Source organism: Sporosarcina thermotolerans (genome assembly GCF_030067815.1).
GTDB classification, from domain to species: Bacteria; Bacillota; Bacilli; order Bacillales_A; family Planococcaceae; genus Sporosarcina; species Sporosarcina thermotolerans.
In genome coordinates this window covers 592844-992500 of sequence record NZ_CP125968.1, presented here as the reverse complement: position 1 = coordinate 992500, position 399657 = coordinate 592844, and the positions used below count along the sequence as shown (strand labels likewise).

The window sequence follows — 399657 nt, the reverse complement described above, 5'->3', positions numbered from 1 at the left end:
GGCCCCTAGTCCAAACAGTGCTCTACCTCCGAGATTCTTTGTTTGAGGCTAGCCCTAAAGCTATTTCGGAGAGAACCAGCTATCTCCAGGTTCGATTGGAATTTCACCGCTACCCACACCTCATCCCCGCACTTTTCAACGTACGTGGGTTCGGGCCTCCAGTAAGTGTTACCTTACCTTCACCCTGGACATGGGTAGATCACCTGGTTTCGGGTCTACGACCCCATACTCATTCGCCCTATTCAGACTCGCTTTCGCTGCGGCTCCGCATTCTCTGCTTAACCTTGCATGGAATCGTAACTCGCCGGTTCATTCTACAAAAGGCACGCCATCACCCATTAACGGGCTCTGACAACTTGTAGGCACACGGTTTCAGGATCTATTTCACTCCCCTTCCGGGGTGCTTTTCACCTTTCCCTCACGGTACTGGTTCACTATCGGTCACTAGAGAGTATTTAGCCTTGGGAGATGGTCCTCCCGGATTCCGACGGAATTTCACGTGTTCCGCCGTACTCAGGATCCACTCTGGAGAGGATGGACTTTCGACTACGGGGCTTTTACCCGCTATGGCAGACCTTTCCAGGTCGCTTCGTCTAATCCATCCCTTTGTAACTCCGTATAGAGTGTCCTACAACCCCAGGAAGCAAGCTTCCTGGTTTGGGCTCTTCCCGTTTCGCTCGCCGCTACTAAGGGAATCGATTTTTCTTTCTCTTCCTCCGGGTACTTAGATGTTTCAGTTCTCCGGGTGTGCCTCGTTCACGATGTATTCACGTGAACGTACTGCCCCATTACGGGCAGTGGGTTTCCCCATTCGGAAATCTTCGGATCACAGCTTACTTACAGCTCCCCGAAGCATATCGGTGTTAGTGCCGTCCTTCATAGGCTTCTAGTGCCAAGGCATCCGCCGTGCGCCCTTTCTAACTTAACCTTTATACGGTTTTCGACACATTAAATGCGTCTGATACCGTTGGTTGATTACCATTGTATAGCGATATACGTTGATAATCGTTAAAAAAGTATAAATCAATCACAAAAGTGATCGACTCGGTTGATTACTTGATGTTTTGTTGCTTCAATGTCGTTTTATCCAGTTTTCAAAGAACAAGTTTTGAAAGTCATCATAGAAGATGAACCTTCAAAACCGAACGCAAAACGTCAACGTATGAACCCAAGGTTCATATTCCGTAATTATCCTTAGAAAGGAGGTGATCCAGCCGCACCTTCCGATACGGCTACCTTGTTACGACTTCACCCCAATCATCTGTCCCACCTTCGGCGGCTGGCTCCGTAAGGGTTACCCCACCGACTTCGGGTGTTACAAACTCTCGTGGTGTGACGGGCGGTGTGTACAAGACCCGGGAACGTATTCACCGTGGCATGCTGATCCACGATTACTAGCGATTCCGGCTTCATGCAGGCGAGTTGCAGCCTGCAATCCGAACTGGGAACGATTTTATGGGATTGGCTCCCCTCGCGGGTTCGCAGCCCTTTGTATCGTCCATTGTAGCACGTGTGTAGCCCAGGTCATAAGGGGCATGATGATTTGACGTCATCCCCACCTTCCTCCGGTTTGTCACCGGCAGTCACCTTAGAGTGCCCAACTGAATGCTGGCAACTAAGATCAAGGGTTGCGCTCGTTGCGGGACTTAACCCAACATCTCACGACACGAGCTGACGACAACCATGCACCACCTGTCACCGCTGTCCCGAAGGGAAGGACATGTCTCCATGCCGGTCAGCGGGATGTCAAGACCTGGTAAGGTTCTTCGCGTTGCTTCGAATTAAACCACATGCTCCACCGCTTGTGCGGGTCCCCGTCAATTCCTTTGAGTTTCAGCCTTGCGGCCGTACTCCCCAGGCGGAGTGCTTAATGCGTTAGCTGCAGCACTAAGGGGCGGAAACCCCCTAACACTTAGCACTCATCGTTTACGGCGTGGACTACCAGGGTATCTAATCCTGTTGCTCCCCACGCTTTCGCGCCTCAACGTCAGTTACAGACCAGAAAGTCGCCTTCGCCACTGGTGTTCCTCCACATCTCTACGCATTTCACCGCTACACGTGGAATTCCACTTTCCTCTTCTGTACTCAAGTCCTCCAGTTTCCAATGACCCTCCACGGTTGAGCCGTGGGCTTTCACATCAGACTTAAAGGACCGTCTGCGCGCGCTTTACGCCCAATAATTCCGGACAACGCTTGCCACCTACGTATTACCGCGGCTGCTGGCACGTAGTTAGCCGTGGCTTTGTAACGAGGTACCGTCAAGGTACGGGCAGTTACTCCCGTACTTGTTCTTCCCTCGCAACAGAGCTTTACGATCCGAAAACCTTCTTCGCTCACGCGGCGTTGCTCCATCAGACTTTCGTCCATTGTGGAAGATTCCCTACTGCTGCCTCCCGTAGGAGTCTGGGCCGTGTCTCAGTCCCAGTGTGGCCGATCACCCTCTCAGGTCGGCTACGCATCGTCGCCTTGGTAGGCCATTACCCCACCAACAAGCTAATGCGCCGCGGGCCCATCCTGCAGTGACAGCCGAAACCGTCTTTCAGAGTTCTTCCATGCGGAAGAACCGATTATTCGGTATTAGCCCCGGTTTCCCGGAGTTATCCCCATCTGCAGGGCAGGTTGCCCACGTGTTACTCACCCGTCCGCCGCTAATATCAGGGAGCAAGCTCCATCAATTCGCTCGACTTGCATGTATTAGGCACGCCGCCAGCGTTCGTCCTGAGCCAGGATCAAACTCTCCATAATAGAAGAAATTGATATGCTCAATTCTTGCTGGCATCATTTAAGATGTCAATTTCGAATCCGAAGATTCGTTTTGTTCTTTTCACCGACGAGGTCGGCTCCAGAACTTTATTTGTTGACGTTTTGCTGTTCAGTTTTCAAGGTTCATTTAGTAGTTGTCCTGTTAAACAGGAACTTTACTAATATAACATCTATCGTCTTTTGAGTCAAGTGTTATTTTTAAAAATTAATTGGAGCGGGTGAAGGGAATCGAACCCTCATCATCAGCTTGGAAGGCTGAGGTTTTACCACTAAACTACACCCGCGTATTATATTATAGTATGGCGCGCCCGGCAGGAGTCGAACCCACAACCTTCTGATCCGTAGTCAGACGCTCTATCCAATTGAGCTACGGGCGCTCATTGTTTAAATAGAAGTTGGTGCGGTAAAGAGGACTTGAACCTCCACGGGGAAACCCCCACTAGGCCCTCAACCTAGCGCGTCTGCCATTCCGCCACTACCGCGTTTTCTGCGACATAGTTTATTATACAACTTATATTTAATATGTCAATAACTTTTTTTAAAAAGAAAAGTTAAAATGGTGAGCCATGCAGGATTCGAACCTGCGACCCTCTGATTAAAAGTCAGATGCTCTACCAACTGAGCTAATGGCTCGTGCTGTGATAAACGGAATTCTTTTGGTATTAAACCTTTTTGCTTCTCTTGTGTTACCAGGAATGCATTTGGCATTAAAACCTTTTTGCTCTCTTTTCGAAACCAGGAATGCTTTGGGCATTAAAATCTTTTGCTCCTAACACCTACGGTGTTACTCGCAAATCTTTTTAAACGCTTCTCGTTTAAAAAGATTGGCTGGGGTAGCTGGATTCGAACCAACGAATGACGGAGTCAAAGTCCGTTGCCTTACCGCTTGGCTATACCCCAATAATTTAATTAACTATCATGTCGTTCAACCAAGGTACTTATTTCGTTTACCCTTTTTACTATGAACATAAACATGGAAGTTATACATGAAATAATTGGTGACCCCTACGGGATTCGAACCCGTGTTACCGCCGTGAAAGGGCGGTGTCTTAACCGCTTGACCAAGGGGCCGTTTTTTAAAATTTGATAAGGACTTCGAAACTGTTTTGTCCGCGGCGCCTTATCGACTTTTCCTATTATAGACACCTATATCCAATTCGTCAACAGTTTTATCCAAGTTTTTTTAAAAAGAATATTAAACAACCTCGCCAAGCCATGATACTACAGGCTTGGCGAGGTTGTTAATAAGGGATACTTATAATGTTGCCATTGCATCTTCCACATCTATATTTCTTTACATCCATTCTTCTCAAGCGCTTATATTCCAGGCCGCATGATTTACATCTATATAGATGGATCTTTCTTGGTTTACGATTTTCTGTTGCCAACGGTTTGCAATATCTTGGTGAATCTGTTTTCCTTAACAACTCTTTGAAATCGGTGTCGCCGTGGCGATAGCCTTTCCCTTCTTGATGTAGATGGTAATGGCAAAGTTCATGTTTTATGATCCCTATCAATTCATCTGCGTCATATAATTCAAGGACAGTAGGGTTTATCTCAATAGAACCGTCCTGTAATTTATATCTTCCGCCGGTTGTTCGAAGCCTTGGGTTAAAGGAAGAGATGTGCCTAAATGGCTTGCCGAAAAACTCAATTGATAGTTGCTGGACAAGTTGCTGCAGTTCCTGTTGTTTCATTTATCCGTTCACCCGGCAATTCATTTCCCTGCTGGCGGGATCATCGTCAAGGAGATTCTTCCTTTGTTTTTATCTACACTATCCACCCATACAGTCACAATATCACCTGAAGCGACTACGTCCAATGGATGTTTGACAAATCCTTTTTTTAGTTTTGAAATATGGACAAGTCCATCCTCATGTACACCGATATCAACAAACGCACCGAAGTCGACGACGTTACGGACAGTTCCTTGCATTTCAAGTCCTTCATATAAATCTTTCATGTCGAGGACATCCGCTTTCAATAACGGTTGCGGATATTCGTCACGAGGATCTCGATTCGGACGCTGTAATGTGTCAATGATATCACGCAATGTTACTTCACCAACACCTAATTTTCCGGCCAACTCCTTAACATCCAAACTCGCAAGGGCATCTACGGCCTCTTGTTTTCCAAACATGTTTTTATCTATACCCGCTTCGGCCATCACTTGTTCAGCTACTGAATAACTTTCCGGATGAAGTCCCGTCGAGTCGAAGCGATCCTTCGCTTCGGGTATGCGAAGGAAACCGATTGCCTGTTCATATGTCTTCGCACCAAGACGTGGTACCTTTTTAAGTTGAGTCCGTTTTTCAAAGTGGCCCACTTCTTCACGAGCTTTCACGATGTTTTCCGCAACAGTTTTGGAGAGTCCCGCCACGTATTGCAATAAGGAGGAAGAAGCGGTATTCACGTTCACGCCGACTCGGTTCACTGCTGTTTCGACGACAAATGATAAGGATTCCGAAAGCTTTTTCCTCGCTACATCATGTTGGTACTGTCCTACTCCAATCGACTCCGGGTCGATTTTAACAAGCTCAGACAACGGATCTTGCAACCTTCTGGCGATTGAAACAGCACTTCTTTGTTCCACCTGTAGATCAGGGAATTCCTCACGGGCTTGGGCTGATGCAGAATACACACTCGCCCCCGCTTCATTGACAATGACATATGAAACTAACCCTGCGTATTCCCTAATGCAGTCGGCTATGAACTTTTCGGTTTCCCTTGAGGCGGTGCCATTCCCAATTGCAATTATCGGGATATTATATTTCTTAAGTAACGCTAAAATTGTTTTCTTGGAGCCTTCTTTATCTGGCTTTGGCTGGTGAGGATAAATGACTGATACCTCAAGCATTTTTCCTGTTTCATCGATGACTGCAAGTTTACATCCTGTACGGAAGGCAGGGTCGACACCTAAAACCATTCTTCCTTTTAACGGAGGTTGTAATAGTAGGCTTTTAAGATTTTCCGAGAATACATGGATTGCTTGGGCTTCCGCTTTTTCCGTTAAAGCTGTTCTAATTTCCCGCTCAACCGAAGGAGCGATTAGACGTTTGAAGGCATCCTCAGTTGCTTCAATAACTTGTACGGCTGATGGTGAATGTTGTTTTTTGATCAACGCTCGTTCAAGGTTAGTTATGATCCGTTCTGTCGGGAAAGAGACACTGACCCGAAGCACTTCCTCCTTCTCTCCCGGTTTAAGGCAAGTACACGGTGCGGAACAACTTTTTTCAGTGGCTCTTCGTATTCATAATACATTTCATAGACACTACGGTCGTCCTCGGCCCCTTTTTCAATGCCGAAACGATTTGTCCGTCAGACCAGGTAAGTTTCCGCACACTTTCGCGAAGGGCTGCGTCGTCCGCAATTCTTTCCGCAATAATATCACGCGCCCCCGCCAATGCTTCTTCGACAGATGCGACATTCTTCTCTTCATCCACAAATGGTACAGCAAGATCCTCAGGTTTTTCCTGACTGAATTTCATTAGGCTGTCCGCAAGTGGTTCAAGCCCACTTTCAATCGCGATCATCGCTCTTGTCCGCCGCTTTTGTTTATACGGCCTGTACAAATCTTCCACACGTTGAAGGACAGTAGCCTTTTCTATTTCTTTTCTAAGATCATCATTCAATTTCCCTTGTTCTTCTATTAAACGGATGACTTCCTCTTTACGTTGCTCAAGACCTTTTTCATAATGATAAGCATCTTCTATTGCTTTGATTTGCACTTCATCGAGGGAGCCGGTCGCTTCTTTCCGATAACGCGCAATGAAAGGGACCGTATTGCCTTCGTCAAGTAGTGAGATGACATTGGATGTTTGCTTTGCGTTTAAGCCCGCTCTTTTGCAGTTGCTTCTATAATAGTGTTCGTCATTCATTTCCACCCTTTCTTCATTGTTTACAGTTTACCATTTTTCAGCCTTATCTACTCCAACCGAGCTGGAAAAATGAACAAAAGAAAAAACCTGCGCCATTATTGAAGCAGGCTACAGGCTATAAAGGTCGCGTCGTCACCGGAAGTGCCAGCGGCCGAGTCTTTGACAAGGTTATACAATTCCAAAGCATTCGAACTACTTTTCATAGTTGCTTTCGGACTCTTCAACAATACCCCATCTGAATGAAGGAAGAAGAGGTCCCCAATGCTATATTTGTATTTTTGACTATTCATCTTTTGAGGTTTTCCCGAAAGAAATCCACTGACTGGCAATGGATAAATCATCTGTTCCCTACCGTGCAATATATAAAGGCGAACGTTGCCTATGCAACTGTACTCAATGGTACCTTCAGCAAAATTCACCCTGACTATTGCAACCGCCGCACCACGTTTCTGTATCATTAGTTCATTGCAACGATTCATAAGATCGTCAAGCGATTCATGGTGATAGTGCTCAAGGGTTTTAGGTATGACCTCGGCAGATTGCCTCGCAACTACTCCATTTCCCAACCCATCTGCGATTGCGCAGATGAAGTAGTCCTTTTCCGAATGGATGAAATACATATCCCCGGATTCGATATTTCCATGTTTCGCAGCATTATAGATATAGGCCTCGACATATTCATTTTTGAAAACCTTCACTACGAAGCACCGCCAGCAGCCAATATGGCCTCTTGCAATTTTTTTATTGCTTTTCTTTGCAGTCTTGAAACATGCATCTGAGAAATACCAAGGCGTTCTCCAGCCTCTTTTGGCTTAGCTGTTCAATGTATGTGTACTGAATGATCTGCCTTTCACGTTCAGACAATACACTTAGTGCATTTGCCACGACAAGTCTATGATCCGTTCTCTCAAAACCGTCATCAGATTCGCCAATAATGTCAAATAATGTTACTGTGCCGCCTTCAGAATCGGCTTCAAGCGTATGATCCATCGAAAGCGCTTGATAGCTTCTTCCCATTTCCATCGCTTCGAGTACTATTTCTTCATCCGTTTCGAGGTATTCCGCTATTTCACTCACAAGTGGAGAACGTTGCATCTCAGTTGTTAACGTTTCTACCGCAGCCTTAATCTTCGGGCCAAGTTCTTTTATACGCCTTGGCACGTGGACAGCCCATGTCTTGTCACGCAAGAACCGTTTGATTTCCCCTACGATTGTTGGTACGGCAAAAGCTTCAAAACTACGGCCCAATTCCGGATCATATCGCCTAATCGCACCTAAGAGTCCAAGCATGCCAACTTGCACGATATCTTCGTGATATGGTTTTCCGTTTGAATACTTTCGTGCGATGGAATGAACGAGTCGTTCGTAATGAAGGACAAGGTTCGTCTGTGCTTCATCATCATTCGTTTCTTGGTATTGCCTAATCCACTCCAGAACTTTCTCTTTCGTATCTGGCTTATGAGTTGGCTGATCGTTTGACATCTTCTTCGCCCCGCTCTCTGCCGAGATATTTAGTCATAAAGACCGTCACGCCCTCCTCATGATGAATTTTAACTTCATCCATAAGCGTCTCCATTAAATAAAGTCCTAGTCCCCTCACGCTGGAACCGTTCTTCTGAAGCGGCGCTATATGGCCCGATATGTTTTTTGGTTTCTTCAAAATCGAAACTTGACCCGTGATCTGCAATCATGATTTCCAACCGTTCTTCATACATAGCGCATCCGACAACAATTTCCCCGTCTCCACTGCCACCGTAAGCATGTTGGACTGCATTCGTAATCGCTTCACTGGAAGCAATCTTCAAATCTTCGATGTCATCGTATGTAAATCCAAGACGGCTTGCGATTCCAGAGATCATTAGCCGTGCGACGCCAACATATTGGGCTTTGGCGGGAATTTTGATTTCTATATAATCATATTGTGCCATCATTGTCCTCACTTTCCATCATCTCAGTATCGATAATTTCACTCAATCCGGTAATCTCGAAAAGTCGGTTCAACCGCCTGTTCAAACCGGTAATTTTCACGTGGCCTCCTTTGGCCGTGACCGCCTTATAAAATCCGACAAACACGCCAAGTCCCGTACTATCCATATATTCTACTTCCGATAAATCAAGTTCTGCCTTAAGTCCTGGCATGCCTTGCACAGTTGAAAGTCTTTCCTTCAGGACAGGTGCTGTAAATGCGTCTATTTCACCGACCACCTTGAAATATTGAACACTGTTGTCTTTAGAGAATATTAACTTGTAAATTCATTTCTACACCCCGACTCTCTTATTTCATAGTAAATAAATTACTAACTTATTTAATACCCCATATTCAAGAACTAAACCTATTTTAGTTCTTTTTGAAGATAACAATTGTGAAGTCGTCGCTCAGTTTATAGTTTTGAATTTCCGCAAGGCTTTTGTAAACATATTCAGCAATTTCCCTTGCAGATTTATCTTTCACTTCAACAAGGAGATTTTGAATTGTTTTCATCTCGACGAAGCCTTCTTCTGTTCTCGATTCAGTTACACCATCCGTCATCATCACGATGAAATCACCTTGTTGCATAGAAACCGACCGCTCTTCATAAGCCGAATCCACCTTGACGCCTAAGAGTAACCCTTTCGCATCCAATTCCGAAAAAGTCTCTGTATCACTATTGAAATGCCACGCTGGCTCATGACCCGCGGATGCATAAGAAAAGATTCGTTCTTTTGAATCGTATTTTCCATAGAACATAGATATGAACATTGAATCATCTACGCTTTTCTCTACAATGCGATTGATAATGGACAACGCATTTCCGGGACTTGAATTTTCACCCGGCAAGCCGTCCATTCCGAATTTGATCATCGACATGCAAAGTGCTGCGGGAATACCCTTCCCCATAACATCAGCCACCGCTACGCTCGATTCATGCTCACGATTCAGGAAATGGACGTAATCCCCGTTCATCTGTCTGGCTGGCTCCGAAATCCAACCGACATCTAATCCCTCGACAATAGGGCTTTCGGTTTTCAAAAGGGTATTTTGTACTTTTGTAGCAACATTCATTTCCATTTGAATGACTTCTTGTTTTCGGATTAAACTTTGACGTTCACGCAATGTAAATCCATAATGGATCATCATTTCGATAAGAAAGTCCAGGGAATCCCATACTTCATCTTGCAATTCAGGATGAAGTTCAAGAAGCGCTGATTTATGGATGCTAATGACATCTTCAGGCGCTATTTCCTTTTCGATAAAACGCCTACTGAATTGTTGTCCTACATAAAGGTCCTCTTCACTATGGCTTTCCAAATACTTTTTCAAAATCTCTTTGTACTGCCTTCCAACTACCTGTGGCATTCCCTATCACCTCCTTAGTGGAGCCATTTAGTTGCCGTTACTGTAGTACCACTTCCAAGTTCGGAAATGACTTTGAATTCATCCATTAGTCTTTTGACTCCTGGCATCCCCGCACCTAACCCTCCCGATGTCGAGTATCCATCTTCCATCACTTTTCGTAAATCAGGGATTCCCGGACCATCATCGGATGCTAAGACTTTAATGCCACATACCTCACCATCCGTCACCCTTTCAATCTCGATTTTCCCTTTTCCAGCGTATAGATAAATGTTCCTTGCCAATTCGCTAATTGCGGTTGTAATTCGGGCTTGGTCAACTGTGCCAAACCCCACTTTCTTTGCTTCGTTTCTCCCCAACTGCCTTGCAGCAACAATATCCCATTCCGTGATTATTTCTACAGAAGACCTATTCATTTTCAGGCCTCCAATTCTTTATTAAGTTTATCCAACCCGTTTTCTAAATCCAATGCTGTCATTACATTATTTAAACGAATCCCTAATTCTATCAATGTAATGGCAACTGCAGGTTGAATCCCTGTAATTACGACCTTTGCGCCCATTAAACCAGTCATATTGATAACATCCCCAATACTTTCGCAATAAAGGAATCAATGAAATCTATTGGCGTCAAATCTATTACTACACCGAGGGCCGCGGTTTCATGCATTTTATTCAATAAATCCTCTTGGAATTGAATTGCCGTCTGATCGTCCAATTCCCATTGGATTGACACGATAAGAACTTCATTTAACTTCAAAATTGGAATACGTGTTTTCATTAGTTTTCCACCTCCACGATTCTCCGATTCGTGAGACCTAAGGCTGCTTGCATTCCCTTCTGCAAAGTACTCTTCGTTGTGAATTCATTTAGGTTGATGCCAAGTGCTACGATTGTCTGCGCTATTTCAGGACGAATACCAACAAGCATACATTTCGCTCCAACTAAACGAACTGCATCCGCCGCCTGAATGATATGATGCGCTACCATCGTATCCACGACGGGCACTCCAGTAATATCAAGCAGCACAACTTCTGCCCGTTGGTCGACGACACCTTCTAGAAGATTTTCCATTATTAATTTAGCCCGTTCAGTATCAATCGTTCCGACAAGTGGCATAACTGATATCTTATCAAATACCGGTATTAAAGAAGCCGATAGTTCCTGCAACGCTATTTTCTGTAAGCTAACCGTTCTCTCCCATTCAGTAGAATACGCATCTATAATGCTTTCTCTTAGTGGGTTAATCCAGTTTTTGAATAGTTGATTGAAAGACTTGAAGTTTGCATCATTAATAACTTCCTTTTCTTCAAGTAATTCAAATACGATATCCGAAAAATTATCGATTGCCTTGTTCACGAACTTAATCGCCCATCCGAATCGTACGACTTTCTCAGTGAAATCATTAATTTTTTCAGCATTGGCTGCATGTGATTCATCTATATTCGAAGTCATCAATTCCGCAAATTCTCTGCTTGTCTTTTCGATAAGATGGTCGGGCATGAAGTGGAAAAATCGTTCTCCCTTTTCTTCCTTCATCACTTTTATCCAGCGTTCAATGATTTCGTCCATGTTTTGACGGATGCCTTCTACGGTAATTTTGTTCATATCCTTGCAAGCCTCCCAGACTAATTAAAAATGCCTTTTCCCTATTGTACAGAAAAATGTGGCGATAGGCATTTATTTGCTTTGCAATATATGCATCTAAGAACCCCAATTACCGATGTAGAGGAAAATAAAAAACACTCCGGATTACAAGAATCCAGAGTGTTTTCTTATATGTATTCTAAAACTTGACCAATCCAAAACTTATTTCAAGTGCTTCATCAACCTGCTCCATCACGATTTCGTCCAAATGGGTGATCTTATCCGTGAGCCTTGACTTGTCGATTGTGCGGACTTGTTCGAGCAGGATGACAGAATCCCGCTCGAATCCATAACGTTCCGCTTTAATCTCTACATGTGTCGGCAATTTTGCTTTCTGGATTTGCGCAGTAATCGCTGCAACAATCACTGTGGGGCTGAACCGGTTGCCAATGTCATTCTGGATGACAAGCACCGGTCTCGTCCCTCCCTGTTCGGAACCTACGACGGGTGACAGGTCTGCAAAAAAGACGTCTCCACGTTTTATTGCCAACTTTTCATCCTCCGCTTACGAGACGTTCCATCGTACGCTGGGCTTCGAGTTCCGCATGCAAGCATTCTTTGGCGATTCTTAAGTTGATTTGCGACATTTCAACGTAGCCGACCATCATCGCTTCCCGGATTGTATCCGCCTCACGATCAGTCACATACCGCTTTGTTGAAACATAAACGAATTCTCCACGCTCCGGCTGCTGATGAACGGCCGTATGTTCATTTTCATTTATATTCCTTCTCGGAACTTTTATGATTTTGACGTTTTTTTCTCGCACTACTAGCACCTCCGACAGACCCCGTTCCCTCGATCGATTCTATTCAAGTCTATCTTACCATTGAAGTTCGACAATGAGAAGACAAAGTAGGCTTTTTACTGACAAGAATCTTCAAATAATGTGGTCATTTGTCGAAAGCCGGAACAGTATTATCTTATCCATGCGAGGAATGATATATTCTCGGAACACGTCTTGCAATTGTAACTGCGATTTCGTAGGGAATCGTCCAAGACGATCCGCCCATTCTTCCATTTGTATTTCTTCATTGCCCTCGCGACCGATCAATGTCACTTTTTCTCCAACTGGTAGTTCGCGTGGTAGTTTCACCATGCACTGATCCATGCAAATTGAGCCAACAATCGGCATCCTTTCACCGGCAATGAGAATTTCCTGATTTCGGAGTCCGCGTTTTAGTCCATCCGCATATCCGATTGGCAGAGTTCCAATCCATTCGCTCTGTTCCGTTTCATACGTCCCGCCATATCCGACTCCACTGCCCTTTTCAAGCAACTTCACATAAGCAAGCTCCGTTTGCAAAGTGAAAGCCCTTTTCAACTGGAAAGGTAATTTCGTTTCTACATACCGAGATGGTGGAATGCCGTACATGCTAATGCCAAATCGCACAGCATCGAGCGCATATTCCGGATACAACAAGGCAGCTGCGCTATTTGACGCATGAACAAGCCTTGGTCTTTCCGGAAATGCAGCCACCAAATCCATAAACCGCTTGAATTGTATTTCCGACTTTTTGGGATCCTCTTCATCCGCACAAGCAAAATGAGTAAAGGCCCCCTCAAGACTAAAAGCAGATGTGCCCTGAATCACGTCTACAATATCGTTTAGGGATTTTTCATCCCTAAGCCCAATTCTACCCATTCCAGTGTCAATTTTAACATGCACTTTTAAGGAAAAACCTGAACCTATTTTCGGAACAGCCTGACGCAGCCATTCAGCATCTGAAACCGTAATATGAATTCCAAGTGCAGCTGCTTTTTCAGCTACAACTACGGGTGAGGGCCCCATTACAAGTATATCCGCGGTTATTCCGCAATCCCTCAGATGAACAGCTTCTTCCAGCGTAGCAACCGCTAACATTATAGAACCGGCCTCAATTGCTGTACGAGCCACTTCTAACACACCGTGGCCATAGCCGTCCGCTTTCACGACGGCTATGACCGATGTGCTGTTTGGTAAATACTGTCTAAGATTCTTAATATTATCCCTGATTGCCTGTAAATCGACGATTGCCTTTGTTGGACGGTAATTTTCCATAGTGTCCCCTCGATTATAGGTTAATGTTTCTATCTATTATCAATCTAGGGGGGTACCTCCGTCAATTAAACTTATTTGCTATTTTCCGGATGCATAGATGAAGCAACTGTTATGAGTTCATCCGGTGTTAATGTGGAGGATGCTACGAAAAACGCGACTCCATCTTGCTCCCAACGGATCGAGTTTTCCGTTAATGCAGCAATTGCAAACCCAAGGTCCACAGGGTCCCCTTCGACCGACACCGCCACGAGATCGTTTGGAGGAGAAGCCGGCTCTTGGACAACAACAAATTCCTTATCCCCACCGCCATATGTCATGAAAGTTCTCGTACCATTTTCAACCTCTACTGATTCCTCTTCAAGAACAGTTCCATTCCAGTCAAGATTTGGATAATACTTCATGCCTGTTTGACCATTTTCGGTCGACTGAGGCTTTTTATCAGATTTGATTTCTTCCATGTCTACATGATAGTCTGACGCTTTGTGCTCAACACCAAGCGTTATCTTTTTAAATGTTACACGGATTTTTTCATCCTTGTTTTCGTCCATTACAGATACGAATTTCGGAAGCAAGGTTTTCTTATCAATGTGAATCTGTTGAACCGGAAGTACTTTCTTATGATTATTTCTTGAAGCTGTTTCGAATATATACGTCTTATCCTTTTCTTCCATCGTGGCGTTCTTATCCGCATTTATGTCATCGGATAATGTGCCGATTAAATACGGCATGCTGTTTTGTGTTGGCCAATCGCTTTGGAATTTATATGTTTTCCCAAGGGATGGCGTAATAACGAATACCCCTTCTTCATTCCTGACGATCATTTGTGATTCTGTGCTACCCGCTTGCGTAACATTGACTTTGTAAAAATCAGGCTTGGAATGCCAAACTACAACATCATAAACCCGTGGCTCCGACCCTGTCTTGATTTCCATTGTTGCTTCCAACTCGTATCCTTTTGCCTCGTTCCATTTACTGCCTAACTTTTTCATGACATCCTCTTTCGATGGCGATCCACATGCTGCAAGAAGTACCATGACTGCAACTAACATTAAAACAAAAATTCGGCTGCGCATTCAGTTCATCCTTTCTCATTTCAATCGGGTAGGTCATCTTATGAGAGTGGACAGTCATTTATGCGAGCTTGTTCAATTTGTATTTATACTTTCAATAAAATTACTTGTGCAGCTGCTACTGATCGCGTATGTGTTATTGATACAAATCCCGTTACTTCAATATCTTTGAAGTATAAACAGGTTTTCCGGAAGGGGCCGGTAAAATTTCAATCTGTTCAAATCGGCAATCTTTACCGATTCCCGTGCCTCGTGCTTTGGCAAATGCTTCCTTTGCCGCAAATCGCCCTGCCAAAAACTCGGTTCGCCGCCCCGACGACGGAAGTGCTTCATATACTTCTTGTTCCCGATTGGACAGGATTCGTATGCGGAATTTATCCGACGACTCATTTAAGCGGGTTATTCGATCCAATTCCACGATATCCAAACCGATTCCTTCTATCAACTTTATATCCCCTTTCGATGTGCATTGTTGGTACTTAAGACTTCTTATCCGATTGCAAACTATGTATAATGAATTCAAAGGTAAGGTGAAAAATGTTTATCAGAACAGAAAGCTTTTCCCAATATATTCGTCTATATCCATTTGTAACTGCATTGCTTGCGATAAACATCCTTGTTTATATCGTAACAGGTTTGCCGATTCAAGCGAGTAGAGAGTTGTATTATTCGGGGGTAGGGATCAATTACCTGATTTCGGATGGTGAATGGTGGCGACTTATTACGCCGATGTTTTTACATGCAGGATTAATGCATCTTCTATTCAATATGTTCTCATTGTTCATCTTCGGTCCGGAGCTTGAACGGGTTGCAGGCAAGGCGAGATTCTTGACGATTTATCTTTTAGCTGGGCTTTTTGCAAATGTGGCCTCTTTCTTTCTTGGTGGATGGGATTTCTCCCATGTAGGGGCGAGCGGCGCGATTTTCGGTATTTTCGGTGCGTTTGGGGCTCTTGTGTATTATACGAAAAAGGCATTCCCACAGCTGCGCCAAATCATTTTACCGATTATCGTTATTAGCGTCATCATGACGTTCCTTCAACCTGGTGTCAATGTTATCGGACATATTGCGGGTCTGATTGTTGGGTTTATTATCGGGTTAAGTTACTTTCATCCAAAGAGGATTATTAGTTGGCGATAACAAAAGCGGAGGGCGGCCGCTTAGAGGCGACAGGCATAAGGCAAAGATGCGGAGTGGCGGTTTTTGCCACAGAGCTGCTTTGACTTATGACCCGAGCCAATCGAACAGCGAAGGGTTCGATTTGCCGTATTTCTGCGGTTTTGCAGAAATTAAGGCACATTCCTGCCGCCCGGAGCTGGATGATAACAAAAGCCTGCGAGGTCATCGCAGGCCTTTTTCTACTTCATCTTCGTCGAATGAAAACGGATCTGGCCTCTTACCCTTCTCGTACCAATCCAAAATCATCTCTGCATCCTCAACATCCATGTGCTGAACAGTGGCTTGGTAGCTGCCCATGCCGGATTTCACATTAACTAAAATAGTCGCGACCCCTTTACGTCGATGGAAGTAGCTTTGTTCATCTCCATTGACTGTATCCTTTTTTTCATCGTGTAGGCTGTCTGCAAGCTAAACGCTCTGAAACGCATAATCAGTTGATGATCAACAATTTCATATGCCGCGGAACGATGTTGCCATATACCGTACGCTACGATGACAGGTATGATAGTTAGTGAAAATAGTCCATAAGGGAAAAAGAAATAAATTAGTGCCCCGATTACAGGTAACATCCACAGGAAATCGATACGGTAATAATAAGGACGTCCTTTTGATGTTGGCTTTTTTGAGGGTTCTTCTAAATATAATTCAGGGAAGATTTCGCTTAAATATGTTTCCACTTCACTTCTTTTGACGAGTGGGAATAAATTAATCCTAGAGCTTTCTCCAACTCCCCCACCCGCACTATGAATTTTCACGGAAGCATAACCGAATACTTTCCGGAATGGGTTTTCGATGAGAACTACGCTTTGGATCCGTTTCAACGGGACGGTCACCCTTTTCTTCTCGAGTAAGCCTCTTGTAATGATTATATCTTCCTTGTCCAAGGAAACTGTGAAATTATAATGGGAAAGGAAGGTCATCCCTACGGATAAAATCCAAACACCAAACAATCCAAGAAACACTGCTATCGCGACGATTAATACACCAAATTTGATAAATGCGGAAATCTCCTCATACATCCATTCAAACGGTATTAGATCCGCGAATTGGGACATAAAGATGGCGACCCCCGATAGAATGACCCCTATACCGCCTGATGTCGTTGCGAGTATCAATAAATCTTTTGTCGACATCGAGAAGATCTTTCGCAGTGAAACCGTCTCTTCAACTGGAACTTCCCAACTGTCATCAGCAAGAAGAGTCTCTTCCCCTTCAACAACCGGTTTTTCCTTTTTCCGTTTTTTTGCCTCTGCAAGCTCGATTTTAATCCGTTCAGCGGCTACCTTCGTAATGGCAGTCAATTCACCTTCCGCCTTCTTCATCGAGGAACCACCCGCTGTTTCCACCTTCACCTTGACAAGCCCAAACGGTCTGTGGAAAATCCCTTCAGTATAATCAAGGCTTTGAATTCTATCAAAAGGGATATAACGTTTCTTTTTGACGAATAAACCCGATTCAATCCGAAGCTCGTCATCTTCGAACCAATACTCGAATCGTTTCCACTTAATAATTCCACTTACGAATAAACTTATGATCAATACTCCAAAGATGATAAAAGACAAATACTCAAAATACCACGGTCCCGTTCCTCCGCCTTTCCAGCCATTCGCGAATACAAGGACGACCAGGGGAAGAATTGCCTCTTTCATCGTTTTTAACATTTCAATAATAGCAGTTATCCAATGTAATTTATAACGTTGTTGTTCAGACATCATCTTCCGCCACCCTTGCAAGTACCGAAATCCTTCCACGTAGTTCATCCGCTTCCGCCATTATCAATGCAGGAATTGTATGAACTGTGGCAGCTGTAGAAATCGAGATTTCCGCCAGCCCATATTTCCTTAGAATCGGTCCTTGTGATGTATCGACATGCTGGACCCGCACCATCGGGATCAACGTTCGTTTTACGATGAATATCCCATGTTGCAACTCAATTTCAGAGTCCCTCACCTCATAACGCCACCGCATCCATCGGACTTTCGGGAATAAAATAATAAGTAAATAACCGATTATCAAGAGAAGCACGGTTTCAACAGCATAAATCCACCACGGCCCCTCCAAAAAATAGGTAAGCACTCCGCCGCCAATTGCTAACACCGCAAGGATAATCGTTTGAATCATGCCATACAATCTCCATACTCTTAAACCTTTTTTTGAAATCCGATTAGCCGGTTGAGATCTCATTCCCCAAACACCTCTTTCTATCTTCCTATTTTATACGTTCATCTTACGAAAATGTTTCATTTAAAGAAAAAAACCTCCGAAGATGATGGTTCATCAACGGAGGTTTTGTTTTATTATCTATCAGATTTGCCTTTTGAACGATCTCTGCGGCCATCGCGATCACGGTTACTACTACTACTACTACGGCGTGATCCACCGCCGCCACCATATCCACGTCCGCCCCCAAATGAACGTCCGCCGCCACGGCTGCCTTTGTAGCCGCCACGGTCACGGGATTGCGTTTTGCGTGAAGGCAATGGGCGCTCTTCCGTGATTTTCACAGGTGTGTCATCCGGTTCTTTTGTTAATGATCTAATTGCGGCTGCAACGATTGTTTTCGCATCATGCTTCTCAAGAAGTTCAGATGCAAGAGGCAAGTAATCGTTCAACTCGTTTTTCGCAATGATTTCTTCCAACTGTTCCATTGCAAGGCGTTGTTGACCAACTAATGCTTCATCCTCAGTCGGCGGCTCTAATGGAGTCATCCGCTTTTTAGTCGTTTCTTCAACAACACGGAGATAACTCATTTCACGTGGAGTTACGAATGTAACTGCGACACCACTTTTTCCTGCGCGTCCTGTACGTCCGATACGGTGTACATAGCTTTCAGGGTCTTGTGGAATATCGAAGTTGTATACATGCGAAACACCTGAAATATCCAATCCACGTGCTGCAACGTCTGTTGCGACAAGGATATCGATTTTATTTTCCTTAAATTGGCGAAGAACTGACATACGCTTCGCTTGCGTCAAGTCGCCGTGGATTCCTTCAGCAAGGTATCCGCGGATGCTTAATGCGTGAGAAAGTTCATCAACACGGCGCTTTGTACGTCCGAAGATGATTGCAAGTTCAGGTTGGTGAACGTTCAATAAGCGTGAAAGGACATCGAATTTTTCTCTTTCTTGCGCTTTTACGAAGAATTGGTCGATGTTTTCAACTGTCATTTCTTTTGATTTGATCTTCACCATTTCCGGCTCTTTCATGAATGTTTCCGCAATCTTACGGATTGCAGGAGGCATTGTTGCAGAAAACAGAAGTGTTTGGCGTTCTGCTGGTACGGCTGCCAAAATTGTGTTGATGTCTTCGATGAAGCCCATGTTCAACATTTCATCTGCTTCGTCAAGAACAAGCGTCTGTACATTGTTTAATTTCAATGTTCTACGGTTGATATGGTCAAGGATTCGTCCCGGAGTTCCGACAACAATTTGTGGATTGTTGCGTAAAGCTCGAATTTGTCGTCCGATTTCTTGGCCGCCGTACACAGTCAATACACGTGCGCGCCTTCCGTAACCGATTTTATAGATTTCCTCGGATACTTGGATTGCCAATTCACGTGTCGGTGCGATAACAAGGGCTTGCACTGATGGGTTGTTCACATCGATTTTTTCGATCATAGGAATCCCGAATGCAGCTGTTTTACCTGTACCTGTCTGCGCTTGACCGATTACATCACGGCCTTCCATGCCGTATGTGATCGTGCCTTCTTGAATCGGTGTTGCTTCTTCAAATCCCATGCGCAGCAATGCATTTTGTGTGGATTCGCTGATGTTAAGTTCTGAAAATTTCGTCAAACTTCTCAATCTCCTTTGATTTCTTCATTTAGCAATTGGTTACATTTGCAAATGAAAGCACGGCAAATTCGAGCCTTAAACTTCTATGGGAACGTTTCCGATATTTTATGATTCTCTGTAGTGGGCAAAAGTTCAAAGGGGCTTGAACTTCTAAATTTCAGAGGCAATAGTGAAAAGGAAAGCTGGTCTTTGCCGACGGTTTATTTTTAAAAACGGGCAAGTGACTATAAACCGTTTTATTCAAAAAAAAGTACTCTTCGCCACCGGAAGAGTCTCGTGTAAATGTATCCAATACTCATAGTAGTTTATCACGGTCGAGAACTATCCGCAATCAATCCGCATTATAAAGTAATAATCAGATTTCGCTTTGATCTTTTCTCATGAATTCATAAACCTGCGGAAACCATTCACGGCAATCATCGCTATAGCAAATATGATGCTTCCCTTTTTCCGAAACAATCAATTGCTTTTGCACGGAGCCAAGGGAGCGCAGCAAATGTTCTCCAGTGGAAAATGGAACGATACCATCTCTTTTCCCTTGAACCACACAGACAGGTGTTGAAATGTTACCGTAATACGGCTCCACCATTTTGACGACACGTAAAAACTCTTTCATCGCGTGTAGAGGGGTGTTTCGTAATTTATAATCATACAAATGATAGAACGTGTTCGGAGGATAGTTTTTCGTCACCGAGTCCGACATCATAATTGCCATGTCCTCAAGAAGGATCCGCGGACTGATGTACTTAGCCGCGGCACTCAGCAATACAAGCTTATCAATCGGGTAGCGCAAGGCTAAATATAATGCAATAATCCCGCCCATCGAAAAGCCGACAACTATGACCCGGTCAACCTCTTTCCTCAATCGATTCAGGCTTAGCTCAGCCTCCATCATCCAAGCTTCCGCTGATGATTTGCCCAAATCCATCGGGAAGTCGTGCCCTGGCAAGACCGGTGTAGTAATGATCCAGTCCGTCTTCTTCTTCAAATAGTCGATGAGAGGACGGACTTCAAATGGACCACCTGTAAATCCGTGAAGAAACAATACGCCCGTTTTCACGCTTCCATTACGCCGTTCATGATTTTTTCAAGGGCCATGCCTCTTGACCCTTTCAATAAAATGATGGAATCTTTGTCGCTATAAGCCAGAAGCTCTTGAATAAGTGGTTCGTAATTGTCTTCCGACCAAATAATTTCAGATCCGTTCCCAGTTTTCTTCAGCTCATCGTAAAGCCATTTCATTCGCGGTCCAAATAATAGGATCCCCTTCAATTGTATTTTGTTGAGCTGATGAGCAATCGATTCATGGTAAGTCCGTTCATTATCACCAAGTTCCAACATATCTCCCAATACAGCCCATTTTTCTTTTCGAAGTCCAGTCTCACGCAAGAATGAAAGTGCAGCATTCATCGATGTCGGAGCGGCGTTGAAGGCATCATTGATAAATAAGGCACCGCTTTTTGAAATGACGGGCTGCATCCTCATATCTGTAAGACTCGCGTCTAATAGTGCAGAACGAATTTCTTCTTGACTCAGCCCCAATTCATCAGCGATCAAAATTGCAGTTAGTGAGTTTTTCACTTGATGGGCACCGAAGACGGGAATCGTAAAGTCACCTTCCACTATTCCGGTAACTTTATAATTACTTCCTTCATCACCTGATTCCATCTTCACAAGCTTTAGATCTGCCGTTTCCGAATAACCAAATGATACTGTCTGTAGGCCGGGATGCAATCCGACAAGATTCCTCAGTAGCGGCTCATCTCCGTCATAGAAAAGCTTTCCGTCATCCTTCAATCCATCGATGATTTCAAATTTAGCCTTTGCAATCCCTTCACGCGAGCCAAGATTCTGCATATGTGCTTCTCCGATATTCGAAATGACTGCGAAATGCGGTTTTGCCACTTCCGATAAGAAGGAAATTTCACCGAAATCGCTCATCCCCATCTCAAGGACAGCGATATCCGTATCGTCTTCAAGTGTCAAAATCGTTAAAGGCAATCCTAACTGATTATTGAAGTTCCCTTCTGTTTTACGGACTTTAAAATGTGGTGCCAATACACTCGTGATTAAATCTTTAGTCGATGTCTTCCCGTTTGATCCTGTGACACCGATAAATTTGCATGTTAGTTCATTACGATAGGCGCGCGCCAGCTGCTGAAGTGCCAGCTCAGAATCATCAACAAAAATGAGTGGCAAATCTGCGGGTGCTCCCGGTTCATCTTTCAGCCAAAGAGAAGCAGCCGCCCCTTTATCGAAGGCCTGTTGGACATATTGGTGTCCATTCACCTGTTCTCCACGGAACGGGATGAATAAGTCGCCTTTCGACAATGTCCGCGTATCAATCGAAGCCCCTGTAACAATTGTATTTTCCATATTCTGACCGTCAGCTTTCAGCCATCCTGCAAGTTCAGTCAATTGTCTTTTCACAATCTATCACACTCAATCCATTGTATATTGTATCTGTTTCTTTTCTTCATGACGTTCCAATGCAAGCTCAATCAGTTGATCAATCAATTCCGGATACGATATGCCCGCGTGTTGCCATAATAATGGGAACATGCTTGTGGAGTGAAGCCTGGCATTGTATTTACTTCATTAATAAGTACTTCATCCCGATCCGTTACAAAGAAGTCGGCGCGAACGAGTCCTGAGCAATCAAGGACTTTGAATGCACGGATTGCCATATCCTTCAATGTTGTTTCGACAACATTCGTAACAGGTGCAGGGATAAGCAATTCCGTATTGCCATCCTGGTACTTCGCTTCATAATCATAGAACGCAGCAACAGGTTTAATCTCCCCAAGGACCGAACATTTCGGATCATCGTTACCAAGAACGGCGACTTCAATTTCACGCGCTGTGACTCCTTGCTCAACAATAATTTTACGGTCGAATTTTAAGGCGAACTCAACCGCTGCAAGTAGGCTTTCATGATCGACAGCCTTACTAATCCCGACACTTGAACCTAAATTGGCAGGCTTTACGAACATCGGAAATGTCAATTCGCTCTCCATTTTTTTAATCCAGTGCACTTGGTCTTTCTTCCATTCCGAACGGATAAAATGGACGTAAGGAACTTGCTTTAATCCGACATGGGCGAAAAAGTTGTTTCATGACGACCTTATCCATACCGGCTGAAGATGCAAGTACACCATTCCCCGCGTATGGAATGTTCATCACCTCAAAAAGTCCTTGAACCGTTCCGTCTTCCCCATTCGTACCATGCAATAGTGGGAGGATGATATCCGGCGTTTCATTTCCATTTAAAAAACTATCGATGCAATCCGGCTTTTCTACATCCTTTTTAAAACGCAGTTGGTCAATAGATTCCACGGGTGCAAGAAGCGGCTCCCCTTTCCTCCATTCGCCTTTATATGTTATATAGACAGGTATTACTTCGTATTTTTCAAAGTCAATTGCATTTGTCACTGCTCTGGCAGTAGATAGGGATACTTCATGCTCCGCGGATTTCCCACCGTACACAATACCCAATTTCTTTTTCATAAATCTCCCTCACTAACCGTTAGATTTCGTTATTATAGTTTACCACGAAAACAGTAAACCGATTAAAAAAACACATAATCCAGAAGGACCTTTTTCTATCTGGAACTTACTACACTGCCGTACGTCCTTTGAAGAACATGATTTAGTCTGCTCGATACGTTATACTTTATATATAACTTTGGTAGTTAAACAGAAAAAGTAATTTCTTTCGGTTTACAAAATAGGCCTCTGACCGTTTCGCCACTTTACGAAGGCTGCACCACTTGAGTTGATAGATCCTATTAGTATATATGTATGCACGGGCGTTTGCCGAGTCAACATTTTACAATTAAATAATGCGTGCAAATGAGCAATTTTCCGTTATACTTAATTCTGGTTTTCAAGCAAATAAATTAAAATATAAGGTGAACTTAGTGAAAATAGATAAAAAACCCGTAGATCGTTTCGATTGGCCACTGGCATTCATTCTTCTTCTGTTTGGTACTATAAGCATTATCGCCATCTCTTCTGCTCAAACAACGGGACAATACAATATAAACTTCATCCCATCCCAAATTCAATGGTATGTCATAGGTTCAATTATTATTGCAATGACGATGTATTTGGAGCCGGAGCAATACAAGAAAGCGGCATGGATCATCTATGGCGGTGGTATACTCCTATTGGCAATACTCTACATTTTGCCTGAAAGCATGGAGCTTGTACACCGTCGAAACGGGGCAAAGAGCTGGTTTCACCTCCCAGGCATCGGGAGCATCCAGCCAGCCGAATTCATGAAGACATTTTTCATCATCGGCATGGCACGCACAATCACAAAACACCATGAGCGGTATTTGGAAAAGACATTGCAATCGGATTTTCTATTACTTGGCAAAATCGGCGCAGTTTTTATAATTCCATTTATCTTCATCATGTTGCAACCTGACTTGGGAACAGGACTCGTTTTCATCGCCATTACTGTTGCTTTGATCATTGTTGCCGGCATTACATGGAAGATCATTCTTCCGATTTTTGTCGGGGCCGCAACTCTTGGTCTAACCCTACTCTGGATGGCACTATACGCCCAGGAATTTTTGGCGAAGTTTGGATTCAAACCTTATCACTTCGAGCGGATTTACTCGTGGATTGACCCCTACTCGTATGCATCCAATGAAGGCCGTCATCTTATTACATCTTTGAATGCGATCGGGTCAGGAGAAGTTTTTGGTAAAGGATTCAAAGGGCGAGAAGTATACGTTGCAGAAAGTCATACCGATTTCATTTTCAGCGTAATTGGCGAGGATTGGGGATTTATCGGAGCAAGTCTCGTCATTTGTCTCTACTTCTTCCTGATTTATCATATGACCAAAATTACACTTGAACTGAAAGATCCATTCAGCACATATATTTGCGCAGGCATCATCGCGATGATTACATTCCATGTATTCGAAAATATCGGCATGACGACACAACTTCTGCCAATCACAGGTATCCCATTGCCGTTCATCAGTTACGGGGGTAGTTCGTTGATGGGTAACATGCTCGCAATCGGACTTGTGTTCAGTATGAAGTTCCATCATAGGACGTATATGTTTAGTTCCGATGATGACGAATAACGAAAAGCGGAAACGACCGGTTAGGCCCGACAGGCATAAGATGGATTGACGAAGCGGCGCTCTTTGCCGCACAGTCAATACGGCTTATGACCCGAGGGCCTGGTCGTTGCAGCTGGACATCGAAAAGCGGAAGGCGCCTGCTTAGATGCGACAGGCATAAGGCGAAGATGCAGAGTGGCGGTCTTTGCCACGCAGCGGCTTTGACTTATGACCCGAGCATCTGGCGCCTGCAGCTGGACAATAACGCCACAAAAAAATCTCCCGCATAGCAAGTATGCGGGAGATTTTTGTTATGACTGTATTTGCGGGTCATTTGCAGGTGGCGCGAGGGCTTTCAGCATTTCCAAACGGGATTTCGTAGCTGTTGCCGAAACACCCAACTTCGCCAAGTTGGAGATGATTTTTTTCAAATCAACTTTTTCTTTCGCCATCTTTTCCACCTCGACCTTTCTATATAATGTTGACGTGTCGTTGCTTTGGTAAGTTTCATCAACATGAAATTCATGCCAATTATCATCTATACACATCATACCACTCCTGTCCACTTTTAAATCTTTCAATTATGTTACAGATTGTTCGCTTTTTGTAAATACTTTATACATGTATTGAAAATAAAGCTTGCTTCACACTAATTTCACAAAAAATAGTCATCTATTTGACATACCCTACGCGGGTACCGTAATATGAATATAGAAGGAGGCGGTACATTGACTAAGGACTTGATAAATGATGTGGCTGACGAGCAATCTGAACCTTCTTGCGGAAAAAGGAAAAGCCATCATCCTGAAAGTGTTAAGACGAATATGGTCCACCGGTTAAATCGGATTGAGGGCCAAATTCGCGGCATTAAGGGAATGATTGAAGCGGATACTTACTGTGATGATATCATTACACAATTATCGGCCACCCAATCGGCTTTAAATAGCGTCGCAAGAATACTGTTGGACGGTCATTTGAAAGGCTGTGTCAAAGATCGGCTCGCTGAAGGTGATGATGAAGTGCTTGAAGAACTGAGCGTTACCATCTCAAAATTAATGCGAAAATAAGGAGGAACAAATCATGGCAGATAAAGCAGTTTTAAATGTTAAAGGCATGTCTTGCGGACATTGCGTAAAGGCAGTAGAAGAAAGTGTCGGCAAAATGGCTGGAGTAAATGCAGTTAGCGTCGATTTAAAAGCAGCTACTGTTGCTGTTGATTTTGAAAGCTCCCAAACAAGTGTGCAACATATTACTGAAACAATTGAAGATCAAGGATATGACGTTGTCTAACTGCGGATTTCCGCAGTTTCTTTTGGAATTTTATATACCCCCCGAGGGTAATAAATAATAAAGAAGGTGCATTGAAATGAGTGAAGTGAAAAGGGATATTTCCATTACCGGTATGACATGCGCCGCTTGTGCTAATCGTGTAGAGAAAGGTCTACAACGAATGGACGGCATTGGCTCTGCGACTGTGAACTTCGCCACCGAAAAGGCAGCCGTTTCATTTGATAATGAAAAGGTTGATATCCAAGCAATCCAGGAAAAAATAAAATCATTAGGATATGACACTGTCAAAGAAGAGGCAGACTTACAAATTTCCGGAATGACATGCGCCGCGTGTTCCGCACGAATCGAAAAAGGATTATCGCGCATGGAAGGTGTCCAGTTAGCGACTGTCAACTTAGCGCTTGAAACAGGGAAAGTTGAATATGACCCTTCTGTCATCAACCCTTCCGACCTGATTGCCAAGATTAAAAACATGGGGTATGACGCTGAATTAAAAAGCGAAATTCCTGAAGGTACCGAAGATCATCGTCAGAAAGAGATCCGACATAAAACAAGGCTGTTTATATTTCTGCGGCTCTCTCCTTCCCGCTTCTTTGGACGATGTTCTCTCATTTTTCATTCACATCATGGATGCCTGTTCCTGCTTGGCTGATGAACCCGTATGTGCAATGGTTACTTGCGACACCGGTTCAATTCGTCATTGGTTGGATGTTTTACAAAGGGGCTTTCTATGCCCTTCGCAATAAAAGCGCAAATATGGATGTCCTCGTTGCACTCGGAACGTCCGCCGCTTATTTCTATTCGGTCTATCTAGTATTGATCGGTTCCGATCACGGACTTTATTTCGAAACAAGTGCTGTATTAATTACGCTTATTTTACTTGGTAAAGTATTTGAAGCACGTGCAAAAGGACGTTCTTCGGATGCCATTAAGAAATTGATGGGCTTGCAGCCTACAATGGCGATTGTTGAAAAAGACGGCGAGATTACTGAAATCCCAATTGGTGACGTCCAAATCGGAGATGTCCTTGTCATTCGCCCTGGCTCATCCATTCCTGTTGATGCCGAAGTGATTGCTGGGGAATCTGCAGTTGATGAGTCTATGTTGACCGGTGAAAGTTTACCAGTCGATAAAAAGGTCGGTGACGATGTATTTGCGGCCACCGTGAATTCAAATGGTTCTTTACGAGTCCGTGCGAAGAAAATCGGCAAGGACACTGTACTTTCGAACATCATCCGCGTCGTGGAAGAGGCACAAGGTTCGAAAGCCCCTATCCAGCGGCTCGCTGATCAGATTTCCGGTATTTTCGTACCCATCGTTGTAGGCATAGCCGTTGTTACATTTTTGATATGGTATTTCATCGCTTCACCAGGCAATTTTGCGGAAGCATTAACTGCTATGATTGCTGTTCTCGTTATCGCCTGTCCTTGTGCCCTTGGACTTGCAACTCCAACTTCGATTATGGCAGGATCAGGACGTGCAGCGGAGCAAGGGGTTTTATTCAAAACTGCTGAAGCGATGGAGCAGACAAAAGCGGTCGACACGGTCGTGTTGGATAAGACCGGAACGATTACAAAAGGCATTCCTGAAGTGACAGATTTTCTTGTCTCTGAAGACGCAGATCGACAACAACTAATAGCCTATGCAGCTGCAGCGGAAAGTGATTCTGAGCATCCAGTTGCAAAGGCAATTACATCATTTGGTTTGAATGAAGTTGAAAAACTGCCTGCTGATGAGCAATTTGAGGCGATTCCAGGACACGGCATTCGAAGTGTTATCGAAGGTTCGACCGTTTTAATGGGTACGCGGAAATTGCTTGCTGATCAAGGTATTGATCTAAATGTGGATATAGCCGAAGTTGAAAAACTCGAAAACGAAGGAAAGACAGTCATGTATATGGCAGTGGATGGCAAGCATGTAGCGACGATCGCAGTAGCTGATACTTTGAAAGAGACATCCAAACAAGCGATTCTTGAACTTCGCGATATGGGTCTTGACGTCATCATGCTTACTGGCGACCAGGAACGAACTGCGAAAGCGATTGCGGCGGAGGCCGGAATTGACCATGTTATTGCTGGTGTCCTGCCGGAACGCAAAGCTGAAGTCGTCGCTTCGCTTCAGGCGGAAGGAAAGCGTGTAGCTATGGTCGGTGACGGCATTAACGATGCACCTGCTTTGGCTGTTGCCGACATTGGAATGGCAATGGGAACAGGAACTGCGGTTGCAATGGAGGCTGCGGATGTTACATTGATGCACGGTGATTTGTTACGTGTAGCTGATACGATCCGCATGAGCCGGTTGACTGTACGCAATATTAAGCAAAACCTGTTTTGGGCGCTCGCCTATAACACGGTCGGCATCCCGATTGCCGCAGTGGGCTTCCTCGCACCATGGGTTGCAGGAGCAGCAATGGCTTTCAGTTCGGTGTCAGTTGTGTTGAATGCATTGCGTTTGCAAAGAGTGAAGTTGAGATAAGTGTGTGTATCGTACGCCCCCTTTGCCACGATGGCGGAGGGGGTTTTTGGTTGTTATCACCGACTCTCAGGGGGTTATCACCGACTCGTGGGTTTATAACCGACTCTCGGGAGGTTATCACCGACTCTCGGGAGGTTATCACCGACTCTCGGGAGGTTATCACCGACTCTCGGCAATTTATCACCGACTCTCAAGAGTTTATCACCGACTCTCATCACTTTATCACCGACTCTCTATTTCCCGCACAAAAAAGGATGGGTTTTCCAACATGCTACGTAAGAATATGGACAAGTTTGGACAACCTTTGTTCAATGGATGTCGTTTCCCAACACATATCTCTTTGAACCTGGCAAGATAAATGAGTAAAATAGCAGTATTGATAGTTACAGAAAGCGGGTTGTCATATGAAAAAATCGATTCTTCTATTGATGTCCGTCCAATTTTTCGTTTATCTTGGATTTGGCATTATTATACCAATCTTGCCGGAAGTGATTGTGCAACAAAATCTTTCCGAAATTCATGTGGGTGGATTGCTCACTGTTTATTCGCTCGCTTCATTCTTTACAGCACCGTTTTGGGGTTCATTTTCCGATCGGACAGGCCGTAAGAAACTAATTATCGTAGGTCTTATCGGTTTCAGTCTTAGTTTTTTCCTATTCGCCTTCTTCATTGAAAACCTTACAATGCTGTACCTTTCACGGGTAGTTGGGGGTATCTTCTCCGGTGCGCTATATACGGCTGTTACAGGATTTGTCGGGGATATGACGACAGAGGAAAATCGGAATAAGTACATGGGCCTGCTTGGCATGTCTATCGGACTTGGATTCATTTTCGGACCAGCAATCGGTGGTGTGTTAGGTCACTCTAACATGCAATTGCCTTTTCTTGCTTCAGGCATATTGACGCTTCTATTGGTTATTTACACGGTTGCCATCCTGAAAGAGCCTGAACGTCTTGGCGAGGCCAACAAACGAACATGGCTACCGAAAGGCGGAGCAACACTTTGGCAATATCGGATACGAAACTTGTTTTTAGTCTCCTTTATGGTGACATTGATCTTAGCGGGGATTGAGTCCACATTCCAATTGTTCCAGATTTCAGCTATCGAAATTACACCAAAGCAAGTCGGGTATCTATTCATGGCGAGTGGATTTGTCGACGCGGCCATTCAAGGTGGCGTTGTGCGCCGCGTTAAGAACGGTTCGGAAACCAAATGGATACTAAGTGGCCAGATTGTCACTGCGGCAGGACTGATATTAATACCTTTCACAGGTAGCCTATTTTGGGCAGGTGTCGCATTAGCCGTTTTCACTGCAGGAAACGCTCTATCACGGACAATACTTGTTTCACTGACATCTAAGGAATCGGGTGGGAAATACGGTACAGCCGCTGGTATGACGTATTCCATGGACAATATGGGACGCATCATCGGGCCACTTTTATTCACATGGCTATTCACAAGAATGACAGGCGAAATCTATTACATTTCTGCAGCTCTCGCCATTATTTCCATCGTCTTCATTTTCATGTATAGAAAGTCTTCGAAAACATTGCGGTCAGTGTAAATAGAAAAGGCATAACATTGAACAAACAATGTTATGCCTTTTCTTAAACTATAATTACAAATACCCCAAAAACGCATCCTTCTTAATAGCGCGCTTCGGAATATTATTGTTCCGGAGATAGTCAGAAATATCACCAACCATTGACTTCGGTCCGCAATAAAGTATTTGCCATTGTCCTTATATAAATTGATAAAGGTTTAATTTCCAATAATAAATAATTTCATTTCATCAGAAATGATTGAAGTGTCCCATGGATGCCAGAAATAGGTGTCTCCATCGAACTGCATATAATATTGATAGGCAATAGGTGCTTCTGTGTAAAAAATCATTTTATAAAATGTGGGATCCCCTGTTTTTAGGTTCCGTTGGAAATTTGGATTTTCTTCACTATTTACTAATAATTGAAGGAAGCTATTAATTTCGTCGTCCATCGTCAATTCAGAAATAAGTTTATCCCCTTCCGGTAGATGCGAATGGTATATCTCAATTCTGTCGACTTTTTCAATAGGCATATCTTTAAAATGCCATTTGTAGTCAGTATCTTCACGTGAATAATATACTTTATAGCCATTTATAGTGTGAGTGTCCTTCACAGCTATTAGATCTGAGTGATTCTTAATCTTTAAAATCACGGTCCCTTTATCATGGAAAGCCGCATCCCCGTTTTTGATTTTATAGTTTGGGTTCGTTACATTACCCACTACTTTAAATTTAACCGTGCCAATCTGTTCTCCTACATAATCTTCGTCAGCCAAAACCCCAGAATAGATTCCATTGTATTCTTTTCCATTCAACTTAATAAAATCAACCCATTCAATTCTACTTTGCCCCCCGAATGGTAATGACCGACAGCCTGTTAGTAACAGTAAACTAAAAACCAGAATGATCATACTCATTTTCTTCAATGAAATCTTCCCCTTTAACAATAAGACGAAAATTCATGGCATTTCGTTACATTTCAACCCAACAGTGCAAAATGATTTAAAAGAAACGGGGTTACCGGTGACAATAAGCAAGCCACCGATTCCCCCGCTACGTTTTTTGGTAAGGATATCTACAGTATCAATTAATCAACCGTAACCGCCAAGCTCTTAATCTTCAATGATGGTGAACCGATATATCCGCTGGAGCCCATTGGTGAGAAGATCAGGACTACCGATTTCCTCAATGTCTTGGAGGACTTCAAAGAAGTTCCCGGCTACCGTCATCTGCTTCGTCGGGCCGACAATCTTGCCATCCTTTACGTAATAGCCGTCAGCCGCCAATGAAAAGTCGCCGAAATCGGATGCGCTCCAGAATGCAGACCAGCTAAACCGGTAATGATGATGCCTTCGTCAAACTCCCCGTAAAGTTGCTCATAGGTTTGAGGTGCAGGTTCAATATAGAAATTGGATGGGCTTACTTCGACGGATCCCTTATAAGAACTGCGATGCGCATGGCCTGTAGTCTCCACGCCATCCTTTTTAGCAGTTTTCAAGTTATGGAAGTAGGTTTGTAAGTTTCCTTCCTCAACAATGCTAAGCTTTCGCGTCGGTACCCCTTCCGAATCGAATGTCGAACTTTGGATTCCCTCAGGAAGAAACGGGTTGTCAATCAGATTCACATGATCTGCCGCAATCTTCTCGCCTAACTTTCCTTTTAGTCGGGATCTGTTATCCTGTACGGCTTGGGCCGAGAAAGAGGATGTGAACGTAGCCAACAGGGAAGCTGCTGCTTTATTTTTCAATACAACCGGGTATTTTTTATTCGGATAATTTCTTTCTCCCAACATGCTTAAGCCTTGTTCAACTACCTCTTTAACAATCGCATCTGCATCAAGCTCATTAAAATCTTTTGTGATCCTAAAAACTGATCCGGATTTTAATTCACCATTTTCCTCGACGAAAATCGAGACGTAAAAGAATAAAGAGTTATTCGCTTCTCTTAACTCAAGCCCTTTATCATGGTAGAGACCTTTTTCCGATCTCTGGTATCGCATTTGGGATGAAGTGACCTTTGTTACACGGTGGTCATACGATAGGATTTTCTTCTCCACTTCTTGTAAGAATCCAATCATATCTTCCGGCTTTACTGCATCTAATTCCGGACTGTAGAACTGAGTTTCCGCATACTCCGCTTCTTCTGTGAATAACTCTTCCGGTTCATTTTCGATCAGTTCTGCATTCTCCGCTGCATTTTTCAGTAGGAATGAGACAGATTCCTCATCAAACTTTTCCGTATAGGCGTAACCCGTTTTCCCATTATACAATCCCCTTACAGATGCACCTTGAACATCGGAAAAGTCGTATTTATCCACTTCCCCTTCATACAACCCGATCGAAAGACTCTCTCTTTTCTCATAGTAGAGTTCAAGATCGGTAAAACCTATATTTTGGCCCTCCGCAAACAGTCGTTCTTTCAATTGTTCAATGCTCATTTTATTATGCCTCCTTTCCGCCGACCGTGATTTCACTGACACGTACCATCGGTTGCCCGACATTCACTGGTAAACTACCACTTGATGAACCGCACATTCCTGCACCATGGCCTAAATTATTTCCGACACGGTCGATATTCAGGATCGTTTTTGCTCCGTTCCCGATCAAAGTCGCCCCTCGAATGGGCTTCTCAATTTTTCCGTTTTTGACCAAGTACGCCTCATTGACTGCAAAGTTGAAATCTCCTGTTCCAGGATTGACCGAACCGCCGCCCATGTATTTCGCGTAAATGCCGTATTCTGTGTCCGCTATGATTTCTTCAGGCGTGGATTTTCCTGGAGCAATATACGTATTAGTCATCCGTGATGTTGGTGCAAATCTGTACGATTGTCTCCGGCTTGAGCCTGTGGACTCCATTCCCATCCGTCTTCCGTTTAATTTATCAATCATGTAACCTTTTAGAATACCGTCTTCAATGAGTACATTTTTTCGGGACTTTTCACCTTCATCGTCAATATTGAGTGAGCCCCATTCGTTTTCAAGTGTCCCGTCGTCAATATATGTAACAAGATCTGACGCTACTTTTTGTCCTAATTTATTCGCAAAAACAGAAGCGTTTTTTGCTACTGAAGTCGCTTCAAGGCTGTGGCCGCATGCTTCATGGAAAATCACGCCGCCAAATTCATTGTCGATAATGACAGGGAATTTCCCGCTTGGTGCCGGATCCGCATGTAGCATCGTTTTAGCAATCCGAGCAGATTCCTTCGCATAATGATTGAGGTCTAGGTTTTCGATAAACTCGAAGCCTTGGTATGCGCCAGGGCCATAAAAACCGGTCTGCATATCCGTCCCATCTGAAGCGACGGATACCATAGACATCCGGCTTCTTACCCGCTGATCCTCAACAAATTTCCCTTCTGAGTTGGCAATAAGCACATTTTGCTCCTCGTCAATCAAGTTAATGATTGCTTGCACAATTTCCGAATCGTAGTTTCTAATGATTTCATTCGCATTCCGCATCACGGAAAGCTTACGGATTTTATCTGCTTCATTTGGCATGATTTTTATCGGGTGAAGCGTTGTAACCGATTCTTTCAAAAGCGGGATAATGCTTGTTTTCCCATCCTTCTTCCCTTGAATGGCTTTCGCAGCCGTACGAGCAGCTTTCAAAAGTCCCTCTCTTGAGAAGTCATTCGTGTAAGCATAGACGCTTTGTAACCCAAGGAACACCCTGATTCCCACACCAAAATCCCGCCCGGACAAATTTTTCTCCAGACGAGAATTTTGAAGGACCATATGATTCGTATACCGATCCTCAACAAAAACTTCCGAAAAATCGCCGCCCGTTTCAAGTGCAGCTTGCAACACATCTTCAATAAGCGCTTTGTTCAGCATAATTTTCCCCCAGTTCCTATTTTTCTAATAACGATGCATATAGATATACGAATAGTTATGAAAATAGTTTCATTTTTAAATATTCAGGGCCTAATCATTACGAATAGGCCACTATAATATCCCTTAATTCGCCATGATACGGTTTCTCGTTAAAAGCTCAAAAGCCTTTTTTACATCAATATCCTCAACAATATGCTCCGGTGTCCACGGAATATAGACATGCGGCGCTATGCCAACACCCGTCATGCCCTGCCTTTTATCAATTCGGGAAAGGCGCGACGACGGATACATCAGCTCAAACCCTTCGTTCCATCTCGCGGTCACCAAGTTCGCGTAATCATTCAGCCCCATTGTCGCTCTGCCGATGACGGTCACTTTACTCGACTTCTTTACGCCTTCTACAAATGAATCACCTGAACTGCCACAGAAGACATCTGCCAACACGATGACTGAAGAAGGATGTTTGGACCCTTTTACGAACGTATCGCCTACAATATCACCAAAGTCGAATTCGACGAAACCCTTCCCACGATTCCTCTCCCATTCCCGCTTGAAGACATTCAAGAACCACTGACCTTGCTCACCTTTCGTACTCGCAAGCACCTCATCCAGTTCAGATAGGATTCGACTTGCACTCGCTTCCGTGCAATTGAACAGCATTGTGTTCTCCGGATCCGCGAGCTCGATGCCCTCTTCAGGGACTAAGTATGGAATAAACGGATGGAAGCTTGAATCGCTACCACCATAATTTACACGAACGTCAATAATCCACTTATCCGTCATATCAAGGAGCTGCTTATTCTCCTCGACCAGTTTCACGATGGCATCCGGATTTGCAAAGTCGGTCATCGTAATAAAAGCGACCCCATCTCTTTCTTCCACCGAATAGGTCGGCACATAAGGCTTCTTCTCATACTGGTTGAATTGTAAAGTCCAACTTTCATTTTCATCTGCAATTTCGCCCTCGCTATAAAGCATGAGGATCGGAGCCCAATTTTCTCGTTCAGCATGATTTTCGTTCAACAACCGGTGATGACGATCCTTCAATTCCGGAATGCTATATCCCCAATCGAAACGAAACTCATTTTAGGTTGAAGCCGGTCCTCCGAATCGACTTCCGTAACGTACAATCGATCTCCGTAGCGGCGTACTTTGAAACCACGACTTTTTGGTTTTTCATCTTCCGCATTTTCCATAATGAAATGGATATGTTGATCGTTGAAGTCTAACAGGTACTCTTCAACAATTTCCTTGAATTCCTTCTTCGACAGCTGTGCATCCCCCTTAATCATCTTAAGGAAATGCTCAGGTCTGTCACATCCTCGCTTATCATTGCAACCAGCGTAGTCGTTGTGCATGATTTGAATAATTTCTTTAAAGATCGTTTCCATTCCCTAAGCCCCATTCTACTGTTCTTGCACGATTTCAGATTTTACGTTTTTTGTTTTATCCAGCTCCGGATGCGCCATCCGCATGGCAGAAGGTCTGATCATGATAAAGACAGTGCCGATTAACAAAAGACTTGATACAAGCAGGATCCATTGCGCAGGTAAAATGTCGTAGAGGAACCCGTAAATTACCATACCAAGAGGCATTAATGCCATCGCCATCGTTTCAAGAATCGAAAATACCCGTCCTTTGAAATCATCATCGATCATCTTTTGCATCATAACCATCATTGGCGTATTTACGATAATTTGCGTGACCCCAAAGGTGAACATCAGCGTTGCGTAATAGGCGAACATCACAGTGTAGGGCAATTCAAAAAATAGAGGTAAGCCAATTCCAGCCATGATCAACCCCATCACCAGAACTCCCCTCTTTGCTACTAACATTGGGTATTTCACTTCTTTTTTCACCGATAAATAAATGGACATCAACAACATTCCGACTGCGAATGCCCCCTCGGTGAATCCGAAATGCTGTGGGGCCATTTTCATTTTTTCAATCAAGATGAATGAATAGCCGACCAAGAAAGCTCCAAAAAGAAAATTGATGACAAGTGAGACCCAGATGATCGCCATTACAATTGGCTGCAACTTCAAATAGGAAAGGCCCGCCTTCATACTTTGAAGCATTGATTCCTTCTTCTCACCTTCCACCACTTTTTTCCGTTTTGCAAACAGCTTAAAATTCATCGTCGACTCAAGGATGACTGCAATTGCGGAAGCCGTCATGTACATGATGAGGAAGACGGGCAACGTAACGTAGCCGTAGAGCAGTCCACCTACCGCTGGGCTGGCAATTGCCGCGAATGAAATCGACATTTGATTGAGCGACATCGCTCTTTGGATCCTTGCTTCATCGACAAGACCTGTTATGGAAGAGCTGAAAGTTACTCCCGAAAATGTGGACGTAAGAGACAATATGACAGTCGTTGTATAAATTGCCAGTAAAGAGATGCCTGATGTCAAGCTCACAGCAAGAAGACCTCCGATTGCCAACGTGGTGGCTATCTGCGCTGTAATGACAATCGTTTTCCTCGAGTACCTATCCGCAACATAACCGGCAAAAGGTGCCATAAGTGTTCGGGGCAAAATGCTGCAAATCAAGTTTGTTGCAAAGCTTGTCGCAGACCCGTCAATTGTAAAATGTAAAAACTAACAGCAAATGCATATACTTGCGCGCCAAATGATGAAATGAGTTTGCTAATTGTAAACGTCCAAAGATGATACGTCGCCCTTTTCAATTTTAAAACTTCGCTCAAAAGTGTCACTCCATTCAGTCAATTTAATAAGATTAAACAAATAATACCACGCCCCCTCTTCCATTACAACAGAAAGTTTAATATAATTAAACAAAGGCAATGATTTATTGTATGAACGCTGTGCGTGAAATGAAACGGGGACAATTGAATCATTGCAATGATTCAGAAGTTCTCGTTGATTACTGGAAAGTTCTCATTAAAAGGCATAGAGTTCTCGTTTATCACCAGCAAGTTCTCATTAACTTGCAAGAATTCTCCTTTATCAAAGGGAAGTTCTCATTTACTCACAAAGAGTTCTCGTTTAGATAACATAATCGGAGGTGTTCCCCTGCAAACATTAGGCGAACGGATCAGGGTGCTGCGTAAACAGCGAAAACTTACATTGGAAGCATTGGCGGGAGAGCAGCTTACAAAAGGGATGCTCAGTTTAATCGAAAACAATAAAGCGAATCCATCGATGGAGAGCCTTTCTTATATCGCGGAGCGTCTTGGTATTGAAGTGTCCAAACTATTGGAGGAAGTGAACCCTCAGGAATTGCGGGATTTGTTGAAAACTGTGGAGAAGCTATTCACTGTTGAAGTTGACGAACTGAAGGATGAATATAAGCAGATTCTTGAATTAGTGGAGCCTTATGTGGAGAAATTGTCGCAGGGATATGAGGCGGCCAGGCTTTTGGAGATTTATAGCCGCGCCCTTTATTATGAGAAGAAGGATGGCTGGCAGGAACTTTTAAATAAGGCTGGGGCTATATATGACCAAATGAATATTATTCGTCGTCTTGCAGCGGTTGGTATGTTCCGATCGATGGTAAAATTCACGGAGCATGATTACGAAAGCGCGCTTGATATCTTATTGAAGGAGAGATCCGAAATAGAAGAGCGAAGCGTGTTCATCGACTCCCTCACCCGACTTGACTTCGACTATTTGGAGGCGGTGCTCCACTATGCAGTAGGTGATGCTGATGAGGCGATCCGCGTTATGAATGCAGGGATTGAATTTTCGAAGGAGAATCAGGTTTTCTATCGCATCGATCATTTGTACAGATTAGCGACATTCCATGCAATGATGAACGAGGATCTCGAGTCAATGGAATATTATGAACGTAAACTTTTGCTATATGGTGAGTTTGCTGATGATAAAGAAGTGATGTTTTTTACGATTTTCGCAAAGGTTCATTACTTAACATCATATAAAAAAGAGTATAAGGCGGCAATGGAGCTAATCGATGCCCATTATGAAGAACATAATCTTTCAAATTGGCATACCCCATATTCATACATGGAAAAAGGCAAGGTGCTTTATGGCCTTGGCAAATTCGAAGAGGCCCTATCCTGCTTCGGGAAAATTGTAATAGCGGATTACATCCACCATCCATTCGATCTATCCATCTTCTACGAAAAAGATGCCTATGCTGCCCTATGTTATTTGGAGTTAGGGGATAAAGCGGAGGCTCACCGGTCGATTGAGATTGCGGTGGACAATATATCCAGCATGCCGCGCACGCCTTATAAGGATTTCATTATGAAAACGTATGAGTCGATCCGGAAATAAATAAAACGCCGCAAAAGCGTAAAAGCTTTTGCGGCGTTTATTATTATGCTTCAATCGATTGATGTTCAATTGAACCGTTATAAATATCTTTATCCAATTCTCCATTCGCCCTCGCAGTTGCTACACCTGCGGTCATTGAACCACTAACGTTCAGTGCAGTTCGGCCCATATCGATGAGCGGTTCAACGGAAATCAATAGACCTGCCAGAGCAATTGGAAGATTCAATGCGGATAGGACGAGAATCGCAGCGAATGTTGCCCCACCGCCGACTCCTGCTACCCCGAACGAGCTGATCGCAACAACGACAATCAACGTGATAAGGAAAGTTGGTTCCAGCGGATTTTGCCCAACCGTCGGTGCAATCATAATTGCAAGCATCGCAGGGTAAACACCCGCACAACCATTCTGTCCGATTGATAGACCAAATGAGCCCGCGAAGTTTGCAACACCATCTGGAACACCGAGACGATCGGTTTGCGTTTTGATGTTAAGTGGTAATGCACCTGCACTGGATCTTGACGAGAAAGCAAATAGCAATGCTTCCGAAGTCTTCTTCACATACGTAATCGGATTGAGTCCAGAAATAGCGACGATCACTAAATGGATGATGAACATAATAATCAGCGCAACATAGGAAGCAAGAACAAATTTCCCTAGACTAAATATGGCTGCGAAATCTGAGGTTGCGACAGTCCTTGCGATGATTGCCAAAATCCCATAGGGCGTCAAACGTAAAACGATTCTAACGACACCCATAATTAAGGAATATAGAGCGTCAATTCCTTTTTTCACCAAGTTCGCATTTTCTTCATCACGTCTAACAAGTGCCAAATATGCAAATCCTAAGAACGCCGCGAAGATAACGACACCGATAGTAGAAGTCGGACGAGCACCAGTGAAGTCAAGGAATGGATTTGCTGGTAGAAGATCAAGAATTTGATTCGGCAATGCCTTATCTCCCATTCCAGCGGAACGCTCTTCTATAGAGAGACCTCTAGCAGTTTCTGCTTCTCCTTGGACAATTTCAGATGCATCCAAACCGAATAATAATGAAGCAGAGATTCCGACTACGGCTGCAATTGCAGTCGTTCCTACAAGAATCCCCAAAATCATTCCTGCCATCTTTCCGAAGTTCTTACCAATCGTTACCTTTGTAAAGGCACCAAGAATAGATATGAAAACGAGTGGCACGACAATCATTTGAAGAAGTTTCACATAGCCAGTACCAACGATATTAAACCAACTTACTGATTCAGAAAGAATCTCCGAATCGGCTCCATACGCAATATTCAATATGAACCCTAATAGTATTCCGAGCCCGAGACCCGTAAATACTCTTTTTGAAAACGAAACCTTTTTTCGGTGCATAGTATATAGAAGCCCAATCAGTAGCAAAAAGCTAACGATATTGATTAACAATAGAAATGTATCCAACTCAAATTATCCCCCTCGGAATAGTATAACTTACTACAAAGACTATAAATCCCTAATCCATATCAGTCAAGTAGGTTTTATCTAAAAAGAAGTATTCTATTCATTTTGGGGTTGTTTTCTGTATACTGATAGGAAGAATGACTAAGGAGGGCGTATATGGCGGGTTTAATTTCAATTACGGTAACAGCCATATTTACATTGAACATATTTCTAGCGATTGCGCTCATTTTCCTCGAAAGAAGAGATCCCACTGCAACATGGGCATGGTTACTTGTCCTATTTTTCGTTCCTTTTTTCGGCTTCTTCATTTATCTATTATTTGGAAGGAAGTTAGGGAAAAGGCATTTATTCAGATGGGAAGGTAAAAATCGCATTGGTATCGAAACATTGATCGATTACCAGATTGAAGCAATCGAAAAGGGAACATTCGATTTCAGATTGGACGATACCGCCCATTACCAAGATATGATTAACCTACATCTTCGCAATAACCATGCAGTACTTACACAAGACAATGACGTGCAAGTGTTTAATGATGGTGTGGCAAAGTTTGACGCGTTGCTGCATGATCTTGAAAATGCAAAAGACCATATCCATTTCCAATATTATATTTTGCGGCTGGACGCCTTAGGGAATCGTATTTTGGATGTGCTGATCAAAAAGGCTAAACAAGGGGTCAAAGTTCGTGTCCTTTTCGACGATATCGGCTCACGGGGCTTGCGAATTAGACATTTAAAAGAGCTGATCGATTGCGGTGGTGAAGTAGCAGCGTTTTTCCCTGCCGTACTACCACTCATCAACCCGCGACTTAACTACCGGAATCACCGGAAAATAGTCATCGTCGATGGAAGAATCGGCTATATCGGCGGCTTCAACGTAGGTGATGAATACCTTGGGCATGATAAGAAGTTCGGTTATTGGCGCGATACCCATCTTCGAATTGAAGGAAGTGCACTTCATCCACTACAAACACGTTTCATCCTTGACTGGAACCAAGCTTCGGATCGAGATGATATCGTATATGCAGAACGGTACTTCCCCGCAATTCCTCGAAAAGGTTCTGTCGGTTTGCAAATTGTATCGAGTGGTCCTGACGCCGAATGGGAACAAATTAAAGATGGCTATTTGAAGATGATCTTCTTAGCGAAGGAATATATTTATATCCAAACACCGTACTTCATTCCAGATATTAGTTTTCTCGATGCGATACGAATTGCCTGTCTATCAGGCGTGGATGTTCGAATCATGATTCCGAATAAACCGGACCATATGTTTGTGTATTGGGCAACGTATTCAAATGTCGGGAAGCTATTGAAGGCCGGCGCAAAGGTATATATTTATGAAAATGGATTTATGCATGCAAAGCAAATCGTTGTGGATGATGAACTTTCAACTGTCGGAACGGCAAATATCGATGTACGGAGCTTCAAACTCAATTTTGAGATCAATGCTTTCATCTATGATCGAGAAAAATCACATGAACTCGCCGAGCTATTCGAACAAGATATGCAGCTTTCTACTGAACTAACTTATGAAATGTACGCAAACCGGACCCGTTGGATTAAAATCAAAGAATCGGTTTCAAGATTGCTGTCACCTATACTATAAGAACTAACAGAAAAGCATCCACCTGCCGAAGTGTTTCGAATAAGGTGGATGCTTCTTCAATTTAGTCCGAGGTATTCTTCAAGAGTTACATTACGTTTAAAGATTTCTTCAGCTACCTCTTTACCAACGTAACGGAAGTGCCAGGGTTCCTGCATATAGCCTGTAATTTCTTCCTTGCCTTTCGGATAGCGCAGGATGAAGCCATAGCGGTAAGCGTTCGCCGCCACCCATTTCCCCGCCTCAGTTTCCCCAAAAGAGGTAGAGGCCCAATGTTTTTCATAGTTCACTTCACCGATATCAAAGGCAAGGCCAGTTTGATGTTCGGAATAACCAGGTCTTGCACTATACCGATCAGCCTTCTCCACGCCGTCTTTCTGCACGTAACGGTCGTAAAGCGAAACTTGGTATTCATACGAACGATATGTACTGAAAGCTGTTAGATTGATGCCAGACAGCTTTGCTTCCGCTACCATTTCTTCGAATGCCTCTCTCGCCTCTACGCTTTCCTTCGGGGCAAACGTTTTTGGTAATGGGTATTTTTTATTAGCTATCAAAATACCATTCACATACGTCGGTTCATCAGGAAGTTTTTGACCTTCAATATATCCGCTTTTGTTTAGGCTTACAGGAGGGGTTGTCCCTTCTGATTTGTCCTTATCTTTTGGTGTAGTCGTTTTCGGAACGTCTTTTTCAATTTCTTTCGGCTCTTCCTTCACTTCAGTCTCAGGTTCTTCATCAACCGGCTCTTCTGTGACTGGCGGCAGTTCTACTATGTCAGTATCGTCATCTGTCTCCGGCTCCTCCGGTTCTTGGACGATCAATGGTTGTTCTTTAGGCCCTTCAATGCCTATCTGGTTTAAACTTTTATTTACATCCCAATCATTAAAGCCGATCCACACTACGATTGCGGTAAGTAATGCGCCGACTAAAAGTAGTGTAATCGTCAATGCTTTGTTGGATTTTTTCGAGTACGTGCTTCTACGCTTCCGGTTCATCTTAGTTGGCCTTCCTTCTACTATAGGTATCTCTTAACGTTTTATTATAAAATGAATCGTATTACAAAGACTATCAGTATGTTATTTCTAGTCTGTGTATGCTATCATTTATTTTCAAATGTGTAAATGAATGATTGTGAGGATCCGACATGAATAATCAAAGATGGCTCTCTATTAGTTTTTTGACGTTTTTCTTTACTTGGGGCATTTTTCTTCCCTATTGGACCGGTTGGTTGACGATTGAAAAAGGTCTCTCTGTCCCTGCAGCAAGTATTATAATGGGCGTCGGAATGATTGCACGTTCATTCTCGAACTTTCTTGTGTTCCCGTATTTGACGGCAAGAAGCTCGTATATCCAGGTCATTAAATGGACATCTATTTTATCGCTCTTATTAGCTATCCTTTATATTCCTGATTCGCCTTACATTGTATTATTCATCATAACTGTGCTTTTCAGTGCAGTATATCCTATCATTCTACCTGCTGTTGAAAGCGGTGCATCAGTTCTTATGCAAAAGGAACGTGTCCATTATGGTAAAAGTCGTTCATTCGGATCAATCGGATATACGGCTGCACTTCTTATAGTTGGAGCTGCGACAGCCATTTGGAATGAACAAGCCATCCTCTATCTCATGATCATTGGTCTCGGGATTGCTGTTGTCTTCTTCTCACGTCCGGCGCCAGGTATTTTACAAAGCATCCCCAATCGGGAAAAATCGTCTGTTCAAAAAACAGGGGTGAAAACGTTATTCGCAACAAGGGGCTTCCTTGTCGTTATGGTGTTAGCAATACTTTTGCAAGGGGCCCATGCCTCTTATTATAATTACGGGTTTATTTACCTTGATGATTTGAATATCAATGGTTTTTATATTGGAATCATTTTGAATATCGCCGTATTGTTCGAAATCTTGTTTTTCACCCAGGCAGATCGTTTATTGTCAAAAGTCAGGATCTCGACGATGTTCCTAATCGCAGCTATCGGGTCAACTGTACGTTGGGTGCTTGTATTCCTTGTCCCAACTGCGAGTATGTTCATCGGGACGCAAATGTTGCATGCCGCTTCATTTGGAATTGCCCATTACGCGTTCATTCAATACATTTCTGTAAAGCTGCCACATTCTCAGATTGCTTCAGCGCAAGGGTTTTACGCAGCATTTGCAATGAGTTTGAGTACGGCTATTCTGACGTTCCCTGCCGGCTTCCTGTATGAAATTTCGCCGGGAACCGCGTTTTTGGGAATGACCGTCTGTTCTGTGCCAGCAATCATTATTGTGTTGATGACACGAAAAAAGTTTGCTTATTAAATAGTGACGTTCTCCGGATTGATTCTGTTCCCGGGGAGCGTTTTTTAAATTGAAGATAAATCAACGGATTCACCTAAATAATAAAGTGGCATCAAACAGATTTATTTATCAAAAGAAAATGAGGAAGAAGACGATGACGAACCCAATGGCAAAAAAGATGGATAGATAGCGCATCAATTTGGATTCCCGCTCGTGGCCTTGCTCCTTGAAAGCCTTGGACCTTGAGGCGTTTGTCAACGTGAAAAGGGCCATCATCATAAGGACTGCATACTCTAACTGGCCTTTAATGACGAAGATCAGGGTCGCTAATGCGAATAAAATGATGCCTATTACGAATACTTTTGTATGCTTCATATAATTTCCCTCCAAAAAAGGCCAGAGATTGCTCCCCGGCCCATCGTATCTCTTTGTTCAATCTTACTTTTCGTCTTTTTTATCCACTTTCATATCTACATTCTTTTCCACTTTCTTTTCATCTATCTTTTCCGCTTCGGCTTCTTTTACAGCTGGAGCCGCTGGTTGTACTTCTTTATAGTAAAATTTGCGTCCAAGATACGTTTGGAAAATAAGCAGTAGTCCGCCGACCGCCCAGTAGAGTGGCAATGCTGCCATAACCGAGAAGGAGATGAACATAATCATGATTGGTGACATGTAGATGAATAACTTCATCTGTTGTTTTTGCTGTTCAGGCATTGTCCATAGGGAAACACGTGCTTGGACAAAGTAAACGGCACCTGCGACAAGCATCATGATTTTGTCCGGTTCACCTAATTTGAACCAAAGGAATTGATGCTCTTTTACTTCCGGTGGAGCATAAAGAATTGCAAAGTAAAGCCCCATGATAATAGGCATCTGGATGATTAACGGAAGACAACCCATGTTCAAAGGATTGACACCATGCTTCGAATACAAGCCCATCATTTCCTGTTGGAGTTTCATCTGTTCTTCTTTGTCTTCCTTTTCTTTCGCTGCTTTAATCCGTTTTTGGATATCTTCCATTTCTGGGCGCAGGGCATCCATTTTTACTTTCATTTCTTGTTGCGCCTTATAGTTTTTCAACATAAGTGGCATCAAGACCAAACGGATTGCAACGGTGATCAAAATGATTGCCAAACCGTAACTTCCGTTAAATGTCTCTCCAAGATAATGGAGTAGCCATTCCATTGGTTTTACGAAAATATTATAGAATGTACCTTCTTTGTTCTGAACTCCCGAACAACCGCTCAGAAAAACTGCGGCGGTCATTAATATCGTGAATAAGCCAAGTTTTTTCTTCAATAGATTCACCTTCACTATTTCAAACTACTGAAAAGTATACATCAATTCACTATGCAATTACAATTAATGTTCGTCGATTATGTGGATTTATCTATAAAATCGGGATTCCGGTCCATAATAAAACGCTTCCGTTAGGGAAGCGTTTGAATCATTCACTTTTCTGATTATCGTTTTGCGGGGCTTGGCTTGGCACTTCTTTCTTATGGTAAAGGCCGTCTTCGCCTTTGGTCTTGTCTTCGACTTCTTGATTATAATAATGGACGCTTGTTTGTGCGCCTTCACTCACCATTTTATTATCCTGTAAATCATACGGATCTGAGTGGCCTGCCTTTGTATCATCTGAGCGGTTCAGTTTTTGCGAAGTCATGAAGGAATCAACTTTTGTTTTCATATTGTTGACAGCGACCATTGCCTTATCGCGATTTTCCTTTTTACTAAAATATGCGTATGCCCCTGCAGCTAATGTAGCAAGAAGTAATCCATTTCCACGTTTACGTGCCATACCTATCATTCCTCCATTAATTTATGAATTAATTATACTGTAGTATACCCTTTGCGCGATGATTGGAAACTTCCAGTTAACCGGATCATGTCGATATGAGGTATCCCATCTTCATCATATGGTTCACTTTCCGTTTTAAATCCATGTGTTGCATAAAATGATTCCAAGTGGGCTTGTGCTTGCAGTTTTATTCGTTCTGGTTTCCAGTTTTCGTCTATTAGACTAACACATTTTTCTATTAAATTGTGACCGACTCCCTTTCCTCTATGATCCGATCTGATAATTACCCTTCCGATTGACGGACAGTCGTATTTTTCTCCTGCTGGGAGAAGTCGCGCGTAGGCAATAATCCCATTTTCGTCTTTACCGAATACATGTAGCGCCGTTTCGTCATGCCCATCGACTTCCTGGTAAGGGCAGTTCTGTTCGACGACAAACACTGCTACCCTTAACGCCAACATCTCATATACTTCGATACCACTGAGCTGATGAAATTCCGATGTTGTCCATTCTAGTTGTTGATTCATTAAATCCTCACTCACTTTTTAGATAATTTCGTTTTTTTATATTTCATTATGATGACAATCATAGTTTAATGTCAAAGATTTTGCTATTATAATAACAATAGCGGAGGTGATTCATCATGATCAGACCTATGACTGTCGAAGATATTGGATATATACAACAAATTGCCCATGTTACATGGAATGACACATATGCAGGAATCATTCCTGAGGACGTTCAAATAGCTTTTATCAAAAGCTCCTATTCCGATGCCATGATGATGAAACGCATGGAAAAGACGCATTTGCTTGTTGCTGAGTGTGAAAAAGGTACACCGATCGGCTTTCTGAATTTCACTAAAAAAGACGAGGATGGCGATTCGGAATTGACGGCTATGTACATACTGCCAACTTACCAACATTCTGGATTCGGAAAAAAGCTTTTTGATCAATCAATTTGTATGTTAGAAGACGCCAAACAGCTCTTTGTTTATGTGGATAGCAGAAATACGGTCGGACGGTCCTTTTATGAAAAACAAGGTTTTGAGTTGATAGATGTCTTTGAAGAAACCTTTGAAGGGTATCCCGTTGAAACCGCACAATATGTCTATTATATTCCTAAACCTGTGCTTGCCTATTAATAAAAGACGCTATTCCCTAACAAAAGGGAAAGCGTCTTTTATTCATTATAACGATCTCATTCCATCACTATTATATGATTGGTCTTCGAATTGCAGATCATCTTGCAATGGCTGTTTTTTTGTGAAGCATAAAATAGCAGCGATATAAAGAAGAATAGAAGGTATTGAAAGGATTCCTGCCAATAAGCCTGCGATGATGAACATGATTCCTGCAAGTTTAGCATTTTTATCTTTCCAAATATTTACGATTCCAATGATATTCAAGATAATACTGATGATTGTTAGGATGATTACTATCCAAAGAAATCCACCTGCAGAATTCAACAGGGATAAAACCATATCTACATCCGCTGGAGACAACGCAGGGTCTGCTAATAAATCCATTTCAATTTGCTGTTTAAAGGTCGGGTCATTTCTAAGGAGATTAAATACTGCCATAACAAGGAATCCCATAATTGTCCCTATCGCCGTCAAAATGACCGCAATTACAGACAAAACTTTTTCTGCTGTACGTTTCAAGAAAAGCACCTCTCTCTTTCTATTTTTTCTATCATAACAAGTATACGAAGATGAAAACCAATAGTTTCGTTTAATTTTTTTAAACCATTTTTTCGAAGTTTCAAATTATTGTAGTTAGGGTAATCTATTTTTAATAACATTAATTAGTAGGAAGCGAAAGGAGAGCATGAAATATGGAAAAAAGATAATGTTCACTTCGTCAGACATGCTTTATACCGTCGCAGGTGCATCTGTATTAACAGGATTCGTCTATGTCGTAACTTTAGCATGGGGGCTTTAGATTGAATATCACAGTATTTACAAAGGCAATCCCACTAAATAACGGGATTGCCTTTGTATTTTTTATCAAGCTTTTAAATCATCATATTCTTTATACCGCTCAAATGCTGTGACAACATATGAGCAGACAGCTTCCATTTTATATCCTTTTTCACGTGCGTATTCTGCTGCACGATCGAGTAATTTCTTTGCTACGCCTTGTCCGCGTAGGTTTTCGGATACATACGTATGATCCATTACCATGACATCTGCAAGAAGCGTCCATGTTATTTCAGCCAACATCTTTCCATCTTGTTTATGTTGGAACGCGAATGCGTCACCGCCAAGCTCTACAAATTCAAAGTCCATGAAATCCTCTCCTTTGACAGTATATTACCACATTTCAGGTCATTCTTACTTAAACCATGCCTTAATGGAGTCAATTAAGTTCTCGAAGAATTGCTTCACTTTCTCCCAAAAACTAGGATCAATTTCTCCGAATTTCTCTTTAATCGTCGTTGCCATTTCGGATAATTGATCAGACAACTTCCCAAAATCGATATTCAATCCTCGAATACGATCCATCAATTCAATCAACATTTGACGATCGGCTTCGCTAAGATTGATATTCATTTTTGTTAGTTGCTCGTTTACAATCTTCTCGACTTCCTCTTTTGTATTAGGTTTATTGTCCGCAATCGCCTTCTTGATTTCGGTCAATAATTCGGCCACTTTATCCTCGTCGATACCGGAGTCTTTCGCGAACTTTGTTGCCAAGTTCAATTCGTCATTCGCTACATCCGTCCGTTCTGTATCAAGCGTTTCGCCAGAAACTTCATATGCTTTGTAGATGCCCACCAAGGCTGAATGACCGGTGACGGGTTTTGGCGACGCCACTTCAACAACCGCATCTTCAATTCCTGCTGTCAGCATAGCCGTTGCATACATACTATTTGTGACTTGTGTAATATTGTCAGGAGTAACAATCTTGATAACAAGACCTTTCCCTTTGTCCAATCTTGTAATTTTAGCGGATGAATACATTCTTGCCTGGCTATTGCCATCTTTTATATACTTCGTAAGGTCGTTTCCGTCGACTGTTATCTCTTCGACCTCAGTGTCCTTTTCGACTTTCAGGCTTTCTTTCACACTTTCCTTTTCTGCATCAGTCAGATTAGCGCCCAATACAACAATTGGCAGTCCTAACTTTTCGTCGATAGCTGTATCGGCTTTTCTAGCGTCGGCTGCAATCCTCCAACAGCAAGCAATAAAACACAAATCGCCATCACCATTTTCTTCATAATTTACCCCTCCTTATCTTATGAAGTAGTACGTCATGGAATCCGGAAAAGTTCCCCTTATACATGCCTTATGATTGCTTTATTTCACAGAAGTCCAGCCGTCGCTTTGAGTTACCTTGCCCTCTTTCATCAATTTACCAAGGGCTCGTTTGAACGCCGCTTTACTCATGCCAAACATTTCACTAATTTCGTCAGGAGTAGATTTATCCGAAAAAGGCATTTTCCCTCCCACATCTGTTAGATACTGATAAACTGTCTCCGAATCATCACCAAGGCGCTCTTCTTTTCGTGGCAACAATGAACCGTTCAATGTACCGTCATCGTGTACGTCGATAACTCGAACTTCCACTTCCTCACCAAGGCGCGGTTCCTGTTCCCGTTCGGTATTATGGACAAAAATTCTGTAGTTTTCAGGAATGCTCAAAAAGAACGACCCTACCGGCAATAACCTGTATGCCCTAGCATTCAACTTTTTATTGAATAAATCCTTAGGTGCCTCCTCTATCAATTCCAGCACCCGTTCCTCAGTTGCGAGTCGAGCAAAAATATTGCCACCTAAATCCGTACGCAATGTCATGAACAGCTCATCATCCATCTTCGGCCATAACGCTTTTACTCTAGGTAGATCTGCTTTGTTCACAAGCACTTCGAATGATGAGCCGATGTCAACGTAGGCACCTTCTTTTTCATCAATCCGAATGACACGCCCCCAGCCGAATGTGCCAATTGTCATCTTCGGCTTATGCGCTGTAGCAGCCAATTCACTACGTCTATTCATATAAAGGAAAACTTCGATTTTCTTCCCGATTTCCGGCGTTTCATCGAATTCGGATGCATTGACAAAAATGTCATGCTCTCCTCCATCCAATATCCATCTGGAGCCTTCCTGTCCTTTTACGGTCAACTGGGCAATATAGCCCGGTTTTAGTTCTGTCATTTGTTCATCTACCTCTTCCGTCAAAAGTCTTGCCGCTCTTTTAATTTTCGTACAAATTCCGTGTCATCTTTCATCGCTGCTACAAGATCCGTTATGCGATCCATCGCATTCCAGCTCAAATGATGCTCAATGCCTTCTACATCACCATAAATATTATGCTCTTCAACACCGATTATTCTCAGAAACTGTTCAAGGAGGTCATGTCTTCGTACAAGCTTCTCTCCGAACTTGAGCCCCTTTTCAGTTAGTTCAAGGCCTCTATACCGTTCGTAGATTACATAGTCCTCGCGATGGAGTCGCTGAGCCATTTTAGTAACGGATGAAGGGAGTACGGACAATGCTTCCGCAACATCGGAAACCCGTGCTTCTCCTTTGGCTTCAAGTTGCAAATAAATCTGTTCAATATAATCCTCCATACTTGGTGTTGCCAAACGTTCCACCTCCAGTATGTACTTTCCCCTTTTTCGGGGTGTTGAACCGTCTTAGTCCCAAGTGTAGCATCGGATTGTTTACTTTTTCCAACGAATGGGTAAATTCACTATACCACTTCAAAGGAGTGAAATGTATGGGTAAAATACTTTGGTTTATCATAGTGGCATTGGTTGCTTTTTGGTTACTTGGGTTTGTGATGAAAATCGGTGGAGGACTAATTCATCTTCTATTGGTCATTGCCGGTATCATCTTTGTTGTCCAATTGTTGACCGGTCGACGGTCGGTTTAAAGAAAGGGTGCCATTTTCGGCACCCTTTTTGTCTTATGTTATCTAATAGAATCCTCATTGCACCCTAGCATATATACATGTATTTCGTAATTGTTTACCGTCAGCAGATAATGAATCGGATCTCAAAACTCCTTCAAGTTCATAACCAGTTCGGACAGCCACTGATCGGCTTTTGACATTTTCTTCATCGCAACGAATCTCAACACGGCGGGCGCCTAACTCTTCGAATGCAAACCGAGTCAATCGTTCCACCGTTTCAGTCATGAGCCCGGCCCCTTCGAATTTCGTATCTAACCAATACCCAATTTCAAATTTTGGAATGGACCAATCGATTCGATGAAGGCCCGTAGATCCAACGAGCTCTCCCGTCTCTTTTAAAAAGATATGCAGACGCAAATCTTTTCTCGTTATGAAATCAGCAATTGCCTGACGAAGATTTTCTTCTGTCGAATGAAGTTCCGCTTCCTCTTGCGCCCATGGCATCCATTCCTTCAATGAGGCGTGCGAATTGCGTTTCGCATTCCACAAGTCCAAAGCATCCTCCACTTCAGGCATGCGAATCAGTAAGCGTTCGGATTCAATTTCACTTGGTATGTTAGGAATACGCTTCGCTTTTTTCGGTTGCTTTTCATCTTCCCACATGACTGGTGTTGTTGTTCCTGCCAGAAAGTCTTCCCGAGTCATACCGTATGTCACTGCATCATAATAGGACATTTCTTTTGGAGAGAACCAGGCATTCCGTAAATGGGCCTCTTTAACAAAGCCAGCCCTTTCGAATGTTTTCCGCATTGCCAAATTGTCTTGCCTTGTATGACCCTCTAAACGGATTTTCTCCTCCGGCAAGCCGAATACGAATTCGGTAATGAGTCTAAGCGCTTTTGGGCCATATCCGAAACCTCTATATCGATCTGCAATCCGCAAATCAAAAAGTGGTATCTCATCCTGCAAATCGTAGATTTTAACGATTCCCACAATGTCTTCTTCTTCGTTTTCCACCCAAAACGTCTTCACTTCATCCGATTCATAGCCGCCTTCTTCTATCGTCTTCTCGATCAGTTCGCGTTCAGGATGCGCGTTCCCATGAAAGGGCCATGTGTTATTTGTTAAGAAATGGATAAGTTGTTCCTGTTCTTCCATTGTCCACTCACGTAATTTCATTTTAAATCCCCCGTTCGGGCTGCGTTATTATTTATGAATCCGCATCAATCGCAAGGAGTTCAGTACGACTAATAATGTCGCACCCATATCCGCGAAAATCGCAATCCATAGAGTCAACCATCCTGGGATGATCAAAAGCAGCGCTACAATTTTTAAGCCTAATGCAAACATAATATTTTCTTTAATAATCTGCAACGTTTTTCGGCTTAATTTCATCGTATATGGCAATTGTCTTAAATCATCTGCCATTAACGCGATATCCGCAGTTTCTAAAGCAGCATCCGTTCCAGCTCCTCCCATCGCGATTCCAATCGATGAAGCCGCAAGTGCCGGTGCATCGTTTATCCCATCCCCTACCATAGCGACACGACCGTATTCACCGATTAAACCTTTTATAGCCGTTAATTTGTCTTCAGGCATCAAGTTAGCACGTACATCCGTTACACCCGCAGTCGATGCAATTGCTTCAGCGGTACGTTGATCGTCTCCAGTCAGCATAACCGTGTGACGGATACCGATGTCTTTCAATTTACGAAGCACATCTTTACTTTCGTCTCTTAAAGGGTCAGTAACTGCTATTAAGGCTTGGAAAGTCTTATCCAAGAGGACAGCCATGACGGATTTCCCTTCTTTTTGCAATGCTTCAGCACGCTGTTTCAATTCTGAAGGGATTTCTGATAGTTCCATTGCCCAATTCAGGCTACCGACATGGATAAGAGAACCTCCTACTTCACCGTACGCTCCTTTTCCAGTGACCGATTGGAAGTTTACCATGTCCACTTTTTGAACACCTTGGCTTTCAGAGTAGGTGACAATCGCCCTTGCCAGCGGATGTTGGGACATCGATTCGACGGCAGCAACCGCATCAAGTATATTATTACGGGCAGTTTTATCCATAATGAAATCCGTGACTTCCGGATATCCTTTCGTCAATGTCCCTGTTTTATCGAAGGCAACCGCGTTGATGCGACCCATTTCTTCAAGATGGACTCCGCCTTTGATCAAGACGCCTTGACGAGCGGCATTGCCAATCGCCGTTACTATTGCGACCGGGGTGGAGACAACGAGGGCGCAAGGACAGCCAACTACAAGGACTGCAAGCCCTTGGTAAATCCATGTATGCCATTCCCCACCGAAAAGTGGTGGAATGATGGCAACTAAAATTGCAATCACGATGATGATTGGCGTGTAATACTTTGCAAACTTATCGACGAATTTCTGAGATGGTGCTTTTTCCGCTTGGGCATCTTCGACAAGATGAATGATCTTAGCGATTGTCGTGTCTCCGACAAGTTTCGTCACTGTCACTTCAAGTGCACCTTCTTCATTCAACGTCCCTGCAAAAACCTCATCATCTTTTTCTTTAAAACCGGAACCGATTCCCCTGTGATAGGTGCTTGATTGACAGTCGATTGACCGCTTAACACAATTCCGTCCATTGCTATTTTTTGACCCGGCTTCACGAGAAGGATATCACCGATTTGTATATCTTCAGTCGGAAGTTCTTCTACGGTTCCATTGCGGCGCACAGTTGCAGACGGTGGAGCAATGTCCATCAACTGCCGAATCGATTGTCGTGCTTTATTCATAGAATACGCTTCAAGGGCTTCACTTACTGCGAATAAAAAGACAACGACAGCCGCCTCTTGCCATTCCCGATGATAACTGCCCCAATGATCGCAATTGTCATCAACGTTTTCATGTCGAAGTCAAATCTTACGAGGTTTTTTACGCCCGTAATGAACATCCCAGCCCCCGACCAAAATGGCAGCTGCGAAAAGACCTGTAGCAACTGTCGTGTTCGGCAAATCGCGATGTGTGAAATAAAGACCCGCAATGACAAAAATAAGGGCTAACAGTGTAACGATATTCTCTTTTCTTTTGAAAAAAGGTATTTTTGGATTTGGATTCCTTTTTGTTAGAGGCACAACCTTAATGCCATCAAACGCTCCAGCGGCTTGTAGCTCTTCCACTGTCGCATCTCCCGTGAAAGATAATTTTGATGCTCCGAAGTTTACGGTCGCTTCCGATACGGAAGGGATGCTTTTTACATTGCTTTCAAATTTCATCGCGCAATTGGCGCATGTTAGATTCTCAAGTCTGTACTCTGTTTTTTCAGCCATGTTCATTTCCCTTCCCTTCATTCGCATGCTCATGGGTGATCCTGACAAGATCGGACACATGTGAATCCGATAGTGAGTAGTAAACCATTTTCCCCTTGCGTTCCGATTTTGCGAGGGCGTGTTCACGTAAATAGCGAAGATGATGCGATGCGGTGGCATTTGACGCACCGATTACAGCCGCCACGTCGCAGACGCACATTTCTTCTTCAAGCGTTAACGCATATGCAATTTTCAATCTAGTTTCATCAGCGAGCGCCTTGAATATTTGTACCATTCCGCTGACATCCGGCAAGTTCTTTTGTACTGTTTCTACGACTTCTTCATGGACAACTGTTATTTCACATGTATCCTTCACCTTCACAGAACTCACCTCATTCAAATACTCGTTTGATTGTAAGTACAGTATATGCATCTTATTCCCCTAATGCAAGGTTATTCAAACAGATCTTTGAATGAATTTTTCGCCTTGAAAATAAAGGGTTTTCGGGATTTTTATTGAAGATTATATCAATACTTCTATTTCAGTCGAATTGCATGAATATAGCCGTGGAGAAAGGGTGGTTCCTTTGTACAAAAGAATACTTATTGCAGTCGATGGATCAGAAAACTCGCAGCGTGCAGCCCTTCATGCAGCTAAGTTAGCGATCACTAACTCAAACGCATCCATTACGGCGCTATATGTGCTGAATTATGATCGGACACGGACCGATGTCCTCCTTGACGCAGATATCGCCGATCTTCATCTAAGGCGTAAGGAACGGATTGAACCTATATTGGACATTTTCATAAAACATCAAGTGAAGCATGAACTGGTGATTCGTCATGGCGAACCTGGTCCGACAATTATCGCTTACGCAAATGAAAATAAATACGACCTTGTCGTCATTGGTAGCAGAGGATTAAACTCATTTCAAGAGATGTTGTTAGGAAGCGTCAGTCATAAAGTAGCAAAACGCGTCATTGCACCCGTTTTGATCGTCAAATGAAGTAGAAAGGGGAAAATTGAATTGCAACGAGGAAAATATAATGCCATAACGGATGTTCCCGGAGTGAAAGTGGGCCATGTAACTTTATACGAAGAAAGCGGTCCAGAAAGGGCTTGTACAGGCGTAACAGCTCTATTGCCACATGGAGGGAATTTATTCGAAGAGAAGGTGCCTGCAGCAAGTTTTGTTTTGAACGGTTTTGGCAAATCAGTTGGACTTATTCAAGTGGAGGAATTAGGTGTCATCGAATCCCCATCATGTTGACAAACACCTTTAGCGTAGGGGCTGTGCTTGAGGGGACTTTGCAGCATATGCTTATGGAGAATACCGCAATCGGAGACTCCACAAGTTCATTGAACGTCGTTGTCGGTGAATGCAATGACAGCTATTTGAATTCGATGCGTGAGTTAAAGGTACGAGCCAATCATGCTGTTGAAGCAATACGGAACGCAGAAGGCGGCCCACTCGAACAAGGTGCTGTTGGTGCAGGGAAAGGAATGATCTGTTTTGGCAGGAAAGGTGGAATCGGTTCCTCTTCAAGAACGATTTCCGATGAAGGGAAAAGTTCACTTACTGTTGGTGTGTTGACATTGACCAATTTCGGAATATCCGAAGAATGTCGCATTAATGAATGGCTTGCGAAGAATTCAAAGCAATCGTTAACAGTTGAAAACGACTTGACGACATCCGAGGAAATGGAGCATGAAAAACCCGATGGCTCGATTATGATCATCGTCGCGACAGATGCACCTTTAAATGACAGGCAATTGAAGAGACTTGCAAAACGAGCTTCCATTGGTCTTGCACGAACAGGATCTACCGTACATAACGGGAGCGGCGACATCATCATTGCGTTCTCAAACGCCTATACCATTTCGCATAGGAGTGAAGAGGTAACGAATAGCTATACGATATTGCGTGACGACACACCAATCATGAATAAGCTTTTCCAGGCTGTCATTGAAGCAACAGAGGAAGCTGTTTACCAGTCGATGATCCACGCACAAACAACAATTGGTAGGAAGGAACGCGTTGTGGAACGTTGGCCTTTTATTGAGTGATCAGTTGCAGTATTAAGCAAGGTGTGTTTAAAAAGTTTTAGAATAGCCATATTAATAAGTGATGAGCCATTTTGGGATTCCCCCCAAATGAAAAAACGCCACGCTTGAATTTTCATTCATGCGTGGCACTTTTTTTATTTACGTCCAGACTCCGGGCGCCAGAGGCTCGGGTCATAAGTCAAATCTGCTCTGTGGCAAAAAATGCCACGCCGCATCTTCGCCTTATGCCCAGCACCTCTATGCGGGCGCCCTTCGCATTTGGTTTCGTCCAGACTCCGGGTGGCAGCCAAAGCCGTTACGAAGAACGGCTTTTGCGAGTAAAAGCGAAGCGTTACGAGCACGTCTTTGCCATTACTGTCGAGGCTTACCGCCACCCTTCGCTTTTGGTTATTGTGCTGGGTTAAATTGAAGGTCGATTGAGATCTTGATGTCGTCGCCTACAAGAACGCCGCCTGCTTCAAGTGCTTGGTTCCATGTAAGTTCGAATTCTTTACGGGAAACTTTACCTTCTACTTCAAAAGCAGCTACCTGTACACCCCATGGGTTTACTCCAGTTCCTTCGTACTCTGCTTCAAACGTAACTTTCTTAGTCACGCCTCTCATTGTCATATCACCTGTGATATCGTATTCGCCTTCGCCTGTTTTCACGACGTCAGTTGAGACAAAAGTGATGGAAGGGAAGTTTTCTACGTCAAAGAAATCAGCTGAACGTAAATGGTTGTCACGATCTACAGCGTTTGTATTGATTGTTGATGCATCAATTGTGAAATTGATTGAAGCACCAGTTAGGTCTTCTGGATTCCCCTCGAGTGTACCTTCTACTCCTGAAAAGCTACCTTTTACTTTTGAAACCATCATATGCTTTACTGAAAAACCTACACTCGTATGTGATGCGTCTAATTTCCATGTTGCCATTGTCAAATCCAACCCTTCTATTTTTAATTTATTTATTCCTCGTATCCTTATACCCTATTTCAATCAAGATAATCTTCTTTTATCTCGATTTCAAAGTGTATATTGATACTAACGCTTTTTTATCTCGAAGTCAAGATAGTTTAATTAAAATTTATTTATCTTTACGATTTATTTACAATTCCCTGATTAGACTCCCTATTACAAGGCTTCCTACTACTATTTTGCTTTTAATTTCAATGTATAGCCTTTTTCCACCTTACCGTCTAAAACGGTTTCATGGTAGATACCATTTGCCCAATCTTCAGCCTGGTCGTGGAACCATTTCGATTTCATATGTCCGCTTTGACCAGGTCCAACAATATGGTACGTGGTGGACAAATCGGATAAATCCGCCACGAAGCGCCATGAAGCCCCGTGATACACCGTTCCATTATCATTGAATGCGGCTGCCTGCACAGTCACGTTCGAGCCGCCTATTGCCTGTTTTTCAGGGTTTAGGAAATAGGCAAAAATCGGTGATGCCGCCGATAGGGAATGCGGGAAAGCTAATTGGTGGAAATCTCCCCACTTCCATTTTGCCGAATCGTTCCCGAACCGCTCTTCAATTTCCGCAATGGACGTCTCGAATGCATCATAGACCCATTTGTCGACGCCTCCATAGTTGGACACCCACACGCCTAACTTGCCGCTGTATGCATCCCTCAGCATTTGGTCGACAATCTGCCCTTTGCCCGGCATAAGCCTATATACGTCTCCCGGCATTTCACTACTTAACATCGTTTTCGGCAATTGCCTCATTAATTTATGGAAAACGAGCGGCGCTCCCGCTTCAGGTGAATCAATCTGATTCCATTCCCTTAACATGCTAATTACATCTGTATATCTACCTTCTTTATCCGTTGCCTCTACAGATCCAATCAAGTCTTGCAAAAACTCCCGCGCATACAAATTCGCTTGATCCATCTGCAGTTCCATCATGTCTTCCGCCGTGAAGTTATCTCCCTTACCCAAGACTTCAGCAATCCTCATATATCGATAAGGCTGTGCCCAGTATTTCGTTATATGATACGGGTATGAATCATCTACGACTTCATTGTTTGCCGTGGCGATGAATCCCACCTTCGGGTTGACGACTCTTGGTAGTTCATCATAAGGGACATAACCCGCCCACCCATATTCAGATGAGTCTCCTGGAACGGGTAGTTGAGCATCTCCTTTTTTACGTATCGGGATTCTGCCGTTTGCTTTATAAGCAATCGTCCCGTCCTTCGCTGCAAACACAAAGTTTTGTGCTGGTGCATGGAAGTCCTCTAAGGCCGCCTCGAACGTTTCCCAATTCGACGCTTATTCATCCTAATAATTGCTTCAAGCTCTTTCGTCGGTTCAAGCGCAGTCCATTGCATGGAGAATAGCGCACCCGGATCCTCCGATTTATATAATATGTTCGACATGATCGGTCCATGCCTAGTGACAATTACTTTAAATGGGACATCATTATCGCCTTTGACTTTAATCGTCTCATCTCTAACTTCGGCCTGCTCCATTTGCCGTCATAGCGAAATTGTGTCGGGTTTTCCGGATTCGGAATTTCGATATACAAATCTTGCACATCTGGGCCAACATTCGTAACACCCACGCGATATCCTCGTTATGGCCGAGGATGATGCCCGGAACACCTGCGAAAATGACCCCACCGACATTTTGCTCAGGCGATTGTAAATGCATTTGGTACCAAATGGATGGCGTATTTAATCCAAGATGAGGGTCATTAGAAAGGAGCGGCCTACCAGACGCAGTTTTATCACCAGATACGACCCAGTTATTGCTCCCGTTGAATTCATGCGGTACCAAATCCGAATTGAAGCGGCCCGCCACTTCAACTGGCGTCTTCAAATTCGCTTCGATGATTGAAGGGGCATTATCCGGATAGCTGACGAATAATTCACGTGCCTGCTCCTCAGGGAAATTGTTCAGCGCCCAATGCCTGACAGCAAGGCTGTGCCAGTTGCCTCCTAAGTCGTAGGCCATATACTTTCCTATCGTTAGTGAATCAATCGGTGTCCATAGTTCAGGTTCATAGCCAAAAATTTTGAACTCATATGGCAGCTTCCCCTCTTCCCTAGCCTGCTCGATAAAAGCGTTGACACCTTCCGCGAACCAGGCTAAAACCTTTTTCGCCTCATCCCCATATCCGTCGTATGATGCTTCAGCGGCATTACGTAAACTGAAAGTCCGAAAATTCTTGTCGGTGTCAACAGCTGCAGCCCCCACTACCTCTGATAGTCGACCACTTGCCTGCCTACGTGCCAAATCCATTTGGAATAAACGGTCCTGCGCCTGCACATAGCCCTGGGCTCGATACAAATCAGCATCCGATCCTGCCTCTATATGAGGCACACCATTCACATCCCTGACGATTTCAACGTCATTATCAAGGAAACTTACATTTCTCTCTCCGTCGATAAACGGTTTCGATTTTCCTATGTACAAATTGATGGCAATCAGCCCGATAACAAGGATTGCTGTTATCCCGCCAAAGACGGATAACAATAATTTTGTCCACTTCCCCATTCTCTTCCTTTTCACGTTTCATCCCTCCCAATATACTATTCGATGAACAGTCATTCATTTCCTTTTAAAAAATCCACGATTATTATTTCTTGTCAAAACAACCAATACCCAGCATACTTATATAATGGTGAAGCCTATATTTTCATCGAAATTGGAAGTAAGTTTCAACGCATTAGAATTGAAGGGACTGGATGTTGATGTCGAAGCATCAGTGGTTTAAGGATTTACGCGGAATTATTTCAGAGGGCATTCTACTGATAGATGAACCATTAAATAAATATACGATGACAAAACTTGGCGGCGCAGCGGATGTACTTGCCATTCCTGGAACAATCGAGGAAACGGAAGCGATTGTGCGGTATGCATATGAGAATGAAATTCCTCTCTTATTATTAGGAAACGGGTCGAATATGGTCGTTCGGGATGGAGGAGTCCGCGGAATCGTTCTCCATTTGTCCAAATTGGATGCAATTCGAGTGGACGGTAATCGGATACATGCGGAAGCAGGGGCCCTCATCATCGATGTGTCGAAGCGGGCAACGGAAGAATCCTTGACAGGCTTGGAATTCGCTTGTGGAATCCCAGGCTCGATTGGCGGTGCAATGGCCATGAATGCTGGTGCCTATGGCGGGGAAATCAAAGATATTATCTACCAATGTACCGTCTTGACGAAATCTGGAGAGCGGCTTGTTTTATCCAAGGATGAACTAGAACTTGGCTATCGGAAAAGCATCATTGTTAGCGAAGGGTACTATGTATTATCAGCCGATTTTGAGTTGGTGGAAGGTGACCAAGAAGCAATACTTGCGAAAGTAGCCGACCTGACTTTCCAACGCGAGTCCAAGCAGCCTTTGGAATTCCCTTCTGCAGGAAGTGTATTCAAAAGGCCACCAGGCTACTTTGCTGGGAAGTTGATCCAAGATTGCGGATTGCAAGGAAAGGGTTGCGGCGGTGCAGAAGTATCGATGAAACATGCAGGTTTTATCATTAATAAAAACGGTGCAACGGCATCCGATTACATTGCTACGATCAATATGGTGAAATCCGAAGTGAAGAAGCAATTCGACGTTGACTTGGAACTGGAAGTAAAGATTGTAGGAGAAGAATAAACAAAAGCGCAGGGCGCCTGCCTAGAGGCGACGGGCATAAGGCGAAGATGCGACGTGGCGCTTTTTGCCACATAGCAGATTTGACTTATGACCCGAGCCTCTGGCGCCCGAAGTCTAGTCGTAAACATACTAACTTAAGAGTTTATCCACAAAGAAGAAATAGTAATAACAAAAAGCGGATGACCAGGAATCGGCCATCCGCTTATATTTAAGTCCGGTGTTTTTTACATCATTGTTCCGTTTTGCAGACAAATTGTGTTGCTTCGGTGACACTGTCATCCGTTATCTGCACTTGACACATTTTATTGTTATTCATGAATTTGAAGATCCCGTTATTGAAGTCCGTTCCGATTTCTTTGAAGAAGATCCCTTCAAACTTTGCATCTTTCGAATGGGTAAAACTAACACGGAAGCCTTCGCCCTCTTCGACTAAGTAAGCCCGTACGCCTTTTTCAAACATGCCCTCTATTTCATCTTTTATGGCACGATCGACGGATACGACATGGAAATCTACAAATGTTATTTCTCTTAACAGCACATTCATGAACGAACCTTTTGTGATTTCTTCCCATCTACTTTGAGCAGTTTGACCGATAATTATCTGCGTAATATTATGTTTGTGAGCGACTTCTTTGATCACCTTTGCAACTGATCGCTTCTCATTATCCATAACGATAAAATCTTCAACATCAAGCTCCGTTGCAAGCTCTTGCCATCTTTCGATATAATCTGATTTTTCAGCGTCGAATTCATCGAATGGCAATGGGTCAATCGTTAAAATATATAGTGGACAATCCATGATGGATGCCATTTTATGTCCACGTCTAATGAGACGCTCACCATTTGGACCGTAGTAGACACAAACAAGAATGCTTTCGTCCATACGACCTTTTACTTTGCCCATGACCGTAGTCACCTCTTACAATTATTTTCGTTTCGTAAAACGAATCTAAATTTGAAAACCACAATATTATACATGAGTGTCGGTAGACTGACAAGATATAATCGCATCATCGGCGATTTTAAAATATTTAGTGTATAATTCAAATATGAACTTGTAGCTACTAATTATGTCCCCAGTTCTGCAAGGAGTCAAGTCTATCCTCAATTATTAAGAAAAATTTACATAAGAAGTTGAAAACCCGGTTTCACGTAAATCAGCGGTTGTCCCCTAGGAGGTTTTCTGTTGTTGACGATTACATTATCCATATTCATCCCCTTTTTGGCAGCGATTTTCATCCCATTAATTTATAAACGGATTCATAGCCGACATATCGGCTGGTTTGTAATTATCGTTCCAATCGCTCTTTTCATTTTTTTAGCAAGCTACATCCCTTCCATCGCAAATGGAAGTACCTATATGCATACGATTCGGTGGATAGAGACGGCTGGAATCCATTTTACTACGTATCTCGACGGCCTCAGTTTAATATTCGGCCTTCTCATTACGGGTGTCGGCAGTTTGGTCATCCTATACTCTATATACTATTTGTCTGAACGGGAATCATTAGGGCGCTTTTACGTCTACCTCCTACTATTCATGGGCGCCATGCTTGGTGTCGTTTTGTCAGATAACCTAATGGTACTCTATGTCTTTTGGGAACTGACGAGTATTTCATCCTTCCTGTTGATCGCCTTTTGGTACCACCGGAAAAAATCAAGGTATGGTGCTCAGAAATCCATGCTGATCACAGTATCAGGTGGCATAGCGATGCTTGCCGGATTCATCATGCTACAATCTATGACAGGTTCTTTCAGTGTACGTGACATAGTTGCGACAATTGGCCAATATACGGACGAGCCACTATTTTTAGTGGCGTTACTTCTTGTATTATTGGGCACATTTACTAAGTCCGCACAATTTCCGTTCCATATTTGGCTTCCAGACGCAATGGAGGCACCTACACCGGTCAGCGCTTACTTACACTCAGCGACGATGGTAAAAGCGGGTATTTACTTAGTTGCACGTTTTACTCCCATCTTCGGCGGTGAGGCAATGTGGCTTTACATAGTAAGTGGCGTTGGGGTTTTCACTTTGTTAATAGGTTCACTGAACGCCGTGAAGCAGACGGATTTAAAAGCGTTGCTCGCTTATTCGACAATTAGTCAGTTAGGCTTGGTGATGAGTTTATTTGGCCTCGGGTCCGTGGCACTCCATCATGGATACAGCCCCGACTCGGTGATTTATACGCAAGCGACGTTCGCGGCATTATTCCATCTCATTAACCATTCCACCTTCAAGGGTGCACTCTTTATGGTCGTCGGAATCGTTGACCATGAGCTTGGAACCAGGGATATCCGTAGGTTAGGTGGACTTATGGCATTCATGCCTGTGACCTTCACAATCGCTTTAATCGGAAGTTTCTCGATGGCAGGTCTCCCGCCTTTCAACGGTTTCCTAAGCAAAGAGATGTTCTTTGAAGCATTAGTGAATGCGCGAAACCTTGAAGTTTTCTCAACCGGTACAATGGGTACGTTGGTCCTCGTAGTTGCATGGATTGCAAGTGTATTTACATTTGTCTATAGCATGATTATCGTTTTCCAAACGTTTTTCGGGGAATTCCATCCCGAGCGTGTCGAAAAGCCTATCAACGAAGCATCTAAGGGGATGTTAGTTGCACCTTCCGTTTTGGCAATATTAGTTGTCGGCATCTTTTTCTTCCCAAATGTCATTGGTAACTATTTGTTGCGTCCCGCGATGGCAGCAATTTATCCAACATTTGCGGGTGCAGAAGGCCTGACGCCTCATATAAAGGCATGGCACGGTTTTAATACTGCTTTATGGATGACGATTGGTGTTGTTGTCCTTGGGACTATTCTGTATCGTTTCATGAGATATTGGAAAGGCGTCTATTCGTTCGCTCCGTTTAAATGGAATTTGGATACTGCTTTCAACGCCAGTTTGTCATGGCTTGAAAATGGATCCCGATACTTGACACGGCTTTATATGAAGGGCTATTTGAAAGATTACCTCGTCTATATTTTTGTGTTTTTCGTCCTAACGGTAGGAGGATCTATACTATACACAGGGTCTTACTCTTTCGACTTCTCGGATGACAGTCCCATAGCAATAAATGAATTTCTTATCGTGCTTTCTATGGCCGGGGCGGCGCTTTCAATGCTCTTTGTTAAATCCAGAATGACGGCAATCATTTTAAATGGTGTGCTTGGTTATTCGATTGCCCTTCTCTTCGTCATATTCCGAGCACCGGATCTCGCTTTAACTCAGACAGTTGTTGAAACGGTGACAACAGCCCTGTTCCTGCTTTGCTTCTACTTCCTGCCTGAATGGAAGAAAGAGCGTTCTGCACGTAAGACAAAAATTTCAAATGGCATTATTGCCATTTTAGCGGGGACAATTGTGACGGTGTTAGGCCTTGCAGTGCAAGGTAATAAATTATTCGAGTCAATTTCGGTGTATTTTGAAGATGCCTATCGCCTTGCCGGTGGTAAAAATATCGTCAATACGATATTGGGAGATTTCCGTGCATTTGACACGATGCTTGAAGTCGTCGTTCTTTTCATCGCCGGTATTGGTGTATTCACACTCATTAAATTGAAATCTAAAAAGGAGGAACAGGATATTGAAGATCAATGATGTCATTCTGAAAACAGTGACGAGAATCGTCGCTTTCATCATATTGACGTTCGGCGTTGAACTATTTCTGTCGGGTCATAACAATCCCGGCGGCGGCTTCATCGGCGGTCTCGTCCTGTCCTCCGCATTTGTTTTGCTTTACTTGGTAAACGATATAGAAACCGTGCGCAAAGGCATCCCGTTTGATTTCAAGAAAATTGCAGCAATCGGGGTGCTCCTCGCGGTCGGTTCAGGCGTCGGTTCCGTTCTGTTCGGTAAACATTTTCTGACCCAGGCTTTTAGCCATTTCGATTTGCCGATTTTCGGGGTTACTGAATTGTCGACAGTCATCCTATTCGAAGCTGGGGTTGCTTTAACGGTTGTCGGCGTTGTAGTGACAATCATTTTATCAATAAGTGAGGATGTGTAGCAGATGGAAACTTTAATAACGGTGCTTGTCGGCCTTCTCGTGACCATAGCTGTCTATTTGTTACTATCTCGCAATCTGATTCGCGTCATTTTGGGGACTGCTCTCTTATCACATGCCGCGCATCTTCTTTTGATGACGATGGGCAACGGATTGAAGAAAAAGGAAGCGCCCCGCTGTTAGGTGAGAATGCGGCAAGTTATGTGGACGCATTGCCTCAAGCTCTAATTCTGACTGCGATTGTGATTAGCTTTGCCGTGACGGCATTTTTATTGGTGTTGGCGTATCGTACATATAAAAAGACGGGGACTGACGACCTCTATGCATTGAGAGGGCTTGATGATGAATAATATTTTAGTTATGCCGATGATCATTCCTTTATTGACGGGGATTATCTTGATTTTCTTACGAACTCGCACGAATTCTCAACGTGTTTTCAGTGTTTTATCTATAATTGCAACGATCACTGTAAGCATAGTCATTTTAAATAAAATTCAGCATGAAGGTATTTTACGATTAGATTTCGGTGGTTGGTTACCGCCATATGGCATTTTATTTGTAGCGGATTCGTTTTCCATGTTGCTTGTCATAACGACATCGATCGTGACAGGAATTCTTCTTATTTATGCTTTTTCGTCCATTGGAAAACAACATGAGAGTATGTTTTTTTATCCGTTTATCTTTTTCCTTGTAGCAGGAGTTAACGGTTCATTCCTGACAGGTGATCTATTTAATTTATTCGTTTGTTTCGAAGTCATGTTACTTTCCTCTTATGTGCTCATTACAATGGGCGGCAGGAAGATTCAGCTTGTCGAATCGATCAAATACGTGACGATCAATGTACTTTCCTCATGGTTCTTCTTAATCGGGATTGCTTATTTATACGGAACGGTCGGAACTTTGAATATGGCTCATTTATCTGTCAGGATTGCGGAAGTAGGACAAGGGCCGCTACTAACAGTGATCAGTTTGATGTTCCTAATCGTATTCAGTCTAAAGGCTGGACTGTTGCTTTATTTCTGGCTTCCTAACTCATATAGTGCACCCCCTACCATAGTTGCGGCATTATTCGGTGCTTTGCTCACTAAAGTCGGTATCTATGCTATGTTCCGTATTTTCACACTCATCTTTTATCATGAAACGGTCATTACGCATACTGTAATTGGGATCATGGCCATATTGACGATGATAGGCGGAAGTATCGGTGCACTTGCGTATAACGATATTCGAAAAATTGTTTCGTATAATGTTGTGATTGCCGTCGGTTTCATCTTGGCGGGTCTTGCCATGTCTTCCGAAATTGCGTTCCAGGGTGCTATCTATTATTTAATACATGACATGATTGTGAAAGCTTTGTTATTCCTTATTGCGGGGACGATGATCTATTTGACAGGAAAATCCAAGATTGAAGAGATGAGCGGTCTTATCCGCAACTATCCTATGCTTGGTTGGCTGTTTTTCATCACGATGCTATCATTGACGGGTATTCCTCCGTTAAGTGGATTCATCGGCAAAGTGTACTTAGGACAAGGGGCGATTGAAACAGGGTCCTATCTGTTGTTGGCAGTGGCCTTTATGTCTGGTATTTTCGTTCTATACTCATTACTGCGCATCTTCCTGAATTGCTTCTGGGGTGAGACGATTATTAATGAGGATGACGATGTACCATTAAAAAAAGGGATGCTCATTCCATGTGTCCTCCTCGCAATCATGACAGTTGCAATCGGGATTGGGGTCGAAGGTCTTGCCCCCTATGTCAGTGATGCTGCACGTACACTTATGAATCCTGATATCTATATAGAAGCTGTATTACAAGGAAATCGTTAAGCGGAAAGTTGAGGTGGAGTTTGATGCCAGCCCAGTTATTACTGAACCTGTTCATCGCTTTTTTATGGATGACGTTAATGGATGAAGATGAATTGAAGTTCACGACTTTCTTTGCCGGTTTCCTTGTCGGAATTGGAATTATCTTTTTCATGCACCGCTTTTTCGGCACACAATTTTATTTGCGGCGGTTAGTTAAAACAATTAAATTACTTTTCATTTTCATATCTGAATTGACGCAGTCGAGCATCGTTGTCTTGGACAGATTTTAAGTCCCAAATTGAAAATCAAGCCGGGAATCTTTAAATACGAGACAGTCCTGAAAAGTGATGTAGAAGTGACGATGCTATCCCTTCTTCTCACGTTGACTCCGGGTTCGGTCGTGATGGAAGTGTCTCCTGAAGGCGATACGCTGTATATCCATGCGATGGATGTTGAGGAGTCCAGGGCAGGTTTGATCAAACAGCTAAAGAACTTTGAAAAAGCGATCATGGAGGTGACACGATGATTGAAATGATGCTGACGGTGTCACTAATTCTATTTTCTATCACTATTTCCATTGCAATCATTCGGATCGTTCTTGGCCCTTCGATGCCTGACCGTGTCCTTGCACTTGATATGATTGGTGTGAATTTGATCGCAACGATTGCGGTTGTCTCGATCATATTGAAGACAAAGGCCTTTTTGGAGGTCATTTTGATATTAGGTATTCTTTCATTCATTGGAACGATCGCCTTTTCGAGAGCAATTGAAAGGGGGGTCATCGTTGAGCGTAAACGTGATCGGTGAATTTATAGGGGCGCTATTGATATTAATGGGCGGGATTGCGAGTGTGATTAGTGTGTTCGGGCTTATTCGATTGCCGGATGTGTATACGCGCTCGCATGCTGCGACAAAGAGCTCGACTCTCGCTGTATTGCTAACACTTTCTGGAACGTTTTTGTATTTTTTGTTCCGTGAGCAATTTGTTAGCGTACGTGTCCTTCTTGGAATTGTTTTCGTTTTTCTTACGGCTCCGGTGGCAGGCCATTTACTTGTGAGGGCTGCTTATCGTTCGAAGGTGGAGTTGGCGGATATTTCGACTGAGGATGCTTTGAAGGAAGTTTTGTATAAGGATGAACTAAAAAACGACGGTGTTAGCGATAAAAGCTAACACCGTCGTTTTTTCATTAGATAAGCAGTACTGTTGATTTACGCTTCAGGCGGACGCTTTCCGCGGGCATGGCTTCAGCCAATCGAACCACGAAGAGTTCGATTTGCCGTATTTCTGCGTTTTTTTGCAGAAATTAAGGCATCCGTTTTGGCATTCCTGCTCCCTTAGGGTCGCAATAAACATTGCTCGCAACGCTGCACTTTTGCTCGCAAACGCCGTCCTTCGTTACGGCGTTCGCTGGAGTCGCCGCCCTACGCTTCAATCAACGGAGACGTCTTTTACCTACTACGTTTTTCAAAAGTTACGTGAAAATGATTAGATCCTTCAAATTTCACAGTTGTCGTCTGTGCAGAGGCCTTGGCCTTCTTTGCCTAGTACTTTCAACTGGGGTTGGATTCCTTCTTCTGCCGCTACTTTTCGTAATGCTTCTTCGAAAGCTTGCGCTGGTTGCGCACCTGAGATTGCGTATTTACGGTTGATGACAAAGAATGGCACGCCTTGAACACCGATTTGTCCAGCTTCGCCAATGTCTTTCTTCACTTCATTGGAGAACTCATCAGATTGAAGCATTTGTTGAACCCGGTCTTTTGAAATACCTACTTCTTCCGCAATGGCTACCAATGTAGACTCGTCACCAAGGGCCTCTCCTTTGACGAAATGACCTTCCAGCAGGCGTTCAGATACAGCGTCGGCTTTGCCTTCCTGCTCCGCTAACTTTGCAAGGCGATGAGCATTATATGTGTTTGCCACTTTCATGCCTTCGACGTCATAATTCAGTCCCACCGTCTTGGCCTGCTCCGCGACATTTGCCATCATCCGCTCTGCTTCTGTTTGGCTGATTCCAAATTTCTTTGTCAAGCCTTCGACTGCTGAACCGTTTGCTGAAACAGGCGTATTCGGGTCCAACTGGAATGCCTTAAAGACCACTTCAGTTTGACCCGTTAAGTTTGTAGACTCTATTGCTTCTTCCAATCTTCTTTTTCCAATATAGCAAAACGGGCAAACATAATCTGACCAGACTTCAATTTTCATGATTAACAACCACCTTTCCTTTCTTATTTTAGAATTCATTTAAACTGGCAACAATGAATATGCCTGCTTATGCTGTTATTGAAGAATCTATTGGAGGACTGAGCATGAATAATTCACTTTGGCTTAAAACTGCCTATCCGCGGAATTCCTACCCCGCTTTAAATAAGGATATATCGTGCGATGTCTGCATAATCGGTGGAGGATTAAGTGGAATCGCAAATGCCTACTTCTTGGCGAAAGAAGGAGTAGACGTCGTTTTATTGGAAAAGGATGAGATTCTTGCTGGAGCGACAGGCAATTCAACTGGCAAACTGACATTACAGCATGACCTTGTTTATGCTGATCTAATTAAAAAATTCGGACGGGATAATGCCAAGATTTATTTTGAAGCTAACCGTGAAGCTGTATTATTCGGAAAGAGCTTTGCCATAGGTGATGAACTTTGGGATGCAAATTCAGTACTTTTTTCCCAATCGAAGTATGGAACAGAGCTGCTTCGGAAAGAGAAATTGGCCTATGATGAGATTGGCATAGCAGCCGAATTGGGAAGGGATAGTGAACTACCGCTGAAAACTGAGGCTACGCTTACGATTAAAGATGAGGCTCAAATTCATCCTGTTCGATTTGGACAGCATTTGGCCCAACTAGCAGTTAAAGCAGGTGCCCGGATATTCGAGAAAACGAATATCCGCTTAATGGATTTGAGAAAAAGGCTTCTATATACAAACTCTAATAATGAAATACAATTTAACAAACTTATATTGTGTACACATTATCCAATAGAGGCTTTACGCGGATTGCAAATCCTTAAGTTGTCCGTAGGGAGATCATACTTAGTATCCACTTATGCCAATATGCCATTGCAGGGACAATATATTTCGGTTGATGCACCGAAACGTTCAGCACGGACTGCCTTCATCGATGGACAAGCCCATTTCCTTTTATCTGGGGAGGGACATCGTGCAGGTGTTGAAAAGGAGACGCAAATACATTACCGTACTTTGGACTCGGAATTAAAATACATTTATCAACTTGACCCAATGCAGGAAAAATGGTCTGCGCAGGACCCTTCGACCCCTGACCTTATTCCATATGCTGGTCCCATTTCGAAAAGTATGCCTTATGTCTACATGAATACTGGTTTTAGAAAATGGGGGCTGTCGAATTCACTTGTTTGCGCAAGAATCATCAGCGATCAGATTATCGGCAGGGAAAACAAAGCAAGCTCCCTCTATGCTCCAGACCGAACTGGATTCGGCTCCTTTCTCATACAAGCTTTAAAGAATTCCGGTCTTGTTCTAAGGGAATTTTCGGGCGGGCATATCAAGAGAAAGGATTCGCCGATTTGCACGCATATGGGGTGTAGAACGAGGTGGAATGAGGCTGACGAGACGTGGGATTGTCCATGCCACGGATCCCGTTTCAGAAAGGATGGGTCCGTCCTTGAAGGACCAGCAACGAAACCGCTCGATTTGGGATAGGAACCTCCACTGTTATTCGGTATACTGTCCAAAAGGGGTGAAGTACATGTCATTGCGGAAAATCATACGGAAACAGGAAACGGTTGATGAGCGCTACCCGTTCAGTTTGGATCTTATACGTAATTTCAATACACTCGTCCTTGAATCGCCCGTCACAATTATTGCAGGCGATAATGGCAGTGGAAAGACGACATTTCTTGAAGGGATTGCCGCTGCTGCTGGAAGCATCCTAATTAGCGGTGAGCATATGGAAAAGGATCATTCGCTCTCTCCTGCTTTCGATCTGGCAGATGATTTGAAACTCGTTTGGGATGTAAAAACGAAGAATGGTTTCTTTTTCAGAGCTTCCGATTATATTACGTATACGCGAAGCCTTGCGATCATGCGGGAAGAGGCATGGTCAAAAATGGAGGAAATCAAACAGCGTGACCCTAACAGCTTGGAAATCCTACCCTATGCAAGAACATATTATGAACTGAAAAATTTATACGGGGATGGCCTCGAAAAAAGATCCCATGGTGAAAGTTTTTTCGACTTATTCCAAGCCAGATTCCGCCCAGGCGGTTTTTACATACTTGATGAGCCCGAGGCGCCCTCCCCGCAAAACCAATTGTCGCTTCTTGCGATGATTCACGATATGACGAAGGAAGGCGCCAAATTCCTTATTTCGACGCATTCCCCAATTTTCATGGCGTATCCAGACGCAGATTTATATGAAATTCGGGATGGTGTCCTTATGCAATCTAATTTCGAAGAGATGACTCATGTCCAGTTGACACGGGATTTCCTGAACGCCCCGGATCGATATTTACGTCATTTATTTGATTGAAAAAGAAGCAGAGGGGAATTGCACCTTCCCTCTGCTTCTTTTTATTTGAAGATTATTACTTCAGCGCTTCAGTCAATACTGGAACGATTTGTTTCTTTCTTGAAACAACGCCTTTAAGGACAGCCGTATTATTCGTCAATGCTACATTGAACGCAGCACAAGCACGTTCAGCTGCCTTACCGAGTACAATAACAGTCGAATCATTGTTTAGAATATCCGTTACTGCGAATAGGAATAGGTCCAACCCTTTTTCTTCAATAATACTGTTCAATAGAACTTCAAGCTCCGCCTGACGGCTCATGACGTCATTGACATCAATGGCATTCACTTGTGCGATTTCAACTTTCGCCGCGCCCATCGTGAACTCTTTCGCATCTAACGAAACAAGCTCTTCCAACGACTTCCCGCTCAAGTCAGCACCCGCCTTCAACATTTCAAGGCCGTACACTTCGGCGTCAATATCTGCAATAGCAGCCAACTCTTCAGCTGCCGCACGATCCTGTTCTGTGAACGTTGGGGATTTGAATAAAAGTGAATCGGAAATGATTGCTGAAAGCATAAGCCCTGCGATGTTCTTTGGAATTTCGACACCATGTTCTTTGTACAATTTATTCAAAATCGTAGCTGTACAGCCAACCGGTTCTGCACGGTAATACAGCGGATCCGCCGTTTGGAAATTGGCGATTCGGTGATGATCGACAACTTCAATAACTTGTACATCATCTAAATCATCGACGCTTTGCTGTTTTTCGTTATGGTCAACAAGAATGACCTGCTGTGCATCAGGCGCAGCTTTTTCAATCAAGCGCGGTGCCTCAAAACCGAACTGACTTAACGCATACGCTGTTTCGCCTGAAATAGAGCCCAGACGAACTGCCTCCGCATCCATTCCAAGTTGTTGTTTCAAATAAGCCAAGCTGATCGCCGCCGTAATGGAATCGGTGTCAGGGTTTTTATGTCCAAATACTAATACTTTTCCCATTTAAATCCTCCTACTTATATAGATTCGTTCTTATTCTATCATAAAGGTTTGCCGAACAATAACGCGGCAAGCTCATCTTTATTCACAATAAAATCTGCAATTGAATACTTGTCTAAAACTGCGAAATAGGCGACAAGTGCTTCTTGCAGTGCACCTTTAAGCCGGCAAACAGGCGAAAGTATGCATTGATTCCCATCTGAACTAAAACATTCCACCAGATAAAAGTCATCCTCCGTCTTTCGAACGAGTTCACCTACATTAATCTCTTCAGGTTTCAACTTCATGCGGATACCGCCTCCGCGTCCGCGTACTGTTTCAATTAGTCCCATCTTCCCCAATTCATGGACGACTTTCGTTAGATGGTTTTTTGAAATCTGATACTGGTCAGAGATCTCTTGAATGGTTGATAACTCGTTCTGTTCCTTTGCTCCAAGGTATATTAGTACGCGTAATGAAAAATCTGTATATAAAGTTAACCGCATAATTCCACCGCCATTCTCCATCCTATTATAACGATTATGTCCGTATCGTGAAAGAAATGTGTCTAAAATCTAACATAAATACTTAAGATGTATTACTGATATAGCTTTAAGACGATTAATCGTTTATTGTGGAAATAATAATACATGAAGGGTTGTGCATTCAATGTTATCACAAGAAACAATTGACATCGTAAAATCCACAGTACCAGTACTTGAACAACATGGAAAAACAATTACAACCGTTTTTTATAAAAATATGTTCGCTGCTCATCCTGAGCTTTTAAACGTTTTCAACCATGCGAACCAATCAAAAGGTCGCCAACAAACTGCCCTTGCCAACACGGTTTACGCAGCTGCAGCTCATATCGACAACTTAGGTGCAATCATTCCTGCAGTTGTTCAAATCGCGCATAAGCACCGCTCTTTAGGCATCCAAAAAGAACATTATCCAATCGTTGGGTACCATCTTCTTGGAGCGATCAAAGAAGTTCTTGGTGACGCGGCAACTCCTGAAATAATTGCGGCTTGGGGCGAAGCGTACCAAGTTATCGCAGATGCATTTATCGGCATTGAAAAAGAAATGTACGATGAAGCAGAGGAAGCTGAAGGCGGCTGGAGAACATTTAAGGAATTTGAACTTGTTGAAAAGGTTCCGGAAAGCGAAGTCATTACTTCCTTCTATTTCAAACCTGTTGATGGCAAAAAATTACCAACTTACAAACCAGGTCAATACATTACTGTGCGCTTCCAAATCCCTGGGGACGAACATACAATTAACCGTCAATATAGCTTGTCAAAAGCACCAGGCAACGATACATTACGTATTTCTATAAAACGCGAGGACGAGTGCAATCCGAACGGTAAGGCTTCCGTCTACCTGCATAGGAGCCTGAATGTCGGTGACAAAATCGAAATCAGTGCACCTGCGGGAGATTTCTATCTGGATACAGAAAGCACAACACCAATCGCATTGATCAGCGGTGGTGTTGGTATCACGCCTATGATGGCTATGTACCAAACAATCGCGAAAACAACACCTGAACGCCCGGTTGCATTCCTGCATTCGGCTCGTACACGCGGTCACCAAGCGTTCCACAAAGAGTTGCACGCGATGACTGAATCACTTCCAAATGCAAAATACGAAGTGCTTTATTCTGAAGAAGGTGACGGATTCATCAACCGTGAATTCCTTGCGAAGCATGTATCTGAAGGCAGCGACATTTATGTCTGTGGTCCAACTCCGTTCATGCAAGCGGTTATCTCAGCATTGGTTGCGAACGGTGTAACTGAAGATAAGATCCACTTCGAATTCTTCGGACCAGCTGAAGAATTGCAATGGGAACTGGCGACTAATTAAATGCTGAAGCGACCGGTTAGACGCGTCAGGCATAAGGCAGACATGCGAAGCAGCGTCATTTGTCGCACAGCAGGCCTGACTTATGACCCGCGTCTGGTCGCACAGGCAAAAGGGGCTCCTCCACGGGGCCCCTTTTTTTATCGTCTAACTTTTTTCGGCATTCTAAATGAAGTAAAGATCAATATGACTGATAGGAGTAATCCCAAATAGCCGATCCATGGGTAGAAGTATGCGACAAGTAGTTTAAAGCGTAGGAAGCTTAGACCGAAACCGATGAGTAAAGTGATGAATACGAACATCTTGAAATTCCTTGTTCCAACCTTTGTAAAACGTGCTCCAAATGCATAGAACATGCTAACAGCAGTATTGAAAATCATCCCATATAGAATGAATGCCATGAATACGGCAAGGATCGGTGAGATTTCATTGATGATTGCCAACATCGGCAAATCTACATCAGCGATCGTCTCCACTTTCGAGAAAATTGCCAAATGGCTAAGGAGAATCAAGATTCCTAAACCGAAGCCTCCGACAAGCCCACCTAAAGCGGCGGTCCTCTCATTCTTCTCCTCCCCACCCATCACCAATGACATGGAAGCACCTACTGCTATGTTAAACGACACGTAATTGATGGCAGAGATGAACCAGTTCGGCAATGTAGTTGGAACTTCATTAGCCAAAATATTAAGTGAAGCAAAAGGCTGATCCATCGTCATTAGACAATAGACCGAAACAACGATGATAGATAGGATAAGAAACGGGGTAATACTACCGATAATAGCAACCACTTCATCAACGTTCATGAGAATTGAAATGAAAATCAATGCAACCATTAACAGGCTTCCTATAACAGGAGGCACACCGAATTGTTGCGCTAAATTGGAACCCGCCCCGGCAATCATAACGACACCGACACCAAACAAAGTGAAAATGATTATATAATCAATGAGGATGCCCAAAAAACGTCCGCTAATTTTATAAATGACTTCCTTATGCGAAGTTGCGCGCATCCTGCTACCTAACCTCATAAGCACCATTCCTAAATATGCAAACAAAGCTGTGGATAATATGGCAGCTGCTATCCCCATCATTCCGAAGCTTGTAAAGTATTGAAGAATCTCCTGCCCCGATGCAAAACCCGCACCTACGATAATTCCTATAAATGCGCTACCTATTTTAAGTACCTTTTTCAAAAATGAACTATCCCCCTTATGTTCAACAACTTGTTATTAAGTTATGTATGTATGGACAAGGTCATTCTTCATGGCAGTAATAAAAGAACAGAGAGGGGGGGAATCTTCATTGATCCCCCCTCTCCCATGACTTTGTTCATCCTAATAGTTTAACTGACTCGCGTATGAATGCAGGGATATCATCTGGTGTCCTGCTTGTTACCAACTGATTTTGACAAACAACCACTTCTTTATCCGCGTATTTCGCCCCTGCATATTCCATATCCACCTTGATGGATTTATAACCTGTTGCATCCCTGCCCTTCAATGTTTTCGCGGTGATTAATAGCTGTGGGCCGTGACAGATTGCGAAAACGGGCTTTTTATCATCCATGAACTTTTTCGCGAATTCAACGAATCGATCATCCGCTCTAAGCTGGTCTGGCGAGAAACCTCCTGGGATGAAAAGAGCATCATAGTCTTCCGGGGAAGCATCGGCAATCCCAACGTCAATTTTCACTGTAGAATCTCCTTGTTTTCCTTTCACTTCTTTCCCGGCTTCCATCTCGATTGTGACGACTTCATGTCCCGCCTCTTGAAAAGCTTTAGCCGGCTCCGTATACTCAGAATCCTCGAATAGATTTGTGATAACCGTAGCTATTTTAGCCATTTTTCACCCATCCTTTCAAGTATGCTTTCCCTACTACTATTCCACTCTCGTTCAGCACTAAACTTATGGGCGGTATTTTGAGACGTAAGGATTATCCTTTTCAAAGAATCTCCATGGATAATGGACGGCCTCGCCCGTATTGCCTATCCCAACACGCGGACCCGTTTCGATTTCACTTGCCCCTGGCCCGACAGCTATGAACAGCGGCTTGTCCGACCAATGATGCCCGTAATACTTCATCGTCACGCCAAGCGCTTTTGAAAGTTTTCCTGGTCCATTCGTCCAATCTTTCATCTTCAAATTCGGACCACGATTGTCCCGCATCATCTCAAGTCCGTCTACAGGCTCCGCCGCCCTGATCAGCACCGCATGGGCGTTCCAATCGGCCCACTGACGACATTCATCAACGTATGTGTGTGCATTTGATACGTGTATACGAGACCGGGCGCACCAAACATGACATCTGTTCGCTTCGTCCGGCGGTTCCCAAAGCTATGCGCTGCACGATCCTCAGGCCCATGATAGGCTTCCGTCTCTACAATTCGCGCGACTATAATGCCATCCGGCTGCTCATGCACAATATATTGACCGACCAGATTCCGCGCAAGTTCAAGAACTGGTCTTTCGAAAAAGCCTTTATCAATCGGTTCGTACAACTGAATCCCTCCATAGCACCAATTCCTTCATCACTATAGGATTGCCCTTTTATGTTGAAATGAATCCTTTTCGGGGTGAATGAGAACTCTTTTGGCGGAAACGAGAACTCTTCTTGCCCGAATGAGAACTCTTTTGGCGGAAACAAGAACTCTTCTTGCCTGAATGAGAACTTTTTTGGCGGAAACGAGAACTCTTCTTGCCCGAATGAGAACTCTTTTGGCGGAAACGAGAACTCTTCTTGCCTATATGAGAACTTGCTTGATGGAATTATAAAACGTATCCGAAAAAATCGGATACGCCTCTTTTCTTCATATCAGCTTAATAAAAGAAACTACAAAAATTAAAGTTAGCACGACAATTCCGATGATCGACAAGATTTTCGTAAATTTAATCGCTTCATCCGAAACCTCGGGCTGTTCCTTATACATCCATCTCTTCCCCATAACATTGCTTCCTCCGGGTTAAAAACCTGCCATATAAGAATTAAATATAGCGGTATACAAATGATGAAAAGAAAAATAAATTCCGCCATGTCGCCCCCCTATTTCAACCCCTGGCCCTCCGCAAACTCACGGTACAACGGGTGGGAGTTGAATAATTCCTCATGCGTGCCAATCCCCGTAATCCGCCCTTCTTCAAGGAAAATGAGCTGGTCGGCGTCAATAACTGTGGATAACCGATGGGCAATGATAAGCGTTGTCCGTCCTTGCATTAACCGTTGCAGCGCCTCCTGAACATGCGTTTCAGATCCGCTGTCCAAATTGGAAGTCGCTTCGTCAAGCAACAGAATTTCTGGATCATGCAAGAGAGCACGCGCAATTGCAATCCGTTGGCGTTGTCCCCCTGAAAGCTTCATGCCCCTTTCACCAACAAGCGTTTCGAAACCATCCTCCATCGCTTCGATAAACTCCAGTGCATTCGCCGCCTCCGCAGCCTTCTTCACCTCATCTATAGAAGGCCGGATTTCCAGACCATACGCGATATTATCCAAAATCGTTCCGCTTAATAATGGACTTTCCTGCGACACATAACCGATCCGCTTCCGCCATTCAGACAAAGCGATCTCTGAAATCGGCGTTCCACCGACCGAAATAACGCCCGCCGTCGGCAAATAGAACCGTTCTATGAGTGAGAATATTGTTGTTTTCCCACCGCCACTTGGACCGACAAACGCAGTGACATTCCCTGGATTCGCCCAGAAAGTAACCCCTTGAAGAACATCCTTTCCGCTTTCATACGAAAAATCGATTGACTCGAATTGAATGCTGCCAGCAGGGACAACAGATTCTCCATTCGCGGGCTCACTCTTCATCCTTAAAATCTGCTGAATCCTCTCTGTTGCACCGACAGCCTTTTGGAAAATCGTAAACACTTGTGCCATCTGCGCAAACGGGATGATGATCTGGAACATAAGAAAAATGATTGCGACAAGCGTTCCTGGGGATAAATCCCCTTTAGAAACTTGCGCACCGCCGTAGCCAAGAATCACAACTAAAATGCTCATCATCACAAGCGTCATGACAGGTGAAATGATTGCTTGAATCCTTGCCTCTTTCAAACCGAATGAAAATAGCGAGCGAATCGCATTTCCACCCTTCTCCCCTTCATTCGGCTCCGCCCGATAAGCCTTCACCAACCGAATATCGCCGAGCACCCGTCCAAGATGACCTGAGAATTTGGCCATTTCCCCCTGAGTTGACTTCGCAATTTTATGCATGATCCTTCCAAGCGGCAAAATGATTGCCATACTAACCGGGATACTTATTAACATAATAAGCGTCATTTTCCAGTCAAGATACAATAAAATTGCAACCGCTCCGATAACCGAGATAATTCCCGTAATGAACGACACAAGATGATCCGACACTAACTGCTTCAGCATAGTCGTATCCTGCGTAATCCGGCTCATCGTCTCACCGGTTTCATTTTCATCGTAATACGTAACCGGAAGTCGCAGCACTTTATCCCATAATTTATTCCTCAAATCCGCCACAATCGTCTCACCAATATACGCAAGCAAATAGTACGAAACTCCGCCCAATAAAGCCTGTAACACGAATACCACAAATAAGAACACAGCAGTCTTCCAGTTAAAAGACGCCGCAGACAACGAGTCTACAAGCTGGCGTGTCACCAACGGAATTGCCAAACTTGCTGCAGTCGAAAATAAAGCAAGAATGAGCGCAGTCACCGTTATCCCTTTCGGCCATCTTAGTTGCCGCAATAAACCAAAGAATTCCTTCATCGACCCTTTTGTCTTCAACTCTTTTTCCATCTTCCATCCTCTTTTCTTCCCAAATACGCATAAAACAGTCTATACACGCATAAAAACTTCTAATAACTCATAAACTTTGATAGATACGCATAAACAAAAATAAGCACGCATAAAGGCAGATAAAAGCTCATAAATGAATGCACATGCGTATGGCCCGCTACTCATTCACCATCATACCGATAGTAAGCCTCATAAAAGTGCCTATACATATCGAAACTTATCTTAATATCTTCCTGAAGGTTCTTCAAATGCGTGATCAACAGAAATCTTGAATAGAACGGATGGTCTTTCAACCATAATATATCTTCCTCCGCATTGAGACTCCACCTCACACTTGCCTCAAGATACTTTCTTGTCTCCGATGAATGCTTTTCCTGAAAAGCTATACTTAGAAGCGTATTACGTAACGTTCGAACTTCAACCAGCATCCAATCCAAATCTCCCTTACCCACTTTCACTCTGGCAGACGTCATTAAATCCATCTCATACAAATCCAAAATAAAATCAGTATCAGAGTTCAACCGATCCCAGTCTTCAACTGTATTCCCGTCATGCACCTGCCCGAATTCATGCAGTTTTTTCTTATAATCTTGCAAATAAGGAAGATCCGCATCAAATCCAACGGACTGATAGACACTTAAAGGCGAATACGGAAAGAGAACTGTCATCAAAAATATGAACAGAACAGCACTCGACACTCCCCAGACTTTCCTCTTCAATTAAGCTCCCCCTATTCCAACGTCCCCATCCAACGCTTCACTTCACGCGGTGACTTCAACACGATCACTTCGGCCTCGCTCCGCTCAAGCATTTCAAAGACTCCGGGCCGCTTCTTTTTCGGATACGTCCATATGAATTTCACAAATTCCCAATCTACCTTTTCCTCGCAGCCTTCTGCCATATCAGGCCTCGTCTTCCCTCTATACATCCAACGCCGTTTGAAAATCCGTGACAAGCAAAGGTAGTTTGGAAAGTCGAGGAAGATGATCAAATCAGCATATTGAGCCCGCATCTCAATCGTCGAGTTGAAATTACCATCGATAATCCATGCGGGCTTCTCCAGTTCAGTTTGCAGTTTCTCCCTAAATTCAGGTTTCGGTGTAGGCACCCATCCTTCTTTCCAAAATAGTGCATCCAAATGAAGGACGGGCAATCTTAGGCGCTCCGCAAGTTCGACCGATAACGTCGATTTCCCAGCCCCACTGCATCCGATGACCAAAATCCGATTATACTTCACTTTCCCCATCCCCAATTCTCTTCAACATCTCGCCAATCGCTAACCAATCCGCATCCAAGTCCGGCCTATGCGAAGGCCGATAAAAGACCGCTGCTGGATGGAATGTCGGCACAATTCGATACAGACGATCTGTCCACTCAAACGTCGTGCTATCCAGATCTGGAAGGAACTGAATCGGCCTTTCCAACAACTGCCCGTGTAACTCCGTCACTTTCGCTTCCCTGCCAAGCAGTCTCTGTAAGCCAAAATTACCAAGTGCAACAATCAGCTTCGGCTCGATATTCGCCAGTTCATAATCGAGCACCGGGGCATGTGCCAAGATTTCTTTCCTTGTCGGTGGCCGATTATATTTCCTCTGCGTCTTCGTACCGTCCCGCTCCCGTCTCTCGCCCCATTTGTATGGACGACTGCGGACAGTACTCGTTATATAGACATCCTCACGCGTCAATCCAATCGAATCGAGTGACTTCATCAATTCCTTGCCTGCCCTGCCGATGAAAGGGATTCCATCCACGGCCTCGAATTCCCCTGGTGCTTCACCAATCAGCATTAGCTCGGGCTTCTGTGGGCCCTCCCCGTAGACGAATCCCTCCACGGGGAATCCTTTTATCCTCTCCCTGCCAAGGTTAGCAATCGATTCAGGTATTCGAAACATCGACACACTCCCTTTCAGCCTTGCAACAATACTATCTTCTAATCATTATCCCCCAATGATATATGGTTCCAACGCACGTTCCACACTTGTTGCAAAACTATTGCCCGCACCCCAATCGAATCGGAAGAAAACACCTTCCGAACTGCCTGCTGCAACAACATGGACACGCGTCGCTCCGTCAAAATTATCTATCGTCGCCGTGACTGATGCCCGGTTGTTCGAACGCATATAATACTTCTCCATAATTAGGACATGCACTTCCGATGAACCAGTCATTCTCACGTAATGATCGACCAATGTCCCGCTGATGCTCCCTCGTAGAATTTCAGATTCAATCGTGTTTGCTGCTTCCATTGGAGAGATTTAACAGTGAACTCCTTAACCGACATTTCATCACCCTTTCTCTTTGTAGTAAATACGTATTGTCATGAACAGAAGTTTCAGTTTGTTGATATTTCCGAGCGGAACAAATGAATTTGGGGATCTATGTAGTTTCTTGGGAGCAGGACGCACTTCTTTGGACGCGCAACCGCATTCTTTGGACGCGGCAACATTTATCCAAGGCGAAATGCAAAAGAAAACCGACGTCCATGTAAGACGTCGGTCCAAATTTATTCCAATTCCATTTGTTTTGTTTCCGTGCCTAAGAAAATTACGGCGAGTACGCCAATAATAATCGATCCGCAGAAGATGCCGAAGATTAGTCCGAATCCATGACCCGCGGTTAGAAGCCAGCCGACTAACAATGGTCCAAAGATGCCACCGATTCGGCCGACGGCAGCTGCCGTGCCCGAGCCTGTCGCCCGTACTGCGGTCGGATATTGTTCCGGAGAATAGGCGTAGAGTGCTCCCCAAGCGCCTAAGTTGAAGAATGAAAGGAATGCACCGAATACAAGAAGCATTGTAAGCCCCTCTGCATTACCAAATAGAAGAGCGCTTACGGCTGTTCCGATTAAATACGTCGATAAAACAAATTTACGTCCTGCCCTCTCGATAAGCCATGCAGCAGTGAAGTAGCCGGGCAACTGCGCCAATGTCATAATAAGCACGTATTTAAAACTATGGATCATATCGAACCCTTTCATGACCATGACACTTGGGAGCCAGAGGAACATGCCGTAATAGGAGAATACAACTGTGAACCAGACAATCCAAAGCATTGTGGTCCTGCGTGCATATTCTTTAGTCCAGATAAGCTTCATCTTCGAGCCGATTGACTCTTTCGGCTTCCCTTCCTGCTTAAATTTAGGAGAGTCCGGCAAGCTCCTCCGTAAGTAGATTGCGTAGAAAGCAGGAAGTGCTGTTAGAACCAAAGCAATACGCCATCCGTACTCGGGAATGATAAAATATGCTATCAATGCCGCCACGAGCCAGCCAGCCGCCCAGAAGCTTTCCAATAACACAACAACCCGACCACGCTCTTTTGCGGATACACTTTCCGAGACAAGTGTGGAAGCGACGGGTAGCTCCCCTCCGAGCCCTGCTCCAACGAAGAAACGTAAGATGAGGAATACGGTTAATGTTGTTGTCAATGCAGATAAACCGCTTGCCAATGAAAAGAGTATGAGTGTCATCATGAAGACGGTTTTCCTACCGATCCGATCTGCCAACAGCCCGAATCCAAATGCCCCAATCGCCATACCGATTGAATTCATACTTCCGATCCAACCCATTTCAGTCGGGGACAGTTGCCATTCGACTGCAATGGCCGCGATGACGAATGATAGAATCCCAACATCCATCGCGTCGAACATCCAACCCGTGCCAGAGATAACTCGTAAATTTATTGCGCGAAATTCCGTTTTTTGTCTTTTTCACAATTTGTCTGCCTTTCGTTGTAGAGTAATAGAGTGTCTTGACACTTGTCATTTTACTTACAGACAATCGTAATTACAAGGATTTATTTTAAACCTTGCGCACAATAAAAAAGGCTTGCTCACTTATTGTGAGCAAACCCTTGAATTTTATTAGAATGATGCTTCGACTTCTTTAATCATTTCTTTCATAGAAAGTAATCCGCCACCAGAAAGGTACCAGTATTCTCCGTTCAAGTAAATGATTTTGCCATTTTTATAAGCATCCGTTTTCTTAACAAGTTCATTTTCCACGGAATCCTTCGCACTTGCACCATTGCCAATTGCGGCATCTCGGTCAATGACGAATAGGACGTCCGGATTTTTCTCAAAAATGTATTCGAAAGAAATATTCTGTCCGTGAGTGGATACTTCGATCTTTTCATCTACCGCTTTATAGCCCAGTACATCGTGAATGAGTCCGAAACGGGAGTTTGGACCATATGCACTCACTTTTCCTTCACTTGCAAGAACGATAAGCGCATTTGTATCAATGGCTGATGTTTTCTCTTTTAATTGCTGCAATTTTATCATCTATGTCAGCAAGTTCTTTTTGGACCTCCTCTTCTTTATTGAAGATCTTACCAATTAATTCTGCATTATGCTTAAATGAATCCATATAATGCGCGTAGTCAATTCCAACATAAATTGTTGGAGCGATTTCTGCAAATTGATCATAAAGTTCCGCTTGGCGGTCTGAAATAATGATCAGGTCAGGTTTCATCGCATGAATTTCCTCGAAAGCCGGTTCTTTCAGGCTACCGACATTCACATACTTATCATCATCATATTTTGACAGGTAGCCTGGAACGTTTGCTCTCGGCAATCCAGCTACTTCAATTCCTAAATCATCCAATGTATCAAGTGTACCAAAGTCGAAAACGACGACTTTTTGGGATTTTTCGGCACTTCAACTGGTTTACTGCTTAGTTTATGCTCTACTGAAATGGTTTCCGTGACACTATTTGCATCTGTTCCTGATGTTTTGCCTTCATCTTTATTCTTCGTGCCACATGCTGCAAGTACGATCATGAGGGAAGCAAGCAAAAGCGTCATTGTTAACTTTTTCATTTTGAACCATCCTTTGTTTTTTAAGAATTAAAATAGACGCATATATTACAGTTATTCATCTTTTTAATAGGTATATCCATATCGTAAATTTCCTTCAATGCATCCGAATTGATGATTTCTTCTGTTGGGCCATCGCGGACGACCCTACCATTTTTCAAGGCAACAATCCGGTCAGAGTAAACGGATGCAAAGTTAATGTCATGGAGTACGATAACGACAGTCTTCCCAAGATCATCAACTAATCTACGTAGGATTTTCATGATTTGAACGGAGTGTTTCATATCCAAGTTATTTAACGGTTCATCAAGCAGAATATAATCTGTATCCTGAGCAATTGTCATCGCGATAAAAGCACGCTGACGTTGACCGCCTGATAATTCATCCATATAATCATGCTGCATATCCATCAGGCCCATATAATCCATAGCCTGTTCAATGATCCGGATATCCTCCGCATTGAGCTTCCCTCTTGAATAAGGAAATCGGCCAAATGAAACCAATTCACGGATTGTCAATCGGACATTCATGAAATTCGATTGTTTTAGAATAGAAACACGTTTCGAGAACTCATTGGATTTCATTTTTTGAACATGGTCGTTATCCACAAGCACCTCACCGGTATCCGCGTCAATTAGACGGCTCACCATTGAAAGAAGTGTCGACTTCCCAGCACCATTCGGGCCGATGAAAGATGTGATTTTTCCACGATGAATATTGACATTCACCTTTTCAACGACTGCCTTTTTCCCATAGAACTTAGACAACTCTCGAACTTGGATCATGAGGATCGACTCTCCTTTAGTAGTAGATAGATGAAATACACACCGCCAACGAAATTGATGATGACACTTAACGTTGTCGAGAACGTAAATACCCGTTCAACGACCCATTGACCACCTACAAGTGCGATGATACTCATTACTGAAGCACCTGTGATAGTACTTTATGTTTATATGAGTTGAAAAATTGATAAGACAAGTTTGCGACTATCAAACCGAAAAATGTAATCGGACCAACAAGTGCTGTAGATACAGATATCAATACAGCCGAGATGACAAGCATTAACTTGACAACACGATCGTAGGAAACACCTAAATTTATAGCCGTGTCCCTTCCAAGAGACAGTACGTCAAGGTCGTTGAATGATTTCCATCCGACCAAAAATGTGATGACGACAATTCCAAGTGCCCACCAAACAAGTTCCCCACTCACATTATTGAAGCTTGCAAACATTTTGTCCTGTACTCTCAAGAATTCATTCGGATCAATCAGTACTTGCAAGAACGTCGAGATACTTTCAAAAAACGTCCCGACGATAATCCCTACGAGCAACAGGAAGTAAATCGGCTGACCGCCCCTTTTAAAGAGGAATTTGTACAAAATCAGTGCAAATATAATCATTGTCGAAACCGATAAAATGAAATTCACATGCCTGTTGACGATTGTAAAATGGCCCGAGCCAAGGAAAAAGATGACGGCCGTCTGGAGTAATAAATATAAGGAATCCAACCCCATTATACTTGGGGTTAAGATGCGATTATGCGTAATCGTCTGGAAGATGACGGTCGAATAAGCAATTGCGACTCCTGTCAACACCATCGCCATCACTTTGATAGCCCGGCGTGGCAACGCATAATCAAAACTTCCATTTAAATCGTGAAACAGATACAACGAACAAAAAACGATTGCCAAAGCTGTGAGAATGATAATTTTAGTAGAATTACGCATATGCCTTCCTCCTAAATAACAAGTAGAGGAATATACCGCTTCCGATGACACCGACCATCAGACTGATAGATATTTCATAAGGGTAAATGAGGACCCTGCCTAAAATATCACAGATCAGAAGGAAGATCGCCCCCAACAATGCAGTATGCGGCAACGTCTTCTTCAAATGATCTCCCTGGAAAATGGATACGATGTTAGGGATGATCAATCCTAAAAACGGAATCATTCCGACAGTCAAGATGACGGTCGTCGTAACGAGTGCAACAAGTATTAGCCCAATATTGACAATCCTCTTATAAGCAAGCCCCAAGTTTTTCGAGAAATCCTCACCCATTCCAGCAACCGTAAATCGGTTAGCGTAAAAATAGGTGATGATCAGTACCGGGATGCTTATGTATAAAAGCTCGTACCGTCCGACCATGATCATCGAAAAATCACCTTGTAGCCAAGATGCCATGTTTTGGATAACATTTGATTTATATGCGAAAAATGTTGTGATGGAAGAAGAATATTTCCGAACATTAGTCCAACGAGTGGGATAAAGATTGCGTCTTTGAACTTTATCCGGTCTAATATCTGCATGAATAGCAGCGTACCAGCAAGTGCAAATACAAATGCGACAATCATTTTCTCAATCGTCGATGCGTTCGTAAATAGTAACATCGATACCAATATGCCGAGTCGAGTTGCATCCAATGTACCCGCAGTCGTCGGTGACACAAATTTATTCCTGCTAAGCTGTTGCATTATGAGACCCGCTATACTCATCCCCGCACCCGCGAGAAGAATTGCAACCAATCTTGGCAAACGGCTAATCAGGAAAATCTCTGTCTTCTCCGACTGAAAATCGAGAAGATCCAACGGTGATATCGAACTCACCCCAACGAATAACGAAAGGAATGAAAGTAATATAAGTGCGATAAACAAATAACGTTTCTTCATGAAGAAAGATCTCCGATATCGAATATTTGCTCCAACTGAGAATCACCTTTAGTGAAAATGATTATCAATTAGCTGCAAATCCAATTATAGCAGGTATGAATACAGTGTCAACTGATAATTGAAAATGATTATCAATTAAAAGAAGACTGGTAGATTTCAATCTATTGGACATGCCGCCACCACGCGGTTCAACGCAATTGTGGCGTTATTTTAACAGCTTATTAAGGTGAGGGGGCTTGAAGTGTGGCCACTTTGGACGCGAAATGCGATTCTTTGGACGCACAGCTTGCTTCGATATATAAAAAAACGGTTATGGACAACATTTTGTTGTCCATAACCGTTTTTGATTACTTATTCTTGGCCCATTAACTCTTCCAAATCCACTGCGCTATCAATCACTTCTTGCGGAACTACGATTTCATCGATTTCATTGATTTTAGTAATGACCGATTTCATCTCTTGTACAATATGCATCTCTTCTTCTTCGATTTTCATCGTCATATCCATATTCATATCAAATGCATTTGTATAGAATGTTTCTTTGTCGATGTAAATAGTGACATCAAGGCTTTTCAAATCCATATTATTCAACAGATCAGCCTCTTCTTCAGTCATCGCCATATCTGCCGGGAAAGCCGACCCCATCAATTCTTTCATAAGGCTGCTAAACTTATCACCGGAAGCATTCAACGTCAAAATATACTCGTCATCCGTCTTCAAATTTGAATTCATCCTTGAATTCTTTGAACATCTTCATATCCAATGTAGGATCCGTTTCGCCGCCCATTTGCGCCATCATTTCATCATACATATCCATCGGCATCTTGATCCATTGATCAGATTCAGGATCGTGCATGTAAAAACCAGACTCGGTCATGTACATCTCCATGTCCATCGCGCCAATTTCTGGTCCCATGTCCATACTCATCACTTGGTACATTGCAAGTGGATCGATAATCATATCCATATCCATTTTGATTTTCGAATCCATATCAAGTCCCTGGCCCGGCATGGACATTTTTTGATTGATATCCATAACGGCATGCATGCTCTTTTGTTCCTCTGAAACTTCCATTGCTTTGTTATATACTTCTTGTGCTGTCATCTTACTTTTGTTTGATACTTCAACTTTCTTGCCCGTGTCAGGATCTGTTTTCGGTTCAGCGGCGGATCCGCATGCTGCGAGGCCAAGTGCGAGTAACCCGACACCCAAACCTTTTATCCATTTATTCATATGATTCGCTTCCCTTCTTTGTTTCTATTTTTACTACACCTAATGATACGGTATCAAAAGAAAAGGGTTCCACCTTTTTTTGTAATTGAATCTTTCCTACCATTTATATAAGTTAGGTCCTTTGCTTACCCTTCAAATTATTTCGATTATAGAAATTTTCTCGTGTTCGTTCGGGATAAAATCCGTTATAATAAGCGGAACTGAGAGAAAGGACATCAAACATAATGATAAAAAAATTCTCATCCTATTACAAACCACATAAACGGCTATTCATCATCGACTTTTCAAGTGCCATTTTCGTTGCATTGTTGGAGCTCGCTTTCCCGATGGCTGTTCAATGGTTTATAGACACCCTTTTACCTTCCGGGGAATGGGGCAAAATCGTGACGATAAGCATCCTATTACTGCTTGTCTACTTGCTTAGCACATTCCTTCAATACATCGTCAGCTATTTGGGGCATAAGTTAGGCATCAATATTGAAACAGATATGAGGCAGCAGTTGTTCAACCATGTCCATCGCCAATCATTCCGTTTTTTCGACAACACGAAGACGGGTCATGTTATGAGCCGAATTACGAATGATTTATTCGACATTGGTGAACTCGCCCACCACGGACCGAAGACGCGTTCATCGCGGTTATGACGATTATCGGGGCATTTGTTCTCATGTACTCCATCAATCCGGAGCTTGCAATCATCGCAATTTGCATGGTGCCGCTTCTTATCGTCCTTGTAACATTCTGCAATATAAAAATGAATGCAGCATGGCAGAATATGTACGGGAAAATTGCAGATGTCAATGCAAGAGTAGAAGATTCCGTATCTGGTGCTCGAGTTGTCAAATCATTTACGAATGAGGAATTCGAGATTGCACGATTCAAAAAAGACAATGGCAGCTTCAGATTGGCGAAGCTTGTAGCATATAATGTCATGGCCTGGACGCATTCCAGCATGTATATGATGACAAGGCTTGTAACGTTGGTCGTCCTTGTTGTCGGGGCCTGGTTTACGTACAACGGCAACTTAACGCCAGGTGAGCTTGTCGGATTCATTCTTTTCGTCAATATTCTTATTAAGCCTGTTGATAAAATCAGTGCGTTACTGGAACTTTATCCGAAAGGGATGGCCGGATTCCGTAGATTCCTTGATCTTCTTGAACAGGAGCCAGAAATCAAAGACCGTTCCGGTGCAAAGTCAGTAAACCATTTGCACGGTGATATCCTCTTTGACGACGTTCATTTCCAATATGATGATAATAAATATGTCTTGAAAGGCATTGATTTATCGATTAAAGCCGGGGAAACTATCGCATTTGTCGGCCCGTCCGGAGCTGGAAAAACAACAATATGTTCACTTATACCACGTTTTTACGATGTTGACGCTGGTGCGATTTCCATCGACGGCATCGATATTCGGAATATGACACAACAGTCCCTACGATCCCAAATCGGAATCGTTCAGCAAGACGTCTTTTTATTCACGGGGACAATCAAAGAAAATATTGCATATGGAAATTTGAATGCGACGGACGAAGAAGTAAGAGCAGCTGCCCAAAAGGCACATTTGGAAGATTTCATCGCATCCCTACCTAACGGCTATGAAACGCAAATCGGTGAGCGTGGATTGAAATTATCAGGTGGCCAGAAGCAACGGCTCGCAATTGCGCGCATGTTCCTTAAAAATCCGCCAATCCTTATATTGGACGAAGCGACTTCTGCTTTGGATACCGAGACGGAGCGCATCATCCAACAATCACTGAACGAGCTTGCCGAAAATCGTACAACACTCGTTATTGCCCATCGTCTAGGAACTATCCGAGATGCGGACAGAGTCATTGTTGTAACGGAAGATGGCATTGCTGAAGATGGAAAATACGATGACTTAGTAAGAAAAGGCGGTATATTTGCCCGGCTGCATAATATTCAATTTCAAGAGGTTTAACATTTGGAGAAACGGGGATACTATAACCATCCCACCCCCCTTTCTCTTTATAGATAAAAAACTGCACTGCAGACTTTATAGTCCGCGTGCAGTTTTTTGTTTTTGTCCAGCTACAGGCGCCAGGGGCTCGAGGTCATAAGGCGATGATACTCTGTGGCAAAGAACGCCACGCCGTATCTTCGCCTTATGCTTGTCGCCCCTAAGCAGGCGCCTTTCGCTTTTCGTTGTCCAGCTAATGTCGCTAAATACTCGGGGCATAAGTCAATGATGCTCTGCGGCAAAAAACACCACGCGGCATCACCGCCTTATGCCTGAGGCCAGCAGGATGCTGGTCATGCAGTCGTTGCCGCAGGACGCGGCGAACTTAGACTGCGAACCTCTACAAGCGAGCACCTTCCGCTTTTCGGCTTTAATGGGATATGATGAACTCTTCGAACTTAATCCGTTCCGAACCATCCATCTCAACGGTCATCATCGTGCCATCTTCTTCGTATTCCGTCTTTTTCACATTCGCTTTATTGTTCAAATAGGATACTACATCCCCACGATCAAACGGAATGAGCAGTTTACAAGTGATGTATTGCTCAAAAATCCTTTTCTTGATCAAATCGACCAACTCATCCAAACCTGCAGCCTCTTTCGCTGATATCCATATACTTTCATCCATCTTCCGCGGATACGGCACTCCCGCCAAGTCAGATTTATTATAAACATTGACGGTTTTTATATTTTCCACGCCGACATCATGCAATGTATCATTCGTCACTTCCATCATATAGCGGTATTCAGGATTCGAAACATCAACAACATGCAGAAGTAGATCTGCACCACGCGCTTCTTCAAGTGTTGAACGGAATGCTTTAACTAAATGGTGCGGTAATTTTGAAACGAATCCAACCGTATCTGTCAAAAGGAACTCTTTATTATCCGCAAATTTCAGGTGGCGGACGGAAGTATCAAGCGTCGCGAATAGCATATTCTCTTCATACACTTGCTTCGCGCTTTCCTCATCGATTTTACGCAATAAGCCATTCATCAATGTCGACTTGCCCGCATTCGTATACCCAACAATCGACACAACAGGAATGCCGCTTTTCTTCCGTTGTTTCCGTTGCGTATCCCTACGATCGCGTACTTGTTCAAGATCCTTTCGCAGCTTCGCAATCTGATCCTCAATTTTCCGGCGATCGAGCTCAAGCTTCGTCTCTCCGGCCCCTTTGTTCTGGAGTCCTCCGCCAGTTCCTCCCCCTTGCCTACTCAATGACGCGCGCAATCCGACAAGTCGTGGAAGTGTGTATTGCAGCTGTGCCAATTCAACTTGCATTCGTGCCTCATGTGTCCGCGCTCTTCTTGCAAAGATATCAAGAATCAGCATCGTCCTATCAATAACTTTCACTTCGAGCTCCTGCTCCAAATTACGGATTTGTGACGGGGACAACTCATCATTGAAAATGACAAGGTTCGCGTCCAACTCTTCGTAAAGCTGCTTCACTTCCATGATCTTTCCCTTACCTACATAATGGGTCGGATTCCTTCGCTCCAAGTTTTGCGTCACTTGTCCAACGACATTCACTTCAATTGCCTCAGCCAAATTCTTCAATTCTTCCATTTCATACTCAAAATGCTCTGCATTCTGCTCCTGTACACCGACAAGAATCGCATATTCAACCAAAATCTCCATAAAAGAACCCCTTTCGCACATTCCAACATCGCAGTTTTACAAATCATATTCAAATACGCATAAAATCACTCAAACGCGTATAAACGCACCATTAAACGCATAAAACTCAACATTCACACATAAATCCCTTAAAAGGTCCGTAAACGTCCACATTCACGCATAACCACATTCTGATGTTTATCCTTCCCTCTACCCAATGACTACATCCTTTAACCTATCCTTTCCTCCTTCATGCTGAATAAATCTCAAACGGACATTTTCCAAAGAAATATCATTCGAATCCCCGACCTTTTGAGAAAGAAGTACTGCCCACTCTCCAGTATCGCGCAACGGATCCTCCACTTCAAAAATGCATTCCCTAATTTCAAGCCCCTCATTTTCCTCAATTAACGTTCCATCCTCCCGTAATTGGGCAAAACGGATAACTTCAGGCTCTTCCCACTCAATAAAGAATGGATATGGCAGTTCATCATTAACCGGTTGATCGACAAATAGCATCTTCCACTTTCTTAGTACGCCACTTTCCGTCCGTCTCTCGGCGTCCAATACACCTGATGTAGCAAAACCTTTATTTTTAATATCCTCATTAAATTGTTCGATATCACTTACAGATAAACAAATAGTGCCCCATCCATCACTTTCATTAACATCATGCAATAGTAAGCGTGTCAACGGATGGTCGATGTTCCTCGCAATTTCGAGTTTCTCCACGGATAGCCATTCCACATATGCATTTTTCACATACATAAGTGCATTATGTGTTCCCCATTTTTCATGCCTGCCTCCAATGACAGCATGCTTGCCTTCACTCTTCTGTTCATTGATGATTTCGTCAGGATCTTTCGACGAAAAATATACAACATGATCCAGCTTCATCTCTACGTCCCCCTTTTTAAACCCTATTTTGATTAGGTACCATATTATAAGAAAAAAAACGGCCATCGATTGTCTTAATCGAAGACCGTTTTTTTATCGTTCTTTTTTCAATAATACCTGTGCATCGTAGAATTCCTTATCTATTTCCGCATTCGGACGATACGTCATCAAGCTAACGAAGTAAGTTACAACTAAACAAATGAAGAATCCTGGGACAATCTCATAAAGACTGTCTGTCAGTGTCTCAATATTCCCCATACTCCTACAGTAATTGCTCCCGCGACCATACCCCAAAGTGCGCCAGCTGCTGTAAGTTTACGCCAGAAAAGGGAGAGAAGGATAATCGGACCGAATGCACCACCGAAGCCTGCCCATGCAAAAGATACGAGTTTTAATATCGATTCTTTATTCGGCCAAGCAAGTGCCATTGCAATTAACGAAACGACGAGAACTGCCATCCGTCCTAAAAAGACGTAACGCTCATCTGAAGCATCAGATTTCATGACTGCTTTATATAAGTCCTCTATCAAAGCTGAAGAAGTAACGATTAATTGGGAAGAAATCGTACTCATAACAGCCGCGAGTACAGCTGCAAGCATAATCCCCGCAATGAACGGGTGGAAAATAATTTGACCCAGAGCGATGAAAACTGTTTCTTTATCGACTAATTCAGCATTAGGATTTTGATGATAATAAGCAATCCCTACTAAGGCAGTAGCTATTGCACCAAACAAGCTTAAAATCATCCAGCCAATACCAATCCGTCTAGCGCTTTTCGTCTCCTTCACCGACTTGATCGCCATGAAGCGAACGATAATATGCGGCTGACCGAAATAGCCGAGCCCCCAGGCAATGGAGGAAATGACTCCTGTTAGGGTCGCTCCTTTTACAAGGCTGAGCATGTCCGGATTGACTTCTTTGATGCTTGCTGCGGTTTCCGCGAAGCCACCGGTAATTGTCAAGCCAAATATCGGGACTAAAAGTAAAGCTAAAAACATGATAAGTCCTTGAACAAAATCGGTGTAGCTTACTGCAAGGAACCCTCCAAACAGTGTGTAGGCAATAACAACTCCGGAAACTACCAACAACCCGGTGTGATAGTTAAGGCCAAAGGAACTCAAGAAGAATTTACCGCCAGCAACCATACCTGAAGAAACATAAAATGTGAAGAATACAAGAATGATAATACCTGAAGCAATTCGTAGAAACCTTGATTTGTCCTTTAAACGGTTTTCCAGGTAACTTGGAATGGTAATGGAATCATTCGATACTTGGGTATAAACACGAAGCCTTGGTGCAACAAGAAGCCAGTTCAAATACGCACCAATCGTCAGTCCAATGGCAATCCAAGCCTTGGTCAAACCTACTGCATAAATAGCGCCTGGAAGTCCCAATAGCAACCAACCTGACATATCCGCGGCCCCAGCACTCAATGCAGTGACTGCTGGCCCTAAGGAGCGACCGCCCAACATGTAGTCAGTCAAGTTGGACGTCTTCCTAAATGCATACCAACCAATGAAAAGCATGGCCGCCATATACAAGATGATGGCTATCAATTGATACAAACTACTAGTCATAATTCCCCTCCTCTGTTCATTACACACTACTTTTATACCCACTTATAGACGACTTACGCAGTTTTTGAAGTATCTATTCGTTTTTTCTGTATAATTAGGGAAAACGGTCATCAATCATCCCCAAAATTCCCGACATTTCCCGGGTAATGAACAAACTTCGACAGGAGGAATTCATCTTGGAACACGAAAAATGGCTACAACAAGCAATCGACATGGCTATTACAAATGTAAAAGACGGCGGCGGACCTTTTGCCGCGATAATCGTCAAAGACGGAAAAGTAATTGGATCCGGAACAAATAGAGTGCATATAAATCATGATCCATCTGCACATGCAGAGTTGTTGGCAATTCGTGAGGCTTGTGCCACTTTGGAAACGATCAATCTTTCCGATTGCATCCTTTATGCCAGCGGAGAACCATGCCCGATGTGCTTAGGCGCTGCGTATTGGTCATCTGTTGGTCATATCTATTATGCTTGCAGCAAGACAGATGCCAAACTACATGCCGGATTTCCGAATCCACTAAATAGCTTCTTTTCTGACCAACAAAAGAAACCAACTGAGCGTTATATCCCGTTCACACACTACAACACAGAAAATGCGCTTCACCCATTTGAAGAATGGAACGAGCGCAAGAAGGTTTAAGAAAGTATAAAAGGGGAATGTTTTATTTAGTAGACTTCTCACTATCAAATCATACAAAAAAAGACTGCGTGCCTATTAAAATGGCAGCAGTCTTCAGATTTATATCTTTTGACTTAGCGTCTCCTCAATGGAAAGTTCACGTAGCTTATATTTCTGGATTTTCCCGGATGCGGTCATTGGAAACGCATTAGTGAATTTAATGTACTTCGGAATTTTATGATAAGAGATATTACCGCGGCAAAATGAACGTACGGCTTCTTCATCAAGGGCTATATCTTTTTTCAGAATGATCCAAGCCATCAGTTCCTCCCCATATTTCGGATCAGGCACACCAACGATCTGTACATCAGAAATCGCCGGATGTTTATATAGGAACTCCTCTACTTCACGTGGATAAATATTTTCGCCACCGCGAATAATGACGTCTTTAATACGTCCGGTAATATCAATGTATCCATCCATATCCATAATGGCGATATCACCGGTATGAAGCCATCCATCCTCATCGATTGCCTCATGGGTTGCCTCTAAGTCATTATAATACCCTTTCATGACAAGATAGCCCCTTGTACAGAGTTCGCCTGGTATTCCAATAGGAACTTCCTCTCCCGTCAATGGATCAATGATTTTAACCTCTACGTAGGGATGAGGTTTACCAACAGTGGAAACGCGCTTTTCAATCGGATCATCGGTCTGTGTTTGGGTAATGACAGGAGACGATTCTGTTTGACCGTAGCAAATCGTAATCTCTTCAGCCCCCATATCGTGAATCACTTGTTTCATCACTTCAATTGGACATGTAGAGCCTGCCATAATACCTGTTCGCAATGAGGAAGTATTGTACTTTTTGAATTCGGAATGATTCAATTCAGCAATGAACATTGTTGGAACACCATGAAGCGCCGTGCATTTTTCCTCTTGAACAGCCTCCAATACTAGTAAAGGGTCGAACTGTTCAACGATAACCATTGTAGATCCGTGGGTCACAGCCGCCATGTTGCCAAGTACACATCCAAAGCAATGGAAAAACGGTACGGGAATGCAGACACGATCATCTTCAGTAAGTTTCATGAAGTCCCCAATTATTTTTCCATTGTTCACTACATTTCGATGCGTTAACATGACCCCTTTAGGAAATCCAGTCGTACCTGACGTATATTGAATATTAATAACATCATCAGGTGTCATTGTTCGTTGCCTTTCAGCCAAGTCTGCGTCGGCAATCCCTTCCGCATGGTGTAGAAATTCTGACCATTTATATATCCCTGTTTCTTCACGGTCTGTCATGAGTATAATTCTTTTCAGTTTCGGTAGTTTATCGCAATTCACGACACCGTTCTCACTATCCTTTAGTTCTGGACAAATCGAACGGATAATGTCGATATAGCTCGTCCCTTTAAAACCTTCGTCAAGTATCAATGTGCTAGTATCCGACTGTTCAAGGAGGTATTCGAGTTCATTCGCCTGATAATTCGTATTTACCGTAACAAGAACAGCACCCATTTTCCCTGTGGCAAATTGACTTAACAACCATTGAGGTTTATTGTCCGACCAGATAGCGACATGTTCCCCGCGCGCTATTCCCATCCCAATGAATGCCTTAGCCAACTCATCTGTCTCACGATCAAACTCTTGATATGTTTTCCTGATTCCATGCTCAGGATAAACATAAGCCTCATGCTCCGGTATCAAATTCGCCCAATCACTTAAGATCTCGCCAACTGTTTTCTCTAACAAAGACATTCACCAAACCCCTTTCTACAATAATTTGGTTCCTTATATATTATCACAAAATTCTGATGGGGTCTTAGGCATTCCTAATCAAAATGCCATTTTACCATGCAGGCAAAATGGTATAAAATGTTTATTCGACAGGAAAAACCCTTCCACGTTCATCTTTATAGACAACATGATGTCGCTCGAATTTTGTCGGTGAATCAAGACCAGCAGCTGCAGCAATTCGATACAACCCTTCACGCATCGTCAAAATATAGTTGGTTACACGGAATTTCTTCTCCTCTACTACAAGACCCCTCTGCAAATTCTTATCCGTTGTGGCAACTCCTGCGGGGCATTCATTCGTATGGCATCGTTCAGCCATAATGCATCCGACCGAGATCATGAATCCGCGGGCAATCTGCACAAGATCGGCTCCCATTGCTAATGCGATTGCCGCTTTGTCAGGTGTTGTAATTTTGCCAGATGCAATAATTTTCACCTGATCACGTACATCATATTTTCGAAGAGCATCTTCCAATATTATGAGTGCTGATTTTAAAGGTAATCCGACACTGTCAGCTAAATCCTGATAAGTCGCCCCCGATCCTCCCTCTGCACCATCGAGGGAGATGAAGTCTGGCCCTTTCCCAGTTTCTTGCATGTATAATGCAAGCTCCTCAGCATCTTCCCTGCCTCCAATGACGATTTTTATCCCAACGGGTTTTCCGCCGTGATCCCTGATCTTTTCAATGAAGTCAAATAGTGTAGGATAATCCGAGAACTGCTTAAAACGATTTGGACTATTAATGGTCGTAAATGGTACAACGTTACGGATTTTCGCAATCTCCTCTGTCACTTTTTCCCCTTCGACATGTCCGCCACGCATTTTCGCCCCTTGCGCCAATTTAATTTCAAACGCTTTAACTTGAGAAATCTCTGCTTTTTCCCTTAGACGTTCCCAACTGAATTCTCCGTTTTCGGTTCGAAAGCCGAATAATCCTGAACCAATTTGAGCGATAATATGAGCATCTCCAGTTAAATGATAAGGGGAAAGCCCGCCTTCCCTGTATTCATCCATGCCTCTTTCGCCATACCAATCCCCTTAGATAACGCGGTAATGGCGTTTTCCCCGAGAGCCCCATAACTCATACCTGATTGGCCTAATAAACTTCGGACATGAAAGGGATGCTCACAATTATGTCCAATAACAACCGCATCCTCTTCAGGTAACAGCCAAGGCAATGCTGGAATTTCTTCCCGATGCTCTTTCCGGGAGAAAAGATTATCCTCATCGACCCGATAACGCATTGTATTAATCAGCTCGTCATTGTCAACTCGCATTTCTTCGTTTTGTTTCGTGAATAATGAATTCCGAATGTAATAACCAGATTCTTCAAAATTACGTTTTGAGCCAAAGCCGATGATGCTGTTCAAGTACTTGCCGGGCAACACTATATGCAAATATTCCTCGCGATTAAAAGGCTTCCCTTCGTGATCTGCGTTGAACAAATACTGGCGCAACTCCGGTCCAGTCTTTTCAAGCATGTACCGCATACGTCCTAATATCGGATAGTTTCGAAGTATGGCATGCTGCTTTTGCCTTCTGTCATAAAAGTAAAGATAAATGGCGCTTGATATAGGAATAATAACTAAAATAATAATTATCAAAGTTGTCGTCAACGATAGGCTATCTAACCAACTCATCCTTGCACCCCTTTTCCATTCGTTAATTGTAGTGTAACATGATTATATTCAATCAATATAGAAATACAGAATATTCCGGAGGTATACATATGGTCATTGAATTACTGACTTCACACTCTTCTGTACGGAAATACAAGGATATTCCTCTTTCGAGGGAAGAGGTCCAGAACCTTGTCCGTGCGGGGCAGCATGCTGCAAGTTCCCATTTCGTGCAAGCTTATTCCGTCATTTATGTAACGGATCAAGGGAAGCGAGAACAACTTGCTGAATTGGCAAGTAACAAAAGACAGTTTTTGACAGCAGGCGCTGTCCTTATCTTCTGTGCAGATTACTGCAGATTGGCTAGTGCTGCCGAGTTGCATGGAGAAGAAATTGATTACTCATACGCTGAAAATATGCTCGTAGGTGCTATCGATGTCGCGCTCTTCGCGCAAAACGTCGCAATCGCAGCCGAGTCAAAGGGTTACGGCATCTGTTATATCGGCGGCATTCGAAATGCACCGACTAAAATAAGCGAACTGTTGGGACTCCCTGATGGCGTTGCACCTATGTTCGCAATGTCGATTGGTGTGCCGGATGAGGCGAATGAAGTGAAACCAAGGTTGCCAGTTGAAGCAATCCTTCATGAAAACAGCTATGACACGGAAAAGTATAAGCAGCTACTCCCAGACTACGATAAAACGATGCATGATTATTACCTTAATCGCGGGTCAAATCAAAAAGATACAGCATGGTCGGAGCAGATGACCGACTTTTTGGCCGAACCAAGACGCACACATATGAAGGAATTCCTTGCGAAACAAGGATTTAAGTTTAATTGATCCTAAAAGCTCATAAACCCAGCCAGATAGTCATAAAACACTTGAAAAACGCATAATTTGGCCGAGAAACCCATAAGTCAGGTTAAGCACACATAAATGCAAATATACACGCATAAACTTAGGGATTGGCCAAAAGCTAATCCCTTTTGTATCCTTATATATACAAACTTGCCCGAAATGAGGTCCAATAATATGCAATTTGAAGAACTTGTAGAGAAACTTGTCCATAGGATGCAAGAAGGTGCATTCATCCAAGGAACAATCAGCCAGCCCCGTTACAAATCGACTGGGCTTCAAAAAGTGAAACTGAAGCCTGTGGAAATTAAAAAAGAAGTCCATATTCAATTTGAATATCACTACGAACGTATTTTGAAACATGAAAATATAAGAGTCGCTGATATTCAGCCTGCACTCAAACATTTATTGGAACAGTTCAAACAGATGCAGGTGGAGTTCACCGATGAGAAAGCCCATATTCAGCTTACGAAAAAATTCAAAGTATCCTGGAAGGGTGAAAAGACGGCTGCAACGAAAACTGTCGATTTGTCGCATAACCGGAAAAAGAATTATCTATTAGACGATTCGACCCCTTACCCGTTCCTCATCCGTTTAGGTGTGCAATCGGGCGACGGGAAAGTGAAAAAGCAGAAATACGACAAATTCCGTCAGATCAACCGCTTTGTTGAATTCATCGACGACGCACTCGTACATCTCCCGAAAGATCGTCCCGTCCGCATATTGGATTTCGGGTCTGGCAAGTCATATTTGACGTTTGCCCTTTATCATTATTTGCATATCGAAAAGGGGTTGGATATCCGGGTAACTGGTCTGGATTTGAAGAAAGAGGTCATTGAAGAGTGCAATACAATCGCAAAGGATCTTGGTTATGAACAGCTTGAGTTCCTCGTTGGTGATATTAATGATTACAACGAAGAAACCGCTGTCGATATGGTCGTCACGTTGCATGCATGCGACGTTGCGACGGACATGGCCCTATCACGCGCCGTCAAGTGGGGAGCGGAAGTGATTTTGAGCGTTCCATGTTGCCAACATGAGCTATTTTCGCAAATTCAATCACCAGCCCTCGACATTATGCTTCAGCATGGGCTTATCAAAGAGCGCTTTTCTGCGCTTGCGACCGATTCCATTCGTGCGGAATTGCTGACACTTGTCGGCTATGATGCACAGCTGTTAGAGTTCATAGATATGGAGCATACACCGAAAAACATTTTGATCCGTGGCTTTAGGACTGGCAAGAAACCTTCCGCTGAAGCAGTTGGAAAGTATGAAGCCTTCCGGGATTTACTGAGTGCGAAGCCATTTTTGGAACGTGAGTTGAAGGAAGCTGGGTACCTACAATAATACCAACTTGTTGCAACGGTTCCCTTAAGGAGTTCAGATTAAGCCCACTTATACTAAACTCGTTTGCGACCTGATTCCCCAAATCATTAAAAGCCCTGGGAAATCATGTACGAACTAAAAAGCGCGGCGGCTTTGAAAAGCGGATTTTCCTGATGGATGTTAAGGATGATTGAAATTTCGACACCATGTCCATCGCGAATAAATCCCTTCAAAACAAAGTATCTTTAACTTTATTCTTTTTTCTTTAATTCTTAAGTTCTTTAATAGTTATTACCTGTTCATTTCAATACTGAAACCCCATGTTCCACAATGGTTAGGAGAAAATAACGATTTGCAAGCTCGTCTGTTAAAAATAGTTGATCTATGAACACCTCTTCGTTCTGCTTGATACTTATCAAATTGATAAATACTCTTTACTTTTTATATAGCCTTCATCGAATGAAAAGGATACAACTAAAACAAGAAACTGCCTCTGATTCCTTAGGCAGGCGGTTTCTTTTATGTTATAAAAACAACAATTACTCTTGTTCACTCTATTATAGGTACTTATTCTAGTATAAATAGAATCATTTTCAAGTGCGTCGATGCTTCAGACACTCAATTAGGCTATACTATAAGAAATAAGACAATATCGTTAGCTTAGTAAATGACTGGAGGTAATGATTTGGCCAAAGGAAAATCGATTAATGCCTTAATGAAACATTTGAGAACTAAACATGGTATCGAGATCCAAGGTAGTCGGAATAAGCGTGATTTGATGAATATGGGATATTTCCATGGATTTAAAGGTTATCGTTTTATTGGACAACCAAATAACATCATACCCTTTCAGGATTTTGATGAGCTAGTTGCAATTAATAAATTCGATACACAAATTAAATCTTTATTATATCCTCATATAATGTTTATTGAAACCGCCCTAAAAAACTATACCTTGAACTCTTTGATTGCCAACAGCCCCTCCGACTTCGAATATATCTTCACACATTTGTTAGTTGATTATAAGGCTGAAAATGTAGGAAATAACAAATATCGTGATAAAATGAAAAAACGTCTTGATTTAAAGAATAAAATTTTATCAAGTATCGCCTATAATTATGCAGATGGGAAAGATGTAATCAAACACTATTTACACAATAATAAACAGGTTCCTCTATGGGCAATTTTCGAGGTTATAAGTATGGGAGAGTTTGGTTTCTTATTGCAGTGCTTAGACCGGACAACCAGGATTCGCATTGCTGAGGATTTAGGCCTTCATACGACTTCTCATAACCAAAATGGACGAATCCCTGAAGATATTATTTTTCTAATTAAGGAACTTAGAAATGCCGTCGCCCATAATGGTGTCGTTTTTGACTGTCGTTTTAAGAAAACTAATCCACCTAGTAGAGTCATTGAGTATTTACAAAGTGAAACAGCAATAACAAATATTCATTTCAACCATATTATTGATTATCTTATAGTTATGATCATTTTACTGAAAAAATTAAGTGTCACTAAAAATGAGATAAAGAAAGTGCTGAAGGATCTTGAAAACTATTCTGAGCATCTAAGGGATTCAATACCTACATCAATACATACATCAATAATGGGTTCAGACTTCAGAAGTAAACTAGAAAAATTAAGAACCTATATTTGATTAATTTAATTACTTGAGGGTATAAGTAATTATGTGCTACAATATACTTAACTAATTGCGGTGCATTGCTTCGGCTTGCACTTAAGGGAACTGGATGCGTCCAGTTCTCTTTTAATTTCACAAGAAACCGCCCCTGATTCCTCATTCCTCAGGCAGGCGGTTTCTTTATGTTATGGAGACAATAATTCCTCTTGCGTGCGAATAAATCCATTATAGATTTTCAAATCGGTATCATAAGCTGCCCGATACGTCGAAAGGCTATGCGCCTTCACTTTTCCGAAGCTATTCCCATCGACGATTTCGAAAAAGCTGTTCAAAATTTCAGCATTCACCCATGCAGTTTCTTCGAATGCAATGTCTGCTTCATGCTCCTCCATCACCATCGTCATGAACGGCAAATCCGTAGGCCGTTTTTCAGCTGCGGCTTGTTTTTTTGTAAGGATGATTTCTTTCGTGCGGTCAAGTGAGGCGAGCAATGCCTCGCGATCCATCGCATGCCCTAATTCATGGATAGTCAACACACGGATATACGTTTCAAGCGGCATTGGTTCGAGCAGCTCATTACAGGCTTTTTGCACACGTTTGCTATCGACGATCACCTCATTTTTAATGAAGTCATACATCATGTTAACTCCAGTGCGCTCCTGTTTCAGCTCAACGTCCATATTTACGTCATGGATGGTTAATTCGATTAAAGAGACAATCTGTGATTCGGTCAAAGTAGCGTTCATTCTCTTTCCCTAACATCCTTTACTATTTGTATAGTCGCAATCGCCGATTATTGGCATTTATGCGTATTTGTACGCATTTATGAGCCATTAGAGCATTTTATGAGCAATTGATTACCTTTATGCGCGTGTAAAGCTATCTATGAGTAACTTCAATAGATTATGCGTCTTTTATAGTGTCAACTCAATATTTCACACAACTTTTTTATTACAGAAAAATAATTAAAGAAATACAATGAATTTATCCTAGTATCCACAGGATTGTCAAAAGTCTGCCAACTCTCTAACTTGGACTCATTCTGGCATTTCAATGACCTCAACGATGAGCACATAAAGTAATCCGACCTGTTTTAATTTATCCACGTCGATTGCGCCTTCTTCGAACATCTTTTTCTGCTCCTCCGTCAACGAGTTGGCATACCAATAGGCAATTGGCTGCGGTTCCCCTTGTTCAAGCTTCAATAAATCGATGAGGACACCGCTGAAGAAAGGGTCGCGAATAGGTTCATCTTTTACACGATGAATGATATCACTAGTTCCGAAGCTTACAGCTATCTTGCCGGACGCGGTATCAGTGGCGACTCGAAACGAAATAATCTGCTTCTTACTTGTCAGATCCGTAAAACTTTCCTCGATTGTCGACAAGGTCCCATCCACATACTTTTCAACCGTAAAATGCACTCCATAGCCTTCGGGCACTAAGCCCTCTTGAACGAATACAGCGCTAAACATGTCTTTTGTTTTCATCGTATCTTTCACTTCAAGCGTTAATGGCTTTGTACAACCTGCGAGTAAAGCGAGACAAAGCAGACCAGCAAGCCATTTTTTCATAGATACGGCGTCCTGAATGCTTTCTCCGAAGATTTTACTTCCAATCCGACGGACAAAAACACATACCCCTCGCGTTCATGTCGATCATTAAATACGATTGGAACACGATTCTTAAAAATAGGTCCATCAATGACAACGGTATGGAATTCCCCCGATTCCCCACATGAATCAATGCCGAGCGACTCCAGTTCATCCATCAATTCATTTGTAAATTTACGGCCGATGAATTCCGAAGGCATCATTTTCGTATTTACGACAACAATATATGCCTCAAAGCCCGCGTTCACAAATTCCTCCAACAACTTCCGACGTGGTTCCATCCATAGCGGGTGGACCGCTCTCATACCGACGCTATCACATTTCGTTTGGACCCATGTCAAATGATCCTCTAAGTCGATATCACCGAATACACCATTCGGAATACCAGCTTCAATGCATTCCTTCATTGCATCTAAAAATTCCGCTTCATAGCCATTCCAGTCAGCGCCACGGATCATCAACGGAACGCCAAGGCTGTCAGCTTGCGCTTGAATGATTTCCACGGGCAATGCATGGGATTTCGAGCGCTCCTTATCCTTTTCAAACATCGTCCATATCCGCTTTGGGATTCCTCCCAACTGAAGGGCACGGTAATAGGCTAACGCTGAGTCTTTACCACCACTCCAGGAAGCGACGAATGGTTGGTTATTCATTTTTTCACACATCCTTTCCTCATATTTTTAATTAAGCATATCACAAACATCTGTAATTCTTTCCAACGCCTCAAAACTTTTCAACGAGGCAGTTCGTCCATACTTATGAGACGTGTTCGCGAGACGTTATTTACAGAGAAGGTGACCCGATTGTCATGACAAGAGACGATAAATTTAAGTTGGTGGAAAAGTTCATTATAGAGAATCAGCATGCCTATTATCGGCTTGCATTTAGTTATGTGAAAAACAAAGAAAATGCACTGGATATCGTTCAGGAATCCATCCTGAAAGCACTTCGTTCCATTGATAGGGTCGATGAAGTGAAATATATGAAAACATGGTTTTACAGGATTATTGTCAATACGGCCATTGATTTCATCCGTAAACATCAGCGGATGTCCATCATGGACGATGAAATATTGGAAAGCCATTTACCTTCCTTGGAGGATGACGTAACCGATTTTGACCTACAAGAAGCGGTCGACCACCTGTCGCCAAATTATAAAACAATTATCATTCTCCGCTTCTTCGAGGATTTGAAGATCGAGGAAATTGCTGAAGTCACCGGAGATAACATCAATACGGTGAAAACACGATTATATGCGGCGTTGCGGAAATTACGTATTGAAATGGGAGAGGAGCAAGTGTATGAGCAAAATGGATAAATTGAAGAAGGACTATGAGAATATCGATATTCCTGAAGAATTGGATGGGATTGTGAGAGCATCCATAAGTGAAGAGAAAATGAAACGTAAAAAGAAACGACCTGTTTTTAGAAATAGTTTGATTGGCGTTGCTGCAGCTGCCATCCTTTTCGTCGGCAGCATCAATGTCAGCCCAGCCTTCGCCAAGTCAATGGTGAATGTACCTATTTTAGGTTCAATTGTGGAAGTATTCACTGTCAAGCAACTGACTGTGGATGAAGGAACATATCAGGCTGATCTATCCATTCCCGTCATTACTGGATTAGACAATGAAGAATTACAAGCAGCTTTGAATGAAAAGTATATGGAAGAGAACAGGGAGCTTTTCGAGCAATTCGAAAAGGAAATTGCAGAGCTGAAAAAAGTTGGGGGCGGCCATCGGCGGCGTTGACGCTGGCTATGAGGTGATAACCGATAACGACCAAATCCTTTCGATTATGCGCTATCAGGTCAATACAGTCGGATCTTCTTCGACAACGATGAGATACGATACAATTGATAAAGTCGACAATGTGTTGATTACATTACCAAGCCTTTTCAAAGATGATTCATATATTGACGCCATCAATGCCTATATCGAAGGCGAGATGGAACGGCAAATGGCGGCAGATGAAATGATCTCTTATTTTACAGAGAATGAATACGGCGAAGGCTTTGCGACAATCAGATCGGATCAAAACTTCTATATTACAAATGATCAGCAGCTTGTTATTTCTTTTGATAAATATGAAGTCGCTCCGGGGTATATGGGGGTTGTGACGTTCGAAATTCCAACAGAGGTTGTGAAAAAATTATTGGTAAGCGATGTTTATATTCGATAAATAAAATCCCCATGCGCAAGGCGTGGGGATTTTACTTTGCATCCGTATTCAACTCCGAGGCAAGACCATGTATTCTTAACTCATTGATTGTCTTCTTCAACATCTTCAAATGGCATTTTTCATACATACCAACAACCGGGAACCATTGTTCCAATGGCATCAAGCCAAGATTTGGATGCTCAAGCGATTTTTCGCGCAAGTTATCCATATCTTTACAGCTTCCATCATAAACATCAAGCAAATAGATGCGTGAGTTATGAAGTTCCTCTTTCATTTCTGAAACTTTCTTGAAACTATCCGTCGGCTTTGTTGCTTCCGGCAGATCATCTTTCATCATCAAATTTCCGGAAAGGACAATTAATTTCTTTGACGCACGCCGACTTTCTTTATTCTTCAACTCTGCCGCTATTTTTGCAGCTATATATGTTTCCATCAAGGCAAGATGCTCCAAAATCTGCTTCGGGGACCAATCATGCTCTGATGGTTTTCGATTGAACTCTTCATCCGTCATTCCATCTATCACTTGATAAATCTTTCTTCGGACTTTATGATTGCCTTCAAAAGTCATTCTATTTCTTCTCCTTTATTTCATTGAACGAAATATGGATATCCTATCAATTTCACAGCATACGCTCTTTCAATGAAAATTTAAAGCCCTATATACATATTCAGAAAAGTAAAATGTTGTTTGGGGCGCGGAGGCTTGCTTTGGAACAATCAAAAGAAGACAGCAGTCTAATAGTTTGACTGCTGTCTTGCATTACTTATTAAGCTGGATTCGGTGTATCTGTTGGTTCTGCATAACCTTCTTTGTACATTTCATCGATAGATTCACGAATTTCTTTCAACGATTTGCCTTCTTGCTTCATTTGCACGGATTGAACCGCAATTTCCAGGCAGACGAGGCAACGTGTGCCGTGGTCGTCCCAGACGACGGAACCGTCTTCACGGATTTCATCGACGAAGCAGTTCAAGTTATTCCCGTGGCCCGCACTTTCTCCGCAGCCACAGTAACATGGCATGTACTCTAAAACATCAGAAGATGACGCAGCCACTTGGTATACGAGGCGCAGGTCATCCGGTTTGCCATCCAAAAACTTCGGCAATACAGCTGCCGACTCAGTTGCTTCCTGTACATCTCCGTTTTGAAGATGCCTTTCGTTACCAACCTCTAAATGTTTACCATTTTCCCCATTGAGTTGTGCCTTATCACCGCAAGCGGAAAGGACAAGCGTCAATATAAGCATGATAGGCATGAGTTTCTTTATCATTCATGTCTACTCCTTTATTTGTCATTGTCCTTTCATCATAGCGGATAACGAAATGGAGTAGGGTTACAACTTTGTGGACATTGCGCCCCTTGAATTTTCCTTTTGCTTGATCCAATAACGGATTCCTTTTCCAGCAAACGCTTCATCTGCAAATCGCGGAATGACGTGGAGATGGGCGTGCGGAATGGATTGCCCGCCCACTTCCCCTGTATTCCAGCCGACGGAATACCCTTCATGCTCGTACTTTTCTTCCAAATAGGCTTTTGCCTTCAACAACAGCTCCTGCGTATCCTGCCACTCTTCAGGTGTTAATGAAAACACATCAACCGCATGTCGTTTCGGCACGATCAAACCGCTGCCTTCAAGTACTTGTTGTTCGGAAGCCTTTTGGATATACGCGCATGTCTCCGTTTCGAAGATGATCTGCTGTTCCGGTCAGTTGTCAAATTACAATAGGGACAGTTCTTATCGTGCATCGCTTATCGTCCAATCATTTTGGAAGGATCAACATATTCATCAAACTGCTCTTCCGTCAATAAACCTGTTTTAAGTGCAGCTTCTTTTAGCGTCGTTCCTTCTTTATGCGCCATTTTAGCGATTTTGGCAGCATTTTCATAGCCGATATGCGGGTTCAATGCTGTCACAAGCATAAGTGAGTTCTTTACTTTATTGTCGATTTCCTCTCGATTCGGTTCAATTCCGACCGCACAATTCTCATTGAAGCTACGCATGCCATCCGCAAGTAGTTTCGCGGATTGCAGGAAGTTGTAAATGATGACCGGTTTAAAAACGTTCAGTTCAAAATTCCCTTGACTCGCAGCAAATCCAATTGTTGCGTCATTCCCCATCACTTGTGCTACAACCATCGTGAGGGCTTCGCTTTGTGTCGGATTTACTTTTCCTGGCATGATGGAGCTTCCCGGTTCGTTTTCAGGAATTGTGATTTCGCCAATTCCTGAACGCGGACCGCTTGCCAACCATCTGACATCATTCGCAATTTTCATAAGATCCGCAGCAAGTGCTTTCATCGCGCCATGTGTATAAACGACTTCATCATAGCTTGTGAGTGCGTGGAATTTATTTTCAGCAGACGTGAAATTAATGCCAACTGATTTCGAGATTTCTTCAGCAACTTTCTCTCCAAATCCTTTTGGCGCATTGAGTCCAGTTCCAACCGCAGTTCCACCGATGGCCAGTTCTTTCATCGACTGGACACTTTCGCTTACCATTTTTTCCGTCTTTTCAAGCATCCTGTGCCAACCGCTTATTTCCTGCCCTAATGTTAGCGGCGTTGCGTCTTGCAGATGCGTGCGTCCGATTTTGATGATATCCATGAACTCTTCAGATTTATCTAGAAACGTTTTTTTCAATTCCTGAAGCGACGGCAGCAATTCGCGCTCCACTTCAATAACGCCAGCGACATGCAATGCTGTCGGGAATGTGTCATTGGAACTTTGTGATTTATTCACATCATCGTTCGGGTGCAGGCGTTCAGTCTCGCCCCACTCTTCAAGCAGCTGATTGCCGCGATTTGCTAATACTTCGTTCATATTCATATTCGATTGCGTGCCGCTACCTGTTTGCCAGACGACAAGCGGGAAATGATCGTCCCATTTGCCTTCAATCACTTCTTCAGCAGCTGCGACGATCGCTTTCATTTTTGTATCTGATAGATTGCCAAAAGAGTTGCTCGCTATTGCAGCGGACTTCTTTAAATGGGCAAATGCTTGAATGACGCCTAACGGAATTCGTTCTCCGCCAATTTTAAAGTTCTGTTTACTACGCTGTGTTTGTGCGCCCCACAACTTGTCTGCAGGCACTTGTATTTCTCCAAATGTGTCATGCTCAATACGATAGTTCATATTCCCTCCGCCTTTCACAAATGAATAATAAAACCTCATCTTCTATCATGCACCTTTTCTAAGATGAAATAAAATGAAAAGACCCGGTTTCCCGAGTCTTGTTCAAAAGCTTGTTTTTAGCCCGTAGATTAGACATGCGTTACTTTCGCTCCAAGCACTTCTATAAAATGATCAACAACTTCGGGGTGAAATTGAGTCCCTTTACCTTTTTCCAACTCCAGAATTGCTACTTCTTTCGAAACTGCTTGCTTATAAACGCGCTCAGTTGTCATGGCGTCATATGCATCAACGACCGAAACGATTGCCGCCTCGATGGAGATTTCATCCTCTTTCAGTCCATACGGGTACCCTCTGCCGTCATACCATTCATGATGCTGTTCAACGATGAATGCGGCATCCTTTAGCCATTCGACAGGATGGGCACGCATAATGTTTGCGCCGATTCTGGAATGTGATTTCATAGTCTCCCATTCTTCTTCTGTCAGTTTCCCGGGTTTATGCAGGATTTCCAATGGTATAGCAAGTTTACCAATGTCATGAAAGAAAGCGCCCCAGCGCATCAGTCTCAAAGTATGTTTTGGACGATTCATCCGTTTCCAAACTTCGATTGCATATTGCCTGATTCGCTCGCAATGGTGATATGTATAGCCGTCAACCTGCGCAACCGTATCCATTTCTACTTGCAGCATCTTTGTTTCGAAAAACAGTTGTTCATAGAAATCCGCTTCCATTTTCATGACGATTTCAGCATTGGTTATGGCATAGAACGTCACAACCTTTTCAAATGCAGACGCATCAATCGTTTCCCCGATTTCCATCTTTCTTCTTTCACCTACATGTTCGATTTCAACTTCGCCATCCAACAGAGTATACGTTTCAACAATCGAATTATTTATGTTGTACTGGGCGCAGAAAGAACCATTTTCATTCAATGAAAATAGTGCCTCCGCCAAGCCATTCCATCTCCCAAAAAGTGTTATCAGCCCAGAGGCCATGTGTAATACTGGGTATTGATCATCCGAACTCTGCCGATACGTACGGTTTGGATTTTTCTCCATAGGTGTCCTCCGTGTAGGTTCCGACTTTTTTCTTTTAATATCTACAATTATAGCGAATATTTACAGAGAAATCTATATATTTATACAACATAAAAACATCCAGCCCTTTACAAGCGGTTGGATGTTTTCGATTCAATCATTATTCCTCATCAGCCGATTTGACAGCCACCGGTTTCGATGAACGGATTTCCTCTGTCAAATTATCTATGCTTGGTCGGAGATTATTTTTTCCGACGTAGCTTTCTATCATTTCTTTAACGTCGATGCCCGATGAAGCTTTCAACGATTCTTGCAAAGTGGACATTAAATTAGTAGCGTACGATGTCACTTTATTGGCACCGCCGCCTTCCCCGCCACCCGTATCGACAACAGTAATTTTGTCGATGTTCGAAAGTGGACTTGCCACTTGTTTCGCATATTCAGGAATCATTCGGACGATCATATCAAGCACAGCCGCCTGGCCATATTGTTCGAACGCTTCGGCAATTTTACGTTTTGCTTCCGCTTCCGCAAGTCCTTTCAGGCGGATGACATCTGCTTCCGATTCACCTTGAGCCCTTTGAGCATCTGCTTTTGCCAAACCATCAAGACGGATTTTTTCAGCTTCAGCGGCAGCGCGCGCTTCAATACGGTATTTTTCTGCTTCCGCTTCTGCCATTTGACGGGATTTTTCAGCCGCAGCGTTCTGCTCGATTGCATAACGATCCGCGTCTGCTTTCTTTTTAACTTCAGAATCGTATTGCTTCTCACGACGCAGAATCTCTTTCTCTTCCAATTCGATTTGCTTTTGACGCTCGATGATCTTAACTTGCATCTCTTGCTCTGTAACTTCCTGCTTCGCACGTGCGGATTCCAATTCGTACGCTTGGTCGGCGCGCGCTTTCGCCACATCTTGCTCACGGCGGTAGTCAGCGACTTTCAATTGATTTTCCTTCTCCGCTTCCGCGATTTCAGTCGCACGCTCGATTTCGGCTTTTTGGGCTTCCTTCGATGCTTCAGCATTCTTGATACGTGTTTCTTTTTCAGCTTCCATTGTGGCAATATCGGCATCGCGTTTCACCTGTGCGATACGTGGTTTACCAAGTGAATCCAAGTATCCGTTTTTATCGCGTACATCTTTAATTGTGAATGAAACGATGATAAGCCCCATTTTAGCCAAGTCTTGTGATGCAACACGCTGCACTTCCTGGGAGAACTTATCACGGTTTTTATAAATCTCTTCCACCGTCATAGATCCTAAAATGGAACGCAAATGCCCTTCCAGTACTTCTTTCGCTTCATTTTCTCGGTCGGCTTTTGATTTACCTAAAAACTGCTCCGCTGCCGTTGCGATTTCAGAAATCGAACCCCCAATCTTAATAATCGCAGTTCCGTCTGCCATGACTGGAACACCTTGTTCCGTGTACACTTCCGGCGTCGTCACTTCTAGTTTGCTTGAGAGCAAGCTGAGCGGCTCTGATTGTTGGAACACAGGGAAGACGAACGTTCCCCACCACGAATGATTTTGATCCGGTTGCCCAGTCATCCGTATGTACATTTTTCGATCCTAAATAACTACCCGTAACGATTAGCGCCTCATCCGGTCCAACTGTCTTATACTTCGAAATGTAGACGAGAATGACAGCAAGTAGGATGAACACGACAATCCCAATGACAATTAACATACCTGAAATTTCTAACATTTTGATTCCCCCTCATTATTTATTGTTTCACTTGAAGCGAAAAGGCTCATATTCTTTAACGATAAATGTTCCTTCCTTCACTTCAATGATTAAAACCTCTTTCCCATAGTCGATTGGCTGGTTTTCATATCCAGCTGCCCTTTTTGAAATGATCCCGTTCACTGATTCGATAACAATTTCTCCAAAACCGTCGACTGGAACCGGAACAATCACTTTGCCTACCCGACCCGTGAGCGATTCATCTGTATAGGCGAGCGAAACTTCCGCTGATTTCAATGGAAGGAGTACGAAAAAGTATAGAAGGAAGTCCAATAAAGTCGCCGTTGCAAGTGCTAAGAGTAAAATAAGCAAGTGGTTCCAATCTGTCATCAACTCCAATATATAGCCGACTGCAGATGTGAATGATATGAACGCAAGGATAACAGCTGGATCCAAAAACGGGCTTGCCTCACCAATCCCTTCCGAAATATCACTAAAGAACAGATATAAAACAGTTGCAAGGCCCGCGATGATCAATACGGTCAAATAGACATTAATAACCGGCATTCCGAACAATTCCATTCTCTCACCTCCCCATCTCCTTGTTGAATTCTACTATATATACGGACGACGGACGATGAAGTTTCAATATTCCTTTAAATACTTTTTATAGAGCCAGATAAGAATCTTAAATATTCAAACACAAAAACGAAATAAAATTGCCATTTTTTCACAGTAAAAATGATTTTTTTTGTACTAAATCAAATGATTTTTGTTATGCTATAGGAATACTAAAAAATGATTCCGGTAACGGATGGAGGCTTAAAGATGTTTAGTCCACGTAAAACAGATCCTTTTTTCGCAGCTCTTTTAAAGATTGCTGAGCATGTACAAAAAGCGATGCATTATGCAAATGACTTTAAAGTGACGTCCATTGGGACTTAAAAGAAGTAAGCATCAACTTAAAGGAATTAGAAACAGAAGGCGATGACATGATTCATGACCTTATCGCAAAACTTAACACCTCGTTCATGACACCGATTGAGCGTGAGGATATTTTGCAACTGGCTATTAAAATGGATGATATTTTGGATGGTATTGAACATTTCTCTGCAAATCTTGAAATGTTCTCTCTAACGGAAATTGATGAATATGTCCAGAAGTTCATGGACAATATTGTGAAAAGCTCTGATGAAATTGTGAAAGCGATGGAGCTGTTATCAAGAAAGAAACTTGTCCAAATGCGAGACCACGCTGTTTTAATCAAAGAATACGAACGGATTTGCGATGAGGTTCTTCGTACATCAATTAAGCAACTGTTCCTACGTGAAAAAGATCCAATTCGTATTATTCAATTTAAGGATATTTATGAGTTATTAGAAGATATCGCAGATCATTGTCAAGACGTTGCTAATACAATCGAAACAATTATCATGCGTAACGCATAAGGGGTACAAATATGGAAATTGTATTAGTTCTTACTATAGCAGTCGTTGTATTTGCCTTGGCATTTGACTTCATAAACGGATTTCATGACACAGCCAATGCGATTGCAACTTCAGTATCAACGCGTGCATTAAAGCCGCGTACTGCCGTTTATATGGCGGCAGTCATGAATTTCATCGGCGCATTGACGTTCACAGGGGTTGCGAAGACAATTTCCAAAGACATCGTCGATCCTTTCATGCTTGAAAAAGGATCAGTCGTCATCTTAGCAGCCCTTCTTTCCGCAATCGCTTGGAACCTGATCACTTGGTATTACGGTATTCCGTCGAGTTCATCCCATGCGTTGATCGGCTCAATTGCTGGTGCAGCCATTTCTGCTGCGGGATTCGGCATCTTGAATTACGGCGGGTTCCTTAAAATTATGCAGGCCCTCATCCTTTCCCCGTTCATCGCCATCGCGGGAGGATTCCTTTTCATGTGGCTATTTAAAATTTTATTGAAAAACCGGAATCTTTTCAAGGCGAATAGACGGATTCGTTACATGCAAATCGGAACCGCTGCATTGCAGTCGTTTACACACGGAACGAATGATGCCCAAAAAGCTATGGGGATCATTACGATGGCACTAATTGCAGCTGATTTGCAAACAAGCGACGACATCCAGCTGTGGGTACGAATTGCCGCAGCCACTGCAATGGGTCTTGGTACATCAATAGGTGGTTATAAAATTATTAAGACAGTCGGTGGAAAGATCATGAAGATCCGTCCTGTCAATGGGATTGCAGCCGACTTGAACTCCGCAATCATTATTTTCGGCGCAACACTCATTCATTTACCGGTCAGCACGACGCATGTCATTTCATCTTCCATCATGGGTGTCGGATCTGCACAGCGAGTAAAAGGCGTGAAATGGGGAGTTGCGAAAAAAATTGTCATGACATGGATTATCACCTTGCCAATTTCCGCTGCATTAGCCGCAATAATTTACCAAATTTTAAATTTGTTTCTTTAAACAAAAAATTACTTCTTGCATTGCCAAAGAACCTCTGTTATGATAAAGGAGAATTATTTTTGTTCGGCATGATGGTCACAGAAATGCTTGACTCTTCAAGACTTGAGCAAGGATAGTAACACAATGTGTGCTTTGCACACGAGGAGGAAACAAACATGGAACATGGTAAAGTAAAATGGTTTAACGCAGAAAAAGGTTATGGCTTCATCGAACGTGAAGATGGCGACGATGTATTCGTACACTTCTCAGCTATCCAAGGCGACGGATTCAAGACTCTTGAAGAAGGCCAAGACGTGACTTTCGAAATCGAACAAGGTCAACGTGGACTTCAAGCAACTAATGTTGAAAAAAACTAATTTAAACTAAACTTTCAAAACCACTCTCTTCGGGGAGTGGTTTTTTTCGTTTTTCATATCTATTTGGACTTTGACGGGGTTGCTTTGGACGCGCAACGCACTTCTTTGGACGCGCATCCACCCTCTTTAGACGCGATACCCCATAACTACTTCATCAAATAAGACATCCCTTCCCACTTCCGTTATGATAGAAATATAGAGAGATAATTCAGCGGGAGGACGATGTTATGCGCACACTTGCACGCTTTGTTACAACAAGTTATAAAGCGATTATCATAGGGTGGATTGTACTTTTTATTATTATGGCTATTTTTGCCATTCGCTTGCCGGGATTGCTTGCAGGGGACGGCTTCAGAATGGATGCTGAGCATGAACAGGTGATGAAAATCGCATCCAAGAAATTCGATTTACCTGCCGAAACGATGTTTGTCGTATTCGATAAGGTGAATGATGAAACGCTTTTCTCCACTTTGACAAAGATTGAAGAACTTGAACTCACGTCGGAAATTGTTTCCCCGCTTGATCATGAAAAGCAGTATACGAATGATGTATCGTACGCTATGCTTCATTTCGAAAAGAACGGAAGGGATATGTCGGTGTCGTCACCGAAATACGAGACGTTATCGGGGATGAAAAAGGGATTGTGTTAACAGGCCAATCTGCCATTACAAAGGATATCAATAGCGCAAGCCAGCGGGATTTGATGAAAGCAGAGGCAATTGGATTACCTATCGCAATCATCATTCTATTACTCGCCTTCGGGTCAATAGTAGCTTCCGTGGTGCCATTGCTTGTAGGCATTGCTACAGTCATTTCCGCATTTGGCGTAATGGCATTGATTGGTGGTCAAACCGATTTATCGATTTTCGTGCTGAATATTGTGCCTATGTTAGGGCTTGCTTTAAGTATTGATTTTTCATTGCTATTCATCAGCCGATACCGCGAAGAACGGTTGAAGAGCGATGTATTGGAAGCTACAGCGATGACAATTCGCACAGCAGGCCGATCTGTTATTTTCTCGGCATTTTGCGTATTTATCGGTCTTGGTGCGATGTTCGTCATCAGGGTTGAAATTTTTCAGAACATCGCACTCGGAGGCATGATTGTCGTCGGCATGGCGGTACTCAGCTCGGTGACATGTTGCCTTCGATTTTAATTGTACTTGGCGATCGTTTGAACAAAGGGCGCGTGCTGAAAGTGAAGGAGAACGGTTCTGACCGTTGGCGACAGTTCGCGAATGGGGTTATTAAACGTCCAATCCTTATTACGATTGCTGCGTTCGTACTGTTAGGTATTGCTGTAGTTCCCGTGAAGAATATGGATCTGGCAATTCCTCAAATCGATTCACTTCCGGCGTCATATGATACACGGGCGTCCTATGAATTAATGGACGACACTTTCGGACTCGGCGATCAGTCGAATGTGTATATCATTGCGGAACGTTCGGGCGGTTGGTCCGATGTGGACGGTTTGAAAGCGATGAAGGAATTGGAAGAAGACTTGTCCAGTGACCCATTAGTTGGCGGTTTGACAACCATTTTCACCACAAGTGGTTTCGGATCACCTGAAGAGTGGGTGCAGGCAACGCAAATTCCAGAAATGAAGGTACAGCTTGAACCACTGCTGGACTCATTCGTGAAAGACGACCAATTATTGATCCCAGTGATACTTCAAGCTAGAGGAACATCCGATGAAGCACAACAATGGGCACGAGATTGGTCAGATCAAACAGAATGGAATCTACTTGTCGGAGGGCAACCGAAGTTCAATCAGGAAATCTTCGATGAGATTTCCAATAATATCGGCATTGCGTTAATGATCATCCTTGTATCGACATTTTTCATCCTAATGATTGCGTTTCGTTCAATCCTAATCCCGTTGAAAGCAATTTTGATGAATATCGTCGGGCTTTCCGCCACTTTCGGTATTCTCGTTTACATTTTCCAATACGGTCATTTCGGATTGCATCCAGGCACGATAGCACTTATTATTCCAGTTATCGTCTTCAGTCTTGTCTTTGGTTTAAGCATGGACTACGAAGTGTTCCTCATTTCACGGATGCAGGAGGAGTATTCGAAGACATTCGATAATGATCATTCCACGGTCGAGGGGCTTGCGACGACGAGCAAGATTATTACTTCCGCTGCCCTGATCATGATTGTTCTGACTGGTGCATTTGCGTTTACGGACGTCATGCCAGTGAAACAAATCGGAGTCGGCATCGCGATTGCAGTTGCTATCGACGCTACAATTATCCGCCTGTTGCTTGTTCCGAGTTTGATGAAACTGTTTGGAAAGTGGAACTGGTGGATGCCTTTTAGAAAAGGTGAATACAAGGCTGGAAATTGGCATTAATTTAATGAAAAAAGCTGCCGGACAATGAATTTTTCATTTTCCGAGGCAGCTTTTAATTTTAATCAATAATCTCCACTTTGTGATCTTCCTGCTGATCCTTATCAAACTGCGCTGTCATTGCAAAGTAGATGACAGCGACAATGATTAAAACGAACATGACAAGCCCGATGACGAGCGTCCTCCCATTCACTTTGAGTCACCCCCACCGCGCTTGAAACTCTCCTCTTTTAGATAATCAACCGCTTCCTTGTAATCGCCGAAACCATCCTCCAAATTAGAACCGTGGTAAACATTGAAAAATCCGTCCTCCTCAAGCAACTTCAGCTTCTGACCCTCATTGTTCACCCACACTTCTTCGATTGGCTCTTCTTTCTCTTCCTTTTCGTTCTCTTCTGTCGATAACGCACGGATTGCATCACGAATCGTTGTGATCAACTCATCTTCTGTCGCTTCACGAATGTTGACGAGTCCACGGTCATCCGGTTCATAATTGGAAAGCCCTTCAACATATACGAACCCATTGCCGTTCGGGTGAAGATGCTGCACAACAACCGTCTTTTCATACAAACTGTCCTCATAATGATAATTAAGCCGCTTCATCGACACTTCTTTTCGTATCAATTCAGGGAATTTTGTCTCAATAATTTGTTGTTTTTCTTCAAATGTAAGCATGATTTTGCCACTCTTTCTATTTCAAATGTCTTTTCAGTATAACATTATTACTCTTTCACCGTTAAACCAAGTACATGTGCAAAGCCAATCGCCTGTTCCTTCGACACGATGCAACCCGCAATCTTCGGTAATGTTACTTCAATTCGATCATATGTATTGTTGGATAAATCGACACCATCCAAATCGGTTTCTGAAAAATTCATATTATCCATCTTACATTTTTCAAAGCGAACTTGCTTGAAGTCACATTCATAAAAATCACTATCTACCAAATTGCAGTCTGCAAACTCAACTTCCTTCATTTCTGCGAAATTAAAGTTTGCATAGCGGGCATCACTTTCCTTTATAAGCATATGCCCCAACTTGGCATTTGCCATATCAGTCCCTGTAAGCTTTGAATTAATGATCTCACATCGATGCATCATGACATTTTCCAGTTGAGCATTCGAAAAATCACATGCTACGAAGACAGCATCAACAAATTCCGCGCCTTTCCAATCACTGTTCGCAAATGACATATCTTTGAATACACAATCGTCGAACACGATGCGTTCCCGTCCGCCCAGACAACGAACCCCCTTCAAATTTCGCTTTTGCAATGAACCCATCGTTGCTCCAAATATCAGTAGGCCGCATTAATTCGTGCTCTACCGACAATTTCGGCTTCACACGCTTATCCTTTTTCTTTACCAACGAACTCCCTCCTACCTTGTCTTCCACTCAATGACAATGACGAGCAACAAAACAACTACTATCGCTAAAATATAGAACCAACTTGGAATCACGCTAATTCCGCCAAACATACACTGTCCCCACCTTTCTTTATCAACATTTTATCCATAAGTTATCAACAAACAGAGGTTGTTTGTCAACAATATCTAAATAGTTGTTAACATTAATAACAAGTTTATCAACATACTTTATGCCCTTATCAACAATTGCACGCTCATATCTCTCCAAAAGTGGATAATCAGAACCACTAATTTATCTTTACCTGCGCTTACCAACAATCACACGCAAATCAATCGTAATCTCCTTCATTCCCTCCGAAAGCACATCACTAATCCGTTCATCCCCCGCATTCCAGGTCAATGGCGTCATACGGATCAATGGTGAAAGCAATCCTTCTGGCAACGCAAATGTATAAGTTATCCGTTCTGTCTCAACATCATCAAAATGTTCACGGAAACGCTCCACTGGATCGGTTTCCTCTTTTGCGTCTTACCGCCGTAGAAAGCCTCTCGCAATTCCTGAAGGTATCCACTTTCCGGTACTACTTTCACGACAATCCCACCTCGCTTCAGTATCCGGTTGAATTCCGCATAGTTTGCTGGAGATAAAACATTCAAAATCACGTCAATTTGAAAATCTTGAAAAGGCATTGCAGCCAAATCCGCTACACTCCAAATGATTCCCGGATAGGCCTTCGATGCAGCGGAAATCCCTTCCTTCGCTAGATCAATACCAATCCCAACACTTTCAATTTGCAACTGTGAATGAATAGCACATAGATGTGATCCTTCCCCACACCCTGCATCCAACAGCACCGGGCGATCGATTTCTAAGACATGGTCCTTCAAAATGGAAAAAGCTTGTCCAGCACAGGTCCGAAAAACCCGCTGCTCATCACTTCCGCCCGCGCTTCAAAAAGCGACTTATCATACTTTGTCGTATGCGATTGAGGCGCCAAATTCACATAGCCTGTTTTGGCTAAGTCAAAGGAGTGCATATTCTCACAGACAAGTCGTGAGTACTCTACCATTTCCATATCGGCAGAACATATCGGACATTTGAAAAGTCCTTCATTCATCCCAATTAGCTGCGCACTTTGCATTTTCTTCGATAATTTCATATCATCTGCCCCGTTCCATTGTTGTTCTATCAGTATACCGTCTTTCTATGTTGACTCAAACTATGAATGGCTCCCGCTGTATCTATCTCCCCTTCCGCGGGTACAATAGATAGAAAGGAGGCGATTTCCGTGAGGAGGATTTTATTATTCATTATTTTCATAGTTGCATTCTATCTGGCAAAACCTTTATGGGAAGAGCCTGTTTCAAAATATATAGACCTTTCCTTTCTCAGTCCGGTAGATGAAAAGATTGAAACTGTTATGGAGAACGAATCAATCACGTCAGCCATGAGCTCCATCCTCGACACTGCGAATAAATTCTTTTTTTTTATCTCGTCAAAATCATCCGAAATGGAAAGGTTAATTCCGGATAAGGTCGCGAAGCCGAAACTTGCAACACCTGACCATTCGGCAATGTCCATTCACAATATAGAACTTGGATTTACAGAAGAACAGGTGAAGGCTGAACTTGGCGAACCGCAAAACCATTCGCTGAATGAATATGGCACTGAATGGTTCACATATCATGAGGATTACCAAAACTTCGTTATGATTTCATTTGATGAAAAATGGAAAGTGAATGCAATCTATACAAATGATGATCTCATTTCTTCGAAAGCCGGTATCCAGTACGGTACCGGGAAAGCAGAAGTCCGAAATGCCTATGGCGAACCATTGAAGGAGATTCGAAAAGGCTTGAATATTTACGTCCTCCAGGATAATGAGGGGATGGATCTATTTAAAGTCGGAGATGTATATATGTATGTGTTTTACGATATTCATCAAAATACAACAGTGACTGCAGTGCAGCTTATAACAACATCACTCGAACATCGTAAGTCTGGCATGTATGCGGGAGGAGATGTGTCCTTGCGTAATGGGTTTGAACAGCAACTTTTCGACTTAACGAATGCCGCACGTGTACGTCACGGCCGCTCCATTCTGCGATGGGATAATGCAATTTCAGATACAGCCCGCAAGCATAGCCTGGATATGGCGATCAATGATTATTTTAGTCACGATAATTTAAAAGGGCAATCGCCTTTCGACCGGATGAAAGAGGATCAAATCAAATTCCGCAGAGCCGGTGAAAATTTGGCGTACGGCCAATCAAGCAGCATTTTTGCACATGAAGGGTTGATGAATTCGAAAGGGCACAGAGAGAATATTTTGATAGATGATTACAGTCACCTTGGCATAGGTGTTGCATTTAATGAAAAATCACAGCCGTATTATACGGAGAATTTCTTTTTGAAATAAAAACCGGCCCGCATCGGCCGGTTTCCTTTATTTCTTCGATGTAATTGCTGCACAAGCGACGCGATCTCCGGAATTTCCAGATGGGTCAGTCTTATAATCATCCGCATCCGCATGAATGACAATAGCACTTCCGTCCTCATCTAAGATGGAATTTTCCAGTCCCGGCTTCAAGGTAATGTCCCCAGTCGTTAGTTCCATTGACACTTTCCCATCCTCCGGAACTTCGATATTCGGCAAGTCACCTAAATGGTACCCTTTCGGATTATTAAAGCCGTGTTCTTTTCCAGTTGGATTGAAGTGAGCCCCTGCAGATTTAAAATCAGGAGCCTTGCATACTCCGGTTTCATGGATATGAATGCCATGCAATCCCGGTTTCAAACCTTCCGCTTCAACCTTGATCATTACACCTTCCGTCTCCTGAACCAATGTCACTTCACCAATTTTATTTCCTTGCGTATTCAACAGAGGAGCTACGATTGCCTCCATCTTATCCCCGCTAACTGGCAGTGCTTTCTTTGTCTTCGCACATCCCCCTACTACAAGGATGGCACACATAAGTAGTAAGATTACCGCTTTTTGCTTCACATAAATTCCTCCTTCACATTTACTCCTGCCAAGGATGCCCAACTGAAAGGATATTATGTATGGAAACTTTTCCCGTAGCAGTACGTCGATTATGCAGGGAGGTGAAAAGTTGGAAATTCATAGGATGTTTATTACCATTGCTGCATTAATTGTTACTGGCCAACTAGTAACGCTTCTGTTTATCCTGAAGAATCAGTTTGTTTTTGCAAACCGATTTTTAGTTTATATTTCTTCTGTCATTCCGATCTTTGTCGCATTCCAGCTCGGCCTGCTGAATGGTACGATTATTGATGAGCTTGGGATGGGCGGAAGCCTTTAATGTTTTACTTATTGGTTGCGATGATCATACTTGGACTTGCCACGCTTTGGATTTCATTTACAATTGCAACTAAGATTGATAAAACCGCCATTCACTCCAATAAGTTGGAATGAACGGCGGTTTCTTTTAATTAAGCCAACATTAATTTCTCAAGATCAAGAGGTGCAACGTAAACTCCATCTTTGTATACACGCATATTACCACCAGAAATTTCGTCAATCAGCATGATATTCCCTTCAGGATCACGACCGAATTCAAGCTTGATATCGTAAAGCTCGAGTCCCTTCTTTGCAAGTTCCTCTTTCACGACGATTGAAATTTCCTTCGTCAACTTCTCTAAAACGACATACTCATCCTCAGTCAATATACCAAGTTGCGCCAATGCATCTTTCGTAATTGGCGGGTCATTACGGTCGTCATCTTTAATCGTCACTTCGACAAACGCATCCAAAGGTTGTCCTTCTTCGCAATATGCCCCGTAACGACGCAAGAAACTTCCAACTGCGCGGAAACGACAAATGACTTCGAGCCCTTTCCCGAATATCATCGCTGGCTTCACTGTCATCGTTGCGTTCTCAATATCCGCGTCAATATAATGAGTCGGAATTTTTTTATCTGCCAATTTTTCAAAAAAGAATTTCGTCATGCGTAAACCTGATTGTCCTGCACCTTCGATCGTTAAACCAACTGTATTTGCCCCTGGATCGAACACGCCGTCTTCCCCAGTTACATCATCTTTGAATGTCAATAATACATTTCCATCTTCCAATTTATAAACGTCTTTTGTCTTTCCTTTATATACAAGTTCCATGCCCACGTTTCCTCTCTATTCGAAAATGTAGTGCCACATTTAGTATAAGGTACTTTCCCCCTTATAAAAAGCCAAAACTTGATGGAGGTCAAGGTTTCATATTTGAAAACACCTTATGATGTAGTCAAGAAGAACAAAACAACTACATGGAGGTAGAGGAAAATGAAAAAAATCGTATTGAATTTGGAACCGTCGACTTGCCCATCTTGCATTAAAAAGATTGTCTGCCAATGACACGAAAAGACTTGGCGTCGTATATCGGCACAACTCCCGAAACGATTAGCAGGAAGTTAGGTGAATTTGAAGAAGCTGGATGGATACGACAAGTGAGCCGCGGGAGATAGAAATTGTGGATATGGATGCATTGTTGCTTGTTTAGAGTGAGCGATTGAGAACTTTTTGCGCGGAAACGAGAACTCTTTAGGCCGGAATGAGAACTCTTTGCAGGAGAACGAGAACTCTTTAGGCTGGAATGAGAACTCTTTGCGCACAAACGAGAACTCTTTAGGCTGGAATGAGAACTCTTTGAGGGAGAACGAGAACTTCTTCCGAAGGGATAGAGAAGTTTCCAAGTTCTATCCCTATTCCATTTTTAGGATTTTTACTTGTCAGCATTCATACAATGGGTGTATAATTGCATGATGAAATCAATGCTCAGACTGAAAGCGAGTGAATGAGAATGGGCCGTAAATGGAATAACATTAAAGAAAAAAAGGCTTCGAAGGATGCGAATACGAGTCGTATTTACGCAAAGTTCGGTCGTGAATTATATGTAGCTGCAAAACAGGGTGACCCTGATCCTGAGACAAACCAAACACTAAAAATGGTAGTTGAACGTGCGAAAACATACAACGTTCCGAAAGCGATCATTGACCGTGCAATCGAGAAAGCAAAAGGCGGCGCAGAGGAAAACTATGACGAGCTTCGTTACGAAGGCTTCGGCCCGAATGGATCGATGGTCATTGTCGACGCACTAACAAACAACGTCAACCGAACTGCTTCCGAAGTGCGCGCGGCATTCGGTAAAAACGGCGGAAACATGGGCGTCAGCGGTTCCGTTGCGTATATGTTCGACGCGACTGCTGTATTCGGTTTGGAAGGCAAAACTGCGGATGAAGTGCTGGAACTTCTTATGGAAGCAGACGTTGAAGTCCGTGATATTTTGGAAGAAGAAGACACAGTCATCGTTTATGCAGAACCGGATCAATTCCACGCAGTACAAGAAGCATTGAAAAATGCTGGTATTACTGAATTCTCCGTGGCAGAATTGACAATGCTTGCGCATAATGACGTGACATTGGATGCAGATTCAGAAGCGCAATTCGAGAAAATGATTGATGCATTGGATGACTTGGAAGACGTTCAACAAGTTTATCATAACGTTGATTTAGGTGAATAAATTAGTAAAGGACAAAACATAGGAATTCCATGTTTTGTCCTTTTTTCAACTTGTTTGCTTAATCGAATCATAATAGCCTCTCCTAAATACAATGACAGCCTCTACATGTACATCAGGCTCCTGTTCCTCGTCATAGTTTGGCGCGTATAATCCAATGCCGAATTTATAAGAAGTTGCCCCTAAAAACCTTTCAACTTTCAATTCATCATCAAATTTCTTTAACCAATTTAAAGCTTCAATATAAGGAACACCGTTTATCCGTCTATTTTCAAATATTGCTATCGTAGGTTCAGTAAACTCAACAGCTTCACACACTCCATACTCCCCCGTATAGTATGCGAAAAGTCCAGATGCAATAAAATAGTCTGTGTAAGGACCTCTAAAATCATGTGAGTCCCACGGCTTTTCAGGCATCAAACTCCTAATCTCTTCTTTGGTCATACCCAATTTGATAGGTCCAACACTATCGTATGATTTAATACAAAATTCCATTCGGTTTCCCCTTTCCGATTTTGATCCTACTTAATTTCTCCAATCTTCCTAACCATAATTCCTTCCCTTTCCAAAGCTCCCGGTATCACCCTTGCAAATTCCACAGCGGTCTTCCCATCTCCATGAATACAAATCGTATCGGCCATAATCGAAATATCCGTTCCATCGGTCGCGCGCACTTTCCCTTCCTTCACCATCCGGACGATTTGCCTGATTGCAATGTCCTGATCGGTAATCAGTGCATTCGGCTCCCGACGAGAAGTTAATGTCCCATTCGCCTGATAAGTCCGATCCGCAAACACTTCATGCGCCACCTTCAACCCAATTCGCTTCCCTGCCTTAACGAGCTCACTGCCCGCGAGTCCAAACAGGATCAATTCCGGATCGACTTTGTAAACTGCTTCCGCAATCGCCTTGGAATGTGTCCGGTTTACGGCAGCCATATTATAGAGTGCCCCATGTGGCTTCACATGCTGCAAATGCCCACCTTCCGCCTTTACGATGCCAGACAAAGCCCCTAATTGATAAACGACTAAATCGAACGCTTCATCAGCTGAAATGGCCATTTCCCGCCGTCCGAAACCAACTAAATCCTGCAACCCCGGATGGGCGCCGATTCCGACATTTTTCTCTAACGCCAACCGTACGGTCTTCCGCATCGTCGTGGGATCCCCTGCATGGAAACCGCATGCAATGTTAGCGGACGTAATCGTCTCCAAAATCGCTTCATCATTACCCATGACGTAGTCTCCAAGACTTTCCCCATATCACAATTCAAATCGACAACAAATCCCATTCCACCCACTCCTATTTAAATCTATTCCGAATCGCTGCACGTAGCATCTTTAAATCCATTTCCCGCTTCGCTAAATACTGCTGTGATTCCTCGATTGTCACTTCCTTGAATAAAAGCCTGTCCCCGCCTTCGCCTGTGCAAGCTTTGAAAAATCAATCGAAGACAGCTGTCCGATTTTCGGATAACCGCCAGTCGTCTGCCGGTCCGCCGCCAAAATGATTGGACTCCCATCCGGCGGAACTTGGATGGAGCCATATGTAACTGCTTCTGAAACCATCTCTTTGGGCTCTTTTAATCGTAATGTCGGTCCAGTAGTCCGATAGCCCATCCGATCTGATTGAGAACTGACAGTGAATGTTTCATTCCAGAAACGGTATTGACTCTCTTCATCGAACAACTCATATTGCCTTCCGCGCATGACTTGAATTTCATAAGTTCCAGAAAGATCGGGCAGAAGTTTCGGCGTGACCCTCCAATCTGCCGCGTGGATTGGCGTACCGGACTCAAGCTTTCCTTTTATCAGTTCTGCCAACTTAGATACTGCTCCAAAGCAAAGGACATCGCCTTTCCGCAACGCCCTTCCATCCATCCCGCCGAGCCCAGCTTTCACATATGTCGACCGGCTACCAAGTACAACCGGTGCATCAAACCCACCTGAAACAGCTAAATACGCACGGCTTCCCGTCTTCGCCGCTCCGAACTGCAGTTCACTACCATTTCGAATGAACACCGGTTTCCACTTCGGCACAGGATCGTCCGCAATCATGGGTATTAAATCTCCGCCACATATGGCAATCACCGTATCTTCCTCAAATAAAAGAACTGGTCCGACAAGAGTCATTTCTAAAGTAGCTGCATCCTCTTCATTTCCAACAAGCAAATTCGCAACCCGATGGGAGAACGGATCCATGACACCGCCCGCCACAACTCCAAACCTTTGATAGCCGTATCTTCCCAAATCTTGAACTGTGTCAAAAAGACCTGATTTGATGACCGAAATCACTCTGAACCACCTCGCAAGTCCTCGTACTCCTTACTCGTAATCTTATAAAATCTTATTTTATCTCCAGGTCCAAGTAAGGTTGGCGGATGTTCATTCGGAAGAAACAACTCGAGTGGCGTTCGGCCGATCAATTGCCAGCCCCCCGGCGTTTCAATTGGATAAACTCCAGTCTGCATACCCGCTATACCAACCGTTCTTGCAGGAATCTTTAATCGCGGAGTCGACCTTCTTGGTGCACTAATCTTCTCCGACATCCGCCAATGAATGGAAAACCTGGCGCGAAGCCTATCATATGTACTGTATAATCACCCGTTGTATGAATCGCAATCACTTCATCAGGCGTCAAACAGTTATACTCCGCGACGAAATGCAAGTCCGGGCCATAGGAACCTCCATATAAGACCGGAATCCTAACAATCCGTTGTTCAGAATCGCCCATTTCTCGCACGTCTTGGAGTAACTCCTGAATCCGCTGACAAACCTGTTCAAACGGGGAACCCTTACCATTGAATTCTTGTAAGTCATAAATAATCGTTACCGTTGTATAAGCGGTAATCGCTTCGACCATCCAAGAAGGCGATGCCTCATTCAGTCGAGCAACAATCGACTTCACATTTCGCTGTGACGAAGGACTAATTACTGCGTCGACTTCAATCATCACCGCTTGATCACCCATTGGAGATAATGTGTACTTCAACATTCCTACACATCCTTGCCGATTCTTTTGAATATACATTATTTTACCGCAAATTAACTGATTAGTAACCTACCGGCTTCTGCTTGTTTTATATATTGTTTAACAATTGAATGAAGCGCATAGGTTATTATGTAGCACTTCCATGTTGGGTTACCTAATACATTCAAAATTGCCTGTATTCAACTATGTCCATTCTCAAAAATATGAAGTACAATCAAGCAAATGGGTGAAAGGATGTTAGCTAAATGATAAAGAACTCTGTACTTAAAAAATCATTTCTTGCACTATCAATTATGTTAATTGCAATATTCCCAGTCACACATAGGACACCGATTCAACCTATCGCTGCATCCAAGGAAATTATTTACGTTGCATCCATTGAAAAGTCCGCATTAAACAAAGATAAGTCAACATTAAACGAAGATCTTGGTCAGAAGATAAATACCATCTTAGAGAATCCGAAGCTCCAGGGGGCGATTGCTGGGGTAAGTATCCGTAAAGCGGACGGGGAAGTTCTATATTCACATTTCGGAGACATCCGCCTGCGTCCGGCGTCTAACATGAAATTACTGACAGGCGCGACAGCTATGGATATTTTGGGGCCGGGCTATCAATTCATGACAGATGTGCTAACTGATGGACAAGTAAAAGGGGCAGTTCTGCACGGCAATCTTTACTTAAGAGGAAAAGGTGACCCCACTTTACTGAAAAGGGATTTGGATCAGTTTGCGAGAGAATTGAAGGCAAAAGGTATAAACAATATCAATGGCAGCCTAATTGCCGATGATAGCTGGTATGATGATGTCCGCTATTCTCAGGACTTGAACTGGTCGGATGAACATAGCTATGTTGGTGCACAAGTTTCTGCTTTGACACTTTCACCTAACGAAGACTATGATGCGGGGACAGTGATCGTCGATGCCCACCCAAACAATAAAGTCGGCAGTCCCCCAAAGTGACACTAAACCCAAATAATAGCTACCTTGAAATCGTCAATAAAGCCAACACTGTTGCAAGAGGCCAATCGAAAAGCATTACAATCGAACGTGAGCATGGAACAAATCGGATTTTCATTGAAGGGAACATGCCGCTTGGTGGCACAGTGTCCCGATCTTGGGTAGCTGTTTGGGAACCTACAATGTACGTATTGAATGTATTTCAACAATCGCTTGAAGCGGAAGGCATCCGGTTTGTAGGTGGTATGAAATCCGGGTTCACACCTGAAAATGCAACCATTCTTACATCTAAAAAATCAATGCCGCTTAAAGACCTTTTCATTCCATTCATGAAGCTAAGCAACAACGGACATGGAGAATTATTGGTGAAGGAGATGGGGAAAGTTCAGCGCGGCGAAGGCAGCTGGGACGCAGGTCTTTCAGTAATGAAGGAGAAACTGAAGGATTTCGGTGTCAATACCGACACTGTCGTGCTACGCGATGGTTCGGGCATGTCGCATAAGAACCTTATTTCGGCTGATGAACTCACAACATTGTTAGGGAACATACAAACGAAAAGCTGGTTCCCGGCATTTGAGGCTTCACTTCCAATCGCAGGCATCCCTGAACGGATGATCGGTGGCACGCTACGCAATCGGATGGGAGATGGATTAACTGCTGGAAACGTCAAAGCGAAAACCGGCACCATCACTGGCGTATCCACCCTTTCGGGATACGTCACAGCAAAAGACGGCACTGTATTAATTTTTTCAATATTAATCAATAATTACATCACCGGCCCAGTTTCTCCGATTGAAGATGCGATCATAACAGTGCTTGCGGAATATGAGTTTTGAATAAAAAAAGGGACTACATGAGCCACTCCATGCAGTCCCTTCTATTTGGCCTTTCAAAATCACAAACACGCATAAAAGCCTCGAAATACGCATAAACGCTGCGATTCACTCATAAATCCGTCCGAAAACGCATATAGCATAATTTATGCGTTTTTGGACGGGTTTATGCTTCTTTCAACAAATTTATGCGTGAATATTCATTCGCACCTCACAATATTGAACAAGTAATCGGTTTCCTTATACTTTTTATTTTCATAGTCCACTGAAAAATGATACAAAATGCTCTCATTCTCCTTAAATATATGGTTAACTGTGAAAATTCCTTTCCTTCCTTCACTCTCCCCAATTAAAACCTTCTGTGAGGCAGTATTTGTCCCCGTTGGTGTCAGATAGAAATACATTTTCTTCGTGTTTTTTGCCTGTACTCCAACAGTAAGTTCGTGTTCGCCTTCCGGAATACATACCCATCCGTCTTTAATCTCAAAAGGAATGGTTCTATAATCTATGATCTCAGGTTCCAACGAATTTGAATTAACGATTTGTTGTATGCCTATTAAAGCTCCAAAAATGAAAAAGATAAGGATATCCCTAAGCAGCTTCAATTATAATACCTCCAAAGTTTTATTTTTCTTTGAAGGATTCCCTATTTCCGATAGCGAATACGTTTAATAACATACTTTCGAAAGTAGGGATTCAATTGGAACAATTATTAGACCACTATCAACACGCCTTAACATTTCTTAAAACAAAGCACGTCCACTGGAAAAAGCCCTTTACGAATTTGAATTTGAAAATGGCAGCCGCGAGAGGGTATTAGAAGAGCTTAAGGTTTATCAAAATGAAGATGGCGGATTCGGTAATGGATTGGAGCCTGATTTTAGGTGCGAGGCATCATCGGCGTTAGCAACAACAATTGGGTTGCAGCTTTTGTCTCGTATCGGGGCCGATGAATCGGAGCCAATGGTGCAAAAAGCTATTCAATATGTGTTGAATACGTTTGACGAAGAAAAGATGGATGGGAAATTGTCCCGGAGGAAGTGGAGAACGCACCACGAGCCATCTGGTGGAATTATGGCGGTGATTGGCCTTGGGGAAATCCAAGTGCTGAAATGACTGGTTTACTGCACCGTTATAACGGGCTCGTTCCTGCTGATTTATTGGAAAAACTAACTGCCTATGCGGTTTCCTACATCGACCAATTGGAGACTGGCGATTTCCACGAGTTGCAATGCTTGGTGAAATTGGTGAGAGAATTGCCAGTTGAAGAAGCAGAGAAGATTTCTTCTAAAGTATACGAGATTGCACAAGAAAGCGTAACGATCGACCCGGAAAAATGGCATGGCTACTGCCTGCTCCCTCTTCAAGTTATACCTTCTCCTGAGTCGTTCTTGTATGATGAGTTCAAAGAAATTATCCCAGCAAACATCCAACATCTTCTTAATACACAAACAGAAGATGGCAGCTGGAAACCCGCTTGGGAATGGGGCCGTTTTGAAGATATTTGGGAAATTGCAAAGATGGAATGGAGCGGCGTACTGACACTTGATAATTTGAGGGTGTTGAAAGCATTTGAGTGAGGTAGGTAAATGAATAATTATGTAAGAAGTACGTTGAATCAAATCCATATTGCGGTAAAGTCGACAATCGAAATAATGGACAAGTTGGATTCAAATGATTTAGATATGAAGCCTACAGAAAATAAGTTTTCCATCAGACAGCTGTTAGCTCATATTTCATTGATTTGTAAAGCAGACCAACTTATTTCAGATGAAGCAACAGTGGAAGAGATGAGGACCTTTTATTCATCCAATTCCCTTCAATCCATAACTGATATGACAGAGGCTCTGTTGTCAAACTTCGCTTTATTGGAAAACCGTTATCTTGAATACACAGAAGAAGAGCTGATGCAAACGATGACTTCTTACTGGGGCGTTTCCTATACGCGGTTTGAGTGGTTGTTAGAAATCTCTTCCCACATCTATCATCACCGAGGACAACTGCATGCCATGCTTGTGCATTGTCTTGGGAAGGATCCAGGTGTCGCGTTGTTTGAATAATATTGAAAAGGTGATTGCATGATCTATGAAATGACAATACAGGTTCGTCTATCAGATTTTGAAGAAGGTCTACATTGGTACTCGACCTTACTAAAGAGAAAACCTGATTTCAGTCCTCATGAAGGATTTGCAGAGTGGGAGCTTCTTCCGGGTTGTTGGTTGCAAGTTGCTGAAGGCAACCCTTCCCTGAATTCTGGTCCGATTCGCTTAGGTGTAATTGATATTGAAGAGGAACGCAATCGGGTTCAAGAACAGTTAAATGTAGAAAACTTTAACCTTCATTCAAGGGAAGAGGTACCTGTCAAATGGGCAACATTTTCTGACCCTTGGGGGAATCAGATAGGTTTCTTCGAGTATAAAAACGAAGTCGAGAAGACTGAAAAAATCCAAGCCATTTTAGGCAAATCACAGTAAATAAACGCCTCCCATGCTAATTCACTGGGAGGCGTCTTTTCATAACTTCTCAATAGCTAATTTCACTTCAGCATTCGCTTTCAACACACCTCTTACCTGCACTGAAGCCAATGTCTGTTTTACAAGTTCAGCATCAACATCATCCGCAAACAACAACAACCCCGCAACTTTCACATCAATCTTTGTACTTGAGTCACGAAGTTTCTCTAACTCTTTTCTTCCATATCGGATTACCCCTACGACATACGACTTCCTGATCACGATGTCTTTCACTTCATCCGAATGCGTTTCCAACTGACTACGAATTGCAGTTCTGATGAAATCTGTTCTGTTTGAATAAAACCCCTGGTCAACCAACAAATCAACTTTCCCCAAATCAACAACGTTCATATTGATCGTAATTTTTTCCGATTCCGCCACCCTTACCATCCCCTTTCTATTGTGTATATCATAACATATTCACCATCCAAATGGAAGGTGAATGGATGGTAAAAGAAAAAAATAAGGAATGAAGACGCAATTCGTCATCATCCCTGCTTTTTCATCACAACTCCACATCATCACTCATCTCAAACACATCAAACACATTTTTCTGTATGATCAACGACATGATTTTTCCCTTTTTCTCAAAATAATGAACATGGCCAACCCGTTTATCTTCAAGCTCGGTCCAGCCCCAACTTTGAATTTCCTCCAAATAGTCTGAAGGCGGGGTACCCTCTTCGTCCCCAATGCCCTTCAACTTGTACTTCGCCGACTTCGCAATTTCCGTCGTGCAATCCTCCGGCTTCACCTCATAGGCATTTTTCGGAACAGGAAATCCTTCATTGATGACCGCCATCCGATAGCCGTCCTCTTCCGTATATTCATACGCACAACCCGTCATTATCACAGCGGCAACTATCAGTATCGGTATCAATATTTGCCTCACCACGGCAACCTCCTCACGGAAACTTCACATCTATTACCTTTAGGTTAATAGGAAAGTTACTGAATGTCGACCGACGAAATTGTGACAACAAATACATTTAACTAAGCAGTTCATTTTCGATTATTTTTCCCACAGTTCAATCCATCTTCCTTCCGGATCAGCAATCCAAACAAATGTCCCGAACTCGCTTTTCTCAGGTTGTTTTAAAAGCGGTATTCCAATTTTCTCAAAATGTTCCAGCCAAGCTTCGATATTTTCCACTTGAAAATTTAACATTACAGATTGTTCCTTTGGAAAATAATCATTATCCTCCTTAAACAAAGAAAAGATTGTTTCATTATCAACTTCCGGCTTGAAAATCATACCATTCCACTCTTCCATCGATAAACCAAGGGTTTCTTTATACCATTTCCCCAGTGCAACAACGTCTTTTGTTCTCCAAAAAACCCCACCGAAACCTTTAACTTTCATAGTCCTGTCCTCCCAGTAAATTATTCATTGTCATACAATCCAGGCGTTGTTTTATTTATTCAACAAGTTTTTTTATATTCTCATTTTCCCAAGAGCAGCGCCCATAATTTCATCAAAGCCCTTCTGCCATCCCTTATGGTAATTGGCCGCTTCTTCTGGCCTGATCAGCATACGCTCCGACGATTCAAAGCCTGCATCAAACGGCAAAAACGCCGTAATATCCATCCGATAAAACACCTGGTAGCCCACTTTCGGATAGGGACTGGATGGGTTCCATAACGGATTCTCCTCATGATTCACTTCAATTGCGCCCAAAAGCGTGCAGTCCCCCGTCACATAAGCTTCCTCCATCACCTCACGAATGACACATGCTTCCACAGTTTCTCTAACTTCGATATGACCTCCCGGAAAATCCCAACCACGATCATTCAAATTAACCATGAGCAGCTGTCCCTCATGAAAACAAAACGCATGAACACTTGTGATCAATTCTCGTTCTGGCATCAAATCCCTCATCCACGTGAGCTTCAGTTTATGGCCGCCCCAGTCGACATATATCCCTGTCACCATTTACCCCTCATTTCCCCAAAGAGTAACCTTCAAATAACCTTCCTCCGTATGGTGCAAGCACTTCGTCAGTGATATTGATAATTCCTTCCCGATCACCGGTTTTATAAAATGCATGAAACGCATCCACAAATCGATCGGCAAAATCCTCGTCATATTGTTTCAATGCACGGACAATCCACTTGGAAGCGCCAATCCATTTACCATTCGTCCGGAGTACAAATTCGTGGATTGCCTCGGCAAGTGTATTGGCGATGAAAAGTGCTTCCGCCTCATTTTGCGTGCCTAGTAAATCGTCGAGCGCGTCCGTTAGCATATATCTCTTTGTTAACAAGGTCTGTTCCGACCAGGGGGCCGGGCCTTTATTTAACAGTACCGCGGCTTCGTTTTTGATGTTCGAAAGGATTCCGGTATCCACTAAAACAACTCCTTCCGCCACCATTCGCGGCAAGCTGGGACGTGCTCTTTCGGCGTCTGTGAGAAAATAGTTTTTATAGGTGGTCAAAGAATGTACAAATACTTCAATTGGCCAGTTGTATTCAATGCGGGATTCGCGATAAGCATTCTCTATTTGATTATCAAAAATTACGATATCCAGATCAGATGTAGGAGTTTCTTCGCCTCTGACGACACTTCCTGCAAGAACCGCGGCCTGGCAATGAGGGAAGAAGTTCATCGACAAAACGTTTTGCTACAAATATTGCTTTCATCCTTTTCATTTGGCTCCTCCAAACATTTCCGGGTCTTTATTTAATCAGTCTCTTTACAATCTCCACGGGGCGAACATCTAACATTTCAAGCCCATCAATAGGGATCCACACTGGCGTATAAGTTCCTCTATTACGGTCTATCCCATATTCCTCACCTTTTCCCGTCCCAAATGTCCCACCGACAATCGTTGCAAGAAAAAAATGCTGTGTTCCATTAAAATTTACAGTTCCAATAAGCTTTTGTATTTCAATTTGTACACCTAACTCTTCCATTGCCTCCCGGACAGTTGCCTCCTCAGGGCTTTCCCCGTCCTCAACTCCACCACCCGGAAAGACATAATATTCCTCCCCATCACGATTCCTCCGAATGATCCCTACTTTATCATCCTCAATAATTACGGCAGATCCCCGAATTCTCGTATGTACCACTTCACTTCCCGACATATTCAATCAACCAGCAATCCCGGTATTCCCCTTCATGCCATTCATGCTTAGGTAAAAGCTTTACTTTACTGAACCCGCACTTCTCATAGCAGCGAATCGCCCGCTCGTTCCACGTTTGTGGATCCATAACAATACGGTCCACTTTCTTTTCATCCAATAAATATGTAACAATCATTTCGACAAGTTGCGTCCCAATTCCTTTATTCCAAAAGGTTGGTTCTCCGATGAACTGATCCATACCGTAGAGGATTTCTGATGGATTGGAATATCCATAGATCCTTCTTTCCTCATCCCCTACTGGATAAAACTGTACATAGCCAATAGGTTCCTCATCGTATAATATGAGGCATCTTGTTTCACCATCCGCCTCTCCGTAAAAGTCCTCTTCAACCTGTGCCAAATCTAACGGACGGTCCCGTCCCTCATAAAACTGCAATACTACAGGGTCAGACAACCATTTGACCAAATGCAATTTATCTTCATCAATCAATTCTCGAATAGCCACACGCCCATGTTGAATTAACATACACACACCTCTTTAATTATTTTCAATTAATAGACTTTGCAATTTCTATTTGTTATAATTTCAATAGATACAGGATATAGTAAAAAGGACCGCAAAGATGTTGTAGCATCATTGCGGAACTTTAATAGACATGGTTTCCATTAGGGGATCAGCGTCACGTTAGGAATTAATCCACCCAGTCGGCTAAAACTCAAGGGTGGATTATTTCTTTTGTGACAGTACTAATGCAATTGGAACGTTGTTACAACTACGGGATGCTGACCGCCCTTGAAAACTATGCTATTATTCTCACATTATACCATACACACGTTCCTTACTGCCGGACAATTCACAATTGAGCAGTAATCCTTAATGCAATAAAAAAACAGCACCGATTTTACAGTGCTGCTTCCCCTTTTACTTCACCAACAAACTTTGAATCCATCTACTCAACGTCCCTTTATCTACAAACGGCGCTAATTCCGCAATAGTTTCCGGGGCAAACTTACTCATATCCATCCGATCCACAATCCTGCTTAAAACTTCTCTGTCAATGAAAGGCGCAAGGGATTTTAGGCGACTTGAATCCAACTCTCCCTCTTTCACTTGTTCCGCCAATCGATTCAACATTGTACGGCTACAAAACGGAGCCAATCTAATGACAAATGTCCATTCCAAATCCTCACTTACAGCCCGCTCAATCAATTTATCTACACGTTCTCTTCCAATAAACGGCGCAAGCTTGATAACTGCATCATAATCCAAGTTATCAGTAATGGCCTTGTCTATTAAATTCCCTAATGCTTCTCTGCTAACAAAAGGCGCCAGTTTTCCAATCTGCTCCAACTCAACGCCATCCTCCATTGCCTGTAGCGCAAGTCTATCCAATGACTCTTTTCTCACAAACGGAGCCAGCCGAACTATGGCATTAAAATCCACACCATCCGTAACGGCCTTGTCCAACAATTTCCCCAACGCGTCACTACTGATAAACGGAGCCAGTTTCCCGATCAGTTCAATTTCAACACTTTCCTCAGCCGCCTGTAGTACCAGGGCATCTAACATTTCTGTTTCAACAAAAGGCGCGAGCCTCAATATCATATCCTGATTGAACAAGCTTTTATCGACTCGCTCTGTCACTGCAGCCAATTCACTCGCTTTCAATAAAGGCGCTACTTCAATTAATTCATCCATTTCCGCTTCGCCCGTATTGATCATTTCCGCAACTTCTTCCCGACGCTCCTCAGAAAACCCCTTCATGATCCGACCAAGATTATGGACGTATACCGAATCTTCCTGCCCGGTACCCCCATTCATCAACTCATCCACCGACACTCCAAAAGCCTGGCCGATGTTCATCAATGTCCCTAAATCCGGCATCGATTCTCCCCGTTCCCACTTAGAAACGGCCTGATGACTCACATTCAACCGATCCGCCATCTCCATTTGTGTCCAATCCTGCTCTTTTCGAAGCTTTGAAATATAACTCCCGATCTTTCTTGTATCCAACATCCAAACAACCTCCCCAATAAGTATCAGCGCGCACTGTTAACTTCAGCGTAGCATATTGGCATCTTACAGCCTATCAACTATTGGTTGAATACGAGAATTCTACCGGTGGTGGAATGATATCAATCAAAAACCATTTCCTTATGAGGATTCCGTAAAAATTCAAACATAGTTGTAATCTGGGACTCGGTATTTCGATTTTTAGAAAGCGGAGGTAAATTGTTCTTAGAAAAGAACTCAACTTGGTTCGTTTCCGGTCCCACAGCAGGACCACCTCCAATAATTTCACACAAAATGAAAATCTTATAGTAATGGTATGGTTCCGGGGGATGAGGGTGCTTGTTTTTATCTAATAAGGCAATAACTTTTACTGGAATTACATCATATCCAGATTCCTCTTTAATCTCCTTTACTACATTCTCAGTAGGAGATAATTCAATGTCGCAAAATCCACCCGGCAAAGCCCATTTATCATCTATATTTTCTTTCACCATTAAGATTTGATCATTTATAAATACGACACCTCGAACATCTACTTTTGGAGTTTGATAACCTGTTTCATTCGTAAACAAGCCTTCAATTTTGTTCATTTCAAGATTGGTGTATTCCGCCATTATCTCTACGCTGATTTTGCGTAACTCCTCATAACGTTCTATATCATAAATATCCTTTGAAAAAGCTAACCCAGACTGAGACAATGCCTGAATTCTTTTTGCCCAATTCAACCATTGTGTACTCATCTGACTCCTGCCTTTACGTAATTCTCAATTCCGTAACGCTACTTATTAGCAAATTTGGTTGTTCACTAAATGTTGCAGTTTGATATTCAGGTAGCCACTGTACACCAATTGTAAATACATTAGCTTGCACTCCGGCAATTATATCCGCATCGCTATCTCCAACGAAGATTGCTTCAGAACTTTCCACTTTTAGTAAAGATAAGGCTTTCACAAGCCCTTCCGGATCAGGTTTAGGCTTACTTACATCATCACCTGTTATTAAAATCGAACAACCCTTCCATATCTAATTTTTCCAAGGAGATGTCTAAGCTTCTTTTTGCCTTTCCTGTGAAAATACCCAACTTTATATCCATCTCTTTTAGTAAGGTCACTATTTTGTGTATATCTTTATTAGCTATCACTAAGTCTTTATGAAACCGCGCATATTGTTGGTAGAAATACTCGATCGCCTCGTCTTTACGGGCGCTTAAAAGATTCTTTCTAAGAATGCCAACTTCTGAAGGACCAAACATTTCTATAATCTCGCTTGGCGTAATTTCTCTATTATCGTATTCCTTAAAGACACTTTGAAATGCGTAATAACAAATTGGTAATGTATTCGCCAATGTCCCATCAAAATCAAATATAATTGCTTTCATCTTTAAATCCCCCAATAATCCATTAGTCAGCTATCTTAAATCGATTCACATCTCCAAGAAGACGATCTGCAAGGGCGGCCAACGTCTGTGCGCTCATGGAAATTTCCGAATTCGCGGATAGCTGCTCCTCCGTTGCTGCACTTGCCGATTGGGCTTCCGTTAGTGTTTGCAACGCGAGGTTTTGTACGCCTAACGATTCAGCAGATATGATGTCCGTCATTGACCGGACTTCCTTAATAGTTGTTGAGACAGCACTCATTGCACCGTTCATCATTCCTGTTGCACTTTCAATCTGCTGAAACACATAACCTGTTCTTTCCGACAGTTCCCTTCCTTTGGCAACAAAAAAATAACCCTCTTCTGCTGTTATAATCGTTCTTTCGACGTTTTGCACCATCTCATCAATCATTCGGCCAATATGTGCCGCCGACTGTTTCGATTGGTCTGCAAGATGGCGAACCTCTTTTGCTACTACTGCAAATCCTTTGCCATGTTCACCCGCTCGTGCAGCTTCAATTGCCGCATTCAGTGCTAATAAGTTCGTCTGCTCTGCCATTTTCGTAATAACCGACGTCACTTCGCGGATTTTTTCCGAGTGGGTCGCCAGTTGACCGATTGTGTTGGATGACTTCTGAATGGACGTGCTAATTTTACTCATTTGATCTGTCGCTTCTTTTAACTGTGATGCTCCATCTGTGATGAGGCCCGCAACCTCTGTTGAAGCATTCTGCATTCTTTCATTATCATCGCTGATTTGTGCAATTCCTATTAGCATTTCATTCAATGTAAGATTAGATTCATTCACTTTCGTTACTTGGACATCACTTGCCATCAAATTACGTTCAGTTATAGCGGCAACGGTTTCTGAGGCAGCAAGGCTCTCCTCCGAGCTTGCGGATAATTCCTCCGCGTGGTTAGCAAGCTGAATAGCAGATACTTTGACGGTCTTCAGAATTCTCCTTAAGTCTTCCGTCATTCCATTCAGCGCATCAGCCATTTCCCCGATTTCATCTTTGTTTCGGACAGTAATTGGCCCAGCTGTAAAATCTCCGTTTGCGAGATGTTCAAGGGAAGCAGTCATCTTCCTGACTGGCCGTGCTATACTGCGGCTAATGATTCGGGCAATCACGATGCTTATCAAGACCGCAGCTCCGATTAAGCTACCGATAAGTACATATATCCATTTCAACACGGTTTGTAGCTGTTCTTCAGAATTTCTCTGTTCCGTTTCTTGATGATGAATAAGCTGCTGAAGATTTGTCGAAACCTCCTGCTGATAAAACGAAACTTCATTCGCCAAGTCCATCGCGCTTTCCATATTTCCTGCCTGTACATCCCGTATAATCAGTTCACTTATTTGTTCTGCACTTTTGGATGTTTCTTTCACTTCTTTCATAATCTTAAGGTCGGCTGCTGTATGTATCGATTTATCTAACGTTTTTATCTTGTCCTTAATAACATCCATAATTTCTTCTCGTTGTTCTACATAGGATTGTTCTTTGTAAATAATGTAGCCTCGGATGTATTTCGCATCAGCATGTTGGGCTGATAATAATTGTTCCAGCAACATGACATTTTTAATTTTATCGTCAATTAAATAACGGTACTCTCCATCTAATTTGTATAGAGCCCATAATCCGGATGCTCCGACTAACAGAACTATTGATAAAATCGCTAAAAAACCAACCCACAACTTTTTTCCTACTGTCATTTTCAACTGTAAGCATCCCCTTAATGATCTATCATCCATTCCGATTATAGGTCATAGGGAAAAAGTATGATGTAAAATGTTTGTTAAGATTGCGGAAGATCAGAACAGTGAATACCTTTCATGCTTCAGTTCTTCGTCGTAGCTCAGTGTTTCAAATTCATCTTTCTCCTTACCCAATTTCTTTGCAAATGAATTTCGCAATCTCTTCAATACTTGCATCATCGGTCGATATAAATTGGCCTAAGCATGGATTCTTAAATCCCTCAAGGCATTTATCCGTTTGCGCAAAGCACCAATTGCCTTCCTCTTCACCGCGTTCAATAAGTCGATCATGAATCGTTTCCTTTTTTGCGGTCAAGCAGAAATGATAGGTTTCCGGATCAATTTGCAGAAATCCACTGTGAATTGTATCGAAATACTCTTTTGTATAAATCGTCATCGGCACGATCAAATCCTTGCCATATGTTTCTCGAAGTTGTTTTGCCACCTCGACCGTCAACGGTTTCCACATATCCAAGTCCTGAAAATCTCCAGTTCGCTCGTGTTCCAATTTCTCATCTTCCGGTATGATATGCCTAAGCATGTATCCGACCTCTTCCGGATCAAACAGCATCGCTCCGTCAAGCTTTTGTAGCAATTTATTTGCTACTGACGTCTTTCCAACCCCGAAAGCCCCATTGATCATCACAATCATTCCGTATCCCCCTCATATGTGAGAAATGGTTCATACATCGTTATCGCATGATTTTCCGTTACAAATTCATCATCAACCTGGTTGCCATCAACGTCGTACACTTTTCGATGAATCGAGTTATGACGCACATAGCCACCCCATAATTCCCGTGTAAAATGATGCTCTTTCTCGTATATTTCATATGTTCGAGTCGGAGGCACTGTCGAATGCCATTCCCCGGTAAGATGCGAGTCCGTCAAATAAACGACCAGTTGAAATGGGGTTTGTGTCTCGTTCTTTATTTGCAAATCTAAATAATTATAAGCACAGGTTGCCCCGCTACCGAATGGCTGACTTCTGTTCGAATCAGGGAAGACATCGTAACTGTGTCGATATCGCTCCGTTACTGTCAACGGTGTATGCAATGTAATCCAATAGATAAGGTTCGACATCTGACAAAGCCCCCCGCCAGTCCCAACGGTCACCTTTCCATAATGGAGAATCATTCCGTCGACATACCCTTTCCGTTTCGTTGTATTGCCGATCAAACGCCAATATGAAAAGGTTTCTCCCGGTTCGATGACAATTTTATGCAACCGTTTTGAGGCAATCTTGAGATTCGTTATTTTATTCTTTTGCAGCTGCATATCTACGTCTTTCAGTTGCCTTAGCAATGGGGTTCGATGTTTCTTTACTACATAAGGAAGTTTTTCATCAAGACGTTTACGGGCATACCGTTTTCCGTCAAACAGCCATTCGCCATAGCGTTTCAGTCGATATACTTTCTTCCCCGCAAATATCCGCAATTTGCTTCTTTTAATCGGTTTTAATGAAACCACACACCCACCTCCTATTCCATCCTAATTCAACAAACTTTCTTCTTTCTCCTTCATTATTAGGCCCTTGTGCGAAAGAATGGACCCTAAAAGGGGAAGAACGGTCCCTTGCGCAAAAGAATGGACCTTGAACTGGAAAGAATGGGCCCTTACGCAAAAGAATGGACCTTGAACCGGAAAGAATGGGCCCTTGCGCAAAAGAATGGACCTTGAACCGGGAAGAACGAGTCAAGTCCTTAATCTTGTGTAAATTCCCTTTTCAATGTTTTCGTTCATCTCTTTTTAAGACATAAATATATTTGGCAATACTGGATACGCCTACGAGTTAACTGCTCGCAACTTTACTTGGAGAGGCGGGCATGATAGCCTTGGCGGGAAAAGCCAGCCCCATCGGCCGGGTTTCCTGGCTTGGGACTCATGCCCGCAGAGGCTCCAAGTCAAGTTGCTTGATGATCAATTAAGTCTTACGACTTTTTATCTGCAAACAATCTTTTATTCCAGTATTTGTTTCCATCTACATAACTGATGAGTACGGCGCCGATCAATCTGAAGGCGGACTGGGTGTTCGGAAAGATACGAATTACACGTTCTCTCCTACGAATCTCCCCATTTAGCCTTTCCACGCCATTTGTACTTCTTATAGACTTTCGATGGGCGATCGGAAAATTCATATATTGAATAGAATCCTCAAAGCCCTCATCGAGTATTCCCAATGCCTTTTGGTACTTTGAATTGCCTTCGTACTTTTCAAAGAAAAGCTCTTTCAGATTCCTTAAAGTATCCATATCTTCTGCGGCAAATATGCTTTTTAGAAGGCTAATCGCCTCCTGGTTGTCCTTCTTTGGAAAGGCGTCGACAATATTGCGTTTGAAATGAACATTGCATCGCTGCCAAGAAGTACCGACGAAATCTTGTTGAATCGCCTTTTTAAGACCTTCGTGGGCATCGGAGACGACCAGTTTAGGTGATTGAAGACCTCTTGAAATAAGGTGTTGGAAAAAAGCAGACCAACTCTTGAAACTTTCATTATGATCCACTTTCAAACCAAGAATTTCTCGGCGACCCTCTTTGTCAACTCCAAGGGCGAGGTAGACAGCTTTGGAAACTACACGGTTGTGCTCCCTGACTTTGATGTACATGGCATCCACAAACAAATAAGGAAAGTAGGTTGTATTTAAAGGTCGGTTTGCCCATTCGTTGACGACAGGATCTAATTTCGCCGTTAAGGAAGAGACGAAGGATTTTGAAACGCTCTTACCACACAGCTGTTCCACTATCTTTGTGACCTTTCATGTCGATACGCCATTCACAACCATTTCAAGCATTGAAAGGACAAGAGCCTGATCACACCGTGCGCGTATCTTTCAAAGACCGAGGGCGCGAAATCACCTTGGCGTGTTCGAGGAACCTTCAATGTAATCTTTCCGATACTCATGGTTAAATCGCGCTCGTAGTAACCGTTGCGATAATCAATCCGATCGACAGAACGCTCATAGGAAGCGGCCTTTAAGTACTCATCCCGCTCCATTTCCATGTATTCGTTTAGCACTAAAACGATTGTGGATTTGACCACAGCATCAATGTTTGAATTCATTACAGAGTCTTTTAAAATATCCATATTTAGGTTAAAATTAAGTTGGGCCATTTTCCATTCCTCCAAATGTTTATCGTGGTTGAAAACATTTTATCACAAGGGATGGAAAAGGCCTTTTCCTATTTACACAATTATATGGACTTAATCGAAGAACGGTCCCTTGCGCAAAAGAATGGACCTTGAACTGGAAAGAATGGGCCCTTGCGCAAAAGAATGGACCTTGAACCGGAAGAACGGTCCCTTGCGCAAAAGAATGGACCTTGAACTGGAAAGAATGGGCCCTTACGCAAAAGAATGGACCCTGAAACGGTTGCCTGTGATGAGCCAAAGATTCCAAAATAAGCATAAGTCTTTCAAAATCGCGCATAACTCACCCGAAGTCGATCATAATCCTCCCAAACTCGCGCATAACTCCAAAGACGCTACGCTCGCTGCAAGTGACAGGTGTTTTTTTGCAACTGACCGTGGAAAAACGACCGGTCATCGAAAAGCGGCAGACTGATTTGGAATGGCTGGATATAGTAAGAGTACAAAGAACAACGACGGAGGGATTACGAATGGAAATTGTACGCGTAAGCAATCTGCAAAAGACGTATGGGGACAACAAAGTGTTACGGGGAATTGATTTTACAGCGAATGCAGGAGAAGTCATCGGAGTCATCGGTAAAAACGGTGCAGGTAAATCAACATTTTTAGAAATACTAATGACGTTGAAACCATATGACAATGGGAATGTCGCAGTATTGGAAATGGAATTGCAATCCTTATCTACAAGCCAGCTGGAACATATCCGAAAAGACATTTCAGCGGTTCTGCAGCCGACACAGTTTTACAAAACACTGAAAGTGATCGAGTTGCTGAAACTATTCAAAGCGTATTACAACTCAAACGTCGATATCGAACAGATCGTCTCGGATTTCAAATTGGGGCCACACCGGAAAAAGTACTTCGATAAGCTTTCAGGCGGATGGAAGCAAATTGTCAGTTTGGCAATCGCCTTCTTATCCGAACCGAAATTGCTTATCTTGGATGAACCAACGACAGGTCTTGATCCGCATATGCGCAATACGCTTTGGACGTATATTGCTGACTACAACAAACGTACAGGCGGCACGGTCATCTTGACGACACATAATATGGATGAAGTCGAAATGTACTGCGACAAAGTGATGCTCTTGAACGATGGCGTCAACGAAGTGTTTGATTCGACGGAAGGGATTCTTTCCACAGGATATAAATCAATCAACGAATTTTACTTATCAAAAGTGTCTATATAAGGGGAATTTAAATGTTAGCGACTCAATTGAAGTACGATATGCTCATGTTTACACGGGAAATTTTCTATATGGTGTTCACAATCATCGTTCCGCCGGTCACATATTTGTTCATGGGGCAACTTTTCGGAGATGTTATGTATGCGGGTAATCTTAATTATGCCGAAACGTACACCCCTTCCTTCATTTTACTCATCACATTCGGTGTCATCTTTTTCGCATTCGGGTTCGACCAAGTGATGAACCGGACGACAGGAGTAGAGAAACGGATCAACTTATCGCCTGTTCCAAAAAGGACTTTGCTGCTCTCCAATATTTTAAGATCAATCATCATTACGAGCATCGGCTATTTCCTAGTGTTTTTCATCGGAATGATTGCCTACGATCTTTCATTCCAACCGTTGAATTTCGTATTATCATTCGGGGTCTTTATTGTTTTGAATGCAGCATTGCTCGTCATTTCATCAGCAATCTACTCTCTATTCACAAGCATGAATGGCGCATTGGTCTTTTCGATTGTCATCTTTCAAGTAGTCATGTTCACTGGCGGATTCACAATGCCGATCAACATGATGCCGAAGTTCGTGCAAATAATTGCCGACTTTAACCCCATCTATCATATGAATCAATTATTCATAGCAGTATGGAACGGACAATTTGTATGGAATAACAGTTCCCTGCTTTCCATCGGTTTTATTATAGGCTGTGTCATCATTTCGCTGGTCGTCCTTCGTTTTTCGAATAAAGCGAGAAAATAATCTCTAACAAATGGTACGATATTGAAAGTACCGATTTGGGGGGATAGATGAAATGAAAGTTTCATTGGACATCGATAGTGATTATGAAGAGACAAAAGTTACAATCCATTGCAATGAAGTGGATGATTCGATAAAAGAGATCCTTGATTTTTTAAAAGGGAAGAAGACGGAGTTTCTCGTTGGAAGAGATGGCGAGATGCAACATATTTTGAAGCCTGATGAAATTCATTATTTCCATACGGAGAAGGACGGCGTCATGGCGGTGACGGCGGAAGGCTCCTTTTCTTTGAAGGAGAAGCTGTATGAGCTTGAGGAAATACTACCTTCTACAAAATTCATCAGGCTATCAAAATCAGTTATCGCCAACTTGCATGAACTGAGCCGATTCGAAGCGTCATTCAACGGTACGCTCGTCGTTCACTTTAAATCGGGGGCGAAGGAATATGTGTCGCGGACATATGTAAGCGGCATTAAGGAAGCATTGAAAATGAACAGGAGGAAAAACGGATGAAGACGTTTATGACAAGAAGCTTATTAGGCATCTTTTTCGGCTCATTCTTAGGAGTAGTTACAATCTTAGCGGTTGTATATATTGGCGGGAAAGACACGTTGGATGCGGCAATCCTCGCGAAAAACCTGTTTGGCACGGTATTCTGTGGTTGGTTTTTCACGGTGACGCCAATGCTGTTTGAGAATGAAAAACTGACATTGCCGGTGCAAACAACTTTGCATTTCCTCAGCGTCACTGCGTTATACTTCATCGTTGCCTTCGTAATAGGATGGATTCCATTCACGTTGAAAGGTTTCATCAGCATGCTCAGTATCTTCATTGTATTCTATTCGATAATTTGGTTCGCCTTTTACATGTATTTCAGGAAACAAGCGGAGAGATTGAATGCGGAGCTGAGGGAGTTGTAGGTGTTTGATTTTACACTCTTTTAACAAGATAGCCATATGTGCTTTACATTCTGCCGGTATGATGAAGTAGAATCCAATTTGAGAGGAGCATTCCATTGAAAATTGCATTGTTCAGTGATTTGCATTATCCGGCAGTCGATGAAAGAGTACCAGGTTTGTTAGAGGCACGGGCATCGTTTTACAAAGAATTCATTGATCAGTTTTTGGAGATTGACGCACGTTTGCACGTTTCTCTCGGAGATTTGACCAATTACGGCATGGCGCACGAATTGAACAACATCTATTCACTGATTGGCGATTCCCGTGAATTCATCCATGTATTAGGGAATCATGATAATTACTCTTTGACGAAACAGGAACTCCTTGCTTTGACGGGACAGAAACAGTACCATTCATTCGAGACGGAGCAGGCAGTGTTCGCATTTTTGGATACAGCTCGAGAATTGGATTATGACTGCTGGGGCGGCTGGATGGATGACGATCAATTGGAATGGTTTGAGAACGTCATTCAAAATTCAGGGGAAAAGCCGTTGCTCGTGTTTGCACATCATCCTGTGTACAACACGACAAAAGGATCCGAACTGAACAATGGGTCCATCCATCCGAGCATAGATATGCGTAGATTATTAGAGCAGAAGAAAGGCATCGGCATGTTTTTCAATGGCCATATGCATTGCGATTCGATTGTGAAAGAAGGTAACTGGACTTTCGTTCAAACTGCAGCTTGTTTAGATGAGCAATCTTTCCGCGTTATTGAAATACAGGATGAGCAAATCGTCGTGGAATCCATTCATTTGGATGATGAGACACTAATACAGAATGCTGCATTAATTTATGAAAACATGAATCATTTCACTCACCGTCCGAACGCGAAAGGCATCGATGAGGACCGGAATTGCACGATTTCATTGCTGCCATCATTTGTACAATAAATAATACATTTCCTTTTTGTAGTATAACTATGAGAAGAGCAACTTAAATTGTTGCTCTTTTTTATTTGTGTCAATTTATCGAAAAGTCAATTATACATATATACATTTGGATAAATAAATCATAAAGTAGAATTAGAACAGTCGTTCAATTTAACGGAAGGAGATCTTTATGGATTGAGTAGGCGTTATGACAGCGAAGAGGCAAAACGAATTATTAGGGAAAAAGCATTTGAATTGTTTTCACTGAAAGGCTACAATCAAACCTCGGTTGGAGATATTGCTAAAGCTTCTGGATGCAGCAAAGGCCACATTTACTATCACTTTGAAAACAAGGAGAAGCTATTTGTCCTATTGGCTCAGAATTCCATGCATCAATGGTATACCAAATGGATGGAAAACGAATCAAACTATTCATCAGCCACTGAAAAGTGGTACGGGATGGCCAACCATGTTTTGTACAATTATCAAACACCATTGCTAAAGGCAGGACAGGAATTGGGCGCCAATCCTACATCATCACCGGAATCAGTCCAAAAGTTATACGAGCTTGCAGTGGTGCCAATGAGCACTTATCGCTCAATCTTTCTAGAAGGAATTGAACGCGGGGAGTTTGAAAACGGAAACGTTGATGAATGGACTGCACTATTAGGGACTTGGCTTGGGGGACTATGTCAATTGACGAATACACAGCCATTACAGTCACTTGAGCCTTTATTTGAACAAGCAATCACCATTTTTTTAAGTTCAATAAAGGAAAGGGGAAAATGACATGAAGATCGCATTAATCGGTGACAGTTTAACCGAGGGGCGTCCAGGTGTTTCATTTGCAAATATGTTAAAAGTGAGATTTCCAAAGGATTTGTTTGTGAATCTCGGAAAACCTGGGGAAACGGTAAAAAGTCTATATAGTCGTTTAACAAAAACTGGATTAGATAGTGATTTTGATTTGGCATTTGTTTGGATTGGTACAAATGACGTGTATTCAAAGCTTTTGAGTGTTAAGGCACAACCAGTAGTCAAGGATTTTGAGGAATTTAGAGAGGTTTACCAACAGTTAGTAGAAATCGTCATTTCTTCTTCCAAAATGGTAGTGTTGGTTTCACCTGCTTTAGTAGGTGAACATTTTGATAACCCTTCCAACAAGGAAGTTAGAGAATTATGCACGCTGGTCAAATCATTAAGTGAAAAGGTACACGTACATTATTTGGATTTTCATGCCGTTTTTGAAAAAGCATTAGCTAACGAGGACAGTTCGGATTATATATCCACCAATCCTTTTCGAGTCATGTTTGATGTGTTCTTTTATAAAAATGAAGACAGAATTGATCAATTATCAAATCGGCGTGGTCTGAAACTAACATTGGATGGACTACATCTGAACAGTGCCGGAGCAAAAATCGTTTCGGATGAATATGCCCATGTGATCAGTAACGCAATTTCCCCAACAATTTTGAAAGGTTCCTGAGGGATTTACCAATGGATACGATTAGAAAAGTAGCGATTGTAACAGGCGGAGCTTCAGGTATTGGTAAAGCACTTTGCAGAGAACTCATTACACAACAGGTGTTTGTCATCATAGCGGATGTAAATAGGAGCGAAGGAAAGCTTGTGGAGGACGAACTTAATCGACAAGCGAACTGTTCGCGATATGAATATGCAAATGTAATCGATCAAGCAAGTGTAGAAGAGTTAGTAAGAAACACTTTCCAAGAATTCGGCAGACTGGATTATCTATTTAACAATGCCGGGATTACGATGTACGGCGAGTTATTTGATGTTTCAATAGATGACTGGAAACATATTATAGACGTCAATCTATGGGGAATCATTCATGGAACGCAGATTGGTTATAGCATCATGAAAGAGCAAGGCTTTGGCCATATTGTCAATACGGCATCGGCAGCAGGACTGGGCCCGTCTCCTCTGACTGCGGCATATTCAGCAACGAAACACGCTATCATCGGACTTACAACTTCTCTACATTATGAGGCAAAAGAATTTGGTGTGAAAGTAAGTGCACTTTGTCCCGCATTTGTAGATACACCCATTTTTTCAAATGCTATTGCAATTAACATTGATAAGCAAAAAATGGTTCAGCAACTACAAAAACAAAAGTTGATGGCCCCTGAAAAGCTGGCTAAGATTGCAGTAAAAGGCGTTCATCATAATACTCCAATAATTTGTCCGATGCCTATGCGACGAACAATGGACATCTTTTTTACGCTGTTCCCACGAGTCCATAGCAAGCTGATGGATTATGTTTGCAAGATAGGGAGAAGAGCTCGAATTTCATAGGGGTTGCGAGCACGATGTAGAATTTCTGCACAGAATGAAGAAATTCTACAAATCGCACCCAAAATTATTAAAAGGTTGCCTTTGCAGCCTTTTTTTTTTTCTCCTATTCCAATAAACCGAAAACAAAATCGACAGTATACTAATTCCAACGGATGGCCAGAAATAAGGCGGGTAGTACGTCAATTCGATTTCATTCTTCCCGTTCCCGAGTTCAATGCCCGTAAAGGCATAATTCGCCTGTAGAATCGGTGTTTTCTCGCCATTCCGTTTTGCCGTCCATCCCTTCTCAAATGGAATCGGGAGGAGGATATGAGAATCCCCTTTTTGATTGTCCAACATGATTTTCGCCTTGCTACCGTTCCAGCTCACTTCGATAGGCGCTTCCTGGTCACTTCGCGCTTTCACTGCTTTCAGCAACGAATAGTCTTCCGTGTACATTGAAAAGTCGTTCAGGTCATACTTACCTTCGGCACCCGGATAGATATCCGTTCCCCGGACGGCACTCTGATCGTCAAGTCATTGACATTCGTCCGATAGATGGAGTCATTTTCCTTCCGTTCAGTCGTAAACCCGTTCACTTTCAAATTGAAAGCCTTATCGTTCGATTTCCGTTGAATGAAGAACGACAGGAAGCTGTCTTCCTTCAAATCGTTTCCCCCATGACGACATCGAGCCCCCCTCGCCTTCCGTCACATGCAACACCCCATCCTCATACGTTGCATTTACAGGTTCAAACGCGACTTCGTTAACGACATTTACAACCTTAGGAATTTCCTCACCATTAATGACTGGTAAGATGATTCCTTGTAACATTGCGTGCTCTTTTACAAGTGCGGGCGCATCTTCGAGATCCTTTTCGGAATACAAAATCGAAGTCGTCCGGGCGAACGGAAGGAGGTAGTCATTTTTGTATGCTCGGTACTCGCCTTCCCTTGCGATTTCCGTAAATCCGAACGGAACCGGATCGCCGCCTTCCTTCCGAATTGCATAGCTGCCATTTAAGATGCTATACAGATTCGCCCGATCGCCGAGAGAGGCATATCTACTGACACTCTCCCGCCTCATGTCGATATGAAGATCCTGTAAATAAAAGAACAGCAGATGCTTGTTTAAAATGCTCGAGTAGACACTCATTCCATTGAAATTTTGGACAATCGGCGTATTGTTCCTCGTTTCAATCATCCAGTCGATCCTCGCGAGCGGATTCGTTTCAGCGGCTTGTATGTTCCGGATAAGTGCCCGCTGATCCACCCCGTAATAATGCTCACTCTCCATATATTCCCTCGTGATGCCGTAGACGGGCCCTTTATTTTTGCCATTGTCCCGATACGTCAACTTTTCTTCCTGGAACATATTCGCCGTGAGTACTGTTGTGAATAACAGAAATGCAATCATAAGCCAGGTTGTCCACCGCTTTTTATTCCAAATAAAAACAAAGAACAATGCAATCGTGATTCCTGCACAAATAAGCAAATAAGACTCATACATTGGCATTTTAAGCTTCGGATCGAACGTGTAAAACACAATATATAGCCCGGTTGCAATGATTGCGGAAATGACGATATTTTTCAGATGCAACGTGCGTAACTGTTGAAGTGCTGCAGCCGCTGTACCTCCCACAGCAAGTGAGAGATAATGCTCCCATCGGTATTGCGGCGCCGAAAAGCCGTTGAACATGCTGCCGATGAACGGGCTATAATGCAGGATGCACAGCACAATTGTACTAAAAGCAAAAAAACGGAATGCACGATTTTTATAAAGAGGAATCATCAATAGGCAAAGCAACACGAAGGCAGGGAGTATGACAATCCTTCCATGGAGCAGCAAGTTATCAACCGCTCCGAATAGAGGAATGGCATCCTTATATTCCGGCCTGAAATTGTTCAAATATCCGTAGACGGACGGAATGAAAAACGGAGCACTTATTCCCGCTCCAGCAATTCCGCCGACGAGAAACAACTTCACTTGCTTCCCCTTCTCCGTCTCTTCGATGAAAAGCGGGAACAGCCAACGGAAAAGGATGTACAAAAAGGCGAGCAAGAAATTCACATACGCAAAATAGAAATTGTCAATCATATTGAGTGCGACCGCGGAGATGAACATGCCACATTTCCCGTTTTGCATAATCCTTTCCACGCCGATCAGCAACAACGGAAAGAACAGCATCGCGTCGGCAAAAAACTCCCAATATGTCACATGCCTAAAATAAATGACACTTGTGCCATAAAGGACGGCGCCTATAAAAGCTGGAATAGAGTGGAATCGGATCGTCCTGAAAAAGTATGTAGTAAGTGCAATAATGCACGTCATCCTCAAAATGCTAATGACAATGAGCGTATTTGCCCAGTAAAACAAGTCTGGTGTCGAGATGGCTCCGACTTTCTCAAGTAAGAAAGTGACGAGCACGGTCACGATAAAGACGATCGACGTCGAAAAATAGTAACCAAGCTGCGAGAACACGCCGCCACCAAGCCCAAAGCTTTCCGAGTAGAAAAATTCCCCGTTCGTATACAAATTATAAAGAAAATACTTGAACGGAATCATTTGGGATAGGCCATCGTTCAACCCCGTCATATAACGCCCTTTCAGAAATTCCGTCAAAAAGAAAAGATGGCTAAGGACCGCGATAAAAATGCTTGCGGCCCATATAGAGACCCATTGATATGACCTTTGTCTATTCATGCGGCTTTTAGCACCCTCCCGGTTACAACGAACGTTATCGGTACGGTCACGACCAAGGCGGCGAGTGGTGCGATGCTGCTATTCATGCGCAGCCACTCGACCAAAACGAAGATGACGAGGAACGTCACGACGATATTCACAAATTGCGTGATTGGAAACAGGAAGAACTTTTTCCACGTCGGCTTAACGCCGAATGTGATATAGCTGTTCAATAAAAATGAGACAGCCATGCTTATGGCAACCGCGGTAAAATGGGCGATCACATATTGCATATGCAATACATGCAATCCGCCCAAATAGAGGGCGTAGTAAACGCTCGTATTGACAACTCCGACGATAAAAAACGCATTGAACTCACGAACCATGGATTGTCGCCCGTCCTTCCCGTTTCGATTCAATGCTCGTTTGCTGAACTAAATAATGCGGGCGCTTTTTTGTTTCATTGTAGATTCTTCCGATGTATTCTCCGATAATTCCTAGGGACAGCAATTGCACTCCGCCTAAGAAAAGGACCGCGGAAATCGTCGTAAAATACCCGGGCACTGCAACTCCGTGCAGAAAAATGCCGACAAGCGTAACAAAAATGTAAATTAGTGCGGATGTCAATGTCGCTAACCCAATGTACAAGCAAAGTCGCAACGGTTTCGTGTTAAACGAAACAATTCCGTCGATTGCATAATTCAACAGCTTCGAGAATGACCATTTCGTCTCCCCGAGCTGACGAGTGACATTTTCATAAGTAATCGTCTTCTGTTCCAATCCAATCCAAGCATACAGACCTTTTGAGAAACGATTGCCTTCGCTAAGCAATAAAAGCGAGTCCACCGCCCGCCTGCTCAGCAATCGGAAATCCCCTTCCCCATCATTCAATTGGACGTCAATCGCTTTATTGACAAAGCGGTAATAGGTGCTTGATAACAGCGAACGCAGATGGGAATCCCCTTTCCGGTTGCGTTTTGCAATCACTTGGTCATATCCCTCTTCAAATCCTTTTAATAACTCGGAAATTAAAGATGGAGGATGTTGCAAATCAGCATCCATCAAAATGACCGCCTGACCTTTTGCATGTTGCAGTCCAGCTATAATTGCAGCTTCTTTCCCGAAGTTCCGTGTGAATGAAACATATTCAGCTTCTGGGTACGTATATTGAATATCCCTAATTTCAATCATTGTCCCGTCTGTACTGCCGTCATCGACGAACAGCACTTCATATTTCATCTGCTGATGCATCATTTCATCTGCAATAGCCTTCATAACGTTAGCAATATTCCCCGCCTCATTATAGGAAGGAATGACAAACGAAATCGTCAACTGTTCCATCTGCTCACCCACTTTCATGGAATTCACTCTGTCTAAGCTACTTATTTCACACCTGTGTAGACGAACGCGCGAATAATCTGCCGCTGAGCGAAGAAGAAAATGAACAGGATTGGAATGACCAATATTAGGTTCCCTGCCATTAAAATATTCCAGGCGACGCCGCCATCCACTTCACGAAGCTTTGTAATTCCAAGCGGCAGCGTCCGGGAAGCATCGGTCGTCGTCATAACAAGCGGCCAGAAATAATCATTCCAATGCGCGATGAAGCTGAACATCCCAAACGTAATAAGGACAGGCTTCGCCATCGGCACCATGATTTTCATAATGATTTTCCATTCACTCGCCTGATCCAACCGGGCGGCTTCCAATAACTCTTCCGGAACTTGCTTGAACGATTGGCGTAAGAGGAAAATCCCGAATGCACTTGATGCAAACGGCAATATTAATGCCCAAAGCGTATCCAACAGCCCCCATGAACTCATCTGCAAAAAGACCGGAAGAAATATGAGTTGTGACGGAATCATCAATGTGACCATCGTCACCCCGAAGAAGAAATTGCTCCCTTTAAATCGATAGCGCGCAAATGCATATGCCGCAGGAATGATCGTCGCAAATTGCAAAATGAGAATTCCGACAGAGACGATCGTGCTATTCATCAAATACTTCAGGAACGGCCCTGAATTCCAAGCTTTAGAAAAGTTCTCCCACAATAATTGGTTCGGAATCCATTTCGGTGGGAACGTCATCGTTTCACCTAATGTTTTAAAAGAGGTGGAGATCATCCAGACGAACGGCATTGCAAAAATGCAAATGAGTAGTAGCATGCCGATTCCATTGACAAACTTCCAAATCGGATTTTTCTTCATGTCTTCCTACCTTTCATGATTGGTAATGGACTTTACGTGAGAGAAGCTTGAAATAAAGGATTGTGAATACACCGACGATGAACAGCAATATGACACCCGCTGTCGAGGCATAGCCGATTTTGAAGAACCGAAAGCCGTTCTCATAAATGTAATAAACGATTGTATTCGTAGAATTGATTGGGCCACCCTTTGTCATGATTGATATCGTTTCGAACACTTGGAACGAGCCGATCAGGCCGATAATTGTCAAGAAGAACAACGTGGGCGACAGCATCGGCAACGTCAATTTGAAAAAGGTGCGTACCTTGCTCGTATCATCAAGCGCCGCAGCTTCGTAAATGTCTTTCGGAATGCTTTGCAGACCAGCTATGAAAATAAGCGTGTAATAGCCGATGCCCTTCCATACTGCCACAATGATAAGTGACAGCAAAGAGGTTTTCGGGTTTGTCAGCCAAGGGATATTAGAGATGCCGAACAGATTCAAAAACCAATTCAGTAGTCCATAATCGGTATCCATGATCCATATCCAAAGCATGGAAATCGATACAAGAGAAATGATATGCGGACTGAATATCGCCCCTTGTACAAATCCGTACATCGCTCCTTTTTTATTCAGCCAAAGGGCTAATAATAAAGAGATGCTGATCGTCAATGACACCGTCGCGAATGAATAAACGAATGTGTTGCGCAATACTTGCTGGAATTTCGCGTCTTGCAGTAAGGCCGTGAAGTTCGAAAAGCCAACGTAGTCCTTGTCCGGACTGACGAAGTTCATCAAAGAAACTTAAATAAATCATATAGCCGATCGGATAGAGGAAAAAAAGCGTAAACACGATGATGGCCGGAAAAACCATCATGTAAGGCCTAACCGCCACCCAGTTCAAGGCAGAAAGCGCTGATGGTTCGCGTTTGCGATTTATCATTTCGTTACTATTTGCCAATGTCATATTAGACGCCTCCAACAATGACTGGCTTCGGTTGTTGAGAAACAGCACTGTCTTTTTCGCTGAAACGGATCCGCTCTTTCTGTTCGTCGAAGAAATAGAGCTTTTCGTACGGAATGGCGATTTGCACAACATTTGATTCCATGATCCGGTTGTCGAAGCTTTTGACATTCATCATGCCAGCAACGTTTGACACGGTATAGATTGTTTCCGCCCCTAATGTTTCCGTCGTTAGAATCTCACTTTGCAGCACGACATGATCCGTCCTTCGCTCCTCCGTTTCCCGATGATTTCAGCATGCTCCGGCTTGAATCCGACGTATTTTACATTTTCGAATAACGTCGGCAATACAGTATTCAAATGTACGCGATCGAGAATATTCATTGGCGGCGTGCCGATGAACTCAGCGGTGAACACATTATTCGGGTCATGGTACATATTCATAGGAGAATCCATTTGTTGTGTGACGCCTTTATCGAGAAGGATGATCTGATCTCCCATCGACATCGCCTCGACCTGATCATGGGTTACGTAGACGAATGTCGTGCCGAGACGCTTATGGAGCTGAATTAGTTCGCGTCTCATCTGCCCTCTCAGCTTGGCATCCAAATTCGAAAGAGGCTCATCCAAGATGAACACTTTTGGCTTTTTCACCATCGCTCTTGCCAATGCGACCCGCTGCCTTTGCCCTCCCGATAATTGATGCGGCTTCTTATCCAAGTGGTCCGTCAAACCGACAATGTCGCTAATTTCCTGAATTAAAGACTCCCGTTCTGCTTTCGGCACTTTTTTATTAACAAGGCCGAATTCGATATTTTTCCGGACTGTCATTGTCGGATAGAGCGCATAGTTCTGGAAAACCATCGCAATATTCCGCTTGCCAGGCTCCAGATTTGTTACACAATCATCGCCAATCCAAATTTCACCGCTCGTAGGTGTTTCCAATCCAGCAATCATCCGGAGGGTTGTCGATTTACCGCAGCCTGACGGACCGACAATTACGGTGAATGAACCGTCCTCGATTGTGAGATTCAGATTGTTCACCACTGTATCCTCATCGAACTTTTTTACGATGTTCACTAATCTGATTTCAGCCATTCCGTTCATCTCCTATTCACTTTATAGCTTTATAACGGATGATTGGTGCAAGAAATCCGCCAACTCTTCCACAGTTTTGACAGTATAATCCCACTCATGTTTTCCAAAATGCGTGTACGGTGAAATGAGGCAAGTCCGTCCCCCGAGTTTTCGTACCGGTGCTAAGTCATTGTATGGATTATCCCCGATGGAGAGGATTTCGTTCGGAGCGAACCCTTCTTTCAATAGCCCTTTCACGATTGTTTCCATTCCAAGCGGCTTTTTCGCGTCAAACACATAATCATCAAACATCGATCCGATATTCAAATACGTGACGAAAGCAGGTCCGGTATCCCCCGGTGTATTCGTCATGAAGATTTTCTTCTTTGTTCCAAGTGCGGCAATGCTTTCGAATAGTGGCGTATGGCGTCTGATTTTAAATGGATCGTCAATCATTTCATAACGAACTTTTTCAAAAGCTTCCGCTCTTCTTTCGCGTGTAATGCCGTATTTTTCGGCGTATAGATTGGCGATACCCACGGATCCCCTATAAACAAAAGTGAGGCATTTTCCACTATTGGATTTTCATGCTTCTTGCCTTCCCATGAGTAACACGTCGTCGGTATGAATTGATCATGCTCATAAAAGAAATGTTGTTCCCGATCAAAGAAATGGCCAAGCTGCAAAATATGACTGCCATCGAGAATATCGTATGCTTCGGACACGACAGCCCCCATTTTCTCTTCATCTACGATTCCGTCCAATAAATACGTTATATACCGCCCTAAAAAAGCATCGTCCTGATACAACGTCCCGTCCATATCGAAAATTGCCACTTTCACTTGCTTCATCCAGTTCAATGTGATCGTCTCCTTTACGAAAACAGGAAGAGGGGGCTCGATTGCCCATCTTCCCGAATCGGATTATTGTAAGAGGGGATTCGCCAATTTAGCTGCTTTGTCCAACGCTTCTTTTGGTGATAAATCAGGCTCCAGTAAGCTTCTCGTAATTTCATCTGCCAATATCGTCGAAATTTCTGGATAGGCTTGCGCCATCGGACGCGCTTTCCATATTGCAATTGGTCGACAGCCACTTTGTATTGAGGGATTTTCTTATACAAGCTTTGCATCTCTTCCGAATCAATTGCGGAAAGCCGGCTCGGCAAATAGCCTGTGTATTTACTTGCATAGATTGTCTGTTCCTTTGCTGTCATCCATTTGATGAATTCCCACGCGGCTTGCTGTTTTTCATGCGACAAACCCGCCGTCATAACAAGGTTTGCTCCACCCGTTGGTACACCGCTTATTTTATTCGATGGCATGAATGCTGTGTTCAATTCAAATCCGTTTTCCTCTGCAATCGCCAAGTTATGTGTCAAATTTGCAGTAGATGTAAACATCATTGCAGAGCGGCCGTTTGCAAAATCTTGTGTTGCTTGTGCTGCCGCTTCATCACCGGACAGGATTTTCAAGATGCCCTCTTCCGCAAGATGTTTCCAGAATTCCAACGCTTCCACCCCAGCTGTTCCATTGAATGTTACTTCGGAATCTCCTGCAGCCAACATATCGCCGCCACCGGCTCCAACGAATGCCTCAAAATACCAAATACTTACTGGCATGCTCATGCCGACACTCTTTCCTTCAACAGTCAATGCACGTAAATACTTCTCAAATTCTTTCCAGTTTTTCGGTCCAGCCGGGTCAAGTCCCGCTTCCTTCAACATAGAAACGTTCATGTATAGGATCGGCGTGCTTCGCAAGTAAGGAAGCCCATAGATGTTACCGTCTACATACGAGTTGCCCATCAGACCGGGATTAAAATCTTCCAAGTTAACATCACTGTCGTTTTCGATGAATGGCGTTAAGTTTTCCGTCATTCCTGAACGAGCGAATACGCCCATCGATGCAATTTCATTCAAAGTAACTTCCGGTGCGTTTTTCGCTGCAAAAGCCGCTTGCGTTTTGGAATGAAGGTCGCCATATCCACCTTGGAATTCTGCTTTTACCAACACTTTATCTTGTGAATCGTTAAACATTTTGACTAAATTTTCATTATTTTCCCCAATCTTATCCCCGTACGCATACCAATACGTAATTTCCGTTCTCCCACTATCCGCTGAAGCTTTGTTATTTTTGGCACCTGTACCTTCCTGGTTGTTTCCGCATGCACTTAAGAATAAAACGAAAACGAGCAATGTTATAAATCTGCCAATGTTTTTCAACTTGTCTCCTCCAGTTAACAATTAATGGTTTAGTAGTTTGATTGATAAACTGCCGGGTATGACTGCTCCCTATCCTCCTTTTCAACTCTGATTCCTTACAGCTCATATTCTACTTGGTGACTGTTAAGCAAAAATATTCCTAATGTAAAGAATTATTAAGGTACCTCGGCACAAAACTGTTCAGATTATGCAGTGAATTGTATAAATCAATAAAAAAAAGCCGACGATTAAAGATTCGTCAGCTTTCCATTCGTATTATTATACCGTTTAGTAAATTTTTATGAATGCACCTTGCACAAGTACCAACAAAAAACACTTCTTTTTCACCAGGTTCAAGGGCCTATTTTGGTGATTAGTGTCGATAGATATCTTCAAAAAAATTTGCCAAGTAACCGGATTGCCATATATACTGCAACTCCCCAAACGACGAATGCGGAGACTTTATTCAACAACCCAATGAACTTCCCGCCCGTATCCATCTTGCCAAGTATCCGTCCAGCCATTGCGAGTCCAAAAAACCAGCACCAAGATATGATGATTGTCGTCAAGGTGAACGCAACTCGGGCCTCCCTGAATAACTCAACGCGTTCGATCCGATAACGCCGATCGTATCAAGGATTGCATGTGGGTTCAATAGAGAGACCGATGCGGCGAACATGATCTGTTTTTTTGCAGAAAACCGTTCCCCTTCTTCCGTTGTCATTGATGGGGTGCTTCGCCAGAGGGAGATTCCGATGAAAATTAAAAACAAAATCCCTACTGCGAAAAGAATCGTCTCCAACCAGCTGAACGTCAAGATGAGCAATGAGACTCCAGATACAGCTGCCACGATTAATATCGTATCGCAAATCCCCGCAGTAACGACGACGGGAAGTGCTTTCATTAACTTTGGCTGCAATGCCCCCTGATTGAACACAAACACATTTTGAGCACCTAACGGTAATATCAACCCTAAGGCCAAGATTGCACCATGCAAAACCGCCTCAATCATCCGCACTCCCCCCTACGCTCTTTCTATCTATTGAACTGTTTTCTTTTAGTAATTGCAATCTTAACAAAAAAACCACCTCCGTACGGGAGATGGCTTCCAATTCCTTATTTCAATTTCTGTAAAATAACAACCTTTAAATAGTTAAATTCAGGGAAGTCGCGATTCGTGCGAAAATCCTTTGGCAATGATGATTCCTCAAGTATTTTGTAACGAGAGTTAGCATCTGCAAATCCTTGATCGATAAACGACTTGAACTTCTTCATGCTGAAGCTTGCATTATTCGTAGAAGCGATAATGATACCGTTCTTTTCTGTGATGGCAATAGCGTCCATTATCAGTGCTGGATAATCCTTCGCTGTACTGAACGTGTATTTTTTTGACCGTGCGAAGCTTGGAGGATCAAGAACTACGACATCAAATTTCAACTCATGGCGTTTCGCATAACGGAAATAATCGAATACGTCCATCACTTTGATGTTTTGTGCTTCGTAATCAATGCCGTTCACGCTGAATTGCTCGATTGTCTTCGGTAGGCTGCGCTTCGCCAAATCGACGCTCGTTGTCTCGCGTGCACCTCCAAGGACCGCAGCAACCGAAAATGCACCCGTGTATGAGAATGTGTTAAGTACATGCTTACCATCCGAATACTTATCACGCAACGCTTTACGCACATCACGTTGATCTAAAAAAATCCCTGTCATCGCGCCATCATTCAAATCGACAGCAAAATTCATGCCATTTTCCTTCACGATAATCGGGAAGTCACCTGGCTCCCCTTTCACGAAATCATCCTGTTCGATGTATTGGCCTTTCGTATCAAAACGTTTTTTCTCATAAATTGCTTTGTAGTCCACAAGCTTGTCCAATACACCATATACATGATGCTTCATGGCGTAAATTCCTTCACTATACCAGCTAACCATGTAATAGCCGTCAAAATAATCGATTGTCAATCCGCCGATGCCATCGCCTTCACCATTGAATGCACGGAATGCAGTCGTCTCGCTATCTTCGAAAAATGACTCACGCCTTGACAAAGCCGCTGAAATCTTTGATTCAAAAAACGCGAAGTCAATCTCCTCGTTGTCATCTCTCGTCAATACCCAACCGATCCCTTTGTTTTGATTGCCATAATAACCTTTTGCAATAAATTTACGGTATTTATCAGTCAGGCGGATGAGCGTACCTTCCTCTTCAACACTTCCGGGTTCACTACAGCGTCTTTTAAAATCAGCGGATAGCCCTTTTTAAACGCCGCTATACTTTGAGCATTTACTTGTACATCAATTGTTTTCGTCATCGTGTCATCCTTTTTTTTTCGTCTTTTTTTCATTATCGCATGGAATTTGTACAAATGCGAATGGCGCAAGTAGCTGAATGTAAAAAAGCTTCCCGTAATGGAGAAGCTTCATTTAAGCAAGCAATCGAAACGCTAAGCTTTTTAAAAGTCCCACGCGTATTGGACGTTCCGCTTGCGGCTCTCTTACTTTATCTAAATAAGTCTTAAGGGCGCCTTCATAAATTAACTCCAGATGTGGTAGGAATGTCAAATGATGCGGCATTGTTAGGCAGGGTGTTGTCAAAAGACGGTGCGTTTCGCTCTCCTGCATGACCGTTGCCACGAATTGCGAGCAAAAAAATGCTCGTTCACGATGGATCTCTTTATTCAAAGCCACGCCGAACAACCCAATAAAATTATATTTATAAATGCTTTGATTTAATTCGAATTGAACAATTTTCTCACGAATTCGTGTGTATGCTTCCGCTGATACTTCACACCGATACACAGCGCAATCAGCATCCTGAAAAATGCCTTCCGCTACATTTTCTCGAACAAATCCGCCGATGAACGGATTATATTGCTGTTTCCGTCCGAAACTATATATTTCCGTCAATTGCTCGTCAAATGCAATTGAAGCATGATTTAAATCTTCGCGGGTATACATGCCGATTGCCTTTGACAGTAACGTCCCGGTGTCAGTAAGTACAATATAGATTGTTTTTCCCATCTTTCCAACCCCTAACTCATCTCTGTCTACAAGTATGTACAATTTTTCCTGGAAGCTAAACCGTCTGCAGGTGGAAACATTCTAAGACTTAAGTTGTAGGCATGATGTTTGGCGGACAGTTGTGCTTATCTATATCTATTATACGTGTGAACCCCACTTGGAGTTTCACTTCACTAAAGATTTTCAATCCTTGATCGCAAAAGATGTGAGAAAAAAAAGCTGCTGACCTGTTAATGGTTTTCCTATTATACTACTAATCGCGTAAACAAGCTCTTGTTTTTTAAAATAAATAAAAACACCGTAAGAATAGCCTCCTACGGCGCTTTTTATCGGTTAATTCTTCTCTGCATATACTTTCATCGCGTCTCGCATGAATACCGACAAACCTTCCCCAAATTGGTCAATATTCTTCATGAATCGCTCATCTACGACATACATTTCACCTAAGCCGGCAAATGCCTCCAATGAATAGTCTCCAATTTTATTCAAGAAAGTGTACCACTCATCAATAGCTGTTTGGGCTTCGACCGAAGCTGGATCCGTGTGGCGCAACGCCGCAAGCTGGAAATAAATTCGGTTCATCTCCTGTTGTTCTTTCTCGCCGAACTGGGAAACGTTTTTGTTCGCCTTGTCAACCGCTTCATCTCCCCATCGATCCCGCGCTTCCTGTTCATATGAATTCGAACTAAAATCAAATCCTTTAAATTTCTCCTCGTTCGTCATTATCATTTCTCCTTTTTCCGCAAGAAGCGTCTTGTCGATTGTCGCAATCATCACTTCCAATTGTTGTTGCTTTGCAAGCAACATTTCTCGTTGCAGCTCGAACGCCTCCAACCGGTTGAACGATGGACTACCTAATAGCTCCTTAATTTTCTTCAAAGGGAAGCCAACTTCACGAAAGAATAATATTTGCTGGAGGGTCGTCAAGTTTTGATCCGAATAAACCCGATAGCCCGCCTCCGTCACCTCTTCCGGAACGAGTAAACCGATATCATCATAATGATGGAGCGTACGCACACTCACACCGGTCAAATCCGCTACCTCTTTCACTTTCATAGTTCCCGCCTCCCCTCACTATTGACTATAGAGTATGACGTAACGTTAGAGTCAACTAAATTTCCCCTGTGTACTATTTCAAAAATAAGGTAAATGAATAAAGAGCATAACTCGGGAGAAACCTCTAATGACGAAAAACCTGATTTTAACGTAGAGACGTCATTGAGCACGTTATCCAAGATTGAACAAGGAGGTATATAGACTGGGACACAATCATGGTCATGACCATTCACACGGTGCAAATAAAAGGGTACTATTGATTAGCTTTATAATTATTACTTTATATATGATTGTTGAAGCCATAGGTGGTTTACTAACAAATAGTCTTGCTTTGTTGGCAGATGCTGGTCATATGTTGAGCGATGCTATATCTCTCGGGTTAGCATTATTAGCCTTTAAACTTGGAGAAAAAGCAGCTAACTATAGTAAAACATATGGATATAAGCGATTTGAAATTTTAGCTGCTGTTCTAAATGGGGAACACTCGTACTAATTGCTTTGTTTATCTTTTACGAGGCTGTTCAACGTTTTCAAAATCCACCTGAAGTTGCTTCAACTGGAATGTTGATCGTTGCTTTTATTGGCTTGTTAGTCAATATTCTTATAGCGTGGATTATGATGCGTGGAGGAGACGTGGAAGAGAACTTAAATATTCGTGGAGCATACATGCATGTAATTAGCGATATGCTTGGTTCCATTGGAGCTATTATCGCTGCACTACTCATGATATTTTTCGGCTGGGGCTGGGCAGATCCACTTGCAAGTGTCATTGTAGCCGCACTAGTATTACGTAGTGGATACTATGTAACAAAATCCGGATTGCATGTCCTGATGGAAGGGACACCACAAAATGTAAATATGGAAGATGTGATTCAAACGATAAAAAAAACAAAAGGAATACAGGGCATTCACGACTTGCATGTTTGGTCGATTACAAGCCGGTTAAACGCTCTCTCCTGCCATGCGGTTGTAGATGGTAAAATGTCCATTGCTGAAACTGAACGACTGCTCCAACAAATTGAACATGACCTTGTACAAAAAAACATTCAACATATAACGATTCAATTAGAAACACCTGCACATCTGCACGACGATTCTATTCTGTGTAAAGTGAAAGGCGAATCAGCTGAACATCACCATAACTGATGGTAATTGCCACCGTATCTTTGTAACAAATTCAAAATCCTCTCAATGATTATTACAATTGAGAGGATTCTTTTGTTCGATCCTTAACATCAACCGACCCCTAATTTTATCTCCGTGCATCTTTAAAACATTGTTATATTCGTTTTTCAAAAATCAATTCGAAGTATGTTGCGGCACCAGAAGGGCCCGTAGGCGGCGTTAGAATTTGTACTAATCGCCAACCCTCTTTTGCGTGATCATCTATGATAGCATGATAATCTTGTGTCGGTTTAGACTCGATAATACCTTTTAAATCTAATTTAATATATTTGTATTCATACATCTTATCGTACCTCCAAATGAAATAGTTTACATGTTAGTTATTTTAACACAATATTTCAATCTGCTTTAAACTGACACCCATTTAACGATTTTCTATTAAACAAATTCACCAATCGACAAAATTAGTAAAATTCTGTATAATGATAGAAGATTAATAGTATGGTGGTGAGAAAAATCTCTTACATATTGGCATTTTCGGCATCATTTCTCATTGTTTATAGTTTAATTCCCCCGTTACGAAAGCTTGCTTTCCATCTTGACTTTGTGGACAAGCCGCAGGAAAATGTCGAACGTAAATTACACCGTGAACCGATTCCGCTGACAGCGAGCTATGCCCTTTTTATTGGTTTCTTTCTCGTCTATCTACTTTTTACTAGAGAGTTTACCTGGGAAACCGGCGCACTTTTTGGAGGAGGGGTATTGTTATTAACCATCGGAACGGTTGATGATTGGTTCAAAACGAAGGGGAAAGATTTTCCGGCATTCCCTAAATTCATTGTGCAAGTATCTGCCGCAATTTTAGTTTTTGCTTCAGGTATCACATTTAACGGTTTCGTAAACCCGCTCTCGGGTGAATATGTATCCCTTCCGTTTATACTGCAGTTTATATTGACAATCTTATGGATATTCGGAGTGACGACAGTCATTAATTTCTCGGATGGTATGGATGGACTTGCAGGAGGACTTGTCGCGATATCTGCTGTTACCCTTTTTATTGTTGCCTTAACGAAAGGTCAGTCGAATTCCGCCATGATGGCCATTGTTTTAGTAGGCATCACTACCGCCTATTTACGCTTTAATAAACCACCTGCCAAGGTTTTTATGGGAGATGCAGGCGCCAGCTTCCTTGGGTTTATACTTGCAGTCATCGCCTTGGATGGTGCCTTTAAACAAGCAACCGTTCTGTCATTGTTTATTCCCATTTTGGCATTAGGCGTGCCAATCTTTGATAATCTATTTGTCATAGCCAAACGTTATGTTCAAGGCAAATCGATCTATCAAGCCGATGCTAGCCAAATCCATTATCGCCTGTTGCGTGCCGGACTGAATCCAAAGCAAGTATTAGCCTTTTTGTTTTTGGCAAGTGCATGTCTATCTTTATCTTCGATCATCTTGCTGCTTATACAAATCTAATAGACTAACGGTCAACGAATTGTTTTATTCACTTCCTCCACCTTAACCTGGTGGTTTTTTTAATGTTTTCATGTTTAAATCCAACACTTACCCATCTAACCAAAAAAAGAAAATCATGACGTAAGCAAGCTTTTCTTCAGAAGAGATCTGTGCCCCAAAACGAACATGTTCATGATGGGCAGTACTTTGGAATGCAGGAAGCGTTGCGTACGGAAACAATCCATAACGGTAGGAAGCTGTCCGACTGCCTCTCTCGTCCAACACATCGATATCACCAGCCATATTTTTTGCTTCAAGCTGCCGCCAAACCAATCCATCTGCATGATAAAGTGTTCCCCGGTTTTTCATTGCCGATTTTGATAGTTGCTGGATGTATCGCCCTATGACCGTGCCATCGGGCTTCTTCAATGTCAACGTAAATTGTTTCACATTGTTTTTGATTTGGAAAGTCGCCAAGATACTGCCGTCTAATGCAGCAATGTCATAGTTCACTGGAAAAAGCATCCCTTTTTCAAACGATTGGAACAGAAGCAGGCCATTACGAAATTGTCCTTTTGCAGGCTTTATTTGAAATAGTGGTTGTCCATTATGATCGACATTGTATAGCTTGGGAAGCAAGGACGGCACTCGCTTCAGAATTAGTTCCCCAATGTTTTCCACGTCAATTTCACTGTCGACTACAGGATGATCTATCAGCTTTTCGTACGCTTTTTTGAAATAAACCCCTGCCCCAAGTGAAAACACTCCAATTATCCCTAATTCAAACAATACATCGCCATTTAAGGAAAACCCTTCATACCAAATGAAATAGTAAAGAATACAATAAAGGGTCAACCCTGTTCCGCCAATGAAACTGAAAATCGACGTTTTCCGATAGATTTCTTTCACGCCATTACCCCCTTTTTCTATTCGTACCGGTGAAGGATTTGGGCGTCCATAACATCGATTATAAATCGAGCTTAAAAATCACTTCATCATCATCAACCTTACCAGTATCCTGAAATCCAAAAGATGCGTAGAGATTCTTAGCAATTGCATTTGTCTGGTCAAAGGAAATGTACACTGAAGAAGCATCGCCTTGCGGGAAAGTTTTAATATAGTCAAGTGCTTTTGCCATCGCTTTTCTACCATAGCCCTGTCCTTGATATTTCTTATCAATCATAAATCTTAAAATGCCATAGCGAGCTTCATCACCATATTCATTTTCCTCGGCTGTGTCATGATACATCATGATAAAACCAATCATTGTCTCCCCATCATAGATTGCAAATGTCATAGCGGGCATTTCATCATTTAATAAGGCGACATAAGATTGAGCAAGACTATATACATTGGAGGCTAAAAAGTTTTTCTGCTCCTCTTTAAGTTCCAATCGAATACATTCCTCAAAATTATCCCAATTAATATCCCGAAATTCAATCATAGACAGACCTCCTTTAGGCAATTTACTTCTATATACGTTTCGTAAAACATTTGGATTCATTATTGAGGGAAAGAATAAAAAACTATATTTGTAGATGAGGAATTCGTGTGTCATAAAAAAAAAGACCCAGTACCTTCTGGATCTTCCACAGTAAGTGTGTTGTAGATATTGTTTATTGTAAAACCGTTCACTTCCTGCAAGAGAACATCAGTACAATCGGTATTCTTTGTCTGCGTTCAAATTCACCTTCGTTAGTAAAATATTCTCTTTCAGGCGTTCCTTCCCGGAGGTCAACTATTGTAAAACCTGCTTTTAAAAGGGCATGAAAATAATGTTCAGTTGTTCGATGGTACTTCACAACAACTTTTTGAATCCAAGGTTCTTTTCTTTCCCCTTCGATAAAATAATCATCAACTATCCAATCCTCACGTCGATCTCCCGTCTTTTTGCTTACGAAGATGTTGTGAGTGGGTGTTGAATACTAAAAATAAACCGTCCATCCTCTTTGAGGCTTTGGTACACATTTTGAAACAAGCTCTGGATATCATCAACATAATGTATTGCGAAACGGGACGTTATAATTTCATATTCATTCGTTGGATAACGAAACGTTTCCATCGTCTCATGATAAATCTGTGCATTTTCTTCAATTAGGTTTTGATTCGCTAGTGCTGACATTCGCTCAGAACCTTCTATTCCAGTATAAAATTTCGCACCTAAATGTAATAATTCTTTTCCAAAGGCTGCATTACCACATCCCAAGTCTAAAACCGATTTTCCATGAAAGTCGCCAAGCAACTCATAAATGATAGGCTTTTCAATCGCAATGTTGGGGCTATCTTGCCTATCTCTATGATTCATATACTTTTTACGAAAGTCCTCTTGGTCATAAACACTTGGGCCTCGATATTCCATGTGATGCATCCCCCTAATTCTTACAAAAAAATCGAGTTCCCTTACTCAATCGCCACCCAAACTTCAATCTCGTATCCTTCAGAACCTGTAGGGTGGATATATCGCTCAAACCCATAACTATGTCTAAGTTTCACATCTGGATTTCTCAGCAACGCATCAAATGCAGCCGGAATCGCCTCGACTCCACCTTCGACCTTAGCAACAATAAATTTACCGCTTGGAATAAAAAATTCTTTCGTATCTGAAAACCCTTCCGCAAACTCCGATCTAATCCCCGCTAAGTAGTGGAAGTTGCCTTTATCCATTTCTAACGTAATCCCAAAAGACTCTTCAGGTGAAGCACCCTTTTCCTGAATAACTCCATTCAATTCATCCCACAGCTTCGGAATCTGAGTTACCGGCCCGTGCATTTCATACCCTTTTACCGTGAATTGTTCTACAAGTTCAATCCTTGTCCCCATTCGTACCATCCCTTTTTGATTTTATTTATTCAATCGGCATCCAAATCTCGATAACATCCTCCGATACCCCGGCTGGATGAACGTAGCGCTCAAAATCATAGCAATCCCGCAGTTTGATATTTTCCATTTGAATGATGTAATCATACGCAGCTGGAATTCCTGGAATGCCGCCTTCTACTTTCGCAACGATGAATCTGCCAGCTGGAATGACAACTTCTTTCGTGTCCGGGAATCCTTCCGTCAAGTCTTCTTTCAGCCCAGCAATATAATGAATAATATCGTTCTCCATCTTCAGGCAGACACCGAATGATTCTTCGACAACGACACCTTTTTCATTAATTTCCTTTATTAACCGGTCCCATTCTGCTGGAATTTCCGATACAGGTCCTTGCACCTCATACCCTCTTACTGTAAATCCTTTGCTTTCTTCAATGCGTGTTTCCATTTCCTTCTCCCCTTTGTTTAATAATTGATCAATTCCTTCCATCTTCCCTTGCAATTCATTGATTTCATTCTCAATTTCCTTTTTTCGATTCTTCAACAACCGGTCCATCTGATCATCTCCTTCCCGTAAAATGTCGGAAAGGGACACGCCGAAATTCCTCAATGTTTTGATTCGCACGAGCTGCTGCTGTTCTTTTTGTGTATAAAACCGATACCCCGACTCCGGATTTACATATGAGGGATAGACAAGTCCAATTTCCTCATAATGTTTGATCGCCTTTATCGTCAGCCCGACAAGATGGGCCGTTTTCCCGATTGATAGCATACTCCCCCTCCCTTTCTTCTCTTACTATAAACCTGTCTCCAAGGGTGGAGTCAATCATTTATTTCAATAATTCATATAACCTTTCATCCATCATCATGGAAGGGTTCTTATCCACAGTATCCGCAAAAAGTTCTTTTAGTTGAGTAGCTGAGATCGTCAATTTCTCCACTGTCACCTCATCTGGATAAGTGGAAAGATACGCTTCAATAAATGAAGGATCCAAACTGCCATACGCTTTAAATTGATGCAATTTCTTACTTTCATTCATCGCCTGAACAAGTAAAACATACTCTCTCATCCTCTCAAGCATCTTCAGTGCGTAGATAAGATTATTTCTTTTCAACTCTTTATTTACATTCAATGCACAATAAGCGAATTCAAATGGAAGATCAATGTTCACCTCATATGTGACAGGCTTATTTTGAAATACTTCATTTTCAGCATGCATTTTCCTAGAAACTACTCCGCTTTTATCAACAACGACTTTCCACAAAGGCGATTTCACATTCAACAACTCACTCGGTAAAACGGAAATATTCAATTCGAGTGAATTTTCCATGAACACAATGAAAAGGAAGATATGTTGTGTAAATTGCTTTTCCTTAATATAAACAGGATTGAACTTTGTAAGAAGCTCATAAATTGCTTGTTTCGCGTCATCAACGTCTTCCGATCTATAAGTAGACGCCATCAAGTCAATGTCGGAGTGCGCATCGTTGTACCCCTTCACCCCAGACCCTAACTGGACAACCCCTTCAAACAAATTATTCGACTGAAAGTTCTCGATGATTCTTTTAAAATATTCATCTCTTTCCTCAACACTATACACAACCCCACCCCATCCTCACTTTGGTTCAACTTTTATTAAACTTGCTTTTTTCCTATTAAAAAAGCTTAATTTCGTTTCGGATAAAATGATTGCCGCAAGTATCAAAACCGCGCCAATGCCCATCTTAAACGTAACAATTTCACTTAATAAAATGACGGAGAAGACCATTCCCCATAAAGATTCAGTCGATAGGATAATCGCAGCTTTCGTTTCCGTAATAAATTTCTGAGAAACCGTTTGTAATAAAAACGCAATCGTTGTCGAAAAAACACCTAAATATAATAATGACGTCAATCCTTCAGACTGCATGCTGAACGATGTTTCACCTTTCAGTAACACAACGACGATTCCAATTATAGTAGCCGTTGCCATTTGAACAATCGTCAAAATGATTGGATCCTCTTGTTTCACGAACTGCGCCGTGTAAAAAATATGAAAAGCGAATCCGATTGCACAACATAAAGATAGGAAGTCGCCAAAATTCACCCCCGCCGACCATTGTAGCGATAGGACCGCCACTCCGAACATCGCAAGAAAAGCACCCATTAATTCGAATGCATCAAGCTTCTTTTTATAAATTGCAAGCCCAATAAAAGGCACTACAACAACATTCACCGCTGTTAAAAATGCGTTTTTTGACGGGGTTGTATATTGTAGTCCAACAGTTTGCAACACAAAAGCGATATACAAAAATATGCCTAATATTGCCCCCTTGAGAAGTGCACTTTTAGGGATAGACTTTAATTTCTTATGAAAAACGACGCAAAGTAGCACAGCGCCTATCAAAAACCTACCCGCTAAAATTTGATACGGAGTATATGTATCAAGTGCCACCGCACTTCCGACGAACCCACTTCCCCAAATAATCGCGGTTAGCATTAACCCGATTTCACCGATGTATTTCTTCATATGATCCCCGATACAGATTTTTCATTTTTTCCATTATATCGAAACTACGATATTTCGCTAATACCTCTTCAATTGCGTATTGTTTTATTCACAATGGAAACGCTAAGTATATACTCGGACAAGGAGGAATTTAGATTGAAAAAATTTTATTTCTTAAGCTTTTTTCTTGTACTGACAACTCTCCTCCAACCTCTTGTACCGAAAGCAAACGAGCCTTTTGCTGACCTTGAAGATGCATTGTTGGTCACACTTCAGCCCTTTATAGCTCAAGGAATTATTGATTATTACGGATACGATAAACCTTACAAGCTGCATGATGCTGAAGTAGTTGTGGTCAAGAGGGAAAAGGAAGGTGAATTTGCCTTCATCGTGGAGGTTCGCGTGAAAACATTCGAAACCTCGGAGAATCCGCCTTATGGCAACGAGACATTGAAGTTTGGCCTTAATTCAAAAGGGGCCCTGCTTTTAGAGTTTTCCATGTTGGCGACGAGGAAGAAAAGAGCGTAAAGCAATTTTATAAAGAGGTAATTATTGATATCAAAAAATCGTTCCGCTTAAATTTATTGCCATATACGAACAATATAATTACAACCAGCTACGCTACAAAGCGGAAAAGAACAATGAATACGATTCCCTTGCGCATATCGCGGAGGAAATTATCATTAATATCCTAAGCCCCGAAATACAACCCCCATACAAAAACGTCATTGATCCAGTGACGTTCGTTAAAGACAATGAAGGCTTTATCCTTTTCAAAAGAGCCGATGGGACAAATTTCTACTATAAAATGCTGAAAGAGAACGGAATTTGGAACGTCGTCGAACAGGAAAGTGAAAAAGGGAAGAAAATGAAGTATGAATTATTATGGTATATGTAAAAGAGGCGTGAGAACGCCTCTTTTCTTTTTTTCACATTTCACGCTCTTGAATTTCGGTGTCGTCACACCTGCCATCGGGGCTTGGATGATTGGGTATATAATTCCCAAAGTGTCTGTGAAATTCATCGTTCAACTCTCCCTAATTCATCACTTTCCGACCGGTACATACCCCGTCATCTCTACTATTTCTTGCCCTTCATCTGACAATATCCACTCAATGAAAGCTTCAACGTGTGGATTATCGCTACCCGCCGTTACTGCATAGAACTCACCAGTAATCGGATATTCACCGAACGGATTGTTTCCACTGTCGGTTCCACGCCGTTCACGCTCAGCAAGCGGATCTTATTATTTTCTACCATTTGTGTTGAGTAGTACCTGAACGTATAACCAATGGCATTTTTATGATTTTTATAGTCGGACACTTCACCGATGATGGTTCCCATAAGCGACATGACATCCTCTGTAGGCGGCTTCATGATTGGAGTGAGCCCCATGAAACTTTGCAATGCTGTTTGACTACCGCTATTTTCAGGTCGTTGAAATGCGCGGATTTCCTCGTCCTTCCCACCAACGTCTTTCCAATTTGTAATTTTCCCAGCATAAATCCCTTTGATTTCATCCTCCGTCAAACTTTTCACAGGATTTTTGGAATTAACGAAGAAGACAAATGCCTCTTTCCCAATCGGCGTCAGCTTCAATTCCTTACCTGCACTTTCCGCTTGGTTCAGCTGTGTTGAAGATGGCCCCAATGCGAAAATAATATCCACATCTCCATTTATCAAATTCGTATAGGCAGCACCCGTCCGATTGGACATTACTTCGCTATCATAAGGCTGGTACTCCTTTTCAGGATAAACGGATTGTGCGAATGCAGCGTAAATCGGATAAAGCGCAGTTGCCCCGTCAATTATTGGTAAATCGTCTTCGATTTTCAAGGATGCTGGTTTTTCCATCCAAACAGCCTTCGTTCTCTTTTCAAATGGCTGGTATTCAGTGAGATTGACTTGACCATCCGAAATCGTGGGCCGTGTTTTTTCATAGATACTTGGAATGTTGAAAACAAGTGAGATGGCGATAAGAGCAGCCACTCCAAGCCAGAAATACTTTTTATACGTGAACAGTTCAAAACGTACCATGACGAGTATTGCTCCAAATGATAGGTACGCCGCGATGACAAGAGGTACAAAATATCCCTGATTTGAAACATATAGAAAAAACGCGGCAAGCCCTGCAAGTGGAAAAACTAATGCCCATATGAATAAAACCGACAGTATCCCCCAAAACGTTTTCAAGGTGGTTCCCCCTTTTAGTAACTCTCTCATTCAAACAGTATACAATATTTTGGAAACTATTGGATGAGGTGAGAGAACTAAAAATTCAAGGTTTAGAGAGCATAGGCACACACTTTTGGATCCACAAGAACACATTACCTCTCTTTCCGATAAAACATCCGGGTTATGACTAAAAAGTAAATGAAGGAATAGCAAACGACCCAAGCGGCATCCAACCAAAAGTTTTTATCAATCAACAAAGCATCATCTGTGAAATGCATAAGAAATTGGGACACTGGTGGGAAAGGGAGTAGTATCCATTTGAAGATATACACTTTCTCAACTATGCCTTCGTAGGCAATCGAAACAGCGATGACAAGCATCGCCGACAACCAAGCAAATTTCTTGGATTCCATTTTTATATTAGAAAAGAACGAACCAACTATAATTCCGAAAACCGCAAAGAATAGATGACCGTAAATTGCTGCGCCTATATGCACAAGCCGAACTGTCCCTTTAAAGCTACTTATCAACATTGGATATGCTATCGCAATTAATCCTAAAATGGACGCAACTAAAAAACAAACAACCCATTTCCCCCATAAATAATCTCTCTTATTCGGCAGCTGCACAAACAGTAAATTCTTCTCACTTTCCCCCTCCAACGCAAAGACATTCATCGCTACCCATGTCATGACTAAGTATAGTGAAATACAAGTGACTGCATAGCTGCTCATTATTGGGACACCGCTATACGTGTAGAAGACAATAATCCAGCCAATGAATAAAGTGAGCGGTGGTATGAATGTCAGAGATCTAAGATAACTGCCGAATTGATATCGAATGAACCCCCAAACCATTACCTCAACTCCCTCACTTCTAAAATGGAACAGTTTTTTCTTAGTAGACTCTGTAATACTTGGTCACTTACATCTCCTTCAACTGTAAAGACTGCAACGTTTTCTTCGTAGTTCAATTGACTGACGGGAAGACCTTTTAACTCTTCTCTCGTACGGCATTCAACGCGTATTAACTTTTTTGGAATTGAATTCATTGTTTGGAGAGTGATTTCTCCGGTTTCAATCTGTAGAATTTCCTTCGCCATATTCGTAACGAGCGTTTCCTCATGGGACGTGAAAACGATTGGAATTTGTTTATCTCTCAGCAATTGTATGAGGACCTGTTGGGATTCAGCATCTAACCCAGTAAGTGGTTCGTCCAATAATAAAAGATTGGGCTTCATTAACAGCGCTTGAATGATGCCGACCTTTTGCTTTGTTCCTTTAGAACACGCCTTAAGTGAAGTATGAAGAAACGGTTCCAAACTGAATAGTTGGATGTACTCCAATAATTCTTTTTCAACGTAAGCCTTCGAGCCGCCCCGAAAGGATGCGGTCAACAGTAAGTACTCTTTAAGTCTGAATTGCAGGCTATCAGGAAAATGCTCAGGCACATACCCGATTTTCCGAGTATTTCTTATAACTTTACCGCCCGTGGGTTCAGTAATTCCAGCCAATATTTTCAGCAATGTGCTTTTACCTGATCCATTTTTCCCGCGAATTAATAACCTTGTATTTGCGGAACATCCTAACGAAATATTATGCAAGATTTGTCGCCCATTTATTTCCTTGCTAACTTGTACAGCCCCCAAGATGAGTGCCATATGCCCCCCCTTATTCAATCGTATCTGAACAAACCTTAAGAAAAGTATACAGTATATTCGGACACAACCGGAAGAATTTTTTGACTCGCGGGCAAACTTCAAATATATCGGCGTTGGAGTGTCGATTGCGCTTCTCACCACTATAAAGGATTTAGCTTTAGCATCTTTCAAACGGTGAGATTTAGTATGAGGCTACTATTCAATTAGTCATAGAATTAAATGTGAGTATTTCATTAATTAAAAGAATAATGACTGTTGAAATATTATAACTATATGTTTATAGTGGAATGAGGCAACAAAATATGGAAATTTAATAGGTATTTTTCAAAGGAGAACCTAAGATGAATTGGAACTATTTAAAGCATGAATTTTTGATAACCGTGAGGAGCAGAAGAAATATTCCTTTCTTATTATTCGTAGGCGTTCTATTGCTGAGTTATTGTTTGGTCCTGCTGCCAAATGCGAATACGAAGGAAGCTTTTGATAAGAAAGGAACGGAGAAGTACTTAGTCAATTTGGAGATTCAACAGAAATTGAGGGAACAAATCGGCAATACAGGCGTTGTTCTCCACTCTGGCATTCCTGTCTATGCGTGGAATGATTATAACTATGGACTCTTTAAAGGGATGCTATCGGCATATACGGAGGGAAATTATACACGTCTGTTGAAATTGCGAACCTTTTACTTGGAAGGGAATAAAGACGAGTATGTGAATGACAAAGCGTTATTTAAAGTATTCCCTTTCCCAGGGAAGGACAGGGAACATTTATATCATCAAACAATGATCCAGTATGAAGATTATATTACGAAAGGTGTACCAATCACTTTCGGAATAATGTATGAAAAGACTGGTCTACAGGCTTTGCAAAATTTCCTTCAGGGATTCGGGGTATATTTCCTACTATTTTGCACGATCTATTTTAGCAGTGACATCCTATCAAGGGATCGCAAACATCGTACGCTACTGCAAGGAATACCATTATCATGGTATCGACAGCTAAATTTAAAATCTCTTTCAGCCTTCCTTTATTCTATGCTTTTTATTGCTGGTGTTGTTGTCATCGGTGTCCTCATCATGTCATGGCAATATGGGTTTGGATACTTTGATTTGAGAGTCCCGACGATGATTGCACAGCAGACTTTTAAAATTCAAGATTACAGTTTCATTACGATCGCTTCCTATTTGGGCAAAACGTTGGCTGTCTTGCCTTTGTTACTATTGATATTCGTCCGTTTGAATGTAATCTTCAGTCTTCTGTTGAAAAACGAATGGTTTGTCCTTATGTTCAGCACCGTTGTTCTTTTTTCAGAACGCCTTTATTTTTCACGTACAACAAGAGAATTATTTGGACTGGATATCAGCCTATTTCCCCAGACCTATTTTGACTTTGGGAAAATAGTAGATGCAGAAAAAAACTATTTAGTGAACACCGAAACAATCACGTACGCAAAAGGGATTATTGCCCTGCTTAGTCTGCTTATTATTATTGAAGTTATTTTGTTCTTAGTTTCACGCCTTGTCAATAAAAGACGATATTACAAATTCGGATAATCAGACGGGTAGTGAGGGATTAAATTTATCGTGAGGAAGGATGCAATCATGTTTTGGAAATATACAGTATTCGAATCGAAGCTATTGTTAGGTAATTGGAAAAATTGGTTGTTAGGCATCGCGCTTATCCTATTTTTCCCGCTCTATTTTCTTTACTATTCACAAATCGATATTATCGATATAAGAGAGCAAAAAAATAACGAAGTCGATGATTTTATGGCGGTATTGGACGCCCTTCCTAGTTCCCTCCGGAAAACGGATGAAGGTAAAGAAATTTACAACAATTTAACGCAACAGTCATCATTGCATAATGCGCAAAGATTTGCTCTATGGAAGAACAAGGATTTCGACGAGTATTTCGACAACGGCATCAAACTGAATGAATTACGGCTTGAGATGCATGAAAGGGACAATAAAGGAATCCATCCGGATTACGTCATACCCATCTCGGAAATTCAGAAGGAAATGGCGTTATTGCAATACTACAAAGATCATGACCTGCCTATCATCCAAGATCCTTACGCGGCCAGCAATTATATGCCGGTAGCGTTGCAACTATTAAGCGGAGTTTTGTTTTTTTGTTCGTTTTATTAATGGCAAGCAGCATCCTATTACATGACCAACAGCATCCTACTGTCATGAACGGCTTCCCGATTTCATTCATGCAGAAAGTGAGCAGCAAGGTGACAATTCACTTCTTCCAAGTCGTCGTTTTTATTATTGCAAGTGTTCTGATTGGCGGGTACTACGTGTCAAAGAAAACGGGTTGGGGGAATTTCAAAACTCCGGTACTTATTTATCAGGATGCTGACTTCGTTGCTGTGTCGATGCTTCGGTATATTTTTTACATGTTTGTAGCATTTGCTCTTATTTCGTTATTTCTTTTACTCGCATTCATCCTAATCAATGAAATAACGAAAAACTTGTACGGCACAATATTACTCTTACTCGTTGTCCTGCTTGCACCAGAATTTCTAAGCATTGCCGGAGTAGAGACGAATTGGTTATATCCACTGAAATACATTGACATCGGAGCCGTCTTGAATGGGGATGCGGCGATGGAATTTGGTATTGAGAAATTAGATTTCAGGCATTCATACGGTTGGCTCATCGGGCTGAATGTAATTATTACCGCAATCCTTTATGCAAGAAATAAGCTGTTGCACCTTCGACGGGTGGCAATTGGGGACGGTGGAATGCTATGATAAGCACTATTCGAAAAATGTTTAATCGCACATCAGCACAATGGAAAATGCACGTGGGGAAAAAACAATTATGCCTATTTAGTACATTCATTCTCCTACTATTAGGAGGATGTCAGCCTTTGGAAGGAGATTCTTCGGATCCAACAGTCAGTTATGAAGCAAATTACGAGATTATAGGTGCCGAAAGAGATGAAATGATAGGTGAAGTCAATCCCGCGATTTTCACGACAGTTGATCGTAGCAACAAAGAATCGAAGAAAGAAAGCGGTACAGTTTTCGGTAAGAACGGCGTTAAGTTCCAATTGAAAACCGGCAGGTATAGGATCTCCGGCTATCCAGTCGGAAATGTCTTTATCTATGACAGCAATAATAAGTTGGTTTTGCGTGAAATTGTTGGAGACGTTGCTGGAGTTAACTCTCTTACAGTAGATATAGATGAATCGTATTCCATTGTGATGGATGGGGGCTACGGCTCTGTTGACGCCAAACCCGTGGGTACAGAGCTATCTACGGTACTGACTGCAGGCATATGGGATGTCGGATTGGATATTGAACCGGGCGAGTATTCAATCAGTATCCCTTACGGATATGGCTATGTCCAAATTCACGAACAAGGGAAAGATCCGCTCCTATACGAACTGATCGGTGGAGAGATAATAAAATCTGAGAACAAAGTAAGCTTGAAAAAAGGACAGAAAGTTCGTGTAACAAAAACCTCAATAGTTACCTTTGAACCAAATATGACGGGGAAATAGCGAGAGGAATAAAGCATTTACATAGAGGAGTGATTGTCGTACGGTTTAATAGACTTCAAAACCTTCCTTAAAAAGAGAATCTGTTAAACGGGTGATTTAGTTCAATCAGAACAGCAAAATAACTCGCAAAAAAACGCTCAATCTGAGCGTTTTTAATTGCACTTTTTCCCCTTCAACCGAACCCGTTAATAGAGACAGTTCCTCTCTATACAATCTATTAAGTTCAATCCAAAATATCGCTTACCCTTCCGACCTGCCCATCTTCCAGCCGTACTTTAATGCCATGCGGATGGAAGCTCGAGTTGGTCAATAAATCCTTGACGACTCCTTCCGTCTTCACACCTGTGCGCTGGTCCTTTTTCAGAATGACATTGACTTTCATTCCCGGTTTCACATCACTTCGATTGCGTCCGTCCATAGTTATGCTCCCTCCTCCTAAAATTCGTCATCAACTCTCGCCCATTCATGACAATTTTCTACAGTTTATCATACTGCATCGCTGGCAAGGCAAGTCACATGCTTTAGGCAGATACGTTATCACCGGCTTTTGAGGGTTTATCACCGACTCTCGGAAGTTTACCACCGACTATATGGGGTTTATCACCGACTTTGCCCACTTTACCACCGACTCGCCTTTTCAGACGCCAAAAGTTGTTATTCAATCTTATACATTCAAAATTGTATTTTGATTATCTTCTTTTTAGTCCTCGCATGTCCTCATCCCTTAGACAACCAACTTTCCCTTGTCAATTTCATATTAATGGAGTCGATCCATTCCCCTTCGTACTCCAAATTATTTTCATCGACACTTACAGGCACAAAACCAACCTTTTCATAAACATGCTTCGCCCTTGGATTAAAGTCAAAAACACTTAAGGTCAGTTCGTGAAGTGTTGTATTTCTAAATATGAAATCAATGATAAGTTGCGTAGCCTCCGTCCCAAGTCCTCGATTTCTTCCCCTCGGTCCGATCAGGATTCTGAAATTCATGCTATGGTTGTCTTCATCGTATAAATTGATCACAGCCTCTCCAACTAAGACGTCTTGGGCCGGGTCAACAATCGCAAGATCCAAGCGATCCGTTTGTTCATTCCTAGTTTCATACCAATTGCGAGTAAATTCCCGGTCAAAATCTGATTTACTTCCTGTAAGTTTAAGTACTTCTGGATCTTGTAAACATTCTTCAATATAAGGGAAATCCTCAGTACTAAATGGCCTAAGAAATACTTTTTCTCCTTTAAGAAGTGGTTTATGGCGTAATTCGATCATTTTATTCACACTCCAATATGTCTTTACATTCAATACCGTTCTGCCAGATTCCACTCATTTCCCCGAGTATACAGTTGATGTTATGGCTTCATTTTTTACCTCTAAAATGTATTCCTTAAATACATAATCGCGTCCACCATTCTTCGCGTACCAGTCTTTCACACGCTCGACATGAGCATGATCATTTCTTATCTTGGTTTCAATCTCTACATAATCCTCATAACTGTCATATTCCCAAATAGCAAAAACCTCGACAGTATTGTCCTCATTTTCCTTCATCCAACGACCGATTAACCGGGAACCGTATTTAAGTTGGTTAGGCAAGTTGGTTTTATTGAAATGTTCATTAAATATCTCGACAAACTCTTTCTTCACAGTATAAAACTTTCTTCTATAAAACATATCCCCCTTATTCCTTGTTATTATGTTACAGGTCTACATTGGTACATCTTTATGCAGCCATCGCGCCTCACTGCTGACGACTTAGATCTCAAATTATATCTTTTGAAAACCCCGTGCTTTTACCTACGTAGCCATTACTTGTATAAAAAATATGTGCCGTTTGACGCTCGTCTCGATTACCACTATTTAAAGTCATAGCAACTGCACCTTGTTGAATCGCCCATTCTTCACAAGCTTTTAAAAGCATTGTTCCAATTCCTTGCTTACGTTGTTTGGAACTTACAACAAACGCAATAATACGTACATATATACCAGTAAATTCAAAAGCAAGTGCCTTACATAACCCTGCAAAACCTATAACTTGATTGTTCTTAACAACCACTAATGCTTCATAATCCACATTTTTTCGTAGTAACTCCATTCGTTTCGTTAATTCTTCAAGTGTTGTCGGATAACCTAATTCGCTCATCAACTCAACTAAATCTTTGTAATCTGTTTGTTGTACTTCTCTAATTTCAATTGTCATTTATTTTATCTTCCCTACTACTTGAAAATATTGAACTATCAGGCCCGATTACGGCATTAGCTGATTATAGCAATGTCCTTCTTTTTCTATAACTACCCCACAACCAACTGTAAATAGAGTTTCGTTACCAATCGGCTTTCTCATATCTGAAATATTGTTCATACATTTCTCTCCCGTTCCCCTTTGTCTATGACCTTCTAACATACTGAAAAGAAGATAACAGACGATTACCATCATGTTATCTTCCTTCAAAGTATTTTATTAGCTTCGATACATCACATCTCCCGCTACAACTGTCATAACAACAGCTGTATCCAGGATCTTCTCTTCATCCACCTCAAACAAATCCTTATCAAGAACTGTAAAGTCCGCATCAAAACCGACAGATAGTTTCCCTCGGGAATCCGCCTTTCCAATTGTTGCGGCACCGCCCGTTGTGAATAAACCGACCGCTTCAAATCGGCCTAACTTCTCCTTCGGTAAATACCCTTCATGCGTCTGGCCAGGTTTCCTCCTTGTCACTGCCGCATAAATACCTAACAACGGATTGACTTCCTCAATCGGTGCATCTGACCCTGCTCCGCAAATGAAACCTTCATTAAGAAGACGTTTCCACGCGTACGCCCAGTCCAATCGTTCTTCGCCCAAACGGTCCATCACCCATGGAAAATCGGATGATACAAAAACAGGCTGAATATCGAGGACGACTGGAAGTTTCTTCATTCGCTCCACCAAGTCATCACGCAACACATTCACATGGATGAGTCGATCGCGTTTCCCTTCAGGCACTGGATGACGTTCGATTGCATCCAATCCTTTCTCAACTGCTCCATCCCCGATCATATGCATCGCAACAGCTTGCCCATATTTACGGGCAGTCGCCACATTCGTATCAATCTCTTCATCTGTCAAAACAACATTGCCTGAAGTGGAAGGATTGTCCGAATACGGCTCACTCAACAAAGCTGTGCTTCCACCAAGCGCACCGTCAATGAAGAACTTCATTTCTCCCGGCTCAATCCACGGTTCATCATAAGTTGCTTCATCTTCCATTAAATGAGTAAATACTGTTGACCTGCGCAATAAATGTGCACGGTATTTCTTCTTTTCACCGATTACATTTCTGAATGCCTGCAACGGGTTTCTATAATCACCATAATAACCAAGGTCATCTGTAACAGAACCAGTTAGTCCGAGTGACAGCAGATCATCAACAGATTTCTCAAGTGCCTTCGTCAGCATTTCCTCCGTCGGCTCAGGTATTAACTGCAACAGACGATTCATCGGCCCTTCTTTAAGCAAACCGTTCGGCTCGCCATTCTCATCCCGTCCAATGACCCCATCATCCGGATCCGGCGTATCTTTCGTAATGCCTGCAAGCTCCAACGCCTTCGAGTTGACTACCGCAGCATGCCTGCAAGTCCGTTTTAGGAACATCGGCGAATTCGTCACCTTATCCAGTTCGAATCTCGTGAAGATCTTTTTATCGGAGAAATTATTTTCATTCCACCCTTCGCCAATGAACCACTCATCTTCTTTCAAATCAGGATGGGATTTCATGAGCATATCCATCATGTCATCAGCAGACTTCGCCTTGGATAGATCCAAACTAAGCAATTTCTGCCCATGTCCAATCATATGCATATGGTTGTCAATGAACCCGGATAAAGGACAGCCCCATTTAGGTCAATCGCTTCATCCGCTTCATTTTTCAACTCATCATAATTACCAACCGCAATGATTTTACCGTTTTCCGTAAGTATCGCTTCTATTGTTTCTCCTTCAGTTTCCATCGTATATAGCTTTCCATTATGCCAAATCGTTTTCATAAAGACTCCCCCTTTCCTTTATTCTAAACTTTCAAACGGCGGCGGGCAATCTTATTTGGGAATGAATGCTATAATGGAGCTAACATATTGAGGAGGGATTTTTTTATGAGATTGACTGTATATCTTGCTGGCGAAATCCATACTTCGTGGCGTGAAGAGGTAAAGCATAAGGCGGCGGCTTTGAAGTTGCCAATCGATTTCGTCGGTCCGATGGAAGACCACGACCGTTCTGACAATATCGGAGAAGAAATATTGGGCAAGCAGCCAGACGCCATCTTCAAAGACGCCGCCGCTTCAAACTTCAATAATTTGCGTACTGAAATTTTAATGAAGAAAGCTGATCTCGTCATCGCCCTTTTCGGGGAACAATATAAACAGTGGAACACGGCAATGGACGCAAGCGCAGCAGTGGCCTACGGTAAGCCACTCATCCTCATCCGTTCCGTGCAGCATCATCACCCATTAAAGGAACTATCCCGCAAAGCACACGCCACAGTTGAAAACGTCGACCAAGCGGTGAAGGCTTTAAAGTATCTTTTCGAATGAAATGAAAGCTATCCGGACGTGGATAGCTTTTTTAAATTGCTGTAAGAAGCTTATCACCGACTCCCGGCGTGTTATCACCGACTCTCAACGCTTTACCACCGACTCTCGGCGCTTTATCACCGACTCACACTAATCCAGTCTAATAATCAAGCAAATCCCGCCGAATTCAGTGTTCACAATCACAAATGCAGACAAAATCACATTAATCCTTCAAATAACTCATAAATTACTATAATCACGCATAAACGGCCCTAATAACTCATAAACCCACAAAATAGCTCATAATCCGCCATAATCACGCATAAACGGACTTATGCGCAAGTTCAATACTTTATGTGTCTTTACATAAGCATTTATCCAAAACCCCTAATTTACAAATCCTTTACATTCCCTTCATATCCCCTCAACATTCTTTCCCTATACTTTAACTAAAGTCTCAATCCAATAGGAGGATATCAAATGACTTTATTGCATGAACGAAGAAAAGAAAAAACATTATCAGTCGTCAGGAACGAAAACTGGGTAAAGCCGATCTATGAAACGAACGGTTTAAATCTATGGTACGGCACCTCACATGCCTTGAAAAATATTGAGTTGGACATAAATGAACGCGAAGTGACTGCGATAATCGGCCCATCTGGTTGTGGGAAATCAACATTTCTTAAAACGTTGAATCGAATGGTCGAAACAGCAACGGACGTCACCATCTCAGGCAACGTCACTTTCAAAGGGAATAATATTTTAGGTAACGCGATGCCTGTTGAAATTCTACGTTCCAAAGTCGGCATGGTGTTCCAGAAGCCGAATCCATTCCCGAAATCGATTTATGAAAACATCGCATTCGGGCCGCGAGTACACGGCATTCGCAACAAAGCTACACTCGATATGATTGTGGAAGAAAGCTTGAAGAAATCCGCCTATGGGATGAAGTCAAAGATCGTCTCCATAAAAGTGCGTACGGCCTTTCAGGCGGACAGCAACAACGGTTATGTATCGCCCGATGCCTCGCAATCGATCCGGAAGTGATCTTGATGGACGAACCGACTTCCGCACTTGACCCAGTTTCTACTCATAAGATCGAAGAATTGATTCACGACATTAAAAACGATGTGACAATCGCAATCGTTACACATAATATGCAGCAAGCTGCTGTATCTCCGATCGCACTGCTTTTTTCCTTAACGGTGAAGTGATTGAGGAAGACCGGACAACAACAATCTTCAACACCCCATCAGATAAGTTGACGGACGACTATATTAATGGTCGATTTGGATGAATGATGAACCCGCTTATTATAAGCGGGTTTTTTATTTATTCGTAAACATCCAATTTACAATACCTTTACATTTTAGCAATACCCTCTTAACAATCATCCTTTAAGATAATAGTTGTGAGGGAGATTGATTCCTTCATTTACATTAGAACATAACTCAGGGGAGGATTTATCAATGAAGTTCAATAAGTTTCTTTTATTCATGATCATGGCTGCGTTTGCGGTAGTTCTTGCGGCATGTGGTGAAGATGGCGATTCCGCAAAATCGGAAAAAAATAATGCATCTGCGAAAGACGTAAAACTGGAAGGTAGCGTCGCAATCGACGGTTCCGGAACAGTGTACCCGCTTATGGCTCGTCTTGCTGAAGAATATATGATTAACGAACAAGAGAACGTATCCGTAGAAGTAAGCCGTGCTGGAACAAGCGCAGGTTTCAAGAAATTCCTCGTTGAAAACGGAACGGACTTTAACGATGCATCCCGTAATATTAAAGATGAAGAAGCAGCTGACGCAGAAAAGCTTGGTATTGAAGTAAAAGAATTGAAAGTCGCTTTGGACGGACTTACATTCGTTATCAATAAAGACAACGATTGGGCAGCTGAAATGACACCTGAAGAATTGATTAGCATTTTCCTTGCAGATAGCACAGTCGAAAATTGGTCAGACATCAATCCTGATTGGCCAAATGAAAAGATCAAAGCTATGGGACCGAATGAAAACCACGGAACATATGAATTTTTCTATGAAAAAATTCTAGATAAGCAAGATATGGATAGCTCAGTTAACTTGCAACAAGAATATTCAACTCTTGTAAACCTTGTTTCTGAAGACAAGAACGGTATTGCATTCTTCGGATTCGGTTACTACGTCAACAACACAGACAAGTTGAATGCAGTTGCTGTTGACTTTGGTAACGGTGCAGTTGAACCAGCACTGGATACAATTTCTGAAGATGGCGCTTATGCGGACTTCACTCGCCCAGTCTTCACATACTTGAATGTGAACCACGCGAAAGAAAAACCACAAGTTAAAGACTTTGCAATCTACGTCATGAACAATATTAATAAATTTGCTGGGGAAACTGGCTTTGCCCCAATTCCTGAAACTGAAGTTAAAGAAAACATCAGCTTCTTGGAAGGCCTATAATAACAAAAGCGCAAGCGCATGTTCAGGGGCGACAGGCATAAGACAGTTTGGCGAAGAGGCGGTTTTTGCCTCATAGCCAAAATGGCTTATGACCCGAGCCCTTAGGCGCTGGAGTCTATACGGAATAAGTCAACTGGATGAGAGCTGTCAGAAGCTCTCATCCTCTTGTACCTTACTGGAAGGAGTTTCACTTATGATAAACCAAGGAATGACAAAGAAGGATAAAGTGAATATCCGTGAAATGATCGACCAAAACCAACGCGGCAATTCAATTAGAAGGAAAGTTGAAAAAGCAATACCTATTTTTCTCTCACTCATCGCCTCAATTTCTGTCCTGACGACTATCGGCATCATATGGACACTGTTATCCGAAACGGTGGAGTTTTTCAAACGGGTGCCATTCCTCGACTTCTTTACGGGCACCGTATTGAAGCCACTTAGCCAAAACCCAGAATTCGGGGTGCTTCCTCTCTTAATGGGAACTGTCACTTCTTCTTTGATTGCGCTTTTAGTTGCTGCACCAATCGGCTTGATGGCCGCTATTTACTTGAGTGAATACGCATCTCCGAAAGTACGTAAAGTTGTTAAGCCGATTCTTGAGCTACTTGCCGGCGTCCCAACAATTGTCTACGGTTTCTTTGCTTTTACATTTGTGACACCTTTATTACGTGAGTTTATCCCAAGTCTACAAGCGACGAATATCCTTAGCCCTGGTTTAGTCATGGGTGTCATGATCATTCCGATGATTGCCTCCTTATCAGAAGACGCGATGAGCTCCGTTCCAACTGCCATGCGTGAAGGTGCATCTGGATTAGGCGCTACAAAGCTTGAAGTGACACGCAAAGTCGTCATACCCGCTGCTTTATCCGGTATCATCGCTTCTTTCGTTCTTGGCATTTCACGCGCCATCGGGGAAACGATGATTGTGACAATCGCAAGTGGTAGTACGAAAAATTTCACGTTCGACATTACACAATCAATGCAGACGATGACCGCTTATATCGTTGAAGTGACGGGCGGGGATGCCGCTACCGGTACGACTGTCTATTATAGCCTGTATGCAGTGGCTATGACCCTATTCGTTTTCACACTCATTATGAACCTTCTTGCAAGAGCAGTTTCTAAGAGATTCAGGGAGGAATACTAAATGAAACACTTAAGCGAAAAACAACATATCCGACGGACTAAGTTCCGTTTGTTCTTGAATAAATTCTCGAAGTCCATTTTCATGCTGGCCGCCTTCTTCGGACTGTTCTTTCTTGTCGTTTTACTGTCCAAAGTCGTAGCTGATGGCATTGGTTTCATTAACTTCGATTTCCTAACTGGTAAATTATCGACCCAACCGGAGCGCGCGGGCATTATGGGAGCGATTCTCGGAACGTTCTGGCTTATGCTTGTTGTCGCCCCTGTTACGATGTTTTTAGGTGTTGGTACGGCGATATACTTGGAAATGTACGCAAAGAAAGGCCGCGTACTTGATTTCATTCAAACAAATATCTCCAATTTAGCGGGCGTTCCTTCTATCGTTTATGGAATCCTTGGAATGACTGTATTTGTACGGGCAATGAACCTTGGAAACGTTGTCCTTGCTGGTGGCTTGGCGATGTCCTTATTGATATTGCCAATCGTGATTGTTGCGAGCCAGGAAGCAATCCGATCCATCCCCTTCTTTTTAAGTGAAGCTGCTTACGGACTTGGTGCGACGAAATGGCAGACGATCCAGCGGGTCATACTGCCGGCATCCCTTCCAGGAATTTTGACGGGTGCGATTCTTGCCCTTTCCCGTGCAATCGGTGAAACGGCGCCGCTCGTCGTCATCGGCATTCCTGCATTGCTTATCCCGTTCCCAGGCGGCATTATGGACCGTTTTACAGTGTTACCGGTTCAAATCTATTACTGGACGTTAGACGCTTCATTAGTTGCAGAGTACGCGAATTTGGCAGCCGCTACAATTATCGTTCTGCTTGTGGCACTATTCATCTTGAATTCAACAGCGATCATCATTCGAAACAAATTCCAGCGTGTATTTTAAATAAGCATTTAATCGCATCCGAATTAGGATGCGATTTTTTTCATATTATTTATTCCAAAAAAAAATAGGAACTCTCTTTCGAGAAGTCCCTAAAATTTCCGTCACTCTTCTATTCCCATTTCTTCACGCACGACTTGTGCAATTTCGTTTACATACCGTTCACATGCATCATGATCCGGTGCTTCAACCATTACTCGGACGAGAGGCTCTGTTCCAGATGGACGGACAAGTACCCTACCATTCCCAGCCATCTTCTCTTCAACTTCCTTGATAATTGCTGCAACGCGGGCATTTTCAGTGACTTTGTTTTTATCCGTTACACGAACATTCACGAGTTCCTGAGGATAAATTGTCATTCCGCTAGCAAGTTCCGACAGCTTCTTGCCTGTCCTCTTCATGATGTTGACAAGTTGCAAGGCAGTCAACAGGCCATCGCCAGTTGTATTGTAATCGAGAAGGATGATATGTCCTGATTGTTCCCCTCCAAGATTGTAACTGCCTTTTTTCATTTCTTCTACAACGTATCGGTCACCTACAGCAGCTTTGACACTCATCATACCGTTCTGTTCCAACGCCTTGTAGAAACCAAGGTTACTCATAATTGTAGAGACAATTGTATCTGACTTTAGCCGTCCTTTTGAGTGAAGATGACGCCCTATGATGAACATGATCTGATCTCCATCGACAATTCGTCCCAATTCATCGACTGCGATGAGACGGTCACCATCACCATCAAAAGCAAGTCCAATGTCCGCCCCTTTTTTCGACCACGAGTTGACTAAGAACTTCTGGATGTGTCGAGCCTACACCGTCATTAATGTTCAATCCGTTTGGAGATGCGCCCATCGTCGTCAAATCTGCATCCAAGTCTGCAAACAAATGTGTTGCCAATGAAGAAGTTGCGCCGTGTGCACAATCCAAAGCTACATGAAGGTCAGTGAATTCCTCGTCAACTGTCTGCTTCAAGTATTGGATATATTTATGTCCACCTTCAAAGTAATCCGTTACCGTTCCCACTTCCCCACCAATCGGACGTGGTAAATGATCTCCATCTGCATTCAACAGCGTTTCAATCTCTTCTTCCTGCTCGTCCGTTAGCTTAAATCCATCTGCACCGAAGAACTTAATGCCGTTATCCTCAACTGGATTATGGGATGCTGAAATCATGACACCCGCCTCAGCATTCATTGCTCGGGTTAAATATGCAACACCTGGTGTACTGATTACACCAAGTCTCATTACTTCAATTCCCACTGATAAAAGCCCGGCAATCAATGCGTTCTCCAACATATGACCTGATATGCGGGTATCCCGGCCAACAAGCACTTGGGATGGCTCCTGAGCATCCTTCGTTAACACATAGCCACCGATTCTTCCTAGTTTAAAAGCCAGCTCAGGCGTTAGTTCTTTATTTGCAATCCCACGGACGCCATCCGTCCCGAAATACTTTGTCATTATTCATACTCCCTTTCAATGATGTATAACAGCTTCTTCATCGTCAAGCAAGCTTTACTTCCATCGTTACTTCATCTTCCGAAAGCTTCCATGCTATATTTTCCGGTGCTTCCACAATCAACGGATAGATATACTCACCCTCACTATCCGTTTTGGAAGCATCAACACTTACTTTGAAATTAGCGATACTTAGTGCGTTAATCACATCTGGTTTTGCTGTTACTGTTAAGTCGACCATTCCGTTTTCCGGTTCACGAAAAACACTTTTGAATCGACTATCTAACCCTCTTACATCTACCGGAATATCTTTAAATTCCTTTGTTACATTTTCCACATCAGCTGGATCCATCGAAACTTCAGGGGGATCCTCAACGCTTTTTACTGTAGCTGTGATGTTCACTCTTATTTTATCTAAAGAAATTTGCGAAACGCCTTTTGGCTTTTGCACATTCAATTCCAACGATCCGGATTCTTTTATTTTGGAGATATCCACATCCACAACAATTTCTTTAATGGAATCCAATACCTTTTTAGGCCCATGAAGCCTAATCGTTTTCGCATCGGTATAGATGGAATCGATTGTTACATCTTCACCCGCAATACCCCTTTGTCGTAAAACAATTGGTACCTCGGTATTGTACTCTTCGATTTCCACTTTTACCGTTACTTCTTCAGGGACGATTTTTACATCTAATTTATTTAGATCCCGGTCAAGGACACGAACCCGGGCTTTTTGATTAAAGGATTTGTTAATACCTTTATCTCCCGTTGCGGAAACTTTAACAAAACTGATTGCCTCAATAACGCTTTTAGCCCCTGTAACTTCAATTCTGGCCGGTTCAACTTCCATTTTGACGACATTAAAATCTTCCGCAAGCAAACGTTCATTCAACTCTGGATCAACTCTGAACGTTTGAGTAATTTTTTCTTCGTAAAGTACTTCCACTGTTCCAGGTTCCAATTTTACATCTAACTTATCGGAAAGGTTCTCCGTTTGAATTTTTAATGTGTGTCGGCCCAATAGCTCGGGTCTTAAATCGACTTTCAATGTAAAGTCTCTTAGAAGTTTTGCAGATTGGACAAGGCTTGAAGGACCCTTAATTGTAACATCCACTGTTTTAGGAGCTCCCGTTACCACATAATTTTCTTCGTCATAGTACACCTCAAGGGGAACACCTTTGATTATATCAACGGCTTCGCCAATACTCGACCCATTCGTTTTTTCATCTTCCGCTTTGACGGAAAAGAACAGGATAATGGCGAGGGCCAATGCAGTGAACCGGAGAAACCATGGGCGGTCCATAAACTTATCCATTTTTCCGTTTCCCCCATTTCCAGAAAGAAGTTTGCGATGTTTCGTTCTCTTCTCCAAACCAAATTTGTCGCAACTGCTTTTCGAATTCCTCCATCGAGAGATTCCGATTAATATCACCATTTGCAGTCAAGCTGATGCCACCCGTCTCCTCCGAAACGACAATCGTGATGGCATCGGTTACTTCACTAATTCCAAGAGCCGCCCTATGACGAGTCCCTAATTCTTTAGAGATAAAAGGATTTTCAGAAAGCGGTAAATAACAACCGGCCGCAGCAATCCGATTTTTTTGCAAAATGACAGCTCCATCATGCAATGGGGTGTTCGGGATAAAGATATTGATTAGCAATTCTGAGCTGACATTTGAATTCATTTGGATTCCGGTTTCAATATACTCACTTAACCCTGTTTCTCGCTCAATTGAGATGAGCGCCCCTATTCGCCGCTTCGCCATATAGCTCACTGACTTGCTGAAAGCTTCGATCAAGCGGTCGCGCTCTTCCTCTTCCTGCATCGCTGAACGCGCAAAAAGACGGCCGCGCCCTAACTGCTCCAACGCACGCCTCACTTCCGGCTGGAAGATGATAATCACCGCAAGGAAACCGAAAATCAGCACCTGATCCAGCATCCATTTAAATGTGTTCAACTCAAGGTACTCGGTCAGGATACGCGCGAAGATGATGACAAAAATCCCTTTTAGCAGCTGTACTGCTTTTGTACCTTTTATAATTGCGATCAATTTATAGAAGACGTACCAAACGAGAAGCACATCCACTATATTTTTAAGTATTTCAATTGGACTCATATTAGTTATAATATCCCAAACAGGCATGCGCTTCCCCACCTTCATCCCAAATTCTTATACATTAGTATATCATACAGCCCTAGTCCAATGCTTCCGTAAAAGGGCGTGAATTGGATTTATAAGGCAGTTGTTTTTAGTGCATCATTATGATTGATTTTACTGCTGAATTTTGACGAATATTGGATGGGTTTGGTTGCAGGGGATTAAGTTTGAGTGCGGGGAATTCTTCATGAGCGTGGATTGGTCTTCCTTGAGCGCGGAACGCTATTACTGAAACAAAAAAACGATCGCCTTCCCGCTTGTCGGGAAGGCGATCGTTTTTTCTATTCTCCTACCGGCTCGCTTTTTGAAGCAGGGAAAATATCTTTCACTGTCGTTTTAATTTTATACCAAAGCCAATCGAACATTTTGTCGATTTCTTCGCTATTTCCTGTTACTACGGCTGTGGATGCCATATATTTTGAACCACGGATGACGGTTACGTTGCCGACGACTTCCCCTTCAATTCTGAGATTTCCATTTTCCACAACAAGATCGCCTTTTACAACCTCACCTGCAGGTACAATAACCGTATCGCCTTCGATGACAAGATTCGGCTGCTTGGTGAATGAGAACTGCTGATTGTCGCCGAAATTAGAAAAAAATGTTGCGCTCATTAGTATGAAGAAGAGTGCAGCGGCAGCCAGTAATGGATGCCTGCGTAATTGTCGTTGTATACCTGCTTGCGATTTTTCTTTCGGGAGACGTGCCATCACGCCTGAGACAAATCCGTCCGGTGCTTTTACGGGCGAAGCACCTTGAAGGAATAAAGACGACATTTTCAATTCATCCATCATTTCCTTGCAATGCGGGCATGCAGATAAATGATGTTTCAATTGTTGTTCGTCTTGGCGGCTAATGTCTCCGTCTAAATACGCGTGCATTAAATGGATAACTGGTTCCTGACACGTATTCATACTTAATTCCCTCCTACATATTACCCATCTGTTTCCGAAGCGCTTCGCGTCCACGGTGTACACGGGTTTTTACAGTTCCTAATGGTAGTTCTAAAATATCACTTATATCCTGCAACGGCAATTCTTCCAAATAGCGTAATACGATGACTGTCCGGTATTTCTCGGGCAGTCTGCCGATTTCGTATTGGACACGTTCCTGGGCTTCCATACGCTCAACTTCTTCTTCAGGCAAATCGCCTGTTGCCGCAATCTGTGAATACATATTAAGTCCATCAGTCCCTGGTACAGTCGCATCCAGATAGTAATCAGGCTTCTTCTTTCGAATGCGGTCGATGCATAAGTTTGTGGCAATCCGGAACAACCATGTGGAAAACTTACGCTTCTGATCAAATGTATGTATATTCACATACGCACGTACAAAAGCTTCTTGGGCGATATCCTCCGCCTCCTGTGGATTGCCAAGCATTCGATAACAAACGTGATACAGCCGATGTTGAAATAACGAAACAATCTCGCCGAATGCATCCTGATTGCCTTTGATCACTTCATTTATTCGTTTATTGACCAATTCATCCAATGACTTTCATCCTCCGCTCTATGCGGCTGTTCCTTCTATACGCTTGAAGGGTTCAACAGGTTTCATTTTTTTATCGTTATTTTTATTTTACCAAAGATTGATAAACTTTTCCTTATCCTTTCAATAAAAAAACTGCTTGGAAATATCCAAGCAGTTTTTTTATAATAATTTTTCACCAAAAAGTGAGCCCATTAGGCCAACCGCCACATCAGCAGTTTTGTTCTTTTCATCGAGAATCGGATTAACTTCAACAAATTCCGCTGAAGTGATGACTCCTGAATCCTCAAGCATTTCCATCGCCAAATGGCTTTCCCGGTAACTGATCCCTCCAGGAACCGGAGTCCCAACCCCCGGTGTATACAGTGGATCCAAACCATCAAGATCTAATGACAGATGAACCCCATCCAAGTTTCTGCATTTCAAGTATTCAATAGCCTCTTTCATAACGGACGACATTCCATCACGATCGATTTCATGCATTGTATATACTTTAATGCCTCTTTTCTTGATTAATGCACGTTCTCCAGGATCAACTGATCGGGCACCGATAATAACAATGTTTTCCGGCTTCACTTTTTGTCCATCTGTGAAAATATTAACAAGTTTTTCATGACCAAGTCCCATGGATACCGCAAGTGGCATGCCGTGAATATTGCCCGACGGGGATGTCTCTGCAGTATTTAAATCCGCATGGGCATCGTACCAGATGACACCTAAGTTTTTATATTTCGAAGTTAAACCAGCTAATGTTCCTATAGCAATGCTGTGGTCACCGCCAAATACAAGCGGAAACCTACCATTCTCAATAACTCTTGATACTCGATTGGCAAGTTCACTTGTTGCCTGTACAACTTCTTCAAGGTTTTTCAAATTTGTTTCTTCACGATTTTTATTTTCAATAACGCTTACTTGGATATCACCTTCGTCTTGAAGACTATGTCCAATAGCTTCCAATCTTTTCATGGCTCCTGCGTAACGGATGGCACTCGGCCCCATATCCACACCTCTGCGGCTTTGTCCGTAGTCCAGTGGAACACCGATTATCGATATATCTAACTTTCTCAATTTTACCAACCCCCTTAAACTTATAATAAGTTGTTAAAGGGAATGGCTCACTCGACAAATTTACGGATATTTATTCATCTTTCTACTTTTGGAAACATATATACAATTTCATCGGGCGGTAGGGGTTTACTATACAAATAGCCTTGTCCTTCCCTGCAACCGAGTCGCCGAAGGATTCCTACTTGTTCAATAGTTTCTATTCCCTCCCCAATTACGTTCAGACCCGCCGTATCGGCCAATGTAACAATCGCTTTTACGATGGCTTGGCTGTTTTCATTCACATCGATATCTCGAATGAAAGACATGTCGATTTTCAATATATCCGCAGGTAATTCCTTAATGTAACTAAACGTACTATAACCTGTTCCAAAGTCATCTATAGCCACCACTATTCCTAAATCACGGATTTTTTGAATGGTATATCGCATTTCATCACGATCCGCGAAGGAGCTTTCTGTTAGTTCAATCTCAATCTGTTCAGGACCTACTCCCTCTTCCAACATAATTCTTTCAATCGTCTCTACGATTTCCGGATCCTCAAGTTGGACCGTTGACATATTTACTGCAATGGGAATTGACGCATAGCCCTGAAGTTTCCATAAGGCTGCCTGCTTACAGGCCTCCCGTAAAATCCACTCACCTAAAGGTAGAATGATTTTAGTTTCCTCCGCGAGAGGAATGAATTTATCGGGAGGAATACGGCCAAGATCAGGATGATTCCAACGAACCAACGCCTCAACTCCGGATAATTCTCCATACACTAAATTCATTTTCGGTTGATATTCAAGCGTGAAATATCCCATTTGAACACTTTTTCGTAATTCATTCTCCAAAAGGATTCGCTCCAACGTTTTAGCTGCGGTTCCCGGCTCAAACATTTGATAATCTCCGCCACCATGCTCCTTTACATAATGAAGTGCTTTTCCAGCATTCATAATTAGATCCGTTGGCGTTTTGGCATGCTTGGGGAAAAGTGCAATTCCGCAACTTGTGGAAATACTGAAAGATTCTTCATTAGACTGAATCGGCATTTCTAAGCGAGACTTTATTTCAGCAGTTAAGCGCTCTGCTTCCTCCTCATTTTTAACATCCTTTAATGTGAAGGAAAACTCATCACCTGAAATTCGACCGATAATATCCTCATCGCTAAGAATTGTTTTTAAACGATTTGCAATAACAGATAGAGCATAATCACCAATTTTATGTCCGAACGAATCATTAACATGTCGAAGACGGTCTATGTTCAAATAAACCAACCCTAATGTGGATTCTCTTTTTTTAGCAGACTCCAATACTGTATAAAGCTTTTCGCTGAATGCTTTGCGGTTCAACAGTGAGGTTAGCTGATCTTTAAAAGCCAATTCACGTATAAGTTGTTCAGATTCCTTCTGGATTGTAATATCGTGCATCGCTACCACAAGGTGATTAAAATACTCCCCTTTTTCCTTAATAAGATGCAAATTCACTTTCATCATTCTAACTGAACGATTGTTGTCTATAATGCGGAATTCAACCGTTGCCGTAGAGGAATATTTAGCCAAATGCAACGCTCTGTTTAATGCAGGATGATCCCCGTCCATCACAATCGTATTGAAATTGGTGTGTTGGAGTTTACTCAGGTCATACCCTAATAATGATTCATGGTTTGGGGACACATAACGGAAGTTGCCTTCAAGATCGATTACGGAAATAAAATCAGAGGCGTTTTCAGTTATTAACCGATACACTTCCGCATCTTTGAGTATCTTCTCTTTCAAGTTTTTTCGTTCCGTAATATCATATCGAATCGAGATGTAACGGTTTGGAATCCCCTTTTCGTTCAAAAAAGGTACAATTTTCGTATCGACCCAATAGAAGCTTCCGTCCTTTGCTCGATTCCGAATTTCACCATGCCATATATCCCCCGGCCGATTGTCGCCCACATGTCTTTAAAGAACTGTTTCGAATGAAGGCCTGAGTTGATCATCGAGTGGGTCGATCCTATCAATTCATGGGATTTATATTTGGACATTTTCACAAATAATTCATTAACATAAGTGATTTTCCCGGTACGGTCGGTGATGGCGACGATGGCTGATTTGTCCAAAGCGAATGCAATATCACCTAACATTTTCTCTACATCTTGCTTATTTCCAGCACCCGTCATTTTTTGCATCATTTCAATATAATCATGCATAGGATATTACTTTCCTCCAGTCTGAAAACCATAGATACAATACAAATTGAATTACGTATTTGCGTTAGGAAAATTCCTTTGCTGATATCTGACCAACTAAAAATACTTTCCATACAATAGTAAAGTTTTTAAGTTGATCAATAATCAAAAAACAAATTGTTAGGTATTGGTGCATAAATTCAAGCATTAACTTAAACTTTTGTATCCATTATTTTATAAGTGTTTCTATTATACAATACCTTTTATATTACCTGCCAATTTTGTAATTGAAAGTTGGATGTTTGAATTTTTTTTGAACTTGTAGGGGGTTTTGGAGAAATAAAAAAACCTTTCATTTATGGAAGGGTTTTGGTTTTGTGATGTATGTGGTTGTTGGGTGAATTGTTTTTAATAGGTTTTTATTGGTTTGGTAATTAAACCATTTGCTCTTTACGTCTTTGGTGTTACTCGCAGTTCAAAACCTTTTGCTCCTAATACCTTTCGGTATTACTCGCAAATCATTTTTTTCGTGTTGCGAAAAAAATGATTGGCTGGGTAGCTGGATTCGAACCAACGAATGACGGAGTCAAAGTCCGTTGCCTTACCGCTTGGCTATACCCCAACGTTAAAATCGTGATAAGCTGCTTCCCAGGTGTATGTATAAATGGTGGTGGGGGACGGATTCGAACCGCCGAACCCTGAGGGAGCGGATTTACAGTCCGCCGCGTTTAGCCACTTCGCTACCCCACCAGGTTAAAATTATGATAAGCTGCACATCTTTTTAAAAGGAACAAACATGGTGACCCCTACGGGATTCGAACCCGTGTTACCGCCGTGAAAGGGCGGTGTCTTAACCGCTTGACCAAGGGGCCGTTGATAATGGAAATGGTGTGTGCGAATCGCACAAATGTTATAGTAACAAATTTGAAATCAGTATGCAACCCTATTTCTGAATTTCTTTAAGATCACTGGAGCTTCCAACCGGATTCGAACCGGTGACCTCTTCCTTACCATGGAAGCACTCTACCTACTGAGCTATGGAAGCATAAAAATGGCTCCGCAGGTAGGACTCGAACCTACGACCGATCGGTTAACAGCCGATTGCTCTACCACTGAGCTACTGCGGAATCGTAATAGTATTTTTATATTCCAACGACAAAACATAGTATAGCTTAAAATCCAAAACGAATCAACTATTTTTCCAAACTATGCCTCAACGACTTTTTCATAGTAGCATGTTCCAATCATATTGGTCAAGCCTTTGTCATAAAGTAATTTATAGATTGCGTTTCAAAGGGGATGTGACTTGAGAACAAAATTAATACTACTCATTTTCGTTTGCACTGCCGCCGCCTTGATCTTTCCAGGCATACCTAACACTGATTCCCTAAAATCGGTATTCAGGTTGACGGACGAGCCGCATGAGGTCATCGTCAGAGGGATGTCAGGTTCTGCATTGACTATCAATATTTCCTTTGGCGATGAGGAAGTGGAGCAGTTGATTCGTGAATTGAAAGCTCCTTATCCTTTACTTCTTCTTGATATGGACTGGGCAGATCGCTTTCCAGAAATTGTAGAAATGATCAAGAAACGTAATATTCCGACCGGTCTGTTGGGACATGCGGGGTCGGAGTATGAACAAAACACTCCTCTTCTCATTGGGCAGTTGGAAAAATACGAGGAATTATTCGGTTCGAAACCATTATGGTTCAGGACTTCGGACGAGTTTTTCCCCACTCTTTACGCAATGCTCTTTGGGATACAGAAGTGAATGCGCTTGGTTCCACTGTACAATGGAGCAGGGGTGAACCGCCTCCCGTTTTGGAAGGTGAAATCATTTCAATACCGCATTTTCGTGAAGATCGCGTTACGTTGGCTGATTTAATTACGCTCAATGAAAGCCGCCAATATAAATCTTTGGAGGATGTTCTGTTTAATATGTCAATCAAGACGAAGAAAATACCTGATTAACCAAAAGCGTAGGGCGCCTGCTTAGGGGCGAAAGGCATAAGACGAAGATATGAAGTGGCGGTTTACGCACTAACTTCGACTTATGACCCGAGCTCTTGGCGCCCGAAGCTGGACGATCAAAAAAACAATGAATAAAAGCACAGTACCCCACGTCAGGGGTACTGTGCTTTTATTCATTTTGCTTTGGCCGTTTTCATACTTGCTTTTCTTGCTTTCTTTCGAGCATCAAGTTTTGCTTTATCTTCATCGGACTGGCGATTGTATTTAGGCAACATAAGAATCTGATAGGCATTTACTGCAAGAAGTGGGAATAATAAAATTGTTACCCACGAATCGATGTTTCCTGAACGTACCATCAACGCTGGCAGCCACTCAAGGGTCGTAATAACAATCATGAAAAACAATGCTGAAATAAGAGTGTGCTTTTTTTGTCCATTTTGCTTTGAAATAAGCAGTTACAATGGAAACTGCAAGCAATGAAACTAACAATGTTATATACAAAAGAGTGCGCCCTGTATTACCCTCTGTCAGCTGGAATCTGAAAAATATTAGGTCAAAAAGTACGACTGCAATGATCAATAACTGTACCCAATTCCATAATGTCAATGATTTAAACAAATTGACACCGAATTGATGCACCGTCAAGTAAGCAAAGAAGCCCATTTGAGCAACGACACTCATCGTAAACCCAAGAAAAATCATCCAAATAAAGGCACCAAGAAACTCCAAATACTCCCCGTTTGACAAATATTGCGAGAAAAACTCCCAACGAACTATCAACCCGATGATAGCCGTGACAAGTCCTCCGATTATCAATGCATTAAAAAAGAATTTTATCCAATTTCGTATGGTCACGATATAGTTCCCCGTTTTTCAATTGCTTATTATAGTGTATCAACGTTTTGTTGAAAAATCTATTTAGTTGAGCATCAGATGCATATTCTCTCCTATTTTGTGAACAATAAATGAAAACGCAATCGGAAGGGAAATTGATTCCATGAAGAAAAAATGGGTTCATTTACTTGTACTTGCCATACTCTTGTCGGGATGTAGCATGCAGCAACAAACTCCGAATTACGATGAGATGAAAAAAATGATGACGGATGCATTGCAGACAGAGGATGGGAAAAAAGCTATTCGGAAAATGCTTGGTGAAGCAGAATTCCGTGAGCTACTTGTATTAGAACAGCCGGAAGTGAAGAAGTCGATTGAGGATACATTATTATCGAATAAAGGTCAGGAATTTTGGAAGCATGCTTTTGAAGATCCGAAGTTTTCAGAGGCACTTGCTAAAAGTATGAAAGATCAACAACAAGATATTATGAAAAAGTTAATAAATGACTCATCTTTTCAAAATGAGATGGTGGAGTTTTTTGGACAACCAGATATGCAAAAGCAACTTGAGACGATCTTGCAATCGGCCGGTATGAAAAAACAAATGGAGAAATCAATTGAAGAGACGATTAACAGTCCTTTATTAAAAGCAAAGTGGCAGGAATTAATATTGAAAGCCGGCGAAGTGGCTCCTACTGGGAAATCAGGCGGACAATCTGGTGGCGGGCAAGGCGGTGGCGGTGGCAGTGGAGGTGGAGGTGGAGGTGGAGAAAGCGGAGGCGGAGGCAAATGACCTCCATCTCCGCTTTTATTTTTGTGTTTTATCTATAATCACTTGAGCAATTTTCGCATAGGTTTTTCCAATTGGATGATCTTGAGCATAGACAGAAGGTGCGAAATCCGTTTCACTCCAGTCTGGTTGACCAAGAGGGATTTGCCCTAATAGTTCAGTACGCAATTCTTCAGCAAGACGTGTTCCTCCACCTTGACCGAAAACGTATTCCTTCTCTTCAGTTACTTTCGACTCGAACCAAGCCATATTTTCGATGACTCCAAGGATCGAATGATCAGTCTGAAGCGCCATTGCCCCAGCACGCGCGGCTACGAAAGCAGCTGTAGGGTGTGGAGTCGTAACGACAACTTCTTTTGATGAAGGAATCATTTGATGGATATCAAGTGCGACATCTCCCGTGCCAGGTGGCAAGTCAAGTATCAAATAATCAAGCGGGCCCCAATCTACATCACGGAAAAATTGGTCAAGCACTTTCCCTAACATCGGTCCACGCCATACTACAGGCGCATTGTCTTCCACAAAGAATCCCATCGATATTACTTTTACTCCAAAACGCTCAACCGGAATAATCCTATTTTCTTTTACGACAGGCAACTCAGTGATCCCCATCATATCCGGCACACTAAAGCCGTAAATATCTGCGTCAATCAAACCAACCTTTTTACCAAGACGGGCAAGTGATACTGCTAAATTGACGGAAACGGTGGATTTACCAACCCCACCCTTCCCTGATGCAATGGATATGAATTCAATATTATTTAATGGTGAGAGTAAATCCTGTGCTTCCGATTCATTTGCTGTTCCACGGAATTTTTCAAGTGCAGCTGGTGGCAGCTGTTCAAATCGGATACCAACCGATTCAGCGCCTGCAGCTTTGATGACTTCAACCACTTTCATTTGTAAATTCATTTGCTCCGCCGTGTTGACTTTGGCGATGGCCAATTTTACACTGACATGCTTCTTCTCCGGTTTAACCGATACGCTGATAATCCCATCAGTTTCCGCAAGTGTTCTATGTAAAAACGGATCCTTTAACTCGCCTACAACGTCACGGACAATTTGTTCATTTATCAATTTGGCCACTCCTTAGAGGTTTATTCGATCACCTCTAAGTATACCATAGTGAATCCCACACAAAGTCAGTAATCGCCCTCAATTTTCTTCAGAGAGGTAAAATTGGACGATTCCCTCAATAATGGCATCTGCCACCTTCGACTGGTAAGCCGGATCTGTTAAAAGCGCCCGCTCTTCGGGATTGGAAATAAATCCAGTTTCAATGAGAACAGAAGGCATCGGAACCTTTTTCAGCAAATATACACCTTTTATGGACAGTGCTTCACGATCCGTATTCTTTAGCGTATTACGGAAAGAGCTTTGAATTGACTTAGCTAGTAATTCCCCACCAGGGTGTCCTTCAGCATGGTAAAACACTTGAGAGCCTCTCCATTTTTCTTGAGGAATTGCATTGACATGTACACTAAGGAACATATCGGGATTCCTCAATGGCTATGCTCTCCCGCAACTTTAAATCTGCAAGCTTTCGTTGCCGGATTGTTCCAAACTTTTCACCTGGTGCGTGTTCCGCAATTGCATCGCCTTCCTTTTCACGTGTCATCACAACCATTGCACCCTTCTTTTCAAGCTTCTTTTTCAAGTCATGTGCAATTTTCAAGGTAATGTCCCTTTCAATCACATCCCCGAAAGAAGCTCCTCCATCCAATCCACCATGTCCCGGGTCAATAACGATCTTAACCCCACCTAACTGCTCGGGCATGAAAAACCCACGGTCCGAAGCCTTCACTCCATAAATTACTACTAGAAGAGAGGTCGCAAATAATAATCCGACGATCAGCCATCGCTTCAAATTCCACACCGCCTTTTCCACACTATACGCAGAAATGGGCCAAGATATGATTAGATATGGCTGCTTGTATTTTCTTATGGATAAGCCGTGCCAATTTGAAAAAAGGAGGCCGCAGTGGCCCCCCTCGTTTCAAATAGTTATTTAACTTCTCCGTGCCAATCCAGCATGCCGCCAACCATGTTTGTAACGTCATATCCTTGGTCTTCTAAAAATTCACATGCCCGGCCACTACGTCCACTGGATCGACAAATCATAATATACGATTTAGCTTGATCGATTTCATCCAGACGTCCTAACAACTCACCAAGCGGGATATGAATAGCTCCCGGAATCATTCCTTGTGCTACTTCATCATCTTCACGCACGTCGATCATGTGAAGAACCGCTCCAGTTTTTAGTTGTTCTTGTAATTCTTCTGTCGTTATTTCTTTCATGTCAGATCCTCCTTGTATACACCCCCATCTTAAATAAGTGCGATGTGTATAGTCCAGTACTTTGAATCAGGGTTAGATAAACATCCCCACAATAGCCGCACTTAACAGATTGGCGAGCGTTCCACCGATGATTGCACGTAATCCCATTTCGGAAATATCCTTTCTTCTCGACGGGGCCATTCCACCTAAACCTCCGACGAGCATGGCCAACGCTGAGAGATTGGCAAAGCCACATAGCGCAAAAGTGATCATAGCAACGCTTTTAGGTGAGAGGTTGACTATTTCCGGCGCAAAAGATGTGTAGGCAATGAATTCGTTCAGTACAAATTTTTGGCCTATAAATGAACCGGCTTGTAATGCTTCATCCCACGGAACTCCAATGAGGAAGGCGAGTGGGAAGAAAAGATAACCTAATATCTGTTCGATCGTTAATGAACCATACCCAAAAAGTCCGCCAATCGCTCCGATAATCACATTAGCTAAAAAGATTAGGGATATAAATGCAAGTAACAGTGCACCTACACCGACTGCTATTTTTAATCCATCCATCGCCCCGCGAGATGCTGCATCAATAATGTTTTTAGATTCCTCATCTTTGACCATCCGAACATTTTCAGCTGTGTTCAATGTTTCAGTTTGAGGGACAATGATTTTCGCAAATAATAATCCTGCAGGTGCACCCATGAAAGCTGCAGCTAATAAATAATCAATAGGAACACCTAACAAAGCATAACCGCCTAACACTGCACCCGATACGCAGGCCATCCCCCCTACCATTACTGCAAACAACTCTGATTTAGTCATTTTTTCGATATAAGGTTTTACAACTAACGGGGCTTCTGTTGGTCCAAGAAAGATATTGGCAGCCGCCGACATTGATTCGGTTTCACTTGTCTTTAGGGCTTTTGCCAAAAGTCCGCCGACAATTCTCGTCGCAAACTGCATAATCCCTAAATAATAGAGTACCCCTATTAAGGAAGCAAAGAAAATGATAATCGGTAACACTTGAAACGCGAAGGTGAAACCCACACCCTCAACCCCCAACACGCCGCCAAACAAGAACTGAATTCCAGCGTTGGATGAGTCAATCACTTTTTGGACGACCCCTGAAATAAATTCCAAAATTGTCCTTCCGAACTCCCATTTCAACACTGCAAAACCAAAAATAATTTGTATCGCCAATGCTCCGAAAACCGTTCTTGGGTTGATGGATTTTCGCGCTGTTGACAGGCACCATGCAATCGCTAATATCCCAATGATGCCAAAAATCCCCCAGATGTATTGCATAGTATCTCCCCTAACATATTTGAACTGATATCGATTAGTCTCCCGCTATTGGTGGAAGGATATTCGTTTTATCAATGAAATAAATAAAAAACCCCTTCCCGAATACTCGGGAAGAGGCTGTAAACATTGGTAAAACTAATATTAACGTTTTGAGAATTGTGGTGCACGACGAGCGCCTTTAAGACCGTATTTTTTACGTTCTTTCATGCGTGAGTCACGTGTTAGCAATCCTGCTGATTTCAATACGCCGCGGAAGTCAGGGTCTACAGTAAGTAGAGCGCGAGCTACGCCGTGACGGATAGCGCCTGCTTGTCCTGTGTAACCGCCACCGTGGACGTTTACATGGATGTCATAGCTGCCAAGTGTTTCAGTCGCTACAAGTGGTTGTTTGATTACTTCGCGAAGTGTTTCGAATGGTACGTAGTCTTCTACGTCACGGTTGTTGACGACAATTTTGCCTTCGCCAGGAACGAGACGTACACGAGCTACTGAGCTTTTACGACGGCCAGTGCCGATATATTGTACTTGTGCCAAAGGTGTTTCCTCCTCTTAATTATCCACGAAGCTCGTATGCTTCTGGTTTTTGTGCCGTATGTGGATGTTCCGCTCCAGCATAGACATGAAGTTTTTTGATTGTTTGACGACCAAGTGGGCCTTTTGGAAGCATCCCTTTAATCGCAAGTTCCAACATTTTAGTTGGATAGTTCGTACGCATTTCAAGCGCAGTACGTTGTTTCATATTACCAGTATAGCCAGAGTGGCGATAGTAGATTTTATCTTTTAATTTATTCCCAGACAATTGGATTTTCTCAGCGTTGATGATGATCACGTGATCACCAGTGTCAACGTGTGGTGTGAACGTAGGTTTGTTTTTGCCGCGCAAAATCGCTGCAACTTCAGAAGCAAGACGACCAAGCGTCTGTCCTTCAGCGTCGACAACGAGCCATTTACGCTCTACTTCGTGACCTTTAGCCATGAATGTTGTACGCATTTATGTTTCCTCCTAAAAATATCAATCTGTTCCGTTGTTTTCTCTATCCCTAAACACAAATAAACTTTCCGGGGCTTATTGTGGGGTTATTGAAATACCATTAATCATCTTATATCGAATACGCTCAGAAGTCAAGCACTTTCTAAGAAAACGCCAGGAAAAGTTGGCTCAGCCCTCATACGTCACGTTCATCAGGTACAAACCGTGTGCTGGCGCTGTTTTGCCTACCTTTTTACGATCCTTAGCCTCGATCATTTCTTTCATGTCTGATGGCTCGTTCCAACCAATGCCTACAGCGAAAAGCATGCCTGCAATCGTCCGTACCATATTGTATAGAAAACCATCGCCTTCAATCGTCATGATTAGCTCTTCGCCTTGCTCAACAACTGTTAGTTCACGTACGGTCCGTACTTTACTTGAAGTTGCTGTTTTCGAAGAGCAAAAGCTTGTGAAATCATGCGTCCCTATGAAATACGTGGCAGCCTCACGCATCCGTTCAATATCCGGACGCCACTTCCCAAGGTGAACTACATAATTCCTTTCAAAAGGACTTTGTATCTCACTTCTTGACCATTTGTACATGTATGTCTTTCCCGTCGCAGAATAGCGCGCATGGAATTCATCATCCACAAATTCAACGTCAACAACTCTTACATCCTTCGGCAATAAAACATTCAACGCCATCCGCCAACGGTCAGGAAACAGATTTAACGGCGTGTCAAAATGGATCACTTGTCCAAAGGCATGTACACCGGCGTCCGTCCGTCCACTTGCTACCGAATAGATCGATTTGTCCTTGTGAAGCTTAACAAGCGCTTTATCGATAACAGATTGCACGGTCCGCATATTCGGCTGAGATTGGTATCCCGCAAAATCCGTGCCATCATAAGCGACTGTGGCCTTTACCCGTTTCATTCAGCTACCTCCTCTCAACCAAACGAGAGCGGCTACCAAAATGATAAAAACGATGATAACCAATGTATCGCGTCCTTGCCAATTCAACTGGCGATACCTCGTCCTTCCTTCTCCACCGCGATATCCCCGCACTTCCATCGCGATTGCAAGATCCTCCGCCCTTTTGAACGCGCTCACAAATAAGGGAACAAGAAGCGGCACAACAGCTCGGATTCTCTCCTTTATCGTCCCACTCGTTAAATCGGATCCTCGCGCTAGCTGCGCCTTCAATATTTTATCCGTTTCATCCATCAAAGTAGGAATGAAGCGCAATGAAATCGACATCATCAACGCTAATTCATGGACCGGCAATTTAATGCGCTTTAAGGGATTCAATAATGTCTCCATCCCATCCGTGATTGAAATAGGTGAAGTCGTCAATGTTAACACAGTCGTCATAAGAACGAGTACAAGGAAACGGATTGAAATGAAAATCCCTTGCCGAACCCCTTCTTCATGTATTTTCAAAAACTTCAAATCTACAAGCACTGCACCTTCCTTCGTGAAGATAAAGTGCATGAGAAATGTAAAAACAATTAAGAAGAGGATCGGCTTTAGTCCGTTTAATATAAAGTATAATCTAATCCGGGAAATGAAAATAACGAACAATGTAAATGTAAGAATGAGTGCATAGGTAAATGTATTATTCGCTAAAAAGACCGCAATGATGAATAGAAAAACGAAAAGGAGTTTAGACCTTGGATCCAATTTATGAATGAATGAGTCTCCTGGCACATATCGCCCAAAATCATTTTCTCCAACATTATTGCTCACCATCCTTCAAGGCGGCGGCAATTCCAGAAGCGAGTTGCTCCTCGGTTAACGCCAACTTGCCTAACGGCTTTCCCGTCAGCTTCTCAAAGTCGCGCTGGAACGCCACAGAACGCGGCAGGCCAAGACGGAAGGTCTTTAACCGTTCAGCATCACTAAACACCTCTGTGGGTGTTCCAGCCATCACTGAACGCCCTTCATGCATGACAAGTATGTGATCCGCATACTTGGCCGCATCTTCCATACTATGCGTGACAAGTATGGTAGTCAAACCCTCTTCTTCATGTAGTCTATTGAACAATTCCATGATTTCTTTCCGTCCACGCGGGTCAAGTCCTGCAGTTGGTTCATCTAAGATTAATATGGATGGTTTAAAAGCAAGGACTCCTGCAATCGCCACCCGGCGCATTTGCCCACCAGATAAATCAAAAGGTGATTTTTCTGCAACGTCTTCTGGCAATCCAAGTAATTTGATCAGCTCATGAGCACGGCGCCTTGCCTCTTCGGCAGGAACTCCGAAATTCATCGGACCAAACATTATATCTTCTCCACAGTTTCCTCAAACAGTTGATGCTCCGGAAATTGGAAGACAATGCCGACGCGTTTGCGTATTTCTTTCAATTCTTTAGCTTTTGTGCCGGCAGTTATGTTGACGTCCCCAACGCGTACCGTTCCCTCGGTAGGTTTCAGAAGACCATTTAAATGAAGAAGCAATGTCGATTTACCAGACCCAGTATGACCAATGACCGCTGTATAGGAGCCCGATTTAATAGTGGCATTCACTTCATGCAACGCCCTTTTTTCAAATGGTGTCCCTGATGCATATGAATATCCTACTTGTTGCAGTGAAATGTCCATAGTTCATTCACCAACTCTTTTTCCGTCGTATGTTGACCTTGTATTGCAATACCTTCCTCACGGAGTAATCTTGATAGTCTTGATGCGAAAGGCAAGTCCAACCCAATCGCCTCAAGTTGCTCGTCATGAGAAAATATTTCTTCAGGCTTTCCGCTCATCATCATCTTCCCATCATTCATGACGATGACCTTGTCAGCCAACAGCACCTCTTCAAGATCATGTGTAATCGAAATAACAGTGAGTCCGGTTGTTTGTTTTAATTCATCAACGACTTTAATCACTTCATCTCGACCTTGTGGATCAAGCATAGAAGTCGCCTCATCTAAAATCAGAAGCTTGGGACGCATTGCAAGTGCACCTGCAATAGCCACCCGCTGTTTTTGTCCCCCGAGAGGTGGTGGGGTTCATGATCCAGAAATTCTTCCATGTTCACTTGAGCAAGCGAATCATGGACCCTTGGCACCATCTGTTCAAACGGAACACCGTTATTCTCGAGTGCGAATGCCACGTCGTCCTGAACAGTCGAACCTACGAATTGGTTATCCGGATTTTGAAAAACCATGCCAATCCGGGAACGGATATCCCATAGGTTTTCAGTGTTCAGTTCTTCGAGGAAAACACTAAGCTTACCAGCTTCGGGGAATAAAAGACCTATCATCAATTTAGCCAATGTTGATTTACCCGACCCATTATGACCAACAATCGCAATCCATTCCCCTTCCCAAACGGTGAAACACACATCATCAACCGCCTTACGGGACTCACCTTCAACAGATTCGTATGTATAGGAAACATGATCCAATGATAAAATTTCTTTCACATCTTTCACCTCCGGTTTCCTTCGATTATGTATAAAAAACAAGAATACTACAACAATTTCTGAGTATAAATAAAAAAAGCGCGCACCTCATCCGAAGAATGCGCTTTTATCTATTCTGATGCCGGGTGCTCAATCCGGATCAGCGGATGAGATGCGTAGAGCTAGACCGATCGGCTATACCGTCGATCGTAACACTCAGCTTTTAATATTTGTCGTATAAATCATTTAGATAAGAAAAGGGTGTGGCTGTGCGTATGCCAGACACACCCTTTTGTTGTTACATTCCAGCTCCGGGCGCCAAACGCTCGGGTCATAAGCCATCTTGGCTGTGCAGCAAAAAATGCCGCTTCGCCAATCCGTCTTATGCCTGTCGCGTTTAGGCAGGCGCCCTACGCATTATTAAACTAACTCGATTACAACAACAGGTGCTCCGTCTCCGCGACGAGGTCCCATTTTCATGATACGAGTATAACCGCCTTGGCGATCTGCGTAACGTGGTGCAACGTTATCGAAAAGCTTTTGAATTGCAAAGATTTCCTTCTCATTACCTTCTTCATCAGCAGTTGTTACCAACTCGCGACGAATGAATTGTGCTGCTTGACGACGTGCATGCAAGTCACCGCGTTTACCAAGAGTAATCATTTTTTCAACGACTGAACGTAATTCTTTCGCACGCGCTTCTGTTGTTTGAATGCGCTCATGCACGATTAGGTCTGTAGCCAAGTCGCGAAGCATTGCTTTACGTTGTGAACTTGTGCGTCCAAGTTTTCTGTAACCCATAGAAGTTTCCCTCCTTCAATCTAGTTGTTTAATCTTCCGAGCGCAACTCAAGGTTCAACTCGTCCAATTTCGCCTTCACTTCTTCAAGTGATTTACGGCCTAGGTTGCGCACTTTCATCATTTCGTCTTCGGACTTGTTCGCAAGTTCGAGTACAGTATTGATGCCTGCGCGTTTTAGGCAATTATAAGATCTCACTGATAGATCCAATTCTTCGATAGTCATCTCAAGAACTTTCTCTTTTTGATCTTCTTCTTTTTCTACCATAATTTCAGCAGTTTGTGCCTCGTCAGTCATGCCAACGAAAATGTTCAGATGCTCCGTCAGGATTTTTGCTCCAAGCGAAACAGCTTCTTTCGGACCGATACTGCCATCTGTCCAAATATCAAACGTCAACTTATCAAAGTTAGTACTTTGACCTACGCGAGTATTCTCGACTTGGAAATTGACGCGTGAAACTGGAGTGTAAATAGAGTCGATCGGAATAACACCAATCGCAAGATCCTCACGTTTGTTCTGATCAGAAGGTGCATATCCTCTACCACGGACAGCGTACATACGCATACGTAGATGACCGTTTTTACCAAGTGTTGCAATTTGAAGTTCCGGGTTCAATACTTCGACATCACTATCATGAGTAATATCCGCAGCAGTGACTGTGCCTTCACCCTTCACATCTATTTCAATCACTTTCTCATCATCTGAATAGATTTTGAGAGCAAGTTTCTTCACATTCAAAATAATTGTTGCAACGTCTTCAACGACACCTTCAATTGTAGAGAATTCATGAAGAACCCCGTCGATCTGGATAGATGTCACGGCAGCTCCTGGCAATGAGGAAAGAAGAATGCGGCGCAAGGAATTCCCTAAAGTATTTCCATATCCACGCTCCAACGGTTCGATAATAAACTTTCCGAACTTGGAATCTTCACTGATCATAACTGTTTCAATCTTCGGCTTCTCAATCTCGATCATGCATTTACCCTCCTTCAAAACGTCTAGGATATAGGCCGTTCCATATTGAAATCGATTATCAAAAAGATATATAAAACAATCACACAATTCATTTTTACCAAAAATTGTGCTTTTCAATCAATTGGAGAACAAACCATTATACACGGCGGCGTTTTGGTGGGCGGCATCCGTTATGTGGAACCGGAGTTACGTCTCTGATTGCAGTTACTTCAAGACCTGCAGCTTGTAGTGAACGAATTGCAGCTTCACGACCAGCACCTGGTCCTTTTACAGTAACTTCCAAAGACTTCAAGCCGTGCTCCATAGCTGTTTTAGCAGCTGTTTCAGCAGCCATTTGTGCAGCAAACGGAGTTGATTTACGAGAACCTCTGAATCCTAGTGCACCAGCACTTGACCATGAAAGTGCATTCCCATGACTATCAGTGATCGTTACGATTGTATTGTTGAACGTCGAACGGATATGTGCAATACCAGTTTCAATATTCTTTTTTACACGACGTTTACGAGTTTGTTGTTTACGTGCCATGTCTACAGAAAACCTCCTTTACCTATTATTTCTTTTTGTTAGCTACAGTCCGTTTAGGACCTTTACGTGTACGTGCGTTGTTTTTCGTGTTTTGACCACGAACCGGTAAACCACGACGGTGACGGATGCCTCGGTTGCTTCCGATTTCCATCAAACGTTTGATGTTAAGGGAAGTTTCACGACGAAGGTCCCCTTCAACTTTCAAACCGTCCATTTGCTCACGGATTTTATCAAGTTCTGCATCAGTAAGATCGCGAACACGAGTTTCTTCAGAAACACCAGCGTTAGCAAGAACCTTTTGTGCAGTTGTTTTTCCAATTCCAAAAATGTATGTCAATGAAATGACTACGCGCTTATCGCGCGGTACGTCTACACCAGCAATACGTGCCATATAGATAGTGCACCTCCCTTTGTATTAGCCTTGTCTTTGTTTATGTTTTGGATTTTCACAGATTACCATTACTCGGCCGCGTCTGCGAATAACTTTACATTTTTCACAGATCGGTTTTACAGATGGCCTTACTTTCATCTTACCCAACCTCCTTCAATATTCCGGAGTTGCAAAAGTTATTATTTGAAACGGTATGTGATACGACCGCGTGTTAAATCATAAGGTGAGAGTTCCATCGTCACTTTGTCACCAGGCAGGATACGGATAAAGTGCATGCGGATCTTGCCTGAAACATGTGCAAGAATCGTATGACCATTTTCCAACTCTACCTTGAACATTGCGTTCGGCAACGTTTCGACTACGGTACCTTCAACTTCAATTACGTCGTCCTTCGCCATCAATCCTGTCTCCCTTCTATATCCAATAAAGGTTTTAACCATCGAGCGGCAGCAGTCGCCTTCAAAGCTTCCTTCAACATATGTCCGGATTGCATGAGTGATGTTCGAAAGACGTCTGTCACACTTCGTTTCCCGTAAGTCAGTCCCCGACTTTTGTTGTGGAAAATCGTATTGGAATAGACACAAACGACGGATTTGCCGTTGGTTCTATCCATACTGGCTACACAGTTTCGGACACCAAATACATTATACCCACTGAAGTTGGCATGTGCATTAATGACGACCCGAAACAGTGCCACTTGTGGATTATCACCAGTTCCTATACCGGGCACCATATGCTTTTGCAGCTCGTTAATTATACGCTCTTTCCGTGCAATAAGAGAAGTCTGCCCGCAATATGGCGTGCATGAATTGCGTCCGGAAAGGATCACTGAGCACTTTCTTGTAAGATAGCGTCCAGATCTTTGAAAACATCAATGATGTCTTTTTGTCCATCTATGTTCGTCAGCACGCCTTTGTTGTCGTAAAACGCCAAGAGCGGTGCTGTTTGATTCATATTTACTTCCAGACGGTTCGTGACAGTTTCCGGATTGTCATCCGCTCGCTGATAAAGTTCCCCGCCATCCTTATCACAGATGCCCTCAACCTTTGGTGGGTTGAACTGCAAATGGTAGGATGTGCCGCATACTTTGCAAATTCTGCGACCGGTCAATCTTGCAATAAGTTCATCTTTTTCTACTTTAATGTTAAGAACATGTTCAATTTTCCTATCCATCTCCAAAAGCAATGCATCGAGTGCTTCTGCTTGAGGAACTGTACGAGGAAAACCATCAAGTAGGAATCCGTTATCGCAATCGGATTTGCTTAAACGTTCACGAACAATGCCAATTGTAACCTCATCAGGAACAAGTGCACCCTGATCCATGAACGATTTTGCTTTGACTCCAAGTTCCGTGCCTTCCGAAATCGCAGCACGGAACATATCGCCTGTAGAAATATGAGGGATTTCGTACTTTTCGACAATTTTATCTGCTTGTGTGCCTTTACCAGCACCCGGCAGACCCATTAATACGATATTCATACGTCTTGCCCTCCATCCTTACTCATAATAGAGGTTGCCCGCCTATTATGAATATTATTTCATAAACCCTTTGTAATGCCTTTTCACAAGTTGTGATTCAAGTTGTTTCATTGTTTCAAGGGCAACCCCTACGACGATGAGCAAGCTTGTTCCGCCAATTTGAAGCGACTGTGGAAGATTCGCTAAATTGATGAAGAAAATCGGCATGATTGCAACGACAGCAAGGAAAATCGAGCCGACGAATGTCAATCTATACAAAGTGCTTGTTAAATATTTTTGTGTATTTTGTCCTGGACGAATGCCCGGGATATAGGCGCCCTGCTTTTTCAGATTATCTGCCATATTCTCTGGATTCACCTGGATGAAAGCATAGAAATATGTGAAAGCAAGGATCAATGCTACATAAAGAATCATTCCAACCGGTTCATTATAATCGAACGTTCTTGTAATGAAATTTGTCACACTGTTTTCGCCGAAGAATGTAGCTATTTGCTGAGGAGTGATGAAAAACGCCACAGCAAAGATTACCGGAATTACCCCTGCAGCATTCAATTTCAATGGCAAGTGAGTTTGTTGTCCAGCCGTTGTTTGACCACGGCCAGTCGTACGTTTTGCATACTGAATTGGTATTTTACGGAGTGCTTCTTGTACATAAACAACCCCAACAATGACTGCAACAATGACAATCAATAATAATACCATCGTAGCAATTCGAATGAACAAAGCGTCACCCGCATCTTGAATTTGTGATGCATACAATTGGTTTACTGCGTTTGGAATAGCTGAAACGATACCTGCGAAGATGATAATGGAAATACCATTCCCAACTCCTTTTGCAGTAATCTGCTCACCAAGCCAAAGCAGGAATGATGTACCGGCTGTCAAGACAATCGCAATTACCACGTATGTGGAGATTCCTTCGTCTTTTATCAAAGTACCGCCAAACATTTGGTTAAACCCGAATGACATGGCAATCGCTTGGATAAATGCTAGGATAACTGTGAAATATCTTGTGAATTGTGCAAGCTTCCGCTTCCAACGTCCCCTTGCTTAGACCACTCACTGAATTTCGGAACGACATCCATCTGCAATAATTGCACAATAATGGAAGCGGTGATGTAAGGCATGATCCCCATCGCGAAGATGGAGAACTGCTGTAACGCTCCACCGCCAAATGTGTTAAGTAATCCAATGAATTGGTTGTTTGTTTGTTGCAAAGCAGTTGCATCAACGTTCGGGACAGGAATGAATGCTCCCAGTCTGAATACGATGAGCACCAATAGTGTGAAAATGATTTTAGACCTGATATCTCTAACGCGCATAAAGTTGGAGATTGTCTGAAACATTAAATCACCTCAGTTTGCCCGCCCGCTTTCTCGATGGCTTCCTTAGCAGAAGCAGAGAATTTATGAGCTTTGACAGTAATCTTTTTCTCAAGAGTCCCATTTCCAAGAATCTTAATTCCTGATTTTTCATTGCTCACGATTCCAGTTTCAATTAGCAATTCAGGCGTAACTTCGGTACCTTCGTCAAAACGATTAAGTACGTCTAAATTCACGATTGCATATTCTTTACGATTAATATTCGTAAATCCACGCTTCGGAAGTCTTTGGAATAGTGGAATTTGACCACCTTCAAATCCAAGACGAACGCCACCGCCCGAACGAGCGTTTTGTCCTTTATGACCTTTACCGGAAGTTTTACCTGTACCGGAACCGATTCCACGACCAATGCGTTTACGTGCTTTACGTGCGCCTTCAGCTGGCTTCATATCGTGTAATTTCATTTTATCGGCACCTCCTTATTTCGAAAATGTGCATTATTGTTCTTTAACAGTGACTAAGTGGCTTACTTTGTTGATCATGCCACGAATCGCTACATTGTCTTGATGTTCAACCGTCTGATTTAACTTACGCAGACCGAGAGCTTCAACTGTTTTACGTTGTGCCGGCTTCGCGCCGATTACACTTTTCGTAAGGGTGATTTCAAGTTTGTTTGCCATTGTGTTTCCCCCTTAACCTAACAGTTCTTCAACGGATTTGCCGCGCAATCTAGGAACTTCGTCAGCGCGTTTCAAATTCTTTAACCCTTCAATTGTTGCACGTACCATGTTAATCGGTGTGCTTGATCCTAAGGATTTTGAAAGGATATCCGTGATTCCTGCAAGTTCAAGTACCGCACGTACCGGTCCACCAGCGATAACTCCTGTACCAGGTGCTGCTGGTTTGATGAGGATTTGCCCTGCACCAAAACGTCCAATAATTTCGTGCGGAGTCGTTCCTTTAACCATTGGCACTTCGATTAAGTTCTTCTTCGCATCTTCAATAGCTTTACGGATTGCATCCGGAACTTCCTGTGCTTTACCAGTTCCGAAGCCAACGCGTCCGTTTTTATCGCCGACAACGACAAGTGCTGTAAAGCGGAAACGACGTCCACCTTTAACAACTTTCGCTACACGGTTGATCGTAACTACGCGTTCTTCGAATTCACTTCTATTTTGATCATTACGACGCATGAAATATGTCCCTCCTTCTTAATTAAAATTCCAGTCCATTTTCGCGTGCTGCGTCCGCAAGAGCTTTCACACGGCCGTGGAATAGGTATCCGCCACGGTCGAAAACAACCGATTTGACATCTTTTTCAACGGCTTTCTTCGCGATCAACTCGCCGACTTTAGCTGCTGCTTCGGCATTCGCCTTAGAGTCCAATTCGAACCCTTTATCCATAGTGGAAGCACTAGCAATCGTTACGCCGTTTAAATCATCGATTAGTTGTGCGTAGATATGTTTGTTTGAACGATATACATTCAAGCGTGGACGCGCTGCGGATCCGCTGATTTTCGTACGCACACGTGCGTGACGCTTTTTACGGACAGCGTTCTTATCTTGTTTCGTGATCATCGTGGTCACTCCTTCCGAATGCCTTTACGCGGCATTATTTACCTGTTTTTCCTTCTTTACGACGGATAATTTCGCCTTCGTACTTAATACCTTTACCTTTGTACGGTTCAGGTGGGCGTACTTTACGGATATTCGACGCAAGTGCACCAACACGTTCTTTGTTGATACCGCGAACGATGATTTTCGTGTTAGCAGGAACTTCTACTTCAATTCCTTCTTCCGGTGTGAACTCAACCGGATGAGAGTATCCAACGTTCAATACTAGTTTAGTACCTTGAAGTTGAGCACGGTACCCAACCCCAACTAATTCTAGTGTGCGTTCGAATCCTTTAGAAACACCTGTTACCATGTTATCCAATAGAGAACGTGTAGTTCCGTGGATTGAACGGTGTTGTTTCGATTCAGTTGGGCGAGTCAAAGTGATGACATTGCCTTCTTGTTCGATTTTAATATCAGTATTAAATGTATTTGTAAGTTCGCCTTTTGGACCTTTAACAGTAACGAAGTTGTTTTCAGAAACAGTTACAGTCACGTTTTCAGGTACCTCGATTGGGCGTTTACCAATTCGGGACATCCTATTGCACCTCCATTCAATTGTTACAGATTACCAAACGTAAGCTACTACTTCTCCGCCTACTTGTTTTGCACGTGCTTCCTTATCAGTAAGGAGACCGTTTGACGTGGATACGAGGGCGATACCAAGGCCATTCAAAACTTTAGGTACTTCGTTCGTTTTTGCATAAACGCGAAGACCAGGTTTTGAGATACGCTTAAGACCAGTGATAACACGCTCATTATTTTGACCATATTTAAGGAAAATGCGGATAATGCCTTGTTTGCTATCTTCCACAAATTCAACATCGCGAACGAAACCTTCACGCTTTAGGATTTCAGCGATTTCTTTTTTCATGTTTGAAGCAGGTACCTCAAGCTTCTCGTGGCGAACCATGTTCGCGTTACGGATGCGTGTAAGCATGTCTGCAATCGGATCACTCATTGTCATTACATTAACCTCCTTCCCAAGTTAGGGGATTACCAGCTTGCTTTTTTAACGCCAGGAATTTGTCCCTTATATGCGAGTTCTCGGAAACAAATACGGCAAAGTTTGAATTTGCGATATACGGAGTGCGGACGCCCACAGCGCTCGCAACGTGTATACTCTTGAACTTTGAACTTTGGCGTACGTTTCTGTTTAACGATCATTGACTTCTTAGCCACGTTTTCGCCTCCCTTTAGTTTACTTTTGGAACGGCATGCCGAACTGCGTTAATAACTCACGTGCTTCTTCATCGGAGTTAGCAGTCGTAACGATGACGATATCCATTCCTCGTACTTTAGATACTTTATCGTAGTCAATTTCAGGGAAAATAATCTGTTCCTTCACACCTAATGTGTAGTTTCCACGACCGTCGAATGCTTTCTTCGAAACACCTCGGAAGTCACGAACACGTGGAAGTGAAATTGAGATCAGCTTGTCCAGGAATTCATACATACGCTCACCACGTAGTGTTACTTTTGCTCCAATCGGCATTCCTTCACGAAGACGGAATCCAGCGATTGATTTCTTCGCTTTTGTAACAACTGGCTTTTGACCGGAAATAGTAGCAAGATCTTCTACTGCCGCGTCAAGCGCTTTAGAGTTTTGAACAGCATCACCAACACCCATATTGATGACGATTTTATCTACTTTTGGTACTTGCATTACTGAAGTATATTCAAACTTGCTCATAAGAGCAGGTGTGATTTCTTTTGAAAACTTATCTTTTAATCGGCTCATCAGTTGGACCTCCTTTCATCCATTACTCATTTATCCAGTGCTTCACCGGATTTTTTTGCAATACGAACCTTTTTGCCATCTTCGATTTTATAACCTACGCGAGTTGGCTCGCCTGTTTTAGGATCGATTAGCATGACGTTGGATACATGAATAGCTGCTTCTTGGCTGATAATTCCGCCTTGAGGATTAACTTGGTTCGGTTTCGTATGTTTCTTTACGATGTTAACACCTTCTACAAGCACACGATCCTTCTTAGGGAAAGCAGCTAAGATAACTCCGGTCTTACCTTTGTCTTTTCCGGTGATGACCATAACTTTATCGCCTTTTTTAACGTGCATTTTATCGCACCTCCTTGATTGGCACTGTCATGTGATTAAAGAACTTCTGGAGCGAGTGAAATAATTTTCATAAAGTTGCTGTCGCGAAGTTCGCGTGCAACTGGTCCGAAAATACGAGTTCCACGTGGGCTCTTGTCATCACGGATGATAACACATGCGTTTTCGTCGAACGTAATGTAGGAGCCATCTTTACGGCGCACTCCGCTCTTCGTACGAACGATAACAGCCTTAACGACGTCACCTTTCTTGACAACGCCACCAGGTGTTGCTTTTTTTCACTGTTACAACAACGACGTCACCGATATTTGCAGTTTTACGACCTGTTCCACCAAGTACTTTAATTGTTAGAACTTCACGTGCACCTGAGTTATCGGCAACTTTCATACGGCTTTCTTGTTGAATCATTGAGGCTACCTCCTCTCGGAATTTACTTTCCGAACGATATTAGATGATGACCGCTTTTTCGATTACTTCGATGAGGCGGAAACGTTTTGTTGCTGATAGTGGACGAGTTTCCATTATACGTACAACATCGCCGATTTTCGCTTCATTTAGTTCGTCATGGGCCTTGAATTTCTTAGAATACTTTACACGTTTGCCGTATAAAGAGTGCTTTTTATGTGTCTCTACCATTACGGTAACCGTTTTATCCATTTTGTCGGATACAACACGGCCTGTATATACTTTGCGCTGGTTACGCTCAGTCATGGCTGCAACCTCCTTCATCAGTTATTTGCACTGATCTCTCTTTGACGTATTACAGTTTTCATGCGCGCAATCGATTTGCGAACTTCACGGATGCGTGCAGTGTTTTCTAATTGTCCTGTCGCTAATTGGAAGCGAAGGTTGAAAAGCTCTTCTTTCAGTGATTTCACTTTTTGCTCGATTTCTGCAGTTGTTAAGTCACGGATTTCATTAGCTTTCATTAGACTCACCACCAATTTCTTCACGTTTTACAAACTTGCTCTTTACAGGCAGTTTGTGAGATGCGAGGCGAAGTGCTTCACGTGCAACTTCTTCTGACACACCTGCGATTTCAAACATTACACGACCTGGTTTTACTACTGCTACCCAGCCTTCTACAGCACCTTTACCGGAACCCATCCGGACTTCAAGAGGCTTTTTCGTATATGACTTATGTGGGAAGATATTGATCCAAACTTTACCGCCACGTTTCATGTAACGTGTCATTGCGATACGAGCAGATTCGATTTGGCGGTTTGTAATCCAAGCTGATTCAGTTGATTGTAAACCGAATTGACCAAACTGTACAGATGCTCCGCCTTTTGTAGTTCCGCGCATTTTACCACGGAATACACGACGATATTTAACGCGTTTAGGCATTAACATAATTAGTTGCCTCCTTCCTCAGAGTTCTTCTTCACTGGAAGGACTTCTCCCCGGTAAATCCATACTTTAACGCCGAGCTTACCATAAGTTGTGTCAGCTTCTGCGTGTGCATAGTCGATATCTGCACGTAATGTATGAAGAGGTACAGTTCCTTCACTATAGTGTTCCGCACGAGCGATGTCAGCACCGCCAAGACGTCCGGATACTTGTGTTTTGATACCTTTTGCACCAGAACGAATAGTGCGTTGAATTGCTTGTTTTTGTGCGCGACGGAAAGATACACGGCTTTCAAGTTGACGTGCGATTGATTCTGCAACCAATTTCGCGTCAAGATCAGCACGCTTGATTTCCACGATGTTGATGTGTACACGTTTGCCAGTAATATCGTTAAGTGATTTACGAAGTGCTTCGACTTCAGAACCGCCTTTACCGATAACCATACCAGGCTTCGCAGTGTGAATTGTAATGTTTACACGCTTTGCGGCACGCTCAATTTCCACTTTGGAAACTGCTGCGTCTACTAAGCGCTTTTCGACGAATTCACGGATTTTCAAGTCTTCGTGTAAAAGATTCGCATAGTCTTTTTCTGCATACCATTTCGAATCCCAGTCACGGATGATTCCAACCCGTAAACCATTAGGATGTACTTTTTGACCCACGAATTACCCCTCCTTCTTTTCGGATACCACTACAGTGATGTGGCTAGTACGTTTGTTGATCGCACTTGCACGACCTTGTGCACGTGGACGGAAACGTTTCATTGTTGGACCCTCATCAACGAATACTTCGTTAACGATTAGGTTCTCAACATCCATTTCATAGTTGTGTTCAGCATTTGCAATTGCTGATTTCAAAACTTTTTCTACAACCGGAGATGCCGCTTTTGGCGTCAGGCGTAGAATCGCGACAGCTTCACCGATTTTCTTGCCCCGGATAAGATCAACGACCAAACGGACTTTGCGAGGAGCAATACGGACTGTGCGGGCAGTAGCTTTTGCTTGTTGCATCAGAATAACCTCCTCTCAATTAGCGTCTAGTTTTCTTATCGTCAGCGCCATGACCTTTATATGTGCGCGTAGGTACGAACTCACCTAGTTTGTGACCAACCATATCTTCAGTCACATAAACTGGTACGTGTTTACGTCCGTCGTATACAGCAATCGTCAAACCGATAAATGACGGGAAGATTGTAGAACGGCGAGACCAAGTTTTAATGACCTGCTTTTTTTGTGCATCTTTTTGAGCGTCGACCTTTTTCAAAAGATGATCATCTGCGAAAGGTCCTTTTTTCAAGCTGCGGCCCATGTCGGATCCTCCTTCCGTGATGACTGTGCTACGGTCCATTCATAGAACCGCAGTGTCATCACATTATTTTTTACGGCGACGAACGATAAGTTTGTCGGATTTGTTGTTTTTCTTACGAGTTTTGTAACCAAGAGCTGGTTTACCCCAAGGTGTAACTGGGCTCGGACGACCGATTGGTGTACGTCCTTCACCACCACCGTGTGGGTGATCGTTAGGGTTCATTACAGATCCACGTACTGTCGGACGTTTGCCCATCCAGCGTGAACGACCTGCTTTACCGATTTTGATCAATTCGTGTTGCTCGTTACCAACTTGACCGATAGTAGCGCGGCAAGTAGAAAGGATCATACGAACTTCACCAGATTGTAGACGGATGATGACATATTTGCCTTCACGTCCAAGTAGTTGTGCAGATGTACCTGCAGAACGTACTAATTGGCCGCCTTTACCAGGTTTCAATTCGATGTTATGGATAGTGGAACCCATAGGAATATTTTCGAGTGGAAGTGAGTTCCCTACTCTAATATCCGCTTCTGGACCTGACATTACTGTCATTCCAACTTCCAAACCTTTTGGAGCAAGGATATAACGTTTTTCCCCATCAGCATAGTTGATTAGGGCAATGTTAGCAGAACGGTTTGGATCGTATTCGATCGTAGCAACGCGTCCTGGTATGCCATCTTTCCGACGTTGGAAGTCGATGACACGGTATTGGCGCTTGTGGCCTCCACCTTGGTGACGAACAGTCATCCTACCTTGGTTGTTACGTCCGCCTTTACGCTTAACTGGTTCAAGCAATGATTTTTCCGGCTTATCTGTAGTGATCTCAGAGAAGTCTGAAGAAGTCATATTACGACGTCCGTTGGAGGTAGGTTTGAATTTCTTAATCGCCATTTGTGTTCCCTCCTTCGTTAATTATAAATAAATTAGATTTCGAATAGTTCGATGTCTTTTGAGTCTGCAGTCAATGTTACAATCGCTTTACGGCGCTTGTTTGTGTATCCTGCATGTTTGCCCATACGTTTGAACTTACCTTTGTAGTTCTGAACGTTGACTTTTTCCACTTTAACTCCGAAAACTTCTTCGACAGCTTGCTTCACATGTGTTTTGTTAGCGCGAGTGTCAACTTCGAAAGTGTACTTTTTGTATTCCATTTGTTCTGAAGAACGCTCGGTAATGACCGGACGTTTTAGTACATCACGTGCTTCCATTAACCAAGCACCTCCTCAATTTTTTGAACTGCATCTTTAGTGATGACAAGTTGGTCATGACCGATTAGGTCAAGAACATTGATGCCGTTTGCTGTAACAACACTGATTCCAGGGATGTTACGAGCGGACAATGCTACCGCTTCATCAAGGTCAGCTGTTACGAACAATGCTTTTTTCTCGATTGAAAGATCTTTAAGAACTTTAGTGAATTCTTTTGTCTTAGGTGCATCGAATGTTAGGCCATCCAATACGATGATTTCTTCATCGCGAACTTTCGTAGAAAGTGCAGATAGAAGAGCCAAACGACGGACTTTCTTAGGAAGCTTATAGCTGTAGCTTCTTTGAGATGGTCCGAATACGATACCGCCTCCACGCCATTGTGGTGAACGGATTGAACCTTGACGAGCACGACCAGTTCCTTTTTGGCGCCATGGTTTACGGCCACCACCAGCAACTTCCGCGCGAGTTTTCACTTTATGGTTACCTTGGCGCAACGACGCACGTTGTTGAACCAAAGCTTCGAAAAGGACTGCTTCATTTGGTACGATACCGAAGATTGATTCGTTCAATTCGATTTCGCCAACTGAAGATCCTGTTTGACTTAGTACGGATACTTTAGGCATTTTTGTTTCCTCCTTCCTTTAAGAATTACTTCCCTTTGATTGCACTTTTCACTGTTACAAGTGATTTGCGCGCTCCTGGAATGTTACCTTTTACTAATAGCAAGTTACGCTCAGCGTCAACTCGTACAATTTCAAGGTTTTGGATCGTAATTGTGTCTCCACCAGTACGTCCTGGTAATTTCTTACCTTTGAATACGCGTTGTCCGTCAACCGCACCTAATGAACCTGGTGCACGGTGGAAACGGGAACCGTGACTCATAGGTCCGCGTGAGTAACCGTGGCGTTTAATAACACCTTGGAACCCTTTACCTTTTGATACTCCTGTAATGTCGACGATATCGCCTTCTGCGAATGTATCGACTTTGACTTCCTGACCAACTTCATACCCAGCTACATCTACTCCGCGGAATTCGCGAATGAAGCGCTTAGGTGCCGTTTCAGCTTTTGCAACGTGGCCTTTTTCAGGTTTGTTTGCAAGCTTCTCACGTTTGTCGTCGAATCCAAGCTGGATTGCTTCGTAGCCGTCAGTTTCTGTAGTTTTCTTTTGAAGAACTACGTTTGGAGCAGCTTCAATCACAGTTACTGGAATAAGATCGCCGTTTTCAGCAAAAATTTGCGTCATGCCGACTTTTCTCCCTAAGATTCCTTTGGTCATTTGTCACACCTCCTGAATTAATAGTTTTATTTTATCGATTAAAGTTTGATTTCAATGTCAACGCCAGATGGTAAATCAAGTTTCATCAATGCATCGACAGTTTGTGGTGTCGGATTGACGATATCAATTAGACGTTTATGCGTACGCATTTCGAACTGCTCGCGCGAATCTTTGTACTTATGTACCGCACGAAGAACTGTATAAACAGATCTTTCAGTTGGAAGAGGTATCGGACCTGATACGCTTGCACCTGAACGTTTTGCTGTTTCTACAATCTTTTCAGCTGACTGATCAAGAATTCTGTGATCATATGCTTTTAAACGAATACGAATCTTCTGTTTTGCCATTATTTTCCCTCCTTTTCGCCTATTTTACCACATTCTCCACGGAAATTTCCCACACACATGCCATGGCAAAGCGGCCGGGTGTGTCGGCAACCTCCCGCTTCATCGCAGTCAAAGACCAACATTCAACATTATACACAATGAAATAGATTCCCGCAACCCTTTTCGCGAAATTCTTTTCACCGGCTTTATTATTATAATGGGATGATAGCTATATTTCAACTATTAGAGAGAAAAAATACGAGGAAACATGAATAAATAAATATAATGACGATTTAGAAGACTTTATGCTTTCAGGGAGGAACGGGAACGAATTGCTTTATAGTGTTATGGGAAGTCTTTATGCTTTACTGAGAAGTCACGGTATCTTTATGAGAACTCTTTGCGCTTCAATTAGGACTCACGACGACTTTACGAGAACTCTTTGCTTGCACTTTCAATTGCGGCTACCCTATGGGAACTCTGATCGCTTTTATGGGAAGTCGCGGAATTTCTATGGGAGCTCTTCCTGCTTCTATGGGAAGTCGCAGCATTTCTATGGGAACTCTTCCTGCTTCTACGGGAAGTCGCAGCATTTCTATGGGAACTCTTCCTGCTTCTACGGGAAGTCGCAGCATTTCTACGGGAACTCTTCCTGCTTCTACGGGAAGTCGCAGCATTTCTATGGGAACTCTTCCTGCTTCTACGGGAAATCGCAGCATTTCTATGGGAACTCTTCCTGCTTCTACGGGAAGTCGCAGCATTTCTATGGGAACTCTTCCTGCTTCTATGGCTTGAGGCGAATGCGAATTGGTGGATCTAATTTTAAGACTCAAGCAACCTCGCAATTATCAAAAACCTAGTCACACTTGGCAAAATGTATATCCTACTCTATAGAAAGTTTCTCTTCAAGCACGGTTAGTCTGTCCGTAAACTTGAAAAGTTTCAACGCATCACGTCGTTTTCCCCAAAATTGCAGAAATGTCACCATATCCCCCACAAGACAGAAACTATCCCAATAAAAAAAATCCCGCACGAATGCGGGATTTTAAAGTTATTATTTAAGAAGTGTTGCTACAACGCCAGCGCCTACTGTACGGCCGCCTTCACGGATTGAGAATTTAGTACCTTCTTCAATCGCGATTGGAGCGATCAATTCAACAGTCATTTCAACGTTGTCGCCAGGCATAACCATTTCTACGCCTTCTGGAAGAGAGATGATTCCAGTTACGTCAGTTGTACGGAAGTAGAACTGTGGGCGGTAGTTAGAGAAGAATGGAGTATGACGTCCACCTTCTTCTTTTGATAGAACATAAACTTCTGATTTGAAGCTTGTGTGTGGTGTGATTGTACCTGGTTTAGCAAGTACTTGACCACGTTCGATGTCTTCACGAGCTACCCCACGAAGAAGTGCACCGATGTTGTCGCCAGCTTCTGCATAGTCAAGAAGCTTACGGAACATTTCAACACCTGTTACAGTAGTTGATTTTGGCTCTTCAGTCAAACCGATGATGTCTACAACGTCACCGACTTTAACTACTCCACGCTCAACACGTCCAGTAGCAACAGTTCCACGGCCAGTGATTGAGAATACGTCCTCAACAGGCATCATGAATGGTTTTTCAGTATCACGTGGTGGTGTTGGGATATATTCGTCAACTGCGTTCATAAGTTCAACGATTTTTTCTTCCCACTCAGCTTCACCTTCAAGAGCTTTTAGAGCAGAACCTTTGATGACAGGAATGTCGTCGCCAGGGAACTCGTACTCAGAAAGAAGGTCACGGATTTCCATTTCAACTAGTTCAAGAAGTTCTTCGTCGTCAACCATGTCACATTTGTTCATGAATACAACAAGGTAAGGAACACCTACTTGACGAGAAAGAAGGATGTGCTCACGAGTTTGTGGCATTGGGCCATCAGCTGCAGATACAACTAGGATACCGCCGTCCATTTGAGCAGCACCAGTGATCATGTTTTTAACGTAGTCAGCGTGACCTGGGCAGTCAACGTGCGCGTAGTGACGTTTGTCAGTTTCGTACTCGATGTGTGAAGTATTGATCGTGATTCCACGCTCTTTTTCTTCTGGAGCGTTATCTACGTCAGCGTAAGATTTCGCTTCCCCACCCATTTTCTTTGAAAGAACTGTTGCGATTGCAGCAGTCAAAGTTGTTTTACCATGGTCAACGTGTCCGATTGTACCAACGTTAGCATGCTCCTTGGAGCGGTCGAATTTTGCTTTAGCCATTGTGGAATTCCTCCTTAAAAATATGAATGTTTTATTATTTATAGGTATGGAAGCCAAGGAGAAATCCCCTCAACTACCCATATCTTACAAGTAATCAATGAAGTAAACAAGGATGAATTTTAATTATTCACCTTTATTTTTCTTAATGACTTCTTCTGCAATTGATTTCGGAACATCTTCATAGTGATCGAATGTCATAGAGAATACTCCGCGACCTTGTGTATTCGAACGAAGTGAAGTTGCGTAACCGAACATTTCTGCAAGTGGAACCATAGCACGGACAACTTGTGCGTTACCGCGTGCATCCATACCTTCTACGCGACCACGGCGTGATGTGATATCACCCATGATGTCTCCATGTACTCTTCAGGAATAATGACTTCTACTTTCATCATTGGCTCAAGAAGTACAGGGTTACATTTCGCAGCGGCATTTTTAAGTGCCATCGAAGCGGCAATCTTGAACGCCATCTCGTTGGAGTCAACGTCATGGTAAGAACCGTCAAATACGAGCCTTCACGTCGATCAACGGATAACCTGCAATAACACCATTGTTCAATGAATCACGAACTCCTGCTTCAACGGATCCGATGTATTCACGAGGAACAACACCACCGACGACAGCATTAATGAATTCGAAACCTTTTCCTTCTTCGTTTGGTGAGAACTCGATCCAAACGTGACCGTATTGACCACGACCACCAGATTGGCGGACAACTTACCTTCAACTTCCGCAGCGCTGCGGAATGTTTCACGATAAGATACTTGTGGTGCACCTACGTTAGCGTCAACTTTAAACTCACGACGGAGACGGTCAACGATGATATCAAGGTGAAGTTCACCCATACCAGCGATGATGACTTCGCCTGTTTCTTGGTCAGTGTGCGCGCGGAAAGTTGGGTCTTCTTCTTGCAATTTCGCAAGAGCGTTACCCATTTTGTCTTGGTCGCCTTTTGTTTTCGGTTCAATTGCAACCGAGATAACTGGCTCAGGGAAATCCATGGATTCAAGAATGATTGGAGCTTTGTCGTCACAAAGCGTATCACCTGTTCCAGTGTCTTTCAAACCAACAGCAGCTGCGATTTCACCAGCGTGTACTTCACTGATTTCTTCACGGCTGTTCGCGTGCATTTGAAGGATACGTCCTACACGTTCACGCTTGCCCTTCGAAGTGTTCTGTACATATGAACCTGATTGAAGGACTCCGGAATATACACGGAAGAATGTAAGCTTACCAACGTAAGGGTCAGTCATAACTTTAAATGCAAGAGCTGAGAATGGCTCTTCATCGCTGGAATGACGTTCTTCTTCTTCCTCAGTGTCCGGGTTGATACCTGTCATTGCTGCAATATCAAGTGGTGATGGCAAGTAGTCGACGACAGCGTCAAGTACAAGCTGAACACCTTTGTTTTTAAATGCAGTACCACAAACAACTGGGTAGAATTCTACCGCAAGAGTCGCTTTACGGATTGCAGTTTTGATTTCCTGAACTGTAAGTTCTTCTCCACCGAGGTATTTTTCCATAAGTTCTTCATCGAAATCAACAACAGCTTCGATTAATTTCTCACGGTACTCTTCAGCTTGGGCACGATATTCTTCAGGAATTTCCTCGACAGATGTATCTGTTCCAAGGTCATTACCATACAATGTAGCTTTCATCTCGACTAAGTCGATGATTCCGCTAAATGAATCTTCAGCACCGATCGGCAATTGGATCGGATGTGCGTTAGCTTGAAGACGGTCCTGAAGTGTACCTATAGAGTAAAGGAAATCAGCACCAGTCTTGTCCATCTTGTTGACGAATACAAGACGAGGTACGCCATAAGTAGTAGCTTGACGCCAAACTGTTTCAGTTTGTGGCTCAACACCTGATTGAGCATCAAGAACTGTTACAGCCCCATCAAGAACACGTAGGGAACGTTCTACTTCAACTGTGAAGTCCACGTGACCTGGTGTGTCAATGATGTTTACACGATGGCCTTTCCAAGCAGCTGTTGTAGCAGCAGATGTGATCGTGATTCCACGCTCTTGCTCCTGCTCCATCCAGTCCATTTGAGAAGCACCTTCGTGAGTTTCTCCGATTTTGTGAATCTTACCTGTGTAAAAAAGGATCCGCTCAGTCGTCGTTGTTTTACCAGCATCGATGTGAGCCATGATACCAATGTTACGAGTATTCTCTAAGGAGAACTCTCTAGCCATTTTGTATATCTCCTTCCGATTCGGATTAAGGTGACAATCAATCGCGCGCCGGCAATTGCCGGTGCCTTTTTATCATTATTCAGCAGGAACTCAAACATCTGTTTAAGAAGACGTTGAGATTCTTTTGCTGAATAAAGATAAATTTTTCGATCTTACCAACGATAGTGAGCGAATGCTTTGTTGGCTTCAGCCATTTTATGCATTTCTTCACGACGTTTTACAGATGCACCTGTGTTGTTGGACGCGTCAAGGATTTCATTCGCAAGACGTTCCTCCATTGTTTTCTCACCGCGTGTACGGGAGTAGTTCACAAGGTAACGCAATCCGAGAGTTGTACGACGTTCAGGACGAACTTCAACCGGAACTTGATAGTTTGCTCCACCGACACGGCGAGCACGTACTTCAAGTACTGGCATAACGTTGTTCAATGCTGCTTCAAAAACTTCTAAAGGATCTTTACCAGAACGTTCCTTAACAAGTTCGAACGCACCATAGAGGATTTTTTGTGATGTACCTTTTTTTCCGTCAACCATCATTTTGTTGACAAGACGTGTTACAAGCTTCGAATTGTAAATCGGATCCGGTAATACGTCACGTTTTGCAACAGGACCTTTACGAGGCATATTGTTTTCCTCCTTTCGAAATAATCATTTCGTTATTAGTTTTTCTTTTCTTTTGGTCTTTTCGCACCGTATTGTGAACGGCTTTGCATACGGCCAGTAACACCAGCAGTATCAAGTGCACCACGAACGATATGGTAACGAACACCCGGTAAGTCTTTTACACGTCCTCCACGGATTAGAACAACGCTGTGCTCTTGAAGGTTGTGACCTTCACCAGGGATATATGCGTTAACTTCCAAAGTGTTTGTCAAACGTACACGCGCATATTTACGAAGAGCCGAGTTCGGTTTCTTCGGAGTCATTGTACCCACACGAGTACAAACACCTCTTTTTGTGGCGAGTTGACGTTAGTCATAGACTTTTTGAAGCTGTTATAGCTTTTACCAAGTGCTGGTGCCTTAGAAGTGTCCGACTTCGATTTACGAGGTTTACGGACTAATTGGTTAATTGTAGGCATCGGATTTTCCTCCTTTCACTGTGCTTTTAGTAAGACCACACATCCAGGTGGTTCATTTTTGGGGTAAAAACAAAGTCTTTGTGTTTTAGTCAACACAAAAACCATTATACAGTAATTGCGACAACAGCTGCACCGACTTGAATGCCGCATGCACGACCGAGCTTTTCCCTCGAATCGACATAGCTGACTTTGATGCCGCGGGTTGTCGTTTCTCCAATTACAGGAGCAACTAACCGTTCATCAGCATCTTCGGCAATGAAAACTTCTTTCACTACACCTGATTTTATCGCTTTCACTGTTTGCTTTGTACCGATGATTGTCTTCTTTGCCTGTTCTACTTTTTCGTAAGACATTCGTGCATCCTCCAAAGTACAGACATTCAACTATCAACCTTTTGTATATTACCACTTACAAGAAGCCATGTCAACAAATAAAAATGGGGAGAGGACTTTTCTCTCCCAGTACATTTCATTACTTATTCCGCTGTTACTGCTTTTACACCTTCAACCTTCTCCATTTGGATTTGGCGATAGCGCTGCATACCAGTTCCAGCTGGTACAAGTTTACCGATGATGACATTCTCTTTCAATCCAAGCAATTCATCCGTTTTTCCTTTAATTGCTGCATCAGTCAAGACACGAGTTGTTTCTTGGAAGGATGCTGCAGATAGGAATGATTCCGTCTCAAGCGAAGCCTTCGTGATACCAAGAATAACCGGGCGTGATGTCGCTGGTACTTTTCCGCTCTTCAGAACTTTTGCATTCGCATCCGAGAATTGGTGGATGTCAAGCAATGAACCAGGGAGAAGATCCGTGTCTCCAGCTTCGATGACACGCACTTTGCGAAGCATTTGGCGAACCATAACTTCAACGTGCTTATCACCGATTTCAACACCTTGCATACGATATACTTTTTGAACTTCTTTAAGAAGATATTCTTGTACAGTAGCGACGTCTTTTACAACAATCAACTCTTTTGGATCGATAGAACCTTCTGTTATAGTGTCCCCTCGATCAATCGAGTCACCGACTTGCACTTTCAATCGGGCATTGTATGGAGCAAGATACTTACGTGTCTCCACATCCCCTTGAATTGTGATTTCCTTCTGGCCTTCGCGAATTTCATCAATCTCAGTCACTTGACCTTTGATTTCAGAGATGACCGCTTGCCCTTTAGGATTTCGCGCTTCAAAGATTTCCTGAATACGTGGAAGACCGGACGTGATATCATCCCCGGCAACTCCCCCTGTATGGAATGTACGCATCGTAAGCTGTGTTCCTGGTTCTCCGATGGATTGTGCAGCAATGATACCGACTGCTTCACCGACTTCGACCGCTTCACCCGTTGCAAGGTTGATACCGTAACATTTCTTACAAACTCCGTGTTTCGCATTACATGTAAATGCAGAACGAATAGTAACTGTTTCGATTCCAGCTTCGATAATTGCAGCACCTAAATCCGCTGTGATAAGGCCATCCTTCGGCACAATCACTTCACCTGTTTCAGGATGACGGATTGTTTTCTTAGTGTGACGACCTTCGATACGCTCATCCAATGTTTCGATGACTTCTGAACCTTCCGTAAGTGCGCTGATTTCCAGACCGCGGTCAGTTCCGCAATCATCTTCACGGACGATGACATCCTGCGCAACGTCAACAAGACGACGAGTCAAGTAACCGGAGTCAGCTGTTTTCAACGCAGTATCCGCAAGACCTTTACGGGCACCATGCGTAGAAATGAAGTACTCAAGAACTGTTAGACCTTCACGGAATGATGATTTAATCGGCAATTCGATAATACGACCAGCCGGGTTCGCCATCAATCCACGCATACCAGCAAGTTGCGTGAAGTTGGACGCGTTACCACGGGCACCTGAGTCACTCATCATGTAGATCGGGTTCGTGTTTTCAAGTGAGTCCATTAGTTTATCTTGAATAATATCTTTCGCATTACTCCAATAGGAAATAACGCGGTCATAGCGCTCTTCTTCTGTGATAAGTCCACGACGGAATTGCTGCATGACTTTATCTACTTTACTTTGAGCGTCTTCTAAAATTTCATGTTTGTTCGGCAATACGACGATATCAGAAATACCGACTGTAATACCTGCTCGAGTCGAATATTTGAAACCAAGGTTTTTCATTCGGTCAAGCATTCTTGAAGTTTCCGTAATGTGGAACTTCTTAAAGATTTCCGCAATGATATTACCAAGAATCTTCTTACGGAATGGAAGGACTAATTCCGCATTTTGGATATGCTCTTTTACATTCACAGTCCCACTAATGAAATACTTATCCGGCGTCTCAGTTTGCAAGTTATCATTCGTCGGTTCATTAATGTACGGGAACGATTCAGGAAGAATTTCGTTGAAGATAAGCTTCCCTACCGTTGTTAATAAAAGCTTGCGGTTTTGTTCCTCAGTGAAAGTCGGGTTATTCAACGAGCTTGCCTGGATGGCAATTCTTGTATGAAGATGAACATGACCTGTTTGATAAGCGATCAATGCTTCGTTCATACTGCTAAAAATCGCCCCTTCACCTACAGAGCCCGCCCTTTCAAGTGTAAGGTAATAGTTACCCAATACCATATCTTGAGATGGAGTAACTACAGGTTTACCGTCTTTAGGGTTCAAGATATTTTGTGCAGCGAGCATTAGTAGACGCGCCTCTGCTTGTGCTTCAGCTGAAAGTGGAACGTGAACAGCCATTTGGTCACCGTCAAAGTCGGCGTTATATGCTGTACAAACGAGCGGATGAAGCTGGATGGCACGACCTTCCACCAACATAGGCTCGAACGCTTGAATTCCAAGTCTATGAAGAGTAGGGGCGCGGTTAAGTAATACCGGATGCTCCCTAATAACGTCTTCGAGGACATCCCATACTTCAGAATGCAAACGTTCAATCTTACGTTTTGCACTCTTGATATTATGTGCAAGTCCGCGTTCAACTAGTTCCTTCATGACGAATGGCTTGAATAATTCAATGGCCATTTCCTTCGGAAGACCACATTGATACATTTTTAAATTAGGACCAACAACAATAACCGAACGGCCAGAATAGTCGACCCGTTTACCCAATAGGTTTTGACGGAAGCGCCCTTGCTTCCCTTTCAACATATGGGAGAGGGATTTCAACGGACGATTCCCAGGACCCGTTACCGGACGTCCACGTCTTCCGTTATCTACGAGCGCATCGACAGCTTCCTGCAACATACGTTTTTCGTTCTGCACGATGATGCCAGGTGCGCCAAGGTCAAGTAGACGCTTCAATCGGTTGTTCCGGTTAATAACCCTTCGGTAAAGGTCATTCAGGTCGGATGTTGCGAAACGACCACCATCCAATTGCACCATTGGACGTAGTTCTGGAGGAATAACCGGTAGCACTTCAAGAACCATCCATTCAGGGCGGTTTCCTGAGTTACGGAAAGACTCGACAACTTCAAGGCGTCTGATTGCACGTGTGCGTCGTTGGCCTTGAACAGTCTTCAACTCTTCCTTCAGCATTTCCGTTTCTTTATCCAAATCAATTGCTCTTAGTAGTTGTTCGATTGCTTCTGCACCCATCAACGCTTGGAATTTAGAACCATACTTTTCACGATATAGTCTATATTCTTTTTCTGAAAGAAGTTGCTTTCTTTCAAGTGGTGTATCTGCAGGGTCAACAACAACATAAGATGCGAAATAAATGATTTCTTCCAATGCACGAGGCGTCATATCTAAAATAAGACCCATTCTGCTTGGAATGCCTTTGAAATACCAAATATGCGTTACTGGTGCTGCAAGCTCGATATGCCCCATACGTTCACGGCGCACTTTTTGACGAGTTACTTCGACTCCGCATCGATCACAGACGACGCCTTTGTAGCGTACACGTTTATATTTTCCACAATGGCATTCCCAGTCCTTTGTAGGTCCGAAAATCCTTTCACAGAACAAACCGTCCTTTTCAGGCTTCAATGTACGATAGTTGATCGTTTCAGGTTTTTCACTTCACCATAAGACCAAGAACGAATTTTATCCGGTGAAGCAAGGCCGATTTTCATATACTCAAAATTGTTTACATCTATCAAGGAGCCTACCTCCCTCTTATCTTATCTCCACGATGGATCCTCATCACTATCATTGTCGTTTAAAAAACAGGAGAGCATTGTTGGTGCTCCCCTATCCATTTGTACTCACTTTATCGTTACATCAAACTGTTTGATCTTCAGTCATAAGATTCAATGCGTCTGTTGGTTGCATATCATCGTCATCATCAAGATCACGCATTTCAATTTCCTCGAATTCTTCAGTCAACATTTTCACGTCCAACCCAAGGCTCTGAAGTTCTTTGATCAATACCTTGAACGATTCAGGAACCCCTGGTTGAGGAACGCTTTGACCTTTGACAATCGCTTCGTAAGTTTTCACACGTCCTACGACGTCATCAGACTTGACTGTAAGGATTTCCTGCAATGTATAAGCGGCACCATATGCTTCAAGCGCCCACACTTCCATCTCCCGAAACGTTGTCCTCCGAATTGAGCTTTACCTCCAAGCGGCTGTTGCGTTACAAGTGAGTAAGGTCCTGTAGAACGTGCGTGTAGCTTATCATCGACCATGTGGGCAAGTTTGATCAAGTACATGACACCTACGGATACCCGGCTATCAAATGTTTCACCCGAGCGACCATCGTACAGAATCGTCTTACCATCACGGTCCATTCCTGCTTCTTCCATTGTTGACCAGACGTCTTCTTCGTTCGCACCGTCAAATACCGGTGAAGCCATATGAACGCCTAAATTCCGAGCAGCCATACCCAAATGCAATTCAAGTACCTGTCCGATGTTCATACGAGATGGAACACCTTGCGGATTCAACATGACATCAACAGGAGTACCGTCAGGAAGATAAGGCATATCTGATTCCGGTAAGATACGAGAAATAACCCCTTTATTACCATGTCGACCAGCCATCTTATCCCCAACTGAAATCTTACGTTTCTGTACGATATACGCACGGACAAGTTGGTTTACGCCAGGTGGCAATTCGTCACCGTCTTCACGGTTGAACACTTTCACATCAAGGACAATTCCGCCAGCGCCATGAGGAACACGTAATGATGTATCCCGTACCTCGCGTGCTTTTTCACCGAAGATAGCATGAAGAAGTCTTTCTTCAGCTGTTAGTTCAGTAACTCCTTTTGGTGTCACCTTGCCTACAAGGATATCTCCATCGCGAACTTCTGCCCCGATACGAATGATACCGCGGTCATCAAGGTTTCTAAGAGCTTCTTCCCCGACATTCGGAATATCCCTTGTGATTTCTTCAGGTCCAAGTTTCGTGTCGCGCGCTTCTGATTCATACTCTTCGATGTGAATTGATGTGAATACATCATCTTTCACAAGACGCTCACTCATGATGATGGCATCCTCGTAGTTATATCCATCCCATGTCATAAAGGCAACAAGAACGTTACGACCAAGCGCAAGCTCCCCTTGTTCCATCGAAGAACCATCCGCTATAATATCACGTGGTTTTACACGATCTCCGACACTGACGATCGGACGTTGGTTATAGCAAGTTCCTTGGTTGGAACGGATAAAATTCTCAAGCTTGTATATAGTAAGGTCACCTTTAACTTCTTTACCATCCACCGTTTCGATGCGGCGGACACGGATTTCTCTCGCTTCTACATGCTCGACAATTCCGTGGAATTTCGCAAGAACAGCAGCACCTGAATCACGCGCAGATACATGTTCCATTCCAGTTCCAACGAATGGAGCTTCAGGGTTCAACAATGGTACCGCTTGACGTTGCATGTTCGCACCCATCAAGGCACGGTTGGAGTCATCGTTTTCAAGGAATGGAATACATGCTGTCGCAGCAGATACGACTTGTTTTGGAGATACATCCATATAGTCGATCTGTTCGCGTTTGAATACCGTGTTGTCACCTTGGAAACGTCCGACCACTTCTTCATTGACATATGAACCATCATCGTTAAGTGGAGCATTCGCTTGAGCAACGACATAGTTATCTTCCATGTCAGCTGTCAAGTAGTCGATTCGAGCAGTGACGCGTCCGGTTTCAGGATCAACCTTACGATAAGGAGTTTCAATGAAACCAAATTTATTTACTCTCGCAAATGTCGATAGGGAGTTGATCAAACCAATGTTTGGACCCTCAGGAGTTTCAATCGGACACATGCGTCCATAGTGGGAGTAGTGAACGTCACGCACTTCCATACCTGCACGTTCCCTTGTCAATCCACCCGGTCCTAAAGCAGACAATCTACGCTTGTGCGTCAATTCCGCAAGAGGGTTCGTCTGATCCATGAATTGTGAGAGCTGTGAACTTCCGAAAAACTCTTTAATCGATGCGATTACCGGTCTGATATTGATTAATTGTTGTGGCACGATAGATTGAGTGTCATTAATGGACATACGTTCTTTAACAACGCGTTCCATACGGGACAATCCAATCCGGAATTGGTTTTGAAGCAATTCACCTACAGAACGAAGACGACGATTTCCAAGATGATCGATGTCATCCGTATTTCCTACCCCATGCAACAAGTTGAAGAAGTAGCTTATGGATGCGACGATATCTGCTGGCGTTACATGCTTCACCGATTCATCAATGTTTGCATTGGAGATTACATTGATCACTTGCTTCTCTTCGCTTTTAGGAGCGTAGATTTTAATTGTTTGGATCGTGATGTCTTCTTCAAGAACACCGCCAACATGTGAGATTTCTTGAATCCCAACTCCCTTTTCAAGGTGTGGTAGTAGGCGGTCCAATGTTCTACGGTCAATCAGCTGATCCTTCTCAACTAAAATTTCGCCTGTTTCAGGGTCAACAAGTGTTTCTGCAATCGTTTGGTTGAAAAGACGGTTTTGTAAATGTAACTTTTTGTTCATCTTGTACCGACCAACATTGGCCAAGTCATATCTTTTCGGTCGAAGAAACGTGAGAATAACAAGCTTCTTGCACTATCCAACGTTGGTGGCTCACCAGGACGTAGGCGTTCATAGATTTCAAGCAAAGCTTTTTCGGAGTTCTCCGTGTTATCCTTTTCAAGTGTGTTAAGTAAGTATTCATTCTCACCGATTAAGTCGATGATTTCCTGATCTGTAGAGAATCCAAGTGCACGTAAAAGAACAGTTATCGGCAATTTTCTGGTGCGGTCAATTCGGACATGAACGACATCTTTAGCATCCGTTTCATATTCCAACCAAGCACCCCGGTTAGGAATTACAGTAGCTGCAAATCCTCGCTTTCCATTCTTGTCCGTCTTGTCATTGTAGTAGACACTAGGGGGATCGAACGAGTTGGGATACGATAACCCTTTCCGCTCCATTAATAATGAAAGTTCCGTTTTCCGTCATAAGCGGGAAATCTCCCATGAAAACGTCCTGTTCTTTCACTTCTTCTGTTTCCTTGTTATGCAAGCGCACTTTTACACGTAGCGGTGCCGCGTACGTTACATCGCGCTCTTTTGATTCATCAACAGGGTATTTCGGTTCACCAAGTTGATAATCAATGAATTCCAACGAAAGATTACCTGTGAAATCTTGGATAGGCGAAATATCACGGAACATTTCCCGTAATCCTTCTTCCAAGAACCACTCATAAGATGCCGTCTGGATTTCAATTAAATTCGGCAGCTCGAGAACTTCATTGATCCGCGCGAAACTTCTGCGCTGACGGTGTTGACCATACTGAACTAAATGACCTGTCAACTATTTCACCCCTCAAAACAATATTAGTCTTTGCGAAATCATAAAAATGGTGTATGATATCGAAAAACAAAAAGAAAACGAGTTCCGGCAAGAGCTCATTTTCGGTTTCACAATCTTTTATCCATTGCCAGTATGCCTTAGATTTCCAAAACTTATGCAAAAGGGCACACGAACGCATTATATTATTTATGCATTTTACAATACTATCACAAGAGGCCAGTCGCGTCAACACTTTTTCGAGATTTCAATATAAAATAGCCCTTTTTCTTCTCCACCGTTTCCACGTTACCGAAAAGCTCCATCAAATGAGCAATTGTCGATGGGGCACCCTGCTTCTTCTGGATGACAACCCATAACTCTCCTCCAGCCGTCAGTTTGGAAAATGCACCGTCGTATATCTTAAATACCGTCTCTTTTCCTGCCCGGATGGGTGGGTTCGTCAAAACTGCAGCGAAACCATCCTTGCTCACTGCAGACAATGCGTCACTTGGGTAAATCTCCACATTTTTTATGCCATTCAAAACTGCATTGTCTTTCGCCAGCGCCATTGCCCGCTCATTCACATCGACCATATGGATATTCCGATCCGGAAAAGATGCGGCAATCGACAAACCAATTGGACCATACCCACAACCTACGTCTAACAGACTTCCTTCCGTCTCAGGTACGATGAAGGTTTCCGCTAACAAACGCGAGCCGAAATCCAACTCACCCTTACTAAACACACCAGCATCAGTCTTAAAACGTAATCTATGGTCACGAATTGTAACCTGCCATTCTTTAGGATCACTTTTCACTGTGGGATTTTTAGAATAATAATGATCAGACATACAAATCCTCCCTTCCACTGAAAGGTTGCCCATTTTTTATTTGAGGTAAGCTTCACTTAACTGGATATTCCGTTGATTGAAGCGAAAGGCGGCGACTCCTGCGAAGGCCGTCACGAAGAACGGCTTTTGCGAGTAAAAGCGTAGCGTTACGAGCAGGAAGTAGTTGGCGGATGCCTAAATTTCTGCAAAAACCGCAGAAATACGGCAAATCGAACTCTTCGTGGTTCGATTGGCTGAAGCCATGCCCGCGGAAAGCGTCCGCCTGTAGCGGAAATCAACATGCTACAGATAAAAAAACGAAGAAAAGCCCGTCCAAAATCGACGAGCCTTCCTTCATCTATAAAGAAATTACTTAACTTCTACGCCAGCGCCAACTTCTTCAAGTTTAGCTTTCATTTCTTCTGCTTCTTCTTTAGAAACGCCTTCTTTGATTGCTTTAGGAGCGTTATCAACTACTTCTTTAGCTTCTTTCAAGCCAAGGCCAGTAAGTTCACGTACAACTTTGATAACCTTGATTTTTTGATCTCCAGCAGATGTAAGGATTAGGTCGAATTCAGTTTGCTCAGCAGCAGCTTCACCAGCACCTGCACCGCCAACCATTGCAACTGGAGCTGCAGCAGTTACGCCGAATTCTTCTTCGATTGCTTTTACAAGATCGTTTAATTCAAGAACTGTCATTTCTTTAATCGCGTCAAGGATTTGTTCTTTAGTCATTATATTTTCCTCCTAAATAGGTTTTGTTTTGTCGGGGATTAGCCCGCAGATTTTTGTTCAGGTCGCCAAATTAAGCGCCTTGTTCCTCTTTTTGCTCTGCAACAGCTTTTGTTGCAAGCGCGAAGTTGCGCATTGGAGCTTGAAGAACGCTGAGTAGCATAGAAAGAAGACCTTCGCGTGATGGAAGTTCAGCCAACGCTTTAACTTCTTCAACAGAAGCGATTTGTCCTTCGATCACACCTGCTTTGATCTCAAGTTTGTCGTTCTTCTTAGCGAAATCGTTAAGGATTTTAGCCGGAGCTACAACATCTTCAGTTGAGAACGCAATTGCATTCGGTCCTGTCAAATGTTCGTTCAACCCTTCAAGACCTGCTGATTCAGCAGCACGACGTGACATTGAGTTTTTGTAAACTTTGAAATCGATACCTGCATCACGAAGCTGTTTACGAAGTTCCGTAACTTGGCCGACGTTTAGACCACGATAGTCTACAACGACAACAGAAACTGCTGATTTCAATTTACCTGAAATCTCTTCAACTACTGCTTGTTTAGCCTCTAATACTTTGCTCATCTTGACACCTCCTGTAAGAATGTCATTTATACCGATATGAAAAGCCCTCGCAGTCCACAAGGTAGACCACGAGGGCAGAAAAGTCGTCATCTTTAATAAAAGAGCGTCTTGTCCTCGGCAGGATGATTAAGCGATAATGCGCCCCTGCTGTCTACGGTACAAATGATTAAGTTTCGCAACAAAAGAAATCTTACTACAAGATTTCATGTTTGTCAACAGTTTTTTATTTAACAACTACAGACGATGGATCAATTTTCACCGCAGGGCCCATAGTAGTCGTAACGTTTACAGACTTCATGTAAGTCCCTTTCGCTGCAGCTGGTTTAGCTTTTAGAATTGTTTCAAATACAGTTTTAAAGTTTTCTTCAAGCTTTTCGTTATCGAAAGAAGCTTTCCCGATTGGCGCGTGGATGATACCAGCTTTGTCCGCACGGTATTCAACTTTACCTGCTTTGATTTCTGCAATAGCTTTAGCAACATCAAATGTTACTGTGCCTGTTTTAGGGTTTGGCATTAAGCCTTTTGGTCCTAATACACGACCGATTTTACCAACTTCACCCATCATGTCCGGAGTTGCAACGATAACGTCGAAATCGAACCAGCCTTGTTGGATTTTAGTGATATACTCAGCATCGCCGACGTAGTCTGCACCAGCAGCTTCCGCCTCTTTCACTTTTTCGCCTTTAGCGAAAACTAAAACGCGTTGAGTTTTACCAGTTCCGTTTGGAAGCACAACTGCCCCACGGATTTGCTGGTCGTTTTTACGAGTGTCGATTCCAAGACGGAATGCGACTTCAACTGTTGCATCGAAGTTGACTGTGCTTGTTTTCTTCGCAAGCTCAATCGCTTCTTTCAAATCGTACACTTGTGTGCGGTCAACAAGCTTTGCCGCCTCAGTGAACTTTTTACCTCTTTTAGCCATTGTAAATTTCCTCCTCTAGTGGTTTTAACGGATTGAACCTCCCACGAATAAGGGTTGCGTGTTCCTAAGAACAAGCGCAACCCCCACTACAAAGTAACATTCGAGTATGCGGTCAAGATCAGTCTTCGATCGTGATTCCCATACTGCGAGCAGTACCTTCAACCATTGCCATCGCTGCTTCAACCGACGCTGCGTTAAGGTCTTCCATCTTTTGTTCTGCAATTTCGCGAACTTTATCACGTTTTACAGTAGCTACTTTCTTCTTGTTAGGTTCGCCTGAACCCTTTTGAAGATTAGCTGCAACTTTCAGCAATACTGCTGCTGGTGGAGTTTTTGTAATGAATGTGAATGAACGGTCCTCAAATACAGTTATTTCAACAGGAATGATTAAGCCTGCTTGATCTGCTGTACGTGCATTGAAATCTTTACAGAATCCATGATATTAACACCCGCTTGACCAAGTGCTGGTCCAACTGGTGGAGCTGGGTTAGCTTTACCTGCAGGGATTTGCAATTTCACAATTTTGGTTACTTTTTTAGCCACGAGACACACCTCCTTAAGTCCGTGATGTGGTAATTGGGTTGCCCCTCCCACTCAATATGTGCCTGCCGGTTTCCCGGTAGAATTTGGTTAATCCGCCAGACCATTCTGTTTACGGTCTGACCTTGAAATGATACCACTATTATGCCTGTCTTGCAAGTGGTTTCTACTTACATTTTTTGAACTTGTTCAAAGTCAAGTTCCATGATCGTTTCTCTGCCGAACATATCTACAGAGACACGTACTTTCCCTTTATCCTGATCGATTTCTTCCACTTTTCCTTGGAAGTGCGCAAACGGTCCGTCAAGGACTTCGATCATTTCGCCAATCTCAAAATCAGCTTCAACCTTACGATCTTTCATTCCCATTTGTTTAAGGATGAAATCGACCTCTTCCGGCAAGAGTGGCGTCGGTTTTGCTCCACCGCCCGATGATCCGATGAAACCTGTCACTCCTGGCGTGTTTCTGACGACATACCAAGAATCGTCCGTCATGATAATTTCCACAAGGACGTACCCAGGAAATGTCTTTTTCATAACAGTGCGCTTTTTGCCGTCTTTAAAATCAGTTTCCTGTTCTTCGGGGATAACTACCCGGAATATTTTATCTTGCATACCCATTGTCTCGACACGTTTTTCCAGGTTGGCTTTCACCTTATTTTCATAACCTGAATACGTATGGACAACGTACCAATTTTTCTCCATTTCCATAATGACAAGGACTGTGTGTCCGTCCCTCCTTTTTCATGTAAACTGTCGATTTCTGCTTCAATCAACGAAACGATAATTTATCAAAACCACAAAAAGATTTTTGAGAAATGAAAAAACCCGTTCATTTGACAAGACGGGATATTTTCAACAGGGATATTCATACTGCTTTACTTATTATAACCCAACATACCATTCCATTACTTCAGAAATGCCCAAATCGACAAGACCGAAATAAACTGCCATGAAAACAACTGTAAAGATAACGACAATTGTATAACGTGTCAATTCTTTCTTTTTCGGCCAGCTTACTTTCCGCATTTCAGAGACAACAGCTTTTAAAAATCCGGTAATCTTACCCATTTATCTATATACCTCCGAACACTAAATGTATTACTGCATTTTGGAACTAAATCGTTTGTTTATGTTCTGTATGTGCATTACATTGTTTGCAAAACTTCTTAACTGTAAACCGGATTGTAGACTGGGAATTTTTAGTTGGGACAACATAGTTTCTTGATCCACAATCATTACAGCTTAATATCATCTTTTTTGACATTTTCTCACCCAAAACCTCGTGACACAAAATGTGTATCAACAGTCAAAGTAATTTGTCTTTGCCTTGTTAGAGAGTACCACCTAACACTCACGATGTCAACATGGCGGGAAATGTTTGGCAGACTATTACGTAAGTTTTCAAAATACGACATCAACCTGCATATGCCGCTCAAGTTTCCGTTTAATTCGTTGTAAAGCATTGTCCACTGATTTTACTTGCCGGTTTAACTCGTCGGAGATTTCCTGGTAAGATTGCCCTTCCAAATAAAGTGAAAGTACCTGCTTTTCAAGTTCACTTAGAACTTTATTGATTTCCCCTTCCATTTGGATGAAGTCCTCTTTATGGATCATCAAATCCTCCGGATCATCCAAAACTGAGCCCCCAATTACATCAAGCAACGTACGATCAGACTCTTCGTCATAAACAGGCTTGTCCAAGGATACAGAGGTATTCAATGGAATATGCTTCTGCCTTGTTGCTGTTTTAATAGCTGTGATGATCTGTCTTGTGATGCATAGCTCAGCGAAGGCCCTGAAGGAACTCAAACGATCCATCCTGAAGTCCCGGATCGCTTTGTACAGTCCAATCATTCCTTCCTGGATGATGTCTTCCCTATCCCCTCCCGTCATGAAATATGAGCGCGCTTTCATTTTAACGAAAGGTTGATATTTTGTAATAAGGAAATCTAATGCATCTGTACCGCCCTCTTGAATGCGGACTATAAGCTCTTCATCGGAAAGTTTTGTGAAGTCCTTTATTTCCCCCTGAACGTGTTGCTTTCCCACCAATCGCCACACCCCGATTCATCATTGCGTTTCAACCAGTATACCGTATGGAATTTTTTTGAGTCAACCGTTCATTTCATTCCACGTCGCCATTTTTCAAATATTTCTGCCACCTCATCCGACAGTTGAATCTTCGATGAAGGGCGCTGCTCCTGAATAACCTTCACTTTGTTTGTAATCAATTTATCAATTTCTTTCATTTCAATTTCAAGTTCCCTGGCTGATTTTCGCAAAGCTCCTTGTGCAAAAATGACCCATTGCTCCGTTAAATCCGAAGTCGCGACATGGATTTGGACACGGCGTCCACTCAGCTCGGATACCATTTTTTCAATTCGCTCGTCCGCAGTTTCGTTTTCACGGGTGAAGACGACTTCGACTTGATGCTTATTGTTTTTCTTCTCAACCCCCGGCATAAGGTGCGCATCAAAAAGAATAATGACGCGCCAGCCTGTATGCGCTTTGTACTCAGCCATCCGTTCAATAAGCCTGTCGCGGGCATCAGCTAGGCTTTCAAGCTTCAACTTCCTCAGTTCCGGCCATGCTCCGATTACGTTGTACCCGTCGACCAACAATATCTCCTGTTTCATGACCCCGATAGTTGTGGAGTGCGTTTACGCAAAACTTCATACATGAGCAGGGATGCTGCAACGGAGGCATTCAGCGAGGTAACATGTCCAACCATCGGCAAATGGTAAAGGAAATCACATTTTTCCTTTAAAATACGTGACATTCCTTTCCCTTCACTTCCAATGATAATCGCAAGCGGGAGGGTTGCGTCCATCGATCGATAATCCGTTGAACCTTTCGCATCCGTTCCAGCAATCCAAACACCCGCCTTCTTCAATTCTTCGACTGTTTGGGAGAGGTTGTTCACACGCACGACTGGAATGTGCTCAATCGCCCCAGTTGACGCTTTTGCAACAACGCCTGTCAAACCGACAGACCGGCGTTTCGGAATGATAATTCCGTGTACACCCGTTGCATCAGCTGTTCTTAGGATCGAGCCAAGATTATGCGGATCCTCAAGTTCATCTAAAATAAGGAAAAAAGGATCTTCGCCACGGTTTTTCGCAATCGCAAAAAGATCGTCCAATTCGGCGTATGAATAAGCCGCTACTGAAGCGATGACTCCCTGGTGATTAACGTCAAGCATTCCGTCTAATTTCTGCTTCGGCACAGCTTGTACAATAACTCCCGATTGTTTTGCAAGGGACAAGATTTCCCGATGCTTTTTTTATTCAATCCTTCGGCAATCCAAATCTTATTCAGTTCCCTACCTGAACGGAGTGCCTCAGCGACTGGATTTTTACCGCCAATCAATTCCGATTCCTGGTTTGTCATGATATTCCCTCCTCTTTCGGACTTTCGATGAAACGTATTGTTTCACTTATGAATTCCCTAACCCGATCATCTCTTCCAAGCAAATATAAATAGCCAAGGACAGCCTCGAAACCGGAACTATGGTTGTATGTCACAACATCGGTGTTTTTAGGAACCGACCCCGATTTCGCATTCCTACCACGGCGCAGGACCGCTTCCTCCTCTTCTGAAAGGAAGCTGGTATCCTGCATCATTTTGACGGCTGCCGCCTGGGCTTTGGCGGATACATAACGGGTTGCTTCCTTATGGAGGATATTCGGCTTAACTCGACCAAGGCGCAGCAAATGTTCTCTGACTGCCTGTTCATAAACCGCGTCCCCCATATAAGCAAGCGCAAGCGCGTTCAGTTGTTTTACATCCGCATCACGCAATGAGTACACGTCGGTCATCCTCTCTTCCACCGCGTGCCTTGAGCGGTATCTTCAAGAATGATGCCCTTTTCCTTCAAAAGATCCCTAATTTCATCCGAGCGGCTGAAATCTCGCTCACGTCGTGCTGTCAAACGTTCCTCGATAAGCGCCTCGATCTCATCATCTAACAACTCTTCTTCCGAGAATGGTAAGCCAAGAACCTCCATTAGTCGTTCAAATGCAGAGATGAAGTAATTAAGGACTTCCGTCTGTGTATTTTTCTCCAACAGATAGAGGTTTGCCATCTTCACAAGTTCAAAAATGGCCGCAATCCCATTCGCCGTATTGAAATCATCATCCATCGCAACTTCGAATAACCGTACTGATTCGTCCACTTTATTCTTCCAAATATCCTGTTGGTCACCTAAGTCCGCAGACGATTCCAACCGGTGTTTCAAATTAGTATAAGCCGTTTGTATACGTTCCAATCCATTAGCGGCGCTTTCAACAAGCTCCTGCGCAAAATTGACAGGATGGCGGTAATGAACGGATAACATGAAGAAGCGGAGCACCCTTGGTCGATCTGCTTGCGGATATCATTGACAAGGATGAAGTTCCCGAGTGATTTCGACATTTTCTCATTGTCAATATTAATATAGCCGTTATGCATCCAATAACGCGCAAATTGCTTGCCAGTCATCGCTTCAGATTGTGCAATTTCATTCTCGTGATGTGGGAATGTCAAGTCTTGACCGCCCGCATGAATATCGATTGTATCGCCTAAATGTTCCCTTGCCATGACGGAACATTCGATATGCCAACCTGGTCGACCCAATCCCCAAGGGCTTTCCATGAAATTTCGCCTTCTTTTGCAGATTTCCATAAGGCAAAGTCCAATGAGTTTTCTTTGATTTCACTTTCTTCGATGCGGGCTCCCACTTTCAACTCATCGATTGACTGATGGGATAACTTCCCGTATCCATCAAATTTGCGCGTACGATAATAGACGTCTCCTTGTGCTTCATAAGCGAAGCCTTTGTCGATTAACACTTGGATGAATGCGATGATGTCATCGATATGCTCTGTTACACGCGGATGAGCATCTGCCTTCGCGCAACCAAGAGCACCAACATCTTCGAAATAAGCATTGATGAATCGATCTGTCAGCTCGCCAACCTCTTCTCCAAGCTCATTAGCCGTCCTGATTATTTTGTCGTCAACATCCGTAAAGTTGGAGACGTAATTCACATCGTACCCACGGTATTCCAAATAGCGTCTCACTGTATCAAAAACGATGACGGGTCTTGCGTTACCGATATGAATATAGTTGTAAACTGTAGGTCCGCACACATACATCTTCACTTTCCCTTCCTCCATCGGGATGAAAGGCTCCTCTTCCGTGTAAGTGTGTTATAAATTTGAATGCTCATTGGTTTCCCCTTCCTTCTTATCCAGTTTTTCAAGCCGACTTTTCAATTCTGCAATTTCCATTTCAAGCATTTTACAAGTATCCAATATTGGGTCCGGAAGATTTTGATGATCATGTTTATCTCTTACCCGAACGCCATTCGAGATGACGACTCTTCCGGGAATGCCGACAACCGTCGAGTCGGGTGGTACGTCTTTTAGGACGACTGATCCCGCACCAACCTTGCTATTTTCGCCTATTGTAATTGAACCCAATACTTTTGCGCCAGATGCGACAAGAACATTATTTTCAAGGGTCGGATGCCGCTTTCCTTTTTCTTTGCCCGTTCCACCTAATGTCACGCCTTGATACAACGTGACATCATCACCTATTTCACAAGTCTCACCGATAACAATTCCCATGCCGTGGTCGATGAATAGACGCCTGCCAATCGTTGCCCCGGGATGGATTTCAATTCCTGTGAAAAACCGGCTGATCTGTGAAATAACTCTGGCTAAAAACAACATTCTTTTCTTGTAAAACGCATGGGCAATTCTGTGCGCCCATACGGCATGGAGGCCAGAGTAGGTTAGTACAACTTCCAACGAACTCCGTGCTGCAGGATCCTGGTCAAATATGCATTGTATGTCTTCTCTCATCCTACGAAACACTTTTACGACCCCCTGTAATAATTTTTCTGAAAACGCAAAAAACGCCTCTGTCCATTACTAGACAGAGACGCATTGTATGCGCGGTTCCACTCCGCTTGGCAGAATGCGTGAATCTTCTACCCGCTTGACGCCTGTAACGCTGGCGATGCGTCCGGCCTACTGCATTGTTCGGCACGGCGCTCAAAGGGGCATTTCCACAATGCAGGGGCACGGATCACTTTCAGCCGGTGATGATCCTCTCTGTAGTGCGTACTTGTGTACTTCTCCTTATCAAAGCTTTGGTTTGTCGTTTTCAATGATTGTACGTCAATTGTACAACGATTATGCGTTAAGTCAAGGACGTTGCTTTCCACTTCAGGCGGACGCTTTCCGCGGGCATGGCTTCAGCCTCCTCACTCCGCTACGCTTCGTTGCGGGGTCTTCAGCTCATGCTATTCCCGCTGGAGTCGCCGCCTTCCGTTACAAGCAACTATCGCCGATTACATAAAATCTCCCTAAATACGCATAACAGTCTCCAAAAGCGCATAAACATCTTCAGATACTCATAAATACCGTGAATGACGCATAAATGCTTCTAAAAGCTCATAAATCGCTTCAAAGACGCATAAACGGCCCTTCTCTATTCTTTAATTATTCAAGCTCGGGCAAATTTTGAAACGCGTTCGATTGTTTTTTCTTTACCGATCAAAGAGATGGAATCTGGTAGTTCAGGTCCATGCGCTTGGCCGGTTGCGACAACGCGGATTGGCATGAAGAGATTTTTCCCTTTATGTCCAGTTTCTTTTTGCACAGCTTTAATGGCCGCTTTAATTGATGCAGGATCGAATGATTCCAACTCACTCAATTGTTGTTTGAAGGATGCCATAACTTCCGGAACTTGTTCACCCGCAAGTATTTCCTTGGATTGTTCATCATATTCAATATGGTCATTGAAGAATTGGGCGGTCAAGTCTACGATTTCAGCACCATAACTTAATTGAGCTTGGTAAAGAGCGATAAGGTCGTGTACCCATTTACTTTCTTCTTCCGTCATGTTTTCACATACACGGTTGGCTGCTTGAAGATGCGGTAATGTTAATTCGATTACTTCATCCAAGCTAAGTTTTTTCACATATTGATTATTCATCCAAGTCAATTTTTGTTTATCGAACATCGATGGTGATTTGGATAGTCGGCTTTCGTCAAATAGTTTAACTAATTCATCATGAGAGAAGATTTCTTCTTCCCCACCTGGAGACCAGCCAAGCAATGCAAAGAAGTTGAACATAGCTTCAGGTAAATAGCCAAGGTCCTTGTATTGGGAGATGAATTGGATGATTGACTCGTCACGTTTTGAAAGCTTTTTCCGGTCTTCGTTGACGATCAATGTCATATGTCCGAAACGAGGGTATTCCCATCCGAACACGTCGTAGACCATCAATTGTTTAGGTGTATTCGTCAAATGTTCTTCTCCGCGGAAGACATGTGAAATTTTCATAAGATGGTCATCGACGACAACCGCAAAGTTGTATGTCGGGATGCCATTCGTTTTTACAAGTACCCAGTCGCCGACATCCTTGGATTCGAAAGCGACCTCTCCACGCACTAAATCGTCTACAGTGTACGTGACATTCTCAGGTACTCGCATACGGATTGTATAAGACATTTTAGCCGCTTCTTTTTCAGCGACTTCTTCAGCTGTCAAATTGCGGCATGTACCTGCGTACATTGGTGCCGCCACGCCTGCGGCTTTCTGTCTTTCACGTTCCGTTTCCAGTTCTTCAGGTGTACAGAAACATTTATAGGCATGTCCTTTATCAAGCATTTCCTGGGCGTATTTCGTATAAAGATCAAGGCGTTCCATTTGACGATAAGGTCCATATTCTCCGCCAATATCGACAGATTCATCATGATGGATTCCGAGCCACTTCAAGTTATCCAATTGGGATAATTCACCCGCTTCAATATTCCGTTCCGTATCGGTATCCTCGATGCGAACGATAAATTTCCCACCATGGTGTCTCGCAAATAGATAGTTGAACAATGCTGTCCGAGCCCCACCGATATGTAAATGGCCAGTTGGACTTGGCGCATAACGTACACGTACTTCTTTTGTCATTTGAGTGCATCTCCGTTCGTCGTTAATTCCTGTGTTATTTTAGCATTCCAAAGGTTATTTTAAAAGGGCTCAACCTTTTTGAAGAAGAATCGTCGCCATCGAGGCGATCCCTTCTTCCCGTCCCGTAAAGCCTAATTTTTCCGTTGTTGTCGCCTTAACGTTCACCTGTGTTATATCCGCCTTCAGCAATTCTGCAATACGGGCACGAATTGTTTCGATATGAGGTGCCATTTTCGGCCTTTGCGCGATGATTGTACAATCGATATTACCCAATCGATATCCTTTCTCCTCAACTATTTCCCATACTTTTTGAAGGAGGACCGCTGAATCCGCGTCTTTGAATGCTACATCGGTATCCGGGAAGTGTCTTCCGATATCTCCTTCCCCAATTGCTCCGAGAGCCGCATCGGTTACTGTATGCAAAAGTACATCCATCGGAATGCCCTGTTAACCCTTTATCGTGAGGGATTGTAATGCCCCCGATAATTAAAGGCCGGCCTTCCTCAAACTTATGTACATCAAACCCCTGTCCAATTCGAATCATCTGAAATCCTCCTACTGTCTACGTTTCAAGAGGACCTCACCAAACAGAAGATCCTCCTTAGTTGTCATTTTAACATTATCATACGTACTTTCCACAATCCTTACGGGATGTCCCAGACGTTCGACGATCATTGACTCATCGGTTCCTAAGAAACCATCCGCCTCCGCCTTATCGGAGGCTTCTTTTAACAACTCGTACCTGAACGCTTGCGGTGTCTGGATAGACCAAAGCTTCGACCGATCCACCGTTTCTTCAACAATACCGTCGGGCGCGAATTTCATCGTATCCTTCACTTGAACCCCGGCAATTGCCGCACCGTGTTCATCAGCGACTCCCACAAGCTCATGGATGACATTCCTATTGATAAAAGGCCTTGCCGCATCATGTACAAGAACGATTTCATCCGACTGGTGAGCGCGGATACAGGCAGCAACACTTTGCTGCCTCTCGTCTCCACCTTCAACAAGTGCCTTCACTTTCGTTATACCGAACCGCTCAAGCATCCGTTCGATTTTCTCTTTCTCCACAAGTTTGACTGAAAGAATCATACCAGAGCACTTCTCATCCTGTTCAAACACTTCCAATGTGTGGATCAAAATCGGCTTTCCAGCCAATTCCAAGAACAACTTATTGAACCCGGCACCCATGCGCCGTCCACTCCCTGCTGCCGGGAGCATCACAGTATACATCTTCATCAAACGTTCCTCAACTTTCTTCGATGGGACATTAGTGCGACTTTGCGGTCTTGCCGTTTTTCGGCTTCGCGAAGATCATTCGGCCGGCAGACGTTTGCAATACACTTGTAACAACGACGTCAATTGCATTACCAATATGCGACCTACCATCTTCGATGACAATCATCGTGCCATCATCCAAATAGGCAATCCCTTGATTATGCTCTTTCCATCCTTAATAACAACGACATGCATCTCTTCACCCGGAATAACGACCGGCTTCACTGCATTCGCAAGATCATTGATATTTAATACGGATACACCATGCAAATCCGCCACTTTATTCAAATTAAAATCATTTGTCACGACAAGCCCGTTCATGCTTTTCGCAAGACGGACGAGCTTCAGGTCAACCTCCGCCACATCATTGAAATCTTCATCTGTAATTAAAATATTTGGACCGTCATCTGTTTGAAGGCGCTTTAGGACATCCAAGCCCCGTCTTCCCTTCGTACGTTTCAATGAATCCGAAGAATCCGCAATATGCTGGAGTTCGGTTAAAACAAATTGCGGGACGACAAGTAGACCCTCAAGAAATCCCGTTGCAGCAATATCAGCGATCCTTCCATCGATAATGACGCTCGTATCAAGGATCTTATGCACCTTATTAGTACTTGGTTTGACAACGGTTTCTCCGCCATCTTTTTTCTTAGGATTATTGTTCCTCGCAGCAAAGATTGCATGTGAAAACTCTTCTCGTTTTTTGAAGCCAACCTGAAAACCTAAGTACCCAAGAAGAATGAAAAGCACCACCGTCAAAATTGATGTGACGAATTTAATTTCCAAACCACTTAGTCCGAAACTCGCAAGAAAGGCGACACTTAACCCGACCATCAAACCGATTGTCCCGAACAGTAAATCGAATATCGGGGTCTTCAATAACCGATCTTCCATCCATTTAATGAAATTTACGATCGGCTCAGCTATGAATAAACTGAGAATATATAAAAGAAGCGCCCCTAAGATTGCTGCCACATAAGGATTATCAATCATCGGCTTAGAAGTAAAAGAAGATAAGGTAAATAAATACGGTAAGAATAAGACGCCGAGAGTCCCCCTATGAGCAGCAATCCAACTTGAACTACTCGTTTCAACATGCACAACACCTCCGTTTCGTTACTGTAAACTATACACGTTTTCCATTCCCCACGCCGTTTTGGGCCACTATAAATACCATATTCCCTTCAAAAGTAGGACTTTCCCTTATAAGCAAAAGTTTCAGGAAAAGTCGGGTAGGTCCCTCTAAAAAGGATTGTAGAGGAACCCCAACTTTTAACAGCCCCAAACCCTTACGTAGTTCAAATTTACGAAAATACGATATTCAATGCTTCCTTAACGGTTTCGACACCGACGACTTGAATCCCTTCCGGAAAATCCCATCCACCGATATTAGAGGATGGTATGAATACTCGTTCAAAACCAAGCTTTGCTGCTTCAATGACACGTTGTTCAATACGAGAAACTCGGCGCACTTCCCCAGTCAGTCCGACTTCCCCTATGAAGCAGTCCATCCCTCCTGCAGATGCATCTCGGAAACTCGAAACAATACTTACAAGGACAGCGAGGTCAATGGCTGGTTCGTCAAGCTTAACTCCGCCGGCGACCTTTATATACGCATCCTGTGTTTGCAAGAGCATTCCCATTCTTTTTTCAAGAACAGCCATTAAAAGGGAGACTCTGTTTTGATCAATCCCAGTTGCCATCCGTTTTGGGTAATTGAAGCTTGACGGCGTGACGAGGGCTTGAATTTCAACAAGAATCGGTCGGGTACCTTCCATCGATGCTACAACCGTGGATCCCGCCCCCCTTGTGATCTCTCACGTAAGAATAATTCGGAAGGATTGAGTACTTCCTTCAATCCCGATTGCAGCATTTCGAAGATGGCAATCTCATTGGTTGAACCAAATCGGTTTTTCACACTTCGTAAAATCCTGTACGTATGATGGCGTTCCCCCTCAAAATACAACACTGTATCCACCATATGCTCAAGAAGGCGTGGACCTGCAATTTGTCCATCTTTTGTCACATGACCGACTATGAAGATTGCGATATTTTGCGTCTTTGCTATTCGCATCAATTCTGCCGTGCATTCCCGCACTTGGGATACACTACCAGGTGCAGATGTTACTTCGGGGTGATGGATTGTCTGAATCGAGTCGGCGATGACAAATTTCGGTTGCACATCGTTGATCGTCTCATGTATTCTTGCCAAATCTGTCTCAGCATATATATACAGTTCATCTGAAGTAACACCAAGTCGTTCGGCCCGGAGTTTGGTCTGCTTAATCGATTCTTCACCTGATATGTAAAGTACGCGTTGTTTTTGGTTAGCAAGGAGAGAGGAGACTTGCAGCAACAATGTTGATTTTCCGATACCTGGGTCGCCGCCAATTAGAACAAGAGAGCCAGGGACAATCCCTCCACCAAGCACCCGGTTTAGTTCACCTAAGTCCGTTTTGATCCTTGGCTCTTCAGAAGTTTGAATGGATCCGATAGGCATCGCCTTTTGCTGGATTGTTTCTGTATGTTTGAAGGCTCCGCGAGGACCTTTACTTATTATCTCCACTTCTTCGTCCATCGTATTCCATTCACCACAACCCGGGCATCTCCCCATCCATTTCGGTGATTCATACCCACAATCCCTGCACATGAATTTAGTTTTTCTTTTGGCCATATATACCTCCATATACGAAAAGGATAGCCCTTCCCTGTAGACAGCAAGCTCTACCGGAGGGCCATCCTATTATTTTATTTATTTTCTACAACTTAAGCAGCTCGTTCATTTTTCACGACGAACTTATCATCCTCTACATCTACAATGACTTTTCCGCCGGTAAGAATTGTTCCACCTAATAACTCTTCGGATAGTCGGTCTTCGATATGCTTTTGCAATGCGCGGCGCAATGGGCGCGCTCCGTATTCAGGGTCATAGCCCTCTTCCGCAATTTTCGTTTTAGCAGCATCTGTCAATTCTAAAGTAATATCCTGTTCTGCCAACCGTTTTGTCAACTCGTCGGACATAAGTGAAACGATTTCACGCAGATGTTCCTTCTCAAGGGAGTGGAACACAATCATTTCATCCACACGGTTTAAGAACTCAGGACGGAACGCTTTTTTCAACGCGTCAAGCATATTTGACTTCATGCCTTCGTAATCCTGATCACCGTCATTCAAATTAAAACCGACGTAACGGTTCTTTTTCAATGTGTCCGCTCCTACGTTCGACGTCATGATAACAACTGTGTTACGGAAATCGACCGTACGACCCTTCGAATCTGTCAATCGGCCATCCTCAAGCACTTGAAGTAGGATGTTGAATACATCCGGATGCGCCTTTTCGATTTCATCAAGTAGAACGACAGAGTACGGCTTCCGTCTTACTTTCTCGGTCAATTGACCGCCTTCATCATAGCCTACATATCCTGGAGGCGAACCGACGAGACGGGAAGTTGCATGCTTTTCCATGTACTCGGACATATCAATGCGGATCATCGCGTCCTCATCGCCGAACATGGCCTCTGCAAGCGCTCTTGCCAATTCAGTCTTACCGACACCCGTAGGCCCAAGGAAAATAAATGAACCGATCGGACGTTTTGGGTCTTTTAAGCCGGCGCGCGCTCTGCGGATTGCCCTTGAAATAGCCGTTACCGCTTCTTTTTGTCCGATTACACGTTCATGAAGAAGCTCTTCCATATTCAATAGCTTGGCAGATTCCGTCTCCGCAATCTTCGCAACAGGAATCCCGGTCCACATCGCAACGACTTCGGCAATGTCGTTCACGGTTACTTCGGATTCCTTCTTACCTTGCTTTTCTTTCCATGCGGTCTTCGTTGTTTCAAGCTCTTCCTTCATTTTCTGTTCTTTATCACGGAATGAAGCCGCCTTTTCGAATTCCTGGCTTTGTACTGCTGCATTCTTTTCATGTCGAATTGCTTCCAGTTTCGCTTCAAGCTCTTTTAGATTCGGAGGAGTCGTATACGAACGGAGTCGCACCTTCGAACCCGCCTCGTCAATCAAGTCAATTGCCTTATCGGGCAAGAAACGGTCTGAAATATACCGGTCCGACATCTTTGCCGCCGCATTGATTGCCTCATCTGTAATTTTCACACGGTGATGCGCTTCATAACGATCGCGCAATCCTGTAATAATTAGGATTGTTTCTTCGACAGTCGGCTCATCGACTTGGATTGGTTGGAAACGTCTTTCAAGCGCTGCATCTTTTTCAATATATTTACGGTATTCATCAAGCGTAGTTGCCCCGATACATTGCAATTCACCACGTGCAAGGGATGGTTTTAGAATATTGGATGCGTCAATTGCTCCTTCAGCACCACCTGCACCAATCAGCGTATGCAATTCATCGATGAAGAGGATGATATTGCCTGCCTGACGGATTTCCTCCATCACTTTTTTCATACGATCCTCGAACTCACCGCGGTATTTCGTCCCCGCTACAACCGTTCCCATATCAAGCGTCATAACGCGTTTATCCCTTAGAATTTCAGGCACTTCATTATTAACGATTTGCAATGCCAAACCTTCTGCAATTGCTGTTTTACCAACACCAGGCTCCCCGATTAGGACAGGGTTATTTTTCGTCCTTCTGGCAAGAACTTCGATGACCCTTGTAATTTCCTTGCTTCTACCGATAACTGGATCAAGCGTTCCTTCGCGTGCGATTTCCGTCAAATCGCGGGCAAGGCTATCAAGGGTTGGCGTGGCGGCAGATGACGTCGATCCTTGCGTGTTTACTGAACTATCATTGCTTCCCAATAATTGAAGAACTTGCTGTCTAGGACGGTTTAAGCTGACACCTACATTATTTAAGACACGGGCCGCTACTCCTTCGCCTTCACGAATGAGCGCTAACAGAATATGTTCCGTTCCAATGTAAGAATGACCCAATTTACGGGATTCATCGACAGATAACTCGATGACCTTTTTCGCTCTCGGTGTATAGTGAACAATCGGGCCAACTTCCTTTGAACCGGAACCAACGAGGCTTTCTACCCCTTTTTCGATTGTGTCAAAGCTGACGTCGATCGCTTCTAACGCCTTCGCCGCAATGCCGCCGCCTTCGCGAATCAGGCCCAATAAAATATGCTCAGTACCAATTGATTCATGCTTCATCCGGATCGCTTCTTCTTGTGCAAGCTGTAAAACCTTTTGCGCTCGCTGTGTAAAACGATTGAACATCATATACATTCCACTCCTTCTGTTTTAATGTTTGCAGTCTTCTTCCCCACTGTTGAAAGCGTGGAATTGGGATCTCTCTTTACTTTATTCTGATAGATTGTAAACAATCCACCTTCATGAAATTGACTTTGACTATCTTTGACGTAAGTATAATGAAAAGAAAAGTGACGTGCAAAAAAATTGCTCAATTTTCTGTAGTATTATCTTTGGATTGCAGCTCAATCTTTAAACGCTCACGGAATAGGTTCGCGCGGAAGATATCCCTTTCTTCTGCCGTTAATTCGGAACCGGCATATTGTTGAAGGAAACCCGGTTGCATGAAAATCATTAATTCGTTCAAAATAGACATATCGACATCCTTAATAAGACCAAGGTCAATTCCGAGACGGACGTCCGATAGACAACGGGCCGCCTCTCCTGAAGGCAACAATCTTGCGAAAGAGATTATGCCGAGTGAACGGAACAGTTTGTTCTCCAGTGCGACTTGGGACTTGGAAAGCAGAATTTCACGAGAACGACGTTCATGTGCGATTAGTCGTAATGCTATATTCTTCAAATCGGCCAAGATCTCCTTCTCCGGTTTACCCAAAGTCGTCTGATTTGATACTTGATAAATATTCCCGGCGCTTCACTGCCTTCCCCATAACTACCCCTGACTACCATGCCAAGTCTTGTAATGGCGGGAATGATGCGATCAATCTGCTTTGTAATTGTCAATGCGGGTAAATGCATCATGACCGATGCACGCATGCCTGTTCCAGTATTCGAAGGGCAGCTCGTCAAATAGCCGAACTCCTCGTCGTATGCATATGGCAATTCGTTTTCAAGATAATCATCCACTGAATCCGCGTGTTCATATGCATTTTCCAGCTGAAATCCTGGATAGATGCACTGGATACGGATGTGGTCCTCCTCATTCACCATAATGCTCAGCGTTTCATCTTCAGACAGAAGAACCGCACCATAGCGTTTCGGATCTGTCAAATGCGGACTGACAAGATGCTTTTCAACTAACACTTGCCTATCAAGCATGGGCAATTCTGACATCTTCATATAGGCATACCCTTTTTCATCGGAATTAAGCAATGCAGCGGCAGCTAACCCGTCAACTTTTCCCGCCTCTTCGGCAGTGAAAGCTATCGGGAAACGAAATCCTCTTAAATTACGAGCAAGCCGAATTCTTGTCGACATGACAATATCCGAGTGTTCTCCATGGGACGCCATCCACCCAGTGACAGCCCCCCTCATGAATTTATCAATCGACATCGCTTTCGCCTCCCCCGGTACCGTCTTTCGCCAAATGCTGTTTCAATTCATTCACTTCATCTCTTAAAGCGGCTGCATCTTCGAACCGTTCTTCAACAATTGCCTCCTGCATTTTTATTCGGATCTCTTCAATCTTCTTTTTCACCGCAAACATTTCGTTGAATGAAACCGGAATTTTTCCCGCATGCTTCGTATGACCATTATGAAGCTTACCGAAAACCCGTGGCAATCGCTCCCTAAACGTGTCATAGCAGGTCGGGCATCCGAACTTACCGATGTCGAGGAATTTCCTGAATGTCAGTTCACACTCCGGACAAGTTGGCCCCTCAGGCATGCTTTCCCTGGATTGCTGAAAAGGTTGCACTGATTCGTTCCCACCGAACCAATGGGAAAGGAATTGTTGAATTGACAGTGGTTCCTGATTCGGATCAAAATGAAACATCTGTGATTGGAATGCACATTTTTCACATAGATGGCGTTCCGTAGTACCATTCACGCTTTCCTGCGTAAAGATTACGGATGCCGGCCGTTCGTTGCAATTATCGCAATTCATGATCTGCACCTCATATTCGTCAATTTCTATTCCATTTGCCTGTAGATTAACGTCATAAGCATCGCTTGCAAAATCCTTGCTCTAATGAGGTCACGTTCCGGCAATGGCTGGTGGAGTGTCGTTCGATCTACCGCAGCAAGTATAATTCTTGACTCACGTTCGGAGATGACCTCTTCCATAGTCAAACGATAGACGATATCTTCAGCCATCGTATATGTCGCACCTTGCTGGATACCATTTAAAATATGTTCAATTAATTCTTTATGCGAATTCGTTTGAACTCGATAAATGCGGATATATCCCCCGCCTCCACGCTTCGATTCAACCGCGTACCCCCGCTCAACTGTGAAACGTGTATTAATGACATAATTGATCTGGGAAGGGACACATTGGAACTTCTCTGCCACTTCACTGCGTTTGATCTCCACTGTTCCACTATCTTCCTTTTCGATAATCGCTTTTAAATATCCTTCAATAATGTCAGAAATGTTTCGCATTAACTCACCTCTTTCTTCTGGTGATAAGCCATTGACTTTGACTATCTTTGACTTAATTGTACATGGAAATACGTTATGAAGGCAATTGAAATGCAATCTGTTCAAAGGATGGGACAATTTGTTGAGATACATACGAGATATGTGTTTGTTTATGAAAAGGCTGGGGAAAATGAGCGGTTTCCAGGAGAAACGAGCGCTTCCGGAAATAAACGAGCGGTTCCCGGGAGAAACGAGCGGTTCCGGGAATAAACGAGCGGATTTCCAAGAAAAACGAGCGCTTGCAGATAATCAATAAAGAAAGGCAGCTCCCGGTATTTCGAGAACTGCCTCATTTAATCATTCAATTGTCATGTTTTTCATTAACTTAACAGGTAGGAATTGTTCACCCGTTTCGTAATACGTGATCGCAAGATGATCGCCTTCTTGAATATAGATTGAAAGCGGAACAGCTTCGGTGGAAACAATGTAATTCCGTCCGTCATCCCCTAAAATAGAAACAATGGTGAAGTCCCCGGCGCGTTCCTTGTAAACGCGAACTACACCAACTTCCACTTTCGCTTCAGGTGCGCCTGAGCTGCCGTCAACCGTACTGCCACCGCGCTGTAATGCCGTTTTATAAAGCCTTAAAGCTTCATTAGGAGAATTAGCATAAACGGAAATCTCCGGATTCGCTGCTGAAACGATGAAATAGTTTTGCAAGAAGCCATTTGAATGAGAACCGGCGTCAACCAGCTTGCTTCACCATAGAAGTTGTATAGCACAGGCATTTCCCCGGTCCATTTCTTCTCAATGAACTTCTTTTCAATAATTTGAAGTGTTCCTTGCGAATCCATGTAGGACTCCTCCAAATTACCAGTGTAATAAATTGCTTTTCCAGTCCGACCATCCGTCAATGCATATCCAAGCATCGAATCGACTTCCTCTTTCGGGCTAGTAAAATCAGTGAAGTAAAACATATGGCCATTTTCGTCGAATACAGGGCTAACATTCGCCTCTGTCCCTTCGTCCGACGGAAGCTTGACATCTTCTTCCCTACGATTGAATTCCAAAAACCGTGGACGTATTTACCGAAATAGCTGTTTTGAAGGCTGACCGCTTCCGGAGAAACCGCTCCATCAACGAATTCCGGTACTTCTGAGAGAGCATACTGATTCAATTCTCCCGATGCTGGATCGACCATGACGATCCCTGGACATCGAACCCGTTCCTTGCCGTGATGAAATTCCCGTATGAACGGATATAATGCGGCTTGCCCTCATCGTCGATCTCAAGTTGGACATCGCCGTAAAAAATCAGTTCAGGCTTAGCCATCCGCATATGTCGTTCAACCTGCTTGCCGAAAAATGAAGAAGGCGTGTAGGACATCTCAGTTTTCACGAACTTCGGATTGTCAGCTGAATCGGTCGCACTCATTGTGAAATAACCAGGTGTCGTTTTTGCGTTCCACCATTTGAAGAAGCCCGAAAATTCGACTGGCGCAATATAGACAAATTCCCCGTCCACTTTTTGGATTTGTAAATGCCCCAACTCGTAATAGCTTGTATTCGGTACTTGCCCGAATGCTTTTTTCATTTTATTCCGGCAAATTGCGGCGGCACACTCGCAGGTGTTTTTGTTTCATCGAACGCTTTGATTTCCACTTGCTGATCCATTTCCACTGCTTCATATTTTTGATCGGCATTGAAGAGTGGTGCACTAAGGATGAATGCACTTACGGATAGCGCCGCCAAAAACAGTACCACCTTAATGCTTCGCTCTTTCCCTGTTGCAAAGATTATGCCAAGAATCGTTGCAGCTAACAGCATGGCCCATAGCGACGTCCAATTCCTGTCCAAATTCGTAAGGTAATAAATTAGAAATGTGAACAAGCCTATGAGAATAACCGCTCCGGACAAGGCGCCAATCCTATTAAAGGCAGCTTCCCCGTTTTCTTTAGACCCGAACGGAACGATTATAATTGCGGATATGATTCCAACCACTAGTGAAAATAGCAATAAATTTATCATGCAAACACTCTTTTCTTATAAAATTTTCACTCACCTACTATACGAATGAACTTGCCATTAGATTCATTTTTATTTTAGAAAATTTATCGCAATCATAATAAAAAAAGACAATCCGCACAATTGAAGCTGTACGATTGTCCTTTTTATATCGTCCTTCTAACCCTTAATACTTTGTACATCCTGTGTCCGAAAATCCCAGCAAGTATCGACAGTAAAATATCCTTAGGAAGTGGCGGTACCATCCACATCCAAGCAACTCCGTAACTGAATGCATCTGGAGCCGCAGCCCACAGCTTGTATGCAAAGTACATCCAATTCGTCCCGATTACGTAATTTATGACAAGGGCAACAAGCCCTGCAACGACATAACTTCGTAAACTGCCGTACTTTTCGACAATTTTCCCCGCTACAAATGCAACTAATATAAACGAAACAACGAAGCCGAAAGTCGGTACCAAAATGAAGCCAAAGCCCCCTTGGAACTTTGAAAAAATAGGTGCACCCGCCAAACCTGCGAACATATACACTGTCATCGAAATTGCACCGAGTCGGCTTCCAAGCAAAAGCCCTGCCAACACGGCAAAAAAGGTTTGCAACGTTATCGGGACTCCGCCAATGACAAGGAAAGGCACGAACCACGTTATATTCGCTCCGATCATCATCAATGCCGCAAACATCCCACAATAGACAATACTGAATGCACTCATACCCGTTTTTGTTTTTACACTAGCTGTTGTCATAATCCACCTCATAATTTGAGTTATCTTCAATAGAATAAAAGTTAACTCAAATTGTGTCAACCTGTTTCTCAAACAAGTTAACCATAGGTATATAAAAAAATCGACAGCATTCCGGCTATCGATTCCTCTTCAATCATTCTTTATCTTCACTTTTTGGGAATAAAAAATAGGATATTGTACCGCTAAGGATAGCAGCACCTATCGATATCCATACTCTGGATGTTCCTGGTACTTCCTGAAAGTTTATATGGAGCATATACCATGAAATTCCGGCAACAAGAAGTGCAATTGGAATTGAAAACTTGAAAATCCTCAACGTATTCACCTTCTATTTTTTGTTCGTATGCCCATTCTATCATAATTCATCTATTGACGTATTAAACATTTAACGGTATGATGTTTTAAATTATTCTAACAACTAAATTAATATTTTCTTATCAAGAGAAGCTGAGGGACTGGCCCGTCGAAGCTTCAGCAACCAGCCGTTGTAATCGGTAAGGTGCTAATTCCAGCAGGTTTATATGACCTGACAGATGAGAAGGATAGCGAATTATCGCGTTTTTTTAAAAGCCTTCTATTTCAAGAAGGCTTTTTTATTTTTATATTAGAGCGGGAGGATGAAGGGCTTGAAATTACTTGATCGATTGCAAAACGAAGTACTTGTCGCAGATGGAGCAATGGGAACTTTGCTTTATTCATACGGGATTGACTTTTGTTATGAAGAATTGAATGTCGAGAAACCTGAAATCATCGAAAAGATACATAGGGATTATATTGCTGCAGGCGCTGATATCATCCAGACGAACACGTATGGCGCAAATTTCCTTAAGCTTGCCCGTTATGGCCAAGAAGATAGAGTGAAAGAATACAATGAGGCGGCAGTCCGTATTGCAAAGCGGGCGGCAGCTCCCGGAAATCAGTATGTCCTTGGGACAATCGGGGGACTACTTGGCATCCGTAAAAGTGATGCATCAACTTCAGAAGTGCTGAAGTATGTTCAACAACAAGCAGACGCGCTGCTTACCGGCGAACCCGATGGATTGTTGTTGGAAACGTATTATGATTTCGAAGAGTTATCAATGGTCGTCACAGAGCTAAGGAAGATGACCGATTTGCCGATTATCGCGCAAGTTTCGATGGATGAACCAGGAATTCTTCAGAATGGATTGCAATTAAATGATGCCCTTCATCGCCTCGAGTCGTTAGGGGCAGACATTGTTGGCGTCAACTGCCGATTAGGTCCTTACCATACGATCCAAGCTTTTGACAATGTGACCTTGCCGAAGCATGCGTTCCTGTCCGCTGCACCGAATGCAAGCTTGCTCGATGTAGAAGACGGCAGAATCGTTTATGCGTCCGAAGCAGATTATTTCGGTCGGGCGGCAACATTACTCCGCGAAGAGGGCGTCCGTCTTATCGGGGGATGCTGCGGAACGACACCAATGCATATCGCCGCCGCGAAAAAGCAATTAAGAGGTCTGCCCCCGATTATAGAGAAAGTCGTCAATCCAAAGAAACCAATCGTCATCCGTGAAGCCGACCCTGTCAAATATGAACCACTGCATATAAAAGCAAAAACGAAACGGACGGTCATTGTGGAGCTCGATACACCGCGACACTTGGAGACCGATAAGTATTTTGAAGGGGCAAACCTACTATACGACGCTGGCGTTGATGCGGTTACTTTGGCCGACAACTCACTTGCCTCCCCCCGCATTAGCAATATGGCGATGGGTTCGATCTTGAAGCATGAATATAATGTGCGACCGCTTGTCCATTTGACATGCCGTGACCATAATTTGATCGGACTCCAATCCCATCTTATGGGTCTTGATGCGTTAGGCATTCACGATATCCTTGCCGTCACGGGTGACCCGACGAAAGTAGGCGATTTTCCAGGCGCAACGAGTGTCTATGACGTTTCCAGCATGGAATTATTGCAGCTTATCAAGCAGTTGAATGAAGGAATTTCATTTACAGGAAAACCGCTTCGTAAAAAGGCGAATTTCTCTGTAGCAGCCGCGTTCAACCCGAATGTACGTGTCCTTGATCGAGCGGTAAAGAGGCTCGAGAAAAAGATTGAATGCGGAGCAGATTATATTATTACACAGCCAGTCTATACGAAAGAAAAGATTATTGACATCTACGAAGCAACGAAACATTTAGATACACCGATTTTCATCGGTATCATGCCACTAACGAATATTCGGAACGCCGAATTTTTACATCATGAAGTGCCTGGCATCAAGCTTTCCGAGGAGGTCTTGGAAAGAATGCGTGCATGCGGGGATGATCGAGAAAAGGCGACACAGGAAGGCATCACTATTGCCAAGGGATTAGTCGATACAGCCGCTGAGCTATTCAACGGCATTTATATCATTACTCCGTTCCTGCGCTATGACATGTCACTGGAACTAATCAACCATATTAAAGAGCTCGACGCGGAGAAGGAGAGGAAAATTGTCCATGCCTAAACATCTCATAGAACAGCAACTTGAAAAAAGAATCCTCATCATAGACGGGGCAATGGGCACGATGCTGCAAGCGGAGGACCTGTCTGCACACGATTTTGGCGGAGAGGAGTATGAAGGCTGTAACGAGTACTTGAATATTCTACGGCCGGATATCTTAGGGAAAATCCATCGTGCCTACCTTGAGGCTGGCGCAGATATAATCTGCACGAACACTTTCGGGGGCACCCCTCTTGTATTGGACGAATTCAGCCTTGGCCATCGTGTCCGTGAAATCAATAAAAGAGCTGTTGAAATTGCAAAACAGTGTGCTGCCGAATACTCAACTAGTGAATGGCCGCGTTTCGTTGCCGGAGCAATCGGACCGACTACGAAGACACTTTCCGTCACTGGGGGCATTACTTTCGATAAGTTATCCGATAATTTCTATGTTCAGGCAAAGGCTTTAATTGAAGGCGGTGCCGATCTTTTATTGATGGAGACGAGCCAGGATATGCTCAATGTGAAAGCAGGTACGATTGGGATTAAGCGGGCTTTCGACGAGACAGGCATTGAGCTGCCTGTCATGATTTCGGGTACGATCGAGCCGATGGGCACTACATTGGCTGGTCAAAGCATCGAAGCTTTCTATATTTCCATAGAGCATATAAAGCCGCTATCTGTCGGCTTAAACTGCGCGACCGGTCCCGAATTCATGACGGATCACCTACGTTCCCTTTCCGATTTGGCGACAGGTTTTGTTACTTGCTATCCTAATGCAGGGCTACCGGATGAGGAAGGCCATTATCATGAAACACCGGAATCACTGTCTAAGAAATTAAAAGGGTTTGCGGAAAAAGGATGGCTCAACATGGTCGGTGGCTGTTGCGGAACAACACCGACCATGTTCACGCAATCCGGGAAGCTGTTAACGGGATTACCCCTCGCCCAAAACCTGAAGTCGCCCATGATCATGCCGTTTCAGGCATTGAGCCATTGGTATATGATCCATCAATGCGTCCTCTATTGATCGGAGAGCGGACGAATGTCATCGGGTCAAGGAAATTCAAGCGGTTGATCGTCGAGGAGAAGTTTGAAGAGGCTTCCGAAATCGCACGTGCACAAGTGCGCGGCGGTGCCCACGTCCTTGACATATGCCTTGCGAATCCGGACCGGGATGAGCTCGAAGACATGACGAAATTCATGAAGGAAGTCGTCAAAAAAGTAAAGGTGCCTCTCGTCATCGACTCGACAGATGAGAAGGTCATCGAAGAAGCGTTAAAGTTCTCACAAGGGAAAGCGATTATCAATTCCATCAACTTGGAAGATGGCGAAGAAAGATTCGACGCAGTTTTGCCTCTCGTGAAGAAATACGGTGCTGCCGTCGTCGTCGGTACGATCGATGAAATCGGAATGGCAGTTACGCGCGAACGGAAACTTGAAATTGCGGAACGCTCCTATGATCTGCTTGTGAATAAATGGGGAATCGCTCCAGAAGATATAATTTTTGACCCTCTCGTCTTCCCTGTTGGAACAGGTGATGCACAATACATCGGGTCAGCCGTCGAAACAATTGAAGGCATTCGACTTATCAAGGAGAAAATGCCACGTAGCTTAACAACACTTGGCGTGAGCAATGTGTCGTTCGGACTGCCCCTGTCGGACGGGAAGTGCTGAACGCGGTCTACTTGTATCATTGCACGCAGGCTGGACTCGATTACGCGATTGTTAATACCGAGAAGTTAGAACGGTACGCCTCCATACCTGAGAGTGAAATAAAACTTGCGAATGACCTTCTCTTCACGACTACGGATGAGACACTTGCGGAGTTCACTGATTTCTACCGGGATAAAAAGAAAGAAAAGACGGAGGACGATATTCCGAAGACCGTCCCTGAACGTCTTGCGTATTATGTCGTCGAGGGGACGAAAGAAGGGCTCATCCCTGACTTGGAAGCAGCGCTCGAGATGTATGATACGCCGCTTGACGTCATTAATGGACCGTTGATGGAAGGGATGTCCGAAGTCGGTCGCCTGTTCAATGAAAACCAGCTGATTGTCGCGGAAGTGCTTCAAAGTGCGGAAGTGATGAAAGCTTCGGTTTCATTCCTCGAGCAGTTCATGGAGAAGAAAGAGGATGATTCCGGTAAAGGGAAAATCGTCTTGGCTACGGTCAAAGGGGATGTCCATGACATTGGGAAAAACCTGGTCGAAATTATATTGAGCAATAACGGATACCGTGTCATTGATATCGGCATTAAGGTGACACCCGCGACGCTCATAGACGTCATTCGGAAAGAGAAGCCCGACATTATTGGCTTATCTGGTTTACTCGTGAAGTCAGCGCAGCAAATGGTATTGACCGCGCAAGATTTCAAGGAGGCAGGCATCGACACACCCGTCATGGTAGGGGGTGCAGCATTGACACGCAGATTCACTGAGACAAAAATTGCGTCTCAATACAATGGACCTGTCATTTACGCGAAGGATGCGATGCAAGGGTTAGAGCTCGCGAACCGGTTGCAGGGTGGAGAACGGGAGGCTTTGTTGAACGAACTTGTTGAGAAACAAGAAAAGCGCATCGAGTCAGAGGCAATCCGTGCCAACCGCGACACGGCAGTTGCCGTTTTACCAAGGCCTGTGAAGACGGTTCGGGAAGATGCACCGGTATTCGTCCCATCGGACTTGCGCAGACGCGTCTTGAGGGATTATTCCGTCTCGCATTTATATCCATACGTCAATATGCGGACGCTGATTGGGCATCATTTAGGCTTGCGCGGGAATTTCGATAAGATGCTTGCGAATGGAGAGGAACGCGCAGTGCAGCTTCATGAAATGGTCACCAGCTTCCTCGAATCCGACCATTTATCGGCTTCTGGCTTGTATCAATTCTTCCCCGCACAAGCGGACGGAGACGATGTCATCATTTACGATCCTGCAGATGCAAAGACGGAAATCGAACGCTTTACCTTCCCTCGTCAAAGCAAGGAGCCATTCCTCTGCCTCGCCGACTTTTTGAAAACGGTGGACAGCGGCGAAATGGATTATGTTGCGTTTATGCAAGTGACGGCGGGTCATGGAGTAAGAGAATATGCGAACAGATTAAAGGCCGAAGGAAAATTCCTTGAGAGTCATGCGTTCCAGGCGACAGCACTTGAACTTGCAGAAGGATTTGCGGAGCGTATCCATCAGGAAATCCGCGACCAATGGGGATTCCCGGATACTACCGACTTCACAATGCGCGACCGCTTTGCAGCCAAATACCAGGGGCAGCGTTTTTCATTCGGCTACCCGGCTTGTCCGAATTTGGATGACCAGGCGAAGCTGTTCGGTTTGTTAAAACCAGAGGATATCGGCGTACAGTTGACGGAAGAATTCATGATGGAACCGGAAGCCTCTGTATCCGCAATCGTGTTTTCACATCCGGATGCAAGATATTTCAATGTAGACTAAGGCGATGCCCCACTGGTTGAATGCTTTTCAATAGCTTGCAAAAAACATCATTAAAAAAGCTGTTCCACCAATCGCTCGGTGGGACAGCTTTTCATGTTTTTTAATACGGTCTTCTTCCAAATCCGCCGAATCCTCTTCCGCCATCAAAGCCGCGGCCTCCACCAAATCCTGGTCCTCGGCCTGGGAATACCGGAGCACCCATTACGTTTTCAGTAGTTTCGGTGTAGTAGTGTCGTGGCGTGATAACAGGATGTTGTCTGTTAACGTTAACAATCGGATGAACATAAGGAACTTCAACCGGGAAAAATTGGTCATTGAAACGACATTGCGTCGGGCACACGATTGGTTGGAACTGGGTCTGCGGCATTTGATTTACCGGCATCATCATTTGAGGAAAACCGCATTGTCCGCCACAGCGTCCGCCACAGCGACCTCCACATTGTCCATGTTGCATCATCATCTTCACTCACCCCCTCCATCTATTACATGTTGAAAAATATAGGACAGACGGGCGAGCGACTATAGACGTTATAAATTCTACTGCGCCAAACAAAAAAGGACCTTCCCATCATTTAGGGAAACGCCCTTTACTTGTGTCACTGATACGTCCTCGGCAGTTCATTTTCATCAAAACCTGAAGATTCTTTCCTACTCGTTATCCGTCCTTCTTTCGGATAATGGACAGGCGCTCCCTCATCGATCATATCAAGTGATCGAATATAATCAGGATCCCTTCTGCGTTCCATTTCAAGCGGATCAATGAATCGATGTTCCATTCAACTCACCCCTCAACAAATAGTACCTAAGGCAAATGTTACGGAAACGACTATTTCATTTCTGTTAGTATACTGCGATAAACATAGATTAATGTCTGTAGTTTTTTTACGTCTAAAAAGGATATACTATTAATATAAACGTCTAATAGGAGGCGCATCGATGAAACGAATCGTATTATTCGATGGAGAATGTAATTTTTGCAACTCCAGCGTACAGTTCATTATAAAGCGGGACCCTGCCGCCCATTTCCTCTTTACTTCATTGCAAAGTGATATCGGCCAAAAATATGTGAAGCAGTACCGTATTCCTGCGGACGTGGATAGCATTGTCCTCATTGAAAACGAAAGGGCATACACGAAATCTTCAGCTGCTCTTCATATTGCCAAGAAACTTGACGGCTTATGGCATCTCCTTTTCCTATTTATACTCGTCCCTCGTTTCATTCGTGACGGTGTTTATGATTATGTTGCAGAAAACCGTTATCGCTGGTTCGGAAAGAACGAAGACGCATGCATGCTACCCTCCCCGGAGATCAGAAAACGGTTTATCTAACCTATGAAAGGATGCTTTTCAATCCTTTCATAGGCTTTTTGTTTTTATGGTGATAATAAATTTCATTCTATTGTCATGGGCCAATGAATACGCTATTAACGTACGCGAAAATTGATAGGGGGAAAGGCATGGGTAAAAAAATGATTTTCAAACTGCTTGCATCTTTGGTTCTGGCCATTTCATTCGGCATTATTCCATATCAAAGTGCGAGCGCAGCTGACCATTCGGCTAAAATGGTTACAGCTTTCACTGTGAATGACGAGATAACGCAGATTAGCTACCTCGCATTAGGGGATTCGTTAGCTGCAGGCGTCGACTCAACCAACAATATAGGTAAAGGATATGCAGATATCCTTGCCGAATCAATGGTTGAACTGAACTTGCTTCATTCGTTCAATAAGGGGTTTGCATATCCCGGTTTCAAAACAGCGGATGTGCTGAAGGATATCCGCGAAAACAAAACAGGGGCAATTATAGGTTATGGTTTCGATAAACCATCTACGACTATCCATGAAGCCATTAAAAATTCAAACCTCATAACATTGAGTGTAGGTGCGAACGATGTACTTAGTACCCTTAAGATTGATCAAGCCACTGGAAAAGTCGAATATGACGAAGCTCTATTAGGGCAAGCACTTATGCAAGTCGGCCATAATACCAATGAAATCATCAAAGAAGTCCTCACAATCAACCCTAAAGCCAACGTATATGTAATGGGCTATTACAATCCATTTCCGCACCTTCCGAAAGAAATTCAACCCTTACTCTCTAATCTGTTACTGAACTTAAACGGCGCAATTTATAATGCGACATCAGCATATCCAAATGTCTCGTTTGTTTCTACCGATGTAGAAATCGCCAAGGATTATAAAGTCAATGTACCAAACCCAGCCAACATCCATTTAAGTAAGGAAGGATACCATATAGTAGCAAAGCAATTTTGGAAGAGTTTTGGTCTAACAACTATCAAAGTCAGTTTCAAGGATACGAATGGTCATTGGGCTGAGCCATTCATAAATGCAGCTGTCGAACGGGGGATTTTCAAAGGGTATGCGGATGGTACTTTTAGACCAGAAGAAAAACTGACTCGCGCCCAAGCTGCCGCCGTAATAGTTCGCGCATTGAACTTGGATATGCAGGATACAATGACATCACCATTTAAAGATATCGGAAACTATTCGTTATTGACCCAAGCCGAGATAAATTCAGCTTATCACTTCGGTATCATCAAAGGAAACGGGGATTATTTCAAACCATCTGATGAAGTCACAAGAGCTGAACTTGCCCTAATGATTCAACGGGTTGTAGTTTTGAAGACAGGCAAACCACTATCGGTATCCCCTGATTTCGGTCAGCCGTTCAAAGATATAGATGGTCTTAACGCAGAGACTAAGACTGCCATATTAGCCATGGCCCAGTTAGGTGTTATCGACGGAAGTAATGGTTCGTTTATGCCAAATGATTCAACTACAAGGGCACAAGTTTCAAAAATTCTTGTGAACTTCATAAAGCTTATGAACTAAAAAACAGTCCCCCCCCTTTATTTATAAGGGGGAACTGTTTTTTCTCTTATTCACCGAAAGTCGTTAGTGCCAAAAACGATTTTACAACATCAGCCTTTCCTGCAGTACCTTATTCTCTTCGGATGTAAAAGCCCTTGACCTTGTAAGAAATCGTTTTCCCTCTACTCCTTCCAGCGAAAACATGCCGCCACGGCCATCTACGACGTCAATGATCAGTTGTGTATGCTTCCAATATTCAAACTGGTTCCTATGCATATAGAAAGGTACATCACCAATAGACCCAAGCATAACGTCTTGATCACCGATGATCAAATCGCCTTCTGGATAGCACATCGGGGAGGAACCGTCACAGCAACCGCCCGATTGGTGAAACATCAACGGTCCATGCTTTCCCTTCAATAGTTCGATCAATTCCAAAGCGGCGTCGGTTGCAAGAACACGTTCAGGCATCAACATCCTCCTTTCCTCAATCATCCCATCCCATCATAAGAATCAGAAGAACCCTTGCTTGTCCTCACTGTAGCTAACAAGCATGTTTTTCGTCTGTTGGTAATGTGAAAGCATTTGAAGATGGTTTTCACGTCCGATTCCCGATGCTTTGTAACCTCCGAATGCTGCATGTGCCGGATATGCATGATAGCAATTTGTCCAAACACGTCCCGCTTCAATGCCACGGCCGAAGCGATATGCCGTATTCATATCACGTGTCCAGACACCTGCACCCAAACCGTATAATGTGTCATTTGCAATTTCCAATGCCTCTTCTTTTGTCTTGAATGTCGTGACGGAAACGACCGGTCCGAAAATCTCCTCTTGGAAAATACGCATTTTGTTATTTCCTTTGAAAACTGTCGGTTGAACGTAATAACCTCCCGCTAAATCACCCTCGAGTTTGTTTTGCTCGCCGCCAGTCAGGCACTCGGCTCCTTCCTGCTTTCCGATATCAAGGTAAGATAAAATCTTTTCCAATTGCTCCGTCGAAGCTTGTGCACCCATCATCACTGTCGGGTCAAGCGGATTTCCTACTTTGATCGCCTTAACGCGCTCAATTGCACGCTCCATGAACTTGTCGTAGATGGATTCTTGGATCAATGCACGAGACGGGCATGTGCACACTTCCCCTTGGTTCAATGCAAACATGACGAAACCTTCAACTGCTTTATCTAAGAATGAGTCGTCTTCTGCCATGACGTCCTCGAAGAATATGTTTGGTGACTTCCCGCCAAGTTCAAGTGTCATCGGGATCAAGTTTTGTGATGCATATTGCATAATGAGGCGCCCTGTCGTCGTCTCACCTGTGAATGCAATTTTTCCGATTCGTGGGTTTGAAGCAAGCGGCTTCCCTGCTTCGAGTCCAAAACCGTTGACGATATTGACGACTCCGGCAGGCAATAAATCCTCAATCAGTTCCATCAATACCAAGATGGATGCAGGTGTCTGCTCAGCAGGCTTCAGTATGACGCAGTTTCCTGCAGCGAGCGCAGGAGCAAGCTTCCAAACCGCCATTAGCAATGGGAAGTTCCAAGGGATGATCTGACCAACAACCCCTATCGGCTCGTGGAAATGGTACGCTACTGTGTTATTGTCAATTTGACTGACGCCACCTTCTTGTGCACGGATGGCGGAAGCAAAATATCTGAAATGATCGATTGCAAGCGGTAGGTCTGCATTTAATGTTTCGCGTACCGCTTTTCCGTTTTCCCACGTCTCAGCAACGGCAAGCATCTCAAGATTCGCTTCCATGCGTTCAGCAATTTTCAGCAAGATGTTTGCGCGTTCTGTAACCGAAGTCCGCCCCCAAGCGTCCTTCGCAGCATGTGCAGCATCAAGCGCAAGCTCAATGTCTTCGGCAGTCGATCTTGCCACTTTAGTAAACACTTGTCCTGTAACAGGCGTCGGGTTATCGAAGTATTGCCCATTCACAGGGGCTGTCCATTTTCCGCCAATAAAGTTATCATAGCGTTCCTTGAAGTTTACTTTTGCCCCTTCTGTGTTCGGAAATGCATAAACGTGACTCTCAACAGCTTGTACCATGTTCCATTCCTCCCAATTCATTATAGATTGCTATAGTAAGTGCAAAAATTGCACACAAAGCCATAGTATGCCGAACCGAGCTAAGACATTCTATTTGAAAGCGCATACATTTTTATTTTTGAATGAAGAGTGTGTAAATTCATTCTATCTGACTATAAAGACTATTGCAAGTTTGATAGATTAGGGTGGATTTGGGGGTTATCACCGCTTAGAGAGAGTTTATCACCACTTATGGCAGGTTTATCACCGGTCAAGGAGAGTTTATCACCGCTCACAGCCGGTTTATCACCACTCGCCCTCTATTTACCATTTTTTCATCCCTCCGTAATAATTTGTTCATAATTGCACCTTACAATGACATTAACCAGTTCAAGAGAGGGGTTTTAAATATGGAGAATTCTTTCATTAAGCGATTCATATCAACAGTAGGTGCAGGGGTTCTTGGTTCGGCACTTACGTTAGGGGTTGTGGCCAACACAGATCTTTTACAGGCGAAAATGCCGCAGGAAAAGACAGCTGCCGTAACGGAAAATTCATCAACAACAACAAATATCATCCCAACTTCTACGTATTCCGGATCAACACTTTCAGACATGGTGGAATATGCATCAAAAGGAATTGTCGGTGTCTCCAACTTCAAAACCAATGGCAACCGGTTTGCAGGTAATTCTGAGCTCTCCGAATTCGGAACCGGGTCTGGCGTCATTTATAAGATTGATGGGAATGACGCTTATGTTGTGACAAATAATCATGTCATTGAAGGGGCAGGAAAAATTGAAGTTACATTGGAAGGCGGGGAGAAAGAAACTGCCGAACTCATTGGAAGTGACGCATTGACTGATCTTGCCGTCCTAAAAATCAGCGCATCCAACGTCGATACTGCGCTTGAATTCGGGGATTCGGGTAAGCTGCGTGCAGGCGATACCGTTGTTGCAATCGGTAATCCGCTTAGCTTGGATTTCTCCGGTACAGTCACACAAGGTATCATTAGCGCGCCATCACGCTCAATCGAGGTGAAAACGACCGCTGGAAATTGGGAAATGGATGTCATCCAGACTGATGCCGCCATCAATCCCGGGAACAGTGGCGGAGCCCTTATTAGTGCCGATGGGAAAGTGATCGGCATCAATAGCTTGAAGATTGCTGAAAGTGGCGTGGAAGGACTTGGCTTCGCAATCCCAAGCAATGATGTTGTTCCTTTGCTTGAAGAAATTACGAAAAACGGAAAAATCGAACGACCTTACATCGGAATCAGTCTCGCCGACTTAGCCAATGTTCCATATATGTATGTTCAAAATATCCCACAAGAAGTTAAAGGCGGAGTGATGATCACGAGCGTCGACCCGACATCCGCAGCAGGCAAAGCAGGATTGAAGGAGCAAGACGTCATAACTGCGATCAACGGGACCGACATAATGAATAGTATGGAACTCCGTAAATTCCTTTACTCGGAGCTTTCCATCGGGGATAAAGCACAGTTAACCGTCTATACTGGTGCGGAGAAACGAACAGTTGAGTTGACATTGACAGGTAAAACGCCGATAGAATAAGTAAAAACACCTCCGCCGTGGACTTGGCGGAGGTGTTTCATTGTTTATTGATCAACCGTTTGACGGATAGAAAACACAGGTCGAAGCGTTCCTATTTTTTCTTTTCTTGCATTTAATAATTCAGGGAAATGGTAAGAGGCAAGATCCTTTTTCTCCTGCTCTTGAAGCAAATCCAACTGGTCAAGAATTTCCATAACTACTGCATTTGTCGCGCGGCTATTGCCGTCTTCAATCTTTACAGCAATACCGAGTCCAGCTTCCGGTACGCCTACGCAATAGACGCCTTCAGCACCGACCTTTCCAAATACCCTTCCACCCATATGCTTCATGAAATCTGTACAGAACCTTGCTGTCCGCCAACCATTTCCGGAGCATTCATCATTGCTTTCGTCACTCTACCAACTGATTGTCTACGGGATTCATCCAATTCGCTTGGATCCGCCATCCTTGCAAAACTAAGAGCCAAATTCTTTAACGGTACACCATGGACCGGTACACCGCAGCCATCGATGCCAATTTGAATATCATTCACCGGTACATCCGTCAACTCGCTAATAACCGATAGTATCCTTTGTTGAACAGGATGTTCCACCTTATAGTAATCGTCAATGCTTTCATTCATATGTATTGCCGTTGCAAGCATTCCACTATGCTTCCCTGAACAGTTGTTATAGATTGGCGTTATTTCTTTGCCTTCTTTTATAACTTCCTCAAATGCCGCTTGAAATCTTGGAGGATGGGTACCACATTGCAAATCAGACACTTCCAAACCAATTCGGCTTAAGATGGATGCAGCCCTATCGGTATGTTGCCTTTCGCCATTATGGGAAGCACAGCATAACGAGAGATCCCCATCATCGAATTGAAAATGATCCGCAGCGCCCGTTTCGATAATTGGAAGGGTTTGCAAAGGTTTCATGGACGAACGTGCAAAAATAACATCATCGATATCACCGACCCTAACAATTACATCCCCTTTTGCATTGACAATCGCAATGCTGCCTCTATGTTTACTTTCAACCAAAGGACCCCGTTCAACATTTACAAGTACTTCAGACATTATAAACACTTCCATTCCCTATATTTATCACAACTATATAATTCTATTATTTTCTACTTTCCGTTTAAATGCAAGTTCGGATTATACCAAATTAATTGAGTTGCAAAAACATTATTGAAAGGTTTTTTTAAGTTTGGTAAGGTTATATCAATTCATCTATCAGACTATTCTGATGTGATGGTGCTTTTTTATCGCTCTAAGCCGCACCATAAAAAGGGAGGGAAATCAGGGTTGAAACCTATTATAGGAATAACTTCTAATGTAGAGCATCTAACTCACACACTTCAGAACACGTATATCCAAGCAGTAATCGCGGGCGGTGGCGTACCGTTAATCATTCCGACAGGTGTGGAAACCGACGTCGGACAAATCACCTCGATCATCGATGGATTAGTTGTTTCAGGCGGTGGGGATATTAATCCAATGGAATTTAACGAAGAACCTATTCAACAGCTTGGGGATGTTACACCTGAAAGAGACTCAATTGAATTGGAATTGGTTCGTCAAATGCTTAGTTTGGATAAACCCATCCTTGGTATTTGTAGAGGTCATCAGATTTTGAATGTAGCCTTCGGAGGAACAATTTACCAGGATATTAACACTCAAATCACTACACCACTCGTGCAACATAATCAAAACGCGAAAAGGAGCCATCAATCCCATACTGTAAATGTTGTGAAAGATACCCTTCTTGCATCAATCACATTATCCGAAAAGATCTTGGTAAATTCCTTTCATCACCAGGCTGTAAAAGATATCCCTTCCCCATTAATCGTTTCAGGACAGGCAAGCGATGGGGTTGTTGAGGCGATGGAAAGTACAAAGCACCACTTTGTTCTTGGAGTGCAATGGCATCCGGAGGCATTGCTCCATAAAGGAGATCAGGTTTCTGATAGATTATTCAAAGCGTATATAAATGCCTGTCTCGAGAGGATGGTTCAAGTTGAAGATAATTGATTTGCATTGTGATGTGTTATATAGAATGGAGCAGTCAAAAGGTGAAATGTCTTTTGAGGATTCCGTGGAACTGGATGTTACTTATAATAAATTGAAACAAGGTGGAGTAAAAATTCAAGCGTTTGCAATCTTCATACACCCATCCATTAAGTCTGACCAAAAGTTCCAGGTAGCGTTAGACCAAATCCATCACTTTTACAATAATGTAATTGGAAAAAATCCGAAAATGAAAGCCCTAAAAAACTGGCAGGAATTTGATCAGCTTGGAGATGACGAGATTGGTGCGTTCCTAACATTGGAAGGCGTCGATTGCATCGGGAATGACTTGCAGAAACTGTCGATTCTTTACGAATTAGGTGTACGTTCAATTGGATTGACTTGGAATAATGCAAACTTGGCTGCGGACGGGGTTGGCGAGGAACGAGGTGCGGGTTTAACTGAGTTCGGAAAAGATATCATCCACTTTTCCAATGAACGCAAGATCCTTTCGGACGTTTCGCATCTAAGTGAACGTGCCTTCTGGGATTTGATGGAGATAGCAGACTATCCTATCGCAAGTCACTCGAATTCAAAGACACTCTGTAGCCATCAAAGGAATCTGACCGATGACCAAGTTAGCCATTTATTCAAAAAGAATGGGCTCATCCATGTCGTATATAATCCTCCTTTCATTACCGGGAAGGATTCGGCATCCATTTCCGATCTCATTGCACATATTGACCACTTTTGTTCACTTGGGGGCGTAAACCAAATTGGATTCGGGTCGGATTTTGACGGTATTTCGAAAAAAGTCACGAATCTTGAGGACGCTTCCATGCATCCAACATTGATTGACGAGCTATTGAAGAAGTATAGCGAGGATGAAGTAGAAGGATTTGCGTTTAAAAACTTCTTGAATCATATACCAAAATAAGACAAAGGGGTCGTCTTTCCCAGACGCCCCCTTTCTCATTTCATATAAATATCCAATTCCAAATCGCCAATCTGATCCATATACAATTCCCTCGTACTGCTTGGTCTTTTGTATTAATTATTAAGAATTTCCTTCACATGAAATTGAGCGACCACACATCAAAACAACGATATTCCATGAGCTTTAATTGTTTTTTGTTTTTAAAATACCTGTATAATTTCAAGTAACATAAGGTTGGTGAAAAGAGGGAATTTCAATGAAAATCCTTGTAATCGAAGATAATGAAAGTGTCTCTTCCATGATTGAACTGTTTTTTGAAAAGGAAGGGATCAAAGGAGAGTTTGTGAAGGATGGGTTGAAAGGATATAAGCGGGCATGCTCGGAAGATTGGGATTGCCTAATTATCGACTGGATGCTGCCAGGGATGGATGGAGTGTCAATTTGCAGGAAGCTTCGTCAGGGACAGGTTCCAGTGCCGATTATTATGCTTACGGCAAAAGACAGTGAATCCGACCAAGTACTTGGACTCGAAATGGGCGCAGATGATTATGTGACGAAACCATTCAGTCCTCTTGCACTAATGGCACGTATCAAGGCCGTTACACGACGCTATACGGTTTTGAAAGAGCCGGAACAGGATGAAACAATGTTGAAAACGAACCATTTTACAATAAATACGATGACCCGAGAAGTACTATTGGATGGCAGGCCAGTACCAAACCTAACACCGAAAGAATTTGATCTACTCCACTTTTTCGTCCAACATCCAAAGCAAGTGTTTTCACGTGAACAGCTACTCGATCGTGTGTGGGGCTATGACTTTTACGGCGATGACCGAACGGTGGATGTGCATATTAAAAGGTTAAGATCGAAAGTATCAAAGGCGAAGCAACCTTTTTTCCATACGGTTTGGGGCGTCGGCTACCGCTTTGACGAGACAATCGGTGATTCCGAATGAAGATCAAATACTTCTACCAACAACTAGCGAGTCATTTCAGCGTCATTATCATCGCGTTTTTAATTCTTAGTTTGCTGTTCTCACATTTTGTCGAGCAATTCGTCTATGACAATAAAACAGAGGAGCTTGCCACATACGGAAAATCGATTTTAAGCGATATCGAACAAGTCCAAGGCAGTTCAAGGGAAATATTGAAATCATACGGGCATGTGTTGGAAGGTCGGGATATCCAATACAGTTTGTTCAATGAAAAGTCTGCAATCATTTATTCCACTGGTTTGAAAACTCCATTGATCGAATTAAATGTAGAAGAATGGCGAGAATTGCAAAATGGCAAGGCAATCACAGTGAAACAGGAATACAAACGATTCGAGCAAGACGTCACCTATGTCCTACTTCCCTACTTTCATCGAAACCAGTTCGTCGGCGGTATTTTATTAACGTCTCCCATCAAAGGCTCAAGGGAAATCATTTCTCAAATGAATAGCTATTTGATCTACACGACTTTCATCGCACTAACCATCGCTTTATTGCTTAGCGGAATATTATCGACATTCCACGGCAGGCGTATTAAACGGCTGCGCTCCGCTACCGCAAATGTTGCGCAAGGAAATTACAATGTGCGAATACCGACAGAAGGCATCGATGAAATCGGTGAACTTGCCGGGGATTTCAACGGAATGGTCGAAAAGCTTGCAGCGTCCGCTGAGGAAATCGAGAACCTGGAAAATCGACGACGGCAATTTATGGCGGACGTTTCTCATGAATTAAGGACACCACTCACGACAATCCGCGGCATCATCGAAGGTCTGCGGAACGATATGATTTCGGAATCGGAGAAGGAACGCGGACTTCACCTTGCAAGCAATGAAACCATGCGACTGATCCGTCTTGTGAATGAAAACCTCGATTACGAAAAGATTCGTTCCAACCAGGTGGTGCTTCTTAAGCAGAAGATTCAGCTTGGGGAATTACTTGAAATCATTCAGGAACAATTAGAGGATGTAGCAGATGAACGCGGAGATAAAATAATTGTAGAAGTTTCGCAAGAAGTGTCTGTCTTTGCGGATTACGATCGACTTACACAAGTGCTTATCAATATTACGAAAAACAGCATTCAATTCACGGAAAATGGAGTCATCAGGCTACGGGGGTATACGCGGGATGATCGAACAGTCATTGAAATTGAAGACACAGGCATCGGAATGGATCCCTTGGAGATCGAGAAGATTTGGGGCCGTTTCTACAAGGCGATTGACTCACGGACGACAAATCCGTATGGCGAATTCGGGTTAGGGTTATCAATCGTGAAACAGTTAGTCACATTGCATGGCGGTACGATTACTGTGGAGAGTGTGAAAGGTGAAGGGACGAGATTTCGGATTGAGTTGCCGATGTGGGAGCTTCCTTGAGCGCGAGAGGCTGATTTTTGAGCGCGGGGCCAGCTTTCTTGAGCGCGGGGCAACTTTCTTGAGCGCGGAAGATACTTTCTTGAGCGCGGGGCAGCTTTCTTGAGCGCGGAAGAATGGACCCTTACGAGGATTAATGGACCTTGAGCGCAAAAGAATGGACCTTAACGTGGATTAATGGACCTCGAGCGCTAAAGATTGGACCCTGCCGGGAATTAATGGACCTTACGCGCGGAAGAATGGACCATTACGAGAATTAATGGACCTTGAACGAATAGGAATGTCAGTCCGTTTCATATATAAGATTACTGTGGTACGATTTGATTGAGTAGTCTGAAAGAAGAGGTGTTCCTATGAGTTTCATCGCGTGGATAATCGTAGCTTGTGAGATTGGATTCTGGCTCGTCATTGCTGCTGGATTGATCACCCGGTATATTTTCAACCGAAAACGGATTGGCCTATTTTTCCTTGCCCTCACCCCGGTCCTTGATCTTTTTTTACTGATTGTTACAGCAAGTGACTTATACAACGGCGCAACCGCAACACAGGTTCATGCCCTTGCAGCGATTTACCTCGGTGTGTCCATCGCATTCGGTAAAAGCATGATCCGTTGGGCGGATGAAAGATTTGTTTACTATATAAAAAAACAAGGAACGAAACCGGCACGAAGATCAGGAATGGCTTATGCAAAACATTCCTTGAAAGGCTCCTTGCAACATGTGCTCGCTTTCATCATTGGCGGTGCGTTCTTATATCTTATGATTTACTGGATTGACGACCCGGATAGAACCCAATCCCTTTCGGATATGCTGAAACTATGGTTACTCATTCTCGGTATCGATTTCGTCCTTTCCATTTCATATTTCATATGGCCCAAACCGGCAAAAACAAAATGATTGTACACAAAAAGCTGAGCCTTGATGGTAACGGGTTCGGTTGATGGGGAGAAAACGATAAAAAAAGCAGCATTTGGGGACACAATTCGCATATGAATTGGTATCCCCATTTCTGTTGTTATATCAATGTTTAAGGTGTTTTCTTGAATGAATTCGCACCTTAATCGGTAGGTGAATTAGTGGCATCGCATAAATTTATGTGCCACTGCCAATTAGCTTGCTAAAACGCTTGTTAATTGTTTATGGTTACCGTAAAAATATAATTTTGAAATGAAAGAATACTTTGAAGGATAGAAGAGGTTATGTGTTAAAATAGATTATAATAAGTAGATGATTTTCAGATTGGAGGAAACCAATGCAACTATTCATACTTGGTGTACTGCTTGTATTTGCTAAACTTAATTTGCAGTTTCTGGACACAGGGGTATTCTTTTATGCAACGAATACAATTGGATATATTTTGATTTATTTCGGTTTGAGACAATTGCATCATCGTTGCCAAGCCTTAAGCGTATACAGCCTTTTGTCATATTTATGGTGTTTCACAGTATTGGATTTGCCATTTTAAATGGAACAGGAAATTCAATTGCAACAATCCCACTTTCAACTGGATTGGCAACAGTTTTAGTGCTTGGTCTCGCGCTACTTGCTGTTGTCGGTATGTTAATAATTTTTTATATCCTGCATAAGCTTATTATGACTTTGCGTAATGAAGAAAATTATCTATCCACTTACTCACGTATGAGAAATTTCGATAAGGTCCTTGGGTTATTTATCTTTCTTGTAGTTCTTACAGGAGTCCTTTTCTTCGTTCTACCAGCGGTGTCTAACGTGTCGATGCTTTTGCTCCTTGTGGGAGAGCTGCTTTTTATCTTTAGTTTCTCAACAAAAGTAAGAACTGTATAGGCGAAAATAGATCGTTTGGCAATACAATTGAATCGGCAAAACAAGCATACTTTTATACCGCAAAAGGGTGCGATTGAAGGAGTGGAAAACACACAAATTCAAAAATATGGTATAAAAAAACGCACAGACATTACTGTGCGTTTTTTATGCCTTTTTTACCGTTAATTCGGGTGTGAATCATACGCTAATTTAGCTGCTAATTGGGATGCGTTTTTGTGTTTTCTCCCCATCAACCGAACCCGTTACCTTGATGGATCGGCCTTTTATAATACTTAAAAAAACGTATAAATCCCTTGAAAGACGCATAAAAAATTTTTATGCGTTTTTGATGCGATTTATGTGTAAAGTTATGGTTTTATGCGTGTCTGGTGCAATTTATGCGTGCATACGAACAGCTTATTCTGTAAATGTTCTTGTGTACCATTTCGCAGCCGATTGACAGACCGTTTATATTTCACATATGGAAGGACGCGGATCTTCCATTCTATGGTAACATACAATTAAACAACAGCTGTATGAAAACGAGGGGATTAGGTAGTTGAAAAAAAGATGGGTACTATTCTTAATAGGGGTAATTTTATTTCTTAGCTCTCTTCCATTAACTGCGCAAATGGCAATGGAAAAGACACATACTGCTAAAATGCATAATCGTTACGACCTCCATATTATTAGTCACAGATATCCACCACCGAAATCAACGTTCCTCTATAAGGATCACACTGTAACGGTTGAAGAAACGCCAATTGATAAGGAAAGTTATACGGATCCTTGGAAATATACTATCGCTTTTGCCGATTTATCGGTCGTTGTCAATGGAGAACAAATCGATAAATTGGAGCAGTACCCTATACGGATTGAAGAAGAAGGATTGGCAAGATACTACGGCAATATTTCTTTTATCATCCTGAAAGATAAACGGAGAGATGAAGAAAAACTGTATATGATTTTAAAGAAAACTAACGACCCCATTGAAGTGGGGATTACTATTGACCCAACGATGTTAACATACGATTTATATAGTATTAACGAGGCAGGCCATTTGGAAGGAGAATCGTTCAGCTTCACCAACCGTAATGCCTTGCAAACCCTATTATTGAATAATAGCGGCGCCTCTCCATTTGCAATTGGTTATTATACGGATGCTTGGAATTGGATGCCATCTATTTTATTCCCATTCATCTTCCCGTTTTTCTCATTCTTTGTCGGAGTCCTTTTAATGATTCGATTCCTCCCTTTCAAAAGACGAAAACAAACGTAAAAAGCCGGCCCACACACGGGGTCGGCCTTTTATAATACTTAAAAAAACGCATAAATCGCGTGAATAACGCATAAATCCCTTTAAAGACGCATAATAAATATTTATGCGTCTTTAAGTATGTTTTATGCGTAAAATTTTCGTTTTATGCGTGTCTAACGCGTTTTATGCGCGTCTGGTGCAATTTATGCGCACCTACGAATTACTTACTCAGTAAATGTTCTTGAATACCATTCCGCAGCTGCGTCCACTTCTGTCCTTGTCAACGAATGGCCATTCATCTCCCAATGAACTTCCGTCCTCGCACCCGCACCAACAAGCAATTCATCCAAATCAATCGTCTCCTGTGCTGGACAAATCGGATCATTCTTCCCTGCTGCGATGAACACGGGAACCCCGTTCAATTTAGGCAATTCAATTCCGCGTCTCGGCACCATTGGATGATGTAAAATTGCACCCTTCAATGAATCCGCATAATGGAACAATAAACTTCCCGCGATATTCGCACCGTTCGAGTAACCGATTGCGACAATATTCGACCTGTCGAATCCATGCTCAAGAGCTGCTTCATCTAAGAATGCATGCAATTCATTCGTTCTGAAGATTAGATCCTCCTCGTCAAATACACCTTCAGTAAGACGGCGGAAAAAGCGTGGCATCCCATTTTCCGACACATTACCTCGCACACTTAATACAGAGGCTTCCGGGTCAATCATCCCCGCAAGCGGTATCAAATCCTGTTCCGTCCACCAGTCCCATGTAATAAAAGTAGAGTCGGCTTTGATTTATTAATCCCTTGCTTGAAAATATGCTTCATTGTAAATCCCCCTTTATTGTAAACCGGATGTACAAAACATCCCGCTGAATTTTATCTTGAATTCGAGATAATTATAACAAGGTATTATTCCGTTGTCAAAACTTCCAGTCACTCAAAGTTCGTACAGCGCCAATAATGATAAGCGATTGCGTCTGACATGAAGGCGAGCCCCCTGCTTTCAACTTGCAGGATGGAGCGCCATCTATCGCCTCGTCCTTTTATTAAATAGATTTCATGGTGAGGCGCCGGGTCGAAGTAGCCTGACATATCGAAAGTGCCCTCCCTATTAAAATCGGCAGTCACCTCGTAGTCAATTGAAGGGGCAGCGGCCAAAGGATTTCCAATGCAATGCGTCAGTATAAAGCCACTTTCCCCTTTCCCACGATCGGTTCGTTCCATTGTAATACCATCAGCGGATGCTTTTGCTTTCTCCCTGAAACGTTTCAAATGATCATATGCGATTGAAGGGCCCACCTCTTTCGTGAATCTCATCGGCTCTCCCTTTTCATCGTACGCGAGCTCAATATCTACACGGGTTCGGAACCCTTCCCCAGTTGGATCAAAACCACGTCCGTCACCTTTAAAAAAGTGATTGGGCGAAAGTGGATTCGGGTTTCTTACCCATTCGTCAGCCAAGAATGTTGTATAGCGGAACCTCCATTGATCGATGGATTCCGGCTCCTGTTCTCGCTCATTCATCGGTCGAAGAATCGTTTTAGGTTTTCCGATCAATTTAACCGTTGTGAATGTCTCAATTGCAGTTTCGGATCTTGATGCAGTCAGTGCTCCAAAAACATTGGAAAGTGCCGACTTCATTGATGCAAAACGCTCGCCCGATTTATGGATTGGACGCCTTGAACGAATCAAATACACATATGATTGGTCCACATCAATATCACGGTCAATGAATCGGTTCGTATTCACCATTCCAATGAACTCACCGTTTCGGTAAATGCCATACCCGACAACATCGTTGATCTCCTCCCATGACAACGCAATTTGCGTCTTTGCGACAATCGCTGTCACAACAAGCGACTGCAAAGGATTTTCGATATTTTTCTCCATCGCAAATGCGGAAGTTTGCATAGCCATTACATCTACTACTTGATTGTTTTCGACACGTTCAATTAAATATTGATAAACCTTGCCGTCTTCGAGATCCCCATCCTGGAACTCTGCAGCATCCCCTTCATAGAGATGCTTGCCGTCTTTATATACATTGTAAAATCCACCAACGTCATTCCATGCGAATGAGATTAAGTCTGGCTGGTGTCTCACTGATCTTATTTCAAAAAGCATTCAGAATCGCCTCCTTCCTTTATGTTGGGGTATTTTATGGATGTCTAAACATCTTCAAAACCAAGAAAAAACCTGCTTCAGATTTATTCATCTGAAACAGGTTTTTCCTCGGTCTTTTCTACAAATTTCGCCGCTATTTTCCGACCAGTCATTAGCGAAACTGGAACGATAACGATAAGAACAATGATTACAGAGATGATATCCGTTACTGTCGTCGAAGAAAAGAATTGATTGAAAACCCATTGAAACGCTTTGAAATAAACCCAAAATGCCAACACCGAAAAAAAGATCGATAATCCGTAAACCCTTTTTGTCGTGCTCAATCTACACTCCCCCTAAATCAAAACATCATCTTTCCAAACCCGTTCAATAACTGTTGCGGCCCTACCTACTTGAATACAATAAACATCAGGATTCGTCAGTGCCTGCCATTCCTCAAACCCAATCCCGTCATCAAAACTTTTCAACAGCAAGGACATTAGATTTCCGTGTGTCACTAAAACTACCTTCGAACCAACCGGTAGTTCATCCACCACTTTTCGCGCACGTTCCATCGCCTCTTCTGTTGACTCCCCACCTTCAAACTTCAAATGGACATCCAGGAAAGTTTCCTCTAATTTCACCAACCAATCTTCAAGATATTGCGAGCTCAACGTTCGCTCCGCAAGCCTACTATCTTCCTCATAATAAATCCCTTTCAACTGAGCGATCGGCGCGGCTGTCATTCTCGCTCTGACGAAAGGACTTGTCACAATTCGATCTACATCGATTTCATTGAAAAATGCCGCCAACTTTTCAGCCTGCATAATCCCTTCAGCAGTCAAACCCGCATTCGCTGCCTGTCCTTCAGCCGAACAATGCCGCACAATATAAATAGTCTTTTCCATTCTTCCCACCTCCAAATCTATTTTCCCTCCGTCGGATTAGAAGAAACATTTAGATAGTTATAATAATAACATGAAAACTTTATTTGGTGGAATGCTAATGCAACATAGGAGGTGGAGAGTATGAATGAACCGAAAAAACTTACAGAAGCTGGGACGGATATCGATGAAGTGAAGCGTCAAAATGCTAACTCCGGACTTAGCTATAACGAGATAATGGCAATCATAGCCCATACTAACGGCAAAGGGACCGCTCAATATAGCGACACAGATCCTGAAGAGGTGAAGAGACAGATTCACCGGGATAACAAATAATATGCCATTGCCGGGCTCTGTCAGACAAAACCAATACGTGCCAAAGGTCCTAAAATGACCATATATATTGGGAAATGATCGATATATCAAGGGAAATGATCGATAAGTCTTTTGAAATGATCGATATATGCTGGGAAATGATCGATAACAGTTGGGAAATGATCAATAAGTTTGTCCGGAAAATCAATTTCCAAAAAAATAGCAGGTTCCCAGTCAAACGGGAACCTGCTTTTCATTTTAAATAGCGGTCAAGGAAATGATGGACCTTCACTTTATACGTCTCGCCGGAAAGTGCATAAGCCTCGCCATGATTCGCATTAGGTACAAGGAAAATCTCAGCATCGCTCGAAGTCTCTTCGTATAATTCCTCCGCCATCTCCGTCGGGACGAATGAATCGCTCATCCCATGGATGTAGAAGATCGGGACGGACGCTTTCTTCACTTCTTTCAACGCGCTTGCTTCTCTAAATGAATAACCTGCCCTGATTTTCGTTAAGGCACTTGTTCCATCCAACAACGGGAAAGCAGGCAAGTGGAACATCCGATTCATTTGATACGTGAATAGTTGATAAACAGATTGATATGGACTATCCGCAACAATCGCTTTCACTTGACGGGGGATCTCCTTCTCACCGCTTGCCATTAGTACAGTTGCAGCACCCATCCATAGCCCGTGGTATGCAATTTCCGTTTTCGGACCTAACTTTTGTACTAACAGATTCGTCCAATCTATCACATCAAGGCGATCGTGCCAGCCGAATCCGTAATAATTTCCTTCACTTTTCCCATGCCCTCTTGCATCTGGCATGAAGATATTATAGTCTAACTCATTATGATAAAACTGACCGAACAGCCCCATTTGTTTTGCGTGACCCAAATAGCCATGCGTCAAAACGACAAGCTTATTCGTTGGTTTGGATGCGGGTAAATAATAGCCTGTTAGCTGCAATCCATCACGCGAAGTCAGATGTAGAGTTTCAAACTTCTGCGCTTTTACCCACTTTAACCAATCACCATTCAGATAAAGATCCATTGACTTCTCTGACACTTCCAAATCGGCATTCCCCTGCAAGAATTCCTTAGGGCCACGCTTAATCGCCAATTCATAGAAAAAGAAACTGCCAGCAACTTGAATCACCAGGAAGACGGCTGCAAAAAGAACCAATAATTTCTTCCAATTTATTTTAATCATGCTCATTTCCTTTACTTTTATATCTATTATGATGCTCAATCTAATTATATAGGAAAATAAAATAAAATTATAGATGAAAATGAAAGTTTATAAATTAAATAATGGTGGATTGGCGGCTTTTAACCGGGGGAAATGCGTTATCACCGACTTTGCAGTGTTTATCACCGACTCTTGGTAGTTTATCACCGACTCTCAGCCTGTTATCACCGACTTGAGCGACTTTATCACCGACTCGGTTCAATTCCTATCTTTTGGCGAGCCTAAATACAACTAATCTTATGATTGCAATTGGAGTTTTATTAATCGAACACAGTCTTTGTGTAAAGCAAGGCATAAAAAAACCACAACCGATTGCAGGGGGATGCAATCTGTCATGGTCTTTTTATTATTGGTCTTTTTCTTGTTTTTTATTCCCTATTTGGTTCCCTATTTCTTTCGCAGCTTTGTCTGCACTCTTAAATTCCTTTGCATACAACACTTCTTGCGTCGAAGATAAACCATTATCTTTTACAGTCAGCGTTTCATGAGGCTCTTTCTTTTGATTCATAGATAAATCTCCTTTCGTCTATCTACAAATCAGTTTTCCCATATTGCTGTAATTTATCCGATATCTATTACTGTGCCGTATAGCCGCCATCCAATACAATTGCCTGGCCTGTTACACCCTTCGCTTTATCGCTTGCTAAAAATACGGCATAGTCCGCAATTTCTTGCACGGATAACAATCTTTTTTGAGGAACAAGTGGATAGATGACTTCTTCAAACACCTTTTCCAAAGGTACATTTCTTGTTTTGGAGAGATCGGCAAGCTGCTTTTGAACGAGTGGCGTATCGACGTAACCCGGACATAATGCATTGACTGTAATTCCAAAAGGCGCCGCCTCAAGTGCAGATACTTTCGTCAACCCGATGACACCATGCTTCGCACTGTTGTATGCAGCTTTCCCAGAAAATCCAATAAGCCCATTGATGGATGCCATATTGATGATCCGCCCGAATTGCTGTTCTTTCATAAGTGGAAAAGCTTTTTTCGTTGCAATGAAAGGTGCAGTGAGCATCACTTTTATAAGAAGTTCAAATTTATCAGTAGGGAATTCCTCAAGCGGAGAGACATATTGCAAACCAGCATTATTCACCAATATATCGATACGTCCAAAGGTATTAATCGTTTCATCAAAACTTTTTTCAATATCCTCTTCTTTCGTTACATCACAAGCGACTGCCAATGCTTCGTACCCTTGCGATATCAGTTGCTCAACTGCTGTATCCGCCGCTTCTTTATTTAAATCGCTTATGACGACTTTGGCCCCTTCTTTCGCAAACTCCCGTGCAATTGCCAACCCAATTCCGCTTGCTGCGCCTGTTATTAATGCTACTTTTCCCTTCAACATGAAAACGCCCCCTTTTGTTTTAATTCATTTTACAGTAATTTCAATCAATTCGCCAACTGGTTTCATATGGTGCATTCCTTTAATCATCATAGATTCAGGCACTGCATCTGTGGGAAATAGCAATGTACGCACCTTCACAATCCGTCCATCTTCAAGCTCCTCATAGTCTTGTCTGACGGTCGTCTTTAGTGGGAATGAACCCCCTTGCCCCATAACTGTGACACCGTCTAACATGACATCTTCATCGGTCGCTATTCTAACCTCAAGCATACCGTCCGTGATCGATACATCTCTCACCCAGATCTCTTTCTCTTTGACAAGGTGAGGCTGCCCATCTAGCGGGTCAAGCGGAATTTCTTCATTAACGGTCGTATAGCCGACAATCTCATTAATCACCAACTCCAGGGAGTCCAGCTTCTTTGGCAAGGAATCAAAGCTAAATTCAATGTCTGTGTCGTATAATAAAGAACCGATTCCTTTAGAGCTCGAACTACCACTGATCACTTCGCCAAGGGGTTTGCCATTTGCATACAATTCGATTCCACCGTAAGGATTAAAGACTCGGCTGGCATTCGTCACCTTTGCTACCGCTGTAATCTTCGTCACTGTAGGTGTAGCGGTAATTGTCTTGAACTTGATTTTCCCTTTGTCGACTTTTATTGTTTTGTTTATTTTCTGTTTGAGTTCTGTCTGCATAGCTTTGTTCGGGTCATACGGGAATGTAATCGAAGAACTTATTGATGTTCCGCCATCAAAGTCCGTCCACTTTGTATATTCTAACGTCAGTTTTTTCGCAAAAGGGCTGACAGGTTCGAAATACATCTGCCCTTTTATTTCGGATTTTTCTTCATTCCATATGGATACCCCTTGTGCCCTATTCGAATCTGTGAGAAAACCTTTGATGCGCGCAAAAGGGATATCTTCATCTTCAGATGTATTCGAAAGCGTGTAATAAAGTATGAACTGATTGGCATCTGTCATTATGCCATCCACCGTCAATTCAGTACCGTCTTCCAATGCTACACTTTCCCGATGAGTTGACCCATTCCTTCTTCATTCAATTCGGCAAGTGTGCTACTCATAAGTTCATCAAACCCCATTATTTTCTTTCCGTAGAATGCTAAACCATTATAGTTATAGCTGACTAAACTGAAGAATAATAGGGCCACTGCCGCCAGTAACCACATCGGTTTTCGTCTCTTTTTGACGGGAACACCATCGAGCGCTTGCCTGAGCCGGCCTTCCAATTCCACTGGAGTAGTAACACTTTCCAACCTTTCCTTCTCTTCAGCGAGCCGCTTTTCAATCTCATTCATGGGATTCACCCCTATACTGTTCTTTTATTTTCTTCAGCCCTTGAAAGACCCTCGACTTCGCGGTCCCAACGGAAACATTCGTAATCTCGGCGATCGTTTCATAATCCAAGTCATGTAAATACTTTAATTGGATCGCTTCCCTTTGATAATCATTTACCAACTCAAGCATGTCTTGTATTTCCAGTTGCTGCTCCCTTTGCTCATGAGGGTTATGGGAGGATTCATGTTGTTCCATTCCTCTAACAAGACGACTTTCCCCTGTTTCTTCAACATCAGCTTGCAACGGTTCACAAGGATGGTTTTACTCCAACTATAAAAGGCATCTTCTTTTTTTAACTGATGCATTTTTTCATATAGGCTGACGATCATATCTTCCATCGCATCCATCGCGTCATGCGGATTTCCCGTGTACGTTAGGGCGAGACGGTAATAGTCATCCTGCTGCGCCATTATCAGCTCCAGCAATGCTTCTTTATTCCCCTTTTTCGCTTTCTTCACTAATCGAACGACATTCACAATCTCACCTCTCCCCTATAAGAGTCATCATACCGTAGAAAAGTTCATTTTTATTTTCCCCAATAAAAAAACCACGATTTCTCGTGGCTTTTCCAATCAAATTTCAATTATAAACGGCAAAATCATCGGTCGTTTTTTCGTTCGGGCAAAAAGGAGCTTTTCGACGGATCTCCGAATATTGTGTTTCAGATCATTCTTTCTACCTTTACTCAGTTGCTCCGTTTCAGTTTTTTCAACAATCGTGACAACCAACTCATTAAGTTCTCTGAACAGATCCTCCGCTTCCCGCTCATAAATGAACCCGCGAGAAACCGTATCAGGTTTCATGATCAGTTTGCCATCAGATTTGCTGATTGTCATGATAATAAGAAGCATCCCTTCCTCAGCAAGAAGCTTCCGGTCACGCAAGATAATCTTTCCGACTTCCCCGATGCCCATTCCATCGACGAAGACGTGTCCTGCTTGAACACTTCTTGTTTGCCGCGCAACAGACTGCGCGATATCAACGACGTCCCCGTTGTTGATAATAAAAATATTTTCTTCTTCAACGCCGATGGATTCTGCCAATATGCGATGTTGTTGCAGCATACGGTATTCACCATGAATGGGGATGAAATACTTCGGTTTCATCAATGTAAGCATCAGTTTTAATTCTTCCTGGAAACCGTGTCCAGAAACGTGCATCCCTGACGCACTTCCAGATCCATAGATCACTTTCGCTCCAAGAAGGTATAAATTATCGACGATGCGCGAGACGCTTTTTTCATTCCCCGGTATTGGGCTTGATGCAAAAATGACTGTATCTCCAGGTAAAATGGAAGCTTGCCTATACGTTCCCGTCGATAATCGTGAAAGCGCGGCCATCGGTTCACCTTGGCTACCTGTACAGATGACAACAACTTGTTCAGGATCCATTCCATTTATTTGATTCGCATCAATCAACATGCCTTCAGGGATCTTCAAATACCCTAATTCCTCCGCGACAGAAAAGACATTCACCATGCTTCTCCCAAGCAGTCCGATTTTCCGGTTCGTCTTAATGGCAGCATCGATGATTTGCTGAAGCCGGTGGACGTTTGAAGCGAATGTCGAGATGAAGATCTTTTGATCAGCCTTTCTAAACGCTTCTTCAATATGCTCCCCGACAATCCGTTCCGACAACGAAAAGCCCGGGCGTTCAGCGTTTGTGCTTTCGGATAAAAGCAGCAAGACACCATTCTTCCCGATTTCAGCCATCTTATGAAGGTCCGCATAATCCCCGCCGACCGGCGTCAAGTCGAACTTGAAATCACCCGTATGCACGACGGTCCCTTCCGGGGTTTGAAATACAATCCCCAAACAGTCGGGAATACTATGACTTGTTTTGAAGAAGGAAACGGTGATTTCACCGAATTCAAACGTGGATTCGTTATCTACTAAAACGCGTTCAGTGTCCCTCAGCAACCCGTGTTCCTTCAATTTCAGCTCGATTAAACCTAGCGTCAACCTTGTTGCATAAACGGGCATATTTAATTGTTTCAACAAATAGGGAATCCCGCCGATATGATCTTCATGGCCATGCGTCACAAGCAATGCTCGGATTCGATCTCTATTTTCCTGTAAATATGAAATATCCTGTATGATCAAATCCACACCTAACAGGCTTTCATCAGGAAACTTTGAACCGCAGTCAATGACTAAAAGATCGTCACCGTATTCAAGCACATACATATTTTTCCCAATCTCATTAATACCACCTAAAGCGAAAACTGATAACATTTTAGTCGCAGTCAACTTCAAGTCCTCCATTCTTCTACAATTGCAGAAAAGCCCCTTCGAAGAAGAGGCTTTTTGAACTCCGAAAGTAGGACTCGAACCTACGACCGATCGGTTAACAGCCGATTGCTCTACCACTGAGCTATTTCGGAATAAAACGATTACGAACTTATAGTAACCAATGCGAATAATATTATTCAGCTCATCCAGTTTTTCCAATCATCAATTTATTCGGTATTTGGGACGAAAACAAGAACAACTGTCATGGTTGTCCAGTAAATAATCGAGTATAGTAAGAACAGGTGATGATATGAAAACAATACTTTATATGGACAATGAAAAATTCATTGCAGGAACGACACTGAAAGACAAATCAGCCTCGGAGTTCAACAATATGGCGTTTCACGCTTGCATTAATCCTGAATCAGTAGTAGAAAATCGAAAGCGGCTATCCGTTTCATTGGGCTGTGGACCTCAAGATTTTGTCTGTGCAAGTCAAACGCATAGCGCGAATTTCCATAAGGTAACTGTTGCCGATAAAGGACGAGGTGCGGAAATTGGAGCCACCGCAATTCCAAATACGGATGCGCTTTATACACTTGAACCGAATATTGTACTCTGCAGTTTCACTGCGGATTGCGTTCCAGTAATGTTTTGGAATGAAGTGAATGGTCTCATCGGCGTGATCCATTCCGGTTGGCAAGGTACCGTCAAGGAAATTACGTCGAAGCTGTTCAATCATTTAAAAACTGTTGAGGCATGCGATTTAGAGGATTTCCGCGTGCAAATCGGCATGGCATTGAGCCAGGAGAAATTTGAAGTGGATGAGGATGTGTACTTGAGGTTCAAAGCGCTTGGGTACGCGGATGAATTCATGTATTTCAATAGCGAGACAGGAAAGTATCATATCGACAACCAGAAAACTGTGAAGAAACAATTGGAGTTGGCAGGCGTTCCGAAAGATCGGATAACAACTGATCGAACATGCACCTATTTGAGTGAGGATGGCTTTTCATACCGCCAAGATAAGAAGGCGGGAAGGCATTTGAGTTTTGTGATGCGGAAAGCCATAGAGTAAACGAACGGTGGTTGGATAAACGAGCGCTTCCTGGAATAAACGAGCGGATTTGGAATTAAACGAGCGCTTTTAGAAATAAACGAGCGGATTTGGAATTAAACGAGCGTTTTCCAGAATAAACGAGCGGATTTGGAATTAAACGAGCGCTTCCCAGATTAAACGAGCGGATTTGGAATTAAACGAGCGACTGCTCAATCATATTCTATAAAAAACAGGTGAGGAAAATGATTTCCCTCACCTGTTTTTCCCATTACAATGGAAGCAACGCAACTGTTTCCTTCTGCTTCAACCCGTCCACCATATCAAGCCATTGCTGCGGCTTATTTGGAAGGACTGAATAATAATCAGACAAGAAAGCGACAATCCAATATGACGGGATTTCCGTGACTTGCTCATCCGTCGGCATGAAGCAGAAGTCCAAGCCTTCCACTGCTTCCCCATCATTTTTCCACGATGGGTGAACGTATGCGAAGTCAAGACGCTTGTAGCCAAGATGTGAAAGTACTTCCCGCCTCACATACGGATTCATCGCCATCACACCGCCGAATGCGAAGTCTTCGCGCTCGTACGGGTTATAAATTTCCGCGAACATGCCGAACAACGTCTTCCCATTTTCTTGTGCCAATCGATGCAAATCTTCTTCGCGCTTTTTCGCCAGGAATCGACCGATGCCAAGGCCCGACTGCCCGATAATCGTGAAATCCGTCATCGCAATATTCCAGTCAGGATAATAGCGATATTCCGTCGCCCAACGACTTCCCCTTCATGCACCGCAACAAAGACTCGGATACTTGGATCTTCAAGAGGCTCTTTCCACAATTCAAATTCCAACACCTCTTCAGGCGGAAAAATCTCACCTAACAAGTTGTGCATTTTCGCGAATAACGGATCCTCAATATTGTTCACACGAATAAATTCCATCTCTATATCCCCCTATCAATCCATACGGAACGGATTTTTCCACTCCATTAATAACGCATAGTTATGCGACTCTTCATCATCCAAATAGTTTTCGATCAACGTGACGGGCATGCGGCCACAGCGAAGCAAGAATGTAATGACGGGATCCTTTAAAGAACCCTGGACGATCTTTTCCACATACTGTTCAGCAGACATTTCCCCAGCGAACTTTCCGTAACCGGGCATTCGCCCGCCGCCAAGCACACGCTTCACATCAAGCTTCACCGCAAGTTGGTATATCGCCTGCATCATCAATTTGCCAAGACCCGCTTTCCTGAATTCTGGACTGATGCAAATATCGACGATATAAAGTGTATCGCCAGCCGGTTCATGCGTCCGGATATAACCATTATCCGTCACATCTTCCCATCTATGTTTCGGTTCGTCCGGATTGAAATTCACACGCAACCCCGTCATCGACCCTATAATTTTGCCTTTGTATTCCACACAGATAGCACCTTCCGGAAAAAGGCGGACATGGTTTTCAAGCTGCTGTTCATTCCACCAAAGCTCCTCCGGAAATGGTGGTGGAAAGCATTCCGCCTGCAGTGCAATCATGGCGTCGAAATCGGCGTGCGTGTAATTGCGGACAATGACAGGAATGAATGTCCCTCCGTGAAGGACCATCATCTCACTGTGATATGCCACTGCTCTCGCTCCCGACTGGTTTTGCTCCCCAATCCGTTATAGATCCGTTCTACGGTCTCTCCAAGTCGTCACAGAACCTTTCTCCCGCACTTCATATAACAGGCTCAAATCCAAATCCGCGGTGACAAGCATATCTTCATTCAATTCGCCTTCCGCAGCCACCCCTTTTGGTGGGAACGGAATGTCATTCGGTGTGATGATAGCGGCTTGCCCGAAGTTCGCACGCATGAAATCGACTGTTTGCAACGAACCAACCGTTCCTGTAAGCACGACATATACTTGGTTTTCGATGGCGCGCGCATGGCTCGTATACCTGACACGATGGAACCCATGCCTATCATCTGTGCAAGAAGGACAGAAAATGACATCCGCGCCAGCCGCTTTCACCATCCGGACGATTTCCGGAAACTCGATGTCATAGCATGTCAGGATGGCAATCCGTCCCTTTTCCGTATCAAATACTTTTAGCTCATCGCCCGCAGCCATATTCCAGCCTTCTATTTCGAAAGGAGTGATATGCAACTTCGCTTGCTCTTCCACCGTGCCATTCGGGAAGAACAGATGCGCGACATTATAAAGGCGCCCCTCACGCTCTATTACATGAGTGCCGCCGATAATATGCATCTTCGTTTCTTTTGCGAGTCTCGTAAACAGCTCTAAATATTGGCTCGTGAAGCTTGGCAGCGCCCCTATTGGCAACGCCTTACCGTTTTCATCACCAATGGAAAGCAGCTGCGTCGTGAAAAGTTCCGGGAATAAAACAAACTCAGCATCATATTCTTGCGCATTGCGAATATAGTGCTCACATTGCATTGCAAACTCGTCAAACGACGAAATTGAATGCAAATGATATTGCACAGCGGAAACACGAAGTTTCATTACATCAACCCCCTATTTACACGTAATAAGCAACATCATAATATATGTATGGTGTAAAGTCATTCATTATTTTAACAATTCTCCGAAAGAAGTCTCCCTCTTCAAGCGTGTGAAGGGTGAAGCCCAACGGTAAGAGGGAGACTTCTTTTGGTTGGCGATAGCCAACACCTCTTTTGATTGATATAATAGGAATAGGTATTCCCAATCTTCTGAAATGTGGTGATTTGAGTGGCAAATAAAGCATACAAATTTCGAATCTACCCGACAAAGGAACAAGAAGACTTTTTGGTCAAGACTTTTGGATGTGTTCGATTTGTCTACAATAAAATGCTCGCGGAACGCAAGGAAACCTATGAAAAACTCAAAGATAACATGACATTACTGAAGAAACAGAAGCTTCCGACGCCCGCCAAATATAAGAATGAATTTGAGTGGCTCAAGGAGGTTGATAGCCTGGCACTCGCTAACGCCCAGTTGAATCTGCAAACAGCGTTTTCCAATTTCTTCTCAGGCAAGACTAAGTACCCGAAATTCAAGAATCGTAAGTCAAGGCAATCCTACACGACAAACATGGTCAACGGAAACATCAAGATTCTGGATGCCCACATCAAACTACCGAAACTTACACCCCTTAGAATGAAACAGCATCGCGAAATCCCTTCACATCATGTCATCAAGTCATGCACAATTTCCCGTTCTTCCACAGGGAAATACCATATTTCCATACTCACAGAATACGAACACAAGCCCAAGAAAAAAGAAATCAAGCAAGTAGTCGGATTAGACTTTGCCATGGACGGCCTGTTTGTCGAAAGTGAAGAGGGTAAGAAAGCCAATTACCCACAGTTCTATCGACGAGCAGAAGAGAAACTGGCGAAAGAACAACGGATATTATCAAAGAAAACAAAGGGTTCTTCTCGATGGGAAAAACAGCGTATTAGGGTTGCCAAACTCCACGAAAAAGTGGCAAACCAACGAAGGGATTTTCTGCATAAACAATCCTGGCGACTGGCAAATCAATATGACTGTGTTGTCATCGAAGACCTCAATATGAAAGAGATGTCACAAGCCCTGCGTTTCGGTAAAAGCGTTGCCGACAACGGATGGGGTATGTTCAGCACGTTCCTTGAATACAAACTAAAAGATCAGGGCAAGCGTTTCCTCAAAATCGATAAATGGTTTCCATCGTCTAAGATGTGTTCGGATTGCGGAAATGTGAAGACCGCCCTATCCCTTTCGGAACGAACATACTCCTGTGAGTGCGGGTTCGTGTCTGATCGGGATTGGAATGCCGCCATAAACATCAAAAATGAAGGCAAGCTGATCATAGGTTTGTCCTAAACAAAAAAACTCTTGGTCCAAGAGGGTTAGCTCGGTCATTTTTCGTTGGCTAACAGAAGCAACGATAAGTCGAGAAGCCCCACTTCAAACGCGAAGCGTTAAGTGGTGGGTAGGTTCACTATAGTGGAGGTTTAAAGGCATAAAAAAGATGCTTTCCGTTTGGAAAGCATCTCAGATATAAATCAAGGTTTTTGCTGTCTTTTCATTTCGCTTCGCGCTTCTTCCTTAATCGATTCCATCTCCATCTCCGCTTTTTTTGCGGCGTCATTCGCAATCGACGATGGTTCTTTTGCCCGTGAATTATTCTGTTTATCGTCCTTATCGCCAGCATAGCTTTTCATGATGATCACTCCTTTTGTTGATACTTAAAGTATTCCCTAAATAGTAGTCATCCAAAACCAAACTTGGCCATGTATTAAAAATCAGATGTTTCATTACATGGCATAGATGGCAAAATATGATACCATCGTTCTACAAAGGAGCGATTCGATGGATAAAAGAATAAAAGCAATTGCCGATAAGGCGCGGATGGATTTTGGCCTTGAACGGTATCGCCTTGGACGGTATACGTTTTTTGAAAGTCGGAAAAATCCTAATTTCATTTTGAATATGGAATGGTTTCCTATCGACTTTGAAGGACCGGTTGAAGAGGATATGAATCCGGATGGAACGGCAAGCATTGATTTCGACATCCAAAGTGAACGATTCACAAGTGCGATTTTCACAATGGGAAGGTCCTATTCAACTGCCCAACCTTTCAAGGTTAAAACGATTGAAGAAGCCGCGGCTTGGTTGGAGAAAATAACCAATTTGGCATACAAGCATGATTTTTTTGCTGAACAAGCAAGTGAAAACGGATTCCGGTTCATTGCGAGAAAAGACGGCGTTAAACTTTCACCTAGTTTCCAATTGAACGTCGAGTTCGATAACGATGGAAGGTTGCTTCTTTTTTCCACATATGGCGAAGCACCAAATTGGGCGCTCATAGAAAAACAAAAATTTAATTTAACACTCGAAGAAATCGAGCCGATTGTCAAAGAACATCTCACCCTTGTCAAATTCCCTTCTGAATCGGAGGAAAGATTTGTCCCTGTCTATGCAATTGATGAGGTTTATGTGACAGCGGACGGAAAACGAACCATTCCATTTTTGTTGGATGATCGAACGACATTAGAAATGGATCATTTGATGGAATGGGATGAACCATTGGAAGGCAAGATTGAGAGACAATCCTTTAATTTCACAAAAGAAGTGAGTGCTGATGAAGCTTTCAATTCGGATACTGTGGAAGATATCGTTTTAACCGATGAAAAGATTGATGCTTGTGTCAAACTTGTCCATGATGCATTGCGAATGGAGTACCCCGAAGACAGTGGAAAGTGGACTTTGAGGGAACTTCGCCCAACACAGACACATATCGAAGCTATCTGTTATGCAGACAATCCCGACAATTTTATTTTCCGTCCGAAAATGGTACTGATTATCGACAAGGATGCGGCGACCGTCATTAATTTGGTTGACAATAAAGGGATGTTCGACATATTCAATTCATTCACACCTGCACCGGAACCAAAAGTCGACCACGAAACAGCTTTTGAAAAGATGGTTCCTTACATTACATTGGATCCCGTCTATGTCTACGACAAAGAGCTTAAGAAATACGTACTCTGTGGATTAATCGATTCCGAACAGGCAGTCGATGCTGTAACCGGTGAAGTCTTGGATCTCCGTGACCTATAATTACAAAGAAAAAACAGCATGATTATAATATTAGTTCAGTTGATGAGGAGACGAGGCAAATGGTTCGAAATGCGACACAAGCTGACCTCGATTTTTTGATTCGTATTGACTTAAAAAACGATGGATACACAGTTTCAGATAGGCTAAAACTAACAGATCAAGAAAAAATGGAACACAGTAAGAAAATAGAACAATTTCTCATTTCACCCGATAAAGGTGCATTTATTATTGATGATTCGGTTTTTAGTGAACCCATTGCAATGGTAATGTTTTCTGTAGCAAATAGAGATACCATTTATCCTTGGAAAACAATTTTCAACGAGTTAGACCGTAACCTATTTCAAAGTGATGGAAGGTTTATTGAAATATTTCAGTTATGGGTACATCCGAGTTTTCGCAGATTAGGTTTAGCGACTAAACTAAAACTCAAATTGGAAGAAGAGGCTTATCATCGTGAAATTGATGTAATTTATACGCATACAGAAGAAAATAGTCATCACGTTATTGAGTTAAATGAAAAAATCGGATACCAAGAAGTTCGGCGTGGTCCAATTTGGGATGACATAAGTCGAGTAAGTTTAATTAAGAAACTAAAGCGTTCTTTAGTTCAATAAGGACAGAAAATATTCCGCCAAAACAAACGCTCAAATTGAGCGTTTGTTTTTTTTAGTATAAGGCTGTTTTTTCATCTTACAAATGCATAATACAAAACATAAAGCCAACTAAGAATCCCATGGAATATAGCCCAGAGTATCGATTTATGGACACTCCAGGAAATGACGACCGCCAAGCAAGTTCCAAGTCCAATACCGCCCTCCACCACTTTGTTCTTCACATTTCATCCCCCCTACGTCAGTATATTACAACCGATTCTTTACATGAACCAAAATCTTAATTTATTCAGACATGAAGCTTACATCTAATGCGGAAGGGTAAACTGAACTAAAAAGGATGAACCATTGATGAATTATGAATGTGCGATTATTGGCGGTGGGCCAGCTGGATTGAATGCGGCGCTTGTACTTGGACGAGCGAGACGAAAAGTGCTTCTTTTCGATTGTAATGAACCAAGGAATAAGCCAACACGAATGGCTCATGGGTTCCTCACCCGTGATGGCGTCCCTCCAGCCGAACTCAGACGCCTGGCCCATTCAGAGCTTGCCAAATATCCATCCGTGGAAATAAACTGCGGAAAAGTTGTTTCCATCAGGCGGCTTGATAAAACACATTTTGAATTAAAAACCGAAAAAGAGGTCTTTCACTGCAGTAAAATCATTTTGGCAACAGGATTAAAGGACGAACAACCCAACATCCCTAATATCGAGAAGTTCTATGGAACGAGTATATTTAGTTGCCCCTATTGCGATGGATGGGAGCTACGTGATCGACCACTTGCCGTTATCGCGGATAAAAATGTATTCAAGCTTGCGAAGGAAGTGTACATATGGAGCCGGGACTTGGTAGTTTTCACGAACGGTGAGGGTCGGCTTGAGTTAGAAGAACATGATCAATTGCTCGCCAAGGGAATTCAAGTATATGAAGACATTATCTCCGGGCTGGAAGGCGAAAACGGACAGCTTCGAAGCGTTCGCCTCGAAGATGGCACGCTTATTGACCGATACGGAGGATTCGTCACTCCCCTATGGAGCCACCCCAACAATTTCGCGGAGGAGCTTGGTTGTGACCTGAATGAATACGGCGGCATTAAAACTGATGAATATGGTAGGACAAATGTTTGGAATGTCTACGCCGCCGGGGATGCAGCGAATATTGTCCCCTCCCAACTCATTATCGCAGCCGGTTCCGGGAGTGCAGCTGCCATCGGAGTAAACGGCGACTTGACGAATGAATTTTTTGATGGCTCATTGTAGAAATAGAGTCGAGTTTTGCTCGAGTTTGATGTGGTTTTGCTCGAGTTAGGCATAGTTATGCTCGAGTTCGGAGGTGTTATGCTCGAGTTCAGCATAGTTTTGCTCGTACCGGGACTTTTGAATCATACAAACCACAGAAAAAGCGCTGTCCACTCCTCCGGACAAGCGCTTTTTCCACCTATTTCACTTCCACTTTTACATTACCTGTAATATAATTCGGGTAATTCGTTAGGTCAAAGCGAAGTGGGTTGGTATAATCAGTTGTTTCAAACGTCATATCCCAATGCCTGATTTCTTCTTCCATATACATACCCGTTGATGAAATATATATTTCTTTACCATTTGCATCTATGCCTGTCGAAAAGATGTCGTAAGAGTGATATTGATCCCCTCCTGAGTCCGGCATAATAATATGCAATCCCGCTTTCGATGCGCTTAAAATCTGCAACTTTCCATCTTTCGGACCATCTAATATTTGGCCTTTTTCCGTGTCTACAAGCAATGTTGCTTCATCCTTATCCAACGCCTGCATTTTATTGATACGGAGGTAGAGCTTTTTGGGTTGCTCAAAGTAATTGCTTTGTAGAAAATAAGTTTCACTGCCCATTGCCGTCACGCCGTTCATGATGGAGCCCCACACCTCGCCTTTTTCATCCTCTAATCGCATATCTTCAAATTTAAGGATCTTCTTCGTATTGGCTTCATCAAAGGCAACTTTTACAGCTACACGTAAAGGATAAATGGTGATTTCCTTGATCGTTAATTTTTGAGATTCAATCTCGATTTCTTCATTCAATACGAAAGTCCTCCCCGGTTTTACGTTCTCCCGTAATTCGAATGGCAATGAAAACGAAATATCTTCCCCTTGGAATGTAACATCCATATCCAAAATGAAGGATAGATTCTTAAATTGCACCGGATTTTCAAAATGGTATGTAACCCGATTGGCTACTTCCTTCGGATTATTATCAACGTCTATACCTCCGTAAGAAATGCCGCTTGCTGGAATCCCCTCTTCATGCTTTAAGTCAACAGTCTTGATAGAAAGTGACTCCAATCTATCTATTGATTTGAATGTGTAATAAATATTCATACCCGTTTCATCCAAAATTGCACCGTCTATCGTCAACGTCAGCCCATTTATCGTTTGGAATGAATCTACCTTTTGATAATAATCATTTTTAAAAATGGCTTCCAGGCCTTTATCATACTGAATTAAATCCACAAACTTCTCCATGCCCGGTATTGACGCCACCGCGTTTGCAAATGCCGGTGACACGCGGATAGACGTAACAAAGGTGGCAAATAGAAATGCCGCGGCAACCAATGACCAAACCCGGGTCCGTTTTTTCCTTGCCTTGATCTTTTCACGCTTCGCCCGGTCAAATCCTTGCCGAATCGCCTCGTCCGCTTCGTCTAAAGGAAGTTGGATCTTCTCCAACTGCTCTTTCATCTCCAACAGTTTTTCTTCTTCCTTCTCATACATGATCCATTCCTCCTTTATCCCCGAAGTGGGCTCGAAGCGACCTCAAAATTTTATGCAGTCTCGATTTGACAGTGCCTTCCGGTATACTCGAAATTTCCGCAATCTCTTTTATCTTCACGTCTTGAAAGTATTTCAGATAAATCAATTGCTGTTCATCTGGTTTCAATGTGGCAAGTGCTTCAGCCAATTCCAATCGATAGTCATCTTCTTTGCCGGTCGTTTCGTCCACTTTGTCAGTCATGACATAGCGTTTTCCTCGCTTCAACTGATCTTGGCAATAGTTCATCATAATTCGGATGAGCCATGTCTTTACATAAGCTGGTTCCCTGACAGTATGAATCTTTTTATACGCTCGATAGGTTACTTCCTGTAGCGCCTCCAATGAATCCTGTTCATTTTTCAAGAAGGCGATTGCTGTTCGTAATAGTGCTTCTTTATGAATTTGCATTAGTGAAAGAAAGGCTTCGTCGTCCCCGCCAATCGCTTTTTCACTTATCTCTCTCTCGTTCATTTCCCCACCTCACTCGCCCTTCCTATACATTAGACAGCGGAAACCGGAAAAGGTTCATTTTATTTTTGCATTTATGTATTTTAGTTTAAGCAGAAAGTCCCGTTTTGGAAATATAATCACGTATTCGATGGATATATTCACGGATTCAATAGATAAATTTAAGTATTCGACAGATAAACGTGCCTATTCAATAGATATCTCAAAATCTTCATTCATAAATCCCCACCCAACGGGAACAGTATATTGAAACCATTTTTCGAGCAAAGGAGGAAACTGAATTGATTAAAATTGCTGTTGAACAACCGTATGAAGACGTTATGACAGCCCTTCAAGCTAAAGGGTACGAAGCAAAGATGTTTAACACGGATGAAGATGTCAAAGGTTATGATATCGGCGTAGTTCGTGCCATCAACGAAGGGAATACACATGAATTTGATTTCCCTGTTGTATCGATGAGAGGCATGTCCCTTGAAGATGCCGTGGATGCCGTTGACCAGAAAGCAAGACTTATGCAATAAAAAGAATCCGTGGCGACTGCCGCGGATTCTTCTTCATTCTCAAGTGCCGCAGAACGTCTGATAAGGGGTTGTCGATGTGGACGGCGCGGTGTATTCAGCTTGTTCAGCCGTGTAAGCGTAAGGGTCGGCAAGTACTTCCAATAAGCGCTCCATCACACTGAAGTCCCCTTCAATCGCTGCATCCATTGCTTCCTCAACCCGGTGGTTACGTGGGATTACTGCTGGGTTGTTGTCCCGCATCAATTGTTTACATTCTTCATCCGATTGTGATTGACGAGAAAGTCTGTCCTGATAGCGTTCAAGCCATTCGTCAAATCCAGAGGTTTTACACATTGGCAACTCCTCGAGTCGATCATTTGTCAAAGCCCGGAAAGTATTCGTATAATCCGCGTGATTGGTCTTCATCAATTGCAAGAGATCCCTCGCAAGCTTTACATCCTGTTCCTCTTCATTGAAAAGGCCAAGTTTGCTTCTCATCCCGGATAGCCAATACGAATGATACAGTTTACCAAATCCGGACAATACTTGTTCCGCAATCTTAATTCCCTCTTCCTGATCATCATGCAAGAGTGGTATGAGTGTTTCCGCGAAACGAGCAAGATTCCATTCTGCGATGCCGGGTTGATTGCCGTAGGCGTAGCGACCTTGCCTGTCAATGGAACTGAAGACGGTCGCTGGATCATATGCATCCATGAACGCACAAGGCCCGTAGTCAATTGTTTCACCGCTTATTGTCATATTATCCGTGTTCATGACGCCGTGAATAAATCCGGCAAGCTGCCATTTGGCGATTAACGATGCTTGGCGATCAATTACCTTTTGAAGCAGTGACTCATAGCGGTTCGCATCACCCGATACTTCGGGATAGTGTCGTTCGATTGCATAATCCGCCAAAGCACGTAAATCAGCAATGACTTGCCGTGCAGCAGCGTATTGGAACGTTCCAACGCGCAGATGACTTGCCGCAATTCTTGTCATAACGGCTCCTTCAAGTGTCTCTTCCCGGTGCACCGGATCTCCCGTTACAACGACTGATAGGCTCCGAGTGGTGGGAATCCGAAGGGCATGCATTGCCTCGCTAATGATAAATTCACGCAGCATCGGTCCAAGTGCCGCGCGACCATCGCCGCCCCTCGAAAATGGAGTCCTGCCCGAGCCTTTCAGCTGTATATCCACTCTTTTGCCGGATGGAGTTATTTGTTCTCCAAGCAATACGGCCCGTCCGTCACCAAGCATTGTAAAGTGCCCGAATTGGTGTCCCGCGTATGCTTGCGCAATCGGTTGTGCGCCTTCAGGTATCTTGTTTCCTGCAAAAACAGCAAGTCCATCTTCACCTTCGAGCGCCCTTTCATTCAATCCAAGTGAAGCGGCCAAAGGGTAATTCAAAATCACCAATTCAGGTGATGATGACGGTTCCGGCAAGGTTTCCGCATAAAATTCATTGGGCAGCTGAGCATAGCTGTTGTCGAAATTCCATCCGATTCCATCAGTCTTTATCATAGTTTCCACTTCCTTATTGAGCATCCTTACAATAAGTATACCCTGCATTTGTGGAATCAAAGAAAGAAACGAGTAAATAAAAAATCCACCCAAACGAAGATCTCGTTCAAAGATGGACTCATTGTATTCGCAACTTCTCAAATAGAAGATAGATTCATTCCGATCAAATCCACCGCGGTCTACGACGTGGACTCTGTTCCTTACTTTTACTCTCCCCTTCTAATTGGTGAGTATGGTTACTCGCAAGCCGGCCATTTCTACGAGGATCCTGTGATATGATTTCGTTCATCCCGGAAGTACCAGCTTTACCCATTACTTTTCGAATTTCATCTTCAAAAAAGAGCGACATGCTCAAACCTCCTTTCCCGTTGTATGGAAAAAGGATTCGTCAAAGCCCCACAACACTCTGCCCCCACGCATATCCTCCCTCGTCTTAATTTACGCTGTTAGTTAAGCGGGATAGGAGTTAAGTGCACAATCGATACAAAAAAACTTACCGATACCATACTACATTTCCATTAGAACCGTTACAATAATACCTAATGCCAATCCTATAACGAAGGTAGCTCCATAAAGTAACACCCGCTTCAATCCCTCATCCTTTCACCATGTCTTTTATCCAATGTATTAATGAAGCGAGCAAAACATGTTTAAATGCTTGGACACTACTTACTTCTCAGTCCTTAGACTTACTGTAAAATCATTCATGCGACTGGTAGATTATTCTATAAAATAAGCTATGATTAATGAAAAGGGATGAGAGGAGAACATATTTGTGAATAAACTATTATGGATTGCCCTAACGGCTGGTTTAATTGTCATATTAGGGATTTACGGGTACAACAAATGGTCGGCGAGTGCTGCTGGGGACGAGGTTTCGATTACAAAAGACAACGCGGAATCTTTAAAAGTGAATATCGACTTTGGTGTAGGAAACCTGTACATCAGCGGAGACTCCAAGGAGTGGGTTAGTGGGGATTTTTCTTATAACCATAAAAAACTTGAGCCGAAAGTGAATTATAAGCTACGTAAAAATGTCGGCCACGTTGACATTAAGCAAGGTTCTGTCACAATGTTAGGATTCAATAAACGCAAATGGAAGAATGATTGGGATCTACAACTGACCAATGATATTCCAATCGACTTGGAGATCGATATGGGTGTTTCAGATTCAACATTGGATTTGAGAGGCATTCAACTGAATAGCCTCGTAATCAATAGCGGTGTTAGTGATTCTACCATTGACCTAAGTGGGAAGTGGAAAAAGGGTTCCGTGCGGATGTGGATTTGGGTGTTGGGGATGTGACCTTCATCCTTCCAAAGGATACGGGTGTCCGTATAAACGTCTCGAAAGGGCTTGGCACATTGGGCACGAGAGACTTTATCAAGCAAAAAGATGGTGTTTACGTCAATGAAGCGTACGCGAAGTCTGATGTTATCATAGACGTTTTCCTCAATTTCGGTGTAGGGGATGTAGAATTTAAAATTGTTGAATAGAAAGTAAAACAGCGCCTACGGGAATTTCCGTGGACGCTGTTTTCATTATTACACTAAAATGTTATAAGATAGAGTAAGAACGATAAAGGAGAGGGTTTAAATGAAAACGATAGGGAAAATAAACACCGATTATATTTATGCCGCAAATGACACCGTTCCACGCGAGTTTCCAAAATATACAACACAACTCATGAATTTGGCGAATAGCAACGCACAAGGGACCCGCCCAAATGTCGTGGGACCGATGGCAACGTATTTCCAAGAGTTTTTGGATGAAATACCTGCTCCCTCCATTGAAGACTGGGAAAACTGGTATACAGATCGTGAGCCGGCGGCAAAAGAACGTGCAAAGGCAAGGATTCTTCCGCAAATCGAACGGTTAAAAGAGGCCATTCAGTTAATCGATGAATCGCTTGTTGATAAGTGGTTAGATGATTTACTAATCGATAAGACGTACAACGGCTTATATGTACAAAAAGCAATCATACAAAAAGTTAGTGAACATTTCGATGTGCCTTTTGCCGTTTCGTCTGCTGCAGATGAAAGCAAAGGAATTGATGGATATATTGGAGGAACGCCGATTTCCGTTAAGCCCGAATCATACGAGAGTTTGAAAAAGTCAAAAGAGCAAATCGACGTTCCTATCGTTACCTATAAGGTGAATAAAAGCAGTAGGAATATTGAAGTGTTTATTCCTTCGGATTTAGATCCTCATGAGTGACTGTTACAAATTCATCTTCGTGAAAAATGTCATTAATTATCGATAATTTGATATTTGTTTCCTGCCGTGTTTTTACTTTTGTATTCAAATGATCATTCTCATACCATTTATCTTTACCAAGCTCCAATTGCTGTTCGATAAATTCTGTGTGTCGCTGGAATCGTTTAACGACAATGTCATTCAGCTGTTCCTTGAGCAATAATGCATTGTTTGTAACCGTTTCTGCAAGGAGCGGATCAATTTCTACCCCGTAGCTATTACGCCCCGTACACATCGCAGCAAACATTGACGTACCAGTTCCAACAAATGGGTCAAGAATCGTGTCGCCTTTCATCGAATACATATTTATGAGGCGATAGGCAAGTTCGAATGGATAGGCGGCACTTCTTTCGCGCCCACTTGCGATGTTTTTAAACTTCTGGGATTTACCCTGGAACTCCCACAGATCGGAGAACCATTGATTTCGTTCCTCCCAAAAAAATGCACTTTCCTGTCGAAGAGCTTTTTCATTGTTTTTAAATACACGTTTTCCACCTTTACGGAAAATAAGTATGTATTCATGTTCATACGTAACATAAGCACCGGAAGGCAGCATACCTGAACCCATGAATTTATTCGGGGCATTTGTCGTTTTTCCAAATGATATCCGGTAACACCGAGTACCCCATTGAAACGAATTTCTCTATGATTTTCGAGTGGTTGGAGTACATTTGGAAGTGTCCATTGATTGTCCTCGTTGCATCTCCGATATTAATACAAACAAAGCCATGATTCGCTACTTTTTTATCTACTTCTTCCCAAATATCGTTTAAAACATCATGCATGAGATCGAATGCTTTATATGGTTCAGTCATTAAATGCTCTTCTATTTCCGGTTTTTGCTTCATGAAAATTTCATCCCACATCTCGATCATCGGATATGGTGGGGATGTTATAACTAATGAAACAGACCCGTCAGGTATTTCTTGTAAGTTGGCAGCATCTTTATTCAAAATACAATGCTTTGTCTTGTTCATTTGTATATCATCCTATTCTAAGTCATATTGTCCCCATTATACCGAAAATGCGTTCGTACTGCAACAGCGGGACGAACGCATGAGGTCTCGACGAATTCTCTCAGGAAAATAAATTCAAGAAAACTACGTATCCCGCAAGTTGAATAAAAACCATGATTTATGTATACTAAAGGTAGTAGCGTATATAGTAAAAAAGACCGTCCAATCTAGTACATTGAACGGTCAATAGAATAGCAATAGGTCCCCAAGGGGATCGGAAGTTAGTAGTGGAAAATAATCCATCCTAAATGAGCCTCTAACTCAAGGATGGATTATTTTTTTTCGTTTTTTGCTGACAAAAGAGCTACGATTAATGCCGCGAATGTAAAAACGAGCATTAGTGCTTCAAATTCAGTCACATCGACCACCTCCCTCCACGGGAAATGACCGATCATCTTAGGGATACCTATGCTATTGTTTTTTATTTTACCACACATACGTTCGCATTGAAAGTATTATCACCGAACAATTCGGACAAGCCTTCGTATTGAACAAATGCGGATTATACGGGAATGCCCTTATCCCGAACATCTTCCGCCATTCGAATATAATCCTCCAACCAAGATCACAATAAAAAAATATAATTGTAGTAAAAAAAAGCTTGTTTTGTCTATTGGGACAAAACAAGCTTTTTCAAATTCTATACCGTTAACCGGCACTTGTACCAATTGCTGGATCCAAACGTCTATTTTCGACATCTTTTTTGATTGTCGGAATGTAGAGACGATCGATGCCAAAGTAAGCTGCACTTTTCGCCATGACTAAAAGAAGTACGGCGACTAACAACAAAGTAGGATTTAAACTGATTGTTCCTGCCCAAGGAAACTCAAATTCATAAAGCCGCCAGCTACCAATGCCGGAATTGTTAATGCACCGAGAACGAGGCCCAATCCAACCAGTAATTCTCCCATGCAACAAGGAAGCTAAATAGTCCAGAGTTCGGAAGGGCTACGGTTTCAAGAAACGAAGCATACCATCCTTGTACAACTGCATTTTCTCCTTGCGATTTCGCGATGGCTCCCTGTATAAATCCACTTGCATCAAACCCTGTCGATACTTTTCCAAAACCAGCTTTCAACCACTGAACACCTAACCAAACGCGTAATACTGTGAGCAATGCAGCAACTATTTTATTCTCAAAAATTTGTTTCATGTCAATTCCTCCTATGTGATGTTTCATTGGGTTATAACCTTTTGTTACTCTTACTATAACGCGGAAGAAAAGGGCGAACAACTTGTTTGTGAATGTTTTCACAAAGTAGACACGAAACTTTGTCATGTTTGCGAAAACATTCACAAGGTCATTTATTTCATTCAAAAGGAAGGAGGAACATGAAAACAATTGTTGATCATCTTGGAAGAACTGTTACCTATTCCGTTCCGCCGAAACGGATTAACTCGATGCCCGTGAATCACGGAGACGTTATATGCTTTGCAGCTTAGTGCTTACAGGCGGGCAGGAGTTCATACCAACACAAAAAAACGAATGAGTGATGGATTCAGCTCATTCGGATGAAAATTTTTCTTTGGCTTTTGGCCCGCCGTCTAACTGTCTACGCTTAATGATGAAGGTTACCCCTCATCCACTAAGACTCGCTACGGGCGAATGGCTAATTCTTACCCGGCGGGAATCCCCCCGCTATATGTTGCAACCTTGCTCGGTCTCTCAACCTGGTACCTTTCACTCAATTAAACTGGAATCCCCTTAACCCGAACATCTTCCGCCATACGAATATAATCCTTCAAATACTCCTTGGCATCGGGATGCTTATACACTTCTTCAGGCGTCATCCAATACAAATCCGCCACCTCATCAGCACTCACCGCATACGGCTCACCACTGAATTCCTCGCATAAGAAAATGACATTCACCACCGGCTCCCCATGATCCGTCACGAAGCTTGTACTATGCACATAACGTGGTCGCCCCTCGATGATAAGTCCCACTTCCTCCTCCACTTCCCGTATAATTGTGCGCTCTAAAATATTAGATGACGCACCTTCCAATTCGACTTTTCCACCAATTAGCGCTATCCCCCCTGGGGCGTGTTCTTCCTTTTCACTGCGTTTACAGATTAAATAGTGGTTGTCTTTGTAGATGGCTGCTTCTGTGTTGATGATGAACATTGGTAGCCTCCTATATCCTTATTGAACTCCCTTTTTAGCTTCCCTTAGCAATCGAGCCGGCATTGCTTCATGTAAACGCCATTCAAAACTAATCGGCCTATTCCCCTCATGTCTTACATAATCTGCCGTTCCTAAGAACACAAAAGGTGATGTATATCTATCTTTTTGCCTATACTCCCGGACAAACAAAGCGATTTTGTTTCCTGTTTTCCGTTGATTAATATATCTCTTTCCTGTCGGGCTTGTGTCAGATGTTTTATTTTGTGATTGCCAATGAAATAACATATCGCTAATAGCATAATCCTCGTACTGTGTTGATGGTGAGAAGTCCTTGTCCGACTTGTTAAGCGTAATGAAAAAGATGTCAGTCTGTTTATCCTCGAAATATTTGACCCCTTCCCTAAATGCAGGTTTAACGTCTTCATTAAAGTAACCAAATGCAGCAAGGACTTGATCTGAGGTGTATTGCGCATGTACTCGAAGTGGCGATGTAAATTCAAATGGTGAAGGTTTTTCAACCGAAAGAATTCGCCCCATACATACCTCAAGAACCTCAAGAATCTCTTTTTTCAGTACATCATTTGCAAAAAGCTCTTGTACTCCGGCATGCATCGATTCAAAACCTGCATTTTTTGGCGGAGTGTCAAAGAAAGAATAATAGAGCATTCCAACCATCAACTGTTGTTCTTCGTTTTCAATTACACCATCTTCCAAGTACTTCTGTAAAAACCTAATAAGGTCCACCGAATCCAAATGGAACAATGAATGAATACGCTTTATAAAAATCCCCTCATACTCACTTTGAAAGGGCTCAGATATTCCAGCTTCTACCTTTAACCTTTCAAATGACCTATTTCTACCTGTTCCATAAAAATCCGCAAGTGTAAGATGATGATAATGAAGAAAGTTTGATAACGTTAGCTTCTCCCTGTATCTTCCTCAAAATATTTAAGCTTTTTAATCAAGTTCTGCTTCGTGTTTTTCACATCTTTTACGTTACGTAAAATGTACTCCTTTGCTATTTTCTCCATTTGAATGACGGATCCTTTCGGCAAATGAAAGAAACCATTCTCTATATAGTGCTTAATCGAGTGCTTTGTCCGTCCAACAAGCGCTCGGAACTTTTCTTCGAACGGGTAATCAGCATGAGCTTGCCCACAAAATCCAATACAGTCAGACAATCCTTGTTATCCGATAGACGTAAACCACGTCCTAATTGCTGCAAGAAAACAGTTAGACTTTCTGTAGGTCGAAGGAATAAAACTGTATTAACTTGCGGTATATCAATTCCCTCATTGTATAAATCCACAACAAAAATGAATTTAATTTCACCGCTTATCAATTTTCTTTTCGCTGTATCCCGTTCATGATCAGACGAATCCCCGTGTAAAGCGATGGAAGGAATTTTCTTTGAATTAAAGTAAGCAGCCATATATTTTGCATGCTCAACTGACACACAGAAACCCAATGCTTTTACCTGATTCAAATCAGTAACATAGCGATTGATGCTCTGGATGACAAGATCACTTCTTCGATCGTTAGATGTGTAAACTTTTGTAAGCTCGTCTGTATCGTAACCTCTCCTTGACCACTTAATGGCCGACAGGTCTACATTATCTGTCACACAAAAATAATGAAAAGGACTTAATAACTTTCGGTCAATTGCCTCTGTCAATCTCATTTCGGATGCGATTCTATCGTCAAAATAGCCTAATACATTTTGATTGTCCATTCGTTCAGGAGTAGCAGTTAACCCTAATAGAATACTTGGTTCATAATACTCCAATAAGGCCCGATATGTAGGCGCCGTCGCATGGTGGAATTCATCCACAATGATAAAATCATAAAAGTCAGCGGTTGTTTTTTCTATCATCTTTCGACTATTCCAGCTCTGAATACTCATAAAAAGATGATTAAAAGAAATAGGTTCAAAACGACCAACAAACATTTCACCAAAGTTAGCATCCTTAAGTATCGCGCGGAAAGTATACATACTTTGTTTAAGAATCTCTTCACGATGTGCAATAAATAGTAACTTTGCATTTGGTTTCTTATGTAGGAATCGCTTAAAGTCAAATGCAGAAATGACAGTCTTCCCAACTCCTGTAGCCGCCACAACTAAGTTTTTCATATGTCCATGAACAGTACGCTCCACTTCAAGTTCATCTAGTATTTCTTGCTGATAATGATACGGCCGAATATCAAGGAAATATTGCTCTTTTGTCTCTGCTACTTGATCTTTTATTAATGATTGGCGAACCTTAGACCAGTTTTCTTCATCATCAGCAGACAGACTTTTAAACTCTTCGTCATTCCAGTAACCTTCAAATGTAGCTTCGAACTTTCGTATAATATCAAATGAATCTTTCTCCGTTACTTTTAAATTCCACTCAAGCCCTGATGTTAATGCTGGATTTGAAAGATTTGACGAGCCTATATAAGCAGTACTAAATCCTGTTTTACGTTTAAATAAATAAGCTTTCGCATGTAAACGTGTTCTGTCTTTATCTAACGAAACACGAATTTCGGTATTGGACAGCTTACTTAATTCTTCAAGTGCTTTAAAGTCAGTGGCTTCCATGTACGAGGTAGTGATGATTTTCAGATAGCCCCCTCGTTCGGTGAAGTCACGAAGCTCTTCGATAATAATTCGAAGTCCAGACCATTTTATAAAAGATACAAGCCACTCAATTTCATCCGAAGTGGCAATTTCCTTTTTCAACTCCTCTAACATATTAGGCTCAGCATGTGATCCGGTGAATAACGAGCTTTGCGTTAAAGGTGTAATGGGACGAAGTATTTTCTTCTTACCTAAGGATTGAGCCGTATTAATTGTCTTATAGATGGAGGTCAGAATTTCAGCATGCTCATCTAATTTAAGCTCCTCAAAATCAGCATCGTCTAATTTTTGATGAAGTACATCAATAATTTCATTACAAATTTGAATTTGTCTAAGAAGGGCATCCTCCTTATTTCCACCATCTCGAATATGTGATAATGCATTTTTAGTTACTGTTGAGATATAACTGGATAAAAGCACTCTTGCCTCTGCTTCATCTATCCCTTCCTTCCCCACAGCAAAGATATCAGGTAGCTCTTCTAATTCACTCTTAATTTTATTATTTATTAACTGCTCGTATATTCCTTCTTGCATTTACTTTCACCCTTTCAATAGTTCATACTTAGTTGGTGCTCAATTCACAATTATAGAAAATATATTAATTCCATTATATCACTCCGTTTATCTTCGGCAGCTAAATGTTTAACAACTCATTTTCAACGTTCAATAAACTTCTTTTCCACATAGATTTAACCGAATTGGATACGCTAACTATAAACTTTATAGGGAGTGATTTTTGAATGATGCCGGAACGCGAACCGCTTGCACAGTTGAATGATGAGCAGATGAAGGCTTTGAGTGCTTTTGAGAAAGAGTTGGGTGTGACGTTGGTTGCTTATGAAAGTTTGTTCGATGACTCGAAGGATCAGATTATTGAATCGGATGTTTGAGTGTAAATCGGTAAAGGATAGATGCAAGCAGAATAATTCTGCTTACATCTATCTTTGATAAACATTTTACAAGGCTATTCGGAGGCTATCTTCGGGTAGCCTTTTTTGTTGGGCGGAAATGGCTAACACTGTTCATTAAGCGTTCCTTCCTAAAGCGAGTATTACATCCCCGATCATACTTCATATACTGGTATGAGTTATGTAAAGAGGAGGAATTACGTGGACATTACAGTGCGACCTGGAAATTCGCTCTGGTATTATAGCCAGTTGTTTAGGGTTCCGCTTCAATTGATCATAGATTCGAATCGTGATGCAAATTTGCAGATTCTTTCGGTGGGGCAACGGATTCGAATTCCGGGATATGTCGCATTTGAGGTGCCAATCAAACAAGGGGATTCTTTGTGGTTGATCGCGCAGCAAAGAAATATCCCTCTTGAGGCAATTTTCCTTGTGAATCCAATGCTGGTTCCAAATCGCCTTCAAGTCGGGCAGACTATCCGCGTTCCATTGCGCATCACATGGAGGCTTGTCAACGGGAAGCAGACGTATGGCTATGAGACGATGGTGAACGACTTGAGAAGGCTTCAATCTGTGTATCCCTTCATATTGAACACTTCTATCGGGAATTCGGTTCTTGGAAAGAGCATTCCTGAGATTCGCATTGGAACCGGTCCGAAACGGGTTCATTACAATGCTTCCTTCCATGCGAATGAATGGATTACAACGCCAGTCGTTATGACCTTCCTCAATGATTATTTGCTATCTCTTACGAATCAAACTCCGATACGCGGCTTATCTACTATCCCTTTGTACCAGCAATCCACTTTGTCTATTGTCCCAATGGTAAATCCTGACGGCGTTACACTTGTCCAGCAAGGGCCACCGGAGACGGAGCCGTGGAGAACGAGAGTTGTGGAGTGGAATAATGGGAGTACGGATTTCTCAGGATGGAAGGCGAATATTCGGGGTGTCGATTTGAATGATCAGTTCCCTGCAAATTGGGATTTGGAACGGGCACGCAATCCGAAAACCCCGGGTCCAAGGGATTACGGTGGAGAACGACCACTTTCTGAACCGGAAGCGATTGCGATGGCAGATTTGACGAGGGAAAGGGATTTTGCGCATGTACTTGCGTTCCATACGCAAGGCGAGGTCATCTATTGGGGATATCAGGGGTTGGAACCGCCTGAGTCGGAAGCGATGGCCAATGAATTTAGCCGGGTAAGCGGATATACGCCGGTCCAAACACTCGAAAGCTATGCAGGCTACAAGGATTGGTTTATTCAAGATTGGAGAAGACCTGGATTTACTGTTGAAATGGGCTCTGGAATTAACCCATTGCCAATCAGTCAGTTGGATGAGATTTACGAAGAGGTGTTGGGTATTTTTCTTGCTGGATTATATTTATAGGTGTTTGTATTGCGCTGCGGTAATTTTATGCGTGATTGAGGCGATTTATGCGTGTAAATGGTGATTTATGCGTTAGTTGGCGGCTTTATGAGGTTTTGAACGAATTTATGCGTCTTTCTGAAGTTTTATGCGTGAGAATTGGTAGTTATGCGTTTTTGTAGTTTATTCCATCAAAAAACCTCACGTCATGTGAGGTTTCATTCTCGTTCGAGGGGCATTGAACAGCATCTGAACGAGCCGCCGGATTTGATGATTTCGGAGAAGTCGACTTCGATGACTTCGAATCCGTGGGCGCGCATTGCTGTGTTGACGTTTGCGTTTTGTGGAAGGCTGAATACTTTGCCGCCCCCAATGGATAATACATTTGTGCCCATTGTAAATTGTTCTTCCGGGGACACGTCGATCAGCTTGTATGTGTTTGAGAGTGTTTCGACCATGTCTGCTGATAGGGCTTCCGGGAAGATGAGGCCAATTTCGGGGGACAGTATGTTGAATACACAATCAAGGTGTAAGTATTTTTCATTGAATGGTACGCGAATGATCTTGTGTTTTGGCAAATCTCGTTGTAAATTGCGAACTGCTTCTTCAGACGTACGGCTACTGATGCCGACGTACACTTTATTGCGATCGACAATGACGTCCCCGCCTTCAACTCGGTCCGTCGTCGTCTGGTATGGGATGTTTTCATCCTCGAGAAATTCCTCGAGCGCCTCTTCTTCACCTTTTCGGATATCGCTTGCCATTTCGGAAACGAATATATCCTCTCCGACCGTGAAGCCGATATCGCGCGTGAACACTTGCTCAGGAAATTGTTCCGAGGAAGGGAGTGTGATCACTTCCACACCATGTTCACGGAGAAGCATTTCAAATTCCTTATGTTGCTTCATTGCCAGGTCCCTATCAATATTTTCGTCTGCGTATTGTTTTTGGGTGTCGTTGATAACATCTTCGATCGCCATGAATTTCGGCTTGCAAAGGATAACTCTCTTTAAAGTATCATATTCTGTATTAACATTGGTTTTTGATTGATCTTCTACAGGGGAACTCATGCATTCATCCTCCACATCTTTTTACTCCATCTCAACTATTCCCTTTTCTGTTCAAACTAAACACCTTGTTTTAGGCTTCCCTGATGAGGAAAGTGAATAACTGAATATGGATTGGAGGGAATAGCAATTGATAAATGAAAAGACAAATACGTTGTTGACGAAAGAGGATTTTACAGCTCGGCTTGCTTTGCCGAAATGGCTATTAGAAAGCTATCGGACGTTCCATGAAACCGTGACGGATAAGACGTTTCCGTGCTATTTCGGCATGGGCGGTGAATTGAAGGGTGAATTACGTTATGCGTATGTGACGCAGAAGGATTGGTCAAACTTGCCTTCTGCACTTTATGCATTTTTGAAGTTGTTCGATGATCCGAAGCATAAACGGCATGGACTGTTCGTCTTCGTAGAGCCTTTTGAAACGGAGGCTGATTTGGAGGCGTATCGGAAGCAGTTTTGGGACATTCTACAATATTTGCATGACGTGGATGTGGTGGAATGGCCAGCTGATAGTCCCCGCGATCCCGATCATTATTTGTGGGATTTCCATTTTGGCGGCGAGCCAATTTTTGTGTTTGGAAATGCGCCTGCCTATAAGCAGCGGAAGACACGGGATTTGGGGCAATCAATGGTGCTCGGCTTCCAACCAAGACGTATTTTCGAAGGATTGAAGGGCACTGAAAAAGGAGGCATTATGTCTCGCGAAAAGGTGCGTGAACGTGTCGAAGTGTGGGATCAATTGCCGAAGCATCCGGATATAAGCCATTACGGAGACCCAACCCATAATGAATGGAAGCAATTCTTTATCGGTGATGACATTGAACCGATTGTCGGGAAATGTCCGTTTTCGCATAAGGAGATGAAAAGTGAGTGAATGATGTAACAAGGGTTGTTGGGGAGAAAAGTACGATTGCTCATATTAAACAATCGCACCCATCAGTTAAGTAACCTAATTTGAGTTTCTGTTTAGACACTCGTCACGGAATGGCGAATCGGGTTTTCAGCCTTGAGGCAGTTTGCTCATGTCCATGTACAACGCATTCCACCGATGACCGTCTGGATCGGCAAAACCGCAGCCGTACATCCAGCCACCCTTTTCGCCAGGCTTGCTGTATATAGTTCCGCCGGCACGTTCGGCTTTCAAGGCGAACTCATCAACTTCATCTCTGGAGTTCGCCCCCAGACTGAATAACACTTCAGTACCCTGCCACGATTCTGCAACCGCATTACCAGCAAGTCCGTGGAACGTGGATTCCGGGAAGAGCATTAAAACAACCTGATTGTCGCCGATGATCAAGCTGAATGAGCCTTCTTGACTCGCATACTGCTCATTCAACCGAAAACCGAGCTCGGTATAAAACGCCTTTGCCCGTTCTGGTTCTCTCACTGGCAGGTTCAACCATAATTCTCTCGACATACCTAACAACCTCCTGATATAGAGATGAAATAATCACTCACCCTAAATAAGTTCAATGCCTATATATATCTTTCCTTCTTGTTTAGAATTAATTCATTTTTCAATTATCCTACCACGTGAGCGAAGAACATTATTTCACAGCTTTTATAATTTCCCCAGTTTCATTTCCCGATTGACTCCACTGAGGAATGCGGCCAACTCAACATTCCTCAGTCACAATTGACAAAATATTTCCCGAAGTGTGTCGATTTCCCGGGAAATCAGTCATTATTTCCTGTCGATTTTTCTGCTTATTTCCCTGATCCTTCAGTTCTTGCCCTGCCGATTCCATAATACATATTCATTTCCGTCTCAGGCACCATGCCGCCACCAGTTGCCCAAACGAGATGGGTTGCGGTTGGCGAATCTGCGAAAGTGACTTGGTGGCGAATTGTTTGGATTGGCCCTGTCATTCCTGCGAGTGCGGACGGTTCAAGACGAATGTCTTCGGTGTCAGCAATCATTGTAAGGAGTTCGAACATCGTATCATCCGAGATTGTGTAGCAACCTTCAAGTAACAGTTCCATCTTTTTGCCGACGAAACCTGATGGTGTACCTACCGCAAGCCCATCGGCTGCTGTTTGATTGTCTAAACCGAAATCTGCAACAGACACTTTGTCATGCAATCCTGTCATCATACCGATTGTCATGCATGGGGAATGTGTTGGTTCAGCGAAGAAACAATGGACGGCATCGCCAAATTGAAGCTTTAGTCCAAACGCAACACCACCTGGTCCCCCACCTACACCACAAGGTAAATAGACGAAGAGCGGATGATCATTATCGACTTTTATTCCCTGTTCGTTTAACTGTGCCGCGACGCGTTCTCCCGCTACCGCGTATCCAAGGAATAGGTCGAGTGAATTTTCATCGTCTACAAAATGACAGAGCGGATCAGCTTCGGCTTGACGTCTTCCTTCTTCGACGGCTTTGCTGTAGTCATCCGCGTACTCAACGACCGTAACTCCTTTTTCACGTAAAAGATCCTTCTTCCATTGCTTCGCGTCTGCGGACATATGGACTGTGACATTGAATCCAAGTTTCGCACTCATAATGCCGATGCTTAAGCCCAAATTTCCCGTCGATCCAACAGCAATCTTATGTTTCGCGAATAAATTTCGTAATTCCAGTTCCGCAAATTTTGTATAATCATCGGATTCTTTGACGAGTCCATGTTCAAGGGCAAGCGTTTCGGCATACTTCAACACCTCATAAATGCCGCCACGTGCTTTGATAGAACCCGAAATCGGGAGCGCATTGTCCTGTTTTAAAAGCAATTTCCCGGGGATATCTGTGTTGAATTTTACAGCAAGTGATTCTTTCATTTTAGGAATGGATGTAAGTGGAGATTCAATGATACCTTTTGAATTTGCAGTTTCGGGAAATACTTTCTCGATATATGGGGCAAAGCGTTTCAAACGATTGCTTGCATCTTCGACGTCATTTGCTGTAATGCCGGATTGGGAAATGCCTACTGTACTGTCACCGTTTAGTGGATTTCTCCATAATACCTCTCTTTTTCTGCGATTTCTGTGAGGAGTGGCAATTTTTCTATCCAGATTGTTTTCTCGGTTTGATTCACCAATGATTCCCCCTGTCTGAATGATTTGACTTCAGTATAACATGCTTTGGGAGCTGCTTTATTCATAAATTTATTGGTGAATCAGGAATTACGGGAGTCAGCTGCGATCTAAAGTCGATGCGGTTCTATGGGAAGTCAACGCCGCTCTACGGGAAGTCATCAGCGTCCTATGGGAAGTCCGCACCGTTCTATGGGAAGTCGACGCCACTCTACGGGAAGTCCCCGACGTTCTTTGGGAAGTCAATACCGTTCTACGGGAAGTCGGCCACAATCTACGAAAATTCGGTCGCGTTCTTGGTATCATCGCCCTCTGCACACACCGTCGTACTTTGATGTGAATATTCTAATACTAACAACGTCAATGATGGTGGTGATTTGCATGGAGAGTGCGGGGATTTTGGCAGGGCCAATTTTACGGCGCGAGGATACGGAATCTGTTACCATTCGGGTGGCAGCGGACCGTCCTGTTGAGGTGGACTCAACCATTTATTATCTTGACAATTTTTTCCACTTCGCACCACTACGACTTCAAAAACTATAAAAGCAGGCCATCGTTTGTTCATTCACTTATTGCAGGTGCATGGGCAGTTTCCAACGGATACGCTCCTTGGATACGATCTGCTTTTTCGCAATGGGAAAAGAATCTATAATTTAGCCACCTTGGGCTTGAATCCTAAAAATGAATATTCCATTCCCTATGATGGACTCCCTTACTCTACGTTTTTCATCCCCGCTTCAGCAACTCCAACTTTTCTGTATGCATCTTGTAGAAATTTCATTGAAAGGGGATGATGCAGTCGTTACTGGGGATGCGCTTTTACGCCACTGACTCCTATTCATCAATCATTTGGTCAGTCAAAAATTGCAAACGGGTTATGTGTCTATAGCGCTAAAAGGTTGGGGCAATGGGCCACAACGGTTCGAGGAGGGGTTCCTACAGTCGATGAGAAATTATTTCGACGGGTTCATTGCTGATTCAACTGCTTAAGCGTTATTTATTACTATAAGAACTTTGCATTTCAATGAGAAAAAGCTTCGCCGGATGAGTTAGTCTGGCGAGGCTTTTTGCAATTAATTGACTGAAAGGGCTGTCTGGAATAAACAGCCCTTTCCCTCATAACTTCGTTCGTACATCCCAGAGTTCCGGAAAGAATTGATGATCAAGTACGGATCTCAAATACTTTACGCCGGACGAGCCTCCAGTCCCTGTTTTTGAACCGATTATGCGCTCAACTGTCTTCATATGCCTGAAGCGCCACTGTTGGTGACTATCCTCGATATCAACAAGTTTTTCAGCAAGCTGATACAGATCCCAATAGCGGTCAACATCACGGTACACTTCAAGCCAAGCTGCCGCTACCGTTGGATCACCTTGATACGTGATCGAGAAATCACGAGTCAGCAAATCGAGATTGATTGGGAAGCCTGCTTGACGAAGGGCATGGATAGCGACATCATAAATTCCAGGTGCCTCAAATGCGGATTTAATTCACGAGCAAGATCTTGGTCCTTCTCGTAAATCTTCAAAATATGCGGTTGCTTATAGCCGAGCGCGAATTCTATCAGGCGATTCTGATAGGATTGGAATCCCGATGCCCGGCCAAGGCTTTCGCGGAATTCCGTGTATTCGGCGGGCGTCAATGTTGAGAGGACATCCCATGCCTGGATGATTTGCTCTTGAACCCTTGAAACACGTGCAAGCATTTTGAACGCCTCAGGAAGTTCATCCTTCTCGATTGCCGCGATTGCAGCATTAAGTTCATGCAAAATGAGCTTCATCCATAACTCTTTCACTTGATGGATGACGATGAACAGCATTTCATCATGGTGGCCGGATAAGCGTTCCTGGCTCGAAAGGACTTTATCCAAACGCAAGTATTCTCCGTATGTCATATTGTCTTTGAAATCCGTATGAATCCCTTTTTCGCTCACGCTTCCCACCTCCGGACAACCGCGCGAACCGGGCTTCCGTCCCGCCTTTAATAGGCAACGGCAACGCAATTAATTCGTAATCACCAGGCTCGACGTCAGCAAGTACGATATTTTCCAAAATGAGAACCCCGTTATCATGGAGCGAATGGTGCGCATCAAGGGTCTTGCTTGGCTCGGGATCGACGGATGGCGTGTCGATGCCAATAAGTCGTACCCCTCTTCCTTCAATAAGGAGCCAATATCCGCACGCAATACGGTGTACGATTCCGGAAAAACGTCTGTATCGGGTCGGCTTAACGTTTTCAATAAAATCCGTTCAACACCTTCGAAATCAATTGCTTCCAAATCCGAACGCCCCACACTTTCGAGCCCTGTCACATCGATGACCTTTGCTCTTCCGATATAGACGTCAATCGGCAGTTCATCCACTTTCAGGCCTTCATCATCGTAGTGGAAAGGAGCATCTATATGTGTCCCGGTATGCATGCTTGTCGTCATTTGCCCAATATTAACCGACCCGTGAATGCTTTCAAAAACTTGACTTCATATTGGAATGGCGTATCCCCAGGCCACTCTGCGATGCCGTTATGCAATGGCTGCGATATATCAATCCATTTCCCAGTCATGCGACGACCCCCGTTTATTCTCAAACTTCTCATAGCGTTTTTCATCCATGATGACCTTCAGCTTTTGAACGGTATGCCAGACGTCCTCGAATGAATTATAAAGGGCTACCGGTGCAAGCCTGATTCCGTTTGGTGTACGGAAATCCGGGATGACGCCATCTTCTTTCAACGCCTTGCAAATTCGCGCCGCCTCTTCGTGCTCAAGCAATAGATGCCCCCCACGAGTTTCGTCGACCGGATTACCGATTATGAAGTTAGCATCAGTGAGTTCCTGTTCTACCAATTCAAGCATATAAGCCGTTAATTCCAATGACTTTTCACGTATTGCTGCCATGCCGACTTCCTCGAACATTTCGAGCGAGCCGATGACTGGCGCTAAGCTTAACACATGCGGCGTCCCGATCTGATAAGCCCCCGCGTCTTCGGCAGGATCCATCTTGTGATCCATATCGAACTGCGACCCCTTTTTCGATCCAAACCAGCCGGCAAGTCCAGGCGTTTTGCCGAAATGCTTTTCATGGATGAATAAACCACCGACGGAACCTGGCCCGCCATTCAAATGCTTATATGTGCACCAAAAAGCAAAATCTGTCCCCCAGTCGTGGAGTTGGTGCTCGACTGCCCCGATTGAATGGCATAGGTCGAAGCCGATAGGGATATTCCGTTCATGCGCCGCCTTAGTCAATTTTTCCATATCAAGCACTTGCCCACTGCGATAGAGGACAGCTGGCAAAGCGATAAGCGCCACGTCCGTTGTCATCGCTTCGATAATGTCATCTTCCTGCAAATAGCGGCCATCACGGCTTTTCACTCGGACAAGATGTTCATCCGGATCATATCCTTTAAGCTGCAGCTGACTTTTCAACGCATAAATATCTGACGGAAAGTTCAATTCGTCTGCAAGGATTTTCGTTTTATTGCCGTCAGGCTTGTAAAATGTCGAGACAAGCTGATGGAGATTTGTTGTCGTGGAGCCCGTTGCGATTGTCTCTCCTTGCATGCCACCGACAAGCGGCGCCATTTTCTCCCCCACCTGTTCGGATAAATAAAACCATGGATGCTCCCCCTCCGTCCATCCGTCGATTCCAAGCGTCTTCCACGTATTAAGCAATTCATGCAACGTGCGCTCCGCCCGTTTGGATAATAAACCAAGCGAATTGCCGTCCATGTAAATCGAGTTGGCCGGAATGTAAAATTCGTTTTTGTAAGGGGCAAGTTTATCTTGCCGATCCCGTTCCTGTGCATGTGAAAGTGTGTGAAGTGTCATACTAATCCCCCTTTTGTGTTCCTATGAAAAGCATAGCATACGGGTGATGTGATGGATATCCGAATTTGTGGACTTTTCAGGGTTTGGAGGGTGGAGCTTTGGGCGCGGGGGTCGATTCTATGGACGCGTGAGCCAACTTCTTTGGACGCGCGAGATGCTCCTACTCGTTTATTCAAAAAAAACAGGCAAAGGAATTGTTCCCTCACCTGTTAAAAACTTATTTAAACCAACCTTTTTCCTTAAACCTTGAAATTGCTTCAATCCGATTGCCGACTTCCAGTTTCTCGAGGATTGTTGATATGTAATTGCGGACGGTGCCTGGCGTCAGGTACAATTCTCCGGCGATTTCCTTCGTTGTTTTCCCTTCTGCAACGAGTCCAAGCACTTGGCTTTCACGGTCAGTGAGCGGGTTTTCGCTTGTCTCTTCGTACGCGATATCGACAAGCTCGGGTGCATAGATTCGGCGTCCGTCCTGGATGGCATGAATGGAATTTACAAGCTCCTCAATCGGACTGTCTTTCAATAAATAGCCGCGCACCTTGGCCTTTCGCGCGCGTTCGAAATAGCCTGCCCGCGCAAATGTTGTCAGGATAACGATCTTGCAATCCATCTCCATGAGTTCCTCCGCCGCATCTAATCCCGTCTTCACCGGCATTTCAATATCCATGATGCATACATCGGGCTTATGTTCCTTCACAAGTTGGACCGCTTCCTCACCATTACGCGCCATGCCGACGACTTGCATATCGTCCTCCATATTCAAAAGGGAACCGAGTGCCCCCAACATCATCCCTGATCCTCTGCAATGACGATTCGAATCACGATAATTCCTCCTCGACTTGATGTGTAATGACGATTGGCATCCGAATGGTCAATTTCGTACCTCCATCGTCTTCGATAACAAGTAATCCATTCACGAACTCGAGGCGTTCCCTCATCCCTTTCAACCCTGCGCCAACTGAAGATGCCCTTCCTTGAATGCCTTTTCCGTTATCGCGAACGACAATGGCAACTTCATCGGCTGTATGCTTGAACATCACTTCGCAAACACTTGCATCGCTATGCTTCACGACATTCGTCACTGCCTCTTTCAAGCACATGCTCAGGACGTTCTCTACATTGGACGGGATATTCGATACATTCGGAACGCCTTCAATCCTTAATTCGATTTCTGCAGCGGACAATATTTGTCCAATGCGCGTCACTTCCTCAGTCAGTTTTGTCGCACGCATATCTGCAACTAATTCTCGTACTTCCTTCAACGCTGTGCTTGCGGTCTGACGGATATCGGCCAATTCCTTCTCAGCCTCTTCAGGATTTTTAAAGACTAACCTTCTTGCCAGGTCACTTTTCAAACCGATCATCGACAATTTCTGTCCAAGCGTATCATGCAGATCCCTTGCAATCCGTTCACGTTCCTCAATTAACATTAATTCTGCAATACGATCATTCGCATATTCCAGCTGATCTTCGAGCCTTTCGCGTTTGCTTCTGTTGTATAGATTGAACGGAAGAAGAGTCACGCCGATCACTGTGATAATGATGAAATGGACTTGTGGCAAAAACGAATCGATTTCGACGAAAAAACCTACAACGATTGCGCTGATTGTGAAAGCGATATGCAAACCATACATGATAAAAAAACCAACGGTCGATCGGATATTACCAATGAAAAAAGCTGTAAAGATTGATAAGTATACATATCCGAACAGCAACGTCATGATGACGTTAATAACAATTTCAAAGCTGACCCACATATAAACGAGACCGCTTTTTGATTTGATTGAAAAGAAATAGGAGATGAAAAAGAGTGTAGTAAACTTATTCCCACCGATATTCCAACGGCCGACCATGATCTAAAAATGAAAAAGAAGGGCAATAGACAAAATATGACCCATGCATAAATACTCATCCAGGGATTTCTTGGAAAGATGCTATACCATTTTTGAATGATCGTCACCGCCTTTGTTTCATTGATTATACCAAAAAATTGAAACAGCCACCTATTCTGATAGGCGGCCGCTTCTTTATTTACTCTCAAAGCTCGTACGCTTCGGTTTTAATTCTTTCAAATCAATGTTCGGCGTTGCCCGTTTTACGGTTCTCTTCACTTCTTTAAATGTAATGAAGCGTTTATGTGCAGGATCATACAGCTTATAACGAAGCGATTCTAAACTTGTTTTAATGTTAATGGTTGTAGCCATTTGGAGAGGCGGAGTGGATTCATGCGCAATCTCCAAATTGTAGTTTGGCACACGTGGCGCCAAGTGGTGGACATGATGGAAACCGATGTTCCCTGTCGCCCACTGAAGGACTTTCGGTAATTTGTAATACGAGCTACCATCCACCGCGGCTTTCACATAATCCCATTCGGACTCCTCTTCGAAATACGAGTCTTCAAATGTGTGTTGGATATAAAATAGCCAAATTCCGAGTGCAGCTGCTACGAACATGATTGAACCTTGCACGATGAGGAATGACTGCCAGCCGACAAGCCAAATCATGAGTGCATAAAGCGCAACGAGGACGACATTCGTCAGATACGTATTGTTACGTTCTTTTTTACGCGCGTCTTTACGGTTGATCCTTCCAGTAATGAGCACTAAATATAATGGTCCAAGCCCGAACATGACAAAAGGATTCCGGTAGCACCGGTACATGAACTGTTCCCATTTCGACGCTTCCATATATTCATCCACAGTCATGACCCAAATGTCTCCGACACCCCTCTTGTCGAGGTTAGAGCTTGTTGCATGATGGATGGCGTGCTCCCTCTTCCACTTTTCATATGGAAACAGCGTTAGAACCCCGGTAATCGTTCCCACGATGTCATTCGCTTTTTTATTTTTGAAGAACGAACCATGCGTACAGTCGTGGAAGATGATAAATGTCCGCACGACGAAGCCTGCTGTGATGATTGCAATGCCGAACGTCAGCCAGATGGACACCGATAGACTTTGATACGCCAAGAACCAAAGGACGAAAATAGGCGGTACTGTGTTGATCAATTGAATGACACTCTTTTTTAAATCCGATTTGGCATAGGGTGCAACGTTTTTGTGTAATTGCTTTGTCTTTTCCTTACTCATGCATGAAGGCCTCCTCGAAACTTTTTCTTAACTATCATATTAAAGGGCTTTCGAGTTTGGCAAAATAGATGAACGTCATGACTTTTAATATGATAAGTGTCATTTATTGTGAAGAAATTCACATGCGTGGTGTGGTTTTGCTTGAGTTGAGGTGGGTTTTGCTCGAGTTCGATGGTGTTTTGCTCGAGTTTGGTCACGTTTTGCTCGAGTTCGATGGTGTTTTGCTCATTTTATGGCTTTAGACCTACCAAAACCATCCGAAGAAATTAAAAAATCCCCCTTTGTAGTAAGGAGGATTCCGTTCATTTCAACATACCGCCATCGACCTCAAGAACCGTTCCGTTGATAAAGTCTGATGCACCCGAAGCGAGGAATAGATAGGCGTTCGCGATATCTTCCGGCTTGCCGAGACGAGCGAATGGTGTCATCTGTTTAATTTGTGTAATTATTTTTCCAGGTATAGTACTGATCATATCGGTTTCGATGAACCCCGGAGCTACCGCATTTACGTTAATCCCTTTACGTCCATATTCCTTCGCCCATGTCCTCGTCATGCCGATGACACCAGCTTTCGAAGCGGCGTAATTTGTCTGTCCGACATTTCCGCCGGTTCCTGCGATTGATGACGTGTTGATGATTTTTCCTTTTCCAGCAGCAATCATCGCTGGCAGGAAGGCTTGCGTACAATTGAAGACGCCTGTCAAATTCACATCAATTACTTGTTGGAAGATCTCTGCTTCCATTTTCAACAGCATTGCGTCTCGCGTAATCCCTGCATTGTTAATGAGCACATCGACTTTCCCGAAGTGGGCAAGCACTTTTTCTGCAGTTTCTTTTACTTGATTACGTTTTGCAACATCCGTTTTGAAAAATGCCGCCTCCATGCCCTGAGCATGCATTTCACCAGCAAGTGCTTCCCCCGCTGTTTCGTTATAGTCAAGAATTGCAACCTGCGCACCCTTTTTACCAAAAAGCTGTGCAGCGACAGCACCAATTCCATTAGCACCGCCTGTAATAACGACCGTCTTCCCTTTCATCTCCACTTGCTAACCCCCAATAATTGTTACCACAAGTTCACCTGAACTAACAGACATCCCAAAGGAATGCCTGCAGGTTATCCGGCTATATTTGATAAATATCCGTTAAGCTTTTAAAAATCTACTTATTATCCAAATGCTTCTACAGCTGACTTGATTTTCGATTGACTAATTGAATAATGGCTTGCATGCCATACAGCTTTGCCGTCCTTTAACAGGAAAAGCTGCGGGCTTTCGTGCCGGATGCCAAGGCCACTTGCGACTTCACTCGAAAGAGGACGGTTCGTTTGGACAACCAAGTAATATTTGGGGATGTCTGTATCAAACCCTTCAAATGCCCTATACCCTGCCGCACTAATCGAGCATGTCGAGCTATGCTTCAATAAAAAAACAGGTTCATTTTTCGATTGATCGATTATGGAATGCCACTCTGTGATGGACTGGATTTTCTTCATGAGAACTCTCCTTCCAAAGACCTTTCATTTGAATGAAAGACCCGTTTATTCCATTATAATCCACTGAGAAGGTGACTACAATTGATTCAATTGTCCTTTATTCTAATGAAATCGCTTATATGCGCAAATAATAGGATGGCTATCACTATGCAGGAAAGCACTGTTTCCGGCAAGTCCCTTGTTAAGGCATACAAAAATAACGGTGACAAAGCCATTGAGCTTAATCCCGCCAAAGTAAAGCTTTTGAATATCGGATAAAGGACAAGAAATGCCCCAACAAAACAGGCTACAACAAGTGGATTGAACGCCAACATCCCGCCTATGAATGTCGATACGCCTAACCCGCCACGGAATTTATGTACAATTGGATAGTTATGGCCTAACATGACAGCTATCAAAAATAGCAATTGAGGCCATCCTTCCATCCCCATCCATCTGGCAGCAAGGACGACAAGCGCCCCTTTCAGTGCATCCCCGATAAATGTCAGGACGAATGCCTTTTTGCCAAACACCCTCCCCGCATTTCGCGCACCGGGATTTCCACTGCCTTCCGAACGGATATTTTGCTTAAAGAAAAACTTCCCGACTACTGTTGCAGTAAGGAAATTGCCAACTAAATAAGCGCCAATCAGTAAGAAAACAACTTTCATACATATCCCCATTCTTTGCCACTTCTTCAGAGTGTTAGATTAATGCACCATGCCTTCAATTCCAGTACAATGGTGCGAAGAAAGGATGTATTTATTTGAAAGAAAAATCATTGCGCCCTAACATAGCAATTGCATTATGTATTTTATTCATCGGCATCTTTGCCTATATCGCTACAATCATCAGCCGGGATACAATAATAGGATTTGACCAGCCAATCATTGCGATTGTACAAAGTCGGGAAGCGCCTTGGCTGACGCCGATCATGAACGGATTCTCATTTGTCGGCTCCACAAAAGTTGTCATGGTCCTCATTATTGCAGTGACAGCACTTTTATTTTGGGGCTTCCGCGCTCATTCAAGCGCCTATTTCTTTTTCTTTGCAACAGTTGGGACAAGCGCGCTGAATCAAACATTGAAATTCATATTCAAACGGGAACGCCCTGAATTTCACAGACTCGCCGATGCAGTAGGCTATAGCTTTCCAAGTGGGCATACAATGATGGCATTCACTTTGTATGCAATAGCCGTCATTCTTCTTTGGCGCAAGATCCGGGTACCTGCAGGCAAAATTGCACTGTTGGCATTCGCTGTTTTCATGTTCGGAATGATTGCATTAAGCCGAATCTATCTCGGCGTCCATTACCCAAGCGATATTGCGGGTGGCATTGTTGCAAGCGCATTTTGGGTTGTCTTTACAGTTTTCATTTTCGATTTCTACCAACGGCGAAAAAAACAGGGCCTCGTCAATTCATGACGGGGCGCTTTTTAATTCATGAACTTCTTTGCTTCATCTTCCAATAATACGCGAGGTGCGAAACCGCCTACCTCTATGAATTCTATACACTCCCCCACATCCACCTTGAAAATGAAAAAGTCTTTCGTTGTTTATCGTAAATCACTTCTAATAGTTCGGAGGGACAACCTCTTTTTCCTCCTGCTCCTTCACCCATTGTTGCTCGGCCTCCGGATGCAATCTGAAATATATCCTCTGTAGTAAGTCAATCACTTCCCGAATCCGATAATGAGCAATCCATAGAGGAAATGTGTTGCAATGATGCCGATAAATCCGAACAATGCAGCTCCCGATAATCCGCTGGAATACTGCCACTCCCCCCACTCATTCATATGACCGCCCATTTGCGACATCATCACCAATGTGAAAATTCCTTGGATGACACCCAAACCATCACGACGACACCGGCGACTTTAATCGCATAGCCCATTAGACTTTGTTTGATGAATATTTTTTTCACTCTGGCCATCCCTCCCAATTTAAATTTTTCTTTACATACTGTACGATTGAATGAGTCGGATAGTTTCATAGGAGGGATGGTATGTTACCATTTACAGAACGCGCCGTGAAAATCATTAAAGAAATTCCCGCGGGACGCGTCATGACATATGGACAAGTAGCAAGTGCAGCAGGAAATCCGCGTGGCGCAAGGCAAATTTCAAGAATCCTGCATTCGATGAGCGCGAAATATGAGTTGCCATGGCATCGGATCATTAACGCTCAGGGTGGAATCTCGACCCAACTGATGGTGAGGAAAAAGGCGGATTACAACGAGAGTTGCTTGAAGGTGAAGGTGTGGAATTCATGAGGAACGGAAAGGTGGATCTTACTGTCTACCGGTGGTTCCCGGAGGAGGAATTCATATGACCCATGATTCTCTGCTGATGACACGTCTTACCGACAGGACACGGTCAATTGTGAAGGTCCGTTTTTCACGGCGTAAATAGCAAAAAGCCTTGAATGAATTGTCACCAACTGATAAAATTCGAATGCGCCTTTTTGTAAGCGCTCCGTCCGCACTCATATAGATCATATCAGCCAAATCCCGGCGGTCGCATAGTTTGATCAATTCCCGTCTCATTGCTCTCAACTCCAATAAAAACATTTGTTCTTATACTATGCGAATCGGTACTATTTTAGACATTAGAAAGTTGGTAATCACAATGTGGAAAGACTTTAAGGAATTTGCATTCAAAGGGAATGTTCTCGATCTGGCAATCGCAGTCGTCATCGGTGGTGCATTCGGTAAAATCGTGTCGTCCCTCGTTGAAAACATCATCACCCCCCTCCTTGTAGCGCTGACAGGAAAAGTGGATGTGTCAAAACTTCACCTCGTACTCGGAGAAACAGAAATCAAGTACGGACTCTTTTACAAAACATCATTGATTTCCTAATAATCGCCTTCTCAATCTTCCTTTTCGTACGACTTATGATGAAATTCAAACGGAAAGAAGAACCTGTTAAAGAGGAAACACCTGCGATTGATGCAAAAGAGGAATTATTGAAGGAAATCCGTGATTTATTGAAAGAAGAAAAGAAATGAATGAAAAACCGCTTCAGTCCATGTGAGACTGAAGCGGTTTTTTTTGAGTTGGTGCTGCTATTGGAGTTATCGGTCACTTTACGCGGGTTATCGGTCACTCTTGGAGAGTTATCGGTCACTCTACGCAAGTTATCGGTCAAGTTCACAATTTTATCGGTCACTTCATGAGAGTTATCGTCTTTTCAGGACCTTTGACTCACTCGAATTTCCCACTCAATCCGCGCCAGCCCCGCCGCCGCCGCCATCTCCACCACCGCCTCCACCGCTGTATCCTCCACCGTAATCAGAACCACCACTACTTGAAGAACTGCTGCCTTGATTAATAGACATAGGCCCCCAAGTCGAATAGGCGAAATAAAGCGGATCCACCTGCAAGGCAAAAAGCGGCGCCAATGGATAGGAATCCAGTACACTTCCCTTCAACTTCGGAAGCCGTTTCTTGATGGATTCAGCAAATATGCGCGTATCATCCAACGGTCGATATCTTCCGGATGAAGATGATGAGGCGGTTCGGCATTCCACTTTGTTTTCATCTGGAATTTCACAATGCTCATCTTCGTAAAAAGCGCAGTTATAGATTTTGGCAACGCCTTTGGAATGACAGCGAACAGGATCGCTCCGACAATGATTAGTTGAAGGGTTGCATTGGTGACAATCGCGTCTGCCGTTTGAGCACCAACGAAAAACAGGCCGATGAACAACAGGATGGCAGGCCATTTCTTACCCGGGTTTACAATATAAAAATAATACCCGATACCTGCGACAATGACAGGAAATGCAATTCCCCATCCGCCTGCCCCGTCCGCATAGAATCCGAACATCATCAAAATTGTGAGCAGGAAGATGATTGCCGTCTTCAAAATTTTGGAGAGCATCGTCGATAGCGCGCCCGCCTCTATCATGAGGCGAAGGACGTCGTCATGCCATGCTTCATGGTTCACGACAAACTTATTTTGCTTTCGCACTTGAACGCGATCTTTTTTATCTCCTTTAATAGAAGGACCTGCAATGTCATGCAAATGGAACTTCCGATGGCCAGCCCTGCCCTTGAATAACCAGGTGACCAAATACTGTTCATGCGGCAATAAGTTCTTCATTATTTGACTTGATTGTTGTAAATGAAATACAAGGGTCTTCTCAGGCGCGCTGCTCTTGCCGTTGAACCGCATTGCCGAATCGGTCATTTCCACTTTGACGACACCTTTTTCAACAAGTGAGAACAGGCCTGATAAAAAACTCTTCCTGTTGAACTTTCCATTTTGATCGACAAGCGCCAAATACATCGGATCGGTCCGTAAAACGAGATCCGTACTTCCGAATAAAGGAATCACCCGCTGTCTCAGAAGGATAATTAGGCCAATTAACACAATAAATACGATACGTAATCCATCTGCGGCCGTTATTGCTGATGGGATATTGGACCATCTCGATTCCTTTTCGGCAATCGTATCACGCTCCTGCTGGATTGCATCCATTAAAGGAAGCGGCGCGGCATACTTGCTTTGCTCAGTCATAATGGATGAAGGGAAAAATACTCGGGTCCCGTTACTGTGTACGCAGCCGAATTGGGCGTATGAAACGAAATTCCATTGCGATACACCTTATTCACCAAGCCCTCACGGTCGAGAATAAATCCATGGATATTGACATCGCCAACATCGCCCGGCAAAACATAGTCAATGCTTATATTATTGATATCCTCATCGTGATTTGCCCCGCCCTCGAAATAAGTCACGTTTAGGTCACTATATGTATCGTATGATTTCACTGCGTTCAGCATCCGATAGACGTACAGCACTGATATCGTTTCATTCTCAGCCTCAACTGAAGTCGAGTAGGTACTGCCTTTCGATGACGTTTGCGCCTGTGATAGGATTGATTCATCAATTTCACCAACAACAGGGCGTGCATCGTGAATCAAATACGCTTCGAATCCGCGAATCTGGCTAATATGCTCATCTGGAAAGGAACGAGTCAATCTTGAGAACGAACCATCGAATGTATAGGTGAACACCTCATTGACCAACATCTCCCCGTCCGGTTGCACCCATCCTTTAATCTGCACCCGGTCCACCGTGAATGACTTTGCATGCGCGGTTGCAGGCGGGAACAGGATTAGCAACATTACCATAATGAAACCCAATAGATTCTTCATCGTAACCACCTCCCTATTTGTTGTCTTACGACAGATTGAGGTGGTAAGTTTCAATAACACTTAAAATAGGGATATTCAGCATATCCAAGAGCATAAAAATAGTTATTATCTATCAAATCCTTGGACTTATCTATTGAATCAAGCGAGATATCAATTGAATTACGATTCTTATCCATCGAATACATAAATATATCACCAATTCAGGACTTTTCGCTCATGCTCTGTAGCGCGTTTTGACAATAATTCTATGTCTTTCAAGGAAGCAACATAAACTCTTCCCTTCTTCTCTCCTTGTGATGGTATTTCCAATTGTTTTAAAATCCTATTTGCTTTTTGATGACTTTCGAGTTGCAAAAAGTTTCTACACTCTTTGTTAGTGACCTGATTATTCACCAAGATAATATAATCCAACATTCCTTGTAAATGTCCGTGCGAATCAGTATGGCCGCATCGGTTGCATCCCCATCCTTTGTGAATGGATTGCATGCCAAATTGACCGCAGCGTACACAGCGGACGCCTTTTTTTTTTCGGAAGGTGAAATGTTGTAATTGGATGATAAAGGAAAAGGGTTATAATCACGATGGCTTTCCATCAAAGTAGTTGCAATGTTTCTAAGTTGATGATCATCGAGAGTTGGGGGTTGTTCTACGATGTTTCGAAGGAATACAGGTATTTCAAGGGGGAATAAAATCGTTAAGTTGGTACGGTTGTTTTCAATACGTTGCTGTGGTCTAGGAAAAACCACTGCCGTATAAATCGATATCGACATACTTCGAGCATGTAACCAATCTTCCAGCAAAATTTGATTGCGACTAAGCTGAATGGATGGACATTCAAACGAATCAATTTGTCCATTGTCTAAGGTACGAACAATTTGATTTTGATCGGTTGGAAAACTAATTCGCCCCGCAATGTTTTTCATCTCAAAAATAATCAGCCCTTGCTTACAAAGAAATAGTGTGTCTATTTGAAACTGCCCAGTTGACCTTAAATTTAAATCGTGAAATATAAAGTGTTTGAACGGGAACTCGTACTTCTGAAAAACATCCGCTAATATCCTTTCTCCATTTTCACCTGCCCGGGTTGCTCTAATAGCATTTTCAATACTTGAATAGCGGGAATGATGATTGGGTAATCGTTGCAGCAGCCTTTCTAAACCCATAAGTTTAAATGAATTTGATTTCTTTTTAATTATCAATATATACCACCTCCACCAATTACTTTAGCATGTTGGAAATGCTTTTTCCATAAGGGTTCCACCCCAGTGAAACTTTCTCACAGATATTCAAGTATATCTATCGAATAGCTGGGTTTATCTATTGAATACTTCCACATATCAATTGAATCATAGGCTTTATCTATTGAATAACTCAATATATCACCAAATCGGGACCTCCTCCCCCTCACACTAAACTATGGCAAAGCCGTGTCGCCCGTTGCCTCCCCCGCACACTAATGCTACAATGGTCTATAGGATTAGCTTAAAAGGAGTGAAGTCTTCATGTGGTTCCTATACATCATGTATACATTGTTTGCATTTGTCATCCTTGGAACGTCATTTGGTCTTATCAGCACTTTCAACAATCACAAGTGATTGTTGAGGTGCTTTTTTCTTACAAAAAAAGCACCCCACCATGGAGTGCTTTTCTTTAAGCGGTCACATCACGCTTTACAAAGCTTGTATAGCTAACCACCAAAAACACAACGATATAAACCGCCAATACCGCAAGTGAAAATGGCATCGTCATATCCTCAACCAACATCATCCCAGTTTCAAACTGCGTCAAATCCATATGCGTGAACAGCAAGTATTTAGCGATTTCATATTTCGATAGCAACGCGGATATTGTAGTCCCTGTGAAATAGATGAATAGAGAAAGTCCGATTGCCAGAGAGCTTGATCGGAAAACACTACCGACTGCAAATGCGAATGTCGCTGTAACAAATACGCTACCGAATGACAACACTAACATGTACAAGCTTTTCCCCATACTTCTGAAAGTCCTTGATCCGTCCCCGATTTAAACAAGATTAACGCCAACAGGACATATACTATATAACCAATCACCATTAGAAAAATGCCGAACAAATTCACTGTTATAAATTTCGACGTCAGGATTTTCCACCGTTTCACGGGTCTTGTTAGTAGCATCTTGATAGTCCCTTGTGAAAACTCGGATGCGACAATGCCCGCCGCCACGATGACTGTCAACAATAACACGGTCCCGCCAAGTGAAGACGGATCCCCAATCATGCTTTCCCTCGTAAAATTTCCGCCCATATTTTGGGTGCTAATGTATTTCATCAATGCCGTCATACCTGCAGTCAGCACAACCATTATCGCAACCAATACCCACGTACTTTTTTTATTCCACAGTTTCATCCATTCATTTTGCATAAGTTTCAGCAATCTGGCCACCTCCTGTCATTTCCAAGAACTCATCTTCCAACGTTTTCTTATGCGGCTGCACCGCGAACACTTCCAGTCCTTCGGCAATGAATGACCGCATTATTCCCGGAATTTGCTGTTGTTCCACATTCACAATCAACCCATTATTAAAATCATCCACCGTCAAACCTTCATCTAAAAGCAGTTGCTTCGCCTTCTCCACAGGAGTTGCTTCTATATAATAGAACGATTCCCGCGTCTCCGACATTTCACGGATGTCGACCAACTTCCCGTTTTGAATAACAGCGATCCGATCGCACATCAACTCGATTTCTGACAGCATATGGCTTGAAACAAAAACGGCAACCCCTTCCGTTTCCGCGATTTGGCGCAAATACGTACGGAACTCCCTGATGCCCGCCGGATCGAGACCGTTCGTCGGTTCATCCAATATCAAGAACTTCGGCCGATGTAATAGCGCCTGAGCTAAACCAAGCCGCTGACGCATCCCAAGTGAATACGTCCCTACTTTTTCATGAATCCTATTTTGCATCCCGACTTGTCGGATGACCTCATCAATTCTCTCCTTCGTCACGTTTTTATGCATGCGCGCGAAGTGTACTAAATTCTTATACCCGGACATGAACTTATACATTTCCGGATTTTCAACGATGACACCGACCTTCGAAAGGCCTTCCTCGAAATTATCTCGCAACGATACTCCATCAATGACGACATCGCCACCCGTCTGTTTCATCAGACCGACCATCATTCGGATTGTCGTTGTTTTCCCTGCACCATTCGGACCAAGAAAACCTGTAATTGTCCCCGGATACAGCGACAAATTCAGATTGTCGATGATTTTCTTGCTTCCTATCGTTTTAGATAAGTTCTTTAATTCCACTACTGGTTTCATTTTGAAATCCCCTCCCTATTCCCATCTTTGAACAGCGATACCATCCAGCTTGTTGCATCCACCCCATAGAAATCACGGATTTCATCAACAGCTTCATGTGCGATGATAACTCCGCCCCTCATGACTATGATATCATCCAAAAGCGGCTCGACTTCCCGGATTTCATGCGTTGACATTATAACCGTCTGCCATTCCGGATCTGTAAAACGGATTAGTCCTTTTGCAATATCGTCCCGCACCATAGGGTCAAGTCCGGAAAACGGTTCATCTAACAGATAAACATCCGCTTCACGTGCAAGCGTCACCGCAATTTTCACCCGCCCTCGATTCCCTTTGGACAAGCTTTTTATTTTCGAATTAAGCGACACATTCAGGAATTGCACAATCTCCTTCGCTTTGAGCACATCAAAATCCTTGAATTGCGATTCGTAGAAGTCAATCAGCTGCTGAACTGTGAAGTACGTATAGAAATCATCCGTATCGGACATATACGCGATTCTGGAAGCAACCCTTCGTGTAATCGGCTTCCCGTCAAACGACGCGCTCCCGCTATTCGGTGTCGATAAACCCGCCATCATCTTCAATAATGTCGATTTCCCACTCCCGTTTTCACCGACAAGTCCAATCACTTTCCCCTTCGGAATCGATAATGTCACATCCTGTAGCGCCCTTTTACTGCCATATTTCTTCACGATATGTTTTAACTCAATCATTTTCGCCACCCCGTTCCTGCAGACACTTTACAATCTCCTCAGTCGTAAATCCGAATGCTGCCACGCTTTGAAGGAAAGCCGTCACGAGTTGCTCCTTCATTTCATTGCGAAGTGCTGTAATCTTTTCCTGATTCTCCGTCACGAACGATCCCTGCCCCCTTCTTGTCTCAGTGATCTCCATCTGCTCCAACTCCTTGTAAACGCGCTGCATCGTATTCGCATTCACGCCGACTTCAACCGCGTATTCACGGACGGACGGTAACTTTTCTCCCGTTGCAAGCGTTCCGCGCATAATATCCCCCAAAATCCGGTCGATGAGCTGCTGGTAAATCGGCTTATCCGGTAAAAAATCAATGCTCATCGTTAGTACCTCACTTTCTTCTCAAGCAAAATTGCTCCGCCTGCAAATAATACGAATGAAACGAGGATGTATACGAGTGAACCTATGTCAGGTCCAATTTCTCCCCATATTACCTCTATGATTCCCCATACCATTGATACCAAGGTGAAAAATATAATCACAACAATTACCGCCAACCAGCCAATCTTCAATGACAAAAGCCTGTAGATCACCCATATCGGCAAACTTGCTGAAATCGCAAAAGTGGCAGTAAGGAATACTTTTAGCAAGTTCGGCCATCCAGGGATGACCCCTTCAAATCCGCCGATGAAATAGGCGACAACCCCTATGCCGCTCCAAATCAGGTTAGACACACCGACTAATAGTAAGGCCATCAGCATCTTGGAGGCCAAAAGCTGTGTTATTGAAGCTGGAGAATGTAGCCATATATCAGGCTGCTTCATATCCGTATGAAGACTATGGATGAAAAGCAGCGCCCCAAAATACATTTGCAAATACGAGAACATATTAGTAATTTCTACAAGATCAAATATGCCTCCGACCGCAAGGGGTGCGAAACTTGATACGGCAATCACGACAAAGACCACGATAAAAGCAATGAACGTATATCTCATCAGCATCCATTCTTTGCGTAATAAACCATTCCAACCCGTCATAGCCTCACCCTCTTTTCAAATAAGGTGATAGCGAGGTAAAGTAGACCGACTGTAAAGAAAATAGCGAAGGCAATTTCACCGAAGTACAAAACGGTATTACTAAAGGCAAAGTTTTCATATTGGATATGAATATTAGAACTTTTGATACTTAACAAATCAAAGCGCCCTATCTTTATGAACCGTTCATAAAAAACGGAGTTCATGACCTCGCCATAAATTCGCGCTGAAATGATAAATAAGACTATAGTGATGATAATCGAAAACCCTTTAAGAAAAGGTTTTAGCAGTTGATCGATGACGATAAAGAAAAAGCCATAAACCATAAACTGGATAGACGCTAAAAAAACGGCGCTTATTAACAGGACGCCTACGAACAGCAACTCACTGAACATCACCTCCGGATGTGATGTGAATAGATAGCGGATTGCAACGACCACTACTGGGACGAGTAAATAGGCAAATCCCATTACCGCTGCCATGAACAGCTTCACCCCAATTAGTTTGGACGTGGACGCTGTCGAATGAAGCCATAGATCCGGCCTTTTCATTTCTTTGTTAAACATCGTTGCGAATGCAATGACCGGGACAAAAACACAGGCACCCGCCGCCACGAAACTAATGATCATCGTAATTTCAAATACGGGAACTTCCCCCGCTGTTAATACCTTTGCAAATGTCGGGAAAACGAACAATCCCGTGAGCATCAGAAGGACCAAAACGATTATCTGTACCCTCCACTGCACCCATTCCTTCTGCAATAAACCATTCCATTGCTTCACCATCTACCCCTCCTGTATCGGTGTATTAGTTACATAGTACACTAACTTATGCAGCATTGCAAAGGAATTTGACTATTTCGTGAAGATTAATTTAAAAGTCCTATTTCTTCCAACCGGAAAAAGTTATCGATCATTTCCCAGGTTTTATCGATTATTTCCCGGAACTTATCGATCAATTGATATGGTTTATCGATTATTTCCCAATTTATATCGATCATTTCCCGAGATATATTGTCATTTAGGGACTATTCACCCATTCAATAAAAGAGCTTTTTTAGTTGCTCAAAAACATTTGGCACGACAAAAAAGGGTGCCAAGATGACATTCTCCGCGGGACTTATCGCGAAGCCAATTATCCATAAGCAACCCTTATACATATCGTTTCATTTCCCGTCATAGCTTCTCTTGATAAACTCATCTACACTGAAGTTAACAAGAGCAAAGGAGAGATTCATATGACTCAATTTCTCATTGGCATCGACCATATCCAAATCGCAGCACCACCGAATTCCGAAGAACAAGCACGCAAATTTTACGGTGAGCTACTTGGAATGAAAGAAATCCCGAAACCAGAAAACTTGCAAGCACGCGGTGGATGCTGGTTCCAATGCGGTACACAAGAAGTCCATATCGGTGTCGAAGCAGATTTCACACCAGCAAAAAAAGCGCATCCCGGATTCACCGTACATGCGCTTGAACAATTGAAATCCCGTCTAATTGCGGCAGACTTCCCCATCACTGAAGAACCACCGATCGCAGGCCGGGCCCGCTTCTTCACACAAGATCCATTTGGCAATCGGATTGAGTTTTTGGAGTTTGACTAAGACACAATAATATCCTTCTCCTGCTGGTCAAGTCGCTTCAATTCTTCCATAGCTTCATCACGTTTCCTTCGCAGTTGGTCCTGCACACGGCGGACGTCTTGAAGCACGCCATTCAACTTGCCCTTCGCGTCTGTTATCCGCGAATGCACCGCCCAGTCGGAGAAAATATTATCGAAGAAGATATCCGTAAATGTGAAAAAGTCATTATGATTCACTTTGAAAGATTCAGAAGCGACATTTTGTACATCCATTAATTCAGTTTCGTAATGCCGAAGGGCGCGTTGAGCACGGTGTACGAGATCATCGGAGCTGTTCATTTCCGAATACTTCATAGCTGAAACGATCAGGCCACCGCCTAAAAACGTATCCCACATCGACAACCCTTCAGCATTTCCAAGCTTATCAAGCGCAGCGTCAAGTGTCCGCATCGCCTTGTCGCCCGCTTCGTATGCCTCGTCGATTTCCCTTATCAATGACCTGACACGTACTCGATCATCTGCGATTCTTTGCAAAGTACCGTTTGCCACCGAATCGTTTTGCCTTATCCATGCCTCTTTCTCTTTTAAGAAGTCCGACCAATCCTCGTCGATATAAAGAAAATCCTCCCGTTTCATCTGTTCACGGAGTCGGCTCACTTCCGCTTCCAAATCCGTAACTGTCTTTTCCGCCTCATTGTATTTCAGTTCGGCCTCCACGACTTCATTGATTTCCTTTTCCATCTGCATATCCCATTTGCCTGTCCACTCTTTTAGTTTATTCGCAAACGAGAATTTCCCAAGCTTCACGACATCCTGTTGCTCCTTTGATAGTTGCCTGTGCAACCGATCACGCAACTGAACCGCTTCCTTATATTGCGCCTCCGCCCCATCAAGACGTCTTTTCACCCGGTTCCGTTCATTCCGCAGCATCGTCAGTTCCATTTGCCGTTCTTGAATATCCGCCCTCATCACACTCACTCCTTTCCTTATATACGGAAAATATCGTTGGAGGTTTCAATCAAAAAAGCCGCCATAAAAGGCGACTTCTATCAATGTATAATTTCCCTACGTAATCTCCGGTGGTCTCTACGTGCTGGACCTGTGTCGAATAATCGTTTTTCGGCTTCGGTTTCCGGATAGATGCCAGGAACCGCTGTCGGTTTATTGTTTTCATCCATTGCGACCATCGTCAGAAATGACTCTGTCGTCAACTTGGTCGCACCCGTAACCAAATCCCTTGAATGCACCGTTACGAAAACCTCCATCGACGTACGGCCCGTCGAACTGACGACCGCTTCCAGTTCAAGTACATCGCCGACTTTGGCAGACGACAGAAAGTCGACCGAATCGATGGATGCAGTGACAGCAGCACGCTTGTTGGAGTGTTTCATCGCCGCAATGGCGGCAATTTCATCTATGTATGCCAGCACCTTTCCACCAAAAATCGTCTGCATATGGTTTGTGTCAGGCGGTAGTACAAGCTTCGTAACGATTGTACGTGAGTGGCTCATCGGCCGTTGTTCCATTACTGTCATCTCCCTTTTAATACTCTCTTAGTATACCCACTATCGAAATGGTTGAACAAGTTCACTCAAATAGCAAAAGGGAATACGGGTGTTCAAATGAAAACCTACCGTCCCGTTTCACGCCCTCCTCAACAATCCTTCCGCTCTTCATCACATAAACTCGGTTACACAGATGTTCCACGACATCGAGGTCGTGGGAGATGAACAGAATCGCCATTCCCGTCTCCCGGTTAAGCCGCTGTATCAATTCAACAATTTCCTTCTGTATCAAACGATCCAAATTGGATACAATTTCATCGCAAACAAGTAGCTTCGGTTCGACAAGGATTGAGCGAAGGAGATTCACTCGTTGACGCTCCCCACCGCTTAGTTCCGAAGGGCGCCGGTCCAAATGCTTTTCTTCCAAACTCACTTTTTCAAGCATTTCGCGGATATGGGCGTCTCGATCACCTTTCATCTTGCGAAGCGGCTCCTTTAAAATATCGCGAACCGTCCAGGACGGATTCATAGCGGCAGATGCATTTTGGAAGACGATTTGACAGGAAGCATAGAAATTATCTACGGTTGCAAATGAAACCGTTCCTTCATCTGCGGATTCTAAACGCATGATCAGACGGGATAGTGTGCTTTTCCCGCTGCCACTTTCGCCGACAATCCCAACAATCTCTTCCTCACCAACTGTCAGATTCACATCATGAAGGACGTTCTTTTTTCGTTTTCCTCTGCCATAGCTTTTTGAAAGATTTTCTATTTTAAGCACTTCCGGCACCCCCTTTCCTAAAATCGGCTGTCCAGCAAACGTTTTGTATATTCATGTGTTGGATTTGCCAAAACATCTTCAACAGCCCCTGTCTCAACGACTTCGCCTTTCCGCATGACAATCATTTCATCTGCCACAGCCGCCACAACATCCAAGTCATGGGTGATGATAAGGACTGTTGTCCCGCTTTCATTCAACAGATGTAGCGTTTTTATGGACTCCTTCTGTACGACTTTATCGAGTGCTGAAGTCGGTTCATCGGCTATCAATAATTCAGGCTCCAAATAGAATGCGCATGCAACCATGCAACGCTGCAACATTCCACCCGATAACTCAAACGGATATCGATCCATAATATCAACAGACAAGCTTAACCTCTCTAAAATCTCCGGCATCTTCTCCTGAAACTTCTCCTCATCATCGCCAACCCTTTTCCCGGAGAATGCATACAACTGCCGTTCCATCTTCACACTCGGATTGAAACTATTTGATGCATCCTGAAAAACCGCAAAGAACTTATTTTTCCGTAATGCTGAGATCTTTTCAGGAGTCGCTTTCAACAAGTCCATATCCTTATAATGAACTTCTCCATAGGCACGCGAATTTGCGGGCAGCATACCTAACAATGCTGAGACTGTCATGCTTTTCCCACTGCCACTTTCACCAATCAGCGCTGTCACTTTCCCTTTCGGAATTAAAAAGGTAATACCCTTTACGACAGGGACTTCATTTATTTCAACTGATAATCCTTTCACCTCAAGCATGGAACCGCCTCCTTCTTGGATCTTTCAAAGCTTCCCCGATGAAGTTAATGGAAAGTATCGTCAAGAAGATCAGCAATCCAGGGAATACACCAATCCACCATGCACCGATCAATAAATCATTTTGTGCATTGTACAGCATATTCCCCCACGATGGAATTGCCGAAGGAATGCCGATTCCAAGGAAACTTAGCGACACTTCGATAAACACAGCTCCCGCTAAATTGAAGATCGTCACGACGAACAACGGCGGCAAACTGTTGCGCAGCAAATGCCCGGTAATGATCCTCCATACTGGCGTACCGAACATTTTCGCCATTTTAACGTACTCAGTATCCTTCAGCCGGATGAACTCAGAACGGACAATTCGCGCCGTAGTGAACCACCCCGTCACCCCAATGATGAATGTCATTCCCCACATCCCGCCTTGCATGATTGCCTGAAAAGCAAGTACCAAAACAAGCGAAGGGATGGAAATGAGCGCTTCCAAAATCCTCATCATCACACTATCGGTCCACCCGCCGGCATACCCACTTATTCCACCATAAACGACTCCGATGATGAATGACAGCAGAACCGATAAGCCGGCAACTATCAATGTTACTTTTCCGCCTTCCAATAAACGAGAAAACACATCCCTGCCAAGATGGTCCGTCCCTAACAGATGACCATCCCTGGCGGAGAATACAGCGTCCATGTCCATTTCATTCACCGGATGGGAAGAAAACGAACCGGCAAATAGCGTCAAAATAACGATCAGGCCTAAAAGTGAGCACCAGAAAACAAACATTTTCTCTGTGTCATCCGCCCAACTCCCCTCTACGAAGCTTTGGATCGAGCATGAACATGAGAACATCAATGACGAACAGTGTAATGACGACGATCAAACATGTCAGCATGATACCGCCCATCAGCAGCGGATAATCCTTCACCATGATGGATTTTATGAGCAACTGCCCGAGGCCCGACCATGCAAAAAGGGCTTCCACAATGACCGAACCCCCAAAAAATGAAGGAATCGTCATGCCAAGATAATTCAAATAGGGAATGAAAGCGTTCCGTAATACTCCAATCCTGATTTCCCGTTCATCTACTCCGTTCGCCCTTGCAGTCATCACATAATAGCTTTCGATCTCCGTCTTTACACTCTCCTGGAGGAAGCGCGCATACAGGCCGACATGCGTCAACACAATGACGGATGCCGGCATGATTAGATGCCGTATTTTATCGAAAAAGCCGCCGTCCCCAATCAGACTCCTCGTCCCAGAAGAAGGCAAGACGCCTAACGTAACGGAAAATAAATAAATAAATAAAATTCCAAGCCAAAAAGGGGGGATTGAAGAGGATGCGATACTGAACATCGATAGCCCCCTATCTAACAGCGATCCCGGCTTCACTCCTGCAGCCATTCCGAGCCAAATCGATCCGATGATGATGAAAAACATCGATACTCCGAATAAGAGAAGCGTATTCGGCAAACGCTCACCTAAAATCAATGCGACAGGACGTCCCTCCTTAGCCGACATACCGAGATTCCCATTCATCGTCTCTTTCAACCAAGACCCATATTGTATGATCAACGGACGGTCCAGCCCAAACTCCTCACTGATCCGCTCCTTCTCAGATGCAGTCAATGTTTGGGCATTGCCCCCGTAATATGCTGTTGCTGAGCTGCCTGGTCCAGCATGCATGATGAAAAAGAGAGGAAGCTCACGATGAGGAGAACTAAAATCCCCAACATCATGCGCTTCCCAATCCATTTAACGGTCATTCCACTTCCACTCCTCGACATTCCACAGGAAACCGGAACCGTGGTGACCGAGCGTTCGCTCCTTCACGCCTTCGATATTCCCGTTAATGCCATAAACTGCATTTACATAAGCGATGAATGCGAATGCCGGGTCTTCCGCAAGCTCTTTCTGGAAGGCCATATAGCTTTCCTTCCGTTCTGCTTCGTCCATAGATAAGCGACCTTTTTCAAGATAGGTATCTACTTTTTTATTCGAATAGTTTCCGAAGTTATAGCCCGAGCTTGTTAGACTTGATTCAGATGAATGGAATAAGCCGTACGTATGATGATCGGCATCGTACGGGCTACCCCATCCAATCATGAATGCATCCGTCTCTTCGATTGTGATTGCACTCCAGTCAAGTGCTGCCACATCGACATCCGCACCAATTGACTTATAGCCCTCAGCAACATAATTCGCCATATTTACACGGACTGAATCGGATGCAGGCGCTGTAATTGTGAAGCTCAGTTTTTGGCCGTCCTTATAACGGAATCCATTGGTAGACTTTTCCCAACCTGCCTCATCCAACAAAGCTTCTGCACGTGCTTGGTCAAAACTATATTTTTCAATTTCTTCATAATGAAAATCATGTTTTTGAAGCGGTGAATAGGCTACTTCTCCATATCCTTTCAAAATACCTTTTACGATTCGTTCCCGATCAATGGCGAAACTGAATGCCTGACGAACACGCACATCTTGCCAAAGCTCGTTTTGCATATTGAAAAGGATTCCGCGGTAATCCGCGGTATCAACATTATAAATTTTAATATGATCTCGCTTTTCAAGCTCACCTACTTGCACTGGGTCAAGCAGAGCAATATCGACTTCACCCGAAGCGAGTTGCAAAGCCCGGACATTGCTGTCAGGGATGAATTTGAAGATGACTTTCTCGATGGTCGGCTTTGTGCCATAAAACTGGTTGTATGCCTTCAGCATCAAGCTATTGCCTCGGTCCCATTTGTCGAACTGATAAGGTCCTGCGCCAATCGGATGGCTGTTGAACTCAGCGGTCCTCATATCAACACCCTGAAACGCATGCTTTGGCAAAATGGGTACCGTCAGCTTATCAAGAATTGGTGTGAACGGGTGTTTCAGCTTCAATTCAAACTCGTAATCATTCAGCTTTTTCATTGATGCCACTTCAGTAAAATCCGATTTCAAAAATGAAGCGTTTTTATCATCCAAAATACTTTCGATCGTAAAAATCACATCATCCGCAGTCAGCGGCTCGTCGTCGTGAAAACGAATATCCTGCTTAAGCTTGAATGTATAAGTCAATTTATCATCCGATATGGTATAGGAATCTGCAATATCGGCTTTCGGTTCATTGTTTTCATCAAAACGGAACAGCCCCCGGAAGAGGAGAGCATCCAAATTCGTCTCCTCAAGAATCGGATTCAAACCATCAAACTCAGCTTCGGATGCATAGATAAGACTGTTTTCTTTCTTGCCGCCAACCGCGTGCTCGTTACCTTTTCCGCAACCTGTTAGGACTAACAGCAGGATCAGCGAGATGAGGGCTATCATACTTATTTGTTTTTTCATAGTTTCCTCCATCCTTTAAATGAGCGCAGAGAGCTCGGTATAGACGCGCTTCATCTCCTGCTGGAGCCTCCATTGATTGACACCAAGGAATCTGCAATGGACCGCATTTCCCGCAAGCCTTGTCACTCCAGCGCGTAAGCCGTCTCCAACATTCAATGCCTCCTGGATTGCCCGTAGATCGAGACAATCTGCTTTTTTCGATACGAGCCAGATGGAGCCGACATACAACGCATCTTCAAGCATTCCAAGATCTTGAAGTTTCATATTCTCGGGAATGAAATGAAGACTGTCGAAAGCAATTAGCTCATCTTCAACGTAAATTCTTAACATTGACTTCAATGACGAGAAATCGAAAACTTCGCCTCTCATCTCCCTGCCAGGCGCGATGATTTCACCCCATAGCAGTGTGGCATTTTTCGCAAGACGGATCGTCGTTTCCATTTTGAATTTCGCATCCGCAAACGGAATGATCACTTCAGGCATCCATTCAAGTCGCGCGTCCTCTTCAAGCTCCGCATCAATAGATTGCACACAAGTTTCTCCTGTATGTGACCTGTACACCTTCAACGCCGATTGCTGGATGATTCTTACCTTGCTTCCCGGCAATAGTTTTATCGAAATATCATTCCGATCGCCAGCCACCATGCCACCCGAAGACTCCATCACATATACCGTCGCCATCGGATTGTCCCCTTCATACAGTTCACGGCTCGCCTTTAGCGGTGGTTGCTGGAATACATGCGGCATCCTTGTGTAACCTCTCCTTGGCTCAAACACCAATTTCAGCTTGCCGTTATGGTGTCTTCGAGCCACTTTACTCACCAGCACTTGTCGCGCCCGCGCCTTCAAGCAGCATATTCCGTTTGATCCATTCGACGATTTTGTCGACGTTTTTCCGTGTGCGGACATCCGCAAGGACATAAGGGCGGCCGCCTCGCATCTTCTTCACATCACTTTCGTACTGTTCAAGATCGACGCCAACATGCGGTGCGAGGTCAGTTTTATTGACCAATAAAAGATCGGATCTTGTTAACGCAGGACCGCCTTTTCTTGGAATATCCTGTCCTTCCGCGACATCGATTACGTAGATATATCCGTCGACAAGCTCAGGGCTGAATGTAGCTGAAAGGTTATCCCCGCCACTTTCGACGAAAACGATATCGAGATCGTTGAAGCGTTCTTTCAATTCATCGATTGCTGCGAAGTTCATGGAAGCGTCTTCGCGGATTGCGGTATGCGGGCATCCGCCTGTCTCTACTCCAAGAATCCTGTTTCTTCCAACACCCCGTGATTCATTAGGAATTGGGCATCTTCGCGTGTGTATATATCATTTGTAATGACTGCAATGTTATAGTTTTCATGCATTGCTCGAGTTAGTGCGTCGACAAGCGATGTTTTGCCCGATCCGACGGGACCTCCGATTCCAATTCGTACTGGTTTCATATAAAAAACCGCCTCCTTCAGAAATAAAACTATGAAATAAATAATCTCGAAAATAGGTATTCGTGTTTCATCGAGGCAAGCTCGATGCCGAGGGCGTTGTTACTGATGTCCTCTTCTTTCAAGTTAGCGACGATCCTAACGGCTGTAACTACTTCTTCGGACAGCTGATGCATTGCTTGGACGCCTGTATTTTGCCCGAATGGCACAGCACGCACCGCGTTTTGAACAAGACCGTTCACCGATGAAAATAAATACGATAAGACCGTATGGTGGGCATCGACGTCATTGACTGCGCAATAAATGCCGTACAAAATGGCATAATGCCCTTTAATTTCATTGGCACCAATCCGACTTTTCCATTCATCGAAAAATGCATCCTGTACAAGAGGTGCAACTGTCCGGATGAATTGCCTGCCCAAATTGACGCTCGCATCCCTTGATTCCTTTGCAAGCTTGATAGCTCCGCAAAGCTCCTCCAAATGTAAAAGCCGCTCGATGTCCTGGTCTTTTGCCGCCCCAAACGCTTCCTGAATGAGAATCGCATCCCCGTAGACGAGGTTTTGGTGGAGAAACGTTGTGCAAAAAGCAATAAGTTCCTCCTTTGCCCGGATGCCGTCCTCCTGGATATATGTTTCCATTCCGTACGATTGTGTATAAGTGCCGATTGGGAAGGCTGAGTCATGGATTTGAAGCAGCCGAAGAAACTGGATGTCAGTGGGAATGGCCACGGTATTTGAAAGGTTGTTTGAATCGACGCTCGGTTGTTTCATATGCCACACCCACCTCATCCAATAATGGTGCAAGGGTATGATCTGCACGGACGACGATTTCGTCTTTTTCGATCAAAGCAGGTGTGTGGCGGTTGCCAAGCTCGAAAGCGGCTTTACCCATCTCAACCATATCCTTTGGTCGGATAACGATGACCTGTTCCACTTTTGTCCGGATCACGATACAGCGCTCGTCGTCCTCAAACAAGAGGTCGCCGTATTTCAACGGTTCCTCCTGATCGATGCGCAAAGCGACGTCCGTACCCTCATTCGTTTCTGTACGCAAAATACGCTTGCTCAGTTCTTCCCATTCCAGATCGACCCATTCGATGCGCTTTCCTGAAACTTCTTCGGTATCCCCGATATTGCCTATGACTTTTTCAATTAACATCGCGTATACTCCTTTACAAATCAATAGTTATATTAATTAAAACAAGAAATACCTTTGTGCCATCGGAAGGACGTCAACCGGATCGCATGTCGCTAGTTCCCGTCAATCTTCACTTCATACGTCTCCGGATCGACGTCGATTACAGGCATTTCGCTATTATGCTTCATATCCGCTTTTGAAATGTTGCGGCAATTTTTCACTGTTCCAATCATCTTCTTCAGTCCAAGTTGCTCCGGAAGGCCTTCTTCTACAGCAATTTTTGGTAGAAATGTCATCGCCGCATTTTGCGGGCCGTGTCCATGGTATCCGTACATCTTACGGCCCATCATCGGTTGCGGCGTCGGGATTGATGCATTTGGATCTCCCGTCATCGCATACACGGCCACACCGCCCTTAATGACGACCTGAGCTTTAACTCCAAAAAATGCAGGCTCCCATAAAACGATGTCCGCTAACTTGCCTTCTTCGAGCGAACCAACCTCATGCGAAATCCCTTGGGCAATGGCAGGGTTGATCGTATATTTCGAAACGTAGCGCTTTACACGGTAATTATCATTATCTTTCCCTTCATCCTGTCGAAGTGGACCGCGCTGCTTCTTCATTTTGTCTGCAGTCTGCCATGTTCGGATTGTCACTTCGCCTACCCGGCCCATCGCCTGGGAATCGGATGACATGATGCTCAAAATCCCAAGATCCTGCATAATGTCTTCGGCAGCAATCGTCTCAGGACGAATCCTCGAATCCGCAAAAGCAACATCCTCCGCCACATCATGTTTCAAATGGTGGCAAACCATTAGCATATCCAAATGCTCATCAATTGTATTCGTCGTAAACGGCTTTGTTGGATTCGTCGAAGCTGGCAATACATTTGGCAACGACGCCATCTTTAACTGGTCCGGTGCATGTCCTCCACCCGCTCCTTCTGTATGGAAAACGTGGATGACCCTTCCGTCAATCGCATTAATCGTGTCTTCAACGAATCCCGCCTCATTCAACGTATCGGAGTGCAAAGCAATTTGAATATCGTATTCATCCGCGATTTTCAAGCTTTGATCCAAAGCGGAAGGCGTTGCGCCCCAGTCCTCATGAATCTTCATACCAATCGCGCCCGCCCGCACCTGCTCAACAAGTGGTGCTGGAAATGCTGCGCTTCCCTTTCCGAATAAACCGATATTCAACGGAATGTCTTCGATCTGTTGAAGCATCCGATGCAAATGCCATTTCCCTGGTGTCACTGTCGTCGCAGTGGAACCTGACGCCGGGCCTGTCCCACCACCGATAAATGTCGTCGTCCCCGCATTCAATGCCGTTTCAACTTGCTGGGGACTGATGAAATGAATATGCGTATCAATCGCTCCCGCAGTTGCGATCAACCCTTCGCCCCCGTACACTTCTGTTCCAACCCCGATGATCATACCCTGGTCGACACCGTCCATCGTATCCGGATTACCCGCCTTGCCAATTCCGACAATCCTTCCATTCTTGATACCGATATCGGCCTTCACAATCCCTGTATGATCGATGATTGTTGCATTTGTAATGACCGTATCAAGAACGCCTTCATCGGAAGTCTTTTCACCATTCTGTCCCATCGATACGCGAAGGGACTTCCCGCCGCCAAAAATGCCTTCGTCTCCGTAAGTCGTATAGTCCTTCTCTATTTCAATCCATAGATCAGTATCTGCCAAACGAACCTTGTCGCCCACAGTCGGGCCAAACATTCTTGCATACTGCTCGTGTGTAATTTTCAATTAACTGTCAGCTCCTTTAAATCCGCCATCAGATGCTTTTTCTATAATTTCCTCTCGTTTATGCGTGGATCCTTCCGTCAGCTTGTTTAAACCAAAAACATGGCGCCTTCCACCAAACTCGACAAGCTCCACTTCCTTTTCCTCACCCGGTTCAAAAACGGACCGCCGTCCCTGAAGGTATATTCAAATGCATTCCAACCGAGTGCTCACGATCGAATTCCAGAAACTTATTTACCTCAATAAAATGGAAATGAGACCCAACCTGTATCGGACGGTCACCTGTATTCGCGACCTTCACCGTCTTCACCGCTCGTCTGACATTGATTTCAATCCACCCGTCTGCCGCCTTGATCTCTCCTGGTTTCATATGAAAACCCCCTTATTGAATTGGGTGATGCACCGTAACCAACTTCGTCCCATCCGGAAATGTGCACTCAATCTGTACTTCCTTTACCATATCCTCGACGCCTTCCATTACATCATCCACCGTCAATAACTGTTTCCCCTCACTCATCAACTGCGCAACAGTCTTCCCATCTCGCGCACCCTCCATGATGAAATGACAAATAAGAGCTACAGCCTCAGGGTAATTCAACTTTACGCCTCGCTCCTTACGCTTCAGCGCGAGCTCCCCTGCTACGTGTAACAACAATTTTTCCTGTTCAACTGGTGATAGCTTCAAAAAAACACCTCCAAATAATAGTCACATATTTTAGACAACTTTAGATAGTATTCTACCAATACTATCTTTCTTATTCATTTTTTTTCGTACATTTAGTGTTTTGCAAGAATATGCGGTAAAGGACGAGTGTCCGTTTGATTAGAACCTATCGTGATGTAGGTCATTTATGAGGGTAATGAGGGAATTACAACGACTCTATTATAGGATAATCATTTTTCCTTGGCAACTTCTACACAAAGCAGAAATTCGTTGGGGGAAAAGCTTACTTCATAGGGTTTGTAACGATTCGAAAAGGTATGCTCGAGTTTATGTGAGTTTTGCTCGAGTTTGGGCTGTTTTTGCTCGAGTTTGCTTGTGTAATGCTCGAGTTCGGGTCACTTTTGCTCGAGTTTCACTATGTTTTGCTCATCGCAGGACTTACTACCCACTCAAAACACACCCCACCACGCCCACAAAAAAAAGCCGTCCTGAAATTTCAGGACGACCCAACAGCTTCCCTTACCGCATCGGAACGTTTCATTACTTCTTTATCATGCAAATGACAGGCAACAAAATGCCCTTTTTCCTTTTCAAGCCACTTCGGCTTCAATTCACCACAAACCTCCATCGCATATGGACAGCGTGTACGGAACACGCAGCCCGACGGTGGATTGATCGGACTCGGAAGCTCACCTTTCAGCAGTATTCGTTCACGAGACTCCTCAATGTCCGGGTCAGGAATTGGAATGGCCGACAGCAATGCTTCCGTATATGGGTGCAACGGTTTGTCGTAGAGCTGCTTGCTCGACGTAAGTTCCACCATATGCCCCAAATACATGACGCCGATACGGTCCGATATGTATTTGACCATCGACAGATCATGTGCGATGAATAAATACGTCAGCCCTTTTTCCTTTTGCAATCGCTGCAGCAACTTAACGACTTGGGCTTGTACAGAAACATCCAATGCGGAAATCGGCTCATCCGCAATGATGAAATCAGGGTCGAGTGCGAGCGAACGGGCGATGCCGATCCGTTGCCGCTGCCCTCCGGAAAACTCATGTGGATAACGATTGGCATGATCCCTGTTCAATCCAACATCTTCAAGTAATTCATGTACCCGTGCACGCATTTCTTCTTGAGTCTTGTACATTTTATGGATTTGCATCGGCTCAGCAATAATTTCATAAACAGTGGAGCGCGGGTTCAAGGAAGCATACGGATCTTGGAAGATCATTTGCATTTTCTTCAAGAATCGATGCCGTTCGTCGTCCGTCATATCATGGATGCTTTGTCCCTCGTATAAAACTTCTCCGTCCGTTTTATTGTAAAGGCCCAAAATCGTTCTACCCGCCGTCGATTTTCCACATCCCGACTCCCCAACAAGGCCAAATGTTTCCCCTCTTAAAATGTCAAAGCTGATGCCATCGACCGCCTTTAATTTTTGGCCTCTTCCAACATCGAAATAGCGCTTCAAATTCTTGACAGACAGAATCACTTTTTTGGTCATTCAGTTTGCCTCCTATCCGCCCCAAATCTTCGGACAGCGCAAATATCTCGTTCAAGCTTTGAGCCTGGTAGTTTCAACAATTCAATCGATTGCCCTGTTGAAGGCGAGTGAAGAAGTAAGCCATTACCATAGTAAAACCCGACGTGCCGAACATTGCCTTTCCCTTCATCATTCGCGAAGAATACTAAATCACCCTTTTCCCAGAAAGAAGGGTCATCCATTGGCACTTCTTTACCGATTTTCGCCTGATCGCTCGCATCTCTGGGAATAAAATACCCACAAGCTTTCAGCATATTGTACGTGAATCCCGAACAATCAAAACCGTACGATGACATGCCTCCCCAGAAATAAGGGAGATCTAAAAAGGAAAGCCCTTCATCAACTGCGGATGCTGGCGGACGTTTTTTAAATTGATGAACGGAAGGCGCCCTTACACTATCAGCTTTCAAAACCAATGCCTCTCCATCTGGCGTCATTACATGGAAATGATCTTCGCTTTCATCGATCAAAGGAAGAATCGTATTAAATGGCACAATCATAAACGGCCTACCATCTATCTTCCATAACTGCGCTTTGCCAACGTCCACCCGTATAAAGCCTCCCGCTTGCTCAAGTGGAGACGCCTTTTTCAATTGTGCCAAAGGTACCCAGCCCGGATATCCTCTTTCGTCTTTCTTCGACGGTTGCCAAACTGCAATTACTTTTGCCCAATCACCAACGATTTTCTCCACGATGACCGGCTCGCCATACAAAACTTGTGTCTGTACACGGTTGCTATTGCAAAGATCAAGTCGCTCTTCGTATGCAAGCTTTTCCAACCATTTATTTAGCTGAAGCGGATTGGCAACACCTTCCGTGTCCATTTCACGAGCGGACTCCGGTGATGTCCAAACCGTCGCGACCGGTACTGCACATGCGAACATATTCACGGTAAGCTCTGTCATTGCGTTTCCCCCTTTTCAGTGACTCCTCTTAACGTTTTGACTTATTCTACCCCCGGCAGGATTGTGAGTGTTTTCTTATTCCCGTCAAGCTTTGCTTCAACGCCTAACGGAATTGCAAAATGTGGCTCACAATGGCCGATTTTAAATCCTTTGACGGCTGGTTTTCCGATATCCCCAAAGTAATGGTCAAAAACTTCGTCCATCGTCAATGAATTCTTCGTTTTCTTTAATTCAATCTCAGAAAAATCTCCTATTATGATTCCAGCAGCATCAGAGAAACTTCCTGCCATGCGAAGCTGGTTCAACATTCCATCTACCCGATACGGTTCCTCCCCAACATCCTCAATGAAAAGCAATTTCCCTTTCGTTTCGACCTCGAATTTTGTTCCCATTGTGTCGGCAAGCAACGAAAGATTGCCACCAACAATTTCCCCTTGCGCAACGTCTCCGCTTACTGTCCCGAGAGGAGAAATGTCTTCGGTATAATGAAGTTCCATCGGTTCGAACAGTTGCATGAACATTTTTGCGGATAGTTCATGGAAGGTGTCTTTTCCAACACAAGACGCAAGCATCGGGCCATGGAATGTGACGAGATTTGAGTACAAACCCATTGCAGTGTGCAAGAATGTGATGTCACTGAATCCCCAGAATATCTTTGGATTTTCCCGTATCAATTGGAGATCCAACCGGTCTGTAAACCGTGCGGATCCATATCCGCCTCCCGCGCAGATGATGCCATTAATGGATGGATCAGCGAACATGTCTTCCATGTCTTGCAGGCGTTCATCATCGGTTCCTGCAAGGTAGCCGTACGTATTATTGATGTGTTTTCCAAACTTCCATTTCAATCCTAACTGCTCTAAAAATGTTAGCGATCGCTCAAGGCTTTCTTGATTTGGCGGACTGGAAGGTGCAATAATTCCGATTGTATCCCCAGGTTGAAGCCGTTTAGGTCGTATTCTCATTTTCCACATCTTCCTTTCCGAGCCATTTTAAAAAATCGCGGCGCCATGATGGACACCGCGACGTTGAATTAGTTCTTATCTGCGTATTTCAAGTCTAAATAACCTACAGGGTGGCGCAAGATTCCGGAAACTCCTAATTTTTCAAGTGATGTCGAGTTATAGAAGTAAAGTGGGAATACAGGCATTTCTTCCATAAGAAGCTTATCCGCCTGTTGTAACAATTCCCAGCGCTTGTTTTCATCTGTTTCATTTTTAATGTCCGCAATTAGCTTATCATATTCCGCATTCGACCATGTAGTACGGTTCATGGAAGAGCCGGTGATGAAACTTTCAAGTGCGTTCACAGGGTCTGCATAGTCATGCAGGAAAGAGGAACGAGACATTTGGTATTTGAATTCTTTTTGCTCAGATAGAAAAACTCTGCCTTCAACATTTTGCAATTCTGCATCAACACCTAAAATTTCCTTGAATTTAGATTGAAGAGCAATTGCAATTTTTTGGTGGGATTCACTTGTAGAATACGTAATTGTAACTTTCGGAAGTTCTGTGTATCCTTCCTCTTCATCCCTTCTTCCAAAAGCTGTTTTGCCTTATCTGGATTAAAAGCTACAAGATCGCCTACCGTATCACGGAATTCCTTGCCATCCGGACCGATGAATCCAAAAGTAACAAAGCCATGTGCTGGTTTCTCTCCATTTTTCGTTACATAAGTGACGATTTCTTCTTGGTCAACCGCAAATGCAAATGCTTGACGGATCTTTTTATTCGTAAATGGCTCCATTGAAGTATTGAAACGGTAGAAGTATAAGCCCGCTTGGTCATCGATGCGCAGCTCGTTGCTATCTTTCAATTGGTCGGCAATTTCGGACGGAACGCTAGTTACATCCAGCTCATTGGCTTGATACATTTGGTAAGCAGTCGTCGTATCATTCACCATTGCCCAGTGAACTTTATCCAGTTTAACTACGCCTGCATCCCAGTAATGTTCGTTCTTTTCAAATTCAAAGCTCACATCATGATCCCATGACGCCAATTTGAATGGTCCGTTTCCTACGAAAGTTGATGCTTCTGTATGCCATTTAGGATTGGCAGATGCAACTTTTTCATTGATTGGGAAGAAGCTTGGGTTTGTAATGATATTCAAAAACGCTTCGTTCGGTGATGTCAATTTGACAACGAATGTCTTTTCATCCTTTGCCTCAATTGCGATGTCATCAGCAGAACCTTCTCCGTTATTATAAGCTTCCGCCCCTTCGATGAAATACGCAAGGAACGCAGCCGGTGAGGCTGTTTCAGGATTCAGCATATGTTTCCACGCAAATACAAAATCCCCAGCTGTTACCGGATCTCCATTAGACCATTTCGCATTGCTACGAATTGTAAATGTGTACGTTAAACCGTCACCAGAGATATCGATTTTTTCAGCTGTCGCTTCCACCGCCCGATGATCCTTGTCAAGGCGCGTCAAACCTTCCATAATGTTGTTAAGTGCACTCCAAGACACCGCATTGAAACCGATCGACGGATCAAATGACGTTGGCTCATCGCCATTGTTCATGAGAAGGATCTTCTCAGCAGCAGCAACCTCTTCAGACTTTCCTTCCTCTTTCCCTTCATTAGTAGTCGGTTCAGTCGTCTTACCAGGCTCCTTCCCTGCGTCCTTATTCGCTGTACACGCCGCAAGAACAAGAGATAGTATAACCACCATCAAAAACGTCAACCACTTTTTCAAATCAATAACCCCCTTTGTTTGTATATGAATAGATAAGCACTTTTGTGCATAGCACCTTATTTATCGAACAGTCTCTTCGCCCTTTCATCCTGCAACCAGCAATCTACTGCATGCGTTTCAGATAAGTCTGTCGTCCCTGGATAGATACGATCGCAGACTTCCATCGCAAACGGGCATCTTGCGGTGAATGGACATCCGATTGGAGGAGCAAATAAATCCGGCGGTGTCCCTTCAATCGGTTGAAGTTCCTCTTCCTTCAAGTCAAGCCTTGGAACGGAAGCGAGCAATCCCTTCGTATAGGGGTGCTGCGGCGAATAGAACACCTCACGCTTCGTACCGATTTCAATGACTTTACCTGCATACATAACCGCAATACGGTCTGCTATCTTTGCAACAACACCTAAGTCATGTGTGATAAGAATGATGGAAACGCCCGTCCGCTCTTGAATTTCCTCAAACAACTCAAGAATTTGTGCCTGGATTGTCACATCCAATGCGGTTGTAGGCTCATCCGCGATCAACAGCTCAGGTTCGCATATTAACGCAATTGCAATTACAATTCTTTGCCGCATCCCTCCCGAAAATTGGTGCGGATATTGTTTCATCCTTTCCTCAGGATTCGGAATACCGACCACCTCAAGCAGTTCCATGGCCCTTTTACGCGCCTCGGATTTACTTACTTTTTGGTGGGTTCTCAACCCTTCCGTAAGCTGTTCACCAATTTTGAGTGTCGGGTTCAATGCAGTCATCGGGTCCTGGAAGATCATTGAAATATCGACACCCTGTACTTTCCGCATTTTGGATTTGTCCAACTTTGTTAAATCCTTCCCCTTAAAAAGAACACTTCCATTTTTGATCCGCCCTGCAGGTTCAGGGATCAACCCCATTATCGTGTTCGCCGTTACACTTTTTCCACAACCAGACTCCCCGACAATTGCCAGTGTTTCTCCTTTATATAGATCGAATGAAACGCCACGTAATGCTTGAACCTCTCCCCCAACGTCCTGAAAGACACATACAAATCACGCACGGACAGCATTACCTCGGAAAACACCTTTTTGCGTTTCCCCAATTCATCGGGCTTTGATAAGACTGCTGCCCCGCCTTCATTCAACGTATTTTCATTTTCATTCAATCTCTTCACCCCCTCAGTTTCGGATCGAGTGCATCTTGCATACCGTCTCCGAGGACGTTAAATGCAAACATTGTCAGTGAAATGAAAAGTGCCGGGAAAAATAATCTCCACCAATGACCTGATAGAATAACAGGCAATGCATCGTTCGCCATTACCCCCCAACTTGCTACAGGTGCTTGGATTCCAAGTCCGATGAAACTTAAGAACGCTTCCGCAAAAATTGCACTTGGTACAGTCAGTGTCATTTGAACGATGATCGGACCCATTGTATTTGGAAGTAAGTTCTTTCGGATAATCCTTGGTGTCCTCGCGCCAAATGATTTGGATGCAGTGACAAATTCATAGTTCTTAATCTGAAGTACTTGTCCCTAACAATTCGGGCCATTCCGACCCATCCGGTTATTGTCAGCGCAACAATGATTGTTGTTAAACTCGGACCCATGATGACCATTAAAAGAATTACGACTAATAAATGCGGCAACCCATAAAGGATTTCAATGATACGCATCATGATCGTATCCGTCTTTCCACCCTTATAGCCGCTGATTCCGCCGTAAATAATACCGATGAAGAAGTCGATCAATGCCGCTGCGACACCGACGAATAATGATACCCGGGCTCCATGCCAAGTTCGGTAAATACATCCCATCCCTTATCATCCGTTCCGAACCAATGTGTTGAGGAGGGCGGCTGATTCTGATTAGCGTACTGTGTCGTTTCTATATTATGTGGTGATAGAATAGGAGCAAAGATAGCAAACATCGTTAGAATGAATAAGAATACAAGACCGCCCATTGCCAATTTATTTTTCCGTAATCTCCGCCATGCATCTTTCCAATAGGAGAGCGAGGGGCGAACGACAGATTCAGCCTTTTCAACGTCCCGTCCTTTTGGTTTGAACCACTCGTCCGGGGCTTGCACGTTTTGTTGACGTGTTACCATTACGCATCACCTTCCTTTCGGTGAAGTTTAATGCGCGGATCAATGAATCCATAGACGATATCTACTAAAAACAACATGAATACAAGAAACGCGCTATAGAATACAGTTGACCCCATAATAACTGGATAATCCCGATTATTAATGCTTTCTACAAAGTATTTCCCCATCCCTGGGATTGCAAAAATCTTTTCAATGACAAATGTACCTGTTAATATACCCGCGAGCATTGTACCCATTATGGTGACGACCGGCATTAATGCATTTCGCAGTGCATGTCGCAATACAATGCGGGCAGGCGATAATCCTTTCGCTCTTGCCATCTTCATATAATCCTGGGTTAGCACCTCTAACATGCTCGATCGGGTTAAACGTGCAATGATTGCGGTTGGGCCTGTGGCAAGTGCCAATGTCGGTAAAATCATGTGCATCCTGCTACTCCAAGTGGCTGGAGGAAGCAGATTCCAAGTGACGGCGAATTGCTGGATTAAAACAGTCGCCAATACGAAGTTCGGAACAGATATCCCAATGACTGCAAATGCCATCGCAGAATAATCAATGATGCCGTTATGGCGCAGGGCAGCCAGTGTGCCTAACGTAATTCCCGAAATGACCGCAACAAGGATTGTTATCATTCCTAGTTCGAATGAAATCGGGAAACCCCTCGCAAGTAATGTGTTCACCGTCTCATTTGGCTTCTTAATAGAAGGCCCAAAGTCGAACGTGGCAATTGACTTCAAGTACTCAAAGTATTGCACATGTGTCGGTTGGTCCAACTTATAGAATTTCTCGAGATTTGCCTGGATTGTAGGATTTGATGTCCTCTCTTCGTCGAACGGAGAACCTGGTATCGAATGCATCAAGAAAAATGTTAGCGTTGCAATAATGAGGATTGTCGCAATCATCATGAAGAATCTCTTTACTATGTAAATCGCCATGCGGCATTCCCCCTAACAGAACTTTGTTTGCATTGCCAATTCGACCATTACGAGCATCGCACGATACGCTTCTAAAATGTCTCTCGCTTCAAACTTCACAATTGTCGTACCCGGTTCAATTTCACAACCTGGCATTAACGCCGCCCACTCCGCCTGTCCATAGTTCGTGAATTCAATCCGTAATATTGGTTGTTCAGGAGGGCTTAAGGGTTTGATCGTAGTACGCTTCGCAATCGCTTCCGCCGTCTTTTCTTCCAACAACGCTTGGGCTTTTTTAGGGTGGAGGGTCTTTACAGCAGAGCGTGAAATAGATTGTTTTACTGCCGCAGTTACTATACCGGGTATCAATGCTTCAGCTTCGCGGCATGCACAATCGTCGCCCGCTACCATAATGACAGGCACACCGTAATGTCCCGCTACATATGCGTTTAATCCAAGCTCTCCAATCTCCACGTCATTGATGAACATCGTTCTAACACCGAAAGTCATTGAGTGGCTCATGACACCCGGTTGCCCAGCCCTCGCATGATATCCAGTGAAAATCGCACCATCGAAAGTCTCGTCCAAGGCCTGAACCATCGAAAACGCTTTCAAATCGCCGGTTATCAAATCTGCATCGGGGTGCAATTCTTCCACAAGAAGATTGTTCATCTTTGAATGGCTGTCGTTGACAAGGACTTGTTCTGCCCCTGGTCAATTGCCGCACGGATGATTGCGTTTGCTTCCTCTGTCATAATACGCCTTGCCCTGTCGTAATTATGCATAGATGAATCAACAAACGTATAATCCGGCAAGCCTGTAATTCCTTCCATGTCTACGGAAACGTAAACTCTCAAAACTTCTCCCCATTTCTATTAGTTAAAAAATGTATTAACTGATTAATCGATGACTTCAATACTATCAAATACTTGTGAATATTACAATATAGTTTGGGAATAAAATGAACGGGTATAAAATGAAAAACGCACAAAAACCGCCATCCGATTAGCCGGATGGCGGTGATTGTAGATTACAAGGAAAACCTTGTAGTCACTTATTATTCAGTTACGCCCCACTTCCACAGACGTAGATCTGTGCCAGTTTCGATAGAGTAGTTTGTAACACGTTTGTTAACAGCCATTAGGTAGTAACGGAATACTGTTGGTGCAACTGGAACTTCATCAACCATTAGCTCTTGCCATTCTTTGAACTTACCAGCACGGTAGTCTGTATCCAAAGATTTTTCGCCAGAGATAGCTGCAAGAAGCTCGTCGTTCTTCTCGCTTGTGAAACGAGTATAGTTAAATGCAGCAGTTCTGCCGTATAGACCGGATGGGTTCGGGTCAGAACCTACACCCCAAGCACCTTGGTAGATGTCGATATCTGGATCGTCAGCTTCTACGCGATCGTAGAATGAGTTGAACTCATGTAGACGACCTTCAAGAAGTTGTACTTTAATACCTACGTCAGCCCAGTTTTGAATGTAGAACTGTGCAATCGGCTCAGCAGTTTCTCCACCTGACATGGAAGCGAAATTAAGTTCGAATTTCTCGCCCTTATCGTTTTCACGGAATCCGTCTCCGTCAACGTCAACGTATCCAGCTTCGTCAAGAAGTGCTTTCGCCTTTTCAGGGTCGTAAGATGGTGTTGGGATGCTTGCGTCATGGAATGAAGCAAATACAGGAACAATTAGAGTTGTACCAGGGAAACGAAGACCGTGGTAAAGTTCTTTACCGATTGTTTCGTTATCCAATGCCCACCACATTGCTTGACGTACAAGTTTGTTACCCATTTTAGCATTTGGATCTGTTACGCTTTCTTTCTTATCTGCATCCCACTTACCAAGTTTGAAACCGATGTAAGTGTATGCAAGGTCAACTTCTGCTAACAACTCGATATTATCGACTTCTTTAGCATTCAAGTATTGGTCAACTGGAATTGATGCGATATCTACATCGCCTTTCTTAAGTGCTTCAAGAATAGAAGCAGAGCTTACTACTTTCAATACGATTGAATCTAGAGCCGGCTTACCTCTCCAGTAGTCATCGTTGCGCTCGTAAAGTACAGATTCACCTGGAACAATTTTCTTAACTTTGTAAGCTCCGAAGCCGATAGGGCTTGTACGGATCTTTTCAGATGCTGCAAGTTCTTCAATTGTAACTTCACCTGTCATAACATCTCCGACATGGTGTCTTGGTGTTGCGCTACCCCAAATACCTGACAAAAGTGATGGAGTCGCTTCTGTGTAAGTAATTGAGATTGTTCTGTCATCATCAGAAACTGTGATACCAGAAATTTCAGTTGTTTCGCCGTTATGGTATGCAGGCATACCGTCAACGTTAGAGATCATGAATGTGTAACGAGTTCCTGTGTAGTCTGGGTGACCAAGTAGTTGGTAAGAGTAAAGAAGGTCACTTGCTTTAACAGGCTCACCGTCATGCCATTTTACGCCATCACGGATTGTGATTGTGATAGTTTTGTAGTCTTCAGAGATTTCATATGTTGCAGCACCGTCGTTAGTGATTAAGAAGTCACCGTCGATAGCGAACAAGCTTTCATTGAAGAAGCTCATTACAGTGCTATCAGGTGAACCTGAATAGAACACTGGGCTTAGAGTACCTTCGAATGGAGTGTCAGAAACTAATGCATAGTTCAACTCTCCGCCATCGATAGGCGTTCCTGTGTTAGTGACAGTAAGTGGGAAATCAAGTCCAGCGTTTGGATCTACAACTTCCTCTTCTTCTTCGCCTGCTTTTTCTTCTTCTTTCGGTTTTTCTTTGTCTGGTGTTTTAGTTTCACCAGCATCATTGTCCTTGCCTGTACATGCAGCTAAAAACACGCTGAGAACAAGCAATAGACTTGCAAGTAGCATAAATTGCTTCTTTGCCATTGTATTCCCTCCCCTTATTTTTTAGGCTAATCTCTGCCTTGCGTCTGACGCGCGTTTAACCGCTTGCCCGACGTAATTTATACACAGCATCATTACTAAAATTAGTAATGCTGCAGGTAACCATACCCACCACTTATTTTGCACGATATCAGGATTCCTTGCGAACGCAACGAGCGTTCCAAGTGAAGGAGTTCCAGCAGGCAAACCGTAACCTAAGAAAGTAAGCCCTGTCTCAATCCCGATATTTCCTGCAAGAGTAAGTGTCATATTAACGATGACGAGGGAACTTAAGTTAGGGAACATTTCAAAAAACATGATCTTCCAACTTGGCGTTCCTAACGTCTTGGAAGCATTGATATAGTCAAGCTCCCTTTCTTGCAATGCTCGGGAACGGATAAGCCTTGCCTTTCCGAGCCATCCGAAAATACTCAGGATTAGAATGAATGAGACAACATTATAGTTTGGAATGATAGTTACAAGTACGATAATGAACATCGTAGTTGGTAATACCATCATGAATTCAAGAAAACGCATCATGACATTATCTACGTGGCCTCCGTAAAATCCAGAGATCAATCCGTATGAAAGGCCGACAACTCCTGCAATCACCGTTACGGCAATACCGATTGTAAATGAGTTACGCGCTCCGATCATTAGCTGACCGAATACGTCACGACCACCGTCGTCAGTACCAAGCCAGTTAGCAGCAGAAGGCGCCTTCCAAGTATTCAAGAAGTTCACACGCTTCAATGCCACCTGGTCTATAAAAAGCGGTGATAAGTATGCAGTTGCCAAGACGATAATAAGCAGAATCAATGAGATTATGGCCATCTTATCATGTATTATTTCTCTCCAAATCGTCTTTGCAAACGATGGATTATTCAACTTCTCTCTTGCAATCAGGTCTTTTTCATTTATTGTGACTGTATCTTTCATCGGTATTCCCCTCCTCTTCTTCCTTTTCCATTATTCAATTCGGATACGTGGATCGACAATACTCAGGATGATGTCCGACAGCATTGTTCCGACTACAACAGCTGTTCCAGATATGAGAACAAGCGCTGTAACAACGGTAAAGTCACGTAAGCCAATTGATTGAATGAAAAGTTGTCCGAGTCCCTGATAACTGAAGATGGTTTCGATGAAGACCGAGCCACTAATCAAACCTGTAATTTCATACCCAAGGAAAGCAGCGATTGGTAAAAGTGAATTCCGCAGAATATGACGAGTGTACACTCTTCCTTCCGGCACCCCTTTGGAACGTGCTGTTTTTACATAATCTTTATTTTTTTGGTCGATAATGTCGTTCCGCAAATATTGAATCGTACCGACTGTACCAATTAATGCCGCGGACATGACTGGTAGGAATAAGTGCTTCGCCCTGCTCACGACATAATCCCAAGTTCCCGATTCTGCTCGTATATCAACACTACCGCCATATGGGAACCACCCCAATACGAAGGCGAATATGAACAGCATTAATAAGGCAAAAACGAATAGCGGTGTTGCAAATGCGACATAGTTATAAGTGACAATCATTTTATCTGCCCATGAATCAGTCCAACGCCCGGCTATAATACCAAGCGGTATGGCAACTAAATAGATCATTATTGCGGTGAATAAAGAAAGTAGCACAGTATTTTCAACCCGGCCCGCTATCAGAGTCGTAACAGGCTGTTGGTGGGTGTACGACTGACCGAAATCCCCTTTTACCGCTTTTCCGATCCATCGTCCGTACTGGACATACCATGGATCATTCAAGCCAAACTTTTCACGGATTTTTTCAATCTGTTCAGGTGTAGCGTCAGGATTCCCCATGAACGCCCCCGTTACCGCATCACCCGGCATCGCTTTCGCAAGCATGAAGATGACGAGGCTTAGGAGGATGAGCTGCGGAATCATGATCAATGTTCTACGTAAAATGAATTTTAACATTTACATCATCCTCCCTTACTGCATGGCAACGGAGTGCGAGTCTGAAATCTTCTTCAAATCGAACATCCGTCCATCATTGTCAAAATAGTTATTGTAGCCAGTTTGGTATTCTTCATTAATTGCCTGGCGAAGATGCATCTTCTCAAAACGTTTTTCTGGATTCATCTCCGGAATAGCGGCAATTAAACGTTTTGTATAAACGTGTTGCGGGTTATTGTAAATCTCATCAGCTGTTCCTTCTTCAACGAAACGTCCGCGGTACATGATACCGATACGATCACACATATGTTGTATGATTCCAAGGTCATGCGAGATGAAAAGATACGTCAGATTGAACTCTTCTTGAATTTCCTGCATGAAGTTCAATACTTGCGCCTGTACGGATACGTCTAACGCCGAAACAGGTTCATCTGCGATAATCAATTTAGGATTCAAAGCAAGTGCACGGGCAATTCCGATACGTTGCCGCTGCCCACCCGAGAATTGGTGAGGGTAACTTGTAGATTGACTCAGGGCTTAATCCGACTCGCGCAACCAACTCTTGTACTCTTAAAAGCTCTTCTTTTGGTGAGAGTCTTTCAAAGTTACGAAGAGGTTCAGCAATGATATTCAATACGTTTTTACGTCCATTCAAGGACGAATATGGATCCTGGAAAATCATTTGGATGTCTTTCGTATGTTTATATCGTTCAGCTCTACCCATTTTGGCTAAGTCCTTGCCTTCAAACAGCATTTCCCCGCCTGTTGATTTATTCAAGCCGATGATTGCTCTACCTGAAGTCGTTTTCCCACAGCCGGATTCTCCGACAAGGCCATATGTTTCTCCTGGCTGCAATTCGAAGCTAATACCATCAACTGCTCTGACGTGGTCTACGACTCTACGGAAAAAACCGCCTCTAATTGGATAGTGAACTTTTAAATCATTAACTGTTAGTAGCGACATATTCATTCTCTCCTACTCTGTCCTCCGGGAAATAGAACGTTTTGTAGCATGTGCAACGGACAAAGTGGTTCGGTGCCGCTTCATGCATTTCCGGGTTCTTTTCATGATCCTCTTCAGGTATCCAATCGACACGTGGCGCAAAACGACAGCCTTCACGGTCAAGGTTCTGAATGGAAGGAACGATTCCTTCAATGACATGTAACTTTTGTTTTGCTTGCATATTGGAAGGAATTGAATTCAATAGCGATCTCGTATATGGATGCAATGGATTCTCAAATAACTCCTTAACCTCAGCAACTTCTACAACTTCACCCGCATACATGACTACGACGCGGTCTGCCATCTCGGCAACAACGCCAAGGTCATGGGTGATGAGGATGATTCCCGTCTTCATTTGATTTTGCAATTCTTTCATCAAGTCCAAAATCTGTGCTTGAATCGTTACGTCCAAGGCAGTTGTAGGCTCATCCGCAAGGAGAAGAAGTGGATCGCATGCAAGTGCGATTGCTATGACGACACGTTGTCTCATCCCACCCGATAACTCATGCGGATATTGCTCGTACACGCGTTGTTCGTTTTTAATTCCTACCCGACGAAGAAGTTCCAATGTACGTTTTTTCTTGTCCGATGCGGATAACTTCATATGGTAATCCATCGGTTCTTCGATTTGTCGCCCGATGGTCGCGAGTGGGTTAAGGGCAGTCATCGGGTCTTGGAAGATCATCCCTATGTCTTTCCCCTCACTTTATTCAAACGGGAGCGGGAAACTGTTAAAAGATTTTCATCACCAAAATTCACTTGACCATCAAGCTTCGTGTTCTTGTGGTCATGCAATCCCATGATTGAAAGCGCCAAAGCACTTTTTCCACAGCCTGATTCTCCAACGATTGCCACAACCTCATTCTCATGGACTGTTAACGTGACACCATCCACAGCTGCGTAGTAGTCACCTTTAATATTGAATGATGTCCGTAGATCTTTGATTTCTAAGACCGGTTTTTTCATCTCTGACTTTCCCCCTTACTCACTGACACTTCTTCAAATAACCAATTTTCTTATTTTGCGAAAAGTTATTGAACTCAATATACTACACATCGGAAGTCCTGACAATACTGTTTTTTTAGAATATCATAATCTTGCATTACTTCTAATATGACAAAATCATTACAAACATTGATTTGTAAGCGTTTTCCTGAAATAAATTTCCTGAAAAATAAATTTTAAAAAACAGGAGAAAAAAGCCGTCGGATTCAACTAACGGCTTTTTCTCCTGTTTGTTTACATATTCATCCAATTCATACATCCGAGGAACTTGTAGCTGAGGAAATGGCTACCGGCTACGGTTACCGCCATTACTGCCTGTTGCGCTTGTAAAACCATCTCAAAAGACGTTGCCATACTAACGCCGACTTGATTTGCGGATTCCGTCAAATGATGCAACATAATGCCGCATGCAAGTGATAAGGCCATTTCCCTATTCCATTTGAACTGCTTCGACCTCTCTAACTCATTTGTTATGGAAATAACTTCACTTATTTTTTGATCCCCTACATCAAAAACAGTAAGGAATCCAATCATTGGGTAATGGATAGGCTTTACTTTCAAGTCATCCCCAAGCATTTTAAATACTTCTGCCGCTCTTTGACAAGACGTGAGTGAAAGGTTATATCGGTATACGTCATCACTTGGGATAGCCATTGAAGTTCATTACCAGCCCGGAAACCTTCTTTACGCAGTGCATCGTAATAGACGCGCATCGCTCGTGCATGGAGCTCGGGATCTTCTCCCTTTTTCCAAGAAGCATGGAATATGCATAATCATCCTCAGAGGTCAGAAAGAAATGTTGTTTTTTCATTGCATCATACAGCTTCTTTGCCCGCTCCGCCTCTTCTTCAAACATTTTAGGATCATCGCTCATGAGAAGTGCGGCTAAATAGGAATGAATCGAGTTACGGAAGCCTGCTTGCTTCAACGCACGCTGTTTGACAAATAGAAGGTCCGCTTCTTCATCCATGGAGTTAGCAGATTGTGTCATAAAGGCTGCCATCATCGGCAATAAATGTCCACGCAACGGTGAAAACCAGCCTGCCCTTTCTTTTAAGGAGGCCATGGCTCGACTGAAATTGACAGCATTGAATTCCTCGGTAGCTGTCACATAATACGAAGTAATTGTTAATACTACGTTTTTGGTTACACTCCAACCGGCCAAGGATTTCACTTTGTCATATGTGGTTTCCACTTCATGTCTAATCATATCCACCTGCATGCCGCACATCCCCTTTGTAATAAGTACGTGCATATTGTTGAAAAAGTTTCATGAAGTGGCAATAATTTTAAATTTTCTATCTCCCGCCTTTATTAATCTACTAATCGATTCCAAATCTTTACGATGAAATGCATCCACAATCGCACTGCCGACAATGACGCCATCAGCCTGTGCTCCAAGCTCTTCTACCTGTTGCGGTGTCGAAATCCCGAACCCGGCAAGGACAGGCACCGGGCTGACTTCCTTCACACACTTAAGATGTTCAGCAAGTTCACCCCCGAAACTATTTTGCACACCCGTAATCCCGTTCACTGTAACTGCGTAAACGAACCCTTCCGCACTGGCTGTAATGTCCGCCATCCGTTCATGCGTACTCGTCAATGATAGTAGGGGAATCAAGGCGATATCCGTCCCTTGCAATTGGTCATACAACAATCCATTTTCCTCCAGTGGCAAATCTGGGATGATCAACCCACCAATGCCAATTTCCTGGCATTTTTCAATATATGAAGTGACGCCTATAGCCAAAATCGGATTCAGATACGTCATGATAACCAGCGGAACAGACACTTCACCTTTAATATCCTCAAGCTTATCTAACACTTTCCGCAACGTTACACCGTTCGAAAGCGCACGCTCCCCCGCGTGTTGGATCACTTCCCCATCCGCGACAGGATCCGAAAACGGAATACCGATTTCAATTGCCGTTGCTCCACATTCCTCAAGGAAAAGTAGCTTATCCTGTAACGTCTCCAATCCCCGTCCCCGCCATTATATAGGGGATGAACGCTTTTTTCCCTTCTATCATGCATTCACGTATTCGCTTCTCAACCGTCTTCATTCTACTCCACCCCCAAGCACTTCACGTACAGTCTGCATATCTTTGTCGCCGCGGCCCGATAGACAGACGACGACAATTTCATCCTGCGCCATATCCTTTGCCAGTTCCGTAGCATAATAAATTGCATGCGCGCTCTCAAGCGCAGGGATGATCCCTTCCGTCCTTGATAAAAGCTTCAGCCCTTCAAGCGCTTCCGCATCCGTCACAGCCTCATACTTCACCCTGCCAATATCATGCAAATGGCAATGCTCCGGTCCGACCGCTGGATAATCAAGCCCCGCGGATATCGAATGCGCCTCCTGAATAAAACCGTCATCATCTTGGAGCACATACATATACGCACCATGCAGCACGCCTTCCCGACCGTCCGCAATCGCAGCCGCATGCAACCCTGTCGATATGCCACTTCCTGCTGCTTCGACGCCAAATAATGCGACATCTTCATCCTTAACAAACGGATGGAACATGCCGATTGCATTGCTACCTCCCCCGATGCACGCAACTATCGCGTCGGGCAAACGTCCCTCCTTCTCCACGATCTGCCGCCGTGTCTCCACGCCTATCACCCGCTGGAAATCCCTTACGATCATAGGAAACGGATGCGGACCGAGGGCAGACCCTAATATATAATGTGTATCCTCCACATTCGCGACCCAATACCTCAACGCTTCATTGACAGCGTCCTTTAACGTCCCCGAACCTTTGTCGACCGACACGACATTCGCTCCTAATAACTCCATCCGGAACACATTCAACTCCTGCCTGCGGATATCTTCTTTGCCCATGAACACGACGCACTCAAGCCCAAATAGAGCGCAAGCCGTCGCGGTCGCCACGCCATGCTGCCCCGCCCCTGTCTCTGCAACAATTTTCTTCTTGCCCATTCGCATCGCAAGCAATGCCTGTCCGATTGAATTATTGATCTTATGCGCACCTGTATGATTCAAATCCTCACGCTTCAAAAAAATCTTTGCACCACCAATTTTTGCACTTAAACGCTCCGCAAAATAGAGAGGGTTTTCCCTACCAACAAAATCCCGCAAATAATAGTCAAGTTCCTCTGCGAATGTAGGATCGGACTTCGCCTCCTCATACGCCTCCTCCAACTCAATAAGCGCTGTCATTAATGTCTCCGGTACATATTGCCCACCGAACTTCCCATATCTACCTTTTCTCATCTCAATTGCCATCTCCGCTCTCCTCCTCTTTCACCGCACGAATGAATTCGCGAATCAACGCCTCATCTTTTCTCCGATCAATCTCCACCCCGCTCGACACATCCACCATAAATGGACGCACCTGCCGGATTGCTTCCTTTACATTTTGCGCATTTAATCCACCCGCCAAGATCATTCGATCCCTCGGCAAGTCACCATTCAATAAGCTCCAATCAAACGCCTCGCCGCTACCCCCACGGAATTCTGTCCCAGGGGTATCGAATAAAACATATTCGGTTTGAACCGCTTTCGCTCTTTCACATCCTCCACATCACGAACCGATAATACTTTAATGGAAGGAAGTGCCACAAATTCCATAAACTCAACCGTCTCATCCCCATGATATTGGATGTAATCGAGCGGTACCTCCAGGAAAGCCTGCTCCATCTCCTCCCGCTCCGCATTCACAAACACTCCTATCTTTATCACATGATCAGGCACAAGGCGCGCCAATTCCTTTGCTTGCTCAATCGCGACACGGCGCCTGCTTGGTGCAAATACGAATCCGACCGCGTCTACTCCCGCCTCGACTGCCGCTTGGACATGCGGCGGTTCCATCAAGCCACATATTTTCACCTTGGTCATTGAAGGACACCCCCTTTCGGTACTTGCAGCGAATGAAGTGAATCTTCCACGGAAGCACTTCTCATCAAAGACTCGCCGACAAGAACAGCACTTGCCCCCACAGTCGCCACACGCTTTGCATCTTTTCCATTCATAATGCCGCTTTCGCTGATGAACACATGGTCTTCATTGAACGGAAAAAGCCTTGAAATCTCTTCGGTCCTTGAGAGATCCACTTCAAACGTCCGCAAATCGCGGTTATTGACGCCAATCAATTTTGCATCAATTGAAAGTGCCTGGCTCAATTCTTTTGCATCATGCACTTCTACCAACACTTCAAGCCCATTACCTGTTGCATACGTATGAAGCCGTTGTAGTGTTCCTTCATCTAATGCCGCCACAATTAGCAAAATGACGGACGCCCCCGCTTCCATTGCGCGGTCAATCTGCACTTCATGGATGATGAAGTCCTTGCATAAGAGCGGGATTTGAACTGCTTTAGATACAGCTGCCAAGTCATCGAAGGAGCCTTTGAAGAATTGCTTATCTGTCAATACTGAGATACATGCTGCTCCTGCCCGTTCGTAGGTGGTCGCCTGCGTGACTGGATCCACTTGACCTGCAATCATGCCTTTCGAAGGTGATGCACGTTTCATCTCCGAAATGACTTCAAGTAGGTTTGAATGTTTTAGTGTTTCAAAAAGCGATGGCCTTTTCGACAACGTTCCACATGAAACGTCTCGTTCCTCCATTAATAATTGTTTCACTTCAAGCCTTTTCACTTCAAGAATCCTTTCTAAAATCGTCATTTTGCCACCGCCACTCTTTCAATGTCGGCGCTGAATGCAAGGATTGCCTCAAGCTTCCGAAGTGCATTTCCGGATAGAATACTGTCTTTCGCAAGGCCAATTCCTTCATTAATTGAGTTCGCGACGCCGTTCGCAAACAACCCGATACCCGCATTGAATACGACTGTGTCAAACCTCGGTCCGCGCTTTCCTTCAAGAATATCGCGAATCATCTCTGCATTCTCCTTGGCAGTCCCCCGCGGATCTCGGAAAGATGGGCATAAGAGAGGCCGACATCTTCGGCAGTCAATGTGAAGGGAATCAAGTCACCTTTATCCATCAGCACGAATGAGTTCTGTCCCGCAAGTGACGCCTCATCCATTCCTCCGGCCCCAGAGACGACAATCGCTCGATCTCGGCCAAGCATCCGGAGGACGGACGCATACTCCATGAGGAAATCTGGTCGGTTGATGCCCGTGAACTGCGTTTCAAGTGGAACAGGATTCGCAAGCGGGCCAACAAGATTGAAGATTGTCGGCTTCCCGATTTGTCTTCGAGCTTCCCCAATCTTTTTCATCTTCGGATGGACAATCGGCGCAAATATGAACGCCATTCCTTCTTTCTCAAGCATCCGACTCATATCCTCAGGGGTGAAATTCGAATGGATGCCGAGCACGTCAAGCACATCTTGGCTCCCTGCGTGACTTGTGATTTTTCGATTCCCATGCTTCGCTACCTTCACCCCAGCACCCGCCAATACGAAAGCAGATGTCGTACTAATATTGAACGAGTTCGATCCATCGCCCCCGTCCCACAATTGTCCAAGTATCGGGCTTCCGGAACATCCAAAGGAATTGCATGCTTTGTCATGACAGAAGCAAGCGCGGCCACCTCTTTTGTGGTCTCTCCTTTATTGGATAGTGCAACAAGAAATTCCGTAATCTCCTCAACTTTCGCATTCTCGGCGAACATCTGATTCGCTGCTTCCTCCATCTCCTCATACTGTAAATGTTGTTTTCTCTCCACTATTCTCGTGTAATTCTTCATAGCTCATTTCTCCTCTTCTATTCTCTTCATTTATAGTTAGAGCTCTAATAAAGAACGGGCTTTATTCACGGTTTCCTTATATTCAAGGGCTGGAATAGATTCCTTCACAATCCCAGCACCCGCCTGTACAGTAGCCACCCCGTCCTTCACGAACATCGTCCGAATCGTAAGGGCAAAATCGATATTCCCATTCAAGCCGATATAACCAATTGCGCCTCCGTAAATTCCCCGAGGCTCATCTTCTAACTGCGAAATGATATCCATCGCAAGTTTCTTTGGTGACCCCGTAACTGTCCCAGCTGGCAACACTGCTTTTAGTGCATCAAGCGCGTGCAATTCAGGTGCAAGCTTTCCCTCCACTTCGGAGACGAGATGCATAACATGCTCATAACGCACGGTCTCCATATATTTCGAAACATGGACAGAAGACGGATTGCAAATCGGTTCCAACTCCTCACGGCTGAGTTCCACCAACATATCGTGCTCCGACAACTCTTTCGGATCGTTTCGGAGTTCTGTTTCCAATGTGTTGTCTTCCTCATTAGTGCGCCCGCCTGCGTGTTCCCGCAATCGGATTCGCCACGACAGTCCTGTCCTTCACCCGAACAAGACTTTCCGGCGAGGCCCCGATGATTTTGTGATCATCGAATTCCATGTAGTGCATATAGGGCGAAGGATTCCGCTTACGTAGTTTTCGGTATAACGCGAATGGGTCGCCATCGATATCCGCTTCGAGTTTTCGGGAGAGGACGACTTGTTCAACAATGCCTTTTTCAATGAATTCCTGCGCTTGAAGCACTCGGCCTTCAAATTCTTGTTGCGAAAGGGCGCACCGGTAATCGGAAATGGTGATGCCGTTCTCCTCTTCGGCCGGGCCATTTGTGATTTGTTCTGCAAGGTCATCCAAGTTGGGCTTTGCATACTCTGGATTGATTTCGGTATGAAGTAATGTTACCTCCTTGAGTAGGTGATCATAGATGATGACCGTGTTGTAAATATTGAAATACACGTTAGGTGTTTCGGTTTCAGTCGTACCCGCTTCTCCCGCCGCCCCGTACCCGACATATCCAACTGCGCCGCCCATGAATGGGTATTTTCCATGCTCCGCGATGCGCGGCATCAACCTTTTTAGGAGCGTATATAGATCCCCTTCGTGCGTGTACGACTTTCCTGTTGCATATACAAACTCCTCCAGACTTCCTTTGCCCCCGCGGTACGCCTTCACCGGATCCACCCCGATGAACGAATATCGCCCTGACCGCTCATGTTGTGATGAACTTTCCAGCAAAAAGCGTTGCCACCCTTGCAATCTCCTGAATATAAGGATCGGTGTCAGCGAATCCCCCTCGATTTTCCTCTCTGTAATGCGCAAACTCGTCTTTTCCATCTCAGCTCTCCTCTTCTATTTTGTTGGTTGTGCGTTATCGATCATTTCCCGACGGAAATCGTTCATTTCCTGGAAGTTATTGATTATTTGGCCGCACTTATTGGTTATTTCCCAGAAGATATCGATCATTTCCCAGGTTTTATTGTCATTTCGTGACCTTTCACCTATTCATCGCACCTCCTTGTCAAACCCCTTATTTGTCAAAAGCACTTAGCGCGACAAAGCGCTACAGATCCAAACTACTCCCCGCGGGATCCCTAATCGTTTCCACGCATAAATCCGTTGAATCACGCATAACTTCAATTACTTACGCATAATCCGTGGCATTCACGCATATACCAAAACACTCACGCATAAATCCATGAAATTACGCATAAAAACAAAAAAGCCCTCTGCAAAAGGACAGAAAAGTCCAATTGCAGAGGACGGATTACCCGCGTTGCCACCTCTATTTGAGGCCATATCAAAAAAGCCTCCACTCGGCGCGCCTAAAAAGCGCTTCCCGTAACGTAGGAAACACGTCCATCCGGAAAACACGGATAGCTCTCATAAGTCCATTCACACCGGCCGCGAATCAGTTTCCACCACCCACTGACTCTCTACATCGCGATTCCGATGCTACTCCTCTTATTCAACAATTTCTCAGCTATGCTCTTCTCAACTCGGCTCATCTGTTCCTGGGCGGCACCGCTCCCGGCACCTCTACCCTCTCCGAACAAAAAAGTTGTACTAACCTTACTATTCTTTCAATCAATTGTCAACCTTTCGATAATTTATGCAGCCCCGCAATTTTGTATAACAATCGCCGAAGATGTACAATAGTGGGAAAGAAACTCGAAAAAAGGGGAACCCAATGCGAATCAATAAATTTTTAAGCGAAGCCGGCATCGTCTCGAGGCGCGGCGCAGATAAATGGATTGAAGACGGACGTGTTACTATCAACGGCCAACCCGCTGAACTCGGAAGCAGAGTTGAACAAGAGGATGAAGTCCGTGTCGACGGCAAACCTGTGAAAACCGAAGAGCAACTTGTCTATATTGTTCTCAATAAACCTGTCGGCATCACGAGTACGACTGAACGCCATATCGAAGGAAATGTCGTCGATTTCGTCAACCACCCGCTCCGCATCTTCCATATCGGGCGGCTCGACAAAGACTCTGATGGCTTGTTGCTTCTAACGAATGACGGAGATATTGTGAATGAAATCCTGCGCGAAGAACACGGCCACGAAAAAGAATACATCGTCACCGTCGATCGCCCCATCACAAAGGAATTCATTCACAAAATGGAATCCGGCGTCGAAATCCTTGATACAGTAACGAAACCGTGCAAAGTGAAACAACTTGGCCCGCGCAAATTCAATATAACATTGACACAAGGCCTGAACCGCCAAATCCGCCGCATGTGCTCGGCACTCGATTACAACGTCAGACGCCTCCAGCGCACACGCATCATGAACATCCATCTCGGCAATTTGCCAATTGGACAATGGCGTGACTTGAATGAGAAGGAATTGAACGAAATGTTTCAAATGCTGGATTATGAGCCGAAACGGTGACTTTGTAAAGAATATTACAAACATTGGATAACACAAACATACGTATGGTATAATTGAAGGGTAATAGAATAGGTGAACTCAAGGATTGGTCGGCTCACTCCCGCGAAAGGGGGTGGTGCCTGTGTCAGTATTCGAAGCATTAATGCTTACAGTAGCATTCGGAGCATTGATCGTAGCGATATTGTCTAATAACCATAAAAAATAACCCATCCTTGAGTTGAACGGCTCGGATGGGTCACTTTACCAAAAAACGCCGACCCCTAAAAGGGACCTGACTATTACACTTGATCGTTCAATGTTAGCGCATTGGACAATCTCTTTTAGTTTATAAAAGTCCTAATTACATTATACATCATCTTTTGAGCATCTACAATCAATTGATTTTTGCAGATTTTAGTTAACCCCAGCAAGCACCCTATCTCCCGCAACCAAAAATGCTTGGTTAATACGCCTTCACACCATCACTCTAACCCTATTCCTCCCCTTTACAAACCCCTTCCTAAAACTCAACCCAACATAAGCCACAACTAAAAGGAAAACCGTTGCTCCAAGAAGCATCCCACACCCCATATACAAATTAATTGACGGATCATTCATCAACGTCAAAATCTCCCCATTGACGATTTTTGGTATGTTTAGATAAAGGAACGGTGAGTATTGAGCGAAATCGTCCAATTTCCAGCTCAGTAAATAACCCGCTACGCTAATCAATCCTGCAAGGGCATACACAAATAGTGGCTGGCGGATAAATATCCCTAATACATTCGTCAACACAAGAAGGAATAATGCAACGCAGACATATAGCAAAAGAGCCTTTAACAAATACTCTCCAAGCGGCATGAAATGATAGCCACCTTCGAATGCTCGCTGCCCTGTAAAATCAAACGATTGGAATTCCTTTCTGCTATGATAGTGCAGCACTGGATACATCCAGTCACCGAACCGGTTGAACACCGTTCCGAGGAGCACGGCAAACAGGAAAACAATAATCGCACTCCCTATCGCAATGGCAGAACTGAAAAGCACTTTTCCAAGGAAAAGGGAACGCTTCATGATTGGCAATGTCTCGAGCAACTGCAATGTCGGCCTCTTCCCACGCTCGCCCGAAAATCCAGCGCCAACAAGGATAAGGAATAAAATCAGCGGAATGAAGTACAGATAGTCCCGGAAATACATGAACAGTGAAAACAATCCGCTATGGTCCACTTTCCGGTTATGCATTTCATTCGCTTTCTTCTCCTTGCGATGTTCCTCTTTCCATTGATCATGGATACTCGGAATATAGGTGCCGGCAAAGACTGGTCGGATATTATGCTCTTTCATCCACTCTTTTTGTGCAATCGCTGTTTCATAGCCGAAAATGGTGAGTGGATCATAATTATGCTTTTTAACCTCTTTCAAGCTTTCAAGATATCGACGATCATTGAACAGCTGATAATCGTATAATGGGGTCCAATCATGATTTCCATAAGCCTTCAATGCAAGTTCGGCAAGCGCGGCTTCTTCACGGGCAACGTTAATATACTCATTGAAGTGTTCAATATTATGTCCATATATGAAATCCCCGTCTTCACCTCTTGCATTTGCTTCTGCGACCTGCTTCTCCATTTCTTCGATGGCCTCCATAAAGTAACCGATGAGTCCCGTCTCATTCTCCGCATCTTCTACAATCGACGCTAACCTTTCGAGAGCCTCAGTCTCCTTCTCCTTCGCTTGCTCCGCGAAATAGAAATAGCCGACTATAGCAACGATGAATAAGACAATCAAAGACTGCCCGACAAGCCCCCTCCGCTTCGACTTCCGCCATTCAAACAGACTATTATTCCAAACGGAGCGGAGATGTGTCATCTTTCCTTTATGGTACGGCTTCAGTTCCTCGGCCGATTTAAATAAACCACGTTCGCCCTCACGCAAGAAAATGGTTGTCGTAAGCAATAAAACGCTCCATAGAAACGCCGAAACTGCATACAACCATATCGAATCGGTCGGCATTTCGGTCAAAAACCGGTCTGCACGGAAAAACTGGAAAGGGTTCCAAGATGTCTGCATGATTGGCAGTGCCTCCGTCAGTACAACGCCAATCATTGTAAGGAAGCCTGTCAGCATGATCGTTGAAAAAGAGCTTCTTAATTGCGTACCGATTAAAAGCAACAAGGCAAAAAGGAATGCCCCCGCTCCCACAAATAGAATCGTCACATTCAACAAATGTTGCCATATAGGAATGATGGCGAAAGAATCACCTATTTCCAGAAACTTTGGATACAACAAGTCATTGAATGTGTCTCCGAAAACAACCGGAATCACCCATCCGCCAATCGCGACGAAAACTAAGTAGAAAAACGTTACGGTTAGCAATCCCGCATACTTCGCAAGCAACAACTTCCATCTGCGAAGTGGTTGCGTCCTTAACGTCAACAAAGTCTGCTGCTCCTTCTCCGATGTATAAGCGTTTCCAAAAAGGAGTAATAGCAGTAAAAGTCCGGCTGGTCCCAGCAAAGTTGGAGCTATCTCACTCATTTGCAAGGCAGGGGACATTGGATGTGTTTCATTGGCATAAGGCAGTTGATGCTCTACCAAATATGCATTCTTTTCAATGGCCTTTTCCCGTTCCACGCCCTCTAATGTTGTAAAGACCCTCCGACTTCCTCGTAATTTGCCAATAAAGAAAAGAATTGATTCTCGACCAGCGGAACTTCATCCCAACGTTCTCCGTAAATGGCGCTCTTCCATTGAAACATGACCGTCGCCGTATTGTTTAAGATATCGAATTGCTTCGCCTGCTCCTCCGTCAGTCGGTCCTCCCGTTTCAAAGGATAAAGTTGCGTGTATAATTGATCAACCTTTAGAGCGATAGGACGAATCTTTTCCTCTGCCTCTTTCGACATTAAATCCTGTTCAATTTTGTTTTGATAAAAAAACCATCCGACGGTCAGCAGCACCATAACCAACAGCCAAACAAACTTCTTTTGCCGCAGGATCTTCTTCAGCTCAAACTTGAACAAGCTCATCGGCCTTTGCCTCCGTGAAGATTTTCCGGTAACGTTCCTCCGATCCAAACACTTTCTTCTCGATATCGTCGATGACTATATTTTCCCGTTCCAACACTTGCAATACGTTGCTTAACGCTACATCGCGACGATAAATATGCAAGCGCCCGTCGACTAACTCGACAGGAACACCCGCAGCAACAAGCGCCTTTTCGGCCTTCGCCGTTTGGTCAACCGCAATCTGGTAGCGCACCTGCTCAAACTCCGCCATATTCTCCTTTATCAAATTCCCCTTCTTCAGGAATAAAATCGATGACGTCACCCGGTCAATTTCCGCAAGGTTATGCGAAGACAACAGGATCGTCGTCCCTTCATCGCGCAATGCAAGGAGCAACTCACGCACACGGATCGCGCTCGTTGGGTCAAGACCATTGAGCGGTTCATCCAAAATCATCAATTTCGGCTTATTCACGACAGCCATCGCAAGCAACAGATGCTGCTTCATTCCAAGCGAATAGTTTTTCACCTTTTTATTCAAATAACTCGTGATTCCAATCCGGTCCGCCGTCTCTAAAAGCTGCTTTTTCGGCAATCCTTGCACATCACAGATGAATTGCAAATGATCATACCCCGTCAAATATTCGTATAGCACCGTATTATCCTGCATAAATGAAATCTCCCGGAAGATATTCGGATCCCGGTTGTTCTTTCCCAAGCACCGTAATTTCCCCTTTATCCGCAGGCAACAAGTTTGTAATGATGTTCATTAACGTCGATTTCCCGACCCATTGGGCCCAACAAGCGCAATGATCTGCGGCTCCTCAATCTCAAACGTAATCCCCTTCAACACCTGCTCCTTGCCATATGATTTGTACACGTCTTTTACTGATAGAATCATTACTCCCACTCCCTTCCAATATTTTACTAAACTTCATTCTACCATACTTGCAAACTCATTTATTTGAATATTTGATTTAAAATCCAGGATAAAAACAATCCACCTCAGCCACTACCACCAAGGTGGATTACTTTTATTTTCATTCAGCTGATTTTCAATAAATCCTGCTCTTGCATGCAATCGATCAATTCCTGCACGGCGACTTCTCCGGCATGCATCCATCTGTCCTTATTCGTAATTTGGCCGTCTTTGTCTATCGGCGGCTGAAACTGGTTGAAGCCGGCAACATTTAACATAGATGTTTCATCACGATCAAGTCCAACATGGACAACATGCTTAATAATATAAGGTGTACGGAATCGAATGACAGCCTCACGATGGTCAAGTTCACCATCAATTACGGAGAAAGGAATCCTGACATAAATCGTCTCGCCGCCCTCCTGGCACAAAATATGATCAAAATACCCTTGATGGTAGTCCCAATTGCCGCCCATATGATACCCAAGCCCATGGATACAGTCCCTTACAAGGCCAAACGTTGCAATCTGCCCTTCCAGAGCCGTTTGTAATTTTAACATGGTTACTCCTCCTTCTGAATGATTCGCTATACAGCATTCACAAAAGGAGGGGGTAAAATACAAAGCTCTGAAAACGAAATGTCACTATCGGATATAGACGGTATTCCCAATTCCATGTTGTAAAACTTCACTCTTACAGAGGTCAATCACTTTAAATCGTTGCCGCCAATCTCTCTTTCCCTTTTCTAACTCCAACCCTTGACCTCAGACGCAAAACGCCATACCCAACACCAACCAATAAAACTGCCGCACCAACAAGCACCAAACACCCATTCAACACCGACACACCCGGATTATTCAGTACCGTCGCCACTTCCCCATTAACAATCCGCCCAATATCCAAATACGTGAACGGGAAAACTGCGCGTAATCTCCTAACTTGTCGCTAAGAACATAGCCAAATCCGCAAATCAATCCCACAAGGCTAAATACAACGAATGACCGTGGAATGAACATCCCCAATAAATGCACAAGGGCAATCAAGAACAAAAAGATGCAAACGGATAGCGCCACTCCGCTCAGCACATATTCACCCAACGGCATGAAATCAAAGCCGCCCTCAAACGCCCTCATCCCTGTGTATCCTTCAGCCTCCACTACCTTTTTACTGTTGTAATGGAAGATCGGATAATACCAGTCTCCGAATCGATTGAATAGCGTGCCGACGAGTAGGACAAACGCAAAGATGCCAACTAAACCGGAAATCCCAACCAAAACTGCCGTCGTGACTTTCCCAAAGAAAACCGAACGCATCTCAACCGGCTGTGTCTGTAGCGTTTGGATTGTAGGACGCTTCCCTTTCTCAACTGCAAATCCTGCGCCAAAGACAAACAGCAATAACAGCATTGGAATGAAATAAACAAAGTTGTCAAGGTAGAGATAAAGTGAAAACAATCCGTTGTTATCGACCTTTCGATTCCATTCAACATGCTCTTTCTTTAATTCCTTATCTCCACTGTCATAAATCGTTGATATCATCATCCCTGAAATAATAGGTTGAATTTCATGCTTTATTAGCCACTCTTTCTCCGCTTTGCTTGCTTCCAACTTGACGTAGCTGTCAAAACCAGAAAGTCCACCACTAATACCCATATACTCGTTATGGAATTCTCCAAGCATATATCTATTTCGGTATAGTTGAAATTGGTTATACGTTTGCCAGTCTTTCTGTTCATACGCTCTTTTACCTATTTCATAGTGAGCGAGGACCTCTTTATAATGGGCGAGCATTGTTTCTATACGTTGCAATTCCACTTCTCCATAAAACTTGACCATTTCTTCATCACCCGATTTTTCAGCCTCGGCTTTTTTCTCATCGAGTGTGTCTAACTGCCTCTCGTGATCAGGAATAATCATGTCCCTATATTGCGCTAAACTCTCCTCCACCGCAGCAATATACTCCGCTTCTTTCTTCTGCGAAATCTGGCCAAGCAAAAAATAACCGATTATAGCAAATAACCCTAAAATAATAATGGATTGCTTCAAAGATCCCTGCCGCTTCAGCTTTCTCCATTCAAACAGTGCACTGTTCCTTATCGCCTGTACGCGACGGGTCTTCCCATCATCAAAAGGTTTCTTCACGTCCGAAGCGCCAAACAAACCTTTTTCACCCTCAGGCAATGCGAAGGCCGCCGTTAGAATGAGTAAACTCCAAACAATCGCACTGACAGGAAGAATCCAAAACGAACCTGCCGCTGTTTCAGAAACGACCGTCGAGATGTTCAATAAATGAAACGGATTCCAGAACCCTTGCAAACCTTCGTTCATCAAAGTCACTGAAAATCCGACTACTCCGATGAACCCCGTCATTATCAAAACTGAAAAAGAGCTTTTTAGTTGCGTGCTCAATAACATGATGAAACTAAACACCAATGCACCTGCAGTAAAAAACAGCACAAAGATTCGAACCAAATAAGCCGATGTTGAGATGAATGAGAACACCTCTCCAGATTGGACAAGCTGCGGATAATCAAAGCGCCAAGCTTGCTCGCCGAATAGGTAAGGAATGAGCAAACCAATACAAGCGACCAAGAGGAGAAACACAAGCATGACGAAGAGCATCCCCGCATACTTCATTAAAATCCGCTGCCTTCTTGGAATCGGCTGTGTTTTTAATGTCAGCCAAGTCTGCTGCTCCTTTTCTGCTGTCATCGCATTGCCGAAAAACAGCACGAGAAACAGAATCGCTCCGGCACTTAAGAGTAAATCCGCACTCTGCTTCAGAATAAGTGCAGGCGCAAGCGGAAATTCTTCGTCAACATAGGGGAGATCATGCGCAAGAAGCCACTCATTCTTTTGGATGGCCTTCTCCCTTTCCAGTGCATACAATGCACTGAACCCGCCCCCTTTCCTCCAATGATTCCACATTCTTCAAAAAGCCCTGTTCAATGGCAGGTATTTTGCTCCATTCCTCGTAATAAATTGCACCTTTCCAATTAAAGAAAATTGTCCCAAACTCATTGACATGCACTTGCTGCTGCACCATTTCTTCGTCAAGGTTACCTTTTAACTCCATATCCTTATAGAAACGATAAAGGCCATCAGCCTCCTCAGAATATGGTCGGATCATATCTGAATACCTTTCTTTCATGGTCTCCTTTTTAGAGAAGTTCTGATTAAAGATAAAACTTACCCCTAACAGGACAACAACCAGCAACCAAATCAGCTTCTTCTGCCGATAGATCTTCTTTAGTTCAAATTTCAATAAACCCAAAACATTACACCCCCTCGTCTTAGCGTTCATACCGTTGATTCTTAAACCTTAATAAAAAGTCTACCATTTATTCTGAAATATTCAATTAGCCGAACAACTGGGGTATGTGATGTTTTATAAGCTTAGTTGTTGAAAAATCACTGCTTTTGCTCAAACTTGTACAAATTCATTAATAAAACAATATGTTTAAATTGGTTTAGGCGATCGGATTGCGCAAAAAATAAATAATGAATTAATCCTCTAACTCAACTATCTGGCGATAATAGTCAACTGCTTTTTTGTACTTGCGCTTAGATGCATAGAACTCCGCTAATCTCCTAGAATAGTGCCTCGTCTGATTCTTATCCTTCTTTTTCTGAAAGTAGCGAACTGCAGTTAGAAGGGAGGCTTCAATTCGCTCATCATTTTCTTCAAGTAAAGCTTGATGCACATCGAAATGTGTTTTGAATCGTTGGCGTATCGGTTCGCTTAATTGTGAGAGGAGACGATTGCCTTCTTCAAGCCAATGACGAACCTTTTCCCCACCCCCTAATTCTTCGTATATTCTTAGAAGAGAGAGTATGGTATAAACCTGATCCTCTGGCTGTTCTTTACAGTCAATCGCCTGCCGGAAGTACGATATGGCCAAGTCCGATTGATTCATAGCGTTATATACAGTTCCTAAGTTTTGATAAATCATTCCCAGAAAAGTTTGCAAATCAAACTGGCGGCATACTTTTTCTGCGTGTTGAAATGTTTCAAGCGCACGATCCAATTGTCCAATCTGTTTATAGGCAACTCCACTGACAAGATGACATTCCAATACCCTACGACCCGTCATGATTGACTGGAAATAACTCAGTGCATCCTTCGCTTTTTCTAACGCTTCAAATTTCTGTCCATCCGCCATAAATGCAATCGACTGAACATAAGCAAAATCAGCCCGTTCAAAACGGGAGAGCGGAAGAAGCTCCGCCAATTCTGCTCCTTCAGAAAAACAGTCCAGACACACTTTCAGCTCACCTACTCCATAACTTGCCATTCCTTTAATTTGTTGAGCCCGAAACGCTTGGATTGGTGTTAAGTTGAAATCAGTTTCAGTGAACTTGGCTAACGATTGTAGTATATTTTCTTCTTGCTTGGGTAGGACAGATTGCGCCCTTAGCAGCATCAATTCTAAGTCAAGTCTTATTTCCGCCTCAATTGGCACTCTGTGCAACAACACATTTAACTCTTCCACTAACTGTGCTGCACCTTCTTGATCCCGTTCATTAATGACTGTTTCGAGTTGGTCTTGCAGCTGCTCCATTTCCACATTTTCACTTTCAACAGCTAACAGCACACCCAGTCTATCTGATAGCTTCCTTAATAATTCTTCGCTTGGCTCGGTTTTCCCACTTTCAATTCTGCTTAAGTGGGAAATGGAACATATTTCTTTCGCCAAAGTCTCCTGCTTCATATTCTTCCGAAGTCGCTCTGTTTTAATAATCGTTCCAATAGCCATTTGTATCACCCGCTGTGTGTATTTTAATCTATTATACCATTCCGAAAAATTAAATAAATTAAATCTATTGAGTTAAATAGTAGAAATAAAAAATGCTCTCTATTATCTCCAGGCTTCCTATGTCATAGTAATAATGGGAATATTTCTATTAATGGGGGTTTTATAATGGAGAAATTAGTGAAGTTACGTGGTTCATTTGACGAATTAGGAATCGATGGGATGATTATTACGGATCCTTACAATCGGAGATACTTGACGGGTTTCACTGGTACTGCGGGGACTGTGCTTGTATCCAAAACGGAAGCGTATTTATTGGTCGATTTCCGTTATACTAGCCAGGCGAATGAGCAGGTTACGGATTTTACCGTGAAGGAAATCGATCGCATTATCATTTATGAGGAAATTTCAACACTTATAGATGACTTGGGAATCAAGAAGTTAGGTTTTGAGCAGCAGCATCAGTCTTATTTTTATTACTCCCAGCTTGTGAAGGCAATCAACCCAGAGCTTGTGCCTGTATCGAATGTCGTTGAGAAACTGCGGATGATTAAAAATGAATCTGAAATGGCTATTTTGAAAAAAGCTGCTGAAATTGCAGACGCTGCGTTCGAGCATATTTTGACGTTCATTAAGCCCGGGCGCACTGAAATTGAAGTTGCGAATGAGCTGGAATTCCATATGCGGAAATTAGGTGCTACTTCTTCTTCTTTCGATATGATTGTTGCATCTGGCGTTCGTTCCGCGTTGCCGCATGGAGTCGCAAGTGACAAAGTAATTGAGCAAGGTGATATGGTAACGTTGGACTTCGGTGCCTATTATCAAGGCTATTGCTCCGATATGACAAGAACAATTGCAGTCGGAGAGCCGGATCCGAAGCTAAAGGAAATCTATTCAATTGTCTATGACGCTCTCGAAAATGCGCTGTCAGGCATCAAGGTCGGAATGACTGGGAAAGAAGCGGATGCTTTGACCCGTGATTTGATTAGCGAAAAAGGGTATGGCGACAATTATGGGCATGCATGGGGCACGGGATTGGCTTGTATATTCATGAGGACATTTTCATGAATCCGACATGCGAGCTGCTTGTTGAGGAAGGAATGGTGTTGACGGTCGAGCCGGGCATTTATATTCCAGGCCTTGGCGGAGTTCGGATTGAGGATGATATTATCATGAAAAAAGATGGAATTGAAATTATTACGAAATCACCTAAAGAGTTGATCATTCTTTGAAACAATGGACTTCCGGTTAGCTGGAAGTCCATTTTAATTCGGAGAGACGGAATATCGGTCATTTCCAGAGAGTTATCGGTCAAGTTCACAAACTTATCGGTCACTTTTAGGGAGTTATCGGTCACTTCGGCAAAGTTATCGGTCACTTTCACAAATTTATCGTCATTTCGTGACCTTTTACCTACCGCCCCACCTCACTCCTCAATCAAACAAACAACACCGTAGACAAATAAACTACAAATGTAACCGTGATTGCGCTTAAAACGGTTGAAAATAAAACAGTCTGCGCCGCCAAATCCGGATGTACGTCGTATTCCAACGCAAGTGTCGAACTGTTTCTTGACGTTGGGAAGGAACTTGCGATGAACAGAGATTGGGCGACTACGCCATCTATCCCGAAAATGAAAATGAGGAGCAGTGCCACGCTTGGTCCGATGATTAGCCTTCCGATGCTGCTTGTAACAATCGTCCGATTGACGATTGTCTTCAATTCGATTGTGCAAGTTGTGCTCCCAACAACACAAGCGCAATTGCCAAAAATGCACCTGCCAGATGGCTGATAGGAGTCCATAAAAAGGACGGAATCGGGATTTGCAGCCAATTCAACAAACCGCCAAGAAGCATCGCGTGGATGACCGGCATTTTCAATAACGATTTTAGAATTTCCAACCCCGACTTCGTAGCGGATATCAAATTATATAATCCATATGTATACGTTAGAATATTTTGGAAGACCATCACGATAATTTGTATGGAAATGCCGAGAGGATTTGCATGAAATAGCAGCTGACTGACCGGTATCCCATAATTCCCGGAGTTGATTAATGAAATACTGTTTTTGAATATCGCCGCTTCCCCTCTTTCCAACTTCAATAATTTACTTAAAACCGTTGTAACAACAATTATTATTAAACTGAACGCAACCAAATAACCGATGATTTCCAATAGAATTTGCACGTCAATCTCTGTCTGATACAGATTAATGAAAACCGCGGCTGGCATAAGACAATATGTAATCAGATTCGAGATTGCTTTTAAATTGAATGCGAATTTCCTTTGCAAACCTGCCCCGACAAGGAGGAGGATTAAGATAGGTATAATGATATTAATGAAAATGGTTCCGATGAACATAGTGTCTCCCCCTGTTGTGAGGCTCTAATCCTCAGAAACTTCTTTCATTTAAGTATACAAGAAATTAATTTGTTTCTGTAATTAAAATAATAATCAGAAAACGGTAATTTATTGTGGTACAATAAACACAAAGGGTACAGTTACTTCGGGACGGTAAAGGGGGTTTCGTTTCGTCATGGATCGAATGAAGTTAATAAGAAAACCCAGAGTAATAATCCCCATCCTATTACTATTCATCATTATCGGGGCTTACTATTTTTCCAACAATAACTCATGCATGCGGAAAGCACCTCATTACGATTCTTTTATTTTTTTCAATCAACCAGTCGGTCAATTTGAGGTGAGTCAAAACATTGCAGGTGAAACAATCGATGAGAAGAATTATAAGCGATATAAACAGACGGAAGATGCGATGAAGGAATTTGGGAAATATATGCCTTTGCCTAAGGATGAACCTTATTTTGTCGAATGTACCTTTGGTGAAGTAGCGTATGCAGATGGGGAGCCTGTGCAGTTTACGCATATTGTCAGGCATCGGGATATGAAAATCGATGTCCGTAAGGGTGCGAAATGGGAATATAATAAACAGCTTACGTACGGCACGTATTATTATCGTGTCAGTAAAGAGCCTATCGCTTATTCCTTGGTGGACTCAGGGTTGGATGATGTGGAAACAATTTCGTTGGACGATGGAGTGGAAGCGCTGTTTAGGATAAATCTCATGGAGTGGAAGGATGACCGATTTTATTATCAGTTGTATCATAGCAACAGTTATCGGGAGCCTACTATTTTAACTTTTTTAGCGAATTCCTCTCGTGTCAATCTTAGTTATGTGCCTGAATGGGTGAGTGAGATAGATTGATAAAAAGCAGCCCCCTATTACAATAGGAAGCTGCTTTTTACTCACACATTGACCATCTCCAAAAACTGCCGTGTCCGCTCGTTTGTTGAGTGGTTGAAAATGTCTCTGGATCGGCATCTTCGATAATGACGCCTTCATCCAACATAATGATGCGATCCGCCACTTCTTTTGCGAATTTCATCTCATGCGTCACGGCGACCATCGTCATCCCTTCATTCGCAAGGTCCTGCATGACTTGAAGTACTTCACCGACAAGCTCCGGATCGAGTGCGGATGTCGGTTCGTCGAATAGCAAAGCTTTCGGTTCCATTGCAAGCGCCCGCGCAATGGCGACACGCTGCTTCTGTCCACCAGACAACTTATTCGGATAGACATCCGCCTTATCGGAGAGACCGACTTTTTCCAAAAGGGAATGTGCCAATTGCTTTGCCTTCCCCCTATCCGCCTTCTTCACGATCAACGGCGCTTCCATTATATTCTCAAGAACTGTCTTATGCGGAAACAGGTTGAAATGCTGGAACACCATGCCAACTTCAGCCCTAACTTGTGAAAGATCGTCCTTTTTCCGATCCACCGTACGGCCATCGATGGATATCGTCCCCTCTTCTGCCTTCTCAAGGAAATTCAAGCAGCGGAGCAATGTACTTTTTCCGGATCCGCTGACCCCGACCAAGACGACAACCTGACCAGGATTAATATCCAGATCAATCCCTTTCAAAACTTCCAATTCACCAAAAGATTTATGAAGATTCTTCGTTTTAATCATCTGTATTCCTCCCTATCAAGATCCATCCACATTCAATTTATTCTCATACAGCTTCAACAACCAAGTGAAAATAAGGACGAGGATGAGATAATACAATCCGACGACGAGGAATGTCTCAAACGGCAAGAAGTTCGCTGCAGCTTCACGATTCGCACGCGAGAACAACTCCGAAACCCCTATCAAATAAACAAGGGAAGAATCCTTCAATGTTATGATGAACTGGTTGCCGAGTGGCGGAATCGCACGGCGAAGCGCTTGTGGGAAAATAATACGGCGCATCGCTTGAGTTCGATTCATGCCGAGCGCAAGGCTTGCTTCACGTTGGCCACGGTCAATGCCTTGGATTGCACCTCTGAAAATCTCTGCAATATAGGCACCATTATGGATACCAAGCGCAATCGCCCCCGCCCAGAAATTCGACAGGACGACAATCGACGTAATTCCGTAATAAAGGAACATGATCTGTACGATGAGCGGCGTCCCTCGGATAATCTGAATATATAAGTTTGCAATCGTCTGTAAAAGTTTTGATTTTGATATTTTCATCAGTGCAAAGATAATTCCAAATGCGGTTCCCAAAACAACTGCAATCGCCGTTACCTTCAGGGTGACAAGTACCGCTTCGAGGAAACCCGGATAGGTGTTCATGAATACTTCGTAAAATGTTTTTATTGTTTCAGGCACTAATCAATCCCTCTTTCCATTACAAATCCATATTTACTCAAGCAATTCCGCATCTTCCAAGTCGATGTCTAACAGATTCCGTTTGAACCATTTTTGTGAGATTTCATCATAGGTACCATCATCGATAATTTCTTGGAGGGCTTGATCAATCGCGTCACGAAGCTTTTCATTATCCTTCTTCACCGCGATTGATGGCTGTTCCACCCATAATGGATTGCCGACCTCTTTAATTTCAAATCCATTTTCAATTGCTTCAAATCCGACGATGTCCGCCGTGATGACAGCATCCAAACGGTTTTCTACTGTCAAATCCTTAAGTGCTACAACGTCACTGGAATAATATTGGATATCGTCCGACAAAGTTTTCGCTGGCTCCTCATACGTAGATTGCGAGACGACACCGATCTTCTTCCCTTTCAAATCTTCTGGGGTCTTGATTTCGTCATTGTCCTTCGCAACCCAAATCATTCCGCCAGAGTAGTAGTAAGGCTCCGTGAACGCCGCCTGCTCTGCACGTTTTTTTGTGTAAGCCATCGAACCGATGATGGCATCATATTTATTCGCAACTAATCCTTGCAAGATCGTTTCAAACGGGTTCGTCACCGGATTAGCCTCCAAGCCCATCTTCTCCGCAATTGCCTTTCCGATTTCCACGTCAAACCCTGTCAACTCGCCATTCTCTTCAAAGTTGAACGGCTTATAAAGACCACTTGCCGCATATGTCAATTTACCTTTCTTAACAAGACCATACTCATTATCACTCGATTCGCCCTTGTCCTCTCCACATGCTGCGAGCACTGAAACAGTTGCTATAAGCAAGAATAATAGCGTTTTCCATTTTCTCATTCTAAAAAACTCCCTTTTGTCATCGACCGATGCCGAATTTATTTGCCTACTAACTCTCTTTCCCTATCATTTATCCAATAAACCTACTTTTTTTGGGGGAGATTGGTTGGGAGGGAGACTAATTGGTATTGGTAGCACCTATTGCAGGCATGTCCTTGAGGCGTTATCACCGACTTGGCGGGGTTTATCACCGACTTGAGGCTTGTTATCACCGACTCGGCAACTTTATCACCGACTCTCGGGTGTTTATCACCGACTTGGATGAATTTATCACCGAATGGCTACAATTCAACTTGAAAAACTGCCCTTGGAATCATTTATCACCACTTAAAACATGTTTATCACCACTTAAATGTCCGTTATCACCACTTGGAACACTGTTATCACCACTCAGGGCATAGTTATCACCACTTGGACAAAAAGAGCTGGCCCCAACCATTTATCACCGACTTGGCGGGGTTTATCACCGACTCTCGGCGTGTTATCACCGACTCGGGCAACTTTATCACCGACTCTCGGGTGTTTATCACCGACTTAGGCGAATTTACCACCGAATGGCTACAATTCAACTTGAAAAACAGCCCCCTTACAATCCCCACTCTGTTTATCTAAACAACTATCAGGGGATAGACAGGTTATCGAGTACTTCATCGAAATAGTAAGTGAGGTGAAGAGAGTCATGTCAGTCAATGGAGGAAAAGAAGAGATTTCACGCGCAATTGTTCATTTATTAAAAGAAGGTCAGAAGAATACTTTCCAAAAGGTGATTAGTGAATTATCGCCATATGACACTTCAATTCACTACCGCAACTTGCCGCGAAAACGTAGAATCCTATTCTTGGAATGGCTCTCTTTAGATCAATTAGTGACCCTACTAAGATATTTGACACGTGGTGAACAGCTTCTTGTGCTAAAGAAAATCGGCCCAATCCGTTCTACAGAATTAATGGAGCTTTTGAAAAGTGACGAACTTACCCAACTACTCTCCGATTTGCCGGATAAAGAAGTTAATCAGTTGATCGCCCAGATGAAGGATGAGGAGAAAAAGGCGATACGCAAGCAGATGAAGTATCCGAGGAAATCTGCCGGGCGGGTGATGATCAGTCAGTATGTATGGGTTCACAAATCATATACTGTCCGAATGACGATTGATAAACTGAAACATTTTAGGGAGTTCGCGGATTACTTGAATTATGTATACGTCATTGATGATGAGAAGAAATTGATTGGCGTCGCTTCCTATCGGGACCTTCTGTTATGCAAACCGGAGAATCCCATTTCGGAGGTGATGACATCCGATATCGTCAAGGTCAATGAGAATACGAAACAAAGCGAAGTTGCGAGAATGATTGGACGCTATGATTTTCTTTCTGTACCTGTCGTAAATGATGAAAATATTTTGGTTGGTATTATTACAGCGGATGATGTGCTCGACATCGTTATACGTGAGGCGAATGAAGATATTGAAATGTTGTTTGCGTCTGGGAAGGAAATTGATTTTCATACAAAACCGGTTGTAGCTGCTTTTAAACGATTGCCTTGGCTCGTATTGCTATTATTCATCGGACTGTTTCGGGAAGCATTATTGCCAAATTCGAAGCAACACTTGAAGCCGTTGTTGCGCTCGCCTTTTCATGCCGATGATTTCGGGGATGACCGGAAATACTGGAACGCAGTCGTTAGCCATTGTCGTCCGCGGACTTGTGACTGAGGAACTGACGATGCAAAAGACATTCAGTCTCATTTTCCGCGAACTGCTTGTCGGCATCATGCTTGGTGTCATCAACGGCGTCATTATAGCCATCATCGCTTATTTTTGGCAACAAAACCTTGCGCTTGGTCTTGTCGTAGGGGCATCTCTCTTTGCAACTCTGATTATCGGCACACTCGCGGGCACTGTCATTCCACTTATTTTGAATAAATTCAAAGTCGACCCTGCCGTCGCGTCCGGTCCACTCATTACTACCATAAATGATATTTTATCCTTGCTTATTTATTTCGGTATTGCAGCGATGTTTATCTCGAAATTGATGTAAAGATTTTATTGGTCAAAGGCATTTGGCGCAATCGGATAATTGATTTTACAGTGGACTTTCCGCGAAATCATGGTCCTCCCGTACTTTTTTGATGAGTCGATAGTCCCGAGATGAGCATAACCCCATCGAACTCGAGCATACCCAGTCCAAACTCGAGCATAACCTCCCCAACTCAAGCATAACACCATAAAACTCGAGCATAACTCCACCTAACTCGAGCAATTCCCGCTGGCATGTCATCGACACCATGCAAAAGCGACCCCATAGAAGGGATCGCTTTTTTGCGGTTTATATATTTTAATTCGAATGGCAGTGTACTTAAACTAACTCTTCCGTACGCTCAGTGCGTGGGCGCATTGTCCCGTGCTGCATCAAATTCGTATGCCATGAGAACGCTTTTTCAAGCACATGCGGTGTGTGGCCGCCTCGCTCAAGCGCTTCAGAGTAGTACTCCCATAATTGTGCACGGTACATTGGGTGCGCACAATTTCCGATGATCAATTCGACACGCTCTCTTGGTGCAAGTCCACGTAAATCCGCAAATCCGTGCTCCGTAACGATGACGTCGACATCATGTTCTGTATGATCCACGTGAGAGACAAATGGTACGATACTGGAAATGTCACCGTTTTTGGCAACTGACTTTGTCACAAAGATAGCAAGCCGTGCATTACGTGCGAAATCTCCAGAGCCGCCGATGCCGTTCATCATTTTCGTTCCAGTTACATGCGTTGAATTGACGTTTCCGTAAATATCCAGCTCAAGTGCAGTATTGATAGAAATCAATCCGAGTCGGCGGATAATTTCCGGGTGGTTCGAAATTTCCTGTGGACGCATGATTAATTTATCTCGATATTTATCTAAATTACTAAATACTTTATCCATCTTCTCTTGTGACAATGTAATTGAAGCGCATGAAGCCTTACGAACTTTACCCGCATCAATCAAGTCAAATACAGCATCCTGCAATACTTCCGAGTACACTTCAAGGTCTTCGAATTCCGAGTCTAACAGGCCATGAAGTACAGCATTTGCCTGTGAGCCGATACCTGATTGAAGAGGTGCCAATGAATTTGTCAATCTGCCGGACTCTACTTCCGTGCGTAAGAACGACAGTAGATGTCCAGCCATGATTTCAGTGTCCTCATCTGGTTGAGTGATTGTCGATGGAGAATCTGCTTGATGTGTAAATACGATTCCTTTGACTTTATCCACGTCTACTGGGATTCCGACTGTTCCGATCCGATCATCCACTTTCGTTAGCTGGATTGGATTCCGCTCGCCTTGTTTACCAGTATCATATAAATCATGGATACCTTCCCACTCCGAAGAATGAGCTGTATTTATCTCAATAATGATTGATTTTGCATGCTTTGCAAACGATAACGAGTTACCAACAGAAGTCGAAGGAATAATCATTCCGTCCTCAGTAACTGAAACCGCTTCCACAATTGCGAAATCAATTGGTTCAATTACACCTGCGCGAATCCACTCTGCTGTGTGAGATAGATGGTGGTCTACAAAAAGAAGTTCCCCGTTATTGATGCCGTTACGCATTGCTCTTTCCGCTTGGAATGGCAAACGCTTATTGATAATCCCAGCTTCCGTAAACAATCTATCTATATCTGATCCGAGTGAAGCACCTGTAAATACGTTCACCTTGAATTTTTCTGTTTCAGCGCGTTTTACCAAAGCCATTGGAACCGCTTTCGCATCACCCGCACGAGTGAACCCGCTTAACCCCAACGTCATTCCGTCCTTAACCCAAGAAGCCGCCTCTTCAGCAGAAACAATAACATTTTTCAATCCTTCATGTCTGATACGATCCATGTGGTTACCCATTCCCAACCGCTCCTTTGATTGTCTTTGGCTTAATCTTATCGCATCCAAAGGAACGAAAGGGAATTTGAGGATGAAAAACGATATTAGCGGATAAACAGCCATACATTTTGTCTAAAGCAGCATATTTTTGACTAAGCAACTGTTCAGCGCGCTTTAAGACCAAGATTAAAAACCCAATAGTTTTCTAAAATAACTTGAGTACGACTGACTGACAGGAATTTGTGCACCGTCACTCATAGATAACAAGAAAGTTGAGTGAGTGTCCGGAAAAATTTCTTTTATATGCGTCACATTCACGATGAACGATCGATGGCAACGGACAAAAAGATCATGCGGCAAGACATACTCAAAGTTTTGCAATGAATTCTTGTGGGTACCTGTAATATGATCGGCTACAACAACGGTCTTACGATTCTTTACTTCAATATAATTCACTTCCGAAAATGGAACAGGGACCCATCCGTCCTGTGTTTTCAAAGTGACAACCGATTTCCCTTCCGTATATGCCGGATAAATTGCAATAACACAGCCATCTATGACACCATCATTATGAAAAGGAACGGCCATACCATGATAAGGGACGCCGAAAACATCTCGGTTAATGAACTCCGAAGTTTTCTGGCCTTCTGTTAATGCTTTGTACGCAAGTGTCCCTTCCCTTACAGGATCACCAGGCCTGATTTTCAAATCAATCCGTTTGCTTGGTCGATAATAAACGTATTCTTTTGTATTCGATACAACGATGGATATTTCATCAGCAAATAATTCCCGATAACATCTAAAAGGGAGTCCAAGTTCAACATGCCCATCCTTGCTCCTTTCTTTGAAAAGCTCTTTACTATAGATATAAGTTTTCATGTACAACATTCAACTTTTGAATTATAATGGAAGATACTAAGTAACAAAAAATTATGACAAAAAAGAAAAATCAAGGGGGACATTCAGCATGCATATTCGAGATTTAATCGTAGAAAGATTAGGAGTCGCAACGGTAAAAGTGGAACAAACTGTTTCCGAAACATACAAGAAAATTATTGAGACAGGATACCGCTGTATCCCTGTTGTAGATAACGATGATACGTATAAAGGAATGATCTATAAGGTCGATTTGCTCTCCTATTTATACGAAGAAAAAGGCGATGAACAAGGGTCAATCGAGCCTTTGTTAGAGCATCAAGATGTTTACGTTTATGAAGATGCTTCATTTTTAAGCGCCTTACTTAAAATCAAGGCATTGCCATTCATCAGCGTAGTAAGAAACGGCAAGCTTATTGGTATTGTAACGCATAATAAAATCGAAAGTGTGTTTGAAGATGCATTCGGCCTAAATACTGGTGGACTTAATATTACACTTGCCTCAACCGAAGCACGCGGCATGATCCGAAAATTGACAACGGTGTTAAAGGATGAAAACATCGAGGGCCTAATGACGCTCGACAATGGTTCTGCCCTTGCCCGAAGAGTTGTCCTCACGTTGGAAAACGGAAAATCTGGAGAAGAAGCAACTAAAATACGTGAAAAATTAGAGAAAAACGGCTTTAGAATCTTACAAATGCAGCAAATTAAACCGAGATAAGAACAAAAGCGCAGGGCGCCTGCATAGCAGGGGTTCGCAGTCTAAGGACGCCGCGTCCTGCGGCAACGACTGCATGACCGGCATCCTGCCGGCCTCTGGCATAAGGCAAAGTTGCGGCGTGGTGCTTTTTGCCACAAAGCAAATTTGACTTATGACCCGAGCTTCTGGCGCACGGAGTATAGACGTAAAATAAAAAACAGGCGAATTCGCCTGTTTTTTTATATCGCCTTATACAGCTTCACTCGCCGGCTTCGGAACCATCCGCAATAGAATCCCACCGATGATGAACAAGATCACCAAGCTAAACACTCCGTATGCCGAGCTTCCCGTTGCATGGGCAGTAACCCCCAATAACATTGGTCCCATGACGGCAGCGAACTTCCCAAAAATATTATAGAAACCGAAAAATTCATTGGATTTCTCTTTCGGTACAAGTTGAGCGAAATATGAGCGGCTCAATGCCTGGATACCGCCTTGGGAGGTCGCGACGAGCATTGCAAGTATCCAGAAATCCATCACTGACGATAAGAAAAACGCGTAAATACAAACGATAATATAAACGAAAATCCCAACATATAACATTGCCTTCACCGAAAACCTCTTTGCAAGCCTACCGTATATAAGTGCAAATGGCGCCGCAACGACTTGAGTGACGAATAGGACAATCAAAAGATCGGTCGAACCGATACCCAAATCCGTTCCATATGCTGTGGACATCGAAATGATCGTTCCTACTCCATCAATATAAAAGAAATATGCTAATAAAAAGATGAAAACTGTTTTGTACTTCTTAATTTCCTTAAACGTTTCTCCAAGTCTTCGGAAGCCGCTTGCAAGAATCCTTGGTTCCTGTTCAATTCCATGAAGTTGTACAACATTCTTGAGCATCGGAATCGTGAACGTGAACCACCAAATTCCCGTAATGACGAATGCTAACTTTGTTGCTACCGCCATCGAAAGCGGAATCACTCCGTTGTCAGCTAAAAGAATGATTGCAATACTGATAATAAACGGAATCGTACTACCGATATACCCTAACCCGAATCCACGAGCAGACACTTCATCCATTTTCTCCACAGGGGTCACATCGACCAAAAATGCATCGTAAAATATATTTGCCCCATGGAATCCGACGGCCGTTATCGTATAAATGATCAACAGCGGCAGCCATGTACCGTCAGGCACAAATGCCAAGGAAATCGTCGAAAGTGAACCAATTAGGAAAAAGGTTAAGAAAAACTTCTTTTTTAATCCCTTATAATCCGCAATCGTTCCTAAAATCGGCCCAATCATCGCTAAGATGAACGTGGCAATCGCAACGGTATACGCCAAATACGCTGTCGAATGCGATGACTCAACACCAGCACTCGTCGCCACTGACTTGTAGTAAATCGGAAAAACTGCTGTTGTAATAATAATTGAATAGGCCGAGTTCGCCCAGTCGTAAAACATCCAACTCTTTTCCGTCTTATTAAACTTCTTATTCCCCATTCCCCCACCCCTTTTCAAGAACCTTCATTATAGTCTATAAATACAGTGTACAATTAATAGCCTTGAAACAATAGGTTTTAACTATTAATTTTCTGTTAAGCCTTCACTTCCGCAAACATGCTTTCAATTACTTTGGTCAAAACAAATGGCGTATACTTGAATGCACTTTCCTTGTGAAGACGTTCGGTTAGCTTATGCGCGTCTTTTCCAAATGGCCCGATATTCATCACAGGGGATTGAAGCTGTTGCATCTCCGTAAACGGAATACTATATGTATCTCCCCACACTGGCGTGTTATTTTTGAAAGACTGCCATCCAGTATCCGCCGAATCGTAATTAACGTAGCTCAAATCGGATATTCCATTGAAATAATGCACTTGAGTTGCATTAACATTGAATTCCTCTTTCAACACCCTTTTCGTCAAAGCAATCTTATCCCGGACCAATTCATTATTAGATGAATTGACGGCAGGATAATATGGAGGTGCGTAAAACAATATAGTCGCTGGAGCGAGTTCCTGGCAAATCCTCATTAAATCATCGGTAATCTGCATGGACATTTTCCGTTCGTCAAACGAATCATCAGCCTCTGCGTTTTTAATAATACCCTCTACTTCAGTTGCGCCTAATTTCTTAATCGCATACTCAAGCAATTCCGTGTATTCCAAAACTCGGATATCCCCAATCGGTGTGACGCCCTCCCGTTCACAAATTGCCTTATAGTCATTCGTACATTCAGCCATCGCATTGACAGCGGTATGTTTAAAAATCGTCATAATATCATCTGCATTTTGTCGCATTAAAAAGACATTATATAGAGCCGCAGTATGATGAGAAGTCTGTACGGAATAATCTTCCTTCAAGTCAATCTCTTGTAAACAAACGGGAAGCGGGGTTTTTTCTCCGTATTCCTCTTCAACAAAATGTGGATTGAACTCCATTGCTTTTGTAAGATAGGATGCCATATAATGACCCGTTATCCCACTTAACGGTTCCCCGGCATGGGTTTCTCTCCCATAAAAAAGCGCTGACGGCATAATTTTTCCGATTGATCCCGAGTAGATATAATAGTTTGTATCCTGCGGTTTCTGTGAAAATGAAGGCTCGCCATTCAAAAATAATTCATATTGTAGACCATATTCTGCCCTTAACTCGAGTAACCCCTTTACCGAAGCCCTCATTCCCGAAGAATTCACTTCTTCATCCGGTACTGTCAATAAAAGAAGGTTGATTGGCCATTTTTCAATGCTTGCCTTTTCCAGGAGATGAAGATGTAAAACAAGCCCCATCTTCATATCCATCGTTCCCCGACCGAATAGATAGTCATTGGATTTCAGGTCAGCTTGTACATCCTCGGGTAGATCGGTTATCCTTTTCTTCAATTCTTCCGTAAGTGCGCTCGGATTGAATGCTAACTCTTCCAAGCCACCAAACTCTTCTATATGTACAGTATCGAAATGGCTGATTAAGACAATTGTTTTATTCGTAACCCCACTATCGTAATACGCTGTAACCGCATTTCTGCCCTTACCTGCATCGTGAAAATGGATATGAGAACTGTTTTCTTGAAAGTAGTGCATTTCCAAAATCTTTTTTAAAATTCGTGTTGCAAACTCAATTTCCCCCTCAGTACCCGTTCGACTATCCCAACCTACCACTTCGCATAATAGATCTTCAAGACTCTCCGGAGTGTTCCACTTCATCATTTTTAAGCCCCCCATTTATCTGCCTTTCAAATAAAACTATGCCAATCTGTTTATTAGTTAGATTCTCCACGTGATAGATGTATCCCTTTTTTTCATTCTTCTATACTTGATAGGAGCTAAAAAAAAAAAAGTAACACGATTGTACGGGGGTATTTGATAATGCTATAATTAATAATAATTAGTAATTTCTTGGCCGTTTGCAACTTTAGACCTAACCACTACTACAAAAATCTATCTCCGCAAATCTTGCGCTGTTTTGTATAAGAAAGGGATTATTAAATGCAACCTTCAGATATTGACTGTCCATCCATAAATGAGATATTCAACAAGACGCTGAAAATCCTTCGTAATATTGAAAATGCACTTGATTACTCTTCCGTTGTTGCGATAACAGATACAAAAGGCGTCATTACATATGTCAATGAAAAGTTTTGTGCATTATCCCAATACACAAGTGACGAGCTGATTGGGAAAACCCATCGGATCATTAATTCTAAATATCATCCAACGAGCTTTTTCAAAGAAATGTGGAGTGTGATTCAAAAGGGTGAGGTTTGGCAAGGCGATATTTGCAACAGAGCCAAGGATGGTTCCAATTATTGGGTAAGCACAACAATCGTTCCTTTTCTCGATACCAACGGAAACCCTGAACAATATATCGCTATCCGCCATGATATAACGGCTCGTAAGAGGGCTGAAGAATCTCTTGAAATCGCATTGCAGAACGACTTTCGAACAACCGTGAAAAACTTACAGAATGCTATTTTTAAATATACGACAGCGGAAGACGGCTCTATTGTCTTTACTCTTTTTGAAGGTCAAATCAAAGAGAGTCTCGGAATTTCGGTAGAACTGTTGAATAACAATGAAGTTGACCATTCATTTACCGATGAAGAGTTAGGAACGTTTAAAAATTATCTACAAGAAGGAGTGGCCGGGAAGACTGTCCAATTTGAGTTAACCTATGACGGCCACTCGTTCCTTGTTTACCTTTCTCCGATTGCAAAAGACGGGAAAATTGTTGAAGTCGTCGGCACTGCCAGTGATATTACAGAACGCGTCAAAGCCGAAAAAGCCATAGAACATATGGCGTATTTTGATTACTTGACCGGCTTGCCAAACAGAAGGAATCTACAGGACAAAGTGAAACAAAAAATTAGTCAGACGGACAATCAATTCGCCCTTCTTTTCTTGGATTTGGATCGCTTTAAAAACGTCAACGATACATTAGGCCATCATATTGGTGATAAATTGCTCGTTGCGGTTTCGGAAAGACTACAAGACTTTGTTTCTGAAAATGAAACCGTAGCTCGGCAAAGTGGGGATGAATTTATTCTCCTGATAGATTTCACGGACAAGGCTGAACTGATCAGAAGCATCGACAATATTGTAGAAGGAATTTCCCAACCCTATCTTCTTGCTGACCAGGAAGTCTTCGTTGACCCAAGCATCGGGGTAGCTTTGTATCCTGAGGACGGTCGGGATTACAATACATTAATGCGCAATGCAGATTCCGCAATGTATGTGGCAAAAGAGGCTGGCAAAGGAACATTCCGCTTTTTCACAGAGGAACTTTATGAAAAATTGATGGAAAAGACCTTCTTTGAACGTGAGCTTCGCCAGGCTTTGGATAAAAATCAGTTCGAACTCCATTACCAACCACAATATGATTTGAAAACAGGTCAGATTAAAGGTTTTGAAGCTTTGGCAAGATGGAATCATCCCGATCAGGGATATATCCCACCTGCAAGATTTATTCCTGCTGCTGAAGATAACGGGTTCATCCTTCAACTTGGAAAATGGGTGTTGAAAACTGCCTGTGCCCAGGCAAAGGATTGGCAAAATAATGGTTTTAGCACTCCGTATTAGCGTCAATGTCTCAATGAGGCAATTCAGCCAGCCGACATTTGTTGAAGATGTTAAAAGAATCTTAGCCCAAACCGGCTTGCATCCGTCTTATTTAAACTTAGAAATCACGGAAAGTGTAATGTCCGATGTGCAGCATTGCAAATGCATCTTACAGCAACTACAAGAACTTGGCGTGTCTGTCAGTGTCGATGATTTCGGGACGGGTTACTCTTCCCTTCTCTATTTGAGTAAATTTCCAATCAGTCACTTAAAGATCGACCGGGCATTTATAAGGGAACTAAGCAAAAACAACTCAATGATTGTAAAAGCAATCATCGAGTTGGCAAATAACCTTGGATTAAACGTCATTGCTGAAGGGGTCGAGACAAGTGAACAGGAAGAATTCCTTGAACAATTGTCCTGCAATGAAGTGCAAGGCTTCCTTTATTCCAAACCCCTCCCTCCAGATGAGATAAAACAGCTACTAAAAGACTTATAACCGCACTCCTTTAAGGGGTGCGATTTTTTCAAGATCGAGGTGTACTATGTACAAAACAATTGGAATCGTTGCCCATGTCGATGCGGGTAAAACCACTTTTTCCGAGCAACTGCTCTTCCATACGAATAGCATTCGCCAAAGAGGGCGCGTCGATCATCGTGATGCCTTCATGGATAGCCATGATATCGAGAAGAATCGCGGGATTACCGTCTTTGCGGATCAGGCAACCTTCACTTTCAATGACTCACACTATACGATTATCGACACGCCGGGACACGTAGACTTTTCACCCGAAATGGAAAGGGCCATCCAAGTGATGGATTTCGCCATTATCATCATAAGCGCCGCGGATGGTGTGGAGGGTCATACGGAAACTGTTTGGCAGTTATTGAAAAAACACGGTGTTCCGACTTTCTTCTTTTTGAATAAAACCGACCGGGAAGGCGTCGACTTGGGAACTGTTATAGATGAAATAAGGGGTAGTCTAACGGATGACATTTTTGATTTGGCAGAGTTGGCTAACGGCGGTATATCGGAGGAACTTATTGAATTCATCGCGGAGCGTGATGAGGCATTGTTAGAGCGGTATATGGATACCGGTTATGATGAAGCGATTTGGCTGGACGCTTTAAGGCGGATGATCAGTAGGCGCGATGTCTTTGCATATGGTCACGGCTCTGCGTTAAAAGATATTGGTGTTCTTGGATTTCTTCGTGGGTTCGACCAACTCACCGCTACGTATTATTCAGATGTAGGCGATTTCGCGGCGCGTGTCTATAAGGTCAGGCACGACGAAAACGGACAGCGCGTGACGTTTTTGAAGGTAATCGATGGAGTAATACAAGTTCGGGATGAGATTGCCTATGGGGAAAAAGTGGAGAAGATCACACAGATTAGACAGTACAACGGGAATAAATTCAAGGCGATCGATGCAGCACACGCTGGAGAAATCATTGCGGTGACCGGATTGACGGAAGCCGGTGCTGGGGATCCGATTGGTGCTCTGACTGGAAAAGCAGGATTTGACCTCATCCCGACATTGACGTCAAAAGTCATTTTCAATCCAGCGATCAACGTGAAAGAAATGCTCCGCTGCTTCAAAATTTTAGATGCGGAAGACCCTTCGCTACATGTCGTCTGGAATGAACAAGTCCAAGAAATCCATGTCCATGTAATGGGCGTCATCCAACTCGAAGTATTGAAGCAGATTGTCAACGAACGCTTTCATTTCGATGTATCTTTCGGTGATCCTAAAATCCTTTATAAAGAAACGGTTGGGTCTGCTGTAATTGGGTATGGTCATTTTGAACCTCTAAAGCATTACGCTGAAGTTCATTTAAAAATTGAACCGGCGGAACGGGACAGCGGAATTTCCTTTGACAATGTCTGTCACGCCAATGACTTATCCATCGGCAATCAAAACCTTGTGCGTACACATATTTTCGAATGCCCACATCATGGTTTATTGACAGGGTCCGCATTGACCGACGTGAAAATCACCTTGCTAACAGGTAGAGGTCATAACGAGCATACATCCGGCGGCGATTTCAGAGAAGCGACATTCCGTGCATTGCGGCAAGGACTGGAGAAGGCGGAGAATGTTTTGTTGGAGCCGTATTATGATTTTAAGATCAAAGTCGAGATGGATCATATTGGACGTGTACTTTCAGATATCCAGCAAGCTTTCGGAACTTTTGGGGCGCCGAAACAATCGGTGGAAAAACTGTCGTGATAGGCCGCGTCCCTGTCGCCACATTCATGAATTACAGCACGGTTTTTGCGTCATACACAAACGGAAAGGGTGCGCTCACATTGCAGTTCGGCGGTTATGATGAGTGCCACAATGCATCTGAAGTGATTGAGGCAATCGGCTACAATAAAGACGCTGATCCAGAATACACGTCGACGTCAATTTTCTGTGCGAAAGGCAAGGGCTATCCGGTCCCATGGGATGAAGCGGAAGCCGCGATGCATTTGTTGTGATTGGTTGGTTAAGAGCATTAGGCGCGACTGGATATTCACTTTCCCGCGGTAATTTATGTTGCCCGCGGACAGGTCGAGCCTCGCCAAATGCCTTTGGCCAATTAGGAAACTTACTTTGCTGTGAGTTCGTTATAGGTGAAAGGTCACAAAACGACGATAACTTTGTGAAAGTGACCGATAACTCGCGGAATTTGACCGATAACCAGCGGAGAGTGACCGATAAACTTGTGACATTGACCGATAACCCCGGATCTCCACTTCACCCGCCCATTCGATAGATCAAAAACCGTTCATTTTCATTTTTATCATACAACTGGTCAACTTTAATTTCCTTCCACAGTTCAAACTGCGTATGGTTGTCCATGAATTGCACATATTCAGCCGTTGGATAATAAAGGATGATATCAACCAAGCGTTGTTCTGATTCTGCGGACCAAAGAATATTCCAGACTACCTTCATGAATACCTGTATTGAGAACGGATTAAAGAAATAGAACCGGTTTTCCGATGCATCAATTTGATATTCCTCCGCCAAGCAACGTTCAAAACGTATCGCTCCGCCTGCATGCTTTGCTTTTCGCCGGTAGCTTGCTAAGTTCACAATCGCGTCCTGATAGAGCTGTCCATTCATCTCAATCCCAGCCACCGATGAAGAAAAATGATGATGGACATAAAATGAAACGCGCGCCTTGCCACATCCGAAATCGACAAAACCATCATCCCGCCCTAACTTATACTCGTTGAAAAGCGTATCGAGTGCTTCATATGGTGTTGCTTCGTAGCGATTATAATGAGGAGACTGGCTTAACAATTCAAGTGTCCCAGCCGTTTTTATTTGAAGAAGTTTGTCATACTCTTTTTCATTCATACGAAAACCACCTACCCTATTCCTCATTGTACTTGGCTTCGCGTATAAATGCCAAAACACGGTTCCATGAAATTACCATGGAAACCGCGTTCGGGTTCACTTACTATTTAATTGCGTCAGCGGGTCAACCACCCTTCCTACTAACCGCTTCCTACCGCGACTTTTCTCCGCCTCAATCACTTTCTCATTTCGTGTAAACAGTCGATACACCGATGGGATCAATAGCAATGTAATGAACGTCGCAAACAGCAATCCGGAAATCAACACAGTTGCGAGCGGGGCCTGGTAATTGCCCGATGCACCAGAAGCAAGAGCAAGCGGCACCATTCCGCCAACCGTCGTCAATGTCGTCATGAAAATCGGGCGAATCCGGTTCCTGCCCGCTTCAACCAAAGCTGCTTCCATCGACATTCCAGCCCTACGAAGCTGATTCGTGCGGTCAATCAATAGGATTGCATTATTCAACACAATGCCAATGAGCATGATGATTCCCATCCCGGACAATAGATTCAATTCCATTTGCGTCACGAACAATCCGATAATGACGCCGATTACTGCCATCGGAATGACGGACATGACAATGAGCGGATGCCCTAAATGATTGAACTGTACCGCCATTACAAAGTAGACGAGGAAAAGCGCAATCCCTAACACAAACAGCATTTCCATCATGAGCTGCTGTTGCTGTTCGATATCGCCGGCTACATCGATTGAATAACCGGTCGGTGCATTGAATTCGCTAATGACTTTTTGCACGTCGCGATTGATCGCACCTAAATCTCTACCTTCAATATCCGCTGAAACCATGATGAATCGGTCCCGCCACTATGCGTGATTTCGTTAGGTGTGCGAACAGCTTCCAAGTGAAGAAACTCCGATAGTTTTTTGTCGCCTTCCATCGTCGCGATTTCCAAATTGAAAAGTGTATGACTTGAATCCGTTTTTTCATTCCAGCTTACGATGAGCGGCACATTTTCGCCGTCCAATGCCATTTGTCCAATAGGCATTTCAATGAAAGCCTGTTCAATGAACTGCTTCACGTGTAGTTGCGATAAACCTGCATCCGCAATCGCCTTCTCGTTTAACACAATCCTCTTTTCCTCGGATGTGCGCTCCATCGAGTTTGTGATCCCGACAATTCCTTCAACTTTGCCAAGTTGCCCCATGAAATCCTCCGCAATTGCCTGCAATTGACCAAAGTCTTCCCCTTTGATCATCACTTGTACTGGCGCACCGCTAACTTCGGACAGAGCAAGTTGCACAGTTCGTATCGGCTCCGTTTCCTGGAATTCACGGAGCGACCGTAAAATCTGTTCATTCACTTCCTTCTGCTCGTGAACGACTTTCTCATCTTTCGTCATATTGACGATGACAAACATTTCACTGCCCCCGTTATCCAACACATAACTTGATTCGACATCTTCAATTCCCGCCAACCTGTCGTTCATCAATCGCGCAATCCGCTCTTTTTCAGCGGGCTCCACTCCTGTTTCCACCACGACAACGAGTTCACTGTATCGATTAAAAATGTCCGGCATAACGGTCATCGGTATTTTATTCACAAGGAGAAGCGAACCTGCGAAAAGTCCGAAAAAGAGTGCGATGACAAGTACACAACGGCGCCTTTTCGCAACAATCCATGACACAATCGCATTGTATCCTTTACTAAAACGGCTCTCTTTTCGGCGATCCATGCTGCCCCGATACCGAAGAAAATTCTCCGAAAGGACAGGAATGAGCGTGAATGCTACAAGCACCGAGCTTATCAATGTAAGCGCAACAACAATCGCAAGGATGATCATGAACTCACCCAATCCCCCGCCGATAAAACCGATTGGCAAGAATACAACGATTGTCGTCAGCATGGATGCAAACACGGCACCCGCAACTTCCTTCGTACCTGCAAGAACTGCCTCAAACTTCGAGATCCCAAGCTCCCGCTGTCGATAAATCGATTCCAAAATGACGATCGACGAATCCACCATCATTCCGATCCCGAGTCCAAGCCCGATAAGCGTCAGCATATTGAGACTGTATCCAAGCACATATACCGTTAAAAAGGTCAGCAACACCGATGTCGGAATGGACACCGCTATGATAAGCGTCGCACGGACATTTCTTAGGAATAAAAGCAAAATCGCAATCGCCACGACACTACCAATCAGAATATTGACGACGACCCCATCGATCGATTCTTGCACGAAATCTGCTTGCGCCACCATTTCATTCAACGTAAAGCCCTTCACAAGTCCTTCGTCACGCATTTTTTGAATTTCAGCACGGACGGCCTTCGCCATGTCGATCTGCGTAATATTCGCAGCCCTACCTACCTGAATGAACACCAATTCCTTCGTATCGTTTTTCCATACGAAAGACGAACTTTCCCGAGGCGTTAGTGAAACGTCCGCAATCTCCTTCAGTTGAATGAACCCTTCCGCCGTCGGAATTTCGATACGCTTCACGTCGTCGATATCTGCAAACTTCGAATTCCAGCGTAGAAGTGATGCATCGCTGCCATCCTGCAGTTCGCCAAGTGTTGCTTCCGAATTCGCCTGTGCGATGAACCCTGCTACTTGCGAAATATCCAATCCACGTTTTTTCATTTCTTCCCGATTGAAAGCAATAGACACTTCCTGCTCCGCCACTCCAGATAGATTAACATCTTGAACTTCCTTTAAACTTTCAAGCCGCGGTTCAAGCACATCCTTGGCAAACGCAGTCATTGCTTGAAGATCATCGCCCGACAGATCCATGAAAAACTCATAGCCCGGACGGACGCCAAATTGATAGGCTGCGGCTTCCCTTATTTCCGGATGGCCTGCTTTTGTTTCATTCACCGCAGTCTCAATATATTTCATAACCTTTTCGCTTTGCCCACGGGCAATCGTTATATTGAAAGTGCTACTCCCTACTGCCGTCGTCGATTGAATCTCCTCAACACCTTCAATTCCTGCGAGCCGTTGCTCCAAAGGTGAAGTGATGAACCGCTCCATATCCGTCGCAGCCATATCTCCCGCATCGATGTAGACAACCGCCCCATCCATCCCCACCGACGGCATAATCTCCTTATCCAGTTTAAAAACCGCAAAGCTCCCCAAAGCTACAACAAGCACCGACAATAAACCGACCAAAACCTTCTTCCGAACGATGAACTCCAATACTTTCACGACCATACCCCTTTCCTTGCCATCGGTACTTAGCTTAACAAGTTTTCCCAACCCTAATAACATGCTTCAGACGGATTCTTTCTCAGACTTTTGACGTAATTTGCAAACGGACTTTTAGATTTTTTGAAATAAGGCTATTGACAAATGTAGCCTCTTGAATTACTTTTAACTTAGAAATAGTTTCCTTGAGGAAACTTATTTGACCGGGGAAAGGAGTTTCAAGGATGTGAATTAGAAAAAAGTCATCCTGTCACTGAATTTGTATAGCAACATATTAGACGTTTGTGAATACTATCTCTATGAGAGACCATTTTGATTGGAAATGGTAGGCTAATTTCCTTTTAAAAGTAGGACTTCATTTTTTTAAGCAAAATGTTGCACAAGGGAAACTTTATTCAATGATTATTAATTAGGAGGAAATTGAATTGAGAAAAAAAAAGATTAAGCGTAATTTTAGCAGGGTTGTTGTTATCATCCCTTTTAGTATTGGGGGCATGTTCCAAAGGGAAGACGGATGATAGCAGCTCAGATGGCAAAATCAAAATTGTCACGACGATTGCACAAATTGCTGAGCCGATATCCATTATTGGCGGCGATCACGTTACAGTGGAAAGCTTAATGGGGGCAGGTGTTGACCCTCATTTATACAGAGCGACACAAGGAGATATCAAGAAATTGGAGAACAGTGATATTGTCTTCTATAGTGGTCTAAACCTTGAAGGGAATATGGGAGAAGTATTTGCCTAGTATTAGCAGCAAAAAGCCTGCGATC

At 43.3% G+C, this 399657-nt stretch carries 368 protein-coding genes, 12 tRNA genes, 2 rRNA genes, 84 pseudogenes, 1 riboswitch and 3 other annotated features (2 of these 470 only partly in view); of the genes and pseudogenes, 116 read left to right on the top strand and 350 right to left on the bottom strand.

Annotated features, from left to right (window positions below):
- The 23 genes and pseudogenes from QNH10_RS05640 to acpS form a co-directional block, all read right to left on the bottom strand.
- A 23S ribosomal RNA gene (locus QNH10_RS05640) occupies positions 1-928 on the bottom strand; it reaches 1997 nt to the left of the window's first position.
- A gap of 270 nt (positions 929-1198) precedes the next feature.
- Positions 1199-2745 (bottom strand): 16S ribosomal RNA (locus tag QNH10_RS05635).
- Together the 16S and 23S rRNA genes with 6 tRNA genes alongside form the textbook arrangement of a ribosomal RNA operon.
- Positions 2746-2973: 228 nt before the next feature.
- Positions 2974-3047: transfer RNA gene (locus QNH10_RS05630), tRNA-Gly, on the bottom strand.
- 16 nt (positions 3048-3063) lie between these two features.
- Positions 3064-3140: transfer RNA gene (locus QNH10_RS05625), tRNA-Arg, on the bottom strand.
- A 19-nt stretch (positions 3141-3159) separates the two neighbouring features.
- Positions 3160-3245: transfer RNA gene (locus tag QNH10_RS05620), tRNA-Leu, on the bottom strand.
- 75 nt (positions 3246-3320) lie between these two features.
- Positions 3321-3396: transfer RNA gene (locus tag QNH10_RS05615), tRNA-Lys, on the bottom strand.
- A gap of 192 nt (positions 3397-3588) precedes the next feature.
- Positions 3589-3663 (bottom strand) — tRNA-Gln (locus tag QNH10_RS05610).
- A gap of 96 nt (positions 3664-3759) precedes the next feature.
- Positions 3760-3834 (bottom strand) — tRNA-Glu (locus QNH10_RS05605).
- Positions 3835-4004: 170 nt separating this feature from the next.
- Complete coding sequence (locus tag QNH10_RS05600; protein WP_283733834.1) at positions 4005-4460, bottom strand: SprT family protein; 456 nt, start codon at positions 4458-4460, stop codon at positions 4005-4007.
- A 20-nt stretch (positions 4461-4480) separates the two neighbouring features.
- A pseudogene (locus tag QNH10_RS05595) lies at positions 4481-6641 on the bottom strand (Tex family protein).
- Between the two features lie 95 nt (positions 6642-6736).
- The gene (locus QNH10_RS05590) at positions 6737-7339 is read right to left on the bottom strand and encodes a PP2C family serine/threonine-protein phosphatase (protein ID WP_283733833.1); all 603 of its coding nucleotides are present in this window, start codon (positions 7337-7339) and stop codon (positions 6737-6739) included.
- Positions 7339-8123, bottom strand: a pseudogene (sigB, locus tag QNH10_RS05585) (RNA polymerase sigma factor SigB). The gene QNH10_RS05590 and the pseudogene sigB overlap by 1 nt, the downstream one beginning before the upstream one ends.
- A pseudogene (gene rsbW / locus QNH10_RS05580) lies at positions 8098-8569 on the bottom strand (anti-sigma B factor RsbW). The pseudogenes sigB and rsbW overlap by 26 nt, the downstream one beginning before the upstream one ends.
- Positions 8556-8846, bottom strand: a complete 291-nt coding sequence (locus tag QNH10_RS05575; RefSeq protein ID WP_283733832.1) for an STAS domain-containing protein — start codon at positions 8844-8846, stop codon at positions 8556-8558. The pseudogene rsbW and the gene QNH10_RS05575 overlap by 14 nt, the downstream one beginning before the upstream one ends.
- Before the next feature lie 133 nt (positions 8847-8979).
- Positions 8980-9978, bottom strand: coding sequence for a PP2C family protein-serine/threonine phosphatase (locus QNH10_RS05570; RefSeq protein ID WP_283733831.1), 999 nt, complete (start codon positions 9976-9978; stop codon positions 8980-8982).
- Positions 9979-9992: 14 nt separating this feature from the next.
- Positions 9993-10391: an anti-sigma regulatory factor gene (locus tag QNH10_RS05565; protein WP_283733830.1), complete on the bottom strand. Its 399-nt coding sequence runs from the start codon at positions 10389-10391 to the stop codon at positions 9993-9995.
- Positions 10392-10393: 2 nt separating this feature from the next.
- A pseudogene (locus QNH10_RS05560) lies at positions 10394-10755 on the bottom strand (STAS domain-containing protein).
- The gene (locus tag QNH10_RS05555; protein ID WP_283733829.1) at positions 10755-11582 is read right to left on the bottom strand and encodes an RsbT co-antagonist protein RsbRA; all 828 of its coding nucleotides are present in this window, start codon (positions 11580-11582) and stop codon (positions 10755-10757) included. Before QNH10_RS05555 ends, QNH10_RS05560 begins: the two are co-directional and overlap by 1 nt.
- A gap of 178 nt (positions 11583-11760) precedes the next feature.
- A complete protein-coding gene (locus tag QNH10_RS05550) occupies positions 11761-12111 on the bottom strand; it encodes a type II toxin-antitoxin system PemK/MazF family toxin (protein ID WP_283733828.1) in 351 nt (116 codons plus the stop codon).
- 4 nt (positions 12112-12115) lie between these two features.
- Positions 12116-12388 carry a transcriptional regulator gene (locus QNH10_RS05545; protein WP_283733827.1) on the bottom strand — a complete coding sequence of 91 codons (273 nt, stop codon included), beginning with the start codon at positions 12386-12388 and terminating at the stop codon, positions 12116-12118.
- A gap of 111 nt (positions 12389-12499) precedes the next feature.
- The gene (alr, locus tag QNH10_RS05540) at positions 12500-13660 is read right to left on the bottom strand and encodes an alanine racemase (protein ID WP_347177999.1); all 1161 of its coding nucleotides are present in this window, start codon (positions 13658-13660) and stop codon (positions 12500-12502) included.
- A gap of 71 nt (positions 13661-13731) precedes the next feature.
- Positions 13732-14733, bottom strand: coding sequence for a LolA family protein (locus QNH10_RS05535; RefSeq protein ID WP_283733826.1), 1002 nt, complete (start codon positions 14731-14733; stop codon positions 13732-13734).
- Positions 14734-14816: 83 nt separating this feature from the next.
- Positions 14817-15175 (bottom strand): annotated as a pseudogene (gene acpS, locus QNH10_RS05530) (holo-ACP synthase).
- Positions 15176-15267: 92 nt separating this feature from the next.
- On the opposite strand from acpS, the gene QNH10_RS05525 reads away from it, so the two are divergent.
- Complete coding sequence (locus tag QNH10_RS05525; protein ID WP_283733825.1) at positions 15268-15870, top strand: rhomboid family intramembrane serine protease; 603 nt, start codon at positions 15268-15270, stop codon at positions 15868-15870.
- 201 nt (positions 15871-16071) lie between these two features.
- Here the strand turns inward: QNH10_RS05525 and QNH10_RS05520 are convergent, their stop codons facing one another.
- The 7 genes and pseudogenes from QNH10_RS05520 to QNH10_RS05490 all read right to left on the bottom strand — a co-directional run bounded on the left by QNH10_RS05520 (position 16072) and on the right by QNH10_RS05490 (position 23210).
- Positions 16072-16206, bottom strand: coding sequence for a hypothetical protein (locus tag QNH10_RS05520; RefSeq protein WP_488199566.1), 135 nt, complete (start codon positions 16204-16206; stop codon positions 16072-16074).
- 17 nt (positions 16207-16223) lie between these two features.
- Positions 16224-17624, bottom strand: a complete 1401-nt coding sequence (locus QNH10_RS05515; protein ID WP_283733823.1) for a PH domain-containing protein — start codon at positions 17622-17624, stop codon at positions 16224-16226.
- The gene (locus tag QNH10_RS05510; protein ID WP_283733822.1) at positions 17614-18093 is read right to left on the bottom strand and encodes a PH domain-containing protein; all 480 of its coding nucleotides are present in this window, start codon (positions 18091-18093) and stop codon (positions 17614-17616) included. The genes QNH10_RS05515 and QNH10_RS05510 overlap by 11 nt, the downstream gene beginning before the upstream one ends.
- A 113-nt stretch (positions 18094-18206) precedes the next feature.
- Positions 18207-19703 carry a degradosome RNA helicase CshA gene (gene cshA, locus QNH10_RS05505; RefSeq protein WP_283733821.1) on the bottom strand — a complete coding sequence of 499 codons (1497 nt, stop codon included), beginning with the start codon at positions 19701-19703 and terminating at the stop codon, positions 18207-18209.
- 355 nt (positions 19704-20058) lie between these two features.
- Positions 20059-20763, bottom strand: a complete 705-nt coding sequence (locus QNH10_RS05500; RefSeq protein ID WP_283733820.1) for an alpha/beta hydrolase — start codon at positions 20761-20763, stop codon at positions 20059-20061.
- Positions 20760-22133: a UDP-N-acetylmuramoyl-tripeptide--D-alanyl-D-alanine ligase gene (locus QNH10_RS05495; RefSeq protein ID WP_283733819.1), complete on the bottom strand. Its 1374-nt coding sequence runs from the start codon at positions 22131-22133 to the stop codon at positions 20760-20762. Before QNH10_RS05495 ends, QNH10_RS05500 begins: the two co-directional genes overlap by 4 nt.
- Before the next feature lie 12 nt (positions 22134-22145).
- Positions 22146-23210 (bottom strand): annotated as a pseudogene (locus tag QNH10_RS05490) (D-alanine--D-alanine ligase).
- A gap of 413 nt (positions 23211-23623) precedes the next feature.
- Between QNH10_RS05490 and QNH10_RS05485 the strand changes: the two are divergent.
- Positions 23624-24805, top strand: a complete 1182-nt coding sequence (locus tag QNH10_RS05485; protein WP_283733818.1) for an FtsW/RodA/SpoVE family cell cycle protein — start codon at positions 23624-23626, stop codon at positions 24803-24805.
- 290 nt (positions 24806-25095) lie between these two features.
- Here the strand turns inward: QNH10_RS05485 and QNH10_RS05480 are convergent, their stop codons facing one another.
- Positions 25096-25236 carry an Lmo0850 family protein gene (locus QNH10_RS05480; RefSeq protein ID WP_283733817.1) on the bottom strand — a complete coding sequence of 47 codons (141 nt, stop codon included), beginning with the start codon at positions 25234-25236 and terminating at the stop codon, positions 25096-25098.
- Positions 25237-25608: 372 nt separating this feature from the next.
- Between QNH10_RS05480 and QNH10_RS05475 the strand changes: the two genes are divergently transcribed.
- From QNH10_RS05475 to QNH10_RS05460, 4 genes and pseudogenes are all read left to right on the top strand, one after another.
- Positions 25609-25851, top strand: coding sequence for a metal-sensitive transcriptional regulator (locus QNH10_RS05475; RefSeq protein WP_283734573.1), 243 nt, complete (start codon positions 25609-25611; stop codon positions 25849-25851).
- Between the two features lie 13 nt (positions 25852-25864).
- Entirely contained in the window at positions 25865-26074 is a 210-nt protein-coding gene (gene copZ / locus QNH10_RS05470; RefSeq protein WP_283733816.1) for a copper chaperone CopZ, read from the top strand.
- A 76-nt stretch (positions 26075-26150) separates the two neighbouring features.
- Positions 26151-28549, top strand: a pseudogene (locus tag QNH10_RS05465) (heavy metal translocating P-type ATPase).
- Positions 28550-28953: 404 nt separating this feature from the next.
- Positions 28954-30114 carry an MFS transporter gene (locus QNH10_RS05460; protein ID WP_283733815.1) on the top strand — a complete coding sequence of 387 codons (1161 nt, stop codon included), beginning with the start codon at positions 28954-28956 and terminating at the stop codon, positions 30112-30114.
- 197 nt (positions 30115-30311) lie between these two features.
- Here the strand turns inward: QNH10_RS05460 and QNH10_RS05450 are convergent, their stop codons facing one another.
- The 7 genes and pseudogenes from QNH10_RS05450 to QNH10_RS20485 form a co-directional block, all read right to left on the bottom strand.
- Positions 30312-31019 (bottom strand): hypothetical protein, encoded by a 708-nt coding sequence (locus tag QNH10_RS05450; protein WP_283733814.1) that lies wholly within the window; start codon positions 31017-31019, stop codon positions 30312-30314.
- 186 nt (positions 31020-31205) lie between these two features.
- Positions 31206-32530: pseudogene (locus QNH10_RS05445) on the bottom strand (TldD/PmbA family protein).
- 4 nt (positions 32531-32534) lie between these two features.
- Positions 32535-33926, bottom strand: a complete 1392-nt coding sequence (locus tag QNH10_RS05440; RefSeq protein ID WP_283733813.1) for a TldD/PmbA family protein — start codon at positions 33924-33926, stop codon at positions 32535-32537.
- A 123-nt stretch (positions 33927-34049) separates the two neighbouring features.
- Entirely contained in the window at positions 34050-34952 is a 903-nt protein-coding gene (locus QNH10_RS05435; protein ID WP_283733812.1) for a S41 family peptidase, read from the bottom strand.
- Positions 34953-34969: 17 nt separating this feature from the next.
- Positions 34970-35317, bottom strand: coding sequence for a hypothetical protein (locus QNH10_RS05430; protein ID WP_283733811.1), 348 nt, complete (start codon positions 35315-35317; stop codon positions 34970-34972).
- 15 nt (positions 35318-35332) lie between these two features.
- On the bottom strand, positions 35333-36448 hold the full coding sequence (locus QNH10_RS05425) for an MFS transporter (RefSeq protein ID WP_347178042.1): 1116 nt from the start codon (positions 36446-36448) through the stop codon (positions 35333-35335).
- Between the two features lie 26 nt (positions 36449-36474).
- A complete protein-coding gene (locus tag QNH10_RS20485) occupies positions 36475-36633 on the bottom strand; it encodes a hypothetical protein (protein ID WP_347177998.1) in 159 nt (52 codons plus the stop codon).
- Between the two features lie 355 nt (positions 36634-36988).
- Between QNH10_RS20485 and QNH10_RS05420 the strand changes: the two genes are divergently transcribed.
- Positions 36989-38185 carry a helix-turn-helix domain-containing protein gene (locus tag QNH10_RS05420; protein WP_283733810.1) on the top strand — a complete coding sequence of 399 codons (1197 nt, stop codon included), beginning with the start codon at positions 36989-36991 and terminating at the stop codon, positions 38183-38185.
- 43 nt (positions 38186-38228) lie between these two features.
- On the opposite strand, the gene QNH10_RS05415 is transcribed toward QNH10_RS05420, so the two are convergent.
- A complete protein-coding gene (locus QNH10_RS05415) occupies positions 38229-39554 on the bottom strand; it encodes an L-cystine transporter (protein WP_283734572.1) in 1326 nt (441 codons plus the stop codon).
- Between the two features lie 222 nt (positions 39555-39776).
- Here QNH10_RS05415 and cls point away from each other — a divergent pair, with 222 nt between their 5' ends.
- Positions 39777-41228, top strand: coding sequence for a cardiolipin synthase (gene cls, locus QNH10_RS05410; protein ID WP_283733809.1), 1452 nt, complete (start codon positions 39777-39779; stop codon positions 41226-41228).
- 56 nt (positions 41229-41284) lie between these two features.
- Here cls and QNH10_RS05405 read toward each other — a convergent pair whose 3' ends face one another.
- Positions 41285-42223, bottom strand: a complete 939-nt coding sequence (locus tag QNH10_RS05405; RefSeq protein WP_283733808.1) for a M15 family metallopeptidase — start codon at positions 42221-42223, stop codon at positions 41285-41287.
- Between the two features lie 149 nt (positions 42224-42372).
- Here QNH10_RS05405 and QNH10_RS05400 point away from each other — a divergent pair, with 149 nt between their 5' ends.
- Complete coding sequence (locus tag QNH10_RS05400; RefSeq protein WP_283733807.1) at positions 42373-43527, top strand: MFS transporter; 1155 nt, start codon at positions 42373-42375, stop codon at positions 43525-43527.
- A 108-nt stretch (positions 43528-43635) separates the two neighbouring features.
- On the opposite strand, the gene QNH10_RS05395 is transcribed toward QNH10_RS05400, so the two are convergent.
- The 4 genes from QNH10_RS05395 to QNH10_RS05380 all read right to left on the bottom strand — a co-directional run bounded on the left by QNH10_RS05395 (position 43636) and on the right by QNH10_RS05380 (position 45834).
- Positions 43636-43881, bottom strand: a complete 246-nt coding sequence (locus QNH10_RS05395; RefSeq protein WP_283733806.1) for a hypothetical protein — start codon at positions 43879-43881, stop codon at positions 43636-43638.
- Positions 43882-43944: 63 nt separating this feature from the next.
- A complete protein-coding gene (gene yidC, locus QNH10_RS05390) occupies positions 43945-44805 on the bottom strand; it encodes a membrane protein insertase YidC (RefSeq protein WP_283733805.1) in 861 nt (286 codons plus the stop codon).
- A 148-nt stretch (positions 44806-44953) separates the two neighbouring features.
- Complete coding sequence (locus tag QNH10_RS05385) at positions 44954-45307, bottom strand: hypothetical protein (RefSeq protein ID WP_283733804.1); 354 nt, start codon at positions 45305-45307, stop codon at positions 44954-44956.
- Positions 45308-45339: 32 nt separating this feature from the next.
- Positions 45340-45834, bottom strand: coding sequence for a GNAT family N-acetyltransferase (locus tag QNH10_RS05380; RefSeq protein ID WP_283733803.1), 495 nt, complete (start codon positions 45832-45834; stop codon positions 45340-45342).
- A 116-nt stretch (positions 45835-45950) separates the two neighbouring features.
- On the opposite strand from QNH10_RS05380, the gene QNH10_RS05375 reads away from it, so the two are divergent.
- Positions 45951-46451 (top strand): GNAT family N-acetyltransferase, encoded by a 501-nt coding sequence (locus QNH10_RS05375; RefSeq protein ID WP_283733802.1) that lies wholly within the window; start codon positions 45951-45953, stop codon positions 46449-46451.
- Positions 46452-46496: 45 nt separating this feature from the next.
- Here QNH10_RS05375 and QNH10_RS05370 read toward each other — a convergent pair whose 3' ends face one another.
- The 5 genes from QNH10_RS05370 to mntR form a co-directional block, all read right to left on the bottom strand.
- On the bottom strand, positions 46497-46970 hold the full coding sequence (locus tag QNH10_RS05370) for a DUF4064 domain-containing protein (RefSeq protein WP_283733801.1): 474 nt from the start codon (positions 46968-46970) through the stop codon (positions 46497-46499).
- 345 nt (positions 46971-47315) lie between these two features.
- Entirely contained in the window at positions 47316-47597 is a 282-nt protein-coding gene (locus QNH10_RS05365) for a GNAT family N-acetyltransferase (protein WP_283733800.1), read from the bottom strand.
- Between the two features lie 45 nt (positions 47598-47642).
- A complete protein-coding gene (locus QNH10_RS05360; RefSeq protein ID WP_430541095.1) occupies positions 47643-48413 on the bottom strand; it encodes a DUF1002 domain-containing protein in 771 nt (256 codons plus the stop codon).
- Positions 48414-48608: 195 nt separating this feature from the next.
- Complete coding sequence (locus QNH10_RS05355; RefSeq protein WP_283734571.1) at positions 48609-49466, bottom strand: CvfB family protein; 858 nt, start codon at positions 49464-49466, stop codon at positions 48609-48611.
- Positions 49467-49486: 20 nt separating this feature from the next.
- Positions 49487-49897, bottom strand: coding sequence for a transcriptional regulator MntR (gene mntR / locus QNH10_RS05350; protein WP_283733799.1), 411 nt, complete (start codon positions 49895-49897; stop codon positions 49487-49489).
- A gap of 134 nt (positions 49898-50031) precedes the next feature.
- Here mntR and QNH10_RS05345 point away from each other — a divergent pair, with 134 nt between their 5' ends.
- Positions 50032-50187: a lmo0937 family membrane protein gene (locus tag QNH10_RS05345; protein WP_283733798.1), complete on the top strand. Its 156-nt coding sequence runs from the start codon at positions 50032-50034 to the stop codon at positions 50185-50187.
- A gap of 54 nt (positions 50188-50241) precedes the next feature.
- Here the strand turns inward: QNH10_RS05345 and QNH10_RS05340 are convergent, their stop codons facing one another.
- From QNH10_RS05340 to QNH10_RS05330, 3 genes and pseudogenes are all read right to left on the bottom strand, one after another.
- Positions 50242-51345 carry a GNAT family N-acetyltransferase gene (locus QNH10_RS05340; RefSeq protein ID WP_283733797.1) on the bottom strand — a complete coding sequence of 368 codons (1104 nt, stop codon included), beginning with the start codon at positions 51343-51345 and terminating at the stop codon, positions 50242-50244.
- A 27-nt stretch (positions 51346-51372) separates the two neighbouring features.
- Positions 51373-53474, bottom strand: a pseudogene (locus tag QNH10_RS05335) (heavy metal translocating P-type ATPase).
- Positions 53461-53880: an ArsR/SmtB family transcription factor gene (locus tag QNH10_RS05330; protein ID WP_283733796.1), complete on the bottom strand. Its 420-nt coding sequence runs from the start codon at positions 53878-53880 to the stop codon at positions 53461-53463. The pseudogene QNH10_RS05335 and the gene QNH10_RS05330 overlap by 14 nt, the downstream one beginning before the upstream one ends.
- Positions 53881-54034: 154 nt before the next feature.
- Here QNH10_RS05330 and QNH10_RS05325 point away from each other — a divergent pair, with 154 nt between their 5' ends.
- Entirely contained in the window at positions 54035-54454 is a 420-nt protein-coding gene (locus QNH10_RS05325; RefSeq protein WP_283733795.1) for a universal stress protein, read from the top strand.
- Positions 54455-54475: 21 nt separating this feature from the next.
- Positions 54476-55515 (top strand): annotated as a pseudogene (locus tag QNH10_RS05320) (DmpA family aminopeptidase).
- Between the two features lie 387 nt (positions 55516-55902).
- On the opposite strand, the gene QNH10_RS05315 reads toward QNH10_RS05320, so the two are convergent.
- Together QNH10_RS05315 and QNH10_RS05310 are read right to left on the bottom strand one after the other, a co-directional pair.
- Positions 55903-56430 carry a YceI family protein gene (locus tag QNH10_RS05315; protein ID WP_283734570.1) on the bottom strand — a complete coding sequence of 176 codons (528 nt, stop codon included), beginning with the start codon at positions 56428-56430 and terminating at the stop codon, positions 55903-55905.
- Positions 56431-56646: 216 nt separating this feature from the next.
- Positions 56647-59001: pseudogene (locus QNH10_RS05310) on the bottom strand (penicillin acylase family protein).
- 197 nt (positions 59002-59198) lie between these two features.
- On the opposite strand from QNH10_RS05310, the gene murB reads away from it, so the two are divergent.
- Positions 59199-60110, top strand: a complete 912-nt coding sequence (murB, locus tag QNH10_RS05305; protein ID WP_283734569.1) for a UDP-N-acetylmuramate dehydrogenase — start codon at positions 59199-59201, stop codon at positions 60108-60110.
- A 229-nt stretch (positions 60111-60339) separates the two neighbouring features.
- On the opposite strand, the gene QNH10_RS05300 is transcribed toward murB, so the two are convergent.
- A complete protein-coding gene (locus QNH10_RS05300; RefSeq protein ID WP_283733794.1) occupies positions 60340-61014 on the bottom strand; it encodes an adenine nucleotide alpha hydrolase family protein in 675 nt (224 codons plus the stop codon).
- Positions 61015-61296: 282 nt separating this feature from the next.
- Here QNH10_RS05300 and QNH10_RS05295 point away from each other — a divergent pair, with 282 nt between their 5' ends.
- The 7 genes and pseudogenes from QNH10_RS05295 to QNH10_RS05265 all read left to right on the top strand — a co-directional run bounded on the left by QNH10_RS05295 (position 61297) and on the right by QNH10_RS05265 (position 67091).
- Positions 61297-63708 carry a Na+/H+ antiporter subunit A gene (locus QNH10_RS05295; protein WP_283733793.1) on the top strand — a complete coding sequence of 804 codons (2412 nt, stop codon included), beginning with the start codon at positions 61297-61299 and terminating at the stop codon, positions 63706-63708.
- Positions 63695-64117: a Na(+)/H(+) antiporter subunit B gene (locus QNH10_RS05290; RefSeq protein ID WP_283733792.1), complete on the top strand. Its 423-nt coding sequence runs from the start codon at positions 63695-63697 to the stop codon at positions 64115-64117. The genes QNH10_RS05295 and QNH10_RS05290 overlap by 14 nt, the downstream gene beginning before the upstream one ends.
- A 3-nt stretch (positions 64118-64120) precedes the next feature.
- A pseudogene (locus tag QNH10_RS05285) lies at positions 64121-64464 on the top strand (Na(+)/H(+) antiporter subunit C).
- Positions 64457-65941, top strand: coding sequence for a Na+/H+ antiporter subunit D (locus tag QNH10_RS05280; protein WP_283734568.1), 1485 nt, complete (start codon positions 64457-64459; stop codon positions 65939-65941). Before QNH10_RS05285 ends, QNH10_RS05280 begins: the two are co-directional and overlap by 8 nt.
- 23 nt (positions 65942-65964) lie before the next feature.
- Positions 65965-66446: pseudogene (locus tag QNH10_RS05275) on the top strand (Na+/H+ antiporter subunit E).
- Entirely contained in the window at positions 66443-66727 is a 285-nt protein-coding gene (locus tag QNH10_RS05270; protein ID WP_283733791.1) for a Na(+)/H(+) antiporter subunit F1, read from the top strand. The pseudogene QNH10_RS05275 and the gene QNH10_RS05270 overlap by 4 nt, the downstream one beginning before the upstream one ends.
- The gene (locus QNH10_RS05265; protein ID WP_283733790.1) at positions 66705-67091 is read left to right on the top strand and encodes a Na+/H+ antiporter subunit G; all 387 of its coding nucleotides are present in this window, start codon (positions 66705-66707) and stop codon (positions 67089-67091) included. The genes QNH10_RS05270 and QNH10_RS05265 overlap by 23 nt, the downstream gene beginning before the upstream one ends.
- 324 nt (positions 67092-67415) lie before the next feature.
- On the opposite strand, the gene QNH10_RS05260 is transcribed toward QNH10_RS05265, so the two are convergent.
- A complete protein-coding gene (locus tag QNH10_RS05260; protein WP_283733789.1) occupies positions 67416-68123 on the bottom strand; it encodes a DsbA family oxidoreductase in 708 nt (235 codons plus the stop codon).
- A gap of 104 nt (positions 68124-68227) precedes the next feature.
- Here QNH10_RS05260 and QNH10_RS05255 point away from each other — a divergent pair, with 104 nt between their 5' ends.
- Positions 68228-69604 carry an FAD-dependent oxidoreductase gene (locus QNH10_RS05255; protein WP_283733788.1) on the top strand — a complete coding sequence of 459 codons (1377 nt, stop codon included), beginning with the start codon at positions 68228-68230 and terminating at the stop codon, positions 69602-69604.
- Between the two features lie 46 nt (positions 69605-69650).
- Positions 69651-70433 (top strand): AAA family ATPase, encoded by a 783-nt coding sequence (locus tag QNH10_RS05250; protein WP_283733787.1) that lies wholly within the window; start codon positions 69651-69653, stop codon positions 70431-70433.
- Between the two features lie 55 nt (positions 70434-70488).
- Here QNH10_RS05250 and QNH10_RS05245 read toward each other — a convergent pair whose 3' ends face one another.
- On the bottom strand, positions 70489-71415 hold the full coding sequence (locus QNH10_RS05245) for a manganese-dependent inorganic pyrophosphatase (RefSeq protein ID WP_283733786.1): 927 nt from the start codon (positions 71413-71415) through the stop codon (positions 70489-70491).
- Positions 71416-71453: 38 nt separating this feature from the next.
- Positions 71454-71897: an RrF2 family transcriptional regulator gene (locus tag QNH10_RS05240; RefSeq protein WP_283733785.1), complete on the bottom strand. Its 444-nt coding sequence runs from the start codon at positions 71895-71897 to the stop codon at positions 71454-71456.
- A 163-nt stretch (positions 71898-72060) separates the two neighbouring features.
- Between QNH10_RS05240 and hmpA the strand changes: the two genes are divergently transcribed.
- Positions 72061-73254, top strand: a complete 1194-nt coding sequence (gene hmpA / locus QNH10_RS05235; protein WP_283733784.1) for an NO-inducible flavohemoprotein — start codon at positions 72061-72063, stop codon at positions 73252-73254.
- Between the two features lie 137 nt (positions 73255-73391).
- Here the strand turns inward: hmpA and QNH10_RS05230 are convergent, their stop codons facing one another.
- The 15 genes and pseudogenes from QNH10_RS05230 to QNH10_RS21050 all read right to left on the bottom strand — a co-directional run bounded on the left by QNH10_RS05230 (position 73392) and on the right by QNH10_RS21050 (position 86562).
- On the bottom strand, positions 73392-74447 hold the full coding sequence (locus QNH10_RS05230; protein ID WP_283733783.1) for a YkvI family membrane protein: 1056 nt from the start codon (positions 74445-74447) through the stop codon (positions 73392-73394).
- Positions 74448-74583: 136 nt separating this feature from the next.
- The gene (locus QNH10_RS05225) at positions 74584-75096 is read right to left on the bottom strand and encodes a type 1 glutamine amidotransferase domain-containing protein (RefSeq protein ID WP_283733782.1); all 513 of its coding nucleotides are present in this window, start codon (positions 75094-75096) and stop codon (positions 74584-74586) included.
- Positions 75097-75159: 63 nt separating this feature from the next.
- Positions 75160-75752 (bottom strand): annotated as a pseudogene (locus tag QNH10_RS05220) (DNA-3-methyladenine glycosylase).
- 309 nt (positions 75753-76061) lie between these two features.
- On the bottom strand, positions 76062-76196 hold the full coding sequence (locus QNH10_RS05215; RefSeq protein WP_283733781.1) for a hypothetical protein: 135 nt from the start codon (positions 76194-76196) through the stop codon (positions 76062-76064).
- 98 nt (positions 76197-76294) lie between these two features.
- On the bottom strand, positions 76295-78028 hold the full coding sequence (locus tag QNH10_RS05210; protein WP_283733780.1) for an ABC transporter ATP-binding protein: 1734 nt from the start codon (positions 78026-78028) through the stop codon (positions 76295-76297).
- Positions 78029-78189: 161 nt separating this feature from the next.
- Positions 78190-78747: a hypothetical protein gene (locus QNH10_RS05205; protein ID WP_283733778.1), complete on the bottom strand. Its 558-nt coding sequence runs from the start codon at positions 78745-78747 to the stop codon at positions 78190-78192.
- 11 nt (positions 78748-78758) lie between these two features.
- Entirely contained in the window at positions 78759-79274 is a 516-nt protein-coding gene (locus QNH10_RS05200) for a DNA topology modulation protein (protein WP_283733777.1), read from the bottom strand.
- On the bottom strand, positions 79255-79920 hold the full coding sequence (locus QNH10_RS05195; RefSeq protein ID WP_283733776.1) for a uracil-DNA glycosylase: 666 nt from the start codon (positions 79918-79920) through the stop codon (positions 79255-79257). Before QNH10_RS05195 ends, QNH10_RS05200 begins: the two co-directional genes overlap by 20 nt.
- Positions 79921-79965: 45 nt before the next feature.
- Positions 79966-80274 (bottom strand): DUF6054 family protein, encoded by a 309-nt coding sequence (locus tag QNH10_RS05190; protein WP_283733775.1) that lies wholly within the window; start codon positions 80272-80274, stop codon positions 79966-79968.
- A gap of 257 nt (positions 80275-80531) precedes the next feature.
- Positions 80532-81789: pseudogene (locus tag QNH10_RS05185) on the bottom strand (MFS transporter).
- A 98-nt stretch (positions 81790-81887) separates the two neighbouring features.
- Positions 81888-82844: pseudogene (locus tag QNH10_RS05180) on the bottom strand (siderophore ABC transporter substrate-binding protein).
- Positions 82845-82864: 20 nt separating this feature from the next.
- Positions 82865-83626 (bottom strand): iron ABC transporter ATP-binding protein, encoded by a 762-nt coding sequence (locus tag QNH10_RS05175; protein WP_283733774.1) that lies wholly within the window; start codon positions 83624-83626, stop codon positions 82865-82867.
- A pseudogene (locus tag QNH10_RS05170) lies at positions 83623-84572 on the bottom strand (iron chelate uptake ABC transporter family permease subunit). Before QNH10_RS05170 ends, QNH10_RS05175 begins: the two are co-directional and overlap by 4 nt.
- Positions 84565-85514: pseudogene (locus QNH10_RS05165) on the bottom strand (ABC transporter permease). Before QNH10_RS05165 ends, QNH10_RS05170 begins: the two co-directional pseudogenes overlap by 8 nt.
- A gap of 351 nt (positions 85515-85865) precedes the next feature.
- Positions 85866-86562, bottom strand: a pseudogene (locus QNH10_RS21050) (DUF6612 family protein).
- A gap of 410 nt (positions 86563-86972) precedes the next feature.
- Here QNH10_RS21050 and QNH10_RS05150 point away from each other — a divergent pair.
- Positions 86973-88690, top strand: a pseudogene (locus tag QNH10_RS05150) (ABC transporter ATP-binding protein).
- A 409-nt stretch (positions 88691-89099) separates the two neighbouring features.
- Here the strand turns inward: QNH10_RS05150 and hflX are convergent.
- The 3 genes and pseudogenes from hflX to putP all read right to left on the bottom strand — a co-directional run bounded on the left by hflX (position 89100) and on the right by putP (position 92824).
- Positions 89100-90371 (bottom strand): GTPase HflX, encoded by a 1272-nt coding sequence (gene hflX, locus QNH10_RS05145; protein WP_283733771.1) that lies wholly within the window; start codon positions 90369-90371, stop codon positions 89100-89102.
- A gap of 189 nt (positions 90372-90560) precedes the next feature.
- Positions 90561-91247 (bottom strand): VOC family protein, encoded by a 687-nt coding sequence (locus tag QNH10_RS05140; RefSeq protein ID WP_283733770.1) that lies wholly within the window; start codon positions 91245-91247, stop codon positions 90561-90563.
- Between the two features lie 93 nt (positions 91248-91340).
- Positions 91341-92824 (bottom strand): annotated as a pseudogene (gene putP / locus QNH10_RS05135) (sodium/proline symporter PutP).
- A 176-nt stretch (positions 92825-93000) separates the two neighbouring features.
- Between putP and QNH10_RS05130 the strand changes: the two are divergent.
- Positions 93001-93468, top strand: a complete 468-nt coding sequence (locus tag QNH10_RS05130) for a nucleoside deaminase (RefSeq protein WP_283733769.1) — start codon at positions 93001-93003, stop codon at positions 93466-93468.
- 99 nt (positions 93469-93567) lie between these two features.
- On the opposite strand, the gene QNH10_RS05125 is transcribed toward QNH10_RS05130, so the two are convergent.
- Positions 93568-95211: an AMP-binding protein gene (locus QNH10_RS05125; protein ID WP_283733768.1), complete on the bottom strand. Its 1644-nt coding sequence runs from the start codon at positions 95209-95211 to the stop codon at positions 93568-93570.
- Between the two features lie 121 nt (positions 95212-95332).
- A pseudogene (locus QNH10_RS05120) lies at positions 95333-96891 on the bottom strand (FMN-binding glutamate synthase family protein).
- 89 nt (positions 96892-96980) lie between these two features.
- Here QNH10_RS05120 and nfsA point away from each other — a divergent pair.
- The 3 genes from nfsA (at position 96981) to QNH10_RS05105 (ending at position 100713) form a co-directional block, all read left to right on the top strand.
- Positions 96981-97712 (top strand): oxygen-insensitive NADPH nitroreductase, encoded by a 732-nt coding sequence (gene nfsA, locus QNH10_RS05115; RefSeq protein WP_283733766.1) that lies wholly within the window; start codon positions 96981-96983, stop codon positions 97710-97712.
- A 192-nt stretch (positions 97713-97904) separates the two neighbouring features.
- Positions 97905-99074: a class I SAM-dependent methyltransferase gene (locus tag QNH10_RS05110; protein ID WP_283733765.1), complete on the top strand. Its 1170-nt coding sequence runs from the start codon at positions 97905-97907 to the stop codon at positions 99072-99074.
- A 664-nt stretch (positions 99075-99738) separates the two neighbouring features.
- Positions 99739-100713, top strand: coding sequence for an Abi family protein (locus QNH10_RS05105; RefSeq protein WP_283733764.1), 975 nt, complete (start codon positions 99739-99741; stop codon positions 100711-100713).
- Positions 100714-100883: 170 nt separating this feature from the next.
- On the opposite strand, the gene QNH10_RS05100 is transcribed toward QNH10_RS05105, so the two are convergent.
- From QNH10_RS05100 to QNH10_RS05090, 3 genes are all read right to left on the bottom strand, one after another.
- Positions 100884-101444 (bottom strand): integrase, encoded by a 561-nt coding sequence (locus tag QNH10_RS05100; protein WP_283733763.1) that lies wholly within the window; start codon positions 101442-101444, stop codon positions 100884-100886.
- A gap of 291 nt (positions 101445-101735) precedes the next feature.
- Positions 101736-102272: a hypothetical protein gene (locus QNH10_RS05095; RefSeq protein ID WP_283733762.1), complete on the bottom strand. Its 537-nt coding sequence runs from the start codon at positions 102270-102272 to the stop codon at positions 101736-101738.
- Entirely contained in the window at positions 102269-102964 is a 696-nt protein-coding gene (locus QNH10_RS05090) for a Dph6-related ATP pyrophosphatase (protein WP_283733761.1), read from the bottom strand. Before QNH10_RS05090 ends, QNH10_RS05095 begins: the two co-directional genes overlap by 4 nt.
- Positions 102965-103119: 155 nt before the next feature.
- Between QNH10_RS05090 and sigV the strand changes: the two genes are divergently transcribed.
- From sigV to QNH10_RS20475, 3 genes are read left to right on the top strand one after another with little or no spacing between them, the layout of a single operon-like run.
- A complete protein-coding gene (sigV, locus tag QNH10_RS05085; RefSeq protein WP_283733760.1) occupies positions 103120-103629 on the top strand; it encodes an RNA polymerase sigma factor SigV in 510 nt (169 codons plus the stop codon).
- Positions 103613-104059, top strand: a complete 447-nt coding sequence (locus QNH10_RS20480) for a DUF4179 domain-containing protein (protein ID WP_347177996.1) — start codon at positions 103613-103615, stop codon at positions 104057-104059. Before sigV ends, QNH10_RS20480 begins: the two co-directional genes overlap by 17 nt.
- Entirely contained in the window at positions 104034-104489 is a 456-nt protein-coding gene (locus QNH10_RS20475; RefSeq protein WP_347177995.1) for an RsiV family protein, read from the top strand. The genes QNH10_RS20480 and QNH10_RS20475 overlap by 26 nt, the downstream gene beginning before the upstream one ends.
- Before the next feature lie 31 nt (positions 104490-104520).
- On the opposite strand, the gene QNH10_RS05075 is transcribed toward QNH10_RS20475, so the two are convergent.
- The 7 genes and pseudogenes from QNH10_RS05075 to QNH10_RS05045 form a co-directional block, all read right to left on the bottom strand.
- Positions 104521-105057 carry a DinB family protein gene (locus QNH10_RS05075; protein ID WP_283733759.1) on the bottom strand — a complete coding sequence of 179 codons (537 nt, stop codon included), beginning with the start codon at positions 105055-105057 and terminating at the stop codon, positions 104521-104523.
- 199 nt (positions 105058-105256) lie between these two features.
- Positions 105257-105760 carry a PCYCGC motif-containing (lipo)protein gene (locus QNH10_RS05070; protein ID WP_283733758.1) on the bottom strand — a complete coding sequence of 168 codons (504 nt, stop codon included), beginning with the start codon at positions 105758-105760 and terminating at the stop codon, positions 105257-105259.
- Positions 105761-105823: 63 nt separating this feature from the next.
- Positions 105824-106153 (bottom strand): HIT family protein, encoded by a 330-nt coding sequence (locus QNH10_RS05065; protein ID WP_347178041.1) that lies wholly within the window; start codon positions 106151-106153, stop codon positions 105824-105826.
- An 86-nt stretch (positions 106154-106239) separates the two neighbouring features.
- On the bottom strand, positions 106240-107622 hold the full coding sequence (gene fumC, locus QNH10_RS05060; RefSeq protein ID WP_283733757.1) for a class II fumarate hydratase: 1383 nt from the start codon (positions 107620-107622) through the stop codon (positions 106240-106242).
- Between the two features lie 128 nt (positions 107623-107750).
- Positions 107751-108680: an HD-GYP domain-containing protein gene (locus QNH10_RS05055; RefSeq protein WP_283733756.1), complete on the bottom strand. Its 930-nt coding sequence runs from the start codon at positions 108678-108680 to the stop codon at positions 107751-107753.
- A 139-nt stretch (positions 108681-108819) separates the two neighbouring features.
- Positions 108820-110362: pseudogene (gene floT / locus QNH10_RS05050) on the bottom strand (flotillin lipid rafts scaffold protein FloT).
- A gap of 27 nt (positions 110363-110389) precedes the next feature.
- Positions 110390-110923: an NfeD family membrane protein gene (locus QNH10_RS05045; protein WP_283733755.1), complete on the bottom strand. Its 534-nt coding sequence runs from the start codon at positions 110921-110923 to the stop codon at positions 110390-110392.
- 246 nt (positions 110924-111169) lie between these two features.
- On the opposite strand from QNH10_RS05045, the pseudogene QNH10_RS05040 reads away from it, so the two are divergent.
- The 6 genes and pseudogenes from QNH10_RS05040 (at position 111170) to QNH10_RS20460 (ending at position 115510) form a co-directional block, all read left to right on the top strand.
- A pseudogene (locus tag QNH10_RS05040) lies at positions 111170-111789 on the top strand (DUF47 domain-containing protein).
- 11 nt (positions 111790-111800) lie between these two features.
- Positions 111801-112799 (top strand): inorganic phosphate transporter, encoded by a 999-nt coding sequence (locus tag QNH10_RS05035; protein WP_283733754.1) that lies wholly within the window; start codon positions 111801-111803, stop codon positions 112797-112799.
- A gap of 155 nt (positions 112800-112954) precedes the next feature.
- Positions 112955-113155, top strand: coding sequence for a cold-shock protein (locus tag QNH10_RS05030; RefSeq protein ID WP_116018206.1), 201 nt, complete (start codon positions 112955-112957; stop codon positions 113153-113155).
- 227 nt (positions 113156-113382) lie between these two features.
- Positions 113383-113805, top strand: coding sequence for a hypothetical protein (locus QNH10_RS20470; RefSeq protein WP_347177994.1), 423 nt, complete (start codon positions 113383-113385; stop codon positions 113803-113805).
- Positions 113799-114311: an MMPL family transporter gene (locus QNH10_RS20465; protein ID WP_347177993.1), complete on the top strand. Its 513-nt coding sequence runs from the start codon at positions 113799-113801 to the stop codon at positions 114309-114311. Before QNH10_RS20470 ends, QNH10_RS20465 begins: the two co-directional genes overlap by 7 nt.
- Positions 114293-115510, top strand: a complete 1218-nt coding sequence (locus QNH10_RS20460; RefSeq protein ID WP_347177992.1) for an MMPL family transporter — start codon at positions 114293-114295, stop codon at positions 115508-115510. Before QNH10_RS20465 ends, QNH10_RS20460 begins: the two co-directional genes overlap by 19 nt.
- Before the next feature lie 58 nt (positions 115511-115568).
- On the opposite strand, the gene QNH10_RS05020 is transcribed toward QNH10_RS20460, so the two are convergent.
- The 6 genes from QNH10_RS05020 to QNH10_RS04995 all read right to left on the bottom strand — a co-directional run bounded on the left by QNH10_RS05020 (position 115569) and on the right by QNH10_RS04995 (position 118034).
- Positions 115569-115700 (bottom strand): hypothetical protein, encoded by a 132-nt coding sequence (locus tag QNH10_RS05020; RefSeq protein WP_283733753.1) that lies wholly within the window; start codon positions 115698-115700, stop codon positions 115569-115571.
- A complete protein-coding gene (locus QNH10_RS05015; protein ID WP_283733752.1) occupies positions 115697-116182 on the bottom strand; it encodes a hypothetical protein in 486 nt (161 codons plus the stop codon). Before QNH10_RS05015 ends, QNH10_RS05020 begins: the two co-directional genes overlap by 4 nt.
- 47 nt (positions 116183-116229) lie before the next feature.
- Positions 116230-116727 carry a pentapeptide repeat-containing protein gene (locus QNH10_RS05010; protein ID WP_283733751.1) on the bottom strand — a complete coding sequence of 166 codons (498 nt, stop codon included), beginning with the start codon at positions 116725-116727 and terminating at the stop codon, positions 116230-116232.
- A 445-nt stretch (positions 116728-117172) separates the two neighbouring features.
- A complete protein-coding gene (locus QNH10_RS05005) occupies positions 117173-117379 on the bottom strand; it encodes a hypothetical protein (protein WP_283733750.1) in 207 nt (68 codons plus the stop codon).
- Positions 117331-117762: a methyltransferase domain-containing protein gene (locus QNH10_RS05000; RefSeq protein WP_283733749.1), complete on the bottom strand. Its 432-nt coding sequence runs from the start codon at positions 117760-117762 to the stop codon at positions 117331-117333. Before QNH10_RS05000 ends, QNH10_RS05005 begins: the two co-directional genes overlap by 49 nt.
- Positions 117759-118034, bottom strand: coding sequence for a putative RNA methyltransferase (locus QNH10_RS04995; protein WP_283733748.1), 276 nt, complete (start codon positions 118032-118034; stop codon positions 117759-117761). The genes QNH10_RS05000 and QNH10_RS04995 overlap by 4 nt, the downstream gene beginning before the upstream one ends.
- Positions 118035-118163: 129 nt before the next feature.
- Here QNH10_RS04995 and QNH10_RS04990 point away from each other — a divergent pair, with 129 nt between their 5' ends.
- Positions 118164-119294: a CAP domain-containing protein gene (locus QNH10_RS04990; protein WP_283733747.1), complete on the top strand. Its 1131-nt coding sequence runs from the start codon at positions 118164-118166 to the stop codon at positions 119292-119294.
- Positions 119295-119321: 27 nt separating this feature from the next.
- On the opposite strand, the gene QNH10_RS04985 is transcribed toward QNH10_RS04990, so the two are convergent.
- Complete coding sequence (locus QNH10_RS04985; RefSeq protein WP_283733746.1) at positions 119322-119879, bottom strand: superoxide dismutase family protein; 558 nt, start codon at positions 119877-119879, stop codon at positions 119322-119324.
- A gap of 109 nt (positions 119880-119988) precedes the next feature.
- Here QNH10_RS04985 and QNH10_RS04980 point away from each other — a divergent pair, with 109 nt between their 5' ends.
- A complete protein-coding gene (locus tag QNH10_RS04980) occupies positions 119989-120198 on the top strand; it encodes a hypothetical protein (RefSeq protein ID WP_283733745.1) in 210 nt (69 codons plus the stop codon).
- A 130-nt stretch (positions 120199-120328) separates the two neighbouring features.
- Here QNH10_RS04980 and QNH10_RS04975 read toward each other — a convergent pair whose 3' ends face one another.
- Positions 120329-121009 (bottom strand): phosphoribosylaminoimidazolesuccinocarboxamide synthase, encoded by a 681-nt coding sequence (locus QNH10_RS04975; RefSeq protein ID WP_283733744.1) that lies wholly within the window; start codon positions 121007-121009, stop codon positions 120329-120331.
- 224 nt (positions 121010-121233) lie between these two features.
- Here QNH10_RS04975 and QNH10_RS04970 point away from each other — a divergent pair.
- A pseudogene (locus QNH10_RS04970) lies at positions 121234-121388 on the top strand (helix-turn-helix domain-containing protein); the annotation flags it as partial.
- Positions 121389-121688: 300 nt separating this feature from the next.
- A complete protein-coding gene (locus QNH10_RS04965; RefSeq protein ID WP_283733742.1) occupies positions 121689-122408 on the top strand; it encodes a YebC/PmpR family DNA-binding transcriptional regulator in 720 nt (239 codons plus the stop codon).
- Positions 122409-122453: 45 nt separating this feature from the next.
- Here QNH10_RS04965 and QNH10_RS04960 read toward each other — a convergent pair whose 3' ends face one another.
- From QNH10_RS04960 to pxpB, 4 genes and pseudogenes are all read right to left on the bottom strand, one after another.
- The gene (locus tag QNH10_RS04960; RefSeq protein ID WP_283733741.1) at positions 122454-122900 is read right to left on the bottom strand and encodes a hypothetical protein; all 447 of its coding nucleotides are present in this window, start codon (positions 122898-122900) and stop codon (positions 122454-122456) included.
- A gap of 26 nt (positions 122901-122926) precedes the next feature.
- Positions 122927-123696: pseudogene (locus QNH10_RS04955) on the bottom strand (LamB/YcsF family protein).
- Positions 123697-123793: 97 nt separating this feature from the next.
- Positions 123794-124699, bottom strand: coding sequence for a 5-oxoprolinase subunit C family protein (locus QNH10_RS04950; RefSeq protein WP_347177991.1), 906 nt, complete (start codon positions 124697-124699; stop codon positions 123794-123796).
- A pseudogene (gene pxpB / locus QNH10_RS04945) lies at positions 124696-125399 on the bottom strand (5-oxoprolinase subunit PxpB). Before pxpB ends, QNH10_RS04950 begins: the two are co-directional and overlap by 4 nt.
- Before the next feature lie 242 nt (positions 125400-125641).
- On the opposite strand from pxpB, the pseudogene dacB reads away from it, so the two are divergent.
- Positions 125642-127188, top strand: a pseudogene (gene dacB / locus QNH10_RS04940) (D-alanyl-D-alanine carboxypeptidase/D-alanyl-D-alanine endopeptidase).
- Positions 127189-127385: 197 nt separating this feature from the next.
- On the opposite strand, the gene QNH10_RS04935 reads toward dacB, so the two are convergent.
- Positions 127386-127790 (bottom strand): hypothetical protein, encoded by a 405-nt coding sequence (locus tag QNH10_RS04935; protein WP_283733740.1) that lies wholly within the window; start codon positions 127788-127790, stop codon positions 127386-127388.
- A 262-nt stretch (positions 127791-128052) separates the two neighbouring features.
- Here QNH10_RS04935 and QNH10_RS04930 point away from each other — a divergent pair, with 262 nt between their 5' ends.
- The 4 genes from QNH10_RS04930 to QNH10_RS04915 are packed head-to-tail and all read left to right on the top strand — an operon-like array spanning position 128053 to position 129659.
- Positions 128053-128301: a hypothetical protein gene (locus QNH10_RS04930; RefSeq protein WP_283733739.1), complete on the top strand. Its 249-nt coding sequence runs from the start codon at positions 128053-128055 to the stop codon at positions 128299-128301.
- Entirely contained in the window at positions 128226-128765 is a 540-nt protein-coding gene (locus tag QNH10_RS04925; RefSeq protein WP_283733738.1) for a hypothetical protein, read from the top strand. Before QNH10_RS04930 ends, QNH10_RS04925 begins: the two co-directional genes overlap by 76 nt.
- Before the next feature lie 9 nt (positions 128766-128774).
- The gene (locus tag QNH10_RS04920; protein ID WP_283733737.1) at positions 128775-129245 is read left to right on the top strand and encodes a DinB family protein; all 471 of its coding nucleotides are present in this window, start codon (positions 128775-128777) and stop codon (positions 129243-129245) included.
- An 18-nt stretch (positions 129246-129263) separates the two neighbouring features.
- Positions 129264-129659 carry a VOC family protein gene (locus tag QNH10_RS04915; protein WP_283733736.1) on the top strand — a complete coding sequence of 132 codons (396 nt, stop codon included), beginning with the start codon at positions 129264-129266 and terminating at the stop codon, positions 129657-129659.
- 39 nt (positions 129660-129698) lie between these two features.
- On the opposite strand, the gene QNH10_RS04910 is transcribed toward QNH10_RS04915, so the two are convergent.
- The 14 genes and pseudogenes from QNH10_RS04910 to QNH10_RS04845 form a co-directional block, all read right to left on the bottom strand.
- Positions 129699-130079 (bottom strand): CopG family transcriptional regulator, encoded by a 381-nt coding sequence (locus QNH10_RS04910; protein WP_283733735.1) that lies wholly within the window; start codon positions 130077-130079, stop codon positions 129699-129701.
- Positions 130080-130203: 124 nt separating this feature from the next.
- Positions 130204-130590 carry a hypothetical protein gene (locus QNH10_RS04905; RefSeq protein ID WP_283733734.1) on the bottom strand — a complete coding sequence of 129 codons (387 nt, stop codon included), beginning with the start codon at positions 130588-130590 and terminating at the stop codon, positions 130204-130206.
- Between the two features lie 120 nt (positions 130591-130710).
- Positions 130711-131061 carry a VOC family protein gene (locus tag QNH10_RS04900; RefSeq protein ID WP_283733733.1) on the bottom strand — a complete coding sequence of 117 codons (351 nt, stop codon included), beginning with the start codon at positions 131059-131061 and terminating at the stop codon, positions 130711-130713.
- 72 nt (positions 131062-131133) lie between these two features.
- On the bottom strand, positions 131134-131631 hold the full coding sequence (locus QNH10_RS04895; protein ID WP_283733732.1) for an NUDIX hydrolase: 498 nt from the start codon (positions 131629-131631) through the stop codon (positions 131134-131136).
- 7 nt (positions 131632-131638) lie between these two features.
- Positions 131639-132304, bottom strand: coding sequence for a nucleotidyltransferase domain-containing protein (locus QNH10_RS04890; protein ID WP_347178040.1), 666 nt, complete (start codon positions 132302-132304; stop codon positions 131639-131641).
- 70 nt (positions 132305-132374) lie between these two features.
- A complete protein-coding gene (locus QNH10_RS04885; RefSeq protein ID WP_283733731.1) occupies positions 132375-132767 on the bottom strand; it encodes an NUDIX hydrolase in 393 nt (130 codons plus the stop codon).
- A gap of 1 nt (position 132768) precedes the next feature.
- Positions 132769-133308 carry a GNAT family N-acetyltransferase gene (locus QNH10_RS04880; protein ID WP_283733730.1) on the bottom strand — a complete coding sequence of 180 codons (540 nt, stop codon included), beginning with the start codon at positions 133306-133308 and terminating at the stop codon, positions 132769-132771.
- A 396-nt stretch (positions 133309-133704) separates the two neighbouring features.
- A complete protein-coding gene (locus tag QNH10_RS04875) occupies positions 133705-134799 on the bottom strand; it encodes a helix-turn-helix domain-containing protein (protein ID WP_283733729.1) in 1095 nt (364 codons plus the stop codon).
- Positions 134800-134918: 119 nt separating this feature from the next.
- A complete protein-coding gene (locus QNH10_RS04870; RefSeq protein WP_283733728.1) occupies positions 134919-135536 on the bottom strand; it encodes an NUDIX hydrolase in 618 nt (205 codons plus the stop codon).
- A gap of 13 nt (positions 135537-135549) precedes the next feature.
- A pseudogene (locus QNH10_RS04865) lies at positions 135550-136174 on the bottom strand (HAD family hydrolase).
- A gap of 22 nt (positions 136175-136196) precedes the next feature.
- Positions 136197-137885, bottom strand: a complete 1689-nt coding sequence (locus QNH10_RS04860) for a methyl-accepting chemotaxis protein (protein WP_283734567.1) — start codon at positions 137883-137885, stop codon at positions 136197-136199.
- A gap of 169 nt (positions 137886-138054) precedes the next feature.
- Positions 138055-138579 (bottom strand): AAA family ATPase, encoded by a 525-nt coding sequence (locus tag QNH10_RS04855; RefSeq protein WP_283733727.1) that lies wholly within the window; start codon positions 138577-138579, stop codon positions 138055-138057.
- Positions 138576-139397 (bottom strand): VanW family protein, encoded by an 822-nt coding sequence (locus QNH10_RS04850; RefSeq protein WP_283733726.1) that lies wholly within the window; start codon positions 139395-139397, stop codon positions 138576-138578. Before QNH10_RS04850 ends, QNH10_RS04855 begins: the two co-directional genes overlap by 4 nt.
- 461 nt (positions 139398-139858) lie before the next feature.
- A pseudogene (locus QNH10_RS04845) lies at positions 139859-141039 on the bottom strand (IS256 family transposase).
- Positions 141040-141440: 401 nt separating this feature from the next.
- Here QNH10_RS04845 and QNH10_RS04840 point away from each other — a divergent pair.
- The 8 genes from QNH10_RS04840 to QNH10_RS04805 all read left to right on the top strand — a co-directional run bounded on the left by QNH10_RS04840 (position 141441) and on the right by QNH10_RS04805 (position 147165).
- Positions 141441-142265: an ABC transporter ATP-binding protein gene (locus QNH10_RS04840; RefSeq protein ID WP_283733725.1), complete on the top strand. Its 825-nt coding sequence runs from the start codon at positions 141441-141443 to the stop codon at positions 142263-142265.
- An 11-nt stretch (positions 142266-142276) separates the two neighbouring features.
- Positions 142277-143020: an ABC transporter permease gene (locus tag QNH10_RS04835; protein WP_283733724.1), complete on the top strand. Its 744-nt coding sequence runs from the start codon at positions 142277-142279 to the stop codon at positions 143018-143020.
- Positions 143021-143072: 52 nt separating this feature from the next.
- Positions 143073-143531: a LytTR family DNA-binding domain-containing protein gene (locus QNH10_RS04830; protein WP_283733723.1), complete on the top strand. Its 459-nt coding sequence runs from the start codon at positions 143073-143075 to the stop codon at positions 143529-143531.
- Entirely contained in the window at positions 143528-143938 is a 411-nt protein-coding gene (locus QNH10_RS04825; RefSeq protein ID WP_283733722.1) for a DUF3021 domain-containing protein, read from the top strand. The genes QNH10_RS04830 and QNH10_RS04825 overlap by 4 nt, the downstream gene beginning before the upstream one ends.
- A 95-nt stretch (positions 143939-144033) precedes the next feature.
- Entirely contained in the window at positions 144034-144870 is an 837-nt protein-coding gene (locus tag QNH10_RS04820; RefSeq protein WP_283733721.1) for a metallophosphoesterase family protein, read from the top strand.
- Between the two features lie 174 nt (positions 144871-145044).
- Positions 145045-145638, top strand: coding sequence for a TetR/AcrR family transcriptional regulator (locus QNH10_RS04815; RefSeq protein WP_283733720.1), 594 nt, complete (start codon positions 145045-145047; stop codon positions 145636-145638).
- Position 145639: 1 nt separating this feature from the next.
- Positions 145640-146335 carry an SGNH/GDSL hydrolase family protein gene (locus tag QNH10_RS04810; RefSeq protein WP_283733719.1) on the top strand — a complete coding sequence of 232 codons (696 nt, stop codon included), beginning with the start codon at positions 145640-145642 and terminating at the stop codon, positions 146333-146335.
- Positions 146336-146346: 11 nt separating this feature from the next.
- A complete protein-coding gene (locus QNH10_RS04805; RefSeq protein WP_283733718.1) occupies positions 146347-147165 on the top strand; it encodes an SDR family NAD(P)-dependent oxidoreductase in 819 nt (272 codons plus the stop codon).
- 45 nt (positions 147166-147210) lie between these two features.
- Here QNH10_RS04805 and QNH10_RS04800 read toward each other — a convergent pair whose 3' ends face one another.
- The 17 genes and pseudogenes from QNH10_RS04800 to QNH10_RS04725 all read right to left on the bottom strand — a co-directional run bounded on the left by QNH10_RS04800 (position 147211) and on the right by QNH10_RS04725 (position 160331).
- Entirely contained in the window at positions 147211-147582 is a 372-nt protein-coding gene (locus QNH10_RS04800; RefSeq protein WP_283733717.1) for a YfhO family protein, read from the bottom strand.
- Positions 147583-147614: 32 nt separating this feature from the next.
- Positions 147615-147812 carry a hypothetical protein gene (locus QNH10_RS04795; protein ID WP_283733716.1) on the bottom strand — a complete coding sequence of 66 codons (198 nt, stop codon included), beginning with the start codon at positions 147810-147812 and terminating at the stop codon, positions 147615-147617.
- Positions 147760-149847 carry a YfhO family protein gene (locus tag QNH10_RS04790; protein ID WP_283733715.1) on the bottom strand — a complete coding sequence of 696 codons (2088 nt, stop codon included), beginning with the start codon at positions 149845-149847 and terminating at the stop codon, positions 147760-147762. Before QNH10_RS04790 ends, QNH10_RS04795 begins: the two co-directional genes overlap by 53 nt.
- Positions 149844-150212 (bottom strand): GtrA family protein, encoded by a 369-nt coding sequence (locus QNH10_RS04785; protein WP_283733714.1) that lies wholly within the window; start codon positions 150210-150212, stop codon positions 149844-149846. Before QNH10_RS04785 ends, QNH10_RS04790 begins: the two co-directional genes overlap by 4 nt.
- Positions 150202-151167, bottom strand: coding sequence for a glycosyltransferase family 2 protein (locus QNH10_RS04780; RefSeq protein ID WP_283734566.1), 966 nt, complete (start codon positions 151165-151167; stop codon positions 150202-150204). Before QNH10_RS04780 ends, QNH10_RS04785 begins: the two co-directional genes overlap by 11 nt.
- Positions 151168-151208: 41 nt before the next feature.
- Positions 151209-152033: a carbohydrate ABC transporter permease gene (locus QNH10_RS04775; protein ID WP_283733713.1), complete on the bottom strand. Its 825-nt coding sequence runs from the start codon at positions 152031-152033 to the stop codon at positions 151209-151211.
- 13 nt (positions 152034-152046) lie between these two features.
- Complete coding sequence (locus tag QNH10_RS04770; protein WP_347177990.1) at positions 152047-152685, bottom strand: carbohydrate ABC transporter permease; 639 nt, start codon at positions 152683-152685, stop codon at positions 152047-152049.
- Positions 152642-152980, bottom strand: coding sequence for a hypothetical protein (locus QNH10_RS20450; RefSeq protein ID WP_347177989.1), 339 nt, complete (start codon positions 152978-152980; stop codon positions 152642-152644). Before QNH10_RS20450 ends, QNH10_RS04770 begins: the two co-directional genes overlap by 44 nt.
- A gap of 1 nt (position 152981) precedes the next feature.
- Positions 152982-153230 carry a hypothetical protein gene (locus QNH10_RS04765; RefSeq protein ID WP_283733712.1) on the bottom strand — a complete coding sequence of 83 codons (249 nt, stop codon included), beginning with the start codon at positions 153228-153230 and terminating at the stop codon, positions 152982-152984.
- On the bottom strand, positions 153209-154075 hold the full coding sequence (locus QNH10_RS04760; protein ID WP_283733711.1) for an ABC transporter ATP-binding protein: 867 nt from the start codon (positions 154073-154075) through the stop codon (positions 153209-153211). Before QNH10_RS04760 ends, QNH10_RS04765 begins: the two co-directional genes overlap by 22 nt.
- Positions 154076-154096: 21 nt before the next feature.
- Positions 154097-154594: an HAD family hydrolase gene (locus QNH10_RS04755; RefSeq protein WP_283733710.1), complete on the bottom strand. Its 498-nt coding sequence runs from the start codon at positions 154592-154594 to the stop codon at positions 154097-154099.
- On the bottom strand, positions 154507-154914 hold the full coding sequence (locus QNH10_RS04750) for a hypothetical protein (RefSeq protein WP_283733709.1): 408 nt from the start codon (positions 154912-154914) through the stop codon (positions 154507-154509). Before QNH10_RS04750 ends, QNH10_RS04755 begins: the two co-directional genes overlap by 88 nt.
- 14 nt (positions 154915-154928) lie before the next feature.
- Positions 154929-156275, bottom strand: coding sequence for an ABC transporter substrate-binding protein (locus QNH10_RS04745; RefSeq protein ID WP_283733708.1), 1347 nt, complete (start codon positions 156273-156275; stop codon positions 154929-154931).
- Positions 156276-156646: 371 nt separating this feature from the next.
- Positions 156647-157266 (bottom strand): annotated as a pseudogene (locus QNH10_RS04740) (LysE/ArgO family amino acid transporter).
- A 104-nt stretch (positions 157267-157370) separates the two neighbouring features.
- Positions 157371-158566: pseudogene (locus QNH10_RS04735) on the bottom strand (class I SAM-dependent rRNA methyltransferase).
- Between the two features lie 112 nt (positions 158567-158678).
- Positions 158679-159275, bottom strand: coding sequence for a hypothetical protein (locus tag QNH10_RS04730; RefSeq protein ID WP_283733707.1), 597 nt, complete (start codon positions 159273-159275; stop codon positions 158679-158681).
- Positions 159276-159608: 333 nt separating this feature from the next.
- Positions 159609-160331, bottom strand: a complete 723-nt coding sequence (locus QNH10_RS04725) for a MerR family transcriptional regulator (RefSeq protein WP_283733706.1) — start codon at positions 160329-160331, stop codon at positions 159609-159611.
- A 202-nt stretch (positions 160332-160533) separates the two neighbouring features.
- Here QNH10_RS04725 and QNH10_RS04720 point away from each other — a divergent pair.
- A pseudogene (locus tag QNH10_RS04720) lies at positions 160534-161477 on the top strand (cation diffusion facilitator family transporter).
- Between the two features lie 133 nt (positions 161478-161610).
- Here QNH10_RS04720 and QNH10_RS04715 read toward each other — a convergent pair.
- On the bottom strand, positions 161611-161799 hold the full coding sequence (locus QNH10_RS04715) for a DUF4177 domain-containing protein (RefSeq protein ID WP_283733705.1): 189 nt from the start codon (positions 161797-161799) through the stop codon (positions 161611-161613).
- A gap of 158 nt (positions 161800-161957) precedes the next feature.
- On the opposite strand from QNH10_RS04715, the gene QNH10_RS04710 reads away from it, so the two are divergent.
- Positions 161958-162932: an MraY family glycosyltransferase gene (locus QNH10_RS04710; RefSeq protein ID WP_283733704.1), complete on the top strand. Its 975-nt coding sequence runs from the start codon at positions 161958-161960 to the stop codon at positions 162930-162932.
- Between the two features lie 87 nt (positions 162933-163019).
- On the opposite strand, the gene QNH10_RS04705 is transcribed toward QNH10_RS04710, so the two are convergent.
- The 7 genes from QNH10_RS04705 to QNH10_RS04675 form a co-directional block, all read right to left on the bottom strand.
- Positions 163020-163820, bottom strand: coding sequence for a hypothetical protein (locus QNH10_RS04705; protein WP_283733703.1), 801 nt, complete (start codon positions 163818-163820; stop codon positions 163020-163022).
- Between the two features lie 58 nt (positions 163821-163878).
- Positions 163879-164355, bottom strand: coding sequence for a GNAT family N-acetyltransferase (locus QNH10_RS04700; protein ID WP_283733702.1), 477 nt, complete (start codon positions 164353-164355; stop codon positions 163879-163881).
- Positions 164356-164805: 450 nt separating this feature from the next.
- Positions 164806-165270 carry a class I SAM-dependent methyltransferase gene (locus QNH10_RS21045; protein ID WP_430541094.1) on the bottom strand — a complete coding sequence of 155 codons (465 nt, stop codon included), beginning with the start codon at positions 165268-165270 and terminating at the stop codon, positions 164806-164808.
- Positions 165271-165311: 41 nt separating this feature from the next.
- On the bottom strand, positions 165312-165731 hold the full coding sequence (locus QNH10_RS04690) for a GyrI-like domain-containing protein (RefSeq protein WP_283733701.1): 420 nt from the start codon (positions 165729-165731) through the stop codon (positions 165312-165314).
- Positions 165732-165756: 25 nt separating this feature from the next.
- A complete protein-coding gene (locus QNH10_RS04685; RefSeq protein WP_283733700.1) occupies positions 165757-166500 on the bottom strand; it encodes a GyrI-like domain-containing protein in 744 nt (247 codons plus the stop codon).
- 58 nt (positions 166501-166558) lie between these two features.
- Positions 166559-167329, bottom strand: a complete 771-nt coding sequence (locus QNH10_RS04680) for an aminoglycoside 6-adenylyltransferase (protein ID WP_283733699.1) — start codon at positions 167327-167329, stop codon at positions 166559-166561.
- Positions 167330-167344: 15 nt separating this feature from the next.
- Positions 167345-168238 carry a DMT family transporter gene (locus QNH10_RS04675; protein ID WP_283733698.1) on the bottom strand — a complete coding sequence of 298 codons (894 nt, stop codon included), beginning with the start codon at positions 168236-168238 and terminating at the stop codon, positions 167345-167347.
- Between the two features lie 135 nt (positions 168239-168373).
- Here QNH10_RS04675 and QNH10_RS04670 point away from each other — a divergent pair, with 135 nt between their 5' ends.
- Together QNH10_RS04670 and QNH10_RS04665 are read left to right on the top strand one after the other, a co-directional pair.
- Positions 168374-168745, top strand: a complete 372-nt coding sequence (locus QNH10_RS04670; protein WP_283733697.1) for a DUF3888 domain-containing protein — start codon at positions 168374-168376, stop codon at positions 168743-168745.
- A gap of 208 nt (positions 168746-168953) precedes the next feature.
- On the top strand, positions 168954-169115 hold the full coding sequence (locus tag QNH10_RS04665; protein ID WP_283733696.1) for a hypothetical protein: 162 nt from the start codon (positions 168954-168956) through the stop codon (positions 169113-169115).
- Positions 169116-169369: 254 nt separating this feature from the next.
- On the opposite strand, the gene QNH10_RS04660 is transcribed toward QNH10_RS04665, so the two are convergent.
- The 3 genes from QNH10_RS04660 to QNH10_RS04650 all read right to left on the bottom strand — a co-directional run bounded on the left by QNH10_RS04660 (position 169370) and on the right by QNH10_RS04650 (position 172052).
- Positions 169370-170410 carry a substrate-binding domain-containing protein gene (locus QNH10_RS04660; protein WP_283733694.1) on the bottom strand — a complete coding sequence of 347 codons (1041 nt, stop codon included), beginning with the start codon at positions 170408-170410 and terminating at the stop codon, positions 169370-169372.
- Positions 170411-170544: 134 nt separating this feature from the next.
- Positions 170545-171249, bottom strand: a complete 705-nt coding sequence (locus QNH10_RS04655; protein WP_283733693.1) for a hypothetical protein — start codon at positions 171247-171249, stop codon at positions 170545-170547.
- On the bottom strand, positions 171249-172052 hold the full coding sequence (locus tag QNH10_RS04650) for an ATP-binding cassette domain-containing protein (RefSeq protein ID WP_283733692.1): 804 nt from the start codon (positions 172050-172052) through the stop codon (positions 171249-171251). Before QNH10_RS04650 ends, QNH10_RS04655 begins: the two co-directional genes overlap by 1 nt.
- A 341-nt stretch (positions 172053-172393) precedes the next feature.
- Between QNH10_RS04650 and QNH10_RS04645 the strand changes: the two genes are divergently transcribed.
- The 4 genes from QNH10_RS04645 (at position 172394) to QNH10_RS04630 (ending at position 175565) form a co-directional block, all read left to right on the top strand.
- Positions 172394-173605, top strand: coding sequence for a hypothetical protein (locus QNH10_RS04645; RefSeq protein ID WP_283733691.1), 1212 nt, complete (start codon positions 172394-172396; stop codon positions 173603-173605).
- A gap of 48 nt (positions 173606-173653) precedes the next feature.
- The gene (locus QNH10_RS04640; protein ID WP_283733690.1) at positions 173654-174199 is read left to right on the top strand and encodes a hypothetical protein; all 546 of its coding nucleotides are present in this window, start codon (positions 173654-173656) and stop codon (positions 174197-174199) included.
- Positions 174184-174810 carry a hypothetical protein gene (locus tag QNH10_RS04635; protein WP_283733689.1) on the top strand — a complete coding sequence of 209 codons (627 nt, stop codon included), beginning with the start codon at positions 174184-174186 and terminating at the stop codon, positions 174808-174810. Before QNH10_RS04640 ends, QNH10_RS04635 begins: the two co-directional genes overlap by 16 nt.
- A 119-nt stretch (positions 174811-174929) precedes the next feature.
- Positions 174930-175565: a hypothetical protein gene (locus QNH10_RS04630; RefSeq protein WP_283733688.1), complete on the top strand. Its 636-nt coding sequence runs from the start codon at positions 174930-174932 to the stop codon at positions 175563-175565.
- Between the two features lie 223 nt (positions 175566-175788).
- Here the strand turns inward: QNH10_RS04630 and QNH10_RS04625 are convergent, their stop codons facing one another.
- The 7 genes from QNH10_RS04625 to QNH10_RS20445 all read right to left on the bottom strand — a co-directional run bounded on the left by QNH10_RS04625 (position 175789) and on the right by QNH10_RS20445 (position 179591).
- A complete protein-coding gene (locus QNH10_RS04625) occupies positions 175789-175983 on the bottom strand; it encodes a YwbE family protein (RefSeq protein ID WP_283733687.1) in 195 nt (64 codons plus the stop codon).
- 299 nt (positions 175984-176282) lie between these two features.
- Positions 176283-176888, bottom strand: a complete 606-nt coding sequence (locus QNH10_RS04620; RefSeq protein ID WP_283733686.1) for a GNAT family N-acetyltransferase — start codon at positions 176886-176888, stop codon at positions 176283-176285.
- Positions 176889-177236, bottom strand: coding sequence for an NIPSNAP family protein (locus QNH10_RS04615; protein ID WP_283733685.1), 348 nt, complete (start codon positions 177234-177236; stop codon positions 176889-176891).
- An 88-nt stretch (positions 177237-177324) separates the two neighbouring features.
- Positions 177325-177762: a GNAT family N-acetyltransferase gene (locus QNH10_RS04610; protein WP_283733684.1), complete on the bottom strand. Its 438-nt coding sequence runs from the start codon at positions 177760-177762 to the stop codon at positions 177325-177327.
- A gap of 48 nt (positions 177763-177810) precedes the next feature.
- Positions 177811-177999: a hypothetical protein gene (locus QNH10_RS04605; protein ID WP_283733683.1), complete on the bottom strand. Its 189-nt coding sequence runs from the start codon at positions 177997-177999 to the stop codon at positions 177811-177813.
- A gap of 24 nt (positions 178000-178023) precedes the next feature.
- Complete coding sequence (locus QNH10_RS04600; RefSeq protein ID WP_347177988.1) at positions 178024-179406, bottom strand: amidohydrolase; 1383 nt, start codon at positions 179404-179406, stop codon at positions 178024-178026.
- Complete coding sequence (locus QNH10_RS20445; RefSeq protein ID WP_347177987.1) at positions 179397-179591, bottom strand: hypothetical protein; 195 nt, start codon at positions 179589-179591, stop codon at positions 179397-179399. Before QNH10_RS20445 ends, QNH10_RS04600 begins: the two co-directional genes overlap by 10 nt.
- Before the next feature lie 105 nt (positions 179592-179696).
- Between QNH10_RS20445 and QNH10_RS04595 the strand changes: the two genes are divergently transcribed.
- The 5 genes and pseudogenes from QNH10_RS04595 to pstA all read left to right on the top strand — a co-directional run bounded on the left by QNH10_RS04595 (position 179697) and on the right by pstA (position 184589).
- A complete protein-coding gene (locus QNH10_RS04595) occupies positions 179697-180137 on the top strand; it encodes a YtoQ family protein (RefSeq protein ID WP_283733682.1) in 441 nt (146 codons plus the stop codon).
- A 459-nt stretch (positions 180138-180596) separates the two neighbouring features.
- Positions 180597-181413: pseudogene (pstB, locus tag QNH10_RS04590) on the top strand (phosphate ABC transporter ATP-binding protein PstB).
- 172 nt (positions 181414-181585) lie between these two features.
- Entirely contained in the window at positions 181586-182557 is a 972-nt protein-coding gene (locus QNH10_RS04585) for a PstS family phosphate ABC transporter substrate-binding protein (protein WP_283733681.1), read from the top strand.
- A gap of 193 nt (positions 182558-182750) precedes the next feature.
- Positions 182751-183704, top strand: a complete 954-nt coding sequence (gene pstC, locus QNH10_RS04580) for a phosphate ABC transporter permease subunit PstC (RefSeq protein WP_283733680.1) — start codon at positions 182751-182753, stop codon at positions 183702-183704.
- A complete protein-coding gene (gene pstA, locus QNH10_RS04575; RefSeq protein ID WP_283733679.1) occupies positions 183705-184589 on the top strand; it encodes a phosphate ABC transporter permease PstA in 885 nt (294 codons plus the stop codon).
- 101 nt (positions 184590-184690) lie between these two features.
- On the opposite strand, the pseudogene glmM reads toward pstA, so the two are convergent.
- From glmM to QNH10_RS04510, 13 genes and pseudogenes are all read right to left on the bottom strand, one after another.
- A pseudogene (gene glmM, locus QNH10_RS04570) lies at positions 184691-186044 on the bottom strand (phosphoglucosamine mutase).
- A gap of 43 nt (positions 186045-186087) precedes the next feature.
- A complete protein-coding gene (locus tag QNH10_RS04565; protein WP_283733678.1) occupies positions 186088-187359 on the bottom strand; it encodes a CdaR family protein in 1272 nt (423 codons plus the stop codon).
- Positions 187352-188188 carry a diadenylate cyclase CdaA gene (gene cdaA, locus QNH10_RS04560; RefSeq protein ID WP_283733677.1) on the bottom strand — a complete coding sequence of 279 codons (837 nt, stop codon included), beginning with the start codon at positions 188186-188188 and terminating at the stop codon, positions 187352-187354. The genes QNH10_RS04565 and cdaA overlap by 8 nt, the downstream gene beginning before the upstream one ends.
- Before the next feature lie 296 nt (positions 188189-188484).
- Positions 188485-189117 (bottom strand): zf-HC2 domain-containing protein, encoded by a 633-nt coding sequence (locus tag QNH10_RS04555; RefSeq protein ID WP_283733676.1) that lies wholly within the window; start codon positions 189115-189117, stop codon positions 188485-188487.
- Between the two features lie 13 nt (positions 189118-189130).
- The gene (gene sigW / locus QNH10_RS04550) at positions 189131-189694 is read right to left on the bottom strand and encodes an RNA polymerase sigma factor SigW (RefSeq protein WP_283733675.1); all 564 of its coding nucleotides are present in this window, start codon (positions 189692-189694) and stop codon (positions 189131-189133) included.
- A gap of 159 nt (positions 189695-189853) precedes the next feature.
- Positions 189854-190759: an arginase gene (gene rocF, locus QNH10_RS04545; protein ID WP_283733674.1), complete on the bottom strand. Its 906-nt coding sequence runs from the start codon at positions 190757-190759 to the stop codon at positions 189854-189856.
- Positions 190760-190833: 74 nt separating this feature from the next.
- A complete protein-coding gene (locus QNH10_RS04540) occupies positions 190834-192681 on the bottom strand; it encodes an EAL domain-containing protein (RefSeq protein ID WP_347177986.1) in 1848 nt (615 codons plus the stop codon).
- Complete coding sequence (locus QNH10_RS04535; RefSeq protein WP_283733672.1) at positions 192579-192935, bottom strand: PAS domain-containing protein; 357 nt, start codon at positions 192933-192935, stop codon at positions 192579-192581. The genes QNH10_RS04540 and QNH10_RS04535 overlap by 103 nt, the downstream gene beginning before the upstream one ends.
- A 527-nt stretch (positions 192936-193462) precedes the next feature.
- Positions 193463-193536: transfer RNA gene (locus QNH10_RS04530), tRNA-Gln, on the bottom strand.
- A gap of 43 nt (positions 193537-193579) precedes the next feature.
- Positions 193580-193664, bottom strand: a tRNA-Tyr gene (locus QNH10_RS04525).
- A 47-nt stretch (positions 193665-193711) separates the two neighbouring features.
- Positions 193712-193786 (bottom strand) — tRNA-Glu (locus QNH10_RS04520).
- Positions 193787-193883: 97 nt separating this feature from the next.
- Positions 193884-193959 (bottom strand) — tRNA-Thr (locus tag QNH10_RS04515).
- Between the two features lie 7 nt (positions 193960-193966).
- A tRNA-Asn gene (locus QNH10_RS04510) sits at positions 193967-194041 on the bottom strand.
- Positions 194042-194220: 179 nt separating this feature from the next.
- Here QNH10_RS04510 and QNH10_RS04505 point away from each other — a divergent pair.
- On the top strand, positions 194221-194685 hold the full coding sequence (locus QNH10_RS04505; RefSeq protein ID WP_283733671.1) for a polysaccharide deacetylase family protein: 465 nt from the start codon (positions 194221-194223) through the stop codon (positions 194683-194685).
- On the top strand, positions 194682-194885 hold the full coding sequence (locus QNH10_RS04500; protein ID WP_283733670.1) for a hypothetical protein: 204 nt from the start codon (positions 194682-194684) through the stop codon (positions 194883-194885). Before QNH10_RS04505 ends, QNH10_RS04500 begins: the two co-directional genes overlap by 4 nt.
- A 173-nt stretch (positions 194886-195058) precedes the next feature.
- On the opposite strand, the pseudogene QNH10_RS04495 reads toward QNH10_RS04500, so the two are convergent.
- Positions 195059-195740, bottom strand: a pseudogene (locus tag QNH10_RS04495) (KinB-signaling pathway activation protein).
- Positions 195741-195882: 142 nt separating this feature from the next.
- On the opposite strand from QNH10_RS04495, the gene gerD reads away from it, so the two are divergent.
- On the top strand, positions 195883-196512 hold the full coding sequence (gerD, locus tag QNH10_RS04490) for a spore germination lipoprotein GerD (protein WP_283733669.1): 630 nt from the start codon (positions 195883-195885) through the stop codon (positions 196510-196512).
- Between the two features lie 15 nt (positions 196513-196527).
- Here the strand turns inward: gerD and QNH10_RS04485 are convergent, their stop codons facing one another.
- From QNH10_RS04485 to QNH10_RS04250, 49 genes and pseudogenes are all read right to left on the bottom strand, one after another.
- Positions 196528-197586, bottom strand: coding sequence for an Mrp/NBP35 family ATP-binding protein (locus tag QNH10_RS04485; RefSeq protein WP_283733668.1), 1059 nt, complete (start codon positions 197584-197586; stop codon positions 196528-196530).
- A 78-nt stretch (positions 197587-197664) separates the two neighbouring features.
- The gene (locus tag QNH10_RS20440; protein WP_347177985.1) at positions 197665-198000 is read right to left on the bottom strand and encodes an N-acetylmuramoyl-L-alanine amidase family protein; all 336 of its coding nucleotides are present in this window, start codon (positions 197998-198000) and stop codon (positions 197665-197667) included.
- Positions 197990-198376: an N-acetylmuramoyl-L-alanine amidase gene (locus QNH10_RS20435; protein WP_347177984.1), complete on the bottom strand. Its 387-nt coding sequence runs from the start codon at positions 198374-198376 to the stop codon at positions 197990-197992. The genes QNH10_RS20440 and QNH10_RS20435 overlap by 11 nt, the downstream gene beginning before the upstream one ends.
- A 137-nt stretch (positions 198377-198513) precedes the next feature.
- Positions 198514-198810 (bottom strand): rhodanese-like domain-containing protein, encoded by a 297-nt coding sequence (locus QNH10_RS04475; RefSeq protein ID WP_283733667.1) that lies wholly within the window; start codon positions 198808-198810, stop codon positions 198514-198516.
- Positions 198811-198882: 72 nt separating this feature from the next.
- Positions 198883-200097, bottom strand: coding sequence for a NupC/NupG family nucleoside CNT transporter (locus QNH10_RS04470; protein ID WP_283733666.1), 1215 nt, complete (start codon positions 200095-200097; stop codon positions 198883-198885).
- A gap of 141 nt (positions 200098-200238) precedes the next feature.
- Positions 200239-200631 (bottom strand): 30S ribosomal protein S9, encoded by a 393-nt coding sequence (gene rpsI, locus QNH10_RS04465; RefSeq protein ID WP_283733665.1) that lies wholly within the window; start codon positions 200629-200631, stop codon positions 200239-200241.
- Between the two features lie 19 nt (positions 200632-200650).
- Positions 200651-201088 (bottom strand): 50S ribosomal protein L13, encoded by a 438-nt coding sequence (rplM, locus tag QNH10_RS04460; protein ID WP_283733664.1) that lies wholly within the window; start codon positions 201086-201088, stop codon positions 200651-200653.
- 168 nt (positions 201089-201256) lie between these two features.
- Complete coding sequence (gene truA, locus QNH10_RS04455; protein ID WP_283733663.1) at positions 201257-202003, bottom strand: tRNA pseudouridine(38-40) synthase TruA; 747 nt, start codon at positions 202001-202003, stop codon at positions 201257-201259.
- Positions 202004-202806: pseudogene (locus QNH10_RS04450) on the bottom strand (energy-coupling factor transporter transmembrane component T family protein).
- Positions 202806-203671 (bottom strand): annotated as a pseudogene (locus tag QNH10_RS04445) (energy-coupling factor ABC transporter ATP-binding protein). Before QNH10_RS04445 ends, QNH10_RS04450 begins: the two co-directional pseudogenes overlap by 1 nt.
- Positions 203647-204491 (bottom strand): annotated as a pseudogene (locus QNH10_RS04440) (energy-coupling factor ABC transporter ATP-binding protein). Before QNH10_RS04440 ends, QNH10_RS04445 begins: the two co-directional pseudogenes overlap by 25 nt.
- Before the next feature lie 399 nt (positions 204492-204890).
- A complete protein-coding gene (rplQ, locus tag QNH10_RS04435; RefSeq protein ID WP_283733661.1) occupies positions 204891-205271 on the bottom strand; it encodes a 50S ribosomal protein L17 in 381 nt (126 codons plus the stop codon).
- 28 nt (positions 205272-205299) lie between these two features.
- Positions 205300-206244: a DNA-directed RNA polymerase subunit alpha gene (locus QNH10_RS04430; protein WP_147057420.1), complete on the bottom strand. Its 945-nt coding sequence runs from the start codon at positions 206242-206244 to the stop codon at positions 205300-205302.
- A gap of 136 nt (positions 206245-206380) precedes the next feature.
- The gene (gene rpsK / locus QNH10_RS04425; protein ID WP_009499031.1) at positions 206381-206770 is read right to left on the bottom strand and encodes a 30S ribosomal protein S11; all 390 of its coding nucleotides are present in this window, start codon (positions 206768-206770) and stop codon (positions 206381-206383) included.
- Positions 206771-206795: 25 nt separating this feature from the next.
- A complete protein-coding gene (rpsM, locus tag QNH10_RS04420; RefSeq protein WP_283733660.1) occupies positions 206796-207161 on the bottom strand; it encodes a 30S ribosomal protein S13 in 366 nt (121 codons plus the stop codon).
- 24 nt (positions 207162-207185) lie between these two features.
- On the bottom strand, positions 207186-207299 hold the full coding sequence (rpmJ, locus tag QNH10_RS04415; protein WP_076758849.1) for a 50S ribosomal protein L36: 114 nt from the start codon (positions 207297-207299) through the stop codon (positions 207186-207188).
- Positions 207300-207340: 41 nt separating this feature from the next.
- On the bottom strand, positions 207341-207559 hold the full coding sequence (infA, locus tag QNH10_RS04410) for a translation initiation factor IF-1 (protein WP_060203457.1): 219 nt from the start codon (positions 207557-207559) through the stop codon (positions 207341-207343).
- The gene (locus QNH10_RS04405) at positions 207559-207894 is read right to left on the bottom strand and encodes a hypothetical protein (protein WP_283733659.1); all 336 of its coding nucleotides are present in this window, start codon (positions 207892-207894) and stop codon (positions 207559-207561) included. The genes infA and QNH10_RS04405 overlap by 1 nt, the downstream gene beginning before the upstream one ends.
- A 92-nt stretch (positions 207895-207986) precedes the next feature.
- Positions 207987-208640, bottom strand: a complete 654-nt coding sequence (locus QNH10_RS04400) for an adenylate kinase (protein ID WP_283733658.1) — start codon at positions 208638-208640, stop codon at positions 207987-207989.
- A 54-nt stretch (positions 208641-208694) separates the two neighbouring features.
- A pseudogene (gene secY, locus QNH10_RS04395) lies at positions 208695-209986 on the bottom strand (preprotein translocase subunit SecY).
- Complete coding sequence (gene rplO, locus QNH10_RS04390; RefSeq protein ID WP_283733657.1) at positions 209986-210426, bottom strand: 50S ribosomal protein L15; 441 nt, start codon at positions 210424-210426, stop codon at positions 209986-209988. The pseudogene secY and the gene rplO overlap by 1 nt, the downstream one beginning before the upstream one ends.
- A 33-nt stretch (positions 210427-210459) precedes the next feature.
- Positions 210460-210642 carry a 50S ribosomal protein L30 gene (gene rpmD / locus QNH10_RS04385; RefSeq protein ID WP_060203446.1) on the bottom strand — a complete coding sequence of 61 codons (183 nt, stop codon included), beginning with the start codon at positions 210640-210642 and terminating at the stop codon, positions 210460-210462.
- Between the two features lie 12 nt (positions 210643-210654).
- Entirely contained in the window at positions 210655-211155 is a 501-nt protein-coding gene (rpsE, locus tag QNH10_RS04380; RefSeq protein WP_283733656.1) for a 30S ribosomal protein S5, read from the bottom strand.
- 22 nt (positions 211156-211177) lie between these two features.
- On the bottom strand, positions 211178-211540 hold the full coding sequence (gene rplR / locus QNH10_RS04375; RefSeq protein WP_283733655.1) for a 50S ribosomal protein L18: 363 nt from the start codon (positions 211538-211540) through the stop codon (positions 211178-211180).
- A gap of 34 nt (positions 211541-211574) precedes the next feature.
- Positions 211575-212114: a 50S ribosomal protein L6 gene (gene rplF / locus QNH10_RS04370; protein ID WP_283733654.1), complete on the bottom strand. Its 540-nt coding sequence runs from the start codon at positions 212112-212114 to the stop codon at positions 211575-211577.
- A gap of 30 nt (positions 212115-212144) precedes the next feature.
- Positions 212145-212543 carry a 30S ribosomal protein S8 gene (rpsH, locus tag QNH10_RS04365; protein WP_283733653.1) on the bottom strand — a complete coding sequence of 133 codons (399 nt, stop codon included), beginning with the start codon at positions 212541-212543 and terminating at the stop codon, positions 212145-212147.
- A 29-nt stretch (positions 212544-212572) separates the two neighbouring features.
- Positions 212573-212758, bottom strand: a complete 186-nt coding sequence (rpsN, locus tag QNH10_RS04360; RefSeq protein ID WP_066366377.1) for a 30S ribosomal protein S14 — start codon at positions 212756-212758, stop codon at positions 212573-212575.
- 19 nt (positions 212759-212777) lie between these two features.
- The gene (gene rplE, locus QNH10_RS04355; RefSeq protein WP_283733652.1) at positions 212778-213317 is read right to left on the bottom strand and encodes a 50S ribosomal protein L5; all 540 of its coding nucleotides are present in this window, start codon (positions 213315-213317) and stop codon (positions 212778-212780) included.
- A gap of 26 nt (positions 213318-213343) precedes the next feature.
- Positions 213344-213655 carry a 50S ribosomal protein L24 gene (rplX, locus tag QNH10_RS04350; protein WP_283733651.1) on the bottom strand — a complete coding sequence of 104 codons (312 nt, stop codon included), beginning with the start codon at positions 213653-213655 and terminating at the stop codon, positions 213344-213346.
- A 35-nt stretch (positions 213656-213690) separates the two neighbouring features.
- Positions 213691-214060, bottom strand: a pseudogene (rplN, locus tag QNH10_RS04345) (50S ribosomal protein L14).
- 39 nt (positions 214061-214099) lie between these two features.
- The gene (gene rpsQ, locus QNH10_RS04340) at positions 214100-214363 is read right to left on the bottom strand and encodes a 30S ribosomal protein S17 (protein WP_283733650.1); all 264 of its coding nucleotides are present in this window, start codon (positions 214361-214363) and stop codon (positions 214100-214102) included.
- Positions 214364-214380: 17 nt separating this feature from the next.
- A complete protein-coding gene (gene rpmC, locus QNH10_RS04335; RefSeq protein ID WP_025783856.1) occupies positions 214381-214581 on the bottom strand; it encodes a 50S ribosomal protein L29 in 201 nt (66 codons plus the stop codon).
- On the bottom strand, positions 214571-215005 hold the full coding sequence (gene rplP / locus QNH10_RS04330; protein WP_283733649.1) for a 50S ribosomal protein L16: 435 nt from the start codon (positions 215003-215005) through the stop codon (positions 214571-214573). The genes rpmC and rplP overlap by 11 nt, the downstream gene beginning before the upstream one ends.
- A gap of 2 nt (positions 215006-215007) precedes the next feature.
- Positions 215008-215664, bottom strand: a complete 657-nt coding sequence (rpsC, locus tag QNH10_RS04325) for a 30S ribosomal protein S3 (protein ID WP_283733648.1) — start codon at positions 215662-215664, stop codon at positions 215008-215010.
- 3 nt (positions 215665-215667) lie between these two features.
- Positions 215668-216012 (bottom strand): 50S ribosomal protein L22, encoded by a 345-nt coding sequence (gene rplV / locus QNH10_RS04320; RefSeq protein ID WP_283733647.1) that lies wholly within the window; start codon positions 216010-216012, stop codon positions 215668-215670.
- 19 nt (positions 216013-216031) lie between these two features.
- Positions 216032-216310, bottom strand: a complete 279-nt coding sequence (gene rpsS, locus QNH10_RS04315) for a 30S ribosomal protein S19 (protein WP_147057454.1) — start codon at positions 216308-216310, stop codon at positions 216032-216034.
- Between the two features lie 63 nt (positions 216311-216373).
- Entirely contained in the window at positions 216374-217204 is an 831-nt protein-coding gene (gene rplB / locus QNH10_RS04310) for a 50S ribosomal protein L2 (protein WP_283733646.1), read from the bottom strand.
- Between the two features lie 32 nt (positions 217205-217236).
- On the bottom strand, positions 217237-217521 hold the full coding sequence (gene rplW, locus QNH10_RS04305) for a 50S ribosomal protein L23 (RefSeq protein ID WP_283733645.1): 285 nt from the start codon (positions 217519-217521) through the stop codon (positions 217237-217239).
- On the bottom strand, positions 217521-218144 hold the full coding sequence (gene rplD, locus QNH10_RS04300) for a 50S ribosomal protein L4 (protein WP_283733644.1): 624 nt from the start codon (positions 218142-218144) through the stop codon (positions 217521-217523). The genes rplW and rplD overlap by 1 nt, the downstream gene beginning before the upstream one ends.
- Positions 218145-218169: 25 nt before the next feature.
- On the bottom strand, positions 218170-218799 hold the full coding sequence (rplC, locus tag QNH10_RS04295; protein ID WP_283733643.1) for a 50S ribosomal protein L3: 630 nt from the start codon (positions 218797-218799) through the stop codon (positions 218170-218172).
- A 38-nt stretch (positions 218800-218837) separates the two neighbouring features.
- The gene (gene rpsJ / locus QNH10_RS04290) at positions 218838-219146 is read right to left on the bottom strand and encodes a 30S ribosomal protein S10 (protein WP_060203412.1); all 309 of its coding nucleotides are present in this window, start codon (positions 219144-219146) and stop codon (positions 218838-218840) included.
- Between the two features lie 1033 nt (positions 219147-220179).
- Positions 220180-221367, bottom strand: a complete 1188-nt coding sequence (tuf, locus tag QNH10_RS04285; RefSeq protein ID WP_283733642.1) for an elongation factor Tu — start codon at positions 221365-221367, stop codon at positions 220180-220182.
- A 123-nt stretch (positions 221368-221490) separates the two neighbouring features.
- Positions 221491-223565: pseudogene (fusA, locus tag QNH10_RS04280) on the bottom strand (elongation factor G).
- A gap of 152 nt (positions 223566-223717) precedes the next feature.
- On the bottom strand, positions 223718-224188 hold the full coding sequence (gene rpsG, locus QNH10_RS04275; RefSeq protein WP_283733641.1) for a 30S ribosomal protein S7: 471 nt from the start codon (positions 224186-224188) through the stop codon (positions 223718-223720).
- Between the two features lie 35 nt (positions 224189-224223).
- Positions 224224-224645: pseudogene (rpsL, locus tag QNH10_RS04270) on the bottom strand (30S ribosomal protein S12).
- Positions 224646-224749: 104 nt separating this feature from the next.
- Positions 224750-224998 carry a 50S ribosomal protein L7ae-like protein gene (locus QNH10_RS04265; RefSeq protein WP_283733640.1) on the bottom strand — a complete coding sequence of 83 codons (249 nt, stop codon included), beginning with the start codon at positions 224996-224998 and terminating at the stop codon, positions 224750-224752.
- 122 nt (positions 224999-225120) lie between these two features.
- Positions 225121-228713: pseudogene (gene rpoC, locus QNH10_RS04260) on the bottom strand (DNA-directed RNA polymerase subunit beta').
- A 121-nt stretch (positions 228714-228834) separates the two neighbouring features.
- Positions 228835-232367 (bottom strand): annotated as a pseudogene (gene rpoB / locus QNH10_RS04255) (DNA-directed RNA polymerase subunit beta).
- 206 nt (positions 232368-232573) lie between these two features.
- The gene (locus QNH10_RS04250) at positions 232574-233197 is read right to left on the bottom strand and encodes a class I SAM-dependent methyltransferase (protein ID WP_283733639.1); all 624 of its coding nucleotides are present in this window, start codon (positions 233195-233197) and stop codon (positions 232574-232576) included.
- Positions 233198-233367: 170 nt separating this feature from the next.
- On the opposite strand from QNH10_RS04250, the gene QNH10_RS04245 reads away from it, so the two are divergent.
- The gene (locus QNH10_RS04245; RefSeq protein ID WP_283733638.1) at positions 233368-233553 is read left to right on the top strand and encodes a hypothetical protein; all 186 of its coding nucleotides are present in this window, start codon (positions 233368-233370) and stop codon (positions 233551-233553) included.
- Here the strand turns inward: QNH10_RS04245 and rplL are convergent.
- The 23 genes and pseudogenes from rplL to QNH10_RS04130 all read right to left on the bottom strand — a co-directional run bounded on the left by rplL (position 233546) and on the right by QNH10_RS04130 (position 252692).
- Positions 233546-233911, bottom strand: a complete 366-nt coding sequence (rplL, locus tag QNH10_RS04240; protein ID WP_283733637.1) for a 50S ribosomal protein L7/L12 — start codon at positions 233909-233911, stop codon at positions 233546-233548. The genes QNH10_RS04245 and rplL overlap by 8 nt on opposite strands.
- A 70-nt stretch (positions 233912-233981) precedes the next feature.
- Positions 233982-234482 (bottom strand): 50S ribosomal protein L10, encoded by a 501-nt coding sequence (rplJ, locus tag QNH10_RS04235; protein ID WP_283733636.1) that lies wholly within the window; start codon positions 234480-234482, stop codon positions 233982-233984.
- A gap of 28 nt (positions 234483-234510) precedes the next feature.
- Positions 234511-234657: a sequence feature (ribosomal protein L10 leader region), on the bottom strand.
- A 48-nt stretch (positions 234658-234705) separates the two neighbouring features.
- A complete protein-coding gene (rplA, locus tag QNH10_RS04230) occupies positions 234706-235404 on the bottom strand; it encodes a 50S ribosomal protein L1 (RefSeq protein ID WP_283733635.1) in 699 nt (232 codons plus the stop codon).
- A 118-nt stretch (positions 235405-235522) separates the two neighbouring features.
- Positions 235523-235947 (bottom strand): annotated as a pseudogene (rplK, locus tag QNH10_RS04225) (50S ribosomal protein L11).
- Between the two features lie 167 nt (positions 235948-236114).
- Entirely contained in the window at positions 236115-236648 is a 534-nt protein-coding gene (gene nusG, locus QNH10_RS04220) for a transcription termination/antitermination protein NusG (protein ID WP_283734565.1), read from the bottom strand.
- A 180-nt stretch (positions 236649-236828) separates the two neighbouring features.
- Positions 236829-237014 (bottom strand): preprotein translocase subunit SecE, encoded by a 186-nt coding sequence (gene secE / locus QNH10_RS04215; protein ID WP_283733634.1) that lies wholly within the window; start codon positions 237012-237014, stop codon positions 236829-236831.
- A 46-nt stretch (positions 237015-237060) separates the two neighbouring features.
- Positions 237061-237198 carry a 50S ribosomal protein L33 gene (gene rpmG / locus QNH10_RS04210; protein ID WP_381428361.1) on the bottom strand — a complete coding sequence of 46 codons (138 nt, stop codon included), beginning with the start codon at positions 237196-237198 and terminating at the stop codon, positions 237061-237063.
- Positions 237199-237347: 149 nt separating this feature from the next.
- Complete coding sequence (sigH, locus tag QNH10_RS04205; RefSeq protein ID WP_381428302.1) at positions 237348-237995, bottom strand: RNA polymerase sporulation sigma factor SigH; 648 nt, start codon at positions 237993-237995, stop codon at positions 237348-237350.
- A gap of 71 nt (positions 237996-238066) precedes the next feature.
- Positions 238067-238582 carry an NYN domain-containing protein gene (locus QNH10_RS04200; protein ID WP_283733631.1) on the bottom strand — a complete coding sequence of 172 codons (516 nt, stop codon included), beginning with the start codon at positions 238580-238582 and terminating at the stop codon, positions 238067-238069.
- Positions 238579-239336: pseudogene (gene rlmB / locus QNH10_RS04195) on the bottom strand (23S rRNA (guanosine(2251)-2'-O)-methyltransferase RlmB). The gene QNH10_RS04200 and the pseudogene rlmB overlap by 4 nt, the downstream one beginning before the upstream one ends.
- Positions 239333-239764: a Mini-ribonuclease 3 gene (locus QNH10_RS04190; RefSeq protein ID WP_283733630.1), complete on the bottom strand. Its 432-nt coding sequence runs from the start codon at positions 239762-239764 to the stop codon at positions 239333-239335. Before QNH10_RS04190 ends, rlmB begins: the two are co-directional and overlap by 4 nt.
- A complete protein-coding gene (locus QNH10_RS04185) occupies positions 239761-240183 on the bottom strand; it encodes a DALR domain-containing protein (RefSeq protein WP_283733629.1) in 423 nt (140 codons plus the stop codon). Before QNH10_RS04185 ends, QNH10_RS04190 begins: the two co-directional genes overlap by 4 nt.
- A pseudogene (gene cysS, locus QNH10_RS04180) lies at positions 240180-241081 on the bottom strand (cysteine--tRNA ligase). Before cysS ends, QNH10_RS04185 begins: the two are co-directional and overlap by 4 nt.
- Before the next feature lie 54 nt (positions 241082-241135).
- Positions 241136-241804 (bottom strand): serine O-acetyltransferase EpsC, encoded by a 669-nt coding sequence (gene epsC, locus QNH10_RS04175; protein ID WP_283733628.1) that lies wholly within the window; start codon positions 241802-241804, stop codon positions 241136-241138.
- A gap of 60 nt (positions 241805-241864) precedes the next feature.
- Positions 241865-242087 (bottom strand) — a binding site (T-box leader).
- A gap of 351 nt (positions 242088-242438) precedes the next feature.
- On the bottom strand, positions 242439-243902 hold the full coding sequence (gltX, locus tag QNH10_RS04170; protein WP_283733627.1) for a glutamate--tRNA ligase: 1464 nt from the start codon (positions 243900-243902) through the stop codon (positions 242439-242441).
- A 69-nt stretch (positions 243903-243971) separates the two neighbouring features.
- A pseudogene (gene ispF, locus QNH10_RS04165) lies at positions 243972-244446 on the bottom strand (2-C-methyl-D-erythritol 2,4-cyclodiphosphate synthase).
- Between the two features lie 11 nt (positions 244447-244457).
- On the bottom strand, positions 244458-245141 hold the full coding sequence (ispD, locus tag QNH10_RS04160; RefSeq protein ID WP_283733626.1) for a 2-C-methyl-D-erythritol 4-phosphate cytidylyltransferase: 684 nt from the start codon (positions 245139-245141) through the stop codon (positions 244458-244460).
- A gap of 31 nt (positions 245142-245172) precedes the next feature.
- A pseudogene (locus QNH10_RS04155) lies at positions 245173-246277 on the bottom strand (PIN/TRAM domain-containing protein).
- A gap of 207 nt (positions 246278-246484) precedes the next feature.
- A pseudogene (gene radA, locus QNH10_RS04150) lies at positions 246485-247854 on the bottom strand (DNA repair protein RadA).
- A gap of 92 nt (positions 247855-247946) precedes the next feature.
- Positions 247947-250379, bottom strand: coding sequence for an ATP-dependent protease ATP-binding subunit ClpC (gene clpC, locus QNH10_RS04145; protein WP_283733625.1), 2433 nt, complete (start codon positions 250377-250379; stop codon positions 247947-247949).
- Positions 250380-250560: 181 nt separating this feature from the next.
- A pseudogene (mcsB, locus tag QNH10_RS04140) lies at positions 250561-251642 on the bottom strand (protein-arginine kinase McsB).
- Positions 251632-252195: a UvrB/UvrC motif-containing protein gene (locus QNH10_RS04135; RefSeq protein WP_283733624.1), complete on the bottom strand. Its 564-nt coding sequence runs from the start codon at positions 252193-252195 to the stop codon at positions 251632-251634. Before QNH10_RS04135 ends, mcsB begins: the two are co-directional and overlap by 11 nt.
- Before the next feature lie 26 nt (positions 252196-252221).
- Entirely contained in the window at positions 252222-252692 is a 471-nt protein-coding gene (locus QNH10_RS04130) for a CtsR family transcriptional regulator (RefSeq protein ID WP_283733623.1), read from the bottom strand.
- Between the two features lie 121 nt (positions 252693-252813).
- On the opposite strand from QNH10_RS04130, the gene QNH10_RS04125 reads away from it, so the two are divergent.
- Positions 252814-252987, top strand: coding sequence for a hypothetical protein (locus tag QNH10_RS04125; protein WP_283733622.1), 174 nt, complete (start codon positions 252814-252816; stop codon positions 252985-252987).
- 41 nt (positions 252988-253028) lie between these two features.
- Here the strand turns inward: QNH10_RS04125 and QNH10_RS04120 are convergent.
- From QNH10_RS04120 to QNH10_RS04110, 3 genes and pseudogenes are all read right to left on the bottom strand, one after another.
- Positions 253029-254698: pseudogene (locus QNH10_RS04120) on the bottom strand (hypothetical protein).
- A gap of 143 nt (positions 254699-254841) precedes the next feature.
- Entirely contained in the window at positions 254842-255438 is a 597-nt protein-coding gene (locus QNH10_RS04115) for a biotin transporter BioY (protein WP_283733621.1), read from the bottom strand.
- Between the two features lie 133 nt (positions 255439-255571).
- Positions 255572-255754 (bottom strand): histidine kinase, encoded by a 183-nt coding sequence (locus tag QNH10_RS04110; protein WP_283733620.1) that lies wholly within the window; start codon positions 255752-255754, stop codon positions 255572-255574.
- 115 nt (positions 255755-255869) lie between these two features.
- Positions 255870-255978: riboswitch (SAM riboswitch) on the top strand.
- A gap of 86 nt (positions 255979-256064) precedes the next feature.
- Here QNH10_RS04110 and QNH10_RS04105 point away from each other — a divergent pair.
- Together QNH10_RS04105 and metH are read left to right on the top strand one after the other, a co-directional pair.
- Positions 256065-257912 carry a bifunctional homocysteine S-methyltransferase/methylenetetrahydrofolate reductase gene (locus QNH10_RS04105; protein WP_283733619.1) on the top strand — a complete coding sequence of 616 codons (1848 nt, stop codon included), beginning with the start codon at positions 256065-256067 and terminating at the stop codon, positions 257910-257912.
- Positions 257905-261340: pseudogene (gene metH, locus QNH10_RS04100) on the top strand (methionine synthase). The gene QNH10_RS04105 and the pseudogene metH overlap by 8 nt, the downstream one beginning before the upstream one ends.
- 100 nt (positions 261341-261440) lie before the next feature.
- Here the strand turns inward: metH and QNH10_RS04095 are convergent.
- Positions 261441-261800 carry a hypothetical protein gene (locus QNH10_RS04095; RefSeq protein ID WP_283733618.1) on the bottom strand — a complete coding sequence of 120 codons (360 nt, stop codon included), beginning with the start codon at positions 261798-261800 and terminating at the stop codon, positions 261441-261443.
- A 136-nt stretch (positions 261801-261936) separates the two neighbouring features.
- The gene (locus QNH10_RS04090) at positions 261937-262116 is read right to left on the bottom strand and encodes a hypothetical protein (protein ID WP_283733617.1); all 180 of its coding nucleotides are present in this window, start codon (positions 262114-262116) and stop codon (positions 261937-261939) included.
- Between the two features lie 160 nt (positions 262117-262276).
- Between QNH10_RS04090 and QNH10_RS04085 the strand changes: the two genes are divergently transcribed.
- Positions 262277-262669: a thiol-disulfide oxidoreductase DCC family protein gene (locus QNH10_RS04085; RefSeq protein ID WP_283733616.1), complete on the top strand. Its 393-nt coding sequence runs from the start codon at positions 262277-262279 to the stop codon at positions 262667-262669.
- Positions 262670-262797: 128 nt separating this feature from the next.
- Positions 262798-264192: an S-layer homology domain-containing protein gene (locus QNH10_RS04080; protein WP_283733615.1), complete on the top strand. Its 1395-nt coding sequence runs from the start codon at positions 262798-262800 to the stop codon at positions 264190-264192.
- Between the two features lie 81 nt (positions 264193-264273).
- Here QNH10_RS04080 and QNH10_RS04075 read toward each other — a convergent pair whose 3' ends face one another.
- On the bottom strand, positions 264274-264642 hold the full coding sequence (locus QNH10_RS04075; protein WP_283733614.1) for a DUF779 domain-containing protein: 369 nt from the start codon (positions 264640-264642) through the stop codon (positions 264274-264276).
- 42 nt (positions 264643-264684) lie between these two features.
- Complete coding sequence (gene adh, locus QNH10_RS04070; protein ID WP_283733613.1) at positions 264685-266226, bottom strand: aldehyde dehydrogenase; 1542 nt, start codon at positions 266224-266226, stop codon at positions 264685-264687.
- 389 nt (positions 266227-266615) lie between these two features.
- On the opposite strand from adh, the gene QNH10_RS04065 reads away from it, so the two are divergent.
- Entirely contained in the window at positions 266616-267776 is a 1161-nt protein-coding gene (locus tag QNH10_RS04065) for a S1C family serine protease (RefSeq protein ID WP_283733612.1), read from the top strand.
- Between the two features lie 44 nt (positions 267777-267820).
- Here the strand turns inward: QNH10_RS04065 and QNH10_RS04060 are convergent.
- Positions 267821-268836, bottom strand: a pseudogene (locus tag QNH10_RS04060) (asparaginase).
- Between the two features lie 231 nt (positions 268837-269067).
- On the opposite strand from QNH10_RS04060, the gene QNH10_RS04055 reads away from it, so the two are divergent.
- From QNH10_RS04055 to QNH10_RS04025, 7 genes are all read left to right on the top strand, one after another.
- Positions 269068-269793, top strand: coding sequence for a gamma-glutamyl-gamma-aminobutyrate hydrolase family protein (locus tag QNH10_RS04055; RefSeq protein ID WP_283733611.1), 726 nt, complete (start codon positions 269068-269070; stop codon positions 269791-269793).
- Positions 269780-270706 (top strand): dipeptidase, encoded by a 927-nt coding sequence (locus QNH10_RS04050; RefSeq protein WP_283733610.1) that lies wholly within the window; start codon positions 269780-269782, stop codon positions 270704-270706. The genes QNH10_RS04055 and QNH10_RS04050 overlap by 14 nt, the downstream gene beginning before the upstream one ends.
- Positions 270707-270962: 256 nt before the next feature.
- Positions 270963-271664, top strand: a complete 702-nt coding sequence (locus QNH10_RS04045) for a response regulator transcription factor (protein ID WP_283733609.1) — start codon at positions 270963-270965, stop codon at positions 271662-271664.
- Positions 271661-273076 (top strand): sensor histidine kinase, encoded by a 1416-nt coding sequence (locus tag QNH10_RS04040; RefSeq protein ID WP_283733608.1) that lies wholly within the window; start codon positions 271661-271663, stop codon positions 273074-273076. The genes QNH10_RS04045 and QNH10_RS04040 overlap by 4 nt, the downstream gene beginning before the upstream one ends.
- 350 nt (positions 273077-273426) lie before the next feature.
- Positions 273427-273969, top strand: coding sequence for a hypothetical protein (locus QNH10_RS04035; protein ID WP_283733607.1), 543 nt, complete (start codon positions 273427-273429; stop codon positions 273967-273969).
- Positions 273970-274464: 495 nt separating this feature from the next.
- Positions 274465-274875 carry a hypothetical protein gene (locus tag QNH10_RS04030; protein WP_283733606.1) on the top strand — a complete coding sequence of 137 codons (411 nt, stop codon included), beginning with the start codon at positions 274465-274467 and terminating at the stop codon, positions 274873-274875.
- A gap of 538 nt (positions 274876-275413) precedes the next feature.
- Positions 275414-276133 carry a hypothetical protein gene (locus QNH10_RS04025; protein WP_283733605.1) on the top strand — a complete coding sequence of 240 codons (720 nt, stop codon included), beginning with the start codon at positions 275414-275416 and terminating at the stop codon, positions 276131-276133.
- Between the two features lie 203 nt (positions 276134-276336).
- Here QNH10_RS04025 and QNH10_RS04020 read toward each other — a convergent pair.
- The 4 genes and pseudogenes from QNH10_RS04020 to QNH10_RS04005 form a co-directional block, all read right to left on the bottom strand.
- A pseudogene (locus QNH10_RS04020) lies at positions 276337-276947 on the bottom strand (alpha/beta hydrolase).
- Positions 276948-277055: 108 nt separating this feature from the next.
- Entirely contained in the window at positions 277056-278246 is a 1191-nt protein-coding gene (locus tag QNH10_RS04015) for a DUF3238 domain-containing protein (protein WP_283733604.1), read from the bottom strand.
- An 83-nt stretch (positions 278247-278329) separates the two neighbouring features.
- A complete protein-coding gene (locus QNH10_RS04010) occupies positions 278330-278569 on the bottom strand; it encodes a hypothetical protein (protein ID WP_283733603.1) in 240 nt (79 codons plus the stop codon).
- A gap of 12 nt (positions 278570-278581) precedes the next feature.
- Positions 278582-279133 carry a histidine phosphatase family protein gene (locus QNH10_RS04005; RefSeq protein WP_283733602.1) on the bottom strand — a complete coding sequence of 184 codons (552 nt, stop codon included), beginning with the start codon at positions 279131-279133 and terminating at the stop codon, positions 278582-278584.
- 120 nt (positions 279134-279253) lie between these two features.
- Here QNH10_RS04005 and QNH10_RS04000 point away from each other — a divergent pair, with 120 nt between their 5' ends.
- Entirely contained in the window at positions 279254-279445 is a 192-nt protein-coding gene (locus QNH10_RS04000; RefSeq protein WP_283733601.1) for a gamma-type small acid-soluble spore protein, read from the top strand.
- A 232-nt stretch (positions 279446-279677) separates the two neighbouring features.
- On the opposite strand, the gene QNH10_RS03995 is transcribed toward QNH10_RS04000, so the two are convergent.
- The 8 genes and pseudogenes from QNH10_RS03995 to QNH10_RS03960 all read right to left on the bottom strand — a co-directional run bounded on the left by QNH10_RS03995 (position 279678) and on the right by QNH10_RS03960 (position 285767).
- The gene (locus tag QNH10_RS03995; RefSeq protein ID WP_347177983.1) at positions 279678-280637 is read right to left on the bottom strand and encodes an alpha/beta hydrolase; all 960 of its coding nucleotides are present in this window, start codon (positions 280635-280637) and stop codon (positions 279678-279680) included.
- A gap of 385 nt (positions 280638-281022) precedes the next feature.
- Positions 281023-281184, bottom strand: coding sequence for a YfhE family protein (locus QNH10_RS03990; RefSeq protein WP_283733599.1), 162 nt, complete (start codon positions 281182-281184; stop codon positions 281023-281025).
- A gap of 67 nt (positions 281185-281251) precedes the next feature.
- Complete coding sequence (locus QNH10_RS03985) at positions 281252-282028, bottom strand: 3-hydroxybutyrate dehydrogenase (protein ID WP_283733598.1); 777 nt, start codon at positions 282026-282028, stop codon at positions 281252-281254.
- 24 nt (positions 282029-282052) lie between these two features.
- Positions 282053-283045, bottom strand: a complete 993-nt coding sequence (locus QNH10_RS03980; protein WP_283733597.1) for a DUF5643 domain-containing protein — start codon at positions 283043-283045, stop codon at positions 282053-282055.
- 2 nt (positions 283046-283047) lie between these two features.
- On the bottom strand, positions 283048-283344 hold the full coding sequence (locus QNH10_RS03975) for a DUF4179 domain-containing protein (protein ID WP_283733596.1): 297 nt from the start codon (positions 283342-283344) through the stop codon (positions 283048-283050).
- A pseudogene (locus QNH10_RS03970) lies at positions 283337-283860 on the bottom strand (RNA polymerase sigma factor). The gene QNH10_RS03975 and the pseudogene QNH10_RS03970 overlap by 8 nt, the downstream one beginning before the upstream one ends.
- A gap of 96 nt (positions 283861-283956) precedes the next feature.
- On the bottom strand, positions 283957-285648 hold the full coding sequence (locus QNH10_RS03965) for a ribonuclease J (RefSeq protein ID WP_381428272.1): 1692 nt from the start codon (positions 285646-285648) through the stop codon (positions 283957-283959).
- 47 nt (positions 285649-285695) lie between these two features.
- Positions 285696-285767, bottom strand: a tRNA-Asn gene (locus QNH10_RS03960).
- Between the two features lie 158 nt (positions 285768-285925).
- Between QNH10_RS03960 and pgeF the strand changes: the two genes are divergently transcribed.
- A complete protein-coding gene (gene pgeF, locus QNH10_RS03955) occupies positions 285926-286693 on the top strand; it encodes a peptidoglycan editing factor PgeF (RefSeq protein ID WP_283733595.1) in 768 nt (255 codons plus the stop codon).
- A gap of 250 nt (positions 286694-286943) precedes the next feature.
- Here the strand turns inward: pgeF and QNH10_RS03950 are convergent.
- From QNH10_RS03950 to QNH10_RS03940, 3 genes and pseudogenes are all read right to left on the bottom strand, one after another.
- Positions 286944-287614, bottom strand: a pseudogene (locus tag QNH10_RS03950) (GNAT family N-acetyltransferase).
- A 15-nt stretch (positions 287615-287629) separates the two neighbouring features.
- On the bottom strand, positions 287630-288283 hold the full coding sequence (locus QNH10_RS03945) for a GNAT family N-acetyltransferase (protein WP_283734563.1): 654 nt from the start codon (positions 288281-288283) through the stop codon (positions 287630-287632).
- A 54-nt stretch (positions 288284-288337) separates the two neighbouring features.
- Positions 288338-289180, bottom strand: coding sequence for a carbon-nitrogen hydrolase family protein (locus QNH10_RS03940; protein WP_283733594.1), 843 nt, complete (start codon positions 289178-289180; stop codon positions 288338-288340).
- Positions 289181-289408: 228 nt separating this feature from the next.
- On the opposite strand from QNH10_RS03940, the gene QNH10_RS03935 reads away from it, so the two are divergent.
- Positions 289409-290521 carry an RNA-guided endonuclease TnpB family protein gene (locus QNH10_RS03935; RefSeq protein WP_283733593.1) on the top strand — a complete coding sequence of 371 codons (1113 nt, stop codon included), beginning with the start codon at positions 289409-289411 and terminating at the stop codon, positions 290519-290521.
- 182 nt (positions 290522-290703) lie between these two features.
- On the opposite strand, the gene QNH10_RS03930 is transcribed toward QNH10_RS03935, so the two are convergent.
- Positions 290704-290862 (bottom strand): hypothetical protein, encoded by a 159-nt coding sequence (locus tag QNH10_RS03930; RefSeq protein WP_283733592.1) that lies wholly within the window; start codon positions 290860-290862, stop codon positions 290704-290706.
- A gap of 148 nt (positions 290863-291010) precedes the next feature.
- Between QNH10_RS03930 and QNH10_RS03925 the strand changes: the two genes are divergently transcribed.
- On the top strand, positions 291011-292261 hold the full coding sequence (locus QNH10_RS03925; RefSeq protein ID WP_283733591.1) for a hypothetical protein: 1251 nt from the start codon (positions 291011-291013) through the stop codon (positions 292259-292261).
- Positions 292262-292320: 59 nt separating this feature from the next.
- Positions 292321-292875 carry a GNAT family N-acetyltransferase gene (locus QNH10_RS03920; RefSeq protein ID WP_283733590.1) on the top strand — a complete coding sequence of 185 codons (555 nt, stop codon included), beginning with the start codon at positions 292321-292323 and terminating at the stop codon, positions 292873-292875.
- Between the two features lie 71 nt (positions 292876-292946).
- Here QNH10_RS03920 and QNH10_RS03915 read toward each other — a convergent pair whose 3' ends face one another.
- Positions 292947-293096 (bottom strand): hypothetical protein, encoded by a 150-nt coding sequence (locus QNH10_RS03915; protein WP_283733589.1) that lies wholly within the window; start codon positions 293094-293096, stop codon positions 292947-292949.
- 127 nt (positions 293097-293223) lie between these two features.
- Between QNH10_RS03915 and QNH10_RS03910 the strand changes: the two genes are divergently transcribed.
- Positions 293224-294132, top strand: a complete 909-nt coding sequence (locus QNH10_RS03910) for an NAD(P)/FAD-dependent oxidoreductase (protein ID WP_283733588.1) — start codon at positions 293224-293226, stop codon at positions 294130-294132.
- A 178-nt stretch (positions 294133-294310) separates the two neighbouring features.
- Here the strand turns inward: QNH10_RS03910 and QNH10_RS03905 are convergent, their stop codons facing one another.
- The gene (locus QNH10_RS03905) at positions 294311-295618 is read right to left on the bottom strand and encodes a DUF4179 domain-containing protein (protein ID WP_283733587.1); all 1308 of its coding nucleotides are present in this window, start codon (positions 295616-295618) and stop codon (positions 294311-294313) included.
- A complete protein-coding gene (locus tag QNH10_RS03900) occupies positions 295611-296129 on the bottom strand; it encodes an RNA polymerase sigma factor (protein ID WP_283733586.1) in 519 nt (172 codons plus the stop codon). The genes QNH10_RS03905 and QNH10_RS03900 overlap by 8 nt, the downstream gene beginning before the upstream one ends.
- 278 nt (positions 296130-296407) lie before the next feature.
- Here QNH10_RS03900 and QNH10_RS03895 point away from each other — a divergent pair, with 278 nt between their 5' ends.
- Positions 296408-296647, top strand: coding sequence for a YkuS family protein (locus QNH10_RS03895; protein WP_283733585.1), 240 nt, complete (start codon positions 296408-296410; stop codon positions 296645-296647).
- Between the two features lie 39 nt (positions 296648-296686).
- Here QNH10_RS03895 and QNH10_RS03890 read toward each other — a convergent pair whose 3' ends face one another.
- Complete coding sequence (locus tag QNH10_RS03890; RefSeq protein ID WP_381426371.1) at positions 296687-298147, bottom strand: protein adenylyltransferase SelO; 1461 nt, start codon at positions 298145-298147, stop codon at positions 296687-296689.
- A 163-nt stretch (positions 298148-298310) separates the two neighbouring features.
- Entirely contained in the window at positions 298311-298496 is a 186-nt protein-coding gene (locus tag QNH10_RS03885; protein WP_283733583.1) for a hypothetical protein, read from the bottom strand.
- Between the two features lie 426 nt (positions 298497-298922).
- Here QNH10_RS03885 and QNH10_RS03880 point away from each other — a divergent pair, with 426 nt between their 5' ends.
- The 3 genes from QNH10_RS03880 to QNH10_RS03870 all read left to right on the top strand — a co-directional run bounded on the left by QNH10_RS03880 (position 298923) and on the right by QNH10_RS03870 (position 300365).
- Entirely contained in the window at positions 298923-299453 is a 531-nt protein-coding gene (locus QNH10_RS03880; RefSeq protein ID WP_283733582.1) for a toast rack family protein, read from the top strand.
- The gene (locus QNH10_RS03875; protein ID WP_283733581.1) at positions 299429-299644 is read left to right on the top strand and encodes a hypothetical protein; all 216 of its coding nucleotides are present in this window, start codon (positions 299429-299431) and stop codon (positions 299642-299644) included. Before QNH10_RS03880 ends, QNH10_RS03875 begins: the two co-directional genes overlap by 25 nt.
- Before the next feature lie 100 nt (positions 299645-299744).
- Positions 299745-300365 carry an MjaI family restriction endonuclease gene (locus QNH10_RS03870; RefSeq protein WP_283733580.1) on the top strand — a complete coding sequence of 207 codons (621 nt, stop codon included), beginning with the start codon at positions 299745-299747 and terminating at the stop codon, positions 300363-300365.
- Here QNH10_RS03870 and QNH10_RS03865 read toward each other — a convergent pair.
- From QNH10_RS03865 to QNH10_RS03845, 6 genes and pseudogenes are all read right to left on the bottom strand, one after another.
- Positions 300334-300960: a DNA-methyltransferase gene (locus tag QNH10_RS03865; protein WP_283733579.1), complete on the bottom strand. Its 627-nt coding sequence runs from the start codon at positions 300958-300960 to the stop codon at positions 300334-300336. The two genes, QNH10_RS03870 and QNH10_RS03865, sit on opposite strands and share 32 nt — an antisense overlap.
- Before the next feature lie 16 nt (positions 300961-300976).
- The gene (locus QNH10_RS03860; RefSeq protein ID WP_283733578.1) at positions 300977-301381 is read right to left on the bottom strand and encodes a DNA methyltransferase; all 405 of its coding nucleotides are present in this window, start codon (positions 301379-301381) and stop codon (positions 300977-300979) included.
- 311 nt (positions 301382-301692) lie between these two features.
- Complete coding sequence (locus tag QNH10_RS21040) at positions 301693-301758, bottom strand: hypothetical protein (protein ID WP_430541111.1); 66 nt, start codon at positions 301756-301758, stop codon at positions 301693-301695.
- A gap of 310 nt (positions 301759-302068) precedes the next feature.
- A pseudogene (locus QNH10_RS03855) lies at positions 302069-302573 on the bottom strand (Crp/Fnr family transcriptional regulator).
- Positions 302574-303109: 536 nt separating this feature from the next.
- Positions 303110-303547, bottom strand: a complete 438-nt coding sequence (locus tag QNH10_RS03850; protein WP_283733577.1) for an NUDIX hydrolase — start codon at positions 303545-303547, stop codon at positions 303110-303112.
- Between the two features lie 18 nt (positions 303548-303565).
- A pseudogene (locus QNH10_RS03845) lies at positions 303566-306701 on the bottom strand (DEAD/DEAH box helicase).
- A gap of 206 nt (positions 306702-306907) precedes the next feature.
- Here QNH10_RS03845 and QNH10_RS03840 point away from each other — a divergent pair.
- Together QNH10_RS03840 and QNH10_RS03835 are read left to right on the top strand one after the other, a co-directional pair.
- A complete protein-coding gene (locus QNH10_RS03840; RefSeq protein ID WP_283733576.1) occupies positions 306908-307057 on the top strand; it encodes a hypothetical protein in 150 nt (49 codons plus the stop codon).
- A 219-nt stretch (positions 307058-307276) separates the two neighbouring features.
- Positions 307277-308467 carry a M14 family metallopeptidase gene (locus tag QNH10_RS03835; protein WP_283733575.1) on the top strand — a complete coding sequence of 397 codons (1191 nt, stop codon included), beginning with the start codon at positions 307277-307279 and terminating at the stop codon, positions 308465-308467.
- A 197-nt stretch (positions 308468-308664) separates the two neighbouring features.
- Here the strand turns inward: QNH10_RS03835 and QNH10_RS03830 are convergent, their stop codons facing one another.
- A complete protein-coding gene (locus QNH10_RS03830) occupies positions 308665-309516 on the bottom strand; it encodes a dimethylarginine dimethylaminohydrolase family protein (RefSeq protein WP_283733574.1) in 852 nt (283 codons plus the stop codon).
- 130 nt (positions 309517-309646) lie between these two features.
- Here QNH10_RS03830 and QNH10_RS03825 point away from each other — a divergent pair, with 130 nt between their 5' ends.
- Positions 309647-310387 carry a YqcI/YcgG family protein gene (locus QNH10_RS03825; RefSeq protein WP_283734562.1) on the top strand — a complete coding sequence of 247 codons (741 nt, stop codon included), beginning with the start codon at positions 309647-309649 and terminating at the stop codon, positions 310385-310387.
- 126 nt (positions 310388-310513) lie between these two features.
- Here the strand turns inward: QNH10_RS03825 and QNH10_RS03820 are convergent, their stop codons facing one another.
- The gene (locus tag QNH10_RS03820) at positions 310514-310930 is read right to left on the bottom strand and encodes a VOC family protein (RefSeq protein WP_283733573.1); all 417 of its coding nucleotides are present in this window, start codon (positions 310928-310930) and stop codon (positions 310514-310516) included.
- Positions 310931-311220: 290 nt separating this feature from the next.
- Positions 311221-312617 (bottom strand): annotated as a pseudogene (dsdA, locus tag QNH10_RS03815) (D-serine ammonia-lyase).
- A 313-nt stretch (positions 312618-312930) separates the two neighbouring features.
- Between dsdA and QNH10_RS03810 the strand changes: the two are divergent.
- The gene (locus tag QNH10_RS03810) at positions 312931-313092 is read left to right on the top strand and encodes a hypothetical protein (RefSeq protein ID WP_283733572.1); all 162 of its coding nucleotides are present in this window, start codon (positions 312931-312933) and stop codon (positions 313090-313092) included.
- A gap of 573 nt (positions 313093-313665) precedes the next feature.
- Here QNH10_RS03810 and kynA read toward each other — a convergent pair.
- From kynA to QNH10_RS03765, 9 genes and pseudogenes are all read right to left on the bottom strand, one after another.
- A pseudogene (gene kynA / locus QNH10_RS03805) lies at positions 313666-314444 on the bottom strand (tryptophan 2,3-dioxygenase).
- Positions 314445-314479: 35 nt separating this feature from the next.
- Positions 314480-315109, bottom strand: a pseudogene (gene kynB, locus QNH10_RS03800) (arylformamidase).
- The gene (gene kynU, locus QNH10_RS03795; RefSeq protein WP_283733571.1) at positions 315090-316376 is read right to left on the bottom strand and encodes a kynureninase; all 1287 of its coding nucleotides are present in this window, start codon (positions 316374-316376) and stop codon (positions 315090-315092) included. Before kynU ends, kynB begins: the two are co-directional and overlap by 20 nt.
- Before the next feature lie 217 nt (positions 316377-316593).
- Positions 316594-317198: pseudogene (locus QNH10_RS03790) on the bottom strand (response regulator).
- Positions 317195-318327 (bottom strand): annotated as a pseudogene (locus tag QNH10_RS03785) (sensor histidine kinase). Before QNH10_RS03785 ends, QNH10_RS03790 begins: the two co-directional pseudogenes overlap by 4 nt.
- 76 nt (positions 318328-318403) lie before the next feature.
- Positions 318404-319465, bottom strand: a complete 1062-nt coding sequence (desA, locus tag QNH10_RS03780; protein WP_283733570.1) for a Delta(5) desaturase DesA — start codon at positions 319463-319465, stop codon at positions 318404-318406.
- A gap of 302 nt (positions 319466-319767) precedes the next feature.
- The gene (fabG, locus tag QNH10_RS03775) at positions 319768-320508 is read right to left on the bottom strand and encodes a 3-oxoacyl-ACP reductase FabG (RefSeq protein ID WP_283733569.1); all 741 of its coding nucleotides are present in this window, start codon (positions 320506-320508) and stop codon (positions 319768-319770) included.
- A 122-nt stretch (positions 320509-320630) separates the two neighbouring features.
- On the bottom strand, positions 320631-320957 hold the full coding sequence (gene ytxJ / locus QNH10_RS03770; RefSeq protein ID WP_283733568.1) for a bacillithiol system redox-active protein YtxJ: 327 nt from the start codon (positions 320955-320957) through the stop codon (positions 320631-320633).
- A gap of 86 nt (positions 320958-321043) precedes the next feature.
- The gene (locus tag QNH10_RS03765) at positions 321044-321607 is read right to left on the bottom strand and encodes a glycerol-3-phosphate acyltransferase (protein ID WP_283733567.1); all 564 of its coding nucleotides are present in this window, start codon (positions 321605-321607) and stop codon (positions 321044-321046) included.
- 95 nt (positions 321608-321702) lie between these two features.
- On the opposite strand from QNH10_RS03765, the gene QNH10_RS03760 reads away from it, so the two are divergent.
- Entirely contained in the window at positions 321703-322362 is a 660-nt protein-coding gene (locus tag QNH10_RS03760; RefSeq protein WP_283733566.1) for a phosphatase PAP2 family protein, read from the top strand.
- 248 nt (positions 322363-322610) lie between these two features.
- On the opposite strand, the gene QNH10_RS03755 is transcribed toward QNH10_RS03760, so the two are convergent.
- The gene (locus QNH10_RS03755) at positions 322611-322763 is read right to left on the bottom strand and encodes a hypothetical protein (protein WP_283733565.1); all 153 of its coding nucleotides are present in this window, start codon (positions 322761-322763) and stop codon (positions 322611-322613) included.
- A gap of 179 nt (positions 322764-322942) precedes the next feature.
- Here QNH10_RS03755 and QNH10_RS03750 point away from each other — a divergent pair, with 179 nt between their 5' ends.
- The gene (locus tag QNH10_RS03750; protein WP_430541093.1) at positions 322943-323209 is read left to right on the top strand and encodes an MGMT family protein; all 267 of its coding nucleotides are present in this window, start codon (positions 322943-322945) and stop codon (positions 323207-323209) included.
- A gap of 51 nt (positions 323210-323260) precedes the next feature.
- Here the strand turns inward: QNH10_RS03750 and QNH10_RS03745 are convergent, their stop codons facing one another.
- The gene (locus QNH10_RS03745; RefSeq protein WP_283733564.1) at positions 323261-323482 is read right to left on the bottom strand and encodes a transcriptional regulator; all 222 of its coding nucleotides are present in this window, start codon (positions 323480-323482) and stop codon (positions 323261-323263) included.
- Positions 323483-323564: 82 nt separating this feature from the next.
- On the opposite strand from QNH10_RS03745, the pseudogene mscL reads away from it, so the two are divergent.
- Together mscL and QNH10_RS03735 are read left to right on the top strand one after the other, a co-directional pair.
- A pseudogene (gene mscL, locus QNH10_RS03740) lies at positions 323565-323944 on the top strand (large conductance mechanosensitive channel protein MscL).
- Positions 323945-324112: a hypothetical protein gene (locus QNH10_RS03735; protein WP_283733563.1), complete on the top strand. Its 168-nt coding sequence runs from the start codon at positions 323945-323947 to the stop codon at positions 324110-324112.
- 45 nt (positions 324113-324157) lie between these two features.
- Here QNH10_RS03735 and QNH10_RS03730 read toward each other — a convergent pair whose 3' ends face one another.
- From QNH10_RS03730 to QNH10_RS03685, 11 genes are all read right to left on the bottom strand, one after another.
- Positions 324158-324337 (bottom strand): hypothetical protein, encoded by a 180-nt coding sequence (locus QNH10_RS03730; protein WP_283733562.1) that lies wholly within the window; start codon positions 324335-324337, stop codon positions 324158-324160.
- A gap of 26 nt (positions 324338-324363) precedes the next feature.
- On the bottom strand, positions 324364-325419 hold the full coding sequence (locus QNH10_RS03725) for a DUF2207 domain-containing protein (protein ID WP_283733561.1): 1056 nt from the start codon (positions 325417-325419) through the stop codon (positions 324364-324366).
- Between the two features lie 35 nt (positions 325420-325454).
- Positions 325455-326099, bottom strand: coding sequence for a DUF2207 domain-containing protein (locus tag QNH10_RS03720; protein ID WP_283733560.1), 645 nt, complete (start codon positions 326097-326099; stop codon positions 325455-325457).
- A 389-nt stretch (positions 326100-326488) separates the two neighbouring features.
- The gene (locus QNH10_RS03715; RefSeq protein WP_283733559.1) at positions 326489-327298 is read right to left on the bottom strand and encodes a nuclease-related domain-containing protein; all 810 of its coding nucleotides are present in this window, start codon (positions 327296-327298) and stop codon (positions 326489-326491) included.
- Positions 327299-327749: 451 nt separating this feature from the next.
- Complete coding sequence (locus QNH10_RS20425) at positions 327750-328091, bottom strand: DUF2705 family protein (protein ID WP_347177980.1); 342 nt, start codon at positions 328089-328091, stop codon at positions 327750-327752.
- Positions 328067-328510: an ABC transporter permease gene (locus QNH10_RS20420; RefSeq protein WP_347177979.1), complete on the bottom strand. Its 444-nt coding sequence runs from the start codon at positions 328508-328510 to the stop codon at positions 328067-328069. The genes QNH10_RS20425 and QNH10_RS20420 overlap by 25 nt, the downstream gene beginning before the upstream one ends.
- Positions 328488-329405 carry an ABC transporter ATP-binding protein gene (locus tag QNH10_RS03705; protein WP_283733558.1) on the bottom strand — a complete coding sequence of 306 codons (918 nt, stop codon included), beginning with the start codon at positions 329403-329405 and terminating at the stop codon, positions 328488-328490. The genes QNH10_RS20420 and QNH10_RS03705 overlap by 23 nt, the downstream gene beginning before the upstream one ends.
- Complete coding sequence (locus QNH10_RS03700; protein WP_283733557.1) at positions 329402-330118, bottom strand: ABC transporter ATP-binding protein; 717 nt, start codon at positions 330116-330118, stop codon at positions 329402-329404. The genes QNH10_RS03705 and QNH10_RS03700 overlap by 4 nt, the downstream gene beginning before the upstream one ends.
- Positions 330111-330479, bottom strand: a complete 369-nt coding sequence (locus QNH10_RS03695) for a GntR family transcriptional regulator (protein WP_283733556.1) — start codon at positions 330477-330479, stop codon at positions 330111-330113. Before QNH10_RS03695 ends, QNH10_RS03700 begins: the two co-directional genes overlap by 8 nt.
- Positions 330480-330481: 2 nt before the next feature.
- Positions 330482-331135 carry a hypothetical protein gene (locus tag QNH10_RS03690; protein ID WP_283733555.1) on the bottom strand — a complete coding sequence of 218 codons (654 nt, stop codon included), beginning with the start codon at positions 331133-331135 and terminating at the stop codon, positions 330482-330484.
- A complete protein-coding gene (locus tag QNH10_RS03685) occupies positions 331132-331917 on the bottom strand; it encodes a hypothetical protein (RefSeq protein WP_283733554.1) in 786 nt (261 codons plus the stop codon). The genes QNH10_RS03690 and QNH10_RS03685 overlap by 4 nt, the downstream gene beginning before the upstream one ends.
- A gap of 452 nt (positions 331918-332369) precedes the next feature.
- On the opposite strand from QNH10_RS03685, the gene QNH10_RS03680 reads away from it, so the two are divergent.
- On the top strand, positions 332370-332738 hold the full coding sequence (locus QNH10_RS03680) for a VOC family protein (protein WP_283733553.1): 369 nt from the start codon (positions 332370-332372) through the stop codon (positions 332736-332738).
- Here QNH10_RS03680 and QNH10_RS03675 read toward each other — a convergent pair.
- From QNH10_RS03675 to QNH10_RS03505, 35 genes and pseudogenes are all read right to left on the bottom strand, one after another.
- Positions 332735-333685, bottom strand: coding sequence for a hypothetical protein (locus QNH10_RS03675; protein WP_283733552.1), 951 nt, complete (start codon positions 333683-333685; stop codon positions 332735-332737). The two genes, QNH10_RS03680 and QNH10_RS03675, sit on opposite strands and share 4 nt — an antisense overlap.
- An 80-nt stretch (positions 333686-333765) precedes the next feature.
- Positions 333766-334242: an acyl-CoA thioesterase gene (locus QNH10_RS03670; RefSeq protein ID WP_283733551.1), complete on the bottom strand. Its 477-nt coding sequence runs from the start codon at positions 334240-334242 to the stop codon at positions 333766-333768.
- A 61-nt stretch (positions 334243-334303) separates the two neighbouring features.
- Entirely contained in the window at positions 334304-335002 is a 699-nt protein-coding gene (locus QNH10_RS03665) for an ABC transporter ATP-binding protein (RefSeq protein ID WP_283733550.1), read from the bottom strand.
- A gap of 17 nt (positions 335003-335019) precedes the next feature.
- A complete protein-coding gene (locus QNH10_RS03660) occupies positions 335020-335766 on the bottom strand; it encodes an ATP-binding cassette domain-containing protein (RefSeq protein ID WP_283733549.1) in 747 nt (248 codons plus the stop codon).
- Positions 335759-336553: an ABC transporter permease gene (locus QNH10_RS03655; protein ID WP_283733548.1), complete on the bottom strand. Its 795-nt coding sequence runs from the start codon at positions 336551-336553 to the stop codon at positions 335759-335761. The genes QNH10_RS03660 and QNH10_RS03655 overlap by 8 nt, the downstream gene beginning before the upstream one ends.
- Positions 336554-336563: 10 nt before the next feature.
- On the bottom strand, positions 336564-337523 hold the full coding sequence (locus QNH10_RS03650; RefSeq protein WP_283733547.1) for an ABC transporter permease: 960 nt from the start codon (positions 337521-337523) through the stop codon (positions 336564-336566).
- Positions 337524-339101, bottom strand: coding sequence for an ABC transporter substrate-binding protein (locus QNH10_RS03645; protein ID WP_283733546.1), 1578 nt, complete (start codon positions 339099-339101; stop codon positions 337524-337526). It abuts the gene before it with no gap.
- A gap of 15 nt (positions 339102-339116) precedes the next feature.
- Positions 339117-339929 carry an urease accessory protein UreD gene (locus QNH10_RS03640; protein WP_283733545.1) on the bottom strand — a complete coding sequence of 271 codons (813 nt, stop codon included), beginning with the start codon at positions 339927-339929 and terminating at the stop codon, positions 339117-339119.
- Positions 339916-340544, bottom strand: a pseudogene (gene ureG, locus QNH10_RS03635) (urease accessory protein UreG). Before ureG ends, QNH10_RS03640 begins: the two are co-directional and overlap by 14 nt.
- Positions 340545-340573: 29 nt before the next feature.
- Positions 340574-341314, bottom strand: coding sequence for an urease accessory protein UreF (locus QNH10_RS03630; protein ID WP_283733544.1), 741 nt, complete (start codon positions 341312-341314; stop codon positions 340574-340576).
- On the bottom strand, positions 341256-341702 hold the full coding sequence (locus QNH10_RS03625; protein ID WP_283733543.1) for an urease accessory protein UreE: 447 nt from the start codon (positions 341700-341702) through the stop codon (positions 341256-341258). Before QNH10_RS03625 ends, QNH10_RS03630 begins: the two co-directional genes overlap by 59 nt.
- A 36-nt stretch (positions 341703-341738) precedes the next feature.
- A pseudogene (gene ureC, locus QNH10_RS03620) lies at positions 341739-343453 on the bottom strand (urease subunit alpha).
- Positions 343454-343820: pseudogene (locus QNH10_RS03615) on the bottom strand (urease subunit beta).
- A gap of 12 nt (positions 343821-343832) precedes the next feature.
- Entirely contained in the window at positions 343833-344135 is a 303-nt protein-coding gene (gene ureA, locus QNH10_RS03610; protein WP_283733542.1) for an urease subunit gamma, read from the bottom strand.
- 475 nt (positions 344136-344610) lie between these two features.
- Entirely contained in the window at positions 344611-345624 is a 1014-nt protein-coding gene (locus QNH10_RS03605; RefSeq protein WP_283733541.1) for an ABC transporter ATP-binding protein, read from the bottom strand.
- Positions 345621-346568, bottom strand: a complete 948-nt coding sequence (locus tag QNH10_RS03600; protein ID WP_283733540.1) for a C40 family peptidase — start codon at positions 346566-346568, stop codon at positions 345621-345623. The genes QNH10_RS03605 and QNH10_RS03600 overlap by 4 nt, the downstream gene beginning before the upstream one ends.
- 41 nt (positions 346569-346609) lie before the next feature.
- Entirely contained in the window at positions 346610-347533 is a 924-nt protein-coding gene (locus QNH10_RS03595) for a S66 peptidase family protein (RefSeq protein ID WP_283733539.1), read from the bottom strand.
- Between the two features lie 68 nt (positions 347534-347601).
- Positions 347602-349265 (bottom strand): annotated as a pseudogene (locus QNH10_RS03590) (peptide ABC transporter substrate-binding protein).
- Between the two features lie 56 nt (positions 349266-349321).
- A pseudogene (locus tag QNH10_RS03585) lies at positions 349322-350304 on the bottom strand (ABC transporter ATP-binding protein).
- A 101-nt stretch (positions 350305-350405) separates the two neighbouring features.
- Positions 350406-351342 (bottom strand): annotated as a pseudogene (locus QNH10_RS03580) (ABC transporter permease).
- The gene (locus tag QNH10_RS03575) at positions 351342-352277 is read right to left on the bottom strand and encodes an ABC transporter permease (RefSeq protein WP_283733538.1); all 936 of its coding nucleotides are present in this window, start codon (positions 352275-352277) and stop codon (positions 351342-351344) included. Before QNH10_RS03575 ends, QNH10_RS03580 begins: the two are co-directional and overlap by 1 nt.
- 12 nt (positions 352278-352289) lie before the next feature.
- Positions 352290-353113: pseudogene (locus QNH10_RS03570) on the bottom strand (M55 family metallopeptidase).
- Positions 353114-353313: 200 nt separating this feature from the next.
- Positions 353314-355146 (bottom strand): oligopeptide ABC transporter substrate-binding protein, encoded by a 1833-nt coding sequence (gene opp4A / locus QNH10_RS03565; RefSeq protein WP_283733537.1) that lies wholly within the window; start codon positions 355144-355146, stop codon positions 353314-353316.
- 21 nt (positions 355147-355167) lie between these two features.
- Positions 355168-356082 (bottom strand): ABC transporter permease, encoded by a 915-nt coding sequence (locus QNH10_RS03560; protein WP_283733536.1) that lies wholly within the window; start codon positions 356080-356082, stop codon positions 355168-355170.
- 30 nt (positions 356083-356112) lie between these two features.
- Positions 356113-357081: an oligopeptide ABC transporter permease gene (gene opp4B / locus QNH10_RS03555; protein ID WP_283733535.1), complete on the bottom strand. Its 969-nt coding sequence runs from the start codon at positions 357079-357081 to the stop codon at positions 356113-356115.
- Between the two features lie 15 nt (positions 357082-357096).
- A pseudogene (locus QNH10_RS03550) lies at positions 357097-358024 on the bottom strand (ABC transporter ATP-binding protein).
- A pseudogene (locus tag QNH10_RS03545) lies at positions 358005-359029 on the bottom strand (ABC transporter ATP-binding protein). Before QNH10_RS03545 ends, QNH10_RS03550 begins: the two co-directional pseudogenes overlap by 20 nt.
- A gap of 273 nt (positions 359030-359302) precedes the next feature.
- Positions 359303-359644: a DUF4003 family protein gene (locus tag QNH10_RS03540; RefSeq protein ID WP_283733534.1), complete on the bottom strand. Its 342-nt coding sequence runs from the start codon at positions 359642-359644 to the stop codon at positions 359303-359305.
- A gap of 61 nt (positions 359645-359705) precedes the next feature.
- The gene (locus tag QNH10_RS03535; protein WP_283733533.1) at positions 359706-360290 is read right to left on the bottom strand and encodes a DUF4003 family protein; all 585 of its coding nucleotides are present in this window, start codon (positions 360288-360290) and stop codon (positions 359706-359708) included.
- Positions 360291-360338: 48 nt separating this feature from the next.
- A complete protein-coding gene (gene trpA / locus QNH10_RS03530; RefSeq protein ID WP_347177978.1) occupies positions 360339-361046 on the bottom strand; it encodes a tryptophan synthase subunit alpha in 708 nt (235 codons plus the stop codon).
- 81 nt (positions 361047-361127) lie between these two features.
- Complete coding sequence (gene trpB, locus QNH10_RS03525; protein ID WP_283733532.1) at positions 361128-362321, bottom strand: tryptophan synthase subunit beta; 1194 nt, start codon at positions 362319-362321, stop codon at positions 361128-361130.
- A pseudogene (locus QNH10_RS03520) lies at positions 362311-362906 on the bottom strand (phosphoribosylanthranilate isomerase). Before QNH10_RS03520 ends, trpB begins: the two are co-directional and overlap by 11 nt.
- Before the next feature lie 23 nt (positions 362907-362929).
- A complete protein-coding gene (gene trpC, locus QNH10_RS03515) occupies positions 362930-363721 on the bottom strand; it encodes an indole-3-glycerol phosphate synthase TrpC (RefSeq protein ID WP_283733531.1) in 792 nt (263 codons plus the stop codon).
- A pseudogene (gene trpD, locus QNH10_RS03510) lies at positions 363718-364747 on the bottom strand (anthranilate phosphoribosyltransferase). The gene trpC and the pseudogene trpD overlap by 4 nt, the downstream one beginning before the upstream one ends.
- Before the next feature lie 36 nt (positions 364748-364783).
- Positions 364784-366134, bottom strand: a pseudogene (locus QNH10_RS03505) (anthranilate synthase component I family protein).
- 418 nt (positions 366135-366552) lie between these two features.
- Positions 366553-366778 (bottom strand) — a binding site (T-box leader).
- Between the two features lie 209 nt (positions 366779-366987).
- On the opposite strand from QNH10_RS03505, the gene rluF reads away from it, so the two are divergent.
- Both rluF and QNH10_RS21035 read left to right on the top strand, forming a co-directional pair.
- Positions 366988-367692, top strand: coding sequence for a 23S rRNA pseudouridine(2604) synthase RluF (gene rluF / locus QNH10_RS03500; protein ID WP_283733530.1), 705 nt, complete (start codon positions 366988-366990; stop codon positions 367690-367692).
- A 142-nt stretch (positions 367693-367834) separates the two neighbouring features.
- A complete protein-coding gene (locus QNH10_RS21035) occupies positions 367835-367897 on the top strand; it encodes a hypothetical protein (protein ID WP_430541110.1) in 63 nt (20 codons plus the stop codon).
- A 248-nt stretch (positions 367898-368145) separates the two neighbouring features.
- Here the strand turns inward: QNH10_RS21035 and QNH10_RS03495 are convergent, their stop codons facing one another.
- The 9 genes from QNH10_RS03495 to QNH10_RS03455 all read right to left on the bottom strand — a co-directional run bounded on the left by QNH10_RS03495 (position 368146) and on the right by QNH10_RS03455 (position 376351).
- Positions 368146-370305 (bottom strand): ABC transporter permease, encoded by a 2160-nt coding sequence (locus tag QNH10_RS03495; protein WP_283733529.1) that lies wholly within the window; start codon positions 370303-370305, stop codon positions 368146-368148.
- A 5-nt stretch (positions 370306-370310) separates the two neighbouring features.
- Complete coding sequence (locus QNH10_RS03490) at positions 370311-370700, bottom strand: hypothetical protein (protein WP_283733528.1); 390 nt, start codon at positions 370698-370700, stop codon at positions 370311-370313.
- Positions 370681-371346 (bottom strand): ATP-binding cassette domain-containing protein, encoded by a 666-nt coding sequence (locus QNH10_RS03485; RefSeq protein WP_283733527.1) that lies wholly within the window; start codon positions 371344-371346, stop codon positions 370681-370683. Before QNH10_RS03485 ends, QNH10_RS03490 begins: the two co-directional genes overlap by 20 nt.
- A 99-nt stretch (positions 371347-371445) precedes the next feature.
- The gene (locus QNH10_RS03480; protein WP_283733526.1) at positions 371446-371577 is read right to left on the bottom strand and encodes a P-loop NTPase family protein; all 132 of its coding nucleotides are present in this window, start codon (positions 371575-371577) and stop codon (positions 371446-371448) included.
- 143 nt (positions 371578-371720) lie between these two features.
- Positions 371721-372155, bottom strand: coding sequence for a YugN family protein (locus QNH10_RS03475; RefSeq protein WP_283733525.1), 435 nt, complete (start codon positions 372153-372155; stop codon positions 371721-371723).
- A gap of 151 nt (positions 372156-372306) precedes the next feature.
- On the bottom strand, positions 372307-372468 hold the full coding sequence (locus QNH10_RS03470) for a hypothetical protein (protein ID WP_283733524.1): 162 nt from the start codon (positions 372466-372468) through the stop codon (positions 372307-372309).
- A complete protein-coding gene (locus QNH10_RS03465) occupies positions 372453-374483 on the bottom strand; it encodes a hypothetical protein (RefSeq protein WP_283733523.1) in 2031 nt (676 codons plus the stop codon). The genes QNH10_RS03470 and QNH10_RS03465 overlap by 16 nt, the downstream gene beginning before the upstream one ends.
- Positions 374443-374868, bottom strand: a complete 426-nt coding sequence (locus tag QNH10_RS03460; RefSeq protein WP_283733522.1) for a hypothetical protein — start codon at positions 374866-374868, stop codon at positions 374443-374445. Before QNH10_RS03460 ends, QNH10_RS03465 begins: the two co-directional genes overlap by 41 nt.
- Positions 374869-375100: 232 nt before the next feature.
- Positions 375101-376351 (bottom strand): helix-turn-helix domain-containing protein, encoded by a 1251-nt coding sequence (locus QNH10_RS03455; protein WP_283733521.1) that lies wholly within the window; start codon positions 376349-376351, stop codon positions 375101-375103.
- A 165-nt stretch (positions 376352-376516) separates the two neighbouring features.
- Here QNH10_RS03455 and QNH10_RS03450 point away from each other — a divergent pair.
- A pseudogene (locus tag QNH10_RS03450) lies at positions 376517-377580 on the top strand (M24 family metallopeptidase).
- A 205-nt stretch (positions 377581-377785) separates the two neighbouring features.
- Here QNH10_RS03450 and QNH10_RS03445 read toward each other — a convergent pair.
- A pseudogene (locus tag QNH10_RS03445) lies at positions 377786-378711 on the bottom strand (AEC family transporter).
- A gap of 175 nt (positions 378712-378886) precedes the next feature.
- On the opposite strand from QNH10_RS03445, the gene QNH10_RS03440 reads away from it, so the two are divergent.
- Positions 378887-379573, top strand: coding sequence for a hypothetical protein (locus QNH10_RS03440; protein WP_283733520.1), 687 nt, complete (start codon positions 378887-378889; stop codon positions 379571-379573).
- Between the two features lie 41 nt (positions 379574-379614).
- On the opposite strand, the pseudogene QNH10_RS03435 reads toward QNH10_RS03440, so the two are convergent.
- The 3 genes and pseudogenes from QNH10_RS03435 to QNH10_RS03425 all read right to left on the bottom strand — a co-directional run bounded on the left by QNH10_RS03435 (position 379615) and on the right by QNH10_RS03425 (position 381869).
- Positions 379615-380339: pseudogene (locus tag QNH10_RS03435) on the bottom strand (amino acid ABC transporter ATP-binding protein).
- 15 nt (positions 380340-380354) lie between these two features.
- Complete coding sequence (locus QNH10_RS03430; protein WP_283734561.1) at positions 380355-380987, bottom strand: amino acid ABC transporter permease; 633 nt, start codon at positions 380985-380987, stop codon at positions 380355-380357.
- A gap of 69 nt (positions 380988-381056) precedes the next feature.
- Complete coding sequence (locus tag QNH10_RS03425; RefSeq protein WP_283733519.1) at positions 381057-381869, bottom strand: transporter substrate-binding domain-containing protein; 813 nt, start codon at positions 381867-381869, stop codon at positions 381057-381059.
- Between the two features lie 122 nt (positions 381870-381991).
- Between QNH10_RS03425 and QNH10_RS03420 the strand changes: the two genes are divergently transcribed.
- The 3 genes from QNH10_RS03420 to QNH10_RS20415 all read left to right on the top strand — a co-directional run bounded on the left by QNH10_RS03420 (position 381992) and on the right by QNH10_RS20415 (position 383905).
- Positions 381992-382270, top strand: coding sequence for a hypothetical protein (locus QNH10_RS03420; protein WP_283733518.1), 279 nt, complete (start codon positions 381992-381994; stop codon positions 382268-382270).
- Positions 382271-382548: 278 nt separating this feature from the next.
- Positions 382549-383580 (top strand): magnesium transporter, encoded by a 1032-nt coding sequence (gene mgtE / locus QNH10_RS03415; RefSeq protein WP_347177977.1) that lies wholly within the window; start codon positions 382549-382551, stop codon positions 383578-383580.
- A complete protein-coding gene (locus QNH10_RS20415) occupies positions 383522-383905 on the top strand; it encodes a magnesium transporter (RefSeq protein ID WP_347177976.1) in 384 nt (127 codons plus the stop codon). The genes mgtE and QNH10_RS20415 overlap by 59 nt, the downstream gene beginning before the upstream one ends.
- Before the next feature lie 318 nt (positions 383906-384223).
- Here the strand turns inward: QNH10_RS20415 and scpC are convergent, their stop codons facing one another.
- Entirely contained in the window at positions 384224-385747 is a 1524-nt protein-coding gene (gene scpC / locus QNH10_RS03410; RefSeq protein WP_283733517.1) for a succinyl-CoA:acetate CoA-transferase ScpC, read from the bottom strand.
- A 165-nt stretch (positions 385748-385912) separates the two neighbouring features.
- Complete coding sequence (locus tag QNH10_RS03405) at positions 385913-386605, bottom strand: LytTR family DNA-binding domain-containing protein (protein WP_283733516.1); 693 nt, start codon at positions 386603-386605, stop codon at positions 385913-385915.
- Positions 386606-386693: 88 nt separating this feature from the next.
- On the opposite strand from QNH10_RS03405, the gene QNH10_RS03400 reads away from it, so the two are divergent.
- Positions 386694-387323, top strand: coding sequence for a CBS domain-containing protein (locus QNH10_RS03400; RefSeq protein ID WP_283733515.1), 630 nt, complete (start codon positions 386694-386696; stop codon positions 387321-387323).
- 228 nt (positions 387324-387551) lie between these two features.
- Here the strand turns inward: QNH10_RS03400 and QNH10_RS03395 are convergent, their stop codons facing one another.
- Positions 387552-388814, bottom strand: a complete 1263-nt coding sequence (locus QNH10_RS03395) for an MFS transporter (protein ID WP_283733514.1) — start codon at positions 388812-388814, stop codon at positions 387552-387554.
- 95 nt (positions 388815-388909) lie between these two features.
- Positions 388910-390520, bottom strand: a complete 1611-nt coding sequence (locus QNH10_RS03390; protein ID WP_317940468.1) for a M20/M25/M40 family metallo-hydrolase — start codon at positions 390518-390520, stop codon at positions 388910-388912.
- A gap of 279 nt (positions 390521-390799) precedes the next feature.
- Between QNH10_RS03390 and QNH10_RS03385 the strand changes: the two genes are divergently transcribed.
- The 3 genes and pseudogenes from QNH10_RS03385 (at position 390800) to QNH10_RS03375 (ending at position 394850) form a co-directional block, all read left to right on the top strand.
- Positions 390800-392389: a sensor domain-containing protein gene (locus QNH10_RS03385; protein ID WP_283733513.1), complete on the top strand. Its 1590-nt coding sequence runs from the start codon at positions 390800-390802 to the stop codon at positions 392387-392389.
- The gene (locus QNH10_RS03380; RefSeq protein WP_283733512.1) at positions 392367-392867 is read left to right on the top strand and encodes an EAL domain-containing protein; all 501 of its coding nucleotides are present in this window, start codon (positions 392367-392369) and stop codon (positions 392865-392867) included. Before QNH10_RS03385 ends, QNH10_RS03380 begins: the two co-directional genes overlap by 23 nt.
- Before the next feature lie 46 nt (positions 392868-392913).
- Positions 392914-394850: pseudogene (locus QNH10_RS03375) on the top strand (GTP-binding protein).
- 259 nt (positions 394851-395109) lie between these two features.
- Here QNH10_RS03375 and QNH10_RS03370 read toward each other — a convergent pair.
- A complete protein-coding gene (locus QNH10_RS03370; RefSeq protein ID WP_283733511.1) occupies positions 395110-395718 on the bottom strand; it encodes an SAM-dependent methyltransferase in 609 nt (202 codons plus the stop codon).
- Between the two features lie 96 nt (positions 395719-395814).
- Positions 395815-398891 (bottom strand): annotated as a pseudogene (locus QNH10_RS03365) (efflux RND transporter permease subunit).
- Between the two features lie 444 nt (positions 398892-399335).
- On the opposite strand from QNH10_RS03365, the pseudogene QNH10_RS03360 reads away from it, so the two are divergent.
- Positions 399336-399657 (top strand): annotated as a pseudogene (locus QNH10_RS03360) (metal ABC transporter solute-binding protein, Zn/Mn family); it runs 602 nt beyond the window's last position.

Excerpts from the sequence above, each read along its gene's own strand:
- QNH10_RS05600 (WP_283733834.1), bottom strand. The coding sequence starts at position 4,460 with ATGAAACAACAGGAACTGCAGCAACTTGTCCAGCAACTATCAATTGAG.
- QNH10_RS05570 (WP_283733831.1), bottom strand. The coding sequence starts at position 9,978 with ATGCCACAGGTAGTTGGAAGGCAGTACAAAGAGATTTTGAAAAAGTAT.
- QNH10_RS05565 (WP_283733830.1), bottom strand. The coding sequence starts at position 10,391 with ATGAATAGGTCTTCTGTAGAAATAATCACGGAATGGGATATTGTTGCT.
- QNH10_RS05555 (WP_283733829.1), bottom strand. The coding sequence starts at position 11,582 with ATGAACAAAATTACCGTAGAAGGCATCCGTCAAAACATGGACGAAATC.
- alr (WP_347177999.1), bottom strand. The coding sequence starts at position 13,660 with ATGGAAAATTACCGTCCAACAAAGGCAATCGTCGATTTACAGGCAATC.
- QNH10_RS05535 (WP_283733826.1), bottom strand. The coding sequence starts at position 14,733 with ATGCGCAGCCGAATTTTTGTTTTAATGTTAGTTGCAGTCATGGTACTT.
- QNH10_RS05525 (WP_283733825.1), top strand. The coding sequence starts at position 15,268 with ATGTTTATCAGAACAGAAAGCTTTTCCCAATATATTCGTCTATATCCA.
- QNH10_RS05520 (WP_488199566.1), bottom strand. The coding sequence starts at position 16,206 with ATGGGCAGCTACCAAGCCACTGTTCAGCACATGGATGTTGAGGATGCA.
- QNH10_RS05515 (WP_283733823.1), bottom strand. The coding sequence starts at position 17,624 with ATGATGTCTGAACAACAACGTTATAAATTACATTGGATAACTGCTATT.
- QNH10_RS05510 (WP_283733822.1), bottom strand. The coding sequence starts at position 18,093 with ATGAGATCTCAACCGGCTAATCGGATTTCAAAAAAAGGTTTAAGAGTA.
- QNH10_RS05480 (WP_283733817.1), bottom strand. The coding sequence starts at position 25,236 with ATGGCGAAAGAAAAAGTTGATTTGAAAAAAATCATCTCCAACTTGGCG.
- QNH10_RS05475 (WP_283734573.1), top strand. The coding sequence starts at position 25,609 with ATGGTCCACCGGTTAAATCGGATTGAGGGCCAAATTCGCGGCATTAAG.
- copZ (WP_283733816.1), top strand. The coding sequence starts at position 25,865 with ATGGCAGATAAAGCAGTTTTAAATGTTAAAGGCATGTCTTGCGGACAT.
- QNH10_RS05460 (WP_283733815.1), top strand. The coding sequence starts at position 28,954 with ATGAAAAAATCGATTCTTCTATTGATGTCCGTCCAATTTTTCGTTTAT.
- QNH10_RS05440 (WP_283733813.1), bottom strand. The coding sequence starts at position 33,926 with ATGCTGAACAAAGCGCTTATTGAAGATGTGTTGCAAGCTGCACTTGAA.
- QNH10_RS05430 (WP_283733811.1), bottom strand. The coding sequence starts at position 35,317 with ATGGAAACGATCTTTAAAGAAATTATTCAAATCATGCACAACGACTAC.
- QNH10_RS05425 (WP_347178042.1), bottom strand. The coding sequence starts at position 36,448 with ATGGCACCTTTTGCCGGTTATGTTGCGGATAGGTACTCGAGGAAAACG.
- QNH10_RS05415 (WP_283734572.1), bottom strand. The coding sequence starts at position 39,554 with ATGCACCGAAAAAAGGTTTCGTTTTCAAAAAGAGTATTTACGGGTCTC.
- cls (WP_283733809.1), top strand. The coding sequence starts at position 39,777 with ATGGCGGGTTTAATTTCAATTACGGTAACAGCCATATTTACATTGAAC.
- QNH10_RS05405 (WP_283733808.1), bottom strand. The coding sequence starts at position 42,223 with ATGAACCGGAAGCGTAGAAGCACGTACTCGAAAAAATCCAACAAAGCA.
- QNH10_RS05400 (WP_283733807.1), top strand. The coding sequence starts at position 42,373 with ATGAATAATCAAAGATGGCTCTCTATTAGTTTTTTGACGTTTTTCTTT.
- QNH10_RS05395 (WP_283733806.1), bottom strand. The coding sequence starts at position 43,881 with ATGAAGCATACAAAAGTATTCGTAATAGGCATCATTTTATTCGCATTA.
- QNH10_RS05385 (WP_283733804.1), bottom strand. The coding sequence starts at position 45,307 with ATGGCACGTAAACGTGGAAATGGATTACTTCTTGCTACATTAGCTGCA.
- QNH10_RS05380 (WP_283733803.1), bottom strand. The coding sequence starts at position 45,834 with ATGAATCAACAACTAGAATGGACAACATCGGAATTTCATCAGCTCAGT.
- QNH10_RS05375 (WP_283733802.1), top strand. The coding sequence starts at position 45,951 with ATGATCAGACCTATGACTGTCGAAGATATTGGATATATACAACAAATT.
- QNH10_RS05365 (WP_283733800.1), bottom strand. The coding sequence starts at position 47,597 with ATGGACTTTGAATTTGTAGAGCTTGGCGGTGACGCATTCGCGTTCCAA.
- QNH10_RS05355 (WP_283734571.1), bottom strand. The coding sequence starts at position 49,466 with ATGACAGAACTAAAACCGGGCTATATTGCCCAGTTGACCGTAAAAGGA.
- QNH10_RS05345 (WP_283733798.1), top strand. The coding sequence starts at position 50,032 with ATGGGTAAAATACTTTGGTTTATCATAGTGGCATTGGTTGCTTTTTGG.
- QNH10_RS05340 (WP_283733797.1), bottom strand. The coding sequence starts at position 51,345 with ATGAAATTACGTGAGTGGACAATGGAAGAACAGGAACAACTTATCCAT.
- QNH10_RS05330 (WP_283733796.1), bottom strand. The coding sequence starts at position 53,880 with ATGCATATACTGTACTTACAATCAAACGAGTATTTGAATGAGGTGAGT.
- QNH10_RS05315 (WP_283734570.1), bottom strand. The coding sequence starts at position 56,430 with ATGGCAACATGGAAATTAGACGCATCACATACGAGTGTAGGTTTTTCA.
- murB (WP_283734569.1), top strand. The coding sequence starts at position 59,199 with ATGTCGAAGCATCAGTGGTTTAAGGATTTACGCGGAATTATTTCAGAG.
- QNH10_RS05300 (WP_283733794.1), bottom strand. The coding sequence starts at position 61,014 with ATGGGCAAAGTAAAAGGTCGTATGGACGAAAGCATTCTTGTTTGTGTC.
- QNH10_RS05280 (WP_283734568.1), top strand. The coding sequence starts at position 64,457 with ATGAATAATATTTTAGTTATGCCGATGATCATTCCTTTATTGACGGGG.
- QNH10_RS05270 (WP_283733791.1), top strand. The coding sequence starts at position 66,443 with ATGATTGAAATGATGCTGACGGTGTCACTAATTCTATTTTCTATCACT.
- QNH10_RS05260 (WP_283733789.1), bottom strand. The coding sequence starts at position 68,123 with ATGAAAATTGAAGTCTGGTCAGATTATGTTTGCCCGTTTTGCTATATT.
- QNH10_RS05255 (WP_283733788.1), top strand. The coding sequence starts at position 68,228 with ATGAATAATTCACTTTGGCTTAAAACTGCCTATCCGCGGAATTCCTAC.
- QNH10_RS05250 (WP_283733787.1), top strand. The coding sequence starts at position 69,651 with ATGTCATTGCGGAAAATCATACGGAAACAGGAAACGGTTGATGAGCGC.
- QNH10_RS05245 (WP_283733786.1), bottom strand. The coding sequence starts at position 71,415 with ATGGGAAAAGTATTAGTATTTGGACATAAAAACCCTGACACCGATTCC.
- QNH10_RS05240 (WP_283733785.1), bottom strand. The coding sequence starts at position 71,897 with ATGCGGTTAACTTTATATACAGATTTTTCATTACGCGTACTAATATAC.
- hmpA (WP_283733784.1), top strand. The coding sequence starts at position 72,061 with ATGTTATCACAAGAAACAATTGACATCGTAAAATCCACAGTACCAGTA.
- QNH10_RS05225 (WP_283733782.1), bottom strand. The coding sequence starts at position 75,096 with ATGGCTAAAATAGCTACGGTTATCACAAATCTATTCGAGGATTCTGAG.
- QNH10_RS05215 (WP_283733781.1), bottom strand. The coding sequence starts at position 76,196 with ATGGGGAAGAGATGGATGTATAAGGAACAGCCCGAGGTTTCGGATGAA.
- QNH10_RS05210 (WP_283733780.1), bottom strand. The coding sequence starts at position 78,028 with ATGGAAAAAGAGTTGAAGACAAAAGGGTCGATGAAGGAATTCTTTGGT.
- QNH10_RS05200 (WP_283733777.1), bottom strand. The coding sequence starts at position 79,274 with ATGGGGAAAGTGAAGTATAATCGGATTTTGGTCATCGGATGCAGTGGG.
- QNH10_RS05195 (WP_283733776.1), bottom strand. The coding sequence starts at position 79,920 with ATGTTTCGAATACCTGAATCGATTGCTAACCTTGGCAGGGAGAGGATA.
- QNH10_RS05190 (WP_283733775.1), bottom strand. The coding sequence starts at position 80,274 with ATGGAAGCAGCAAACACGATTGAATCTGAAATTCTACGAGGGAGCATC.
- QNH10_RS05175 (WP_283733774.1), bottom strand. The coding sequence starts at position 83,626 with ATGATCCAAGTTCGAGAGTTGTCTAAGTTCTATGGGAAAAAGGCAGTC.
- hflX (WP_283733771.1), bottom strand. The coding sequence starts at position 90,371 with ATGGAGATTTTGGTTGAATATGCGATTCTTGTCGGTGTACAGGAGCAG.
- QNH10_RS05140 (WP_283733770.1), bottom strand. The coding sequence starts at position 91,247 with ATGAAGCTGGATCATGTTGTATATTTTTCGTCGAAAGATCCTGACGAA.
- QNH10_RS05125 (WP_283733768.1), bottom strand. The coding sequence starts at position 95,211 with ATGTCTTTGTTAGAGAAAACAGTTGGCGAGATCTTAAGTGATTGGGCG.
- nfsA (WP_283733766.1), top strand. The coding sequence starts at position 96,981 with ATGGTCATTGAATTACTGACTTCACACTCTTCTGTACGGAAATACAAG.
- QNH10_RS05110 (WP_283733765.1), top strand. The coding sequence starts at position 97,905 with ATGCAATTTGAAGAACTTGTAGAGAAACTTGTCCATAGGATGCAAGAA.
- QNH10_RS05100 (WP_283733763.1), bottom strand. The coding sequence starts at position 101,444 with ATGAACGCTACTTTGACCGAATCACAGATTGTCTCTTTAATCGAATTA.
- QNH10_RS05095 (WP_283733762.1), bottom strand. The coding sequence starts at position 102,272 with ATGAAAAAATGGCTTGCTGGTCTGCTTTGTCTCGCTTTACTCGCAGGT.
- QNH10_RS05090 (WP_283733761.1), bottom strand. The coding sequence starts at position 102,964 with ATGAATAACCAACCATTCGTCGCTTCCTGGAGTGGTGGTAAAGACTCA.
- sigV (WP_283733760.1), top strand. The coding sequence starts at position 103,120 with ATGACAAGAGACGATAAATTTAAGTTGGTGGAAAAGTTCATTATAGAG.
- QNH10_RS20480 (WP_347177996.1), top strand. The coding sequence starts at position 103,613 with ATGAGCAAAATGGATAAATTGAAGAAGGACTATGAGAATATCGATATT.
- QNH10_RS05075 (WP_283733759.1), bottom strand. The coding sequence starts at position 105,057 with ATGACTTTTGAAGGCAATCATAAAGTCCGAAGAAAGATTTATCAAGTG.
- QNH10_RS05070 (WP_283733758.1), bottom strand. The coding sequence starts at position 105,760 with ATGATAAAGAAACTCATGCCTATCATGCTTATATTGACGCTTGTCCTT.
- fumC (WP_283733757.1), bottom strand. The coding sequence starts at position 107,622 with ATGAACTATCGTATTGAGCATGACACATTTGGAGAAATACAAGTGCCT.
- QNH10_RS05055 (WP_283733756.1), bottom strand. The coding sequence starts at position 108,680 with ATGGAGAAAAATCCAAACCGTACGTATCGGCAGAGTTCGGATGATCAA.
- QNH10_RS05045 (WP_283733755.1), bottom strand. The coding sequence starts at position 110,923 with ATGGAATTGTTCGGAATGCCGGTTATTAATGTCTATTTGACCGTATTG.
- QNH10_RS05035 (WP_283733754.1), top strand. The coding sequence starts at position 111,801 with ATGGAAATTGTATTAGTTCTTACTATAGCAGTCGTTGTATTTGCCTTG.
- QNH10_RS05030 (WP_116018206.1), top strand. The coding sequence starts at position 112,955 with ATGGAACATGGTAAAGTAAAATGGTTTAACGCAGAAAAAGGTTATGGC.
- QNH10_RS20470 (WP_347177994.1), top strand. The coding sequence starts at position 113,383 with ATGCGCACACTTGCACGCTTTGTTACAACAAGTTATAAAGCGATTATC.
- QNH10_RS20460 (WP_347177992.1), top strand. The coding sequence starts at position 114,293 with ATGTTGCCTTCGATTTTAATTGTACTTGGCGATCGTTTGAACAAAGGG.
- QNH10_RS05015 (WP_283733752.1), bottom strand. The coding sequence starts at position 116,182 with ATGCTTACATTTGAAGAAAAACAACAAATTATTGAGACAAAATTCCCT.
- QNH10_RS04995 (WP_283733748.1), bottom strand. The coding sequence starts at position 118,034 with ATGAAATTATCGAAGAAAATGCAAAGTGCGCAGCTAATTGGGATGAAT.
- QNH10_RS04975 (WP_283733744.1), bottom strand. The coding sequence starts at position 121,009 with ATGGAACTTGTATATAAAGGAAAGACAAAAGACGTTTATAAATTGGAA.
- QNH10_RS04965 (WP_283733742.1), top strand. The coding sequence starts at position 121,689 with ATGGGCCGTAAATGGAATAACATTAAAGAAAAAAAGGCTTCGAAGGAT.
- QNH10_RS04960 (WP_283733741.1), bottom strand. The coding sequence starts at position 122,900 with ATGGAATTTTGTATTAAATCATACGATAGTGTTGGACCTATCAAATTG.
- QNH10_RS04920 (WP_283733737.1), top strand. The coding sequence starts at position 128,775 with ATGAATAATTATGTAAGAAGTACGTTGAATCAAATCCATATTGCGGTA.
- QNH10_RS04915 (WP_283733736.1), top strand. The coding sequence starts at position 129,264 with ATGATCTATGAAATGACAATACAGGTTCGTCTATCAGATTTTGAAGAA.
- QNH10_RS04900 (WP_283733733.1), bottom strand. The coding sequence starts at position 131,061 with ATGAAAGTTAAAGGTTTCGGTGGGGTTTTTTGGAGAACAAAAGACGTT.
- QNH10_RS04895 (WP_283733732.1), bottom strand. The coding sequence starts at position 131,631 with ATGGTGACAGGGATATATGTCGACTGGGGCGGCCATAAACTGAAGCTC.
- QNH10_RS04890 (WP_347178040.1), bottom strand. The coding sequence starts at position 132,304 with ATGAACTTCTTCCCTCATTGCCAGGCCGCGGTTCTTGCAGGAAGTGTC.
- QNH10_RS04880 (WP_283733730.1), bottom strand. The coding sequence starts at position 133,308 with ATGTTAATTCAACATGGGCGTGTGGCTATTCGAGAATTGATTGATGAA.
- QNH10_RS04875 (WP_283733729.1), bottom strand. The coding sequence starts at position 134,799 with ATGTTGGATACAAGAAAGATCGGGAGTTATATTTCAAAGCTTCGAAAA.
- QNH10_RS04870 (WP_283733728.1), bottom strand. The coding sequence starts at position 135,536 with ATGAGTACACAATGGTTGAATTGGGCAAAAAGAATTCAGGCATTGTCT.
- QNH10_RS04860 (WP_283734567.1), bottom strand. The coding sequence starts at position 137,885 with ATGACAGTAGGAAAAAAGTTGTGGGTTGGTTTTTTAGCGATTTTATCA.
- QNH10_RS04855 (WP_283733727.1), bottom strand. The coding sequence starts at position 138,579 with ATGATTGTGATGATCAATGGGGCTTTCGGGGTTGGAAAGACGTCAGTA.
- QNH10_RS04835 (WP_283733724.1), top strand. The coding sequence starts at position 142,277 with ATGTTAGCGACTCAATTGAAGTACGATATGCTCATGTTTACACGGGAA.
- QNH10_RS04830 (WP_283733723.1), top strand. The coding sequence starts at position 143,073 with ATGAAAGTTTCATTGGACATCGATAGTGATTATGAAGAGACAAAAGTT.
- QNH10_RS04825 (WP_283733722.1), top strand. The coding sequence starts at position 143,528 with ATGAAGACGTTTATGACAAGAAGCTTATTAGGCATCTTTTTCGGCTCA.
- QNH10_RS04810 (WP_283733719.1), top strand. The coding sequence starts at position 145,640 with ATGAAGATCGCATTAATCGGTGACAGTTTAACCGAGGGGCGTCCAGGT.
- QNH10_RS04805 (WP_283733718.1), top strand. The coding sequence starts at position 146,347 with ATGGATACGATTAGAAAAGTAGCGATTGTAACAGGCGGAGCTTCAGGT.
- QNH10_RS04790 (WP_283733715.1), bottom strand. The coding sequence starts at position 149,847 with ATGAATAGACAAAGGTCATATCAATGGGTCTCTATATGGGCCGCAAGC.
- QNH10_RS04785 (WP_283733714.1), bottom strand. The coding sequence starts at position 150,212 with ATGGTTCGTGAGTTCAATGCGTTTTTTATCGTCGGAGTTGTCAATACG.
- QNH10_RS04780 (WP_283734566.1), bottom strand. The coding sequence starts at position 151,167 with ATGGAACAGTTGACGATTTCGTTTGTCATTCCTTCCTATAATGAGGCG.
- QNH10_RS04775 (WP_283733713.1), bottom strand. The coding sequence starts at position 152,033 with ATGAAGAAAAATCCGATTTGGAAGTTTGTCAATGGAATCGGCATGCTA.
- QNH10_RS20450 (WP_347177989.1), bottom strand. The coding sequence starts at position 152,980 with ATGACATTGGCAAATAGTAACGAAATGATAAATCGCAAACGCGAACCA.
- QNH10_RS04760 (WP_283733711.1), bottom strand. The coding sequence starts at position 154,075 with ATGGCTGAAATCAGATTAGTGAACATCGTAAAAAAGTTCGATGAGGAT.
- QNH10_RS04730 (WP_283733707.1), bottom strand. The coding sequence starts at position 159,275 with ATGGGAAAAACAATCTATATTGTACTTACTGACACCGGGACGTTACTG.
- QNH10_RS04725 (WP_283733706.1), bottom strand. The coding sequence starts at position 160,331 with ATGAAAGTGAAAGAGGTAGCGGATTTGACCGGTGTGAGTGTGCGTACG.
- QNH10_RS04715 (WP_283733705.1), bottom strand. The coding sequence starts at position 161,799 with ATGTATGAATACAAATATATTAAATTAGATTTAAAAGGTATTATCGAG.
- QNH10_RS04710 (WP_283733704.1), top strand. The coding sequence starts at position 161,958 with ATGGTGGTGAGAAAAATCTCTTACATATTGGCATTTTCGGCATCATTT.
- QNH10_RS04700 (WP_283733702.1), bottom strand. The coding sequence starts at position 164,355 with ATGATTGAATTTCGGGATATTAATTGGGATAATTTTGAGGAATGTATT.
- QNH10_RS21045 (WP_430541094.1), bottom strand. The coding sequence starts at position 165,270 with ATGGAATATCGAGGCCCAAGTGTTTATGACCAAGAGGACTTTCGTAAA.
- QNH10_RS04690 (WP_283733701.1), bottom strand. The coding sequence starts at position 165,731 with ATGGGGACAAGGATTGAACTTGTAGAACAATTCACGGTAAAAGGGTAT.
- QNH10_RS04685 (WP_283733700.1), bottom strand. The coding sequence starts at position 166,500 with ATGCTATCAATCGGGAAAACGGCCCATCTTGTCGGGCTGACGATAAAG.
- QNH10_RS04675 (WP_283733698.1), bottom strand. The coding sequence starts at position 168,238 with ATGAAGAAATACATCGGTGAAATCGGGTTAATGCTAACCGCGATTATT.
- QNH10_RS04655 (WP_283733693.1), bottom strand. The coding sequence starts at position 171,249 with ATGGTTTGGGGGTTCATTCGATATCAATTCGGCAGTTATCTTAGATCT.
- QNH10_RS04650 (WP_283733692.1), bottom strand. The coding sequence starts at position 172,052 with ATGGCACTCATCTTGGGGGCTGTACAAGTTAGCAAGGAAATAAATGGG.
- QNH10_RS04645 (WP_283733691.1), top strand. The coding sequence starts at position 172,394 with ATGAATTGGAACTATTTAAAGCATGAATTTTTGATAACCGTGAGGAGC.
- QNH10_RS04640 (WP_283733690.1), top strand. The coding sequence starts at position 173,654 with ATGTTTTGGAAATATACAGTATTCGAATCGAAGCTATTGTTAGGTAAT.
- QNH10_RS04625 (WP_283733687.1), bottom strand. The coding sequence starts at position 175,983 with ATGGACGGACGCAATCGAAGTGATGTGAAACCGGGAATGAAAGTCAAT.
- QNH10_RS04615 (WP_283733685.1), bottom strand. The coding sequence starts at position 177,236 with ATGTTTTATAGAAGAAAGTTTTATACTGTGAAGAAAGAGTTTGTCGAG.
- QNH10_RS04610 (WP_283733684.1), bottom strand. The coding sequence starts at position 177,762 with ATGACAATTGAAATTAGAGAAGTACAACAAACAGATTACAAAGATTTA.
- QNH10_RS04605 (WP_283733683.1), bottom strand. The coding sequence starts at position 177,999 with ATGATGGTAATCGTCTGTTATCTTCTTTTCAGTATGTTAGAAGGTCAT.
- QNH10_RS04600 (WP_347177988.1), bottom strand. The coding sequence starts at position 179,406 with ATGCATATGATTGGACATGGGCAGAAATTGCTTAGTTTGGATCTATCC.
- QNH10_RS20445 (WP_347177987.1), bottom strand. The coding sequence starts at position 179,591 with ATGAAAACGATTTGGCATAATGGAAAGCTATATACGATGGAAACTGAA.
- QNH10_RS04595 (WP_283733682.1), top strand. The coding sequence starts at position 179,697 with ATGAGATTGACTGTATATCTTGCTGGCGAAATCCATACTTCGTGGCGT.
- QNH10_RS04585 (WP_283733681.1), top strand. The coding sequence starts at position 181,586 with ATGAAGTTCAATAAGTTTCTTTTATTCATGATCATGGCTGCGTTTGCG.
- pstC (WP_283733680.1), top strand. The coding sequence starts at position 182,751 with ATGATAAACCAAGGAATGACAAAGAAGGATAAAGTGAATATCCGTGAA.
- pstA (WP_283733679.1), top strand. The coding sequence starts at position 183,705 with ATGAAACACTTAAGCGAAAAACAACATATCCGACGGACTAAGTTCCGT.
- QNH10_RS04565 (WP_283733678.1), bottom strand. The coding sequence starts at position 187,359 with ATGGATAAGTTTATGGACCGCCCATGGTTTCTCCGGTTCACTGCATTG.
- cdaA (WP_283733677.1), bottom strand. The coding sequence starts at position 188,188 with ATGCCTGTTTGGGATATTATAACTAATATGAGTCCAATTGAAATACTT.
- QNH10_RS04555 (WP_283733676.1), bottom strand. The coding sequence starts at position 189,117 with ATGAATACGTGTCAGGAACCAGTTATCCATTTAATGCACGCGTATTTA.
- QNH10_RS04535 (WP_283733672.1), bottom strand. The coding sequence starts at position 192,935 with ATGCATGATTATATTGAAATGATGCAAAAAATGACGGGTGCTGGAAAT.
- gerD (WP_283733669.1), top strand. The coding sequence starts at position 195,883 with ATGAAGAAAAAATGGGTTCATTTACTTGTACTTGCCATACTCTTGTCG.
- QNH10_RS20440 (WP_347177985.1), bottom strand. The coding sequence starts at position 198,000 with ATGTTCCTTAGTGTACATGTCAATGCAATTCCTCAAGAAAAATGGAGA.
- QNH10_RS04475 (WP_283733667.1), bottom strand. The coding sequence starts at position 198,810 with ATGAAAGAAATAACGACAGAAGAATTACAAGAACAACTAAAAACTGGA.
- QNH10_RS04470 (WP_283733666.1), bottom strand. The coding sequence starts at position 200,097 with ATGCAATACATCTGGGGGATTTTTGGCATCATTGGGATATTAGCGATT.
- rplM (WP_283733664.1), bottom strand. The coding sequence starts at position 201,088 with ATGCGTACAACATTCATGGCTAAAGGTCACGAAGTAGAGCGTAAATGG.
- truA (WP_283733663.1), bottom strand. The coding sequence starts at position 202,003 with ATGAAACGGGTAAAGGCCACAGTCGCTTATGATGGCACGGATTTTGCG.
- rplQ (WP_283733661.1), bottom strand. The coding sequence starts at position 205,271 with ATGGGTTACAGAAAACTTGGACGCACAAGTTCACAACGTAAAGCAATG.
- QNH10_RS04430 (WP_147057420.1), bottom strand. The coding sequence starts at position 206,244 with ATGATCGAGATTGAGAAGCCGAAGATTGAAACAGTTATGATCAGTGAA.
- rpsK (WP_009499031.1), bottom strand. The coding sequence starts at position 206,770 with ATGGCACGTAAACAACAAACTCGTAAACGTCGTGTAAAAAAGAATATT.
- rpsM (WP_283733660.1), bottom strand. The coding sequence starts at position 207,161 with ATGGCACGTATTGCTGGTGTAGACGTACCGCGCGATAAGCGCGTAGTC.
- rpmJ (WP_076758849.1), bottom strand. The coding sequence starts at position 207,299 with ATGAAAGTAAGGCCATCTGTAAAACCGATCTGTGAAAAATGTAAAGTT.
- infA (WP_060203457.1), bottom strand. The coding sequence starts at position 207,559 with ATGGCGAAGGACGACGTAATTGAAGTTGAAGGTACCGTAGTCGAAACG.
- QNH10_RS04405 (WP_283733659.1), bottom strand. The coding sequence starts at position 207,894 with ATGGTGCCCGGTATAGGAACTGGTGATAATCCACAAGTGGCACTGTTT.
- QNH10_RS04400 (WP_283733658.1), bottom strand. The coding sequence starts at position 208,640 with ATGAATATCGTATTAATGGGTCTGCCGGGTGCTGGTAAAGGCACACAA.
- rplO (WP_283733657.1), bottom strand. The coding sequence starts at position 210,426 with ATGAAATTACACGATATGAAGCCAGCTGAAGGCGCACGTAAAGCACGT.
- rpmD (WP_060203446.1), bottom strand. The coding sequence starts at position 210,642 with ATGGCAAACAAACTTGAAATCACCCTTACGAAAAGTGTAATCGGCGCG.
- rpsE (WP_283733656.1), bottom strand. The coding sequence starts at position 211,155 with ATGCGTCGTAATGATCAAAATAGAAGTGAATTCGAAGAACGCGTAGTT.
- rplR (WP_283733655.1), bottom strand. The coding sequence starts at position 211,540 with ATGATCACGAAACAAGATAAGAACGCTGTCCGTAAAAAGCGTCACGCA.
- rplF (WP_283733654.1), bottom strand. The coding sequence starts at position 212,114 with ATGTCCCGAATTGGTAAACGCCCAATCGAGGTACCTGAAAACGTGACT.
- rpsH (WP_283733653.1), bottom strand. The coding sequence starts at position 212,543 with ATGACAATGAGTGATCCGATTGCAGACATGCTTACACGCATCCGTAAC.
- rplE (WP_283733652.1), bottom strand. The coding sequence starts at position 213,317 with ATGAGCCGATTAAAAGATAAGTTTTCAAAAGAAATCACACCTGCTCTT.
- rplX (WP_283733651.1), bottom strand. The coding sequence starts at position 213,655 with ATGCACGTTAAAAAAGGCGATAAAGTTATGGTCATCACCGGAAAAGAC.
- rpsQ (WP_283733650.1), bottom strand. The coding sequence starts at position 214,363 with ATGACTGAGCGTAACCAGCGCAAAGTATATACAGGCCGTGTTGTATCC.
- rpmC (WP_025783856.1), bottom strand. The coding sequence starts at position 214,581 with ATGAAAGCTAATGAAATCCGTGACTTAACAACTGCAGAAATCGAGCAA.
- rplP (WP_283733649.1), bottom strand. The coding sequence starts at position 215,005 with ATGTTAATGCCTAAACGCGTTAAATATCGTCGTGTATTCCGTGGTAAA.
- rplV (WP_283733647.1), bottom strand. The coding sequence starts at position 216,012 with ATGCAACAAGCAAAAGCTACTGCCCGCACAGTCCGTATTGCTCCTCGC.
- rpsS (WP_147057454.1), bottom strand. The coding sequence starts at position 216,310 with ATGGGCCGCAGCTTGAAAAAAGGACCTTTCGCAGATGATCATCTTTTG.
- rplB (WP_283733646.1), bottom strand. The coding sequence starts at position 217,204 with ATGGCGATTAAGAAATTCAAACCTACCTCCAACGGACGTCGTAATATG.
- rplW (WP_283733645.1), bottom strand. The coding sequence starts at position 217,521 with ATGGAAGCACGTGATGTACTAAAACGTCCGGTCATTACCGAGCGTTCT.
- rplD (WP_283733644.1), bottom strand. The coding sequence starts at position 218,144 with ATGCCTAAAGTATCCGTACTAAGTCAAACAGGATCTTCAGTTGGCGAA.
- rplC (WP_283733643.1), bottom strand. The coding sequence starts at position 218,799 with ATGACCAAAGGAATCTTAGGGAGAAAAGTCGGCATGACGCAAATTTTT.
- rpsJ (WP_060203412.1), bottom strand. The coding sequence starts at position 219,146 with ATGGCAAAACAGAAGATTCGTATTCGTTTAAAAGCATATGATCACAGA.
- tuf (WP_283733642.1), bottom strand. The coding sequence starts at position 221,367 with ATGGCTAAAGCAAAATTCGACCGCTCCAAGGAGCATGCTAACGTTGGT.
- rpsG (WP_283733641.1), bottom strand. The coding sequence starts at position 224,188 with ATGCCTCGTAAAGGTCCTGTTGCAAAACGTGACGTATTACCGGATCCG.
- QNH10_RS04265 (WP_283733640.1), bottom strand. The coding sequence starts at position 224,998 with ATGTCTTACGAAAAAGTAGAACAGGCAAAGAAGACAATCATCGGTACA.
- QNH10_RS04250 (WP_283733639.1), bottom strand. The coding sequence starts at position 233,197 with ATGTCTGATCATTATTATTCTAAAAATCCCACAGTGAAAAGTGATCCT.
- QNH10_RS04245 (WP_283733638.1), top strand. The coding sequence starts at position 233,368 with ATGCCTAAATTTCTGCAAAAACCGCAGAAATACGGCAAATCGAACTCT.
- rplL (WP_283733637.1), bottom strand. The coding sequence starts at position 233,911 with ATGACTAAAGAACAAATCCTTGACGCGATTAAAGAAATGACAGTTCTT.
- rplJ (WP_283733636.1), bottom strand. The coding sequence starts at position 234,482 with ATGAGCAAAGTATTAGAGGCTAAACAAGCAGTAGTTGAAGAGATTTCA.
- rplA (WP_283733635.1), bottom strand. The coding sequence starts at position 235,404 with ATGGCTAAAAGAGGTAAAAAGTTCACTGAGGCGGCAAAGCTTGTTGAC.
- nusG (WP_283734565.1), bottom strand. The coding sequence starts at position 236,648 with ATGGAGAAAAATTGGTACGTTGTCCATACGTATTCAGGTTATGAAAAT.
- secE (WP_283733634.1), bottom strand. The coding sequence starts at position 237,014 with ATGGGTAAGATTACCGGATTTTTAAAAGCTGTTGTCTCTGAAATGCGG.
- rpmG (WP_381428361.1), bottom strand. The coding sequence starts at position 237,198 with ATGATATTAAGCTGTAATGATTGTGGATCAAGAAACTATGTTGTCCCA.
- QNH10_RS04200 (WP_283733631.1), bottom strand. The coding sequence starts at position 238,582 with ATGAAACAGGAGATATTGTTGGTCGACGGGTACAACGTAATCGGAGCA.
- QNH10_RS04190 (WP_283733630.1), bottom strand. The coding sequence starts at position 239,764 with ATGACCGACGTGTACTCATTGCGTGATGCGGATGTAAAACAACTGAAC.
- gltX (WP_283733627.1), bottom strand. The coding sequence starts at position 243,902 with ATGACAAAAGAAGTACGTGTACGTTATGCGCCAAGTCCAACTGGCCAT.
- ispD (WP_283733626.1), bottom strand. The coding sequence starts at position 245,141 with ATGAAGATGTATACTGTGATGCTCCCGGCAGCAGGGAGTGGACGGCGC.
- clpC (WP_283733625.1), bottom strand. The coding sequence starts at position 250,379 with ATGATGTTCAATCGTTTTACACAGCGAGCGCAAAAGGTTTTACAGCTT.
- QNH10_RS04135 (WP_283733624.1), bottom strand. The coding sequence starts at position 252,195 with ATGAATTGCGATAATTGCAACGAACGGCCGGCATCCGTAATCTTTACG.
- QNH10_RS04130 (WP_283733623.1), bottom strand. The coding sequence starts at position 252,692 with ATGCGAAACATTTCTGACATTATTGAAGGATATTTAAAAGCGATTATC.
- QNH10_RS04115 (WP_283733621.1), bottom strand. The coding sequence starts at position 255,438 with ATGACAACAGCTAGTGTAAAAACAAAAACGGGTATGAGTGCATTCAGT.
- QNH10_RS04095 (WP_283733618.1), bottom strand. The coding sequence starts at position 261,800 with ATGATGATGCAACATGGACAATGTGGAGGTCGCTGTGGCGGACGCTGT.
- QNH10_RS04090 (WP_283733617.1), bottom strand. The coding sequence starts at position 262,116 with ATGGAACATCGATTCATTGATCCGCTTGAAATGGAACGCAGAAGGGAT.
- QNH10_RS04085 (WP_283733616.1), top strand. The coding sequence starts at position 262,277 with ATGAAACGAATCGTATTATTCGATGGAGAATGTAATTTTTGCAACTCC.
- QNH10_RS04080 (WP_283733615.1), top strand. The coding sequence starts at position 262,798 with ATGGGTAAAAAAATGATTTTCAAACTGCTTGCATCTTTGGTTCTGGCC.
- QNH10_RS04075 (WP_283733614.1), bottom strand. The coding sequence starts at position 264,642 with ATGCCTGAACGTGTTCTTGCAACCGACGCCGCTTTGGAATTGATCGAA.
- adh (WP_283733613.1), bottom strand. The coding sequence starts at position 266,226 with ATGGTACAAGCTGTTGAGAGTCACGTTTATGCATTTCCGAACACAGAA.
- QNH10_RS04065 (WP_283733612.1), top strand. The coding sequence starts at position 266,616 with ATGGAGAATTCTTTCATTAAGCGATTCATATCAACAGTAGGTGCAGGG.
- QNH10_RS04045 (WP_283733609.1), top strand. The coding sequence starts at position 270,963 with ATGAAAATCCTTGTAATCGAAGATAATGAAAGTGTCTCTTCCATGATT.
- QNH10_RS04040 (WP_283733608.1), top strand. The coding sequence starts at position 271,661 with ATGAAGATCAAATACTTCTACCAACAACTAGCGAGTCATTTCAGCGTC.
- QNH10_RS04035 (WP_283733607.1), top strand. The coding sequence starts at position 273,427 with ATGAGTTTCATCGCGTGGATAATCGTAGCTTGTGAGATTGGATTCTGG.
- QNH10_RS04015 (WP_283733604.1), bottom strand. The coding sequence starts at position 278,246 with ATGCTTTTTGAAATAAGATCAGTGAGACACCAGCCAGACTTAATCTCA.
- QNH10_RS04005 (WP_283733602.1), bottom strand. The coding sequence starts at position 279,133 with ATGGAAAAGACTATTTATATTGTGCGGCATTGTTCGGCTGAAGGACAG.
- QNH10_RS04000 (WP_283733601.1), top strand. The coding sequence starts at position 279,254 with ATGAATGAACCGAAAAAACTTACAGAAGCTGGGACGGATATCGATGAA.
- QNH10_RS03995 (WP_347177983.1), bottom strand. The coding sequence starts at position 280,637 with ATGATTAAAATAAATTGGAAGAAATTATTGGTTCTTTTTGCAGCCGTC.
- QNH10_RS03990 (WP_283733599.1), bottom strand. The coding sequence starts at position 281,184 with ATGAATCAAAAGAAAGAGCCTCATGAAACGCTGACTGTAAAAGATAAT.
- QNH10_RS03985 (WP_283733598.1), bottom strand. The coding sequence starts at position 282,028 with ATGTTGAAGGGAAAAGTAGCATTAATAACAGGCGCAGCAAGCGGAATT.
- QNH10_RS03975 (WP_283733596.1), bottom strand. The coding sequence starts at position 283,344 with ATGAATGAGATTGAAAAGCGGCTCGCTGAAGAGAAGGAAAGGTTGGAA.
- QNH10_RS03965 (WP_381428272.1), bottom strand. The coding sequence starts at position 285,648 with ATGGAGGACTTGAAGTTGACTGCGACTAAAATGTTATCAGTTTTCGCT.
- pgeF (WP_283733595.1), top strand. The coding sequence starts at position 285,926 with ATGAAAACAATACTTTATATGGACAATGAAAAATTCATTGCAGGAACG.
- QNH10_RS03945 (WP_283734563.1), bottom strand. The coding sequence starts at position 288,283 with ATGATGGTCCTTCACGGAGGGACATTCATTCCTGTCATTGTCCGCAAT.
- QNH10_RS03940 (WP_283733594.1), bottom strand. The coding sequence starts at position 289,180 with ATGAAACTTCGTGTTTCCGCTGTGCAATATCATTTGCATTCAATTTCG.
- QNH10_RS03930 (WP_283733592.1), bottom strand. The coding sequence starts at position 290,862 with ATGAAAAGCTATGCTGGCGATAAGGACGATAAACAGAATAATTCACGG.
- QNH10_RS03925 (WP_283733591.1), top strand. The coding sequence starts at position 291,011 with ATGGATAAAAGAATAAAAGCAATTGCCGATAAGGCGCGGATGGATTTT.
- QNH10_RS03920 (WP_283733590.1), top strand. The coding sequence starts at position 292,321 with ATGGTTCGAAATGCGACACAAGCTGACCTCGATTTTTTGATTCGTATT.
- QNH10_RS03910 (WP_283733588.1), top strand. The coding sequence starts at position 293,224 with ATGAATTATGAATGTGCGATTATTGGCGGTGGGCCAGCTGGATTGAAT.
- QNH10_RS03905 (WP_283733587.1), bottom strand. The coding sequence starts at position 295,618 with ATGTATGAGAAGGAAGAAGAAAAACTGTTGGAGATGAAAGAGCAGTTG.
- QNH10_RS03900 (WP_283733586.1), bottom strand. The coding sequence starts at position 296,129 with ATGAACGAGAGAGAGATAAGTGAAAAAGCGATTGGCGGGGACGACGAA.
- QNH10_RS03890 (WP_381426371.1), bottom strand. The coding sequence starts at position 298,147 with ATGATAAAGACTGATGGAATCGGATGGAATTTCGACAACAGCTATGCT.
- QNH10_RS03885 (WP_283733583.1), bottom strand. The coding sequence starts at position 298,496 with ATGTCGCTCTTTTTTGAAGATGAAATTCGAAAAGTAATGGGTAAAGCT.
- QNH10_RS03870 (WP_283733580.1), top strand. The coding sequence starts at position 299,745 with ATGAAAACGATAGGGAAAATAAACACCGATTATATTTATGCCGCAAAT.
- QNH10_RS03865 (WP_283733579.1), bottom strand. The coding sequence starts at position 300,960 with ATGCTGCCTTCCGGTGCTTATGTTACGTATGAACATGAATACATACTT.
- QNH10_RS03860 (WP_283733578.1), bottom strand. The coding sequence starts at position 301,381 with ATGAACAAGACAAAGCATTGTATTTTGAATAAAGATGCTGCCAACTTA.
- QNH10_RS03850 (WP_283733577.1), bottom strand. The coding sequence starts at position 303,547 with ATGTTCATCATCAACACAGAAGCAGCCATCTACAAAGACAACCACTAT.
- QNH10_RS03840 (WP_283733576.1), top strand. The coding sequence starts at position 306,908 with ATGATGCCGGAACGCGAACCGCTTGCACAGTTGAATGATGAGCAGATG.
- QNH10_RS03830 (WP_283733574.1), bottom strand. The coding sequence starts at position 309,516 with ATGAGTTCCCCTGTAGAAGATCAATCAAAAACCAATGTTAATACAGAA.
- QNH10_RS03820 (WP_283733573.1), bottom strand. The coding sequence starts at position 310,930 with ATGTCGAGAGAATTATGGTTGAACCTGCCAGTGAGAGAACCAGAACGG.
- QNH10_RS03810 (WP_283733572.1), top strand. The coding sequence starts at position 312,931 with ATGGAGAGTGCGGGGATTTTGGCAGGGCCAATTTTACGGCGCGAGGAT.
- kynU (WP_283733571.1), bottom strand. The coding sequence starts at position 316,376 with ATGACACTTCACACACTTTCACATGCACAGGAACGGGATCGGCAAGAT.
- desA (WP_283733570.1), bottom strand. The coding sequence starts at position 319,465 with ATGAGTAAGGAAAAGACAAAGCAATTACACAAAAACGTTGCACCCTAT.
- ytxJ (WP_283733568.1), bottom strand. The coding sequence starts at position 320,957 with ATGAAGAAAATCCAGTCCATCACAGAGTGGCATTCCATAATCGATCAA.
- QNH10_RS03765 (WP_283733567.1), bottom strand. The coding sequence starts at position 321,607 with ATGAAAGTTGTTTTCTTACTGATTGGCGCTTATTTAGTTGGCAATTTC.
- QNH10_RS03750 (WP_430541093.1), top strand. The coding sequence starts at position 322,943 with ATGTTACCATTTACAGAACGCGCCGTGAAAATCATTAAAGAAATTCCC.
- QNH10_RS03745 (WP_283733564.1), bottom strand. The coding sequence starts at position 323,482 with ATGAGACGGGAATTGATCAAACTATGCGACCGCCGGGATTTGGCTGAT.
- QNH10_RS03735 (WP_283733563.1), top strand. The coding sequence starts at position 323,945 with ATGAAAAACCGCTTCAGTCCATGTGAGACTGAAGCGGTTTTTTTTGAG.
- QNH10_RS03725 (WP_283733561.1), bottom strand. The coding sequence starts at position 325,419 with ATGGATGCAATCCAGCAGGAGCGTGATACGATTGCCGAAAAGGAATCG.
- QNH10_RS03720 (WP_283733560.1), bottom strand. The coding sequence starts at position 326,099 with ATGAAGAATCTATTGGGTTTCATTATGGTAATGTTGCTAATCCTGTTC.
- QNH10_RS20425 (WP_347177980.1), bottom strand. The coding sequence starts at position 328,091 with ATGGGGAAAAGCTTGTACATGTTAGTGTTGTCATTCGGTAGCGTATTT.
- QNH10_RS03705 (WP_283733558.1), bottom strand. The coding sequence starts at position 329,405 with ATGAAACCAGTAGTGGAATTAAAGAACTTATCTAAAACGATAGGAAGC.
- QNH10_RS03700 (WP_283733557.1), bottom strand. The coding sequence starts at position 330,118 with ATGATTGAGTTAAAACATATCGTGAAGAAATATGGCAGTAAAAGGGCG.
- QNH10_RS03695 (WP_283733556.1), bottom strand. The coding sequence starts at position 330,479 with ATGAGCATTGATTTTTTACCGGATAAGCCGATTTACCAGCAGCTCATC.
- QNH10_RS03690 (WP_283733555.1), bottom strand. The coding sequence starts at position 331,135 with ATGACGGGTTGGAATGGTTTATTACGCAAAGAATGGATGCTGATGAGA.
- QNH10_RS03685 (WP_283733554.1), bottom strand. The coding sequence starts at position 331,917 with ATGGTGAAGCAATGGAATGGTTTATTGCAGAAGGAATGGGTGCAGTGG.
- QNH10_RS03680 (WP_283733553.1), top strand. The coding sequence starts at position 332,370 with ATGACTCAATTTCTCATTGGCATCGACCATATCCAAATCGCAGCACCA.
- QNH10_RS03675 (WP_283733552.1), bottom strand. The coding sequence starts at position 333,685 with ATGAGGGCGGATATTCAAGAACGGCAAATGGAACTGACGATGCTGCGG.
- QNH10_RS03670 (WP_283733551.1), bottom strand. The coding sequence starts at position 334,242 with ATGGAACAACGGCCGATGAGCCACTCACGTACAATCGTTACGAAGCTT.
- QNH10_RS03660 (WP_283733549.1), bottom strand. The coding sequence starts at position 335,766 with ATGCTTGAGGTGAAAGGATTATCAGTTGAAATAAATGAAGTCCCTGTC.
- QNH10_RS03655 (WP_283733548.1), bottom strand. The coding sequence starts at position 336,553 with ATGTTTGTTTTCTGGTGCTCACTTTTAGGCCTGATCGTTATTTTGACG.
- QNH10_RS03650 (WP_283733547.1), bottom strand. The coding sequence starts at position 337,523 with ATGGATTGGGAAGCGCATGATGTTGGGGATTTTAGTTCTCCTCATCGT.
- QNH10_RS03645 (WP_283733546.1), bottom strand. The coding sequence starts at position 339,101 with ATGAAAAAACAAATAAGTATGATAGCCCTCATCTCGCTGATCCTGCTG.
- QNH10_RS03630 (WP_283733544.1), bottom strand. The coding sequence starts at position 341,314 with ATGAAACAACCGAGCGTCGATTCAAACAACCTTTCAAATACCGTGGCC.
- QNH10_RS03625 (WP_283733543.1), bottom strand. The coding sequence starts at position 341,702 with ATGTTAATTGAAAAAGTCATAGGCAATATCGGGGATACCGAAGAAGTT.
- QNH10_RS03605 (WP_283733541.1), bottom strand. The coding sequence starts at position 345,624 with ATGACCAAAAAAGTGATTCTGTCTGTCAAGAATTTGAAGCGCTATTTC.
- QNH10_RS03600 (WP_283733540.1), bottom strand. The coding sequence starts at position 346,568 with ATGACAGAGCTTACCGTGAATATGTTCGCATGTGCAGTACCGGTCGCG.
- QNH10_RS03595 (WP_283733539.1), bottom strand. The coding sequence starts at position 347,533 with ATGAGAATACGACCTAAACGGCTTCAACCTGGGGATACAATCGGAATT.
- QNH10_RS03575 (WP_283733538.1), bottom strand. The coding sequence starts at position 352,277 with ATGGCGATTTACATAGTAAAGAGATTCTTCATGATGATTGCGACAATC.
- opp4A (WP_283733537.1), bottom strand. The coding sequence starts at position 355,146 with ATGGCAAAGAAGCAATTTATGCTACTTGCAAGTCTATTGCTTGTTCTC.
- QNH10_RS03560 (WP_283733536.1), bottom strand. The coding sequence starts at position 356,082 with ATGAAAGATACAGTCACAATAAATGAAAAAGACCTGATTGCAAGAGAG.
- opp4B (WP_283733535.1), bottom strand. The coding sequence starts at position 357,081 with ATGTTAAAATTCATTTTACGTAGAACATTGATCATGATTCCGCAGCTC.
- QNH10_RS03540 (WP_283733534.1), bottom strand. The coding sequence starts at position 359,644 with ATGCTTGGGGATGACTTGAAAGTAAAGCCTATCCATTACCCAATGATT.
- QNH10_RS03535 (WP_283733533.1), bottom strand. The coding sequence starts at position 360,290 with ATGCAGGTGGATATGATTAGACATGAAGTGGAAACCACATATGACAAA.
- trpB (WP_283733532.1), bottom strand. The coding sequence starts at position 362,321 with ATGGCAATTGAGATGAGAAAAGGTAGATATGGGAAGTTCGGTGGGCAA.
- trpC (WP_283733531.1), bottom strand. The coding sequence starts at position 363,721 with ATGACGATTTTAGAAAGGATTCTTGAAGTGAAAAGGCTTGAAGTGAAA.
- rluF (WP_283733530.1), top strand. The coding sequence starts at position 366,988 with ATGCGAATCAATAAATTTTTAAGCGAAGCCGGCATCGTCTCGAGGCGC.
- QNH10_RS03490 (WP_283733528.1), bottom strand. The coding sequence starts at position 370,700 with ATGAGCTTGTTCAAGTTTGAGCTGAAGAAGATCCTGCGGCAAAAGAAG.
- QNH10_RS03485 (WP_283733527.1), bottom strand. The coding sequence starts at position 371,346 with ATGCAGGATAATACGGTGCTATACGAATATTTGACGGGGTATGATCAT.
- QNH10_RS03480 (WP_283733526.1), bottom strand. The coding sequence starts at position 371,577 with ATGATTCTATCAGTAAAAGACGTGTACAAATCATATGGCAAGGAGCAG.
- QNH10_RS03475 (WP_283733525.1), bottom strand. The coding sequence starts at position 372,155 with ATGTTAAAATTACAAACGGCTCTGGAAGGGCAGATTGCAACGTTTGGC.
- QNH10_RS03455 (WP_283733521.1), bottom strand. The coding sequence starts at position 376,351 with ATGGCTATTGGAACGATTATTAAAACAGAGCGACTTCGGAAGAATATG.
- QNH10_RS03440 (WP_283733520.1), top strand. The coding sequence starts at position 378,887 with ATGGATCGAATGAAGTTAATAAGAAAACCCAGAGTAATAATCCCCATC.
- QNH10_RS03430 (WP_283734561.1), bottom strand. The coding sequence starts at position 380,987 with ATGAACACCTATCCGGGTTTCCTCGAAGCGGTACTTGTCACCCTGAAG.
- QNH10_RS03425 (WP_283733519.1), bottom strand. The coding sequence starts at position 381,869 with ATGAGAAAATGGAAAACGCTATTATTCTTGCTTATAGCAACTGTTTCA.
- mgtE (WP_347177977.1), top strand. The coding sequence starts at position 382,549 with ATGTCAGTCAATGGAGGAAAAGAAGAGATTTCACGCGCAATTGTTCAT.
- QNH10_RS20415 (WP_347177976.1), top strand. The coding sequence starts at position 383,522 with ATGACCGGAAATACTGGAACGCAGTCGTTAGCCATTGTCGTCCGCGGA.
- scpC (WP_283733517.1), bottom strand. The coding sequence starts at position 385,747 with ATGGGTAACCACATGGATCGTATCAGACATGAAGGATTGAAAAATGTT.
- QNH10_RS03405 (WP_283733516.1), bottom strand. The coding sequence starts at position 386,605 with ATGAAAACTTATATCTATAGTAAAGAGCTTTTCAAAGAAAGGAGCAAG.
- QNH10_RS03400 (WP_283733515.1), top strand. The coding sequence starts at position 386,694 with ATGCATATTCGAGATTTAATCGTAGAAAGATTAGGAGTCGCAACGGTA.
- QNH10_RS03395 (WP_283733514.1), bottom strand. The coding sequence starts at position 388,814 with ATGGGGAATAAGAAGTTTAATAAGACGGAAAAGAGTTGGATGTTTTAC.
- QNH10_RS03390 (WP_317940468.1), bottom strand. The coding sequence starts at position 390,520 with ATGATGAAGTGGAACACTCCGGAGAGTCTTGAAGATCTATTATGCGAA.
- QNH10_RS03385 (WP_283733513.1), top strand. The coding sequence starts at position 390,800 with ATGCAACCTTCAGATATTGACTGTCCATCCATAAATGAGATATTCAAC.
- QNH10_RS03380 (WP_283733512.1), top strand. The coding sequence starts at position 392,367 with ATGGTTTTAGCACTCCGTATTAGCGTCAATGTCTCAATGAGGCAATTC.
- QNH10_RS03370 (WP_283733511.1), bottom strand. The coding sequence starts at position 395,718 with ATGAATGAAAAAGAGTATGACAAACTTCTTCAAATAAAAACGGCTGGG.